This window comes from Arthrobacter sp. D2-10, from assembly GCF_054161285.1.
This window is the reverse complement of the sequence record NZ_CP096431.1, coordinates 914,875-1,376,247: the sequence shown is the minus strand read 5'-3', so window position 1 is coordinate 1,376,247 and position 461,373 is coordinate 914,875. Positions and strand designations below refer to the sequence as shown.

The 461,373-nt window shown below is 64.4% G+C and carries 409 protein-coding genes, 4 tRNA genes, 1 pseudogene and 2 riboswitches (1 of these 416 only partly in view); of the genes and pseudogenes, 145 read left to right on the top strand and 269 right to left on the bottom strand.

Annotated elements, in window-relative coordinates:
* Positions 1-298 precede the first annotated feature (298 nt).
* Positions 299-1,519, top strand: a complete 1,221-nt coding sequence (locus M1D74_RS06420) for an MFS transporter (RefSeq protein WP_309071438.1) — start codon at positions 299-301, stop codon at positions 1,517-1,519.
* A gap of 35 nt (positions 1,520-1,554) precedes the next feature.
* On the opposite strand, the gene M1D74_RS06415 is transcribed toward M1D74_RS06420, so the two are convergent.
* From M1D74_RS06415 to infC, 4 genes are all read right to left on the bottom strand, one after another.
* Positions 1,555-2,457, bottom strand: a complete 903-nt coding sequence (locus tag M1D74_RS06415) for a TrmH family RNA methyltransferase (protein WP_458116879.1) — start codon at positions 2,455-2,457, stop codon at positions 1,555-1,557.
* Between the two features lie 38 nt (positions 2,458-2,495).
* Complete coding sequence (gene rplT, locus M1D74_RS06410; protein ID WP_299165291.1) at positions 2,496-2,879, bottom strand: 50S ribosomal protein L20; 384 nt, start codon at positions 2,877-2,879, stop codon at positions 2,496-2,498.
* A 92-nt stretch (positions 2,880-2,971) separates the two neighbouring features.
* Positions 2,972-3,166, bottom strand: a complete 195-nt coding sequence (gene rpmI, locus M1D74_RS06405) for a 50S ribosomal protein L35 (RefSeq protein ID WP_026545492.1) — start codon at positions 3,164-3,166, stop codon at positions 2,972-2,974.
* 112 nt (positions 3,167-3,278) lie between these two features.
* Positions 3,279-4,352: a translation initiation factor IF-3 gene (infC, locus tag M1D74_RS06400; RefSeq protein ID WP_458116878.1), complete on the bottom strand. Its 1,074-nt coding sequence runs from the start codon at positions 4,350-4,352 to the stop codon at positions 3,279-3,281.
* A gap of 321 nt (positions 4,353-4,673) precedes the next feature.
* Here infC and M1D74_RS06395 point away from each other — a divergent pair, with 321 nt between their 5' ends.
* Entirely contained in the window at positions 4,674-5,084 is a 411-nt protein-coding gene (locus M1D74_RS06395; protein WP_309071436.1) for a DUF1844 domain-containing protein, read from the top strand.
* A 45-nt stretch (positions 5,085-5,129) separates the two neighbouring features.
* On the opposite strand, the gene M1D74_RS06390 is transcribed toward M1D74_RS06395, so the two are convergent.
* The 8 genes from M1D74_RS06390 to M1D74_RS06355 form a co-directional block, all read right to left on the bottom strand.
* The gene (locus M1D74_RS06390; protein WP_458116877.1) at positions 5,130-6,434 is read right to left on the bottom strand and encodes an MFS transporter; all 1,305 of its coding nucleotides are present in this window, start codon (positions 6,432-6,434) and stop codon (positions 5,130-5,132) included.
* Positions 6,435-6,473: 39 nt separating this feature from the next.
* Entirely contained in the window at positions 6,474-7,328 is an 855-nt protein-coding gene (locus tag M1D74_RS06385; protein WP_458116876.1) for an SseB family protein, read from the bottom strand.
* Between the two features lie 2 nt (positions 7,329-7,330).
* A complete protein-coding gene (gene priA / locus M1D74_RS06380) occupies positions 7,331-8,083 on the bottom strand; it encodes a bifunctional 1-(5-phosphoribosyl)-5-((5-phosphoribosylamino)methylideneamino)imidazole-4-carboxamide isomerase/phosphoribosylanthranilate isomerase PriA (RefSeq protein ID WP_309071433.1) in 753 nt (250 codons plus the stop codon).
* 43 nt (positions 8,084-8,126) lie between these two features.
* Entirely contained in the window at positions 8,127-8,282 is a 156-nt protein-coding gene (locus M1D74_RS06375) for a hypothetical protein (RefSeq protein ID WP_309071432.1), read from the bottom strand.
* Positions 8,283-8,284: 2 nt separating this feature from the next.
* Entirely contained in the window at positions 8,285-8,923 is a 639-nt protein-coding gene (gene hisH / locus M1D74_RS06370) for an imidazole glycerol phosphate synthase subunit HisH (protein WP_458116875.1), read from the bottom strand.
* On the bottom strand, positions 8,920-9,537 hold the full coding sequence (gene hisB, locus M1D74_RS06365; RefSeq protein WP_458116874.1) for an imidazoleglycerol-phosphate dehydratase HisB: 618 nt from the start codon (positions 9,535-9,537) through the stop codon (positions 8,920-8,922). Before hisB ends, hisH begins: the two co-directional genes overlap by 4 nt.
* Before the next feature lie 66 nt (positions 9,538-9,603).
* Entirely contained in the window at positions 9,604-10,713 is a 1,110-nt protein-coding gene (locus M1D74_RS06360; RefSeq protein WP_458116873.1) for a histidinol-phosphate transaminase, read from the bottom strand.
* Positions 10,714-10,822: 109 nt separating this feature from the next.
* Entirely contained in the window at positions 10,823-11,212 is a 390-nt protein-coding gene (locus M1D74_RS06355) for a LysM peptidoglycan-binding domain-containing protein (protein WP_458116872.1), read from the bottom strand.
* A 365-nt stretch (positions 11,213-11,577) separates the two neighbouring features.
* Here M1D74_RS06355 and lexA point away from each other — a divergent pair, with 365 nt between their 5' ends.
* Positions 11,578-12,231, top strand: a complete 654-nt coding sequence (lexA, locus tag M1D74_RS06350; protein ID WP_458117153.1) for a transcriptional repressor LexA — start codon at positions 11,578-11,580, stop codon at positions 12,229-12,231.
* 24 nt (positions 12,232-12,255) lie between these two features.
* On the opposite strand, the gene M1D74_RS06345 is transcribed toward lexA, so the two are convergent.
* Both M1D74_RS06345 and hflX read right to left on the bottom strand, forming a co-directional pair.
* Positions 12,256-14,277 carry an ATP-dependent DNA helicase gene (locus M1D74_RS06345; RefSeq protein ID WP_458116871.1) on the bottom strand — a complete coding sequence of 674 codons (2,022 nt, stop codon included), beginning with the start codon at positions 14,275-14,277 and terminating at the stop codon, positions 12,256-12,258.
* Positions 14,270-15,838, bottom strand: a complete 1,569-nt coding sequence (gene hflX / locus M1D74_RS06340; RefSeq protein WP_458116870.1) for a GTPase HflX — start codon at positions 15,836-15,838, stop codon at positions 14,270-14,272. The genes M1D74_RS06345 and hflX overlap by 8 nt, the downstream gene beginning before the upstream one ends.
* 134 nt (positions 15,839-15,972) lie before the next feature.
* Between hflX and M1D74_RS06335 the strand changes: the two genes are divergently transcribed.
* Positions 15,973-16,581 carry a class I SAM-dependent methyltransferase gene (locus tag M1D74_RS06335; RefSeq protein ID WP_458116869.1) on the top strand — a complete coding sequence of 203 codons (609 nt, stop codon included), beginning with the start codon at positions 15,973-15,975 and terminating at the stop codon, positions 16,579-16,581.
* 12 nt (positions 16,582-16,593) lie between these two features.
* Here M1D74_RS06335 and dapF read toward each other — a convergent pair whose 3' ends face one another.
* The 6 genes from dapF to M1D74_RS06305 all read right to left on the bottom strand — a co-directional run bounded on the left by dapF (position 16,594) and on the right by M1D74_RS06305 (position 22,195).
* Positions 16,594-17,538, bottom strand: a complete 945-nt coding sequence (dapF, locus tag M1D74_RS06330; protein ID WP_458116868.1) for a diaminopimelate epimerase — start codon at positions 17,536-17,538, stop codon at positions 16,594-16,596.
* 1 nt (position 17,539) lies between these two features.
* Positions 17,540-18,472: a tRNA (adenosine(37)-N6)-dimethylallyltransferase MiaA gene (gene miaA, locus M1D74_RS06325; protein WP_458116867.1), complete on the bottom strand. Its 933-nt coding sequence runs from the start codon at positions 18,470-18,472 to the stop codon at positions 17,540-17,542.
* A gap of 1 nt (position 18,473) precedes the next feature.
* Complete coding sequence (gene miaB / locus M1D74_RS06320; protein ID WP_458117152.1) at positions 18,474-19,916, bottom strand: tRNA (N6-isopentenyl adenosine(37)-C2)-methylthiotransferase MiaB; 1,443 nt, start codon at positions 19,914-19,916, stop codon at positions 18,474-18,476.
* 177 nt (positions 19,917-20,093) lie between these two features.
* Positions 20,094-20,603, bottom strand: a complete 510-nt coding sequence (locus tag M1D74_RS06315) for a regulatory protein RecX (protein WP_458116866.1) — start codon at positions 20,601-20,603, stop codon at positions 20,094-20,096.
* A gap of 87 nt (positions 20,604-20,690) precedes the next feature.
* Entirely contained in the window at positions 20,691-21,755 is a 1,065-nt protein-coding gene (gene recA / locus M1D74_RS06310; RefSeq protein ID WP_309072184.1) for a recombinase RecA, read from the bottom strand.
* A gap of 221 nt (positions 21,756-21,976) precedes the next feature.
* Entirely contained in the window at positions 21,977-22,195 is a 219-nt protein-coding gene (locus M1D74_RS06305) for a DUF3046 domain-containing protein (RefSeq protein ID WP_458116865.1), read from the bottom strand.
* A 41-nt stretch (positions 22,196-22,236) separates the two neighbouring features.
* On the opposite strand from M1D74_RS06305, the gene M1D74_RS06300 reads away from it, so the two are divergent.
* On the top strand, positions 22,237-22,710 hold the full coding sequence (locus M1D74_RS06300; protein WP_309072176.1) for a MarR family winged helix-turn-helix transcriptional regulator: 474 nt from the start codon (positions 22,237-22,239) through the stop codon (positions 22,708-22,710).
* Positions 22,711-22,772: 62 nt separating this feature from the next.
* Here M1D74_RS06300 and M1D74_RS06295 read toward each other — a convergent pair whose 3' ends face one another.
* From M1D74_RS06295 to dapA, 6 genes are all read right to left on the bottom strand, one after another.
* Complete coding sequence (locus M1D74_RS06295; RefSeq protein ID WP_309072177.1) at positions 22,773-23,213, bottom strand: helix-turn-helix domain-containing protein; 441 nt, start codon at positions 23,211-23,213, stop codon at positions 22,773-22,775.
* Positions 23,214-23,306: 93 nt separating this feature from the next.
* Positions 23,307-23,819, bottom strand: a complete 513-nt coding sequence (locus M1D74_RS06290) for a CinA family protein (RefSeq protein ID WP_309124435.1) — start codon at positions 23,817-23,819, stop codon at positions 23,307-23,309.
* Positions 23,820-23,834: 15 nt separating this feature from the next.
* Positions 23,835-24,425: a CDP-diacylglycerol--glycerol-3-phosphate 3-phosphatidyltransferase gene (gene pgsA / locus M1D74_RS06285; RefSeq protein ID WP_458116864.1), complete on the bottom strand. Its 591-nt coding sequence runs from the start codon at positions 24,423-24,425 to the stop codon at positions 23,835-23,837.
* A gap of 9 nt (positions 24,426-24,434) precedes the next feature.
* Positions 24,435-27,269, bottom strand: coding sequence for a DNA translocase FtsK 4TM domain-containing protein (locus M1D74_RS06280; RefSeq protein ID WP_458116863.1), 2,835 nt, complete (start codon positions 27,267-27,269; stop codon positions 24,435-24,437).
* 51 nt (positions 27,270-27,320) lie between these two features.
* Complete coding sequence (locus M1D74_RS06275; protein ID WP_458116862.1) at positions 27,321-29,012, bottom strand: ribonuclease J; 1,692 nt, start codon at positions 29,010-29,012, stop codon at positions 27,321-27,323.
* A gap of 18 nt (positions 29,013-29,030) precedes the next feature.
* Positions 29,031-29,954: a 4-hydroxy-tetrahydrodipicolinate synthase gene (dapA, locus tag M1D74_RS06270; RefSeq protein WP_458116861.1), complete on the bottom strand. Its 924-nt coding sequence runs from the start codon at positions 29,952-29,954 to the stop codon at positions 29,031-29,033.
* A 43-nt stretch (positions 29,955-29,997) separates the two neighbouring features.
* On the opposite strand from dapA, the gene M1D74_RS06265 reads away from it, so the two are divergent.
* A complete protein-coding gene (locus M1D74_RS06265) occupies positions 29,998-31,182 on the top strand; it encodes a heparan-alpha-glucosaminide N-acetyltransferase domain-containing protein (RefSeq protein ID WP_458116860.1) in 1,185 nt (394 codons plus the stop codon).
* Here M1D74_RS06265 and M1D74_RS06260 read toward each other — a convergent pair.
* From M1D74_RS06260 to M1D74_RS06235, 6 genes are all read right to left on the bottom strand, one after another.
* The gene (locus M1D74_RS06260; RefSeq protein WP_458117151.1) at positions 31,179-31,652 is read right to left on the bottom strand and encodes a hypothetical protein; all 474 of its coding nucleotides are present in this window, start codon (positions 31,650-31,652) and stop codon (positions 31,179-31,181) included. The two genes, M1D74_RS06265 and M1D74_RS06260, sit on opposite strands and share 4 nt — an antisense overlap.
* Positions 31,652-32,410 (bottom strand): 4-hydroxy-tetrahydrodipicolinate reductase, encoded by a 759-nt coding sequence (dapB, locus tag M1D74_RS06255; protein WP_458116859.1) that lies wholly within the window; start codon positions 32,408-32,410, stop codon positions 31,652-31,654. Before dapB ends, M1D74_RS06260 begins: the two co-directional genes overlap by 1 nt.
* A gap of 78 nt (positions 32,411-32,488) precedes the next feature.
* Positions 32,489-32,920: a molybdenum cofactor biosynthesis protein MoaE gene (locus tag M1D74_RS06250; RefSeq protein ID WP_309070579.1), complete on the bottom strand. Its 432-nt coding sequence runs from the start codon at positions 32,918-32,920 to the stop codon at positions 32,489-32,491.
* Entirely contained in the window at positions 32,910-33,392 is a 483-nt protein-coding gene (locus M1D74_RS06245; protein ID WP_309070580.1) for a MogA/MoaB family molybdenum cofactor biosynthesis protein, read from the bottom strand. Before M1D74_RS06245 ends, M1D74_RS06250 begins: the two co-directional genes overlap by 11 nt.
* Complete coding sequence (gene moaC, locus M1D74_RS06240) at positions 33,389-33,868, bottom strand: cyclic pyranopterin monophosphate synthase MoaC (protein ID WP_309070581.1); 480 nt, start codon at positions 33,866-33,868, stop codon at positions 33,389-33,391. The genes M1D74_RS06245 and moaC overlap by 4 nt, the downstream gene beginning before the upstream one ends.
* Positions 33,865-35,175, bottom strand: coding sequence for a molybdopterin molybdotransferase MoeA (locus M1D74_RS06235; RefSeq protein WP_458116858.1), 1,311 nt, complete (start codon positions 35,173-35,175; stop codon positions 33,865-33,867). The genes moaC and M1D74_RS06235 overlap by 4 nt, the downstream gene beginning before the upstream one ends.
* Before the next feature lie 149 nt (positions 35,176-35,324).
* Between M1D74_RS06235 and moaA the strand changes: the two genes are divergently transcribed.
* Both moaA and M1D74_RS06225 read left to right on the top strand, forming a co-directional pair.
* Positions 35,325-36,401 carry a GTP 3',8-cyclase MoaA gene (moaA, locus tag M1D74_RS06230; protein WP_309070583.1) on the top strand — a complete coding sequence of 359 codons (1,077 nt, stop codon included), beginning with the start codon at positions 35,325-35,327 and terminating at the stop codon, positions 36,399-36,401.
* 1 nt (position 36,402) lies between these two features.
* On the top strand, positions 36,403-36,654 hold the full coding sequence (locus M1D74_RS06225) for a MoaD/ThiS family protein (RefSeq protein WP_309070617.1): 252 nt from the start codon (positions 36,403-36,405) through the stop codon (positions 36,652-36,654).
* A gap of 23 nt (positions 36,655-36,677) precedes the next feature.
* Here M1D74_RS06225 and M1D74_RS06220 read toward each other — a convergent pair whose 3' ends face one another.
* The 4 genes from M1D74_RS06220 to M1D74_RS06205 all read right to left on the bottom strand — a co-directional run bounded on the left by M1D74_RS06220 (position 36,678) and on the right by M1D74_RS06205 (position 42,067).
* Entirely contained in the window at positions 36,678-37,976 is a 1,299-nt protein-coding gene (locus tag M1D74_RS06220) for a M16 family metallopeptidase (protein WP_309070618.1), read from the bottom strand.
* A 148-nt stretch (positions 37,977-38,124) separates the two neighbouring features.
* Positions 38,125-40,395: a polyribonucleotide nucleotidyltransferase gene (locus M1D74_RS06215; RefSeq protein WP_309070584.1), complete on the bottom strand. Its 2,271-nt coding sequence runs from the start codon at positions 40,393-40,395 to the stop codon at positions 38,125-38,127.
* Between the two features lie 293 nt (positions 40,396-40,688).
* Positions 40,689-40,958: a 30S ribosomal protein S15 gene (gene rpsO, locus M1D74_RS06210; RefSeq protein ID WP_309070585.1), complete on the bottom strand. Its 270-nt coding sequence runs from the start codon at positions 40,956-40,958 to the stop codon at positions 40,689-40,691.
* 116 nt (positions 40,959-41,074) lie between these two features.
* The gene (locus M1D74_RS06205) at positions 41,075-42,067 is read right to left on the bottom strand and encodes a bifunctional riboflavin kinase/FAD synthetase (RefSeq protein ID WP_309070586.1); all 993 of its coding nucleotides are present in this window, start codon (positions 42,065-42,067) and stop codon (positions 41,075-41,077) included.
* 251 nt (positions 42,068-42,318) lie between these two features.
* Here M1D74_RS06205 and M1D74_RS06200 point away from each other — a divergent pair, with 251 nt between their 5' ends.
* Positions 42,319-44,217 (top strand): hypothetical protein, encoded by a 1,899-nt coding sequence (locus tag M1D74_RS06200; protein ID WP_458116857.1) that lies wholly within the window; start codon positions 42,319-42,321, stop codon positions 44,215-44,217.
* Here the strand turns inward: M1D74_RS06200 and M1D74_RS06195 are convergent.
* The 4 genes from M1D74_RS06195 to truB all read right to left on the bottom strand — a co-directional run bounded on the left by M1D74_RS06195 (position 44,214) and on the right by truB (position 46,611).
* Complete coding sequence (locus M1D74_RS06195) at positions 44,214-44,825, bottom strand: DUF4345 domain-containing protein (protein WP_309070588.1); 612 nt, start codon at positions 44,823-44,825, stop codon at positions 44,214-44,216. The genes M1D74_RS06200 and M1D74_RS06195 overlap by 4 nt on opposite strands.
* Positions 44,826-44,894: 69 nt before the next feature.
* A complete protein-coding gene (locus tag M1D74_RS06190) occupies positions 44,895-45,413 on the bottom strand; it encodes a hypothetical protein (protein ID WP_458116856.1) in 519 nt (172 codons plus the stop codon).
* Complete coding sequence (locus M1D74_RS06185) at positions 45,389-45,763, bottom strand: hypothetical protein (RefSeq protein ID WP_309070590.1); 375 nt, start codon at positions 45,761-45,763, stop codon at positions 45,389-45,391. Before M1D74_RS06185 ends, M1D74_RS06190 begins: the two co-directional genes overlap by 25 nt.
* Positions 45,763-46,611, bottom strand: coding sequence for a tRNA pseudouridine(55) synthase TruB (truB, locus tag M1D74_RS06180; RefSeq protein WP_458117150.1), 849 nt, complete (start codon positions 46,609-46,611; stop codon positions 45,763-45,765). The genes M1D74_RS06185 and truB overlap by 1 nt, the downstream gene beginning before the upstream one ends.
* 136 nt (positions 46,612-46,747) lie before the next feature.
* Here truB and M1D74_RS06175 point away from each other — a divergent pair, with 136 nt between their 5' ends.
* Positions 46,748-47,899 carry a pyridoxal phosphate-dependent aminotransferase gene (locus tag M1D74_RS06175; RefSeq protein ID WP_309070592.1) on the top strand — a complete coding sequence of 384 codons (1,152 nt, stop codon included), beginning with the start codon at positions 46,748-46,750 and terminating at the stop codon, positions 47,897-47,899.
* On the opposite strand, the gene rbfA is transcribed toward M1D74_RS06175, so the two are convergent.
* The 5 genes from rbfA to rimP all read right to left on the bottom strand — a co-directional run bounded on the left by rbfA (position 47,896) and on the right by rimP (position 53,581).
* Positions 47,896-48,345, bottom strand: a complete 450-nt coding sequence (rbfA, locus tag M1D74_RS06170) for a 30S ribosome-binding factor RbfA (protein ID WP_309070593.1) — start codon at positions 48,343-48,345, stop codon at positions 47,896-47,898. The genes M1D74_RS06175 and rbfA overlap by 4 nt on opposite strands.
* 118 nt (positions 48,346-48,463) lie before the next feature.
* Positions 48,464-51,403, bottom strand: coding sequence for a translation initiation factor IF-2 (gene infB, locus M1D74_RS06165; RefSeq protein ID WP_309070594.1), 2,940 nt, complete (start codon positions 51,401-51,403; stop codon positions 48,464-48,466).
* Positions 51,404-51,607: 204 nt separating this feature from the next.
* Complete coding sequence (locus M1D74_RS06160; RefSeq protein ID WP_309123945.1) at positions 51,608-51,886, bottom strand: YlxR family protein; 279 nt, start codon at positions 51,884-51,886, stop codon at positions 51,608-51,610.
* 75 nt (positions 51,887-51,961) lie between these two features.
* Entirely contained in the window at positions 51,962-52,933 is a 972-nt protein-coding gene (gene nusA, locus M1D74_RS06155) for a transcription termination factor NusA (RefSeq protein WP_458116855.1), read from the bottom strand.
* Between the two features lie 30 nt (positions 52,934-52,963).
* The gene (gene rimP, locus M1D74_RS06150; RefSeq protein WP_309070597.1) at positions 52,964-53,581 is read right to left on the bottom strand and encodes a ribosome maturation factor RimP; all 618 of its coding nucleotides are present in this window, start codon (positions 53,579-53,581) and stop codon (positions 52,964-52,966) included.
* 105 nt (positions 53,582-53,686) lie between these two features.
* Here rimP and M1D74_RS06145 point away from each other — a divergent pair, with 105 nt between their 5' ends.
* Both M1D74_RS06145 and M1D74_RS06140 read left to right on the top strand, forming a co-directional pair.
* Positions 53,687-54,781 carry a DUF4439 domain-containing protein gene (locus tag M1D74_RS06145; RefSeq protein ID WP_458116854.1) on the top strand — a complete coding sequence of 365 codons (1,095 nt, stop codon included), beginning with the start codon at positions 53,687-53,689 and terminating at the stop codon, positions 54,779-54,781.
* Between the two features lie 9 nt (positions 54,782-54,790).
* Complete coding sequence (locus M1D74_RS06140) at positions 54,791-55,795, top strand: aminoglycoside phosphotransferase family protein (RefSeq protein WP_309070599.1); 1,005 nt, start codon at positions 54,791-54,793, stop codon at positions 55,793-55,795.
* A 7-nt stretch (positions 55,796-55,802) separates the two neighbouring features.
* Here the strand turns inward: M1D74_RS06140 and M1D74_RS06135 are convergent, their stop codons facing one another.
* The 17 genes from M1D74_RS06135 to M1D74_RS06055 all read right to left on the bottom strand — a co-directional run bounded on the left by M1D74_RS06135 (position 55,803) and on the right by M1D74_RS06055 (position 73,211).
* Positions 55,803-56,597: a TSUP family transporter gene (locus M1D74_RS06135; protein WP_309070600.1), complete on the bottom strand. Its 795-nt coding sequence runs from the start codon at positions 56,595-56,597 to the stop codon at positions 55,803-55,805.
* A gap of 10 nt (positions 56,598-56,607) precedes the next feature.
* Positions 56,608-58,407, bottom strand: a complete 1,800-nt coding sequence (locus M1D74_RS06130; protein WP_309123942.1) for a proline--tRNA ligase — start codon at positions 58,405-58,407, stop codon at positions 56,608-56,610.
* Between the two features lie 111 nt (positions 58,408-58,518).
* Positions 58,519-59,289 (bottom strand): hypothetical protein, encoded by a 771-nt coding sequence (locus M1D74_RS06125; protein ID WP_458116853.1) that lies wholly within the window; start codon positions 59,287-59,289, stop codon positions 58,519-58,521.
* A 43-nt stretch (positions 59,290-59,332) separates the two neighbouring features.
* Positions 59,333-60,112: a GNAT family N-acetyltransferase gene (locus tag M1D74_RS06120; protein ID WP_309070603.1), complete on the bottom strand. Its 780-nt coding sequence runs from the start codon at positions 60,110-60,112 to the stop codon at positions 59,333-59,335.
* 67 nt (positions 60,113-60,179) lie between these two features.
* Complete coding sequence (gene ispG / locus M1D74_RS06115) at positions 60,180-61,346, bottom strand: flavodoxin-dependent (E)-4-hydroxy-3-methylbut-2-enyl-diphosphate synthase (RefSeq protein ID WP_309070604.1); 1,167 nt, start codon at positions 61,344-61,346, stop codon at positions 60,180-60,182.
* 63 nt (positions 61,347-61,409) lie between these two features.
* Positions 61,410-61,706 (bottom strand): YciI family protein, encoded by a 297-nt coding sequence (locus M1D74_RS06110; RefSeq protein ID WP_309070605.1) that lies wholly within the window; start codon positions 61,704-61,706, stop codon positions 61,410-61,412.
* A 17-nt stretch (positions 61,707-61,723) separates the two neighbouring features.
* Complete coding sequence (locus tag M1D74_RS06105; protein WP_309070606.1) at positions 61,724-62,158, bottom strand: hypothetical protein; 435 nt, start codon at positions 62,156-62,158, stop codon at positions 61,724-61,726.
* Positions 62,158-62,778 carry a MarR family transcriptional regulator gene (locus M1D74_RS06100; RefSeq protein WP_309070607.1) on the bottom strand — a complete coding sequence of 207 codons (621 nt, stop codon included), beginning with the start codon at positions 62,776-62,778 and terminating at the stop codon, positions 62,158-62,160. Before M1D74_RS06100 ends, M1D74_RS06105 begins: the two co-directional genes overlap by 1 nt.
* Positions 62,779-62,842: 64 nt before the next feature.
* Positions 62,843-64,192, bottom strand: a complete 1,350-nt coding sequence (locus M1D74_RS06095) for a M50 family metallopeptidase (protein ID WP_458116852.1) — start codon at positions 64,190-64,192, stop codon at positions 62,843-62,845.
* A gap of 28 nt (positions 64,193-64,220) precedes the next feature.
* Complete coding sequence (dxr, locus tag M1D74_RS06090; RefSeq protein ID WP_458116851.1) at positions 64,221-65,426, bottom strand: 1-deoxy-D-xylulose-5-phosphate reductoisomerase; 1,206 nt, start codon at positions 65,424-65,426, stop codon at positions 64,221-64,223.
* A 100-nt stretch (positions 65,427-65,526) separates the two neighbouring features.
* The gene (locus M1D74_RS06085; protein WP_458116850.1) at positions 65,527-66,339 is read right to left on the bottom strand and encodes an HpcH/HpaI aldolase/citrate lyase family protein; all 813 of its coding nucleotides are present in this window, start codon (positions 66,337-66,339) and stop codon (positions 65,527-65,529) included.
* Positions 66,332-66,859 carry a MaoC family dehydratase gene (locus M1D74_RS06080; RefSeq protein ID WP_458116849.1) on the bottom strand — a complete coding sequence of 176 codons (528 nt, stop codon included), beginning with the start codon at positions 66,857-66,859 and terminating at the stop codon, positions 66,332-66,334. Before M1D74_RS06080 ends, M1D74_RS06085 begins: the two co-directional genes overlap by 8 nt.
* Positions 66,849-67,505 carry a CoA transferase subunit B gene (locus M1D74_RS06075; protein ID WP_458116848.1) on the bottom strand — a complete coding sequence of 219 codons (657 nt, stop codon included), beginning with the start codon at positions 67,503-67,505 and terminating at the stop codon, positions 66,849-66,851. Before M1D74_RS06075 ends, M1D74_RS06080 begins: the two co-directional genes overlap by 11 nt.
* Positions 67,506-67,507: 2 nt before the next feature.
* A complete protein-coding gene (locus tag M1D74_RS06070; protein ID WP_458116847.1) occupies positions 67,508-68,308 on the bottom strand; it encodes a CoA transferase subunit A in 801 nt (266 codons plus the stop codon).
* Positions 68,309-68,350: 42 nt separating this feature from the next.
* Positions 68,351-69,511 (bottom strand): acyl-CoA dehydrogenase family protein, encoded by a 1,161-nt coding sequence (locus tag M1D74_RS06065; RefSeq protein WP_309070614.1) that lies wholly within the window; start codon positions 69,509-69,511, stop codon positions 68,351-68,353.
* Positions 69,508-71,601 (bottom strand): ATP-binding protein, encoded by a 2,094-nt coding sequence (locus M1D74_RS06060; RefSeq protein ID WP_458116846.1) that lies wholly within the window; start codon positions 71,599-71,601, stop codon positions 69,508-69,510. Before M1D74_RS06060 ends, M1D74_RS06065 begins: the two co-directional genes overlap by 4 nt.
* A 5-nt stretch (positions 71,602-71,606) precedes the next feature.
* Positions 71,607-73,211 carry a carboxyl transferase domain-containing protein gene (locus M1D74_RS06055; protein ID WP_458116845.1) on the bottom strand — a complete coding sequence of 535 codons (1,605 nt, stop codon included), beginning with the start codon at positions 73,209-73,211 and terminating at the stop codon, positions 71,607-71,609.
* A gap of 168 nt (positions 73,212-73,379) precedes the next feature.
* On the opposite strand from M1D74_RS06055, the gene M1D74_RS06050 reads away from it, so the two are divergent.
* Together M1D74_RS06050 and M1D74_RS06045 are read left to right on the top strand one after the other, a co-directional pair.
* The gene (locus M1D74_RS06050; RefSeq protein WP_458116844.1) at positions 73,380-73,994 is read left to right on the top strand and encodes an SACE_7040 family transcriptional regulator; all 615 of its coding nucleotides are present in this window, start codon (positions 73,380-73,382) and stop codon (positions 73,992-73,994) included.
* Between the two features lie 110 nt (positions 73,995-74,104).
* Positions 74,105-74,572, top strand: coding sequence for a GNAT family N-acetyltransferase (locus M1D74_RS06045; protein WP_309070329.1), 468 nt, complete (start codon positions 74,105-74,107; stop codon positions 74,570-74,572).
* 94 nt (positions 74,573-74,666) lie between these two features.
* Here the strand turns inward: M1D74_RS06045 and M1D74_RS06040 are convergent, their stop codons facing one another.
* From M1D74_RS06040 to pdhA, 3 genes are read right to left on the bottom strand one after another with little or no spacing between them, the layout of a single operon-like run.
* Positions 74,667-76,079, bottom strand: coding sequence for a dihydrolipoamide acetyltransferase family protein (locus M1D74_RS06040; RefSeq protein WP_458116843.1), 1,413 nt, complete (start codon positions 76,077-76,079; stop codon positions 74,667-74,669).
* Positions 76,080-76,087: 8 nt separating this feature from the next.
* Complete coding sequence (locus M1D74_RS06035) at positions 76,088-77,104, bottom strand: alpha-ketoacid dehydrogenase subunit beta (protein WP_458116842.1); 1,017 nt, start codon at positions 77,102-77,104, stop codon at positions 76,088-76,090.
* Positions 77,104-78,219 (bottom strand): pyruvate dehydrogenase (acetyl-transferring) E1 component subunit alpha, encoded by a 1,116-nt coding sequence (gene pdhA / locus M1D74_RS06030; protein WP_458116841.1) that lies wholly within the window; start codon positions 78,217-78,219, stop codon positions 77,104-77,106. Before pdhA ends, M1D74_RS06035 begins: the two co-directional genes overlap by 1 nt.
* A gap of 205 nt (positions 78,220-78,424) precedes the next feature.
* Here pdhA and M1D74_RS06025 point away from each other — a divergent pair, with 205 nt between their 5' ends.
* From M1D74_RS06025 to M1D74_RS06015, 3 genes are all read left to right on the top strand, one after another.
* Positions 78,425-78,895 carry an Lrp/AsnC family transcriptional regulator gene (locus tag M1D74_RS06025; protein WP_309070325.1) on the top strand — a complete coding sequence of 157 codons (471 nt, stop codon included), beginning with the start codon at positions 78,425-78,427 and terminating at the stop codon, positions 78,893-78,895.
* A gap of 106 nt (positions 78,896-79,001) precedes the next feature.
* Positions 79,002-79,418 carry a DUF4383 domain-containing protein gene (locus M1D74_RS06020; RefSeq protein WP_458116840.1) on the top strand — a complete coding sequence of 139 codons (417 nt, stop codon included), beginning with the start codon at positions 79,002-79,004 and terminating at the stop codon, positions 79,416-79,418.
* 7 nt (positions 79,419-79,425) lie between these two features.
* Positions 79,426-80,058, top strand: coding sequence for a hypothetical protein (locus M1D74_RS06015; protein ID WP_309070323.1), 633 nt, complete (start codon positions 79,426-79,428; stop codon positions 80,056-80,058).
* Between the two features lie 76 nt (positions 80,059-80,134).
* Here M1D74_RS06015 and M1D74_RS06010 read toward each other — a convergent pair whose 3' ends face one another.
* Positions 80,135-81,754: a solute symporter family protein gene (locus M1D74_RS06010; RefSeq protein ID WP_309070322.1), complete on the bottom strand. Its 1,620-nt coding sequence runs from the start codon at positions 81,752-81,754 to the stop codon at positions 80,135-80,137.
* Entirely contained in the window at positions 81,751-82,131 is a 381-nt protein-coding gene (locus M1D74_RS06005) for a DUF485 domain-containing protein (protein ID WP_309070321.1), read from the bottom strand. Before M1D74_RS06005 ends, M1D74_RS06010 begins: the two co-directional genes overlap by 4 nt.
* A gap of 214 nt (positions 82,132-82,345) precedes the next feature.
* On the opposite strand from M1D74_RS06005, the gene M1D74_RS06000 reads away from it, so the two are divergent.
* The 4 genes from M1D74_RS06000 to M1D74_RS05985 all read left to right on the top strand — a co-directional run bounded on the left by M1D74_RS06000 (position 82,346) and on the right by M1D74_RS05985 (position 86,188).
* Positions 82,346-83,539: a sensor histidine kinase gene (locus M1D74_RS06000; protein ID WP_458116839.1), complete on the top strand. Its 1,194-nt coding sequence runs from the start codon at positions 82,346-82,348 to the stop codon at positions 83,537-83,539.
* Positions 83,540-83,611: 72 nt separating this feature from the next.
* Positions 83,612-84,331: a LytR/AlgR family response regulator transcription factor gene (locus M1D74_RS05995; RefSeq protein ID WP_309070319.1), complete on the top strand. Its 720-nt coding sequence runs from the start codon at positions 83,612-83,614 to the stop codon at positions 84,329-84,331.
* Positions 84,332-84,335: 4 nt separating this feature from the next.
* Complete coding sequence (locus M1D74_RS05990) at positions 84,336-84,716, top strand: hypothetical protein (protein WP_458116838.1); 381 nt, start codon at positions 84,336-84,338, stop codon at positions 84,714-84,716.
* Between the two features lie 11 nt (positions 84,717-84,727).
* Positions 84,728-86,188: a sodium/solute symporter gene (locus M1D74_RS05985; protein WP_309124037.1), complete on the top strand. Its 1,461-nt coding sequence runs from the start codon at positions 84,728-84,730 to the stop codon at positions 86,186-86,188.
* A 51-nt stretch (positions 86,189-86,239) separates the two neighbouring features.
* On the opposite strand, the gene M1D74_RS05980 is transcribed toward M1D74_RS05985, so the two are convergent.
* The 6 genes from M1D74_RS05980 to rpsB form a co-directional block, all read right to left on the bottom strand.
* Positions 86,240-86,818, bottom strand: coding sequence for a DivIVA domain-containing protein (locus M1D74_RS05980; RefSeq protein ID WP_309070317.1), 579 nt, complete (start codon positions 86,816-86,818; stop codon positions 86,240-86,242).
* Between the two features lie 73 nt (positions 86,819-86,891).
* The gene (locus tag M1D74_RS05975) at positions 86,892-87,890 is read right to left on the bottom strand and encodes a phosphatidate cytidylyltransferase (protein ID WP_309124056.1); all 999 of its coding nucleotides are present in this window, start codon (positions 87,888-87,890) and stop codon (positions 86,892-86,894) included.
* Positions 87,890-88,447 (bottom strand): ribosome recycling factor, encoded by a 558-nt coding sequence (gene frr / locus M1D74_RS05970; protein WP_309070315.1) that lies wholly within the window; start codon positions 88,445-88,447, stop codon positions 87,890-87,892. Before frr ends, M1D74_RS05975 begins: the two co-directional genes overlap by 1 nt.
* Before the next feature lie 106 nt (positions 88,448-88,553).
* On the bottom strand, positions 88,554-89,291 hold the full coding sequence (gene pyrH / locus M1D74_RS05965) for a UMP kinase (protein ID WP_309070314.1): 738 nt from the start codon (positions 89,289-89,291) through the stop codon (positions 88,554-88,556).
* A 266-nt stretch (positions 89,292-89,557) separates the two neighbouring features.
* Entirely contained in the window at positions 89,558-90,394 is an 837-nt protein-coding gene (gene tsf / locus M1D74_RS05960) for a translation elongation factor Ts (protein WP_309070313.1), read from the bottom strand.
* Positions 90,395-90,509: 115 nt separating this feature from the next.
* Entirely contained in the window at positions 90,510-91,388 is an 879-nt protein-coding gene (rpsB, locus tag M1D74_RS05955) for a 30S ribosomal protein S2 (RefSeq protein ID WP_309070312.1), read from the bottom strand.
* 418 nt (positions 91,389-91,806) lie between these two features.
* On the opposite strand from rpsB, the gene M1D74_RS05950 reads away from it, so the two are divergent.
* Positions 91,807-92,322, top strand: coding sequence for a M23 family metallopeptidase (locus M1D74_RS05950; protein ID WP_458116837.1), 516 nt, complete (start codon positions 91,807-91,809; stop codon positions 92,320-92,322).
* A gap of 7 nt (positions 92,323-92,329) precedes the next feature.
* Here the strand turns inward: M1D74_RS05950 and M1D74_RS05945 are convergent, their stop codons facing one another.
* The 7 genes from M1D74_RS05945 to M1D74_RS05915 all read right to left on the bottom strand — a co-directional run bounded on the left by M1D74_RS05945 (position 92,330) and on the right by M1D74_RS05915 (position 99,068).
* Positions 92,330-93,520 carry an acyl-CoA dehydrogenase family protein gene (locus M1D74_RS05945; protein ID WP_458116836.1) on the bottom strand — a complete coding sequence of 397 codons (1,191 nt, stop codon included), beginning with the start codon at positions 93,518-93,520 and terminating at the stop codon, positions 92,330-92,332.
* A gap of 204 nt (positions 93,521-93,724) precedes the next feature.
* A tRNA-Ile gene (locus M1D74_RS05940) sits at positions 93,725-93,798 on the bottom strand.
* A 65-nt stretch (positions 93,799-93,863) separates the two neighbouring features.
* Positions 93,864-95,060, bottom strand: a complete 1,197-nt coding sequence (locus tag M1D74_RS05935; protein WP_458116835.1) for a glycosyltransferase — start codon at positions 95,058-95,060, stop codon at positions 93,864-93,866.
* A 41-nt stretch (positions 95,061-95,101) separates the two neighbouring features.
* Positions 95,102-95,992, bottom strand: coding sequence for a DMT family transporter (locus M1D74_RS05930; RefSeq protein WP_309070308.1), 891 nt, complete (start codon positions 95,990-95,992; stop codon positions 95,102-95,104).
* Between the two features lie 13 nt (positions 95,993-96,005).
* Entirely contained in the window at positions 96,006-96,614 is a 609-nt protein-coding gene (locus M1D74_RS05925) for a CDP-alcohol phosphatidyltransferase family protein (protein WP_458116834.1), read from the bottom strand.
* An 83-nt stretch (positions 96,615-96,697) separates the two neighbouring features.
* Positions 96,698-97,540, bottom strand: a complete 843-nt coding sequence (locus M1D74_RS05920; RefSeq protein ID WP_458116833.1) for a phage holin family protein — start codon at positions 97,538-97,540, stop codon at positions 96,698-96,700.
* Positions 97,541-97,628: 88 nt separating this feature from the next.
* Positions 97,629-99,068, bottom strand: a complete 1,440-nt coding sequence (locus M1D74_RS05915; protein WP_458116832.1) for a sugar porter family MFS transporter — start codon at positions 99,066-99,068, stop codon at positions 97,629-97,631.
* Positions 99,069-99,326: 258 nt separating this feature from the next.
* On the opposite strand from M1D74_RS05915, the gene M1D74_RS05910 reads away from it, so the two are divergent.
* Positions 99,327-100,550, top strand: coding sequence for a multidrug effflux MFS transporter (locus tag M1D74_RS05910; RefSeq protein ID WP_458116831.1), 1,224 nt, complete (start codon positions 99,327-99,329; stop codon positions 100,548-100,550).
* Between the two features lie 67 nt (positions 100,551-100,617).
* Here the strand turns inward: M1D74_RS05910 and M1D74_RS05905 are convergent, their stop codons facing one another.
* The 6 genes from M1D74_RS05905 to M1D74_RS05880 all read right to left on the bottom strand — a co-directional run bounded on the left by M1D74_RS05905 (position 100,618) and on the right by M1D74_RS05880 (position 108,319).
* Positions 100,618-102,096: an SDR family oxidoreductase gene (locus tag M1D74_RS05905; protein ID WP_458116830.1), complete on the bottom strand. Its 1,479-nt coding sequence runs from the start codon at positions 102,094-102,096 to the stop codon at positions 100,618-100,620.
* Between the two features lie 105 nt (positions 102,097-102,201).
* Positions 102,202-102,274: transfer RNA gene (locus tag M1D74_RS05900), tRNA-Asn, on the bottom strand.
* 55 nt (positions 102,275-102,329) lie between these two features.
* A complete protein-coding gene (gene dnaG / locus M1D74_RS05895) occupies positions 102,330-104,336 on the bottom strand; it encodes a DNA primase (protein WP_458116829.1) in 2,007 nt (668 codons plus the stop codon).
* Positions 104,337-104,400: 64 nt separating this feature from the next.
* Positions 104,401-105,633: a deoxyguanosinetriphosphate triphosphohydrolase gene (locus M1D74_RS05890; RefSeq protein WP_458117149.1), complete on the bottom strand. Its 1,233-nt coding sequence runs from the start codon at positions 105,631-105,633 to the stop codon at positions 104,401-104,403.
* 73 nt (positions 105,634-105,706) lie between these two features.
* Complete coding sequence (gene dusB / locus M1D74_RS05885) at positions 105,707-106,885, bottom strand: tRNA dihydrouridine synthase DusB (protein WP_309070271.1); 1,179 nt, start codon at positions 106,883-106,885, stop codon at positions 105,707-105,709.
* 45 nt (positions 106,886-106,930) lie between these two features.
* A complete protein-coding gene (locus M1D74_RS05880) occupies positions 106,931-108,319 on the bottom strand; it encodes a YibE/F family protein (protein WP_458116828.1) in 1,389 nt (462 codons plus the stop codon).
* Between the two features lie 170 nt (positions 108,320-108,489).
* Here M1D74_RS05880 and M1D74_RS05875 point away from each other — a divergent pair, with 170 nt between their 5' ends.
* Positions 108,490-109,239 (top strand): alpha/beta hydrolase, encoded by a 750-nt coding sequence (locus M1D74_RS05875; RefSeq protein ID WP_309070269.1) that lies wholly within the window; start codon positions 108,490-108,492, stop codon positions 109,237-109,239.
* Positions 109,240-109,257: 18 nt separating this feature from the next.
* Here the strand turns inward: M1D74_RS05875 and M1D74_RS05870 are convergent, their stop codons facing one another.
* Together M1D74_RS05870 and M1D74_RS05865 are read right to left on the bottom strand one after the other, a co-directional pair.
* On the bottom strand, positions 109,258-110,175 hold the full coding sequence (locus M1D74_RS05870) for a GNAT family N-acetyltransferase (RefSeq protein WP_458116827.1): 918 nt from the start codon (positions 110,173-110,175) through the stop codon (positions 109,258-109,260).
* Positions 110,176-111,567, bottom strand: a complete 1,392-nt coding sequence (locus tag M1D74_RS05865; RefSeq protein WP_309072434.1) for a glycine--tRNA ligase — start codon at positions 111,565-111,567, stop codon at positions 110,176-110,178.
* Between the two features lie 327 nt (positions 111,568-111,894).
* On the opposite strand from M1D74_RS05865, the gene M1D74_RS05860 reads away from it, so the two are divergent.
* On the top strand, positions 111,895-112,326 hold the full coding sequence (locus M1D74_RS05860) for a universal stress protein (protein ID WP_309072433.1): 432 nt from the start codon (positions 111,895-111,897) through the stop codon (positions 112,324-112,326).
* A 154-nt stretch (positions 112,327-112,480) separates the two neighbouring features.
* On the opposite strand, the gene M1D74_RS05855 is transcribed toward M1D74_RS05860, so the two are convergent.
* The gene (locus M1D74_RS05855) at positions 112,481-112,672 is read right to left on the bottom strand and encodes a hypothetical protein (RefSeq protein ID WP_309072432.1); all 192 of its coding nucleotides are present in this window, start codon (positions 112,670-112,672) and stop codon (positions 112,481-112,483) included.
* Positions 112,673-112,890: 218 nt separating this feature from the next.
* On the opposite strand from M1D74_RS05855, the gene M1D74_RS05850 reads away from it, so the two are divergent.
* The gene (locus M1D74_RS05850; RefSeq protein WP_458116826.1) at positions 112,891-114,513 is read left to right on the top strand and encodes a M28 family peptidase; all 1,623 of its coding nucleotides are present in this window, start codon (positions 112,891-112,893) and stop codon (positions 114,511-114,513) included.
* 74 nt (positions 114,514-114,587) lie between these two features.
* Here M1D74_RS05850 and M1D74_RS05845 read toward each other — a convergent pair whose 3' ends face one another.
* Positions 114,588-115,556 carry a DMT family transporter gene (locus tag M1D74_RS05845; RefSeq protein WP_309072430.1) on the bottom strand — a complete coding sequence of 323 codons (969 nt, stop codon included), beginning with the start codon at positions 115,554-115,556 and terminating at the stop codon, positions 114,588-114,590.
* A 61-nt stretch (positions 115,557-115,617) separates the two neighbouring features.
* Here M1D74_RS05845 and M1D74_RS05840 point away from each other — a divergent pair, with 61 nt between their 5' ends.
* Complete coding sequence (locus tag M1D74_RS05840) at positions 115,618-115,839, top strand: RNA-binding S4 domain-containing protein (RefSeq protein WP_458116825.1); 222 nt, start codon at positions 115,618-115,620, stop codon at positions 115,837-115,839.
* Here M1D74_RS05840 and M1D74_RS05835 read toward each other — a convergent pair.
* Positions 115,814-116,515, bottom strand: a complete 702-nt coding sequence (locus M1D74_RS05835; protein ID WP_309072428.1) for an alpha/beta hydrolase — start codon at positions 116,513-116,515, stop codon at positions 115,814-115,816. The two genes, M1D74_RS05840 and M1D74_RS05835, sit on opposite strands and share 26 nt — an antisense overlap.
* A 79-nt stretch (positions 116,516-116,594) precedes the next feature.
* Between M1D74_RS05835 and M1D74_RS05830 the strand changes: the two genes are divergently transcribed.
* On the top strand, positions 116,595-117,419 hold the full coding sequence (locus M1D74_RS05830; RefSeq protein WP_458116824.1) for an SGNH/GDSL hydrolase family protein: 825 nt from the start codon (positions 116,595-116,597) through the stop codon (positions 117,417-117,419).
* A 222-nt stretch (positions 117,420-117,641) separates the two neighbouring features.
* On the opposite strand, the gene M1D74_RS05825 is transcribed toward M1D74_RS05830, so the two are convergent.
* Positions 117,642-119,318, bottom strand: a complete 1,677-nt coding sequence (locus M1D74_RS05825; RefSeq protein WP_458116823.1) for a DUF222 domain-containing protein — start codon at positions 119,316-119,318, stop codon at positions 117,642-117,644.
* A gap of 205 nt (positions 119,319-119,523) precedes the next feature.
* Positions 119,524-120,660, bottom strand: a complete 1,137-nt coding sequence (gene metX, locus M1D74_RS05820) for a homoserine O-acetyltransferase MetX (RefSeq protein ID WP_458117148.1) — start codon at positions 120,658-120,660, stop codon at positions 119,524-119,526.
* A gap of 24 nt (positions 120,661-120,684) precedes the next feature.
* A riboswitch (SAM riboswitch) is annotated at positions 120,685-120,817 on the bottom strand.
* A gap of 324 nt (positions 120,818-121,141) precedes the next feature.
* Between metX and M1D74_RS05815 the strand changes: the two genes are divergently transcribed.
* Positions 121,142-121,783 (top strand): VOC family protein, encoded by a 642-nt coding sequence (locus M1D74_RS05815; RefSeq protein ID WP_309124511.1) that lies wholly within the window; start codon positions 121,142-121,144, stop codon positions 121,781-121,783.
* A gap of 76 nt (positions 121,784-121,859) precedes the next feature.
* Here M1D74_RS05815 and M1D74_RS05810 read toward each other — a convergent pair whose 3' ends face one another.
* The 4 genes from M1D74_RS05810 to M1D74_RS05795 all read right to left on the bottom strand — a co-directional run bounded on the left by M1D74_RS05810 (position 121,860) and on the right by M1D74_RS05795 (position 126,728).
* A complete protein-coding gene (locus M1D74_RS05810; protein WP_458116822.1) occupies positions 121,860-122,651 on the bottom strand; it encodes a CPBP family intramembrane glutamic endopeptidase in 792 nt (263 codons plus the stop codon).
* A gap of 134 nt (positions 122,652-122,785) precedes the next feature.
* A complete protein-coding gene (locus M1D74_RS05805; protein WP_458116821.1) occupies positions 122,786-124,081 on the bottom strand; it encodes an amidohydrolase family protein in 1,296 nt (431 codons plus the stop codon).
* The gene (locus M1D74_RS05800) at positions 124,078-125,511 is read right to left on the bottom strand and encodes a formimidoylglutamate deiminase (RefSeq protein WP_458116820.1); all 1,434 of its coding nucleotides are present in this window, start codon (positions 125,509-125,511) and stop codon (positions 124,078-124,080) included. The genes M1D74_RS05805 and M1D74_RS05800 overlap by 4 nt, the downstream gene beginning before the upstream one ends.
* Positions 125,508-126,728: an allantoate amidohydrolase gene (locus M1D74_RS05795; protein WP_309072404.1), complete on the bottom strand. Its 1,221-nt coding sequence runs from the start codon at positions 126,726-126,728 to the stop codon at positions 125,508-125,510. The genes M1D74_RS05800 and M1D74_RS05795 overlap by 4 nt, the downstream gene beginning before the upstream one ends.
* A 122-nt stretch (positions 126,729-126,850) precedes the next feature.
* Between M1D74_RS05795 and M1D74_RS05790 the strand changes: the two genes are divergently transcribed.
* Positions 126,851-127,228: a VOC family protein gene (locus M1D74_RS05790; RefSeq protein WP_309072403.1), complete on the top strand. Its 378-nt coding sequence runs from the start codon at positions 126,851-126,853 to the stop codon at positions 127,226-127,228.
* 19 nt (positions 127,229-127,247) lie between these two features.
* Here the strand turns inward: M1D74_RS05790 and hutU are convergent, their stop codons facing one another.
* Both hutU and M1D74_RS05780 read right to left on the bottom strand, forming a co-directional pair.
* Positions 127,248-128,930, bottom strand: coding sequence for a urocanate hydratase (gene hutU / locus M1D74_RS05785; RefSeq protein ID WP_458116819.1), 1,683 nt, complete (start codon positions 128,928-128,930; stop codon positions 127,248-127,250).
* On the bottom strand, positions 128,927-129,634 hold the full coding sequence (locus tag M1D74_RS05780) for an IclR family transcriptional regulator (protein WP_458116818.1): 708 nt from the start codon (positions 129,632-129,634) through the stop codon (positions 128,927-128,929). The genes hutU and M1D74_RS05780 overlap by 4 nt, the downstream gene beginning before the upstream one ends.
* 100 nt (positions 129,635-129,734) lie before the next feature.
* On the opposite strand from M1D74_RS05780, the gene hutH reads away from it, so the two are divergent.
* Entirely contained in the window at positions 129,735-131,312 is a 1,578-nt protein-coding gene (gene hutH / locus M1D74_RS05775) for a histidine ammonia-lyase (RefSeq protein WP_458116817.1), read from the top strand.
* A gap of 96 nt (positions 131,313-131,408) precedes the next feature.
* Here the strand turns inward: hutH and M1D74_RS05770 are convergent, their stop codons facing one another.
* The 13 genes from M1D74_RS05770 to M1D74_RS05710 all read right to left on the bottom strand — a co-directional run bounded on the left by M1D74_RS05770 (position 131,409) and on the right by M1D74_RS05710 (position 143,392).
* Positions 131,409-131,951: an AMIN-like domain-containing (lipo)protein gene (locus tag M1D74_RS05770; RefSeq protein ID WP_309124700.1), complete on the bottom strand. Its 543-nt coding sequence runs from the start codon at positions 131,949-131,951 to the stop codon at positions 131,409-131,411.
* Positions 131,952-132,155: 204 nt separating this feature from the next.
* Positions 132,156-133,334, bottom strand: a complete 1,179-nt coding sequence (locus M1D74_RS05765) for a cation:proton antiporter (protein WP_309071395.1) — start codon at positions 133,332-133,334, stop codon at positions 132,156-132,158.
* A gap of 7 nt (positions 133,335-133,341) precedes the next feature.
* Entirely contained in the window at positions 133,342-133,824 is a 483-nt protein-coding gene (locus tag M1D74_RS05760; protein ID WP_458116816.1) for a cation:proton antiporter regulatory subunit, read from the bottom strand.
* Positions 133,825-133,918: 94 nt separating this feature from the next.
* Positions 133,919-135,025 (bottom strand): NAD(P)/FAD-dependent oxidoreductase, encoded by a 1,107-nt coding sequence (locus M1D74_RS05755; protein ID WP_458116815.1) that lies wholly within the window; start codon positions 135,023-135,025, stop codon positions 133,919-133,921.
* 54 nt (positions 135,026-135,079) lie between these two features.
* Positions 135,080-135,823, bottom strand: coding sequence for a protein phosphatase 2C domain-containing protein (locus M1D74_RS05750; RefSeq protein WP_309071392.1), 744 nt, complete (start codon positions 135,821-135,823; stop codon positions 135,080-135,082).
* Entirely contained in the window at positions 135,820-136,707 is an 888-nt protein-coding gene (locus tag M1D74_RS05745) for an aminoglycoside phosphotransferase family protein (RefSeq protein WP_458117147.1), read from the bottom strand. The genes M1D74_RS05750 and M1D74_RS05745 overlap by 4 nt, the downstream gene beginning before the upstream one ends.
* 53 nt (positions 136,708-136,760) lie before the next feature.
* Positions 136,761-138,275, bottom strand: a complete 1,515-nt coding sequence (gatB, locus tag M1D74_RS05740) for an Asp-tRNA(Asn)/Glu-tRNA(Gln) amidotransferase subunit GatB (RefSeq protein WP_309071390.1) — start codon at positions 138,273-138,275, stop codon at positions 136,761-136,763.
* Positions 138,276-139,775: an Asp-tRNA(Asn)/Glu-tRNA(Gln) amidotransferase subunit GatA gene (gene gatA / locus M1D74_RS05735; protein WP_458116814.1), complete on the bottom strand. Its 1,500-nt coding sequence runs from the start codon at positions 139,773-139,775 to the stop codon at positions 138,276-138,278. It abuts the gene before it with no gap.
* A gap of 3 nt (positions 139,776-139,778) precedes the next feature.
* On the bottom strand, positions 139,779-140,075 hold the full coding sequence (gene gatC / locus M1D74_RS05730; RefSeq protein WP_309071388.1) for an Asp-tRNA(Asn)/Glu-tRNA(Gln) amidotransferase subunit GatC: 297 nt from the start codon (positions 140,073-140,075) through the stop codon (positions 139,779-139,781).
* 90 nt (positions 140,076-140,165) lie between these two features.
* Positions 140,166-140,663 carry a GNAT family N-acetyltransferase gene (locus M1D74_RS05725; RefSeq protein WP_309071387.1) on the bottom strand — a complete coding sequence of 166 codons (498 nt, stop codon included), beginning with the start codon at positions 140,661-140,663 and terminating at the stop codon, positions 140,166-140,168.
* A 126-nt stretch (positions 140,664-140,789) separates the two neighbouring features.
* Complete coding sequence (locus M1D74_RS05720; RefSeq protein ID WP_309071386.1) at positions 140,790-141,284, bottom strand: GNAT family N-acetyltransferase; 495 nt, start codon at positions 141,282-141,284, stop codon at positions 140,790-140,792.
* 91 nt (positions 141,285-141,375) lie between these two features.
* A complete protein-coding gene (locus M1D74_RS05715; RefSeq protein WP_309123919.1) occupies positions 141,376-141,831 on the bottom strand; it encodes a DUF2087 domain-containing protein in 456 nt (151 codons plus the stop codon).
* Between the two features lie 94 nt (positions 141,832-141,925).
* Positions 141,926-143,392 carry a CitMHS family transporter gene (locus M1D74_RS05710; RefSeq protein ID WP_309123918.1) on the bottom strand — a complete coding sequence of 489 codons (1,467 nt, stop codon included), beginning with the start codon at positions 143,390-143,392 and terminating at the stop codon, positions 141,926-141,928.
* Positions 143,393-143,583: 191 nt separating this feature from the next.
* Between M1D74_RS05710 and M1D74_RS05705 the strand changes: the two genes are divergently transcribed.
* Together M1D74_RS05705 and M1D74_RS05700 are read left to right on the top strand one after the other, a co-directional pair.
* Entirely contained in the window at positions 143,584-145,314 is a 1,731-nt protein-coding gene (locus tag M1D74_RS05705; protein WP_309071383.1) for a sensor histidine kinase, read from the top strand.
* Positions 145,304-145,966, top strand: coding sequence for a response regulator (locus tag M1D74_RS05700; protein ID WP_309071382.1), 663 nt, complete (start codon positions 145,304-145,306; stop codon positions 145,964-145,966). Before M1D74_RS05705 ends, M1D74_RS05700 begins: the two co-directional genes overlap by 11 nt.
* Positions 145,967-146,006: 40 nt before the next feature.
* Here M1D74_RS05700 and M1D74_RS05695 read toward each other — a convergent pair whose 3' ends face one another.
* From M1D74_RS05695 to M1D74_RS05605, 19 genes are all read right to left on the bottom strand, one after another.
* The gene (locus tag M1D74_RS05695) at positions 146,007-146,846 is read right to left on the bottom strand and encodes an inositol monophosphatase family protein (protein ID WP_309071381.1); all 840 of its coding nucleotides are present in this window, start codon (positions 146,844-146,846) and stop codon (positions 146,007-146,009) included.
* Positions 146,843-148,999 carry an NAD-dependent DNA ligase LigA gene (ligA, locus tag M1D74_RS05690; protein ID WP_458117146.1) on the bottom strand — a complete coding sequence of 719 codons (2,157 nt, stop codon included), beginning with the start codon at positions 148,997-148,999 and terminating at the stop codon, positions 146,843-146,845. Before ligA ends, M1D74_RS05695 begins: the two co-directional genes overlap by 4 nt.
* Positions 149,000-149,152: 153 nt before the next feature.
* A complete protein-coding gene (locus M1D74_RS05685) occupies positions 149,153-149,422 on the bottom strand; it encodes a WXG100 family type VII secretion target (protein WP_026544706.1) in 270 nt (89 codons plus the stop codon).
* Positions 149,423-149,613: 191 nt separating this feature from the next.
* A complete protein-coding gene (locus M1D74_RS05680; RefSeq protein ID WP_458116813.1) occupies positions 149,614-154,053 on the bottom strand; it encodes an FtsK/SpoIIIE domain-containing protein in 4,440 nt (1,479 codons plus the stop codon).
* Between the two features lie 100 nt (positions 154,054-154,153).
* Positions 154,154-154,861 (bottom strand): hypothetical protein, encoded by a 708-nt coding sequence (locus tag M1D74_RS05675; protein WP_458116812.1) that lies wholly within the window; start codon positions 154,859-154,861, stop codon positions 154,154-154,156.
* 16 nt (positions 154,862-154,877) lie between these two features.
* On the bottom strand, positions 154,878-156,551 hold the full coding sequence (locus M1D74_RS05670) for a serine/threonine-protein kinase (RefSeq protein ID WP_458116811.1): 1,674 nt from the start codon (positions 156,549-156,551) through the stop codon (positions 154,878-154,880).
* The gene (locus M1D74_RS05665; RefSeq protein ID WP_458116810.1) at positions 156,548-158,371 is read right to left on the bottom strand and encodes an FHA domain-containing protein; all 1,824 of its coding nucleotides are present in this window, start codon (positions 158,369-158,371) and stop codon (positions 156,548-156,550) included. The genes M1D74_RS05670 and M1D74_RS05665 overlap by 4 nt, the downstream gene beginning before the upstream one ends.
* The gene (locus M1D74_RS05660; protein ID WP_458116809.1) at positions 158,368-159,216 is read right to left on the bottom strand and encodes a PP2C family protein-serine/threonine phosphatase; all 849 of its coding nucleotides are present in this window, start codon (positions 159,214-159,216) and stop codon (positions 158,368-158,370) included. Before M1D74_RS05660 ends, M1D74_RS05665 begins: the two co-directional genes overlap by 4 nt.
* Complete coding sequence (locus M1D74_RS05655; protein ID WP_458116808.1) at positions 159,213-160,373, bottom strand: RDD family protein; 1,161 nt, start codon at positions 160,371-160,373, stop codon at positions 159,213-159,215. Before M1D74_RS05655 ends, M1D74_RS05660 begins: the two co-directional genes overlap by 4 nt.
* A 182-nt stretch (positions 160,374-160,555) precedes the next feature.
* Positions 160,556-162,991: a transglutaminase family protein gene (locus M1D74_RS05650; protein ID WP_458116807.1), complete on the bottom strand. Its 2,436-nt coding sequence runs from the start codon at positions 162,989-162,991 to the stop codon at positions 160,556-160,558.
* Positions 162,988-164,376, bottom strand: coding sequence for a DUF58 domain-containing protein (locus M1D74_RS05645; RefSeq protein ID WP_458116806.1), 1,389 nt, complete (start codon positions 164,374-164,376; stop codon positions 162,988-162,990). The genes M1D74_RS05650 and M1D74_RS05645 overlap by 4 nt, the downstream gene beginning before the upstream one ends.
* 15 nt (positions 164,377-164,391) lie before the next feature.
* Positions 164,392-165,363, bottom strand: coding sequence for an AAA family ATPase (locus M1D74_RS05640; protein WP_309072255.1), 972 nt, complete (start codon positions 165,361-165,363; stop codon positions 164,392-164,394).
* 76 nt (positions 165,364-165,439) lie between these two features.
* A complete protein-coding gene (locus M1D74_RS05635) occupies positions 165,440-171,529 on the bottom strand; it encodes an Ig-like domain-containing protein (protein WP_458116805.1) in 6,090 nt (2,029 codons plus the stop codon).
* Positions 171,530-171,661: 132 nt separating this feature from the next.
* A complete protein-coding gene (locus tag M1D74_RS05630; protein ID WP_458116804.1) occupies positions 171,662-177,778 on the bottom strand; it encodes an Ig-like domain-containing protein in 6,117 nt (2,038 codons plus the stop codon).
* A gap of 136 nt (positions 177,779-177,914) precedes the next feature.
* On the bottom strand, positions 177,915-184,040 hold the full coding sequence (locus tag M1D74_RS05625) for an Ig-like domain-containing protein (RefSeq protein WP_458116803.1): 6,126 nt from the start codon (positions 184,038-184,040) through the stop codon (positions 177,915-177,917).
* Between the two features lie 156 nt (positions 184,041-184,196).
* Positions 184,197-185,279 carry an adenylate/guanylate cyclase domain-containing protein gene (locus M1D74_RS05620; protein WP_309124374.1) on the bottom strand — a complete coding sequence of 361 codons (1,083 nt, stop codon included), beginning with the start codon at positions 185,277-185,279 and terminating at the stop codon, positions 184,197-184,199.
* A 52-nt stretch (positions 185,280-185,331) separates the two neighbouring features.
* The gene (locus M1D74_RS05615; protein ID WP_458116802.1) at positions 185,332-185,940 is read right to left on the bottom strand and encodes a PH domain-containing protein; all 609 of its coding nucleotides are present in this window, start codon (positions 185,938-185,940) and stop codon (positions 185,332-185,334) included.
* A gap of 39 nt (positions 185,941-185,979) precedes the next feature.
* Positions 185,980-186,864 carry a biotin--[acetyl-CoA-carboxylase] ligase gene (locus M1D74_RS05610; RefSeq protein WP_458116801.1) on the bottom strand — a complete coding sequence of 295 codons (885 nt, stop codon included), beginning with the start codon at positions 186,862-186,864 and terminating at the stop codon, positions 185,980-185,982.
* Between the two features lie 92 nt (positions 186,865-186,956).
* The gene (locus M1D74_RS05605) at positions 186,957-187,805 is read right to left on the bottom strand and encodes an SDR family oxidoreductase (protein WP_309072348.1); all 849 of its coding nucleotides are present in this window, start codon (positions 187,803-187,805) and stop codon (positions 186,957-186,959) included.
* 231 nt (positions 187,806-188,036) lie between these two features.
* On the opposite strand from M1D74_RS05605, the gene M1D74_RS05600 reads away from it, so the two are divergent.
* The 7 genes from M1D74_RS05600 (at position 188,037) to M1D74_RS05570 (ending at position 197,432) form a co-directional block, all read left to right on the top strand.
* Positions 188,037-189,671 carry an acyl-CoA carboxylase subunit beta gene (locus M1D74_RS05600; protein ID WP_458116800.1) on the top strand — a complete coding sequence of 545 codons (1,635 nt, stop codon included), beginning with the start codon at positions 188,037-188,039 and terminating at the stop codon, positions 189,669-189,671.
* Complete coding sequence (locus M1D74_RS05595; protein ID WP_458116799.1) at positions 189,668-189,898, top strand: acyl-CoA carboxylase epsilon subunit; 231 nt, start codon at positions 189,668-189,670, stop codon at positions 189,896-189,898. Before M1D74_RS05600 ends, M1D74_RS05595 begins: the two co-directional genes overlap by 4 nt.
* A 169-nt stretch (positions 189,899-190,067) precedes the next feature.
* Positions 190,068-190,142: riboswitch (cyclic di-GMP riboswitch) on the top strand.
* 16 nt (positions 190,143-190,158) lie between these two features.
* Entirely contained in the window at positions 190,159-191,403 is a 1,245-nt protein-coding gene (locus tag M1D74_RS05590) for a glycoside hydrolase family 26 protein (protein ID WP_458116798.1), read from the top strand.
* Between the two features lie 209 nt (positions 191,404-191,612).
* A complete protein-coding gene (locus M1D74_RS05585) occupies positions 191,613-193,235 on the top strand; it encodes a DUF885 domain-containing protein (RefSeq protein ID WP_458117145.1) in 1,623 nt (540 codons plus the stop codon).
* A 136-nt stretch (positions 193,236-193,371) separates the two neighbouring features.
* Complete coding sequence (locus tag M1D74_RS05580) at positions 193,372-194,763, top strand: dicarboxylate/amino acid:cation symporter (protein WP_309124373.1); 1,392 nt, start codon at positions 193,372-193,374, stop codon at positions 194,761-194,763.
* Between the two features lie 117 nt (positions 194,764-194,880).
* Positions 194,881-195,501, top strand: a complete 621-nt coding sequence (locus M1D74_RS05575) for a Maf family protein (protein WP_458116797.1) — start codon at positions 194,881-194,883, stop codon at positions 195,499-195,501.
* Between the two features lie 125 nt (positions 195,502-195,626).
* Positions 195,627-197,432, top strand: coding sequence for an acetyl/propionyl/methylcrotonyl-CoA carboxylase subunit alpha (locus tag M1D74_RS05570; RefSeq protein ID WP_458116796.1), 1,806 nt, complete (start codon positions 195,627-195,629; stop codon positions 197,430-197,432).
* A 62-nt stretch (positions 197,433-197,494) separates the two neighbouring features.
* Here M1D74_RS05570 and M1D74_RS05565 read toward each other — a convergent pair whose 3' ends face one another.
* The 4 genes from M1D74_RS05565 to M1D74_RS05550 all read right to left on the bottom strand — a co-directional run bounded on the left by M1D74_RS05565 (position 197,495) and on the right by M1D74_RS05550 (position 202,135).
* On the bottom strand, positions 197,495-198,571 hold the full coding sequence (locus tag M1D74_RS05565; RefSeq protein ID WP_458116795.1) for a squalene cyclase: 1,077 nt from the start codon (positions 198,569-198,571) through the stop codon (positions 197,495-197,497).
* Complete coding sequence (locus M1D74_RS05560; RefSeq protein ID WP_458116794.1) at positions 198,564-199,394, bottom strand: hypothetical protein; 831 nt, start codon at positions 199,392-199,394, stop codon at positions 198,564-198,566. The genes M1D74_RS05565 and M1D74_RS05560 overlap by 8 nt, the downstream gene beginning before the upstream one ends.
* Positions 199,391-200,581 (bottom strand): serine/threonine-protein kinase, encoded by a 1,191-nt coding sequence (locus M1D74_RS05555; RefSeq protein ID WP_458116793.1) that lies wholly within the window; start codon positions 200,579-200,581, stop codon positions 199,391-199,393. Before M1D74_RS05555 ends, M1D74_RS05560 begins: the two co-directional genes overlap by 4 nt.
* A gap of 153 nt (positions 200,582-200,734) precedes the next feature.
* Positions 200,735-202,135, bottom strand: coding sequence for an MFS transporter (locus M1D74_RS05550; protein WP_309072486.1), 1,401 nt, complete (start codon positions 202,133-202,135; stop codon positions 200,735-200,737).
* Between the two features lie 263 nt (positions 202,136-202,398).
* Here M1D74_RS05550 and M1D74_RS05545 point away from each other — a divergent pair, with 263 nt between their 5' ends.
* The 3 genes from M1D74_RS05545 (at position 202,399) to M1D74_RS05535 (ending at position 207,501) form a co-directional block, all read left to right on the top strand.
* Positions 202,399-203,805 carry an MFS transporter gene (locus tag M1D74_RS05545; RefSeq protein ID WP_458116792.1) on the top strand — a complete coding sequence of 469 codons (1,407 nt, stop codon included), beginning with the start codon at positions 202,399-202,401 and terminating at the stop codon, positions 203,803-203,805.
* 76 nt (positions 203,806-203,881) lie between these two features.
* On the top strand, positions 203,882-205,972 hold the full coding sequence (locus tag M1D74_RS05540; protein WP_458116791.1) for a molybdopterin oxidoreductase family protein: 2,091 nt from the start codon (positions 203,882-203,884) through the stop codon (positions 205,970-205,972).
* Positions 205,969-207,501, top strand: coding sequence for an FAD-dependent oxidoreductase (locus M1D74_RS05535; RefSeq protein WP_458116790.1), 1,533 nt, complete (start codon positions 205,969-205,971; stop codon positions 207,499-207,501). The genes M1D74_RS05540 and M1D74_RS05535 overlap by 4 nt, the downstream gene beginning before the upstream one ends.
* 138 nt (positions 207,502-207,639) lie before the next feature.
* Here the strand turns inward: M1D74_RS05535 and M1D74_RS05530 are convergent, their stop codons facing one another.
* Together M1D74_RS05530 and M1D74_RS05525 are read right to left on the bottom strand one after the other, a co-directional pair.
* Entirely contained in the window at positions 207,640-208,356 is a 717-nt protein-coding gene (locus M1D74_RS05530) for an endonuclease domain-containing protein (protein WP_458116789.1), read from the bottom strand.
* Between the two features lie 321 nt (positions 208,357-208,677).
* A complete protein-coding gene (locus M1D74_RS05525) occupies positions 208,678-210,075 on the bottom strand; it encodes an NAD(P)H-quinone dehydrogenase (RefSeq protein WP_458116788.1) in 1,398 nt (465 codons plus the stop codon).
* A gap of 116 nt (positions 210,076-210,191) precedes the next feature.
* Between M1D74_RS05525 and M1D74_RS05520 the strand changes: the two genes are divergently transcribed.
* Together M1D74_RS05520 and M1D74_RS05515 are read left to right on the top strand one after the other, a co-directional pair.
* The gene (locus M1D74_RS05520; protein ID WP_458116787.1) at positions 210,192-211,004 is read left to right on the top strand and encodes a purine-nucleoside phosphorylase; all 813 of its coding nucleotides are present in this window, start codon (positions 210,192-210,194) and stop codon (positions 211,002-211,004) included.
* Between the two features lies 1 nt (position 211,005).
* Positions 211,006-212,721 carry a phospho-sugar mutase gene (locus M1D74_RS05515; protein ID WP_458116786.1) on the top strand — a complete coding sequence of 572 codons (1,716 nt, stop codon included), beginning with the start codon at positions 211,006-211,008 and terminating at the stop codon, positions 212,719-212,721.
* On the opposite strand, the gene nirD is transcribed toward M1D74_RS05515, so the two are convergent.
* Positions 212,718-213,098 (bottom strand): nitrite reductase small subunit NirD, encoded by a 381-nt coding sequence (gene nirD / locus M1D74_RS05510; RefSeq protein ID WP_309072788.1) that lies wholly within the window; start codon positions 213,096-213,098, stop codon positions 212,718-212,720. The genes M1D74_RS05515 and nirD overlap by 4 nt on opposite strands.
* Positions 213,099-213,335: 237 nt before the next feature.
* Between nirD and nirB the strand changes: the two genes are divergently transcribed.
* The 3 genes from nirB to M1D74_RS05495 are packed head-to-tail and all read left to right on the top strand — an operon-like array spanning position 213,336 to position 218,163.
* A complete protein-coding gene (gene nirB / locus M1D74_RS05505) occupies positions 213,336-215,972 on the top strand; it encodes a nitrite reductase large subunit NirB (protein ID WP_458116785.1) in 2,637 nt (878 codons plus the stop codon).
* Positions 215,969-217,036, top strand: coding sequence for a uroporphyrinogen-III C-methyltransferase (gene cobA / locus M1D74_RS05500; RefSeq protein WP_458116784.1), 1,068 nt, complete (start codon positions 215,969-215,971; stop codon positions 217,034-217,036). Before nirB ends, cobA begins: the two co-directional genes overlap by 4 nt.
* A complete protein-coding gene (locus M1D74_RS05495; protein ID WP_458116783.1) occupies positions 217,033-218,163 on the top strand; it encodes a uroporphyrinogen-III synthase in 1,131 nt (376 codons plus the stop codon). Before cobA ends, M1D74_RS05495 begins: the two co-directional genes overlap by 4 nt.
* Positions 218,164-218,229: 66 nt before the next feature.
* Here M1D74_RS05495 and M1D74_RS05490 read toward each other — a convergent pair whose 3' ends face one another.
* Entirely contained in the window at positions 218,230-219,096 is an 867-nt protein-coding gene (locus M1D74_RS05490; RefSeq protein WP_458116782.1) for a LysR family transcriptional regulator ArgP, read from the bottom strand.
* A gap of 70 nt (positions 219,097-219,166) precedes the next feature.
* Between M1D74_RS05490 and M1D74_RS05485 the strand changes: the two genes are divergently transcribed.
* From M1D74_RS05485 to M1D74_RS05465, 5 genes are all read left to right on the top strand, one after another.
* Entirely contained in the window at positions 219,167-219,763 is a 597-nt protein-coding gene (locus M1D74_RS05485) for a LysE/ArgO family amino acid transporter (RefSeq protein WP_458116781.1), read from the top strand.
* An 83-nt stretch (positions 219,764-219,846) separates the two neighbouring features.
* Complete coding sequence (locus M1D74_RS05480) at positions 219,847-220,119, top strand: hypothetical protein (RefSeq protein ID WP_309072753.1); 273 nt, start codon at positions 219,847-219,849, stop codon at positions 220,117-220,119.
* A 176-nt stretch (positions 220,120-220,295) separates the two neighbouring features.
* Positions 220,296-221,126 (top strand): amino acid ABC transporter substrate-binding protein, encoded by an 831-nt coding sequence (locus M1D74_RS05475; protein ID WP_309072754.1) that lies wholly within the window; start codon positions 220,296-220,298, stop codon positions 221,124-221,126.
* A gap of 99 nt (positions 221,127-221,225) precedes the next feature.
* Complete coding sequence (locus M1D74_RS05470; protein WP_309072756.1) at positions 221,226-221,885, top strand: amino acid ABC transporter permease; 660 nt, start codon at positions 221,226-221,228, stop codon at positions 221,883-221,885.
* Positions 221,872-222,642 carry an amino acid ABC transporter ATP-binding protein gene (locus tag M1D74_RS05465; RefSeq protein ID WP_458116780.1) on the top strand — a complete coding sequence of 257 codons (771 nt, stop codon included), beginning with the start codon at positions 221,872-221,874 and terminating at the stop codon, positions 222,640-222,642. The genes M1D74_RS05470 and M1D74_RS05465 overlap by 14 nt, the downstream gene beginning before the upstream one ends.
* 70 nt (positions 222,643-222,712) lie before the next feature.
* On the opposite strand, the gene M1D74_RS05460 is transcribed toward M1D74_RS05465, so the two are convergent.
* Positions 222,713-223,825: a helix-turn-helix transcriptional regulator gene (locus M1D74_RS05460; RefSeq protein WP_458116779.1), complete on the bottom strand. Its 1,113-nt coding sequence runs from the start codon at positions 223,823-223,825 to the stop codon at positions 222,713-222,715.
* A gap of 87 nt (positions 223,826-223,912) precedes the next feature.
* Between M1D74_RS05460 and M1D74_RS05455 the strand changes: the two genes are divergently transcribed.
* The 3 genes from M1D74_RS05455 to M1D74_RS05445 are packed head-to-tail and all read left to right on the top strand — an operon-like array spanning position 223,913 to position 224,779.
* Complete coding sequence (locus M1D74_RS05455) at positions 223,913-224,179, top strand: hypothetical protein (protein ID WP_458116778.1); 267 nt, start codon at positions 223,913-223,915, stop codon at positions 224,177-224,179.
* 46 nt (positions 224,180-224,225) lie between these two features.
* Positions 224,226-224,378 (top strand): hypothetical protein, encoded by a 153-nt coding sequence (locus M1D74_RS05450; RefSeq protein WP_458116777.1) that lies wholly within the window; start codon positions 224,226-224,228, stop codon positions 224,376-224,378.
* Positions 224,375-224,779 (top strand): DUF1304 domain-containing protein, encoded by a 405-nt coding sequence (locus tag M1D74_RS05445; protein WP_458116776.1) that lies wholly within the window; start codon positions 224,375-224,377, stop codon positions 224,777-224,779. Before M1D74_RS05450 ends, M1D74_RS05445 begins: the two co-directional genes overlap by 4 nt.
* A 68-nt stretch (positions 224,780-224,847) precedes the next feature.
* Here M1D74_RS05445 and M1D74_RS05440 read toward each other — a convergent pair whose 3' ends face one another.
* The 9 genes from M1D74_RS05440 to M1D74_RS05400 all read right to left on the bottom strand — a co-directional run bounded on the left by M1D74_RS05440 (position 224,848) and on the right by M1D74_RS05400 (position 232,586).
* Positions 224,848-225,729 (bottom strand): aldehyde dehydrogenase family protein, encoded by an 882-nt coding sequence (locus M1D74_RS05440; RefSeq protein ID WP_458116775.1) that lies wholly within the window; start codon positions 225,727-225,729, stop codon positions 224,848-224,850.
* A complete protein-coding gene (locus tag M1D74_RS05435; protein ID WP_458116774.1) occupies positions 225,726-227,198 on the bottom strand; it encodes an aldehyde dehydrogenase family protein in 1,473 nt (490 codons plus the stop codon). The genes M1D74_RS05440 and M1D74_RS05435 overlap by 4 nt, the downstream gene beginning before the upstream one ends.
* Before the next feature lie 10 nt (positions 227,199-227,208).
* Entirely contained in the window at positions 227,209-228,225 is a 1,017-nt protein-coding gene (gene deoC / locus M1D74_RS05430; RefSeq protein WP_458116773.1) for a deoxyribose-phosphate aldolase, read from the bottom strand.
* Between the two features lie 217 nt (positions 228,226-228,442).
* Entirely contained in the window at positions 228,443-229,498 is a 1,056-nt protein-coding gene (locus M1D74_RS05425) for a signal peptidase I (protein WP_458116772.1), read from the bottom strand.
* Between the two features lies 1 nt (position 229,499).
* Positions 229,500-230,144: a TasA family protein gene (locus M1D74_RS05420; RefSeq protein WP_458116771.1), complete on the bottom strand. Its 645-nt coding sequence runs from the start codon at positions 230,142-230,144 to the stop codon at positions 229,500-229,502.
* The gene (locus M1D74_RS05415) at positions 230,116-230,856 is read right to left on the bottom strand and encodes an LPXTG cell wall anchor domain-containing protein (RefSeq protein ID WP_458116770.1); all 741 of its coding nucleotides are present in this window, start codon (positions 230,854-230,856) and stop codon (positions 230,116-230,118) included. The genes M1D74_RS05420 and M1D74_RS05415 overlap by 29 nt, the downstream gene beginning before the upstream one ends.
* A complete protein-coding gene (locus M1D74_RS05410) occupies positions 230,853-231,440 on the bottom strand; it encodes a signal peptidase I (RefSeq protein ID WP_458116769.1) in 588 nt (195 codons plus the stop codon). The genes M1D74_RS05415 and M1D74_RS05410 overlap by 4 nt, the downstream gene beginning before the upstream one ends.
* Positions 231,437-232,006: a hypothetical protein gene (locus tag M1D74_RS05405; RefSeq protein WP_458116768.1), complete on the bottom strand. Its 570-nt coding sequence runs from the start codon at positions 232,004-232,006 to the stop codon at positions 231,437-231,439. Before M1D74_RS05405 ends, M1D74_RS05410 begins: the two co-directional genes overlap by 4 nt.
* A 46-nt stretch (positions 232,007-232,052) precedes the next feature.
* Positions 232,053-232,586 carry an alternate-type signal peptide domain-containing protein gene (locus M1D74_RS05400; RefSeq protein WP_458116767.1) on the bottom strand — a complete coding sequence of 178 codons (534 nt, stop codon included), beginning with the start codon at positions 232,584-232,586 and terminating at the stop codon, positions 232,053-232,055.
* A gap of 468 nt (positions 232,587-233,054) precedes the next feature.
* Between M1D74_RS05400 and M1D74_RS05395 the strand changes: the two are divergent.
* A pseudogene (locus M1D74_RS05395) lies at positions 233,055-233,105 on the top strand (hypothetical protein); the annotation flags it as partial.
* Positions 233,106-233,534: 429 nt separating this feature from the next.
* Positions 233,535-234,221, top strand: a complete 687-nt coding sequence (locus tag M1D74_RS05390; protein WP_458117218.1) for a hypothetical protein — start codon at positions 233,535-233,537, stop codon at positions 234,219-234,221.
* A gap of 45 nt (positions 234,222-234,266) precedes the next feature.
* Here M1D74_RS05390 and M1D74_RS05385 read toward each other — a convergent pair whose 3' ends face one another.
* From M1D74_RS05385 to mfd, 6 genes are all read right to left on the bottom strand, one after another.
* A complete protein-coding gene (locus tag M1D74_RS05385; protein ID WP_458116766.1) occupies positions 234,267-235,823 on the bottom strand; it encodes an AAA family ATPase in 1,557 nt (518 codons plus the stop codon).
* 2 nt (positions 235,824-235,825) lie between these two features.
* Positions 235,826-236,413, bottom strand: a complete 588-nt coding sequence (locus M1D74_RS05380) for a hypothetical protein (RefSeq protein WP_458116765.1) — start codon at positions 236,411-236,413, stop codon at positions 235,826-235,828.
* Between the two features lie 365 nt (positions 236,414-236,778).
* Positions 236,779-238,518 (bottom strand): hypothetical protein, encoded by a 1,740-nt coding sequence (locus M1D74_RS05375; RefSeq protein ID WP_458116764.1) that lies wholly within the window; start codon positions 238,516-238,518, stop codon positions 236,779-236,781.
* A 29-nt stretch (positions 238,519-238,547) separates the two neighbouring features.
* On the bottom strand, positions 238,548-238,991 hold the full coding sequence (locus tag M1D74_RS05370) for a hypothetical protein (protein WP_458116763.1): 444 nt from the start codon (positions 238,989-238,991) through the stop codon (positions 238,548-238,550).
* A gap of 120 nt (positions 238,992-239,111) precedes the next feature.
* Positions 239,112-239,912: a hypothetical protein gene (locus tag M1D74_RS05365; RefSeq protein ID WP_458116762.1), complete on the bottom strand. Its 801-nt coding sequence runs from the start codon at positions 239,910-239,912 to the stop codon at positions 239,112-239,114.
* A 393-nt stretch (positions 239,913-240,305) separates the two neighbouring features.
* On the bottom strand, positions 240,306-243,929 hold the full coding sequence (gene mfd / locus M1D74_RS05360) for a transcription-repair coupling factor (RefSeq protein WP_458116761.1): 3,624 nt from the start codon (positions 243,927-243,929) through the stop codon (positions 240,306-240,308).
* 182 nt (positions 243,930-244,111) lie between these two features.
* Here mfd and M1D74_RS05355 point away from each other — a divergent pair, with 182 nt between their 5' ends.
* The 6 genes from M1D74_RS05355 (at position 244,112) to M1D74_RS05330 (ending at position 249,184) form a co-directional block, all read left to right on the top strand.
* Positions 244,112-244,609 carry a DUF2505 domain-containing protein gene (locus M1D74_RS05355; protein ID WP_309072007.1) on the top strand — a complete coding sequence of 166 codons (498 nt, stop codon included), beginning with the start codon at positions 244,112-244,114 and terminating at the stop codon, positions 244,607-244,609.
* Entirely contained in the window at positions 244,609-244,830 is a 222-nt protein-coding gene (locus M1D74_RS05350) for an SCO4848 family membrane protein (RefSeq protein WP_309072006.1), read from the top strand. The genes M1D74_RS05355 and M1D74_RS05350 overlap by 1 nt, the downstream gene beginning before the upstream one ends.
* A 103-nt stretch (positions 244,831-244,933) precedes the next feature.
* Positions 244,934-246,277 (top strand): Na+/H+ antiporter NhaA, encoded by a 1,344-nt coding sequence (nhaA, locus tag M1D74_RS05345; RefSeq protein ID WP_458116760.1) that lies wholly within the window; start codon positions 244,934-244,936, stop codon positions 246,275-246,277.
* A gap of 137 nt (positions 246,278-246,414) precedes the next feature.
* The gene (locus M1D74_RS05340) at positions 246,415-247,482 is read left to right on the top strand and encodes a hypothetical protein (RefSeq protein WP_458116759.1); all 1,068 of its coding nucleotides are present in this window, start codon (positions 246,415-246,417) and stop codon (positions 247,480-247,482) included.
* Positions 247,483-247,537: 55 nt separating this feature from the next.
* The gene (locus tag M1D74_RS05335) at positions 247,538-248,770 is read left to right on the top strand and encodes an MFS transporter (RefSeq protein ID WP_458117144.1); all 1,233 of its coding nucleotides are present in this window, start codon (positions 247,538-247,540) and stop codon (positions 248,768-248,770) included.
* Between the two features lie 54 nt (positions 248,771-248,824).
* Positions 248,825-249,184, top strand: coding sequence for an ArsR/SmtB family transcription factor (locus tag M1D74_RS05330; protein ID WP_458116758.1), 360 nt, complete (start codon positions 248,825-248,827; stop codon positions 249,182-249,184).
* Between the two features lie 8 nt (positions 249,185-249,192).
* On the opposite strand, the gene sufU is transcribed toward M1D74_RS05330, so the two are convergent.
* The 7 genes from sufU to M1D74_RS05295 all read right to left on the bottom strand — a co-directional run bounded on the left by sufU (position 249,193) and on the right by M1D74_RS05295 (position 258,850).
* Positions 249,193-249,654, bottom strand: coding sequence for a Fe-S cluster assembly sulfur transfer protein SufU (gene sufU / locus M1D74_RS05325; protein ID WP_458116757.1), 462 nt, complete (start codon positions 249,652-249,654; stop codon positions 249,193-249,195).
* Positions 249,651-250,952 (bottom strand): aminotransferase class V-fold PLP-dependent enzyme, encoded by a 1,302-nt coding sequence (locus M1D74_RS05320; RefSeq protein WP_458116756.1) that lies wholly within the window; start codon positions 250,950-250,952, stop codon positions 249,651-249,653. Before M1D74_RS05320 ends, sufU begins: the two co-directional genes overlap by 4 nt.
* Positions 250,953-251,012: 60 nt before the next feature.
* The gene (locus tag M1D74_RS05315; protein WP_458116755.1) at positions 251,013-251,717 is read right to left on the bottom strand and encodes a cation transporter; all 705 of its coding nucleotides are present in this window, start codon (positions 251,715-251,717) and stop codon (positions 251,013-251,015) included.
* Between the two features lie 207 nt (positions 251,718-251,924).
* Positions 251,925-254,621, bottom strand: coding sequence for a LuxR C-terminal-related transcriptional regulator (locus M1D74_RS05310; protein WP_458116754.1), 2,697 nt, complete (start codon positions 254,619-254,621; stop codon positions 251,925-251,927).
* 7 nt (positions 254,622-254,628) lie between these two features.
* Positions 254,629-257,283 carry a LuxR C-terminal-related transcriptional regulator gene (locus M1D74_RS05305; protein WP_458116753.1) on the bottom strand — a complete coding sequence of 885 codons (2,655 nt, stop codon included), beginning with the start codon at positions 257,281-257,283 and terminating at the stop codon, positions 254,629-254,631.
* A gap of 329 nt (positions 257,284-257,612) precedes the next feature.
* On the bottom strand, positions 257,613-258,200 hold the full coding sequence (pth, locus tag M1D74_RS05300) for an aminoacyl-tRNA hydrolase (RefSeq protein ID WP_458116752.1): 588 nt from the start codon (positions 258,198-258,200) through the stop codon (positions 257,613-257,615).
* Positions 258,201-258,211: 11 nt separating this feature from the next.
* On the bottom strand, positions 258,212-258,850 hold the full coding sequence (locus tag M1D74_RS05295; RefSeq protein ID WP_309072750.1) for a 50S ribosomal protein L25/general stress protein Ctc: 639 nt from the start codon (positions 258,848-258,850) through the stop codon (positions 258,212-258,214).
* Between the two features lie 381 nt (positions 258,851-259,231).
* Between M1D74_RS05295 and M1D74_RS05290 the strand changes: the two genes are divergently transcribed.
* From M1D74_RS05290 to M1D74_RS05275, 4 genes are read left to right on the top strand one after another with little or no spacing between them, the layout of a single operon-like run.
* Positions 259,232-260,197: an ATP-binding cassette domain-containing protein gene (locus tag M1D74_RS05290; RefSeq protein WP_458116751.1), complete on the top strand. Its 966-nt coding sequence runs from the start codon at positions 259,232-259,234 to the stop codon at positions 260,195-260,197.
* Positions 260,197-261,816, top strand: coding sequence for an ABC transporter permease (locus M1D74_RS05285; RefSeq protein WP_458116750.1), 1,620 nt, complete (start codon positions 260,197-260,199; stop codon positions 261,814-261,816). Before M1D74_RS05290 ends, M1D74_RS05285 begins: the two co-directional genes overlap by 1 nt.
* 50 nt (positions 261,817-261,866) lie before the next feature.
* Complete coding sequence (locus M1D74_RS05280; RefSeq protein WP_458116749.1) at positions 261,867-263,066, top strand: glycosyltransferase; 1,200 nt, start codon at positions 261,867-261,869, stop codon at positions 263,064-263,066.
* Positions 263,067-263,075: 9 nt separating this feature from the next.
* The gene (locus M1D74_RS05275; protein ID WP_458116748.1) at positions 263,076-263,687 is read left to right on the top strand and encodes a GNAT family N-acetyltransferase; all 612 of its coding nucleotides are present in this window, start codon (positions 263,076-263,078) and stop codon (positions 263,685-263,687) included.
* Here the strand turns inward: M1D74_RS05275 and M1D74_RS05270 are convergent.
* The 3 genes from M1D74_RS05270 to M1D74_RS05260 form a co-directional block, all read right to left on the bottom strand.
* Positions 263,675-265,483 carry an amino acid transporter gene (locus tag M1D74_RS05270; protein WP_458117143.1) on the bottom strand — a complete coding sequence of 603 codons (1,809 nt, stop codon included), beginning with the start codon at positions 265,481-265,483 and terminating at the stop codon, positions 263,675-263,677. The two genes, M1D74_RS05275 and M1D74_RS05270, sit on opposite strands and share 13 nt — an antisense overlap.
* 221 nt (positions 265,484-265,704) lie before the next feature.
* The gene (locus tag M1D74_RS05265) at positions 265,705-266,379 is read right to left on the bottom strand and encodes a response regulator (RefSeq protein WP_458116747.1); all 675 of its coding nucleotides are present in this window, start codon (positions 266,377-266,379) and stop codon (positions 265,705-265,707) included.
* On the bottom strand, positions 266,376-267,809 hold the full coding sequence (locus M1D74_RS05260; RefSeq protein WP_458116746.1) for a sensor histidine kinase: 1,434 nt from the start codon (positions 267,807-267,809) through the stop codon (positions 266,376-266,378). Before M1D74_RS05260 ends, M1D74_RS05265 begins: the two co-directional genes overlap by 4 nt.
* Before the next feature lie 128 nt (positions 267,810-267,937).
* Here M1D74_RS05260 and M1D74_RS05255 point away from each other — a divergent pair, with 128 nt between their 5' ends.
* The 3 genes from M1D74_RS05255 (at position 267,938) to M1D74_RS05245 (ending at position 270,383) form a co-directional block, all read left to right on the top strand.
* Positions 267,938-268,513 (top strand): arsenate reductase/protein-tyrosine-phosphatase family protein, encoded by a 576-nt coding sequence (locus tag M1D74_RS05255; protein ID WP_458116745.1) that lies wholly within the window; start codon positions 267,938-267,940, stop codon positions 268,511-268,513.
* On the top strand, positions 268,510-268,962 hold the full coding sequence (locus M1D74_RS05250; RefSeq protein ID WP_458116744.1) for a VanZ family protein: 453 nt from the start codon (positions 268,510-268,512) through the stop codon (positions 268,960-268,962). The genes M1D74_RS05255 and M1D74_RS05250 overlap by 4 nt, the downstream gene beginning before the upstream one ends.
* 107 nt (positions 268,963-269,069) lie before the next feature.
* Entirely contained in the window at positions 269,070-270,383 is a 1,314-nt protein-coding gene (locus M1D74_RS05245) for a UDP-glucose dehydrogenase family protein (protein ID WP_458116743.1), read from the top strand.
* 132 nt (positions 270,384-270,515) lie between these two features.
* On the opposite strand, the gene M1D74_RS05240 is transcribed toward M1D74_RS05245, so the two are convergent.
* The 5 genes from M1D74_RS05240 to M1D74_RS05220 form a co-directional block, all read right to left on the bottom strand.
* Complete coding sequence (locus M1D74_RS05240) at positions 270,516-271,574, bottom strand: glycosyltransferase family 4 protein (protein ID WP_458116742.1); 1,059 nt, start codon at positions 271,572-271,574, stop codon at positions 270,516-270,518.
* A 203-nt stretch (positions 271,575-271,777) separates the two neighbouring features.
* Positions 271,778-272,905 (bottom strand): hypothetical protein, encoded by a 1,128-nt coding sequence (locus tag M1D74_RS05235; RefSeq protein WP_458116741.1) that lies wholly within the window; start codon positions 272,903-272,905, stop codon positions 271,778-271,780.
* Positions 272,906-272,993: 88 nt separating this feature from the next.
* Complete coding sequence (locus tag M1D74_RS05230) at positions 272,994-273,911, bottom strand: hypothetical protein (RefSeq protein ID WP_458116740.1); 918 nt, start codon at positions 273,909-273,911, stop codon at positions 272,994-272,996.
* Between the two features lie 194 nt (positions 273,912-274,105).
* The gene (locus tag M1D74_RS05225; RefSeq protein ID WP_458116739.1) at positions 274,106-275,044 is read right to left on the bottom strand and encodes a glycosyltransferase; all 939 of its coding nucleotides are present in this window, start codon (positions 275,042-275,044) and stop codon (positions 274,106-274,108) included.
* Positions 275,045-275,205: 161 nt separating this feature from the next.
* The gene (locus tag M1D74_RS05220) at positions 275,206-276,339 is read right to left on the bottom strand and encodes a glycosyltransferase (RefSeq protein ID WP_458116738.1); all 1,134 of its coding nucleotides are present in this window, start codon (positions 276,337-276,339) and stop codon (positions 275,206-275,208) included.
* 660 nt (positions 276,340-276,999) lie between these two features.
* Here M1D74_RS05220 and M1D74_RS05215 point away from each other — a divergent pair.
* The 7 genes from M1D74_RS05215 to M1D74_RS05185 all read left to right on the top strand — a co-directional run bounded on the left by M1D74_RS05215 (position 277,000) and on the right by M1D74_RS05185 (position 286,203).
* A complete protein-coding gene (locus M1D74_RS05215) occupies positions 277,000-278,247 on the top strand; it encodes a glycosyltransferase family 4 protein (RefSeq protein WP_458116737.1) in 1,248 nt (415 codons plus the stop codon).
* 45 nt (positions 278,248-278,292) lie between these two features.
* Entirely contained in the window at positions 278,293-279,321 is a 1,029-nt protein-coding gene (gmd, locus tag M1D74_RS05210; protein ID WP_458116736.1) for a GDP-mannose 4,6-dehydratase, read from the top strand.
* A complete protein-coding gene (locus M1D74_RS05205) occupies positions 279,322-280,326 on the top strand; it encodes a GDP-L-fucose synthase family protein (RefSeq protein WP_458116735.1) in 1,005 nt (334 codons plus the stop codon).
* Positions 280,327-280,456: 130 nt separating this feature from the next.
* A complete protein-coding gene (locus M1D74_RS05200; RefSeq protein WP_458117142.1) occupies positions 280,457-281,896 on the top strand; it encodes a polysaccharide biosynthesis tyrosine autokinase in 1,440 nt (479 codons plus the stop codon).
* A gap of 20 nt (positions 281,897-281,916) precedes the next feature.
* Positions 281,917-283,389 (top strand): sugar transferase, encoded by a 1,473-nt coding sequence (locus M1D74_RS05195; protein WP_458116734.1) that lies wholly within the window; start codon positions 281,917-281,919, stop codon positions 283,387-283,389.
* Positions 283,390-283,522: 133 nt separating this feature from the next.
* Complete coding sequence (locus M1D74_RS05190; protein ID WP_458116733.1) at positions 283,523-285,307, top strand: DUF4012 domain-containing protein; 1,785 nt, start codon at positions 283,523-283,525, stop codon at positions 285,305-285,307.
* Between the two features lie 248 nt (positions 285,308-285,555).
* Positions 285,556-286,203, top strand: coding sequence for an LPXTG cell wall anchor domain-containing protein (locus M1D74_RS05185; protein WP_458116732.1), 648 nt, complete (start codon positions 285,556-285,558; stop codon positions 286,201-286,203).
* A gap of 123 nt (positions 286,204-286,326) precedes the next feature.
* Here the strand turns inward: M1D74_RS05185 and M1D74_RS05180 are convergent, their stop codons facing one another.
* From M1D74_RS05180 to M1D74_RS05160, 5 genes are all read right to left on the bottom strand, one after another.
* Positions 286,327-287,040 (bottom strand): IS3 family transposase, encoded by a 714-nt coding sequence (locus M1D74_RS05180; protein ID WP_458117141.1) that lies wholly within the window; start codon positions 287,038-287,040, stop codon positions 286,327-286,329.
* A 149-nt stretch (positions 287,041-287,189) separates the two neighbouring features.
* On the bottom strand, positions 287,190-287,465 hold the full coding sequence (locus M1D74_RS05175) for a helix-turn-helix domain-containing protein (RefSeq protein ID WP_458116731.1): 276 nt from the start codon (positions 287,463-287,465) through the stop codon (positions 287,190-287,192).
* A gap of 248 nt (positions 287,466-287,713) precedes the next feature.
* Positions 287,714-288,694, bottom strand: a complete 981-nt coding sequence (locus M1D74_RS05170; RefSeq protein ID WP_458116730.1) for a ribose-phosphate diphosphokinase — start codon at positions 288,692-288,694, stop codon at positions 287,714-287,716.
* The gene (gene glmU / locus M1D74_RS05165) at positions 288,691-290,145 is read right to left on the bottom strand and encodes a bifunctional UDP-N-acetylglucosamine diphosphorylase/glucosamine-1-phosphate N-acetyltransferase GlmU (RefSeq protein ID WP_458117140.1); all 1,455 of its coding nucleotides are present in this window, start codon (positions 290,143-290,145) and stop codon (positions 288,691-288,693) included. Before glmU ends, M1D74_RS05170 begins: the two co-directional genes overlap by 4 nt.
* Positions 290,146-290,226: 81 nt before the next feature.
* Positions 290,227-290,298, bottom strand: a tRNA-Gln gene (locus tag M1D74_RS05160).
* 166 nt (positions 290,299-290,464) lie between these two features.
* On the opposite strand from M1D74_RS05160, the gene M1D74_RS05155 reads away from it, so the two are divergent.
* On the top strand, positions 290,465-290,605 hold the full coding sequence (locus M1D74_RS05155) for a hypothetical protein (RefSeq protein ID WP_458116729.1): 141 nt from the start codon (positions 290,465-290,467) through the stop codon (positions 290,603-290,605).
* A 14-nt stretch (positions 290,606-290,619) separates the two neighbouring features.
* Here M1D74_RS05155 and M1D74_RS05150 read toward each other — a convergent pair whose 3' ends face one another.
* From M1D74_RS05150 to M1D74_RS05130, 5 genes are all read right to left on the bottom strand, one after another.
* Positions 290,620-291,054 carry a hypothetical protein gene (locus M1D74_RS05150; protein ID WP_458116728.1) on the bottom strand — a complete coding sequence of 145 codons (435 nt, stop codon included), beginning with the start codon at positions 291,052-291,054 and terminating at the stop codon, positions 290,620-290,622.
* A 43-nt stretch (positions 291,055-291,097) separates the two neighbouring features.
* Positions 291,098-292,675, bottom strand: a complete 1,578-nt coding sequence (locus M1D74_RS05145; protein ID WP_458116727.1) for a gluconokinase — start codon at positions 292,673-292,675, stop codon at positions 291,098-291,100.
* The gene (locus M1D74_RS05140; protein ID WP_458116726.1) at positions 292,672-293,691 is read right to left on the bottom strand and encodes a zinc-binding dehydrogenase; all 1,020 of its coding nucleotides are present in this window, start codon (positions 293,689-293,691) and stop codon (positions 292,672-292,674) included. Before M1D74_RS05140 ends, M1D74_RS05145 begins: the two co-directional genes overlap by 4 nt.
* A gap of 64 nt (positions 293,692-293,755) precedes the next feature.
* Entirely contained in the window at positions 293,756-294,526 is a 771-nt protein-coding gene (locus M1D74_RS05135) for an SDR family oxidoreductase (protein WP_458116725.1), read from the bottom strand.
* Positions 294,526-295,908 (bottom strand): GntP family permease, encoded by a 1,383-nt coding sequence (locus tag M1D74_RS05130; protein WP_458117139.1) that lies wholly within the window; start codon positions 295,906-295,908, stop codon positions 294,526-294,528. The genes M1D74_RS05135 and M1D74_RS05130 overlap by 1 nt, the downstream gene beginning before the upstream one ends.
* 180 nt (positions 295,909-296,088) lie before the next feature.
* Here M1D74_RS05130 and M1D74_RS05125 point away from each other — a divergent pair, with 180 nt between their 5' ends.
* Complete coding sequence (locus tag M1D74_RS05125; protein ID WP_458116724.1) at positions 296,089-296,772, top strand: FadR/GntR family transcriptional regulator; 684 nt, start codon at positions 296,089-296,091, stop codon at positions 296,770-296,772.
* Here the strand turns inward: M1D74_RS05125 and M1D74_RS05120 are convergent.
* A complete protein-coding gene (locus M1D74_RS05120) occupies positions 296,769-296,954 on the bottom strand; it encodes a hypothetical protein (protein ID WP_458116723.1) in 186 nt (61 codons plus the stop codon). The two genes, M1D74_RS05125 and M1D74_RS05120, sit on opposite strands and share 4 nt — an antisense overlap.
* Before the next feature lie 354 nt (positions 296,955-297,308).
* On the opposite strand from M1D74_RS05120, the gene M1D74_RS05115 reads away from it, so the two are divergent.
* A complete protein-coding gene (locus M1D74_RS05115) occupies positions 297,309-297,779 on the top strand; it encodes a hypothetical protein (protein WP_458116722.1) in 471 nt (156 codons plus the stop codon).
* A 167-nt stretch (positions 297,780-297,946) separates the two neighbouring features.
* The gene (locus M1D74_RS05110; protein WP_458116721.1) at positions 297,947-298,369 is read left to right on the top strand and encodes an SGNH/GDSL hydrolase family protein; all 423 of its coding nucleotides are present in this window, start codon (positions 297,947-297,949) and stop codon (positions 298,367-298,369) included.
* 169 nt (positions 298,370-298,538) lie between these two features.
* On the opposite strand, the gene M1D74_RS05105 is transcribed toward M1D74_RS05110, so the two are convergent.
* The 6 genes from M1D74_RS05105 to M1D74_RS05080 all read right to left on the bottom strand — a co-directional run bounded on the left by M1D74_RS05105 (position 298,539) and on the right by M1D74_RS05080 (position 305,101).
* On the bottom strand, positions 298,539-299,783 hold the full coding sequence (locus tag M1D74_RS05105) for a hypothetical protein (RefSeq protein WP_458116720.1): 1,245 nt from the start codon (positions 299,781-299,783) through the stop codon (positions 298,539-298,541).
* A 204-nt stretch (positions 299,784-299,987) separates the two neighbouring features.
* Positions 299,988-301,106 (bottom strand): acyltransferase family protein, encoded by a 1,119-nt coding sequence (locus M1D74_RS05100; RefSeq protein ID WP_458116719.1) that lies wholly within the window; start codon positions 301,104-301,106, stop codon positions 299,988-299,990.
* A 64-nt stretch (positions 301,107-301,170) separates the two neighbouring features.
* Positions 301,171-302,991, bottom strand: coding sequence for an ABC-F family ATP-binding cassette domain-containing protein (locus M1D74_RS05095; protein WP_458116718.1), 1,821 nt, complete (start codon positions 302,989-302,991; stop codon positions 301,171-301,173).
* 50 nt (positions 302,992-303,041) lie between these two features.
* Positions 303,042-303,992 (bottom strand): 4-(cytidine 5'-diphospho)-2-C-methyl-D-erythritol kinase, encoded by a 951-nt coding sequence (locus tag M1D74_RS05090; RefSeq protein ID WP_458116717.1) that lies wholly within the window; start codon positions 303,990-303,992, stop codon positions 303,042-303,044.
* Positions 303,993-304,087: 95 nt separating this feature from the next.
* Complete coding sequence (locus M1D74_RS05085) at positions 304,088-304,219, bottom strand: hypothetical protein (RefSeq protein ID WP_458116716.1); 132 nt, start codon at positions 304,217-304,219, stop codon at positions 304,088-304,090.
* A gap of 159 nt (positions 304,220-304,378) precedes the next feature.
* Positions 304,379-305,101 (bottom strand): hypothetical protein, encoded by a 723-nt coding sequence (locus tag M1D74_RS05080; RefSeq protein WP_458116715.1) that lies wholly within the window; start codon positions 305,099-305,101, stop codon positions 304,379-304,381.
* Positions 305,102-305,347: 246 nt separating this feature from the next.
* On the opposite strand from M1D74_RS05080, the gene M1D74_RS05075 reads away from it, so the two are divergent.
* Positions 305,348-306,088 (top strand): MBL fold metallo-hydrolase, encoded by a 741-nt coding sequence (locus tag M1D74_RS05075; protein WP_458116714.1) that lies wholly within the window; start codon positions 305,348-305,350, stop codon positions 306,086-306,088.
* Between the two features lie 29 nt (positions 306,089-306,117).
* Here the strand turns inward: M1D74_RS05075 and M1D74_RS05070 are convergent, their stop codons facing one another.
* From M1D74_RS05070 to M1D74_RS05050, 5 genes are all read right to left on the bottom strand, one after another.
* On the bottom strand, positions 306,118-306,600 hold the full coding sequence (locus M1D74_RS05070; protein WP_458116713.1) for a hypothetical protein: 483 nt from the start codon (positions 306,598-306,600) through the stop codon (positions 306,118-306,120).
* A 75-nt stretch (positions 306,601-306,675) separates the two neighbouring features.
* Positions 306,676-307,131 carry a hypothetical protein gene (locus M1D74_RS05065; protein ID WP_458116712.1) on the bottom strand — a complete coding sequence of 152 codons (456 nt, stop codon included), beginning with the start codon at positions 307,129-307,131 and terminating at the stop codon, positions 306,676-306,678.
* A gap of 167 nt (positions 307,132-307,298) precedes the next feature.
* Entirely contained in the window at positions 307,299-308,141 is an 843-nt protein-coding gene (locus M1D74_RS05060) for a PxKF domain-containing protein (protein ID WP_458116711.1), read from the bottom strand.
* Entirely contained in the window at positions 308,077-309,663 is a 1,587-nt protein-coding gene (locus M1D74_RS05055; protein WP_458116710.1) for a cutinase family protein, read from the bottom strand. The genes M1D74_RS05060 and M1D74_RS05055 overlap by 65 nt, the downstream gene beginning before the upstream one ends.
* Before the next feature lie 78 nt (positions 309,664-309,741).
* On the bottom strand, positions 309,742-310,194 hold the full coding sequence (locus M1D74_RS05050) for a hypothetical protein (RefSeq protein WP_458116709.1): 453 nt from the start codon (positions 310,192-310,194) through the stop codon (positions 309,742-309,744).
* A gap of 248 nt (positions 310,195-310,442) precedes the next feature.
* Between M1D74_RS05050 and M1D74_RS05045 the strand changes: the two genes are divergently transcribed.
* Positions 310,443-311,339: an SRPBCC family protein gene (locus M1D74_RS05045; RefSeq protein WP_458116708.1), complete on the top strand. Its 897-nt coding sequence runs from the start codon at positions 310,443-310,445 to the stop codon at positions 311,337-311,339.
* Positions 311,340-311,560: 221 nt separating this feature from the next.
* Here the strand turns inward: M1D74_RS05045 and rsmA are convergent, their stop codons facing one another.
* The 3 genes from rsmA to M1D74_RS05030 all read right to left on the bottom strand — a co-directional run bounded on the left by rsmA (position 311,561) and on the right by M1D74_RS05030 (position 315,121).
* Positions 311,561-312,439, bottom strand: a complete 879-nt coding sequence (rsmA, locus tag M1D74_RS05040; RefSeq protein ID WP_458116707.1) for a 16S rRNA (adenine(1518)-N(6)/adenine(1519)-N(6))-dimethyltransferase RsmA — start codon at positions 312,437-312,439, stop codon at positions 311,561-311,563.
* 225 nt (positions 312,440-312,664) lie between these two features.
* Positions 312,665-313,861 carry a transglycosylase family protein gene (locus tag M1D74_RS05035; RefSeq protein WP_458116706.1) on the bottom strand — a complete coding sequence of 399 codons (1,197 nt, stop codon included), beginning with the start codon at positions 313,859-313,861 and terminating at the stop codon, positions 312,665-312,667.
* Positions 313,862-314,185: 324 nt separating this feature from the next.
* The gene (locus tag M1D74_RS05030; RefSeq protein ID WP_458116705.1) at positions 314,186-315,121 is read right to left on the bottom strand and encodes a TatD family hydrolase; all 936 of its coding nucleotides are present in this window, start codon (positions 315,119-315,121) and stop codon (positions 314,186-314,188) included.
* Between the two features lie 186 nt (positions 315,122-315,307).
* Between M1D74_RS05030 and M1D74_RS05025 the strand changes: the two genes are divergently transcribed.
* Genes M1D74_RS05025 through M1D74_RS05015 form a run of 3 tightly spaced genes read left to right on the top strand, consistent with a single transcriptional unit; the run spans position 315,308 to position 320,206 of the window.
* Entirely contained in the window at positions 315,308-316,351 is a 1,044-nt protein-coding gene (locus M1D74_RS05025; protein ID WP_458116704.1) for an AAA family ATPase, read from the top strand.
* 4 nt (positions 316,352-316,355) lie between these two features.
* Positions 316,356-317,837, top strand: coding sequence for a DUF58 domain-containing protein (locus M1D74_RS05020; protein WP_458116703.1), 1,482 nt, complete (start codon positions 316,356-316,358; stop codon positions 317,835-317,837).
* Positions 317,834-320,206: a transglutaminase TgpA family protein gene (locus tag M1D74_RS05015; protein WP_458116702.1), complete on the top strand. Its 2,373-nt coding sequence runs from the start codon at positions 317,834-317,836 to the stop codon at positions 320,204-320,206. Before M1D74_RS05020 ends, M1D74_RS05015 begins: the two co-directional genes overlap by 4 nt.
* A 124-nt stretch (positions 320,207-320,330) precedes the next feature.
* Here the strand turns inward: M1D74_RS05015 and M1D74_RS05010 are convergent, their stop codons facing one another.
* Both M1D74_RS05010 and rsmI read right to left on the bottom strand, forming a co-directional pair.
* On the bottom strand, positions 320,331-321,812 hold the full coding sequence (locus tag M1D74_RS05010; RefSeq protein WP_458116701.1) for an NAD-dependent succinate-semialdehyde dehydrogenase: 1,482 nt from the start codon (positions 321,810-321,812) through the stop codon (positions 320,331-320,333).
* Between the two features lie 188 nt (positions 321,813-322,000).
* Positions 322,001-322,795 carry a 16S rRNA (cytidine(1402)-2'-O)-methyltransferase gene (gene rsmI / locus M1D74_RS05005; protein WP_375164825.1) on the bottom strand — a complete coding sequence of 265 codons (795 nt, stop codon included), beginning with the start codon at positions 322,793-322,795 and terminating at the stop codon, positions 322,001-322,003.
* Positions 322,796-323,055: 260 nt separating this feature from the next.
* On the opposite strand from rsmI, the gene M1D74_RS05000 reads away from it, so the two are divergent.
* On the top strand, positions 323,056-324,738 hold the full coding sequence (locus tag M1D74_RS05000) for a dolichyl-phosphate-mannose--protein mannosyltransferase (protein ID WP_458116700.1): 1,683 nt from the start codon (positions 323,056-323,058) through the stop codon (positions 324,736-324,738).
* Between the two features lie 41 nt (positions 324,739-324,779).
* A complete protein-coding gene (locus tag M1D74_RS04995) occupies positions 324,780-326,570 on the top strand; it encodes an AMP-dependent synthetase/ligase (RefSeq protein ID WP_458116699.1) in 1,791 nt (596 codons plus the stop codon).
* Between the two features lie 4 nt (positions 326,571-326,574).
* Here M1D74_RS04995 and M1D74_RS04990 read toward each other — a convergent pair whose 3' ends face one another.
* Both M1D74_RS04990 and M1D74_RS04985 read right to left on the bottom strand, forming a co-directional pair.
* Positions 326,575-327,777 carry a TIGR01906 family membrane protein gene (locus M1D74_RS04990; RefSeq protein WP_458116698.1) on the bottom strand — a complete coding sequence of 401 codons (1,203 nt, stop codon included), beginning with the start codon at positions 327,775-327,777 and terminating at the stop codon, positions 326,575-326,577.
* An 84-nt stretch (positions 327,778-327,861) separates the two neighbouring features.
* The gene (locus M1D74_RS04985) at positions 327,862-328,854 is read right to left on the bottom strand and encodes a stage II sporulation protein M (RefSeq protein ID WP_458116697.1); all 993 of its coding nucleotides are present in this window, start codon (positions 328,852-328,854) and stop codon (positions 327,862-327,864) included.
* Between the two features lie 73 nt (positions 328,855-328,927).
* Here M1D74_RS04985 and M1D74_RS04980 point away from each other — a divergent pair, with 73 nt between their 5' ends.
* On the top strand, positions 328,928-329,731 hold the full coding sequence (locus tag M1D74_RS04980; RefSeq protein ID WP_309070499.1) for an RDD family protein: 804 nt from the start codon (positions 328,928-328,930) through the stop codon (positions 329,729-329,731).
* A gap of 58 nt (positions 329,732-329,789) precedes the next feature.
* On the opposite strand, the gene M1D74_RS04975 is transcribed toward M1D74_RS04980, so the two are convergent.
* From M1D74_RS04975 to M1D74_RS04960, 4 genes are all read right to left on the bottom strand, one after another.
* Complete coding sequence (locus M1D74_RS04975) at positions 329,790-331,079, bottom strand: Ig-like domain-containing protein (protein WP_458116696.1); 1,290 nt, start codon at positions 331,077-331,079, stop codon at positions 329,790-329,792.
* A gap of 170 nt (positions 331,080-331,249) precedes the next feature.
* The gene (gene ahcY, locus M1D74_RS04970) at positions 331,250-332,728 is read right to left on the bottom strand and encodes an adenosylhomocysteinase (protein ID WP_458116695.1); all 1,479 of its coding nucleotides are present in this window, start codon (positions 332,726-332,728) and stop codon (positions 331,250-331,252) included.
* Positions 332,725-332,967, bottom strand: a complete 243-nt coding sequence (locus M1D74_RS04965) for a hypothetical protein (RefSeq protein WP_309124378.1) — start codon at positions 332,965-332,967, stop codon at positions 332,725-332,727. Before M1D74_RS04965 ends, ahcY begins: the two co-directional genes overlap by 4 nt.
* 151 nt (positions 332,968-333,118) lie before the next feature.
* Positions 333,119-333,502, bottom strand: a complete 384-nt coding sequence (locus tag M1D74_RS04960; protein ID WP_458116694.1) for a DUF3499 domain-containing protein — start codon at positions 333,500-333,502, stop codon at positions 333,119-333,121.
* 67 nt (positions 333,503-333,569) lie between these two features.
* Here M1D74_RS04960 and M1D74_RS04955 point away from each other — a divergent pair, with 67 nt between their 5' ends.
* Positions 333,570-334,058, top strand: coding sequence for a metallopeptidase family protein (locus tag M1D74_RS04955; protein WP_309070494.1), 489 nt, complete (start codon positions 333,570-333,572; stop codon positions 334,056-334,058).
* Positions 334,059-334,117: 59 nt separating this feature from the next.
* Here M1D74_RS04955 and M1D74_RS04950 read toward each other — a convergent pair whose 3' ends face one another.
* The 3 genes from M1D74_RS04950 to M1D74_RS04940 form a co-directional block, all read right to left on the bottom strand.
* The gene (locus M1D74_RS04950; protein ID WP_458116693.1) at positions 334,118-335,758 is read right to left on the bottom strand and encodes a DUF5719 family protein; all 1,641 of its coding nucleotides are present in this window, start codon (positions 335,756-335,758) and stop codon (positions 334,118-334,120) included.
* Position 335,759: 1 nt separating this feature from the next.
* Entirely contained in the window at positions 335,760-339,209 is a 3,450-nt protein-coding gene (locus M1D74_RS04945; protein ID WP_458116692.1) for a glycosyltransferase family 2 protein, read from the bottom strand.
* 68 nt (positions 339,210-339,277) lie between these two features.
* On the bottom strand, positions 339,278-339,826 hold the full coding sequence (locus M1D74_RS04940) for a WhiB family transcriptional regulator (RefSeq protein WP_309070492.1): 549 nt from the start codon (positions 339,824-339,826) through the stop codon (positions 339,278-339,280).
* A 265-nt stretch (positions 339,827-340,091) separates the two neighbouring features.
* Between M1D74_RS04940 and M1D74_RS04935 the strand changes: the two genes are divergently transcribed.
* Positions 340,092-340,805, top strand: coding sequence for a TIGR03089 family protein (locus M1D74_RS04935; protein WP_458116691.1), 714 nt, complete (start codon positions 340,092-340,094; stop codon positions 340,803-340,805).
* On the opposite strand, the gene M1D74_RS04930 is transcribed toward M1D74_RS04935, so the two are convergent.
* Positions 340,783-341,373, bottom strand: coding sequence for a GtrA family protein (locus tag M1D74_RS04930; protein ID WP_309124464.1), 591 nt, complete (start codon positions 341,371-341,373; stop codon positions 340,783-340,785). The genes M1D74_RS04935 and M1D74_RS04930 overlap by 23 nt on opposite strands.
* 167 nt (positions 341,374-341,540) lie before the next feature.
* Between M1D74_RS04930 and M1D74_RS04925 the strand changes: the two genes are divergently transcribed.
* From M1D74_RS04925 to manA, 4 genes are read left to right on the top strand one after another with little or no spacing between them, the layout of a single operon-like run.
* Complete coding sequence (locus M1D74_RS04925; protein WP_309070489.1) at positions 341,541-342,713, top strand: 5-(carboxyamino)imidazole ribonucleotide synthase; 1,173 nt, start codon at positions 341,541-341,543, stop codon at positions 342,711-342,713.
* A 35-nt stretch (positions 342,714-342,748) separates the two neighbouring features.
* Entirely contained in the window at positions 342,749-343,261 is a 513-nt protein-coding gene (gene purE / locus M1D74_RS04920) for a 5-(carboxyamino)imidazole ribonucleotide mutase (protein ID WP_309124466.1), read from the top strand.
* Positions 343,258-344,844 carry an LCP family protein gene (locus M1D74_RS04915; RefSeq protein WP_458116690.1) on the top strand — a complete coding sequence of 529 codons (1,587 nt, stop codon included), beginning with the start codon at positions 343,258-343,260 and terminating at the stop codon, positions 344,842-344,844. Before purE ends, M1D74_RS04915 begins: the two co-directional genes overlap by 4 nt.
* Positions 344,845-344,861: 17 nt before the next feature.
* A complete protein-coding gene (manA, locus tag M1D74_RS04910) occupies positions 344,862-346,223 on the top strand; it encodes a mannose-6-phosphate isomerase, class I (protein WP_458116689.1) in 1,362 nt (453 codons plus the stop codon).
* Here the strand turns inward: manA and M1D74_RS04905 are convergent.
* The 3 genes from M1D74_RS04905 to glpX all read right to left on the bottom strand — a co-directional run bounded on the left by M1D74_RS04905 (position 346,168) and on the right by glpX (position 349,157).
* Entirely contained in the window at positions 346,168-347,256 is a 1,089-nt protein-coding gene (locus M1D74_RS04905) for a lipid II:glycine glycyltransferase FemX (RefSeq protein WP_458116688.1), read from the bottom strand. The two genes, manA and M1D74_RS04905, sit on opposite strands and share 56 nt — an antisense overlap.
* Positions 347,257-347,400: 144 nt before the next feature.
* Positions 347,401-348,099 carry an LmeA family phospholipid-binding protein gene (locus tag M1D74_RS04900; RefSeq protein ID WP_458116687.1) on the bottom strand — a complete coding sequence of 233 codons (699 nt, stop codon included), beginning with the start codon at positions 348,097-348,099 and terminating at the stop codon, positions 347,401-347,403.
* A gap of 20 nt (positions 348,100-348,119) precedes the next feature.
* Complete coding sequence (gene glpX / locus M1D74_RS04895) at positions 348,120-349,157, bottom strand: class II fructose-bisphosphatase (RefSeq protein WP_309070484.1); 1,038 nt, start codon at positions 349,155-349,157, stop codon at positions 348,120-348,122.
* Between the two features lie 104 nt (positions 349,158-349,261).
* Between glpX and M1D74_RS04890 the strand changes: the two genes are divergently transcribed.
* The 3 genes from M1D74_RS04890 (at position 349,262) to M1D74_RS04880 (ending at position 352,100) form a co-directional block, all read left to right on the top strand.
* On the top strand, positions 349,262-349,849 hold the full coding sequence (locus M1D74_RS04890; RefSeq protein ID WP_309070483.1) for a DUF4245 domain-containing protein: 588 nt from the start codon (positions 349,262-349,264) through the stop codon (positions 349,847-349,849).
* Positions 349,850-349,945: 96 nt separating this feature from the next.
* Positions 349,946-350,560, top strand: a complete 615-nt coding sequence (locus tag M1D74_RS04885; protein WP_309070482.1) for a carbonic anhydrase — start codon at positions 349,946-349,948, stop codon at positions 350,558-350,560.
* A 112-nt stretch (positions 350,561-350,672) separates the two neighbouring features.
* Positions 350,673-352,100, top strand: coding sequence for a class II fumarate hydratase (locus M1D74_RS04880; protein ID WP_309124428.1), 1,428 nt, complete (start codon positions 350,673-350,675; stop codon positions 352,098-352,100).
* Between the two features lie 152 nt (positions 352,101-352,252).
* Here M1D74_RS04880 and M1D74_RS04875 read toward each other — a convergent pair whose 3' ends face one another.
* The 3 genes from M1D74_RS04875 to M1D74_RS04865 all read right to left on the bottom strand — a co-directional run bounded on the left by M1D74_RS04875 (position 352,253) and on the right by M1D74_RS04865 (position 358,992).
* Positions 352,253-357,733: a rhamnogalacturonan lyase family protein gene (locus tag M1D74_RS04875; protein WP_458116686.1), complete on the bottom strand. Its 5,481-nt coding sequence runs from the start codon at positions 357,731-357,733 to the stop codon at positions 352,253-352,255.
* Between the two features lie 279 nt (positions 357,734-358,012).
* On the bottom strand, positions 358,013-358,483 hold the full coding sequence (locus M1D74_RS04870; RefSeq protein WP_309070479.1) for an NUDIX hydrolase: 471 nt from the start codon (positions 358,481-358,483) through the stop codon (positions 358,013-358,015).
* A 5-nt stretch (positions 358,484-358,488) separates the two neighbouring features.
* On the bottom strand, positions 358,489-358,992 hold the full coding sequence (locus tag M1D74_RS04865) for a prepilin peptidase (RefSeq protein ID WP_309070478.1): 504 nt from the start codon (positions 358,990-358,992) through the stop codon (positions 358,489-358,491).
* Between the two features lie 58 nt (positions 358,993-359,050).
* Between M1D74_RS04865 and M1D74_RS04860 the strand changes: the two genes are divergently transcribed.
* The gene (locus M1D74_RS04860; RefSeq protein ID WP_309070477.1) at positions 359,051-359,794 is read left to right on the top strand and encodes a hypothetical protein; all 744 of its coding nucleotides are present in this window, start codon (positions 359,051-359,053) and stop codon (positions 359,792-359,794) included.
* Between the two features lie 31 nt (positions 359,795-359,825).
* Here the strand turns inward: M1D74_RS04860 and M1D74_RS04855 are convergent, their stop codons facing one another.
* The gene (locus M1D74_RS04855; protein WP_375164455.1) at positions 359,826-361,226 is read right to left on the bottom strand and encodes a PhoH family protein; all 1,401 of its coding nucleotides are present in this window, start codon (positions 361,224-361,226) and stop codon (positions 359,826-359,828) included.
* 264 nt (positions 361,227-361,490) lie between these two features.
* The gene (locus tag M1D74_RS04850; protein ID WP_309124577.1) at positions 361,491-362,252 is read right to left on the bottom strand and encodes an isoprenyl transferase; all 762 of its coding nucleotides are present in this window, start codon (positions 362,250-362,252) and stop codon (positions 361,491-361,493) included.
* A 131-nt stretch (positions 362,253-362,383) separates the two neighbouring features.
* On the opposite strand from M1D74_RS04850, the gene trhA reads away from it, so the two are divergent.
* The gene (gene trhA / locus M1D74_RS04845) at positions 362,384-363,136 is read left to right on the top strand and encodes a PAQR family membrane homeostasis protein TrhA (protein WP_458116685.1); all 753 of its coding nucleotides are present in this window, start codon (positions 362,384-362,386) and stop codon (positions 363,134-363,136) included.
* Between the two features lie 85 nt (positions 363,137-363,221).
* On the opposite strand, the gene M1D74_RS04840 is transcribed toward trhA, so the two are convergent.
* The 3 genes from M1D74_RS04840 to mca form a co-directional block, all read right to left on the bottom strand.
* Entirely contained in the window at positions 363,222-365,342 is a 2,121-nt protein-coding gene (locus tag M1D74_RS04840; protein WP_458116684.1) for a thioredoxin domain-containing protein, read from the bottom strand.
* A gap of 2 nt (positions 365,343-365,344) precedes the next feature.
* Positions 365,345-365,683, bottom strand: coding sequence for a hypothetical protein (locus tag M1D74_RS04835; protein WP_458116683.1), 339 nt, complete (start codon positions 365,681-365,683; stop codon positions 365,345-365,347).
* Positions 365,684-365,748: 65 nt separating this feature from the next.
* A complete protein-coding gene (gene mca, locus M1D74_RS04830; protein WP_458116682.1) occupies positions 365,749-366,684 on the bottom strand; it encodes a mycothiol conjugate amidase Mca in 936 nt (311 codons plus the stop codon).
* Between the two features lie 107 nt (positions 366,685-366,791).
* Here mca and M1D74_RS04825 point away from each other — a divergent pair, with 107 nt between their 5' ends.
* A complete protein-coding gene (locus M1D74_RS04825) occupies positions 366,792-367,235 on the top strand; it encodes a DUF4307 domain-containing protein (protein WP_458116681.1) in 444 nt (147 codons plus the stop codon).
* Positions 367,236-367,454: 219 nt separating this feature from the next.
* Positions 367,455-367,949, top strand: coding sequence for a transcription elongation factor GreA (gene greA / locus M1D74_RS04820; protein ID WP_309072426.1), 495 nt, complete (start codon positions 367,455-367,457; stop codon positions 367,947-367,949).
* 6 nt (positions 367,950-367,955) lie between these two features.
* Here the strand turns inward: greA and M1D74_RS04815 are convergent, their stop codons facing one another.
* The 3 genes from M1D74_RS04815 to M1D74_RS04805 are packed head-to-tail and all read right to left on the bottom strand — an operon-like array spanning position 367,956 to position 371,036.
* Entirely contained in the window at positions 367,956-368,543 is a 588-nt protein-coding gene (locus tag M1D74_RS04815) for a rhomboid family intramembrane serine protease (protein ID WP_309072420.1), read from the bottom strand.
* A 1-nt stretch (position 368,544) separates the two neighbouring features.
* A complete protein-coding gene (gene ilvA, locus M1D74_RS04810; RefSeq protein ID WP_458117138.1) occupies positions 368,545-369,741 on the bottom strand; it encodes a threonine ammonia-lyase in 1,197 nt (398 codons plus the stop codon).
* A 56-nt stretch (positions 369,742-369,797) separates the two neighbouring features.
* Positions 369,798-371,036, bottom strand: coding sequence for an AI-2E family transporter (locus M1D74_RS04805; RefSeq protein WP_458116680.1), 1,239 nt, complete (start codon positions 371,034-371,036; stop codon positions 369,798-369,800).
* Positions 371,037-371,148: 112 nt separating this feature from the next.
* On the opposite strand from M1D74_RS04805, the gene M1D74_RS04800 reads away from it, so the two are divergent.
* Genes M1D74_RS04800 through galK form a run of 3 tightly spaced genes read left to right on the top strand, consistent with a single transcriptional unit; the run spans position 371,149 to position 374,206 of the window.
* Positions 371,149-371,934 (top strand): DeoR/GlpR family DNA-binding transcription regulator, encoded by a 786-nt coding sequence (locus M1D74_RS04800; RefSeq protein ID WP_458116679.1) that lies wholly within the window; start codon positions 371,149-371,151, stop codon positions 371,932-371,934.
* Positions 371,931-373,067: a galactose-1-phosphate uridylyltransferase gene (gene galT / locus M1D74_RS04795; protein WP_458116678.1), complete on the top strand. Its 1,137-nt coding sequence runs from the start codon at positions 371,931-371,933 to the stop codon at positions 373,065-373,067. The genes M1D74_RS04800 and galT overlap by 4 nt, the downstream gene beginning before the upstream one ends.
* Positions 373,064-374,206 carry a galactokinase gene (gene galK / locus M1D74_RS04790; RefSeq protein ID WP_458116677.1) on the top strand — a complete coding sequence of 381 codons (1,143 nt, stop codon included), beginning with the start codon at positions 373,064-373,066 and terminating at the stop codon, positions 374,204-374,206. The genes galT and galK overlap by 4 nt, the downstream gene beginning before the upstream one ends.
* Before the next feature lie 88 nt (positions 374,207-374,294).
* Here galK and M1D74_RS04785 read toward each other — a convergent pair whose 3' ends face one another.
* On the bottom strand, positions 374,295-375,146 hold the full coding sequence (locus tag M1D74_RS04785; protein ID WP_309071626.1) for a Bax inhibitor-1/YccA family protein: 852 nt from the start codon (positions 375,144-375,146) through the stop codon (positions 374,295-374,297).
* 188 nt (positions 375,147-375,334) lie between these two features.
* Here M1D74_RS04785 and M1D74_RS04780 point away from each other — a divergent pair, with 188 nt between their 5' ends.
* From M1D74_RS04780 to M1D74_RS04760, 5 genes are all read left to right on the top strand, one after another.
* Positions 375,335-375,631: a GroES family chaperonin gene (locus tag M1D74_RS04780; RefSeq protein WP_309071638.1), complete on the top strand. Its 297-nt coding sequence runs from the start codon at positions 375,335-375,337 to the stop codon at positions 375,629-375,631.
* Positions 375,632-375,793: 162 nt separating this feature from the next.
* Positions 375,794-377,203: a branched-chain amino acid ABC transporter permease gene (locus M1D74_RS04775; RefSeq protein WP_458116676.1), complete on the top strand. Its 1,410-nt coding sequence runs from the start codon at positions 375,794-375,796 to the stop codon at positions 377,201-377,203.
* Between the two features lie 12 nt (positions 377,204-377,215).
* Positions 377,216-378,199, top strand: coding sequence for a branched-chain amino acid ABC transporter permease (locus M1D74_RS04770; protein ID WP_309071628.1), 984 nt, complete (start codon positions 377,216-377,218; stop codon positions 378,197-378,199).
* Positions 378,200-378,318: 119 nt separating this feature from the next.
* Positions 378,319-379,299, top strand: coding sequence for an ABC transporter ATP-binding protein (locus M1D74_RS04765; RefSeq protein WP_458117137.1), 981 nt, complete (start codon positions 378,319-378,321; stop codon positions 379,297-379,299).
* Positions 379,296-380,081 carry an ABC transporter ATP-binding protein gene (locus tag M1D74_RS04760; RefSeq protein ID WP_458116675.1) on the top strand — a complete coding sequence of 262 codons (786 nt, stop codon included), beginning with the start codon at positions 379,296-379,298 and terminating at the stop codon, positions 380,079-380,081. The genes M1D74_RS04765 and M1D74_RS04760 overlap by 4 nt, the downstream gene beginning before the upstream one ends.
* Before the next feature lie 325 nt (positions 380,082-380,406).
* On the opposite strand, the gene M1D74_RS04755 is transcribed toward M1D74_RS04760, so the two are convergent.
* Entirely contained in the window at positions 380,407-381,786 is a 1,380-nt protein-coding gene (locus M1D74_RS04755) for an ABC transporter substrate-binding protein (protein WP_309071630.1), read from the bottom strand.
* Between the two features lie 245 nt (positions 381,787-382,031).
* Here M1D74_RS04755 and M1D74_RS04750 point away from each other — a divergent pair.
* Positions 382,032-382,104, top strand: a tRNA-Leu gene (locus M1D74_RS04750).
* Here M1D74_RS04750 and M1D74_RS04745 read toward each other — a convergent pair.
* From M1D74_RS04745 to M1D74_RS04650, 20 genes are all read right to left on the bottom strand, one after another.
* Complete coding sequence (locus tag M1D74_RS04745; protein ID WP_458116674.1) at positions 382,073-382,369, bottom strand: CHY zinc finger protein; 297 nt, start codon at positions 382,367-382,369, stop codon at positions 382,073-382,075. The genes M1D74_RS04750 and M1D74_RS04745 overlap by 32 nt on opposite strands.
* A 62-nt stretch (positions 382,370-382,431) precedes the next feature.
* Positions 382,432-382,947 (bottom strand): GNAT family N-acetyltransferase, encoded by a 516-nt coding sequence (locus M1D74_RS04740; protein WP_458116673.1) that lies wholly within the window; start codon positions 382,945-382,947, stop codon positions 382,432-382,434.
* Between the two features lie 70 nt (positions 382,948-383,017).
* A complete protein-coding gene (locus tag M1D74_RS04735; RefSeq protein WP_309071633.1) occupies positions 383,018-384,457 on the bottom strand; it encodes an NAD(P)/FAD-dependent oxidoreductase in 1,440 nt (479 codons plus the stop codon).
* Positions 384,458-384,491: 34 nt separating this feature from the next.
* Entirely contained in the window at positions 384,492-386,063 is a 1,572-nt protein-coding gene (locus M1D74_RS04730; protein ID WP_458116672.1) for a S8 family serine peptidase, read from the bottom strand.
* 9 nt (positions 386,064-386,072) lie between these two features.
* Positions 386,073-387,017: a Ppx/GppA phosphatase family protein gene (locus M1D74_RS04725; RefSeq protein ID WP_458116671.1), complete on the bottom strand. Its 945-nt coding sequence runs from the start codon at positions 387,015-387,017 to the stop codon at positions 386,073-386,075.
* A gap of 1 nt (position 387,018) precedes the next feature.
* A complete protein-coding gene (locus M1D74_RS04720; RefSeq protein ID WP_309071635.1) occupies positions 387,019-387,669 on the bottom strand; it encodes a DUF501 domain-containing protein in 651 nt (216 codons plus the stop codon).
* A gap of 50 nt (positions 387,670-387,719) precedes the next feature.
* A complete protein-coding gene (locus tag M1D74_RS04715) occupies positions 387,720-388,352 on the bottom strand; it encodes an FtsB family cell division protein (RefSeq protein WP_458116670.1) in 633 nt (210 codons plus the stop codon).
* 202 nt (positions 388,353-388,554) lie between these two features.
* Positions 388,555-389,835: a phosphopyruvate hydratase gene (gene eno / locus M1D74_RS04710; RefSeq protein ID WP_309071637.1), complete on the bottom strand. Its 1,281-nt coding sequence runs from the start codon at positions 389,833-389,835 to the stop codon at positions 388,555-388,557.
* A gap of 155 nt (positions 389,836-389,990) precedes the next feature.
* The gene (locus M1D74_RS04705) at positions 389,991-390,692 is read right to left on the bottom strand and encodes a MazG nucleotide pyrophosphohydrolase domain-containing protein (RefSeq protein WP_458116669.1); all 702 of its coding nucleotides are present in this window, start codon (positions 390,690-390,692) and stop codon (positions 389,991-389,993) included.
* Complete coding sequence (locus M1D74_RS04700; RefSeq protein WP_458116668.1) at positions 390,689-391,816, bottom strand: adenosine deaminase; 1,128 nt, start codon at positions 391,814-391,816, stop codon at positions 390,689-390,691. The genes M1D74_RS04705 and M1D74_RS04700 overlap by 4 nt, the downstream gene beginning before the upstream one ends.
* Before the next feature lie 8 nt (positions 391,817-391,824).
* On the bottom strand, positions 391,825-392,544 hold the full coding sequence (locus tag M1D74_RS04695; protein ID WP_458116667.1) for a DedA family protein: 720 nt from the start codon (positions 392,542-392,544) through the stop codon (positions 391,825-391,827).
* 238 nt (positions 392,545-392,782) lie between these two features.
* The gene (locus M1D74_RS04690; protein ID WP_309070969.1) at positions 392,783-394,069 is read right to left on the bottom strand and encodes a thymidine phosphorylase; all 1,287 of its coding nucleotides are present in this window, start codon (positions 394,067-394,069) and stop codon (positions 392,783-392,785) included.
* On the bottom strand, positions 394,066-394,515 hold the full coding sequence (locus M1D74_RS04685; protein WP_458117136.1) for a cytidine deaminase: 450 nt from the start codon (positions 394,513-394,515) through the stop codon (positions 394,066-394,068). The genes M1D74_RS04690 and M1D74_RS04685 overlap by 4 nt, the downstream gene beginning before the upstream one ends.
* Before the next feature lie 51 nt (positions 394,516-394,566).
* Positions 394,567-395,850, bottom strand: coding sequence for an ABC transporter permease (locus tag M1D74_RS04680; protein ID WP_458116666.1), 1,284 nt, complete (start codon positions 395,848-395,850; stop codon positions 394,567-394,569).
* Entirely contained in the window at positions 395,847-397,151 is a 1,305-nt protein-coding gene (locus M1D74_RS04675; protein WP_458116665.1) for an ABC transporter permease, read from the bottom strand. Before M1D74_RS04675 ends, M1D74_RS04680 begins: the two co-directional genes overlap by 4 nt.
* Positions 397,148-398,752: an ABC transporter ATP-binding protein gene (locus tag M1D74_RS04670; protein WP_458116664.1), complete on the bottom strand. Its 1,605-nt coding sequence runs from the start codon at positions 398,750-398,752 to the stop codon at positions 397,148-397,150. Before M1D74_RS04670 ends, M1D74_RS04675 begins: the two co-directional genes overlap by 4 nt.
* Before the next feature lie 174 nt (positions 398,753-398,926).
* The gene (locus M1D74_RS04665) at positions 398,927-400,039 is read right to left on the bottom strand and encodes a BMP family lipoprotein (RefSeq protein ID WP_458116663.1); all 1,113 of its coding nucleotides are present in this window, start codon (positions 400,037-400,039) and stop codon (positions 398,927-398,929) included.
* Positions 400,040-400,271: 232 nt separating this feature from the next.
* Positions 400,272-401,306: an LLM class flavin-dependent oxidoreductase gene (locus M1D74_RS04660; protein WP_458116662.1), complete on the bottom strand. Its 1,035-nt coding sequence runs from the start codon at positions 401,304-401,306 to the stop codon at positions 400,272-400,274.
* A 103-nt stretch (positions 401,307-401,409) separates the two neighbouring features.
* Entirely contained in the window at positions 401,410-402,555 is a 1,146-nt protein-coding gene (locus tag M1D74_RS04655) for an amidohydrolase (protein WP_458117135.1), read from the bottom strand.
* Positions 402,556-402,691: 136 nt separating this feature from the next.
* On the bottom strand, positions 402,692-403,813 hold the full coding sequence (locus M1D74_RS04650) for a mannose-1-phosphate guanylyltransferase (protein WP_458116661.1): 1,122 nt from the start codon (positions 403,811-403,813) through the stop codon (positions 402,692-402,694).
* 217 nt (positions 403,814-404,030) lie between these two features.
* On the opposite strand from M1D74_RS04650, the gene sdhC reads away from it, so the two are divergent.
* The 4 genes from sdhC to M1D74_RS04630 all read left to right on the top strand — a co-directional run bounded on the left by sdhC (position 404,031) and on the right by M1D74_RS04630 (position 407,523).
* Positions 404,031-404,411 carry a succinate dehydrogenase, cytochrome b556 subunit gene (gene sdhC / locus M1D74_RS04645; RefSeq protein WP_309070963.1) on the top strand — a complete coding sequence of 127 codons (381 nt, stop codon included), beginning with the start codon at positions 404,031-404,033 and terminating at the stop codon, positions 404,409-404,411.
* A 3-nt stretch (positions 404,412-404,414) separates the two neighbouring features.
* Positions 404,415-404,882, top strand: coding sequence for a succinate dehydrogenase hydrophobic membrane anchor subunit (locus M1D74_RS04640; protein ID WP_309070962.1), 468 nt, complete (start codon positions 404,415-404,417; stop codon positions 404,880-404,882).
* A 74-nt stretch (positions 404,883-404,956) separates the two neighbouring features.
* The gene (gene sdhA, locus M1D74_RS04635) at positions 404,957-406,735 is read left to right on the top strand and encodes a succinate dehydrogenase flavoprotein subunit (RefSeq protein ID WP_309070961.1); all 1,779 of its coding nucleotides are present in this window, start codon (positions 404,957-404,959) and stop codon (positions 406,733-406,735) included.
* Positions 406,735-407,523 carry a succinate dehydrogenase iron-sulfur subunit gene (locus M1D74_RS04630; protein WP_309070960.1) on the top strand — a complete coding sequence of 263 codons (789 nt, stop codon included), beginning with the start codon at positions 406,735-406,737 and terminating at the stop codon, positions 407,521-407,523. Before sdhA ends, M1D74_RS04630 begins: the two co-directional genes overlap by 1 nt.
* Before the next feature lie 146 nt (positions 407,524-407,669).
* On the opposite strand, the gene M1D74_RS04625 is transcribed toward M1D74_RS04630, so the two are convergent.
* The 5 genes from M1D74_RS04625 to M1D74_RS04605 are packed head-to-tail and all read right to left on the bottom strand — an operon-like array spanning position 407,670 to position 411,762.
* Positions 407,670-408,779, bottom strand: coding sequence for a YihY/virulence factor BrkB family protein (locus M1D74_RS04625; RefSeq protein WP_309070959.1), 1,110 nt, complete (start codon positions 408,777-408,779; stop codon positions 407,670-407,672).
* The gene (locus tag M1D74_RS04620; protein WP_309070958.1) at positions 408,739-409,344 is read right to left on the bottom strand and encodes a 2'-5' RNA ligase family protein; all 606 of its coding nucleotides are present in this window, start codon (positions 409,342-409,344) and stop codon (positions 408,739-408,741) included. The genes M1D74_RS04625 and M1D74_RS04620 overlap by 41 nt, the downstream gene beginning before the upstream one ends.
* A 4-nt stretch (positions 409,345-409,348) precedes the next feature.
* The gene (trpS, locus tag M1D74_RS04615) at positions 409,349-410,395 is read right to left on the bottom strand and encodes a tryptophan--tRNA ligase (RefSeq protein ID WP_309124295.1); all 1,047 of its coding nucleotides are present in this window, start codon (positions 410,393-410,395) and stop codon (positions 409,349-409,351) included.
* Position 410,396: 1 nt separating this feature from the next.
* The gene (locus M1D74_RS04610) at positions 410,397-411,248 is read right to left on the bottom strand and encodes an exodeoxyribonuclease III (protein WP_458116660.1); all 852 of its coding nucleotides are present in this window, start codon (positions 411,246-411,248) and stop codon (positions 410,397-410,399) included.
* A 22-nt stretch (positions 411,249-411,270) separates the two neighbouring features.
* Positions 411,271-411,762, bottom strand: coding sequence for a hypothetical protein (locus tag M1D74_RS04605; RefSeq protein WP_309070955.1), 492 nt, complete (start codon positions 411,760-411,762; stop codon positions 411,271-411,273).
* A 190-nt stretch (positions 411,763-411,952) separates the two neighbouring features.
* On the opposite strand from M1D74_RS04605, the gene M1D74_RS04600 reads away from it, so the two are divergent.
* Together M1D74_RS04600 and M1D74_RS04595 are read left to right on the top strand one after the other, a co-directional pair.
* Entirely contained in the window at positions 411,953-412,723 is a 771-nt protein-coding gene (locus tag M1D74_RS04600; protein WP_309070954.1) for a hypothetical protein, read from the top strand.
* 16 nt (positions 412,724-412,739) lie between these two features.
* Entirely contained in the window at positions 412,740-413,423 is a 684-nt protein-coding gene (locus M1D74_RS04595; protein ID WP_458116659.1) for a class F sortase, read from the top strand.
* Positions 413,424-413,457: 34 nt separating this feature from the next.
* Here M1D74_RS04595 and map read toward each other — a convergent pair whose 3' ends face one another.
* Positions 413,458-414,234: a type I methionyl aminopeptidase gene (gene map, locus M1D74_RS04590; protein WP_309124298.1), complete on the bottom strand. Its 777-nt coding sequence runs from the start codon at positions 414,232-414,234 to the stop codon at positions 413,458-413,460.
* 41 nt (positions 414,235-414,275) lie between these two features.
* Between map and M1D74_RS04585 the strand changes: the two genes are divergently transcribed.
* On the top strand, positions 414,276-414,548 hold the full coding sequence (locus M1D74_RS04585; RefSeq protein WP_309070952.1) for a helix-turn-helix domain-containing protein: 273 nt from the start codon (positions 414,276-414,278) through the stop codon (positions 414,546-414,548).
* A gap of 32 nt (positions 414,549-414,580) precedes the next feature.
* Here the strand turns inward: M1D74_RS04585 and M1D74_RS04580 are convergent, their stop codons facing one another.
* The 6 genes from M1D74_RS04580 to glyA all read right to left on the bottom strand — a co-directional run bounded on the left by M1D74_RS04580 (position 414,581) and on the right by glyA (position 420,156).
* Positions 414,581-414,940 carry a VOC family protein gene (locus M1D74_RS04580; protein WP_309070951.1) on the bottom strand — a complete coding sequence of 120 codons (360 nt, stop codon included), beginning with the start codon at positions 414,938-414,940 and terminating at the stop codon, positions 414,581-414,583.
* Between the two features lie 58 nt (positions 414,941-414,998).
* Positions 414,999-415,823, bottom strand: coding sequence for an ABC transporter permease (locus M1D74_RS04575; protein WP_309070972.1), 825 nt, complete (start codon positions 415,821-415,823; stop codon positions 414,999-415,001).
* Between the two features lie 5 nt (positions 415,824-415,828).
* On the bottom strand, positions 415,829-416,710 hold the full coding sequence (locus M1D74_RS04570; RefSeq protein WP_458117134.1) for an ABC transporter permease: 882 nt from the start codon (positions 416,708-416,710) through the stop codon (positions 415,829-415,831).
* A 13-nt stretch (positions 416,711-416,723) separates the two neighbouring features.
* The gene (locus M1D74_RS04565; protein WP_309070950.1) at positions 416,724-417,665 is read right to left on the bottom strand and encodes an ABC transporter ATP-binding protein; all 942 of its coding nucleotides are present in this window, start codon (positions 417,663-417,665) and stop codon (positions 416,724-416,726) included.
* 146 nt (positions 417,666-417,811) lie between these two features.
* Positions 417,812-418,702, bottom strand: a complete 891-nt coding sequence (locus tag M1D74_RS04560) for a bifunctional methylenetetrahydrofolate dehydrogenase/methenyltetrahydrofolate cyclohydrolase (protein ID WP_309070949.1) — start codon at positions 418,700-418,702, stop codon at positions 417,812-417,814.
* Positions 418,703-418,860: 158 nt separating this feature from the next.
* On the bottom strand, positions 418,861-420,156 hold the full coding sequence (gene glyA, locus M1D74_RS04555) for a serine hydroxymethyltransferase (protein ID WP_309070948.1): 1,296 nt from the start codon (positions 420,154-420,156) through the stop codon (positions 418,861-418,863).
* A 317-nt stretch (positions 420,157-420,473) separates the two neighbouring features.
* Here glyA and purU point away from each other — a divergent pair, with 317 nt between their 5' ends.
* On the top strand, positions 420,474-421,355 hold the full coding sequence (gene purU, locus M1D74_RS04550; RefSeq protein ID WP_458116658.1) for a formyltetrahydrofolate deformylase: 882 nt from the start codon (positions 420,474-420,476) through the stop codon (positions 421,353-421,355).
* A gap of 21 nt (positions 421,356-421,376) precedes the next feature.
* On the top strand, positions 421,377-421,550 hold the full coding sequence (locus M1D74_RS04545; RefSeq protein ID WP_458116657.1) for a DUF1737 domain-containing protein: 174 nt from the start codon (positions 421,377-421,379) through the stop codon (positions 421,548-421,550).
* A 161-nt stretch (positions 421,551-421,711) separates the two neighbouring features.
* Here M1D74_RS04545 and M1D74_RS04540 read toward each other — a convergent pair whose 3' ends face one another.
* Positions 421,712-422,671, bottom strand: a complete 960-nt coding sequence (locus M1D74_RS04540; RefSeq protein WP_458116656.1) for a hypothetical protein — start codon at positions 422,669-422,671, stop codon at positions 421,712-421,714.
* Between the two features lie 187 nt (positions 422,672-422,858).
* On the opposite strand from M1D74_RS04540, the gene M1D74_RS04535 reads away from it, so the two are divergent.
* Both M1D74_RS04535 and M1D74_RS04530 read left to right on the top strand, forming a co-directional pair.
* The gene (locus M1D74_RS04535; protein WP_458116655.1) at positions 422,859-423,380 is read left to right on the top strand and encodes a gamma carbonic anhydrase family protein; all 522 of its coding nucleotides are present in this window, start codon (positions 422,859-422,861) and stop codon (positions 423,378-423,380) included.
* 113 nt (positions 423,381-423,493) lie between these two features.
* Positions 423,494-424,567: a Gfo/Idh/MocA family protein gene (locus M1D74_RS04530; protein ID WP_458116654.1), complete on the top strand. Its 1,074-nt coding sequence runs from the start codon at positions 423,494-423,496 to the stop codon at positions 424,565-424,567.
* A 24-nt stretch (positions 424,568-424,591) separates the two neighbouring features.
* Here the strand turns inward: M1D74_RS04530 and M1D74_RS04525 are convergent, their stop codons facing one another.
* The 3 genes from M1D74_RS04525 to purH form a co-directional block, all read right to left on the bottom strand.
* A complete protein-coding gene (locus M1D74_RS04525) occupies positions 424,592-425,581 on the bottom strand; it encodes a bile acid:sodium symporter family protein (RefSeq protein ID WP_458116653.1) in 990 nt (329 codons plus the stop codon).
* Positions 425,582-425,887: 306 nt separating this feature from the next.
* Positions 425,888-428,107, bottom strand: a complete 2,220-nt coding sequence (locus tag M1D74_RS04520) for an NADP-dependent isocitrate dehydrogenase (protein WP_309072287.1) — start codon at positions 428,105-428,107, stop codon at positions 425,888-425,890.
* Positions 428,108-428,177: 70 nt separating this feature from the next.
* Positions 428,178-429,794: a bifunctional phosphoribosylaminoimidazolecarboxamide formyltransferase/IMP cyclohydrolase gene (purH, locus tag M1D74_RS04515; RefSeq protein WP_458116652.1), complete on the bottom strand. Its 1,617-nt coding sequence runs from the start codon at positions 429,792-429,794 to the stop codon at positions 428,178-428,180.
* Between the two features lie 192 nt (positions 429,795-429,986).
* Between purH and M1D74_RS04510 the strand changes: the two genes are divergently transcribed.
* Positions 429,987-431,336, top strand: coding sequence for an MFS transporter (locus tag M1D74_RS04510; RefSeq protein ID WP_458116651.1), 1,350 nt, complete (start codon positions 429,987-429,989; stop codon positions 431,334-431,336).
* Between the two features lie 60 nt (positions 431,337-431,396).
* A complete protein-coding gene (locus M1D74_RS04505) occupies positions 431,397-434,120 on the top strand; it encodes an alpha-amylase family glycosyl hydrolase (RefSeq protein WP_458116650.1) in 2,724 nt (907 codons plus the stop codon).
* A gap of 52 nt (positions 434,121-434,172) precedes the next feature.
* On the opposite strand, the gene purN is transcribed toward M1D74_RS04505, so the two are convergent.
* The gene (gene purN, locus M1D74_RS04500; protein ID WP_458116649.1) at positions 434,173-434,754 is read right to left on the bottom strand and encodes a phosphoribosylglycinamide formyltransferase; all 582 of its coding nucleotides are present in this window, start codon (positions 434,752-434,754) and stop codon (positions 434,173-434,175) included.
* A 61-nt stretch (positions 434,755-434,815) separates the two neighbouring features.
* On the opposite strand from purN, the gene M1D74_RS04495 reads away from it, so the two are divergent.
* A complete protein-coding gene (locus M1D74_RS04495; protein WP_309072743.1) occupies positions 434,816-435,298 on the top strand; it encodes a hypothetical protein in 483 nt (160 codons plus the stop codon).
* The gene (locus M1D74_RS04490; protein WP_309124660.1) at positions 435,283-435,720 is read left to right on the top strand and encodes an SRPBCC family protein; all 438 of its coding nucleotides are present in this window, start codon (positions 435,283-435,285) and stop codon (positions 435,718-435,720) included. Before M1D74_RS04495 ends, M1D74_RS04490 begins: the two co-directional genes overlap by 16 nt.
* A gap of 5 nt (positions 435,721-435,725) precedes the next feature.
* On the opposite strand, the gene M1D74_RS04485 is transcribed toward M1D74_RS04490, so the two are convergent.
* Together M1D74_RS04485 and M1D74_RS04480 are read right to left on the bottom strand one after the other, a co-directional pair.
* Positions 435,726-436,982 (bottom strand): cell division protein PerM, encoded by a 1,257-nt coding sequence (locus M1D74_RS04485; protein ID WP_458116648.1) that lies wholly within the window; start codon positions 436,980-436,982, stop codon positions 435,726-435,728.
* 90 nt (positions 436,983-437,072) lie between these two features.
* Positions 437,073-437,825 carry a sulfite exporter TauE/SafE family protein gene (locus tag M1D74_RS04480; RefSeq protein ID WP_309072746.1) on the bottom strand — a complete coding sequence of 251 codons (753 nt, stop codon included), beginning with the start codon at positions 437,823-437,825 and terminating at the stop codon, positions 437,073-437,075.
* A 39-nt stretch (positions 437,826-437,864) separates the two neighbouring features.
* Here M1D74_RS04480 and M1D74_RS04475 point away from each other — a divergent pair, with 39 nt between their 5' ends.
* The 3 genes from M1D74_RS04475 (at position 437,865) to M1D74_RS04465 (ending at position 440,679) form a co-directional block, all read left to right on the top strand.
* Positions 437,865-438,494: a DUF1684 domain-containing protein gene (locus tag M1D74_RS04475; protein ID WP_458116647.1), complete on the top strand. Its 630-nt coding sequence runs from the start codon at positions 437,865-437,867 to the stop codon at positions 438,492-438,494.
* Between the two features lie 68 nt (positions 438,495-438,562).
* A complete protein-coding gene (locus M1D74_RS04470) occupies positions 438,563-439,771 on the top strand; it encodes a glycosyltransferase family 4 protein (protein ID WP_458116646.1) in 1,209 nt (402 codons plus the stop codon).
* Positions 439,772-439,842: 71 nt separating this feature from the next.
* Positions 439,843-440,679 (top strand): MSMEG_6728 family protein, encoded by an 837-nt coding sequence (locus M1D74_RS04465; protein ID WP_458116645.1) that lies wholly within the window; start codon positions 439,843-439,845, stop codon positions 440,677-440,679.
* Between the two features lie 5 nt (positions 440,680-440,684).
* Here the strand turns inward: M1D74_RS04465 and M1D74_RS04460 are convergent, their stop codons facing one another.
* Together M1D74_RS04460 and M1D74_RS04455 are read right to left on the bottom strand one after the other, a co-directional pair.
* Positions 440,685-441,395 (bottom strand): PIG-L deacetylase family protein, encoded by a 711-nt coding sequence (locus tag M1D74_RS04460; RefSeq protein ID WP_458116644.1) that lies wholly within the window; start codon positions 441,393-441,395, stop codon positions 440,685-440,687.
* On the bottom strand, positions 441,392-441,922 hold the full coding sequence (locus M1D74_RS04455) for a ferritin (protein WP_309072620.1): 531 nt from the start codon (positions 441,920-441,922) through the stop codon (positions 441,392-441,394). Before M1D74_RS04455 ends, M1D74_RS04460 begins: the two co-directional genes overlap by 4 nt.
* 332 nt (positions 441,923-442,254) lie before the next feature.
* Here M1D74_RS04455 and M1D74_RS04450 point away from each other — a divergent pair, with 332 nt between their 5' ends.
* Positions 442,255-443,670: a stealth family protein gene (locus M1D74_RS04450; RefSeq protein ID WP_375164862.1), complete on the top strand. Its 1,416-nt coding sequence runs from the start codon at positions 442,255-442,257 to the stop codon at positions 443,668-443,670.
* Position 443,671: 1 nt separating this feature from the next.
* Here M1D74_RS04450 and M1D74_RS04445 read toward each other — a convergent pair whose 3' ends face one another.
* Positions 443,672-444,583 carry a phosphodiesterase gene (locus M1D74_RS04445; protein ID WP_458117133.1) on the bottom strand — a complete coding sequence of 304 codons (912 nt, stop codon included), beginning with the start codon at positions 444,581-444,583 and terminating at the stop codon, positions 443,672-443,674.
* Between the two features lie 178 nt (positions 444,584-444,761).
* On the opposite strand from M1D74_RS04445, the gene M1D74_RS04440 reads away from it, so the two are divergent.
* The 3 genes from M1D74_RS04440 (at position 444,762) to glsA (ending at position 447,869) form a co-directional block, all read left to right on the top strand.
* Entirely contained in the window at positions 444,762-445,508 is a 747-nt protein-coding gene (locus M1D74_RS04440; protein ID WP_458116643.1) for a M50 family metallopeptidase, read from the top strand.
* A gap of 91 nt (positions 445,509-445,599) precedes the next feature.
* Positions 445,600-446,007 (top strand): hypothetical protein, encoded by a 408-nt coding sequence (locus tag M1D74_RS04435; RefSeq protein WP_458116642.1) that lies wholly within the window; start codon positions 445,600-445,602, stop codon positions 446,005-446,007.
* A gap of 47 nt (positions 446,008-446,054) precedes the next feature.
* Positions 446,055-447,869 (top strand): glutaminase A, encoded by a 1,815-nt coding sequence (gene glsA / locus M1D74_RS04430; protein WP_309072830.1) that lies wholly within the window; start codon positions 446,055-446,057, stop codon positions 447,867-447,869.
* 61 nt (positions 447,870-447,930) lie between these two features.
* On the opposite strand, the gene M1D74_RS04425 is transcribed toward glsA, so the two are convergent.
* Together M1D74_RS04425 and M1D74_RS04420 are read right to left on the bottom strand one after the other, a co-directional pair.
* The gene (locus M1D74_RS04425; RefSeq protein WP_458116641.1) at positions 447,931-448,470 is read right to left on the bottom strand and encodes a GNAT family N-acetyltransferase; all 540 of its coding nucleotides are present in this window, start codon (positions 448,468-448,470) and stop codon (positions 447,931-447,933) included.
* An 11-nt stretch (positions 448,471-448,481) separates the two neighbouring features.
* Positions 448,482-450,008 carry an MDR family MFS transporter gene (locus tag M1D74_RS04420; protein WP_458116640.1) on the bottom strand — a complete coding sequence of 509 codons (1,527 nt, stop codon included), beginning with the start codon at positions 450,006-450,008 and terminating at the stop codon, positions 448,482-448,484.
* Between the two features lie 500 nt (positions 450,009-450,508).
* Here M1D74_RS04420 and M1D74_RS04415 point away from each other — a divergent pair, with 500 nt between their 5' ends.
* The 3 genes from M1D74_RS04415 (at position 450,509) to M1D74_RS04405 (ending at position 452,873) form a co-directional block, all read left to right on the top strand.
* On the top strand, positions 450,509-450,925 hold the full coding sequence (locus M1D74_RS04415) for a DUF6098 family protein (protein WP_309071108.1): 417 nt from the start codon (positions 450,509-450,511) through the stop codon (positions 450,923-450,925).
* A gap of 202 nt (positions 450,926-451,127) precedes the next feature.
* Entirely contained in the window at positions 451,128-451,988 is an 861-nt protein-coding gene (locus tag M1D74_RS04410) for a transposase (RefSeq protein WP_458116639.1), read from the top strand.
* A 282-nt stretch (positions 451,989-452,270) separates the two neighbouring features.
* Positions 452,271-452,873 (top strand): hypothetical protein, encoded by a 603-nt coding sequence (locus M1D74_RS04405; RefSeq protein ID WP_309071110.1) that lies wholly within the window; start codon positions 452,271-452,273, stop codon positions 452,871-452,873.
* Here M1D74_RS04405 and M1D74_RS04400 read toward each other — a convergent pair.
* Positions 452,870-453,376 carry a metallophosphoesterase family protein gene (locus M1D74_RS04400; RefSeq protein WP_458116638.1) on the bottom strand — a complete coding sequence of 169 codons (507 nt, stop codon included), beginning with the start codon at positions 453,374-453,376 and terminating at the stop codon, positions 452,870-452,872. The genes M1D74_RS04405 and M1D74_RS04400 overlap by 4 nt on opposite strands.
* Before the next feature lie 53 nt (positions 453,377-453,429).
* Between M1D74_RS04400 and M1D74_RS04395 the strand changes: the two genes are divergently transcribed.
* The 8 genes from M1D74_RS04395 (at position 453,430) to M1D74_RS04360 (ending at position 461,117) form a co-directional block, all read left to right on the top strand.
* On the top strand, positions 453,430-454,275 hold the full coding sequence (locus M1D74_RS04395) for an NAD-dependent epimerase/dehydratase family protein (RefSeq protein ID WP_458116637.1): 846 nt from the start codon (positions 453,430-453,432) through the stop codon (positions 454,273-454,275).
* Between the two features lie 154 nt (positions 454,276-454,429).
* Positions 454,430-455,230, top strand: a complete 801-nt coding sequence (locus tag M1D74_RS04390; protein ID WP_458116636.1) for a mechanosensitive ion channel family protein — start codon at positions 454,430-454,432, stop codon at positions 455,228-455,230.
* Positions 455,231-455,291: 61 nt separating this feature from the next.
* Complete coding sequence (locus M1D74_RS04385) at positions 455,292-455,492, top strand: hypothetical protein (RefSeq protein WP_309071114.1); 201 nt, start codon at positions 455,292-455,294, stop codon at positions 455,490-455,492.
* A 159-nt stretch (positions 455,493-455,651) separates the two neighbouring features.
* Positions 455,652-456,971, top strand: coding sequence for a serine/threonine-protein kinase (locus tag M1D74_RS04380; RefSeq protein WP_458116635.1), 1,320 nt, complete (start codon positions 455,652-455,654; stop codon positions 456,969-456,971).
* Positions 456,968-457,549 (top strand): hypothetical protein, encoded by a 582-nt coding sequence (locus M1D74_RS04375; RefSeq protein WP_458116634.1) that lies wholly within the window; start codon positions 456,968-456,970, stop codon positions 457,547-457,549. The genes M1D74_RS04380 and M1D74_RS04375 overlap by 4 nt, the downstream gene beginning before the upstream one ends.
* 97 nt (positions 457,550-457,646) lie before the next feature.
* Positions 457,647-458,291, top strand: a complete 645-nt coding sequence (locus M1D74_RS04370; protein WP_458116633.1) for an MBL fold metallo-hydrolase — start codon at positions 457,647-457,649, stop codon at positions 458,289-458,291.
* Between the two features lie 105 nt (positions 458,292-458,396).
* On the top strand, positions 458,397-459,836 hold the full coding sequence (locus M1D74_RS04365; RefSeq protein ID WP_458116632.1) for an APC family permease: 1,440 nt from the start codon (positions 458,397-458,399) through the stop codon (positions 459,834-459,836).
* 24 nt (positions 459,837-459,860) lie between these two features.
* Positions 459,861-461,117 (top strand): phospholipase D-like domain-containing protein, encoded by a 1,257-nt coding sequence (locus M1D74_RS04360; protein WP_458116631.1) that lies wholly within the window; start codon positions 459,861-459,863, stop codon positions 461,115-461,117.
* On the opposite strand, the gene M1D74_RS04355 is transcribed toward M1D74_RS04360, so the two are convergent.
* On the bottom strand, positions 461,118-461,373 hold the end of the coding sequence (locus tag M1D74_RS04355) for a GntR family transcriptional regulator (protein WP_458116630.1). Its footprint extends 485 nt past the window's final position; only the last 256 of its 741 coding nucleotides appear in the window; the start codon falls outside the window, past its right edge; its stop codon occupies positions 461,118-461,120.

Here is a 461,373-nt window from a genome sequence, read left to right as displayed (position 1 = left end):
CCTCGTGCCGGTCCAAGTTTAGAGCCGATGCCGATGCCGCGGACGGTTCGCGATGAAGTCGTTTTGGCATCGATTCGGTCTCGGACCCGTAAAGTGGAAGGGCGCGTTGCGGGCGTAGTAGCCAGCCACGAGACGGTTGCGTGTGGGCAGCAACGAGAAGCTCCATGAATAAACCGGAGCGTCAGCGCGTTATGCCGTTTCGAAGATGACCGATTTCCCTGCTCACCTTTCCTGCTCAACGATGCGCGGCCACCACACGAGCGCCTGACGGGCGCGTCCCGACGTCGAAATGAGTCCCGTGCCTGCTTTTCCCACCCAGCGCCCGCAACAGCACAACCTTTTGCTGGCGATTCTTGCCCTTGCCGTCGGAGGGTTCGGAATCGGCACCACGGAGTTTGCCATCATGGGCCTCCTTCCCGACATGGTCGCCGACCTCGGAGTCGACATCCCGGCCGGCGGTCATGTCATCTCCGCCTACGCGCTGGGCGTCGTGGTGGGCGCACCGGTGCTGTCGACTCTCGGAGCACGCCTGCCGCATAAGCGGGTTGCGCTGGCTCTCATGGCGCTGTTCACGGCCGGCAACCTCTCCTCCTACATAGCTGACGACTACGGCTGGTTGCTGGTCTCACGCTTCGTGTCCGGATTGCCGCACGGCGCCTTCTTCGGAGTCGCAGCGGTGATTGCCGCATCCCTGTCCGCTCCGACCCGCCGTGCTCAGGCCGTCGCCATGGTCATGATGGGACTGAGCGTGGCCAACGTTGTGGGCGTTCCCTTCGCCACCTGGCTGGGGCAGGAGTACGGCTGGCGGACCATGTTCATCCTCGTTGGCCTGATCGGGGTCCTCACGCTGCTGCTGATCTCCCGCTTCGTCCCACACCAGGACGTGCGCGACGGCGCGAGCATCACCCGCGAACTCGGCGCCCTCAAGCGCGGCCAGGTCTGGATGACGCTGCTCATCGGAACCGTCGGGTTCGGTGGATTCTTCGCCGTCTACACCTACATCGCGCCGACCATGACTGACGTGGCCGGCGTCTCCGAGTCCCTGCTGCCGATCGTCGTCGCCCTGTACGGGCTGGGCATGGTTGCCGGAAACATCGTCGGTGGGCGGCTCGCAGACATCTCGGTCCTGGGAACCATCTACTGGGTGATGGGAAGTATCTCGGCGTGCCTTCTGGTCTTCGCCTTTGCGGTTCAATGGGCGCCGACCGCGCTGCTTTTTGTCTTCCTGGTCGGAGCGATCGGCTCGTCGCTGATTCCGTCGCTTCAGGTCCGCCTCATGGATGTCTCGCCTGATGCGCCGTCGCTGGCATCGTCAATGAACCATGCGGCGCTGAACACGGCCAATGCCCTCGGCGCGTTCCTCGGCGGTGCAGTCATCGCGCTGGGGTGGGGGTACACCGCCCCGGCCCTGGTTGGTGCGGTCCTTGCCGCCTTCGGCCTCGGCGTAGCCCTCTTGAGCGGGCGCATGGACCGGAAGAATACGACGGCGGAAACCGTCCTGCAGACGGTTTCCCGCTGATTGCATCCTCCGCAGGCGTGCGTGGCGAGGAATTTTCAGCCCCGTTGAGCGCGGGCTGAAGCGTACAGGCAGACTGTTGCCGCCGTTCCCACATTGAGGCTCTCAGCAAGTCCGTAGACAGGAACCGACACCCGGTAGTCGGCCTTGGCCAGGACGTCCGGGCCCAGGCCCTGCGCCTCGTTGCCGAAGAGCCAGGCGGTGGGAGCCTCCAGTAAGGGAGATGGAGACTGTTCCTCCTGTGCGGACGCAGACGACGGCGCCAGCCGCCGGGCAGCGCTCGCGTCCTGGAGCTCGTCAAGGTTCCAGTCACCGTACCCATCAGCGGCCAGCGTCGTCATGGAGCGCCCGGCCAGTTCAGCGAGGAGATCCTGGGTCTCAACACCGACCACTACGGGGAGGTGGAAGAGCGAGCCCACCGTCGATCGCACGGCCTTCGGGTTATAGATGTCGACGCTGCCCGCTGTGAATATCACGGCATCAGCACCCGCGGAGTCGGCTGCGCGGAGGATGGTCCCGGCATTTCCCGGGTCCCGAACCTCTACGAGCACTGCTATCAGCCGCGGACGGCGCTCGAGCACAGTGGCAAGCGGGGAGTCAATGAATCTGCAGACTGCGACAGCGCCCTGTGGAGTCACGGTGGAGCTCATGGCAGCGAGGACTTCGGCTGTCACCATGCGCACCGGTACCACAGAGCCGAACTCCGGATAGCGTTCCAGGGTTTCCGCGGTTAGATACACATCATCCACGACACCGCTCTGCTCTGCGGTGAGCCGCTCCTGATGAAGACGAAGAGCTTCACGAACCGCCTGAGGCCCCTCGGCGAGAAAGCGCCCCTGCCTCAGACGCGCCGAACGCCCCGCAAGCTTGGCTAATTCGCGAACCCGATCGGATCGGGGGTTGCTGAGTAGCGGTGCCTGGGGGCGTTCGGATGTACTCATGAATTGATGGCCGGCTGAGGAAACCGGCGAAGCGCTGGCTAGGCCTGCACCGGCGCAGAGGTGTCGGACGGCAGTGCGTCCTTCGCGATCTGCACGAGGGCTGCGAAAGCGTTGGCGTCGGTCACGGCCAGATCGGCCAGCATGCGACGGTCAACCTCAACGCCTGCGGCCTTGAGGCCCTGGATCAGGCGGTTGTAGGTGAGGCCATTGGCGCGGGAGGCAGCGTTGATGCGCTGGATCCAGAGGCGGCGGAAGTCGCCCTTGCGCTTCCGGCGGTCACCGTAGCTGTAGACGAACGAGTGGAGCAGCTGCTCCTTTGCCTTGCGGTACAGGCGCGAACGCTGACCGCGGTAGCCCTTGGCGCGCTCGAGAATAACCCGACGCTTCTTGTGGGCGTTGACCGCCCGCTTCACACGTGCCACGTGCGTACTCCTTAGTTAGATCGTCCGAACGCGTATCCCTGCGGCAGTACAGCCGATACTCAGGGTGTCCGGAAGTGGTAGGGGGTGCTGTGTTAGACGCCGAGCATCTTCTTGATGACCTTGGTGTCCGCCTTGGAGACAATCTGGTCGCTGGCCAGACGGCGCGTCAGGGTGGAGGGCTTGTGCTCCAGGTAGTGACGGCGGTTGGCCTGCTGGCGCTTGAGCTTTCCGCTACCCGTCAGCTTGAAGCGCTTCTTGGCGCCACTGTGTGTCTTCATCTTCGGCATGGAAACCGATCTCCTTTGGTCTCCGCCGGCACTTTGCCGGCGGCTCTTTGCGGTACCCGCAGCGAACTGCGGTGCTTACGTGTTGCCTCGCTGCCGGGGCGGCAGCCGGCTCCTAGTTGGAGCCGGACGGCTTCGGACGGCTTGGCGTGCCCTTGGGCGCCGCCTTACCGGTTGGTTTCGGTGCAGCCGCGGGCCTCGGCTTCGGCGTTGCCGCCGGCTTGGGCATTGCGGCAGGCTTCGGGGTAGCAGCCGGCTTCGGCGCTGCGGCCGGAGTCGGTGCTGGCGCTGGAGCCGGTGCTGGCGCTGGCGCTGGAGCCGGTGCTGGCGCAGCGGACTGCCTGGGTGCCGCCGCCTGCTTTGGAGCTGTCTCCCGCTTGGGAGCTGCCGCCTGCTTGGGCGCTGCAGCTTCAGGCTTCACCTCGGCGAGCTCAGGCTCAACCTCTGACGCCTTCGGAGCGGCAGCCGCGGCGGCGGAAGGCTCAGTCGCTGCTGGCTCCGTTGCCGGAGCTTCGGTAACCGTCTCAACAGCTTCGGGCTCAACAGCGGATTCCGGAGCAGAGGTCAACGACGCAGCACGCAGTTCCTCAGGAAGCAGATCCCCGAGGCTCTGAGTCAACGGTGCCTGCCCGGTGGTGTCGACCTTGCCCTTGGAGGACTCGTTCGCTGCCTTCGACTCAGCACGCTGTGCCGCGCGGCGCGCTTCAGCCTTTGCCTCGGCCTTGTTCTTCACAGGGCCAATGACCATCACCATGTTGCGACCGTCGATGCGCGGCGTGGACTCGACTACGCCGACCTCGGCGACATCCTCCGCGAAGCGCTGCAGAAGGCGGATGCCCATCTCAGGACGCTGCTGCTCGCGACCACGGAACTGGATCATCGCCTTGACCTTGTCCCCGGCTCCGAGGAAGCGAATGGCATGGCCGCGCTTGGTCTCGTAGTCATGGGTGTCGATCTTCAGCCGGAAACGAATTTCCTTCAGCACCGTGTTGGTCTGGTTCTTGCGCGCCTCGCGCGCCTTGACCGCGGCTTCGTACTTGTACTTACCAAAATCCATGAGCTTGGCAACCGGGGGCTTGGCCTGAGGTGCCACCTCAACAAGATCAAGGTCGGACTCAGCGGCGAGGCGGAGGGCGTCTTCAATACGGACGATTCCAACCTGCTCGCCCGCAGGGCCTACCAACCGCACCTCTGGGACGCGGATACGATCATTGATTCTTGGCTCGCTAATGTGCTGCTCCTGATGTCCGTTGAAAACCTGGACCGCCTGCAAAAGGAGAAGGCCTCCAATCGCATGCGCAATCGAAGGCCTCGAGCATCAGTGCATGGCACATCCATAGGGGAATGCCTGAGCACCGACCTGGAACCCGGCTGCCTGTAGCTGCCTCAAGGGCAACGGCGGCAATCGCGGGTGGGAGAGGACTCCGCTTGCATACTGGTGATCTTTTTCATGCCGTTCCCGGCCATAAAAAATAACGACCCTCAGTTGGTCTGTGACAAGCTTACCAGCATGAGCACAGCAGACAGTAATCCCGAAGCCTCCCGTCACACCTTCCAGTCCCCGGAGGAGACGCGGGCCGCCTCCGGCTCGGCGTCGGATCATGTTCGGGACATCGCCGAGGTTGCGGCAGTCGAGGTCATCACCACGTCCGCGGTACATCTGATGAGCGCAGCCGCCGTCAAGTGCGGACTCGCCGAGGGTTCCGATGCCGAAACCTACAAGGACCTCGACGAGGCAAGGAAACTGATCACCGCGCTGGCCGGCTTCATCACCGCTGCGGCGCCCGAGATCGGCAGCCAGCACGCAGGACCGTTGCGCGACGGACTGCGATCCCTGCAGCTTGCCTTCCGCGAGGCATCCCTCATCCCCGACGCGCCCGGTCAGGGCCCCGGCGAGAAGTTCACCGGACCGGTCAACTAGCAGGAGTACAGGGGCGGGCCCCGGTCAACTGACTGACGGCGGCCCTCAGGCGGAGCGCCGCCGCCGTACCTGTTGTGCCACCAGGCAGCTCAGGCTCAGGGCGGCGGCCGCCGTCCCCACTGCGACGAACCCACCCCAGGGTCCCACCGAGTCGATCATCAGGCCCGCCAGGGGTGCCCCCAGCGCCACGCCGGACGTCAGGGCTGATCCGTACCAGCCCATCGCCTCTCCCCTGCGTTCCTCGGCGACCAGGTCGGCGATCTGCTCGGACGCCGCCGAGAGCACCGGGGCACACAACAGTCCCGGCGCGATTGAGAGCAGGGCGAGGACCACCGTGCTGTCGGCAAAACCCATGGGAATGGTCAGCACGCTCATCAGGAGCAGGAGAACCAACGGGGACAGCGGCCGGTGCATTGCCCCGTAGACCAGGCCGCCCACCACGGAGGCGGAACACCAGGCCAGGAAGACCCATCCGAGTTCGAACGCGCGCCCGTCGCTCTCCAGCACGGCGATGATTCCGACGTCGGTCCCGGCCAGGACAAGACCGGCCCCCGCTGCGACGATCATGACCACTGCCACCGGAAGGGTGAGCCACGCGAAACTGTGTGCCACCCGGCTACGCGCCCGAGCCGTCCGGGCGGGCCGGGCTCCCGGCACGAGTTCGGCTGATGCTTCGCTGACATGTGCCGGTGCGGACGCCACGAGCACGTCCACGGCTGCCCGGTCATCCTGCTCGGCAGAGGGCGTCGCGGCAGCCGCGCCCGGCTGGGAGCTGCGTGTGGGCGGGTTGAACCAGATCAGGAGCAGGCCCGCCACAGCGGTGGAGATGCCGACGACCGTCAGCCCCAAGACCGTGGATACCTGCGTCGCGAGGACAGCTCCGAGAGCCGGCCCTCCCATGAAGATCACTTCGGTGGCTACAGCATCAAGGGTGAATGCGGTACGGCGCGAATCGCCGCTCACCAGTACGCCCAGGGACTGCCGGACTACGGAGAACACGGGGAGCGTGAAGATCCCGCCCACCAGGGCCGCCAGCAACAGCCACTCATAGGTGAGGTGGGGAGCCACCGACCAGATGACGGCTTCGGCTATCACGGAAGGAATCAGGGCCACGCGCAGGCCCGCGGTATCCACCCGCCGGCCCCGCCACGGCGCACCCACCGCGATACCGATGGTCATCACGGCCGCGACAGCTCCAGCCTCCGCGTAACCACGACCGAGAGACTGCACCACGTGCAGCGTCAGGAGAACTCCTGCGGCCGAGTGTGGGAAGCGCGCGATCATGCCGACGATCAATAGGCGGCGCACCGGGACAACCCTCAACAGGTCCCGGTATACGGAAAAGTTCAACGTTTTTCATCTTTCACGCGGGCTCATCCGCGTGAATGGTCAACGCGTGAGCCGGATTTCGAGCGAGTCGACCCGCTCCACGAACTCCTGCAACTGCTGGAGACGGCTTTGGAAAGCCGCCGTGGTGGAGCGGACGTCCTCCTGCGAGAGGCCTGCCTCCAGAGCGAGGGTCAGCCGTAGCTCCGGGCCGGCACCTCCGCCGCGCACTACTCTACCGTCAGCGGTACGGCTCGAAACGCCGGAACCGGGCGCCAGCTCGACGCGGGTGATGCGTCCGTCCGGAGGGACTGCCTCACTGACCAGCCGGGCGAGATCAGGATCAGCATACGACGGCGACCATTCCTTCTGCTGGGCCAAGGCCCACAACGCCGGGCGACGGACGACGAAAGTCACCTCAGCACCAGGATCCACCACCATCAGATCCGCGTTCTCGGCCACAGCTGCAAGAGCCGCCCGGGCTGCGTACACAGCGACCGGGCGGGCCTCCGGATGCCAACGCTCAAGGTGCCCCGTGGACGTGAAGACGGGCAGGACACTTCTGCCGTCCGGGGACTTGATGGCGACCAGCGCCATGTCGGCTTCCTTGTCGCCGTCGTGATGGTGTCCGTCCGTGGGCGCCTCGGCCTCCTGCCCGCCCAACTGGGCAACCACCGGCACGAAGACCCGCACCGTGGCCAGCGCCCGAACGACCGCCGTCTCATCCACGGCTCCGTTCACCAGGTCGCGCAGTGCAGCGGCGTACGTAGCAGGGACAGCGCCGTCGTCCTTATCGAATGCGTGCAGGGGATTGCCGCCCCCGGAGAGGTCCCTGCCCTTCCAGGGGCGCCCTGCCGAGTCAGCGACGTTCCCGTTCAGCGCCGCCTCGATATGGGCCGGAAGCCTGCGCTCCGTCATGGTCAGCGTTCCGGGTGCCCTGCGATGTCGAGCGCCTGCGGGAGGGTGAAAGCTCCTGCGTACAGGGCCTTGCCCACGATGGCGCCTTCCAGTCCGTCCGGGACCAGCTGCCGGAGAGCGGCCAGATCCTCAAGGCTGGAGATACCGCCGGATGCCACGACCGGACGCTGGGTCTTCTCCAGGACGTCGCGGAGAAGCTGGATGTTCGGACCGCGCAGCGTTCCGTCCTTGGTGACGTCGGTGACTACGTAGCGGGCACACCCGGCGTCGTCGAGACGGGCGAGCACCTCCCAGAGGTCACCGCCCTCTTCGGTCCAGCCGCGGGCTGCGAGCGTGGTCCCCCGAACGTCGAGGCCGACGGCGATGGCGTCACCGTAGCGGGCAATGGCGCTTGCGGTCCAGACAGGGTTCTCCAGGGCAGCGGTACCGAGGTTCACGCGCTCTGCTCCGAGCTCAAGGGCCTGCTCCAGCGACGCGTCGTCACGGATGCCGCCGGAGAGTTCCACCTTGATGTCCAGTTCCTTGACGACACGGGCGAGCAGGTCACGGTTTGATCCCCGGCCGAAGGCAGCGTCGAGGTCCACGAGGTGAACCCATTCGGCGCCGTCGTTCTGCCACTGCAGGGCAGCATCCAAGGGGTCGCCGTAGCTCGTCTCGCTGCCTGCGGCGCCCTGGACCAGGCGTACCGCCTGACCGTCAGCGACGTCGACGGCGGGTAGCAGTTCAAGGATGGGTGATTCGGTGAAGGGGCTCATGCACGTCCTTTGTTCAGGTCTTGGGTGCCGTCGCAGTGGACGGTTACGGGGTGAGGGTCAGCAGGTAAGCAGCAAGCAGGGCCATGACGGCGAGAATTCCGAAACTGATGGTGAGGCTTCGCGGCATCCCCTGCCGGTGGAACGAAACAACACCGCCGATCAGGAGCCCGGCCAACCCCATCAGAATCACGCTCCACATGGTTAGCGGAGGCTCCCGGTCCAGTTGCGCAGCAACTGGGCTCCGGCGTCTCCGGACTTCTCCGGGTGGAACTGTGTGGCGGAGAGCGGCCCGTTCTCCACGGCGGCAATGAACCGGCCACCATGCGTTGACCAGGTGACCATCGGAGGACGCATGGCCGGCTGGTTGACGTCGAAGTTCCATTCCTGCACGCCGTAGGAGTGCACGAAATAAAAACGCTCCTCCTCGATGCCTTCGAACAGTACCGATTCGGCCGGCGGCTCGACCGTATTCCAGCCCATGTGCGGCACCACGTCAGCTTTGAGGCGCTCAACGGTACCTGGCCACTCCCCCATGCCCTGGGTGCGCACGCCGTGCTCCACGCCTTCCTCGAACAAGATCTGGAGGCCGACACAGATGCCGAGAACCGGCCGGCCACCGGCGACCCTGCGGCCGATCATTCGCAGCGCGTCAACGTCCTTCAGTCCCTGCATGACGGCGGCGAAGGCACCAACACCCGGCACAACCAGTCCGTCTGCGTTGAGCACGTCATCGGCAGCGGCGCTCAGAGTGACCTCTGCGCCGACGTGCTCGAGCGCCCGAACTGCGGAGCGGATGTTTCCCGAGCCGTAGTCGAGGACTGTCACCTTGGGCGCACTCATAGCGCTCCCTTGGTGGACGGAATTCCCGTTACCCGGGGATCCGGCTCAACGGCAGCGCGCAGGGCCCGCGCGAAGGCCTTGAACTGTGCCTCGACGATGTGGTGGGGATCCCTGCCGGCAAGCACGGTCATGTGCAGGCAAATCTGGGCGTGCAGCGTGATGGCCTCGAAGACGTGACGAGTGAGGGAGCCGGTGAAGTGTCCTCCAATGAGGTGATACTCCTGACCCGCAGGTTCACCACTGTGCACAAGATACGGGCGTCCCGAGATGTCGACAACGGCGTTGGCGAGGGCTTCGTCGAGCGGTACGGTCGCCTCACCGAAGCGGCGGATTCCCGCCTTGTCACCGAGCGCCTCGCGCAGCACTTCACCGAGCGTGATAGCGACGTCCTCGACCGTGTGGTGGACATCGATGTGGGTGTCCCCGGTGGCCCTGACGGTGAGGTCGATCAGCGAGTGCTTTGCGAGAGCCGTCAGCATGTGGTCGTAGAACGGGACAGAGGTGCTGATTTCGGAGCGGCCGGAGCCGTCCAGGTCGACTTCGACGAAGACCGACGATTCGCTCGTGGTCCGCTCCCGTCGGGCAGCGCGTAGTGCGGTAGCTTCCGCGGTCATGGATGGTCCTTACGGTTGTAACGGCAACGCAACGGGCTATGCGCCGTGCGTGCATCCCGGTCTAGTTTAGGAGACGCTCGGCCGGATCAGGGATTCGAGGGTTTTGAGGAAGATGGAGGTTTCCTCCTGGGTACCCGCGGTAACGCGCAGGTGCTGCGGTATACCCACGTCCCGGATAAGTACTCCGGCGTCGAGGAGACCCTGCCATACAGCCTGCGGATCCTGAAGGCCTCCAAAGAGGACGAAGTTTGAATCCGACGGCGCGACCGGAAGTCCCAGCTCGGTAAGCCCGGACACGATGCGATCCCGCTGGCGCTTGATCTCGTCCACGTTTGCGAGCAGTTTTGCGGAGTGGGTCAGTGCTGCGACTGCTGTGGCCTGGGTGATAGCGGACAGATGGTATGGGAGCCGCACCAGGCGAAGGGCGTCCGCGATCTCGGGGGCCGCCGCCAGATAACCGAGGCGGGCTCCGGCCAGGGCGAACGCCTTGCTCATGGTCCTTGAGACGATGAGCCGCTCCCTGCCGGGGAGCAGTTCGAGGGCGCTCGGTGTGCCGGTGTGCGAGAACTCCGCGTATGCCTCGTCGACGATCACGATCGACTGCGCTGCTTCGCCGGCGTCATAGACCTCTGCGACAACGTCGAGTGAGAGGGCGGTGCCGGTTGGGTTGTTCGGGCTGCACAGGAAAACAATGTTCGCTCCAGTAGCAGCAACCTCCTCCGCGGTCGACTGCGCATCGAGGTTGAAGCTGTCTCCCCTGGCGCCCGTCAGATACTCGGTGCCGGTGGATCCGGCGAGCAACGGGTACATCGAGTAAGTGGGCGGGAAGCCGATGGCCTTTCGCCCCGGTCCGCCGAAGGCAAGCAATATGTGCTGCAAAACTTCATTGGACCCGTTGGCCGCCCAGATGTTGTCTGGACCAAGGCCGTGACCGAGGTACATGGCCAGGTGCGCCCGCAGGAGGGTGAACTCCCTATCCGGGTAGCGATTGAGGCCAGCTACTGCCTCTTGTACCGCTTCGACTATTGCAACGCGGACGTCTTCCGGGACGCCATGGGTGTTCTCGTTGACATTCAGCAGGATCGGAACATCGATCTGGGGAGCTCCGTATGGCCGGAGGCCCCTCAGGTTCTCTCGAATCGGCAGGCGGCTGAGGCGTTCAAGCTGATCGGTCACTACCCGAGTTTAAGGCCGCTCGATCCGCAACGCAGAATCGCACCGTGCGACCTGTTGCCGTGTTACGCCGGTTACGTCACCCCACCTGCGCGAAGCATGTCTGCCTGGGCTACGGGGCGTCCACTGGAATATGCAGGGACTGGCCAGCCTGCACGGTTGAGGATGCCAGAGCATTGAGCTCGACGATCTCCTGGACAACCGCACGTGGATCCCGTTCGGGTGCATATTCGGCTGCCAACGCCCAGAGGGTCTCTCCGGAGGCGACGTTGACCCGCACGGTGTCCGAGACGGCGCCGCCAACGCCGGTGGCCTGAGCCTGCGAGGTGAAGAATGAGCCGACAATGAGCGCAGCTGCGGCAAGGAGAGCAAGCGGCACGGCTACCAGCACGATCCACCCACGGCGCGTCAGGTGCAGGCGAACTGGCTTGCCGGCCCCGGGACGGGAAGCGATGTTGAAGCTAAGCGAAGGAGCTGATCCTGCAAAATGGAGCGTCGACATGGCGTCCACCTTTCTTCTTGTGCGGAGTCCCACAAGCTTTATTCGAACCTGTGTTCTATTCCTCTGGGTTTATTCTTAGCATCTTTGAACTAATATTGTCGAGACTCGCTCGAACAAATGTTTGAAAAGACGTTCCCTCTCCCCTAGCGTTGCTGGAAAGGGTGAGGGCGCGGCCGCTTTCGAAGACCAGCTCATCACCCACCACTGACAAAACAGGTTGGAGAGCCGGAGGGCCGGGTCCCGCCGGAGGGAAGGGATGCATTCTCGTGGCAGATCTCAACGCGGCAGGGGACATCACGGAGGTACCGCCGACCGACGTCAAGCGCGGACGCGGACGGCCGCGGGGCAGGGCCACGCCCAAGGGAATGACAGCCCGGCAAACGAAAATCCTCGAAACAATCCAGCGCAGCGTGGCTGCACACGGCTACCCGCCATCCATGAGGGAAATCGGAGACACCGTCGGTCTCGCCAGCCTGTCGAGCGTGACTCACCAGCTGGCCCAGCTTGAGCGCATGGGTTATATCCGGCGCGATCCAAAGCGGCCCCGGGCAATGGAGATACTTCTTCCCCTCACCCTGGGAGAGAGTTCATCGCGTGTGCTGCCCGACTCCGGCTCGATGGAAGAACCGGCGGCGTCTGCTGTTGACGCGGCCATGGTTCCGATGGTCGGACGCATCGCCGCAGGCGGCCCGATCCTGGCGGACCAGGTAGTGGAGGACGTCATGCCTCTCCCCCGGCAACTCGTCGGCCATGGGGACCTCTTCATGCTGCGCGTCTCCGGCGACTCCATGATCGACGCCGCTATCTGCGACGGGGACTGGGTGGTGGTCCGCAAGCAGAGCAACGCCGAGAACGGTGACGTGGTGGCAGCGCTGCTGGACGACGAGGCGACCGTGAAGACCTTTCGGCAGCGGGACGGCCATACCTGGCTTCTGCCGCAGAACACCAGCTATGAGCCGATTCTTGGGGACCACGCCACGATCATGGGCAAAGTCGTATCGGTGATGCGCGCCCTCTGACCGGCCGCTCCGGCAGCCCTGGACCTAGGCGGCGTGCGTCGCGGCCAGCCGGGAGAGAACGGCGAGTGCCGTTGCCCTGTCGGTCGTCGGCCAGAAAGGCGGCAGTGCGGATCGCAGGAAGCCCCCATAGCCGGCCGTTGCAAGACGGGAATCCAAAATGGCCACCATCCCCCGGTCGTCGTGCGCCCGGATCAGGCGGCCGGCACCCTGAGCGAGGCGGACGGCCGCATGCGTAGCCGAGACGTGCATGAACCCGTTTCCTCCCGACTTGGCAACTGCCCGCGTCCGGGCAGTCATCAGCGGATCGTCCGGCCGGGGGAAAGGTATACGGTCGATCGTCACCAGCCTGCAGGAACTTCCGGGCACATCAACGCCCTGCCACAGTGACATAGTGCCGAATAGGCAGGTGTCCGGTTCTTCGGAGAACTGCTTAACCAGTGCCGACATGGAGGATTCTCCCTGGCACAGTATCTCGACGTCCACCCGCGTGCGCAGAGCGTCGGCTGCCTCCTCCGCGGCGCGACGGGACGAGAACAATCCGAGCGCTCCGCCGCGGGAAGCCGTGATGAGGGCAACGAGTTCGTTCAGCTGTTCCTCCGAGGTCCCCCTGCCGGGTTTCGGCAGGTCCTTGGCAACGTACAGAACTCCCTGCCGGGCATAGTCGAACGGGCTGCCGACGTCGACGCCGGTCCACGAAGGAGCGCCCTCTCCCGTTAGCCCCAAAGAACCGGCAACAGGCCCGAACTCGGAGCCGATGGCCAGGGTCGCGGAGGTGAGAACGACTGTATGGTCCTCGAACAGGCCGCGCCTCAGCCGGCCGGCAACTGAAAGAGGGGCGATGCTGATTGTCGCCGGCGAAGAATCATCCGCGGAGGAATAGCCCGAGCCGGGCGTGAAGGTGCTCGGTCGATGGGCCCAGAGCACTTCACCCGCGCCGCCTGCTGCAACCATCCGCTCGGATAGCTCCAGCAGCATCAGCAGGCGGGAACGGGCCATTTGGCGTCCGCCGTCGGCCGACTGGGCCGCCCCGTCCGAACTCGACTCGGAGAGTGCCAGGCGGCAGGCTTCCCGCAGCTGGACGAGGGCGAGTTCCTGCTGCTCGCTGAGGCCGCCGGCCATCAGCCCGGTGGGCTGGGCGTCGAAGGCCAGCTCGAAGGCCGCTTGTGCCGCCTGCAGGGTGTCCGTGCTGGCGCTCAGATGACGCCTCGCTGCGGACGAGGCCGCCCCGATCAGAGCCCCTGACAGCTGACCGGATACGGCCGAGGTGACGCGGTCGTGTAATTCATGCGCCTCATCGATGACCACCACATCATGCTCGGGCAGTACTGCAAGCCCCTCGAATGCGTTGATCGCCAGCAGAGCGTGATTGGTGATGACGATGTCCGCCTGCCCGGCCTTCTCCCGCGCCCGCTCACTGAAGCATTCCTCAGCGACCGGGCACTTCTGCGCTCCGAGACACTCCATGCTCGACACGGAGACCTGGCGCCAGGCGCGGTCGCTCACGCCGGGAAGAAGTTCATCCCGGTCCCCGGTGTCCGTCTCCTCAGCCCACTCCCGCAACCGGACAATCTCACGGCCCAGCGGTGTACTGGGGCCGGCCGACGGATGCGGTGAAGCGGCGTCTCCGTCCAGGGAGAACAAGGCGCCGGAGTCGTCCTCGTCGGGAAAGCCCCCCGCAGTCTTGTGCTTGCAGACGTAATTGCTTCGGCCTTTGAGCAGAGCCACATTCACCGGCCGGGGCAGGGCTCCCTGCAGGGTGTCAAGGAGCCGGGGAAGGTCGCGATTGACGATTTGCGCCTGCAGTGCCAGGGTCGCCGTTGATACAACGGAGGTCGTGTCGCTCTTGACCGCGTGCGCAATGAGCGGCAGGAGATAGGCCAGTGACTTACCCGTTCCGGTGCCGGCCTGCACCAGTAGGTGGGTGCCGCTGTCGATAGCTTCCTCGACATGACGCACCATCTCATGCTGCCCGCTGCGCTGCTGTCCGCCCATCGCTTCCACGACGGAATCGAGCAATTGAAGGGGACTTACGTTCCCCTTAGCCATGCTTGACGAACGGCTCCAATTCTGCGGCCAGGCCCTCCCTGACCATGACCTCAACCTCTGTACCGTCTTCGACGTGCTCCAGACGGAGGATTTCCGCATCTGGTTGGTGCAACCGGCTGACGATCTCGCCGCGCTGGTAGGGCACCAACAGGGTCAGCTTCACGCTGGGACGCGGAATCGCCTGGCTGATCAGGTGCAGCAGCTCGTCGATTCCCTGACCGGTGCGGGCCGATACGATAGCGTGCCGCGGTTCCCGCTGCCGAAGGCGTTCCAGGACGAAAGGATCCGCAGCGTCGGCCTTGTTGAGGACGACGATCTCCGGCACCTTGCGGGCGTCGACCTCGGTCAGAACTTCCCTGACCGCAGCGATCTGACCCTCAGGGTCGGGGTGCGAGGCATCAACGACGTGAAGGATCAGGTCAGCGTCAGCGACCTCCTCGAGCGTCGACCGGAAGGCCTCAACCAGCTGGGTAGGAAGAGACCGGACGAATCCGACGGTGTCCGCAAGAGTGAACTCAAGCCCATCCGGCGTCTGAGCCCGGCGGATGGTTGGATCCAGGGTTGCGAAGAGCGCGTTTTCCACCAGGACGCCGGCGTCCGTCAACCGGTTCAGCAACGAAGACTTACCCGCGTTGGTGTACCCGGCAATGGCCACGGACGGAACCTCATGACGACGGCGGTTGGCTCGCTTGGTCTCACGCGCCGGCTTCATCCCTGCGATTTCGCGCCGGAGCTTGGCCATTCGGGTGCGGATCTTACGCCTGTCCAGTTCGATCTTGGTTTCACCGGGACCACGGGAGCCCATGCCTGCTCCGGCACCACCGACCTGGCCACCGGCCTGGCGGGACATCGATTCACCCCACCCACGCAGCCGCGGAAGGAGGTACTCAAGCTGCGCGAGCTCCACTTGCGCCTTACCCTCACGGGACTTCGCATGCTGGGCGAAGATGTCGAGGATCAGGGCCGTCCGGTCGATCACCTTGACCTTGACGACATCTTCCAGTCCGCGGCGTTGGGATGGCGCCAGTTCGCTGTCGACGATAACGGTATCCGCGCCGGTTGCCATCACAATGCTCTTCAGCTCCTCGGCCTTACCGGCCCCCAGGAACGTGCCCGGGTCAGGCTTCAAGCGTCGCTGGATGATGCCGTCAAGCACTTCCGATCCCGCCGTCTCTGCCAGCGCAGCGAGTTCCCGCAGGGAGTTTTCGGCTTCCTCTAAGGTGCCTTCAGTCCAGATGCCTGCAAGGACGACGCGTTCGAGACGCAGCTGCCGGTACTCGACCTCGGTGACGTCCTCGAGTTCCGTGGACAGGCCTGCCACGCGCCGCAATGCACGCCGCTCCTCGAGGTCCTGCTGCTCACCGTCATACTCGGTGTGCTCCTCGTCGAGGTCCGACAGCGCCTGTGCCCGGCTCTGGGGCCCGCTGCCGAAACGGCGGGGTGCGCTGCTAGCGCTGGACGATGCGGGGTCCTTGGCAAGGATCCGGTCGATGACGGCCTGAATCTCATCCGGGCCCATCTCCGGCTCGGGCGTCGCCGACGCTCCGTGATGTGTGGTCATACTCTCCCTTGGTAAGTGTCTTTCCATGGTAGTCCGTTGCCGCAGCTGTGTGGGGAAGATTCTCTGAGCGCGAAGAGTGGCAGCCCGTCTTCTGAGACACCTGGCCTTCGCCATGCGCATTAGGCTTGAACACTATGGATTCGCAGCACTACTTCAGCGCCGCCCCCTCCGGACCGGATCGCCGCCGTCCGCTGCGGGTGACCCTTGCCGGCAAGGAACGGGAACTGGTGACGTCAGGCGGCATCTTCAGCCCTGATGGGGTGGACAAGGGCACGGCCATCCTGCTGTCGGAGGTGCCGTCCCCTCGGGGTGCCAATCTGCTTGATATTGGCTGCGGGTGGGGGCCGATCGCCCTCACCATGGCGATTCAGGCGCCTGACGCGAACGTCGTCGCGGTCGATGTCAACGAGCGCTCGCTGGAGCTGACACAAGAAAATGCCCGCCGGCTGGGCCTGGGCAACCTCACCGCTACCTTGCCCGACGACGTCGACCCGGACATCTCCTTTGACACGATCTGGTCTAATCCTCCGATCCGCATCGGCAAGGAGGCCCTGCACGAGCTGCTCCTGCAGTGGCTTCCGCGCCTTGCACCGGGCGGAACCGCGTGGCTCGTAGTGCAGAAGAACCTGGGAGCCGATTCATTGCAGCGATGGTTGGGCACAGAGCTTCCAGCCGGGTACGACGTCGATCGTGCAGCGACCGCGAAATCCTTCCGCGTTCTGCGTGTCAAACGCAGCCGCTGACGCGCACGACGGTTAGGCGAAGACCCCGTTGGCCACCAGGACAGCCGGCCCGCTGAGGTGCACGTGCTCCGAGCCACCGACGCTGGGCGCGAATCGCACGCCCACGGTCCCGCCCGGGACGGTAACGCTCCAGATGTCCGGGGCATCCTCGCCGGCCCAGAAACGGGTGGCAACCGCCGCCGCGCAGGCACCGGTGCCGCAGGACAGCGTTTCTCCTACACCGCGCTCGTGGACGCGCATGCTGACCTGGCCCACGCCGTCGTGCATCAGGGGATCATGCGGGACCACGAATTCGACGTTGGTACCGTTCGGCGGCACAGGGTTCACGACGGGGGCGTCAAAGAGGCGAGTTGCGCGCAGTTCGGCAATTTCGGCGAGGGCGACGACCGTATGCGGGTTACCCATGCTGATGGACAGGCCCGGGCGGGCAACCTGAAGTCCATCGGCGTCCACGAGCGAATCCGTGGCACGCTCAGCGGCTGCCCGGGGGTAGATAAACTCCCAGGCTCCCATGTCCACCGAGTAACCGTCCACGGAACGTTCGACCCGCTTCACGCCGCCGCGCGTTCCCACGGCCACGACGGCGCCTTCCGGCAGGTCTATCAGGCCGCTGCTGACCAGAAAGTGAACGAAGACGCGGACTCCGTTACCGCACATCTCGGACACCGAACCGTCACCATTGCGATAGTCCATGAACCACTGCGCGTCCGGAGCCTGCTCAAGCAGGGCGCGGCCCTCGGGAAGGTACGACGACGGCACCGCCCGGATGAGCCCGTCAGCGCCGATGCCCCGGTGCCGGTCGCAGGCAACCGCCACGTCAGCTGCGGTGAGGTCCACGGATCCGTCGGTATCAGCAACGAGGATAAAGTCATTGCCCGTCCCGTGTCCCTTGGTGAAGGGCAGGCCGGACAGACGCGAACGTGCGGACAGTGCTGCTTCGGCGGATGTGCTCACCATTCTAGGATAGGGCTCCCCCGCTACGGACCGCTCTCTCGGCGAGCTCGACGAGCTCCGAATGACGCCAGTCAACCCAATGGATCCTTTGGTCAGCCCGAAACCACGTCAATTGCCGGCGGGCGAAGCGGCGTGTGGCCGCGATCGTGTCCGCTGCCGCCTCCGCCGTCGACCATTCGCCGTCGAGCACGCGCAGGAACTGGCTGTAGCCCAGAGCGCGTGCAGCTGTGCGCCCCTGGCGCAGGCCCTGGGTGTCGAGCATCCGCACCTCGTCTTCCAGGCCGGCCTCGACCATGAGGTGCACCCGCTTCGCTAGCCGTTCCTTCAGGACCTCCCGGTCCACTTGCAGTCCGATCTGCACAGCGGGTTGGTGGTACACACGTTGCGGCATGAAGGAACTGAAGGGGCGTCCTGTTATTTCGTGCACCTCCAGTGCCCGGATAACCCTGCGCTCATCACCCAGCCGCTCTGCCGATACTGGGTCCACCACAGCGAGCCGGTCTCGCAGGGCCTCTGGTCCGTTCTCGTCGTTCTCGGTCTCCAGACGCGCGCGTACCGCGGCGTCGGTCGGCGGAAACTCGAGTTCATCCAGCGCTGCGCGCACATAGAGGCCCGATCCACCCACGAGGATGGGCACGTTCCCCCTCGCACGTATGTCCGTGATGACCTGGCGGCTGTACTCCTGATAGCGGGCGACACTGGCCTCTTCCCGCACATCAAGGATGTCCAAAAGGTGGTGCGGAACCCCTTCGCGGTCCTCGACCGGCAGTTTGGCTGTGCCGATATCCATGCCTCGGTAAAACTGCATCGCGTCGGCGTTGATGACCTCGCCGTCCAGCCTGTGGGCCAGCGCGATACCCAGCTCGGATTTGCCCGAGCCCGTGGGCCCGACGACGGCGATCAGCGGCAATCGTCTGGCCGGTCCAGTTCCGCTCACCTCAGTTAGGGCGTTGGGGAAGCGACGGCATGCCGAGGGCGACGCCCTTTCCTCCTGGTCCACCCGCGCCCGGTACCGGTGCACCGCAGGACTCCGCCTGCGATCGGTCCCAGGCGTCTCCCGCTCGGGACCGCCTCAGGTGATAATCCTGCAGCGAGGGGTCGGCCACCAGGTGGAACGGGGCTGCTCCGGTGACGGTCACGGTGACCACATCACCCGGCCGCGGGGTATCGGCACCCGGCGGGACGGAGAAATGGACGAGCCGCTGATCCTGCGCACGTCCGCTCAAACGGTGTGTCTCGTGAGCCTTGCGGCCCTGTTGCGCGGTGACGAGCACTTCCACGCGTCGACCCACCTGAGCCGCGTTCTCCTCCCCCGATATACGGTCCTGCAGGGCGGTGAGACGCTCGTACCGTTCCTGAACCACTGCCTTCGGAAGCTGGTCCGGAAGCTCGGCGGCCGGAGTTCCCGGGCGCTTCGAGTACTGGAAAGTGAAAGCAGTGGCGAAGCGGGCCTGCTCAACAACACGGAGGGTTTCCTGGAAATCCTCCTCTGTCTCACCGGGGAAGCCGACAATGATGTCCGTAGAGATCGAGGCATGCGGCATGCGCATCCGGACCCGGTCGAGGATTCCGAGGAATTTCTCCGACCGGTAAGAGCGGCGCATTGCCTTGAGGATGCGGTCCGAACCGGACTGCAGCGGCATGTGAAGCTGCGGAGCGACGTTGGGTGTCTCTGCCATGGCATCAATCACGTCGTCTGTGAAGGCCGCCGGGTGCGGGCTGGTGAACCGGACCCTTTCCAGCCCGGGAATGTTGCCGCACGAGCGCAGCAGCTTGGCGAAGGCGCCCCGGTCACCAAACTCCACACCATAGGAATTTACGTTTTGCCCGAGGAGGGTGACTTCAATGGCGCCGTCGGCAACGAGGGCTTCGATCTCGGCGAGAATTTCCCCGGGACGGCGGTCCTTCTCCTTCCCACGCAGCGAGGGCACGATGCAGAAGGTGCAGGTGTTGTTGCAGCCGACTGAGATCGATACCCAACCCGAGTACACGGAATCGCGCTTGGTGGGCAGAGTGGAAGGGAAAACATCAAGCGACTCGAGGATTTCGAGCTGCGCCTCGTCATTGTGCCGGGCACGCTCCAGCAGAGCGGGTAACGCGCCGATGTTGTGGGTTCCGAAGACTGCGTCGACCCAGGGCGCCTTGCGGAGGATGGTGTCGCGGTCCTTCTGAGCAAGGCAGCCGCCGACTGCAATCTGCATCCCCGGCCGCGCCTGCTTGACGGGAGCTAATTGGCCGAGATTGCCGTAGAGCTTGTTGTCAGCGTTCTCGCGAACCGCGCAGGTGTTGAAGACGACGACGTCGGCCTGATCACCGGCAGCGGGAACGTAACCTGCGTCTTCCAGTAGGCCGGCGATGCGTTCGGAATCATGCACGTTCATCTGGCACCCGAACGTGCGCACGTCGTACGTGCGCCGGGCTGATGGGACTGGCTCTGGCTCGGCCTGAGTGGACGGGAAAACAACTGTGGAACTCACCAGTTAAGGGTACGGCCCGCTGCGCCCAGTCCCAATCCGGCCCACGCCCTGCCCTCTGCAGAGGTCTGCGGGCACCGGACCCTACTGCTCGGCGAGGACATCCTTGACGATAGAAAACGCGATCGACGGCGAGTAGCCCTTTCGGGAAAGCATCCCCACGAGTCGTCGCACCTGCTTATCCTGTGCGCCACGGTCTCCAGGGTCAGCCAGTGGCCTCACTTTCCGGCGTACCAGTTCCGCGGCCGCGGCGCGTTCGTCCTCATCGGTGCGCTGGGACAATGCCTCATCAGCGAGCTCCGCTGCAATACCCTTGTCGGCGAGCTCCCGCCTGATGGCTGACCTTGCAAGCGACCGGGTCTGAGCCCTGCTTCTGACCCACGTGCGGGCAAACTCTGCATCGTCGATCAGCTGGACTTCTTCGTAGCGGTCGAGGATCTCCTGTGCCACCCCGTCAGAAACACCGCGCTCGAGCAGCTTGCTGTGCAGCTGATGACGGCTCCGAGGAGCCATCGATAGTTGCCTCAGAACAATCGAGCGCGCCACCTCATAGGGGTCCGCTTCGGGTGTGACGTCCGCAGGTGTGCCCGGCACGGGCGTCTGGGGCCCGTTCCTCTTACCGGAGCGCCGGGTGCCCGGCTGACGGGCACCCGGCGCTCGGGGAAATTCACTCGTCAAAGCCTAACGGCCGCCTTCACCGCCGACTGCCTTGAGTTTGGGACTGTCTTTTTCCGGAGCGGCCTCTGCTGCGCCTCCCACTCCGAGCTTCTCGCGGATTCGCCTCTCCAGTTCATCCGCAAGGTCGGGGTTGTCGATGAGGAATTTACGGGCGTTCTCTTTGCCCTGTCCCAATTGGTCGCCGTCATAGGTGAACCATGCACCGGACTTTTTGACAAGACCGTTCTCTACGCCGACATCGATGAGGCCACCCTCTCGGGAGATTCCGAAGCCGTACAGGATGTCGAACTCTGCCTGCTTGAAGGGCGGAGCCATCTTGTTCTTGACGATTTTTGCCCGCGTCCGGTTACCGACCGGATTAGTGCCTTCCTTAAGGGTCTCGATGCGCCTCACGTCGATACGCACAGACGCGTAGAACTTCAACGCCTTGCCGCCCGTGGTGGTTTCCGGGCTCCCGAAGAACACACCGATCTTCTCGCGAAGCTGGTTGATGAAGATGGCAGTGGTCTTGGTCTGGCTCAGGCGCCCGGTGATCTTTCGAAGCGCCTGGCTCATCAACCGGGCCTGCAGGCCGACGTGACTGTCGCCCATTTCACCTTCGATTTCGGCGCGGGGAACAAGTGCGGCAACGGAGTCGATGACAACGATGTCGATGGATCCTGAGCCAACGAGCATGTCCATGATCTCCAACGCCTGCTCACCAGTGTCCGGCTGAGAGACCAACAGCGCATCGGTATCCACGCCCAGCTTCTTGGCATACTCAGGGTCCAGGGCATGCTCGGCATCAATGAAAGCGGCGATTCCGCCGTTGCGCTGGGCATTGGCCACGGCGTGCAGCGCGACCGTGGTTTTACCCGACGATTCCGGTCCATAGATTTCGACGACGCGACCACGTGGCAAACCGCCGATTCCGAGCGCAGCGTCAAGAGCAATGGAGCTCGTGGATATGGTTTCGATGGGAGCACGGACCTCGTCGCCAAGGCGCATGACTGACCCCTTGCCGTATTGCTTGTCAATCTGGGCCAGTGCGGCCTCAAGAGCCTTTTCACGATCGGCTGGTACGGCCATCATTCACCTCGGTTTACTCGTGGCCACCTAAGGCCCGTTTAACTGTTCCTCTTGACCGTAACGTCCCCCTCCGACAAAGTGCCTTTGAGGGCAACCGATGTGGACATCTCCCGTTTTTCTGCGGAGCTGTGGAGGACGGGCGGCGTGATTATTCTCTGTGCTCAGCATAGTCCGAACCCGAACACATATTCGATTGATTCGCGCGCGTGTTCCGCCTATAGCTAGCGCGGCTTCACGTCCCGACCGAGCCGCCGGTACTCAGGGACGTCCTGCATTTCACAGACCGCGATCCACACGGCCCTCGGATCGACGCCGGCGCCCAGGGCCTCGGCCGGTGTTCTGTCGTCTAGCCCCGAGAGGTGCAGGGTCTGTGCCAGTGTCCGCGAATAGGCGGACCCGAATTCATCATCCATCAAGCGCCAAAAGTCGCTTGTGCGCATGCCGCGTCCTCCTTGTCCTGATAAACCCTAGAATGAAACGCATGACTGTAGACCGCCAGGAACCCGATGCCTCCGTCGATGCTGCCGTGCAGGCGTTGGAGCAACAGCTCAGCATGCTGTGGAGGCGCGCGCGGTCGAACTCCTACAAAGTAGCTCGGCGCGTCCATCCGGATATGGAGCCGGCGGCCTACGGGCTGCTGGTCATACTACAGCGGGAGGGGTCAATGCGCCTGACAGACCTGGCCGCCAGCATCGGGGTAGGCAAGCCGTCCGTCAGCCGGCAGATTGCGATGCTGGAGCAGCTGGGCCTGGTCCAAAAGACCGCTGACCCGCTCGATGGCCGCGCCCAGTCAATCAGCCTCACTGAGGACGGCCTGACTCAACTCTCTGCCGCGCAGGAGGCCCGCAAGGAGGCATTCCACCAGTTGATGGAAGACTGGAGTCTGGCCGACCTCACAACGCTCGGAAACCTTATTTCCCAGTTGAACCAGACCTACACCAAGGACAACTGGTAGCACAGACATGTGAAGAGGCCCGCCGCATGCGGCGAGCCTCTTCAAGCCTGCTGGAAGCAGATCTAGTTCTTCGTTACTGCCAGTCCGCGGCTGAAACCGTCGGTAAAGTCGTCCGGCATATCGCCGCCGAACTGCTGGGCGAACTCCTGAGGGACGGTGTCCGGAACAGCGACCCCCTCGGCTTCAGCCAGACGGTCACTGACCTCCCGAAGCATCATGGACAGAGGCACATCGAGCGCGGAGCAGATCGACGAAAGCAACTCCGAGGACGCTTCCTTCTGACCCCGCTCAACCTCGCTCAGATAGCCGAGCGAAACCCGGGCGCTGTGCGACACTTCCCTGAGCGTACGGCCCTGGCGCTGGCGGACGTCGCGCAGGACGTCCCCGATCTCGTGGCGTAAAACGACCATCTTGCGCTCCTTCGGCTTACGTTGCGGATCTTCTGCCAACCCCACATCCCGCCAACGGATGACACCGTTTACGGATACGGGTTGCTTTACCATGTGTATCGCCTAACTCCCTTGTGCCGGCCGCTGAGCGACCTTCTGATTTAAGCCTAGCCCGTCTTGCGTCTGCGTGCCGGACACTATTGATAACTATTGCGGTACGCCGTTTGTTCCCAGCGGCTCCCGTTCGAGCACCTCCGTGAGCATGTTCACGGCTGCTTCACAGGAAGCCTTCCGGATCCGGGCACGGGTTCCCTCGAATCGGAATTCCCGCACAATGCGGCTTTCGCCGGAGGTCACAGCTACGACGACCGTTCCTACTTCCTTGCCCTCGTGCGGTTCCGGCCCGGCAACGCCAGTGGTGGCTACGCCGATGTCTGCTCCGCACGCTGCTCGCGCGCCCAGCGCCATCTGCAGGGCGACTGCCGGATCGACGGCGCCCACGCGCGCGAGAAGCCCCGCGTCGACACCAAGGAGCGATTCCTTCAGCTCACGATGGTACGACACCACGCCACCCCGCAGCACCGCCGAGGCACCTGGTACCTCAGCCAGGACCGCAGCGACCATTCCGGCCGTCAGTGACTCGGCGGTGGCAATGGTCAGTCCGCGTTCTGCAGCCAGGGCAACTACTCTTGCGGGCGCCGCTGCACCCTTCTGGTTCAATGCCACAGCGTTCGGTCAGGCCGAGGTGTTTCGTGCCGTGCGCCGTAGGCGCACAGCCTGAAGGATGTAGTCGACGCCGGTCACCACAGTGATCACAAGTGCTGCCAACATGACGGTGACGGCCGGCGAGAACGCCCAGCTTCCCAGCGCCGGGACAAGCAGGTAGAGGAAGATTGCCAGGGTCTGGACGACAGTTTTCAGCTTCCCGCCGCGGGAGGCCGGCATGACACCGTAGCGGATCACGGCGAACCTCAGCAGGGTGATTCCAAGCTCGCGAACCAGAATCACAAGAGTGACCCACCACCAAAGCTCACCCAGCACGGACAGGAGGATCAGTGCTGAACCGATCAGCAGCTTGTCCGCGATGGGATCTGCAATCTTCCCGAAGTTCGTGATGAGACCTCGGCTGCGGGCGATGTCCCCATCAAGCTTGTCGGTGTAGATGGCGATCGCAAACGTTGCGACGGCGAGCCATCGCAGGAGGCCGCCCTGGCCTGCGTCCGCCAGGAGGAACCAGACGAAGAACGGCACCAGCGCAATCCGGACGACCGTCAATACATTGGCGACGTTCAGGACTGGTACCGCTCCGGCGTCAGAATTGCTCACGGACCAAGGCTACCTGCCTGTCAGGGACCAAGCGTCTTCAGAGCCGTCGCCTTCGTCGTCGTCATGGTAGTCGACCGCTTGAGGGCGGGAATCGAGATCGTCTGCGACGAGATCAGTCACCCCACCGGGCTGGTAAGAGGGATCGGGTGCCGCGGTCTCCGCCGGAGCCGCCGACGGCGGGTCATCCCCTCGCATGGCTGCCAGGACCGGACCGAGATCGTCCGGCTTCACCAGGACGTCGCGAGCCTTCGAGCCCTCCGACGGGCCAACCACTCCCCTCGATTCGAGCAGATCCATGAGGCGCCCTGCCTTCGCGAAACCGACGCGAAGCTTCCGCTGGAGCATCGAGGTGGAACCGAATTGCGTCGTGACCACCAATTCGGTGGCTTGCAGCAGGACATCGAGATCATCGCCGATGTCGTCATCAATCTGCTTCTTGGGCGCCTCGACTGCGACGTCCTCGCGGTAAACCGCCTTCAACTGTTCCTTGACGTGCTCCACCACCCGATGGATCTCGGACTCGGTTACCCAGGCACCCTGCACGCGCATAGGTTTCGACGCGCCCATGGGCAGGAACAGGGCGTCACCCTGACCGATCAGCTTTTCCGCACCGGGCTGGTCAAGGACCACCCGCGAGTCGGTCACAGAGGAGGTAGCGAAGGCCATCCTGGAGGGAACGTTGGCCTTGATCAGACCGGTAACCACGTCTACCGATGGGCGCTGGGTGGCCAGTACCAGGTGAATACCTGCCGCCCTCGCAAGCTGGGTGATTCGCACGATCGAGTCTTCGACGTCGCGCGGGGCAACCATCATGAGGTCGGCAAGCTCGTCGACGATCACCAACAGGTACGGATACGGGCGGACCACTCGTTTGGAGTCCGGCGGCGGGACCACCTTCCCGTTGCGTACAGCCTTGTTGAAGTCGTCAATGTGCTTGTAGCCGTAGTTGGCGAGGTCGTCATAACGCGTGTCCATCTCACGGACAACCCACTGGAGGGCTTCAGCAGCCTTCTTCGGGCTGGTGATGATCGGGGTGATGAGGTGCGGAACGCCCTCGTACGCCGTAAGTTCAACCCGTTTCGGGTCGACCATGATCATGCGCACCTCATCGGGCGTGGCCCGCATGAGGATGGACGTGATCATCGAGTTCACGAAGGAGGACTTACCCGCACCGGTTGCGCCCGCCACCAGGAGGTGCGGCATCTTGGCGAGGTTGGCTACAACGTACCCGCCTTCGACGTCCTTGCCGACACCCATGACCATCGGATGCTCTGTCTTGCGCGCATTGCCAGAACGCAGGACGTCGCCCAGAGACACCGTTTCACGGTCGGTGTTGGGGATCTCAATACCGATGGCTGACTTGCCGGGGATCGGCGAAAGAATTCGTACGTCCGAGCTCGCTACCGCATAGGAGATGTTCTTGGACAGAGCGGTGACCCGCTCCACCTTGGTGCCCGACGCCAGTTCAATCTCGTACCGGGTCACCGTCGGACCCCGGGAGAACCCGGTGACCTTCGCATCGACGTTGAACTGTTCAAGGGTGTGGGTCAGCGCGGCAACGACCGCGTCGTTTGCCTCCGAGCGCTCCTTGGGCGGGGTGCCGGCCGGCAGGTAGTCGGATGGCGGGAGCGTGTACGTGACGTCACCGGCGAGAGAAAGCTGCTCGGTCCGCTGCGGAATCGGCGTTGTAGGTGCCTGCGGCTGAACCGGATGGGATGGGACCGGCACGGGTTGCGCAGCCGGAGCACTGGCGGGAGGAAGCACCGACATGGCTTCGGTGGCAGGTTCGGCGGCGCCCAGCCCCTGATTCCGCTTGATCTTCTCTGTAGCCATCTCCTGCTGCGTGGGACGCCGCACACCCGGGGGAATCGGCGGCGGCGCGGGAGGAGTGTCAGCGTCGTCGTCGAGCACGGCACGTTCAAAGGCTTCGTCCCCGACGTAACCGTCCAGCTCCTCTTCCTCGGCCGTGTTCTTTTTACCGCCGAAGAGGCGTGACTTCTTCTTTGGCTTGGCCGGGGCGCGTTCACGATCGGACAGGTAGCTCTGGTCGTGTTCATCGCTGTCGCTGTCGCGGTCATTGAGGTCCTGGCCCATGAGGTGCTCGTACAGGTGGCGCAGCCGGGACGGGATATGGCGGAAGGGGGTGGCCGTGATGATGAGGATGCTTACGAAAATCAGGAAGGAGAGCACAACAGCGACGGGCCAGACAGAGAGGAGGGCTGTTGCCGGTGCGGCAATGAGGTACCCGATTACTCCCCCGGCTCGCCACAGCGGGTCCAGTCCGGCGGCAAGTTCGGGTTGGCCGCCCACGAGGTGTGCGATACCTGCTCCGCAGAAAGTAAGGACGGTCAGCCCAATTCCGATGCGGTTGTTCGCGCGCGGGTTCTCCGGATAGCGGAAGAGGCGAACTGCTCCGGTAAGCAGGATAAAGGGCAGGAGCAGGGCCATCCAGCCCACCGATCCCCCGGCAATTGCGTGGATGGCATCGGCAACCGGTCCCGTGAGCGCCCACCACTCAACCGTCGCGACGGCGACTGCACAGAGGAAAAGGAAGAAGCCTGTACCGTCCCTGCGGAGGTCTTTCTGTGGCTGGACGTCATGGCCGAACTTCCGGATCGCGCCGGCGATCAGATGTGCCAGTGCCATCCAGAACCCGCGGACTGCCCGCAGCGGCAGCGGAAGCTTTTCCTCAGCTTCAGGCAGCGGCTGCGTCTTGCTGGTTCCGCGCGCCGTCGACCCCCGGCCGGCAACGGCCGTGCTGCGGGTGCGCGGCTGCGAACCTCGCGACTGTGGAGCTCGCGGCTGTTGACCCCGCGAAGAAGGAGGGGAAGTACGGGTCGCCATACTCGGTACGCTACCGGACCGGGCCCCTGGTTCCGGGGATTAGCACGCCAGCTAGGCTTCGAGAACGACCGGAATGATCATGGGACGGCGTCGGTAACGGCGGTTGACCCAGGTTCCGACGACGCGGCGTACCACCTGCTGAAGCTGATGCGTGGTGTGGTCCTTGTTGCTCATGACGGCCTCGGCCAGGGCAGAGCTGATTTTCGGCTTGATGTCGTCGAAGACCGAATCGTCCTCGGCGAAGCCCCGGGCATGGATGTCCGGACCGGAGACGATGGTTCCCGTACTGCGGTTGACCACGGTGATGATCGAGATGAACCCCTCCTCGCCGAGGATGCGGCGGTCCTTCAGGTCGGCGTCGGTGATCTCGCCGATGCTTGAGCCGTCCACGTAGACATATCCGCACTCCACCGCGCCCACGATACGTGCGACGCCGTCCTTCAGGTCAACAACGGAACCGTCATCTGTCTGGAGGACGTTCTCGCTCGGGATGCCGGTCTGGATCGCAAGGTTCCCATTCGCGATCAGATGGCGGGTTTCGCCGTGCACGGGCATGACGTTCTTCGGTTTGAGGATGTTGTAGCAGTACAACAGCTCTCCCGCAGCCGCATGCCCCGAGACGTGAACGCGCGCGTTGCCCTTGTGGATCACGTCGGCTCCGAGCTTGAGGAGTCCGTTGATGACGCGGAAGACGGCGTTCTCATTTCCGGGGATGAGGGAGGAGGCCAGGATAACGGTGTCTCCCTTGCCCACGGTGATGGGGTGATCACCGTTGGCCATGCGGGACAGTGCTGCCATCGGCTCGCCTTGTGAGCCCGTGGACATCAGCACCACCCGGTCATCGGGGAGGTCGTCCACGTTCTTCACATCGACCAGGATTCCATCAGGCACTCGGAGGTAGCCCAGTTTCGCGGCGATGGACATGTTGCGCACCATCGAGCGGCCGGCAAAGCACACGAACCTGCCGTGCGCCTGGGCTGCATCGAGTACCTGCTGCACGCGGTGGATGTGGGAAGAGAACGAGGCAACGATCACGCGCTTCTTCACCTGGCCGAACAGTCGGTCAAGCTCTGGTCCAATTTCACGTTCGGCTGTCGTGAATCCCGGTACGTCAGCGTTGGTGGAGTCAACCATGAACAGGTCAACCCCCTCTTCGCCGAGGCGCGAGAAGGCACGCAGATCCGTGATACGCCCGTCAAGCGGCAACTGGTCCATCTTGAAGTCACCGGTGTGCAGAACGGTTCCGGCCTTCGTGCGGATGAACACAGCGAGCGCATCGGGGATGGAGTGGTTGACCGCAACAAACTCACACTCAAACGGCCCGAACTGTTCGATCTGACCCTCAGCAACGGTCAGGGTGAAGGGACGGATCCGGTGCTCCTGGAGCTTCGCTTCGATCAGTGCCAGCGTCAGCTGCGATCCGATCAGCGGTATGTCGGCCTTGAGGCGGAGCAGGTAGGGCACTGCGCCGATGTGATCCTCGTGACCATGGGTGAGCACGAGGCCCACCACGTCATCCAGCCGATCCTCGATATAGGAGAAGTCCGGCAGGATCAGGTCGACGCCGGGCTGGGTCTCCTCGGGGAACAGAACCCCGCAGTCCACAATCAACAGCTTGCCGCCAATTTCGAAGACGGCCATGTTCCGGCCGATTTCTCCGAGTCCGCCGAGCGGAACGACCCTCATGGTTCCCTCGGCGAGTGGCGGAGGCGGGACGAGTGTGGTCCCTGCGAGTTCTGTCATCCGTCGGCCTTTCGGAGGTTAGCGGGTTGCGCCCGCGGAAAAGTCCCAGCCCGCTTCGGCAAGGTCAGTCAGTACCGGTTCCATTTCGACGGCGGTGGGCTCGACCAGGGGCAACCTCACCAGGGAGTTCGGGAGCACTCCCTGCATCCGCAGGATCTGCTTGGCGGAAACAGCACCCGGAATATGGGTCATGACCGCGCGGACCACCGGGTCCAGATCGAAATGAACCTTTCTCGCGGTGGCGAAGTCACCCGCCGTCGCGGCATCGACTAGCGCGCGGAACTGCGCGGTGGCTACGTGGGCACTGACGCTTACGACGCCGACGGCGCCGGCCGCCATCCACGGCAGCGTCAGGCCGTCATCGCCTGCGTAGACGTCCAGCGCTGTGTTGGCGAGCACCCGTGTCACCGCCGCATAGTCCGCCTTGGCGTCTTTCAACGCAAGGACCTTGGGGTTGTCAGCCAACCGGATCATGGTTTCAGTGCTGATGGGGATACCTGCCCGGCCCGGGATGTCATAGATCATGATCGGCAGGTCAGAGGCGGCGGCCACCGCGTCGAAGTGTGCCAGGACGCCGGACTGTGTCGGCTTGTTGTAGTAGGGAGTGACGACGAGCTGTCCGTCTGCACCCGCGCGCTGGGCGCGCTGAGCCATCTCGACCGAGTGGGACGTGTGGTTGGTGCCGGTACCGGCGATGACCTTGGCCCGGCCGCCCACCGCTTCCACGACAACGCGAAAAAGGTCTTCCTTCTCCTGGTCCTCCAGGGTGGACGTTTCACCGGTCGTTCCGGAAATCACCAGGCCGTCACACCCGTCCTCGACCAAACGGACCGCCAGCGCAGCCGTTGCTTCGAAGTCCACAGCGCCGTCGGGGGTAAACGGAGTCACCATGGCGGTGACGAGGGAACCGAATGGGAGCGGGTGATTATCGGTGGCAGCCATAGGTCAAACTTACCCGCTGCAGCGGGCGTGAGAACATTCCATCATGGCCATCACACAGAGCCCGGGCAGGCTGAGCGGTATCGATGCGGCCAGGGGCATAGCCCTTTTCGGCATGATGTCCACCCACGTTTTCCCCCTTTACCTGGAGGGCAGCTCCGAGGCTTCATGGATAGGTGCCACCTTCTCCGGACGGTCATCTGCCCTGTTCGCACTCGTGGCGGGTATCGGTCTGGCACTGCTGACCGGTGGCAACGCCCTGCACAATCGCGGCGTCATCTCCCGCGACCGCAGGGGGATCGCTGCGCGCGCCGTCGTTATTGCAATGGTGGGCCTGATGCTTGGCGGCCTCGAAACCAACATCGCTGTGATCCTCTTCCACTACGGAATCCTGTTCCTGATGGCTTTGCCGTTCGTGGGGATGCCGCGGGGGCAGCTGGCGTGGTGGGCCGTCGGCTGGACGCTGCTCTCCCCCGCCGCGGCATTCTTGCTGCGGCCCTGGGCCGACGCCAACATCGACCCTTCGGATCTGGACGGTAATCCCGCGCTCGAGCACTTCGGGCAGCCTGCAACACTGCTCGCGGATATCCTTGTGACCGGCTACTACCCCGCAATTCAGTGGCTGAGCTATCTCCTGCTCGGCATGCTCATAGGCCGTCTTAACCTGAGGGCACCCGGCGTCCAGTTCGGCCTGCTACTCGTCGGCGTGGGCGTTGCAAGCACGGCGAAGTTCATCAGCGCGTTGCTGCTGGGGCCGCTTGGCGGGCTGGCTGTCCTGCTCGATACTCCCCAGGCACAGCGCTACGACATCAAGGCAATGCTTCCAGTCAGTCTGACAGGGGTCGACCAGGCCGGCACCTGGTGGTGGCTTGCAGCCAGCGCTCCCCACTCCGGCACGCCGCTGGATCTGATGCACACCGCTGGTACGGCAGCGGCCGTCGTCGGGCTCTGCCTCGTGGTGACACGTCGGCTGCCCTGGCTGCTGCTGCCGCTGTCGGCTCCCGGTGCAATGACGCTGACCCTTTACTCCCTGCACATCTGGGTGATGAGTATCGTCGACCAGCAGGAGGTTCCCCTGGACCCTGCGCCGGTCTACTGGGCCCAGGTGACCGTCTTCGTTGCCCTTGGGCTGCTGGTGCGGAAACTAGGCGCGCGCGGGCCGCTGGAATTTGTAGCGGCCGGCGCAAGCGACGCGGCCCGCTCACCGAGCAGGGCACGAAGGGCCGGCTAGGCCGATTCCCCGCGGAAAAGCTTCGCTGCGTGACGCATTGAGCGGCGTGCGCGCGTGCGGTCGCCGGCGGCGTCGTAGGCGCATGAGAGCCGGAACCAGGAACGCCAGTCGCCCGGATTGGCTTCGGCTTCCGCCTGGTACGCGGGGAACTGCGCATCGGCTGCCTCCCGCACGATGCGGCCCGCAGGCGTGCGTGGCAGGTCATCCACCGGCAAACCGCCCTCCGAGTCGAGTGTGGACGCCATCCGCTCGGTCTGGGCGCCGAACGAGAGTTCCCGAACCAGGGCCCATGCGCCGATCATCGGAAGGAGGAGGTAGGCCACACCAAGCGCCTTGGCGACGGGATCCGGATCGGTCAGCAGGGTCACGCTTCGCTGCAGTGCGACTATGAGCCAGAAAGCAAGGAGAACAGTGACGAAGACCACGCCTATTTTGACGCGATGTTTCTTCAGAAAGTCCACAGTCTGCATCACGCCTGCAGGTCCAGGTAACCGTCCAGGCCCACGGTGAGGCCAGGACGCGAACTCACCTCGCGGACCCCGAGCAGCACGCCCGGCATGAAGGACTCGCGGTGGAACGAGTCGTGGCGGATGGTCAGCTGCTCGCCGACGCCCCCGAAGAGGACCTCCTGGTGCGCTACGAGACCCCGCAAGCGCACGGAGTGAACACGGACACCGTCGATGTCACAGCCGCGGGCACCGTCGCGTGCCGTTCGGGTGGCATCCGGGCTCGCGGCGAGCCCGGCCTCGCGACGCGCGTCGGCAATGAGAGCCGCCGTCCGCTCCGCCGTGCCTGACGGTGCATCCACTTTGTCCGGGTGGTGGAGTTCGATGAGCTCAACCGATTCGAAGTACCGCGCCGCCCGGGCGGCGAAGGCCGTTGCGAGCACCGAGCCGAGGGCGAAGTTGGGCGCGATCAGCACACCGACGTGGCGGTTCCGATCCAGCAATCCCTCGAGACGACCGATTCGTTCCTCGTCCCAGCCGGTGGTCCCGACGACGGCGTGAATGCCGTGCTCGACGGCGAACGCCACGTTGTGTTCGGTGCTCTCCGGCACCGTGAGGTCCACAATCACCTGCGCGCCAGCTGTCACAATGTCCTCGAGTGAATCTGTCCTGCCAAGGGCAGCGACTAGTCGGAGGTCAGCAGCAGCATCGATAGCCTTGACGGCCTCGGAACCCATGCGGCCGGAGGCGCCAAGAACGGCAACGGAAGTCGGTTGAGTCATGGGGCTAAGCCTACTGGCCGAGGGTCCCACGCCGAGCGCCAGCGAGACGTGGGAGGCCAGCAGGCGCTACTGGTCGGATCAGCCCTCGACGCCGACCCATTCGACCGAGCCGTCCGCGAAGAACTGCTCCTTCCAGATGGGGGCGCGGGCCTTGACGGTGTCGACGAGCTCAGTACACGCTGCAAATGCTTCGCCGCGGTGGCCCGAGGCCACGGCTGCGACCAGGGCCGGATCCCCAATCGCCAACGGGCCGGTGCGGTGCGCCACCCAGATCCGGATGCCTTTGTACTTTTCGGCGATTTCCGCGGCGATCTCGGCGATCACGTTTCCCGCGGAAGGGTGGGCGCTGTAGCCCAGGCGGTCAACCTGCCGGCCGCCGTCGTGGTTGCGCACCACTCCCCCGAAGCCCACCACCGCTCCGCAGTCAGCGGAACCTACGACGCTGAGGGCAAGATTCAGGTCGAGGGGCTCGGCGGAAACGCCGGCGTACAGGACAGTGCTAGTGCTCATGGCTTCCCTCAAGTTGCTCGCAGATGTGGTCAAGAACGGGGTCCAGTACGTCCAGGCCGTCCTGGACTGCCCCCGGCGATCCCGGGAGATTGATGACGAAGGTGGAGCCGGACACTCCGGCAAATCCACGGCTCAATGCGGCCATGGGAGTCTTTGCGGCTCCTGCCCGACGGACCGCCTCCATGATTCCCGGCAACGAACGGGTGAGGAAGGGTTCGGTGAGCTCAGGGGTGACGTCGTCGGCGCTCAGGCCAGTGCCTCCGCTGGTGATGAGCACGGACGGTGCGCCGCCAAGGCAGAGGGCGAGGGCCTCGCGCACTGCATCGCCGTCAGGAACCACTTCCGCACGCTGCACGGCGTAGCCCTTTCCCACCAGCCAGCGCTGGATCAGGGGCGCGCATTCGTCCTCGTACACGCCTGCCGCGGCACGCGTCGACGCGATGATCAGCGCGGCTGTCCTGGGGGAACTCATGCGATCCAGTCCCCGCTCTTTCCGCCCGATTTCGCCAGGACCCGAATGTCCGTGACGACGGCGTGCTTGTCCACGGCCTTGATCATGTCGTAGAGCGTCAGGGCGGCAACGGACGCCGCAGTCAATGCCTCCATCTCAACGCCGGTCACCGCGGTGGTCTTCACCGTTGCCGTCACGACGACGGCGTCGCCGTCCGGGGCGAAGTCCAGGGTCACCTTGCTCAACGGCAACGGGTGGCACAGCGGTATCAGCGTCGAGGTCTGCTTGGCCGCCATGATTCCCGCTATGCGGGCCACCGCGAGGGCGTCTCCCTTGGGAAGGTCGCCGTCCACGATCAGCGCGATGACTTCCGGGGTTGTCCGCAGGACGCTCTGAGCGGTTGCCTCACGCGCGGTAACCGCCTTCGCCGATACGTCGACCATGTGTGCTGAGCCGTCGTCGCGCACATGGGTCAGCCGGGCTTGGGGTTCGGTCATGTCAGCGCCTCTCGGTTGGGATTACTGGGATGAAGTGGTTGCACGCCGCCGCGGAGCTCGCTGAGCAGCCATACGGCAACCGGTGTGCCCGCCTCCACAGTGCCCGTTCCGACGGGCAGGTGCACAAGCGCGTTCGATCCGGCAAGGGCGTGCAGGAGGTGGGAACCTGGCCCGCCAAGCAGCGTAACGTCTCCGATCCCCTCCCCCTGGCCGGTTCGGTCTGTGTAGAGCCCCCGGCGGACCTGGTGCTTATTTTCCGGCGAACGGACGTCCTCGGTGAGCCGTGCCGGCAGGCAGACCCGGTTACCCGGTATCCCGGTAACTGTGCTGAGCGCGGGCCGGAGGAACATTTCGAAGGAGACCAGCGCGCTCACCGGGTTGCCTGGGAACCCGAGGAAGGGCACTCCGTTGATGGTACCGATGGCCTGCGGCCCGCCGGGCTGCATGGACACCGACAGGAACTCGACGCTGCTGTCTGCCAGCGCCTGCTTGACCACTTCATAGGCACCCTGGCTGATGCCGCCGGTACTCAGGATGAGATTGACCGGCCGGCCGATGGACTGCAGTGCCTCCCTCAGCTTCTCCGGATTGTCAGCCACGATGCTGTGGAGCTGTACTTCCGCGCCCGCCTCTTCAAGTGCCGTCGTCAGCAGTGTGGTGTTGGCGTCGAAAATCCGGCCGGGGGCAAGCGCGGTGCCGGGTTCCTGGACTTCGTCGCCCGTGCTGAGGAGCAACACGAGGAATCGTGGTCGCACGGACACCGTTGCCAGGCCGCAGGCCGCCACCAGACCGAGCTGCGCGGGCCCCAGCAGGGTCCCCGCCTCCAGGGCGATACTTCCAGCCGCAACATCGCTGCCTGCGCGCCGGATGAAGGAGCCCTCCTCGACGGCGGGCAACTCCACCGTGAGCTCGGAGTTCCGATACTGAGTGGTGGTGGGGAACAGGGAGGGCACCGCCCGCTCGATCGGTACGACGGCGGCTGCCCCCTCCGGGAGCATGGCTCCCGTCATGATGGGTGCGGCAGAACCAGGCAGAAGTACATCGGGTTTGGCACCGGCAGGCACCGGGGGCGCGACCGAGAACCGCCGGGCCTCGGAGCCATCGAGGTCAGCGTGGTGGACCGCGTAGCCGTCCATCTGCGAGTTGTCGAAGGGAGGCAGGCTCACGGGGGCGCGCAGGTCCTCAGCGAGCACCCGTCCCCGCGCCGCCCTGAGGGGCAGCCTTTCGGCCGTCCGGTCGGCGAAGGCGCTGCTGTACCTCAGCAGTCCGAGTACGGCCTGCTGATGTTCCTCGACTGTTCGTGTCATTGTGCCCCGTTGTATCAAGCCGCGCGGACATTACGTGGTGTGCATGCGATGATGCACATCCCAGCCTAGCTGGGGCGCGTCCCGCGAAGCTCCCCGAGCCTTGGGATAAATAAATGGAGGGCCTGAGACAAAGGGCGTAATGTCGGACTATGGCAATCCCACTTGGCAGCCCTACCGTGCGCGCGAATATGCCTGCGCCCGATGCCGGGCTGGTTGATTCCTACGGGCGCAGGGCCACAGACATGCGCTTATCCCTCACCGACAAGTGCAATCTTCGCTGCACCTACTGCATGCCGGCCGAGGGTCTGGAATGGCTGCAGAAGGACCAGGTGCTCTCCCGCGAGGAAATTGTCCGGCTGGTCGCCATAGGAGTGAACATATTGGGCATCCGCGAACTTCGCCTGACGGGCGGTGAGCCGCTGGTGCGGGCGGACCTGATCGACATCATCGCCGATATCCGCGCCCAGCACCCTGACCTACCGGTATCGCTGACGACCAACGGCCTGGGCCTGGACAAGAAAGCTCAACGCCTCAAGGACGCCGGCCTGACCCGGATCAACGTTTCCATGGATTCGCTGCACCCGGACACCTTCGCCCAGCTGACCCGCCGGCCTTTCCTCGACCGGGTTCTGCGCGGTATCGAGGCGGCTGCCGCCGTCGGTCTCGGGCTGGTCAAAATCAACGCCGTACTCATGCGCGGAATCAACGACCACGAGGCGCCGGACCTGCTGGAGTGGGCTGTCTTACGTGGATTCGAACTGCGTTTCATCGAGCAGATGCCCCTCGACGCCGATCACGGATGGACCCGTGACGGGATGATCACCGCTTCCGAGATCCGAGAACGTCTCACCGAACGGTTCGTGCTCACGCCCGACCCGCGGAACCGCGACGGTGCCCCCGCCGAACGGTGGGAGGTGCGCAGGCCGGAAGCGCCCGACGTCGTTATCGGCACCGTGGGAATCATCGCCTCCGTGACGGAGCCCTTCTGTGCAGATTGCAGGCGCACGCGCGTGACGGCCGAGGGCAAGATCATGAGCTGCCTGTTCTCCCGCGAAGAAACAGATTTGCGGGACCTGCTGCGCTCGGGCGCCGACGACGACGCCATCGCCCGGCGTTGGCAGGAAGCAATGTGGGCCAAGCCCAAGGCGCACGGCATGGACCATACCGGCCTTGGGGCTGCCGACTTCGTGCAGCCCGACCGCTCCATGAGTGCGATTGGCGGCTGAATTGCTGGTTCGATACTTCGGCGCGGCCCAGGCGGCCGCCGGCGTCCCTGAAGAACGCCTCGATCTGGACGGCGTGGCGCTTTCGGAGGTGCTGGGCGAGATCCGCAGCCTCCACCCCGACGGCGATCCGTCCATGGCAAAGGTTCTGGAACGAAGCAGCTTCCTGCTCAACGAGGTTGCGCTGCGCGACCATACCGCACCACTGGGACGCGGCGACGTTCTCGATGTCCTGCCGCCGTTCGCCGGGGGCTAGGCGGCAGGACATCGCCGGCCTGGCTACAGGCCCAGCTCCGCCTCGCTGTCGAACGGTCCAACGACCGTGATAGTCCGGGGTGCATCAGCGAGCTGCCGTGCGAGCGCCTGCACCTGATCCGCAGTCACAGCCCGGACGCGCTCCAGCGTAAGGTCAAGCCCGAGGAACTCGCCGCTGACCAGCTCCGCGCGGCCCAGTCGGGTCATCCGCGAACCGCTGTCTTCGAGGGAAAGCACCATGCCGCCGGAGAGCTGACCGACCGCACGCCTGAGTTCCTCGTCGCTGACGCCCTCCGATGCCAGCCGCTCGAGCTCCGCGCTGAGCAGGCCGATAACCTGGCCCGTCTTCGCCGGGCTACACCCGGCATACATGGCGAAATAACCTGCGTCGGCGTACGACGCCGAGAAAGAGTAGGTCGAGTAGGCGAGCCCACGCTTCTCCCGGATCTCCTGGAAGAGACGGGAGGACATGCCCCCGCCGAGCACCGCGTTGAGGACGCTCATCACGAAGCGCCGATCGTCCGTGGCCGTCAGTGCCGGACAGCCCACCAGGACATTCGCCTGCTCCACTGCGCGCCGGATCACGTGCACTCCACCGCTGTCCTTGAGCACGGTAGGCTCCGGCGCACGCCTGGGAACGGGGGCGGCGTCTGCTGCAAGCGTCCACCCCGCCCGTTCAAGCGCCTGCACGACGAGTGAGCATACGACGTCGTGATCCAGTCCTCCGGCCGCCGTCACCACCAGTTCCTCCGGACGGTAGTAGCGGCGGTAGTGGTCAAGGACGGAGTCGCGCGAGATGGCCTTGATAGCGTCAGGGGTCCCGCCGATGGGGCGCCCAAGCGGGTGTGCGCCCAGGACGGCTTCGACAAATTTTTCGTGCGCGACGTCGGACGGGTCGTCGCTGTCCATCGCGATCTCTTCCAGGATGACGTGGCGCTCCTGCTCCAGTTCCTCCGGATCGATGACGGCCGATGTCACCATGTCCGCGATGACATCTATCGCCATCGGGAGGTCGGAATCGAGAACCCTCGCGTAGTAGCAGGTATTTTCCTTGGCGGTCGCAGCGTTCGATTCTCCCCCGACCTCATCAAAGGCGGCGGCGATATCAAGCGCGGTCCGCCGTTGTGTTCCCTTGAACAGCAGGTGCTCGAGGAAGTGCGTGGAACCATGCTCTCCGTCGGCTTCGTCGCGGGAACCGACGCCCACCCAGAAACCGATGCTCGCCGACCGCTGCCCGGGCATTGCCTCGGTCAGTACACGGACACCACCGGGCAGCACAGAGCGGCGGACCACCGCTCCCCCCTGTGCTCCCGCAACGAGCATGGAAGAGTGCTCGGAACCGCCCGTCACCAATGGAAGTAGGACGGGTGAGCCCTGGCCTGTTTCAGTCATAACTTCTCCTCAACGCCAGCGGCTCCGCGGCGAATCAGTTCGCCGCGGAGCCGTTGGTTTGTGCTTGTCAGCGTGTCCGCTAGTTGTCGTCGCCCTCGGCGGCATCCTGTGCGTGAGCACCCGGAGCGTCGTCAGCAGCGGCTTCGCCGGCTTCCTCCGCCACTACGGGCGAGAGAGAGAGCTTGCCGCGGTCGTCGATCTTGGTGATCTCGACCTGGACCTTCTGGCCCACGGAGACGACGTCGTCGACGTTGTCCACGCGCTTGCCGCCGGCGAGCTTGCGCAGCTCTGAGATGTGCAGCAGCCCGTCCTTGCCCGGCGTCAGTGAAACGAACGCACCGAAGGTGGTGGTCTTCACAACCGTGCCCAGGTAACGCTCACCGATCTCGGGAACCTGCGGGTTCGCGATAGCGTTCACCGCAGCGCGGGCAGCTTCGGCCGAGGAACCGTCAGTGGCGCCGATCAACACGGTGCCGTCGTCCTCGATCGAGATGTCGGCTCCGGTGTCTTCCTGGATCTGGTTGATCATCTTGCCCTTGGGGCCGATGACCTCACCGATCTTGTCGACCGGGATCTTCACGGAGATGATGCGCGGAGCGAACTCGGAGAGCTCATCCGGGGTGTCGATCGCAGCCTCAAGAACTCCGAGGATGTGCAAACGTGCCTCCCGGGCCTGCTTCAGTGCTGCCGCGAGCACAGAAGCCGGGATGCCGTCGAGCTTCGTGTCGAGCTGGATCGCCGTGACGAACTCGGAAGTACCAGCGACCTTGAAGTCCATGTCACCGAAAGCGTCTTCGGCGCCGAGGATGTCGGTCAGGGCCGCGTAACGGGTCTGGCCGTCCACTTCATCGGACACGAGGCCCATTGCGATACCCGCAACCGGAGCCTTCAGGGGCACACCGGCGTTGAGCAGCGACAGCGTCGAAGCGCAGACGGAGCCCATCGAAGTGGAACCATTGGAGCCGAGGGCCTCGGAGACCTGGCGGATGGCGTACGGGAACTCCTCGCGGCTGGGCAGAACCGGGACGAGAGCACGCTCCGCCAGCGCACCGTGACCGATTTCGCGGCGCTTCGGCGATCCCACGCGACCGGTTTCACCGGTGGAGTAGGGCGGGAAGTTGTAGTTGTGCATGTAGCGCTTGCGCGTCACCGGAGACAGCGAGTCGATCTGCTGTTCCATCTTGAGCATGTTCAGCGTAGTGACGCCCATAATCTGGGTCTCGCCACGTTCGAAGATGGCCGATCCATGAACGCGCGGAAGGACCTCCACCTCGGCGGTGAGCTTGCGGATGTCGCTCAGCCCACGGCCGTCGATACGGACCTGGTCACGCAGGATGCGCTGACGCACAACCTTCTTGGTGACCGAGTTGAAGGCTCCGGCGATTTCCTTCTCGCGGCCCTCGAACTGGCCGGAGAGCGACTCGATGACCTCGGCGCGGTAGGCGTTGGCTGCGTCCTCTCGCTCCTGCTTGTCGGCGATCGTGAAGATCTCAGCCAGGCGTGAACCGGCAGCACCCTCAACGGCAGCGAAAACGTCGTCCTGGTAATCCTTGAACACGGGGAACTCAACCGTGGGCTTGGCAGCGCGGCCGGCGAGGTCCGACTGGGCTTCGCACAGTGCGCGGATGAAGGGCTTTGCAGCCTCAAGGCCGTCGGCGACGACCTCTTCGGTAGGTGCCGTCGCACCGTTGTCCTTGATGAGGGACCAGGAGTTGTCGGTGGCCTCAGCCTCGACCATCATGATCGCTACATCGTCACCGACCACCCGGCCGGCAACAACCATGTCGAACACGGAGTTCTCGAGCTCGGAGTGCTTCGGGAACGCGATCCACTGGTCCTCGCCGGAGCCGTCGGAGACGAGCGCAACGCGAACGCCGCCGATCGGACCGGAGAACGGAAGACCGGAGAGCTGCGTGGACATGGAAGCGGCGTTGATAGCGACGACGTCGTAACGGACATCAGGATTGATGGCGAGCACGGTGACGACGATCTGAACCTCGTTGCGCAGACCCTTCACGAAGGCCGGACGCAGCGGGCGGTCCATCAGGCGGCATGCGAGGATCGCCTCGGTGGACGGGCGGCCCTCACGGCGGAAGAACGAGCCCGGGATGCGGCCGGCAGCGTACATACGCTCTTCGACGTCCACGGTGAGCGGGAAGAAGTCGAAACCTTCGCGCGGGGACTTTCCTGCAGTGGTGGCGGAAAGGAGCGCGGTGTCCTCGTCGATGTAGACCATTGCGGCACCGGCGGCCTGCTGGGCGAGACGCCCGGTTTCGAAGCGAACTGTGCGCTGGCCGAAGCGACCGTTGTCGATAACGGCTTCGGCGAACTGGATTTCGGGACCCTCCATAGAGAGTCACCTCCGTTTCTGTGGTGACGGAGGCAGGCGGCGTCTTGCTGGTCAACGCCGTTAGGACGGGTTGTGGCACCCGGTCTTCGATCGAGGTCCACGGGAACTGCCATCACACGGATGGTGCCCGGAGACCACTACCGAGGACCGCGAATGCCTGCGTGTCCGCCTGGCTCCTGGTATGGACTTTTTACTTCCAACGCACTCCTGGGAGTGCGGTTCCTTTGCGGCATATCTGCCGCAAAGATTGAAGGCGGCTCCTTCCCGAAGGAAGGGGCCGCCTCACAGTCTAACTAGCGGCGCAGGCCGAGGCGCTCAATGAGCGTACGGTAGCGCGTGATGTCGGTGTCGCGCAGGTAGTCCAGCAGACGACGACGGCGACCAACCAGCAGAAGCAGGCCACGACGCGTGTGGTGGTCGTGCTTGTGCTTCTTCAGGTGTTCGGTCAGGTCAAGAATTCGGCGGGAAAGCATTGCAATCTGCACCTCAGGCGAACCGGTGTCGCCCTCGGAGGTTGCGTATTCCTTGATGATTTCCTGCTTCAGAGCGGCGTCAAGTGCCACAAATAACTCCTATGAGTTGTACCGTGAACAAAGTAGATGCCGGTTCCCCTCGCAGATCGAGCGGAGCTCCGGCGGTGGTCCAGCAACCACGGACTGCAGCAGGACCTCGGTCAACTTTACCCGTAGGTACGCTGTTCTGTCGAAAGCACGCTACGGGTCTGGTCCACGTCCAAGCGCATCTGGTCGATCAGTGCTTCGGGCCCGCGGTAGGTCACCATACCCCGCAGCCGACGTACGAACTCCACGATCACCGTCTGCCCATACAGGTCAAATACGTCGATCTCTTCCTTCGGCCGATCGATCACGTGCGCCTCGACCTGCCTGGACACGCCTTCGAACGTGGGATTGGATCCGACGGAGATCGCTGCGGGCCAGCGCACCTGGCTGCTGTCGATGAGCCAGCCGGCGTAGATTCCATCAGCGGGAATGAACCCGGTGGAGTCGGAGGACAGGTTTGCGGTGGGAAATCCCAGGGCCCTCCCCCGGGCGGCTCCGTGCACGACAACGCCGCGCATGCGATGGGGCCGGCCCAGGATACGGGCCGCCGTCGTGACGTCCCCGGCAACCAGCGCTTCACGCACCCAGGTTGAGGAGCAGCGCCGCTGGCCTCCAGCCGTCGTCGTACTCTGCAGGCTTGATCCGAAGTCGTCGATGACGACCACGTCGAAGCCGAGCTGGGCGCCCAGCTCCTGCATCGTCGAGAGGTCGCCCGAGTTGCCGCGGCCAAAGCGCACGTCATGGCCGATGACCACGGCCTTCGCCCGCAAACCGTCGACGAGGACCGACCGGACGAACTCCTCCGGCGTCAACGCGGCCAACTCGAGGGTGTAATGCATCATCAGCACCCCGTCGATGCCTGTGTCGGCAAGGGTTTCCACTCGGTCCTGCAGGCCCATGATCAGTTCGGGCGCGCTCTCCGGCCGATGAACCTGGGCGGGATGAGGCTCGAATGAAATGACGACGGCGGCTGCATTTCGTTCGTGGGCGGCAGCCACCAGTTGCTGAAGCACGCTTTGGTGGCCGCGATGGACACCGTCGAAGTTCCCGATGGTGACGACTGCGGGACCGAAACCCTCCGGCACATCGGCCAGGTCTCTCCAGTAGAACACGCATCTCCCTTGGGGTTGGGCGGGTAACAGTACCCTTCGTCGTTCCTTATTATGGCCGATCCATGAACGCAGTCAGGACGGAGACTTCCCGGGCCAATCTCTTTTCCTGCACAGCGACGCCGGTTGAGGCAGTTTGTGCACATGGAAGCCGGAGGGCCGCCTCTCGGAGAACGGCACAGCGACGATTGATACCTGTTGGCCGCACCCACAAGGGAGGAACGCGGCCCCCACTCACCTCAGGAGGATCTTCCGTGTCATTTTCCCTGTTCCTATCCCGGCGCCGAGGGGCAATGCGGACGGCCGGAGTGTGCCTCTTCCTGGTCACCCTCTTGTGTCTGCCTCAGGTGCCATCGTCCCAGGCCGCGCCGGTGGGAGGAGGATGGACGCGAGCGGCCGGTGTGCACGCGGCCGAACACTTTGTGGGCCAGTACAAGAACTCCCGAGGCCTGGCCGCGTACTGCACTGATTTCGAGCGGCTCTCCCCGGAAAATGCCGGAGGATACGAGGACGGACATTCGGGCGGCTTCATCCGTAGTGACGGGAGTGCATTGAATCCGACAGAGAACGCGGCGTTGTCCTACCTGCTGCACCGGTGGGGTGACACCGCGGACAATGCCACCGCGGCGTCCGTGCAGCTGGCCGTCTGGGCGCTTACCTCCCCCGGAATGGCGTGGGATTCATCCGGGATGGACGCCATCCTGAGGGCAGAGCGACTGCCCGATGGGGTGGTGGCGGAGGCACGCTCCATGACCAAGGTCGCATTCAGCGAAGCGGGCCCCTATGAGGTTGACATCAGACTGGAGGCCGCGGGAGCTGAGGGAACAATGACCGCGTCCGTCTCCGTTCTTGGTGCAGACGGCACATCGGCAGCCGGTCTGGCGGCCGGTGCAGAGCTGAGTGGACCGTTTGCCTTGGCTGAGGAGAGGGGCGCCACCTGGACCACTGCTGATGAGCCCCACCGGCTCACCCTGAAGCGGACAGGACTAGGCGGAGGCTCACTCACGGTTTCAGTTCCCCGGACACCGGCGGCGGGAGTGCAGTGGCTCCTGCCATCCCGCGACGGAGTCCAGAGACTGCTTGCTGCAGCAGTTGTTGAACCGCGTGATTCAGCCGCAGCAATCGCCGACCTCCCGGCTTTCCAACCGACGGTGGTCACCCGCGCATCCGCTGCGCGAACAGGCGTGGGCACCACCGTTCATGATGTCCTGACAGTGGGAACCTCTCCCGCTGCAGGAGGTCCTGGTGGAACGGCACCGTGGCTGTCAATGCCCGGAGACGGAACCCCGGTGTCTGTGGAGGTCGTATCAACGCTGTGGGGACCCCTGCCGTCTCGTCCTGTCCTTCAGGAATCAGTGCCTTCCGACACCCCCATGGTGGGCGCCGTTACCACCCGCGTGCAGGGTCCGGGGAGGTACGACACCCCCGGGCTGGTTGTCCCCTCGCCGGGATGGTACGTCTGGACTGAGTCGATCAGCCCCGAAAGCACCCTTCCTGCTGAGGCCTCCCGCTATGTGCTCGGTTGGCAGGGGAAATACGGCATCTCGGATGAGACGACCTTCGTACCGTGGACACCAGACATCACCACTGAACTGTCGACACACGACTCACTTGTCGGTGAACGGGTTACCGACACAGTGATCGGGTCAGGCTTTGGGCAACCCTCAATCGAAACCGGTGCGGTTGTGACCCTGTCAATGTACGGCCCGCTCCCGGAGCGGCCCTCACTCACTGCTGACGTGCCCGCCGACGCTCCGCTGCACTCGAAAGTCGAGGTCCCGGCCCTGAACGGCAGCCAATCCAGTGAATCCTTCGCAGCCTTCACCGCTCCCGGGTGCTACACAGTCGTCGCCTCCTACGCGGGCGACGACCACACCAACGCTTTCACCTCCGCTTTCGGTGAGCCCTCGGAAACGGTGTGTGTGGGGGAAGATGAGCCGGCACAACCACCCACACCCGATGCCACCGTAGCGCCGGCACTTCCTGCTTCAGACGAGGTCGGGCAGGCTCCCGCCCGAGCGGAACTCGCACAGACAGGCATTCCTGCGAAGGTTGCCTCCGGAGCCGCACTTGTCATGCTCGGAGTCGGGCTTGCGTGCCTACACGCCGGCAATCGATCGCGACGTACTGCCGGCAAATCCGCACACCGCTAGGGGCGGGCGGCATACTCCCGCCGCAGCTCGGTCGTCTTGGCGATGTACCGGTGCCAGACAAGCAGAGCAGCCGGGAAGGCGAGCTCGAGAACCATGAGAATGATCAGGAGGAAGTGCGGGGTCCCGGAGAACGCCCACGAAAGAACCCGGCCAATACCGCCGATGAACACCATGAGGCAGACCAGCCAGAGCATATTCGCCCATTGGAACTTGATCGCGATCGTCACGAAGGCGGCGCCCACGCCGATCATCATCGCGGCGAAGAATCGGAACTGGTTCTCCAGAGTCGGGTTCACGGGACCGTCTCCCGTCTCCGGTAGCCCTGCTGAACCGGTAATCAGGTAGTACGCTCCGAAGCCGGCAATGAGAAGCCCCACGAGCACCACCACGGTGCGGAACACGCTCCAGTCGTGACTGGTCTTGGTTGTCTTCCCAGCGTCCTTCTTGGAAGTTTTTGAAGGGGCCTTTCCCGACGAGGACTGGCCGGAGGCGGGTTGACGGGAAGCGTCGGACGTGCCCGCAGAACCATGTGAGGGGTTCGCGGAGTCCTGTCCGGCGTTCATGGAAGAACTGCGACGATCCGTGTTGTCAGGGGTGTTGCTGTTCATGATGTTCCCTCTGTGCTCGATGATCCGCCAGGGCCGGGCCCTCTCAGCTCATCCTCTCACTCCCGGCGCTCACGTGCGTCGGTTCGCGGCCGTTACGGCACGGTGTCGGTAGAGCCACCACAGGCCAAGCACCGGCAGGATCAGCGGAACAAAGCCGTATCCCCGGCCGTACACCGACCAGACCGTGTCGGCGGGAAAGAGGACCGGATCGACAACGCTCAGGGTCCCCACAGTCAGGACCCCGATCAGCTCGAGGGACACCGCAGCGAGGGAATACCTGTACCAGCGCACCCCCGACCGGCTCAGGGAGACGGTAGCGAAGACATACACGAGGGCGGCCACCGCGGTCAGCACATAGGCCAGCGGAGCCTCGTCGAATTTCGTCGCGAGCTGGAACGCCGCGCGCGCGGTGGCCGCCAGCGCAAAAACACCGTACACGGCAATGAGGAGGCGGCCCGGGCCCCTGCTCAGGGTGCCTGCGGAAGCGCCCGGTTTCTGGGTTCCACCGGCAACACCTGCGCCATCGGAGGTGTGAGCCGCCTCCCCCGTTGCATCGTGCCTGTTCATGCCGGCACTGCTCCGTCCCATATCTGCTCCATCCGGTACAGCATCACGAAAATGGTCACTCCTACCGCGCCTAATACCAGGTTGCTCCATTGTGAACGCTCAAGGATTGCCCACCAGAACGCGCCCACCGGGATCATCAACGCGGTCAGCAAATAGCCCCAGAACTCCCATACCTCGCCCGTAACGGGTTCCCCGCCGGCCTGCCGGAAAATCCCCGCCACCAGGTACACGAGGAGGAACAGCTCCACGGCTGCCACTGCAAGGATGGTCACGTCATTGGGAGGCTGCCTGATCACGGCCGCACCGATGCAAATGAGAGTCGAGAGAAGGCACACCACCGTGCCGGCGATGAAAAAACCGTCGACCACCATCAGGCGCCCGCCTCGCCGGGTGCGAAGACCAGGGCAGGTTTGGCCTCCAGGCCCCGGTTCTCGAGGAGGGCGATCAACGCGCCGCCCGGGGCAAAAGCGGCAACCGGACGGTCAGTGTGGTCCGCTGAGGGCGCTGGGGTGTCGGCGCTGGCACCAATCCTGCGGCCATGGGAAAGATCCTGAGCCTCTGAATCACTCAGCTCACGAACGGGAAAGAGTGCGCGGGCGGCTTCATCGATGCCGAGCAGCCGAAAATCCTGTGCCAATTCTTCGAGGGTTGATGCCTGGTCGAGACTGTACGGTCCCACCTCTGTCCGGCGCAGCGCCGTGAGGTGCCCGCCGACCCCAAGAGCGGCCCCGAGATCCCGCGCCAAGGCGCGGATGTAGGTTCCGGAACTGCACCGCACCGTTACATCGAGGTCTTGTACGACTCCGCCCTGCAGCCGGCGGATCTCCGAAATATCGAAACTGTGAACCGTCACCGGCCGAGGCTGCAGAACCACGTCCTCCCCGGAGCGAACGCGGTTGTAGGCACGCTCACCATTCACCTTGATCGCGCTGACGCTGCTGGGAACCTGGCTGATCGAACCGGTGAGTGCGGCAACCGCCGTCCGAATAGCCTCCGATGAAACCACTTCAGCCGAGACCTCCGACGTCACTTCGCCCTCGGCGTCGTCGGTGATGGTGGACTGCCCCAGGCGGATCGTGGCTGTGTAGGTCTTGGAGGTGCCCACAATGTACGTCAGCAGGCGCGTCGCGCGGTTCACTCCAACCACGAGGACCCCTGTGGCCATGGGGTCGAGGGTACCCGCGTGCCCCACCTTCCGGGTTCCCGCCAACCGCCGCATCCTGCCGACGACATCATGGCTGGTCCAGCCCTGCGGCTTGTCCACTATCACTAGTCCTGAGTGGACCTGCCCGGAATTCACGCCTTCCAGTATAGGTCTCGGCGCCTTCCCGCCCGTCACTCGCTACGATGCCCGTATGCCGTCCATCGCCAAGCACGTCGAGAACCTTCCCTCCAACCAGATTCGGGAGATCACCCAGGCCGCGTGGGCGACGCCCAACGCCGTCGTACTCAGCATCGGCGAGCCGGGGTTTCCCGTTCCCCGCCACATCCTCGACGCTGGAATCGCCGCGCTGGACAGGGACGACACGAATTACACACCGAATGAGGGCCTCGCTGTGCTGCGTCAGGGTTTCGCGGCACGCTTCGGAACAGTGAACGGTGTGGATGTCGACCCGTCACGGGTCTACGTGACTGCCGGTGCGCAACAGGGCCTGCACCTGGCCATGAGCATGCTGCTTGAGCCTGGGGACGAAGTCCTCATTCCCAACCCGGGCTACCCGACCTTCATCATGACTGCCCAGCTGGTGCACGCTCGCGCTGTCGACTACCCCCTCCGCCCGGACAACGGGTTCCAGCCGAAGATCAGCGACCTGGAGCAGCTGGTGAACCCGAGAACCCGGCTTCTCGTGCTGAATTCCCCCTCGAATCCGCTCGGCGCCGTCTTCAGCGAGGACCTCACCAGGGAGCTCGTGGAGTTCGCTGAACGCCACGACCTGTGGATTCTCTCGGATGAATGCTACGAAGCGTTCACCTACGGCGTTCCGCACGTGAGCCCTGCACGCTTCGAGGGAACGCCGCGGCGTGTGCTGACCTCACTCACCCTGTCAAAGACGTTCGGGCTGACGGGACTGAGGATAGGAGCGCTGATTCTGCCGGACGGGCTGGGGCAACAGTTCAACGCGGTGATGGAATCCATCGTCTCCTGTGTCGGAGCGTCGCCCCAGTATGCGGCGATCGCTGCCTTGACCGGACCCACCGACTACATTGAAACGGCGGCCGCTCACTACCGTTCCAACCGGGACGCGGCGACGTCGGTGCTTCGTTCACTCGGGATTCCCTACCTTGAGGCGCAAGGAGCGTTCTACCTGTGGGCCGACATGTCCCACGCGACCGGGGGCGATGTGCGCTCCTGGGTCCGGACCTTCCTCGCGGAGCAGAGCGTCGCGGTCGCTCCGGGAACTGCCTTCGGTTCCAACGGAGAGGGGTGGATCCGCATCGCGCTCTGTACAGACAAGGAAAGCCTGCTCACCGGAGTGAGCAGGCTTCCTGGGCGCAAACAGGACTAACGCGACTCGTCGTCCCGGTCGTCTTCCTCACCGGGCTTGCGGTACGGATCAGCATCGCCGGCAAAAGCGGCCTTCCGAGCGAGTTCCGCAACTTCCGCGTCCCGTTCCTTCGCGGTGCGCAGCAGATCTTCGAGATGGCTTGCGTTGACCGGGATCTCGTCCGGAACAAACTCGAGCGTGGGGGTCAAACGGGCCGTGATGTTCCTGCCCACCTCAGAGCGGAGCACACCCTTCGCTGATTCCAGCGCCTTGTGCACTGCGGCCTGTTCCTCTGACTCGCCGAACACCGTGTAGTAGATGGTGGCGTGCTGCAGGTCGTTGGTGACCCTGGCGTCAGTGACGGTGACCGCTTCAAGCCGGGGGTCCTTGACCCGACGGCGGAGGGCTTCGGCGACAATGACCTTGATGCGCTGCGCCAACCGTGCGGCGCGTGCGGCGTCTGCCATGACTTCTCCTTACTTCCTCCCCTCAGGGAGCGACAACGACGACGGCGGCAATGGCCCGTCGTCGGAATGGGGCAGGAAGCGGGGCCGCTGCATGCAGCGGCCCCGCCTGAGATGAACCCTAGACCCGAGGCTTCTCGCGCATCTCGTAGGTCTCCACGATGTCGCCTTCCTTGACGTCGTTGAAGGAGCCCAGACCGATACCACATTCGAAGTCCGTCCGGACCTCGGTGGCATCGTCCTTGAAACGGCGCAGCGACTCGACGGTGAGGTTGTCGCCAACCACGACCCCGTCACGGATGAGACGTGCCTTCGAATTCCTGCGAATTACACCGGAACGAACGATCGAGCCTGCAATGTTGCCGAACTTGGAGGACCGGAAGACTTCCCGGATCTCGGCAGTGCCGAGTTGCGCTTCCTCGTACTCCGGCTTGAGCATGCCCTTGAGCGCCAGCTCGATGTCATCAATTGCTGCGTAGATGACCGAGTAGAAGCGCAGGTCCACGCCTTCGCGGTCGGCAAGCTCGGCCACACGCTCAGCGGGCCGAACGTTGAAGCCGATGATGATCGCGTTGTCGACAGTTGCCAGGTTGACGTCGTTCTGCGTGATGGCACCCACGCCGCGGTGGATGACGCGCAGGGCGACTCCTTCGCCGACGTCGATCTTGAGCAGCGAGTCCTCGAGGGCTTCGACCGCACCCGAAACGTCACCCTTGAGGATGAGGTTGAGGGTGTCAACCTTGCCCTCGGCGACGGCCTGGTCGAAGTCTTCCAGGCTGACGCGCTTGCGGCGCTTGGCCAGCGCCGCGTTGCGGTCTGCTGCCTCACGCTTCTCAGCGATCTGACGGGCGGTGCGCTCATCCGACGTAACCAGGAAGGTGTCGCCTGCACGGGGCACTGTGGACAGACCCAGTACCTGTACCGGACGGGACGGACCCGCCTCCGAGACGTTTTCGCCGTCCTCGTTGAACATCGCACGGACACGTCCGTGAGCGATACCCGCGACGATGGTGTCGCCGACCGTCAGCGTTCCCGACTGGACCAGCACGGTCGCTACTGCGCCGCGGCCCTTGTCGAGGTTCGCTTCGATGGCAATTCCGCGGGCGTCCTTGTTCGGGTTGGCTCGCATGTCGAGCGCCGCGTCCGCCGTGAGCAGTACCGCTTCGAGCAGTTCGTCGATTCCCTCGCCCCGCAGCGCGGAGACGTGCACGAACATGGTGTCGCCGCCGTACTCTTCCGGAACCAGACCGTATTCAGTGAGCTGACCCTTGACCTTGTCCGGGTTAGCCCCTTCCTTGTCGATCTTGTTCACTGCAACGACGATCGGAACGCCGGCCGCCTGGGCGTGGTTGAGCGCTTCAACGGTCTGAGGCATGACGCCGTCATCCGCAGCCACAACCAGCACGGCGATATCGGTCACCTTTGCGCCACGGGCACGCATGGCGGTGAACGCCTCGTGACCCGGAGTATCGATGAAGGTGATCGCGCGGTTGTCGCCCTCGTGCTCGTGGTCGATCTGGTACGCGCCGATGTGCTGGGTAATGCCGCCGTGCTCGCCTGCCACGACGTTCGACTTGCGGATCGCATCCAGCAGTCGGGTCTTACCGTGGTCGACGTGGCCCATGACCGTTACCACCGGCGGACGTGCTTCAAGCTGCGCGTCACCTTCAGCGTCAAGCTCTGCATCCAGGTCGATGTCGAAGTTCTCGAGCAGCTCACGCTCCTCGTCCTCCGGGGACACAACCTGGATCTTGTAGCCGAGCTCGTCACCGAGAACCTCGAACGTTGCTTCATCCAGCGACTGGGTTGCCGTAGCCATCTCACCGAGGTGGAAGAGCACGGTCACCAGAGCTGCGGGGTTCGCATCGATTTTCTCGGCAAAGTCAGTGATCGACGATCCGCGGCGCAACCGGACAACAGTGCCGCCGTCGCCGCGGGGAACGCTGACGCCGCCCAGCGACGGGGCTGACATCTGCTCGAGCTCTTGCCGCTTCGCCCGCTTCGACTTGCGCTGCTTGCCGCGACCGGCACCACCCTTACCGAAGGCACCGGCAGTACCGCCGCGTCCGCGGCCGCCCTTGCCGAAACCGCCGCCGACCGGCGCTCCGCCGCCGCCACCGGCTCCAGCACCGGCACCAGGGGCTCCACCGGGACCACGACGAGGTCCGGCACCGGCAGCTCCACCGCGACCGGGAGCCGCGGGGCGCTCGGTACGGTTCGGCATCATGCCGGGAGTCGGCCGGGCTCCGCCGGCACCACCGGGACGCGGTGCACCGGGGCGGGGTGCTCCCGGACGCGGTGCTCCCGGACGGGGACCGCCCGCACCGGCGGCGGGACGCGGACCGCCCGCTCCGGCAGCCGGACGGGGTGGTCGCTCGTCATCGCGGCGCCCTCCTGGACGCGGCATGCCCTGCGATGTTGCAAAGGGGTTGTTGCCCGGACGGGGGCCGCCGGCACGATCGCCGTCACCACGCCCGGATCGGGGCATGCCCTGGGACGTTGCGAAGGGGTTGTTGCCGGGGCGGGGACCGCCTGCACGATCACCACCGGGGCGAGCTGCTCCGGGGCGTGCCGACGTCGGCCGTGCGGCTGCAGGCTTCGGGCCAGGCTTACGGTCAGTTCCGGAATCGCTGGTGGAACCGGATTCGGGGGCTGCCGGAGCCTCTGGAGCCGGCTTCGCAGCAGCAGGTGCCTTGAACGCCGGGGCTGCAGGTGCCTGCTCGCGGGGTGCCTCGGGCGCCGGAGTTGCCGATGCCGCCGGTGCTGCGGGCTTCTCGGAAACCGGTGCCGGGGCGGGCGCCGGAGCCGGAGCAGCCGGAGCCGGTCGCGGGGACGCTGCTGCCTTGGGCGCGGGCTGGGGAGCTCGCGCCGGTGTTGATGCGGGCGCCTTGGCGGCTGCCGGCGCATCGGGGAAAGCACCGCGAAGTTTCTTCACGACGGGGGCTTCGATGGTTGAGGATGCCGACCGGACGAATTCGCCCAGTTCCTGCAGCTTTGCTACTGCATCCTTTGAGGTAATGCCGAGCTCTTTTGCAAGCTCGTGTACGCGGACCTTGGCCACATTTCTCCTTCTCGGTCCGCACCGAGTAAGGAGCGAACCGTCTAATTCCTACTGCAGACCCCAACCGCCGAAGCAGTTGACGCGCCGATTGCAGAGCTCAACAGATTGTTCATCGTTGGGCACTCATGGCTGGGTACTCATCGGGTTTCCATCAGTTTTCTGACCCGCTTTCAGGGAGGACGGTGTTCATACAGGACAGCCCCATCAGGAGTTGCCCTGGAGTGTGTGCAGCCAATGTTCCACGCTCTGCGTATCCACCGGGCCCCGAAAGGCGCGGTTGAACGCTTTGCGTTTGAGCGCGAGCTCCACACAGGACGGCCGGGGGTGCAACCAGGCACCCCTGCCCTCCAGCCGACGGCGAAGATCCACCTCAGCGACGCTGACGCCGCCACGGTTAACCGCTGACCATCGAACCAGAGAGACTTGGTCGTCACGGCCCCGGCAACCGATGCAGGTTCGTACCGGCTGGTGGCGTAACGACATAAGCCCTATCCATTCTAGCGCCATGGACGTCGATATGACGCATTGGCAAATTGTCGAGGAAAGTTCCCCGCTGCCTCAGGCTCCGGCGGCGTCCGACGCAATGTCGATGCGCCATCCGGTCAGCTTCGCTGCAAGCCGCGCGTTCTGGCCTTCCTTGCCGATAGCGAGAGACAACTGGTAGTCAGGCACGACGACACGTGCGCTGCGGGTTTTCTCATCCGTGATGGTCACTGACGAAACGCGCGACGGCGACAATGAGCTGGCGATGAAGGTCGCCGGATCATCGCTGTAGTCGACGATGTCGATCTTTTCGTCGTTGAGCTCATTCATCACCGCGCGAACGCGGGAGCCCATCTCGCCGATGCAGGCACCCTTCGCATTGACCCCCGGAACGTGGGCTTTCACCGCGATCTTGGTGCGGTGGCCGGCTTCCCGCGCCAGCGCCACAATCTCCACGCTCTTGTCCGCAATCTCGGGAACCTCGAGTTCGAAGAGTTTCCGCACGAGGTTGGGGTGCGACCGCGACAGTGTGATTGACGGACCCTTCATCCCGCGGTGCACGTCGATCACATAAGCACGCAGACGGGTGCCGTGGAGGTACTTTTCACCGGGAACCTGCTCCGGCGGCGGTAGCAGCGCTTCCACCGTTCCTAGATTCACCTGGATCATGTGCGGGTTGTTGCCCTGCTGGATCAGGCCGGCTACCAGCTCGCCCTCCTTGCCACGGAACTCACCCAGGATGTTGTCGTCCTCGGCGTCGCGCAACCGCTGAAGGATGATCTGACGCGCGGTGCTCGCCGCGATCCGCCCGAAACCGGTGGGCGTGTCATCGTACTCACCCACTGCTACGCCGTCGTCGTCGACTTCCGTCGCCCAGATGGTGACGTGGCCGGTCCGACGGTCCAGCTCCGCCCGGGCAATATCCTGTGCACCGGTGGTCTTGTGATACGCAACCAGCAACGCCTGCTCGATCGTTGGGATCAACAGGTCAAGGGGAATTTCACGCTCGCGTTCAAGTAGCCGCAGAGCGCTCATATCTATGTCCATTGGGGGCCTCCTCAGCAACCAGCGGTGTAATCAGTCATTGTCGCCGCCGGATTCCTCGGCATCAGCGTGGGTGAACTCAACCTGAACGGTACCCTTGCGGATTTGGTCGTAGGGAATCTCCCGGTCTTCACCGAATTTGGGCTTGGTGCCCTTCTTGACGGTCAAGAGCGGTGTGAGGGAAATCGACTGCTCCTCAGCAGCGATCAACCGCCCCTCAAGTACTTCACCGTCTACCAGCTTTACGTCCACCAGCCGGCCGACGTTCCGTCGCCAGTGTCGCGGCTCTGTGAGCGGCCGGGAAACACCCGGCGATGAAACTTCCAGATTGTAGGGACGTCCGTCGTCGCCGGGATCGTTGTCGAGGGCATTCGAGACGCTCTGCGAAACTTCGGAAATGGTGTCGAGGCTCACTCCCTCAGCGCCGTCGTCCGGTAGGTCGACAACTACGTGCAGTGTCCGGTGGCTTCCGGCGATGCGGACCTCGACGTCTTCGAGGATCAACTTGTGCTGCTCCACGGTGGGCCGCAGAAAATCCCTCAGCCGCTGGGCTTCAGCTGCGGCGTTGAGGTGTGCGGGAGTCTCACTACGGCCGTATGCCGGAGCCTTTTGCCTTTCGGCAGTGGTCTGCTTGCCGGACCTAACAGCCATTGCCGCCTCCCGCTCGATGATCTTGTAGCTACTACCCTAACGACTTTATGACAGGTCGGTGAATGGCACACCACACGGGTCTCTCGCATGGCATGATGATCGGTTGTGACGCAATCGAATGACCGTTCCGCCACCACCGGCAGCGGCTTCGGTGGAGCAGTTCGGCGTGTCCTGCGGACGGTCGTGCTGATGCTTGTTCTCCTGCTCGTCGCGTCAATCGGTTTGGTCATCGGCAAGGGTTCTCCGGACCGCGTACCGAGTGCAGAGGAAGTCGCCCTTAGCGGCGCCTCCACCGCGGCCAACGGCCTGGCATCCACCGCCACCGCCCTGGAGCGGACAGTACCTGTGACCAACGGCTCGGACTATGCCGAGCTTGCGGAGATGTTCGGGATACATGCCCTCGCGCTCCGGCCCGCCGGCGCGACGGAATCGCCCTCCCCCTCCGTCTCCCCCGTCGTAAGTTCGACGCCGTCGCCTTCCACCGCGACAACGACGCCGGCACCTTCCCCTGCTGACCTGCTGGCCGAGCTGACAGCCTCCTATACCGAGAGCTTCGAAGCTGCCGCCACAGTGGAACCGGGCCCTTCCCGCGTCCTGGCGTCGGCGGCAACTGCGCAATGGCTCCAGAGCCGGGAGCTTGCCGGGCGCCTCGACGCCGCCGTTCCCGGGATTCCGGTGCCCGAAGTGCACCATGACGACCTCACTGAACCGGCGTGCCCGCTGGAAACCACTACGTTGGAGGAGCCGGAGCCCGGCCTGGATGGTGCACGGACGGCGGTGTTGGCGGAACAGCGTGCCTCCTATGCGTATGAGGTGATCGCCGCCCGTGCCGACGATCCCGCACCTTTCCTTCGGCGGATGGCGCAGCACGAGAGCGCAGCCGCCCTGGGTGCCGCCGTACTGGCGCAGCACTGCGTCGCCGAGCCGCTCCCGGCAGCCGCCTACGCCCTCGACGACAGCTTCCAGTCGGCGCCCGACGACGCGCTGCGGGAGCTTGAGAGCGGGTTGACAGTTACCTACGCCGACCTCGTCGGAGTCAGCGCACCGGGACCTGTGCGTGAGTGGGCGCTGCGCCAACTCGTTGAAACGGCCCAGCACCTCGCCGAGTCCGTGGAAGGAACGTCGCCCAAGGACGCCCCGGGAATACTGCCCGGGATCGACCCGGTCGAGTATCCACGCTTGCCGGAGCCTGCCAGCTAGTCTTGACGGGTGGACGCACTCAACATCGAGCTCCCGCGCACCTTGGTGCGCAGGGTCCTGAGCCTGCCAAGCGGCAGGGCGTGGCTGGAGTGCTGGGCCGGCATCGCCGAGCGTTACCTGGACCAATGGGATCTGGTTCTCGAGCTGGAACCGGAGGCTGCACCGTGGACAGGACACTGCGCCGTCGTGCTTCCCGTTGCCTGTGCCGACGGGCGTCCCGCCGTCCTCAAGATCACAGCCCCGCACGCGGAGGCCGCAGCCGAGCCTGAGGCTCTGGCGTTGTGGGACGGCCGCGGAGCCGTTGAACTGCTCGACAGTGCCGGCGACGATTTCGTGCTGCTTCTTGAGCGGCTCGACGGCGATTCATCTCTTGCGGAGCTGCCCCTGAACGAGACCACAGAGATTTGGGGATCGATCATGCGCCGGCTTTCCATCAGGCCTGGCGGTTCCACAGGACCGGACCCGAGATGGTTGTCCATCCCCTCCGTCGCCGATCAGGCTGAGCAGTGGACGGACACGTTGCCGCTCGAGTGGGAGATGCTTGGGCGGCCGTTCGACCGCTGGCTGCTGGAGTACGCCCTTGAGGTGTGCCAGGTGCATGGGGCGGTGGGCCGGCGCCGGGACCACGACGTGCTTGTTCACTCCGATCTGCACTACCTGAACATCCTGCCGGTACCCGAGCGGCCCCGTCAGTTCCTCGCGATCGATCCCAAGCCGGTGTTGGGAGATGCAGAGTTCGCTGTAGCCCCGATGCTGTGGAATCGGATCAGCGACCTGTCGGAATCTGACCCGGCGGCGCACCTGCGCGACCGGTGCACCGACCTTGCACTCGCCGCGGGTCTGGATGCCATGCTGGCCAGAGACTGGTCGGTGGTCCGGGAAGTGGAGAACGCGCTGGGCTACCTCCGCGAGGGGAAAGCCGACGACGCCGACCGCTCGCTGTGGGTCGCGAGCAATCTTCTGCGCAAGCCGCTGGGGCACCTGCCGCCGGCTGGCCGCCTTGCCGCCCCGTAACCGTCACTCAGCGAATGTTCTCGACCCACACGTCATAGCCGAGCTTCAGGATGAGGGCTCCGACGACCACCAGGAACACCGCTCGGATGAAGGTACTGCCCTGGGTGATCGCCATCCGGGAACCGACATAGCCGCCAACCATATTAGCCAGGCCCAGGATCAGGCCGACGCCCCACAGCAAGGAGCCGTTGGGCAGGAAGAAGACCAACGCACCGAAGTTGGTGGCCATGTTCACGATCTTTGCCTTCGCGCTGGCGCCCAGGAAGCTGTATCCGAGCAGGGTGACCATTGCGATGATCAGGAATGAACCTGTACCCGGTCCGATCAGACCGTCATAGAAGCCGATGACCAGCCCGATCGCGCCGGCCGTCCCGTAGTGCCGGTGACCGGTGTGCCTCAGCTTGGTGAGGGTGCCGACGGTCGGACGGAATGCGGTGAAGATGGCCACCGCCACCAGCGCAACGATGATGATGGGCTTGAACACCGACGCCGGAAGCGACGCCGCGAGGACAGCACCGCCGAAACTGCCGATGAGCGCGATGACCGCCATCGGCACCGCGGTCCGAAGGTCCGGTCTCGCGCGCCGGAAGAAGGTGACGGCGCTCGTCGTCGTGCCGAAGATGGAACCCATCTTGTTCGTGGCCAAAGCCTGCACGGGGGTAATGCCCGGCACCATCAGCAGTGCGGGCAGCTGAATCAGCCCTCCGCCGCCCACCACGGCATCAACCCAACCGGCGGCGAAGCCCGCCACCACGACGAGCACGATTGTAGCCAGCTGGATTTCTTCCAGCCCGGACATCACCGTGAGCGCCTCAGGCGCGGGCGAGCGTCAGCAGATGCTCGACGACGTCTGCCACAGCTACATTCCCGCTCTCACCTGTTCGGCGGTCCTTGACCTCCACCTGGCCCTCAGCCAGCCCACGGCCGACGACGACGATGGTCGGAATACCGATCAATTCGGCATCGCCGAACTTCACGCCCGGAGATACCTTCTGCCGGTCGTCGTACAGAACGCTCAGGCCCCTGGCCTCCAGTTCGGCTGCCAGTTCCTCGGCGGCAGCGAAGATCTCAGAGCCCTTGCCCGTCGCGACGAGGTGGATATCTGCCGGTGCCACGTTGCGCGGCCAGATGATGCCCTTGTCATCGCGGTTGGATTCCACCAGCGCTGCCACTGCACGCGTGACGCCGACGCCGTAGGAGCCCATGGTGACCGTTGTCAGCTTGCCGTTCTGGTCAAGGACCTTCAGATGGAGCGCCTCAGCGTACTTCCGTCCGAGCTGGAAGATGTGTCCCATCTCGATTCCACGCTGTGCGCGGAGCGGACCGGAGCCATCCGGGGCTTCGTCACCTTCACGCACTTCAACTGATTCGATCACGCCGTCCCACGTGAAGTCACGGCCGGCAATGAGGCCGAAGACGTGCTTTCCCTGGACGTTTGCCCCGGTGACCCACGCGGTGCCGGAGACGACCCGCGGGTCGACCAGGAAGGGAAGGCCGGTAGCGCTCTTCGAGCCCAGCACCGCTGAATCGGGGCTGAGGCCCGGACCGATGTATCCCTTCACCAGCCCCGGGCGCTTTTTCAGGTCCTCGTCGGTGGCTGCCTCAACGGCAACCTCACCGCCGACAGACAGGTGGACGGCGATGTTGGCCTCAATACGCTTCAGGTCGACGTTCCGGTCGCCCGGGACTCCAACAACCACGAGCTCGCGCTCACCCGTGGGCAGAACTGCCGCGAGCACGACGTTCTTGAGGGTGTCAGCAGCAGTCCACGGGCGGTCCTCACGCGGCAGGACTGAGTTGGAGTGGTCGACCAGCGTCTCGATGGTCGGGGTATCAGGCGTGTCCCGTACCTCGGCGGCGGGCGCATCGGCGTAGTCAAGCTCGGCCGGCACCACCGTGGTGACGGCTTCGACGTTCGCCGCGTATCCGCCGTCGGACACCACGAAGGTGTCCTCTCCGATGTCGGAAGGATGCAGGAACTCCTCGCTGCGGGAGCCTCCCATCGCTCCGGCGGTGGCGGCCACCGGGATCACCTCAAGCCCAAGCCGGGCGAAGATCCGCAGGTAGGCCTCACGGTGCAGCTCGTAGCTGCGCTCAAGACCGGCGTCGTCGACATCGAAGGAGTAGGAATCCTTCATGATGAATTCGCGTCCGCGGAGGAGCCCTGCCCGCGGCCGGGCCTCATCGCGGTATTTGGTCTGGATCTGGTAGAGGCTGAGCGGCAGGTCCTTGTAGGAGTTGTACAGGTCCTTGACGAGCAACGTGAACATTTCCTCGTGGGTGGGCGCCAGGAGATAGTCCGCATCCTTGCGGTCCTTCAGGCGGAAGATGCCCTCGCCGTACTCGGTCCAGCGGTTGGTGGCCTCGTAAGGCTCCTTGGGCAGCAGCGCAGGAAAGTGAACCTCCTGAGCGCCGATGGAATCCATCTCCTCGCGGATGATCGTCTCCACCCTGGCGAGGACTTTCAGTCCGAGCGGCAGCCAGCTGTAGATGCCCGGAGCGGCACGGCGGATGTAACCGGCGCGCAGCAGCAAGCGGTGGCTCGCCACCTCAGCTTCGGCGGGATCTTCGCGCAGCGTGCGCAGGAAAAGAGTGGAGAGTCGAAGGACCACGCTTGGAATCCGTTTCTTTGGCACTTTCTGCCGCGGATGAAGGGAGTACGGCGGCAGTAAACAACACCTACCAATCTAACCGGTCCGGCGGACTGTAAATGACACCGCAGTTCAGCGGAGCCGCAGCTCCGCCACGACCAGGTCAGTCAGCTTCTCCGCCCGGGCGACGTCGGCTTCCGGATCCGTTGAGCTCCCCACGAGCACGTCCACCACTGTGCTGCCCACCGCGGCCCTGACCGTGATTGACTGCTGGATGGTCCCGGGCACCTGGGCGGTGGTGCGCAGGGCCAGGGTTTCGTCTGCCGCGGTATTCGCTGAGATCTGCTCCACGGTCGTACGGACGGACTGGTTGGAGATGTCCATGGTGAACTCGGAGCAGGGACCCAACTGCTTCCGGCTCGCCTGCACCTGTGCACGCGCCGCCTCTGCCGACGCGAAACTCGACAGGCTGACGGTGTCGGGCTGCAGGGATGACTCCCCCGCGAAGGTCATCGCACCGCGGCTGGCCCCTTCCGACACGTCGGGACTGGATTCGATGTAGGCGTGGCACTCCTCGGGAGTCACCGTGATGCCCGCGACCTGTTGAGCGGCTTCCTTCTCGCGGGTGCGGATTTCTGCGTCCGGAATTACCTGGGCATTCAGGGATTCCGCCTCGTCCACAGCAGTGAGCACCGCAACCAGCTCCGCGGGGCCCAGCTGGGAACCGTCTTGCGGCGCGCCGCCGGTACCGGGATCCGGCTGGCCCGTACCGGGCTCAGCGGAGGATGCGGTGTTCGTGGGCGTCGATGATGCCGCCGGCTCTTCTTCGACCGGCGCGCCGGTGCAGGCGGCCAGCGCGAGGACAACGGCGAGTGCGACGCCGATGCGATGCGCGCTGGTCATGACAAGCCTTTCGCGGCGGGACTGGAGAGGAACGGACCGGAGGTCAGAAGAGGACGGTAGCGAAGAGACCTGACTGCCTGAATCCGACGGTCCTGTACAGCGCCAATGCCCGGGAGTTGAAGTTGTTTACGTACAGGCTGGCGACCGGCGCCAGTTTGAGCGCCTCGTTCACGACGGCGGACATATAGCCTGCGCTAAGTCCCTGTCCGCGATACACCGGGTTGACCCAGACACCCTGGATCTGCGCTGTGCTGGCCGACACCGTTCCCAACTCCGCCTTGAAAATCACCTGGCCGTCGTCGTCGAAATCCACCAGCGAGTGGCGCCTGCGAATAAGGCTGGCCACCCGCCGTCGGTAGTGTTCCTCGCCTCCGATGTACGGGGAGTATCCCACCTCCTCTTCGAACATGGCCGCGCAGGCTGGAAGGATTCTCTCCAGCTCCTCACTTCGCGTGTGGCGGAGCGTCGGCGTCGGGCGAACGGGCGAGGGCTCACTGATCTCGAGCAGCGGCTGCTCGGCACGTACGTCGAACGGGTCGGGGCTGTAGGGACTGAAGGTGGACCAGATACCCATCACGCTCTCCGCCGGACCGAAGATGGAGGAAAACCGCCGTCCGCTTTCGCCGAGCAGCGTGCCCAGTGCCGCGGCGTCATCACCTGCCATCCCGATGGGGACCAGGTTGACTCCTGTCCAGCAGGCGGAAAGCATCCGGGAGCCGCGGAACGCCCCGATCACTTCCCCGCCGGACGACGACGGCGCGGCCGTGCCGGACGCCTCGAGGTGCGCGGCCATGAAAACGTTGGCCGTGCTGTCCGAGTTCACCAACTCCCAGAGAGGTGGCGTGTCCCTCCCCGTGAGAGTCCGAAAGGCTACTCCACTCGGGGACTGTCTACCGGACGGTAACCACGGGGCCACCCGAGCCAGCAGTTTCGCCATCGGCTTCGCCCATCTCTTCGGCAATCCTCATTGCTTCTTCAATGAGTGTCTCAACAATCTGGTCCTCAGGAACAGTCTTGATGACTTCTCCCTTGACGAAGATCTGGCCCTTGCCGTTTCCGGAAGCCACACCGAGGTCGGCTTCGCGTGCCTCACCCGGACCGTTGACCACGCAACCCATCACGGCAACTCGAAGGGGAATCTCCATACCCTCGAGACCGGCAGTCACCTGGTCGGCGAGGGTGTACACATCCACTTGGGCGCGGCCGCAGGAGGGACAGGACACAATTTCCAGCTTGCGCGGACGCAGGTTCAGCGACTGGAGGATCTGGTTTCCGACCTTGATTTCCTCAACGGGGGGTGCCGACAGGGAGACCCGGATGGTGTCACCGATTCCCTTGGAGAGCAACGCGCCGAAGGCTGTAGCGGACTTGATGGTGCCTTGGAACGCAGGCCCGGCTTCGGTGACCCCGAGGTGCAGCGGCCAGTCGCCCCGTTCAGCCAGCAGTTCGTAGGCCCTCACCATCACAACAGGGTCGTTGTGCTTGACCGAAATCTTGAAATCGTGGAAGTCGTGTTCCTCGAACAACGATGCTTCCCAGACAGCGGACTCGACGAGCGCCTCGGGGGTCGCCTTGCCGTACTTTTCCATCAACCGGGGGTCGAGCGAACCGGCGTTGACGCCGATGCGGATGGACGTGCCTGCAGCTTTGGCGGCGGCCGCGATTTCCTTCACCTGATCGTCGAACTTTCGGATGTTTCCCGGGTTCACACGGACCGCGGCGCAGCCGGCGTCGATCGCGGCGAAGACGTACTTCGGCTGGAAGTGGATGTCAGCGATCACGGGGATCTGCGACTTCCTCGCGATGATGGGCAACGCTTCGGCATCGTCGGCAGACGGGCACGCCACGCGGACGATGTCGCAGCCCGACGCCGTCAGTTCAGCGATCTGCTGGAGCGTCGCGTTGATGTCGGTAGTGGGAGTAGTGGTCATCGACTGGACGCTGATTGGTGAGTCCGATCCAACGCCTACAGACCCCACCTTGATCTGGCGGGTTTTGCGCCGAGGCGCCAGGGTGGGCGGCGGAGCGGCGGGCATTCCGAGGTTGACCGAGGTCAAAGCATCCTCCAGGGATAGGTAAGGCTTGGTGGGGAGGGACGGATCCTGGGTGCGGCAGGCCGGCTACCGGTCCGCGTGCTCCGAGAGAACTCCGATGACGGGGTTCCACTGTGTTGTCTTGACCGCGGAGATGACGCCCGCGGTTGCGAAAGGATCCTGCTTCAGGAGGTCGCTCAGCTCAGCTTCGCTGCCTGCAACGAAGAGCAGCAGCGCCCCTGCGTTGTCTGCGAAGGGGCCGGATGCCAGGACGTTTCCCTTGCTGACCAGCTGGTTCAGCCATTCGCGGTGCGCGGGGCGATGCTCATCCCGGCTGGCTGCGGATTCGGCACCATACACGTACTCGACTGCAAAAACACTCATGTCTCCACCCTACGTGATCAGAGGAGATAGACCGCTGTGAGGCCCGCGACAGCGCACGCCCACAGCAGGGATGTCAGCGTCCCGATGATGAAACGTTCGGCGGCTGCAGGGGTTTCTTTGAGCTCCGCATAGCGCCCGAGACCTTTGATTGCCACGACGTAGGCGATAGCCACCGGCTCATTGAGGAGGATCGCCAGCGCAACACCGGTCCGTTCGAGGATGCCGATCACGAGTCCACCGCGAAGAACCCCCGGGGTGTCCGGAGCCGACTCGTGGAGAGCAACCTCGGCTTCCGGCGTCGACTCTACGTCCGTTGCGGAAACGTCCGGTCCGGGGACGGACTGGTTCTGCTGCTCATCCACGGCCCGCGCGAGGCGCAGGACGGCCAGCGTGATGGGTGAGCCCAGCAAGCCGGCAGCGAGCAGCGCCAGAAATCCCCACAAAATCTCCATTATTTTCTTCCCCCATCTGCGGCCGGGTGAACATTCTCCTCCGCCAGCTGCAACAATACTGCGGCAGCGGGACGAGCCGCCCATTCCTCGATCCATGCTGAGCGGGAGACCGCCTTGCTCACTGCCTGGGGGCTGATGTCCAGTGCCCGGGCGACCGCCGACTGGCTTCCCCTCTGCTGGGGCTCAAGAAGGTCCAGGATGCGCCACTCCGCTTCGGACCGGTTCATGACGAATCGCCCGATGAGCGACAGCACACCTTCAGCTTCGGCGGCGCCGTGGCGGCCTTCCACCGCGAGCGGGGCGCGGTCCGCCGTCTTCTTGGCGCGTTCGACGGCGGCCCTCGCCGCGACGAAGGCGCTTCCGCGCCCCTCCCGCGGGCTTGCCGGTAAGGGAAGTTCCACGGTGCCGATGCCTATTCCCACGTACCATCCGCCGTCGCGCACGCACCGAAGGGTCGCTTCGACGACCGCCTCGGCTGATCCCAGGACACCCTGGATCTCATCGCCGACTGAGCGTTCGAAGGACACCTCCGAGGGCACGTCTTCGAGACAAGCCAGCAGGTCCGGGACCCGGTCCCCTGTGTGGGTGCTGTCGCGTTGGTCGATCGTCAGGACGTACATCGTTCAACCATAGGAGGTTGAATTACATAATTCAACCTAGAAAGGGTGAAATGTGCAATTCAACCTAGCCGAAGAGATTCACCGGCTTGACGATGTCTGCGTAGATCAAGAGGGCGCCCATCCCCATTAGCAGGACTGCGACGGCATACGTGACGGGCAGGAGCTTTGCCATATCAAACGGGCCCGGGTCCGGCCGTTTGAACAGTCTGGCAATACTCCGGCGCAGACCTTCCCACAGAGCTCCGGCGACATGGCCGCCGTCGAGCGGCAGGAGCGGGATCAGGTTGAACACGAACAGCGCAAGGTTCACGCCTCCCACCAGACCCACGAGCGTCGCCGCCCGGGCTTCGAAAGGAATTTCCTCCATGGCGGACACCTCGCCTGCAATACGCCCCACACCCACTACGCTGATGGGGCCCTCCGGATCGCGCGGCGCGTCAGAGAATGCGGCTTCAGCCACCTGAGCCACCCGCTGCGGCAGATTCAGTACGACCCCGGTCACCCGGACCAGGCTATCCCCCACCGCGGGCATGACCTCCGACGCCGGCTGCGGCACCAGTTCCTGCTGGGAGCCGACGCCGATGAAACCGACCTCCTGCATGACCGGTGTGCCGTCCGCGTTCAGGAGTGCCCTCCCATCGATGTCCGGAACGGGTCGTTCGGTCAGCAGGGGCTCGATCGTCGAACTGAAGGTCTCGCCGTCCCGGACATAGGTGATGGGTACCTCCCGGCCGGCAGCGTCGCGGATCCAGGAAGAAAGTTCCATCCAGCCGGTCACCTCGCGTCCGTCGAAGGTGACAATGCGGTCGCCCGGCTTCAGGCCCGCCTCAAACGCGGGCGCGGCCGGGTCTGCGGGTCCGCAGTCGGTCTGTCCGGTTTCCTGCTGCTGGTCGGCGGGCACAACGCATTGGTAGACCTCGGAAACTGTGGTGGTGGGCTGCGCGGACCCGAATCCCATGATGAGGATGGCGAACATGACAATGCCGATCAGCAGGTTCATCACCGGCCCACCGAGCATGATCACAATGCGCTTCCAGATGGGCAGCTTGTAGAAGACGCGGTTTTCATCGCCCGGACGAAGCTGCTCAGCGGCCGCCTGGCGGGCGTCGGCCGCCAGTTGCTGGAACATTCCGGTGCTGGACTGACGGACCGCTGCACCGCCGTCGACCGTTTTCGCGGGCGGGAACATGCCGATCATGGAGACGTAGCCGCCCAGTGGGAGGGCCTTCACGCCGTACTCCGTCTCACCCCTGCGACGCGAGAAGATTGTGGGACCAAACCCGATCATGTACTGCGTAACGCGCACCCGAAAAAGCTTCGCGGGAACCAAGTGGCCCACTTCGTGCAGCGCGATGGACGCTGCAATGCCGACAGCCACGAACAGCACGCCGGCTATGAACAGCACAATGGTCACTCGTCAGATCCTTCTTGGTGGTTGCATTTCAATCCTGGAAGCCACAACGAATCCGCGCGCTGCGCCGTGCCCACGCCTCTGCGTCGAGTACGGACTCAAGGGTGACGTCGGAGTCGCTCGTGTGGCTTTCGACGACGGCGCGTACCGTATCCACGATGTCCGTGAAGCCGATCCGTCCGGCATGGAATGCCGTTACTGCCTCTTCGTTGGCGGCATTGTAGACCGCCATATGGGTCCCGCCGAGGGCCGAGGCGTCCTTCGCCAGTGCGACGGCCGGGAACGCTTCCTCATCCAGCGGTTCGAACGTCCACCAGGTTGCTTTGGTCCAGTCGCAGCCCGCGGCCGCTCCGCTCACCCGGTGCGGCCAGCCGATGCCAAGGGCGATGGGCAGGCGCATATCCGGCGGGGAGGCCTGGGCGAGAGTAGACCCGTCGATGAATTCGACCATCGAATGGACCACCGACTGGGGATGGACGACGACGTCAATACGGTCGAGGGGTACGTCGAACAGCAGGTGCGCTTCGATGACTTCGAGAGCCTTGTTGACCATCGTCGCCGAGTTGGTGGTCACCATGAGTCCCATGTCCCAGGTGGGGTGCGCGAGAGCTTCCGCCGGGGTGACCGAGGACATTTGCGCACGTGACCGGCCGCGGAATGGGCCTCCGGAGGCGGTGAGGACAAGCCGTTGCACTTCGTCGGCGGTGCCGGACCGGAGTGCCTGCGCGATCGCAGAGTGCTCGGAGTCGACGGGCACGATCTGCCCTGGGCGGGAGGCGTCCCGGACCAGCTGCCCACCGGCAATGAGTGACTCCTTGTTGGCCAGTGCCAGCAGGTGGCCTTGCTTCAGGGCTGCGAGGGTGGGTGCGAGTCCGATCGACCCGGTGATGGCATTGAGGACGACGTCGGCCTCCGGCCAGGCGGCAAGATGCGTTGAGGCATCGGGGCCCGCGAAGATCTCCGGCCGGTACGACGGCTTGCCGGAAGCGCGGGCGGCGTCGTCGATGGCGGTCTTGAGTTCTTCAGCGGAGGCGACTGCAGCCGCCACCACGGGGGCTTCGGTTTCCACGGCCTGTGCGGCCAGCAGCAACAGGTTCGATCCGCCGGCTGACAACCCGGCAACCGTGAAAAGCTCCGGTGACTGCGCGATGACATCGAGTGCCTGGGTGCCGATTGAGCCGGTGGATCCAAGAATGACGACGCGGCGCGGACCAGTCTGGGCTCGTGGGTACTCCATTCCTCCAGTATCGCGTACCCCTCCCGATGTGTTGACTTGGCAGGACACGTCCCTTTTGGCTCGCTCTTCGGGGTGTGTCCTGCCAACTCAACGCGGAAGGTCAGGTGCGCTGTGCCCGCCGCAGGGTCTGCTCGGCGTGGCGAAGGATGGGCCCGTCGACCATCTTGCCCCGGAACGTGAACACTCCGCCGTGGCGCTGCGCCTCGGCCAGCACGTCGCGAGCGAACTGCTCTTCCTCGGCCGAGGGACGGTACGCATCCCGAACGATCTGCACCTGACTGGGGTGGATGCACGCCTTCATACCGAATCCGGAGGCGACAGCGTCGCGTGCTTCCTCGGCAAGTCCGTCGACGTCCGGAATGTTGACGTAGACCGCGTCGACGGCCTGCTTGCCCGCTGCTGCAGCCGCCAGGAGCACAGTGGAGCGGGCGTGTCTGGCAATGTCGCGGTAGCCGCCGTCGTCCTTGCGGCTGGCGGTGCCGCCGAGCGAAGCCACCAGGTCCTCCGCTCCCCACATGAGGGCGACGACGTTGGGCTCCTCAGCCAGCTCGCTCGCTTTGAGCACGCCGCGTGCCGTCTCACACAGCGCAACGACGTGGAACCCGTTCAGCGCCCACAGGTCCTCGCCGCCTTCGGCTTTGGCCAACATGATCGTCCGGTACGCCGTCTCCCGGAGTGCCTGGAGGTCCAGTGCGAACTCGTGGCTCTGAGCGGGGTTGACTCGCACGATGGTCTTCGCCGGATCGAGCGGATGCGAAATCAACGCTTCGCGGGCCGCAGCCTTGCGCTCGGGAGCTACTGCGTCCTCCAGATCGAGGATGACTGCGTCAGCCCGTTCCGCCGCCTTGCTGTACCGCTCAGGCCGGTCACCGGGACAGAAGAGCAGGGCCGGGCCCATCGTGAAGTCAGTCATGGACGCCGTGTCCCTCTCCGTGCCCCTCTCCGCGCGCAACTGAGGACCACATCAACACCGTCCGGGTGGCCAGGGCCACGACCTCGCCGTGCTGATTGCGTCCGGTGTGCTTCATGGTCACCAGTCCCTGCCCCGGACGGGACTTCGACGGCCGCTTCTCCGTGATCTCGGTCTCCGTATACAGGGTGTCACCGTGGAACAGCGGTTTGGGAAACGAGACATCCGTCAGGCCCAACTGCGCCACGATTGTGCCCTGTGTCAGCTGGGCAACTGACTGCCCGACGACGGTGGCAAGGGTCAGCATCGAATTCACCAACCGCTGGCCGAACGGTTGCTCAGCGCTCCATGCCGCATCGAGGTGCAGCGCCTGGGTATTCATGGTCATGGTGGTGAACAGGACGTTGTCCGCCTCCGTGAGCGTCCTGCCCGGGCGGTGTGCATAGACCACTCCGGTGTGCAGTTCGTCGTAGTAGAGCCCACGCTGCACGACGGATCGTGGTGCAGGACTCTCACTCGTCATCGAGGTCGACCTCCACCGGCGCACCCGTAACCGCCAGTACCTCATCGACACTCACTCCCGGAGCCGTCTCGCGGAGGACCAGCGTGCCGCCGTCGCGCTCGTGGTCGACATCGATCACCGCAAGGTCCGTGATGATGCGGTCCACACAGCCCTTGCCCGTCAGCGGAAGCGAGCAGCGCTGGACGATTTTGGGGTTCCCGTTGCGGTCGACGTGCTCCATCATGACGATCAGGCGCTTGGCTCCGAATACAAGGTCCATGGCGCCGCCCATGCCCTTGACCATCTTTCCCGGGATCATCCAGTTGGCCAGGTCGCCGTTGGCAGCAACCTCCATGGCACCCAGGACTGCGAGGTCGACGTGGCCGCCGCGCACCATCCCGAACGAGGACGCGGAGTCGAAGAAGGCCGAGCCCTTGTTGACGGTGACGGTCTCCTTTCCTGCGTTGATCAGGTCCGGATCCAGCTGGTCCTCTGTGGGGTAAGGCCCGACGCCGAGAATCCCGTTCTCGGAGTGAAGCACCACTTCCACTCCGGCGGGGATGTAGTTGGGGATCAGGGTGGGCATACCGATGCCCAAGTTGACGTACTGCCCGTTCTCCAGTTCCTGCGCCACCCGGGCGGCGAGTTCATTCCGTGTCAGCGCCATGATCAAAGCTCCTTCGCCTGGCTGGAGGTTTCCGCGGGGGCGGACGACGCAGCGTCGAGGGACACTGTCCGCTTCTCGATCCGCTTTTCAATGTTCGGTGTGTGGACTACCCGCTGCACGAAGATACCCGGCGTATGAATGTGTTCCGGATCCAGTTCACCCGGCTCCACCAGTTCCTCCACCTCGGCGATGGTGATCCTGCCTGCCTGCGCACACAGCGGGTTGAAGTTCATGGCAGTTGCGTGGAAGACGAGATTGCCGTGACGGTCGCCCTTCCAGGCGTGCACCAGCGCGAAGTCGGGATTTACTGACTCCTCCAGCACGTAGTCCTGTCCGCCGAATTCCCGCACTTCCTTGGGTGCTGACGCAATGGCGATGTTGCCGGCGTCGTCATACTTCTGCGGCAGGCCGCCTTCGCTCACCTGTGTGCCCACGCCGGCCGTCGTATAGAAGGCGGGGATGCCCGCCCCGCCGGCGCGCAGCTTCTCCGCAAGCGTTCCCTGGGGGGTCAGGACCACCTCGAGTTCGCCGGCAAGGTACTGCCGGGCGAACTCCTTGTTCTCGCCGACGTAGGAGCTGATGGTGCGCCGGAGACGATGGTCATCAAGCAGTTTGCCGAGGCCCCAGCCGTCCACTCCGCAGTTGTTGCTGATGGTCTCAAGCTCCTTGGTCCCCTGTTCATGCAGCGCGTCAATCAGCGCTACCGGAATCCCACAGAGTCCGAACCCGCCAACGGCCAGGGACGCTCCATCCGGAATGTCCGCTACGGCCTCGGCTGCTGAGGCGACGACTTTGTCTATCACTGCTTCTCCCTTACAAATCGATCAGCTCGGTGAGCTGGGTGGTCAGAGTCCGAGCTCGCGGGCGATGAGCATCAGCTGCACCTCGGTGGTTCCTTCTCCGACCTCAAGGATCTTCGAGTCACGATAGTGGCGGGACACCGTGAACTCATTGATGAACCCGTATCCGCCGAAAATCTGCGTGGCGTCACGGGCGTTATCCATCGCTGCCTCGCCTGCGACCAGCTTAGCGATGGACGCCTGCGTCTTGAACGGCTTGCCTGCCAGCATCCGGGCAGCGGCGTCGTAATAGGCGAGGCGCGCGGTATGGGCCCTCGCCTGCATCCGCGCAATCTTGAACTGGATGGACTGGTAGGCACCGATATTGCTGCCGAAGGCCTGGCGTTCCTTGGCGTACCGGATTGACTCCTCGACGCAGCCCTGGGCGGCACCGGTAGCGAGGGCAGCGATTGCGATGCGGCCCTCGTCGAGAATCTGGAGGAAATTCGCGTAACCGCGGCCGCGGGTGCCGAGGAGGTTCGCTTCCGGGACGCGGACGTCCTTCAGGGTCAGTGGGTGCGTATCTGATGCGTTCCAGCCGACCTTGTTGTATGCCTTTTCGGCGGTGAATCCTGGCGTATCGGTCGGCACGAGAAGGGTGGAAATTTCCTTCTTCACCGTGCCGTCGTCGCGCGTGGAGGTATCGGTGACTGCTGTCACGGTCACCAGACGGGTGATGTCGGTGCCCGAGTTGGTAATGAACTCCTTGGTGCCGTTGATCACCCACTCGCCGTCAATCAGTTTCGCGTTGGTCTTGGTTCCGGAGGCATCCGAGCCGGCCTCCGACTCGGTCAGGCCGAAACCGGCGAGCGCTTCACCGCTCGTCAGCATGGGCAGCCACTGCTGCTTCTGCTCTTCGGTCCCGAAGCGGTACACCGGCATCGCTCCAAGCGACACGCCTGCCTCGAGCGTGATGGCCACGGACTGGTCCACCCGCGCCAGCTGCTCAAGCGCGAGGCACAGGGCGAAGTAGTCGCCGTCCATGCCGCCGTACTGTTCGGGGAACGGGAGGCCGAAGAGTCCCAGTTCTCCCATCTGGGCGATCACCTTGTATGGGAAGCTGTGCTCTTCGTCGTGTTTGGCGGAGACCGGCGCTACGACCTGGTCTGCGAACTCCCGGACGGTATCAACAAGGTCCTGGTATTCCTCGCTCAGTTCAAAGTTCATGACTGGGGATCTTCCTGTTCTGGAGGGACGGGACCGGCGGCAGGATCTTCTGCGTCGCCGGACGGTACGGGGTGAATGCGGGCAACAACCTGATTCGCCGACACGAGGTCGCCCGGGCTGAGGGAGATGGCGACCGTTCCGGTAACGGCGGCGGTGAGCTGGTGCTCCATCTTCATCGCTTCGACCGTGACAAGGACCTGGCCCTCCGTCACGGGATCGCCGTCGGTGACATTCACGGTGATGACCGTTCCCGGCATCGGCGAGCGCACCTCGGGGTCGGCCGCGCCCTCAGGCCGGGAGACGGCTGCCAACTGCGCCTGCAGGACTTCCTCGCGTGTCAGCAGGCGAACGGGCTGGGACCAGCCGGCGTCGGTCAGCCAGAGCGTTGACCCGGCCCGAACCAGGCGCGTGTCCAACGTGACGCCGTCGACCACGGCGCGGGGAGCCCCACCGCTCGCAGGGGCAGGCAGTCGGGACACCTCGAAACGACTTCCGCCCACAGTGACGAGGCTTCGCTCGCCATCCCGTGTGATCGGGACGGTCTGCGGTGCTGAGCCTGCCACCTGGAGCTGGACCGGAGTAGGGGCGTGGACCCCTCCGAGCCGCCAGCCGTCGCCGGTGTGCCAGGGAGAGCCGGCACGACGGCGCGCGCCTCGGGTCACGCTTTCTTCAGCGAGTACGACGGCGGCCGCAGCCAACTCAGCACCGGCCGCCGTCCGGAAGGAGAGCCCTGGAAGCTTCCGCTCGATCAGGGTGGTGTCGAGTCTGCCGGCGCGGACGTCGTCGTCGTTGATGAGCAACCGCAGGTACTCGATGTTGGTGCGCAGTCCCGCGACCCTTGTCTGTGCAAGGGCACGGTCGAGGCGGTCAAGTGCCTGCGCGCGGGAATCAGCCCACGCGATGACCTTTGAGAGCATCGGATCGTAGGTCGGTGAGATCTCCAGCCCCGGCAGCAGGGCGCTGTCCACACGGATGCCTTCGCCGTGCGGTTCTGCGAGGTCGACGACGGTGCCCGCCGACGGAAGGAATCCGGCTTCCGCATCCTCCGCGTACACTCGCGCCTCCACGGCGTGGCCGGTGAGCACGACGTCGTCCTGCGCGAGCGTGAGCTTCTCATCCGCCGCGATGCGCACCTGCCACTCGACCAGGTCCACACCAGTGACCATTTCGGTGACGGGATGTTCCACCTGCAGCCTCGTGTTCATCTCCATGAAGAAGAACTCGTCGGGTGCGTCGTCGGACACGAGGAACTCCACGGTGCCGGCACCCACATAGTCGACACTGCGGGCCGCGTTGCAGGCCGCTTCACCGATGCGGGCGCGCGTTGCCGCGTCAAGCAGAGGTGAGGGTGCTTCTTCGATGACCTTCTGGTGCCTGCGCTGGAGCGAGCACTCCCGCTCCCCCAAATGAATGACGTTGCCGTAGGTGTCGGCGAGCACCTGCACCTCGATGTGCCGCGGGCTGCGGATCAGCCGCTCAAGGAACAGCGTGTCGTCGCCGAAAGCCGAAGCAGCCACCCGGCGTGCCGTCTGCAGGCTGCTCCGGAGGTCCTCCGGGTGGTCCACGGCGTGCATTCCCTTGCCGCCCCCGCCGGCGGAGGGCTTGATGAGCAGCGGGTAGCCCACGTGCCCGGCGGCTTCAACGAGATCGTCATCGCTGAGCCCGGGTTCGGCGATTCCGGGGACCACCGGCACGCCGAACCCGCTGACGTGGTTCTTCGACCGGATCTTGTCGCCCATGACGTTCAGGGCGCGGACGCGGGGGCCGATGAAGGCGATCCCTGCCTCCTCAAGGGCGCGGGCGAAGGCCTGGTTTTCGCTCAGGAACCCGTAGCCGGGATGCACCGCCCGCGCACCGGTCGCCTCGCAGGCGGCGACAATCGCCTCGATGTTGAGGTAGCTCTGTGCCGGTGAAGCGGGACCGATCCGTACCGCCTGATCCGCCTCACGAACGTGGCGGGCATCGGCGTCGGCGTCGCTGTACACCGCGACCGAGCGGATGCCGAGGGCCCGCAGCGTCCGGATCACCCTGCACGCAATCTCACCGCGATTGGCAACGAGGACCGTGTTGAAAAGTGCTGTGTCTGTCATGCGGCTCACATCCTGAAGAGGCCGAAGGAGGTATCCGGCAACGGTGCGTTGGCGCAGACATCGAGGGCGAGGCCGAGAACGCGGCGGGTGTCTGCAGGGTCGATGATGCCGTCGTCCCAGATCCGCGCCGTGGAGTAATAGGGGCTCCCCTGCGCCTCGTACTGCTCACGAATGGGCGCCTTGAACGCTTCCTCATCGTCTGCGCTCCACTGCTCACCGCGCGCCTCGATCTGGTCGCGCTTCACGGTGGCCAGCACTGAGGACGCCTGGTTGCCGCCCATGACGGAGATGCGGCTGGCAGGCCACATCCAGAGGAACCGCGGTGAGTACGCCCGCCCGCACATGGAGTAGTTTCCCGCTCCAAAGGAACCGCCGACGACGACGGTCAGCTTGGGTACGCGGCACGTCGCCACCGCGGTGACCATCTTCGCTCCGTGCTTCGCGATGCCGCCAGCCTCGTAGTCACGGCCGACCATAAAGCCCGACAGGTTCTGCAGGAAGATCAGCGGAATGCCCCGTTGATCGCACAGTTCGATGAAGTGGGCACCCTTTAGGGCGGACTCCGCGAAAAGGACGCCGTTGTTCGCGACTATGCCGATCGGGTGCCCGTGCAGCGTGGCGAAGCCCGTCACGAGCGTGGTGCCGTACTCCTTCTTGAACTCGTGGAAGCGGCTGCCGTCGACGATGCGCGCGATAATTTCCCTCGCGTCGTAGGGCGCGTTGACATCGAGCGGCACAGCCCCGTAGAGGCTCTCGATGTCCACCCGGGGCTCTTCGGATTTCCCGGGTGTCCAGGCCGGCTCCGGGACGGGGAGCGTCGAGACGATATCCCGAACGATCTCCAGGGCGTGCTGGTCGTTTTCGGCAAGATGGTCGACGACGCCGGAGGTCTTTGCATGCACGTCGCCGCCGCCGAGCTCCTCCGCCGTGACGATTTCACCGATCGCAGCCTTCACCAGCGGCGGACCGCCGAGGAAGATGGTCCCCTGGTTCCGGACAATGACGGTTTCATCGCTCATGGCCGGAACGTAGGCGCCGCCGGCCGTGCAGGAGCCCATCACCGCGGCGATCTGCGGGATCTTCCGGGCGGACATCGTGGCCTGGTTATAGAAGATGCGTCCGAAGTGCTCCCGGTCGGGAAACACCTCGTCCTGCTTCGGCAGGAACGCTCCGCCGGAATCCACCAGGTACACGCACGGAAGGTTGTTCTCCAGAGCGATTTCCTGCGCCCGGAGGTGCTTCTTGACGGTCATCGGATAGTACGTGCCGCCCTTGACCGTTGCGTCATTCGAGATCACCAGGACGTGCCGTCCGTGAATCAGCCCGATCCCGGCGATGACTCCGGCGCCGGCACTCTCATCGTTGTACATTCCGTTGGCGGCCAGCGGGGCGATTTCGAGGAACGGGCTGCCGGGATCCAGCAGATGGTCGATGCGGTCCCTCGGCAGCAGCTTGCCGCGGCTGACATGGCGTTCCCGCGAGTGCTCCGGCCCGCCGAGAGCCGTCTGCGCGAGGCGTTTGCGAAGCTCATCGGCGAGCGCCCGCTGACCCGCGTGGTTCTGACGGAACGCCTCGGCGTTCGGGTCAAGGCGCGATGCCAGGGTCTCCATTGACGTCCTTCCGGTCGGCGCACGGGTGTCCAGAACCCATGCACACAATCAGTTAGCGGGGATTAACTCAAATTTAGGTTAGTAGCTATTAACTAAACTGTCCACCAGAATGGAGGCGTCCCACTCCCCCGTTCACTTCACGATGACAGTCCGTCACGAAAGGAAGGCATGGACGCTCCAGCTCCCACGCGGCTGACCGGCCGCAGCCTGGCCAAAGCGTCCCGGCGCGCAGCCTTGCTGGATGCTGCCGCACAGCTTTTTGCCGAGCGTGGCTACAACGGGGTGTCCATTGAGGATCTCGGTGCGGCGGCCGGAGTCAGCGGGCCGGCGGTCTACCGTCACTTCAGCGGCAAACCTGCGGTCCTTGCTGCGCTGCTCGCCGGAGTCAGCCAGGACCTGCTCGAGGGTGGACGGGCGGTTGTTGCGGAAAGCCCAAGCCCGGAGCAGGCTTTGCGCGGGCTGATCGAGTTCCAGGTGGACTTCGCCCTGCGCAATGCAAACGTCATCCGGGTACAGGACCGGGATCTCAGTTCGCTGGCCGACGACGACCAGGAAACGGTGCGGTCGCTTCAGCGCAACTACGTCGAGGTCTGGGTTGACGCCCTTTCGGCGCTGGCCCGTAATCAGGACAGAATGCACCTGCGCCGGAAGGCGCACGCCGCGTTCGGACTGATCAACTCCACCCCGCACTCCACTCACCGCCGGCGCAGCAGCAAGGACACTGCTGAACTGCGTCAGTTACTCGAGGAAATGGCGTGGGCCGCCCTGAGCGTGAAGGCGTAAGTCCGCGAAGGGCACCTACGCGCTACGTCCTAGTACGCTGATGGAGAAGCACACTCCGTGCACCCAGAACTTTGTGTAAGTACCGTGTTCCGCCTACCTGAAAGCTTCCAGTGATTACGCTACGCGCCGTTGAACCCTCCGACCTGGACGAATTCTTTTCCCATCAGCTGGACCCCAGCGCCAACCACATGGCCGCTTTCAGCGCCAAGAACCCTTCGGACCGGGGTGTCTTCAACCATCACTGGCAGAACATCCTGAATGATCCCACCGTGACCGTCCGCACCATCGTCGCTGACGACGCCGTGGTGGGCAGCATCCTGGCTTACCGGGACGGCGATGTCCCCGAGATCAGCTACTGGATCGACAAGGCACGCTGGGGGCAGGGAATCACGACGGCGGCAGTCGGCCTCTTCCTCGAGGAGTTCACCGAGCGCCCGCTGCGGGCGCGCGCCGTCGCCGACAACACGAACTCGATCCGCATCCTTGAGCGCTACGGCTTCACCCAGATCGGGGAGACCCAGGGCTTCGCCAACGCGCGCGGAGCGGTTGTGAAGGAACTCCTGCTCGAACTGCGCTAGCGGAAGTTTCGCTAGCAGAAGTTTCGTGCAGCTCCGGTGACCCTACAGCGTTCAGGGCACCGGAGCTGCACGTAGCTCACGACGGGTGGACCGGCTAAACCATGGTCAGGACCATGCCCGGGTCCCGCAGGATCGTGCCGATATCGGCCAGGAAGCGTGAGCCCTGTTCGCCGTCCACCAGCCGGTGGTCGAAGGACAGACTGAGGGTCATTACCTGCCGGAGGGCAATCTCATGCTTGTACTCCCATGGCATCTTGCGGACAGACCCCATGGCCAGGATCGCCGCTTCCCCAGGGTTGAGGATGGGCGTGCCGGCGTCGATACCGAACACTCCAACATTGGTGATGGAAATCGTTCCGCCGGAGAGGTCCGCCGGACCCGTCTTGCCGGCGCGTGCTGTCTCGGTCAGGTCCGTCAGCGCCTCAGCCAGCTCCCGCAGGCCCAGTTCGTGGGCGTCCTTGATATTCGGAACCATCAACCCGCGCGGTGTCGCCGCCGCAATACCCAGATTCACGTAGTGGTGTTGCACGATTTCCTGCGCCGCCTCATCCCACCGGGAATTCAGGGTCGGGTTACGGTCGAGCGCGATGCACAGCGCCTTCGCCACCAGAGCCAGCGGCGTGATGCGGACATCGGCGAAGGCCCTGCTCGCCTTGAGACGTCCCAGGAGCTCCATTGACGCGGTGACGTCCACCGTCAGGAACTCGGTGACGTGCGGAGCGGTGAACGCGCTGGCCACCATGGCGGCAGCGGTGTGCTTGCGCACTCCCTTGATCGGCGTCCGGGTTACGCGCTCGCCGCCGGTGCCCGACGACGGCGGTGCCTCGGCGGTGATCTGCCTGCTGGCTGGAGCGTTTCCCTGCTGCGCAGCAAGGACATCTTCGCGAACTATCAGTCCGTTCGGCCCGCTGCCGGTCAGTCCCGTCAGGTCGATACCGAGGTCCCGGGCGAGCTTCCGCACCGGCGGTGTTGACCGCGGACGCTCCCGCGGCGCATCCGCAACAGCAGGAGCAGGAGCCGGAGCCGGAGCCGGTGGCGGCGTAACCGCTGGTTCGGTTGATATAGCAGGAGCAGAAGCGGCCAGAGCGGCGGCGTCAATAGTGGTGGCTGGTACCGCTGCGCCGGCACGCCGGGCTCGCCGTGCGGGCCGCCCTGACTTCTCGACCGCTGCGCCGTAGCCGACGAGGTTCGGCTCGCGCCTGGGCGGCTCGGCGGGCTCGGACCCGCTCTGGTCCGGGCCATCGGTGGCCGGTGCGTCACCACCCGCACCGGGCACATCGAAGGAGACGATCGGCGCGCCGACCTCCACCACGGTGCCGGGCTGCTCATGGAGTTTCGCGACGACGCCCGCGTAGGGCGACGGCAGTTCGACGACCGCTTTCGCGGTCTCGACATCGGCGATCACCTGGTTGAGTTCCACCGTGTCGCCTACCGCGACGTGCCAGGCAACTATTTCCGACTCGGTGAGGCCTTCACCGAGGTCGGGCAGTCGGAATTCCTTGATCACCGGTGCCACTATCCTTCCAGTCCGTTGTGCGGGCTCAAGGAATTGGGCCGCCCGAGGGCGCGGTCCACTCCGTCCAGTATCCGGTCAAGGTCCGGCAGATGGTGGAACTCCACCTTGGAGTAGGGGTACGGGATGTCGAACCCGGTCACGCGGACCGGCGCGTGCTCGAGATGGTAGAAACAGCGCTCCGTGATGCTGGCGGCGATTTCCGCGCCAAGCCCGCCCGACTGGGCGGCTTCATGGGTGATGACCAGCCGTCCGGTCTTCCGGACCGATTTCTCCACGGTCCCGAAATCGATGGGCGCAAGGGAACGAAGGTCTATCACCTCGATCGAGATCCCGTCGTCGGACGCTGCGATCGCGGCGTCTCGCGCCGTCGGCACGAGCGGCCCATAGGTTACGAGCGTGATATCGCTGCCCTCGCTCACCACGCGGGCGTCGTTCATGCTCGTGGAGCTGAGATCGACGCTCTCGTCGACCTCCCCCTTTACGTGGTAACGACGCTTCGGCTCGAAGTAGAGCACCGGGTCATCGCTCGCGATGGCCTGCTGAATCATCACGTAGGCATCCTGCGGGTTCGAAACGCTGACCACGCGGAGTCCCGAGGTGTGGGTGAAGTATGCCTCGGGTGACTCGGAGTGGTGTTCGGGAGACCCGATCCCACCGCCGAAGGGCACACGGATGGTGAGCGGAACCTTCACCGCTCCTTTCGTCCGATAGTGCAGCTTGGCCACCTGGCACACGATCTGGTCAAATGCCGGGTAGATGAACCCGTCGAACTGGATCTCGACGACGGGACGGTAGCCCCGGTAGGCCAGGCCCACAGCCGTACCCATGATCCCGGACTCGGCAAGCGGCGTGTCGAGGACGCGGTGCGGGCCGAAGTCCTTCTGCAGTCCGTCAGTGATGCGGAAGACGCCCCCGAGCTTCCCGATGTCCTCCCCCATGAGTACAACCTTGGGATCGTTATCCATGGCGCGTCGAAGCCCGGCATTGATGGCACGCCCGAATGTCATGGTGGACATCAGCGGCCCCCTTCCTCAGAAGATCCGAATGAACTCAGGTACTGCTCGTAATGGTCCTGCTGCCGCTCAAGCCATGAGTTGGGTTCGCTGTAGACATGCTTGAACACGTCGAGAGCTGCCGGCTCCGGCATGGAGATGCATCCCTCACGCAGCCGCGCCGCAACCTCATCCGCTGTGGCCTTGACTGCGTCGCTGACTTCGGCGGGTAGGAGGCCCTCGGAATCAAGCAGCCCGGCGAGGCGCGCAATGGGGTCCTTGGCGGCCCAGTCCTCAAGTTCATTCGCGTCCCGGTATCGGGTGGGATCGTCCGCGGTGGTGTGCGGGCCCATCCTGTAGGTCACCGCTTCGATGAAGGTCGGGCCGCCGCCCGTCCTCGCCCGGTCAAGGGCCTCCCGTGTGACGGCAAGGCAGGCGAGCACGTCATTGCCGTCAACGCGAACGGACGGGATACCGAACCCCGGTGCGCGGCGCGCAATCGGCACATGCGCCTGCAAACGGACCGGCTCCGAGATGGCCCACTGATTGTTCTGGCAGAAGAAGATGACCGGTGCCTGGTAGCTGGCCGCGAACACCATTGCTTCATTGACATCGCCCTGACTGGTGGCACCGTCACCGAAGTAGGTGACAGCGACCGAGTCGGCGCCGTCTGTGAGGATGCCCATGGCATAACCGGTGGCATGCAGGGTCTGCGCTCCGATGATCACCTGGGGCGTGGCCATGTTGATGGCGTAAGGATCCCAGCCCGAGGAGGCGTTCCCGCGCCATACCCGGAGAAGATCCGTCAGGTCAACACCGCGGCAGTACGCCACGCCGTTCTCACGGTAGCTGGAGAACACAAAATCGTCCTCACGAAGGGCTCGGCCCGAACCGATTTGCGCTGCTTCCTGACCAAGGAGCGGCGGCCAGAGCGCGAGCTCACCCTGCCTCTGGAGCGCGGTGGCTTCGGCGTCGATCCGCCGGATGACGACCATGTCCTCGTACAGGGCCTGCAGGGCAGCCCCATCAACATCTGCAACCCAGGGGTCGTACGCGGCGTTTGAACGGCGCTCCCCGTTGGGCGTAATCAGCTGGATCAGCTCATCCCGCGTGGCATCCGTCTGGTCGTTCGAAGGCACGTTCACCCATCCTTAAGTCTTGCGGCGTCGGCGGTCGGCGCGCTCCCACCAACCCAAGGCCGAGCGGCGCTGGAAAGAGCCAAGGCACCGTTGCCTGAGGTTTATTGTGACGATACTCACGTGGACCAGCCAGCACAACCGATCTGCCTTTCACTGAGCATTCTGCTCTATTTCACGACTCCAGCTCGTGCTACCGTTGCGCACTATGCAGCCCCTTGACGCGACCGACTCGAGGCTCCTGCTCGCACTTGCACGGGACTCCCGCAGGACGGTCGTGGCCCTCGCCCAGAAACTCGGCCTGTCACGCAACACAGTTCAGGCGCGAATGACCCGCCTCGAGAAAAACTCGACTTTCCTCTCCTTCGAGCGCCGCATCAATCCGACCGCGCTCGGCTACCCCCTGACAGCGTTTATCCACGTCCATGTGGACCAGCGGAAGCTGGCCCCCATCACCGAACAGCTGGCCGGCATCCCCGAAGTTCTGGAAGCCCACGGGTTGACCGGGCAGGCGGACATCCTGGTCCGCGTTGTCTCGGTTGATGCCGAAGACCTCTTCCGCATCAACGGAAAAATCCTGGCGTGCGACGGCGTGGAGCGCTGTGATACCTCCCTTGCCATGCACGAGCTGATTCCCTACCGCATGGAACCTTTGCTGCAGCGGGGTTCGGAGGAGTAGCCCCGGTTCCGGAAGATCAGGGGAAATAACCATCCGTAACGCCGACAGACCCGAATGGTGAGCAGAACTCCATTACCGGAGCGCACATCTAAGGAAAGGCATCATCATGGGCACCTCCCCCAACCGTCTCCTCGCAACCGTCTTCGGCGCGGTCTACCTCCTGGTCGGCATCCTCGGTTTCTTCGTCACGTCCGGGGTGGGATTCTTCGCCACCGAAGGCAACACGCTGATCATCTTCGAAGTCAATCCCCTCCACAACATCATTCACCTGGCTATCGGTACAGCACTTCTGCTCGCCGGCCTGAAGTCGGTCAGCGCCGCCAAGGGAGTCAACACCACCGTCGGCGCCGTCTACCTCCTGGTCGGTATCCTCGGGCTTTTCCTGGTGGGCACCTCGCTCAACATCATCGCCCTCAACGGTGCAGATAACGTCCTGCACCTCGCAAGCGCCGTGCTCCTGCTCGGCGTGGGCCTGTCGCAGGACAAGCAGGTTCACACCGCACGCACCCGCGCACACGCGTAATCGACCGATGACCGTCACCGGTATTGAAGCGCGGGTTCTGCCGGCTCTTCAACAGCGCGCTGACGGGCAGGGTTCCCGGGACGAGGTACTCCGCCTGCTTACCGGCTTCGCTGCCCTGGGTTCGGGGATGACCTTTTTTGCCCTGGCAGCTGATTCGATCCTGGCTCGCGGTGGTCCGGGGTCCCTTCTGTTGGGTGGCGCCGTCGGACTGTGGGCGCTTTCGCTCACCGCGTGGGGCATCGTCACCCTGCGCGGGGGGCACGGTGCCGGTCGGCCGGCGAGGTTACTTACGCTGTCCGTGCCCGTCGCGCTTCCCGCGGCTGCCGCCGTCGTCCTGGCTGTCCTCAGCTGGAGCGCACTGTTGGCTCCTGCCGGCAGCCGTGAGCTTGATCTGACGCTGGTGTCGGCCCTGGCACTGGTGCTCCTGCAGCTCGGTTGTCTGGGAACCCTGCGCCGGCGTTCCGGACGTCAAGGCCGGCCGGCCTCGCCCGGAAAGCTCCTCGCCGGGCTTTTCTTCTCCGCCGTCCTGGTCGCGGGAATTACGACGCCGGGACTCGCCGCATCGACGGCAGGTGAGCACGCAGTGCCGCACGGCCAACATGGTTCGGTGCCGGTTCCTGCGGACCACCCGGACCATTAGTCCCAGCGGCACGGATAGGTGCAACACAACGGGCCGGAATCGAATCGATTCCGGCCCGTTGTGCATGCTGGGAGAACTAGTGGTGGGTTGCTTTCTCCGCACCGACACCGGTGAGCGAGCGAACCTCCATCTCCGCCTGCTTCTGCGCGTCCTCAGTGCGCTTGGCCAGCACGGTGCCGAGCCAGCCCAGGAAGAACGCCAGCGGAATCGAGACGATCCCGGGGTTGCTCAGCGGGAACCAGGAGAAGTCCGCCGTCTGGATCATCGACTTCTCACCACCGGAGACCACCGGGGAGAACGCGATGAGGATGATTGCCGTGAGCAGGCCGCCGTACATGCTCCAGAGCGCGCCCTGGGTGTTGAACTTGCTCCAGAACAGCGAGTAGATGATGGTCGGCAGGTTCGCACTCGCTGCCACCGCGAAAGCCAGAGCAACGAGGAATGCAACGTTCTGCCCCTGCGCACCGATTCCACCGAGGATGGAAAGCACTCCAATAACGACGACGGTACGCCGGGCGACCTTCACCTCACCGTCGGGATCGACCTTGCCGCGCCGGACGACGTTTGCGTAGATGTCGTGGGCGAAGGACGCCGCCGCGGTGATCGTCAGCCCGGCAACAACGGCGAGGATCGTGGCAAAGGCGACCGCGGAGATGATGCCGAGCAGGAATGGTCCGCCGAGCTCGAACGCCAGGAGCGGAGCGGCTGAGTTGACGCCGCCCGGCGCCGCGTTGATGCGGTCCGCACCGATCAGGGCACCTGCACCGTAGCCGAGCACCAGGGTGAAGAGGTAGAACGCTCCGATGAGCCAGATAGCCCACACCACTGAGCGGCGGGCTTCCTTGGCCGTCGGCACAGTGTAGAAGCGCATCAGCACGTGAGGCAGTGCTGCCGTTCCCAGGACGAGTGCGAGCGCGAGGGACACAAAGTCCAGACGTGTCGTACCGGTGGCGCCATACTGCAGTCCGGGACCCGTGATGGCGGGATTCCCCGAGGTTTCGATGGCGGCACCAAGCAGGGTGGAAAGGTTGAAGCCGTACAGGGCCAGCACCCAGACGGTCATCACGAACGCGCCGGCGATGAGCAGGCAGGCCTTGATGATCTGCACCCAGGTGGTGCCCTTCATGCCGCCAACCAGTACATACAGGATCATGAGCGCGCCCACGACGGTGATGACGAGGGACTGGCCGAGGCGGTCGTCGATGCCGAGGAGCAGCGACACCAGCGCACCGGCTCCGGCCATCTGCGCCAGCAGGTAGAAGAAGCACACGGCGAGCGTGGTGATGGCGGCGGCGATGCGCACGGGCCGCTGCTGCAACCGGAAGGAGAGGACGTCCGCCATGGTGAACTTGCCGGTGTTGCGAAGCAACTCTGCGACGAGCAGCAGCGCAACCAGCCAGGCCACCAGGAAGCCGATTGAGTACAGGAAGCCGTCATAGCCGTTGATGGCGATGGCTCCCACAATGCCGAGGAAGGACGCGGCGGACAGGTAGTCGCCCGCGATCGCCGTGCCGTTCTGCGGGCCGGTGAAAGAGCGGCCGGCTGCGTAGTAGTCGGCCGCGGTCTTGTTGTTGCGGCTGGCGCGCAGCACGATCACCAGGGTGATCGCCACGAACAGACCGAAAATGGTCATGTTCAGCCACGGCTCACCGACCGTGGTTGTCTCGGCGGTCTGCATCGGCAGGTACTGCCTCATCGGGTTCCTCCCTCGAGGGTCTGGTTTGTCTCAGGCAGCACGCCTTCAAGGTCATTGCGGAGGCCCTCCGCGATCGGATCGAGCCTCTTGTTGGCATAGCTGACGTACCACATGGTGATTCCGAAGGTGCTGACGAACTGCAGCAGCCCGAGGATCAGCCCGATGTTCACATTCCCGAACACAGGAGTCGACATGAACTCGTGTGCGTAGTCAGCGAGCAGGACATACAGGAAGTACCACAGCAGGAAGACCGCTGCCATGGGAAAGACGAAGCTGCGGTGCCGTTTGCGCAGCTCCCTGAACTCCGGCCGCTGCTGGACTTCGGTGAAGTCCACCGGGGCCGGCGGCGGTGCGTCGCGCGATGGGTCGGAACCCATTGATACCTCCTTGTTAGGGGCTCCCCTGAAGGTCAGCGCCGCACTGGACGGCACGGGAAAGGGAGTGTGACTCCCATCACTGTCGATCACCCGGCGCGTCGATGCCAAGAACCTGCCGGGGTCCGTCGCCCAATGGACAAGTACGTGCGGTGAACGGTGCGGCCCTGCGCCGAACGGTGTCTGACGTCGTTCCGGTGACCGCTACTCTTGACCCATGCTCAGCCCCGCCGTGGACGTAGCGCTTGTTGCCGCCGTCGTCATCATCACCCTGGCAGTGGTCGCGGTTTTGGGGTTCAAGTTCTCACGCTCCTACCGGGATCTGGGGTCCGACGCCGATCGCGCCACCTACGCGACCCTCCACACGGTGGCCCAGGCATCAGAACACCTGCGGACCGGGCTGACACCGGCCGGAGCGTCGAAGGCAGCGCGCCATCTTCGCGGCCTTCTGCGCTGTCAGGCCCTGCTGGTGACCGACACGGACGGCGTCCTTGCCTGGGAGGGTGCCGCGAAAGAGCCGTCCGAGGTGATGCTCCTCGCGCAGGACGTACTGTCCAGCGGGCGCACGCGGATCTTCAAAGGGCCGCAGCTGGGAAGTGTGACCGGAGAGCAGACCGGGATCGCGGAGGCAGTGGTTGCTCCGATCCGCGTGAACGGCCGGGTGGTCGGTACGGTCGGTGCCTTTGTGCCCTCGGTCAACGCAGGCCTCGTGCGTGCAACCAACGAGGTCGGTGCCTGGGTTGCCGCGCAGGTGGAACTGGCCGAGCTCGATTCGTCACGCACCCAGCTCATGGAAGCCGAGGTACGCGCGCTGCGGGCGCAGATCAGCCCGCACTTCATCTATAACTCTCTCAACGCGATCGCCTCCTTCATCAACACCGATCCTGAGCGTGCCCGCGAGCTTGTGGTCGAGTTCGCGGATTTCACGCGCTACTCGTTCCGCCGCCACGGTGACTTCACCACCGTGGCCGAGGAGCTGCGGTCGATCGACCGCTACCTCCTGCTCGAGCGAGCCAGGTTCGGGGACCGGCTCAAAGTCAGTCTCCAGATCGGTCCTGAAGTACTCAGCACGGTGATCCCTTTCCTCAGCCTGCAACCGCTCGTGGAAAACGCCGTCCGGCATGGTCTGGACTCGAAAGACGGTACAGGGCATATCACCATCACCGCCCACGACGCCGGAGCCTATGCGGAAGTGACAATCGAGGACGACGGCGTGGGGATGGATCCCGACCGGCTGCGTGCCGTTCTTGCCGGGCATGTGGACGGCGTGCACGTGGGCCTGCGCAACGTCGATTCCAGACTGCGGCAGGTCTACGGCGAAGCCCACGGACTGGTGGTCGACACCGCGCCGGGCGCCGGCACCCTGGTCACCCTGCGCATCCCGAAGTCCCAGCCCGCCCACCGAACCTGAACTCCGGCTGTGCGGCCACCCACGTAATGGGTACCGACAAGAGCGCCCGCAGTTTCCGCGTAATCTGGAACCATGGTCAACGTGGTCATCGTCGACGATGAACTTCCGGCACTCGCCGAGCTGGGTTTCCTGCTCTCCAGGGATGCCCGCATCGACACTATTCATCAGGCTTCGAGCGGCGCCGAGGCCCTGCGGATCCTGCAGGACCACACCATCGACGCACTGTTCCTCGACATCCATATGCCCTCGCTGACCGGTCTGGACATCGCAAGGGTCATCTCACGCTTCAGCCGGCCTCCCGCCGTCGTCTTCGTCACCGCGGACGAGGACCGGGCTCTGGAGGCCTTCGAACTCCGCGCCGTCGACTACCTGCTCAAGCCGGTACGCACCGAGAGACTCACCGAGTCCGTACGACGGATCTGCGAACTGATGGAGGATGGGGCCACCACGCCGGAGGTCATCACCGTCGACCAGGGCGGGATCAGCAAGATGATCCGGCGGGATGAGATTCGCTACGTACAGGCGCAGGGTGATTACGCCCGGCTGCACACCGCCGAGGCAAGCTACCTCATCCGTATTCCCCTGAACGACCTGGAGCGCCAGTGGGCTGACGCCGGATTCCTGCGCACGCACCGGTCATACCTTGTGGCCATGGACCAGGTAACCCAGGTCAAGCTGGGAACGGGCAAGGCCAGCGTGCTCGTGGGTGACGCTGAATTGCCGGTGAGCCGTCGGCACCTGTCCGAAATCCGCGGCAAGCTCGAAGCCACCCGCCTGCGGCCCGGACAGTAGCGCGGTGTCGGCCCCTGAAGAGCGCCCGCCACGCGTGCGGGTCACCGCTCCCCGCTCAGCGACGGGTCCGGCGCCCACCTACCCGGTCGCGAGGGAACTGGCGGAACAGTCCGACGTCGGTGAACTCTTTGTGCGCTCGCTCATCCGCTCCCAACTCAGGCTGTCAGCGGTTGTCGCGTCAGGCTTCCTGGTGATCCTCGTCGGCATCCCGGTCCTGTTCAGCCTCTTTCCGGCCATCCACAGCTGGACCATCGCAACCGTTCCCGTTCCCTGGCTTCTCCTCGGGCTCGGCATCTACCCCGTGGTGATCGGCTGCGCCGTGCTGTACGTCCGGAGCGCCGGACGGATCGAACAGCGTTTCCGCGACCTGGTGAACGACGAATGACGTTCCCCGAGCTGAACCCCGTGGTGGGATACGTTTCGCTGATCCTCGTTGCCGTAGCCACGGTCCTGATCGGTATCTATGGGCTGCGGATCTCCCGGACCACGGGCGACTTCTACGTCGCTTCCCGCACCGTGCGCCCCTGGTGGAACGCCTCTGCCATCGGAGGAGAATACCTGTCCGCCGCGAGCTTCCTCGGGGTGGCCGGATTGATCCTCCTTTCCGGCGTGGACGCGCTCTGGTTCCCGATCGGCTACACCGCCGGCTACCTCATGCTCCTGTTGTTCGTGGCGGCTCCCCTGCGGCGCTCGGGCGCCTACACCATTCCCGATTTCGCGGAGGCGCGTCTTGACTCCCGAAGCGTGCGTCGCGTGACGAGTCTGCTCGTCATCGCCGTCGGGTGGCTGTATATCGTGCCGCAACTGCACGGGGCTGCGCTTACCGTGCGCATCACTACGGGCCTGCCGTCCTGGGTGGGGTCAGTCGCCGTCGTCGTGGTGGTGTGCCTGAGTGTGATCACCGGCGGAATGCGCTCCATCACGTTCGTCCAGGCCTTCCAGTACTGGCTGAAGCTGACGGCGCTGGCAGTTCCGGTGATCTTTATCCTCATGCAGCTCGCCGGCTCCGGGGCATCGCTGACGGACGACGGCGCCGTCTTCAGTTCCAGCCTCAACGCCACCGGGTCGGCCTCCCTCTACCAGAACATCTCGCTCGTGATCGCGCTGCTGTTCGGCACTCTAGGGCTACCGCATGTGCTGGTGCGCTTCTACACGAACCCGGACGGAGCCTCGGCGCGCCGGACGACGCTCCTTGTGCTGGGACTGCTCTCAGTGTTCTACCTGTTCCCTACCCTGTACGGCGTGCTGGGCAGGATCCACACGCCTGATCTGGCGGTGCAGGGTTCAGCGGATGCGACCGTGCTGCTGCTGCCGAGCCGCATCTTCGACGGACTCGGAGGAGACATCCTCTCGGCCTTCGTCACGGCCGGCGCGTTCGCCGCCTTTCTCTCCACGTCGAGCGGACTGGTGGTATCGCTGGCGGGCGTGGTCAGCCAGGACTTCTTCCGTGCGAGCGTTTCCGGTTTCCGGTGGGCGGCGATCGTCTCGGCCCTTATTCCCCTGGGCTTCGCGCTGCTGACCGACACGCTTGCCCTGGCGGGCAGCGTAAGCATGGTCTTTGCGTTCACCGCCTCAACCATCTGCCCCCTTCTGGTCCTGGGCATCTGGTGGCGTGGACTTACCGACGTCGGAGCTATCGCCGGCATGGCGTCAGGAGCGGTACTCTGCGGTGGGTCGATCCTGCTCGCGGCCGCGCTGGGAGCCGATCAGGCGCCGCAGTGGCTTCGGCTACCGGCCCTCTGGACCGTTCCGGCAGCCTTTGCCATCACCATCGCGGTATCCCGGCTTACGGCGCGGCGCCGGCCCCGAAATGCGTCACGGGTCCTTGCCCGGCTACACACGCCCGAAGCCGCCTGATCCTGATCAAGAGCCGCCGTCGCCGTCGATGACCCTACTGCGGTAAGAGCCTCAGTCGATGGCGGCCATGAGCTCAACCACGCGGTCGAGGAAGGCATCGACCTGGGTTTCCTCGTAGCCGTCCTGGCCGATAGCTTCGCGGAAGACAGCCCTGCGTACCACGTCGACGCTCAGCGGCATGTCGTTCTCGAAGTAGCCGAGCAGCTCGTTGCACAGCGCGTCGACATCCTCGATGTTGTAGCTGGTGGCATTATTCCGCGACGGGCGACGGAAGCGCTCGCCCGGGGGACGGTGAAGCCTCCCCCGCAGCACAGCGGAGATACGCCCGATCTGCATCAGCCAGGCCTGCTCGCCGTTGGACTCGATGAGGGCGTCACGCTCGCGCTGGGCGAAGACGTCTTCCAGCCGGTCGAGCGCCGCGTCAACCGCCCGCGGTTCGTATCCGCCGCGGGCAGGGTCGAAAGCCATGGTGCGCACGTCACTACTGGTGACGGGTTCACCGTCAGTGCCGTCGGAGTTGTAGAAGGTGCGCGCACGGGTCAGGAACCTGTCAACCTGCTTCGCGTTGTAGCCGAATTCGCGGCGACCGACACGGGCAAACGGCGAGCTGCCGTTGCGTGCTCCATCCATGGGTGTGCGTTCTCTTTCTTCGTTCCGTGGCGTTCTTCGCACCGTCGCGGTCACCGCGCGCAGTCACCAGGTTCTACAGGGATCCGGGTACCAATGTAACGGACAGCAGGAAGGCAACCGGCGAAGCGAAGACGATCGAATCGAGCCGGTCCATGACGCCGCCATGTCCGGGCAGGATGCTGCTCATGTCCTTGACACCCAGTTCCCGTTTGATCATCGACTCCGCGAGGTCTCCGGCCGTGGCCGCAGCGACAACGGCAACGGCCAGGCAGATGCCGACCCACCATGGCCTGTCGAGAAGGAGCACCACCGCGAGTACGCCCACGATCATCGCTCCACCGATCGACCCGCCGAAGCCCTCCCACGACTTCTTCGGGCTGATACGGGGGGCCATAGCGTGTTTGCCGAAGAATGCGCCGACCAGGTAACCGAAAGTGTCGTTCGCGACCACGAGGAGCAGGAGGGTTGCCACCTTGATGGAACCGGACGGCTCCTGGAGCAGCAGCATGGCGAAGCTGAGCAGGAACGGCACCCATAGGAGCACAAAGGTGCCGGCCATAATGCTTCGCGCGGCGTCTGGAGCAGGATCGAGGGAGCGCCAGAGAGCCAGCGCTGTCACCGAGGCTACCGTTGCAAAGGCCAGCGCTTCCGGCCCACCGAGGTAGGCGGCGAAAGGAAGCGCGACGCCTGCCGCCACCGCCGGGACGGTGGGAACCTTGATGTGCCGCACCTCAAGCGCTCTGCCCACTTCCCAGACGCCGACGACGCCGATCATCGTGGTGAGTGCCACAAAAGCCAGCGGCAGGAACAGCATCCCCACCAGCAGCGACACGAGCAGGGCAAGCCCGACGCCGATAGCCGCCGGCAGATTCCGCCCCGCGCGGGAGGCTGCACCGGAGGGTGGCCGCGGCGACCGGCGCTTGAACAGGCCGGTGCGGCTTGATTTCGCTGCCTCGCGGAGTGCACGCCTGCCGGGCAGGACGCCGGCGGCCGGCGGACCAGCCGCCGCCTGGTGCGCAGCATCAGCGGCAGGCGTGCGGCCAGCCTCGGTAGAAGGCTGGGAGTCGCTCATCAGACCTCGAGCAGCTCTGTTTCCTTGCGCTTGAGCATGTCGTCGATGGTGTCGGTGTGGGACTTCGTGCGTGCATCGAGATCCTTCTCGGCACGTGCGCCCTCGTCTTCGCCGGCGTCGCCGTCCTTCACAGCCTTGTCGATGCCGTCCTTCGCCTTGCGGCGGATGTTCCGGATCTGGATCTTGGCGTCTTCTGCCTTGCCGCGGACCAGCTTGACGTACTCCTTGCGGCGTTCCTCCGTCAGTTCGGGAAGCACCACCCGGATGACGTTGCCGTCGTTGGACGGGTTGGCGCCGAGGTCCGAGTCGCGCAGTGCCTTTTCGATCTCGCTGAGCGCGGAGCGGTCAAACGGAGTGATCAGCAGCGTGCGCGCTTCCGGGTTCTGGAAGGACGCCAGCTGCTGCAGCGGCGTCGGTGAGCCGTAGTAGTTGACGACGACCTTCGAGAACAGGGACGGGTTGGCACGGCCGGTGCGTACTGTCGCGAAGTCTTCCTTCGCGGCCTCGACGGCCTTGTCCATACGGTCGGTGGCCTCTGACATGGTCTCTTCGATCACGATTTCTCCTTTGGTTCGAAATCCGCTGCTTCTAAGCGTCCGATTCAGTTGATAATCCTAGTTCACAGCCGGGCCGGCACCGGGACCGCCCGGCCGCGCGCGGCGCTCAGGCAGTGACGATCGTGCCGATGCGCTCCCCCATGATTGCGCTGGTGACGTTGCCTTCGCCCTCCATGCCGAAGACCACCATGGAGAGGTTGTTGTCCTTGCACATGGTCATGGCGGTCTGGTCCATTACGCGGATGTCCTGACGCAGGGCGTCATCGTAGGAGAGCGCCTCCAGCTTCTGCGCGCTCGGGTCTTTGCGCGGGTCAGCTGTGTACACGCCGTCCACGCCGCTTTTGGCCATGAGTACGACGTCGGCGCGCACTTCCAGCGCCCGCTGGGCGGCGACGGTGTCGGTTGAGAAGTACGGCAGCCCGGCACCGGCGCCGAAGATCACTACGCGGCCCTTTTCCAGGTGCCGGATGGCGCGCCGCGGGATGTAGGCTTCCGCAACCTGTCCCATGGTGATGGCGCTCTGGACGCGGGTCTCGACACCCGCCTGCTCAAGGAAGTCCTGCAGGGCGAGGCAGTTCATGACTGTTCCGAGCATGCCCATGTAGTCGGCGCGCGATCGGTCCATGCCGCTCTGGGAGAGTTCGGCGCCGCGGAAGAAGTTCCCGCCGCCGACAACAATGGCAACTTCCACCTGCCCGATTGTCGCGGCGATCTGCTTCGCTATTCCCCGGACCATGTCAGGGTCGACGCCGAGCTTTCCGCCTCCGAAGACCTCTCCGGAGAGCTTCAACAGCACGCGCCGCCTCGGGGATCCGCTGTGGCCAGCGTTGTCGTATTTCTCCATGATGCCTCCCGGGCTTTCGTACGTGCGGTTCAGTTGCGCAGCTGCGCTGGTGGTTCAACGAGGGTGCGGTGGAAGATCACCCTGCCCCCGGCGTCGTTGAAGGCCCCGGTCGGCAGGTCTCGAATGGTTGGTGGACCCAGTCTTGCAGGTCCGGTACGGCGACGGTCACCGCACATGGTCACCGCACATGGCGGAGGGGCGGTCACCGTGGCGACCGCCCCTCCATCATCTCAAACAAATATCAACCCGTAAGGGTTTCGCGCCGGTTAGGCACCAACCCGGAAACGAGCGAATTCCTTGGGCTCGACGCCGGCTTCCTTCAGCACCTGGGCGACGGACTTCTTGGCGTCCTTGGCGAACGCCTGGTCCACCAGCACGCCCTCCTTGAAGAAGCCGGTCAGGCGACCCTCGACGATCTTGGTGAGAGCGGCCTCGGGCTTGCCCTCCGCGCGGGCGGTCTCGTCAGCGATGCGGCGCTCGGTCTCGACGAGTTCAGCCGGAACGTCCTCACGCGTGAGGTAGGTCGGCGAGTAGGCAGCGATGTGAACGGCGACATCGTGTGCGGCCTCGGCTGCACCGTCTCCGCTGCCCTCTACTGCGAAGAGCACGCCCACCTGTGCGGGGAGGTCCTTCGACGTCTTGTGGAGGTACGCGTCAACGATTGCACCCTCAACACGTGCCACGCGGCGGATGTCCACCTTCTCGCCGAGCAGGGCTCCGGCTTCGATAACGTGCTCCGAGACGGGCTTGCCGTCAACGGTGTGTGCGAGCAGCGACTCGACGTCAGCGGCACCCGACTCAATCGCGGCAGCAAGGACCTTGTTGGCGAATTCGATGAACGGGCCGGCCTTTGCGACGAAGTCGGTCTCGCAGTTGACCTCGACCATGACGCCGACGTTGCCTTCGACCTTGGCGGCAACGAGGCCTTCGGCGGTCGAACGGCCTTCGCGCTTGGTTGCGCCCTTCAGGCCCTTGATGCGAATGAGCTCCATGGCCTTCTCGGCATCGCCGTTGGCCTCGTCGAGAGCCTTCTTCACGTCCATCATTCCGGCGCCGGTCCGCTCGCGGAGAGCCTTGATGTCAGCGGCAGTGTAGTTTGCCATTTGAACTCCTCAGATGTGGTTTTCTCGTCAAGATAATTTGAGTGAAAGTTCTCCGGAAACAGGTCCGGCACAAGCGAAAGGGTGCGGGCTTGAATCCCGCACCCTGTCACCGAAACTACTTGCTCTCGCCCTCGGCAGCTTCCTCAGCAGGAGCTGCTTCAGCAGCGGGTGCCTCTTCAGCAGCAGGTGCTTCCGCGGCAGGAGCCTCTTCAGCAGCAGGCGCGGCGCTGCCTTCGAGCAGTTCACGCTCCCACTCGGCGAGCGGCTCTTCTGCTGCGGCGGCGTCGTTGCCCGAAGCACGGTTGTTGCGGGCGATGAGGCCCTCGGCAACGGCGTCGGCGACAACGCGGGTCAGCAGGTTGACTGCGCGGATGGCGTCGTCATTGCCCGGGATCGGGAAGTCGACCTCATCCGGGTCGCAGTTGGTGTCGAGGATTGCGACAACCGGGATGTTGAGCTTCTTGGCCTCGTCGATGGCGAGGTGTTCCTTCTTGGTGTCGACAACCCACACGATGGACGGAGCCTTGGTGAGGTTGCGGATACCGCCGAGGTTGCTCTCAAGCTTGGTCAGCTCGCGCTGCAGCAGGAGGAGTTCCTTCTTGGTGTGGCCGGAACCGGCGACATCCTCGAAGTTGATTTCCTCGAGCTCCTTCATGCGCTGGATGCGCTTGGAGACGGTCTGGAAGTTGGTGAGCATGCCGCCGAGCCAACGCTGGTTGACGTACGGCTGGCCAACGCGGGTGGCCTGCTCGGCGATGGCTTCCTGTGCCTGCTTCTTGGTACCGACGAAGAGCACGGTTCCGCCGTGGGCAACGGTGGCCTTGATGAACTCGTAGGCGCGGTCGATATAGGACAGCGACTGCTGCAGGTCAATGATGTAGATACCGTTGCGCTCGGTGAAGATGAAGCGCTTCATCTTCGGGTTCCAGCGGCGGGTCTGGTGGCCGAAGTGGACGCCGCTGTCGAGCAGCTGGCGCATGGTAACGACTGGCATGTCGTTCCTTTCGTAGGGCAGCACAGTCATTGCTGTGTAATCTGCCGGTTTGACGGTTGATTCCCGCGGACTATGCGGGGTCCTGGTGTCCGTCAGATGACTCACCGCTCCAACCGGATTCCTCCGGACCGCTGGAGCAGTGTTCCCAGGTATACGCCCACCAGTGAAGTTCAGCGGCGATCGACCTGTGAATCGGGACACGCGTAGTCAGTTCCCGACGAGCCGCAGAACCACACGAAGAGCTTTGTGGCATGACGGCATACGGGAAACTGCTTCACCTAGTGTACTACAGCAGCCCGTCACTCCTGACGGGGAGCACATCCGGCCCTTCCTCCACAATCCGGCCGAATCAGATGGACCTTTCCACATAGGCCCACGACGCCGGCACGAGGGAAACGACCGGTTGGATAGTGGATGGGTGACTGCGCGAAAGAACCTGCCCCGCCCGTTGCTCATGGCCGCCGCTATCGGGGCGCTGCTCTCCATCGGCGGGCCGGCCCCGGCCGCCCCTCCTGCCGAGGGAGCCTGGGAATGGCCGCTGAGCGGCGGCGTCCCCGTGCTTCGCCATTTTGATCGACCGCCGGAGAGGTGGATGGCCGGTCACCGCGGTGTCGATCTCGGCGCGGCGGACGGCGTGGTGCTGAGCCCCGCCGATGGGGTCGTGGTGTTCACCGGCACGGTGGTGAACAGGCCGGTGCTGACCATCGACCATGGAGACGGGTTCCTGTCCAGCTTCGAACCGGTCACCGCGTCCGTGGTGAAAGGCGCAAGCGTGCAAAGGGGGCAGGTAGTCGGGAGCATCAGCTCCGAACCACACTGCCCTGGCCCCTGTGTGCACTGGGGCGTCCGGGAGAATGGTGAATACATCAACCCACTCCCGCTCGTCTCCGACCGGCGTCCCTCCATCCTGCTGCCGCTGGCCGGCACAGGATAGAACTCCGCTAGATGAAAGCGGCAATCCCGGTGATTGCCCGCCCCGTGACCAGGGAGTTGATCTCGTAGGTTCCTTCATAGGAGTAGACAGCCTCTGCGTCGGCGAAGATCTTCGCCATCTCATAGTCGGTGACTATGCCGTTGCCCCCCAGAATGCTTCGGCCAAGTGCGACGGTCTCCCGCATGCGGGCGGTCGTGAACGCCTTGGCGAGGGCTGACTGTTCGTCGCGGGCACCGCCTTCGTCCGCGAGCTGGGCCAGCCGCACCATCATGCCCAGGGAGCTCACCGTGTTGCCCAGCATTTCCACCAACTGCTGCTGAATGAGCTGGAAGGAGGCGAGCGGACGTCCGAACTGCTGGCGCTCCACAGCATAGCGGCGGGCCACGTCGAACGCCGCAAGCTGCTGCCCCACCGCCTGCCACGCCACGGACAGCCGGGTAATGCGAAGCACCTTGTTGGCGTCCTTGAAACTGTTCGCACCGGCCAGCCGGAAGTCATCGCTCATCTGGAGACCCTCCAGGAGGATGTCGGCGTTCTCCACCGTTCGCAGGGCCGTCTTGTTCTCGATCTTGGTGGCCTTGTAGCCCGGCAGCGACGTGTCCACCATGAAGCCCTTGACCTGGTTGTCCGCGACATCCCGGGCGAAAATGACCACCCAGTCGGAGAACGTCGCATTTCCGATCCAGCGCTTTGCCCCGTTGAGGACCCATCCGTCGCCGTTGCGCTCTGCGGTGGTGCGCGTTCCGCCGGCCACATCAGACCCGCCAAGCGGCTCGGTCAGGCCGAAGGCGCCGATCTTCTTCATCGCGTAGATGTCCGGCAGCCACGCGGCCTGCTGCTCCGGTGAGGCCAGCGTTTCAATGGACCCTGTGAACAGCCCGTCATGGACTCCCATGAACGTGGCGATCGATGTATCGGCGCGGGTGAACTCGGCGTGCAGCAGCCCGGCAAACAGGTTCGAGTAACCCTGACGCTTCACCGGCGAGACGACGTCCAGCTCCGCAATGCGAGGGATCAACTCGGTCGGGAACACGCCTGCGTTCCACCAGCGCGATGCATTTGGGCGGATCTCCTGGGCGAGCCATTCCCGCACCTCATGAAGGCGGGTGCGCTCCCTGGAGTCCAGCAGTTGTTCGAAAAAGTAGAAGTCACCGTCGGCGTACGGCAGGTTGTCTGCGTCGAGTGTGGGTGCACCCATGAATGTTCCTCACCATCAGTGGCCCGGCGCTCGCCCCCGCCGGCGGGGTCCGCACACTGTTAGCGCGGCTCACCGGACTCATGTTACCCGCGAGTAACTTTGGGCACCAGCCGCCGGCGTCTCCGGTCTCCATGCCGCTTTCGCGACGACTCGCCGGAAAGTGAAAGGAACCCCGGCCTCAAGACCAGGGTTCCTTCCTATCTGTAGGGCTGGTGGGGCTTGAACCCACGACAAACGGATTATGAGTCCGCTGCTCTAACCGGCTGAGCTACAGCCCCGCAGCACCGATGAGACCATCGGCGCAATCCATTCTAGTCACGACCCGAGCTGTGCTTTCGGCGAGTCAGACCGTTTCGCTCTCGTGGGATCGGCCGTGGTACAGATCCTCGAAGGTGGAAAGCGTGGAGTCGATACTGTGCTTCTCCACCATGGAGCGGCTCATCTTGCCCATCCGCTCGCGCTCGGCTTCCGGCATGGAGATGATTTCGGTGAGTCGTTCACCCAGCTCGGTGCTGTCATGCGGGGTGAACAGGTAACCATTGGAGCCGTCCTCAACCAGATGCGGCAGGGCCATCGCGTTGGCGAGCAACACCGGCGTCGACGCGGACATCGCCTCAAGAGTGACCAACGACTGAAGTTCAGCGGTACCCGGCTGGCAGAACACGGTTGCGCGCAGGTACGCCAGCCGCAACTCCTCATCATCAATCAGGCCATGGAACTTCACGCGGTCTTCCAGTCCGAGCCGCTTGGCCTGCGCCTGCAGCGCCGGCTTGACCTCTCCGCCACCGACGATCTCCAGGTGCAGGTTCAGCTCCTTCGGTGTCTTTGCCACTGCGTCGATCAGGACGTCCACGTGCTTTTCCTCCGCGAGGCGCCCGACGAAGAGCACGATCGGGTAGTCAGGACGCTCGATCTGTTCGCCCGGCTTGGGCTCGTAAGCCGCCGCATCGATCCCATTCGACAGCGGCAGCACCTTGCGAAGAAAAGCGTGCTCATGCATTGCCTTCGCGGCGAGCGGGGTGGGTGTGGTGACAACGTCAGCCTTCCCCATCTTCCTGCCCATGTCGCGCCATGAATTCTTCGCCACAATGTTCTTGAACCACTGTGGGAAAGGCAGGAACGGATTCAGGTTCTCGGGCATGAAGTGGTTGGTGGCGATCACGCGGATGCCGCGTTTCAGGGCTTCGTAGAGCGCGTATTCACCCACCATGTAGTGGCACTGGATATGCACAACATCGGGCTGCACGCGGTCGAAAAGCATCCGGATGTCACGCTTGATTTCCCAGGGAAGGCAGATACGCCAGTAGTCGTGCGTGGGAACGGCATGGGAGCGGAGCCGGTGTACCGTCCAGTCCCCGCCCGGTTCCGTGAAGCTTTTGCCCGTGGTGGTGTGGGGCGCCAGGACGTGCACGTTGTGTCCACGGGTCGCCATGCCCTTGGCGAGCCGGTACCCGAACTGCGCCGCTCCATTGACGTGCGGCGGATAGGTATCAGCAGCGATGAGAATGGTCAGCGGCGCGTCTGCTGCCGTATCAGTCACGAAGTAGTCCTCGGGTTGGCAACGATGGGCGAAGTCCGGCGTTACCGCCGTCGTGCTTCTTTCTGGCGCTTGACCACGTCTGGATGGTGGCGCGACAGGGCTATTACTCCAACAATAGCAACGATGGCTGCCGCTCCCATGGCAATTGCGATCACCGATTCCACATTCGGCTGCAGTTCGCCCAGCACCACGATGCCGACGGCGATTCCCACGATCGGATCCACCACTGTCAGGCCTGCGATCACCAGGTCCGGCGGACCTGTGGCGTAGGCGCTTTGCACGAACCATGAGCCGAGACCCGCGGCGGCGATGATCGCGATAACGCTGTAGATCGGAACGTTGAGCAAAAACCGCCCATTCGGGTCCAGTAGATGCGTGGCGATGATCTTGGTCAGTACTGCCACGAAACCGAAGAGCACACCTGCTCCGAGGATGTAGGCGAATGCGCTGAGACGCCGCTTGAAGACGAACGCCAGAGTTCCGAAGACTGCCACGGCGATACACAGCAGCAGGACGGCCGTCAGTTCCTGGTCGGGCAGGACAACGTGGTCCTTCCTGGTTACGTTTACCGCAAGCAGCACGAACAGCGCGCTTCCGGTGACGCATGCCGAAATTGCGACGACGGTGGCCCGGTTGATGCGCACGCCCTGGTCCCGGGAGTTGACCACTGTGGTGATGACCAACGCGATGGCGCCGATGGGCTGCACAACTGTGAGGCTGGCGAGGCTCAGTGCGATCACATTGCACACCATGCCCACGCCAAGGAGGATCAGACCCAGAATCCAGCGCGGATTTCGAAGCAGGCGCAGAAAGCCGTTCGAGTTCAGGGACAGGCCGCCGGTGTTCGAGCGTACGGCGCTGCCCTGGCGCTGTGCGCCGACGGCCAGAAAGCATGCGCCGAGCAGCGCCAGGAAGACCGCTACCCAGGCCATGCGCCCGCTTCCCTCATGCGCTCTGCTCCAACCGGTACTTCCGATGCGCCGCCGTGAAGTACCCGTAAAAAGCAATAAGGTGGCCGACGCACCCCAGAATCAGCAGTGTGTTGGCGGTGATCTCCAGCCACGGCTCGTTGAAGCCATCGACCCGCTGCAGCAGCAGGAGCGGGGATCCCACCAGCAGCAGCGCAGTCCTGATCTTGCCGATATTGCTCACCGGCAGGGACAAGCGGCCGCGGAACAGAATCAAGGCATTGATGATGAGAATGGCGTCCGGAATCACTATGGCCCACACCAGCCAGGCCGGTGCAACGCCGTCCACGACGAAAGTCACGGCGACGACAATCAGCGCAGTCCTGTCCGCAAGCGGATCGAGCCACTTGCCGACTGACGAGACCTGGCCGAACTGGCGGGCCACGTAGCCGTCGATCCAGTCTGTTGAACCAAGGAGCACGAGGGTGATGACGGCGGCGCCGTACCGTTGCTGCACGATGAACATCACGAAGAGCGGGACACCGAGAAAACGGACCACGGTGATGATATTCGGCGCAGTCCAGAACGTGTTCAACTCAGCAGGAGTCCGCCCAGGCTTCCCCCCGGCGCCTATAAGTCTGATCACTGTCCCTCCGCTCCCATTATGCAGGCAGGGGCGCGATTAGCCGGCAACGGCCGGCGGGTTCGCGCAAGCAGGAGGTGCAAGGCCTACTTGGCGACGAGCCGGCGCACCATCACAGCGATAGCGGCAGCAGACGCGGCGACGACGCTGAGGGGCTTCCAGCGGTCTGCGAGTGTCTGGTTGTGGCGGGCAGGAACATGCACTGCCCGCGGCGACGAACTGCCGTGGGTACGCCGGGAGTCCCGCGCCTGAACCGCTGACGACTTGGCATGCGCAGCAGCTGTGCGTGCCTTCGAGGTGGTGCGATTGATCTGCGACTTAAAGTCCAGTCCCCGGCTGAGATCGTCCCGCGTTTCCGCGATGTGGTCGCGGCGGCGTCCTGAACGGCTGCGCAGCTCCGCGTAGGACGGTGCCGGCCGCTTTGGCTCGCCGGACTCCTTGTGCTTGGGCTTCTTCTCTTCGGCAGGCTTCTTGACGTCGAGCGTTGCGGGATTGAACCTGCGCCCTTCCTTGAGCACGCCGATGTCGTACTTGACCCCGCGGATGGCATCTTCAGGCAGGAGCGGCATCGCCTTCTTGAACCGTGACAGGCCCATCAGCCCCGCGATCGCCGCAATGATAAGGAACAGCCCAGCGAAGCACAGCGCCGCGAGCCAGGCCGGCATGACCGTGGCCAGGCCCATGATGGCGGCAACGATGAGGGCCACTGCGAGGGCTGCGAGGAAGAGGAGGGCAACCACGAAAAAAGCCGCTGCGACACCGGCCTTGATCCCCTTCTGCTTCATCTGCTCGCGGGCGAGCGACACTTCGTCGCCAAGCTGGCGCGGGGTCAGCCGCAGCAGCAATCTGATCAGGCCAATTATCGACGGCGTGCCGCCCGATCGATTCACCCGCGTGCTGGTCGAGCTCTCCATCTGCCGTGCTCCCATCCGTTCATCCTGCGCATCTGCTAGCAAAATTACCACCGACGCATATTTCTCGCCCGAACAGGCTCGATTCACCGCAACTCACAGCACATCAGCGTGCGATGAGTTCGTCGCGATCCTCCAGCTCACGGCCCGCATATTCCTCGAGCTGGGTCTTGACGAACCAGAAGGAGACCACCGCGAAGACGGTAAAAACCGCGTACATGATCCACACGCCGAGATTCTCGCTGACCCATGGGAATGCCAGTGTCACGATGAAGTTGAAGATCCAGTTCACCATCGTCGCCACACCGAGGGCGATGGACCGGACCTTGTTCGGGAACATTTCTCCGAGTGTCACCCACATGACCGGCCCCCAGGTCGCGGCGAAGAAGATCACGAACAGGTTGGCGCCGACGAGAGCTACAGGTCCCCACATTCCCGGCAGAGAGACATCTTCTCCGCTGCCCGTGGCCTGCGCGAAGGACACGGTTGCTGCGAGCAGGCCGACGAACATGCCGGCTGAACCGACCAGCAGCAGCTTCCGCCGGCCGATCCTGTCGACAAAGAAGATGGCAACGAACGTCATGGCGACGTTGATGATGGAAGTGATGACCGACGTCGTGAAGGAATCACTCTCGCTGAAGCCGACCGACTGCCACAACGTTGTGGAGTAGTAGAAGATGGCGTTGATGCCCACGAGCTGTTGCAGGGCGGCGACGATCATGCCCACCCAGAGAATCGGCTGCAGGCCGAGGGCCGATCCGCGAAGGTCCCGCAGGCTGGTCTTGTCTTCCACCCTCAGCGTCGAACGGATCTCCGTCAGCTTGGCAGACGTGTCCCTGATCCCGGTCACCCGCGAGAGCACCTGCGCAGCTTCCGCGTCCCGTCCACCGCGGATCAGGTAGTGGGGAGACTCCGGAATGGTGAGCGCAAGGACGCCGTAGATAATCGCCGGTACGACGCCGACCAGCAGCATCCAGCGCCACGCAGGCAGTCCCCACCACAGTTCTCCGGTTGCTCCCCCGGCCATATCGGCAAGCCAGGCGTCCGATAGCAGTGCGGCGAAGATTCCGACCGTGATGGCAAGCTGCTGGATGGAGGCCAGACCTCCGCGCCACCGTGCCGGGGCGATCTCGGCGATATAGCCAGGCGCGATGACGGATGCGACACCGATCGCAACTCCGCCGACGAGCCTCCAGAACATCAGATCCCATTCGCTGACTGCGAATCCCGAGCCGACCGAGTTGACCAGGAAGAGGATCGCTGCGCCGAACATCACACGCTTGCGTCCGAGGCGGTCAGCGAGTTCACCGGCGAACCAGGCACCGGCTGCGCAACCGAGGAGGGTGATCGCAACAGTGAACCCGAGGATCGCTTCTCCCAGACCGAAGTCCTCCTGAATCGCGTCGACTGCTCCGTTCACCACGGCAGTGTCGAAGCCGAAGAGGAGGCCGCCTACCGCGGCAGCCACGCTGACGCCGATGACCTTCCCCATGTGCGGCTGTACCCCGCCCGACGGCTCGTTGTACTTCCGATCCCTGGCCTTCACGCCGCTTCTCCCGACCCCTCGATCAATGTGTCCGCCCTCCGGGCTGCATTTCACCCTACGTCAGAGCCAAGCCTGCTGAGCAACGGACCGAAGTGTCCCGCGCCGGGCGGACTGTGCGAGGTTGCGCGGGGGCTCTAAGATGGTTAATGATTCGCCATGGCAACCACTATCTGGGTTCGCCGGCGCTCACCACGTCCCGTCTGCAGCGTCGCAGTGCGACTTCCCCCCGCATCCGCACACATGCCAGTTAGGTAACTGTTGAGTACCATCACGCACCCGGGAGATTCCCTCACCCGGCGTCAGAAGCTGATCTACGTTGTCATTCTCGGCACGCTGACAGCCCTGGGCCCCTTCACCATCGATCTGTACCTGCCGGCATTCCCGGCGCTGCAGGACGACCTCGGAGTCACCGAGGCAGCGGTACAGCTGACCCTGACCGGAACCATCGTAGGCTTCGCGGTGGGACAGCTCATCGTGGGCCCGCTGAGCGACAAGGTCGGTCGGCGCCTTCCGCTCATTGCCGCCACCAGCCTCCATGTTCTTGCTTCCCTCGGTGCTGCCCTGTCCACCGATATCGGGATGCTCATGGTCTTCCGGGTACTGCAGGGAATGGGCGCTGCCGGCGGCGGCGTGGTGGCAATGGCAATGATCCGCGACCTGTTCAGCGGCTACCCGCTGGTGCGCATGCTTTCCTACATGGCGCTGGTCAACGGCATGGCACCGATCTTCGCGCCCGTGATCGGATCCCAGCTCCTGGTGGTCATGCCCTGGCCCGGAATCTTCTGGTTCCTGGCAGCCTACGGATTCCTGGTGATCCTCGCCGTCTCGTCATTCATCATCGAGACGCTGCCGGCCGACCGCCGGAAGGCGTCGTCCTCGACGGCCGTGCAGCGCTACCGGGCCGTATTGAGCGACAGGGTCTTCATCGGCATCCTGCTGGTCGGCGGCATGAACTTCGCCGGACTGTTCTCATACCTTTCAGCGTCACCATTCCTGTTCCAGGATGTGTACGGCCTTGACCCGCAGCAGTACGGCCTGCTTTTCGCCGTGAACTCGCTCGGCATCGTGGCGGCCGTTCAGACCAGTGCCCGTGTGGTCCGGCGGGTGGGGCCGCAGTGGATCATCGCCTGCTCTACCGTGGTCATGCTTGGGATGGCCCTGCTCATGATCCTCTTCGACTTCCTGGACTTCGGCTTCTGGGGAACCGCCGTTCCGCTCTGGTTCTACATCGCAGCCGCGGGGTTCACCTTCCCGTGCGTCCAGGTGCTGGCGTTGGCCAACCACGGCGCCCAGGCCGGCACTGCGGCTTCACTCCTTGGAGCGACAACCTTCGGACTGGCAGGCATCATCTCGCCGATCGTGGGCGTGCTCGGCATCGCCTCCGCCACGCCTATGGCTGCGGTGATGGCTGCCTGCATCGCGCTCGGGATCGTATTCCTCTGGGCGATCGTGCGGCCGCGGACCGTTCCCTCCATCCACTGACCAGCCGGCACGATCAGGACAGCGCAACCAGCCAGCACAACCAGGAAAGGAAACCGGGCCCGGGCTCTCACCCCTGTTGGTGTGTCCTCTCCGCCGTGCGGGTGATGTTTCGCGCCATTGAGTCGAAGACGACGCCGTGGAACGGCAGCACGCTGAGCCAGTACAGCCTGCCGGCGAGTCCGCGGGGAAAGAAAATGGCGCGCTGGCGGTATTCGCTGGCACCGCCGTCGGGCACTACCGAGAGCTCCAGCCACGCCCTCCCGGGAAGCTTCATCTCTGCCCGCAGGCGGAGTTTTTCGCCGCGCACCAGTTCCTCCACCCGCCAGAAGTCCAGGGCTTCCCCCGCCATCAGCTCGGAGGAGTGCCGGCGTCCACGGCGCAGGCCCACTCCGCCCGCGATCTTGTCGAGCCAGCCACGGGCTGCCCAGGCGACAGGCCAGGAGTACCATCCGTTCTCCCCGCCGATACCCTCGATCACCTTCCAGACTGCCGGAGCAGGAGCACTTGAGCGGAAGGTGCGCTCATCCTTGAAGACCGTGTGTCCGGCCCACTGCGGATCGGACGGAAGAGGATCGGCTACAGCGTCCTGCTGGGAAGCACCCGCCCAGCTCGTTTCCACTTCGCCGGCGCTCATCTTGTTGAGGGCGAGGTCGACGGCGCTGCGATAGTCGGTGAGCCCGCCTTCCGGCTGTGGCAGGTAGTGATGGATATCCGCCTCGGCCGTGACGGCGTCGTGCTGGAGGGATTCGATCAGCGGCATCGCCATGGCCCGCGGAATGGGCGTGACCAGGTTCACCCAGTGTCCTGCCAGACGAGGGGTGAGGACAGGCAGTGCCAGCACCGTCCGGCGTGGCAGGCCGGCGGCCTCCGCGTAGCGCTTCATCATGTCGGCATAGGTCAGGACATCACCGGAGCCGAGGTCGAAGGTTCGATTGAGTCCTTCCGGAAGGTCCAGGGCGCCGAGCAGGTAGTGAATAACATCACGCACGGCGATCGGTTCGATGCGGTTCAGGACCCACTTGGGCGCGGGCATGACGGGTAGCACGTCCGATAGATGCCGGATCATCTCGAACGAGGCTGAGCCTGACCCGATGACGACGCCGGCCTGGAACGCGACGGTGGGCACGCCGGATGCCAGCAATGCCTCGCCCACGGCGACGCGGGAGCGCATGTGTGTGGACAGCTTCACATCCTGCGGATGCAAACCCCCAAGGTAGATGATGCGCCGTACCCCGGCCTGTGCCGCTGCCTCGGCGACGGTAGCCACAATTTCAGCCTCACGCCGCTCGAAACCGCGACCTGAGCCCATGGAGTGCACCAGGTAGTAGAGGCTGGTGACTCCCTCGCAGGCACGCCGCATGGTTTCGGGGTCCTGAAGATCACCTTCAATCACCTCGACTTTCCCGGCCCAGGGCACGTCCAGCAGCTTCTGCGGCGTGCGAACCACCACCCGAACCTTCCGGCCCTCGGCAACGAGGCGGGAGACCAGACGTCCGCCGATATATCCGGTGGAGCCGGTGACGAGAACCAGATCGGAGTCAGTCATGCGCCAACCCTACGTCGCGTATCTGGGCGTTGGCCCGAACCGCGGAAACCCTGCACAAGAAGAAAGGCTCCTGACCGGCGAAACCGCAGGTCAGGAGCCTATTTGCTCCCCCGACTGGACTTGAACCAGTAACCCTTCGATTAACAGTCGAATGCTCTGCCAATTGAGCTACGGGGGAAAGCAGCAGGAACAACTCTACATAGGATTTGTGGCGAAGTGAAATTGAGCGCCGGCTAGTCGGATCGCAGGGCGCGGCGCTCCATCTCAAGCTCCATCAGCTCACGGTTCAGCTGCTGAAACTGGGCGGGGTCCGATGCCGGATCGAGCCGCTGAAGTGCGCTCAGCTTCTCCGCCTTGAGTCGGGTGATGCGCAGCTCGGAGAGCCTGTTGAGGATGTCACGGCAGTACATGGCCAGGGCATCGGCGTCCTTTGCGGGCAGCGGGGTCACGGCCAGCTCACTCACAAACCCGCGCAGCACCTCGGGAACCTCCTGGCGCACCCTTTCCACCCAGTTGGACGTGGCACTCGGATCCTGGGAACTGCTCGCCGCAGCCGCCCGGACGGCGTCGTGCAGCGCAGCGTAGGCGGGAACGGAGAACCGCGAATCTCCAAACCTTTCCCACTGGGCGCCATCGAGCAACTGCGGGTACTGCAGGACCACCTCGAGCGCCTCCCGCTCCATCCGTGCCACGGGGTCACGGGGATCAGGCCGCCGGAACTGGGGCACCTCCTCCACCCGGGCCTGGTCGCCGGCGGAATTGCGTCCCTGGCCCGTGGAAGCGCCGGGAGCGCCCTGCCCGGGCTGGGCCCCGGTGCGCTCCCCCCAGTCGCCCTGCTGCCCATCGCCGGTACGACGGCGGCCCTCTCCCTGGGGCTCCGGTGCCGGCTGCGCCGCGCGCTTCGCAGCGGACGCCACCGCGCGCGCCACCTGGTCCTCGCCCACGAACTGCATGCCCAGCCAGCGGGAAAGCTCCCGCGTATAGATGGACCTGAGCGAGACGTCGCGAATGTTCGCCACGATGGGAGCCGCGTGCCGAAGAGCCTTCATCTGCCCTTCACCTGTTGTCAGATCAAACTGGTCGAAGGATGCCTTGATCGCAAACTCGAACAACGGACGGCGGGTACTGATGAGATCCTGGACCGCCTGGTCCCCGGCCGTCTGCCGAAGCTCGCAGGGGTCGGCGCCGCCTGCCCCGACGGCGACGTAGGTTTGGGCGTTGAACCGCTGGTCTTCCTCGAAAGCCCGCAGCGCGGCTTTTTGGCCCGCGGCATCGCCGTCGAAGGTGAAGATCACCTCTCCCCCGGTGCCGTCATCGGACAGGAGCCTCCGGGCGATCTTGATGTGCTCGGCGCCGAAGGCTGTACCGCACGTGGCGACCGCGGTGCCCACGCCCGCCAGGTGGCACGCCATGACGTCGGTGTAGCCCTCCACCACCACGAGCTGCCGGGACTTTGCAATCTCCCGCTTGGCAAGATCGATGCCGTAGAGCACCTGTGACTTCTTGTAGAGACTGGTCTCGGGCGTGTTCAGGTACTTTGGCCCCGGGTCGTCCTCGTAGAGCTTGCGGGCTCCGAAGCCGACGGTGTCTCCGGTGATGTCGCGGATCGGCCACATCAGCCTTCCGCGGAACCGGTCGTAGAGCCGGCCTGCGTTGTTCGAGGAGGCGCTGAACATGCCGGTCAGCTTCAGCTCATCGAGCGTGAACCCGCGACCCGTCAGATGGTTGAGCAGCCCGTCCCAGCCCTGCGGTGCGTAACCCACCCCGAAGTGCTCCGCGGCGGTCCGGTCGAAGCCCCGCTCCTGCAGGAAGGACCGCCCCGTCGCGGCCTCGGGAGTGAGCAGCTGGTCCCTGAAGAACTCGGCGGCAATCTTGTGCGCGTCCAGCATGCGCTGGCGCTTTCCGGCGTCCTCGCGTCGGGGGCCTGTTCCGCCGTCCTCGTAGCGCAGCTCGAAGCCGATGCGGGCAGCGAGCTTCTCGACGGTCTCAGCGAACGAGGTGTGGTCCATCTTCTGGACGAAGGAGATGACGTCCCCGCCCTCGCCGCAGCCGAAGCAATGGTACGAGCCCATGTGCGGACGAACATGAAAGGACGGCGAGCGCTCGTCGTGGAACGGGCAGAGCCCCTTCCACGAACCGACGCCGGCAGACTTCAGCGTGACGTAGCCGTCGACTACTTCCTTGATGTCGGTGCGCTGGCGAACCTCATCGATATCTTCACGCTTGATGAGTCCGGCCATGCCATCCAGTCTAGTGTCGGGGTACCGCCCTGCGGTGTCGGACCGGCCTGCCTGTGAACACCCTCTACCAGAGGGCGGGGACCGGCCCCACAACCCTCTCATGCAGCGCGAGCGCGGAGGCATCTGTGAGGGATGCGACCTGGTCGATGACGACGCGGAGGCGTGTGTCGTCATCGGCCTGGCGCCAGTCCGCGGCGAACATCGGCTCAAGGTGACGGTCACCGGCGGCAGCGATCTGCTGGACGAGGGAGGACAGCACTTCGCGCTGCCGTTCGTAGATGGGCTGGCGATGGACGCTGGTCATCACGTAGGTTGTGGCGAGCCCCTTCATGACCGCGATCTCGGTCACGGTGTCCTCCGGGACCACCATCTCTGCCGCGTACCGGGTCAGCGGGTCTGTGCCGTAGATTCCGCGGGTCGTCTCGAGCGCGCTGAGGCAGAACCGGCCGATGAGCTGGCTGGTCATGTTTTTCAGGGCAGCCATGGCTTTCCGGCTGCCGTCCGCTTCGCGCACCCAGACGTCGGTCGCTTCAAGTCGGGCAAGGGCGGCGTCGACGGCGGCGGGGTCCGAGTGCGGCAGGTACCACTGCTGCGTGTACCCCACCACCCGGGCGCGGTGATCCGGGTTGTCCATCCACTTGAGCTGGAAGTGGCCGGCGACAATGGCGTCCTCGACGTCATGCACCGAGTAGGAGATGTCGTCCGCGAGGTCCATGACCTGCGCTTCAAGGCAGGACCGGCCGGCAGGCGCTCCCTGGCGCAGCCAGTTGAACACCGGGAGATCGTCCTCGTAGGCGCCGAACTTCGATGTGCGGTGCCCATGGATGACCGGCGCGTCCGGGGCCGTCCAGGGGTACTTACAGGCGGCGTCGAGGCTGGCACGGGTGAGGTTGAGGCCGGCGGGAGTACCGTCAGCCCGGATGACCTTCGGCTCGAGCCGGGTCAGCAGCCGGAGGGTCTGGGCATTGCCTTCAAACCCGCCGATCGAGTGGGCGAGGTCGTTCAGCGTAGCCTCACCGTTATGCCCGAAGGGCGGGTGGCCGAGATCGTGGGAAAGGCAGGCTGCATCGACGATGTCCGGGTCGCAGCCGAGGGACCGGCCCAGCTCGCGGCCGACCTGGGCCACCTCAAGGCTGTGGGTGAGGCGGGTGCGGACAAAGTCGTCCGTGTCGGGTGCAACCACCTGGGTCTTCGCTCCGAGCCTGCGCAGCGCGGAGGAGTGCAGTACGCGCGCCCGGTCGCGCTCGAAGTGGGTGCGGTGGAGGCTCTTGGGCGGCTCATCCACCCAACGCTGCATGTCGGCGTCTGAATAGCCGGGAGTGATCGGTGAGTCCTGCCGGTCGCTCGAGTTCTGCACGTAGTTCCCTGTCCTATCCACCGGAGACATCAACCTCCGCCGCTGCGATGTCCGCCTGCTGATCAGCGTTCAGTTGGCGGGCTTCGAGCCAGCGGTCAGGCAGTGCAGTGCGCTTCGGGGAACCGGCCCGTCCGCGCGGTCCTTCGGCGTCGGCTCCAGGATACGGGGAGGTCCGGTCCAGCTGGTCCAGTAGTCCGCGCAGGACTTCCAGGGTCGGCACCGTCGCCAGCGCGGCCCGCAGGTCTCCGCCGACCACATACCCCTTGAAGTACCAGGCCATGTGCTTACGGATGTCGCGCAGCGCCATCATCTCGTTGCCGAAGGTGTCGACCAGTAGTTCGGCGTGCCGGTACACCGTGTCCGCCACCTGGCCAAGGCCGGGCCTGTGCCGCTCGTCGCTGCCCTCGAACGCGTTCATGAGGTCACCGAAGAGCCAGGGCCTTCCCTGGCAACCGCGGCCGATGACGACGCCGTCAACGCCGGTCTGCTGCACCATCCGAATGGCGTCTTCCGCGCTCCAGATGTCGCCGTTGCCCAGGACCGGGATGTCCGGCAGTGCCTCGCGAAGCTCCGCGATCGCAGTCCAGTCAGCCTTACCGGAGTAGAACTGGGAGGCTGTGCGTCCGTGCAGCGCGACGGCGGCCACGCCCGCGTCCCTCGCGATCTTCCCTGCCTCGCGGAACGTCAGGTGGTCCTCGTCGATGCCCTTGCGCATCTTGATGGTCAGCGGGATATCCCCGCGTGAGGCTTCCCGGACGGCCGTCTGGACGATGGAGGTGAAGAGGTCGATCTTCCAGGGCAGCGCCGCTCCCCCACCCTTCCGGGTGACCTTGGGAACCGGGCAGCCGAAGTTGAGGTCGATGTGGTCCGCGCGGTCTTCCTCGACGAGGATGCGCACCGCGGCGCCAACCGTCTTGGGGTCCACGCCGTACAGCTGGACGGAGCGGACTTTCTCATCGTCATCGTGCGAGATGATGCGCAGCGACTCCGGGTTGCGTTCAACCAGGGCGCGCGAAGTCACCATCTCGGAGACGTACAGGCCGCCTCCGTATTCGCGGCAGAGCCTACGGAACGCGGTATTGGTGATGCCCGCCATCGGAGCGAGAACCACGGGAGTATCCACGGTGATCCCGCCCAGGCGAAGCGGCGGCAGGTCGAGCCGCGTGGCGGTACTTGTTGGTGCAATGCTCACCCGTCCATTGTCGCAAGGCGGGGCAAATCGAGGTGCCGTGACGGATTAGCGGGAGTTCTGCCCGCGCAGGGCCCGCCGGCTCGGCAGACCCTCCGCCGCTCCCGGCGCTGCAGGAACTGCGGCGACCACCCCGGATTCTTCAGCCGCGAGCACGGCGGGCGTGACGTCGTCATCGTACGGGTGGTTGGAAGCGCGGACGCCGACCGCCTTGACCACCAGAACGGCAATGAGCGTGGTGACCGGGATAGCGAGCACCAGGCCGATCGAGCCCACCAGGGTCCGCACCACCTCCTCGGCGAGTTCTCCACTGGTCAGTGTGGTCATGAGGGAGGAATCCTGCAGGGACACGAGGATCAACAGCGGCAGCGCGGCCCCGGCATACGCGAAAGCGATCGTGTAGACAGTCGAGGCGATATGGTCGCGGCCGATACGCATGGCACCGGTGAAGAGCCGTCGCGTGGACGTGTGCGGCGCAATCTCATACAGCTCCCAGACGGCCGACGACTGCGTGATGGTGACGTCGTTGAGGACACCGAGCCCGGAAATAATCAGCCCGCACAGAATGATTCCGGAGAGCGATATTTCCGGCGAGGCGTTGATGAGCGCGCTCGAACTGTCGCTTCCCACACCGGTGAGATTCGCGGTGTCAGTCGCCCACGCTGCGAGCAGCGCGGTGATCCCCAACCCAAAGATTGTGCCCAGCAGCGCTGTCGACGTTCGCGCGGAGAAACCGTGCGCGAAGTAGAGCACCCCGATCATGATCACCACCGAGCCCACGAGGCCCAGCAGCAGCGGCGGCTTGCCCTCGACCAGCCCGGGCAGCATGAACTGGGCGAGGATGAACAGCGCGCCCACCAGTCCGATGATCGCCCGCAGACCGCGCCAGCGGGCAACGGAAACAACGACGACGGCGTAGAGCACCGCGAGCGCCGCTACCGGCAGCGTGCGGACGAAATCAACGAAGATGTACGGGGCACCGGATGCGGTAACGACCTCCTCGAGATTCAGGTAGCGGATTGAATCCCCCGCGTCGACCTGCCCGGAGCGGGCAACCTCCGGGTTCAGTTCCACCGGCACGGGTGAGCCGCCGGCGTCGGGCTGGGTGTAGGCGACCTGACACTGCTGGGCCTCCCCGCCGGCGTCGACAGTCGGCTGGGAGGAGGGGCAATCCTCAAGCACAACACGCTGGACCGTCCCTAAGTCCATGGACGTGCCGGCCGCGGTGGCCAGCGGGTTCGCTACTGTGATGTCTGACCTGTCGCCGCTCGGCCACAGCAGCATCATGCCGATCAGCGTGATCACTCCCAGCGGAACCAGGATGGCGGCGAGAAGGAAGTTCGCGCGCCTGCGGGTACCTGCCAGGGCCGCATTCTGCTCAGGGGTGGGAGCCGCCGATCCGGCTGCATCCGAGTGGTGGATATGGCTGTGGCCCAAGAACCCGTCCCTTGCTGTTGTTGTGCTGCCGACAGATGGAAGTCACCATCCGCTACATAACCCCCGAGGATTCTACTCAGGTGCTCCCGGGAAGCTGCCGGACGGCTCGTGCGTTATATGGATACGGCGCTCGATGCCCGCGCTATTGAACATGAGGAGCGTGTTCGGTGATGAGAAGGTTCAGTGAGGCCCGCGACGCTGTGGCAGAGGCAACAGCGCATGCCCCGACAGTGACGGTACGTCCGGCGGCTGCGGAGCCCCGCGGCGTTGCACTGGTGCTGCACGGCGGACGGGCGAACAGCTTCGAACCGGTCAGGCCGCGGCACCTGAGCCCGGCACGTATGGTTCCCATTGCGCGGCAACTGCATGCGTGGGGTTCTTCTGCCGGCCTGGAGACGTGGAACCTGCTCAACAGTGTGCGCGGATGGAACGGCGAGTTGATGTCCCCGTTGCGTGATGCGCGGTGGGCGCTCGAACGGATTCACGAACAGCATCCCGGCCTGCCGGTATACCTCCTGGGTCACTCGATGGGCGGCCTCACAGCGCTGTGTGCAGCGGAAGATCCCCTGGTTCGCGCCGTCGTCGCACTTGCTCCATGGGTGGACAGCACGACGCCGGTGCAGCATCTGGCCGGGCGGCGTGTGCTGATTGCCCACGGCGATGCAGACACCTGGACCTCGCCGCACCAGTCACTGCTCTACGCGCAGCGACTCCAGGGCATCGCCGACGACGTCCGTTACGTCACCATTGCGGGAGCCGGCCACTTCATGGTCACGAAACTCCCCCTCTGGCACGACCTCGCGGTGTCGTACCTGCTGGACGGTTTCGCGCGGGACACCGGCGCTCCGGTACGTACGAGGCACCTCCGCCGGGCGGCCGAACTGGCCGCCCAGCCCTCCCCGCTTGCCGTGGTGCTGTAACACCGCCCACCCGGGACGTCAGTCGCTGACGACCCGGGTTTCGGCTACAACCTCAGCGGATCCGGTGGCCAGAAGGGGATCCAGCACTTCGACCAACGCTGCCATGGAGTCATCCACCTCCACCTGGACCGGGTACTGGTACACCAGCATCGCCAGCAGGGACGCCACGGCAGCGCTCTGTTCGCTGGGCTGGAGGGTGGTGTCGTAACCGATCAGTACATCGGCCGGGGCATCCGTCCGACTCTGCGTGTAGCTCAGCGCAAACGCGGCGATCTTGCCGCCGGCGCTCTTCGGCCGGTCCCGCAGTACGACAGCTCCGCCGGCACCGGCTGTGTCGGCGAGCAGGAACTGCTGCGCCTGACCCAATGACATGTCGGCGGGGTCCCAGGCGTGTACCGCGTTGTACCACTCGGTCACTGCCCTGGTGAGCTCAACGGAACCGGTGGCTGCTTCCTCAAGCTGGGGGCCGTCGTCGTCCGTGAAGTTCGGAACGGCGAGCGCACCCGGGTTCACCTCGACAATCCGGGAACGCTGGATCTCGCGGAGTCCGGCAGCTTCAGCGAACGCCGCGCCGCCGGAGCCGGGCACCACTTTGGCGCGCAGGGTGGACACGCCCGACGGCGACCTGCCGACCTCGTGGCGAAGCATCCCGAGGAGGGTGGCGCCGATGCCGGAGCGGCGGTGGTCCTTGCCGACCTCGACGTACGCCCACAACCGCCGGTTGTGAAGCTTCGGCTCGAATACGTAGCCGGCGGCTACGGGTACCGCTACGCCGTCCACGGTGTCCTCAGCGACGATGCAGCGCAGCCATGGGGAGTCCGACGACGGCCGGAACAGCGCGCGGGACTGTTCTGCCGGCGGGCTTTCAGGCCCGCCCCACAGCTGCACCAGTTCGAGGTCGTCGCCTTCACGCCAGGGGCGGTACTGGATTGCCACTTAGGCACCCACCAACCGCTGCGCGAGGTAGCCCTCGACCTTGTCCAGCGATACCCGCTCCTGCGCCATGGTGTCGCGCTCCCGGATGGTGACGGCCTGGTCCTCGAGGGTGTCGAAGTCCACCGTGATGCAGAAAGGGGTGCCGATCTCGTCCTGGCGGCGGTAGCGGCGGCCGATGGCGCCCGCGTCGTCGAAGTCGATGTTCCAGTTCTTCCGGAGCTGCGCGCCGAGGTCCTTCGCCTTGGGTGAAAGGTCCTCGTTGCGGGACAGCGGAAGTACGGCGGCCTTGACGGGCGCGAGACGCGGGTCGAGCTTCAGGACTGTGCGCTTGTCGACGCCGCCCTTCGCATTGGGTGCCTCGTCCTCGGCGTAGGAGTCCACGAGGAACGCCATGAAGGACCGGGTCAGGCCGGCGGCAGGCTCGATCACGTACGGGGTGTAGCGCTCATTGGTGGCCTGGTTGAAGTAGCTCAGGTCGGTGCCCGAGTGCTTCGAGTGCGTGGAGAGGTCGAAGTCGGTGCGGTTGGCGATGCCCTCGAGCTCGCCCCACTCCGAGCCCTGGAACCCGAACCGGTACTCGATGTCGGTGGTGCCCTTTGAGTAGTGGCTCAGCTTCTCCTGCGGGTGGACGAAGAGGCGCAGGTTGTCCGGATTGATGCCAAGGCCCGTGTACCAGTCGAAGCGTTCCTTGATCCAGTACTCATGCCACTCGTCGTCGGTGCCGGGCTCGACGAAGAACTCCATTTCCATCTGCTCGAACTCGCGGGTGCGGAAGATGAAGTTTCCGGGGGTGATCTCGTTGCGGAAGCTCTTGCCGATCTGCCCGATACCGAACGGCGGCTTCTTGCGGGAGGTCGTGAGCACGTTGTTAAAGTTCACGAAGATGCCCTGGGCCGTCTCGGGGCGCAGGTAATGCAGGCCCTCCTCGTTGGCGACGGGGCCGAGGAAAGTCTTGAGCAGACCGGAAAATTCCTGCGGCTCGGTCCACTGGCCGCGGGTGCCGCAGTTGGCGCAGGCGATATCGGCGAGACCGTTCTCAGGTGCCCGGCCCTTCTTCTCCTCGTACTCTTCCTCGAGGTGATCCGCGCGGTAGCGCTTATGGCAGGACAGGCACTCCACCAGCGGGTCCGAGAAAACCTCGACGTGGCCGGACGCTTCCCACACCTGGCGGGGAAGGATCACTGAGGAATCAAGGCCGACGACGTCTTCACGGCCCCTGACCATGGACTGCCACCACTGGCGCTTGATGTTTTCCTTCAGCTCGGCTCCGAGTGGACCATAGTCCCAGGCGGACCGCGAGCCGCCGTAGATTTCACCGGCCTGGAAAACGAAGCCACGCCGCTTGGCGAGGGAAATGATTGGGTCCAGGGCGGAAACCTGCTTGGCCACGATAAATGCCATCCTCTACATGTTTGGACAGGCCGCTGGGTGCGGTCGTCGACGTGCCGCCGGACAGCGCAGCAGACGGCGATTGAGCGCGAGCTGCCGCGCCGAATGCGGGCGGGCGAAGGTACCACCTTAGCCTACCGAAACCACGTCGACGGCGACGCCCGCCAGACGTCATGCCCAGCGGCAGATCACCGGACATTTGCCTCCCGGAATGCGGTCCGGGAATGATTCGTCTCCCATACTGGTAAGGATGTCGGTCCGGGGTGCAAACCCTCGGGTCCAGTTTCCAGACACCGCACCGACGGTGTCGCGTATCAAGGAGGATGCACCATGGCAGGAGTTGTTCTTGTGGGAGTCGACGGTAGCGACACGGCTTTCAAGGCCGCTACCCGGGCGGCGGAACTGGCTAGTGGCCTGGGGACCGAGCTCGTCGTGCTGAGTGCGCATGTGCAGGACAACACGGAGATCGTGAAGATCGGGAGCGACACCTACATCCTCGACGACGCCGAGCGCGCCCTGTCGCTGGCCGGCCGGGTTGCAGAGCAGCTGCGTGCAGATCATTCCGGCCTGTCAATCCGTCCGGCGGCCCGCCGAGGGAAGCCACAGGACGCGCTGGTCGAAGAAGCCAAGAGTTCCAACGCCCAGCTGCTGGTGGTCGGCAATGTCGGGATGAAGGGCCTGGGTCGCGTTCTGGGTAGCGTCGCAAGCAGTGTTGTCCACGGCGCACCATGTGACGTTTTGGTGGTCAGGACCGCGTCCTGATCCTGGCACTATGACTTTCCGGCGCCCTTTCCATTCAGCGCCGATCGTAAGCAGCGCCGATCGTAAGCGGCGCCAATCGTAAGCAGCGCCGACGCGGCAGTTCGGCGGTGGGTTCCCAAGCGAGGTTGGGCGGCCCACCGCCGGTGCCTGGGGTTTAGCGCCGGTTGAGGATGCTGCGGAGGATTCCGCCCACGCCTCCCGTGCCACCCCTGTTGACTCCGCCGCGTCCAGTGGACATACCGCGTCCGGTGGACATCCTGCCGGTCCGAGGCGTGCGCCGGGTGGTGCCGCCTGACCTGCCGCCCAACTGGCTGGCAGCGCTTCGAATGATGTTGCTCAGGCCCATGGAGTTCTCCTTTGCGTAGAACTGGATACCCGGTTCGGGATTCCGACCCTACGCCCCTCAGCCGCGCTTCGCCACAACCCTTTCCCCTGCCCGTACCGGTCCCTTGACGCGGTGCGAGGACTATCCATACATTGAGCGAACCCCTGTGGCGTGATCCGCGCCACAGGGGTTCTAGTGTCCGCGACCGCAGGCACATCTGTGCGACAGAAGGAACAACGGTGATCCCTAACGCTCTCTACAAGCGCGCCCATTTTGGGCGTGCATCCCTGGCTTTTGCTGGCGGGCTTGCGCTTGTCGCTTCGGCCGGGCTGGCAGCAACCGCCGTGCCAACCCACGAGAACAGCAACAACAACACTTCCCAGAAACTGCGCAACGCCGTCACGGTTGACCGGGTGGTCGGCCATCTCGATGCCCTGGATTCCGTTGCGGTGGCGCACGGCGGGACCCGCGCATCCGGCACCGCCGGCTACGACGAATCAGTGAACTACGTCGTTGGAAAACTGCAGGCTGCCGGATACACCCCGACGGTGCAGGAATTCACGTTCCCCTACTTCCAGGAGTTGAGCCCTTCCGTCCTGACACAGGTCAGCCCCACCGCGGTGAACTACCCGGCTGGTACCTTCGCCACCATGACCTACTCCGGCGCCGGAGACGTTACCGGCTCCTTTACGACAGTGGACACTACGGGCGCCGTTGGAGCCGGTAACACCAGCGGCTGCGAAGCCGCCGACTTCGCAGGTTTCCCGACCGGCTCAATTGCATTGGTACAGAGAGGAAGCTGTCCCTTTGCTCAGAAGGCAAGCAATGCTGCAGCAGCCGGCGCCACCGCCGTCGTCATCTTCAACACGGGGCTTGCCGGCAGCACAGGCCCGATCGCCGGTACGCTGGGCGGTCCGGGAATCACCATTCCGGTGCTTGGGGCCAGCTACGACGTCGGTGTCGGCCTGATGGGTGACGGTGTCACCGGCCGGGTCGCGGCCGACACCATCTCGGAGAACCGGAAGACCGCCAACGTGCTCGCTGAGACCGCGTCCGGAGATGCCGACAACGTTGTGATGGTGGGAGCGCACCTCGACAGCGTGCAGGCGGGTCCCGGTATCAATGACAATGGCACCGGAAGCGCCGCAATCCTCGCCGTCGCGGAATCGATGAGCAAGGTCCAAACCGCCAACAAGGTCCGTTTCGCCTGGTGGGGTGCAGAGGAGCAGGGACTGCTGGGCGCACACCACTATGTCAATGGTGCTGTGGCGTCCGGCGAGTTGGCCAAGGTCGGCCTGTACCTGAATTTCGACATGATCGGCTCGCCGAACTTCGGCCGCTTCGTGTATGACGGCGACAATTCCGCCTTCCCCGTCGGGCCCGGCGCTGCTGCGGGACCGGCAGGATCGGGGCAAATCGAACAGGACTTCCACGACTACTTCGCCGCGGAAGGACTCCCCTCCGGTGAGACGGCATTCAGCGGCCGCAGCGACTATGGGCCCTTCATCGCGCAGGGTGTCCCCGCCGGGGGGCTCTTCACGGGCGCTGAGGGCGTCAAGACTGAGGAACAAGCCATGCTGTTCGGCGGCGTTGCAGGGGCACCCTACGATGCCTGCTACCACGCTGCGTGCGACGACACCGGCAACGTCAGCATTGAGTCGCTGGACCAGATGAGCGATGCCATCGCCCACCTAACGCTCACCTACGCCCTAAATACGACGGCGGTGAACGGCGTCGGTGACAACGTGAAGGGCAACTTCAAGCAAAAGACCAGCTTCGACGGCAACCCTCTGGGTGGCGGCACGGAGAGCGGCGGCGGACTCCACCCGGAGCACGATCACGACGAAATGGTTGACCAGTAACACGAACCAGTAAGACAAGGACGGGACGGTTCACCGGTACAGGTGACCCGTCCCGTTCTGCTCCAGGCGGTCGATCAGGAGCGCTTAAGGAGGCCCCGGCTCCAGGGGAGGGTTGTCAAAATAATCGCTCCGAGGGCAAGGACAGGCCCTGCAACCGTGGCGAAGACGACGACCGTACCCGGCGTCGGCAACACAAGGTCCAGTGCCAGCGAACCCAGCAGCTGGCCCGCGATCATGCCGAGGCCAGTGAGGAGGACGCCCAGGGACCGCACGAGGAGCGCCCCGATCCCGATGAAAACGCACCCCATCGGCCCGCCGAGGTAGTACCACCAATCCCCCGGCAACGGCTCAGGCGGTCCAACCGCGATCAGCTTCACGAGCCACGCAGCAAGCAGCAGCGTCGACCCGGCAACAAAGTTCATGAGCGTCGCTGTGATCGGAGTGCCGTACTGCATGGCGGCTGTTCCGTTCATCGCCTGCTGGAAGCTCACCAGTATGCCCGCCGCAATGGGAAGCAGGAGCGGCAGGATGAGTGCCGCCGTCGTGCCCGTTTCTCCTAGCCGGGGCGACACCGCCCAGATGACCGCCGCGACGGTCAGCGCTACCCCGATCACACGCATCGGCGTGATGACACGTCGACCGCCCGGCCCGATACCCATCCGGTCAACAGCGAGCCCGCTGAGCGTCTGGCCCATCACGGCGGCAACGGTGAACAGCGCCACTCCGAGGATCGAAATGGTGAGTGCCTGCGAGAAAACGAACAGTGCGCCGATGGTGCCGGCCGCGAGGTAGATGCGGGGAAAGCGGCGCTCCCGTACGGCGGGAATCAGCTGCGCGAACCCCGCCCTGCCGCGTGGCAGCAGGAGGGAGATGAGGATCATCAGCACCAGTCCGGTTCCGAAACTGATGAGTGCGGCGGCAAGGCCGTCCTTGAGAGTTTGTCCGAGGGCGCCGTTGATCCTGCTTTGGAGCGGGATAGCCACTCCGGCGGCGACCGCCAAGGGAAGACCGACGACGGCGGGAAGGTGGCGGGCGCGAGACACCCGTTAACCCTAGGTCACTGATCCGCGAGGAGCAGGTGCGGAGGGCAGGCATGATGGAACTATGAGCAAAGACACTGAGGTTCCGATCCGCGATTCAATGATCAGGCTGGGCCAGCTGGTCAAACTGGCCAACCTTGCCGAGGACGGCGTAGAGGCCAAGGAACTCATCGAGAACGGAATGGTGAAGGTCAACGGCGAAATTGAGGATCGCCGGGGACGGCAGCTTCATGCCGGAGACTCGGTCACCGTCAACGGCGTTACCGTGACCGTGGTGTCCGGCTGACCCCTGGCACAACCATCTGCAGAAATTCCCGGACGTGACCCAGCTCCTGGGCGTTGATGCTGTGGTACATCCCTGCGTAGAGCACCTTGGTGAGCTTCGTATGGCGGTTCAGCCAGCCGTGGGTGAACTCGATGCGATCAGACGGGATGACCGGGTCTTCCTGGTCGCGGCCCCAGAAAAATGGCACCGGATTCGCTTCGAGCGCTTCGTCTTTGAAGAACCCACTGTCTTCAGCTGGGACGACAAAACCCGAAAGCCCGACGACGGCGGCATAGTCGGTGGGGCGGGCCCGCAGCATGGAGCTCGCCACCGCCATGCCCATGGAGAAGCCGAGCAGGGTCACGCTCGAATGGGGTTCCTTGATGGTGTCCACCCAGTCAATGACGTCCTGAACCGCTGCGGTGACCTTGTCCACGGAGTATGCGGTGTCCTGCATCAGGGGGAACCAGGTGAAGCCTGGACCCTGTGCCACCGGTGCGCGGACGGATGCCACCGTGAATTCATCGGGGAGGAAGTCCAGGATGCCCATGAGGTCTTCCTCGTTTGCCATGTGCCCGTGCAGCAGCACCAGCAGAGGGGTGCCGGCACGTGAGTCTTCGGGCTTCGACCAGACAACGACGGGTTCTTTTCCGGAAGCCGGCACAGCGTTGCCGTCAGGCGAGGGAAGAGTGGTCATTGCTCCATGGTGGCATGATTCGTCCGGCGGCCGGGAACCAGCGTTCGCGTAGCCTGCCCTTGCTTGGCAGGATGGCGGAGTGACCGAGACACAGGAGAAGTTGAACGAATACCCCCATCCCTGGAACCGTTATGTCGCCCTCGGTGACTCCTTCACCGAGGGCATCGGTGATCCTAGTCCTGATAGTCCGGGCGGCTTCCGCGGCTGGGCTGACCGGGTGGCTGAAGAGCTGAGCCGGGGGCATGACAACTTCGCGTATGCCAGTCTGGCGGTTCGCGGCAGGCTGCTGCAACAGATCATCGACACGCAGGTCGAACCGGCCGTCGCGCTGAAACCGGATCTGGTGACCCTCTCGGCCGGTGGGAATGACCTTTTGAGGCCGGGAGCAGACCCTGATCGTCTGGCGGCCAAGCTCGACGGCGCTGTGCAGGTGCTGGGTTCACAGGGCGCCACAGTCGTGCTGTTCACCGGCCCGGACGTGCGCGACACCGTGCTGGGCGGAATCCGTGCGAAGACAGCGATCTTCAACGAGAACCTGCGCATCATCGCTGCCAGGCACGACGCCGTCATCGCAGACATGTGGGCGCTCCGGCAATTGGTGAACCCTCAGATGTGGGCCGAGGACAGGCTGCACTTCTCACCGTTGGGGCATCACACGATTGCCATGATGGTTCTGGACACTCTTGCCGTCAGCCATCAGCTGCGGCCGCTGGAACCAAAGCCCTTGCCGCCGAAGAGCTGGCGCGTAGCGCGAAGTGAGGACCTTGTGTGGGCGCGCGAGTACTTTGTGCCGTGGGTGTTGCGGCGGATCCGCCACCGTTCCTCGGGGGACGGCATCACAGCTAAACGGCCGGAGCCGACGCCGATCTTCGGGCCGGGGATGCCGCCCGGAGCTGCGAGCTGATCTTGCCGTTGGTCGGACGCTGGGCGCGAAGAAACGCCTTGAGAGTCCCTGCTGCCAGGCGGGGTGAAGCACCTGAAGTCCCGCCACCGGGCAGCGAAAAGCACCTGAAGTCCCGCCACCGGGCAGGGAAAAGCACCCTGTCCCGCTACCGGGCGCGGTGAAACACCCAGAAGTGTCCACTACCGGGGGCGGATATGCGTGCGGCGTTACGGGCGGGTTCTGCTAGAAGGGCGGAGGGGGCTCAGGCAAGGTGGTGTAGGTTTGCCCGCCGATAGAGGTGAGGTGTGGTGTGCCTTGCTCGTCCTGGCCGGCAGGCCAGATGCCTTCGGTTTTGAGCTTGTGATGGAGCTTGCATCTGGGTTTGAGGTTCTCGAGTTCGGTGCGGCCGCCGTGAGCCCAGGGGACGACGTGGTCGATTTCGCAGGACCAGGACGATCGATTACATCCCGGATGAACGCAGGTGGGATTGCTGATCCGGACCCAGTCCTGCAAGTGCTTGGGCGGGCGGTATCTGTCACGGCCGACGCTGAGTACTGCCCCTGTTTCGGGGTGAACCAGAATCCTGGTGAAACTCGGTGCGTGGGCTGCGAGTTTTACTGCGGTGTCCGGATCGATCGGTCCGTACCCGTCCAGCAACCCGTTCGAGCAGCCAGCAAGGTCGGGCACGCTACCACGAGCGTCAGAGCCAGAACCGGAACCGGAGCCGGAGTCGGAACCAGGGCCCGCCGCTGTGGCATCCGAACCGGTGCCGACACTCGCAGCCGCACCGACAACCGTGTCGTTGAGGGAAGCCGGTGCCTTCTGAAGATCGCCTGGCTTCGGGTTCGCACTCTGTTCGGTGGTACGGTGCCAGTCTTCCCGGCGGTGGCCCAGGAGCGTCATGACGGGGACTGTGACGAACACGTTCGCGCCGATGCCCCGGTACCCCGTGCCCTTCTTCGGGTCTCCGGTGCAGGTGTGGGTCAGGACGTCCGCAAAGACATCGGCACGCAACTGCGATAGCGTTCGTGGCTCTTCAGGTCCCTGCAGTGAACGGGCCGCGGCGTCGACCCGGTTGAAGATTCCGTGCGCCTGCTCCGCGGGCAGATACGCGCCCAGCCATGCCATGCCGTCTTGCTCCGGCTGCACGCTCACGTCCCGGTCCTGCACCGCCCGAGCCTTCCGCTCGATGATCGATTCAGGATGCAGCTCCTCCCGCAACCTCCGACAACGCCTAGCGAGCTTCGGCCGGGTCAACCCGCCTGCCGTCTCCAGAATCGTCTGTTCGAATCCGGCCAGGGACTCGGCTGGAATGGCCCCGGATTCCTCGACGATGACCTGTGCCTGGACCTGGCTGATTCTGCCGTCATCGAGCGCTTTCCACGTCCCCGGCAGGTTCTCGGTTAGGCGTAGCGCTTCACCAAGCATCATCTGCGCGGTCCGGGCGGGTACCCGCAGCAGTGGGGCGATCTCCTGCGCAGCCAGCGTGAAACTGAACCGCGAATCCAAGCTTGCGGTCCGGGTGCCCTCCTCCCGGTGCACCCCATGGAACACATCCGCCACCAGGCAGGCCCGCCGGGCTGCTACCCAAGAAGCCAACCGGTCCGCAGCCCGCAGCATGTCAAGAATGTCGCTCAGTGCCCGCGACCGAGTCATCGCACCCGGTTGCCCGGACCTTTGCGACCGCCGTGCGTGCGGGGACGTTGCTTCCGTCAACCGCGACATCAACTCATACGGGGAAGCTTCCTCCACCACAGCACGGGCGTGCGTATCGATGCCGGATTCGTTCAGCCCGTCGATCTCCCAGCCGAAGGCGGCTTCAAAATCATCCTCCGACCAATCCCGAGACGCCTCGGCATACATCTCATCAAGAGCCGCCTCATAGGCGTCCCCACCAACCTCCGCGCTCCCCAACTCCATACAAAACACTCAATCATCCACCACCGACAATTTCGGATCCGGACTCGGAGGCTGATGATCATCCTGCCGGCATTTCCCAACAGCGGACGAGGATGATCTGTTCAGGTCCTCGCAGCACGTTTGAAGCATCTACTCCCGTTGCTCCTGCGTTGCTCTAACTACCGAATGGAGCCAGCCCGAACAGAAGGCCACCCAACCTTCGGGGCTAAGCAGCGCCGTCGTCGTCGTAGAAGGCCGCGTGCAGGGCGGGTTCCAGCTGGCCGATCTCCGTGAGGAATGCGTCATGGCCAATAGGAGAGGTAATGGTATGGACAGCCACATTACCCGGCAGTGCAGACGCCAGCTCGAAGGACTGGGCCGGCCAGTAGAGACGGTCCGAATCAACCGCAGCGATGAAGAATTTCGCTTTCGTGTCCGCCAGGGCTGTTGTCAGGCTGCCACGGTCACGGGCAACGTCATGGCTCATCAGCGCTTCGGTGAGGACCACATAACTGTTGGCATCGAACCGGCGAACCAGCTTATCCGCCTGATGATCGAGGTAACTCTCAACCTGGTAACGCCCCCGTTCGTGCGGCAAGGCTGCCCCGAACGGCTCCTCAAGCCCCTGCGCAGCCCGTCCGAACCGATGGCCAAGCTCCGCCTCTGAACGGTAGGTGATATGCGCGATTCGCCGTGCCAGCCCCAAGCCCGTCTCCGGACCCGCAGATCCGTAGTAATCTCCGCCGGCAAACCGTGGATCCAGCCTGATGGCCTGAACCTGCGCCTGCGCAAAGGCAATCTGCTCCGCTGTGCTCGCCGCACCGCAGGCGATGACGGCGCAATTCCGTACTCTCTCGGGATGGGTGACCGCCCATTCGAGAGCCCGGGCTCCTCCCATCGAGCCGCCAAGCACGGAATGCCAGGTGCTGATCCCGAGCAGATCGGCAAGCAACGCCTCGGCACGCACTGAATCGCGGATGGTGACGAAGGGAAACCGCGAACCCCACGGCCTGCCCTCCGGATCAAGCGATGCAGGTCCAGTCGACCCGTAACAACCGCCGAGCATGTTGATGGAGACCACGAAGTAGCGGTCGGTGTCGATGGTGCGGCCCGGTCCCACCAGTCCGTCCCACCACCCGTCTTCCGTTGATCCCCCACGGGCTACGTGGGAACTGCCGGTGAGCGCATGCTCGACGAGCACGGCATTGGAGGCATCAGCGTTGAGGGTGCCCCACGTCTCATACGCGAGTACGACGTCGGGCAAGTGACCGCCCGTTTCCAGCGTCAAGGGACCGACGGAAAGCCGTTGGACGACGACGCCCTCCACCTTTGTTACCTGGGGATGCGGTTCAACCGTGGTGATGCCTGTCAATCCTGCCGCCTTCAGAGCTCGCGCTTGCTCCTGCACGCCACATGCAGGGCCTGGTCGTCACCCGGGGCACCCCACCGCGAAGGAGGGTTGCCGGACAGCAAGCCGGGGCCGCCGGCGGGCAGAACCCACCGCACTGTCACTCGTGACCTCATACAAGAGAACCCGAAGAGGGCAGGAAACGGCAACTATTGTGACTCGCGGTGAAACAGACGGTTGCGTCGGGGCGCTCAGAGCCGGCGCGGACGCAGTGCTTGAGTGGGGCCGTCTCGTCTATGGGTAACGGCGGCCCCACCCAAGGGGAACACCCATTGGGTGTCCCGGCAGGAAGATCCGGCGGTCTCGGAACCGGCCTCCCTGTGTGACTCAACTATGCGTGGCCGACCTTGGGTTTTACTTGGACCTTCAAGTCCTCTCATTGTGACTTAGGCAACCCTAAGTCGAGGCGTCCATCACAAAGTGCCAAAATGGGGCCATGCGCCTGGATCATGTGTCTTATGCCTGCGAACCCGACGGTCTGACTGCCACTGCGGAGCGGATTTCCGACGCTCTGGGCATCGAATTCGTGAAGGGTGGCGTCCACCCACGATTCGGTACCCGCAACATGATTTTTCCTCTCGTCAATGGTCAGTACCTTGAGGTTGTGGAGGTACTCGACCACCCCGCCTCGGACAAGGCGCCCTTCGGCCAGGCCGTACGCGCGAGGTCGGAAGCGGGCGGCGGATGGATGGGCTGGTGCGTCGCCGTTGACGACCTCGCCCCCTTCGAGGAGCGTCTGGGCCGCAGCGCGGTTCCCGGCAACCGCAAATTCCCCGATGGCCAGGAGCTGACCTGGCAGCAGATCGGCATCAAGGGCCTCATCGCTGATCCGCAGGTTCCGTACATGATCCGCTGGGACGACGGCACGCAGTCCCTCCACCCCTCCCAGGCCCGGCCCGCATCCGTGCGGCTCAGCGCCCTGACTATCGCAGGCTCTGCAGCGCGTGTCACAGAATGGCTTGGCACTCCCGTAAGCCACCCGCTCGATGACGTGGACGTGGAGTGGATCGCTCCCAACGGCACTCCCGGGATTATGTCGGTCACCTTCGAGACTCCGAAGGGCGCAGTCCAAATCTAGCGTCGCCAATAAACGGCTGTGGCCCCGGCTCGTCAGAGCCGGGGCCACACTTGTTTCCGCCATGAAACAGTTTCGATCAGTTCCCGATCCCGATGGCCGAGCCAAACAACGCGAAACCCACAAAACCGGCGATGTCGAGCAGGGCATGCGCCACCACGAGCGGCATCACCCGCTTGGCACGGGTGTAGGCGTAGCCGAAGATCAGCCCCATGATCACGTTGCCGATAAACGGTCCGATTCCCTGATACAGGTGATAGCTCCCACGCAGTAGTGCCGAGGTCACGACAATCGCAGCAACTGACCAGCCGAGTTCCCGGAGCCGCTCGAAGAGATAGCCGACCACGATGACTTCCTCCAGGACTGCGTGCCGGAGCGCGGACAGCACGAGCACGGGCAGGGTCCACCAATAGGTGTCCAGGGCGGTTGGAATGATCGCGGTGGTGATGCCGAGCGCCCGCCCGGCGGCGTACACACCAAGGGTCCCAATTCCGATGACGGCCGCCAACGCCACGCCCAGACCGAAATCGACCTTCGGTTTGCGGAAGGTGAAACCGATGCGTCGGAACGCTGATTTCCCGGGTTCCGTCAGGAGAAAGAGCACCAGGACCACCGGAACCAGCGCAAAGAAGATGCCCAGCAACTGATAGGTCAGGTCAAAGTACTGCCGGTCATCGAGCACGGGATTCAGACGCGTGGTCTGGACGGACAGTGGCGCCTGGGTCAGCTTGTCGATCAGCTCGACAATCGCATACACCCCGGCCTGGCCAAGTGACAGTCCGAGGACGATCAGAATCTCAGCCTTGATTCTCCCTCCGCCAGCCGGAGAAGACGACAACGACGACGACTGGCTGGTCCTTGCGGTTGACATGCCTTCATGGTGCCGTACCGGACCGTTCCGACCAAAGCCCGCACGTCACCGGACAGCCCGCGCCACCGAACAGCCCCGCGCCAAAAGAACCCCGCGCCAAAAGAACCCCGTGCCGGAACCGTCCCGTGCCTGGATCAGCGCACACGTTGCCCGGCGCGCCACACCGCATGGGTCAGCTGCATCCCGGGGCGGTAGGCCAGATGCGTCGCGGACGGCGCGTCGAGCAAGTGCAGATCCGCGCGGTGTCCGATAGCCAGTGAACCGACGGCCAAAGAACCGACAGCCAGTGAACCACCAGCCGGTGCACCGCCGGAAAGGACACCGTCGGAGGCGGAGACACCGTCGGACGCGGAGGCACCGCCGTCGTCGGCTGAGCGTTCCCGACGGAGGGCGAGGGCACCACCGTAGGTTGCCGCCCGCACAGCCTCGTGGACCGTCAGACCCATCTGCAGCACCGCCGTCGCCACGCAGAACGCCATGGACGTGGTGTAGGACGTGCCCGGGTTGCAGTTTGAAGCGAGCGCAATCGGGATTCCCGCGTCCAGCACTTTACGGGCGGGCGCGAGGGGTTGCCGGGTGGACAGATCGCAGGCAGGCAGGCAGGTGGCAACGGTCCCCCGGGTGCCGGGTCCGCCCTCCCAGTCCGACCATGAGCCGGCGAGCGCGTCAAGGTCCGACGACGACAGGTAGTTCACATGGTCCACGCTCGCCGCCCGCTCCTCCACCGCGAGCTGCACGCCCTCCCCCGGTCCCAGCTGGTTGCCGTGAACGCGCAGGCCCAACCCCGCCTCCCGGCACGCCCGGAGCACTTCCCGGCTATGGTCAGGGGTGAAGGCACCGGTCTCGCAGAAGACGTCGGCCCACCGGACGTAGGGGCGGACCGCGCTGAGCATCGGTCCGGTGACGGCCCGCACGTAATCGTCCGCGTTCCACCCTTGCGGTACGAGGTGTGCGCCGAGGAACGTCACCTCGTCGGCCACAGCGGCCGCGAGCCGTGCGCTGCGCGCTTCCTCATCGACGTCGAGCCCGTACCCCGTCTTTGTCTCAAGGTAGGTGGTGCCTCCCGCCATAGCTTCCGCAGCTCGCGAAACCAGCAGGGCGCTCAACTCTTCGTCGGGGGCGTTGCGGGTGGCGTCCACCGTGACGGAAATGCCTCCGGCTGCGTAGGACTGTCCGGCCATCCGCGCTTCGAATTCGGCCGTCCGGTCCCCGGCAAACACGAGGTGGGTGTGGCTGTCCACCCAGCCCGGAAGGCAGGCACGGCCCGCGGCATCGTAGTGGTGGTCAGCGGCCGGTGCGTCGCGCGTCGCGCCGATCCACACGATCTGCTCCCCCTCGAGCACGACGGCGGCGTCCTTCAGTACCCGGTGCTCTGCGTCCTGTGTCATGAGCTCGCCGATGTTTGTGAGAACCGTTGTCTTTGCTGTCATGGGCGTGCCTTCTCTGAGATCGCCGATACATCAGGGTTCACTGCTGCATCAGGGTTCACTGCTGCATCAAGGTCCACCGCGGCATCAAGCCGGGAAATGGCGGCGGAGAGGAGGACCGCCGGCTCTCCCAGCCGGACATGGCTGCCGTTGCGAGCAAGCACTTCCCCACCGACGACGACGGCGAGCACGTCCTGCGCTGTTGCCGTCAGCGCCAACTGGTCCGCGGAAGAGCCCGCTGTGCGGGTCGACCGCGGGTCAAGGACCATCAGGTCACACACTTGACCAGGTTGAAGCCCCGCAGCGCGGCGCCCGAGTGCCCTGGAACCACCGGCAGTAGCAGCACGCACCAGTTCTGCGGGTGAGAAACATCCCCGTTGTCCGCTGGCCAGCCGTTCGCCGTGTTCCAGCGCCCTCATCTCAAGCCAGGGGTCGACGACGGCGTGCTGGTCAGTGCCCAGCGCCACCACTGCGCCGGCATCACGGAGAGCGGTGGCAGGGCCTATCCCGTCGGCGAGATCCGCTTCCGTGGTGGGGCACATGGCGATGGTGACCCCCGCCGTTCCGAGAAGTTTGACGTCTTCCTCGTTCAGGTGGGTGGCGTGCACCGCCGTGAGCCGTTCGGACAGGAGGTTGTGGCGGGCCAGCAGCCCGGCAGGCGTGAATCCTGTCGCGTCAATGCAGTCGCGGTTCTCCGCGGGCTGTTCGGAGAGGTGGATGTGGAGCGGCACGTCAGCGGGAAGGTTTTGCGCGATGAACGCCAGGGCCGGTTCATCGACCGCGCGTACGGAGTGGATCGCCGCGCCGACCGTGACCTGAGCGGTGCTGTACTGCTTAGCCATCGCGTCGCGCAGGGACTTCCACCGGGTGAGCCAGGACCGGGCGCTTCCATCGGTGAAACGTGTCTGTTCAGGCAGCACCGAAGCGCCGAACCCCGACGAGAGGTAGCAGGTGTCAAGGAGTGTGAGGCGAATCCCGGCGGCAACCGCAGCGCGCGCCAGTGCGAACTCCATGGCGTGCGGGCCGCGGTCGTCAGCTGAGCCATACGGGGTACCGTCCGCACGGTGGTGCAGGTAATGGAACTCGGCCACGCTGGTCCAGCCGGCCCCAACCATCTCGGTGTAGACAGCGGTGGCAAGTTCCTCGTACAGCTGCGGGGTGAGGAGACCCGCTGCCCCATACATTGCCTCGCGCCAGGTCCAGAAGGTGCCGGAGCCGGCGTGTGTGCGGCCCCGGAGGACCCGGTGGAACGCGTGCGAATGCGCATTGGCCGCTGCGGGGAACACGACGCCATCCAGCCGAAGGTCCTCAGGGGAGCACTCGCTGCCGCGGGTCATCCGTCGGACCACGCCGTCGTCACCGACCTCCACCCGGACGCCGGCCATGATCTCTCCGGGCTCCAGCCAGGCCCGTTCACACCACAGCGTTTTCACAGCAGCCGCTCCAGCACGTCGGCGAGTGCAACCGCGCCGGCGTCGGCGTCGTCGTCCTCGACGTGTTCCTCGGGTGAGTGGCTGATACCGGTCGGATTGCGTACGTACAGCATGGCGGAGGGCACGTGTGCGGCAAGGATGCCGGCGTCGTGCCCTGCTCCGGTGGGAAGGCCTGGAGCACCGGGGATGGCCAGCTGCAGCTGGCGCTGAAGTTCGCCGTCGAAATTCACCGTGCCGCTCACCGACTCGCGGGTCAGCGCCGCAGCGCATCCTTCGAATGCGGCGGCCTTCTGTGCCTGGCCGTGAATGGACTCGACCAGTGAGGCGGTAACGGCGTCGTCCGGGTGGCGGACGTCGATCCAGAGGTCCACCCGTGACGCGATCACGTTCGTGCCGCCCGGAATGGGCTGGACCCTGCCAACGGTGGCGCGGGCCTCGGGCGTTGCCGCGGCGGTCTTCCGGATCGCCAGGATGACCTGGGCAGCAGCGACCATCGGGTCGGCGCGGTCGGCCATGAGCGTGGTGCCGGCGTGGTTACCCTGCCCGGTGATGGACAGCTTCCACCGCCCGTGGCCGATGACCGATGTGCCGATTGCGAAGGGCGAATCGAGGTCGATCAACCCGCGGCCCTGCTCGACGTGAAGCTCCACGAAGTCGCCGATCCGTCGGAGTGCGTCGTCGTCCTTGCCGAGATGAGCAGGGTCCAGCCCGTTGGCTCGTGCAGCCTCTGCGAAGCTCACGCCATCGGGGTCCCTGAGGTTCCGTGCCGCATCCGGATCGATCCCGCCCGTCAGCAGCCTCGATCCGAGACAGGCAACTCCGAAACGGGAGCCTTCCTCTTCCGGAAACACCGTGACGGCCAGCGCCCGCTGCGGTTGCACGCCCCGCTGCTTCAGGACGTCGACGGCGGCGAGTGCCGAAGCGACCCCGAGGGGCCCGTCAAACGCGCCGCCGCCGGGAACGGAGTCCAGGTGGCTACCGGTGACGAGTGCGCCGTCCCGAGAGCTGTCGCTGCGCTCCGAGCCGGTGTCCCACCAGGCCCAGAGGATGCCGTTGCGGTCGGTCTCGACCTCGAGGCCGCGCCGGGTTGCCTCCTGCTCGAACCACGACCTCAGGTCCAGCTCCGCGTTGGAGAAGACCGGCCGGGAGTACCCGCCGCGGGTCGCGTCCCGCCCGACATCCTCGATTGCTCCCAGCAGGTTGCTTACGCTGTCCAATGGTTTCCCTTCTCGTGTGCGGACGTTCTTCCGGAAGACGTGTTGTACCCCTGTGCAGTGCCGGATATCGGGCCTAGACTCACCAGCACACTGCTATCCCAATCAATCCGGAGGAGTTCATTGTGAGCGGACGTGTTGTGCATTTCGAGATCCCGTTCGACGACGGCGATCGCGCCCGGACGTTCTACCGCGAGGCATTCGGCTGGGACACGCCGCAGATGCCCGAGTTCGAGTACACCGCTGCGGTCACCGGCCCTGCCGGAGACCAGGGGCCCACTGAGCCCGGGTACATCAACGGCGGCATGTTCAGGCGCGACGGCGGTGAACTGGCCGGACCGATCATCACCATCGACGTCGAGAATATCGAAGACGCCCTCGCGAAAGTCACCTCGCTCGGAGGATCCCCGGTCGGCGAGAAGTTGGCGGTCGGCGAGATGGGGTTCGCCGCCTATTTCCGCGACCCGGAAGGCAACATCATGGGACTCTGGCAGAACGCCTGAGCTGCGTCCTCCTGCGGAGTCAGCGCTCCATGGGAATGCGGACTCCGCGCTCATGGGCCACCTCCTGTGCACGTTCGTAGCCGGCGTCGACGTGGCGGATGACGCCGGTCCCCGGGTCATTCGTGAGGAGCCGCTCCAGCTTCTCGGCGGCCAGTGCCGTTCCATCGGCGACCGACACCTGCCCGGCGTGAATCGAACGCCCGATGCCGACGCCGCCGCCGTGGTGAATGGAGACCCAGGTGGCGCCAGAGGCGGTGTTGAGCATGGCGTTCAGCAGCGGCCAGTCGGCGATGGCATCGGAGCCGTCCGCCATCGCTTCGGTCTCGCGGTACGGCGAGGCGACGGAGCCCGAGTCGAGGTGGTCACGGCCGATGACGATGGGCGCTGACACCTTGCCCTCGGCGACGAGCCGGTTGAAGAGCAGGCCCGCCTTGGCGCGGTCACCGTAGCCCAGCCAGCAGATGCGCGCCGGCAGGCCTTCGAACTCCACCAGGTCACCGGCCGCGTCGAGCCACCGATGCAGGTGCGCGTTCTCGGGGAACAGTTCCTTCAGAGCAGCATCCGTCACCGCGATGTCCGCCGGGTCACCTGACAGCGCAACCCAGCGGAAAGGTCCGAGGCCCTCACAGAAGAGCGGCCGGATGTACGCCGGAACGAAGCCGGGGAATGCGAACGCGCGCTCGTAACCGCCCTTGCGGGCCTCGTCCCGGATGGAGTTGCCGTAATCGAAGACGGTGGCGCCGGCGTCCTGGAACCCGACCATCGCTTCGACGTGCCGTGCCATCGACGTCTGGGCCTTCTTGGTGAAACCATCCGGATCGCTGGAGGCCTCCCGCTCCCACTCGTCGACGCCCATGCCCTCGGGCAGGTAGCTCAGCGGATCGTGGGCGGACGTCTGGTCCGTGACGATGTCGATGCTGAACTCACCGTTCCGCTGCCTTTCCAGCAGTGCCGGCACAATCTCTGCGGCATTCCCGACGACGCCTACTGACAGGGCGCGCTTCTCCCGCTTCGCTCCGAGAACCTGGGCCAACCCATCCTCAAGGTCGGAAGCGACGACGTCGAGGTAGCGCTTCGCGGCACGCCGGCGCAGGCGGGTCTCGTCGACGTCGATAATCAGGACCGCGCCTCCGTTGAGGGTGACCGCCAGCGGCTGGGCCCCGCCCATTCCCCCGCATCCCGCCGTCAGTGTGAGCGTGCCGGCGAGCGTTCCACCGAAACCGGCATTCGCCACGGCGGCGAAGGTTTCGTACGTGCCCTGCAGGATGCCCTGCGTGCCGATATAGATCCAGGATCCTGCCGTCATCTGCCCGTACATCATCAGCCCCTCGGCCTCGAGGCGGCGGAACTCGGGCCACGTCGCCCAGTCCCCCACCAGATTGGAATTGGCGAGGAGTACGCGCGGCGCCCACGGGTTGGTACGGAAAACGCCCACCGGCTTGCCCGACTGCACCAGGAGTGTTTCGTCCTCCTCCAGGTCCTTGAGCGTGGCGACGATCGCGTCATACGCCTCCCAGCTGCGCGCGGCCCGGCCGGTTCCTCCGTAGACGACGAGATCTTCCGGGCGTTCGGCGACCTCCGGGTCCAGGTTGTTCATCAGCATCCGCAGGGGGGCTTCGGTCTGCCAGCTCTTCGTGGACAGCTCTGTGCCGCGGGGTGCGCGGATGGCGCGGGAGGGATCGTGCTGGGTGAATCCGGTCATGACTGTGCTCCTGGTATCGGGGACTCGTTCGATGAAGGTGATTGGGTGCCGTCGTTGGAGACACCCTGTGGGGCGTGGAGGATCCCGGCTGCTTCACGGGCGACCTGGCGGCCGATACGGCGTGCGCCGTCGGCGGTGATCCGGTAGGTCGGCACCACAACGCTCAGCGCGGCCACCACCTGGCCGCCTGATTCGATGGGAGCGGCAATCGCCGTGACGTCGGGTTCGATGCCGTTGCTGACCACCACGTACCCGTCAGAGGGTGTCTCTCCACCGAGGACCGCTCCAGCCGCCGTGCCGGTCAGCGGAATACTCCGGCCAACCCAGCTGGTGTGGCGGACAGAATGGGTGCCTTCACGGACAGAAAGGTAGATGCCGTGGCCGTCGTGGGACGGAACGTTCAGGTATGCGGACTCACCCGTGGAGTCGACCAGTCGTTCGAGTGCGCTTTCCGCGAGAGACACGAGCGATTCGTGCGAGAGGGCCTGCGCGCCGAGCTGCACCACGCGCATGCCGGGCCGGTAGCCGTCGTCGTCCCGGCGGACGAAGCCGGTGCCCTCCAGGGTGCGCAGCAGCCGCAGCGCAGTAGAGGCGGAGAGTCCGGCGTCGCGGGCGGCGTCAGCCAGCGTCACCGATCCCCGGTCGCACACCGTGCCGAGGAGCAGCAGTGCGCGCTCGACGGTGCGGGTAGAGGTATCCGCCACAGTTTCTTCCTTGCGTTCGGGACCAATTTGTATTTCACTTATTGAAACGCTCATTTCATCTGTTGGCAAGAGCGTGGCTCGCAGGACGGAAGAGGACAGCATGCGGCACGGCACAATCGTCAGTATCGGTTTGGGAGCACTCGCCCCTGCGGAGGTGGTCGCAGTCGCGCGGCACGGCGCCCGGGTGGAGCTCAGCGAGGACTCGCTGGCCGCGATGAAGGCGAGCCGAGCGGTAATCGATGCCCTCATCGATGACCCGACGCCGCACTACGGCGTGTCCACAGGTTTCGGCGCCCTGGCCACCAAGCACATCCCCGTACAGGAACGAACGCACCTGCAGCGCAGCCTCATCCGCAGCCACGCGGCGTCGTCGGGTGCGGAGGTCGATCGGGAAGTAGTGCGCGGTCTGATGCTCGGCCGCCTCTCCACCATGGCCACGGGGCGAACAGGAGTTCGGCCCATCGTCGCTCAGACCTACGCGGACATGCTCAACGCCGGCATCACTCCGGTCATCGGTGAGTACGGCTCGCTCGGTTGCTCCGGTGACCTCGCCCCGCTCTCGCACGTGGCGCTGGCCCTGATGGGTGAAGGTGAGGTAAGGAACGACGACGGCGCGCTGCTGCCCGCCGCTGAAGCGCTCGCTGCAGCCAAAATCGCCCCGGTTGAGCTGCGGGAAAAAGAGGGTCTCGCCCTCATCAACGGCACCGACGGAATGCTCGGCATGCTCGTGCTCGCTTCCGCCGATCTTCACCGGCTGCTGCGCACCGCCGACCTCGCCGCCGCGATGAGCGTCGAGGGACTGCTGGGCACCGACAGCGTCTTCGCCGAGGACCTTCATCAGCTCCGGCCGCACCCCGGGCAGGTGGCCTCCGCCGCGAACATTCGCCGGGTCCTGGCCGGATCACGGTTGATCGGCGAACATGCCTCCGAGGAACGCAAAGCGCACAGGTTCACCCGTGTCCAGGATGCCTACTCGCTGCGGTGCGCTCCTCAGGTGCACGGTGCTGTGCGGGCTACCCTGGCGCACGTCGAAACAGTCGCCGCGATCGAACTCGGATCGGCCATCGACAACCCTGTAGTTACCCCAGACGGCAGAGTGGAGTCGAACGGCAACTTCCACGGCGCTCCGATCGGCTACGCGCTCGATTTCCTGGCGATCGCCGTCGCGGACCTCGCTTCCATGAGCGAACGCCGCACCGACCGCTTCCTGGACAAGAGCCGCAACCACGGCCTCAATCCTTTCCTCGCCCATGATCCCGGCGTCGATTCCGGGCACATGATCGCCCAGTACACGCAGGCGGGCATCGTCTCCGAGCTGAAGCGGCTAGCAGTGCCGGCCTCCGTCGATTCCATCCCGTCCTCCGCCATGCAGGAGGACCATGTGTCGATGGGCTGGTCGGCGGGCCTGAAGCTGCGGCGCGCACTGGATGGACTCACCCGCGTTGTGGCGATCGAACTGCTCACCTCTGCCCGTGCCCTGGACGCGCGCGACGGCGGCCTGGCCAACTCCTGCAGTTCGCCGGCCATCCATGCAGCCCGCACCGCCATCCGCGAGGTGGTCGAGGGACCGGGAACCGACCGGTACCTCGCTCCGGAGATCGAGGCCGTACGCAAGTTGGTGGAGGCCGGCGTGGTGGTCGACGCCGTCGACCGTGTGTTGGAGAAGCCTCTGGCGTAGTCACCCGCCCGCGGGCGGGGCAAGGATAATGGCGCCCTGAGAAACCCAAGGCGCCATTATGTGACTCCATCCGCCGGAAGGTGGGGCGGATATCCCCTACCAGCGGTGGGCCACGTCGATGACCAGTCTGGATGAGGTGCCCGGTCCGGCGAGGGTGAAGACCCGGAACGGAAGACGGGCGCGGACGCCGAGGCCGAAGGTTGTGCGGCTCTCGAAACTGTCTATGTAAGCCACCTGGCGGAAGGTTGTGAACCCGGTGACATTGACCGCTTCGGACCGGACGGCCGGGCGGTAGGTTGCGTTCATGTTGCCGTCGTGGGCGGGGGCGTTGACCGTGACCTGGATGTCAGCGGCTCCACGCAATGGCGTCGGCAGCCCGGAAGTCCCGGTGACGGCGCTGACGTAGCGAACGGTGTAGCCGGCACCAGTGCCGCGCACGTCGATCACGAGCCGATCGAAGCAGGCGTGTCGTCCCGCTCGGGCGTTCACGACGGGAGCGCTGGTTTGGGCCGTGCTGGTCTTCGCTAGTGAGCCCCACGTGATTCCACAGTACGGAGCCGCGGATGCAGGGGCCGGCGCTACCAGGCCGAATCCGACAATGAGGAGCAGACTCGCCAGCAGCGCACGAAGTGTGTGCATGATGCACCACCTTTCATTTGAGTAGGTGGGATCATCGTAGGGCTGCTGAAAGCGTAAGGATCCGGCGCGGAAGCCATCGGCGCATAACCGTTACGGCGGAGGTGAAATGACCGTTTCCACAGGTCACAGAGTGGGTCGAACCGCAATCAATCAGACGCCGCAATGTCACCGTGTGCTTCCTCGGGCCGCGTCGGCGTATCCGGGCTACACCGGTAGCGGTACGCTCCTTCGGAACAGGTTCATTGCCGGTTCCGCGAGCCGCGCAGCGATCGGTCCAAACACGGCCATGAGCAGGACGTAGGCAGTTGCGAGTGCAGCAAGCTCCTCGGTCACCGCTCCCGAAGCGACTGCAAGGCCGGCGATGACGATCGAGAACTCACCGCGTGCAATCAGGGCGGCACCGGCGCGGGCACGGCCCAGGCGTCCGACACCCTGCCGTTTTGCAGCCCACCAGCCCGTTGCCACCTTGGTGATCGTGGTGATGAGCGCGAGCAGGAGTGCGTAACCGAGGACGGGCGGAATGGTTGCGGGATCGGTGTTGAGCCCGAAGACGACAAAGAAGACGGCAGCGAACAGGTCACGCAGGGGTTCGAGGAGGCGAGCAGCGTTGGTGGCTGTGGCCCCGGAGATGGCGATACCCAGCAGGAACGCGCCGACGGCGGCGGACACCTGCATGGCAGAGGCAAGACCTGCCACCAGAAGCGCCCCGCCGATCAGCGTCAGCAGGAAGACCTCCCGGTCTTTCGAGTCGACAACGGCGGAGACTGTTGCGCCGAAGCGCAGCGCTACCACGAGGACGATGGTCACGACAACGAGCGAGATTCCCACCGCCTGGAGACCGCCGGCGAAGCTCACGCCTGCCAGGACGGTGGTGAGGATCGGCAGGTACACCGCCATGGCCAGGTCCTCGAAGACCAGGAGCGAAAGGACCACCGGTGTTTCGCGGTTTCCGAGCCGTCCGAGGTCCGAGAGGACCTTCGCCACGATGCCTGACGACGATATGTAGGTCACGCCGCCAAGCACGAAGGCTCCGATGCCGCCCCATCCGAGCACGAGTGCAATCAGCACGCCCGGCAGGAAGTTCAACACAATGTCCAGTACGCCGGCCATCCACGACTGTCTGAGGCCGGTGACCAGCTCCCCCGCCGTGTACTCGAGCCCGAGCAGCAAGAGCAGGAGGACGACGCCGATCTCACTGGCGATCTCGCTGAACTCCGCCACACCGTCGAGCTCGATGAGCCCGCCGTGACCGAAGAACAGCCCTCCGACCAGATAGAGCGGTATGGGTGAGAGTCCTATCCGTCCGGCGAGTCTTGCCAGGATACCGAGGCCGAAAAAGACGGCCCCCAGTTCAATGAGAACCAGCGCGCTGTGACTTCCCACGGGCGGCTCAGCCGCCGCGGAGGATCTCGGCGGCGGTGTCGAGCCCCTCGGAGGTGCCGACCGCTACGAGCAGGTCGCCGGCCCCGAGCACAAAATCCGGCGTAGGCGAAGCCTGCACCTGGCCCCGCCGAAGTACAGCAACGATCGACACGCTGGAACGGGTCCTCATCCTGGTATCCCCCAGCTTGCGTCCGTCATAGGGAGAGTCGACCTCCACGAGGAACTGGCGGGTGTTCACGCCCGGAAAGTCGCGGTGAGCCTCGGTCAACTGCGCCACGAGCTGGTGCGCACCAAGCAGGTTCCCGAGGGTAGAGGCTTCCTCGGAGGTGAGCGGAATGGACGCCAGACATGCGTCCGGGTCATCGGCACGGGAGACGATCAACTCCGTCTCACCGTCACGCTGGGTGACGGTCCCGATTCTGCGGCCTGAAGCCGTGACAATATCCTTGCGTACGCCGATTCCCGGAAGCGGCGTCTCTTCAACCTTCATGCTTTTACTTTAGTCCCGGGAACGCTGTGCGGAACTCCGGGAGCTGTCCACCTCGGGCGAAACAGCGATGCGCGCCCGCAGGGCACGTCCTCGGCTAGCGGTCCGCTGCGAGCGCTGCGGCAATGGCCTGTCCGCCTCCGGATCCCGGGCCGGCGCCGGAGATGAGTCCGGCCGCCAGTTCCGCGATCGCCGACGACGTCTGGAACCCGTAGCCGCCCTGGCCCGCTAACCAGAAAAAGCCCTCGGCCTCGGGGTCGAAACCCACCACGGGCAGGCCATCGGCCACCTGGGTGCGTAATCCCGTCCATGCCCTCAGGACATGCTCGATTTCCAGTCCGGTCACCGAACCGAGGCGGGAAATCAGCGCTTCAAGATCCTCGGGCCGAGGCTGCGCGTCCTCAGGCACGCTGGGAACGGACTCTGCAGGCGAAATCAGGACACCGCCGTCGTCCCTGCGGAAGTAGAAACTGTCATCCGCTGCCGCGACCATCGGGGAATCCGGAGCGGGCATATTCCTCGCCGCGACGACGGCTGCCGTGCGCCGGTAGGGGCGCAGGCCCTGCGTGGCTACCCCGGACAGGACAGCAAGTTCATCTGCCCAGGCGCCTGCCGCATTGACGACGACGGCGGCATGTACTGCGTGCGGTCCGGCGCCGACTTCCCAGGCGGTACGCAACTGCTGGACGGAGTGGACCCGGGCACCCGTCAGGATCCTGGTGCCGCCCGCAGTGGCGCGTTCACGATGGTGTTCGAGCAACACATCGGTATTGCAGCCGACGGAGGTGGTGTCGAGGCCGGCGGCGTCGTAACCGTGGGCGTCTGAAGCCGGCGCGATCTGTGGGCAGAGACGCACCGCTTCCTCCCACGGGATGCGTTCCATTGCGCCGCTGGCACGGGCAGCGACAGTCTCCTCGGAGCCGATCAGCATGAAGCTGCGGGGCGACAGAACCGGCGAAGACAGGCCGCCCTCAACTTTCCGGAGGAGGTTCAGCGTCCGGTCCGTGAGCCGGCGGATCACCTCCGGCCCATAACTGGGAATCAGCTGCCGGGCTGACCGTGAGGACGTGTGGTACGCGAGCGAGTGTTCTGCCTCGAGGAGGACAACCCTCAGCCGCGCGCGGGTGTTTGACGTGAGCGCCGACGCGAGCGACAGTCCCGCAATCCCACCACCGACGATGACGACGTCTGCTGTTTCGGCCATGGCCGTATCTCCTCACGCTCCGCTGGTCTCCGCGAAAATGCGGCTGACGTCCGGCTACTGCTCCGTCAGTGCGACGCACAGGACCGAGGCGTCGTCAGCTGCTTCGCCGATCTCGTCCTGGGTGGTCCGCAGCATCAGCATAAGCTCCTGCGCCCCCATTGGAGTCTGCACCGCCTCAAGAAACTCCTCGGGACCGCGGACAAGCCCCAGGTCGACAGCGCGCCACGCACCGTCCGACGCCAGAGCCACGGTGTGCACCGATTCGAGCGTCACGAGCTGCGCATGTTGAGCTGCGGCCGGCTCGCGGCGAGCAACCCAGACGCCGTCCGGTGTGTTCCGCCTCAGGCGCGCCGCGCGCAGCTCCTCAAGCGACGACGATCCCGGCAACGCCTCGCCGACGTGCTGCACCTCCCCGTTCCCGAAGCCTGCAACCACGTGGCAGTCGGCGAGGCTGAGGACGGAGAGCGTGCCGTCGTCGTCCGCTGTGATGAGCGAGACTGCGGCGCTTGGGAACCGCTCGGATTCGGCGCCGACCAGCTGGTGGCCGATGTCGTCCACCTTCGCGAGCGCCGCGGCGAGAACCGAGCGGGCATCGCTCGGCCCGGCGCTTTCAGCAAGCGCCAGTCCCAGTACCTGTGCATACCAGGAGGGGTTGGAAGCGCCGGGGAGATCGAGTTCGTCGAGGAGGCTCGTTGCACCGTCGATCATCCAGGCAGCGTTGTTCCGGTAACCGCAGGCGTCTTCCATGACGTGGTTGTCGCCCTCGGTCTGGACGCGGGAGACATGCGAGAACTTCATCCGGTGACCCCTTCGTCAAGCAGTACTTCCTCGAGAATCCGGACCCCCATGGAGCGGAAGGTCGGGTTGTCATCGGAGATGGCGGCCATGGCCGAGGCCATGCACAGGGCCCATCCGCGGGCGCGCCGCCACGTCGCCGCATCGGGAGCCCGTTCACTGTTGATTGTTTCCATGAAGATCCTGCGGCCCCCGCCATCGAAGACCATCCAGGCAGCGGCGAGGTCCGTCGCCGGATCCCCGGACGTCAGGTCCCCGAAGTCGAGAACGGCCGCGAGGCCTCCCGCCCGGTCCAGGACAAGGTTCGCCGCATGCAGGTCGCCGTGCAGCCAGAGAGGCGGGCCATCCCATTCCGGTTGGTCCCGCAGATCGCGCCACAGGATGAGTAGGTCCTCGGACAACCCTGCGGAGGCGACCCGCTCCTCCACAGCCGCGTTGCGGGTGGAAAGCGGTCCGCCGCGCACCGGATTGCGTGGGGCATCCAGAGGTGCCGGGCGTTGAAAGGCCAGCACGAAGCGTGCGAGGTCTTCGGCCGCTTGGGAGCGGCCGTGCGGCTCGATTCCCGCCGCCTGTATCCCGTCCACCCACTGTGTGATGGTCCAGTACCAGGGAAAGTACGACGACGGCGTGCCCGTCCGCAACGGAACGGGTGTCACCGCCTGCAGGCTCACACTGAGTTCGGGCAGCCAGCGCTGCTCGTTCCGGATGAGGTCGGCCGCCGCCTGCCGGCGGGGCAGGCGGACGGCAAGATCATTTCCGAGCCGGAAGATCGCGTTGTCCCAACCGTTGGCAGCCCGGGCGAGCGGCAGGCCGGCGAGATCGGGGTGCTGATCGGCGAGCAGGCGCGCCACCAGCTCAGCGGTGACATTCACCTCTGCTGCCGGCATGTTCGCCACCGCTGGCCCCCTACCCGTTCCTGTCAGTCGTGCGAGCGGGTTGGCTACCCTTCGACTCCGAGTCGCTCCAGAATCAGCTGGCGGACCCGGCCGGCGTCTGCCTGGCCGCGGGTTGCCTTCATGACCCCGCCGACGATAGCGCCGACCGCCTGCAGCTTTCCGCCGCGGATCTTATCCGCAACATCGGGCTGGGCGGCGAGGGCGCCGTCGATCGCTTCGAGGAGGGCGCCGTCGTCGGACACAACTTCGAGGCCCCTCTGGGCCACCACTTCGGTGGGCGTACCCTCGCCGGCGAGCACGCCGTCGAGCACTTCACGGGAGAGCTTGTCGTTGATCTTGCCGGAGTCGATGAGACCCTGAAGTTCCACGATCAGGGCCGGAGTGACGCCCAGCTCAGCGGGCTCGAGGTCGGCGACCTTGGCACGGCGGGAGATCTCGCCCATCCACCACTTGCGGGCGGTCGCGGGCTTCACGCCTGCAGCGACGGTCTCCTCGATGGAGTCCATGACGCCGGCGTTGACCACGTCGCGGAATTCGGCGTCGGAGTAGCCCCAGTCAGCCTGCAGGCGCTTGCGGCGTGCGGCGGGCGGTTCGGGGAGTTCGCTGCGGAGTTTCTCGATCCACGCGTCGTCGGTCACCACGGGCACCAGGTCCGGCTCCGGGAAGTAGCGGTAGTCGTCGGCGTCGGACTTGGGACGTCCCGCCGTCGTCGACCGGGTGTCCTCGTGCCAGTGGCGCGTTTCCTGCGTGATGGTGCCGCCGGCGTCGAGCACTGCGGCGTGGCGCTGGATCTCGTACCGGACAGCGTGCTCGACGGCGCGAAGCGAGTTCACGTTCTTCGTCTCGGTCCGCGTACCGAACTTCTCCTGGCCCTTGGGCTTCAGTGACACGTTGGCGTCGCAGCGGACGTTCCCGCGTTCCATGCGGGCATCCGATACGCCGAGGTTCTTGACGATCTCGCGGATGGCGGCGACGTAGGCCTTCGCGAGCTCGGGAGCACGCTCACCGGCACCGACGATGGGCTTCGTCACGATCTCGACGAGGGGAACCCCGGCGCGGTTGTAGTCGACGAGTGAGAACTCGGCACCCTGGATTCGGCCGGTGGAGCCGCCCATGTGGGTGAGCTTGCCGGCGTCCTCCTCCATGTGCGCCCGTTCGATCTCGATCGTGAAGACAGTGCCGTCGGCGAGCTCGATGTCGATGGAGCCGTCGTAGGCGATCGGTTCGTCATACTGCGAGGTCTGGAAGTTCTTCGGGGTGTCCGGGTAGAAGTAGTTCTTCCGGGCGAAGTGGCATCGCTCGGCGATCTTGCAGTTCAGCGCGAGGCCGATCTTGATCGAGGACTCGACCGCCACGCGGTTGATGACCGGAAGCACGCCGGGCAGGCCCAGGTCCACCGGAGTGACGTTGGTGTTCGGGGTGTCACCGAACGCGTTCGGTGCGCTGGAGAACATCTTGGTGCGGGTGTTGAGCTCAACGTGCACCTCGAATCCGAGTACCGGATCGAACTTCTCCATGGCCTCTTCGAAGGACAGGATTTCGGCGGTTTCAGCAGTCATTTACTTCACTCCAGCGATCTCTGGTGCCTGTGCCAGCAGGGGTCCGCCCCAGGTGTTTTCGAGCAGGGTCTCCAGTGCCGCGCCCGCCCGGTAGAGCCGGGCGTCCTGACGTGCGGGGGCCAGGAACTGGATCCCGACGGGCAGTCCGTCCGAGAGTCCACCCGGAACCGAGATGCCGGGAACTCCCGCCATGTTCGCCGGGATGGTCGCGACGTCATTGAGGTACATGGCCAGCGGATCGTCCAGCTTCTCCCCCAGCTTGAATGCCGTGGTGGGAGCCGTCGGTGAGATGAGCACGTCCGCCTGGGTGAACGCCGCGTCGAAGTCGCGCTGGATGAGGGTGCGCACCTTCTGTGCCGAGCCATAGTAGGCGTCGTAGTAGCCGGCGCTGAGCGCGTAGGTGCCGAGGATGATGCGGCGCTTGACCTCGTCACCGAAGCCGGCGGCGCGGGTGGCGCCCATGACGCGCTCAATGGTGGGAGCGCCGTCGGGCACGACGCGCAGTCCGAAGCGCACGCCGTCGTACTTTGCGAGGTTGCTCGATGCCTCCGAAGGCATGATCAGGTAGTAGGCACCCAATGCGTACTTAAAGTTGGGACAGGAGACCTCAACGACGTCGGCACCGGCCTGACGCAGCAGGTCCAGGGCTTCGTTGAAACGTGCCTGGACACCCTCCTGGTAGCCCTCCCCCTGGAGTTCCTTGATGACGCCGATGCGCATGCCCTTGACGTCGGCGTTGCGGGCAGCTTCAACGAGGGCGCCGACCGGGTCGGTCAGCGAGGTGGAGTCGTGGGGATCGTGTCCGCCGATGACCTCGTGCAGCATGGCCGAGTCAAGGACCGTGCGGGTTACGGGACCAATCTGGTCGAGGGACGACGCCATGGCGATGGCACCATACCGGGAGACGCCGCCGTACGTCGGCTTGACGCCTACTGTTCCGGTGACTGCTCCGGGTTGGCGGATGGAACCACCGGTGTCGGTACCCAGGGCGAGGGGTGCCTCGAAGGCCGCGACAGCCGCGGCCGATCCGCCGCCGGATCCTCCCGGAATTCGGTCAAGGTCCCAGGGGTTGCGGGTCGGTCCGTAGGCCGAGTGTTCCGTGGAGGAGCCCATGGCGAACTCGTCAAGGTTGGTCTTGCCGAGGATCGGCATCTTGGCGTCGCGGAGGCGCCGGACCACCGTGGCGTCGTACGGGCTGTGCCAGCCTTCGAGAATTTTGGACCCTGCTGTGGTGGGCTGGCCCTTGGTCACGATCAGGTCCTTGACGGCGATCGGCACGCCGGCGAGCGGGTGCATTGCGTCGCCGAGCGAACGCTCTTTGTCCACCTCGGAAGCGACGCGCAGTGCTTCGTCGGTGTTGACGTGGAGGAAGGCGTTGATGGCCGGATCGACCTCGCCGATGCGGTCAAGGTGTGCCTGGACAGTTTCGACTGCCGAGATCTCGCGGGAAGTGAGCTTCTCCGCGAGTTGGGCAGCGCTGAGCCTGGTGAGATCGGACATCGTTTACTCCTCGTCCAGGATTGCGGGGACCTTGAAGCGGCCGTCCGCGTTGTCGGGGGCACCGCTCAGAGCCTCGTCGTTGCTGAGGGTTTCGCCAATGACGTCATCCCGGTAGACGTTGCTCAGCGGGATGGGGTGGCTGGTCGCCGGAACGTCGTCGCCGGCCGCTTCGCTGACCGCCTTGACGGAATCGACGATGACGGCCAGTTCACCGGCCATCCGGTCCAACTCCTCGGCGCTCATGTCGATGTGTGCGAGCCGGGCAAGATGCGCGACGTCCTCACGGGTGATCTCGGGCATGTTTCTCCAGGATCTTGAATGGCTTGGGGTTTCGGGTTCTAGTCTATGCGCGCTTCAGTCCGTCACCGGACTGCGAAGGGGGCACCTCGATCACAGCTCCAGTCGGAAGACCCACAGCTCGATGTCCTCACCCGGTACCCACCAGTCGCGGCTGGGCACCCTCTCGAAACCGAGCGACTCGTACAGTCGATGCGCACGCACCATGTCCGTGCCGCTCGTCAGGCTGACTGCCTCTACGCCGTCGACGGTGCGGGCGTAGTCAATGATCCACTCGACCATCCGGCGCCCGTAGCCTCCTCGCTGGACGGCCGGGTCGACGGCGAGCATACGGAACTCCAATTCACCGGCGATGGCAATATCCGTGTAGCGCTGACCCTCGAAAGTGATCGCAAACGACCCGATCACGACGCCGTCATCCTCGCCCACCCAGACCTCGGCGTGCTCAGCCCGGTGCTCGACGTCGGCGAGCACCTGCACATAGGGGTGGTCGGCCGCGTCGAAGTAGCCGGCGTGAAGGTAGGCGTCGCGGGTGATCCGGCGGACGTCGTCGTAATCGTTCTCCGTTACACGACGGATGGTGAGGGTCATTGGTTATGCCTTGTTCTGGGAGGGCGCCGAAATGCGCCTATCCATTGTGCCCTGTCCCGAGCCGAAGTACGGCTTGCGCACATGACGAACCCACAGAGGGTTGGAACCAGCGCCCTGCTGACGCCGTCAGAGGGCGAGCTTGTACACGTGCAGAGAGAAGGAGTCAGACAGCACGAAGTCGCGGGACGGCATGCGGACGAAGTTCATCTCCTCGTACAGCTTGTGCTGTCCGTCCATTTGCGGCGCGATAGTCAGGACCACACCTGACAGATCCGGGTCCCGGCGTGCACGGTCGATGACCTCACGGACCAGCGCATGCCCGATTCCCTTGTGCTGCTGGTCCGGGGCAACAGCCAGCATACGGAACTCGAGTTCACCGTCGTGGGCGACGTCACTGAAGTCACCGCCCGCCCTGGTCATGAACACGGAGCCGACAATTGCTCCGTCCGATTCCGCTACCAGCAGCGAGGCGCCCGCATAGCCCCGGTTCTCGATAGCACCGAGGATGTGGTTGTAGGCGTAGTCGTCGTCGATGTATCCGGCATCCGCGTAGGCGGCCACGGTGATGCGCCTGATCTCGGCGTAATCGTTCTCGCCGGCCTGCCTGACCGTAATGTCCATGAATGACTCCTCCGGGGTAGGACACCGATGATCCGAGTGTGGCAGATCAGCCGTGCGACTGTGACCGGACCAATGCAACGATCAGGTTAAGTTAGGCGACCTCTGAACGCCGGTACCCGGTTCCGTCCGCATTCCGTACAAGGTACCCGTAATCGACCAGCGCGCGCCTCAGCGTAGGGATATCGCGCGTAACAGTGGCGATCAGCAGGTTGACCTGCGGCTCGGTCAGCTCCTGCCCGCCCGGAAACAGGCGATCGGCCAGGTGCTCGAGCACTGACAGCCGGTCGGCATGCCCCGCCGGAAGTCCGTCCAGGCGTCCTTCACGAAAGAACCTGTCGACGCCCTGCGGCCGCGGGGCTGATGCGGCTGCCAGGAGCTCCTTGAACAGGGCGTCATTGACCGAACCGTCGGCATCAAGCAGTCCTGACTCGATGAGCTTTGCTCGCTCCTTTGGCTGCACTTCAGGATCCTCTCCCAGCACCGCGTGGGCGTATGCCTCACGCAGCCTTGTGGAGGCCAGTGTCGAAAACACTTTCTGCCAACTCATGGTCATACCCGGGATCTGATGCGGGGACAGGTTATGCCGTGCTGCCATCCAGCGTGCGGCAGCACCGCAGCCACAGCAGCACGGCAGCTACAGGTTAGCCGATTCCAATCGCTCCGGTCAGCATGCCTATTCCCAGCATCAGCAGCGACACAACGGCGCTGCGCCACAGAACCTTCTTGTGGTGGTCCCCCAGATCAACCTTGGCCAGCGACACGAGGAGGAGGATCGCTGGGACGAGGGGGCTCTGCATGTGGAAGGGCTGCCCGGTAATAGAAGCGCGTGCCATTTCAGCGGCACTGATCCCGTAGTGACCTGCGGTCTCGCTGAGAACTGGCAGTACACCGAAGTAAAAGGCGTCGTTGCTCATGAAAAACGTCATGGGGATGCTGAGGACGCCGGTGATGACTGCCAGGAAGGGGCCCATGCTGGACGGGATGATCTGCACCAGCCAGGCGGACATTGCCTCGACCATGCCGGTACCCGTCAGGACGCCGGTCAGGACCGCGGCCGCCATGACCATGCTGACTACTGCAACGACCGACGGCGCGTGGGCAACAAGTTGCGCGCTCTGGTCCTTGACGTGGGGAAAGTTCACCAACAGAGCAATCGCGGAGCCCACCATGAAGACGTACGGCAGGGGTACAAGGTCGGCGATGAGCATGCCCATTACGGCGACGGTGAGCGCAAGGTTGAACCACTGCAGCTTCGGACGGAGGGTACTGCGGTTCGGGTCCAGGGAGGTGCCCGCCAGAGCGTTATCGCGGTCATCCGCTACAGGCTCGGTACCTTCCAGTACAGCGACGGAAGAACCACCGACGGCGGGAGCCGCTCCCCCGGGGTTGGTTCCCGGACGTCCGCGGCCCGCGTACGAACCGCCGACACCGGAACGGCCGGCGGGGGCACCGCCGTCGAACGTGTCAGGCGCTCCCCAGAGCTCGGGCTGCGTGGCGCGGAGACGGTTGCGCTCCTGGATGCCGAGCATCCAGGCGAAGGCAAGAACCAGGGCGATGCCACCAAGGAGGGAGGGCAGCATCGGAACGAAGACATCGTTGACGTCGATGTTGAGTGCGGTGGCTGCCCGGGCGGTCGGTCCACCCCAGGGCACGATGTTCATCGTGCCGTTGGCGAGGCCGGCCACACAGGTCAGCACCACAGGGCTCATCTTCAGCCGAAGGTAGATCGGCAGCATAGCGGCCGTGGTGAGGATAAAGGTCGTGGAGCCGTCACCGTCAAGAGATACTGCGGCAGCGAGGAGCGCGGTACCGAGGACCACTTTGGCGGGATCATTGCCCAGTTTCCGAAGGATGAAGCGAACCAGCGGGTCAAAGAGGCCGACGTCGATCATCAAACCGAAATAGATGATGGCGAACATCAACAGGGCTGCTGTTGAGGTCATCGACTTCATCGATTCCATGACCATCTCGCCGATGCCAAGGCCTGCACCTGCGAAAAGACCGAAAATTGTGGGGACGATGATCAGCGCCAGCACCGGCGACAACTTCTTCGTCATGATCAGCACCATGAACACCGCGATCATCGCGAATCCAAGTATTACCAGCACGGCCGGCTCCTTCTGTGTGAACAGCGGCACAGCAATGTGACGCGTGATACAGACTGTAGGGTGACCGCCGTCACGGCAGTGCCTTTGATGGAATTGATTGACATACTGCTTGTTGCGAGCATTTTGCTCATTGTGCTCACCCACCGAAGGGCGCCACGTCCGATCGCCCGCCACCCACTTCAAGGAGGACCGTGCCGCGTCCCAGCCCGCGCCCCGCGCTGCGGTTCTCCACGCAGACACTCCTGCTGCAGCTGGCGGTGGTATTGCTCGTGGTCCTGCTCAGCGCCGCCGTCCACGCCTGGCTGACTTATGAGCGGGCGGGCGACGAGGCGGAGGCCCAGGCGCTAACCCTTGCCAGGACGGTGGCGTCGGATCCGTCCGTCAGGGCGGACGTGCTGGCCATCAGCCGACAGGAGGGGACCCCTCCGGCCGCCCAGCTGGCCGCCGGCCCCCTGATGGCCACCGCGGAAGCAGCCCGTACACGGACCGGAGCGTTGTTCGTGGTCATCACCGACGACACCGGGCTTCGCCTCGCCCATCCCGATCCGGCGCGGCTCGGGGAGCAAGTCAGTACCGATCCCACCGAGGCCCTGGCAGGGCGCGAGGTCACCACCCGCAACACAGGCACACTGGGGCCTTCCGCCGGAGCCAAAGTTCCTGTCTACGCCCCCGACAGCTCAGCCGTGGTTGGAGAGGTCAGCGTCGGCTACTCCATGGAGACCGTGAGCCAGAGCGTAGCCCAGGACGTGGGACCAGTTGCCCTGACTGCCGCCGGCGCCCTGTTGGCCGGCGTGCTTGGCTCCTTCCTGCTGCGTCGGCGACTGCGCCGACTCACCCTGGGTCTGGAACCCGAGGAGATCAGCACCCTGGTCCATGACCAGGTGGCTGTGCTTCAGGGTGTGGACGAGGGCGTGATCGGTGTTTCCGCGGACGGGAGAATCAGCGTCTTCAACGCAGCAGCACAGCGGCTACTGGGGCAGGAGGACCTGGCAGGAACGCGGTGGGAGGACGCGCCCGTCCCGGATCAGCTCAAGGCCCTGACAGAACCGGGCGCCGGTTCCGCTTCCCCTTCCGCTGTCGAGCTTGTAGCCGGTGAGCGCGTACTGGTCGCCAGCGCCCGCAAGGCCCTTCATCGGCGGGAGGACCTGGGATGGGTGCTCATGCTGCGGGACCGCACGGAGCTGCAGCAACTTACCCGGCAGCTGGACGCGGTGGGAACCATGTCCACTGCGTTGCGCGCCCAGCGGCACGAGTTCGCCAACCAGCTCCACACCATCGCCGGGTTCATGAGCATCGGTCAGCACCAGCAGGCCCGCGAGTACCTGGCGCGGTTGGCAGCGACGGGGCCCCTGAAGTTCCCGGTAGACCAGGCCGAACTTCTTCAGGACCCATATCTGCAGGCCTTCGTGGGCGCAAAAGGGGTTGAGGCCGACGAGCGCGGCGTTGCCTTGCGCATTGGGCCGGAAACACTGGTCCGAGGGCAGGTCACAGCTGCGCAGGACGTCACAACGGTTCTAGGCAACCTGATTGACAACGCCGTCAATGCCGCTGTGGCCGGAACAGGAACCCCCCGCTGGGTTGAGGTGGAAGTGATGGATGAACCGGGCGACGACGGCGGGACACTTCATGTGGTGGTTGCCGACTCGGGAGACGGGCTGGCGCCGGGAACCGACACCGAGGCAATCTTTGCCGAAGGCTTCACTACAGTTTCCGGCCCCGTCCGTGCCGGCGGCGGCCAGGGGTTCGGGCTTGCGCTGGTGCGCCAGCTGGCACGGCGCCGCGGCGGGGACGTCCGGTTGCTTGAGCCCGGTACGCCCGGCGGGCCGGGAGCGGTCTTTATGGCTTCCCTGCCCGGCACGACCGCGGCGGCGAAGGATTCACGGGGGAACGATGGAGCAGGAAAGGACGATCATGGCCGATGACTTCCGTGTGCTGATAGTCGATGACGACTTCCACGTGGCCAAACTGCACGCCGCGTACGTGGATTCGGTGGCCGGGTTCCTGGCGCTGGCCCCGGTGGGAACAGCATCGCTGGCGCTGCAGTCGGTCCACAGCCTCCGTCCGGACCTGGTGCTGCTTGACGTCTACCTGCCCGATGCCTCCGGACTCGACCTACTCCAGCAGCTGGACGTGGACACCGTGATTCTGAGCGCAGCCTCCGACCCTGCCTCCGTCAGCGCCGCCTTCCGCCGCGGCGCGCTCGGCTACCTCTTGAAGCCGTTCACTGCCGAATCCCTCTCACAGCAGCTGCGGTCGTACGCCAGGTACCGCCGCCTTCTGTCTCAGCCGGGGGCACTGGACCAGGATGCCGTGGAACGCGCCAAGCGATCGCTGATCCCGGGCGACGTCACTCCGTCGTCTAAACCCCGATCAGCCACGGAGGCAGCGGTCCTGGATTCCTTCGTTCCCGACGAGCAGTACTCCGCCGCGGAGGTCGCCAACCGGGTAGGCGTATCGCGGGCCACCGCGCAGCGGTATCTGTCCTCGCTGGCGGACGACGGCGCGGTGGAAATCCAGCTGCGCTACGGGACGACGGGCAGGCCGGAGCACCGCTACAGCCTGCCGCCTGCATGACCTGCATGACCTGCATGACCTGCAGTCGAAGGATCCTCGGTCAGTAAGCGGCGGACCGCGCCTCGAGCTCCGCGGCACGCTCTACTATGGCCTGCGAACCAGCCGCAGTGAACGCCGAGAACCGTTCGTGCTCATCCGGTCCGCCATCCAGTGCCGACGTCAGGACGGGACGGCGAACGACGGCCCCGGCCTCCTCCGCGATGAGCGCAGCGGCCGCCCAGTCGTGTTCATTCAGTCCACGCTCGATGTAGGCGTCCAGCGTTCCATCGGCGACCATGCAGAGGTCAAGGGCCGCCGACCCGATCCTCCTCAGGTCCCCGTGGCCCGCGACGAGTTCGCCGAGCTCCCCGAGTTGGTGCGTCCGTTGCCCGGGGTGGTAGCTGAACCCACTACCCACGATGGCGCCTGCGCGTCCTGCAACAGGTCCGTGCAACTCGCGCACCTGTCCGCGTTCCCGCACCCAGGCGCCCTGGCCCTTCGAGGCCCAGTAGACCCGGTCCAGCGCCGGCGCGTGAACCACGCCGGCCAGCCACTCTCCCCCGCTGTCAACCGCCGCTACCGACGTGGCGTAGTAAACAATGTTGCGGATGAAATTGGTAGTGCCGTCCAGCGGGTCGACGGACCACCGGATCCCGGACGCCTGGCCTTCCGGAACCGTGGTTCCGAACTCCTCGCCCGTAATCGCATCATGCGGTCGGGAACGCCAGATCACATCACGGACGGCCCGTTCGGCAGCGGTGTCAAAAGCGGTGACCCAGTCACTGTCAGAACTCTTGTTCTCGGCTTCAAGGACGCCGTTACCGCGCCTCTGCAGCACCTGGGCACCGGCTTCAGCGGCTTGCAGCGCGACGTGAAGCAGTTCGGCAGGGCTGGCGCTCATACGGTTCCTTCCTCCAGGAGCCTTCGGAAACCGTCTTCATCGAGAATGGTCAGCCCCAGCTGCTCTGCCTTGTCCAATTTGGTCCCGGCATTTTCCCCGGCCACGACGTAGCTGGTGTTCTTCGATACCGAACCGGATGCCTTGCCCCCGCGCTGGATGATTGCTTCCTTCGCTTCGTCACGGCTGAACCCCTCCAGCGACCCGGTGACGACGACGGTGAGCCCCTCCAGCGTGCGGGGCATGGACTCGTCCACCTCGTCGGCCATCCGGACCCCGTCCTCAGCCCATCGATCGACGATCTCGCAGTGCCAGTCTTCAGCGAACCATTCCTTCAGTGCTGCGGCGATGGTGGGTCCAACGCCGTCGACGTTGGCGAGTTCTTCCTCGCTGGCACTGCGGATCCTCTCCATCGATCCGAATGCGGTGGCCAGAGCCCGTGAAGCCGTCGGCCCCACATGGCGGATGGACAACGCAACCAGTACACGCCACAGCGGCTGGGACTTGGCCTTCTCCAGTTCCACAAAAAGCTTTCGTGTGGTGGCCGTGGGTTCGGAGGGTTTCTTGGCGCTGCCCCTCGTGTAGAAGTACGGCACCAGCTCCTGGCCGTTCACAACGCCCTTGACCTTCTTGTCACGGACTATCCGCACATCGGCGAGCTTCTCAGGAGTCAGTCGGAAGAGGTCGGCTTCGGTGGTCAACGGAGGCACGGCAGGTTCGGCAGGCTGGGTGAGTGCAATGGCCGCTTCCCAACCGAGTGCCTCGATGTCGAACGCACCCCTGCCGGCGACGTGGAACACGCGCTCCCGCAGCTGCGACGGGCAGGATTTGGCATTGGGACACCGAATGTCGACGTCGCCCTCTTTCGCAGGCGCCAGCGGCGTGCCGCAGGACGGGCACACCGTTGGCATCACGAATTCGTAGGGCGGCGGATCCTGTTGGGCCCGCAGCGCAACTACAGGGCCGACAATCTCAGGGATGACGTCACCGGCTTTGCGCAGCACGACGATGTCACCGATGAGGACTCCCTTGGCCTTTACAACCTCCTGGTTGTGCAGCGTGGCCATCTCCACTGTGGAACCGGCCACCTTGACCGGAGTCATCAGCCCGAATGGTGTGACGCGTCCGGTACGCCCGACATTGACGCGGATGTCCAGGAGCTTGGTGTTCACTTCCTCGGGCGGGTACTTGTACGCCACAGCCCATCGTGGCACGCGCGAGGTGTGGCCGAGCGCGCGCTGGAGCGCGAAGCTGTCCACCTTGACCACAATGCCGTCGATCTCATGCAACAGGTCATGCCGGTGCTCGCCGTAGTGCTCAATGAAGTCGAGAACCTCCTCATAGGATCCGAACACCTTGAAGTAGGGCGACACGGGCAGCCCCCACTGCTCAAGCAGGCGATACGTCTCGGACTGACTTTCGGATTCCAGCCCCTCACGGGCACCGATGCCGTGCACATACATGTCCAGCGGCCGCTGGGCCGTGAGCGCGGGATCCTTCTGCCGGAGTGAACCCGCTGCAGCGTTGCGGGGATTGGCGAAGGGGGCCTTGCCTGCCTCGACCATGGACTCGTTGAGCTGGGCGAATTCCTTCGAGGGGAAGAACACCTCGCCGCGGATTTCGACCTCCGCAGGATGGTTGGATCCGTTGAGCTTGCGCGGGATGGTCTTGATGGTGAGCACGTTGTGCGTGATGTCCTCGCCCGTTGCGCCATCCCCCCGGGTGGCCGCCCGCACCAGCTCACCGTTGCGGTAGAGAAGGTTGACGGCGAGTCCGTCGATCTTCAGCTCGGTGAGCCAGGAGACCGTGCTGCCCGGACGTTGGGACTGGATGCCTGCTTCCGCCCGCCGGACCCATGTCTCCAGCTCCTGGGTGGAGAAAACATCCTCCAGGCTGTACATGCGCTGCAGGTGCTGAACCGGCGCGAAGGCTGCGGACACATCGCCGCCGACTTCCTGGGTGGGCGAATCATTCGAGATCAGTTCCGGGTGTTCGGCCTCGATCTGTTCGAGCCTGCGAAAAAGCACGTCGAACTCGGCGTCCGAGATAACCGGTGCGTTTTCGTTGTAGTACGCAAAGCGGTGGCGCCTCACCTCCTCCACGAGCCGGGCGTACTCCTCCTTGAGCGAGTCTGCCGGCACCTCATCGGCGGGCAGCTCAACCTCGGAACGTTCTTCGGACTGCTCATCGGCGTGTTGGTTCACTGTGGCCACGGTTCCTATCTTGCCCCAGACCACGGACAGTTGCGGGCGTTAATGAGGGAACGGCCCGCAGCCGAAGCTGCGGACCGTTCTGCCGTACCGGGAAACTTACGCGTTCGAGGTGGCTTCCTGATCCTGGCGGTTGCGCTGTACGGTCGCGCTGACTTCCTGCAGCTGTGCTGCAATCTGGGTCAGCTGCGCGCGGTGGGTTTCCCACTCGCCGCGGAAGCGCTCGGAGTCCGGGCCGACCCAGGCGGTGTTGCCGAGCTGCTGGGTCAGCTGGTTGGCGGTCTGGTTCAGTTCTTCGGACTTCTGGGTAAGCAGCTGTGCCAGCTGTCCCATCTGCTCCGGGTTATTACCGTGTGTAACGTTGCTCATTGTCCCCACCTTTCGTTGTGGCGGTCCGGCATTTCCGGAACCGCCCTGCCCTTCCGGGATGTCCCTCGCGGGCTCCCCGTTTGGGCGACTGACTACAACCTATCCAAGCCCGTCGAGAGGTGTCGATGGGGACCGCTCCCCAAGGAGCTCTACCCAAGGAGCGCTACCCGTCCGGGCGCCGGACCGTTGTGTCAGTCCAGGCCGCCCATGGTTGTGGCGACCTGTAGCTTGTATGCCTTGCCCCGACCGACAACGTAGCCGCGTCCCGGTATGAAGCGGTTACCCGCAGTTCTGCCCAGCGACGTGTTCAGCAGCGTGTCGCCGTCGAGCTCGTTCGGGTTGAGCAGCAGTCCCCGCCTGCCGGACTTGAATGGACCGGACAGGTTCCAGGCGCTGGACCAGGTGGACGTCTCCGCTTCGCCGACCACCCACTGACCCGACTTCACAGCCGTCTTCACCAGCGAGGACAGTTCCAGTTCCGCCAACGAATCGGTGAACTCGGTCAGGCCCTCGATGAAGAACGCGACCGAACCTTCCGGACCATCGACCAGCGTGGTGAGCCTCGCCAGTCCCGGCTGCACCAGGGCAGCGGTGGCGTACGCCTCGTCCCACAGACCGAGGGATGCAACCGTGGAGCGCCGCGCCCCGAGATAGATCCGTTTCACATGCGGCGAGGACTTTTGCAGTGCCGCAGCCAGAGTCACCAGCGCCACCGTGCGTCCCGACCCCGGCGGACCCGACACCATGAACGCACCCGTAGCGGAGACCGCGGCGGGCTCAAGGTTGAAGTCATCAACACCAATGACCGCCGAGCCCGTCTCAGCCGCGGGCAGCACGTCGAGGTCGATCGACTCGGGCAGGCTGAGGACGCCCGGCGCCTGCGGAACACCCTGGCGCAGCATGGCGTCGCGCATGCGTTCCACCTCGCGCGCTTGCAGTTCGAGGTTGGCGTTGCCGCCGAAGACCGCAAGCTGCACCTCGAGCCCGTCAAGCAATCCACGCCCGGGAGGCGACGAGCTGGAGAGTACGTCACGGGGCACGCCCAGCGTCGAGTAGTCGTCCTTCCCCGCCATGCGCAGGATGATCCGCCTGCTGATCGAGGCCGCCAACGACGGCGGGAGGGAGTTGGTGCGCTCTCCGGTGACGACAATGTGCACGCCCATGGGACGGCCGTCCGTCGCAATCTGCTGGAACAGTTCGAAGTGGCGCTCCCGACCCTTGAACTCGTAGTTCTCACGGAAAGTGGTAATGCCGTCAACAAGAAGCAGGATCCGCGGTTCCTCCGGACGGTTGGCCAGCCGACGGTACTCCGTAATGGTTCCCGCCCGGACCTCGGCGAACCGGTCGGAACGCTCGTTAATGACGCCACGCAGGTAGCGGAGCAGCCGGCCGATCCGCTCTGAATTATCGCCATCGAGCACCGCGCCGACGTGCGGCAGCTGGCCGAGCATCTGGAGGCCGTTCGAGGCGCAGTCGATCCCGTACACCTGCACCGGACCGCCGCGCACGGTGACGGCTGAACCGATTGCCAGCGTCCGCAACGCCGTCGACTTGCCTGAGCCGCCGGATCCAAGGATCGCGAGGTTGCCGTCTACGTCGGGCTGGTAGAAAACGGTGGGCTGCGCCTGGTGCTCCGGGTCGTCCACCACTCCGAGCAGCAGCGACTCGTCCGTTCGGGGGTTCGGCAGCTTCGAGAAGTCATAGGCTTCCGCGAGTTCAGCAAGCCAGGGCTTACGCGGAGGCTTGATGCCCAGTTCCAGCGCAGCCTGGGAAACATTGCCCACAATGCGGGCGATGTCATTGGGGCCGCCGGGCTCAGCGATGACCTCGTCCCCCGCAGACTCCCAACGGGTGCCCGAGCCGAAGTTCATCTCGACGACGTCGATCCGTGGGCGCGCCGGCGCCCGGGTGGTCCAGCCTCCGGCGTACCCGGTCTGGAAGCTCTGGATACGGCCGGGGCCGGTCTTCGCCGCACCGCGCCCAGGAATCGACGGGCTGAAGTAGGCGGCCATCGGCGTACCGAGGATGTCCTGGGAGTCGTCCGTGTCCGCCATGCGAAGCGCGATGCGGAGATTCGTGTTGGCGCGCAGGTTGTCCTTGATGACGCCGGAGGGCCGCTGGGTGGCCAGGATCAGATGGAGACCAAGTGACCGGCCACGGGCCGCGATGTCCACCACGCCGTCGACGAACTCGGGCACCTCCCGTGCGAGGGCAGCGAACTCATCGACCACGATCACCAGTGACGGCGGTGTTTCAGGGTCGGCGTCGCGCTCCATGGCGAGCAGGTCCTTGGCCTTTTTGCGGTTGAACAGATGCTCCCGGTAGTGCAGTTCCGCCCGTAGGGAGGTCAGTGCGCGGCGCACCAGGTGCGGCGACAGATCGGTGACCAGGCCAACGGTATGCGGCAGCTTCACGCAGTCCGCGAACGCCGCCCCACCCTTGTAGTCAACGAAGAGGAAGGAGAGTCGGTCAGGGCTGTATGCGGCGGCCATGCCGAGCACCCAGGACTGCAGGAACTCAGACTTGCCCGCGCCCGTCGTTCCGCCGACGAGGGCGTGCGGCCCTTCCGTCTTCAGGTCCAGGTACATCGGCTCGACGCCCTTTGAACCCACCAGGGCACGCAGCGAGCCCTGATGCTTGCGGTTGGGCACGGCGCGGGACGCAACCGAATTGTTTTCGGTCCAGCGGTCCGCGACCGCCGTCGTCGCCTCCACCAGTTCCTGGCCCGCAAGGGTGACGTAGGAGACCGCGCGTGGAAGATCGGAGTCGTCCTCAACGGGCTTTCCGACGTCGACGACGGGAGTCAGCATCCGAGCCAGCTGCCCCGCCAGCTCAAGGTCCACGCTCTCGCAGCTGACCGGCGTCGACAGTTCTCCGAGCCGTACCTGGCCGCTGACATTCGCCGCATCGCCGTCGACGAAGAGGAAGTCGCGGCATGCTGCGGGCAGCGCGGCCACCGTGCCGGCGATCCAGAGGACATGGACACCCACGTCTGCCCCGGCTTCTGCGATACGGGTCAGGCGGGCGCGGTCCGCCGTGACGTCGTCCTCGACGATCACCAGCACCGAGGGCGTGACCGGGACCGGGTAGTTCAGTTCCTTCCGTGGGTCCAGGCGGCCACGCAGCGCGACGCCGGACCGTTCAGCTGCCCGGACGGACACCAGATCCTCGAGCCGTGACAGCAGCAGGCCGGCTGCTGCGGGTCCGGCGGCAAGGTGGTCCCCCGTCAGCGGGCTGTGCACGGATCCGGTGTGCGGCAGCCACTGCAGCCAGCTCCAGCGCTCCTTCGACTGGACCGAGGTCAGGGCGACCACTGCCAGCTCTGCCGGCGAGTGCAGACCGATGGCCTGCACCACCAGTCCGCGTGCGACGTCGTCCACTACCCCGCGTGCCCCGGCAACGCCCAGCGCACCGGACAGGCGGAGGTTGGCGACAATCGGCACATCGTCGATGTAGCCGTATTCCTCCGCTGCGTCGCGAATCTCTTCGGAGAATTCAGGGAGGGTGTCGGATCCGGCAGGTTCGGACAGCTCGATTCGTGACGGCGCGCGGCCGGTGCCGAAGCGCATCGTCAGGAAGAAGTCATGCTCCGGCCGGTGGGTCCACAGGAGGGGGCCCAGCTTGTAGATGGCGTCGACCGTGTCCGCCACGGAGGGTGCTTCGGCATGCCGGACCGCCCGCTCAACCTTCCTGGTCCGCTCAATATCGCTGCGGAAGAACGCCATGGAATCACGGAACTGAGCCACGGCTTCACGGAACGTGCGCTTGGCGTTGATCCGCTGGTCGAGGTAACTGCCCACCAGGATCATCGGCATCATCAGGATGAAGATGAGGCTGAACGGGCTGCGCGTGATGGAGAACATGATGGCGCCCAACAGGATAGGCGCGATCAGGAGCAGATACGGGAAGCGCATGGGGTTGGGTCTGCGCGGTCCGGCCGGGAGCTGCTTGGGCTTTTCGTCGAAGGCGGGCACCACCCGCGGCGACCGGTTGAACTCGATCACCGGATTGGTCGGATCCGCAGAATAGGAGCGGGTCAGCGGCACCACGGCAAGGGTGGTGTCGCCGAGCGTGACCTCGTCTGCCGAAGTCAGGCCAGTACGCGCCACTCTTGTACCGTCCATGAGCAGCCCGTTGGCCGAGTTGGTGTCGACGATCTCGATACCGTCCGCAACGTTGATCCGCGCGTGCCGTTTGGACATCATCGGGTCGGAAAACCTGATGTCACAGTTGCGGTCGCGGCCCAGGTAGCTGGCGCCGGCGGGCAGTGAGAACTCCTTGCCCGCATCCGGCCCTGACAGCACCCGCAGCGTGGCAACAGCCGGCCCGCGGTCCTGGCCCGGCACGTTGAACTGGTCGCTGACGCGGCTGATCGTCACGGTGGAGCCCGGCCGGAGGCCGGACTCGAAAAGGCTGACATCCGGGTTGAGTGTCCGGCCGCGCATACCGCCGGCAACGTACGATTCCTCGACCGTCAGGGACAACTGCCCGGGCGGCTCGGCTCCGGCACGCGCGGGATCCGCGACGTACAGCTCGCGGGCGACGTCGCTCACGGTGGCAAGCCCGTCGACGGTGACAGCGAGATCCCTCGCCGGGTCAGGGTCACGCCGCAGGGTCAGGCGCAGCTTCATGCAGGAACACTCCTGTGAGTTAGAGGGACGTCAGGTACCAAACCAACACGGACGACGACGGCCACGGCGCAGCTTCGAAAAGCCCGGTGTGCCGGATGCGTCAGTCCTCGTCGGCCTTGCCCTTCATTTTTTCGAGCAGGTGTAGATCCTCGGGCGTGACGATGTGCGAGGTCACCGCGTGTTCCACCAGCCGGGCACGCCGGTTGGTGGCGAGCTTCCCGCCGCCGCCGCGCAGGCCCACCACGCCGACCCGGTCCAGTTTGTCGCAGACGTTGTCGAGCTTGCGGTTGAACTTGGTCAACGCCCATCCGAGCCGCTGCGCCGCCGCCGCGGACGAGGGTATGGAACTGAAGCCGGTTCCCTCGCGGCGCAGCATGGGTTCGGCGAGCGCAACGATCAGCGCCCGCTGCGAATCCGTGAAGCGTACGGGGCCGATTGTCGTGGTGCCCGAGCCGTTGTCGACCTGCCGCTCCTGTCGGAAGGCAGGGGTCTTGAGGTGCACATCGAACTCATAGGTGGTGGGACCGGCGGTGAACACCACGCGCGTCTGGCCGAAGACCAGCGGAATGCGCGCTCCCGGTGCCACCCAGGCCTGCATCCCGCCGGTGGTGTCTGCGACCGTCGCCGAGAGCATCGTGCCCACGTTGTTGAGCCACCAGATCCCGTTCTGATGGGCAATCTGGAGGAACTTGCGGTGCAGGTAGGGATTGTCGTCGACCTCGAGGTCACCCTCGCGGCCGATGTTGAAGGGCTCGTCGTCCTTCGGTTCATGCCATTCACCGCAAAAATCTATTGCAAGTTCCCCCACGGGTGTTCCCTTCAATTCATTCAGGCCAGCAGGCACGCACAGGCTCAGATGCTGTGCCGTTTGCCCGCACTATCTGTATATCAGTGCAGGTGGGACCGTCGGGGTTGGCCACGAGGGGCGCTTCGGTCTGCACGGTCCTGGACCATTCGCTCTCTTCCTGCACGGTCACGGTCCGGAAGCGATACACATCGCCTTCCTGCGGGTCCGGGTTCGTCCAGGTGAACACTACGGTGTTCCCGGACCCTTCACCCACGACGTCCGTGGGCGAGGGAACAACGCCCTCCACCCCCGCGAGTGCGTCGGGCGGAGGCTGCGTCGGCGCTTCGACCGTGGGCTCGTCCTGTGGTTGCCCGTTCATGACCGCGAAACCGCCGATGGCGACGCCGGCGAGCAGCACGAGCCCCACCAGGACGCCGACCAGCGGCCCCCGCCTGCGCCTGGCATCCGCCGGTCCGACGTCGTCCGTGTCCGCGTGCTGTCCGGTGGCGGCAGGGCGATGGAGGGTGGTGTCCATGCGCATGGAGTCGGTGTGCGGCTCCCGCCCGCGCAGGACCGTCCGGTCCCGCCACGCGTGGTCTTCGGTTGCGTCATTCGCGCCTGCGTAATTCCCCGTCGCTGTCCCTTCAGCGGTGGACGGGGGCACGGATGACGACGGCGGCGCGTAGGTAGGCAGGTCTCGCTGCAGTGAGCGGGCGGGCGCGGTGCCGGCCGCCGTCGGGAAGGTCGGTGAGTAGGTGGGCGACTCTGGATCGATGGAGACAACCTTGCGCACCCTGGTGGCTTCGGCGTCGTCGTCATCATCACGTACGTGTTCGGTGTCATCAAGCACTTCGAACGGGGTGACAGAGATGCCGAGTTCGGTCTGGATCCGCTGCAGGGTGAGAGCGAAGGAGTGTGCCGAGCTATAGCGGGCGGCGGGGTTCTTCGCCATCGCCGTGGCCAGCGCGAGCTCGAGTGATTCCGGCACGTCATCCCGGCCGATCGAAGCGAGCTGCATGGATCCGATCCGGTCCATCAGCATGCGCTGGGAGTTGTCCATCCCGGGAAATACGAAGGGCGAACGGCCGGCGAGCAGCGTGTAGAGGGTTGCCCCAAGGGACCAGACGTCCATGCGGACGCCGTCGACGCTGCCGCCCACGAATGCTTCCGGCGGCGACCACGGGATGGACATGCCGAGATCCTCGTCCGCGCCGCCGTCCGTGGTACCGGAGATCCCGAAGTCAGTGAGGGCAGGGCGGTTGTAGTCGGTCACCAGGATGTTCGCGGGCTTGATGTCGCGGTGCACGATACCTGCCCGGTGGGCGGACTCGACGGCGGAGGCAACCTGGATGCCGATGGTCAGGGTCTCTGCCAGCGACAGCCTTGCCTTGCGGTAGCGCACGTCCAGGCTGGGCCGTGAGCAGTACTCCATCGCGAGGTAGGAGTGCCCGTCATCAGTGATGTTCGCTTCATAGATCGTGACGATGTACGGGTGGGTGGAGAGCTGGGCCATGAGGTTGGCTTCAGATTCGAATGCCTTCCGCGCGCCCTCCGTCATCAGCCCTGAAACCAGTACCTTTACTGCCACGCGCCGGCGCGGCCGGTCCTGCTCGTACAGGTAGACATCCGAGAAGCCGCCCGATCCGAGCAGGCTGATGTAGCGGTAGCCCGGAATGTGCGGGGGCGGTGCGGCTGCGCGCCGTGAACTCATCGCAGGCCTTCGAAGCGCAGGAAGACGTCATCACCGAGCTGGGCTACGTCGCCGTCGAGCAGGAAAGCTGTCTCTCCTTCGCCGAGGCGGCGCGGCGGTTGGCCCTGGCGGATCAGCACTGTGCCGTTGGTGGCCTTCAGGTCGCACAGCAGTACGTGCCAGCCGTCGAGCCGCACCTCCGCATGCGAACGCGAAATATCGCCTCCGGCGCTGGTGACCTGCACGAGTTTGGGCATGCCGCGGCCCTGGACCCTCGAAACCGAGGGTTGCCGGCCGATCACGATCGACTGGTCCAGCTCGACAACCTCGCCGGTCGAGATCCGCATGGTGCCGAGACTTGGGCGTCGGACCTCCCGCGGCTCACCGTCAACCGGCTGCGAACAGACACCGCAGGCCGACGCTTCGGGCGGGTTTGCATGACCCTGCGGGCACAGCCGCGCCAGCACCAGCGGCCCGGTGCCCGGCCGGGGCTCCGGCGAGGGCTGGACCGATGTGGGCGCTGGGCTCTCGAGCTCGCTGCGCATGATCGTCTGACCGTCGTGGTCATCGAGATCAAGACCGTCCGGCGGGACGCCGGGGCCGGCTGGTCCCGGCGGAATGGAAACCGGTGCAGCCGGAACCGCAGGGCCGCGCATCGGAGGTATGGGTGAGCTGGCCGGCACGGCTGATGCCTTCGGCGGCTCAGCACTCTTGCGTGCCCAAGGCACGGAGTCGATCAGCTGACCCGGCGCAGGAAGCGGCACCGGCGTAGCCTCTGTCAGCGGAGCACTCTGCGGGAAAGAGTCACCGACCTGGGAAACGTCAGGCCGCGAAAGTTCGGGCTGCGAAACTTTGGACTGCGAAACTTCGGGCTGCGCCGGAGCTTCGGCCGGCTGGGCGCCTGCGTGGGCGCCGCTTCCGGTAGTCGCGTGGGCATCCTGGCCGGCTGGTTCACCGACCGGTGCTTCCTCGGCGTCATCGTCCTCTGCCGGGCGCACGGCAGCATCTTCAACGCGACGCACAACAGTCTGGTCCCACAGGTGGTCATAGCCGGTTGTGTTCAGTTCCGGGTCTTCTTCCGGTTCGGGTCCCGGTTCCGGTTCGGGTTCCGGTTCCGTTTCGGGTTCGGGTTCCGGTCGGGGTTCCGGTTCGTCGTTGAACGTGAGGTACAGGCTCGGATTGATCGTCGCGGATTCCTCGGCCTCGAGCGCCCCGGTAATTGCATGCTCGGGGTCCTCCTCCTCCGCGGGCTCAAGCGCCGCGGGTTGTGAGGGCGGCAGCAGGAAAGGTGCAGGCTCGACGGGAGCGGCTTCGGCCCTAACCGGTTCAATCGGTGCAGGTTCCGCCGTCACGGTCGGCGCACCTCCAGAACCGGACAATCCAACGCTCACGCTGGCGGAACGGACGACACCCGCTTCGAGCGGAAGGGCCGACCCCTCGAGATCCGCACCGGGAAGGCCCGCAGGGGCGCCGGCACTCATCGAAAAGTGCCGGGCACCGCCGTCGAGCATGCGCTCCGTCCACGTGGTTACGTACTCGCCTGAGAGTTCGAGGGGAGCCGCGCCGTCGTCGTTCGCGACGCTCAGGCGCACCTCGCCGCGCAACAGCACGTGCAGCCGGTCCGTGTAGGACACCACTCCGAACGGCGGCATCGAGTCGAGGCCCTGGCCGAAGCCGCCGGCCACGATCGGCAGGATGGCCTGCAGGTTCGGGGTCTCCCCGAGTCGGCTCCAAAGCCGGTCAAGGACGTCGGCTGCAGTGGTTGCAGGAACCATCACGACGACGCCGGAGCGCACCACACAGAGCCATTCCTCCCCGGGGAGGTAGCGGACAACGCTCACGGACGCTCTGCCTCCGCGTTCTCGGGAGCAGCACCGCTGACAGTCTCGATCCCCATGGTCCGCGGGGCGGTGGTGTGAAGGTCGGCGTCGCCGTCGACTCCATGGGCATCAACCACCACAACAGTGACATTGTCGCGTGCTCCGTTGCGCAGGGTCTCCTCCACGAGGGCGTCGGCGGCTTGCTGCGGATCAGCCAACGAGCTGAGCAGGGTGTAGATGCGTTCTTCGGACACCTCGGTGCTGAGCCCGTCCGAGCAGATGAGGATCCGGTCCCCCATTTCCACGGGCATGAGCCAGTAGTCTGCTTCGGAATCATCCCCGGTACCGAGCGCACGTGTAATGACATGCCGGCGGGGATGACCTGCAGCCTGCTCCTGCGTGATGTGGCCCCGGTCGACCAGCTCCTGCACCTCTGAATGGTCAACGGAGATCTGCCCGAAACGACCCTGGCTCAGGCGATAGGTGCGCGAATCTCCCACATTGAAGAAGAGCCAGTACGGCATGCCGGATTCCTCGACGAACACGACGCCGGACAGGGTGGTGCCGGCGCGGCCCCCGGTTTCCGAACGGATGTGCTCATCGGCCGTCCGCAGCAGTTCCTCGAGATCCGACGCCGAGAAACGCGGAGCATGCTCGCCGATGATGCTGCTCTCCCCCAGCGTCCGCACGCAGATACCGGAAGCAACCTCGCCTGCCTCGTGCCCGCCCATGCCGTCCGCGACCGCGAAGATGGGCTCGGACGCAATCAGCGAGTCTTCATTCAGTTGCCGCTTGAGGCCGCGGTCGGACGCGTACCCGACGGTGAGTTCAATTTTCCAGTCCTTCGTCTGTTCCGGATTATTCATGCCTGTTCCACCTTGAAGCTGCGGTCACCGAAATGCACGGTCGAACCGGGAGCCGCCCAGTACGGTTGTCCGCCGGGAAGCGGAGTGCGTTCGCCGTCAGTACCGGTGACTGCACTGCCGTTGGTCGAATGCCTGTCCGTGACCCAGAGCCGGCCGGCCTCCACCCGCAGGTGGAGGTGTGTCTTGGAGACTGAACGGCCTTCGTCCTGTACGGAGATCAATTGCGCTGACTCGCTGCCCTTGGCCGCCGGGTTGCGGCCGATCAGAGCCGCGGACTCCAGCAGGAAGTCCCTGCCGTCGTCGAGCCTGATCCGCACACTCCGGGGTGCATAGGAAGCAGCAGTTGCGGGCCGGGAGACGACCGTCTCCCCAGCTGCCTCGTCCGGGTGGGTAGCGTCGAAGTCCGGGAGCGGGGCGGTCCGGCCTGTAGGGACCTTCTCCGACTGGAACACGACCGGCTCGGGACGGAAGGTCACGGGCTCCGGTTGGGAAGGCTGCGCGTGCGCTCCGCCCGGCGACCCGATGTGAACTGCGGTCGTGTGGGCCGGCACCGCCTGAGCCGGTGAGGACGGTTCCTGGCGTGATATGACCGGTGATGACACTGGTTGAAGGGCCGGCGGAGGCGAATCGGGGGCGAACGACGACGGCCCGTTGATCCCGCCGGTCACCAGCGGATTACGGCCGCGTCGGACATCGAAAACGAAGGTGCGCGCGGCCTTGTCATACCAGCCCTGGCGCTTGCCGTTGGAGTCGAACAGGTTGGACAGCATGACAATCACGAACCCGATGACGGGCACTATCCCCGATAACCCGATGATGAGGTTCCGCAGGAACACCGCGAGCCATCCGGGAGCGAAGCCCCCGTCATCCGTGGTGCGCAGCCCGAACATGAGGTTGCCGAGGGTCTTTCCCGTCTTGGCCTCCCAACCCCACAGGAAAATCCAGTAGCCGAGCGCCAGCAGCCCACCGGCGCCGGTGACCAGAAAGAACCTGCTGAGATCCAGCACGGCTGAGCTCGACGACACCTGCTCGTACCCGATCAGGGGCATACCGACGACGGCGGCAAGTCCCGTGATCAGGGCAGGCGGAATGCCGTCAACCAGTTTTGCTCCGAGCCGTTTGCCCGCCGAGCCGTTCTCAAGGTTGAGCTGAGCCATGGCGCCCTGTGTCCCTCCCTCACCGTCCGTCCGGGCATCGTGATGCGCCAGCGCATTGCCCAGTGGGTCCACTGTACGGACATGCGCGGTCCGATTGGGAATGGAAGCGCCGCAACGCACGCAATAAGCGGTGCCGGAGACCACGCGCGACGAACAGCGCGGGCACTCCTGCGCACCTGCCGTCATGAGTCCTTCTTTCGCCCGGCGCGTCGACCGGTACCCGGGATCGGACCTCCCTGGGTGGTGCGGCCGGCGCTGCGCTGACCCACTCGTGAGCGCGCCTCACGCACGAGTGAGCGCGGCGAGTACCGCGCACGCTGTCTACGAAACCAGCCTACCGAGCCCCGCATGTCTTCCAGGGATGACTCGACGTCCTTCCAGTACTCCTCGACCTCCCGTTCGGTCGGCTCACCGTACGAGAAGATGCTGGCATCCGCCCGCTCCGCAAGGAGCGTGGTGGAGACGGCGCTGACAGGAAAAGCATCGCCCAGCTCCCGCGCGCTCTCGCGGCGGGTGGCGTTCGAGTTGGTGTCCGCGCCGAGGTCCGTTGCGAGACTGAGAACCTCGCTCCAGCCTCCGCCGACCCGCTGGGAAGGCGCACCGACGTTGGCACGCCGCTTCCGGCGTCGTACCTTCAACAGGGCGATGAGCAGCAGCGGCAGCAGCAGGACTGCCAGCGGAATCAGGGCAAGCGCGATGGCACGGATCAGCGGACCCCAGTCATCCCAGAAGTCCTTGGTCCGATCCTCCGCATCCTGCGGTTCAGGAGCGGAGTCCGGGGGCAGTTCGGCCGGCTCCTGCGGTGGTGGCGGCGGCTGCAGGACCTGAGGCTTCGGTGAGGATTTCGGCTGCTGCTGCGGCGGCACCGGTTCATTGTCTTCCGGCGGGGTGGGGTTGAACGGCACCCATCCGGCGTTATCGAAAGCGATTTCCACCCAGGCGTGGACGTCACTGCCGGTCAGCGCGATCGGAGCGGACGGGTCCTCGATCTCATCCCAATCCGGGTAGAAGCCCATGACCACGCGGGCCGGGATGTTGAGCTTGCGCGCCATGAGGGCCATGGAAACGGCGTACTGCTCGTCATCTCCGACCATCTGCTCGGCATCCAGCAGGCTCAGCATCCGGGCAGCGCCGTGGCCGGGCAGGGACGGGGCTTCGCCGTCCTTGCCGTTGCTGAAGAAGCCCTGCGAATTCAGGACCTGCTCGAGCCGACGGACCCGTTCAATGGGATTCGACACGTCCCCGACGTACTCGCTGGCCTTGGATGCAATGACCGGAGGGTCATTCTGGACCCGCGGGAGGCTGAGGTCGGCGAAGTCGTACTGCGTCAGCACTTCATCGCTCGGGATCTCCGGGAAGACCACGTTGACGCTGTAGCTGTCGCCTGCCTGCACCCCGCTGGTCGACAGCGCCGTCAGGGCATCGTTGTTGTAGTACAGCGAGCGGTTGAGGTCCTGGGAGCGGGGACCTTCGAGATCCACGCCAAGCAGCTCACCGCCGGAGGGCAGCCATACGCCGTTGTAGCCCTCGATGGTGATGTCGAGCGTGGCGACTGTCCCCTCCCCCTCGGCTACCTCGGCGCTGCCGAGCTGCTGGGCATCCCCCACCCGGGCGAAGTTTCCGGCAGCCTGCGGATTCACGTTGTAGACCACGCCGTCGTACGCGTCCATGGCGGCGAGCCGGATCCGTTGCCCTTCGGGCAATCCGTCGACCGTCAGCAGCGTCTCGTCCGCCTGGTCCTTGACGTACTTTCGGAAGCTGGTCAACGGGCTCGGGTAGTCGAACAGGTCCACGGGCGGCTCGACGACGTCGCGCAGTACGTCCCGGTCCGTACTGGCCAGCACCGGGCTGACCAAGAGGGTCAGGACCGTGCCGGCCGCCAGCACCGCACCTCCGAATCCGAGCCGGCGTGCCGTGTTGGAACGGATGGCTCCCCTGACACCGGCGGCAGCCTCGGGCACCGCCGGTGCGTTGGCGGAGAGCGCACCGGTCTCATCGGTTCGTGCAATGTCCCGGCGATACGCGAGCCAGGCAGTCGCAGCGACGAGCAGCAGGATCCCGCGCAGTTCCGGAAGGGACGCCCTGTTGGTTCCGAAAGCGATGCTGACGATGAACAGGCCAAGGACCGGCAGGAGCACCCAGTAGGGAGTACGGATGCGCCAGGCCAGCAGACCGGCAACCGCCGACAGCAGCAGCGCCGACAGGAAGGGCACCACCAGCATGCCCCGGCTGATGCCCACCGGGTCGGCGACGGTCAGGAGGTCCTTCCAGGAGAAGACGACGCCGACAATCAGGACGCGCAGGGACTCAAGTGAAGGCAGGAATCCGAGAAAGGACTCGACCGGCGCTGCCAGCGCGTGGCCCAGCAGCAGGTAGGCGCCCAACAGAACGCCGGCAGTCGCCCAGAAACCCCAGCGGAAGCGCGCACTCAGCCAGGCTGTGATGAGGCCGGCGGCCAGGCCGCCGAACCCTGCTGCCAGGTAGCGAACGTCGCCGCCGAAGGTGGGGCCGAAACCGAGTACGCCCAGTCCGAGGAGGGCGGTGAGCACACCGACGTCGATGATGGTCTGCAGCCGTCCTGGAAGCGGACGGGCTGTGCGACCGGCGCGGCGGCTCATGCTGCAGCCTTTCGAAGGATGAGTCCGAGGTCGGACAGGTCGTTCAGGGTCAGGACGGTGAGGTCGCCGATGGTTGCCCTGGCCTGCTGCTGGTCAGTCACGCAGCGGATGGCGATGCACCGGATTCCGGGCGGAATGGAAGCGGCTGCCGAGCGGAGCTGGGACGGTGTCACGTGCGGCCCCACCACGAAGAAGACCACTGAAGCGTTGGGGACAGTATCCGCCGTCGTCCTCGCCAGATCCACGGCGGTGAGCCTGCGGCTGCGGCCCTCGATACGAGTCATGTCGTCCAGCAGGTTACGACCGGTTTCGGAGCGCAGCGGCCCGTCCTGGGTGAGGACGCTGAGGTTCCGCTGCTCCCGGATCGCCTGCAGGCCGATGGACCCGGCTACCGAGACGCCGAGCTCGAATTCGGCGTCGGAGTCGTACTCCTGCGTGTTGGTAGACAGCGCAACCGCAAGGTGGGAGCGGCGGGTCTCTTCGAACTGCCGGACCATCAGCTGACCGGTCCGCGCCGTCGTCTTCCAGTGGATGTGACGACGGTCGTCGCCCGGCACGTAGTCGCGCAGGGCGTGGAAGGATACGTCGGCACTGGAGAGGTCCTTGGTGGGCAGTCCCTCGAGGTCCTTGATGAACCCGGCGGCCGACCCGACCAGGGCCACCGTGCGCGGGTGGACGTAGAGGTCGGTCGGCTCGGTCCAGAACACCTGGCGGCGGAGCAGGCTCAACGGATCGGCACGCACCGAACGAACCGGCCCAACCACGATGACTGCGCGACGCTGCGTGGGAATGGTGAAAAGATCCTCGTGCAGCTGATTCGGCTTCAAGCGCGGCAGGTGGAAGATCGCCGTCGCTGCGCCGACGGGTAGCTCCAGGGAAGCCGGGAGCAGCGCCTTGGAGGACGTGTTGGAGACAGCAACGCTTCCGACGGCGCGGTCCCCCACCGCCACACGCGTGCGGGTCAGGTCCAGCTCGACAGCGTACGAGGACCGGCCAAGGATGAAACCGATCGCCAGGATGAACAGGAAGGTTCCCATCAAGGCAGCGATCAGGGCTTCCCGCCAGTCGAAGACGGCCCCGAGTACCCAGAGCGCAGCAACCGTTCCTCCGATGATCCAGCCGAGCGGGCTGACGATTCCCACCACCGGGGCGCAGTACCGCTTCACGAGAGCGGCGGCGCGCTGCGCCACGGGTGTACCCGCTGCCTGGGCGAGCTGCCAGACCTCGCGGGTCAGCGACCGGGGATGGAGGCGGGACGACGGCGGTGACGTGCGCTTTTGGCGTCCGCCGCTTGATCGGCGCGGACTGGAGGCCCGCCGGGATGTCGGATCAGACACCCGCCGGCGTGCGGCGCCCTTTTCTGCGGTTTCGGTACTCGTTGCCATGGAAGGTCAGGAGCCTCAGGCGGTCGCGCGTTGCTGCGGAGCTGAAACGTCCGCCAGGACACGGCGCAGAACGGCTTCGGGTGTTGCACCGGCGAACTCTGCTTCCGGGTCCATGACGAACCGGTGCGTCCACACGTAGGGTGCCAGTTCCTTGACGTCATCGGGGAGGACGTAGTGCCTGCCCTGCCCTGCTGCCCAGACCTTCGCCGTGCGAACCATCGCCAGCGCACCACGAACGCTCACTCCGAGACGGGTCTCGGGTGCGGAACGTGTTTCCTCGGTCAACCGCGAGATGTATTCGAGCACGGCGTTATCCACGTGGGTTTCCGTGGCGAGGTCTGCCATGTCCTTGATGGCCTGGGTGGTGATGATGGGGGTCAGGGCAAGCGAACGGTCGCGGGTCGAGGATCCGCTAAGCAGCTGGACGGTCGAGGCGTGGTCCGGGTAGCCGATCATTGTTTTGATGAGGAAGCGGTCGAGCTGAGCTTCAGGCAGGCGGTAGGTGCCGGCCTGCTCGATCGGGTTCTGCGTCGCGATGACCATGAACGGCCGTTCATTGGTGTAGCTGACACCGTCCACGGTCACCCGTGACTCTTCCATGACTTCCAGCAGCGCCGACTGGGTCTTCGGTGAAGCGCGGTTGATTTCGTCCGCAAGGACGATGTTGGCGAAGATCGGTCCCTTGTGGAACTCGAACTCCTGGGTCTTCTGGTCATAGATGGTGATGCCCGTCACGTCGGAGGGCAGCAGGTCCGGCGTGAACTGGATACGCGAGTGGGTGCCCTGCACAGTGGCGGCGAGGGAACGCGCGAGCATGGTCTTGCCGGTGCCCGGAGCATCCTCAAGCAGCACGTGACCCTCGGCGAGCATTGCGGTCAGGACAAGCCGGACCACCTGGGACTTGCCGAGCACAGCCTGCCCAACATTCCCGACAAGCTTGTCGAACGTCCCGGCGAACCACGCGGCCTGTTCAGCGGTCATTGTCATGATGATGTCTTCCTCTTTCTCGTGCGTGATTCCTGAGTGCTCTTGAGTCGTCTGTTCCCACAGCCCGCCCGGCGCGTCAACATGTTCGGGCCCCTGGCTCAGCCGCCACGCTGACTGCCTTGAACCAGCCTCCAGCCGCAGCCTTGACCCACTCGCTCGAACTGCCTACCTGGACGAACCGACCCGGGGACGGCATGTCATAGATCGGGTAGACACCCCCATTGGGAGTTATGCACTCGATCTCGAACCGGTAGCCGATGCCCCGCCAGGTTCCACCGGCATCGGAGCAGTTGGCCCTGTTGGCCGGCTTGTCATTGCTCGAGACAGGGTACTCGCAGGTGCCCGTGGCGTCGGTGTCATTCACCGTTGCATACTTCTTCGGCGCCGGGGAGGTCCGGCCGGTCGCCGTCTTGGTGGCGCGCTGCCCCTCGGAATCAGTCACCGTCACCGTGATGGTGACGTCCCGGTCGTAGCCGACGCGACCCGATGTCGCCTGCCCGCCACCGGCCGGAACAGACCCGCTCGCTCCGCCTGCCTCCCAGGTCACCGATTGGACCGGACGACCGTTGGACGGGGTGGCGCCGATCGAGAAGACAACCTGCTCCCCCGACGGCGATGAGCTGATTGACGGCGTATTCGGTTGGCCGAACGGAACCACGGGGTTTGACTGGGTCGACGGTCCCGGGAAGGAGCTGCCGTTGGCGGTGTTCACCGCTCGCACGCCCACGGTGTACTCGGTTCCGTTGCTGAGACCGCCAATGACGCCGTTCGCCGGGAGCGTCGCGAAGGCACCGTTGTTCAGCTGGTATTCGTACCGGGTCTGCTGAGCCGTTGCGCCGTTGGTTTCAGGTTGCCCGTGCTTCACCGTGAGGCTGCGATCGGCGGGAGTTGCCTGCACGTTCGGCACAGGTCCGGGTGCTCCCACTGCCTGGCGAGGCTCGGAGGGCGCGCTTGCGGCGGACGTGCCCGCCTTGTTGGTGGCTGTGAGGGTGAAGGTGTAGGGACTCTGGGAGTTCGGCACCGTCACCGTGGTGTTGAAGACGGATCCGGACAGTTCCGCAGACCGCAACGCGCTGCCGTTCTGGAAGGTGGTCAGCGTGTAGGACTCAATTTCCGCGCCGTTCTTGTCGGCCGTGGAGGGCTGCGCCCAGGACACCGACAGGACGGAGTTCGTCGACCCGCCCTGGGAGGAGACCTGCGCAGTCGGTGCTGCAGGAATTGCCGGCACGCCAGCTGGAATTTCGGACGCGGAGTAGCTGCTCCAGTCAGAGGGATCCGGAGCCTTGTTGAATGCCCGCACCCTGACCTTGTAGGGGATGCCGTTCTCGAGGCCCTCCCATTCGACGGCAGTGCCGGCGATTCCGGTTTTCTGAAACTCCCCGGTCGGCGGAGCCGGCGAGATCTCGAGGTCGTAGTTCTCCACCGGTGAGCCCTCCGTCGCGGGGACGTCCCACGCCACGGAGAGCGAGCGGTCGCCGAAAACAAGCCTCGGCGGGGCCGGGGTGGACGGTTTCTCGTCAGGCCGTGCGGAGGCGGACGCGCCCGACGCCGGCGACTCACCGACGTCGTTCGCTGCAACGACAGTAAAGGTGTATTCAGTGTTGTTGGTCAACCCGGTAATGCTGCAGGTGGTGGCAGGGCAATCCTGGCTGACACCGCCGCTGCCGCTGACCCTGTAGCCCGTAATCCGGGAACCGTTGTCCGCAGGAGGGTCCCAGGAGAGCACCACGGTTTGACTGCTGACTTCGCCGACGGACGGGGTGGAAGGCGCGTCAGGGGCACCCTTGACGGTGAGTCGGATCCGCCCGTCCACTTCGCGCTCGGGGTCCGACGTACGGTCACCGATGCGGTACTGCACAACCATGGTGCCCACGAAGTCGTCAGCCGGGGTCACTGCGACGGAGTCGCTCTGCGCACTGGCCGAACCGAGACCGGTTTCCGTACTGACGGAGATCAGCTTCAGGGGTGTGTCGGGGAAGGGGTTCGTGTCATTGGCGAGTACGTCGACGAGGACGGTTTCGCCCTGCACGGCGTCCTGTTCCACATCGTCGTTCGCCACGGCCAATGGACGGGTGGAACTGACAACTGTGATGTTGACTGCCGCTTCGACGGGATCGCTGCGGCCGTCCGTCGCGGAGAATCGAATCGTATGGGCCTGGTTCTTCGCAGCGTTACCGGCGGCGACGGACAGGACGGATCCGTCAAGGTCCGCCGTCAGACCCTCCGGTGCATCGCCCAGAAGTGCGAAGGTGAGGGTGTCTGCCTCATCGATGTCCTGGACGAGTTTGGCCAGGTCGATGGTGCCGCTCTCCTGCTGGGCAACCTGCAGGTGGCCCGAACGTGCCTCGGGCGGGTGGTTCCGGTTCGGGTCAGGCAACACCATGATGCTGACGGTCAACATTGACTTCAGGCCTTCGGGATCATCAACCGATGTCCCGTCGGTGACCTCGAAGCTGACAGACGCTGCTCCGGAATAGTCCTCGGCCGAGGTAAAGACCAGTGTGGTTGCGTCGCGGACCAGCGGCTCGTTGTTGGACGCCACAGCCGTGACCTTCGCGTCATCGGTGAGCTGCACGCTGCGGCCTTCCCTGACCACCACCAGTTCGGTGAGGTCGAGGACAAGCTCTTCGCCGCTCATCACTTCCTGGGTTCCCGTGTTCAACAGGGCAGGCGGCTGGTTCGCCGAACCGGGAACATGGATGAATGCCGTCGCACTGAGGCCGTCGATGTCGGTGACGGTGTACGGGATGGTCTGGGCCTGCGGCAGGAGCTGGACATTGACGATGCTCGTGTCGCCGTCCCCTGGCCGCACGGAGGCCGTTTCGGAGGGCTCGGGGAAGGAAATTTGCAGTTCCTCCGGCGACCCGTCGCGGTCCGTGTCATTCTCAAGCACGGGCACGTCGACGGCAGCCTTGCCCAGAGTCTCCGAGAAGGAAATACGGTCATCGTGCGCCACGGGTGCCAGGCGCGGAGCGTCCGGCCTGGTCTGCACGCGAACGGTGCCCATCGCGGTTCCGCCGCGGCCGTCGTCGACCGTGTACCGGACCGCTGTTGTGCCGGTCTGCTCGGGCGAGGTGAAGCGCACCTTGCGGTCATGGACCTCCGCGTTGATCCCGCCGGCGGCCTCGAGACCGTCGGGCAACAGGGCCAGCGCATCGCCGTCGGGGTCCGAATCATTCGACAGTACGTCCACGGTTACGTTGCGGCCGGGCAGGACGTCGACTGAATCGTCAACCGGCACCGGGACCTGGTTTACCGTACTCGGCAGTGCAATGCCAAGCAGCACCGTGCCGGTTGAGCGTGCCCCGAAACGGTCCGTCACCACGTAGCTGAAGGAGTCCTGACCGGAGATATCAGTCGCGGCGGTGTATTCGATGAAGGTAGCGCCAACGCGCACGGTCCCCTTGGTCGGCGCCTGATCGATACCGACCAGGGACACGGAGTCACCGTCCGGATCGATCCCGGTCAGCGGAATCGGTATGCGGGTGGTGTTGCCCGCGATGGCCCGTGCCTTGACCGTTTCCGGCAGGGGACGGGAATTGTTCTCCTCGTCGACTGCCGTTACCCGGAACTGCACCTGCGCCGAGTCTTCCTGCCCGTCCGGGCCGCGTACAGCGTAGATCGCCCGGTAGGTTCCGGGCGTGGTCCCCGCCTTGAAGCGCAGGCTGTTGCCCGAAACGGCGAGCAGCCCCTGGCCGGGCGCGACCGTCTCCACCAGCTCCGGGTCCAGCGTCAGAACACCGCCGTTGGGATGCGTGTCATTGCTCAGGACCTCCACCGTGGCGACATCGCCGGCACGCACGGTGATTTCGTCGTCAGCGGCACGGGGCGGCTGCAGCTTGGCGGGTGCGGGGATGGGAACCACGGACACCTGGCCCGTGGAGCTCTCACGTCCGTTGGACACGCTGTAGCTGAACGTGATGCGTTCCTTGAGTCCGCGGGTGTCGCTGATCCGCAGGATGCTGTGGCTGAGGACGGCCACTGTCACCGGGGAATCGGCCGGCAGGGAGACCGACTGCACCACAAGTACACCGCCGCCCGGGTCGGTGTCGTTGGCCAGCACATCCACCAGCGTCTGCCCTCCGGTGGGCAGCAGGGCACTGTCCCGCACGGCTACCGGAGCACCTGCTTCCCCGCCCTCGGGCAGGACATCGATGCGGATGATCCCCGGAGCGCTGGCAGGACCATTGGCCACGACATAGTCAAGGTAAACCGGGCCCGGTTTGTCCGAGCGGAACGTGAATGTACCCACCTCGTAATTGGGGGTGACCTCAGCGGTTTCGCCGCCGTTGATGCGTGTGAGCCGCAGGCCCCTCCCGGACGGGTCGAGGTCATTTTCCAGAGGGGCGACAAGGAGCTCCTCCCCCGCGTTGACGGTGAGGTGGTCCGGGTTCGCAATGGGCGGCACCTCGCCCGGGGCGCGGACGTCGACGACGACGACGCCCTCCGTGGTCTCCCGACCGTCGGAAACCGTGATCGCCACTTCCTTCTCACCGATCTGCGCTCCGCCGTCGGTGAACGTGAGCAGTCCGTCATCCCGGTGTTTGGCACTGTCACCGTCCGTCGTGGCGGTGGCGGACTGAAGGTAGAGATCGTCCCCGTCCGCGTCCGTCCAGTCGGCGAGGATGTGCTGGTTCGCGCTCTGACCCTGCTCCAAGACGATGCGCGTCTTGCGCTTCTGCAGCGGCGGCTCGTTGGAGTCGGCAGAGCGCACGTTCAAGGTGACGGACGCCGTGTCCCGACCGCCGCGGCCGTCGTCGACCGCGTAATCGAAGGTGTGCCGTCCCGGGGGGACGTCCGCTTCGAGCACAACCTGCAGGCCGGTGGCGTCGTACACCGGCTGCACCGCGCCGACGTCGGGAAGGCCTTCCGGAACCGTCACCGTGAGGAGGTCGCCGTCCGGATCCGAGTCGTTGTCCAGCACCGGGAGAAGGGTGGTGGAGCCTACCCGGGCGCCCAGCTCATCATCCTCGGCAACCGGCGGCTGGTTCTCCTTGGTCCTGTCCGGCAGCGTGTTGATCGGGTTTTCGCTGGCCGACTCCTCGTCTTCCTTGTCGTCCTCCTCCGGCGGCGGGATGATTTCGTCCCAGTTCTGCACAAGCTGCATGTTCTGCTGCACCAGCCAGATATTGCCGCCACGGATGTCGTTCAGCACGACGACGTTGCGGTTGGTCCGGAACACCAGTTCCGACTGCGTGTTGAGGGAGGGGATTTCCGAGGTGACGTCGTTCGAATCTGTACTGCAGTCGCGGACGTAAATCCCGGCCGCGGCCCAGGCGGCATGGACGCACCCGTCCTGCTGCACGGGAGCGGAAGGTTCAGCGGAAACCTCGATGGGCTGAGCGGACGGTTCGGATCCGTCCAGCGGCACGCTGACCAGCGCGCCGGCAGTAGCGACCGCAACGAAAGGCGATGCCGGCCCGCTCTGTTGCAGGCGGGCGCCATCCGGCTCGGGGAGTACGGTCTGCTTCCCACCGGGCAGGAACAGGGTGCCCGACGACGGATCCAGTGCGACGGCGTCGTCCCCTACTGTGGTGAGCTGCAGTTCCTCGACGTCCCTGATGCCCTCCACGGTTTCCCGTGACGTCTCGGCGAACGCGCCGGTGCCGTCTGCTTCCCAGGTCACGACGTCGCCCGACGCCGGATCGGCTGTAACAACAACGTCGAGCGGGGTGATCGCTGCGGCAACGCCTGTGGCGCCCTCGACCAGGGGCGGTGCGTCCTCGCTCGCGAAGGTTGCAAGGCTGGTGACCGGTGCGGTGCGCACGGTGCCCTCCCCCGCGTTCACCGAGACAACGTAGTCGGTGCCAAGCTTCGGCTGGCCGTTCCCGGGCAGTTCCTGTTCATCTCCCGTGGTGACCGCGGTGATGCTGACCTGGCTGAGGGCGCCCTGGTCCTGATTGTGGTTGAGCACCGTGGCATCGCGCTGCAGGACGTCGAACGCGTTGCTTCCGGCGATGAAACCGCCGTCGAGTGTGCGTGACGGATAGTTCAGGTGGCCGACCTTGCCCTGCGACAGGTTGGTGACCCAGACACCGCCGTCGTTCAGGTCCACTTCAGCGGTGGTTACACCGGGGTTGAGAACGGCGCCTACGACGGCGGCCGCCACGGCAAGCGCCGTGCCGGACACGAGCGCGCGCTTGCGCCGATCAAGACCACGAATCATGAGAAGTTGCTATCCCCCGAGAAAGGGCGCCTGGACCGTTCGCGGCGCCGTCGCAAGTCTATAGGTAAGGAGGCTGTGCTCCCCATGGGCACGAGTACCCATGGGGAGGATCACTACAGCGACCTCTAGGGGCTAACACTGCGGGAGCTTGCTCTGGGCCGGCCCACCAACGGTGACGTGTCCTGCGTCGATGTAGCGGCCGACGTTGCGGGGGCCCGCAACGATCCGGTACCACTGCCCGGCGATGCCGTAACCGTCTGTGTGGTGGATCCAGCATCCGACCGTGAACTGATGCTCCGCATAGAACCAGGGCGGATTGTTTCCCCCAACGCCTTGACAGGTGAAGGTCTTGGGATTGTAGGTGGCTCTGTCTGCAGGATCCGTGCAGCTGCGCACCATATGACTTGAGAGTCGGGTGTTCAGCTGGCTGGGCTGTTCCTTACCGGCCGTTGCACGGGCGGTAGCAATTCCGCCGGCCTGGTCACGCGAATTGAGCGATCGAACCCTGATCTCGTGTTGCTGTTCGAAATTGCCGCTGACCTGCCTCGAACCCGAGTTGGCGACGTTTTGCCAGCCGCCGCCGTCAATGCTGATCTGAACCTGTTTGACGTCGTGAGCACCCGTATTCGGTGCTCCCCAGGTGAAGGTCACGCTGGTCTCGTTCTGAGCACCGTTCTGGCCGCTGGCCGTTGGCGTCCCGGGGTTGCCATAGGGGTTCACGGTGTTGGAGGTGGCCGGTGGGCTGGAGTAGTTGGCTCCGTCGCTGTTCACAACCGCGGTGACGGTGGCTGTGACGGGTGTGCCGTTGGCGAAGCCCCCGATTTCCTGACCCGGCCGAACCGCCATCTGGCGACCGTTGAGCGTCGCCTGGTAACTGACCTCGGAGGCACGTGCGCCGTTGCGCTGTTCAGCGCTGAGCTCGCTGAAGTTAATCTGCACGTGGCGGCCCTCAGCACCGGTCCGCGTCTCCGCCAAGGTCACGTTACTGGGCGCAGCAGGGGAACCTACGGCCCGTCGCGGCGCGGACTGCGCACCGTACTCGGTCCACCCGGCCTTGTTATAGGCACGGACCGCGTAACTGTAATCCGCCTCAGCATTAGGCACCGTGATCGTCTGCTCCGAGGCCTGGACCTCCGGCAGCGTCCGGGTGAGGGTGCCGCCCCTAAACTCCTGGACCTGGTACTTCGACACCGCAGCGCCGTTCGGTGACACATCCGCCCAATCAACCACCAATTGAGACTCCGAACCCACCGACTGGGCCCGCGTCGTCGTCGGCGCCGCCGGCGTCCCCGGCAACCCCGCCGGAGTCTCAGCGGCCGAGTAATCACTCCACTCCGACGGCTCCGGGGCAGCGTTCCTGGCCTGCACCCGCACCTTGTACGCGGTCCCGTTCTCCAGGCCCTCCCACGTCAACGGCCCACCGGCGGCACTGCGTTGCACCACACCGTTCGGCGGTGCAGGGGATATCTGCAGGTCATAACCCTCAATCGGGGACCCCTCATTCGCCGGCGGCGTCCAATCCACCGTCAGGGCGCCGTCCCCAAACACCAGGCTCGGCGGAGCAGGCTGCGCCGGCTGCGTATCCGGGCGCGCCACCGCCGACTCCGGCGACGGATCCGAGATACCGATGTCATTGGCAGCGGTCACCGTGAACACGTACTCGACATTGTTCGTCAACCCCGTCAACGTGCACGTCGTCGCCGGGCACTCCTGCGTGAACCCGTTGTTGCTGCTCACCGTGTACCCGGTAATCGGCGAGCCGTTGTCCGCCGGCGGATCCCATGACAACACCACCGACTTATTCCGCGTACTCTCCACCACCGGAGTCGACGGCGCCCCCGGCTTACCCTTCACCGTCAACACGACCTGCCCGGTAGCCAACCGCGACTGATCCCCTGTCTTGTCCTGAACCGTGTACTGCACCGTCATCGTCCCAACAAAGGACTCAGCCGGGGTCACCAACACCGACTCACCCTGCTGCGACACGCTGCCGTTCCCGTCAGCAACCACATCAACAATCCGCAAAGGCTCCTCCGGGAACGGATTCACATCATTGGACAACACATCCACCGACACGGGCTCACCCTGCACCGCATCCAGCACCTCATCATCATTCGCCACCGGAAGCGGACGGTTCGATGCCAGGACCGTCAACGCAACCGAGCTCGACGCCGAATCCTCCCCATCCGTGACCGAAATGCCCACGACGCCGGTCAGACCAGCCTCGGAATCATCACCAGGAGCAACGCTCAACACCGAGCCATCAAGAGACACCTTGAACCCCGCGGGTTGATCACCGATCAACGAGAACTTGAGGGTGTCCTCGGGGTTGGGATCGAAGGCAAGACCGGCCAATTCCAGGCTCACCGCCGGCTCCGCAACGGCCACCTCAAGTGACCCCGAGTTGAGGGTCGGCGGAATGTTCGGGCTCTCTTCTGCCGGAATCACGTTGGTGAGAATGGTCAGCGTCGAGCTCAGACCTTCCGGATCATCCGGTCCGGAACCATCGGTGACCTCAAAGGTGATCGAGCCCTTGCCCGCGTAGGCGACGTCCGCGGCGTAGCGCAGGTTGTTAGGATCAACCACCCAATCGTTGGTGTTGCTGGTCCCGATCGCCGAGACCTTCTCGCTGACCGTAAGACGCGGAGACCTGCCCTCGCGGACCTCCACCAACTCCCGCACATCCAGGGCAAGTTCCTCCCCTGCCTGCACGTCGATCGGCGCATCGCTGATCAGCGTCGGATACTGCTCGCTCAACCCCGGCACCCACATCACCGCCGTCGCAACACCACCGTCAATATCCTCAACTGTATAAGGGATGGACTGCGGTTCGGGGGTCAGTTCCACGCGAACGACGTTCTCCGAGCCCACCGTTGCTGTGACATCCGCCGGGTCAAGACTGACCACCAGGTCCTCGGCCACACCGTCAGGGTCCTCATCGTTCTTCAGGACCGGTACATCAACGGCCGTTCGTCCGCGGGTCTCGGTGACCTCAACCCTGTCATCCCGTGCGATCGGCAGTAGAAGCGGTGCGTTCTGGTCGACCGTGACGCTGATATTGCCGGCGGCAGTGCCGCCACGGCTGTCCTGAATTCCGTAGCGGACGCTGAAATCACCTTCGGCTGCAGGCGCCCGGAACAGGACCCTGCCCTCGACAACCTCCGGAGCCATCTCCTCAGGAGTAGCCGTTACGGCATCCGGGTCCAAAGCGATCGGGTCCCCGTCCGGATCTGAATCATTACGCAGGGCGTCGACGGCGATCGCGCGGCCGGGCCGTAGGATCACACCATCGTTGACCGCGACCGGTTTCTGGTTTGCCTCCGCTGCAGGGGCAATGCCCACCTGCACCGTGCCCGTGTTCTCCAGGCCCAACCGGTCACGCACCGTATACGTGAACATGTCGGTCCCCGCTCCGGTCGCCGACGCAGTAAAATCGATGTAGTTCGGTCCCGGCACAGCAGCTCCCATTGCCGGCGCAGCGTCGATACCAGCCAGGAACGATGAGTCACCGTCGGCGTCGATACCGTCCAACGGAACCGGGATGCGCACCGTCGATCCTGCGATGACGCGAGCGTCGAGGTTCTTCGGAACCGGCGGCGTATTCGGCGCATCAAGCGGCCGGATATTGATCCGCACCTCAGCGGAGTCAGATTGCCCGGTGCTGTCGAGCACCTCATAAATCGCATACACAGTCTTCGCCGTCGGCCCCGCCACGAACCGCAACGAGTTCTCCGAAGCAAACACCCGACCATCTGCCAGGTCAATCCCCTGAGCCAACACCGGGCTGAGCGTCAACTCATCCCCGTTGGGATGCGTGTCATTGTCCAGCACCGGGATGTTCACCACATCCCCGGCACGCACCGTCACCTCATCCGAATTTGCCTGCGGCGGCAACAGCGTCTCCGGGCCCTCCACCGGCAGGACACTGACTTCACCGGTGGCGGAGGCTTTGCCGTTCGAGATGGTGTAGGTGATGGTGGTTTGCTCACCAAGGTTCCGCACGTCGTGGATACGGAGCACGTTATGATCGAGCACTGCGACGTCCACCGGCGAGCCGGCCGGTACGTCGACGGACTGCACCACCAGCACCCCGCCGGTTGGATCGCTGTCATTACCCAACACATCCACCAGCACGTCCCCGTTACGCGGCAACAACGCCACATCGCGGACGGCAATCGGAGCACCCTCGGTACCTTCGGCCTTGGCGTCGACCCGGATCAGACCACTGGCACTCTGCGGCCCATTCGTCACCAGATACTCAACATAGAACGTCCCGGCTGCACTCGGCGTGAACGCGATCGTCCCGGTGTCGTAGTTGGGGCTGACCACGGCGTCGCCGCCTGCAAGCTCCGCCTTGGCCAAACTTAGCTGGCCGCCTGCCGGATCCTGATCGTTCTGCAGCGGAGTCAACTGCGACTCCTGCCCTACGACGGCGGTGAAATGGTCGAAGTTCACCACCGGCGGCAGCGTCCCCGACGCCCGGACATCGAAACTGACGACGCCGGATACTTCCTCGCGCCCATCGGAAACCACGATGTCGACTTCCTTGACCCCCTGGGATTTTCCGACGTCGCGGAACGTCAGCAACCCATCCGATCGCGAACGCACCTGATCCCCATCCGGCGTCGGCTCCGCGCTCACCAGGAACAGGTCATCACCGTCTGCATCGGTCCAGTTACTCAGGATGTTCTGGCTGACCGACGTACCCTCTTCCACGAGGATCTTCGTCGGCCGTAGCGGGTTCGGCGCCTCGTTCGAATCCCGACTCCGGATATCCACCTCGACCTGCGCGGTATCGCTTCCGCCCCGTCCGTCTGAGACTTCATAGCCGAACGTGTGGATTCCAAGTGGGGCGTCCTCGGGAACCACGATTTGGAGGCCTGCACCGTTGTAGATCGGTTGAACGCTGCCCGCGGCGGGCTGTTCACCCGTGAGGGAAGACGTCAACAGGTCCCCGTCCGGGTCAGTGTCATTGGCGACGACGTTCAGGATGGTGGTGCGTCCAGCCCTCGCCCCGTAGGAGTCATCGGTCGCTATCGGCGGACGGTTCTCCCCCGACCGGTCCGGCAGCGTGTTAACCGGATTCTCGCTCGCTGACTCCTCATCCTCCTCATCCGACTCCTGCTTCGGCGGAATGATGTCGCCCCAGTTATCCACCAACTGCATGTTCTGCAACACCAGCCACACATCCCCGGCATTGATGTCATTGAGAACCACGACACTCCGGTTGACCCGGAACACCAACTCCGAATCCGCGCCCAGCTCAGGGATATCCTTCCGCTGATCATTGGCATCATCGGCGCAATCGCGCAGGTATACGGCGGCGCCCGCCCAGGCTGCATGGACACACCCATCCACCTGCACCGGAGCCGCCGGAACCCCAGCGGTGTCCAATGCAATGATCACCGGGTCCCCGCCGCTCAACGGCTGCTTGATCAACGACGACGGCGTCGCCACCACCGCGAAACCACTCGCCTGACCGCTCTCCTGCAAACGCCCACCCTCAGCATCCGGCAGCGTCACCGTCTCACCGTCCGGAAGGATGAGCTGCCCGGACTCGCTGTCGAAGACCACCGCCTGATCCCCCACCGCCGCAACCTGCGCATCGCCAAAATTCCGCAGTTCCTCGGACTCAACAACGGACGGCTCTTCAACGGACCCGTCCGGGTGGACCACGTACGTGGTCACCGTCCCGACCGTCGGCTCGGCGACAATAACCCTGTTGTTCGAGGACACCGCAGCCACCGCGCCCGAGGAACCCGTCACCACCGGCTCCGTCTCCTGGTCGCTGAACGCGGCCAGGTTCTGCACCGCGGTAATCCACACAGCGCCGCCGGCCCGATCAGTCACCGCCGCCGTCGAACCACCCATCGCGACAACGGCAGAGCCCGGCAACTGCACCTCAGTGCCCCGAACCACATTCGCTACATCAACCGGGCTGACCTTCGACTGGTCCGTATTGATATTGAAGACCGTCGCCTGATCCTGAATGATGTCGAAGCCGTCGCTGTTGGCCGCATAGCCGCCATCCAACAGACGCGACTGATAATTCAGGTGCCCCACCAACCCAGTGTTCCGGTTCGTCACCCACACACCGCCGTCGTTCAGATCAACCTCAGCAGTGGCAAAACCCGGATACAACAACGCACCACCCACCACAGCAACACTGACAGCGGAAACCGTAGAGACAGACAACGCGCGCTTGTGCTTCGTCCTGAAACGACGCAGACGATCGAGACCACGTTTCATGTGCGTTGAAAACCCCCCGGGAATGGGCGCCTTGCCCCTGCAGCGCCACGGCCAGTCTATAGCGCGTTCTCGGGTCCTCCCATGGGCACCTACGGCCGTGGGAGGACCCGCGCCTGTCGCTGGCTGCATCTCCCGATCAGCACCGCGGCATACCCGCGGGTGGGTTCGCTCCCTGCGTGGTCGTATTGCCCCGCACATGCAGGCCATTGTTGTTCGCATAGGTGTTGGGACCGGAGAATTGCCGGTACCAGGCACCGGAGGACCGCTGGATGTAGCACTTCGAGACAATGGTCTCGCCATAGCCCAACCAGTGGTCTCCGCGGCAGTCCGATCCCGTCCAGTTCGTTCCGTTGACAGGATCCATGCAGGACCGGTGCCCTGTCTGCAGCCCTGGACCGCCTGCGGTGATACGCCATTCACTCTGCGGTGGCGGGGGCGGCGGCGGAGCGTCGCCGCTCCTTGCAGCGGCTTCAGCCACCGGGCCGAACGTTCCCCGCGAGTTCATCGATCGGACCTTGATGACGACGCGCTCGTTGTACCCGTTCGTTCTGACCGTCCGGTTGCCCGAGTTATTAACGTTCTGCCAGCCGCCCCCGTTGATGTTGATCTGAATCTGCTTGACGTCGTGGGCACCGGTGTTCGGCGCATCCCAGCTGACGGTGACTTCCTTCTGCTCCCTGGCCCCATCACGGGCGCCGGCTCGTGCCGCTCCGGGGTTGCCGTAAGGACTCACCTGGTTGGATCCGGCCGGTTGGCTGGAGTAGTTGGCTCCGTCGCTGTTCACGATCGCGGTGACCGTCGCGCTGACGGCTGAACCGTTCGCGAATCCACCGACTTCCTGACCCGGCTGGATAGCCATCTGACGTCCGTCACTGAAGTTCGCCCGGTAACTGACCTCCGAGGCACGTGCGCCGTTGCGCTGCTCGGCGCTGAGCTCGCTGAAGTTGATCTGCACATGGCGGCCCTCAGCACCGGTGCGCGTCTCGGCAAGGGTCACGCTGCTCGGTGCTGCGGGAGAACCCACCGCACGACGCGGTGCTGACTGAGCACCATATTCGGTCCACCCGGCCTTGTTGTAAGCGCGCACTGCGTAGCTGTAGTCCGCCTCGGCATTCGGCACCACGATTGTCTGATCCGAAACCTGGACCTCCGGCAGCGTCCGGGTGAGGGTGCCGCCCCTGAACTCCTGGACCTGGTACTTCGACACCGCAGCGCCGTTCGGTGACACATCGGCCCAATCAACCACCAGCTGACTTTCTGATCCCACGGACTGCGCACGCGTGGTCGTCGGCGCCGCCGGTGTTCCCGGCAACCCCGCCGGAGTCTCAGCGGCCGAGTAATCACTCCACTCAGACGGCTCCGGGGCAGCGTTCCTTGCCTGGACCCGGACCTTGTAGGCTGTTCCGTTCTCAAGGCCTTCCCACGTCAACGGCCCGCCCGCCGCACTTCGTTGCACCGCACCATTGGGCGGCGCAGGGGATATCTGCAGGTCATACCCCTCGATCGGCGAGCCTTCATTCGCCGGAGGCGTCCAATTGACCGTCAGCGATCCGTCGCCGAATACGAGGGTCGGCGGAGCGGGTTGTGCCGGCTGTGTATCCGGACGCGCCACCGCGGATTCGGGCGAGGGATCCGAGATACCGATGTCATTGGCAGCGGTCACCGTGAACACGTACTCGACATTGTTCGTCAACTCAGTCAACGTGCACGTCGTCGCCGGGCACTCCTGCGTAAACCCGTTGTTACTGCTCACCGTGTAACCCGTAATCGGCGAGCCGTTGTCGGCCGGCGGATCCCATGACAACACCACGGACTTGTTGCGGGTGCTTTCCACCACCGGAGTCGACGGCGCCCCGGGCTTACCCTTCACGGTGAGAAGAATCTGCGCGGTGTCAACCCGGGAGAGCTCGCCGGTCTTGTCCTGGACGGTGTACTGCACGGTCATGTTTCCGACAAAGGATGCGGCCGGGGTAACGAGCACCGACTCCCCTTGCTGCGAGACGCTGCCGTTGCCGTCTGCGACAACGTCCAGAATGCGCAGCGACTCCTCCGGGAACGGGTTCACGTCGTTGGCAAGCACATCCACCGATACAGGTTCGCCCTGCACCGCGTCTGAGACCTCATCATCGTTCGCTACCGGAAGCGGCCTGCTGGACGCGATAACAGTGAGGGAGACCGCGCTGCTGATTGTTTCCTCCCCGTCGGTCACTGAAATCCCGACGGCTCCGGTGGTGCCCACTTCGGCGCCTTCCTGCGCCGCCACGCTGAGTACGGAACCGTCAAGGGTGACGTCGAACCCGGCCGGTTGCTCGCCGGTGAGCGAAAACTCCAGGACGTCTTCAGGGTTGGGATCACCTCCAAGGCTGGACACGTCGAGCGTGACAGCCGGTTCAGCGATGGCAACGTCGAGTGACCCTGAGTCCAGGGTGGGCGGAAGGTTGGGGCTCTCCGCCGCCGGTATCACGTTGGTGAGGATGGTCAGCGTCGAGCTCAAACCCTCTGGATCATCCGGTCCGGTGCCGTCCGTCACTTCGAAGGTGATGGATCCCCGCCCCGCGTAGTCGATATCCGCCGCGTAGCGGAGGTTGTTGGCATCGACCACCAGGTCGTTCGCATTGCTTGTCCCGATAGCTGAGACTTTCTCGCTCACGGTCAGTCTTGGCGTCCTGCCGTCGCGGACTTCAACGAGATCCCGCAGATCCAGAGCGAGTTCCTCTCCCGCCTGCACATCAATCGGCGCGTTACTGATCAGCGTCGGATACTGCTCACTCAGGCCGGGGACCCAAACGACCGCGGTAGCTACACCACCGTCGATATCCTCGACCGTGTACGGAATCGTCTGCGCCTGTTCGGTGAGTTCGACCCGGACTACATTTTCCGACGTGACAGTGGCGGTGGCGTCGGCGGGGTCAACACCTACAATCAGGTCTTCCGCGACGCCGTCGGGGTCCTCGTCATTCTTCAGGACCGGCACGTCCACAGCTGTCTGACCGCGGGTTTCCGCCGGTTCCACGCGGTCGTCGCGGGCGATGGGCAGAAGCAGGGGAGCGTTCTGATCGACGGTGACGTTGATGTTGCCGTTCGCAGCACCGCCACGGCCATCAGCCACACCGTAACGGACGCTGAAATCACCTTCGGCTGCAGGCGCCCGGAACAGGACCCTGCCCTCGACAACCTCCGGAGCCATCTCCTCAGGAGTAGCCGTGACGGCATCCGGGTCCAAAGCGATGGGGTCCCCGTCAGGGTCCGAATCATTGCGGAGCGCGTCGACCGCGATCGCCCGGCCGGGTCGCAGGATCACACCGTCGTTGACTGCAATCGGTTTCTGGTTTGCCTCAGCCGCCGGGGCAATACCGACCTGCACGGTCCCTGTATTTTCCAGCCCGAGCCGGTCGCGAACCGTATAGGTGAAGGAATCAGTGCCGGCCCCGATGGCGGAGGCAGTGAAGTCGATGTAGTTCGGTCCCGGTACTGCTGCACCCATCTGTGGAGCGACGTCAATTCCGGCGAGGAAGGCTGAATCACCGTCGGCGTCGATACCGTCCAACGGAACCGGGATGCGCACCGTCGATCCTGCGATGACGCGGGCGTCGAGGTTCTTCGGAACCGGCGGCGTATTCCGTTCGTCAAGCGGCCGGATATTGATCCTGACTTCAGCCGAATCCGACTGCCCGGTGCTGTCGAGTACCTCATAAATCGCATACACCGTCTTCGCCGTCGGCCCCGCCACGAACCGCAACGAGTTCTCCGAAGCAAACACCCGACCATCTGCCAGGTCAATCCCCTGAGCCAACACCGGGCTGAGCGTCAACTCATCACCGTTAGGATGCGTGTCATTGTCCAGCACCGGAATGTTCACCACATCCCCGGCACGCACCGTCACCTCATCCGAATTCGCCTGCGGCGGCAACAGGGTCTCGGGCCCTTCGACGGAAAGCACGCTCACTTCACCTGTGGCAGACGCCTTACCGTTGGAAATCGTGTAGGTGATCGTTGCCTGCTGGTTCAGGCTGCGCACGTCGTGGATCCGCAGCACATTGTGATCCAGCACTGCGACGTCCACCGGCGAGCCGGCCGGTACGTCGACGGACTGCACCACCAGCACCCCGCCGGTTGGATCGCTGTCATTACCCAACACATCCACCAGCACGTCCCCGTTACGCGGCAACAACGCCACATCGCGGACGGCAATCGGAGCACCCTCGGTACCTTCGGCCTTGGCGTCGACCCGGATCAGGCCACTGGCACTCTGCGGCCCGTTCGTCACCAGATACTCAACATAGAACGTCCCGGCTGCACTCGGCGTGAACGCTATTGTGCCGGTGTCGTAGTTGGGGCTGACCACGGCGTCGCCGCCTGCAAGCTCCGCCTTGGCCAAACTTAGCTGGCCGCCTGCCGGATCCTGATCGTTCTGCAGCGGAGTCAACTGCGACTCCTGCCCTACGACGGCGGTGAAATGGTCGAAGTTCACCACCGGCGGCAGCGTCCCCGACGCCCGGACATCGAAACTGACGACGCCGGATACTTCCTCGCGCCCATCGGAAACCACGATGTCGACTTCCTTGACCCCCTGGGATTTTCCGACGTCGCGGAACGTCAGCAACCCATCCGATCGCGAACGCACCTGATCCCCATCCGGAGTGGGTTCAGCGCTGACCAGGAACAGGTCATCACCGTCTGCATCGGTCCAGTTACTCAGGATGTTCTGGCTGACCGACGTACCCTCTTCCACGAGGATCTTCGTCGGGCGTATCGGGTTCGGGGCTTCGTTCGAATCAGCTCCGCGAACCTCGATGGTGACCTGGGCAGAATCGCTGCCGCCGCGGCCGTCTGAGACTTCATAGGTGAAAGTCGAATTCCCCACCGGCGCATCCTCCGGCACAACAATTTGAAGACCGGCACCGTTATAGATCGGCTGCACGCTCCCGGCCGACGGCTGCTCTCCCGTCAGGGAGCTCGTCAATAAGTCGCCATCCGGGTCAGTGTCATTGGCGACGACGTTCAAGATGGTCGTCCGCCCGGCACGGGCACCATACGAATCATCGGTCGCTACCGGCGGACGGTTCTCCCCCGACCGGTCCGGCAGCGTGTTAACCGGATTCTCACTGGCCGACTCCTCATCCTCCTCATCCGACTCCTGCTTCGGCGGAATGATGTCGCCCCAGTTATCCACCAACTGCATGTTCTGCAACACCAGCCACACATCCCCGGCATTGATGTCATTGAGAACCACCACACTCCGGTTGACCCGGAACACCAACTCCGAATCCGCGCCCAGCTCAGGGATATCCTTCCGCTGATCATTGGCATCATCGGCGCAATCGCGCAGGTATACGGCGGCGCCCGCCCAGGCTGCATGGACACACCCATCCACCTGCACCGGAGCCGCCGGAACCCCGGTGGCGTCCAATGCAGTGATCACCGGATCCCCGCCGCTCAACGGCTGCTTGATCAACGACGACGGCGTCGCCACCACCGCGAAACCACTCGCCTGACCGCTCTCCTGCAAACGCCCACCCTCAGCATCCGGCAGCGCCACCGTCTCACCGTCCGGAAGGATGAGCTGCCCGGACTCGCTGTCGAAGACCACCGCCTGATCCCCCACCGCCGCAACCTGCGCATCGCCAAACGACGCAAGCTCCTCCGACTCCACAATCGTCGGGTCCTCAAACGAGCCATCGGGTCCAACCACGTAAGTTGACACGGTCCCGGCCTTCGGCGCAGCAACAACAACCCTGTTGTTGCTTGACACCGCGGCCACCGCGCCGGAGGAGCCCGTCACCACCGGCTCCGTCTCCTGGTCGCTGAACGCGGCCAGGTTCTGCACCGCGGTAATCCACACAGCGCCGCCGGCCCGATCAGTCACCGCCGCCGTCGAACCACCCATCGCGACAACGGCAGAGCCCGGCAACTGCACCTCAGTGCCCCGAACCACATTCGCTACATCAACCGGGCTGACCTTCGACTGGTCCGTATTGATATTGAAGACCGTCGCCTGATCCTGAATGATGTCGAAGCCGTCGCTGTTGGCCGCATAGCCGCCATCCAACAGACGCGACTGATAATTCAGGTGCCCCACCAACCCAGTGTTCCGGTTCGTCACCCACACACCGCCGTCGTTCAGATCAACCTCAGCAGTGGCAAAACCCGGATACAACAGCGCACCGCTCACCACAGCAACACTGACAGCGGAAACCGTAGAGACAGACAACGCGCGCTTGTGCTTCGTCCTGAAACGACGCAGACGGTTCAGCAGGTTCACAAATCTTCCCCGAATGAGACTTTTACCTGGCGTCCGAGACCACAGCGGACCACCGGCTTAATGCTTGGATGCAGACAGTCTTTCATGCTTGTTCAAGACCGCACCGCCGGGTGGGGACTTGTACCCATCAGCTTGGGGAAGAGGAAGCGTGCTGGATCAGTCCAGAACCAGACCTGTTCCCGTTCCGCGGGCGAGCGTCACGGGATGCACCTCGCCGAACCCCCGGACAGTCCGCGCTTTGTGCGGCATGAGGACGAAGCGGTCATTGTCGCGGAGAGTCGCGGCCGTGGTTGCATCGATGAGTACCGTTCCGGGCTCCGCCAGGGACGTCAACCGGGAGGCAAGGTTCACGGTAGGGCCGTAGATGTCCCCCAGCCGGGACATGATTCTGCCCCAGACCATTGACACGCGGGCGGACGGCAGCAGCTCGTCCTCGGTGAACGCCTTTGCCAGTGCCAGCGAGATTTCCGCACCCGCCTCCGGTGTTTCGGCAATGTACAGCACTTCGTCACCGATCGTCTTGACCAGGCGTCCACCACCAACGGAAATGATCTCCGCACACTTGTTCTCGAACCGCTGAACCAGCTGGGCCAGCGTGCGTTCGTTCATCTGCCGGGAAAGACTCGTGTAGGACACCAGATCCGCAAAACCCACAGCACGCGCCAACGGGAGCGGCGCGTCGTCCTCGGTTCCGTCGTGCCCGGCAGTGCTCGAAGCGAGCCCGGACTCCGACCGCACAGCCAGGCGCTGAACGGCCGCGTTCATCTGCCGCCGCCAGGCATACACCAGTGTCTCCTCGAGGGGTTCGATCAGCTGCGGCAGTTCAGCGACGAGATTGCGGCGGGCGGCGGCGTCGGAGATTCCGCGCTGAACCACCATCTCCTCGACGAGTGCCTCGATCTGCCATACCACCATGCGGTCGGTCATCTGCCCGATGGCCCGGGTGATCGAAATGGCAGCGGATTCGGTGAGCTGCTCCTTGCGCACCAGCTCGATGATGGTGGTCAGGGCCGCCATGTCCTTCTCGGTGAAGGCGACGTCGTCGTCCCCGATGTTGGGAAAGCCCATGGCCCGCCAGAGCTTCCGCGCCGACAGCAGCGACACACCCGCGCCGGAGGCCACCTCGCGCCGACGCAGGGTACGTTCCGACCCCAGCAGTTCGACTTCAAGCTTGCGGATGGCATTGCGGTCCAGCTTGTCCGGCGGAGGCGGAAGGTCCGCGCGCTTGATGACCGGCATGGACAGCGTCATCGGCTCATCAGGATCGTCCTCGAAGGAGCCGGCGCCGGCTTCAGTCCCATCCATGCCGTTGTTGGCGCTCATCACCGCTCCTGTCCCATCCGTCGTCGTCTGTTCCGTCCATCGACTCAGCTTCCATATCTACACCATCGAACATGGCGGTCAATGGGAGCTCCCCGATCGCTGTGACCATGTACTGCTTGAAGGTATAGACCTGCGGAACCTCTCGAAAGGACAGGAATCTGTCACGCCCCAGGTCGATGAGGAGGCTCCCTCCGCGGGTGAACCGCTCCATCAAACTCTGTTCGATGATGATCTGGAAAATCCCCGTGAGCCGGACCTCCCGTTCACTGCGGCGGGAGAACCCCGCCCGCCGGATCAGCCGGCGGCTCGTCAGGATGTACCGCGTTCCTGCCCACTGCAGGAGTGGACGGATGAACACGCGGAACAGAAGCAGCAGCGCAAGGACAAGGATTCCGGTGACCATCGCCGGGGCCCACTGTTCCCACCCGAGGGGCAACTGCGAACGGCTGAACATGCCCAGCCCGAAGCCGCCGGCGGCGAGGATCACCAGGGCTCCGCAGAAAGGAAGGATCAACCGCCGCGGATCAGGCCGGGTGCGCACCACGACGTGCTCCCCCGGTTCCAGCCTTATCCGCATGGCCGTCCGTTCGGTGAATCGCGCATTGTTCCGGTGCCCCTACCGCGTCAGCGGTCGAAGATGTATGACGTCGCCCGCTGAGACGGTGTGCCTCTCGCCGTCTTCATCACGCACCACCAGGGCACCGTGCGGGTCGAGGTTCATGGCACGACCGGTGATGACCGAGCCGTTCGGTAGATCCGCCTGAACATCCTGGCCAAGCGTCGCCATGCGGGCGCTCACCCGGGTCAGGAGGGAGGTGCCGTCTCGCCAGGGGCGGGAGGCGTCACCGTCGACCGCGGTGAACTCACGGTAGTGCGCCTCGAGGCGACGCAAATAGGCCTTCAGCAGGACATTGCGGTCGGTGGTTGCCGCGTATTCGAGAAGGAGGCTGGTGGCGGTCGGCACGGGAAGTTCCTGGTCCGTGAGGCTGACGTTGACGCCTGTACCGACGACGACGGCGGGAGGCTCACCGTTGGCTCCCGGCACGAGCTGGGCGAGAACACCGGCCAGCTTTCGTCCGTCAACGTGGACATCGTTGGGCCACTTCAGCTGGGGGGAGATTTCGGTGCGTTCCTCGATGCTCTCCGACAGCGCGAGCGCCGCAAGCAGCGACATCCACGCATAGCTCTGGGTAGGCAGGGGACGCCCTTCAGAATTGTGTGGACGCAGCAGCACGCTGACGATCAGCGAGGAACGCTCCGGCGCAGTCCAGGTACGCTCCATCCGGCCTCGGCCGGCCGTCTGCTCTTCGGCCGTCAGCACGCTCAGGTCCGGCCATGCCGCCGGTTCCTCGGTGGCGTGACCGGCGAGATCCGTGTTGGTGGACCCAGTGGCCTCCAGCAGGTCCAGCCGGCTGAAGGGACCTCGCGGGCTGCACAGTGCCTCACGCAGTCCGGCCTCGTCCAGGCCGGGACGTTCCAGGTTGGAATAGCGGGATCTCATAGGTCCAAGCCTACTGGCCGGGGGCCCGGCACTGAGCGTCGGCCTAGGTGCGGGGCCACAGCGGGGCTGGGCGCAGGATGAAGCGGAAGCGGCTACAAAAAAATGTCCGGTATCAGGCGGTCTTCCGGGGCGCCAAGGCTGTACCGGCTGAAGTCCGTCACTCCCTCCTGCCGCAGGACCTCCTCGTCGGTGAAAAAGTTCCCGGTGCATTCGCTGGCCGGCCGGAGCAGCACCGCGTGCGCGGCATCCGCGACGATGTCCGGTGTTCGCGCCGCCTTGATCAGCTCGGAGCCGCCGGGCATGGCACGGATGGCAGCTGTGTCGATCAGGGTGCGGGGCCAGAGCGAGTTGACAGCGATCCCCTCGCTGCGCAGCTCCTCCGCGAGCCCAAGAGTCGTCAGACTCATTCCGTACTTGGCCATGGTGTAGGCGAGGTGCTTCCCTGCCCAGGTTGGATCGAGATTCAGCGGCGGTGAGAGGGTAAGGATGTGCGGGTTGGTGCCCTTGCGCAGGGCGGGCAGCGCAAGCTTGCTCAGCAGGAACGTACCCCGAACGTTGATGTCCGCCATGAGGTCGTAGCGCTTCATCGACACGTCAGGAGTCTTCGAGAGATCGATCGCCGAGGCATTGTTGACGACGACGTCGATGCCGCCGAACTCGGCGACCGTCGCCTCTACGGCCGAGGCAACGTCGTCGTCGTTCCTTACATCGCCCACGACGGCGAGCGCGCGCCCGCCTGCCGCGCGGATCTGATCCGCAGCGGTATGGACAGTGCCTTCCAGGCTCGGGTGTGGTTCACCGGTCTTGGCGAGGATGGCGACGTTGGCGCCGTCCCGGGCGGCCCGCAATGCTATGGCCAGGCCGATACCCCTACTGCCGCCGGACATCAGGATGGTGCGCCCGGACAGGGTGCGGAGAACAGGAGCGCCGTTGCCAGTCATACGGGACACCCTAATGCGGGGAGAGGGTGTAAAACCTAATTGTTACTCGCGGGTAACTTCGGCGCCTGCGCTAAGTCTTTCGAGGAGTTGTTGTAGGTGTTCTACAGCCATAGGCACCATTTTGCTCACTAGACTGGGCGGAAAGCTCTGTTCTTTGGAGGAAACCTACTTAAGGGGACCTGCGGAACTGACTACCGGCAGCCACTCAAGACATCAATCGGAAGAGACTCGATGCAACCTGAAACGCTTCCCCTCGACCAGGACGCAAGCATTCAGGGCGACACCGCCCCGGACCTGCATACCACGGCAGGCAAGCTCGCCGACTTTCGACAGAGGCAGGAACGTTCGCTGGCGCCGTCCGGCGCTGAGGCCATCGCCAGGCACCACGCCCGGGGTAAGGGCACGGCCCGCGAGCGCATCGAGATGCTGGTTGACGCCGGCTCTTTCGTCGAGTTCGACGCCCTCGCGGTGCACCGCTCCACCGCGTTCGGCATGGAAAAGAAGAAGCCTCTCGGTGACGGCGTCGTGTCCGGATATGCCACCGTGGACGGCCGGCCGATCGCAATCTACAGCCAGGACTTCACCGTCTACGGCGGGTCGCTCAGCCAGGTCAACGGCGAGAAGATAGTGAAAGTGCAGGAGTTCGCGCTCCGGAACGGCTGCCCGGTGGTGGGAATCAACGACGGCGGCGGAGCCCGCATCCAGGAGGGTGTCGCGTCCCTCGCGATGTTCGCCGACATTTTCCGGAACAACGTGCACGCTTCGGGTGTGGTCCCGCAGATCTCGCTGATCATGGGGCCCTGTGCCGGTGGCGCCGCATACTCCCCCGCACTGACTGACTACGTGGTCATGGTCGACAAGAGCTCGCACATGTTCATCACCGGCCCGGACGTCATCAAGACAGTCACCGGCGAAGACGTGGATATGGAAACCCTCGGCGGGGCGCGCCAGCACAACTCGACCACGGGAACCTCCACCTATCTCGCTTCCGATGAGCAGGATGCCATCGACTTCGTGCGGGAGCTGCTCGACTTCCTGCCCTCCAACAACCTCGCCGAAGCACCGCTGGCGGAGTTCGCCGAGGAACTTGAGCTGAATGAGCTCGATTCTGCACTGGATCAACTGATCCCCGACTCAGCCAACCAGCCCTACGACATGCATACGGTCATCTCGACCCTCGTCGACGACGGCCACTTCCTGGAGATGCAGTCGCTGTACGCGCCGAACGTGCTCATCGGCTACGGCCGGGTCGAGGGTCACACTGTCGGGATCGTCGCGAACCAGCCCATGCAGTTCGCGGGCACCCTGGACATCGCAGCCTCTGAAAAAGCCGCCCGGTTCGTCCGTCACTGCGACGCCTTCAACATCCCCATCCTCACCCTCGTCGATGTCCCGGGCTTCCTGCCCGGTAAGGACCAGGAGTTCAACGGCATCATCCGCCGCGGCGCCAAGCTGCTGTATGCCTACGCGGAAGCCACCGTCCCGAAGCTGACGGTCATCACCCGCAAGGCCTACGGCGGCGCCTACATTGTCATGGGCTCGAAAAAACTCGGCGCGGACATCAACCTTGCCTGGCCCACCGCCCAGATCGGCGTCATGGGCGCGCAGGGGGCAGTGAACATCCTCTACCGCGGCCATCTGAAGTCGGTTGCCGACGCCGGCGGCAACGTCGAAGCCGCCCGCGCCGAGGTGATCAACCAGTATGAGGAGGAACTCCTCAATCCCTACCAGGCCGCCGAGCTTGGTTACGTCGACGCGGTGATCGCTCCCTCCGATACCCGGGTGCAGATAGTCCGCGGCCTGCGCGCGTTGCGCGACAAGCGTGCGGCCCTGCCCGCCAAGAAGCACGGAAACATCCCGCTATGAGCACCGAAACCATCCCCGCTGAGGAGAGCGCTCCCCTGTTCCAGGTGGTGGCCGGGAACCCGACGCCGGAGGAGCTGGCGGCCCTCGCCGTCGTCGTGCTTGCACTGGAAGAGAACGACGACGGCGACCGCACGCCGGCCCCGCACCGCACCTGGATTCGGCGGGACCAGTTGCGGCTGGGTCCGCGCCCCGGGCCGGGATCCTGGCGACGGAGCGCACTTCGGTAGCCTCCGAACCACTTCGGCTGACGGTTCTGGCGCGTGCAGCACAACCTGCGCCGATCCTGCGTTCCGGTTGATCGGGCGCACGGTCTAACTTGAGGCTTCCGGTGCAGAATTGGTGCAGTGCCGCAGGACGCAGCATTCATGCGGCAGGAACAGCACGGGCATCGGCCCGCGACGATAAGGGCAAACCCGGTGCGAGCCGGGGACGCAAAGCCACGGGACCCCTGCGGTCAGCCGGGTTACCGAACAGCGAAAGTGTCATCATGGTTCCCACCCTGCCCTCAAGCCCGCGCCTCCTGCGGCTGCAACGCCTTGTCCTGTTGGTCGCTATCACGGCTCTCTGCGCCCTGGGCTTGGCGCTACCCGCGCAGGCATCCGCTGCCATCAGTCTCAGCAGCGGTTCGGGAGAGGCCGGATCGACTGTGACAGTCAAGGGCTCCGGCTTCCCGAAGCGTGCCAAGGGCACCGTGACAGCAGGCACCAACACCGCTCCCATGACCGTCGGCGGTTCCGGCTCCTTCCAGACGAGCATCGTCATACCGTCCGGCTCGTCCTCGGTCGAGGTCATTGCCACCGCCGGTGCAGTGTCGGCGTCGGCGGTGTTCGTCGTCGTCAGTGCGCAGCCCAGCCCCGACCCGCAACCTGCAGGAAGCGGCAAGAGCATTCGCTTCGGGGTCGGGACCGCGTCGGGTCCTGCGGCAAACGCCGAACTCGACGCCGTCGCCGCAATCGCCGGTGAAGCACCCTCGCTCGTCCTCTCCTATAAAGACTTCAATCAGGCTCCCCCTATCGCCGAGCTCGAATCGGTTCGGGCCCGCGGAGCGGAAACCCTGCTCACCTGGGAGCCCTGGACCTGGGGAGGCGGGGTCGACCAGTCTGCCTACTCACTGGACCGGATCGCCGCCGGAGACTTCGACGCATACCTTCGCGACTGGGGATACGCCCTGCGTGATTGGGGACATCCCGTATATCTCCGCTTCGGACATGAGATGAACGGCAACTGGTATCCGTGGGCCGAGGGCGTGAACGGCAACGGAGCCGGTGACTACATCACCGCCTACCGCCACGTCCACGATGTGGTTGCCGCAACGGGAGCGTCCAACATCCGATGGGTCTGGAATCCGAATGTGCCCTACTGGGGCTCAACGCCGCTCGCGCAGCTCTACCCCGGCGATAGCTACGTGGACCAAGTTGCACTGGACGGCTATAACTGGGGTACTTCCCAGAGCTGGAGCACATGGCAGGAACCCGATGCCCTGCTGGGTGAAGGTCTTGCGCAGTTGCGGCAGATCGCCCCCGGGAAACCCGTTGTAATCGCCGAAATTGCTTCGGTCGAACTGGGCGGCTCCAAGGCGGACTGGAACAGGAAGCTCTTCGCGTACGTCTCAGCGCAACCCGACGTCGTCGCGCTCCTCTGGTTCCACATCACCAAGGAGGCGAACTGGCGGATCGACAGCAGCGAATCCTCCGCTACCGCTTTCCGGGAGGCGCTGGCAGCTCGACGCTAGCCGGCCCGCCCGGTGCTTTCACCTCGACACGGCACGCAACACGATCCGGTCACGATCCCGGCTCTGAGTCGACAGCACTGTGGCCGGGGGCAACAACGTGCCGTTAGGCTCTACGGGTGATCAACGAGACTCCCACTGCAAACCTGACCGCTGTGGCTCCCACCCGCTCCCAGACGGCAATCGACGCCGTCGCCGAGGCCTACACCGAGATGCTGTTGCAGCTCGACCCGGGATTCGCTACCCAGCTGGGCCTGCCCGGCCACGAGACAGAATACCGGGACTACTCCCCTGCCGGACTGGAAGCCTTTGCGGAAGCCACCCGGGAAACCCTGGGCCGGCTGGATGACCTCGAGCCCACTGACGACGTCGACGCCGTCACCCTGGACGCGATGCGCGAACGTCTCGGCCTGGAACTGGAGATCCACGAGACAGGGCTCAACCTCGCCAACCTGAACAACATCGCCTGCCCTGCGCAGGAAATCCGCATGATCTTCGACCTCATGTCGACGGACACCGCCGAACAGTGGGGCCACATCGCCGGCCGCCTGTGCAACGTGCCGGACGCGATCGGCGGGTACATCACCTCACTTCGCGAGGGGAAGAACCGCGGCATCCTGCCTGCTGCACGCCAGGTCCGCAACGTCATCGAGCAGGTGACGGTGTATGCGGCCGAGGGCGGCTACTTCGATGAGTTCGTGGGCGGCGCTACCACCGGCGACGACGGCGGTCTCCCGGACTCGGTGCGCACGGATCTCGCAGCGGGCGCAGAGGCAGCACGCGGCGCCTACCTGCATCTGCGCACGTTCCTCGAGGAAGAACTGCTGCCCGAAGCTCCCGAGAAGGACGCCGTCGGGCGCGAGCATTACTCGCTGATGTCCCGCCAGTTCCTCGGCGCCACAGTCGATCTCGAAGAAACGTACCAGTGGGGCGTTGAGGAACTTGACCGGCTCATTGCCGAGCAGGAAGCCGTCGCCAACGAGATCAAGGAGGGCGCCTCCATCGAGGAGGCCATGCGCATCCTTGACAAATCGCCTGAACGCCAACTTCACGGAACCGACGCTTTGCAGGCCTGGATGCAGGGACTGTCCGACCGCGCCGTCAGCGAACTCGCCGGCGTGCACTTCGACATCCCGGACATCATGCGCACGCTCGAATGCATGATTGCACCCACCAAGGAAGGCGGCATCTACTACACGGGTCCGAGCGACGACTTCGCCCGCCCGGGCCGCATGTGGTGGTCGGTTCCCGAGGGTGAGGACTCCTTCACCACCTGGAAGGAAACCACCACGGTCTACCACGAGGGCGTTCCCGGACACCACCTTCAGATCGCCACCGCCACCTTCCAGCGCGGGCTCCTGAACTCCTGGCGCCGCAACGCCGTCTGGGTTTCCGGACACGGTGAAGGGTGGGCGCTCTACGCGGAGCGGCTCATGGAGGACCTCGGTTACCTCAGCGATCCCGGGGATAGGCTCGGCATGCTGGACGCACAGCGGATGCGGGCCGCGCGCGTGGTCTTCGACATCGGCGTCCATCTGGAGCTTGAAATCCCCGAACGGTGGGGCTCGGGCACCTGGACGCCGGACAAGGGCTACGAATTCCTGAAGAAGAACATCGCCATCAGCGAAGGTCAACTCAACTTCGAGTTCAACCGCTACCTCGGCTGGCCGGGGCAGGCACCTGCGTACAAGATCGGCCAGCGGCTCTGGGAGCAGATCCGCGACGAAATGAAGCAGCGCGAAGGCGATTCCTTCAACCTGCGCGACTTCCACACCCGCGCACTGAACCTCGGCTCTGTGGGCTTGGACACCCTGCGCAGGGCGCTCCTGAGCTAGTTCTCCCCGTTGACTTGGCAGGACACACCTCGACAGGCATTCCCGAGGGGTGTGTCCTGCCGACCCATTTGGTTCAAGATGAAACATTTCGCAATAAGCAGTTTGTTTGTTAGAGGAACGAACCTACTGTTCTCGGGTGACTTCAGAAACTTCCGCTCCGGCGTCCCGCAGGTTGCCCCGCTGGGTAACCTCCTTCGGACCGCAAATCATCGCTGCCCTGATCGTTGGCCTCGTGCTTGGTCTGATCGCCAAATACACCGGCCACACCGAAGAGACACCCAATGCCCTCGGCACAACCCTCGCCACCATCGGTTCGAGCTACGTCTCGCTTCTGAAGGCCGCCGTCGTACCCCTGATCTTCACCGCGGTGGTGAGCTCGATCGCCAACCTCCGTGCCGTCCACAACGCCGCGCGCCTGGCCGGGCAGACGCTGCTCTGGTTCGCCATCACCGCGCTCATTTCCGTGGTGATCGGCATCGGCCTTGGGACAATCTTCCAGCCGGGTGCCAACACGAATGCGGCGCCTCCGAGCGAGTACACCGGCCGCACCGGTGACTGGTGGGCCTTCCTGACCGGCCTCATCCCCGCCAACTTCCTCGGCCTGCAGGCCTCGTCCAGCGTGGATGACGCCGGCGCGATCACCACAGGGCTCAACTTCAACGTGCTGCAGGTCCTGGTGGTCGCCGTCGCTATCGGCATCGCCGCCCTGAAGGTCGGCAAGCCCGCCGAACCGTTCCTCGCACTGAACGCATCGGCTCTGGCCGTCATCCAGAAGGTGCTCTGGTGGATCATCCGGATCGCGCCGATCGGTACCGTCGGCCTGATCGGAAAGGCAGTGGCGGTGTACGGCTGGGACACCATCGGTTCGCTCGGCAAGTTCACCCTCGCCATCTACGTGGGTCTGGCACTGGTGCTGTTCGCCGTTTACCCCGTCCTGATCCGCGCCCATGGTCTTTCGGTGAAGCAGTACTTCTCCGGCGCCTGGCCGGCGATCCAGCTCGCGTTTGTGTCCCGCTCGTCGATCGGCACCCTGCCCCTGACGCAGCGGGTGACCGAGCGGAACCTGGGCGTGCCCCGAAGCTACGCATCCTTCGCCGTACCCCTGGGCGCCACCACCAAGATGGACGGCTGCGCCGCGATCTACCCTGCCATCGCAGCAATCTTCGTGGCCCAGTTCTTCGGCATCCAGCTCGACTTCGGACAGTACGTGCTGATCGCTCTGGTCTCGGTGCTGGGTTCGGCCGCGACCGCGGGTACTACCGGTGCCGTCGTCATGCTGACCCTGACACTCTCCACGCTGGGTCTGCCGCTTGCCGGCGTCGGCCTGCTGCTGGCGGTCGACCCCATCCTGGACATGGGCCGCACCGCGGTGAACGTTGCCGGTCAGGCGCTGGTTCCGACGATCGTCGCGAAGCGCGAAAACCTCCTCAACACCGAGCTCTACAACGCACAGCGCACGGGCGACCCATTCGTGGATGACACCCCCACGACGGACGCAGCTCCCGAGCTGGTCGAGACGAAGGCCTGATCTCCCGAACCTCCGCGTTGAGTTGGCAGGACACGCCCCTAATGGGAACCCTTTCAGGGGCGTGTCCTGCCAACTCGTTTGTGTTTAAGGGTGGCGCGGAACACTAGGCTGGTTCGCATGACCATCCGGCTGATCCTCGCTTCCGCTTCCCCTGCACGCACCAAGCTCCTCGCCGAGGCCGGCATAGCCCATACCGTTACCGTGTCCGACGTTGATGAGGATGCCGTCACCGCAGCGCACGGTACTCCTACCCCCTATGACACGTCCCTGTTGTTGGCCCGCGCCAAGGCAGAGGCGGTTGCGGCGTTGCCTGAAGCGCAGGGAGCCCTCGTCATCGGCTGCGACTCGGTCTTCGAGTTTGAAGGCGAGGCCCACGGAAAACCGTACGAACCCGACGTCGCACGGGAGCGCATCAAGCGGATGTCCGGCTCCTCCGGAACCCTCCACACCGGCCACTGGCTCGTTGATACCCGTAACGGCACCGGGCTTGGTTCGGCATCCGGCGCGGTGGCATCGGCCGAGGTTCACTTCATGCACCTGGCCGATACGGAGATCGACGCCTACATCGCAACCGGCGAGCCGCTCCACTGCGCCGGCTCCTTCACAATCGACGGACGGGGCGGAGCCTTCATCCGCAAGGTCGACGGCGACCCCCACGCCGTCGTCGGCCTCAGCGTGTCCATGCTCCGGGAACTGCTCCGCGCCGCGGGGGTCAGCATTACCGACCTTTGGAATTAGGACCAGCAGCCTTTTGTAGCTTCCCTACAAATAATGACTCCCCAACACGGGGAATCGGCATGGTTTATGGGCGGTAGCAACAAAACCGCGCTAGGCTCCCAACAGACCAAAAGGAGCCCCTACCCATGAGCGAGTCGATGTCCGCACCTGCCGCCGCGCCCGTCACTAAAGTACTGATCGCCAACCGGGGCGAGATCGCCGTTCGTGTGATCCGGGCAGCCCGTGATGAGGGCATCGCGTCGGTCGCCGTCTACGCCGAGCCCGACCGCGACGCACTGCATGTCCGCCTTGCCGACGAGGCTTATGCACTCGAGGGCAACACTGCGGCGGAGTCCTACCTGGTGATGGACAAGATCCTCGACGCGGCGGCCCGCAGCGGCGCCGATGCCATCCACCCCGGCTACGGCTTCCTCTCCGAGAATGCCCAGTTCGCGCAACAAGTGCTCGACGCCGGACTCACCTGGATCGGCCCCTCCCCCTCTTCCATCGCCCAGCTCGGCGATAAGGTTCAGGCGCGCCACATTGCCGAAAAGGTGGGTGCTCCCCTGGTTCCCGGAACCAAGGACCCGGTCGGATCCGTGCAGGAAGTCCTCGACTTTGCCGACGAGTTCGGTCTCCCGCTCGCCATCAAGGCCGCCTACGGCGGCGGCGGGCGCGGCATCAAGGTTGTCCGCGACCGTGAGGAGATTGCAGAGGCCTACGAGTCAGCAGTTCGTGAGGCGACCGCGGCGTTCGGGCGCGGTGAGTGCTTCGTCGAGCGTTTTCTGGACGCACCCCGCCACGTTGAGACCCAGTGCCTCGCCGATGCGTACGGCAACGTCGTCGTCGTTTCCACACGTGACTGCTCGCTCCAGCGCCGTAATCAGAAGCTCGTCGAGGAAGCCCCCGCACCGTTCCTGAGCGAGGACCAGAACTCCCGCCTGTACGAGGCATCGAAGGCCATCCTCAAGGAAGCCGGCTACCAGGGCGCGGGCACCTGCGAATTCCTGGTTGGCCAGGACGGCACCATCTCCTTCCTCGAGGTGAATACCCGTCTTCAGGTTGAGCACCCGGTGTCCGAGGAAGTCACCGGCATCGACCTGGTGCGCGAACAGTTCCGCCTTGCCCGGGGTAAGGAACTCGGTTACACCGACCCCGCTGTCCGCGGCCACTCCTTCGAGTTCCGCATCAACGGCGAAGACGCCGGTCGGGGCTTCATGCCCGCACCCGGTACCGTGCACACGCTGAAGCTGCCCACCGGCCCGGGTGTCCGCGTGGACTCGGGCATCGAGGCGGGCGAAGTAATCGGCGGAAACTTCGATTCGATGCTAGCCAAGCTCATCGTCACCGGGGCCACACGCACCCAGGCCCTGGAGCGGTCCCGACGGGCGCTGGCAGAGATGCAGATCGACGGCATGCCGACCGTGCTGCCCTTCCACGCCGCTGTGGTCAGCGACCCGGCGTTTGCACCTGCGTCGGGTCACTTCTCGGTGCACACCCGCTGGATCGAGACGGAATTCGCCAACACTATCGCCCCATGGACTCCCGACGGCGGAACCGACAGCGCGGCCGACGACGCGGACGCCCGACAGCGCGTGACCGTTGAGGTTGGCGGCAAACGGCTTGAGGTCGTGCTGCCTGCTTCGCTCGGCATGTCCAACGGCAAGTCGTCCGGCAAGGCCGCCGGGAAGTCCAAGAAGGTTGCCCGATCACGAGCAGGCGCCGGTGCCGCTGCCAGCGGTGACGATCTCACGTCGCCGATGCAGGGCACGATCGTCAAGGTTGCGGTCCAGGACGGTGACCAGGTGTCCGAGGGCGACCTCATCGTGGTGCTCGAAGCGATGAAGATGGAACAGCCGTTGACTGCGCACAAGTCCGGCACGCTGTCAGGGCTGACCGCTGCACCGGGCGACACCGTGTCTGCCGGTGCCGTCATCGCCGCGATCAGCTAGCCGCGGTCAATCAACCGTGATCACCTAGCTGGAATCAGCGAGCTGGGGTCAGCTAGCTGGAGTCAACTGAGGCTCTGCTGCGCTCCTGCAGCTTGTGGGGCAGGCGCGCTTGCTGTGCTGGGCCTGGATCCGTCCGGAGCCTTCACAGCTGACGCATCGGCCGTGTACGGAACTGACTCGTTCCACCAGGCAAGGGCGCGGACGGCATAGAACGTCAGCCACGGGGACGGCTCTCCTTCCGGTGCGTCCAGCTCGAACCAGACTCGTCCCGGATGGCGGTGACCCTGGATCCAGCGGCCGTCCGGTTGGCGGGCGGCCTGAATGACCTCCACAGCGTCGGCCAGGCGCGGGTCAGGCGTGCCGCCATCGTACAGCGTGGCTGCGCGGAAGTAATCCACCGCGTTGAGTGCACTGTAGAACCACCGGAACGGGTAGGCGAAGCGGGTGGCCCAGGCTCCCACCGGCTCGCCCGTGGACAGCCGGTACAGCAGGCGGCGTTCCAGCAGGTACTCCTCGCCTTTCCGGCGCGCAGCGCTCAACGTGTCGGAGCGGCCGGTGACGGTCTCGTAGTAGAGCAGGCCCTTCAGCACGTTCAGGGTGGAGTGGAATGAGGACCGCTTTGAGCCCTCCACCCACTCACAGTTCCAGCCGCCGTCGTCCAGTTGGTGGTCCGGGAACCACTGGGCGAGCCGGCTGACGTCGGCACCAAGCCACGCACCGTTCGACAGCGTGTAGGCATTGATGCAGCAATCCACCTCGCCGTCCCAGTAGGGCAGATTGTCATACTCCCACCGGCTATTTTCCGCGAGCAGCTCAGCCGTTCCGGAGAGCACCTTTGCGTCCAGCCCCCAGTCACGCAGCGTGTTCAGTGACCATGTGGTAGCGGTGTAGGGTTGCCCTGCCTCAAGGTCGGCTTCGGGTCCTTCGAAATCGAAGTCCGCCGGGAAGTATGCCCCGCCTGCCCATTGGCCGTCCTCATCCTGGTGGGCCAGCAGTTGCGCACCCAGTCCTTCCGCCGCAATTCTGGCGCGCGTTGCCTGCCACTGCGCAACAGGTGCTCCAACGAGGTCTCGCTGCACCTGCCAGCGCAGGGCCGGATCGGTGTCGAGCAACCATTCCAGAAGGTTCAGCTCAGTCATCGCTGCTCCGTCCTCGTCCGCGGCCCTTGCCGCCGTCATCTCTTTCGATCTCTCCATCCCCGGCCTCGACCTCGAGCGGAAGCGAAACGACGGGGCCCGCTCCTCCATTGCCTACGCCGTTCCCCGCTGTACCGTTCCCCGCTGTACCGTTCCCCGCTGTACCGTTCCCCGCTGTACCGTTCCCCGCTGTCTCGTTCCCCGGCACACCGCTGCCGGAGTTCCCTGCGGTGCCCGGGACGCTGTTCGGGGAGCCGCTGTCGGCCCCACTCCCCGATCCGGTGCCGGAGCTCCCGGAGGAGTCGACGGGCTCCGGTGCAGGTTCGATGACGACAGGCTCCGGCAGGTCAGCGGGCTCGATGGGCGCAGGAGGCGCAGGTTGCTCCGCGGGTTTCGGGATGTCGGTTGGATCGGTTGGATCGGTTGGAACAGGTTCGGATTCGGGTTCCGGCTCCGGCGCGGGCTGGGGTTTGGGAACCGGTGCCGCCGGGTCCATCGGAGACGCCATCGGCTGTAGATCCAGCGGTGCCGGTGCCGCACCGGACCGCACCAGCCGCTCAATAAGTTGCTCCACACGCTGAAGGATCATCACGGCGCGTTCACCCGTGATCTTCCCCTCCATCTGGGCGGTCCTTACCCGTGCCGCGAGTTCATGAGCTGCGGCGACAGCATCAGCCGTGTCACCGCGCGCGGTGAGGACCGCTATCTGCTGCACCTCGGATTGCAGCTCCTGCGCCACCCGGGACTCGATCGGCGGGGCAGAACACCCGCTGAACATGAGCACGGAGGCGACCACCACAGTGCTCAGGGCAGCGCGAATGATCACGGCTGCACGCTCTCATACAGACTGTCCAGCAGGGCACCGGTGCTCCCCGGGATTGTGGGCAGAGGTGTGGGTCCCGGCCCAGGGTTCATGTCGAAAACCATCATCAGGACCGCGAACATCAAACCCACCAGCACGACGACGGCGGCCAGCGCCCGCGCGCGCAGCCTCACCTTCACCGAGGCCCGCCTCGCCTCCGCAGGGCGGGAACTTGCTTCACTGTCGTCGACCTCGGGCCGGTCGAGGGTGAGCTGCTCCGAGAACCTGGCCTTCGTGGCCGTTAACCGCTCTTCGGTGCCGGCCGGGGCGGAGGGTGTCGCCGTCGTCGTCGTTGATTCGGTGGCGGGTGTCGGGAGAGGGCCGACGGCCGTTGCGGGGAGGTCCGAGGCGCCGAGGCGCTGGACAATTTCCGCCGCGCTTGGGCGGTCGAGCGGGTTGTCGAGGGTCATGGCGGTAAGCAGTGAATGCCAGCCGCGGCCGAAGGTCTCGGGAATCAGGGGCGGGCGGCTCAGCCGGGCAAGGGCGCTCTCCAGACCGGTGCCCGGGAAGGCGGGCGCTCCGGTGAGGCATTCGATCAGCAGCAGGCCCAGCGCGTAGATGTCGGTGGGCGTGCCGACCCGATCGCCGCGGGCCTGTTCGGGACTGAAGTAGGTGGCCGTGCCGATGAGGCTGCCGGTCGCGCTGACGCGGCTGCTGGCGAAGAATCGCGCGATACCGAAGTCCGTGAGGAGGAAGCTGAAACTGCCGTCCGCTGCTTCCGTACAGCGGGTGAGCACGTTCGAGGGCTTGATGTCCCGGTGCACGATGCCCTGAGCATGGATGTACTCGAGGGTGCGTGCAAGGTCCAGGCAGGCCGTGACAACCCGTTCGACGGGGAGCGGGCCCTCCCGGAGCACTGCCCCAAGGTCCGAGCCCCTGACGTATTCCATGACGAGGTAGGACGGTTCGAGCCTCGCGCATTCGGCGTCCATGTCCAGTACCCGAACCAGGCCCGGGTGGTGAAGGCCCGCGAGCATCTTCGCTTCGCCGGACCCCCGTGCCAAGCCCTCGGCAGATCCGCGGCGGAACATTTTCACCGCGACATCCCGGTGCAGCCGGGTGTCCCGTGCGCGATAGACGTCGGCCATGCCGCCAACGCCGATCACCCGATCGAGGACGTACCGTCCGCTCGCGAGCGTTTCCTGATTCATGCCCATCCGCTCCCGCCAGAAAAGGTAAGCCTGTGGACTATTTTGCGGTGAGGTCCCTGCGGAAAGCTTGGGAAGAGGCGGTAGTGGGCTAACGCAAAAAGGCTCCCGGCCAACAGTTACCTGATGGCCGGGAGCCTTCGCTCGCAACGCTGGTTAGGCGATGTTGTTCTCGTAATCGTGGTCCCGGGTTTCCCGCGAGATCCAGAGGGCGATGAACGTGAGCACCGCGGCGATGCTGAGGTACAGCCCCACCAGGAAGGTGCTGCCGTCTGCCGCCTGCCAGAGGGCAATGGCCACGAACGACGCCGGCGCCGCCCCGATCACGCTGGAGAGGTTGTAGGCAACGGCCGACCCGGTGTAGCGGACGTTGGCGGGGAACAGCTCGGGCAGGATCGCCGCCATCGGACCGAAGGTGAGGCCCATCAGGGTGAATCCGAGGATCAGCAGCGCCATGGCGCCGACGGTTCCGCCGCCGAAGAAGGGAACCCAGGTCAAGCCGAACAGCGCAATGCCCACGGTGGTGGCCAGAAGCATACGACGACGGCCGAACTTCTCGGCCAACGGACCGGACACGATGGTGAAGATGCCGAAGAACACGACGCCGATGATCAGCATCCAGAGGAAGTCACCACGCGCAATGCCGAGGCCCGGAACAAAGGTGTCGGGGTTGAAGGGCTTGCCCGCAGCCTCAGCCGCTGCGGCGGCGGACTCAACGGTGGCAGGCGCGGTTCCGAAGGTCAGCGTGAAGGACGTCATCAGGTAGAACAGCACGTACGTCGCGAACATGATGAAGGTGCCGAGCAGCAGCGGGCGCCACTGACGCTTGAACACAGACGCCAGGGGCAGCTTGACGACCTTGCCCTTTTCGATGACCTGCTGGAATGAGTGGCTTTCGATGAGCTTGAGGCGCACGTACAGGCCGACGATGACGAGAATCGCGCTGGCGATGAACGGGACGCGCCAGCCCCAGGCCATGAACGCCTCCGGGTCGAGCGTGGCGTTGAGGACAACGAACAGCAGGTTGGCAATGATGAAGCCGATCGGAGCACCCAGCTGCGGGAACGTTCCGTAGATCGCGCGCTTGCCTGCGGGTGCGTTCTCGGTCGCGAGAAGGGCAGCGCCGCTCCACTCACCGCCGAGGGCCAGGCCCTGGAAGAAGCGCAGGAGAACGAGGATTGCCGGAGCGAGGAAGGTCCAGCCCGGAACCTGTGCGGTAGGCAGGACGCCGATGAGGAAGGTCGCGATACCCATCGTCAGCAGCGACGCGACCAGGGTTCCCTTGCGACCGATACGGTCCCCGAAGTGTCCGAACACGATCGATCCGAGGGGACGGGCCACGAAGGCGACGCCGAACACGGCAAAGGACTGAAGCAGCGCCGTCGCCGGTGAGGAGTTGGGGAAGAACAGGGCCGGGAACACCAGCACCGACGCCGTGGCGTAGATGTAGAAGTCGTAGAACTCAATGGTGGTACCGATGAGGCTCGCGAAGATCACGCGCCCCCGGGAGTTCAGCGGCTTGGCTGTGGGCTCCACGGTCGAAGATGACGATGACATATTTCTTGCTTTCTCTGAACGACGGCGTAATACACAGCCTGCCGTGATATTGGTGCTTCCTAATCTCATCACTGCAGCCGAACAGTGAGATAACTCGTCCACATTGTGGACATTGTCGTTGTGTGGCGGGAGCTTTTCCGCGGGCTAACGCGCCTCTTCGCGGGCGGATAGCCGGATGTCACATCCCGTTTACATCCCGCGAGCGGACTCGAAACGCGCCCTTTCTAGTGTGGCTGTACTGCCCCTTGAACGAAAGGTTCGCGATGAGCGTCGACCGCGCAGTCACCCCGGATGCCCCATCATCAACAGCTCCCGTGTCAGGAGCAGCGCCCGGTGCCGCCCTTGTGCACCGGCCGGGCCGCTGGATCGACAACTGGAACCCCGAGGACCGGGATCAGTGGGACTCCGGCGGCAGGACGATCGCCCGGCGTAACCTGCAGTGGTCCATCGCCTGTGAGTTCCTCGGTTTCGTTGTCTGGCAGCTTTGGTCAATCGTGGTGGTGTATCTCCCCGCAGCCGGATTCAACTTCACCACCTCGCAGATCTTCTGGCTCATCTCCATGCCGAGCCTCGTCGGCGCGACCATGCGGATCCCCTACACTTTCATGGTTCCGCGGTTCGGCGGCAGGAACTGGACGATCATCTCCGCGCTCCTGCTGTTGATCCCCTCCATCGGCCTCGCAATCGCGGTCAGCAACCCGGACACTCCGTTCGGGATGCTCCTCCTGATCGCGGCGTTCGCCGGTTTCGGCGGCGGCAACTTCGCCAGCTCGATGGCGAACATCACCTTCTTCTATCCCGTCCGGGAAAAGGGATGGGCGTTGGGACTGAATGCCGCGGGCGGAAACCTGGGTGCCGCCGTCGCGCAGTTGGTTGTTCCGCTGGTGATCGCCGCCGGCGCGGCCGCGACGCTTAACCTGCCGCTGGCCGGCTGGATCTGGGTGCCGCTGATCCTCGTCGCCGCCTTCGGTGCCTGGAAGTACATGGACAACCTGTCCAGCGCCAAGTCCGACCTCGCCGGCTCCATCGCCGCCCTGCGCGAACCGCACCTGTGGATCATGGCCTTCCTGTACATCGGGACCTTCGGCTCGTTCATCGGGTTTTCGGGCGTCTTTCCGAAGCTGATCCTCGACTCCTTTCCGGAGTTCTCCACCTTCGCACTCGGTCCGGCTGCCCTGTCCCTCGCGTTCCTCGGTCCGTTGGTCGGCTCATTGGCCCGGCCGTACGGAGGACGTCTTGCCGACAGGTGGGGCGGCGCACGCATCACGGTGACCGCTTTCGCCGTCATGGCCATGATTGCCCTCACCGTGGTGTGGACGCTGCCGCTGGGCAACTTCTGGCTCTTCCTCGGCCTGTTCCTGGTGCTCTTCGCAGCGGCCGGTGCCGGTAACGGTTCCACCTACCGCATGATCCCCGTGATCTTCGCCCTCCGGGGACGATCCGACGGGGCCATGAGCACCGGACGCAAGGCCGCAGCTGCTCTGGGTCTCATTTCCGCAATCGGAGCCTATGGCGGCTTCGTCATCCCCCAGGTGCTCAACGCGTCGAAGGGCGCCACGGGCAACTACGAGTCCGCGTTCTACGGCTTCGTGGCCGCCTACGTCCTCATGCTTGCGGTGACCTGGTTCTTCTACCTGCGCCGCAGCACCTCGAGCGTCGGGCACGTCTAGCATGTGCGGCACTCCTTCGGGCTCAGCTAGTTCAGGAACAGCCACGCATTGTCCCTACTGCGCCCTGCAGTGTGCCATGACGCTGACCTCCACCGGCTTCGATTCGGTGGAGGTGGGCGCCCGGGACTTCCCCACCAACAAGGGTGGACTGTGCCGCAAGGGATGGACGTCCGCCGAGCTCCTGAAGCATCCGGACCGCGTCCGCGAGCCCCTTCTCAGGCACGACGACGGCGAGCACCGTCCCATCTCGTGGGAGCGTGCCCTTGAACTCATCCGCGACCAGGTCGTCTCGACCCAGGCACGGTACGGCGCGGACGCGGTCGGTGTCTTCGGCGGTGGCGGTCTGACCAATGAGAAGGCCTATCAACTGGGCAAGTTCGCGCGGCTGGCTCTGCGAACCTCGCGCATTGATTACAACGGACGGTTCTGCATGTCCTCCGCCGCTGCGGCCGGGAACCGCGCTTTCGGACTGGACCGCGGACTGCCCTTCCCCCTGGCGGACCTCGGTGCAGCACGGACCATCCTCATGCTTGGCTCCAACACCGCAGACACGATGCCGCCGTTCGTGCAGCATCTTCAGGGCGCGCGCGATGCCGGCGGTTTGATCGTCGTGGACCCGAGACGGTCGGCCACGGCGGATCTCACGTCCGAGGGCCGCGGGCGGCACCTGCAGCCCGCGCCGAAGACTGACCTCGCACTGCTCCTCGGCATTACCCACGTGGTCATCATGGACGGCCTCGTCGATCAGGCCTACGTGCAGCAGCGGACCAGCGGATACGACGCCATCGCCCGCAGCGTTGCCCCGTGGTGGCCCGAACGCGTTGCCTCCGTCACGGGGGTGCCGGCCGAGCTCATCCGTGAAACTGCCCACCGGCTGGCAGGACCCGGCGGGACGTACATCCTGACCGGGCGCGGCGTTGAGCAGCATGCCAACGGCACCGACACTGCAACGGCCGCCATCAACCTCGCGCTCCTCCTCGGGCTGCCCGGCACCCCCGGCAGCGGCTACGGCACGCTCACGGGCCAGGGCAACGGACAGGGCGGACGGGAGCACGGGCAGAAGGCGGACCAGCTGCCCGGCTACCGCAAGATCACCGACCCCGCCGCCCGCAAACACGTCGCCGGAGTCTGGGGCGTGCCCGAGTCCCTCATCCCCGGGCCGGGAGTTCCCGCCGTCGAACTCCTGGGGTCGCTGGGCAAGCCAGACGGCGTGCGCTGTCTGTTCGTTCATGGCGCCAACGTGGTGGTGTCGGCTCCGAATGCCGCGACCGTCCTTGAGGGCCTGCGCCGCCTCGACTTCCTGGTGGTGTGCGATTTCTTCCTGTCCGAGACCGCCGCGGAGGCGGACTTGGTGCTGCCGGTGCTGCAGTGGGCCGAGGAGGAAGGCACCATGACCAACCTTGAAGGGCGCATCCTGCGGCGCAGGGCAGCCGTTTCACCTCCCCCCGGCGCGCGCAGCGAGCTGTGGGTCATGGCGCGACTGGCGGAACTGCTGGACGCGCCGTCGTCGTTCTCCGAGGACCCCGAGACGGTGTTCACCGAGCTCCGGGCGGCGAGCGCGGGCGGTCTCGCCGACTACTCCGGCATCGATTACGCCATGCTCGACGGCGGTGCTGCCGCCTACTGGCCTTTCCCGGCGGGTAGCAGCGGCACCGGCACCGGCACCGGTGATCTTCTCGGTACTCCGAGGTTGTTCCTCGACCGCTTCGCTCACCCCGACGGGCGGGCTGTGCTGCATCCGGTGGCGCCGGCGTCGTCCCTTCCTGCTGCCGTTCGTTCCTCCGACGGAAGACTTTCCCTAACAACCGGGCGGCTGCTGGAGCACTACCAGTCCGGCACGCAGACCCGCAGGATAGGCGACCTTGTCTCGACCAGCAGCGGGCAGATGCTGCAAATCCATCCCGTGACGGCTGCGGGCCTCGGCATACTGGACGGCGCCGAGGTTGAGATCAGCAATGAGCGGGGAACGGTGCGGGCGCAAGCCCAGCTGTCGACGGCCGTGCGGACTGACACGGTATTTCTCTCGTTCCATTTTCCCGGGGCAGGCAATGCGAACGTGCTCACGTCGTCGGATACGGATCCGATCTCCGGGATGCCCGAGTTCAAGACCACGCGGGTGTCGGTGCGCGTGCACCAACCCGCTCTGAGTGAGGCGGTGGCCGTATGAGTTCTCGACCTGCTGAGCGCGTTGTAGTGGTGGGCTTCGGGCCGGTGGCCGCCCGCTTCATCGACGTTCTGGAACCGTCCCTCGCGTCCGGGGATGTGCAGCTGACGGTCATCGGGTCGGAGCCCGAAGCTGCGTACAACCGCGTGCTGGTCGCCGACGTCGGCGTGGGCCGCACCTCGCCGTCCGCAATTGCTTTGAGCGACCCTGCCCGGTTGGCGTCAATGGGCGCCGAGGTGCTGCTCGGTGCCGGAGTCCGGCGCATTGACCGCGCCAGGCAGCAGATCCTGCTCGACGACGGCACCGTGCGCCCCTACGACCGTCTGGTCCTCGCGACCGGCGCGCGGCCGGTCATCCCCTACCTCGCCGGGCTCAATCCCGACCCGCTGCACCCGGCATTGCCCGCCGGTGTGACCGCCCTCCGGGACCTGGCGGACGCGCGGGTGCTGCGCTCCGTCGTCGAACGCCGGGGTGACCTGGTAATCCTCGGCGGCGGCATTCTTGGTTTGGAGGCGGCGCTGGCCGCTGCCGAGGAGGGTGCCCGCGTCACGGTCGTCCACCACGGCGATTACCCGCTGGCCCGCACTATCGACGACGGCGGCGGACGCGTTCTGGCGTCCGCGCTCCGTTCCCAGGGGGTGCGGCTTGTGTCCGGTGCCAAGGCCGTTGGTCTCGAGCATGACGACGCCGGCGCCTTCACCGCACTGCGTCTCGACGACGGCCGGCTGGTTTCCGGCGACCTGCTGGTCCTCTCCTGCGGTGTGCGGCCGCGGGTTGAACTGGCCGAGGGGGCGGGTCTTCCGGTCGCGTCGGGCATCCTGGTGGACCACTCCCTGCGGGCGCACCATGACGAGTACATCTACGCGATCGGCGACTGTGCCGAGGTTCGCTGCACTTTCCCGGACTGCGCGGATTGTCAGGGCGACACTGCGCCGTCCGGCTTGATCGGTCCAGGGTGGAAGCAGGCCGAGTGGTTGGCTGAGTCGTTCGTCGCGGACGTTGTTCCCACGGGGTCGCGTTACGTCGAGGCGGTGTTGCCGCCGGTGCTGATGCTGAAGGCCCGCCGGCTCGACGCGGTTGTTGCCGGTGACGCTTCGGCCGACCCGTGGGCAGCGCACGACGACGGCACCGCCGTCGCACTGTGGGCGGACCCCCAGCAGGGCAGCTACGCGAAGATGGTCACCCGGAACGGGGTGCTGCAGGGCCTCGTGTGCATTGGATTGCCGCGAGCCGGTGCCGAGCTGGTACTTCTGTTCGAGAGCGGCTCGGTACTGCCGGCTGACAGGTCCAGCCTGCTGCGGCTGGACGGGGCGGAAGGGGCGGCAGCATCGTCGTCGTCGTCCTCCAACCCCGCAGCAATTGTCTGCCGATGCGCGGGCGTGAGCCGGGGCAGCATCGAGCAGGCTGCCGTCGTCGGCTGTTCGAGTGTGGCGGAAGTGTCGGCGTCGACGCGCGCCGGGACCGGCTGCGGGGGTTGCCACAACGACATCAGGTCGATCATCGAGCAGCACTTCCAGCCCACTCCCGCCTGATCCCCGGCCTTTCCAACCCGTACCCGTCCAACCCCGGCCCACTTTCCCCGGGTTCTGCGCGGTGAAGCGCGTGTCGCCCAACAACACGCCGCTGAAACAGGCTCTTCTGCCGAAGTACCTGGGGAATCAGGCCCGCCCTCATCGGATCACCCGGCCCGATAGCACTGCCCGCACCTGGTCGAGAACTGCGTCCTGGTGAAACATGATGTCCTCATAGCTGTACCGCAGTATGAGATAGCCGCCAGCGATGGTCGAGTTGTTGCGCTGGAGGGCGCGGCGGTCGGAGTGGTAGGCAGCGCCGTCGACCTCGACAACCACAAAGCCCTCAAGCAGGAAATCAACGCGTCCCACGCCCTCGATCTGCACCTGGGTCTCCACATAGAACCCGGCTTCTCGGAACAGTATCCGGGCGACCACTTCGACAGCAGACTCGGCACAACCGGTCACCAGATCCAGCGCTGCCCGAGCCCCGCCGTTCCGGTCACCCTGCAGTCGTTCCAAGAGAAAGGGTCGAACAGTGTCGCTGCGCCGCAGGGAGCACTCGACCATCACGGCCGCTTCCACCGGTGGAAGGCAGCGGAGCGCGTGAACCAGCACATCGATGACTCCCACCAAGGGCAGGGTGTCATGCGTGGGAACCGTCCGTTCGCGATGGTTCGAGTAGCCACGCCCGTGCCCGTGCAGGCAACTGAGGTGAAGGCGGTCCGGTGGGTACAGCGACCACAGCCCATAGTGCTTCGCTGCAGAAGCACAGGTCAGCAGCCCATTGTTGTCGAGGGCAACGCGGAAATCGGCGGGAGCATCGGGCAACGCCAACAGACCAGTGCGCAGACGCATAATTTCGCCGCGGTTCACGGCGTTCGCGATCTGTCTCTTGCTGACACCGCGCCGCGAAGCGTCTGTGTGCGAGCTACTGATCCAACACCGCGCAGAACCTTGGTTGCGTTCACCGTCCCAGTGCACCCGCATCCAGCGGCGAACCGACCCCGTCAACGGACTGTGTGTACAAAGTGCCCGGATTGAGCGGCTTGTGGAGGCACTGTCGAGCCCGGCTTGCGGCCCGGATTTCCCGGTTACCAAGACCCTAAAGGCGTGTCCCTCGCCGACACGCCGTCAGAACAACGACGACGGCGGCAGGACCTGGGGAATCCGGGCCACTCGGAAGGAGCGCGAGGGCTAGTGGATGTGCAGGCGCCGCGCCGCCTCCGAAATGGAGCCGGTCAGCGATGGGTACACGGTGAACGTGTTCGCGACGTCGTCAACATGCAGCTTCTTGGTGACGGCGAGCGCCAGCGGGAAGATCAGCTCGGATGCACGCGGGGCAACCACCACACCGCCGATCACCGTACCGGAGCCCTTCCGCGCGATGATCTTCACGAATCCGTCCTTGACGTTCATCATCTTGGCCCGGGCATTGGTGCTGAGCGAGAGCTTGAAGATGTCGCCCTGGTACTGGCCGGACTCGACGTCAGCCTCAGAGACGCCCACGGACGCGATCTCGGGCGCCGTGAAGATGTTCGAGGCGACGGTCTTGAGCTTCAGCGGGGTGACGCTGTCACCGAGGAGGTGCGCCATGGCGATCCGGCCCTGCATAGCGGCAACAGACGCGAGCGCGAGCACACCGGTGCAGTCCCCCGCCGCGTAGACGTTGGGCGCCGTGGTCCGCGAAACGCCGTCCACCTTGATGTGCCCCGACTCGCTCACAGCTACACCGGCCTCTTCCAGGCCGATGCCCGAGGTGTTCGGAATGGCACCGACCGCCACGAGACAGTGGCTGCCGTCCACGGTTCGCCCGTCGGAGAGCGTGACCCGCACGCCGTCGTCGGTCCGTACAACGCCCTCGGCACGGGACTTCGACAACACAGTCATACCGCGGGAACGGAACACCTCCTCAAGGACCTCGGCGGCGTCGGCATCCTCGCCGGGCAGCACGCGGTCACGGCTGGAAATGAGCGTCACGTCCGCTCCAAGGCCGTGGTAAGCCGACGCGAACTCGGCTCCCGTGACGCCTGATCCGATGACGATCAGGTGTTCGGGCACCTCGGTGAGGTTGTAGACCTGCTTCCAGTTGAAGATCCGCTCGCCGTCCGGCACAGCGGTGGGAAGCTCGCGCGGGTGGGCGCCGACGGCAAGGAGGATCGCGTCCGCCTCTACGGTGGTGGAGCCGGAGTCCGTCTCGACCTCGAGCCGATGGTCATCCAGCAGCTTCCCGGAACCGATGATGATCTTCACGCCGGCCCGCTCGAGCGCCGCCGAGATGTCCTTCGACTGGTTCACGGCGAGGTTCAGCAACCGCTCATTCACCTGCGCGAAGTCCGCGTACGCCGCCGACTCATCGGCAAACTTCACGCCCAGGTTGTGGGCGTTCGCCACCCGCGCCATGGTGTCGGCGGTGGCAATAAGGGTCTTGGAAGGAACGACGTCGGTGAGCACCGCCGAGCCACCGAGTCCGTTCCGCTCGACGATAGTGACCGTCGCTCCCAGCGAGGCAGCGACCATGGCCGCTTCGTAGCCACCCGGACCTCCCCCGAGAATCGCGAGGCGGAGGGCGCTGAAATCCAGTTGACTCGTCACACGTGCCATTGTGTCCTATCGGGCACCAGCCCTCAAACGCCCCGGCTCCTTCCACAGGTACCGGATCACAGCCCTGGAAGGTGGAACAACACGCCCCCGACCGGTAGGTTGGACCGGTGATTGACGAATCCCCGACGGACCCGTTTGCCCTTGCCCGCTCTGCAGCGGACTACATCGCTCAAAAGACGTCGGTGGCGTCGCACGACATTGCGTTGGTGCTCGGCTCCGGCTGGGGTGAGGCCGCCGAACTGATCGGCGAGACCACCCACACGCTTCAGGCGACCGACATCCCCGGCTTCGCCGCACCGGCGGTCGAAGGGCATGTCGGCACCGTCCGCTCCATCCTCACGACCGCCGGCAAGCGGGCACTCGTCCTCGGCGCGCGCACCCACTACTACGAGGGCCGCGGTGTCCGCGCAGTGGTCCACGGCGTGCGCACCGCCGCTGCTGCCGGTGTCAAAACCCTTGTCCTCACGAACGGCTGTGGCGGGCTCCAGGAACAGTGGGCCCCCGGCACACCGGTCCTCATCAGCGACCACATCAACCTCACGGCTGCCTCACCGCTTGAGGGCGCCATCTTCGTTGACCTCACCGACCTCTACTCCTCGCGCCTCCGGCAACTCGCCCGCGAGGTGGACCCGTCTCTCGACGAGGGCGTCTATGCACAGTTCACCGGCCCGCACTACGAGACTCCCGCCGAAGTCCAGTACGCCAAGCGGATCGGCGCAGATCTGGTGGGGATGTCCACGGCGCTCGAAGCGATAGCCGCCCGCCACGCGGGCATGGAAGTCTTCGGAATGTCGCTCGTCACCAACCTCGCAGCGGGCATCAGCCCCGTTCCCCTGAGCCACGCGGAGGTCCTCGAAGCCGGGCAAGCGGCAGGACCGCGCATATCCAAACTCCTCGCGGACATCATCGGCAGGCTCTGACATGCAGCTATCCCACACAGACCTCTTCACTTCGGCCCGCGAATGGGCAAGCCAGGACCCTGACCCCGAAACCCGCGCGGAGCTGGAAGACCTGCTGGCCCGCGCCGCGAACGACGACGACGCCGGCCAGCCCGCTGCCCTGCAGCAGCTCGAGGACGCCTTCAGCGGCCCGCTGCTTTTCGGAACTGCCGGCCTGCGTGCCGCGCTTGGCCCCGGTCCCAACCGGATGAACCGGGTGGTGGTGCGAAGCGCCGCAGCCGGGGTTGCCGCCCACGCGCTCGAGCTGGCGAAGGGCTCCTACATGCCGCGCGCCGTCGTCGGCTTTGATGCCCGCCGCAACTCGCGCATCTTCGCTGAGGAGACGGCAGCAATTTTCACCGCTGCGGGCCTCGAAACCTTCCTCATGCCCACCGAACTCCCGACGCCGGTGCTCGCCTACACGGTGCGTGCACTTGAGTGCGAGGTGGGCGTGATGGTTACGGCGAGCCATAACCCGCCCGAGGACAACGGATACAAGGTCTACCTCGGCGGGCGCGCGGTCGAGGCCACCGCCCGGGGCGTTCAGATCGTTGCACCGCATGACGCGCAGATCGCCCAGCACATCACTGCCGCAAAGGACATCCAGCTGGCTCCCGGCTGGAACGTCCTCCCCGAGAGCATCGAAACCGACTACGTCGCCTCCGTCGTCGCCCTGGCGGACCGCGAGGCGTATCCGGCCCGCGACCTCTCGATTGTCCTGACCCCCATGCACGGCGTCGGCGGACGGACGGCCCAGCAGGTACTGGCCTCCGCCGGGTTCGACACGGTGCACGTCGTCAAGGAGCAGGCCGAGCCGGATCCTGCCTTCCCTACCGTTGAGTTTCCGAACCCGGAAGAACCGGGCGCACTCGACCTGGCGCTGGCAGCCGCCGCTGACCAGGACGCCGACCTGGTCCTGGCAAATGACCCCGACGCCGACCGCATGGCCGCCGCTGCGAAAGACCCCGCTACGGGCGAGTGGCGGATGCTGCGCGGTGATGAGACCGGTGCGCTCCTGGGGCTCCACCTCGCGGCCCGGCTGGGTGAGGCCGACAGGCACACCGCCGTGTTCGCCAATTCGGTGGTGTCCTCGCGGCTGCTTGGCAGGATCGCCGAAGCTGCGGGTGTCAGCCACGCCCAGACCCTCACTGGGTTCAAGTGGATCTCACGGGTTCCGAACCTCGCCTACGGGTACGAGGAGGCGCTCGGTTACTGCGTGGCGCCCGAACTGGTGCGCGACAAGGACGGGCTGTCCGCAGCCCTGCTGCTGGCCGAATTCACCGCCGCCTGCAAGGCCGAGGGCAGGACCCTCTTCGACGTGCTCGATGAGCTGGCGCTCGTTCACGGCCTGCACACCAGCGACCAACTGTCGGTGCGGGTAGGCAGTCTCGGCCTGTTGGGCGCGATGATGAACCGCCTGCGTGAGGCACCGCCGTCGTCGTTTGCCGGGTCCGATGTGGTGGTCGCCGAGGATCTGGCCGAGGGCGCCCACCTTCCGCCCACGGACGGGCTGCTCTACCTCACCCGCGACGAGACCCGCGTGATCATCCGCCCCAGCGGCACCGAACCGAAGCTCAAGTGCTACCTCGAGGTCATCGAGCCGGTCGACTCGGCCGCCGAAGTCGGGAACGCAAAAACAACATCGCGGACCAGGCTTGATGCCGTGATCCGCGATGTCGAGGAAGCCCTCGGGCTCTAGACGAGCACTTCCACCGTTCCGTCGATTACCCGCGTCGGGAAGCTCCGAAGAGCCGTCCCTGTTCCCGATGCGGGTTCGCCGGAGTCCAGGTAGTAGACCTCCTTGTGCAGGGGCGAGGTGATGGTGAACCTCTGCCCCTTGGAGCCTACAATTCCGCGTGCCATCACCTGTGAGCCGCTGACCGGATCGCGGTGGGAAACAGCGAACACCGTTGCTGAATCCACCCGGAACAGCGCCACCTGGCGGCCGTGAATGAGCGCGGCTTCGCCCCAGCACAGCTCGAGGTCCTCGAGCCGGCAGATCGGGTACCAGGCGCCGTCGTACGACGCCTCGACCTCAAGGGCGAGGCCGGGAGTGTGTTCGAGTTGCAGAGTCATGCGTCTCTCCGTTCGGTGTGCCGGGTTTGTTGGCCTGCATCCGACGCTACGAACAACGCGTTACACGTTCCTGCCGCGAGTGTTGCGGGCGCGTAAAACGCATCTCACCGAGGGACCAATCGCCGGTGAGCGTGAAGTTAATCTTCGTTTACATAAGGGAAATCACCGGGCAACTGGGCCTCCGTACGCTCGATAACCAAGTGCGGAGAACTACTCCCAGCGCGAAAGGTGCACCTCATGTCCCTCAAGTCAACGCAAGAAGTCCTCGTCATCGGCGGCGGCCCGGCGGCCCACCGCTTCGTCGAAGCCATGGTGTCCCGTGGACTGGACGGTTTCTCCGTCACGGTTCTCACCGAGGAGAGCTGGCTGCCGTATGACCGGGTTGCCCTGAGTCAGGCACTGCTGGCCGACGTCGACCTCACGCTCGGCGAGGCCTCCATGTGGGAGCACCCGGCAGTCACGCTGGCGACCGGCTCGCGGGCAGTAACGCTGGACCGCGAGGCCCGCACCGTGACCACCGAGGCCGGTGATGTCTACCCCTACGACCAACTGGTACTTGCGACCGGTTCCAACGCCGCACGGCTCCCCTTCACCGGCATGGATGCCGCGCATGTCTACCGAACGGTCGACGACGTCCGCACCCTCCGCACGGAGGTCGCCCGCCTGACCGAAGAGTATGGACGCACCATCGACGCCGTCGTCATCGGCGGCGGGCTCCTCGGGCTCGAAGCGGCCGGCGGCATGCAGTCCCTCGGCGCCAAGGCCGCCGTCATCAACGGCGCCCCCTGGCTCATGAATACCCAGCTCGACCAGGGCGGCGGCCAGGCACTCGACCGCCTGATCACCGCCAAGGGTCTCGAGGTGCACGGTGGTGTGTTCCCCACCGAGTTCGTGGTGGAGGACGGGCGGATGGTGGGCGTGGACATGGCCGACGGACGCCGGATTCCCGCGGACCTCGTCGTCGTCGCCATCGGCGTCCGCCCACGCGATGAACTCCCCCGCGACGCAGGCATGACGATGGGCCCGCGCGGCGGCGTCATTGTCGACGACGCCTGCGCCACTGAGGACCCGAACATCTGGGCCATCGGCGAAGTGGCGTGCTTCGAAGGCATGTGCCTCGGCCTCGTGGCCCCTGCCAACACCATGGCCGAAATTGTCGCCGATCGGCTCAACGGGGGCACCGCAACCTTCCCGGGCTTCGACACCGCCACCAAGCTCAAGCTCTCCGGCGTCGAGGTGGCCGCGTTCGGTGACGCCTTCGCCAAGACCGAGCACAGCCTTGAGATCGTCTACGCCGACCCGGCCCGCGGCCTCTACCAGAAGCTCGTGGTCACCGATGATGCGAAGACCCTCCTCGGAGGCATCTTCGTGGGCGACGCCTCCCCCTACACGGCGCTCCGCCCACTGCTGGGACGCGAACTCAGCGCCGAACCCGGCGCCTACCTCTCGGCAGCCGGCGCCGGCGAAGCCCCGGACACCGAACTGCCCGACGACGCCATCCTCTGCTCCTGCAACAACGTCTCCGCCGGCTCCATCCGCGACGCCGTCAACGGCTGCGGCACCTGCGAGGGCTCCGAGCCCGTCCGCGAGCTGGCGCCGCTGAAGGGCTGCACCAAGGCCGGCACCGGGTGCGGCTCCTGCGTCCCGATGCTCAAGAAGCTCCTCGAGGGCGAGCTGAAGAAGAGCGGCATCGAGGTTTCCAAAGCGCTGTGCGAGCACTTCACCATGTCCCGCCCCGAGCTCTTCGAAGCCGTCCGGGTCCTGGAACTCGACAGCTTCGAGGGCATCATCGAGCGCTTCGGCGTCCCCGAGTCCGGCGTACTCGGCTGCGATATCTGCAAGCCGGTTGTCGCGTCCATCCTCGCCTCCCAACGCGCCGAGTACGTGCTCGACGGCGGCCGCGGCATCCTGCAGGACACCAATGACCGCGCGCTGGCGAACATGCAGAAGAACGGCACCTACTCGGTGGTGCCCCGCATCCCGGGCGGCGAGATCACGCCGGAGAAGCTGGGCGTCATCGCGAAAGTCGCCCAGGACTTCAACCTGTACACGAAGATCACCGGCGGCCAGCGCATCGACATGTTCGGCGCGAGACTGGAGGAACTCCCCGAGATCTGGAAGATCCTCGTCGATGCGGGCTTCGAGTCCGGCCAGGCGTACGGCAAGAGCCTTCGGACCGTGAAGTCCTGCGTCGGCTCGACCTGGTGCCGGTTCGGCGTTCAGGACTCCGTGGCGATGGCCATCCAGCTGGAGCTGCGGTACCGGGGTCTGCGCAGCCCGCACAAACTGAAGTTCGGCGTCTCCGGCTGCGCCCGCGAGTGCGCGGAAGCCCGCGGCAAGGACGTCGGTATCATCGCCACATCGGATGGCTGGAACCTCTACGTCGGCGGCAACGGCGGCGCGACGCCCGCCCATGCGCAGCTGCTCGCCAAGGACCTCGACGACGACACCCTCATCAGGTACATCGACCGTTACCTCATGTACTACATCCGCACCGCTGACCGGCTGCAGCGCACGGCAGCCTGGCAGGCCGAGCTCGACGGCGGCCTCAAGCACGTCGAGGACGTCATCATCAACGATTCACTCGGCATCGCTGAAGACCTCGAGGCGGCGATGGCCCGGCACATCGACAACTACGAGGACGAATGGGCGGCCACGCTCAAGGACCCCGAGCGCCTGCGCCGGTTCCGCTCCTTCGTCAACGCACCGCATGAAAAGGACGACTGGATCGCCAACGTTCCCGAGCGCGGCCAGATCCGGCCCGCGACCGAAGAAGAGCGCGCGGCCGCGCAGGCGGGCACGGGTCCGGTCCTGCTGGGCGCGGGCATCCCGGTCCGGCCAGGAATGGCGAAGCATCTGGAGGCAGCAGAATGAGCACGCAGCCCACTGGAACTGAGCTGATCCTCGACTGCGCGGGACTGACCGTCCTTATCGCAGGAACGACGACGGCGGCACGCCGCACCGTCCGCCGGTACAGCGCCGGCGGTGCCACCGTGCGCCGCATTGCGACACCGGGGCAGTTTCACCCGCGGCTGCTGGACGCAGTCAGCCTCACAGTGGTGGTGGAAAGTTCCGACGACGTCGGCGGCGTGATTGATGAGAACAGCTGGGCACCTCTACGCGAGGCATGCCGCGAGCGCCGCATCCTCACCGCTTCCGAAGAGGCTGCCACACCGGGTGGCAGGGTCACGCTGATCGGCGGCGGTCCGGGAGTGGAGGACCTGCTGACGGTGCGCGCCAAGCAGTCGCTGCGGGAGGCCGACGTCGTACTTTATGACCGGCTGGGACCCTACCGGACGCTGCCGCAGCTGGCACCGGGAGCCGAGCTGATCGACGTCGGGAAGACGCCAGGGCATCACCCGGTCAGCCAGACGGACATCGAGAAGCTCATGGTTGCCAAGGCCCGGGAAGGGCATCACGTCGTGCGGCTCAAGGGCGGCGATCCGTTCGTGTTCGGGCGCGGCGGCGAAGAGGTCAACACGTGCGTTGCTGCCGGCATCCCGGTGACCACGGTGCCTGGGATCAGCAGTTCCATCGCGGTCCCGGCTGCAGCGGGCATCCCCGTCACGTACCGTGGCGTTGCCCATGCGTTCACGGTCGTGTCGGGACACCAGCCGTTGACGGAGCAGGAACTCGATGCGCTGGCGAAGCTCGGCGGGACTATCGTTGTCCTGATGGGCATCGGCACACTTCCGCAGTTGACGTCCGGCCTGCGCAAGGCGGGGCTGGCGTCGACCGTGCCCGTCGCGATCGTCGAGAAGGGGTACAGCCCCGAGCAGCGAACCACCGTCACCAACCTGGGCGAGGCTGTCACGGCGGCCGGGCTGGCCCGATGCACGTCCCCCGCCGTCGTCGTGATCGGTGAGGTGGTGCGGCAGCACCGCGACTTTCAGGCGACGCTTGAGCAGGTTCTGAGCCGGCCCCTGGTGGTGTCGTGACAGTGACGGCGCCGGCCCTTCCCGAAGCTCCGGCTGACGGATCGCTGGCCGGTTTCCGTATCGGCGTGACCTCTGACCGGCGCTCGGGTGACCTGATTGACGCGCTCGAGCGGCGCGGTGCAACGGTGCTGCATGCTCCGGCGCTGAAGATTGCGCCGGTGGCTGCCGACCTGCCGCTGATCGAGGACACCCGGCAAATCATCGCTGCCGGCCCCGACTACGCGGTGGTCACCACCGCCTACGGACTGCGCCGGTGGTCCGAGGCCGCGGATGCCGCCGGGGTCGGCGATGCCCTCCTTGCGGTGCTCGGCGAGGCGAAGATCTATGTCCGCGGACCGAAGGCACGCGGTGCTGTTCGAGCCGCGGGACTGAACGACGTCGGCATCAGTCACGACGAGACGACGGCCTCCCTCGTGAACATGATGCTCGGGCTTGAGCTGCGCGGAAAGATTGTGGCCGTTCAGCTTCACGGCTACACCGACTACCGCCAGCTCGACAGGTTGCGGCAGGCAGGGGCCACCGTCCTCACGGCAACGCCCTACCGCTGGGTGAAGCCTGCCGGGGCCGACCAGCTACCCCGGCTTATCGAGGCCGTCTGCAGCGGCGGGCTCGACGTCGTCACGTTCACCAGTGCCCCGGCCGTCGACGCTGTACTCAGTACGGCGTCCGAGATGGGGTGCCGGGAGACCTTCATCCAGGCACTGAAAGGGCCGGTGGCGGCCGCCGTCGTCGGGCCTGTGACAGCGCAACCCCTGGTGGACGCGGGAGTGTCCCCGCTGATTCCGGAGCGCTACCGCATGGGCGCGCTGATCAGGCTGGTCGGCGAATATCTGGGCCAGCACCGGGTGATGCAGTATCCGAGCCGCTTCGGGCTGATCGAGCTGCGCGGGAAGAACCTGCGCATCAACGGGCAGGCCGTGGAACTGGCGCCGGCACCGATGAGCCTGTTCCGCGCGCTGATCGAAGCTAACGGAGCCGTACTGTCGCGGGAACAGCTGGCCGGCGTCCTTGCGGGCGATGCGGGCGAGCACGCGCTCGACATGACGATCAGCCGCCTCCGGAAGTCACTGCCCGAGGCTGGACTGGTGGCAACGGTGATCAAGCGCGGGTACCGGCTGCAGCTCTGAACCCGCGTTGAGTTGGCAGGACATACCCCTTGAAACCGCCTCGGTTAGTCGGCGTGCCCTGCCAACTCAACGCAACTGGTGGCTGGCCCTGCGGATGGCCTCTGTGATCCGGTTGAGGCGTTCGGACTTCAGCGTCCACGTCTGCCAGTACAGGGGCACGTCCTGGTACGCGTCTTCCTCCAGCATCACCAGGAATCCGTCCGTGAGGTCCGTTCCGAGTTGCAACTCCGGGATCATCCCCCAGCCCAGCCCTGCCCGGAGTGCCGCGAGGAACGCTTCCGACGACGGAATGAGGTGCTTGGGCGGTGTCTCAGTCACCCCGTGGGCATTCAGGAACCGCTGCTGCACGTCATCCTTGGCGTTGAACTGGAGCATCGGCATGCGCGTGAAGTCCAGGCCGTCGTCGGTGCGGAACCGCTCGCTCAGAGCGGGAGTGGCGGCCGGAAGGTAGCGCATGTGCCCGAGCAGTTCCGCACGGCACCCGTTGGCCGGTGCCGGGTCGGAGGTGATTGCCCCGATGACATCTCCCTGCCGCAGGAGCGTGCTGCTGTGGTCCTGGTCCTCGACCCGCAGATCGAGTGTGGTGTCCGCCCACTCGGCAGCTTCTGCCAGAAAGGGGACGAACCACGTTGCGAGTGAGTCAGCATTCACGGCGACGGGGGTGACGGTCCGGGCCGCGACTCCGTTGCCCAGGGCTGCGCGGGTCTCCGCTTCGATGATCTGCACCTGACGGGCCATGCGCAGCAGCGCGGAGCCGGCCTCCGTCGTCGTGCACGGTGATCCCCTGCGCACCACGATCTGGCCGACCGATGCCTCCAGCGCCTTGATGCGCTGACTGACGGCCGACGGCGTGATCCGCAGGGCGTCCGCGGCGCCTTCGAAGGACTCCTCGTCGATGATCGCTGCCAGTGCGCGTAACTGTTCGAACTGCATGAAGTAAATCTAATGCATCCGTAATTTCTATCGTTTGTCTACACCTAGTCTGCTCCGTACCGTTGACGGCATGGTAGGTATATGGGGCACAGGACTGATGACAGGGCTTGCGCTCATCATCGCCATCGGAGCCCAGAACGCGTTCGTACTCCGTCAAGGCATCCGCCGGGAACACGTAGGTGTGGTGGTGGCGCTGTGCATCGTCAGCGACGCCCTTCTGATCCTCGGCGGGACCGCCGGAATCGGCGTCCTGGTGTCCAGCTTTCCCTTGGTGCTTGATGTGCTGCGGTGGGGCGGGGCCGCGTATCTGACCTGGTGGGCAGTCCGCTCGTTCATGTCAGCGCTGAAGCCGGCTGCCCTCACCGCCGAGGCACCGAGGAGCCGCGGCTCCGTCGTCGCGACCACCCTCGCGCTCACGTATCTCAACCCTCATGTCTATCTCGACACCGTGGTGCTCCTCGGCAGCCTCGCCAACGCGCAGGGCGACGGGACGCGGTGGGTCTTCGCGTCCGGCGCAGTCGTCGGGAGCATCATCTGGTTCTGCGCGCTGGGTTACGGAGCCCGTGCACTGTCCGGAGCGCTCAAGAGTCCGCGTACCTGGCGAGTGGTGGACGTGGTGATCGGCGTGGTCATGCTGGCGCTTGCGCTCAAGCTGGTCCTGGGCTGAGCCCTGCGCGCTTCTGCTCCTTCGACCACTCCGCTGACGCTAGAGTTAAGCCAAAGACGCCACGCACCAGACCGAGGAGACTCATGGCACACCCGGTAAACCAAACACGCGACGACCGTAAGTCACGGCCTGAGCACTCCGGCGAAGGAAAGCTTGGCGCGACCATCGTCGCATTCGCCCTGATGATTATCCTGTTCGCGGGCTCGATCTACTCGCTCACGTTCTTCGAGCGCACCAACGTGTGGCCGTTCGCAGTCTGCCTGGTGCTCTTCTTCCTGGCGTTCTGGATCCCGCAGACCATCCTCGGCCGCTCGGATACCGGGTACCGCATGGCCAAGGGCGACCGCAAGGCCTAAGCCCTTCGTTCACGCAAAGGGGACCGCTTCACTGAAGCGGTCCCCTTTCGCATTCCCGGGAACAGATCCCGAATGTTACGCAATGTGACGGCAGGGAATAACCACCCGCCGTCGACTGCTGGAATAAATAGCCCGCACCCGGGCACCACCGTTCAAGCGTCAAAAGGATGTCCCACATGATTTCTCGCCGTCTTCCGCTGCTCGGCGCCGCGACCGCCATCGTCCTTGCGGTTGCCGGTTGCGGTTCCTCTGCTTCCTCCGAGACCGCTTCGGAAGGGGCCACCGAGACCGCCGGCGGCACCACCCTCGCTGAGATCCAGGAGTCGGGTGTGCTGACTGTCGGCACCGAAGGCACCTACAAGCCGTTCACCTACCATGAGGGCGGCGCCGGCGAGCTGACCGGGTACGACGTCGAAATCATCACCGCCGTCGCCGAGAAGCTCGGCGTCGAGGCCGAGTTCGAAGAGACCCAGTTCGACGCCATTTTCGCCGGACTGGAGGCAGGCCGCTTCGACGTCGTCGCCAACCAGGTCTCGATCACCCCGGAGCGCGAGGAAGCCTACGCCTTCTCCGATCCCTACACCTACAGCAACGGCGTCATCGTCACCACCGCCGACAACACCGACATCACCTCCTTCGAGGACCTCGACGGCAAGACCACCGCGCAGTCCCTGACTAGCAACTGGTACGAGCTGGCAGAGGAAAGCGGCGCCACGGTCGAAGCCGTTGAAGGCTGGGCGCAGTCGGTGACCCTCCTCGAGCAGGGCCGCGTCGACGCCACCATCAACGACGAGCTGACCTTCCTCGATTACCAGAAGTCCACCCCGAACGACGCCATCAAGGTCGTAGCGGAGACCGAGGAACAGTCCCGCAGCGCACTGGCATTCCGCAAGGGCAGCGATGACCTGGTCGAGGCCGTCAACACCGCACTGGAGGAACTCCGCAGCGAAGGAACGCTGACTGAGATCTCCGAGAAGTACTTCGGCGAAGACGTCAGCGCCGAGTAACCATCACGACGACGGCGGGCACCGGCTGCGGCAGGTGCTCGCCGTTTGCGTGTGCAGGCTCTCGAAGAAACCACTGGGATAGCGTAGGAACTTATGGACATTGACTGGGACCTGGCCCTGACATCCTTCTGGCCACTGGTTCAGGGCGGCCTCACCGGAACCATCCCCCTGTCTCTGGCGTCCATGGCCTTCGGTCTGGTTCTTGCGCTTCTGGTGGCCCTCATGCGCCTCAGTGGGAACCGTCTGGTCTCATGGATCGGACGTGCCTATGTTTCGGTGATCCGCGGTACTCCCCTGCTGGTCCAACTGTTCGTTATTTTCTACGGGTTGCCTTCCATTGGGCTCACCATCGATCCGTGGCCGAGCGCCATTATCGCGTTCTCGCTGAACGTCGGTGGCTACGCGGCGGAGATTATCCGGGCCGCCATCCTCTCGGTCCCCCGGGGCCAGTGGGAAGCCGGGCACACGATCGGCATGTCCCGCACCCTGACCCTGCGGCGCATCATCCTGCCGCAGGCCGCGCGGGTGTCGGTGCCGCCGCTCTCGAACACGTTCATTTCGCTGGTGAAGGACAGCTCGCTCGCGTCACTGATTCTCGTGACCGAGATGTTCCGCCAGGCCCAGGAAATAGCCGCGTTCAGCCAGCAGTTCATGCTGCTCTATATCGAGGCTGCGGCGATTTACTGGGTCATCTGCCTTGTCCTTTCGGCAGGGCAGTCCCGACTGGAGAAGAGGCTGGACCGCTATGTCGCGCACTAACGGTGAACTGGTGTTGCAGGTCGAGGGGTTGCGGAAGTCCTTCGGGGATAACGAGGTGCTCCGCTCGATTGACCTGTCCGTCCCCTCCGGCGGCGTCGTCGCCCTGGTGGGCCCTTCCGGGTCGGGCAAGACGACCGTGCTCCGCTCCCTCAACGGTCTGGAAATTCCCGACGGCGGCCGCATCACCTTCAATGGCGGCCCTGCCGTGGACTTCGGCGGCGGTGTACCCAAGCGGCAGATCGCCGCGCTGCGCGACCGCAGCGCCATGGTGTTCCAGCATTACAACCTCTTCCCGCACATGACGGTCCTTGAGAACGTGATTGAGGGTCCGGTGCAGGTACAGCGCCGGTCAAGAGCCGACGCCGTCAGCGACGCCGAGGCGCTGCTGGCTCGCGTGGGGCTGGCGGAAAAGAAAGACCAGTACCCGCACGAGCTGTCCGGCGGCCAGCAGCAGCGCGTCGGGATCGTCCGTGCTCTGGCCCTGAAGCCGACGTTGCTCCTGTTCGATGAGCCGACGTCAGCCCTTGACCCCGAGCTGGTGGGCGAGGTGCTCTCCGTCATCAAGGAGCTCGCCGACGAGGACTGGACCATGGTGCTGGTCACCCACGAACTCGCCTTCGCCCGGGAGGTCGCTACCGAGGTGGTCTTCATGGACGGCGGCGTCGTGGTGGAGCATGGTCCGCCCGAGAAGGTGTTGCGGAACCCCACCGAGGAGCGCACCCGGCGGTTCGTGCACCGCTTGTTGCACCCCTTCTAGGCAGGGCCCACTTCTCAGAGGCTAGGGGCCGTCGTCGTCGTGTTTGGGATATCCCACCGAACCCGGTGCCTCAGTGGGATTGTCCGGACAATCCCACTGAACCAGCGGGTTCAGTGGGACAGTTCGGACGGAAAAACCCGCACGCCGCGGGCTTTTGGGGCTGCAGCCGGGCCACCAGCTCTCCGCGGCTCGTCACACCCGTCTTCGCAAACACAGACTTCAGGTGATCCTGCACGGTGTTCGGTGTCACCGAGAGGTGCCGGGCGATGTGCCGGGTCGGCGCTCCAGCGAGTACCTCATGGCAGATCGCCCGTTCCCGCGCGGACAATCCATAGGCAGAGAACAGCAGTCTGGTGAGCTGTGCACCGGCTGCGGGGTTGATTGTCACCGCGATCTGCTCGTCGTCTTCGCCGGTGAGAGGGCTGGCCTCCATCAGGGCCCACTGACCGTGGCCGTCGCGAATAGTCGCGCGGAAGCCGGTCGAGGAGTTGCCCCGAAGTCCCTGCACCATGATGCGCAGCATCGTCTCGAAGCGGTGGGGTGCGAACTCGTCGAGCGTCTCCTGCCACTGCCGGGCTCCCGGGGTGGCCGATCGCACCTCGCCGGACGAGCCGAGGACAACGATCGCCGGTTGCGACCCCCCTCGATGGGCTGAGAGTTCGGTGCGTACCGCGAGCCTGGTTGCGGCAGCGACCGAGGGCGCAATCTGGGTCAGGTACTCAACCTCGCGGTTGCTGAAGTCCGTCCCTGTGCGCACCATGCCCGCGGCACCCCAGCAGGACCCGTCGGCGCTGAAAAGGATCCGCAGTTCCTGAGTGACCCCGAGAGGTTTCCACACGTTCCGGTACCTGACGCTCCGCTCCTGATCCTGCCGTGACACGTCGGATAGCCGGGCGAGCGGCTTCCGGCTCCGTGCCATGGCGGCAAAGGTGTTGAGCTCATCCGGCGAGTATTCGGCATCGGCGAGCATCGGCTCATAGGCGGGCGGCAGGCGAGTTTCGCCGCTGACCATCGCGCTGATGACGAGGGTTTCAGGATCGATGGTGGCCCAACAGGTCAGCTCTGCGCCGACGTCGCGCCCTGTCAACTGGATTGCCGCGGCGTGCAGGTCATTGACGCCGAGTCCAGAGGCAGCCAGCGCTGCGATATCCCTGCGGGCCCGGCGGGCTCTCTCCTCCCACACGTCTTTAGTCTGGCACTCATCTGCTGACCGGTCACCCCCAACAATCTGGGATATGGTCACGCGAGAGCCGAGCCTACCGTTGCTGGCATGAGCTACTCAGTGCAACATCTTCAACCGGGTGACGGCCTCGAACTGCGTGCGCCGGATGCCACCCTCACGCTGAAAGTCGATGCCGACCATACGGAAGGCGCCTACGAGGTCTTTGAGGTCGATGCCCCTCGCGAGGAGCCAACTCCGCCTCACCGGACAGGCTGGGCCAAGACCTACTATGTGCTGCAGGGCCGGATCGTGGTTCAGGTCGACGGCGAAGGCTTTGACCCTGTGCCCCGGTTCCTCCATCGCTATTCCGCCTAGCGCCCTGCACACCTTCACGGTCCTGACACCCTCGGCCACGTTCCTCGTGTTCAGCCAGACGGCAGCGATGGGCAAGTTTCATGCCGACATGGCTTCGTCGGTACCGCTCGGACGCTCTGTGCAGGACGTCGAGCCGGAGATTCGGCAGGTGCTGGACCGGCATGGGGTGACCGTGGAATGGACGGGGGTGCGGGAATGATCACCGTCGCGTGGGTCTTCGCCTCGATCGCTGCCGCTCTGCACGTCCTCGTCTTCGTGTGGGAAGCCCTGATCTTTCCCAGGCCCGCAGTGCATCAGCGGATCTTCTCCACTCCTACCCACGACGTCCCCGCCGTTCGGCTGTGGGCGTTCGGTGTGGGGTTCTACAACCTGTTCCTCGGGCTGGGCGCGTTCACCGGGGTGGCCGCCTGGATGGCAGGGAACGAAACAGTTGGTCGGACGCTGGTCGTCTACACGTGTTGGTTCATGTTCCTGTCGGGCCTGGTACTCGTGATCGCTGACCGCATGGCGATGGGGCGTCCGCGCGGGAAAGGGATTGGAGGAGCGATCGGCCAGGGATTTCCCCCGCTCGTGGCGCTTGTGGCTGTTGCCGTCGCGTAGGAATCTGGACCGAAGATCCCACTGAACCCGGTGGTTCAGTGGGATGGACCGACCGTTCCCGGAGGTGGCTAGAGCAGACCCTTCGTGTGCCACACCGTCTTGGTCTCCGTGAAGAAGGTGATGCGGTCCAGGGAGGGTGCACCGGCGTCGGGCCCCTGCTCCGGGGGAAGCACGCGCTTCAGGGTGTCCGCGGCAGCGATCTGCAGGTCTACCCAGTCCAGCTCGCCGGCGCCGAGGAGGTCCAGCGCGTTGACGTCCGCGTGCGCTGCAAGCCACGGCGCGATCTCCGCCGGTGACCCGCTCAGGATGTTCACGACGCCTGCCGGCACGTCACTGGTCGCGAAGACCTCGCCGAGGCTGAGCGCCGCGAGCGGCGAACGCTCCGAAGGAATAACGGCGACGGTGTTCCCGCTCACGAGGACCGGCGCCACAGCGCGGACAAAGCCGAGCAGCGAACCAGGCGCACCCGCAGCCTGGGGCGCGATGACGGCGACAACGCCGGTGGGTTCCGGCACGGACAGGTTGAAGAACGGGCCCGACACGGCGTTGCCGTTGCCTGCGACCTGCACGTACTTGTCGGCCCAGCCGGCGTACCAGACCCAGAGGTCGATGGCCTCGTCGACCTGCGCGGTTGCCGTGGACAGGGAAACGCCCTCGAACTCGGCGATCTCCTCGGCGAACTGCGCCCGACGGCCGTCGAGAATCTCGGCAATCCGGTACAGCACCTGCCCGCGGTTATACCCGGTGGTGCCGGACCAGCCGCTGACGGCGCCGCGGGCGGCCACGACGGCGTCGCGGGCGTCCTTCCGGGAGGCCTTCGCGGCGTTGACTGAACTCACCGAAAAGCTCCCCTTCGTGGTCGCAACCTCGTACACGCGCCCGGATTCGCTCCGGATGAACTTGCCGCCGACGTACAGCTTGTAGGTCTTGGGGACAGCCAGGCGGCTCATCGAGCACCTCCGGTAACAGCAGCGCGGGTAGGGGCAGACGACGCGAGGTACGCGCGGAGGCCCTGCTTGCCGCCTTCGCGTCCGTAGCCGGATTCCTTGTACCCGCCGAACGGCGAGGCCGGATCGAACTTGTTGAACGTGTTGGCCCAGACGACGCCGGCACGCAGCTTGTCCGCCACGGCCAGGATGCGGCTGCCCTTGTCGGTCCAAATGCCCGCGGACAGGCCGTACGGCGTGTTGTTGGCCTTGGCGATCGCCTCGGCCGGTGTGCGGAACGTCAGCACGGACAGCACGGGACCGAAGATCTCGTCCCTGGCGATCCGGTGGCTGGTAGACACGTTGGTGAAGATGGTCGGCGGGAACCAGAAGCCTTCCGACGGCAGGTTGCACGCGGGGCTCCAGCGTTCGGCGCCCTCCTGCTCGCCGATGTCGGAAAGCTCCTTCATCCGGCCCAGCTGCGACGCGGAGTTGATGGCGCCGACGTCGGTGTTCTTGTCGAGCGGATCGCCCACGCGCAGGGTGGCGAGGCGGGCTTTGAGCCGGTCCACGACGTCGTCGTGAATGGACTCCTGCACGAGCAGGCGTGAGCCGGCACAGCAGACCTGGCCCTGGTTGAAGAAGATGCCGTTGACGATTCCCTCGACGGCCTGGTCGATCGGGGCGTCGTCGAACACGATGTTCGCGCCTTTGCCGCCCAGCTCGAGCGTGAGCTTCTTCGACGTGCCGGCGGTTGAACGGGCGATTTCCCGGCCCACCGCCGTCGAGCCCGTGAAGGCTACCTTATTGACGTCCGGGTGGTTGACAAGCGCGGAGCCGGTGGAACCTGCGCCGGTGAGGATGTTGACGACGCCGGCCGGCAGGTCCGCCTGCTGCAGGATCTCGGCGAAGAGCAGCGCGGTCAGCGGGGTGGTTTCGGCGGGCTTGAGCACCACGGTGTTGCCGGCGGCGAGCGCGGGTGCGATCTTCCACGCGAGCATCAGCAGCGGGAAGTTCCACGGGATCACCTGGGCAGCGACGCCGAGCGAACGCGGGTTCGGGCCCATCCCGGCGTACTCGATCTTGTCGGCCCAGCCGGCGTAGTAGAAGAACCAGGCGGCGACCAGAGGGATGTCGACGTCGCGGCTTTCCTTGATGGGCTTGCCGTTGTCAAGGCTTTCGGCGACAGCGAGTTCGCGGGCGCGTTCCTGCACCAGGCGGGCGATGCGGAAGAGGTACTTGCCGCGGTCCGCACCGGACATGCGTGACCACGTCTTTTCATACGCACGGCGGGCGGCGGCGACGGCGGTGTCCACATCCTGCTCGTTGGCGCAGGACACGGTAGCGATGTGCTTCTCGGTGGCCGGGGAGATGGTGGTGAAGGACTCCCCATTGCCGGAGACGAACTCACCGTTGATGAACAGGCCGTATTCGTCTTTGAGGTTGAGGATCGCGGCCGACTCGGGCGCGGGGGCGTAGTCGAGGAAAGTCATGGCTGGTCCTTCAGTCGATCGTGACGTAGGCCGGGCCGGAGTAGCGGCCGCTGGTGAGCTTCTGGCGCTGCAGGAGCACGTCGTTGAGGAGGCTTGAGGCGCCGAAGCGGAACAGGTCCGGCTGCAGCCACTCCTCCCCCACAGTCTCCGCGACCGTGACCAGGTACTTGATGGCGTCCTTGGAAGCACGGATGCCGCCGGCGGGCTTCACGCCGATCTTTTCGCCCGTGAGGCGGTGCCAGTCGCGGACGACCTCCAGCATGGACAGCGTGACGGGCAGCGTGGCGGCCGGGGTCACCTTGCCGGTGGACGTCTTGATGAAGTCACCGCCGGCGAGGATGCCCAACCAGGAGGCTCGGCGCACGTTGTCGTAGGTGTTCAGCTCGCCGGTTTCAAGGATGACCTTGAGGTGGGCGTACGTGCCGTCGGGGCGCTTGCACGCTTCCTTGACGGCGACGATCTCGTCAAACACCTGGCCGTAGCGGCCGGAAAGGAACGCGCCGCGGTCAATGACCATGTCGATCTCGTCGGCTCCGGCAGCGACGGCGTCGGACGTGTCGGAGAGCTTCACGGAGCGGGACGCGCGGCCGCTGGGGAAGGCGGTTGCCACGGCGGCGACGTTGATGCGGTTGGGGGCGCCGTCGTCGTGCGCTGCTCCGAGCGCTTCCACGGCGTGCGGCACCATGTCCCCGTATACGCACACGGCGGCGACGCGCGGGGTGGACATGTCGTCCGGGTCAGGGACCAGGGCCTTGGCCACCAGGGACTTCACCTTGCCCGGCGTATCGGCGCCCTCAAGTGTGGTCAGGTCGGTGAGCCGGATGATGGTGTCCAGCGCCCAGGCCTTGGAAGTGGTCTTGATCGAGCGGGTTCCGAGGGCTGCGGCGCGGGCTTCAAGGCCCACGGCATCGACGCCCGGAATGCCTTCGAGGTAGCGGCGCAGGCTGCGTTCGGTGAGGTCGCCACCGATCACGTCCAGGGCCCTCGACGCCGGTGCAACAGTGGTTCCGGCGCGCGTGGTTTCCATGGTCACATGTTCTCCATACTTCTGTTCGCTGCCATGCGTGGAACGGTTCCCGCCGCACCCATTGATCGGTTCATTTGCCGGGGGTATCGATAGCGTCGGGACAGGTGATCGGACCCGCATGGACGCTACGACTTTACCACCGGGTAACGACGGCGGCAGTTCCGCTTCCCGACCAGATTCCCCGCCCTCCCAGGTGCGTTGGAGAGAGTCGGTTCAGTTACGTATCGATGCAATTTAGGCTGGCTGGAGTTAGCCCAAGGAGTCCGCTCCGAGGACGATATTCAGCTTCGACCCGGGCAACGTGAGATCTCCAGTTCTGATACTTAGCTGAAAGCTCGTATGTCACTCTTACCGTGGTACTGGAACTAATGGTGCTCGGATCAACTATCAGCGACGTTTGGCTCGGCCCATAATCTCCGACTGTCGTTAACGTCGAGCCAATCTTCTTGGTAAGAACGTACCCAGTTGAGCCGATCGGGCCGTGGTTATGCGACCACGTCAATGCAATTTGCTCGCTGCCCAAAATAAGCAGAGTGCCGCCCGTATCGTCACATTCCAATGTGGGCAGCCCCAGTGTCCTCGCGCCGAAGTTTGCCATGGCCTTTGCTTCATCCTGGAATACTCCCCACGCCGGCGCTCCCGCAAGTAGTGTTCCGCTAGTCAGTGTCAAGGCGCCAGCGACTGTCATACCGGTCAGCCGACGAAACGTGTGCTTGCTCCGCCGTCGCCCGGGGCGCCGCGCACGGCGTCCTGATGTAGGCGCTGAAGCATCGGAGCCACTTCCATCGTGTGAATCCCGTGTGGGCCGCCCCCCAAACGCGACATACAGCAGGTACGCCGTGAGCAGGCCGCCGATAAACAGAGCAACCGGACTGCTAAGCCAGGCCACGGCATAACCGAGCAGCGGGGCGGACCAGAAGACCCGATCCACTTCAGTGACGGCGTAGGTTTCTGCGTCGACGACGTCGTTCGCGTCGCCCTTCAAGGTCAGCTGGGCGTAGCCGTCAGCGGGTGTAACGGCGGCAACCCGGTGGGTGATCCGGGTTCCGCTTGAGTTTTCCGTGCTGACGATGTCACCCACCTGGATGTCGGCCGCCGGTACCGGGACGCTCAGCGCGAGTCCGCCAGTCGCGATGGTGGGTTCCATCGAGCCGGACTTGAACATGAGCGGCTTGATCCCGAAGAGCACGCCTGCCAGCGCGGCAATCAGGCACAGCGAGCCCAATACCGCGCCGACGGTGAGGAGAACGTTCCGCGTCAGGCTAAGCCGCATGTCAGGAAACCTGGCCCGCGTTGAAGGTCAAGGTGACTTTTGTGCTGTCTCCCTGCATTTCGTTCGAAGCCTCCAACGGTAGGCTCAGACGAATGCACAGGTCTTCGAACGCATCTCGATTCAAGGGCCCCCTCTCGCTGAAAAGAACTCCGCCGAGCGGCCCGCCGCCGACCAGATCACCGGAACATGTGCCCTGTGTCGCCGTGTTTGTTACCACTCCACCGGAGTACACCTGCACCTGCAAGCCTGGGTACGCAGGCTGACCCGCGGTCGCTGGCACGCCTGCACCCAGTACGCCGCCGTCGATGTCTGCGAAGCTGCTGGCCAACGAGTACTCGAATGGCAACGTACCTTTGTTGGCAACGTTGATCATGCCAGCCCAGCTCGATCCCGGGTACATGTTGCTGACGCTTACGGAGGTGAGCGCAACTTCGTCGTCAGCGTCCCCCGCGAGCTGCAGATCCAGTTCCCCCGCGCTGAACGTCGCTGTCGCCGTCGCCTCATCCGACCAGGCTGCGAGGGTCCCCACAGCACCGAGTCCGACAACCATGCCGAGCGATAGAAGCGCACGGACGCGAACTCCTGCGGGCCCTGCCGAGCGCCGCGCTGTAGTTGGATTATGCCGCCCCATGGCTACCTTCTTCACTAGTGCTCTTCTTCTTGCGACCCCAAGCCACAGCCAGGAGACCTCCTGCGGCTAGCGCCGCTCCGGCCACTGCCACCCATAGAGCGGTGAAACCCGTATCGGCAAGCGTGCCGAATGGCTCGCCGGTACGTGCTTCAGGCTTGTTCACGGACCGGTCAGGTACAGACGCAACAACATCGGAACCGTCGTCCGGTGCAGGAGAAACAGGATCATCGATACCCGGCGCTGTATCCGGAATCGACTGGGTCAAGCGCACGTCGAAGGCCATCGGTCGACTCACGTTCTGACTGCTGTTGCCGGCAGCTGCATGGAGACCCACGGTGACAGTGACTTTCCGGCTATCGAGTGCGTCCATGCTGTCGAGTACCAGTAGCACCCGGTCAGTGCCACCACCGGATACCGCGGGCGCGTCATCCATAACTGCGCTAACCCATAGTCCCTGCGGTTCCGCGCCATCGGTCGGCCAGTCCGTAACGAGCGCGACTTTCAGGTCAGCCGGGTCTGCACTTGCGTTTCGCACCCAAAAACTTCCCGAAGCTTCATCTCCGGGCACGAGCACCGGTGTCTCGTCGAAGATTGGGTCCGTCAGTTCGGTGGCCCATTCCTCGCCATCAAGACTGAACAACAAGGGATCCGCCGCAACTGCCGGCATCGCGCCAACGCCCACGAGTCCGGCGGAGATAACAGCCGCTGCCCACAGTCGGTTCCTCATTGGACACCACCCGCGGCGGATCCGGCCGATCGACGAGGCCGCGCACCCTCAATCAAGGCGCTACCGAACATGAAGGCTGTATAGCTGAGCAATAGGACGACGGCGCCGCCCACCGCCCAGATACGCTGCTCGCCCGTCAACAACCCATTGACATATCCGACCAGCGGAAGGCTGTACCAGACGACGCCGCGAATCTGCTCCGGACGCACCTGCTCCTCGTCCGGGGAAGGGCTGGCGTCGCCCTGTGTAGTGAAGGTGACGCCATCGCTGCTGGAGGTACGGGCAATGATGCGGTGCGTGACGACCGCCGGTTCCCCCGAGCGGATCTGGTACGTGATCGCCTCGCCGATGTGCAGTTCCTCAGGGTTGGCTTCCTTGGTGACAATGAGACTCCCGGGCGGCATGCCCGGTCGCATCGACCCCGTGAGAACGGTGTAAGAGCCCGAGCCGAACAGCTGCGGAATAACGACCATCACGGCAACGAGACCGAGAACTATCAAGAGACACATCCAGGAGAGGACCTGACCAAGCCACGACAACACACCGGTCTTCTCCGGTGCGTTGCGGTGCTTGGAGTGCGTCACTGGACCTGATCCCCCCTGAAGATGAATGTTGCGCTTATGGCTCCTGTGGAAGCTGTGGCCGGAGCCTCCTCCTGCAATGCGACGGTGATGCATAATTCCACCGACGACGACGGCGCCAGCGGCCTAACGGCGGAGCTACCAGTCGACAGTGCCCCTTCGTATAGCGTCTCGACGCCGCTCTCCGGTGCAGTTCCGTCACAAGTTGCGTCATCTGAGACCGACAGCGTGAGCGCCGACGCAAGCTCGCTATCGGAAGTCGACGACGTCGCTGCATTAGCCGCGCCAGTTGACACACTTTCCAGCTTGTACGTCATCTTCGTGGATCCGCTGTTGGTGATAGTCAGCGGAGCGGTGACCGCATCCCCGGGCGCTAGATTTTTTGCAGTCAATGCGTCGAACGGGAAGGTTACTGGCTCACCCCCAGCGAGCAGTTCGAGGCTGCCGGTGGTAACAAGTCCGGGATTGAGCTCTGCCTCGTCATGCCAGAGAGCTCCCGTGGTGCCCGTCGTCGCAACGACGATGAGCACCACTGTCCCGGCTACCGCAAGCCACAGTTTCTTCTTCATTTCCCCGCCGAACTGTCTCGGGCGTCAGGGTGCCGAAGGTTGGTTATTAGGACTGGGTCAGGGTCAGCTGGGCGCCGGCGAGATTGATATCTGCAAGCTGAGCAACCTCAACCGTGTCCGAGGTGGTCAGGACAACTTCCACCGTGAAGTCATAATCAGCCGCGTCAGCAAAGGTCACCGCTGTTCCGGTAGGAGAAAGCGTCGAAGTCAAATCCTCTGTTTCAGCCGTCGTTACGACGTATTCAACTTCGACGCCGGCGGGAAGAGCGGCGGTTCCACCAACTAATTGCAGATCGGCTTCAATGTTGTCACCCGTAGTGTCGACCGACACCTTGTAAACAGCGGTGAGCTCGTCACCGGGAACAATGACAGGATTGGTCACTATGACAGGATCGGTCACGACATTAATGTCGTCGTAGGTCCAGCCCTCGGTCGTAGCTTCCATCGTGAGGCTACCTGTGTCGACGTTGCCCGCGTTCAGGGTTGCGTTATCAGACCACGTCGCGTACGTTCCGGCACCACCGAGGAGCAGTGCGCCGGCTGCTGCCGCCGCGAGCGTACCTTTGGTTACTTTATTCATAATGCGAGACCTTCTCTAAGTTTGGAGGCCCGTCCCTAGGATGGCCCCGATAAGCCAAACGTATAGATGAAACTTCAAGATAAAGCTTGGAATACCCTCATGGTTCCCCAAAGCTTCAAGTCCCCTCGAAATGCTGAAAGTGTGAATCGCCCTTCGTGCCAGGCGACGCCGGGATCCGTCTCACCGCAGATCTCTCCGGTGACGGACGCGTTTCCGGCAGCTGGAACCCGTGGGGACCGGCTGGCACGACAAAGCCGCAGTTGCACCGCGTCGATCATGTTCTGCGTTGAAGAGAAATCGAGCGAGTACATCGCTTGAGCAGCGCTGTCACCAAATACGGACGACGGCGTAACACTTTCGCCGGCCCCTTCGATTCGTTGTCTTCCGTCATTCCAACACCCTAGAATCAGCCCTATCCGTACCCGAGGAGGGATTTGTTGCGGGGTTGACCTTACTGTTGGGAGAATAATGGCCGTTACCAGTTGCCCAACATGCGGGAATCCTCTTTCCCCTACGGCATTATTTTGCGGCGAATGCGGCGCACGGATTTCCGCAGTAGCACCTCCCACCGAATTCCTGGCGCGCCAAACAGCAGGTCCGAAGGACAACATCGGTGTCTTTCCCAAGAGCGCTCCTGTGGAACGTATTAGCAGCAGCAATGAGCCGACAACGGGAAATGACCCTGCGCGAAAGGCACCCTGGACCAAAATCGGTGCGGCCGGTGCAGGTTTGCTCGTTCTTGTTGGTGTTGTCGCTACTCAACTAATCGACAATGGTGGCACGGAAGCAGCGGTGGACACTGCGCCTACATTTGAGCAGCCCTCAGTTATAGACTCGCCGACGCCTCCAGTCGAGTCGCCCAGCCCGACTACCAACGCGCTGTCTTCCACCTCCTCGTCCGCACCGGTACCTGGTCCCACTGCGAGCCCCACTGGCTTGGCCACGGCTGTGACAACGGACCTTCCGGACTTCGCCGCGTCGGGTTGGGCCAGCACGGCACTCGACGCCGCTTACTGCCAGACTGAGGGCCGCTTCGTCACGTTGGCAGACTCGCAAAATTTCAGAGGGGTAATCTGCGCCGTCGATGGTGATTACGAATACCGGGGAATGGACAAGATGACTGGTCTTACAGTCACCACTCCGGCGGAGAAAACATCGAATGGATACGCCGGCTTGGCTCAAGATACCAGGTATGAGCTAGGGCCTGACACCTTCGACATTGTGACGAATTCAGGCGTGCTCGCGAGCGAAGCAGTTCTTACTTGGCTAACCCCAGACGAGGACCCTTTCATCCCGGGCGAGCTTGGACTTGTAAAACCGATATCATTCCCGGAATGCGATGGTGCGGGCGTTGTGATCCTAACGAACAGCTTTGGCCCTGAAGCTTCGAAAGAAGACATTCAAAATGTGCTCGATACGCACCCCTCCGCCGAATACCTCCGTACCGACCTGTCTTGCGACGCCTTCAACCGACCATCCAGCGACGGCAGCGGCGGCGAGTATATCTATGCCTCATATATTCACGTGGGGCACGACATCACGCAGCTGTGCAACGTCGCTGCAGCGGAGAATGGCACCGCTGTTTGGCTTCAGAACGACGTCGAGCCGGCCGAAGCTCGCGCGGATTGCCCTTGAGACCCCCTCAAAGCCGAGAGCGCATCCACTAAGAGCGGCATAGACCTAATCCATAACGACGACGCGGCGGCCAGCCTGCAGCCCCACAAACTCCTGCTCACGATGCTCCCGTCCAGCGGGAACAGCCCGTTCGCGTCCCCATGCACGGATAGCGGCCACTTCTTCAGGATTCGTTCGACTGAAAGGCACAACGTTCCCAAAAACCTGCTTGATGTATTCCTCGGTCGGGACTTCGACGCTCCGATGCATGAACATCTCGGTGGCTACGTCATGGATTACCGCTTCAAGGTCGGAACCAGCGAAACCCTCGGAGAGGGCTACCAGGTCCTCGACTAATGATGCCGACGGCACATTATTCAAGTACTTAGCGAAGTAGAGACGGATGATGTCGGCCCGGTCGTCCGCGTCCGGCAAGTCCACAAAGAATATTTCGTCGAACCGCCCCTTCCGAAGCAGCTCTGGCGGAAGTGAAGTGACGTCATTCGCCGTTGCTACCAGAAAGACCTTCGACGTGGATTCCTGCAACCAAAACAAGAATTGGCCAACAAGTCGCCGGCTCGTTCCGGAGTCGCCTCGGCTCCCCGCAAGTCCCTTCTCGATTTCATCGATCCAAAGAACACAGGGTGCAATACGGTCGGCCGCTTCCAGTGCCTCGCGAAGCTGACGCTCAGATTCACCGACGTACATTCCGAGAACTGAGGCCATATCCAATCGATATAGCGGGAGTTTCCACTCCATTGCAATTGCTTTAGCCGACAGTGACTTGCCACAACCAGGAACGCCTACCAACAACACACCCTTGGGCGGATGCAGGGGCGTCCCTCGCAGATCCGCCTTGATGAGTTCGTTCTTGCGCTGCAGCCAGGATCGTAATGTGGTCAAGCCACCAATCTGATAAGAATCATCGCGCAGCTTAACGGTTTCGATCCCATTGAGATCACCGAAGATCTGATCTTTGAAGTGTGAGAGTTCGGCGACATCATCCGTTCTGAGAGATCCTTTAGCCAGAAGCGTCGTAGTGATGTTGATTGCCTCCGTTTGAGTCACCCCCACCAGCATCTCGGCCGCGCGACGAATCTCTTCCTGTCCCCACTCAATCGGCATGACAGCCCGGTGATCGTCAACCAGCGCGCTAATCACCTCGTGAAGCTCTTCTTCGCTTGGTAGATCGAGTGTCGCTGTCATGCCTAAGCGACTCAACCCAGACCAGACCGGAGTTGCGACGATGAGGATTATGGAACCGGAGCGATTTTCCGCCAACCTAGCGATCTCGGCGAAGTGTCGCGCCGTTGAGCTTTCCCCATCAATGTCCTCGACGTCGGTGAAGATGAAGTTTGCGTTCTCCCGAGAAGAAAAAGTCTGAGTGGCGTATTCCAGTGCACCTGGAAGCGAACGGTCATCGGATATGGCCGCGCCACTATATAAGTCCTGAACGCCTGTGGTACGGGAATGCACAAAAAACGGCATCGAGCGCAGCTGACTGCTTACCGAGTTGAGCACGTCCATTGCTCGGCCGCGCTCATCAGAGCGCAGCACGATCAACGGGACGCGTGCTTTCAGGAAGCGAAGAAGTGTCTCACTGGTCTGTATCAGATTTGGCATTTTTACTCGTCCGTGGATGTTTGTTCGATGTGAATCCTGCGGCGTCCCGCAGCCGTTGAATATCCGGTCTGGTCCGCTCGCTGCGGAGCCTCAGTAGGAGCCGGCGCACCCTTGTGGCTCCCATCGAGGACAGCCGTAAGCTTGTTCTGGCGAATCAGCGCAAGAAGTTGCTCGTTACGTGCCCTCGAAGACACAGAACCCTGCGCGGCAGACAGCACGTTTTTTTCAAGTTCTTCCTGCAGCGCGGTGATGTCATTGCTCGTCTGTTCTGAAAGAGCCTCAGAGACCTCGGTGGGAAGCCCCGGATGAGCGGTTAGCTGCACCCTTCGCGCCAACGGTCCGCGCAAGCGTACGAGCTCGCGCGCGATGACGTAATCCTCAGACGCTGCACTCAAGGATCGCTGAAGGTCGGCCGACCAAGCCTGCATCATCTCGCTCAAGGCCTGGTGAAGATGAGTTAGCAAGCGTTGGTAGGTCCGAGGATCGAAGGAATCGACTGACAACGGCGGCAGATTCGAGAGGTCGTAGCTGGGATCCTTACCCCACTTACGTAACGCCAGCACCCACGACTCGTAAAGCCCCTGACCCAACCCTATTCCCTACCTTCAGAGTGAGTTTCGGCGGACTAGCATCTCTCCGGGTGGAAGCGGATCCCATTCGGGCAAGCTTCCTGCAATTTTCCGCTGCCGCGAAAGTTGCCTGTTCCCACTGACAGAACCCGAAAGTGCCCAACTTCTTGAAATCGTCGGTCCTTCGCTCGCCGATGACGGCGTAGGCGGTGCAAACGCCGCTCTCCGACGTCGTACTATGCCTTCCGGAATCTCGGGGGCCGGTTCAGTCTCGGGCGCGCGGTCCTTGGACCCCAAGGCGACTGGCGCGCCACACGAGGTACAGAATTTCGGTGGCTGGTCACCCAGGTCAGCCGAACATGCGGCGCAAATGGTGCTTGACATCGCTAGATGCTCTCCTTCAGAGTTCGGATGGACGGCCATATTTCGATGAGCTCCAACAGGTGCTTCTCCTTGGAATCTTCATCTTCATACGTCAATTTCGAATCTAAAAACTCGGCACAGGCACTCCGATACAGGTCCCGCGACACTGCCTTAGCCTTTTCTCTGGCTTCTTCTGCCTCAGCAACCGCTTTATCTGCCTTGGCCTTCTTCTGATACACGTTCCAAGCGGTGACCCCTCCGCCAAAGAGCAGCGCTAACAGTGCCCCGACAAAAAAACCCGTAATCAGGAAAAGCAGAATGAGCCCCACGGTCACAATCGCTGGAACCATGACTGCGGTGTACTTGAAGCTCACCCGCTCAATGTACGAGCGGAATGTGGCGTCCCACACCCTGAATAAATCTGCTTCGGCCTCGACTTCAGGAGTCGCTGTTGACGTCTTCCACCCCGGGAAGCTAAACGAAGAAGCATAGCCGGAATGGTTCGAACCGAGGTCGATATCCACGTCCGCCAGAAACCTCTGCCGGTATTCCATTGTGTATCGACCAAGAGCTACCTTGAAGTCTTGCTTTCCGGCGCCGACGGACACTTTTTGTGTATCCTCGCTAACGCCGAGCAGGTGAGGCTGTAAGGCGGCATGAGTTTGGATGGACAGTACATCCAACGTTTCTTCCAGAGCTTGACTCTCAGCATCTGCTACCTCCTTCGCGCGCACCAAATCGCCATTAGATTCCACGACAGCCTCGTGGTACATGACCTTGCGCCTAAGAGGCAGTTCTTCGCCGTCATACTCGGTAACGAGGACTTCCAGGAGATCATCCATCCTGTCCTGAACAGTTGTAGTCAGCTCGGATGGGCGTTCGAGCAAAGTCCTGAACTTTCCGTCGACAAACTGCAAGGCGGAAGCACGCTCCAGTGTGTCCTTCACCTGAGGCCATTGGGGACTTACGGCAGCTAACGCCGGATAGGAAGAATCAGGAAGAGATCCTCGTTGGGTTTCTATCTCCGCGCGCCACTTACCGACTTGCTCCTCAACGATGGCCGGGTCCTTCCGCACCTGTTCCGTCCAGGCGTTTAGTTGGCTGCTGATCAAATCGCGACCTGCCGGTCCGAAAGCACCTTGCGCTGATGCTTCAAGAACCACGGCAAATTCGCGGGTAAGGGCCCGAGGATCCAGAGCATGAAGATAGTGGCGTAACCACCGGACTGACGCATCCAGCCGGCCTTGGCGCTGAAGCACAAGCGCGAAAAAGAGACTTGTCTTTCGTTGATCGCGGCCGAATGCGGCGTCCAACGACTTCTCGGCTAACTGTTGGTCGTCGCGGGACCAAGCTGCGAGGGTGACAAGCGCCGGTGCGAGCCAGTAACGAGGAGTCTGAATCATCAACTGTTCGCTGACCTCTTGTACTGTTTTGTTGCTCACGTTCCCGATGTCAAAGGCCTGCAGCGTGCCGACCGATGACCGGCGCACAATGTTGTAGTGACCGAATTCCCGCTCGAGGTCGTCCTTCAGGTTGCCCAGCACTGTTTCGGAGCGCTGCACATTAGCTGATCTCTCAGCAGCTTGCACGAAGTTCGTGAACTCTGCTCGCAACTGAGACAGTTCAGCTGAAGTACTGGCGAGATCTGAAGCAACAGACCCCACGCTGGCGTGGACTTGGTCAACGTGCGTTTGAAGAATACGCACTTGTTGATCAACCCGGCCAACGGCATTAATTACAGGACTCAAATTGACGTTTGACACTCCGAAGATCCTTTCATTTGAAGCTAAAACTAAACGGCTGAAGTCCCGTCGGTTCGAACAGGAATGACAACGCCGTCTGCATACACCTCGACATATGCATAGGCAGGGTTCTTGGCGAGCGCTCGGGCTGCGAGATACGGTCCTTGGGGCGATTCACTTAGCGAGTAATGCTCGCAAATCTGACCCATCAGATTGAGCATGTGATCCACGTAAGGCGGTCCGAGGTAGCAGCGGGAGAACAGACCGAGGAGCGGGCCGCCGCCCCGCGCGTCATACTCCTGTTGAAGCCACTCAAGGAGTTTCAACTGCGCTTCAAGCGAGGGCTCGGCATCGAGGCGCTTGACCGCCTCCAGCAGGTCCGTGTCTCTGACCTGCCTGCGTCGTCGGGTCAGTTCCGCGGCAGAGACGAAACCCGTAGCGTTTCCAGAGGCGTTGTGCACCTGTGAGGCCACCGGCGACAGACCAGAATTCAACACAATCCTCCGCCTGAACCTAGGTTCTTGGCTCATGCTGTCCTCCCCCTCTGCCCGATGCGTCAATCCCCGGAGTGAACTCCCGGGGGAAGCTCCAGCGCACTTTGTTAGTCGAGACGCTCATCGAATGACGTTCGCCCGCAGCCGTGTTCCCACAAGGCGTATTAGCACGAATGGAACAAAGAATCCGAGCAGAATCAGGATCCTGGCGTTCGATTCCGCGACAGAAATCAGGGTGCCCGAGGAGTCCACGAAGGCCCCGGAAAAAACCATAAAGGACTCAAACGAAATCACGATGGAAGCAGAGATTTCAACCCATACAGAATTCATCCCGGACACGAGTCCCATTATCACGCCGCCAATCAGGCTAAGAAGCAACGCACCCTGGTCGGTCAGAATTTGGGTAGCAAGGGGAGAAGCTAGAAAGATCAGCAGCTGGACGGATCCGAACAGCCCAAGCGCTGACTTGACCTGCAAGCGCCCCGCGGCAAAAGCGATCGCGGCGCCCCACGCGAAAAATATAAGAACAAGCAGTAACGCCAAAAACCGTCCCCAGTCATCGTGGACCTGACCGGCGAATCTGCCGATTGCATAAGCCGTTCCAACCAACCCGACAAACCCATAGAAGGCGTGTATGACCAAGCGCAGGGCACCCCATGCGAACGCGCAAACTGCAGAGAGGATGGCTGTTCCAGCGCCTAGGATGAGGGCAGAAACTTCGTCACGAACGGCGCCAATCTCGAGGAAACAGAGCGCAACTAAGACCCCGCTGAAGAACTCAGGGATCTTCTCGTGCTTATTGCCGAGCAATTGCAACGTACGGGCAGCGCTGCTCTCCTTGTTCGTCGCTCCTCGAAGCATGAAATAGTACAGCGCGCCCATGAAACAAAGAACGATGACGAGCGAGAATGCCTCTGTCATATCAGTTTGGGCACCGAATTGCTTGCGGTCACTATTCCCCCATTTTTCGCGCGGTCAACTTCGAGCACCAGCGCGCGAAGTGAAACCATTGTCTTGGCCGTTTTGTTAGTGCCAAGTGAAGCAAGCTAATTAAGCACATAGCAGTCAGGAACAGACAAGAGCGAGGGCGTACTGACCGCTATATGACGCGAGAGCGGCTAAAGCTCCACCGTCATCCAGCCCGAACCTACCGCTCGCTGGCACCCGGCCCGGATTGCCCACCTTCTCGCCGCAGAACCCCGACAACGACGGCGTGTCCCCGCCGACACGCCGCAGGCCGGCTCAGAACCTGGGCAATCCGGTCCGCAGGCAAAGCTCAGAAACCAGGGGGAACCGGCCCGCGAGTGAAGAGCCCTAGGCCGCGAACACCGCATCCACGACGTTCTGCGCCCACTCGAGGATCGCGGCATCGGCGAGGTCCCGCCCACCGATGGACGACGTCTTCGGCTTCGGAATCAGCGCCGCGTTCATCGCGGGCTTCACCGATGCACCCGGGTACATCCGCTTCAGGCGCATTTCCTTCGACTCCGGCAGGTTGGCCGGGGCGAACTTGATGAAGTTGCCCTGCATCGCGACGTCGGTCAGGCCCACAGCCCGAGCACGCACCCGGAACCGAGCAACAGACACGAGGTTCACCACGGGAGCGGGCAGGTCGCCGTACCGATCGCGAAGCTCCTCCACCACCTCGTCGATCGCACCATCGGTCGAGGCAGACGCCAGCTTCCGGTACGCCTCGAGCCGCAGCCGCTCCCCCGGCACGTAGTCGTGGGGCAGGTGTGCGTTGACGGGCAGCTCGATCTTCATCTCCGCGGCCTTCTCCTCGGCCTCGCCGCGGAAGTTCGCCACTGCCTCGCCGACCAGCCGTATATAGAGGTCGAAGCCCACACCGGCGATGTGCCCGGACTGCTCACCACCCAGCAGGTTGCCAGCACCGCGGATCTCGAGGTCCTTCATGGCCAACTGCATACCGGCGCCGAGCTCGTTATGCGACGCGACGGCCTTCAACCGCTCCAGCGCCACCTCACCCAGCGGCTTCTCCGACGGGTACAGGAAATACGCGTACGCCCGCTCGCGCCCACGCCCCACACGGCCGCGCAGCTGGTGCAGCTGCGACAGGCCGTAGTTGTCGGCGCGGTCCACGATCAGCGTGTTCGCGTTCGAGATGTCCAGGCCGGTCTCAATAATCGTCGTACACACCAGCACGTCGAACTTCTTCTCCCAGAAGTCCACGATGATCTGCTCCAGCCGCGACTCGCTCATCTGCCCATGCGCGACGGCGACACGCGCCTCCGGCACCAGCTGCTGCAGGTGGGACGCAGTCCGGTCGATCGACGACACCCGGTTGTGCACGAAGAACACCTGCCCCTCGCGCATCAGCTCACGCCGGATCGCCGCCGAAGTCTGCTTGTCCGTGTACGGGCCAACATACGTCAGTACGGGGTGCCGCTCCTCCGGCGGTGTCGCCAGCGTCGATGTCTCCCGGATCCCGGTCAACGACATCTCGAGCGTTCGCGGAATCGGCGTCGCGCTCATGGCGAGCACGTCCACATTGGTGCGCATCTTCTTCAGCGCTTCCTTGTGCTCGACGCCGAACCGCTGCTCCTCGTCCACGATCACCAGGCCGAGATCCTTGAACTGCACCTCGGTGGAGAGCAACCGGTGCGTACCGATGACGACGTCGACGCTTCCGTTCTTGAGCCCCTCCACCGTTTCCTTGGACTCCTTGGAGGTCTGGAACCGGGACAGTGCACGGATGCGCACCGGGAATCCTGAGAACCGCTCGGAGAACGTCTCGAAGTGCTGCTGCACCAGCAGCGTGGTCGGCACCAGGACGGCCACCTGCTTCCCGTCCTGCACCGCCTTGAACGCGGCCCGGACGGCGATTTCGGTCTTGCCGTAGCCCACGTCGCCGGACACCAGACGGTCCATGGGAACTTCCCGCTCCATGTCAGCCTTGACCTCGTTGATCGTGGTCAGCTGGTCCGGCGTCTCGATGTACGGGAACGCCTCTTCGAGCTCCCGCTGCCACGGCGTGTCCGGCGCAAACGCGTGCCCGCGGGACGCCATCCGCGCCGAGTACAGCCGAATCAGCTCCCCGGCGATCTCCTTGACGGCCTTGCGCGCCTGGCTCTTGGTCTTCGCCCAGTCCGAACCGCCCATCTTCGAGAGCGCAGGCGTATCACCGCCGACGTATCGGGTCACCTGGTCCAGCTGGTCCGTCGGCACGAACAGCCGGTCTCCCGGCGCCCCCCGCTTGGACGGCGCGTACTCCAGCACCAGGTATTCGCGGATGGTCTTTGTAGGTCCCGCGCCCGTCGACCGCTGAATCAGCTCCACGAACCGCGCCACACCGTGCTGCTCGTGCACCACGAAGTCGCCTTCGCGCAGCTGCAAGGGGTCGACGGCGTTTCGACGCTTCGAGGGCATCTTCCGCATGTCGCGGGTGCCCGAAGCCGTGGTGCGGCCCAGCAGGTCGGCCTCGGTCAGCAGGCCGAGCTTCAGCCCGTCGAGCACGAAGCCGCGGCCCTCGCACCCGGTGGTGATCTCGATGATTCCCGGCTGCGGTGTGCCGTCGAGGGACTCAACGCGCGACGCCGGGATGTCGGCATCGTGGAACAGCTCGGCCAGGCGCTGAGCCGGACCGGGACCTTCGGTGGCGACGACGACGCGCCACTGGTCACGCACGCGCCCGCCGATGAATTCCATCATCTCGGCGACGTCGCCCTGGTACCCGCGCGGTTCGCGGGCGGCAACGGTGAAACTGTCGACGTCGGTCAACAGGTCATCGGAGCCGAAGGACGTGATCGCCCACCACGCAACATCATTCGCGAGCGCCGACGACCGCGTGTCGGTCAGGGACCGGAAGCTCGCTGCCTCCAGATCCGAGCCCAACTGTCCGCTCAGATCAACGGGCGCCGCACCGCCGTCGGACGCTGTAGCCCACGCAGCCTGGAGGAATTCCTCGTTGGTCGTCTCGAGGTCATGGGCGCGCGCACGCACCTTTTCCGGCTCGACGACGACAGCGATCGACCCGGCGGGCAGCTCGCCGACAAACGGCACCATGGCGTCGACCAGCACCGGCGCGAGGGACTCCATGCCCTCGACGGCGATCCCGCCGGCGATCTTCTCCAGCATCCCGGCCGCCGCGGGCAGCTGATCCTTCAGCTTCGCCGCTCGGGACATGACCGACGGCGTAATCAGCAGCTCACGGCATGGCGGCGCATATAGTTCGGTCGGAGCACCCCGGTCACCGTCGGTGGGCAGCGAGCGCTGGTCGGCAACGGCGAACCAGCGCATCTGGTCAACCTCGTCGCCGAAGAACTCGACGCGGATCGGGTGGTCCTCGGTGGGCGGGAAGACGTCGATGATGCCGCCGCGGACCGCAAATTCGCCGCGGTGCGTCACCATGTCCACCCGCGAGTACGCGGCGTCGGCGAGCGCACGGACAACCTCATCGAACTCGCGCTCCTCGCCCACCTTCAACGCAACCGGCTCCAGCTGGCCCAGGCCCGCGACCAGCGGCTGCACGACGGCGCGGATCGGTGCGGTGATAACCCGCACCGGGTCAGCCCCCGGGTGTGCGAGCCGCCGCAGGACCGACAGGCGCCGGCCCACCGTGTCAGAACGGGGCGAAAGCCGCTCATGCGGCAGGGTTTCCCAACTCGGGAACTCTTCGATCGACGACGCCGGCAGGTAGCTGCGCAGCGCAGCTGCAAGATCCTCGGCCTCCCGCCCGGTGGCGGTGACCGCTACGACCACCGCCTGCGGCACGCCGCTGCCGCCGTCGTCGGCTGCTGTCGCGAGGCCGTCCACCATTTCAGCCAGCAGTGCGGCGCGCAGCCCGGTGGGGGCGCCGATCTGGAGGTCTGTGCTGCGGTCAGCGACGGAGCGGGATGCGTTGGTGCGCACGCGGGCGAAGGTGGGGTCCTCCTGCAGGGCAGCGCGGAGGCCGTTGAGCGTGGGTCCGTTGGGGGCCATGACAATCCTTCGCCGGATTTGGAACAACACGGGACGTAGACAACACGAAAGCCCGAAATTCGCGAAGAATCCCGGGAGTCGGCGTTAACCTTACCGTGCAGCACCGATCGGTGCCCGGTGGCTGAGTCCTCAGGCTCGCCTAGGATGGACGAGGATCAAAACTCTCAAACCCCGGAGGATTTGTGGCACTCAGCGCCTCGACCACCCTGCCCTACGACGTCGCAACGGTGACCAGTGTTTTCACCGACGAAGCGTTCCTCAAGCACACCAGTGAGCACGTGGGAGGCGAACTGAAGTCCCTCACGGTCGACGGCGACACCTCCGCCGCCTTCACGCTCACCGCGGTGCGCACCCTGCCCACCACCCGGCTGCCTGATTTCGCGCGGAAGTTCGTCGGCGAAAGCCTCACGGTGACGCAGACCGAGAACTGGACCGCTCCCCTGGCCGACGGTTCCCGAGAGGCCAAACTGTCCATCACTATCGCGGGCGTCCCGGTCTCGGCCGACGCCGTCCAGCGCCTGATTGCCGAAGGCACCTCCACCCGTGTGGACGTCGAGGGCAACGTCAGTTCTTCCATCCCGTTCATGGGTGCCAAGATTGCCGACGCAGCTGAGCCGATGATCGGCAAGGCCCTGAACCTGCAGGCAACCCAGGCGAAGAACTGGCTGGAGAACCGCTGATGGACCTGCCCACACCGCTGTCCATCGTTCTGATCGTTGCCGGGATCTGGACGCTCATCGTGTGGCCGCCCTTCCTGCGCCGCGTCTTCAAGGACCCCCGCTCGCGTGATGAGAACGGTGCAGCCACCCGCTTCCTGAAGGTGCACTTCATGCTGGTGAGCACGTCGATGATTCTCGGTGCAGCAACCCTGGTGATCGGCATCCGCACCCTCGTGGCCTAGCCACATTCCGGCGCACCGGCAACGCCGCCTGTTAGGGTAGGTAGCCGGTGTGCCGGGAAGTCTGGTCGGCAGTGTTTCGTCCTGTCCGCTTAAGGAGGCCTACGTGTCGAGTCACCAGCCCAGGAACGTCCTTGGACGGTCCAGCTACCCCGAATACCTGCGGATCGGCGAGATACTCCGCAAGGAGACCGTCGGCGGAATACTCCTGATCATCGCCGCGGGCCTCGCGCTCATCTGGGCCAACTCCCCCTTCTCGGACAGCTACTTCGCGCTGCGTGACTTCGAGTTCGGATACGAGCCCTGGCACCTCAAACTCTCGGTCGGGCACTGGGCAGCAGATGGCCTGCTCGCGATTTTCTTCTTCCTGGTCGGCCTCGAACTCAAGCGGGAGTTCGTCGCCGGCGACCTGAACAGTCCGGCCCGTGCCATCGTCCCAGTGGCCGCGGCAGCAGGCGGCGTCATTGTCCCGGCCCTGTTCTACGTACTGATTAACCTCAACTCTCCGGAAACCCTCCGGGGCTGGGCGATCCCCACGGCCACGGACATTGCCTTTGCGGTCGCCGTGCTGGCGGTCATCAGTTCCCACCTGCCCAGCGCACTGCGGATCTTCCTGCTCACCCTCGCCGTAGTGGATGACCTCATCGCGATCGCGATCATCGCGTTCTTCTACACCGAAGAAGTGGAATTCACGTTCCTGCTGCTGACGCTGATTCCGCTGGCGCTCTTCGCCTTCCTCGCGCAGAAGAACCCCAGGTTCTTCGGCCAGAAAACCCCGGCGGCGTGGGTCATCCTCTTGCCGATCGGCATCGTCACGTGGGCCCTGATGCACGCATCCGGCGTCCACGCGACAGTTGCCGGCGTGCTGCTCGGCTTCATGGTTCCGGTGCTCCGCAAGGGCAAGGACGGTAAGCCGGTAGAGCCGACGCTGAACAAGCCCGGCCTCGCCGAGACCTTCGAACACCGCTTCCGTCCGCTGTCCGCAGGTATCGCAGTGCCGATCTTCGCGTTCTTCTCAGCCGGTGTGGCGATCGGCGGCCTGGAGGGGCTCGTTTCGGCGTTCACCGATCCGGTCACCGTCGGCATTGTGGTGGGCCTTGTCCTCGGCAAGCCCATCGGTATTCTGCTGACCACCTTCGTGATCACCAAAACCACCAAGGCAACCCTCGATCCTGATCTACGCTGGGTGGATCTTCTCGGCGTCGGACTCCTGGCCGGTGTCGGATTCACCGTGTCGCTCCTAGTCAATGACCTGAGTTTCGGGCAGGGCTCGGAGCACAACGATCATGCCAAGGTCGCGATCCTCGTGGCGTCCCTCCTGGCCGCCCTGCTGGCCACGGTGCTCCTGCGCAGCCGCAACAAGCGGTACCGCAGGATTGAGGAAGCCGAAAAGGTCGACGCCGACAACGACGGCATCCCCGACCTCTTCGAGGATGAGAACCGCCGCTAACGACTGCGTGAACACCCCGGAATTACCCGGGGTGTTCGTCTGTGCTCCTGTTTCGGGTTGCCCGGTGTTCACGCACGTTCGGGACCGTGGGACGGGAGGTCGAGCGATCTCCTGAGGCAACCAGGGAGACCCCGCTCATGGCGCTCACGACCGAGCTTTATCCGACAGAGATCAGTTCCGGGTCCTGGGACACCGGGCACATTCAAGGGATCGCCGTCGACGAGAAGAACGGTTACGTCTACTCCTCGTTCACCCGGATGCTCGTGAAGACGGATTTTCACGGCAACGTCCTCGGCACAGTCGAAGGCTTCACCGGACACCTCGGCGATGTTGATTTCAACGAGATGGACGGCCGAGTCTACGGATCGCTGGAATACAAGGCCGACGAGGCCTTCTACGTCGCCATCTTCGACGTCGACAACCTGGTCCGGATCGGGATGGATGCCGAGACCTCGGGTGTTGTGACCGCCGTACACCTCAGGGAGGTCGTCGCCGACTACACCGCCGACATGGACAGCGACGGCATCTTCGACGGCGATACCGCGGATACCGCAGACCACCGCTATGGGTGTAGCGGCATTGACGGGATTTCCTTCGGACCGGAGTTCGGAAACGCGGAAGGCCCGCAGCAGCTGATGGTTGCGTACGGCATCTACGAGAACAACAACCGGGATGACAACAACTACCAGGTCATCCTGCAGTATGACGTGTCTCGGTGGGGCGAGTACGAAAGAGCCCTCACCCAGGTGAACCCACACCGTTCAGGCCCCGAGGACGTGGACGGCAAGTACTTCGTCCATACCGGCAACACCCGGTACGGTGTGCAGAATCTGTCCTACGACCGGTCGAGCAGGCTCTGGTTCCTGGGCGTGTACAGGGGCAGTAAACCCGGGTATCCAAGCCACAACTTGTACATCGTGGATGGGACGGCCCAGCCGGAAGTAGAGCTGCTGGAGGGACAGCCCAGGGAGGAGAAAGGGCTGGTCCTCCCGCTGTTGCAGGAAGGCATCCTGTCCGAGGACACCGGCATACATGGGTGGGAGTTCAAAGCTGACGTCGGTTTCGAACCTCTAGCCAACGGCTACTTCTACGTGGCCCGCAACTTCTACGACTACTCAAGCGGCCGCAGGCAGGAGTCCGCACGGCTGGAGCTCTACCGCTGGCATGGTGTCCCGCCGATGGGTTTCGCCAGAGTGTCAGATTAGGTCTCTTTTGGAGAGATATGTGCTCAACTGTGCACATATGGATAGTATCGCTCATGTGATTGAAGTCCTGCGCGTCGGCGCCTATCGGAGGTTGTTCACCGCACAGGTCGTGGCGCTCCTCGGAACAGGCCTCCTCACGGTCGCGCTGGGCCTGCTGGCGTTCGACCTCGCGGGTGGACAAGCCGGTGCCGTGCTTGGCGCTGCGCTCACCATCAAGATGTTCGCGTACGTGTTCGTCGCCCCCGTAATGGCAGCCCTAGTGGAACGGCTCCCCCGCAAGGCCGTGCTGGTGGTAGCCGACCTGGTGCGCGCCGCCATCGCCGTCATGCTGCCCTTAATTGACCAGGTGTGGCAGATCTACATGCTTGTGTTTGTTCTGCAGGCAGCCTCGGCTACCTTCACACCGGCGTTTCAGGCGTTGATCCCGGTGGTCCTGCCGAAGGAGAAGGATTACACCCGGGCACTGTCGCTGTCCCGGCTCGCCTACGATCTCGAGTCCCTCCTCAGTCCCGTCCTGGCCGCGGCGCTCCTGACGGTACTGTCCTACAACAACCTATTCGTGGGCACCATGGCCGGGTTTGTGGTCTCCGCCCTGATGGTCATGAACACCCAGCTTCCCCTCGTCGCTCCGTCGAAGTCAGCGGGTTCCCTGCTGCGCCGCACCACGCTGGGCACCCAAATCTTCCTCGGCGAACCATCCCTGCGCGGGCTGATGGCGCTGAACCTGGTTGTCGCCTGCGGTACCGCCCTGGTGCTGGTCAACACCGTGGTCTACGTGCGGGACCTGTTCGGCGGATCGAACGTCGGGGTCGCTGTCGCCCTGGCCTGTTACGGTGCCGGCTCCATGGTGGTGTCACTCACCACTCCGGCGATCCTGGACCGTGTCAGCGACCGGGACCTGATGCTCGCCGGCGCTGCACTGGTCACGCTCGGGATAGCGCTGGCCGCCGCCGTCGCAGCTTTGCGACCGTCCTGGATCGTCCTCCTGGCTGTCTGGGTTCTTCTCGGTGCGGGCACCTCGATGATCAACACGCCCTCGGCGCGGCTGCTGCGCAGGGCTGCGACCGACGACACTCGCTCCTACCTCTTCACCGCCCAGTTCTCGTTGTCCCACGCCTGCTTCATCGTGGGATACCCGGTCGCGGGATGGGTCGGCGCCGCAGCCGGACAGCCGATAGCAGCCCTGACCCTTGCCCTCCTCGCTACACTGAGCACATTGGCGGCGTACCGGTTATGGCCGCGACAGGCCTTCATCAGGGAAGCAGCGGTGAGCAGCCGGTCAGAATGAAGGCATTGAAGTCGATGAAGCACATGAAGCCTATGGAGCAAGGGGGAAGACGTCATGAGGGAAGTTCCCGTGGGGCCCGCACCGAGCCTCCATCATGACCGTGAACCCGACTCCTCCAGGCTTCACACCGGTGCTGCCACCTTCAGCATGCTGGCAGATCCAACCCGGCTCCACCTGCTGTGGCTGCTCACCCAGTCACCGTCCGACGTCGGCACCCTGACCAAACGCACCGGCGCCTCCCGGACATCCGTGAGCCAGCATCTGGCCAAGCTCCGGTTCTCGGGCCTGGTCACCACGCGTAAAGAAGGCCGAAACGTCATCTACAGCATCAGCGGCGGGCACCTGGCTCGCCTGGTCCGCGAAGGCATGAACCACGCGGACCACAAGGTCACCGGAGAACCCCCGCACGAATAACGTTGTTCCTACCGGTTCGCTGCGAGAACCGCTTCCTCCAAAGCGACCCACGCGAGCATCGCGCATTTGACGCGCGCCGGGAAGCGGGAGACGCCGGCGAACGCAGCCGCGTCACCGAGCACTTCCTCATCGGGCTCCACGGTTCCCCTGGAGCGCATCAGTTCCCGGAAGCGGTCAAGCTGCTCCATCATCTCGTCGCGCGGGCTGCCGCTCACCAGCTCGGTGAGGACCGACGCCGATGCCATCGAAATTGCACAGCCCGCACCGCTCCACGCCACGCGCTCGATCCGTGAGTCCTCGAGCCACACCCGCAGAGTTACCTCGTCGCCGCAGATGGGGTTGAGCTGGTGCGATTCGCCGGTTGCTGATGCGGACGGACCCGACGCCGGATCGGTCGGCCCCTGCCCCACCCGCCTTTTCGCGTGGTCCAGGATGATCTGCTGGTACAGGCTTTCTAGTTCGCTGCTCATGCTGAGGCTCCGAAGAACGAGCGGACTTCGGCCACGGCGGCGAGGAACGCGTCCACCTCGTCGGTGGTGTTGTAGAGGTAGGTGCTGGCCCGGGTGGAGGCGGTCAGGCCGAGGCGGCGGTGCAGCGGCTGGGCACAGTGGTGGCCCACGCGCACGGCGATGCCGCGGGAGTCCAGGTACTGGCCGACGTCGTGCGCGTGAACGCCTTCGACGTCGAACGCGGCAAGGCCGATGCGCGGCTGCCCGGCACGAGGGCCAAGGACGCGGATGCCCTCGATCGCTTCGAGGCCGGAGACCAGACGCTCCCCCAGGATCCGCTCCCACTCCTCGATGCGGTCCATGCCGGTCTCGGCCAGGTAGTTCACGGCAGAGCCGAGGGCAACGGCCTGCGAGATCCGCTGGGTGCCTGCCTCGAACCGGGCCGGCGGCGGAAGATACTCCGCGCGTTCCAGGGTGACGGTGGTGATCATCGATCCGCCGGTCAGGAACGGCGGCATGGCGTGCAGGTGCTTCGACCGCCCGTACAGCGCGCCGATCCCCGTGGGTCCGAGCATCTTGTGCCCGGAGAAGGCCACGAAGTCGACGTCGAGTTCTGCCACCTTGACCGGCAGGTGCGGCACTGACTGGCACGCGTCAAGGACGGTGAGCGCCCCAACCTGACGCGCCAGGGAGACCAGTTCGGCCACCGGGTTGATGGTGCCGAGCACGTTGGACGCATGGGTGAACGCGAGCAGGCGGGTGCTGTCGTCGATCACCGAGGCGGCCTCCTCAAGGCGGAGAGCGCCGTCGTCGTCCACGGGGATGAAGCGCAGGGTTGCGCCGGTGCGGGCGGCGAGTTCCTGCCAGGGGATGAGGTTCGCGTGGTGCTCCATCTCGGTGACCACGATCGAATCCCCCGGCCCGAGAGCGTAGGGCCGTGCGGCCTCGCCGCCGAGCCCCAGGGACGCGTTCGAGAGGCTGTAGGCCACAAGGTTCAGGGCCTCGGTGGCGTTGGAGGTGAACACGATCTCCTCCGGAGAGGCACCGATGAAGGATGCGACGAGGGTGCGCGCGTTCTCGTAGGCGTCGGTCGCTTCGACCGCGAGCGAGTGTGCGCCGCGGTGTACGGCGGCGTTGCGCTGCTCGTAGTACTCCTGCTCGGCTTCCATGACGCTGACGGGATTCTGCGAGGTCGCCCCCGAGTCGAGGTAGACCAGCGGCCGGCCGTTCAGCTCGGTGGAGAGCAGCGGGAAGTCGTTGCGGATGCGGCTCACTTCATCATCGGAGAGGGGATGTGACGGAGCTGACAGGATGGGCATGGAACTCCCTCGAAGGCGAATGTGCGCTCTCCATTCTACTGCCGGGGCACGGCCGAAGGGTCAGGCTGAGCAGCAGGAGCAACCGTTCCCGGCGGCCGTCTCCGCCTTGTCCGGTTCGGCCCGGCCGAGAGGGTTGACGCAGCATGCGTCGCCCTTCCACGCCTCCCGGCCTTCCTTGACGGCCCAGCCTGCGATGACCAGCGCTGCAATGGGATCGGCCCAGGCCCATCCGAACAGGCTGTTGAGCAGGAGCCCCACCAGCAGCACCCCGGAAAGGTAGGAACAGATCAGGGTCTGCCGAGAGTCAGCGACGGCCGACTTCGAACCAAGTTCGCGTCCGGCCCTCCGCTGGAGGTAGGACAGAAGCGGCATGACGGCCAAGCTCACCGCTGCGAGCACGATTCCGACGGTTGAGTGGTCGGGTTGCGCACCGGACACCAGCGTGCGGATAGCGTCGGTGCCGACGAACAGGGCAAGGCCGAAGAATGAGAAGGCAATAAACCGGAGCGCGGTCTTCTCGCGCCGCTCAGGATCCGGGGCTGAGAACTGCCACGCGACGGCGGCTGCGGAGGTCACCTCGATGATGGAGTCAAGGCCGAAGGCAATCAACGCGCTCGACGACGCCACTGACCCTGCGCTGATCGCCACCACCGCTTCGATCACGTTGTACGTGATGGTGGCCGCGACGAAGAACCGGATGCGCCGGGACAACACCGCCCGCCGGTCGGCAAGCGGAGAAGCAGGAAGGTCACGGGAAATCGTCACCTCTCAACGATATCCCTCGTTCCGGGGGGCACACCGTCCGGAACGAACTCGCGCAAGGCGTGAAGGAGCCGACGACGGCTGGGGACGAGCCTTAGTCTGGGGAAGGCTTCGACGTCGCCGGCTCCACTGATAACTCTAGGAAAGCTACCTACTTCGAACACGAGTAGTAGATACCCGTTTTTCTACCCTTTCCAGCCGTCCGAGTACTCAGCCGATACTCGATCCATCGGCCCCCGGCAGCTCGTCGCGGCGTGTAATGCCGAGCTTCGCGAAGATGCGGTAGAGATGGCCCTCCACGGTGCGGACGGACACGCCCTGCGCCTCTGCAATCTCCCGGTTGGAGTAGCCCTTTCCCGCCAACCGGGCAATGTCCAGTTCGCGCTGGGTCAGCTTCGAGGTGGAGCGGACCGTCTCGAACTGGGGACTCTGCAGGCCCTCGAGCTGCCCCACAATCACGTTCAGGCGCTGCTGGATGGCACGTGACTTCTGTTCCTCGCCGCGTTGGGACAGGTAGCGCATGGCCTTGCCCAGGCTCTCGGCGGCGATCAGCAGGTAGCCGCAGGACTGTGCCAGGTCGGCGGCTTCGATGAGCGCAGTTGGGTCTTTGGCAGCGGCGGCCCTCGCCGTCGTGCACAGTACGCGTCCTTCCGGCCCCTCGAAGGACGAGGTGAGCCGGGCCAGCGGTTCGAAGCAGCGCTCATCCCCCAGCCGGCTCGCCAGCTCAAGCGCGACGGCGGCAAGTACGGTCATGCCGTCCGCTTCAGCCTGCTTGGCCAGGGTGTGGAGCTCCTCGATGCTCCGGGCCGCACCCTGAAACAGTGCGTTGGCCGCGATCACGTGGGCCTTGCCCAAAAGCTGTGCTTGCCGGGTGCCCAGGCTTGCGTTGCTCTCAAATTCCTGGGAGTACGCGCGGGCGCGGCTCGTGTCGCCTACCATCGTGCACGCGAAGGCGGCCAGCCCGAGAGCCATCGGCATCAACTGGTTCGAGTCGGATTCCCGGAGGCCCTCAACGCCGAGGATCAGCGCGGTCCGGGCGCTCGTCATGAGCCCCTTGCGGAGGGCTATGAGCCCCTCGGCCAACTCGGTGATGCCGGTGAAGGCCGCGGGTCCGCTACTCTTGGCGCGGACAAGCGAGTCCAGCAACTCCTCGATCTCGTCCCAGAGCCCCGCATGGGCCATGGAGACGAAGTGCCGGGTGATGACAAACTCGGTGTGCCCTACGAACTTGGTCCCGTACTTTCCGATGATCTGCAGGGCCTCTGCAGTGGCCTTGGTGCCTTCGATTGCCCTGCCGGTGGAGCCGAGCGTCTCTCCGAGCAGGCTGAGTCCGGCCAGCCGCACCTCGTCGGTGCAGTACTCGTCGGCGAGGATCTCCCGCAGAATCGGCTCGGCCTCCCGAAACTTGCCCTCATAGTTCAGTGCAAAGCTTTCCAGGACCAGGTAGCCATTGCGGGAGACGGCAAGGCCAACCTTCACCTCGGGGTCTTCCGGATCCCCCAAGGACGCAGCGATTCGGTTAGCGATCTGTTCCCACCGCGCGACGTCGGCGCGGATTGCGTCGGCCGTGTTGGGTTCACGGACCCGCAAGGCCACGGACAGCAGTGCCGCTTCCTTGGCAAGCGTGAAGCTTGTGCACCCGTCTAGGACCTCGTCGACAATTTCCCGGGCGTACGCGAGGTTTCCCCGGGTGATCTGCGCGCGGGCGATTTCCACGAGAGCATTTCCTCGAAGCTCCGGCGTGTGAACGGCGCGGGCGGCGCGCAGGGCGAACTCGGCGTTGTGCAAGCGATTCGCAACCACGGCCGCACGCAGCAGCATCGTGTCATCCGGCGGCAGCCCGCAGTCCAGCCCCCACGCAACGAAGCGCAGGAACCCTTCGGCGGTGGTCGATTCTTGGTCCAGCACTTCCAGAACCCGGCGCCGGATGGTGAGACTGCGCCCGGCGGGAACGTCTTGGCGGATCACTTCGCCGTACAGGGGATGGCTGAGGCTGACGAGGCGGTCCCTGCCGGCGGTGACAGCGATGAGCCCGTCCTCCTGAAGCGCCGTCACAGCCGCACTGTCCGTGCACGCGACCAGGGCGTCCATAGGCATCGGCTCGGCCAACGCCAGCGTCTCGAGCACGAGCATCTCTTCCGCCGTACGACGGCGGAAGCGCACCTTGATCAGATCGACGAGGCTGACGTCCAGAGGCGGCGGTGCTCCCACCAGGCGCCACACCTTATTCCGCACACCGAGGTATCCGGAGCGCTTGCCCTGACGGAGCAGGGCCAGCAGGAACATCGGGTTCCCGCCGGACATCTGTGCGAGGGTGGCGCTGACGCTGGCCAGTACGTCGCCGCCGAGTTCGCGGCGGCAGAGCTCAGCCACCTCGTCCTGGTTCAGCGGTCGAACGTGGTAGCGCCGCAGCAGTCCGTCCTGGTGCAGGGAACCGAATTCGGACGTCGGACCCGGGGCTGTGCGCGCCAAGGCCAGGAGCCGTGCACGACGGCCCGCAACAAGTTGGGAAAGCAGCACGCTGGTGTTGTCGTCCAGTTCATGGGAATCATCCACCAGGAACAGCGGCATCTTCTTGCTGCCGTTGGAACTGGCCTCCAGATGCGCCATGATGCTGCGGTACACGGCAACGGAGGAGCCGACGTCGTTGATGGACAGCGAGTGCAAGTACGGAGAAAGCGCCCCGAAGGGTACTTTCCGCAGCGAGGGGCTGGCCGCGATGGGCAGTACTGAGACGTTGCCGTCCAGTTCCTTGGCGATGGTCCTCGCGAGCGCGGTCTTCCCGACGCCGGCCTCGCCCACCAGAATGGCACCGAGATATTGCGAGCCCTTGAGCGCCTCAACGATCTCTTCAATCAGGTCCGCGCGGCCCACCAGTTCCTGGCCGCCATCACCGTATTCCCCCATCGCCTAGCTATTCCAGCAGCAGTGCAAGCTGACTACGCGAAGACACCCCGAGTTTCGAGTAGAGACGGTAAACGTGCCCCTCAATCGTCCGTACGGATACACACATGACCTGAGCTATATCACGGTTGGTGCGTCCTTCGGCGACCAGGACCGCAATGCTACGTTCGCGGTCGGTGAGGGAATCGAGTGCTCCGCGCCGTCCGGCAACGCCGGGAGCCCCGACGTCGCGCAGTACCTTCTCGGCCTCTGTGACGGTCACCTGATCGCCGCCCTGCTGTGCGAGTTCAGCAGCCAGGCGGGCCGCGTCTGCCGCCAGTCGGCAGTTGCCGAGTTCCGCGGCTTTTTGCGCCGCCAGCAGCAACTGGTTCGTGTCGCGGGACCCAACGCCCTTGCCGTACAGGGCGCTGACCTCGGCGAATGGTCCCTGGGACGCCAGTGCCGAGGACACAAGCCGGTCAGCCGCGGAATCGAGTCCGAGCTGCACCGCCTGGCAGAGGAACAGCAATTCATGGCCGTGGTTGCCCATCGCCCGGTCTTCATCTGCCAGTTCGAGCATCCGCTCTGCCACCTCAAGGGGCGCCTTGGTGGCGATGGTGGCGAGCGTTTCGAAATACACAGCCGCTCGCCCGGTGTGCCAGGGGAGCCGCTCCATCCTGTGCCGAGCGCGCTGTAGATGCTCCTGCGATGCGCGAGCCTCGCCCACGAGGGCGTAGGTGTAGGCGGTGGTCGCCTCAGCGACGGGCAGGATGTGCTGCCGTTCCCGAACGCGTAACTGGCTCAGGGCCGGCAGCAGCTTGTCCAGAGCTTCGCTTCCGCGTCCGGCATACGCGAGCAAGCAGCCCTCCGCGAACTCGGACGCGGACCCGTCATAGGCGCTTTCCTTGCCGTGGTTCGCCGGCGAGGCGGCCATCTCGATGCATTCAAGCCAGCGGCCGGAAAGGACCAGGAGCTTGAAGAGCCGCGCCATCGCGGCCTCCTGCAGCAGGGTGTCGCCGCCATCGTCCACGAGCCGCGACAGCACCGAAGAGGCAAGTCTGATGGCATCATCCTGGCGTCCGGTCATGGCGAGGGCTTCGGACAGCAACCCGAGCACTGCCGCGTTATCGTGCTCCCCGGGATGGTCGGTGAGCAGGTGACCGTACTCGTCGAGCACCTCAGCGTAGCGGCCGTTATGGACGGCGAGTTCAGCGGCCAGCTCATCGGCTTCGCGGGCGAGTTCCCGGTTGACCTCCGTTCCGCCACTGACCGCCAGCCGCTCCCGGATCTCGACCAGGAGAGGATCGGCTTCCGCGTAACGGATGGTGCTTCGCATGAGCAACCGGCACTGAAGCAACCGGATTTCAACCCAGTCCTCCAGTTCCGGCGCAGCGTGCGTGTTCAGGAACTGGTCGAGGACCGAGAGACCCTCAGCAATTTCTCCCTCGACTCCCAGGGCCTTTGCTTCCTCAATGACTGCCTGGGGAAATGCCGAGTAGTTGGGGATCGCATGAATGAAGCGTAGAGCCAGCGTTCCCTGACGGTGCCGGTTGGCGAGGCAGGCAGCGTTGATGAGGCTTTCCGCACCGATGTCCGCGCCGGTGTCGATGCACCACGCAGCGAAAGTCATGCGGGCAAGCGGCGGGATATCCCACTCCCGGGCTTCGAGCGCGAGTGCCCGCATCAGTTCACGTCCCCGCCCGAGCGGCACCTGGGTCCGGACCACCTCGCTCACGAGGCCGTTTGCTATCCGCACCAGCGGAGTGTCCTTGCGCTCAATGAAGATGATCTTTTTCTGCTGCAAACCGTCAACAGCCGATGACGGCACGAAGCGAAGCAACAGGTCAAGCGGGATGACCCCCACTACCGAAATCATCTCGATCGCCTCGCGCTCCCCCGCCGGCAGGCGGCGCACGCGCACCATGATCCAGTCCGTCATCGAGCGCCGCGTCTTCGGCGCGGAGAGAGGCTTGGCCACCCAGACGCCGTCGCGCTCCTGCATCTCCCCGGTATCGACCTGCTCGCGGGTGAGCGCCTGCAGAAAGAGCGGGTTGCCTCCGGTGGTGTGCCACATGCTCGCAGCGGCGGCACGCGAAACCGGCGCGTCCAGCGCCGCGGAAAGCAGCTTGGTGGTGGAGGCGAGGCCGAGCGGCCCAATATCGATCCGGCGCAGCGCGCCGTCCTTCCAGAGGTCGCCGAATTCCTCGGGCGAGGCGTCGATGGACTGGCAGATAGCAATCAGCTTCACCGCGCCGACCCGCACCAGGTGGGCCAAAGCCATGGCGGAGGAGGAGTCAAGCTCCTCAAGATTGTCGGCGAGGATAAGGGTTTTCCGGCCGTCTTCACGGCGTTGGTACAGTTCCTGCAGTCCGCGCAGCAGCATCAGTGGGTTGTCCACGATCGCGTCATCGAGATCACTGAGGACAAAGCTGAGGGCCCCGTAGGGCATTTTCGATGCAAGCGCTGAACCGCGCACGTACACAAGTTCGAAGGAGTCGTCGAGGTCGCGCGCGATTCGCTGCGCCAGCGCGGTCTTTCCCACTCCGGACTGGCCAGTGACGATCACGCCGCTGCAAGTGCTGTCGAGCAAAGCGTCGCGGACGTCCTCAAGTTCCGTATCGCGGCCTACGAGCGGCCACTCACCGTGGACGTTCAGCATCGCCGCGTCCCGGCTCTTCGCAGCCACCTGCATTTTGGCCGCAACTTATCTACTCGCGGTACAGACAGCTCCTCGTCAGCACCGGACATCACGCAATTACCCATTAGTCCGCCCCAACACGTCGTGCGTTAGGGCAATAGACTACGCCCGTCCGGGCAGGGTTGCACCCAAAGTTTCTTTGATTAATCAATCAATAGGATTATTCGCCGCGGAAACGACGTACAAAAACAGGTACAAAAAAGGGACCGACGTTGGGATGGGGGTGGCCCAGTCTCAGAGGCCGCCCAACGTCGGCCCCCGCTTTTGGGGCCATCAGGCCAGGCAGTCCGGTCAGGAACTGCACGACCAGTTTACCGCTATTTGCTTGCAGAGTGAAACTTCTGTTGGGCTTCTGTTAACCCATTCAGGACCACGCTTTCGACAGCGTCGGCCGCTTCCTCGAGCAGGATTGGCAGATCCTTCTTCTCGGTGGTGCTGAAGTCTCGCAGCACGTAATCGGCGGCTTCCTGCCTGCCGGGAGGGCGTCCCACGCCCACGCGGACCCGCACGTAGTCCTTGGTACCGAGGGCCTTGCTGATGTCGCGCAGACCGTTGTGGCCGCCTTCTCCCCCACCGATCTTAAGCTTGATCGTGTTGAAGGGAATGTCGATTTCATCATGCACCGCCACCACGTGGTCCGGCTCGATCCCGTAGAACTTTGCCAGCTGTGACACGGGTCCGCCCGTGAGATTCATATAGGTGAGCGGTTTCGCCAGGATCAGCTTCGGCCCACCGATCCCCAGGCGCCCTTCGAGCACGACGGCGCGTGCTTTGGAGCTGCCGAACTTGCCACCCAGCCGTGCGCCGAGCACGTCGAGGACCATTTGGCCCACGTTGTGCCGGTTACCGGCATAGCCGGGCCCGGGGTTCCCGAGCCCGGCTATGAGCCAGGTGTTGTCAGCCATTGACGAGATGCTTAGTCTTCGACAACTTCAGGAGCAACGTCGCCGGTTGCTTCCTCAGCGGTGGCGTCGCCGCCGTCGGAGTCAACCGTGGTCTCGCCCTCGCCGAGGTCGGCAACTACTGGGGAGGTGACGTTGATGATCAGCGTCTCGGGATCCGTCAGCAGAGTGGTGCCCTTGGGGAGCTCAAGGTCGGAAGCGTGGACGTGCTGTCCAACCTTGCGGCCTTCGATGTTCACCGTAAGGGACTCGGGCAGGTGGGTAGCGTCAGCTTCGACGGACACGGTGGTCTGCTCGAGGTTGGTCACAACGCCGGCTGCAGGCTCGCCCTCGACGTGGATGTTGATGTCAACGGTCACCTTCTCGCCGGAGCGGACGGTCAGGAGGTCGATGTGCTCGACGATCTGCTTGAGGGGGTTGCGCTGTACGTCCTTGGCGAGGGCAAGGTGTGCTTCGCCGTCGACGTCGATGCTGAGCAGGGCATTCGCGTGGCGGACTGCCAGCGTGGTTGCCTTTGCGGGCAGCAGCACGTGGATGGGGTCTGCGCCGTGGCCGTAAATGACGGCGGGGATCTTGTTGGCGCGGCGTGCCTGGCGGGCAGCGCCCTTACCGAAATCGGTGCGCAGTTCTGCGGCGAGCTTCTGCTCGGACATGATGTCTCCTGAGTGTTTATGGTTTTCTGGACGTACCGAGCGATTGCAACGAAGCCCGGCACCGTCCCTACCCGCGAACATTCGCGTTGTCAGGAAAGCCGCCAGCCACCGTCGATAACGGAACAAGCTCTGGAATCAGAGCGAAGCGTTCCCTCGCCTAGGCATCAACGGTCAATCCTACAGCATGCCGGCGTCTGGTCGGGTTTCAATCTCCCAGCGGGACCCTGGGGTTCGGGGGTTGGCATCGCGCTTCCGCGGGGATTAGGGCGGCTATATGCTGTGGATTGGAGAGCCGGGAAGCCTGGTCGGCCCGCAGGCATGACCTGCGGAACGCCCCGGCGCGGCCGCGGGCGTTCGTGGTACTAGCTAGGAGCTACGGCTATGAACGCACCAGCACAACCTGTTATTGAAGCCCGAAGCCTGGTGAAGGAATTCGGCGGAACCCGAGCACTCGACGGCCTCGATCTCAGCGTCGCACCCGGAGAGGTGCACGGTTTCCTGGGGCCGAACGGAGCGGGTAAATCCACTACCCTGCGCATTCTCCTGGGCCTCATTCGTCCTACGGCCGGGACCGCCCGGGTCTTCGGGGTGGACCCCTGGTCGAATCCGGTTGAGATCCACCGGGACATCGCCTACGTCCCCGGCGATGTGAGCCTTTGGCCGAACCTATCCGGCGGTGAAGTTATCGATCTGCTCACCGGGCTGCGCGGCGGTGCCGACGGGCAGCTGCGCCGCGACCTTATCGATGAATTCGAGTTCGACCCGCGGAAGAAGGCCCGGACCTACTCGAAAGGCAACCGGCAGAAGGTGGCACTCATAGCCGCGTTTGCCCGCCCTGCACCCCTTTATCTGCTGGACGAGCCGAGCGCCGGCCTCGATCCGGTCATGGATGCCGTGTTCCGCCGCCAGGTCGAGCGCGTCAGCCGCGACGGGGCCACGGTTCTGCTGTCGAGCCACATCCTGAGTGAAGTCGAGCAGCTGTGCGACCGGGTGACCATCATCCGCTCCGGAGCGGCAGTGGAATCGGGCACACTGACCGAATTGCGGCACCTTCAACGCACACACTTCCGCGTAACGGGTCTCTCCGACCCGTCACGCGTGGCTGCGTTGAGTGGTGCCCATGGCGTCAGTGTGGGTTCCGGCGCGGTCGAGTTCGACGCCGACGCCGGAGATCTGGGTGCCGTTCTGTCGGGTATCGCTGAGCCTGGAATCAGCAGCTTGTCTGTTGCTCCGCCGTCGTTGGAGTCGCTGTTTCTGCGCCACTACAGCGATGGCAGCAGCACGGCACCGAGCAGCAATGACGCCACGAGCAACAGCAGCGCAGGTAGCACGGGCGAGGTTGTGTAATGCCCGGCGTGCTGCGGCTGGTCCGCTTCCAGGCCCGGCGGGACCGGGTGACCCTTCCGATTTGGATTGTGGGCATCGCCCTGCTCACTTTTGTCACCTCCACCGCCGTCGCCACGCAGTTCGGCGATGAGGCATCACGGGCGGCCATCGTCCAGTTGGCAGCGACGAATCCGACGTTCCTGTTTCTTCGCGGCCTGCCGGACGGGACCGGCGTGGGTGCGGTGGTGTTCTTCCAGGGGTACGCGTTCACGGCTGTCCTGGCCGGCTTGATGAACACGTTCCTGGTGGTGCGGCATACGCGTGCGGATGAAGAGCTGGGACGGGCCGAACTTCTTGGTGCCGTGCCTCTTCCGCGGACGGCGTCCCTGGCGGCGACGCTGGTGCTTGGCGCCATGGCGAACCTGGTGCTCGTCATCGTTGTTGCCGTTGCCTTCACCGCTGCCGGGCTGCCTGTGGGCGGGGCTTTTGCAGCCGGGACCGCCGTCGGGGTGGTGGGGGTCTTTTTCACGTGCGTTGCGGCCGTCGTAGTCCAGGTTATGCCCACCGGCAGGAGCGCTAACGGGGCGGCTGCGGGCCTGGTCGGTGCGGCGTATCTTGTCCGCGGCGTCGGGGATGCTCTGGGCACTCCCTCGGCAGACCTGCTTCACGTGACGAGCGCCTGGCCGGCGCTTTTCTCGCCGATCGGCTGGGGTCAGCAGGTGCGGCCGTTCACCAGTGCCAACCTGACCGCGCTGTTGGTACCATTCGCTGCCGCGGTTGCCCTGGGAGCACTCGCCGTGCTGATCCGACGACGCCGGGACCTGGGTGCGAGCCTGCTCTCCCACCGCAACGGCAGGGAGCGGGCCGGGCTCGGGGGCGCATCTTTCGTGGGCCTGACGTGGCGCCTACAGCGTTCCGCCGTCATCGGATGGTGCGTTGCGGCCGCCGTCCTGGGGGCCATGGCCGGGGCCCTTGGCCCGCTGGTTTCTGAGACAGCGTCCGGAGTAGAACAGTTGCGCGACCTTCTGGCCCGACTTGCACCGGGTGGGCAGAGCGGGCTGGTTGATGTTTTCGTGACGGCACTGCTGGGCATCGTCGGTGTCTTCGCCGCGGCGGCGGGCATTCAGGCCGTCCTGCGCATGCGGGCCGAGGAAGCGGAGGGCAGGGCCGAGCTCCTGCTGTCCACCCCTGCTTCCCGGCAACGGTGGCTTGGTGCGAATCTGCTGGTCGCGGTTGTGTCCGCGGCTCTGGTGTCCGCCACAGCAGGTGTTGCGGCCGCGGTAGGCCTGGGCTTGTCGGGCACCGGCAATGGGCCTGCCTGGTCGTTGATTCCGGCAGCGTTGGCGCATGTACCGGCCGCCCTGGTGTTTCTCGCCGCGGCTGCGCTGGCCTTTGCCCTGGTTCCGCGGCTCAGCATCGCGTTGAGCTGGGGGGTGCTCGCTGTGGGTCTTGTGCTGGGCGAGTTCGGCGGGCTGTTCGGCCTGCCGAAGTGGCTGCAGGACGCGAGTCCGTTCCGGCACACCTCTGCCATGCCGGTGGAATCCTTCAACCAGGCCGAGGCATGGGGATTGTTCGCCGTTGCTGCTGCCGGGGCTGCGCTGGCAGCGCTGTTCCTCCGCCTGCGGGACGTGACCGCCTGATGCCGAGCCCTATCTGATCCCGATTCACTCTGGACAATGGAGTACCCCCAATGAGGATTATGCTGCTGACCGCCGGGACCCGCGGCGACGTCGAACCCTTCATTGCTCTGGCACGCACGGCCACTGCCAGGGGACACCACGTCCGGACTGCCATCCCGGACAACTCCGGGGTGGACACTACCGGCCTCGATACTGTGAGTCTCCGCATTGATTTTGCCCAGCTCATCAGGGACCAGGGCGTTTCTCCCGGGCTTGTGGCCAGAAACTTCCGTGCTGTTATCCGGCCGTCATTCGGCCGGCTTTTGTCGACCGCCGTGGAACTCATCACCGACTTCGCCCCGGACGTTGTGGTGTACCACCCGAAAGTCCTGAGTGCTCCGATCGCGGCGGAGAGGCTGGGAATTCCCTCGGCCCTGGTGGAAACCATTCCGATGATGACGGCGACCCGTGAGTTTCCTGCCCCGTTCATCCCCCGCAATCTGGGTCCGCTGAACAAGGCGACTTACAGCATGGCGAATGTAGCCACGCTGATGTTTAAGAAGGAGCTTGCGGCAGCCGTAGAGGCTCTTCCGTCCGAACCACGGCCTGTCCCGCCTCCGCGGGCAACGTTGATTCCAATCAGTCCCCTGCTGTTGCACCGGCCTGCAGACTGGCCGGCCTCGGTGCATCTGACGGGTCATTGGACGGGACACTCCGCGTCGGCCGAAGACACCGATCAGGAACTGAAGAATTTCGTGGAGGGCGGCGACTTTGTCTACGCGGGGTTTGGCTCGATGAAGGCCGGGGACGCGAGCGCTCGGGGTGATGCAATTGTCGAGGCGGCTCGCAGGAACAGTCTGCGGGTGTTGGTGGCCAGCGGCTGGGGAGGAATCGACGTTCCCACTGAAGCCCGAAGCGGCGGCGACCTGCTGGTGAGGGAATCCGTAGACCACCAGGCAGTACTGCCACGCGCGTTTGCCGCGATCCATCATGGAGGGGCCGGCTCTGTTCATGCCGCAGTGCGGGCGGGCATTCCATCCGTGGTGGTGCCGTTCATCGCCGACCAGCCGTTCTGGGGGCAGCTCGTGCACCAGCGCCGACTCGGTCCTGGGCCGATCCCCTACTGGAAGCTCACCGTGGACAGGCTGACGGGCGCCCTGGCGCAGGCAGGGAAGTACAGGAAGCAGGCGGTGCGTACCGGGGAGCTGATGCAGAAGGAGAAGGGAACCGCCGTCGCGCTCGATGTCCTGGAAAACCTCACCGGGTCGTAGCCTTTCGCTATGGACTTCCTCTCGACCCCGACCCTCGCCGGCGAACTCGCCACTCTCGAGCCCCTGGCGATAGAGCACACCGAGGATCTGGCGGAGGCAGTGGCTGAGAATGACCTCTACAAAGCCTGGTACACCCGGCTTCCCTCCCCTGCCGGCATGGCTGAGGAGATCCAGAACCGCCTAAACAAGCACGACGCCGGCACAGTAGTTCCGTGGACCATTCGCCGGCTGAGTGACGGCCGCGCAATCGGAATGACGACATTCCTCAACATCCGAGCCGACAACCGGCGCCTAGAGATCGGCTCCACCTGGATCGCTCCGAGCGCGCAGGGCACCGGCCTCAACACAGAGGTGAAACTGCTGCAGCTCACCCATGCATTCGAGACGCTGGACTGCATCGCCGTCGAGTTCCGCACCCACTGGCACAACCACCAGTCACGCCGTGCCATCGCCGCGCTGGGCGCCAAGCAGGACGGCGTCCTTCGCAATCACGACCTCTGGCGGGACGGCACCGTCCGCGACGTGGTGGTGTTCTCGATCATCGACGGCGAGTGGCCCACTGTGCGTCTCTCACTGACCGAGAAGCTGCAGAGGCGGCGAAGCCGCGGTCAGCCCACGTGAACCCAGGGCCGCTGCGACACATCTGGCTCCGCTTCCCGGAGCACCTCGCGGGTGACGGGCGCGATCTCCCCTTCGCCGGTGACGAGGAAGCGGAAGAGGTTCATCAGCGGATCGCCCTCCGTCCAGCGGAAGTAGACGTGCGGCATCAGACCGGTGATGTCGCGGATGTGGAGCATGACCGCCGCAATAGTGTTCGGCACGTTCGAGCTGTGGACCTCCAGTATCCGGTAACCGTGGCGGGTGACGCCGCGTACCAATAGGTGCGTCTCAAACTCGGAGGAGTCGTCGACGATGACCTCGATGAACAGCGGCTCATCGGCCGGGGTGAGGTGGCTGACGCTGCACGCGTGCTCGAGCTTCCGTCGATAGGCAGCGGCGCTGAGTCTCTCGGGCTCGTGGGCGATGAGCATGATCTCGCCTGCGGGCTGGGAGGCTACAAAGTTGAGGGCCTCGTCATCGAGCGTGATCGTGGTCGCGCGCAGTTCGAAGGCACGCCGGGCGCGGGAGGCAAAGGACACCACCACAATGCCGAGGATAAACAGCGCAGCGATGCCGGCGCCGTCGGGCCTGTCCCAGATGTTGGCGGAGGTAGTCCACAGCAGGATCAGGGAGATCACGCTGAAGCCCAGGAAAGCACCATGCTGGCCGTCCCGTCGGGCGGACAGGGTCACGGCCACGGAGGCTGAGGTGATGAGCACCAGCACGCCGGTGGCGTAAGCACCGCCCTGGGCGTCGACGTCGGCTTGGAAGGCAATGGTGACCACGGCCGCGACGGCGGTGAACACGAGCACCATGGGTCGGGTGGCACGGGACCAGGCCGGCGCCATTCCGTAGCGGGGCAGGTAGCGGGGTACCAGGTTGAGCAGGCCGGTCATGGCTGAGGCGCCGGCGAACCAGAGGATGGCGATGGTGCTGATGTCGTAGAGCGTGCCGAAGCGTTCGCCGAGGTATTCGTGCGCCAGGTAGGCGAGCGCACGTCCCTGGGCTTCGCCGCCCTCCTCGAACGCGGCGGCGGGGATCAGCAGTGTGGTCACGAAGCTTGAGGCGATGAGGAAGACGCTCATGATCACCGCGGCGGAGGTGAGCAGCTTTTGCCCGCCGGCAATGCGGCCTTCGGGGCGGGCTTCGGTGTCGTTGGGTCCGTCCTTGATCTGGGGCATGACGACGACGCCGGTTTCGAACCCGGACAGGCCCAGGGCCAGGCGCGGGAAGACCAGGAGTGCGATGCCGATCATGGCCAGAGGGTTGCTGTGCTGGGTGGTCAGGAGTGCCCACCAGTCGTCGACGGGTTGCGGCTCGACTGCAACCTGGGCGGAGGCTGTCGCGATGACCACGAGGTTGAGGGCCAGGAACACGGCAACAATGACGACGGCGATGCCGATTGCCTCCCGAAACCCGCGAAGGAAGACGACGGCGAGGAGCAGCAGGAATCCAAGTGTCACTCCCACTTCCTGGCCGTGCAGCCAGGACGGCGCGAAAGGGTTTTCGATGAGGTGGGCCGTGGCGTCGGCGGCGGAGAGCGTCATGGTGATGGTGAAGCTCGTTGCCGCGAAGCCCAGGAGGACGAGGACGAAGATCTTGCCCTTCCACTTCGGGAGGAGCTTCTCCAGCATCGCGATGGAACCTTCGCCGTGCGGGCTTTCCCTGGCCACCCGCTTGTAGACCGGGAGTGCACCGAACAGCGTGACTGCTACGAGGATGAGGGTCGCGACCGGCGCGAGTGCGCCTGCGGCCGCGGCGGCGATCGCCGGCTGGTAGCCGAGTGTGGAGAAGTAGTCGACGCCGGTCAGGCACATGACCCGCCACCATGGCTGCTTTCCGTGCTCGGCGGGATTGGGGTGCGGGTGCGGGTGACGCTGGTTCTCGTCGTCGAGCAGCCAGTGCCCCAATCGGCGGGCGCGGCGGGTCTGGACAAATTGGTCACGAAGAATGCTCACGACTCGAAGCTATGCCCGGCATTTCCGCACGATCGCGATCTTTACGGATCCTTTATGGACCCCCGAGGAATCTCGAGTTCCTACGGTTCAAACCTGTAGCCCATGCCGCTCTCGGTGATGAAGTGCCGCGGCTGCGCGGGGTCCGGTTCGAGCTTGCGGCGGAGTTGGTTCAGGTAGACGCGCAGGTACTGCACCTCGCGGGCGTACGCCGGTCCCCATACGTCGAGCAGGAGCTGCTGCTGCCCTACGAGCCGACCGGGGTTCCGAACCAGCAGTTCCACGATCTTCCATTCCGTCGGGGTCAGCCGTACCGGTTCGCCGTTCCTTTCGGCCTTCCGGGCGGCGAGGTCAAGGGTGAAGCTGGCGGTTGTGACCACGGGCGTGCCCGGGGTACCGACCGACCGTCGTTCAGCTGCGCGAAGACGGGCCAGGAGCTCCTCCAGACCGAAGGGTTTGGTCACGTAGTCGTCGGCGCCGGCGTCGAGCGCCTCGACCTTCTCCTCGGGACCGTGGCGTGCCGAGAGAACGATGATGGGCACCTGCGTCCAGGCCCGTAGCCCGGCAATGACCTGGACGCCATCCATATCGGGAAGGCCGAGGTCCAGGATTACCAGGTCGGGGCGGTGTTCCGATGCCGCGGCGAGCGCAGAGGCGCCGTCGACTCCCGTGACGGGACGGTAACCGTGGGTGCGCAGGTTGATCTGTAGTGCGCGCAGGAGTTGGGGTTCGTCGTCGACAATCAGGACCGTGGTCACTCCCCCACCCCCGTGGACAGCGGCAGCCGGACCACCATGGTGAGGCCGCCGCCCGGTGTCTCTTCGGCTCGCAACTCACCGCCCATCACCTCGGTGAACCCTCGCGCGACGGCCAAACCCAGCCCCAGCCCGGTGGCACGGGAGTCGTCCAGCCGCTGGAAGGGCTGGAACATGCGCACGACGGCGGCCGGCTCCACTCCGCGCCCATGGTCGCGGACGCGCAGCTCGCTCGCCGGATGGTCCCCTACGGTGCCCGACACCAGTACGGTGATTTCGACGTCGGACTCCCCCGCGTACTTCAGTGCGTTCTCGGCGATGTTAGCGGCCACGCGCTCAAGCATCCCAAAGTCCGCGTGTACGGGCGGCGTATTGGGGGCGAGCAGGATCCTCACGTTGTCGGAGGGCAACCCTTTCGAGGCAGAGGCTATGACCTCCGCCCAGTGCACAGGGCCGAGGTGTGGGGTGACTGCGTCTCCGGTGAGGCGGGACATGCCGAGCAGATTGTCGATGAGGGACGCCAGCCGGTCGGATGAGGTTTCGATCGTGCCCAGCAGCTCGGCTTCTTCCTCGGGGGTGAACTTGATGTCCTGTTGACGAAGGCTGTTGGACGCAAGCTTGATGGAGGCGAGCGGTGTGCGCAGGTCGTGGGAGACGGCGCGCAGGATCGCCGTGCGCATGACGTTTCCTTCGGCCAGGCGGCGGTTCTCCTCGGTGCTGGCCACCAACTGTTGCCGTTGCCGGAGCGCTGCCAGCTGTGAGCCGAACGCCGCGAGCAGTCGCTGTTCCCGAGCGGTCAGCGGCCGGCCGTAGAGTACGAGCTTCAATCCGCCTGGGATGAGAGTGCCGGTGTCGCCCTCGTGTGATGGCTGTTCCTCCGACCCCGACGACGCCGGTCTTGCGCCTTCGCGAGCGAGCAGCTTCCAGTTGCCGTCCTCCTGGGTGAAGAGCGCCGCGCTGTCCATGTCGAAGTGGGTGCGGACGTGGTGCAGGAAACCCTGGACGGTGTCCTCGGCAGCGAGGACACCTCGCGCGAGTTCGCCCAGGGTTGCGGCGTCGGCGGAGGCGATGGCGGCTTCGCGGGACCGGCGAGCTGCGAGTCCCACCACCAGGGACACGGCAATTGCCACCGCTACGAAGATGAGGAGGGTCAGCACGTTTTCGGGATCGGCGATTTCGAGGGATCCGAACGGCTCGGTCGAGAAGTAGTTGAGGATCAGGCTGCTCCACAGGGCGGCAAGCAGCGCGGACCACAAGCCCCCGACCAGTGCAACCGCCACCACCCCGGCCAGTTGGACGAGCACGTCCGAGGCGAGGAAGTCGCTGCCCGCGGCGAACATCACCCATTCCAGGAGGGGCGGCAGCAGGAGCGCCAGAAGGAAGCCGGTGAAGGTACGGGCACGGCCTAGTTCGGGTGCCTCGAATCGTGCCATGCGGGAATTCTCGCAGGTCGAACGCAGGCCGCGTTCATCAGCGCGACCGTAATACAACGTGCACCCGGTACGCTTCGAAGTAGACCCGTCCTTCGCGCTTTCATGCGTAGTCTCCAGGAATAGAGGCCATGACCACCGATACGCCGTTTCGGATCCTTGCCGTGTGCACCGGCAACATCTGCCGCTCCCCCATGGTTGAGCGGTTACTTAGGAGTTCCTTCGACGCGTTGGCACCGGGTGAGTTCGAAATTTCAAGCGCAGGCACCGGCGCCCTCGTGGGCAGGGAAATCGACCCGCAGGTGGCCGGATTTGTGCGGGTCTTCAACGGCGATACCAATGGCTTCGCCGCCCGGCAGGTCGAGGAACGCATCCTCGAGGGCAAGGACCTGGTCCTCGCCCTGACCCGCGAACACCGCGGCCTGATCATCGAGATGATGCCGTCGCTGCTGCGCAAGACCTTCACGCTGCGCGAGTTCGCGAGGCTCCTTTCCCCCCTCGAGGGCGACCCCACTCTTCCTGCCCCCATGCGTTGGCGCGCCATCATGCCGAAGGTCGTCCGCGCACGCACGGTCCACCCGTCCGACCCATCCGGCGACGACGTTGTGGACCCCTTCCGCCGTGCGGACGCCGTGTACCAGCAGATGGTCCGGGAATTGGTGCCGGCAGTGGAGTCGCTGGTGGGCTGGGAACGAAAGCATCGGTGACAGCCGCACCCTCAAGACCAGTACGACGGCGGCGACGCCTCGTCGCGCTGCTGGCCGGCTACCTGCTGGCGCTGTCGCTGATTGCGTTCTGGCCGTCGCCCGTTGACGAGGGTGCATCTGGGCTCATCGGCCGAGTGCTGCGTGTTCTGCATCGCCTGGGTATTCCGGGGTGGTTCGACTACAGCCTGATCGAGTCGGTCGCGAACGTGCTGCTGTTCATCCCGTTCGGGATGCTCGTCGCAGCGTACCTGCCGTTGCGACGCACCTGGGTTGCGTTGCCTGTGTGCATCCTAGCGTCGATGTGTATCGAGCTCGGCCAGGAGCTCTTCCGCCCGGAACGCTTCGCGACACCGCAAGACGTCCTGGCCAATGCACTCGGCGCCGCAATCGGGACGGTGGCCGTGTACGGGTGGGCACTTCGCAACAGTTTTGAACCAGACGTCCACTGAATAGTGTTCCCTTTGGGTACCCGATACCCTACAAAAGGTAACGTGCGGCCACGAGCAATCGTCTCGGCTTGCGGGGATGAACTGGGGAGCTGGGGGAAGGAACACATATGCGCATTTCCGTGATTGGGTGCGGTTATTTGGGCGCGGTCCACGCAGCCTCGATGGCAAAGCTTGGACATGACGTCGTCGGTATTGATGTGGACCAGCGAAAGATCGACGAACTCTCGGTCGGCCACGCGCCGTTTTTCGAACCCGGGCTACCCGAGCTGCTGAAGAACTCGCTCGATTCCGGTCGCCTGAAGTTCAGCTCGAGCATGGCGGACGCCGCGGGTGCCGAAGTGCACTTCATCTGTGTAGGAACACCCCAGCGAAAGGGTGAATATGCAGCTGACCTGCGCTATGTCGACGCGGCCTTCGCCGGCCTCGCTCCGTACCTGAATGCTGGCGACGTCGTGGTGGGCAAGTCCACTGTTCCTGTCGGCACGGCATCACGTCTCGCGGATGAGTATATGGAAACCGCTCCGGAAGCTATCCTTGCCTGGAATCCGGAGTTCCTCCGCGAGGGTCACGCTGTCAAGGACACCCTTCACCCGGACCGCTTCGTCTACGGCGTCCCTGAAGGCGCGGCTGGTGAGCGAGCAACCCAGGCACTGGACGAGGTCTACGCTGCTTCGCTTGCAGAGGGCACTCCCCGACTCGTCATGGACTATCCCACGGCTGAGCTGGTGAAGACTGCGGCCAACAGCTTCCTTGCCACCAAAATCTCGTTCATCAATGCCATGGCCGAGCTCTGTGAAGCCGCAGGGGCAGACGTCACCGCGTTGGCCGATGCGATCGGGATGGACGACCGCATCGGTCGCAAGTTCCTCAACGCCGGCATCGGCTTCGGTGGAGGTTGCCTACCCAAGGACATTCGAGCCTTCATGGCTCGCGCTGGTGAACTCGGCGCGGACCAGGCCCTCACCTTCCTGCGTGAAGTCGACGCAATCAACATGCGCCGGCGCTCGCGAACCGTGGAGCTGACGCGTGAGTTGTGCGGTGGATCCTTGATTGGAAAACGCATCACCGTTCTCGGGGCCGCTTTCAAGCCGAACAGCGATGATGTCCGTGACTCCCCTGCACTAAGTATCGCGGCTCAGTTACAACTGCAAGGTGCTGAGGTCACGGTTACAGACCCCGAGGCGATAGACAACGCCCGCAGGCGGTTCCCGGAACTCCATTTCGAAACTGATCTCCCGACTGCGCTTACTGACGCTGAAGCAGTGCTGCTCCTGACGGAATGGAGCCAGTACCTCGAACTGGACCCTGCTGCGTTGACAACCTTGGTAACCAAAGCGCAGATCCTCGACGGTCGAAACATGCTCGATCCCTCATCTTGGCGATTGGCGGGATGGCGCTACAAGGGGATCGGGCGTTCCTGAACAGATAGTCGTTAGACACCACGATCTTCTCCCCGGAGCTTGGTCAGCCGACGGACAACCTCGCCCCTGGTCTCTGGCATACGTTAGACGGCAGAATCGCCTGCAGTGCGTAGCCGCTCCAGCAAATGCTGGTCATGAACTCTCTCCTTTCGACATTGCACGTGTTTCGGAATCCCGAGTTTGCAACAGCTCACCGAAGTAAGACAAGTACCTCTCCGTACACAATTCCAGCGAGAAGTAGTCCCTCGCCTCACTCGCGCGGGATGCAGCAGCCTCCGCGTACGCGTCATAGTTCGCGAGCACCCTTTCAAGCGCGAGCACGGCCTCGTCTGGCTTACCAGCAGGAAAAACCTCATCAACATACTCGCGCCCGGCTGATTCCGCTACCTCCTCCGAGCAAACTATCGGTAGTCCAACCATTGCTGCCTCAATCAAGGTAAGGCTGTGGGCCTCTCGGTCCGACGGATGGAACAAAACATCGGAATTCTCAAGCACCGCTGGGCCATCCATTGTAGGACCACAGAACCGTACTCGCTCGACGTCAGCAGTCTGCGCCATAAGACTAGCGAAGTCCTCACCTTCAGCAACCGGTCCGTACCACTCGAACTTGGTCCGTGCGTGACGTGAATTTACGCGGCCCGCAACTTCAGTCCAAAGAGCGGGATTTTTCACCTTCGAGATGCGAGCGAGAGTTGTAATGTGAGTGGGTTCTGTTCGGTAACTGTCGGAGGCTTTCGGGTGCAACGGCGGAATACCGTTCGGTATCACGCGAATGCGCTTATCCTCACCCAAGTACTTTTCATAGCTGGCCTTCGCAACATCGCTGACTGCTACAACCCCTACCGTCCTGATGCGTCGCAGAAGCCGCTCCATCGCCCGAACTCCCAATCCGGCATAGTCGTTCCCACTGCTGTGAAGCACGATTACACTGAGTGAATACCGGGGTGCGGCGATGCGTGCATAGAGATTAGGAATTGCTGTGTGGGAAACAATAAGGTCGGGTCTGAAATCGGCCATCGCCTTGCGCAAACGCTGCACGCGCCCTAACCGGCTCCTTCTCGCGTCGGCGTGATCCAGGAAATGCAGACGCTGGTCGACAAAATCATGTTGTTCCATATGAGACATCAACGCCGCAACGAATGATTCGGCGCCTCCTACCCTAGGGCTGAGCAACACGTGCATAACTTTCATCGGTCATCCTAACGCTCACGGGGGCTTTAATGGACCCACGGTCTACCACACCATACCGCTCCACTCACCACCGTTGCCTTCGAGACTTCGTTGAGCGGCACGAGATGACGCGGGAGACATCGAAAGGCAGCGGTTCCGACTACCCACTCTGATCAAGCTTACGCAGTCAACGACCATTCATAAGCAGCGTCAGGTGTGTCATTTCACCACCTTTTGAGAGCACGCCAGAGCATGAAAATAAAGCACGAGAATATGGACATCTGTGCGAATAGATAAGCGAAAGCGGCACCTTCAGCTCCGCCCAACGCGGACATGATTGACACCGCCCCCAATTGCAGCACAACCGCTCCAACCATGATCAAAGACACCGCCCGATCAAAACGGCGTGATTGGAGGATTGCGAACATTGGTTGGTTGAACACGCCGAATATCGTTCCGCAAGCTAGAGTTGCTAGGACCGGACCTGCCCGGCGATACTCCTCACCCAATACGGCGTCCACTATTTGCGACGAGAATATAGCCACTACGACGCAAGCCATCACTGAAACAAGAATTAGCATTGAGCTTCTTCGTAAGCTCGACCAAGCGGCTCGCCAATTTGATGAAGTTACTAGAATAGGCACCGCTGCGGACGAGAATGATGCAGCAACAAGACCCAGCGGTTGGGTCCACCGATTAACCGAACCGTAAACGCCTGCTACCTGCGTACCGCCGAATGCCGACATCAAGGTCAGGTCTAAGGACTGGAATGTCACCGCGAGGTTTGCAAAGCCGAAATGTCGTGCGCCCCTCCATGGGTTAACCAATCTTTGTTTGGTCAAGGCAGGCCGGTACCCCGGCGCAGCCATTCGCCAAGATAGGGTTGCCCCGATGAACGCACCCCCGAACAGCCCCAACCATAAGGCGCTGACAGAACTAACCCCAGCTGCGACCATCGCAAGAAAAAGGAGAAACGATGTGCCTCGTTCAACGACGAGCGAAACAGCCACCAAATCTGCACGCCCGGCGGCGCGCAGTGGAACATGGAGGGTCTGACCCAGTATCACGGAGAACGACATGAACCCGGCGATTGCGTACTCGGGTACCGAGGTTAAACTCGAACCGACAATCCAAATCGAACAAATGCCGATGGCGAGTAACACCTTTGAGACTAAAGACGGATGAATCTGGGCCGCGGCATCCGGGGTTCGCGCAAGTTCACGAATCCAGAAGGGGTTGGTACCAAAGTCCAGCAACCCTGCCCCGACGGTGCCAAGGGCAACCGCGGCTATGACCAAACCGTACTCGCTTGGAGTCGATGCTCGTGCAGCGAGCACTGTCATCGCAGCCATCACGAGCTGTGAGAGACCGGTAGCACCCGCCAAAGCAATAGCTTGGCGGCCCGAACCAGGCCTCCTTTCGCGTTCAGCTGGCATCTCTCTAGTCGAGAGAATCGGAAGGAAGCAATGGGTCAGTAAAAGCCTCCGCGGAGGAGATATTTCTAGGCTCTGGTCGGGGCGCAATAGATGCGGCACGCATAGCGGATGCCAAATCATTTTCCTCGAGTGCGCACCAGGCCGAACCTTCCGCATGTTCTCGACTATCAGATCGCAATGACCGGGCGCCCGAGGCTACTATCCTAGTTCCGAGGGCTGCAGCTTTTCCCATTATTCCGCTAGAACCCTCATTAGAGTGAGCAAGCACTACACAATCCGCGGCGAGAATATGACCGTCTAACTCCTCATCACGCAACCACTCGTCGACTATACGAAGCTCAATTCCTGATGCCGAGAGCTTTTTCCGCCGTGAGTTGACCTCGTCGGCAACCGACGGCGACATCTTGCCGACCACTATCAGACCTATCGGTACATCGAAACTTCGCGATAGTATCGAATCGATGATCAAGGGAAGATTCTTTCTTTCTGTAACTGCCCCCACTACAGCGAACCAATACGCATCCGTCATTCGATAACGCCGACGCAAAGTTTCCCTGTCGTGCTGGTGCACGTTGATATGCACGGGATCTTTCACAACCGAAAATCTTTCTTGCCCTTCCCAAAACGAACTTTTCAAGAGCGAAACACCGACATTACACTTTCCATCTACCGCCTTCAATGCCATTCGTTTAACCTGAGTCTTCACCCGTAGCAAAAGTGGGCTGCGAGCCTGGCCAGACTCCCTCATTATGAGCAATCGCAATCTCGCGGAGGCACTCCAACGGGTGTTGATGATCAACGCATAAGCATATTCGTCGCCGTTGGGCACAACGACCCATTCGCAATCTCTGAACAAGGCATAACGTTGGATGTCTTCCAATGACTGCGCCGCAGACTCTTGCACCTGGATAGCCGGCTCCAAGTGCGCTATATGAGTACGATATTCAACGGTCCCCCTGGCACCTACTCCTAGGAGCAACCAGACGTCGTGTCCCAGTTCAAGAGCGCGGGATGCGAGAAGGCGAACATAATATAAACGATGTCCATTTGCGTCTTTTTCGCATATCAGTACCTTCAACTATTCATCGCCTTGATCGCTCGAAAAAAACATATCATCTAACGCATCATTCGGTGCACGCCCTGCACGAAGTTTTCGACCATACTTGACATACTCGGAGGTTCAGCGAACGCGTTCATGCCACTTGGTGGCTCATGGGCGATACGTAGAATCTCTCGACAATAGCTCTCGGGATCGTTACGTGCACTAATCATTGAAGTACCTTCTTCCAGGTATTCAGCCTCGGGTGCGTGATACGCAAATTGCGTTGTCACCACTGGGATTTTCAGCACTAACGCGTCTACTGCTACCAACCCGATACGACCAGGCATGAGGATCGCCTTTGATACTGCTCCTATACGAGCCTTCTGAGCCGCGTCCACGTGGCCTAGCAAGATAACCTGGCGCCGGTCAATCGCAGGCTCCAGTCTGTCTACTTCCGCACCATTACCTCCGACCAGGAGCTTGATGCTCGGGTCCGATTTCCACAAGATATCCAGAGCAACTTGGAGGAAATCAATGCGCTTGCTCGCGTCCAAACCCCCAATGAAGCAAAATGTCCTGGCGGGATCGATGCCTAAAGTTGAGCTGAACTGCGAAGTTTCTTCGTCAGATAGGCGCGCTTTTGCAGCCTGAAGGCCCTCCGTGTCGACCGTATTCATTAGGGTCGTAACCTTATCTTCCCCAACACCAGCCGCTAATGCATATTGGGCCCCTGAGGGCGTGTATGCGAAGATTTGATCGGCACGCCGCAACTGCCACCGTTCTAATGCAGCATCAAGAGGATTCGGGTCATTGACATACGATTTGATGTGCCCCCAAACTCCAACGCGCAAGTGAGATGACAGCATCCCCGAAACCAGCGCATGGTAAGTTTCCAATGACGATCCAAGGTGACCGACGATGACCGCGTCGCTGTTCCTCCAACTGTTCCAAGCGCCGCCAAGACTAACGGACTTCCCACCTAAACTGAACTGCCGATTGCCAACGGGGCTCATCCACTCAGCGACGGCAGAGTCAGCGCGGCTTGCCTGATCCCCTTTAGGTTGCGAGGCAGCAACCACGCAATGTATCGAATCTGCGCGAAGGGAATCGATCAACCTCTCAAACAGTGGGAGCCTGTACTTCGGAACGTAAGGTTGAACTATAACCAAGGACCTCATGCTGGTTGGCCCTCACCTGCTGAATCAGCATACTGACCTTCGAGCCTCGTGCTTATGGTTCGCATACTGAAATTCCGTTCGACTAGTTCACGCGCTCTTACACCGTGTGCTCTCCGCAACTCTGCATCTGAAAGATACGGTTCGACCATGCTGACCAATGAATCATAAGTTCCATCGAACACGGCGCCCGCCCCGCCATTCTTCACGGTCGCAGCGAGGCCACAAGAACTAGGCACAATGACAGGCAATCCCGTAGACATCGCCTCCAGTACCGCCATGGGGAACGGCTCATTCATTGAAGGAAGAACGAACACTGATGCACGACAGAGCCTGTCCAGCGTTTTGTCGGGGCTCAATGGGCCCTCCCACTTGATGCTATGGCCAACATTCGCCTCCCGGATTGCATCAAGTACGGCCTTCCCCTCTCCTTCATCTGGCCCAACCAAGGTGAATATCGCTTCAGGGTGTTCTTTCAGAAGTTCGACGGCCATTTTCACAAATAAGAGCGGGCGCTTCCTCTCCTGGAGTCGCGCTAGGTACAGGACTTCGACCGCGCCTTTTTCCACCGCCTGAACTTCCGACATAGGGACCCCGTTTTGGAGTTCGACCGAACCGAGATCATGCTTCGCAACTTCATTGAGATCTGCGCGCTCGGTTTCGGTCAAATGAAATACGCGGGAGGCTCGGTCCAACACCCTGCGCGTCACGAGTAAGTCGAGAGGAACGGCTAGCGGATTCGACGATGGGTCGATCATTCCATGCGTTTGAAGTACGTATGGAACTGAAGCACTTGCCGCAATTAAAGCCGCAGGGAGTGTAATGAAATCACGAGCTGCATGGATGTGAACAACGTCCGCTTTCGGGATAGCACCGCGTAGCCACCATAAAAGCTTGGGTGAAGTAAGACCCGCGAAACCTGCGCCGGGGAGGATCCTCATCGCCGCAAATAGCTTCACGGGGACACCGTCGAACTGCTCCGGTAGCGCTCCCCTGAAATCCTTTGCGGATGCAGCCAGTACTACATCATGTCCCTGCGCTGAAAGTTCTCGACACTGGTTGAGAGCTACTCGAATTGGTCCGCCGTAGCTGGCATCAGGGTCCACAACAGTAACTACGTGGATTATTCGCATCGTTCGCATCTATCCTTTGGGGCGCGGATGTCCAAATCGGGCGCCGACAACGCCCGGCTCAGCAGAACCGAATATCACGCCGCTCGGAACGTCCACCGAGACTCTCGTCATGGGTTGTATTAGAGCAGCACGACCAATCGTTACGCCTCCCGTTACGATGCATCGCGAGGTCACCCACGTCCCAGAACCGATTGACACAGGACGAGTGATCAGCGCCATGTCCTTACGGTGTGCATGGCTTCCCGTTGTTATGAAGGTTTCCTGAGATAGCGCGACATCGGACCCAAGGTAGACGTGGTCCTGATTATGTATCCAAACGCCTTCACCGATCCAGCAGCGGTCACCAACGTGTAGCTTCCATGGAAACTTGATTCGCACTCGTGGTCTGATGATCACGTCGTTCCCGATCTCAGCTGCGAAAAGCCGCAGCAGACGAACTCGTAGCTTCGAACTAACTTGCAGAGGGTTAGTTATGATCAGGATTTCAAGAAACGCCCAGACGTAAACTATCCACCGCGGGCGATCCCAGGATTCCTTGGCCCCAGGTGCAGCCGACAAATCGATGACCGGATATTGATCTTCGCTGTGGGGTCCGTCGCCGCCCGGCTGTGTCATGCTGCTCCGATAGGATTGGTAGGGTCTCGGACTATTCTTGCATGTGTGAATGAGCCAAATCTTCGTATCGCCATAATCGGACTGAACTACCATCCCGAGCCAACCGGCATCGCCCCCTACACAACGCGACTTGCGGAACACCTGGCCGCAATTGGTCATCACGTACAGGTTATTACGGGGTTTCCTCACTATCCAGAGTGGAAGATGCGGGAGGGATACTCGGGCCGAACGATGCATGAAGTCATCAATGGCGTTTCTGTGAAGCGACTCAGTCACTTCGTTCCTACCCACCCTTCGGGACCGCAGAGACTGTATCTTGAGTTGAGTTTCGGCATCAGGGTGCTGTTTGCCCGCTGGTTCAATCCGGACGTGGTTATCGTTGTGACCCCAGCGCTTTTTTCGAGTGCTTTTGCGCTTGTTCGAACGCGGTTCGGCTGGCGGCGGCCGCCAGCCGGTGTTTGGGTACAAGACATATACAGTCGCGGTCTCACGGAGATCAACGAGAAGAACTCGGTTTTTGCTCCGGCAATGAGGATTATAGAAGGCTTGATACTGCGATCCGCAACGAGGGTAGTCGTCATCCATCATCGGTTCAAAAGCTACGTTAGTTCGCATCTCAAAGTACCCGCCGAACAGGTTGACGTGATACGAAACTGGACCCACATCGGAAATTCAATCGCGATCGATCGGGACATCACCCGAACACAGTGGGGTTGGAAAAAGGACGACGTAGTGGTCCTTCACGCAGGGAATATGGGCAAGAAGCAAGGGCTTGAGAATGTAGTCAACGCCGCGCGTCTTGCCGACGCAACTGGATCAAAGGTCAGATTCGTGCTGCTCGGAGATGGCAATCAGCGCGCCCGTATCAAAGCCCTCTCGGAGGGTATCGATCGTCTCCAATTCATCGACCCAGTATCTGACGTGAAGTTCAGGCAAACCATTGGTTCGGCCGACGTGCTACTGGTGAATGAGCTTCCGGGACTTCGGGAAATGGCGGTTCCCAGCAAGCTCACTTCATATTTTTCGACGGGGCTCCCGGTATTGGCTGCGACTGAATTGGACAGCACCACCGCCGGGGAGATTCTGCAATCCCGCGGGGGACTACGCGTCGATCCCGGTGCACCGGAGGAGTTGTTACTCGCAGCTGAACAGCTTGCCCGTGACAAACACTTGTCCCAGGAGTTGGGACAAGCTGGCCTGCATTACGCTGAGACAGTCCTCGCGCAGGACGCAGCTATACTCAAATATAGCGAGTGGCTACGGCAGTTATCAGCAACCAAACGCCGCGCCTGATAGGCAAAACAGAACAAGCAACAGCAAACGAAGTGGGGGACTGCGTTGACTAAGCGCGCCTTAATCACCGGAATCACTGGTCAGGATGGCTCCTATCTTGCAGAGCTGCTTCTCCGAAAGGGCTATGAGGTGCACGGCCTGATCCGACGCGCATCCACCTTCAACACCACCCGGATCGACCATCTATACGTCGATCCCCACGAGCCAAACGCAAAGCTTTTCCTGCATTACGGCGATCTCAGCGATGGGGCACGTCTTGTCACTTTGCTGGCGGAAATCAAGCCCAACGAGGTGTATAACCTTGCTGCCCAATCACACGTGCGAGTGTCCTTCGAAGAACCGGAGCACACCGGTAATACAACAGGTATGGGCTCCATCAGACTGCTAGAGGCAGTCCGCATGGCTGGCATAGAGACGCGTTTCTACCAAGCTTCCTCATCAGAAATGTTTGGCGCCACCCCGCCACCGCAGGATGAGGACACTCCCTTCTATCCCCGCTCTCCGTACGGGGCCGCCAAAGTGTATAGCTACTGGGTCACCAAAAATTATCGCGAAGCCTACGGCATGTTCGCGGTGAACGGCATCCTCTTCAACCATGAATCGCCGCGGCGCGGCGAGACTTTTGTTACGCGAAAGATCACTCGAGCGGTCGCAGCTATTAAGGCAGGTAAGCAGAACGCTCTGTACATGGGCAATCTGGACGCAATACGGGACTGGGGATACGCGGCCGAATATGTCGAAGGAATGTGGCGCATGCTGCAGGTCGACGAACCAGATGACTTCGTTCTTGCCACAGGCGCAGGCTATTCCGTCCGCGATTTCCTACAAGTCTCTTTCGAGCATGCCGGCTTGGACTGGGAGGAGCACGTCAAGTTCGACGAGCGGTACCTTCGCCCAACAGAGGTGGATTCCCTGATCGGCGACGCTTCAAAAGCTCACAACAAACTGGGTTGGAAAGCCACTGTTGAGACACCAGAACTAGCCCGAATCATGGTCGACGCTGATATCCAGGCGCTGAATCATGCCGGCAACCATTGGATCGATGAAGTCAACCTGGGAAGCTGGGAGAAGTAGGTGTCCGTTAAGAACATCAGCCTCACTAGTGCCGGCGATAATGTCGACTTCAAGCCAGCGGCACTCGACCGGAACTCCAGCTTCTATATTGCCGGTCACCGCGGTTTAGTCGGCTCAGCGATATGGCGACGCTTGGAATCCGAGGGTTTCACAAATCTGATAGGGCGAACATCATCGGAGCTTGATCTCAAAGATCGCGACGCCGTTTTTGCGTTCTTCGCGGAAACGAAGCCCCGATACGTCATCCTCGCCGCTGCCAAGGTTGGCGGCATCCTCGCGAACAGCACCTTTCCAGTTGATTTTCTGAGCGACAATCTACGCATACAGGTCAACGTGCTGGACGCCGCGCGTGTATACGGAGTCGAACGACTGCTTTTCCTAGGGTCGTCCTGCATCTATCCGAAGTATGCAGAACAGCCCATCAAGGAAGAGTATCTCCTCACCGGCCAGCTCGAGCCGACCAATGACTCTTATGCCATCGCCAAGATAGCCGGCATTATGCAAGTACAAGCTGTTAGAAGACAGTACGGGTTAGCGTGGATCTCGGCTATGCCAACGAACCTCTATGGACCAGGAGACAACTTCTCCCCCGAAGGATCGCATGTGCTGCCAGCGTTAATTAGGCGATATAACGAGGCTGTTCGTAATGGAACGCGCAGCGTATCAAATTGGGGAACGGGGTCGCCAAGACGAGAGTTCCTCCACGTCGACGACATGGCAGACGCTTGTTTGCATCTCTTGGAACACTACGACGGACCAGACCAAGTGAATGTGGGCACAGGAACCGATGTCACCATCAAAGAGCTAGCGGGGATGGTAGCAGGAGCCGTCGGATTTGATGGGGCGATCGACTGGGATACTTCTAAACCGGACGGCACGCCCCAGAAGTTGCTTGATGTATCGAAATTGGCCGAGTCCGGCTGGAAAGCGCAGATCGGTCTCCGCGAAGGAATCGAACACACGGTCCAATGGTTCCGTGCCAATGTGAATCTGATTCGAAGCTGAACTTTGGCCGGGGACGCTTCCGTGGCCGGGAGAGAGTTTCCGGAACATCATTTCGGACTGCTGCCGGTCAAGACAGCGGTTTGTCTCCTTTAGGAAGGTCTCAACGTTGGAGCTGACAGATTACCTCAGAGTGCTCCGCCGCAATTGGATTCTCATTACGGCATGCACTGTATTCGGGGTACTAGCCGCGGGCGTTTTCTCTCTGAGCGTCACCCCCACATACACCGCGCAGACAAGGCTCTTCGCTGCCACGCAGAACTCGGGATCCGTCGCAGAGCTTCAGCAGGGAAATTCGTTCACCCAGGCCCGGGTGCAGTCATATGCGGAAACGGCCGGCACACCGGTTGTCTTACAGCCCGTCATTGAAGCCCTAGGCCTAGAGATGACTCCGGCAGAGCTCGCTCCAAATATCGAGGCCAGCACCGATGTCGATACCGTGCTTTTGACGATCACTGCCTCTGATCCATCTCCCGTTCAGGCAGCCGCGATAGCCCAAGCGGTAGCAGATAGCCTCGTTGAGACAATCGAGAATCTTGAAACTACCTCCGAAGACGGCGTGTCACCGGTCAAGCTCTCGGTGGTGACGCCTGCGACAGCTCCTACGTCCCCGTCGGCGCCGAACACTCGACTGAATCTCGCTTTGGGTCTGGTGGTGGGTCTGATGATGGGTCTGGCCGCCGCGTTGCTTCGAACGACCCTCGACACCCGGCTAAGAGGGGAGGCTGACCTCCGCAAGCTCACCGAGGCCCCGATCCTAGGGGGAATCGCATTCGATACTGATGCAACAAAGAAACCGCTGCTGACTCAGGCTCCAGCGCAGAGCCCTCGCGCTGAATCATTCCGTCAAATCCGCACTAACCTCCAGTTTTCACATGTCAGCCACCACTCGAAAACCGTGCTTGTTACATCCTCCCTGCCCGGTGAGGGCAAGAGCACCACAGCCGTAAACTTGGCCATAGCAATGGCACAATCGGGTCAGTCCGTCGTGCTGATAGATGCGGACCTTCGCCGCCCTAGGGTAGATGAATACCTCGGGTTAGAGCGTAACGCCGGTCTAACCACCGCCCTCATAGGCCGAGCGGACGTGAAAGATCTATTGCAGCCTTGGGGAGAAGACGAGCTATACGTGTTGACTTCCGGACAAATTCCTCCCAACCCCAGTGAGCTTCTGGGATCGAAGGCGATGAAGGCGCTCATCGCTGGGTTGGAAGAAGCGTTCGATGCGGTCATCATCGATGCACCCCCACTCCTTCCTGTGACTGATGCAGCCGTTCTGGCTCAACAGGTCGGGGGGGTAGTCATGGTCATCGGATCCTCCAAAGTCAAGCTCCCTGACGTGCAGAAATCGCTCGCATCATTGGAAATGGTGGACGCAGATCTGCTCGGTGTAGTCCTGAATCTACTGCCCACAAAGGGACCTGACTCTTACGCCTACAGTTACTACTCGTACGAGGCGTCGCCCGCCGTCAGCGATAAGGAACGAGGCAACCGCCCGAGGCCGAAGGGCCGCACCCGCATCGACTCCGATTTCGACGAAAAGGTGCTACGGGTGCGCCCCAACCAATCGTGATGCGGGAGGATAGGGACTTCTTGCAGCACCGACAGACTAGCCGTTTCAAGCTGGAGAAGAAGGGCCGAGGAAATTGGGCCTCTCGCTATTCCAGACTCCTAGCCATCACGGACGCGTGTATCGTCCTCTGGGCAACGGTTGGGGCTCTGATAGTTCGTTTTGGCGTACCCGAGTCAGAAAACCTGACCTCGTCCAGTCAGCCTTATCTTTTTCTGTCCTTGGCGCTGGCATCTGCCTGGTGGCTCATGCTGTACCTTCTGGGGTCACGCGAGCCACTGGTGATGGGCCACGGAACCGAAGAATACAAGCGCGTGCTGGAAGCCTCCCTGTGGCTATTCGGTCTTGTCGCCATCGTTTCCTACGCCCTGCAACTCGACACCGCTCGAGGATATGTCGGAGTTGCCCTGCCCGCAGGCTTGATCTTCCTTCTACTTTCCCGCGTAATTCTTCGAAAGTTCCTGCATCTCGAGCGGGAATCAGGTAGAAGTAGCCAAAATGTTCTGATCATCGGCGGGCCCAGCAGCGCGGAACATCTCGCCCGCTCCCTTCGAAGGCAGCCTATGGCTGGGTACAAACCGGTCGGGGCCTACCTTCCAGGGACTACGGCTGCGACCGAACTCGATTCAGACATCGACCTCCCAATCATAGGCCGCGCAACTGGTGCACAGGATATCGTTGACGCGATTAAGGAATTTCGCCCCGACGCGGTTGCTCTGTCGGGAGGTGTGCAACTTCCCCCGAAAACAATCCGCGCCCTCGGGTGGGCACTCGCCGATCTGAACATCAGGCTCATCATGGTTCCTGCATTGACCGACGTCGCCGGACCCCGCATTCACACACAACCTGTGGCTGGACTCCCGCTCATCCATGTGTCCACGCCCAATCTTGAAAAGGGCCAGCAGTTCATGAAGAGGCTGTTCGACATAATCGGAGCTAGTCTCGCTGTGCTGTTGCTTGCTCCCATACTGATCGCCGTGGGTCTTGCAGTTCGTTACGACAGCAAAGGGCCAATTCTGTTCCGCCAGGAACGGATCGGGGCCGAGGGTAACAGTTTCACGATGTTCAAATTTAGGTCGATGGTAGTGGACGCCGAGCAACACCTGGCAAAACTGCGGGGTACCAGTGAGGGCAACGAGATTCTGTTCAAGATGAAGAATGATCCGCGCGTGACCCGGGTCGGTGCCTTCATCCGTCGATTCAGTCTCGACGAGCTGCCACAGCTACTCAACGTCTTGAGCGGTTCGATGAGCCTGGTGGGCCCCCGGCCACCGCTTCCTTCGGAAGTCGAGAAATACGACATACACGCTCACCGACGGCTGCTCGTGCGTCCAGGGATGACAGGGTTATGGCAGGTGAGCGGCCGATCATTGCTCTCCTGGGATGACACAGTCCGGCTGGACCTCTATTACGTGGAGAACTGGTCTCTGACCGGAGATATAACCATCCTCCTTCGCACATTCCGGGCAGTAGTCAGCCGCCACGGCGCTTACTAGGGAGTACTTCACTATGACCGAAAGTGCCAACCAGGGCATGCCATCTGAGCAACCGCTCGCCGGGGACGCACCCCTGGCTGACACCAGCCCGCGGAGGGCTAGACGCCGAGATAGACGCGGTCTGCATTTTGTCATGGGGCTCTCCGCATTGCTGCTTCTTGTTGCTCTGAGTGCGGCTTGGCTCGCGTTTCGTGCACAACAGATCCAAAGTAGCCTTGAGGCGACCCTCGGGCTCCTGCCACAACTGCAGAGCGAACTGATCGCCGGCGACGGTGATGCCGCGCAAGACACACTATCGAAGTTGCAAAAGCATACGGCGCTAGCTCGGAGTGCGGGAACTGACCCGATGTGGAAGGCGGCCGGAATACTCCCCTTTGTCGGCTCGAACTTTGCGGCGGTGACTGAGGTATCGGTATCAGCTGATGATGTGGTTAATCGCGCAGTTGCGCCGCTCCTTGATCACTTCGACTCACTCGACTGGAGCTCACTTACACCTGCAAACGGCAGAATTGATGTGGCGCCCCTGCGCAAAATTTCTCCGAGTATTTCTGCAGCTGCTACGACAGTCGACCTCTCGTACGATCGCCTAGCTTCCATCGATTCCACTCGCTTGTTGCCGCAAGTTGCCACTCCGCTTACTCAGATCACCGATTCCCTCAATGAGGCGCGCCTGGCGCTAAACGCGGCTTCCTCAGCGGCTGAACTCATCCCTGCCATGCTAGGCGCCGATGGCCAACGCAACTACCTAATACTCATACAGAACAGCGCGGAGGTCCGGGCTACGGGTGGTATTCCGGGCGCCCTAGCCGTAGTAACAGCGAAAAATGGTGAAATTGTGCTGAGTGCGCAGGGCAGCGCGACGACTTTGGGTAGATTCAGTCCGCCGATTCCCGTGAGCTCGGTGCAAGAGCAGATATATTCCAAACGCCTCGGCACATTCATGCAGAGTGTCAACCTAACGCCCGACTTCCCGACTGTCGCGCAGACGGCAAAAGCAATGTGGGAGGACCGAAATCTTGACGCCAATATCGACGGAGTTATCGCTGTCGATCCGATAGTCCTCGCTAACATTCTGAGCGCCACAGGACCGGTTGAGCTCGCGGATTCCGAGAACGCTGCTGTCATGGAACAACTCTCGCAGACAAGTCTTCCTGAAGCGCTTACCGCCGAGAATGTCGTGCCGACCTTGCTTTCCGACGTCTATGCAGAAATAGAAGAACCTAGCGCCCAGGATGAGTACTTCGCCGCAGTCGCTGGGGAAGTCTTCGACGCTGTCGCAAGCGGTGCGGGCGAGAGCGACCAACTCATTGACGCTTTGATGAAAAGCTCCGACGAAAACCGTATCTATCTCTGGTCTAACGCTTCGAACGAGCAGGGAATCATCAACGGGACTCCGTTAGCCGGTGCCGTAACTGGCTCAGCGGCTGGTGGAGCTACTTTCGGAGCGTATTTTAACGACGGCACGGGAGCGAAGATGGATTACCATGTTCAGCGCACTGTACAGCTGAATCGGTCGTGTACCTCTGACGGCTACCTGCAGTACACGCTCACTGCGACCATAACCAACAATGCGCCAGCGGACGCTGCGGAATCGTTACCCGACTACGTGACTGGAGGAGGGACGTTCGGTGTCCCGCCTGGAACCGTGCAAACCAATCTCGTGGGCTACGGACCGAATCAATCCCAGCTCCAGAAAGCGCGGATGAATGGAGAAACGGTTCCTCTCGGGTCGTACCGTCATGACGACCGCCCTGTAGGGGTCTTGACGGCCACGCTTGCCCCAGGAGAAATTGCGACCCTAGAACTCGACTTCACGAACGTCATACAACAGAACGAACCAGTGTTAGAAGTCACGCCGACAATTCAGCCTCTCTCCGAGGTGGTTCTTCCGCTACAAGGACGTGGAGAATGCGAATGACAACAAGCGAAGATTAACTTCAGGTTACATCCCTGTTTTTGTGACAGTATCGTTAGAAGCCACCGGACGAATAGTGTAATGTCACTTGCGGAAACCCTAAGGAGAAGCTGCGGGTACGTAGCATCCTGGCCCTCGTTGGCCTTGCTAGACTCTCCGTTAGGGTAGTTGGGGCTGGGGGAAATCACATCATCTTCAGGTCGATCACCGCTAGAAGTCTGTCGCAAACACCTTTACTGGGGAGTCTCTTCATGAAAAAAACCATCGCAGCCGTCGCAATCGCCGGCTCTCTCACGCTCGTTGGAGCTAGCGCTGCCCAGGCGCAGGGCCTCAACAACAATTACACTCCCACCCCTGCTCAGGGAACCGTCGATGATGGAACCGTAGCGCCCGGCGAAACCGTCGTCTTCAGCAGCAACGAGGGTCTCTTCACGCCAGGTGAGATCATCGACATCACTGTTGACTTCGTCGCAGGTCAGCCGGGAGCTTCCGGAGCTGCCGCTGGAGTTGGCCGCCTTGGTGCCGCTCTGGGCGGAGTCATTCTTCCGATGGCAATCGTCATCGAGGATACCGTGACCGCAGATGCCGAGGGTAACTTCTCTTACTCCTTCACCCCGAAGGAAGAGGGAACCTACACCCTCACCGCCACTGGCCGTGAGTCAGGCCAAGTCGTAACCGCAGTTGTTGTGGTTGACGCTCCTGCAGCAGGCGGCGTTGGTGGCGGCGGCACGGCAGTTGGTGGAACCGGCACACCTGGATCCTCGACGACCGGCGGCGGTTTGGCCAACACCGGCATAGATTCGGCAATGCTCCTCTGGGGCGCAGCCGGTATCGGTGCCCTGGGCCTTGGTGCAGGAAGCATCTTCGTCGCTCGTCGTCGCGCAGGCGTCGAAGCGTAAGTCCCAGATTTTCTAGAAGCCCGGTCGGAGCTCAGCTCCGGCCGGGCTTTCCTTTTCCTGATTGAAAGCCGAAATGAAAGGAGCGGCCTAGTACTTGAACTGGTCCCCGATAGTTGGACTGGTTTAGTCAGAGGCTAGGCGATAAGGGCCTGAGCACGGTATTGCACCGGGCTCAGGCCCTTTAGCTTTGTCGAGATTCTTTCGGTGTTGTACCAGTGGATGTATTGGTGCAGGGCCGTTGTGAGTGCGTCTGTGTGTGAGGAAATGGACGCGGTGGAAGAGTTCTTCCTTGAGGTGGCCGAAGAAGTTTCCCATCACCGCGTTGTCGTAGCAGTTGGCCTTGCGTGACATAGATTGGGCCGCGCCGGCGTTTTGGAGAATGCGCCGCCAAGAGGCGTGCTGGTACTGGAAACCCTGGTCCGAATGGACGAGCGGGTGCTGTCCCGGCTCGAGGGTTGTCAGGGCATCGCGTAGTGAGCTGTTGGTCAGTTCCAGGTTCGGGGACAGCCCTACCGCGTAGGAGATGATTTGCCCGTCGAAGAGGTCCATGACCGGTGAGAGGTAGAGCTTCCGGTCGCCGACGCTGAACTCGGTCACGTCGGTGACCCACTTCTCGTTCGGGGCATCGGCTGTGAATTCCCGGTTCAGCACGTTCGGGGCGACCGTGCCCTGCTCGCCCCGGTAGGGGTTGCAACGCTTCTTCCTGCGAACCTTGAAGACCAGCTGCAGCGAACACATCAGCTTCAGGACGGTCTTCTTCGCGACGGTCCATCCTTGCGTGGCCAGTTCGGTGTGGATGCGGCGGTGCCCGTACCGGCCTTGGTTCTTCGTGAAAATCTCCGTGATCGCAACTTTGAGCTCCTCGTGCGGGTCCGGTCCTTAGAGGCGCGCCTGCTGGTAGAAGAAGGTAGACCGGGCAAGATCGGTGACCTGCAGTAGAACCGGGAGGGGAGAGTCGGCCTTGAGGGCGATGATGGCCTGGGCCTTCACCGTCGTTCCTGCGCCCTCAAGGCCCGTAATTTTCTCAGGTACGCCACCTCTGCCCGCAACCGTTCGTTCTCCCGCCGCAATTGCACCAGTTCGGATACCTCCGCGGGCGGCGGAATGTCAGGTTTCTTTGGTCTGCCATTGAGCTTCGCTCGCAACGCGTCGGCACCCTCACGGGGGTACTTACGCGCCCAGGTCTTCAACAATTGAGGCGAGGACAAGCCGGCCTCGGCGGCGAGCTCCTGAGCGGCCTCGCCTTCGAGAAACCGTTCCACCAACGCGAGCTTGAACTCGAATGAGTATGACTGATTTTTTCGGTTTGGTCACCAGCGCTCCTCGGCCATGAATCTTCCAACGCTGGTAGAGAAGCCTGACCGGGTGACGAGAGACACCCAGCGACCCGGCCACCGTCCTAGCTGCAACGCCCTTCTCGAAACACGCTACAGCGGCCTCACGCTGATCCACCGATAACGAACTACGTGCATGCATAGAACTTCGTACTAGGCCGCTCCTCATTATTTGCTCAGGTATTGCCGTCGAAGAGGCTCGTCACGGAGCCGTCATCGAAGACCTCACGAATAGCTCGGGCGATCAACGGTGCAATGGATAGAACGGTGAGCTGCGGGAATCGCTTCTCGGGGCCGATCGGCAGTGTGTTGGTCACTACGACCTCCCTCGCCCCGGACTCGGCCAGACGGCGAGCAGCTGGGTCTGAGAAGACCGCGTGCGTAGCAGCAATGATGACATCCTTGGCGCCGGCGTTCTTCAGTACCTGCACTGCTCCGGAAATCGTTCCACCGGTGTCGATCATGTCATCGATCAGGACGCAGGTCCTACCCTCGATCTGGCCGACGACGGTCTTGGACACGGCCTGGTTGGGCATAGTCAGATCGCGACTCTTGTGCACGAAGGCAAGCGGCGCTCCGCCCAGACGCTCCGCCCACTGTTCTGCGACACGCACACGGCCGGTGTCGGGCGAAACGACTGTGATGTTGTCAGCGTCTACCCTCCCCCGTATGTAGTCGGCGAGAAGCGGAATCGCCATGAGATGGTCAACCGGTCCATCAAAGAAGCCTTGGATCTGAGCGGTGTGGAGGTCCACGGACATCAGACGGTCAGCGCCGGCTGTGTGGTAAAGGTCAGCGACAAGTCGGGCTGAGATGGGCTCGCGGCCGCGGCCCTTCTTGTCCTGGCGAGCATAAGGGTAGAACGGCGACACAACGGTGATCCGCTTCGCCGAGGCGCGCTTCAATGAGTCCACCATAATGAGCTGCTCCATGAGCCAGTTGTTCAGTGGAGCGGGGTGAGCCTGAATGACGAACACATCGGTTCCACGAACGCTCTCCCCTGACCGCACGTAGATCTCGCCGTTCGCGAAGTCGTAAGCGGAGACGGGCAGAAGTTCAGTATCCAGTTCCTTCGCGATCTCCTCGGCGAGCTCAGGATGAGCCCTTCCCGAGGCGAGGACTAGCTTCTTTTCCCCGCGCGCGGTTATTTCGCTCATGAAGGATCGCTTTCTTCTGTAGAAGTTGTTAGAGAGGTCGCCATAGCGGCGCTAGCAGCCGCCCCGGTGCCGGGACGATTCGTTTCCACCCAGCCGTCAAGGTTGCGCTGTGAAGCAGCGACGATGGCCAAAGCACCTGGGGGGACGTCCTTACGAACGACGGCGCCTGCTCCCGTGTAAGCGCCGTCACCAACGGTCACGGGTGCGACGAAAACCGTGTTGGACCCCGTCCGAACTTCGCTGCCGATGACTGTCCGATGTTTCTTCACACCGTCGTAGTTGGCGGTGATATTGCCGCACCCGATGTTGGTGTTCTCGCCTATCTCGGCATCTCCGGCATAACCAAGGTGGGATAGCTTCGATCCGCGTCCGATGGTGACGTTTTTGGTCTCATAGAACGCGCCGATCTTGCCGGATTCCCCCAGCACCGTACCGGGCCGCAAGTAGGTGAAAGGTCCGACCGATGCACCGGCTCCGATACGCGCTCCGGTGCCGTGGGTCCGGATTACTTTTGCGCCCTCTTCAACTACTACGTCGGTGAGTGTGCAGTCCGGTCCAACAACAGCATCACGGGCGATCCTCGTGGCCCCGTGGAGTTGGGTTCCCGGGAGGATCGTGACGTCTTCTTCTAAGTCGACGTCCACATCAATCCAGGTGCTGGCCGGATCGATAATGGTTACACCGGCACGCATCCACCGCTCAAGAGTTCGACAATTGAGCTCTGCTCCAAGCGCTGCGAGCTGCACACGGTCGTTTGCTCCTTCGACCTGCCAGCGGTCGGAAGATACAACCGCGGCTACGCGCCCGCCCGCCTGCCTGGCGATCGAAGGGACGTCCGTCAGGTACATCTCGCCCTGGGCATTGTTGGAGTCAACACTGGTGAGACTCTCGCGCAAAACCGCCGCGTCGAAGGCATAGATACCGGAATTGATTTCCGTGATGGCTCGCTGCTCATCGGTCGCATCCTTGTGCTCAACGATGCCGGTGACAGTACCGTCGTCGGCTCGAACGATGCGTCCATAGCCGGTTGCATCTTCCAGGACTGCGGTGAGAATTGTGACAGCGTTAGCTTCACTTTCATGCCTGCGAACGAGTTCCTGCAGCGTTCCCGTATCCAGCAGCGGAACATCACCGTAAGTGACAACCACAGTTCCTTGGATCGTCGATTGCGCGTCTAGAGCTTCAAGCGCGACCTGTACAGCACGACCGGTGCCGGGAGTGTCGTCTTGATCCACGATCAGCGCTCCAGCATCTAGCTCGGCGATGTGCGCCGCGACCCTGTCCCGCTCATGCCGAACCACCACCGCGAGCTCCCGCGGGGCGAGGCCCCGCGCCGCGGCGAGCGCGTGGCCCACCATCGAGGTACCGCCGATCCGATGCAGAATCTTGGGAGTCCGCGACTTCATTCGCGTGCCCGCTCCCGCTGCCAGAACTATCACTGCTGCAGGCATTGAATTCGCCTGATCGGACTGGTTCTCGTGGCTCACGAAGGGGCCGCTCCTTGCCTGTCTCTGACGCCTGCTGGCCTGCCGTTCCGCCCATAGGATTCGAACCTATACTCCACAGCTCCAAAGGCTGGGGTGCTGCCGTTACACCAGGGCGGACCGCGTGCATTCGGTCGCCCGAACAGAGCACGCGACTACCTAGTTTGCCATGTCCAAGCGGCATCCTGCGACTTGGCGCCCCCCGGACGCAGATCCAAGCTAAACACAAGCCTCCTCCTGAACACTGGGCACCACCACCCCGGTAGCGCTCGAAGAGGAGTTGGACATGGGACACCTGCAGGAACGCATTCACAACTTCGTTGAAAAGCACATCATCGCTGACGACCCTTGCCCCGAGCGCTCATGGCTCGACAACTTGGCGGGAGAACTGGAACCTCCAGCGGAGGACCACCGCAGAACTGTGTAAAAGGCGAGAGCTTGCTATTCAACCGGTACCGCGTTGACGGAGGACCCCTCGAACTCGTGCACCGCGACAGCGTTGAAGTTGGGCGGGATCTCCTCACCAGTGAAGACGAGATTCTCCTCGCTCAACGGAGGCACGTCGCTGCTCGAGCTCGTATAGAGGAACTCCTGACCGTTGGCGCCCTTGAGGGTCACACCGGTCAAGCTCACGGGGTCCGTGCCGGTGGTGTTGTCGACCGTGACCGCGATGCTTCTTGCGCCGTCAGTAGACGGAACCGAGATAACGCCCTCGGCTCCGGACTGCGTGACGAAGGCGTAGTCGCCTGGACCCATCGCTTCAGGCGTCGATGCCGGCGCTTGCTCTGACGTTGTAGCGGGAGCTTCATCCGGCGTCGTCGTTGTGCAACCGGCTACCGCGAACACAAGGACAAGCCGAATCAAAAGGCGCTTCATGAATCCCCCAAGGTGAGATCAGTTCACCCGATTCTATCCAGCGCTACTCCGGTCCAGCCGAATCTTCGGTGAGGTCAATCGGCAGCGACGGCGCAAGCCGCCGCAGGGACGTGAAGGTCGGCACCAGCGCGCTATACAGCTCAGAGAAGACCGGCAGCAGGGAGGCATAGACGGCGGCTGAAGCAGGATGCGGCCGCACCGTTTCCTCAATCTGGACCATGTCCTCAACCACGTCGATCGACTCGATCAGGCCGAGAGCCTCCATACCCAGCAACGCAGCACCGAAGCCCGACCCTTCCTGGCCGCGGGCGAACTCAACCGGCATCCCGAACGTATCCGCCAACAACTGGCGCCACAGCGGGCTCCGCATGACACCGCCCGTGGCCCGGATGCGGTTCACCTCGAGTCCAGCCGACCGCATCGAATGCAGCACCAGCGCCAGTTGAAGGCACACACCTTCAATCGCCGCTCGCACCAGATGTTCGCGACGGTGCGCACGGGTAAGGCCGACGTAGGCGCCGCGTGGCAGCGAGCTCCAATGAGGGGCCCGCTCACTGAGCAGGTACGGGAGCATCAGGAGCCCGCCGGACCCGGGCGCTACCTTCGCCGCCAGCGCCAGCAACTCCTCCTCCGGGGGGTCAGCCAGGTCGGGGGCGAGAGAATCGCCGGCCCACCCCATCACCACTCCCCCATTGTTGATTGCGCCTCCGACCACCCACCGGGTGGCTGTGAGCGCGTAGCAGAACACACCGCCAAGCGGGTCGACGGCGGGGCGCTCCACAGCAACCCGCATTGCCCCGCTGGTTCCGATCGAGCATGCCGCCGTACCCGGATGTACCGCGCCGACGCCGAGATTGGCGAGCGGACCGTCCGCAGCGCCGACCACAACCGGTGTCGCCGCCGGCAAGCCCATGGAGGCAGCGGCGTCGTCAGTCAGGGCCGGCAGCACGGTGGTTGTCGGCACTACCTCGGGCAACTGCTCGGGCTGCACACCTGCGATGGCGAGGGCCTCTTCATCCCAGGCAAGGGTGTTCATGTTCAGCAGCCCGGTTGCCGAGGCGACGGAATAGTCGACGACCAGCGCGCCGCAGATCTTCGAGAGGACGAACTCTTTGATGCCCACCCAGAAGCCGATGCTCTCGCATAGCTTCGGCTCCTGCTCGCGGAACCAGACGAGCTTCGGTAGCGGTGACATGGGGTGCAGCGGCGTGCCCGTCCGCCGGTGCAGCGCGAGCCCGCCGGCCGACGCACGAAGCCGTTCCGCCTGGACCTGTGCACGGGTGTCCGCCCAGGTGACGACCCCGGTCAGCGGCTTCCCCGTCGGGGACAGCCCAATCAGGCTGTGCATCGCCGAACTGAACGACAGCCCCGCAACCCGGTCCGCGCCCACCTGGGCCACAACTTCACGGACGGATTCGAGCACCGCAACGAGGATGAGCTGAGGGTCCTGCACGGCGTGCCCCGGGTGCGGTTCATCCAGCGGATAGCCCGCGGAGTGCGACGCTTCAAGCGTGCCGTCGGTCCGGAAGGCGACCACCTTGGTACTGGTTGTGCCGAGGTCGACCCCGAGGACAACCTTCCCGTTCTCCCCTGTCACCCGGTGCTCGCTCAGCGTGCTCATCGTTCGTCTCGCCACAGCGAGACGATGACCTTGCCGGACTTTTCGGAATCCTTGGCCATCGCGAATGCTTCAAGCGCCCTGTCGGCCGGCAGTTCGTGCGTGATGACGTCCTCGATGGCAGGGTTTTCTTCGAGCAGTTCAATGGCCCGGTCGATCTCGTCATTGAATCGGAAGGCCCCTCGGAGCTGAATCTCCTTCGACACCAGCGGTGCAAAGTTGATCGCCCGCGGTTCGTTGGGCACCATTCCTACCTGCACGACGACGCCGGCCCGCCGCGCGGCCACCAGCGCAGCGCTGACGGCGGCGGGAACGCCCGAACACTCGAGGACGACGTCGAACGCCATGGCCGGGATGTCCTCGGCCCCGACCTGGATGGTGTCGTGGGCGCCGAGGCGCCGCGCTCGCTCCAGTGGTCCCGGCAGCACATCGCTCGCAACCACTTCGGCGGCACCTTCAGCGAGGCACGCAGCGGCGGCGAGCAGACCGATCGGCCCTGAACCGGACACGAGCACGCGTTTGCCCCGCACTCCGCCGGCGACGGTGATCCCGTGCAACCCCACGGCCAGTGGTTCCGCCAGGGACGCCCGTCGCAGCGACAGGCCCTCCGGAAGCACCCGCACCATGTCCTTGCCCACGATCAGGAACTCGCTCATGCCGCCCTGGGTGTGGGGCTGGGTCGACGCACTGCCCAGGTAAGCTCCGCCGGGCCACAGGTGGCGCCGGTCCTCGATTCCGGGTTCGGGGTTTCCGAAGGTAGCCGGATGGACTGTCACCGGGGTGCCGTGGGCCAACTCCCCGGAGGGATCCAGATCCACCGAGCCCGACACCTCATGACCCGGGACAAGAGGTTCGCGGACAACGTACTCGCCGTTCGCGCCCTCGTTGTAGTAGTGCAGGTCAGATCCGCAGATGCCTCCGAAGGCCATCCGCAGCCGGACCTGCCCCGGTCCGGGCTCGGGCGTGGGAACTTCAGTCTCGACGAGGTCGAGCTTCCCATTGATGACGAGGGCTTTCATGTGGTGGCTCTCCTTCGATTTCCACTGGTTCAGCTGACGACGACGGTGGCCGCCAAGCGCGGCGTTAGACGACGGACGTCATCCCACCGTCAACAAAGATGTTCTGTCCCGACACGAAGGTCGATGCATCGGACGACAGGTAGATGAGCGTTCCAACGAGTTCCTCAAACTTCCCCCACCGCTGTGCCGGGGTGCGGTTGATCACCCAGGAATTGAAGGCCTCATCCTCAACCAGCGCACGGTTCATCTCGGTGGCGAAGTAACCCGGGGAGATCGCGTTGACCTGGATGTTGTACCGCGCGAGGTCCGCCGCCATGCCCTTGGTGAGCATGGCGACTGCACCCTTGGTGGCTGAGTAGGGCGCGATGGTCTGCCGGGCAAGCATCGACTGGACCGAACCGATGTTGATGACCTTGCCCGAGCCCCGCTCGGCCATACGCCGCGTTATCTGCTGGGACACGTAAAAGACGCTGGACAGGTTCGTGGTGACAATGGCGTCCCAGTCAGCCGGATCAAAGTCGTTGAACGGTGCGCGGCGCTGGATGCCCGCGTTGTTGACCAGGATGTCCGGCACGCCGTGTTCGGCAACGAGCGCCTCGATGCCGTCTGCGGCGGCACCGGCGTCGGTGACGTCGAACGTGGTGGTCGCCGGCGTCGTGCCGGTTGCTTCTCCGATGGAGTCTGCGGCACGCTGCACGGCTTCAAGGTCACGTCCGTGCACAACAACCCGCGCGCCCGCCTGCGCCAGGCCCGTGGCGAGGGCATAGCCCAAGCCACGGGAGGATCCGGTGACCAGCGCAAGCCGGCCAGTGATGTCGAAAGTATTCACCGTCATCAGCCGATCCAGAAGACCACGAGGGTCAGCAGGAACCCGGCGACGGACTGGAGTGACTGCTGAACGGTCCACGTCTTCAATGTGGTCTTCACGTCCATGCCCATGAGCCGGCCGACGAGCCAAAAGCCGGAGTCGTTGACGTGGCTGGCAAAAACCGAACCTGCAGCACTGGCGAGCACGACGGCAGCGATTTGAAGAGGGCTGAACCCGCCGGCAAGGACAGCGGGCGCCATGAGGCCCGCGGTGGTCACCAGGGCCACCGTTGCCGAACCCTGCGCAACGCGGAGGATCACCGCGACGACGTAGGCAGCGACAATAACGGGCAGGCCGACTTCAGCGAGAGAATCCGACAGAGCGTCACCGATGCCGGACGCGCGGAGCACGCCACCGAACATTCCGCCTGCACCGGTGATGAGGATGACCGAGCAGATCGGACCCAGCGCGGAATCCAGCACCTTCTCCAGGGCCGTACCGTTCTCACCGCGACGGTGACCCAGGACCGCGGTAGCGACAAGCACGGAGATCAGCAGCGCCACCGGTGACGAACCGATAGTGGTCAGGACCTGTACCCAGACCTGCTCATCAGCGTTGACGACGCCGGCAGCGTTCAGGTAGTCGAGACCTGTGTTCATGAAGATGAGCACCAGCGGCAGCAGCAGCATCGCCACCACGGTGGACGCCTTGGGCGGGTTGACGGGCTGGTCGTTGTCGATCGATCCGAACAGTGCGGGGACGGGAATGATGTACTTCGAGGAAACGAACTTGCCCCACAGGTAACCCGTGACGTACCAGACCGGGAAGGCGATCAGCAGGCCGATGAGAAGCACCAAACCGAGGTTCGCTTCGTAAAGCTCGGTGGCTGCCACCGGGCCGGGGTGCGGCGGCACGAAGACGTGCATCACCGAGAAGGCGGTGGCGGCCGGGATACCGTACAGCAGGACGTTGTTGCCGCCCATGCGCCGGGCCACGGCGAAGATGATGGGCAGCATGACGATCAGGCCTGCGTCGAAGAAGATGGGGAAGCCCATGATGAGCGAGGCGAGGCCGAGGGCGAAGGGTGCTCGCTTCTCACCGAAGGCGCCGACCAGCTTGTCTGCGAGGACCCTGGCGCCGCCGCTGTGTTCGACCATCTTGCCGAGCATCGCTCCAAGACCGATGAGCAATGCGACAGATCCGAGCGTTCCGCCGAAGCTCGATACGAGAACGTTGACGATTTCACCGGTAGGAATTCCGGTCGCGAACGCGGTCACGAGGGAGACTAGGACCAACGTGAGAAACGCGTGTACCTTGAACCTGATGACCAGGATGAGGATGAGGCCAATCGCGCCCGCGGCGATCCCCAGCAAGGGCCCCGCTCCAAGAGTTTGGGTGAAATTTTCCAAAGAATTCTCCATTGATATTCAGGCCCCTTGACAGAGCTACGCACCTTGGGTTCGTAGTCTGGCACACGCTTCGCGTTACTAGCAAGAAAGGTAACACCTTTGGATTCCGGCGCTCCTTCCGACGAGGGATCTTCCTCTGCTTCAACCCCCTCGAAGGGCAAGTCGACTGCGCCTGCTCCCGTGCTGCACAATTCCATCCTTGACCGCCTCGGAACTGACATTGCCCAGGGCGTCCTGCCGCCGGGCAGCATCATCACGCTTACCCAGCTTGCGAGCGACGCCGGAGTCTCACGCACAGTGATCCGGGAAACGGTGCGGATCCTCGAGTCCAAGGGACTTGTCGAATCACGCCGACGCGTCGGCGTCACAGTACTTCCCGTCAGCGCCTGGAACGTGCTCGACCCCCAACTCATCCGCTGGCGGCTCCTGGGACCGGAACGGGTTGCCCAACTCCATCGTCTGACAGAGATGCGACTGGCGCTCGAGCCGACCGCCGCACGCCTGGCTGCTGCTAGGGCACCGCGCGAAACCGCAGAGGAGCTCGTCGAACTCGCGGCGCGGCTCAGGCAACTCGGCGAGCTGGGTAAGGGCAACGAACAGCTCTACCTCGACACCGACATCGCCTTCCACGCACTGCTGCTGGAGGCGAGCGGTAATGACATGCTGGCTTCGCTGCACGAAATCGTCACTGAGGTCCTCGCCGGCCGCACGGACCTTGGTCTCTCACCCGCGGACCCAGTACCGGAAGCCTTCCACAATCACGAGGGCATTGCGCGTGCAGTCCTCGACGGAGACGCGGACGCGGCGGAGCACTACGCCCGGGCAGTCGTGATGGAGGTTTGGGGAGAACTCAGCGAGATCTAAGCCCTACCCCCCAGGACCTCCGCGGCTGCGAGCCACTGCTCCTCAAGGGACTCCTGCTCCGCCTGCAGTTCTCGCAGCTTCGCGTCGAGGTCGGCCATCTTCTCGAAGTCGACCGTAGCCTTGCTCCCGGCGTCGCTCATCTGCTGGTTGATCTTCTCGATCTGCGAACTGGTCTTCGTCATCTGCCGCTCGATGCGCGTCAGGTCCTTCTTCGCCTGGCGGGCCTCCTCCGGTGACGGGCCAGCGGAGCCGGCTGCACACGATTGCCGATTTCTGTTTCGCTCGTGGGCTGGCGAATCTGTCTACGGAGGCCGCGTGGGTTGCACACCTTAAGGTGCTGATTGACTACATCCGCCAGGAGCGGCCCGGCCGAAGCCATAAGCTTCGATCAGCCTGTACACGAACGACCTACTTCTGGCTCCCCTAAGTGCCGCAACAGCCGAGGTTGTTGGGCTGAGTTCCACGGGGTACACCGGATCTCCTAAGATCCGGCAGGCTCCCATCCTTGTCCCTGCCGAGGTGGACAAGCGGCCCTCGTGCAGCCTTCAAACACGAAGCCCGTCACCGAGTTTGGGCGGCGGCGCAACCTTTGGCGGAACACCGAAGATATTCAGGGTGCCCAATACTCGGTTGGTTCAGGGTTCACTCGCACCACGGAAACCGTCAGCATCGACGGCGTTGTTCTCACCAAGATCAACGTCAACTCGTTCTACTCCAACATGTACTCCAACTTCGGCGGAGTGGCGCTGGGTATGTTCGTCGCTGGCCGGCGTTACCTACTCAGCTACTACATCACTACGGGCGGTGCGACGGAGCGTTTCTTCTGGATGAGGAACATGCCCGACACTGGGCGCGGGCACGGGCAACGTCTCATCCAGCCGGGAAAGTTGACACGCGCATGGCAAATCGTACAAGCCATCAACGCAGATCAAGTCGCACCCGTCATGGATCCCGCAGTCGGCTTCCATACATCCTCAGCCGGATACTGGTTCTTCGAGGGGCATTAAGCCGGGGAAGGGGACGCATTCAGTTTCTACTGGGCGGCTTCCAAATCGAGGATGTTGGCACCACCGCACTTGATGGTATCGCGTGGATCGGTGACTCAACCATGCAAGGTTCATCGGGAACCAAAGATGCTCCGGCAGCACGAGAGATTCCGGGTTAAGTCGCTGGCTTGCTCAATGCCAACATCTATAACCGGGCGGTCGGTGGGGAAACTACAGCAACGATGGATGCACGCTGGGCAACCGACATCACACCGATTAAGGGCGTCTGTAAGTACGCAGTCATTCAGGGCGGTATCAACGACATCGCGCTAGCAGACATTCAGGCCAGCATTACCTCGATGGTCAATAAGGCGACGGCGGATGGACTCATCCCGGCCATTCTCAACTGCACGCCCACATCGTCAATCGCGGCTGATCCCGTGAAGGAACAGAAGCGGCTCGACTTGAACGCATGGGAGCGAACCACCTTTCCGAACGTGATCGACATCGCCCAAGTTATTGAGGATCCGCTAGACAAGAAGTTCATCCGGCGCACACCGGGCGGTTCGGCTGGCTGGTACGGCGACGGCGTTCACTACACGAGGGCCTGAACGCATCGCCGCTTGGCCGCTGTGGAACTTCCACAAGCCGGGACCATATCAGAAGGTTGCCGCTGCAACATGGGTCAGCCCGGACGTTGTTATTGCTTCCCCGAACGGCACCCAGTACAAGCTCACAGTGTCAGGTGCCGGAGCAGTGGCCGCGACTGCGGTCTAGCGCTTAGCGAACGCTTGATCGGTTTGAGTATGCCGAACGCGGCTTTATGCGTTGACGGCCGGCAGTGTGTAGGGACTCTGCAGGCCGTAGAGGCTGGCTCTGGGTCACGAACCATGCACACAGAACTATCACGAGGAGGTACGAGACGGCGTTGAGGAGCGAGCCCCGTAGAACGATCAGAAGGTAGAAGGGCACGATGCAAACAAGCACAGGCGGGATGCGCTTGTTCTGGAGGGACTGTTCGGCTTTCTGGTCCATATGGCGGAACCAGTAGCCGATGAAGAACATGCCGCCGACAGAGAAAACCCAACCGCCGTTAACAAACAACTCGGACCAGATCGGTGAAGACAGGTTCGTAAAGCCATAACCCTTGTATTCCGCGAGCAAGATCCCGGTGTCCACAGGCTTGCCTGGCCATATGCTTCTGGGCACCCAGAACAGGAGGACGCCGAGCAGCTGTTGGCCCCACGTGATCCCGTGAGAGTCCACGTACTGGAAGGAATTCACGAGTTGCGCGAACGCATCGAAGTCGCCGGTAGTTAGGGCGGTGATCAGGTTCCCTGTTTCGCCGCCAGTCTTTGTTGAATGCCTGAACATGTCGGCCAGCGGGAAGATTGTCACGACACCCACTATTGCGGCAATAGAGACGAACCTAAACCTGGTCAGGGTTGCATAGGCGCCCAACGTTGCGAGCATGGCAAGAGCAACGGTGCCGAAAACGTACCGTGGGCTGCTGACCGGGTTTACGCAATATAGAAGCACAACGGCTGTCAGTAAGGGGCGCAATAAGGGCGGCCGGAGCCCGTCCTGCCGTCGCTGCTCACGCACATGCATCTGGGCGATAAACGCAACAAGGAGGCTCATATTGAGGGCGCCTGTGATCAGACTGTTGACGGACGCTTCCGGCCACGCCATGGCACGAGCCAACGAGTAATCCGTGCGATTGCCGATGAAAGCGCCGAACCCGACACGCGTCCCAACGTAAACGAAGAGCACGACCGCCAATAATGCGAGCAGGTTCGCCCTATCGGGCCTCACTGTCGGGGCTTGAAACTGAACGCCACCTAACTTCTGACCACGGACGAAACTGCCAGCCATGACAGCGATCGAGCAAACCACCACAAGCGCAGCAGCTGGTATGAAGTAGTACTCTTCTAGGTTGGGCGTGGTGCTCGGCTCAATTTGTAACCGCTGCTGCACATAGGGAGCCATACCCATGAAGATGTATGTGAAGAGCCAGAGCACCATCTCGAAGAGTCGCCGGGATCGAGCACCAACGATGACAGCGAAACGCGCACCCGTGACAGCCATCACGAGCACGGGTAGCCAAGGGTCCGCTTGATGGCTGTTCGTTAATTGGTACAAGCCCAAAGGAACCAACGCACACAGGGTCAGGGCGAGCACCGATGTGGTTAGCGGGCTTGGCAGCGCAACCGTTTCCTTTTGCACGGGTTACCGCCCTTCGAGATGCGGCGAGCGCCCATCAACTGGTGTTTGCACGGATCGCTGTTCACGGCGTCCGCGGAGCATTCGGTCCGCAGGCAGTTCAACGAATCGATGCAGCATCCAAGCACCAATCAGGCTAAGGATCAGGGTGCTCACGGAGGCAAACCAGCCGGAGAAACCTAGGTCAGCAAATCCCTGCTGGGACAGCCGCATGATGAGTATGTGATGCAGGAGGTAAAAGGCATACGATATGGCGCCGCCTTGCACGATCAGCGGCGACCGCAACCAACCCGGCACACCGCGTACGTCGCGTTGAGCAGCGGAGACTATAAGGGCACCGAAGGGGATCATGTACGCGGCAGAGACGCTGTAGATGGACGGCCAAACCGACATCGAAGCCCAAGTCGCGAATACAAGCAGGAGCGCCATTGCCCACGGGATGTGTAGGAGAGCACCTCGCTTCATCAAGAGTGCGAGCGCAACGCCCAGAAGGAACTCTGGGAATCTAGCTACCGGGAAGTAGATGGAAAACCAAACTGCGAAAGTATCGTCGGCGAGCTCGCCCGGTGCGGTTGTGAGCGATGCATAGAATGCGATCGTCGTCGTCATTAGGACGAGGACGACGCAGGTTATCCATATTGACCTCGTGCTCAGGCGACGGAACCAGACGATCGCCAGAGGAAAGAGCAGGTAGAAAAATGCCTCGACTGACAAGGACCATGCTGGAACGTTGATCGCGAAGTACGTCGAACTGTCTGGCACCCAGGCTTGGAGCAGAAAAGGTGTCAACGGTCCACGGAGTAGCGCGCTCGGGTCTCGAAGCGCCCAGAGAGTTGCAGCGAACCCAAGAGTGACTATGTACACCGGGTAGATGCGAGCGAAACGCCGTCTGTAGAAAGCCCGAGCACGGTCACCCGGCCGTGCTGACCAGGCTAGAACGAATCCGCTGAGGATGAAGAAGAACGTCACACCGGAACGACCTTGGCCGAAGATGAAATCCAGCACCTCCCGTGTTGGCCCATCGAAGAAGGCCGTGGCATGAAAGCCGAATACAGCCAATGCGGCGAATAAGCGCAGGCTTGTTAGCCGGTCAAGACGAAGTGCCGACGATCCCCCATGAGTCATCCACCAATCTTACCCGGCACATAAATCCGGCTTAGTGCAGTGACGACCGCCTGCGGACCACGCCCTACTCCCCCAGGACCTCCGCGGCTGCGAGCCACTGCTCCTCGAGTGATTCCTGCTCTCCCTGCAGCTCACGCAGCTTCGCGTCGAGGTCGGCCATCTTCTCGAAGTCGACCGTCGCCTTGCTGCCCGCGTCGCTCATCTGCTGGTTAATCTTCTCGATCTGCGAACTCGTCTTGGTCATCTGCCGCTCGATGCGCGTCAGGTCCTTCTTCGCCTGGCGGGCCTCCTCCGGCGACGGGCCAGCAGAACCGACTGCCGCCGTCGTACCGTTGCCGTCCGCTGAAAGGGGTGTGCCGGCCATGCCCTGACCGCAGTCGGCTGCGCGGCGCAGCTGCAGGTACTGATCCACCCCTCCGGGCAGGTCGCGGATCTTGCCGTCGCCCAACAGCGCCAGCTGCGTGTCGGTGACTCGCTCCAGCAGGTACCTGTCGTGCGAGACCACCACGAGCGTGCCCGGCCAGCCGTCGAGCACATCCTCCACCGCGGCGAGGGTATCGGTGTCGAGGTCGTTGGTGGGCTCGTCGAGCATCAGCACGTTCGGCTCCCCCACCAGCAGCCGCAGCAACTGCAGACGCCGCCGCTCACCACCGGACAGGTCACCGACAGGAGTCCACTGCCGCTGGTTCGTGAACCCGAGCTGCTCCACGAGCTGGCTCGCCGACACTTCCTTCCCGCCGACTGACACCACCCGCTTCTCCTGCTCGATCACCTCGGTGACGCGGAGGTGATTGACGTCGTCGAGCTCGCGGACGTCCTGGGACAGGATCGCCGTCTGCACGGTCTTGCCGCGTTTCAGCCGGCCCGACGTCGGCGCCATCTCCCCATTGAGCAGCCGCAGCAGGGTGGTCTTGCCCGCACCGTTGACACCGACAATCCCGAGGCGCTGGCCCGGTGCGAGGCGCAGGGTGATCCCCTTGAACAGGGGCTTCTCCCCCAGCTCCAGCGACACGTTCTCAAGATCCAGTACGTCCTTACCCAACCGGGCAGTGGCGAGCTTGCTCAGAGCGAGCGAATCGCGCGGCTCCGGAACATCGGCGATCAGCGCGTTGGCTGCCTCGATGCGGAACTTCGGCTTCGACGTCCTCGCGGGGGCGCCGCGGCGCAGCCACGCGAGTTCCTTCTTCACGAGCTGTTGGCGCTTGCCCTCGACGACGGAGGCCATGCGGTCGCGTTCGGCGCGGGCGAGCACGTAGGCGGCGTAACCGCCGTCGAATCCGTCCACAATGCCGTCGTGGACTTCCCACGTGCGGGTGGAGATTTCGTCGAGGAACCAGCGATCGTGGGTGACCACGAGCAGCCCGCCCTCGGTGGGACGCCAGCGCTGCTTCAGATGCTCCGCGAGCCAGGCCACGCCCTCGACATCGAGGTGGTTGGTGGGCTCGTCGAGCATGATGACGTCGTCGTTCCCGATCAGCAGCTTTGCCAGCGCCACGCGGCGCTTCTGCCCACCCGAGAGCGAAGACACCCGGGCGTGCCAGTCCACCTCCGCCACGAGCCCGCCCATGACGTCGCGGATCTTCGGGTTGGAGGCCCACTCGTGGTCGGCCTGGTCGCCGACGATGGCGGCACCGACGTCGAGATCGCCGTCGAGCACGTCGTTCTGGTTGAGGTAGCCCACGGTGACGTCGCGGCGCTTGGTGACGCGGCCGTCGTCGGGCGTGGTGCGCTGGGCTAGCAGGCGCATCAGGGTCGACTTGCCGTCACCGTTCCGGCCGACCATGCCGATCCGGTCGCCCTCCTCCAGTCCGAGGGTGACGCCGTCCAGGACAGTTCGGGTGGCGAAGGTGACGCTGATGTTCTCAGCACCGAGCAGGTGGGCCAACGTAAATACTGCTTTCGTTGATGGGTTGTTTGTTTCGTGCGAAGGGGCTGTTACGCGAAGTAGTCGCTGACAATCCTCGCACCATGGGCGGGACCGTGCACCAGTTCGGTGGCCAGCCCGGCCGTGGACAGCAGCGCATCGATTGTTGCTGCGTGCTCCTCGGACTCAGCGAGGAACGCCACCGTGGGACCCGAGCCCGAGACGATGCCTGCGAGCGCGCCGGCGTCCTTGCCCGCGCCGAGCACGTCTTTCAGTTCAGGCGCCAATTCCAGGGCCGCGGCCTGCAGGTCGTTGTGGAGCAGTTCAGCGAGCGCGCGCGCATCCCCCGAGCGCATGGCGCTGAGAATATGCGGGTCAATCTCGGGGATCTCCGGGGTTTCCTCGCCATTGGCAAGGCGCAGGTCGTCCAGCGTCCGGTATACGGCAGGCGTGGATAACCCGAAAGCAGAGGGCACCAGGACCCAGTGCAGCGGTGTCTTCGAGATTGCCGGCGTGAGCTGCTCCCCCACCCCCACCCCGACGGCGGTGCCGCCGATGAGTGCGAACGGTACGTCGGCGCCAAGGTCGACGGCGATCTTCGCGAGCTCGTCGCGGGAGAAGTCGCTGTTCCAGAGCGCGTCGCACGCCAGGAGGGCCGCTGCGGCGTCGGCGGACCCGCCGCCCATGCCGCCGGCGATGGGTACGCGTTTGGTGATGTTGAGATGCACGCCGGTGGAGTTCTCGCTCAGGTCGGCCAGCAGTGCCGCCGCGCGGGCGGCGAGGTTGCTGGCGTCGAGCGGGATCTCCTCCATGGGGAGGTTCAGGCTTCCCTGGCCGTCCACCGTGACGGTGATGGCGCCGTCGTCCGTTGCTGTCGCCGTCACTTCCTCATAGAGGGAGACGGCAAGGTAGACGCTGGCCACGCTGTGGTAGCCGTCCTCACGGGGTGTTCCCACCCGGAAAGAGACGTTGATCTTGCCCGGCGCCTTCACCCGAACGGCGCGGGGGCCTGTTGTACGCATCCCTGCCGTTCTCCCAGCCACCATGGTGTCCAACTTAGATCACGTCAGGGCTGAGGAGAAACTTGCGTACGGGTAGTTGCGCTGCGGTGTGGTGCTTACTGGACTCGCCGGTTGTCGACCGTTACTTCAACAGGGATGGGCTGCAGACGCTGCGCGCTGGCCTTGCGGTCAAGGACCACCTTGGCGGCCGCCGCAAGAAGTACCACGGGCAGCGTGAGAATGACCATGCCAATTAAAAGGTCGACGAGTTCCAAATCGATTGCACCAAGCTTTCGTTTCTACGGACGCCTCATCCTTTTACAACGTAAGCGTTCGAGTACCGGTTCCCAAAATCGACTCGCTTCACTGACGCGACGGGCCTACCGCTGGTTGCGGGCCACCCGCGGTCAGGGGTTGGGTGATACTCGCAGCGAGAGGAAACGCTTGCTTTGCTCAGCGGCCCACTGCCCGCGGTCCGGAGCGACGGTCATCAGCCCGTACTCCGCGCCGGCCAACTCTGGGCCAATGGAGATGTCAAATGTGTACGAGCCGTCAGGACCCGCATACACCGTTGACTGGTTGAGTAGCTGCTGATCCGTATGGGGCGCGCCCAGGATGACCTCGATCCGCTCCCCCGGGGCGTAGCCGGAGCCGCTGATAGTGAGCGTTCCGGGCACGATATTGATGGCCGGTCCGGGCCAACCCGGCTGCGGGTGGGCAACGCTCCCGCCGCCTGTGCCGGGGCCCTGCTGCGGGCTGTTGGGGAACGGGTTCGGCTCACCGTGGGGCGGCGGAACGAACGGACCACCCGGTGCCGGCTCAAACGGGTTGGGCTCGCCGTGGGGCGGAGGCACGAAGGGATCCTCCGGGTCCGTGGAGGGTTCATCGGTGGGGACCGGTGCCGCCGTCGTCGGCTCTGCGGTGGGCACGTCGGACGGCTCCGTACTCGTCTCGGTCCCTTCGGCTTCGTCGGTCGCCGTCGCTTCCTGTGTGGGAGCTTCCGACGGCGAAGGAGAGTCAGATGGCGTGGCTGTGTCCGCAGCGGGCTCATCGGGTGAGCCGAGAGAACAGCCCGCCAGGAGGAGGGAGGTGGTCAGAGTGAAGGCAAGGATGCCTGGCAACTTGGACAAGAACGTTCTTTCGCTGAAGTGAGTGGAAGGGGTCAGGAATCACCCGTCAAGAAGCTGCAGTGCTGCATCCCCATTCAGGACATTACAGCTGAAGGAGCGCAGCCAACAGCACGGAATCATCACGTGAGCGAACTGTTATGCGGCTATACGTCTGACCGCACCGTTCGGGCTCTACACCAGCAGGTCGATGCATTGTAAGCTTGCTGATCATCAGTCTTTCCGCGCGACGGAAGCAGGAGCCCGGAGATGTTCGTTCACGGTGTAGCGGATCGAATCCATGTCCTCCAGCACGCTCACGTCAACGTATACCTCGTTGAGGATTCCAGTGGCATCACTGTGGTGGATGCAGGAGTTCCTCCGATGTGGAGGATGCTCCTGGAGGCGCTCCGGCAGCTGAACCGGCCGCTTTCCGACATCAAAGGCCTCGTCATCACCCACCCCCATTTCGACCACATGGGTTTTGCCTCCCGAGCCCACCAGGAACTGGGGTTACCCGTCCTGATTCATGCCGACGACACGTTCATTGCGCATCACCCGTACCGCTACTCGCATGAGAAGACAAGGGCCTTTTATCCGCTGCGGCACCCCGGCGCTCTTCCCGTGCTCGCGAAATTGTGGGTGACCGGATTGGGCATCAAGGGCGTGGGCTCTTTCCAACGCCTCGAACCGGGTCCGATGGGTTTCCTTCCCGGACTTCCCCACATCATCCACACCCCCGGCCATACCGATGGACATTGCGTCCTGCACTTTCCTGACCGGGATGCGGTTATTACGGGCGATGCACTTGTCACGCTCGACCCCTACACCGGCCGGAAGGGACCGCGTATCGTCGCCGCCGGTTCCACGAACGACACCTCTGAAGCCTTGTCCTCACTGACCGCTATTGCGGCGACCGGGGCGACCGCTGTCCTGCCGGGCCACGGCATGCCGTGGATGGGTGGCGCGGTGGAAGCCGTACGCCTCGCGCGGGAGCGCGGGGCCGTGTAGTTGAATTCGGTTTTCTTCACACGGCAGCTTCAAGGAGTGACGTCGGAAGCGTCCGGGTGACCGGTAGCGACGAGGATCCTCCCCGCCAAAGCTGACTCAAGGCTCTCCATCAGCAGATACGTCAACGCCGCAGCGAACGGCGCCGTGACCCAGAGCCAATTGCCGCTCAACCAGTTCGCAATCAGGGCGGCTACACCCATTCCAGCCAATACCGAGAACAGATTCATACTCGTACCCAAGGCGAGGGTGATCGTTGAGTGCTGCGGCATGGAACGTCGGAACCCATTTGAGAGGATGCCCTCGAGAAGAGTGAACGACAGCACCGACCCTGTGGCGTAAAGGAATATCTGGGGCACGTTTGGCGAGCCGGACATGGTTTGGAGGAGCCCAAAGGTGACGGTCACGAGGATCGAGAAGCCGAACGTGGTGCTTTCCCTACCTGTTGTGCTGCGAAGTGCACGAAGGACCGTGGGAGTCTTCTGCTCGTCGTCGTTCCTTGCTTCTTCGCTCATGTGTTCCTGCTGCTCCTCAGATTGGCCTACACAACGCTGCCTTGAGACTGCGCGGAAGGCGGTAGCCGATCACCCCTATTCAGTTGCCAGCGTATCCACACTCATCCGAAGCACGCTCGGCGCACCCGGTTCGGAGCTGTCGACGCGAAGAAGAATTTGCTGTCCCTCATAGATGGCAAGCGCAGAGCACACAGTGCTCATACCGACCGCTTCGTCCAGCCGCTCACACGTGCCGTCGATCTCGAACTCCCAGCCGGCATTCATGGCCAGCTGCCGGATGTCATCGGCCGTTATCACCCGATCGGCCTGCCACGTGCGGCTCAGTGTCGGACAGGGCTTGCTGTTGAAGCAGACGAAACGCTCCCTCTCGATGTGCTCCGATAGGACAACCCAGGAGCCGGGAACTTTGAACTGGTCTGCGATGGGCCCCACCGTGGCCGCCACGTCATCCCGGTAGCTCTTGACGAAGATGAAGGCCCCGGCCCAGACAAGTCCCATCACGAGAACAAGGCTGACAGCCAGTTTCCTCATGAACGCCCCCTGGTATGGTCGCAATCCCGTCGAGCATATAGACAGCAACCGGAGGGCGAGAAGCGTCGTGACCGAATCGAAAGGTTGGGCGGGAGTTCGGTAATGCACATGGCGCGAGTCCAGTGAAGGACCCGCGCCATGCGAATTACTCTCAAACGGCCGGACGGTTACTTGCTGAACCTGAAGACCGCCTCATGGAGGCTACCGTCATCGAGCGTCACCTGAAGGACCCGGCAGGTGCCGGCCCAGGCACGGTCCGTCTTCCACACGTAGGTGTAGGTGTCGGAGGCCGCGTCATACTGGAGGCCACTGCCGCCTGCGGACGCAGCCGGTGAACCTTCGCCGGTGGGCACGGTATTGCATTCGGATGAAGCAGAAACGGGTGCGCCACCGGAGAGAACCTCGAGGCCCTGGTCGCCGCCGAGGCTGAACTTCAGCGGCACTGCGCGACCGGCAGTCACGGTGCTCACCTCTCCGGCAGGGCTCACGGGGGGCTGGAAGCCGGCGAAGTCATAGCGGAACCCGGGCACTGTCGCGGAAGCGCTGAAGCCCATGTCGCCTGCCTCCGTGAACGGAACGACTCCGATTTCCACGTCCTCTGCCCGCTCGATGTCAGTGACGGTGAAGGAGCGAGCGGTTCCGTCCGTCATACCGACCGGAATGCCGTTGACGGTGATCCCGAACCGGTAGGCCGCTGCAGCGGAGTAATCCCAGGTGACATCGACGGTGCTGATTCCATCCTGGGTTGCTGTGACTGCGGCCTGCAGGGACTCGGGAGCGGGGAGGCGGCCCGCGTCCGGACCTGCGCCGCCCACCTCGACAAAGGCGGAGATGTTGGAGGCCGTACCAGTATCATCCGTCATCCGCACCTGCATGACGCCGTCGAACACCTCAGAATAGGTCCGTACCGCAACGGGAGTCGTGGACAATTCCTCGAAGACCCCGTCACCGTTGTAGTCCCATTCGTAGGAGACAATTTCCGACGCCGGCGAGTACGAAATCGGATACATCGAACCTGATACTTTGGCCCGGCTGCGCGTAGTAGTGCGGGTGCTTGATCAGGGCGACGGGCCGCGTATTGATCTTGGTGAGCGCCCGGGTGAGCGCCGCTTCCGTGTCGCCGCTGTTGACGATGACCTCACCGGTGGTGGCCTCTGCCAGCTGGGTGTAGAAGCTGCCGTAGTGTGCGGGAACAACGGGGTAGACATTCACGGGATCGATCTCCAGCGCACGCTTCGCGACTGCTTCGAGGGTGCTTCCGTCCACTCGGTCGGGATCATGATAGGTGGCATCGGTGAGCACGATGGCGGCCTTGGTGGCACCGTTGCGCCATTCCAGGCCGTTGAAGGCCGTCATCAGCGCGTGCAGAACAGCCTCGGGGAAGTCCCCTCCGCCATACGGGTAGATGGTGGCAAGCTGCTGGTTGAACTCGGTGGTGTCTTCGTTGAAACCCGAAAGGATCCGCGCCGTGACAGCGTCTCCGGCGTCCTTGTACTCCACCAGGGCCACACGTCCGCGGTGCTCCTGGATGGTGGAGGCCATGTTGGCAGCGAAGCGCTTGGCGTCCTCGATCTGCCAGCCCATGGAACCGGTCGAGTCGATGAGGAAGACCACGTCGAGGCCCGTGGTTCCGGTTCCCACTTCGTTGATGTTCTTGTCAATCTCGTCGGCCTTGTCAGGGAACTGGGCAGCAAGGCGTTCGGCGATCTCCCGCGCCGCGGCATCGATGTCGCCGCCGGCAGCCTCGTAGTCTTCATGCCCGGAGGTGGTCAGCGGGTTCTTCGCCGACCCGCAGACAAAATCATCATCGGCGCACCAGAGGCCGGTGGTCGATGTCCACCCCTCGGGCAGGTAGGCATCGCGGGCACCCAGGCTGCCACCGTCGGTATCGCAGTCAGGAACGTCCCGCCGCCACTCCGAATATTCCTCTCCACGGCATGCCGGGGGGTTGAAACCCTCACCTTCCGGCAAATGCAGCTTCGGATCGCCGAACAGTCCCTGGAAGATCACCCGCTGCCGCAAGTCGTCCGGGAGCGTCTCGACGTAGGTTTCGCCAACTGTCTGCGCGCCCTGCGAGTAGCCACCCAGAACGAAGACCGAGTCTGCGCAGGTCGCAGCCCGTTCGGTCAGATACGCGTCGAGCTCTGCGATGCCCTCGTTCACGCTGTCGCCATAGGCGAAACTGCCGCCACCGCTCGACCCCGCTCCTACTGTGTTCCAGAAACTGTTCCAGGACCCGGCGCCCACCGGCACGGCCGGATACTGGTTCCCGTCGATGGTTTCCGTGCCGAGTTCGTACGGGTGATGGGTCAGCGCCGGGCTGATGCGCCGATCGATCTCCGAGACGAAGCGCACCACCTCAGGCTCGCCGGTCGATTGACCCGAACCTCTCGCAAACACCGACTCCACATCAGCGCAGGGAGCCGAGAGCTCTCCGCTGGCCGAGGCTGACGGCACTCCTACCAGTAATGTGGCCGCTGCAGCAGTACTCAGCAGCACTGCAGCGGCACGGCTTGGACGTTTCAAGAGCATTTCGGTCCCCCAATTTCGACAATTGCCGCAGACGCGGCTTTTGCTGCCTCCGCGCGAGAATGCGCAGGGCCTTCGGCGCTATTCGCCGGAAGCTTCCAGATGCAACCAGAACTGACTGGGAGCACCCTCATCTGGGCTATCAACGCGCAGGGTCACCTCGTACCCGCCGTCGATCGTGTGGCCAGAACACACGCTCCGGCGTCCGATAGCGCCGGACGGCCGGCTGCAATCACCCTCCAACTGCACAGCCCATCCGGCTGATGCGGCCAGGTTCCGCAAGCTTTCCGGATCCAGCTCGGTGTCTGTCTGCCAGGTTCGGCTCAAGCTTGGGCACGGGTTGGCGTTGAGGCAGATCAGCTGTTCCCGCTCAACGTTTTCGTCTTCGAGGGTCCAGCTGGAAGGGACCTGCATCTGGGCCGCGACGGCGAGCATTTCTTCGGTCACCCGGTCATGGGCGGACTTCAGGATGAAGAAGGCAGCAGCCCACACGATGATGGCTGCGATGGCAGCCCAACCAAGGATTTTCCTCACGCACTCCCCCAAGAAACGTTCAAGCCGGACTCAGCATAAGCCGGATTCTCGCCGTCAATCAGGGAAAGAAGCGCAGGATCTACGCAGTTTTGAAGCACTGTGCGCAGCGGCCGGCGAGGACCGGGCCACGCGGCGAACGCCGTCGCGGTTCTTGTGCCCCGGCCATAGTCAGATGTACGGTCGATGGGTATGGTAAGCATACTGATGAATTACCAGTTCATCGGACGTTCCTATCCGAAGGAGACGCTGTGAGCACGAGGATCGAGAAGCAGATCATGGTCAACGTTCCAGTGAGCGTGGCCTACAACCAATGGACACAGTTCGAAGAGTTTCCCCACTTCATGAGCGGGGTCAAGAAGGTGGAGCAGCTCACCGACGACCGGCTCAAGTGGGTCGCTGAGATCGGCGGAGTGAAGCGCGAGTGGGAGGCACGGATCCTCGCACAAGAGCCCGACCGCCGCGTCGCATGGGCAGCCACCGAGGGTGCAACCAACGCCGGAGCCGTCTCATTCGAAGACGTCGGCGGCGGCCAGACCTCCATCAAGCTTGAGCTTGAGTACGAGCCCGAGGGCATGATCGAAAAGATCGGCGACAAGCTGAACGTCGTCGAGAAGGAAGCCGAGGGCGACCTCAAGCGCTTCAAGGAGTTCATCGAGGACGAGGGCTACGCAACCGGCGCCTGGCGCGGAGCCGTTGCCGGCGGCACCGTCGGTTCGCCTACTGTTGATGACGCCGCAGCATCACGCGGCGACAGCGGCAAGGCCGGCATCTCCGGTAAGGCAGCTGCCGCAGCGGTAGGCGTCGCAGCGGCCGCAGCAGCAGGCGTGGCAGCTGCCAGCGGTGGCAAGAAGGACACCGTTGACACCGAATCGACCACCACGGACATCCCGGTCACGCCGGTTGTCCCTGTCGAGGACACCACCCCGCCGGACGTCACGCCCGTCGCCGGCGCTCCCGTCGATGTCTCCCCTGGCATCGCTTCCGAGCGTCCCCTGGGTGAGCCCTTCGACCAGACCAACGGCCTGGTAGACACCGAGGGTGATTCTGACGGCCTCGCGGCCAGCGACACCCGCAGCGCCGTCGAGCGCGACGACGATGACCAGACCGGCGGCTTCATGCCTCCAACCCGGCAGGGCGGTCTGTAAGCACCGGCTACTCGTTAAACGCAGAATCGGCGGCTTCCTTCGAGAGGCCGCCGTTTCTGCGTTGCAACAATTGTCTACTGCCTGCTTCAGGTCGGCCGAGCATAATCCTGCAGCTTCTAGTGAAGGGAACGACGGCGGACGGCGAGTTTGCGCGCTTCGCCGGCACCGTCGTCGTCGTACTGGTCCGGACGGTGCAGGAATGTGTCCGGAACGAGGCCGGCCTACGCCTGCAGCTGTTGCTTCGACTCCGCGATGCGGGCGAAGGCGTGGATGTCGAGGACTTCGCCGCGGGCCGAGGGGTCGACGCCGGCCCTGGTCAGTGCTTGCTCCGCGAGAACACCGCTTCCCGCCCAGCCGGCGAGGGCCGCACGGAGGGTCTTGCGCCGCTGGGCGAACGCGGCATCGATGACGGCGAACACCTCCTTGCGGGAGGCAGTGGTCCGGGGCGGATCGTGCCGTTCGAAACCGACCAGGCCGGAGGCGATCTTCGGCGCAGGCCAGAAGACATTCATGCCGATGACGCCGGCCTTGCGCATCCGGCCGTACCACTGGGCCTTCACCGACGGCACGCCGTACACCTTGGAGCCGGGAGGGGCGGCCAGGCGATCGGCCACCTCATCCTGCACCATGACGAGCCCGTGACGTATCGACGGGAAGTGCGCGAGCAGGTGCAGCACCACGGGGACGGCAACGTTGTACGGGAGGTTGGCTACCAGCGCGGAGGGCTCGGCGGGGAGCTCGGTGACGCGCATCGCGTCGGCCTCGACCACGTCGCAGTACGCGGCCCGCTCAGGGCGCCACTGCGCGATGGTCTGCGGCAGGCGTGCGGCGAGCACCGGGTCGATTTCTACGGCCACTACGCGCTGTGCGGCGTCCAGCAGCCCGAGGGTCAGCGACCCCAGTCCCGGCCCGACCTCGAGCACCGTCTCGGCGGGATCGACGGCGGCAGCGGCCACGATCCTGCGGATGGTGTTGCCGTCAATGACGAAGTTCTGGCCAAGCGTCTTGGTGGGACGGATCCCCAGTTCCTCTGCCAGCCGGCGGATCTCAGTCGCGCCGAGCAGGGCCTGTGGTGGGGATGGGCTCGCCTTGTCGTTCACCTAGCCATCGTAGCGGGGCGCGTCGGGCAGCCCCGCCAGCTGCATTCACCCGTTCCGGTTTGCTCCCTATTGCCCTGCGGTCGCTGCGCGCTCCCCGGGATGGCGGCCCTGCTGTGCGGACCCTGCGGCGAGAAGTGAGCAATCCGGCACATCGGGACCCGAAAAAACGGCAGCGCCCGTGCCGGTAACCGGCACGGGCGCTGCGAAAGCAGTCGTATCAGCGTTTTAGCGCAGTCCCAGCTTCGAGGAGCAGGACGGCCAGTGTCCCCAGCCGCCGTTCTGCTTGAGAACCTCGGCGGTTGCGATCTGCTCGGCGCGCGATGCCTGGTGCGGCAGCGGGGCGTACTTGCCGCCGCCGGCTCCGAGCCAGCTGGACTCGCTGAACTGCAGGCCGCCGTAGTAGCCATTCCCGGAGTTGATGGACCAGTTCCCGCCGGATTCGCACTGGGCGAGGGCATCCCACGCGCCGCCGCCGGAAACGACCGCGGCAGGGGCAGGCTCGGGCGTTTCGATCTCGTCGACCTTGGGCGCTTCGGCCTTCGCTGCAGCCGGCTCCTCTTCCTCCGGCTCAGGCTCTTCCTCGCGGATACCAATTGCGACGATCTCTGCCACCGGCTCGCGGGTGACCTTGTCGCTGACCTTTTCCCGGCTGGTTTCCTTGCCGTCGATGACGCTAACGGTGAAGACCCGCGTGCGGACGCCTTCGACGCCGGCCTGAACAACTTCGCTTTCGCCGACGAGCAGCTCGTCAGTCTCTTCCTCGGTGGAGGTGAAGTCGATCTTCTCGGTCTCGGTGATCTTCTTGCCGGTCTCGACGCGGGTGACCTTGAGGCCCATCCCGGTGATCACAGAGCTGTTGACGGGCACGGAAACCCGGTCTTCGGCGCCGAGGGTGACCTTCGCATCCTTCAGGAGGTCCGCCACGGTGTTCACGGTGGTCTCGATGCGGTGGTTCTTGCCGTCAACGGCGAGGGTGACGGTCTTCGGTGTCGAAATGCTGAGCGTGGAGCTGAGCGTGACCAACCGGGTCTCGGCCGGAGCGGAGATGTCCGACTCGCGGGCCACACCGAGCTCGTTCACGAGTTCACCGACGGTCTCGCCGGTGGTGTGGACGACGGTCTCGGCTCCATTCAGCCGGACCTCGATGGCGGTGGCCTTGTTGACCTGGATGGCGGCGCCGTCGTCAACGGAGCTTGCGAGGGACGGGAACACGTCGTCGTTCGCGGTAACGGTGACGTTGGCGGTCCTCAGGACCTCTTCCACCGTGCCGCCGAAGGTCTGGACGGTCAGCGACTGGCCGTCGACAACCACCTCCACGCTCTTGCCGGTGCCGACAAAGGCCACGAGCCCGACAACCAGACTCGCCATCACCGTTCCCTGCCCGGCCAGAACTGCCCAGGCTTTCGCATCCCGCTGTGCCACAAAATATCCATCCCGCGTCGCATCCGGGCACGGGGACGTGGGCGCACGGGAACAGCTGTCCCAGCAGTGGGCACAGCGCATCAGTGCACAGGCATATGAACGACGACGGCGGGCACCCTTGAGCACACCGCTTGAGTTGAGCTGTGCACGCCTGAGTAAGAACGTCAATCAGGCACGGCTCAACGCCAGCGGTACAACAAAGAAGAGACCCGTCGCAGCGGACAGCATTAGTCGAAAGCCTTCCCCGACCCCGGCTAATATCAGCCCACCGTAATCGAACTGTGATACAAGGGCAAGCTAGCAAAATGGCTTACTTGTCCCGCGTCACTCCCATTCCCCGTACGCACGCCGCGTGTTGGCGTTGACAGACCGGCAGAGTTCCTCCAAGTCAGAGCCAAGATGCTCCGCCATGAACCGGACCGTGTAGGGCACGGCATAGGTGGCATTCGGCTGCCCCCGGAAGGGGTGCGGTGTGAGGAACGGCGCATCGGTTTCGGTGAGGATCAGGGTCGGGTCGGCGATCTCCAGGGCATCGCGCAGACCGCGTGCGTTCTTGAAGGTGACGGTTCCGGAGAAGGACATGAACCAGCCGTTCTCGTTGCAGATCCGGGCAAGGTCGGCGTCGCCGGAAAAGCAATGGAAGATCACCCGGGCGGGAGGTTCCTCTGTGCGCAGGACCTTTACGACGTCGTCGTGCGCATCCCGGTCATGGATCTGCAGGGCAAGATCCAGGCGGCGGGCGATGTCCAGGTGCCGGCGGAAGGAGTGCTCCTGCCGCTCGCGCCCGCCCTCGCCGGTGCGGAAGTAGTCCAGGCCGGTCTCGCCGATGGCGCGGATGCGCGGGTGCTGCGCGAGCTGCTCGATCTCGGCGAGCGCGTCCTCGAGGGCGCCGGCCTCGGCGAGCAGGGGCGCCTCGTTGGGATGGATCGCGACGGCGCCGAGCAGCCGCCGGTCCTGGTCCACCGCCTCGACGGTGAAGCGGGAGGACTCCAGGTCGGTGCCCACCTGCACCGCGAAGCCGACGCCGACGGCCTCCGCCGCATCCATCGCGTCGGCGATGCTCACGGCAACCTGGCCGTCGCGGAAATCGAGGTGCGTGTGGTTGTCCATCACGGGGTACGGGAGCGGCTCCGGCGCCGGCGGGTACTCCAGTTTCCGGCTGCGGCCGCCCGCCTGGGGAGCGCGTGACCGGCCGGTGGGCGAGTCTTCCGCCGTCGTCTCTTCGGGCCGGTACTGAACGGGGATCGAACTGATGCACATAGTCCAACCCTAGACTTTCCTTGCAGTCTGCCCGGATCCGCGCTGGTGAGCGGAACTTTCCGCCACGAACCTCAGTTGTCCTAGTACTCTTGAGCTAGTTAGCAACCGTTGCCCCGCACGTGTTCCACTGACGTTTCCCACACCGTCGTGGTTTGGCGTTCCCGGCAGCGTTTCCGGAAGGTATCCATGGACGCCCACAATCAGTACGCCACCCCCAACGGCAGCACGGCGCCCAGTGCGGATACTGTTCGTCCGCCCATGACGGGCGAGATGTTCCACGACACCAGCGCGCGCATCCTGAAGTCCATCAATACGGTCATCGACGGCAAGCCCGACGCCGCCCGGCTGGCCTTGACGGTGCTGCTCGCCGAAGGCCACCTCCTGCTGGAGGACGTACCGGGCGTCGGCAAGACCATGCTCGCCAAGACCCTGGCACGGACCATTGACTGCAGCGTCAACCGGATCCAGTTCACCCCGGACCTGCTGCCTTCGGACGTCACCGGCGTCTCCATCTACAACCAGGACTCCCACCGGTTCGAGTTCCGGCGCGGTCCGGTGTTCGCGAACATCGTCATCGGTGACGAGATCAACCGTGCCTCCGCCAAGACCCAGTCCGCGCTGCTCGAGTGCATGGAGGAACACCAGGTCACGGTGGACGGTTCGTCCTACCGGCTCTCCGAACCGTTCATGGTGATCGCAACCCAGAACCCGATCGAGATGGAGGGCACCTATCCGCTGCCCGAAGCCCAGCGCGACCGCTTCATGGCCCGCATCTCCATGGGCTACCCGGACATGAGCTCGGAAATGGACATGCTCGAGACCCACCAGTCGGTCTCGCCGCTGCGCTCCATCCAGCCCGTTGCCGGCGTCGAGGACGTCGCCGCGATGATCCGCCAGGTCCGGCAGGTGTACGTCTCCCCCGCGGTGAAGGAGTACACAGTCGGCATCGGGCACGCCACCCGGCAGCACCCGCAGCTCCGTCTCGGTGCGAGCCCCCGCGGCCTGCTGCAGATGCTGCGCGCGGCGAAAGCCGGTGCGGCCCTCGAAGGCCGCGACTTCGTCCTGCCCGACGACGTCAGCTCCGTCGCCGAATCCGTCCTCGCCCACCGGCTCATCCTGGACCGGAAGGCACTCAGCTCCGGCGAGACGCCGTCGTCGATCATCTCCGGCATTCTTGCCCGGGTGCCGGTGGCACGCGACGCGGCGAGCGCCTCCTCCCGGCACGGCTGAGCACATGGGACTGGTCGAGCGGCTACCGCGCATCCTGACCGTTCGGGGATGGGGACTGGCCGCGGCCGGTGTCCTTTCACTCCTGCTGGCCCAGTTCCTCGGCCGTCGGGACCTCTTGTATTTAGGCCTCTTGCTGGTCCTGCTGCCCTTGGTGTCCGTGCTGGTGCTGCGACTGGTCAAGCCGAGTTTCACGGTGCACCGCACCTTCGCGCCGCAGAGCATGGAGACAGGGTTCACCACCACGGTGACGCTGTCGGTAGCCTCCGACGGTCCGTTGGGCGGCTCCGTGGTGATGCGCGAACAGCTTCCGCAGCGCTTCGGCGACGCCCCCGAGTTCCACTTCCCCGCCCGTAACCCCACCCCGAGCGGAGTGAGCCTGTATGAGTACCGGCTGCGGTCGGCCGCGAGGGGCGTGTACGACGTCGGCCCCGTCACCGCCGGCTTCACCGACCCCTTCGGCCTGGGCATTTCCCGGCACACGCTCGGCGGGACGGACCGGCTGGTGGTCACCCCCAGCCCGCTGGAGCTGCCGCACTCGCCGCTCACCGGGGTCCGGGGCACGGACGGCAACGCTGTCACCCGCCGGAATGCGAATCCCAGCGACGACGACGTCATGACCCGCGAATACCGCCACGGCGACCCCATGCGCCGGGTGCACTGGGCTGCGACCGCCCGGCACAACGAACTCATGGTGCGTCAGGAAGAATCCGTCACCACCCCCGAAGCCACCCTTATCCTCGATCAGCGGCAGGCCAGTTACGGGTCCGGTTTCCTCTCAGCGTTCGGCGGCGATCCCGAGACCGATTCCGGCATGCTCTCCTCCCCCACCTTCGAGTGGGCCGTGGTCGGTGCCGTGTCGATCGCGGCGCACCTGCTGGAACGCGGCTATTCGCTCCGGTTCGTCGACGAAACAGGAGCGCCTGCACTGCGACGCTCCGTGTCCGCGCCATGGCCCGACGACGAGGAATTTTCGGGCCAGGGCGGGCTGCACAACATCGCCCAGGGGCTCGCGGCCCTCGAACTGCAGCCGGATCCGACGAAGCGTTCGGCAGCGTCGCAGAAGCGGGCGTCCGGCGCCCCCGGTCGGTCCGGTTCCCACGCGGTGCGGCGTCCGGGCAGCGGCGGCCCTTCCGCCAACGTCCTACCCTTCGGTGACCCGATGCTGGACAAGCTGGCCGGTCTGAAGAACCGCGGACCGCTGATCGCGCTACTCGGCGCGATCAGTGAGGCTGAGGCCCGCGACCTCGGACCCGCAGCGGAGTACGGCTCGCAGTCCTTCGCCGTCCTCGTCAGCGAACGGCCGCGGGATCTGCACGCAGTGATGGACGTTCTGCGCGGCGCCGGCTGGCATGTTGTCGCCGTAACACCGAACGCTTCGCTTCCCACGGCCTGGGCGCACTTCGATACGCCGCCTGCCACGGTGACTTCCTCCACTGCGAAGACCACAATCAAGACCGGCCCACTCGGCACAGGAGCACGGGCATGACAGCCACTCTTTCCCGCCCCGCCCCCAGCGGACAGGCGCAACGCCTCCTACCCAACCGGCAGGAGGCTCCGCGTCGAACGCACTGGCACCTCCTGATCAGCGCTGCCTCCTTCGCGGCCGTCATGCTGACGTCGCTGAGCCTGTCCGGAGTGATCTTCGGTTGGACCTGGTTCACGCCCGTCATGGTGACGGTGGGAACGGTGCTGTTCTTCATGGCGTTGTCCCGCTGGTCCCGGCTGCCCGGGTACTTCGCTCCCCTCGTGGGCGTTGTTGCGCTGGCGGGGTCCCTGATCTGGCAGTTCTTCCCCGGGCAGAGCACGCTCGGTTTCTTCCCGGGCGAGGGTTTCGTCGGCCGGCTGTCAGTGCTGCTGGGTCATGCGGAGAACACTGTGGTGTCGCAGGTGGCGCCCGTCCTGCCAACCGGAGGACTCTTCCTCGTGGTGTGCGCCGGCATCGGAATCATCGCCATCCTGGTCGACACGCTCGCCAATACGCTCCGGATGCCGGCCACCAGCGGACTGGCGCTGCTGGCAATCCTGGTGGTCCCCGCCGTCGTACGCATCAACAGCGTGGGTGTCCCGTCCTTCGTCGCCGCGGTGGCTGGATATCTGTTGCTGCTGGGGACCGCCCACTGGCTAGAGGCACGGCAGGACTCAGCGTCCTCCGGCGAGCTGTCCGGTGCGCATCTGTCGCGGGGTCTGACGATCGGTGCGCTGGCACTGGGCATCGCTGTCGTCCTTCCGCTGGCCATCCCGGGCTTCAATTCGGGTGTGTTCCCGCAGGGAGCGCGGGTGAACCTGTGGGGTACCGCGACGGGGTTGAATCCCATCGTCACACTGGGCAATGACCTGCGTAATCCCAATGGTTTCGGACGGATCGAGTACGCCACGACGGCTGAGGAGCCGCTGTACCTGCGGTCGGTGACGCTGGAGGACTTCAGCGGGCAGCGCTGGGAGCCGGATCAGCGGCTCGGTCAGCGCGTAGCCGGTGTCGAGGAGATGGCCGGTGACGGCCAGCCTCCCGGCGAGACGGTGCTGACGCGAATCGACACTGAAAGCTTCACCAGCCCCTGGCTGCTGGCACCGTACGCTCCAGTCTCCATCAACGGACTGAACGGGCGGTGGGCCTACGACCCGGGGAACCTCAGCATCCTCGCGATCGACGGCGGCTCCACCGCGGACCAGGACTACCTTGTGGAAAGCACCGAACCCGTGCTGACCCGGGAGCGGCTGCAGGCGATTCCGGCGACCAATCCGGAGGCGGTGCCCGAACAGTTCCTCGCCCTGCCCGGTTCGCTGCCGGGCATCATCCGGGACACGACGGCGTCAGTGGTGGAGGGCATTTCCAACCCGTATAGCCAGGCGATCGCCATCCAGAGTTACCTCCGCGGACCGTCCTTCGTGTACTCGGTCGATGCGCCCGTGGACGGCGGCTATGACGGCAACAGCCTCGATGTCATGGCCCGGTTCCTCGAATCTAAGTCCGGGTACTGCGTGCACTACGCCGGAACCATGGCCGTGATGGCGAGGCTCGCGGGCATCCCCAGCCGGGTCGCCGTCGGTTACTCCCCCGGTACGCCCACCGGCGAGCAGTTCCTTAGCCCGGACGGCGTCGAGTTCACTGAGTACTCCGTGAATTCCAAGGACGCGCACGCGTGGCCCGAACTGTATTTCGAGGGCGTGGGGTGGGTGCAGTTCGAGCCGACGCCGTCCCGCGGTGTGGTGCCGGATTACGCGCTCTCGTCTCTGTCGCCGGTGAGCCCGTCGATCGACAACGACAGCTTGAACCCTGGTGTCGGCCCGGTTCCCCCGTCCACGGCAACCCCCTCTCCTGAAGCCGAGGAGGCAGAAACGGCCGACGCGGCGCGGGAAAGCTCGGAGCGGAGCTCAACCCTCGGCGTCGTGCTTGCCCTGCTGCTCGTGGTGCTTGCGCTAACGCCGATGGCGTGGCGGGTGCTGCGGACCCGCCGCCGTCGTCGTTCTGTCACTGCCAACACGGGCGGAGTGGGAGCCGCAACGATGGCATGGGCGGAGACGGTCGAGGTGGCGGCCGATTACGGGCTCGCCCCGTTGCCGACGGACACGCCGCGGACGTTCGAGCAGCGGCTTCGGGAACGCGGCCAGTTCGACGACGCCGCCGCGGGTGCCATCGTCCGGCTGCGGCGCTCCTACGAGGAAGAGGAGTACGCGGAGTTCGCCGGTGCGGACATCCGGACCTCCAACGGCTGGGATGACGTTCAGGCCGTGACTGAGGCGCTGCGCCGGTCGGCGTCGTTGCCGGCACGGGTCCGCGCGCGGCTGTGGCCCCGGTCGCTATGGCAGCCGTTCGGGGCCCAGCGCAGCGAGGATCTGGTTTCCGCGTCCTCGTAGTTCGGGTGCTGGGCTTCCGCGGTCCGGTTTCCCCACCTTCTGGCGGCCCTGACGGCGTGTCGGTGAGGACACGCCGTCGTTCTGGGCCGCGTCGAAGCAGAAGGTGGGAAATCCGGAACAGCGCCTAGCCGGCGGTCGGGTCCGCGATGCCGACGTACTGGGTGTAGAGGTACTCCTCGATCCCCTCGTAGCCGCCCTCGCGTCCCAGGCCCGACTGCTTCACGCCGCCGAACGGTGCCGCCGCATTGGAGATGACGCCGGCATTGAGGCCCAGCATGCCGGTGTCGAGCCGCTCGCCCATCCGGAGGCCGCGGTTCAGGTCGCGGGTGAAAACGTACGCCACGAGTCCGTACTCGGTGTTGTTGGCGAGCCGGACGGCGTCGTCCTCGTTCGAGAAGGTGACAATCGGCGCTACCGGGCCGAAGATCTCCTCCTGCAGGATGCGAGACTTCGACGGAACGTCCGCGAGCACCGTCGCAGGGTAGAAGTAGCCGGGGCCGTCGAGGGGTTCACCGCCGGAGAGGAGCCGCGCGCCGTCGTCGACCGCATCCTTCACGAGGGAATGCACGTTGTCGCGGCTCTTGCCGTCGATCAGCGGGCCGAGCTTGGAGGTGTCCTCGGTTCCGCGGCCCGGGGTGACGTTCTTCATGCGGGCAGCAAGCTTCTCTGCGAACTCCGCGGCGACGGACTCGTGCACGATGAAGCGGTTGGCAGCGGTGCAGGCCTCGCCCATGTTGCGGAGCTTTGCGGCCATGGCGCCGTCGACAGCCTTGTCGAGGTCAGCGTCCTCGAAGACCAGGAACGGGGCGTTGCCGCCGAGCTCCATCGAGGTGCGCAGGACGTTCTCGGAGGCGTCCGCGAGCAGGCGGCGGCCGACCGGCGTCGAACCCGTGAAGGAGAGCTTGCGGAGGCGGCTGTCCTTGATGAGAGGCCCGGTGACCGCTCCGGCACTGGTGGTGCTGACGATATTGAGCACGCCCTTGGGAAGGCCGGCCTCCTCGAGGACCTTCGCGAACAGCAGCGAGGTCAGCGGGGTGAGGTTGGCGGGCTTGAGCACCATGGTGCAGCCGGCGGCGACGGCGGGAGCGATCTTCCGCGTCGCCATGGCCAGCGGGAAGTTCCACGGGGTGATCAGCAGGCACGGGCCGACGGGCTTCTTGTTGACGAGGATGCGCGACTTGCCGTCGGGAGCTGTGGAGTATCGGCCGGACATGCGGACGGCTTCCTCGGAGAACCAGCGGAGGAACTCGGCGCCGTAGATGACCTCGCCGCGGGCCTCGGCCAGGGGCTTGCCCATTTCCATGGTCATGAGGAGCGCGAAGTCGTCGGCGCGTTCAGTCACCAGTTCGAAGGCTCGTCGCAGGATCTCGCCGCGTTCGCGCGGCGCCGTTTTCGCCCATTCGTCCTGTGCGGCGACGGCGGCGTCGAGTGCGGCCTTGCCGTCTTCAGGGCTGGCGTCGGCGATGCTGAGGAGTGTCTTGCCGGTAGCCGGGTCTTCGACGTCGAAGGTCTTCCCGTTCGACGCGTCGCGCCACTCGCCGCCGATGAGCAGGCCGGTGGGGACCGAGGACAGAAGGTCTTGTTCGCGCTGGGCGGTGATAGTCATCCGGGGAGCCTTTACGGTCGTCGATTCGCTCAACTGAAGTCAGCTCTCAGTCAGCTCTGAATCGGTTGTGTGTCAGGGCTCTCACGCTAGCCCTGCGTTTCGGGCCATGTCCATACAAAGCTGCACCACAAAAGCGGGGATCCACTGTGACGTTGCACAGTCGGTTCCCTGCTCGGATTACGGTGGGCTCAGGTCCTGGCAGCCACCACTGCCGCATACAGCTCCCGCTTGCTGACCCGCGCGTCCTCGGCGACGGCGGCGACGGCCTCCTTGAGGCGCAGCCCCTGGCTCATGAGTTCATTGACCGCGCCCACATGGTCGACGGGGGCGGTCGGTTGGTCCGCCGGTGCACCACCGACGACGACGGCGATCTCCCCCCGGATCTCGTTCCCTTCCGCCCACTCAAGGAGCTGACGGAGCGGTCCGCGGATCACTTCCTCGTAACGCTTGGTGAGTTCTCGGGTGACGCAGGCGGGCCGGTCCTGACCGAACTCCTGGTGCAATGCCCGGATCATGACCTCGAGGCGGTGCGGTGCTTCAAAGAAGACCATGGTGCGGCGTTCGGTGCGAAGTTCAGCCAATCGTGCTGCCCGTTCCCCGGCTTTCCGGGGCAGGAACCCCTCGAAGCAGAAGCGGTCGGTGGGAAGTCCGGAGAGCGCCAGTGCGGTCAGGACGGCGGACGGACCCGGAGCAACGGTGACCTGGATGCCGCGCTCAGCTGCGGCTTCGACCAGACGGAACCCCGGGTCGGAGACGGAGGGCATGCCGGCGTCAGTCACGAGCAGCAGGGTTGCGCCCGCAGCGACAAGGTCGAGCAGTTCGGGGGTACGGGAGGCTTCATTGTGCTCGTGGTAGCTGAGGGTCCTGCCGCGTGGTGTTACCTCGAGCGAGCGGATGAGCCGCTGCAGGCGCCGGGTGTCCTCGGCGGCGATGATGTCTGCGGTCTCCAGGAGTGACACCAGCCGGAACGTCGCGTCCCCCATGTTGCCGATCGGGGTCGCGGCCAGCACAATGCTGCCGTTGCCCGGTGTGAGGGCTTCGGGCAGGAGGGGCTGCGGGAGATCAACCTCGTCGTCTGCCTCGGGGCCTGCCTCCGCGTCTGCTGCAGGATCTGACTCGTGGTCAGCCTCCGTGAGGTTCGCGTCCTCCGGGAGACGGCGGGCGCCGTCGTCGTTCGTTTCCTCAGTCACTGGTTCAGCCTAGTGGGTTACGGCCCGTCGTTGATGGGGTGCAGCGTTCAGGGATGCGCAGCGTTCATGGCCCGCACCGAATTGTCAGGGGTGCTCGGTACGATGATGCGGTGAGCCAAACCACCACCGCTGCCGTCCCCCGCGAGGGGTATGAGCGGCAGTGGGTCGTTTCGGCGCGTACGGCTTTTTCGGAACGGGTTCTGCGCAGGCGGCTCCTCGGCGAGCATGTGCGGTTCGGCCTGTGGGGCTGGCTGCTGCCGGTGCTGGTGGCGCTGATCGGCGGAGTGCTGCGGTTCGTCCGGCTGGGTGAACCGGACACCTTGGTTTTCGACGAAACGTACTACGTCAAAGACGCCTACTCGTTCCTGCTGTCCGGGTATGAGCGTGAGTGGCCCGAGGAAGCGGACGAGTCGTTCAATGCCGGCAATCCCGGGGTGATTTTGGAGACCCCGGACTACGTGGTGCATCCGCCGGTCGGCAAGTGGATGATCGCCGTCGGGATGGCGTTGTTCGGTCCGTCGAATCCCTTCGGCTGGCGGTTTTCCGCGGCGGTGGTCGGCACGCTGTCGATCCTCATTCTTGCCCTGGTGGCGCAGCGGTTGTTCGGATCTCTTGCGCTGGGGGCTATCGCAGGGCTCCTGATGGCCGTGGACGGGCAGCACCTGGTGCATTCGCGCACCTCGCTGCTCGACGTGTTCCTGATGTTCTGGGTGCTCGTTGCCTTCGCCCTGCTGGTGTTGGACAGGGATTGGGCACGGCGGCGATTGGCGTCACTCATGGCCGGCTATGCGCGCGAACGGGGTCAGCCCACCCGCGAACAATTGCTGTACGGGCCGTGGCTGGGGCTTCGGCCGTGGCGGATCGCCGCGGGTGTGGCGCTCGGGCTGGCGCTCGGCACCAAGTGGTCGGCGCTTCCCTTCATTGCGGTCTTCGGGCTCATGACCGTGCTGTGGGATATGTCCGCCCGGCGCGCAGTGGGCATCCGGCGCTGGGGGGTCGGCGCCGTCGTGCGGGATGGGCTTCAGGCCTTCGCGTCCATTGTGCCGCTGGGGCTGCTCGTCTATCTGGCCACGTGGACGGGCTGGTTCCTGTCCTCCGACGCCTATGACCGGCAGTGGGCCGCTGAAAATCCGGACCCGTTGTGGGACTGGGTGCCTGCTCCCCTGCGCTCCCTCGCCGAGTATCACCGCAGCGCGTATAGCTTCCACGAGGGGTTGAGCAGCGAGCACCCGTATGAGGCCACGGCCTGGTCCTGGCTGTTCGTCGGAAGGCCTACGAACTTCCACTACGAGTCCGACGGGCTGAGTTGCGGCGCTTCGGACTGTTCACAGTCGGTGCTCATGCTGGGCAACCCGGTCATCTGGTGGGCGGGCGCCCTGTCGCTCGTCGTGGTGCTGCTGTTCTGGATCGGCCGGCGTGACTGGCGGGCCGGAGCCATTTTGGCCGGCATCGCGGGCGGATACCTGCCCTGGTTCCTCTTCCCGGACCGCACCATGTTCTACTTCTACGCCATCGCCTTCGCGCCGTTCCTCATCCTCTCGCTGACGTACGTCCTCGGACTCGTGCTGGGCGGACCCGGTGACAGTCCCTGGCGGCGACGGAGCGGTATTGTGCTCGTGGGAGGATTTGTTGTGCTTGCGGTCCTGGTTGCCGCGTACTTCCTGCCCATCTGGACTGCCGAAACCATCCCCTACGACTCCTGGCGTCTGCGGATGTGGATGCCGAGCTGGATCTGACACGGCGCCAGTCGCCTCCGAGGAAAAGTGAGCTGCACCCTATGCGTGAATCCTCCACCGAACTCATGGTCGACCTTCCGGCAGACTTCAACGTCACTGACCTGCTCCTCGCACAGCACCAGCGGGCGCCTCAGGCTCCGCTCTATGCGGTGAAGTCGGATGGCTCCTGGAACGACGTCAGTACCGAGTGCTTCCTCGATCAGGTGCGCGCCCTCGCCAAGGGCATGATCGCGCGGGGTGTGCAACCCGGCGACTCGGTCGCGGTCATGTCGAAGACGCGCTACGAGTGGACTCTGGCCGACTTCGCCATCTGGTTCACCGGCGCCGTCACCGTTCCCATCTACGAGACCTCCTCGGCACACCAGGTGAGCTGGATCCTTGAGGACTCTGCCGCCGTCGTCGTCCTCGTCGAAAACGAGGAGAAGGCGGTCACAGTGCGCCAGGCCGCGCCTGACGCGCAGCTGATCCTCATGAACTACGACGACGGCGCATCCTCCTTCGCCACGCTGATCTCCGCGGGCGAGTCCGTGAGCGACGAAGAGCTCGAGTCAGCGCGGTCAAGCCGGACCCTGGAGGACGTGGCGTCGCTGGTATACACGTCGGGAACAACAGGGCACCCCAAGGGGTGCGAGATCACGCACGCCAACTTCGCCTTGTTCGCGGTCAACACGGTCGAGTTCCTGCCCGAATTGCTGAAGCAGGAGAACGCACGGACCATCATGTTCCTCCCGCTGGCCCATGTGCTGGCGCGGGCGGTGCAATTGGTCTGTGTGGCCGGTGGGGTGAAGCTTGGGCATACGTCGAATGCGACCGAACTGCTGGAGGATCTTGCAGCGTACAAGCCCACGTTCCTGCTGGTGGTGCCGCGCATCTTCGAGAAGATCTACAGCACGGCAGCGCAGAAGGCGGAGGCTGCCGGCAAGGGCAAGCTGTTCCGCGCTGCCGATGCCACCGCGGTTGCATACTCGCGCGCTCTTGATGCTGCGGCGCAGGGCGGACGCGGCCCGTCGCTGCTGTTGCGGGCGCGCCATGCCCTTTTTGACCGGGTGCTGTATCCGAAGCTGAGGGCGGTCTTCGGCGGTGAAGTGGTGCACACGGTTTCCGGTGCTTCGCCGCTGAGCGAGCACCTGGCTCACTTCTTCCGGGGTGCCGGGATCAACGTTCTGGAGGGTTACGGGCTTACTGAGAGCACAGCGCCCTGTACAACGAACACCGTGGGGCTTTCCCGCGTCGGATCGGTGGGTATTCCGATGCCGGGAACTACGCTTCGGATCGATGACCAGGGCGAGGTTCAGGTTAACGGCGTCGGGGTGTTCAAGGGCTATCACAACAACCCTTCCGCCAACGCCGAGGCGTTCACCGAGGACGGATTCTTCCGCACAGGCGACCTCGGCACCCTGGACGAGGACGGCTTCCTGCACATCACGGGCCGGAAGAAGGATCTCCTGGTGACGGCGGGAGGCAAGAACGTCGCACCCGGCCCGCTCGAGGAGAAGCTGCGCGAGCATCCGCTCGTGGCGCATGCCCTCGTGGTGGGCGACAACAGGCCCTTCGTAGCTGCGCTGGTGACGCTCGATCCCGAGGCCGTGCAGAACTGGGCCGCGGCCAACGGTCACAGCACGCCGGTGTCGGAGGCGGCGCTGCGTGCCGAGCTTCAGACGGCCGTTGATTCGACGAACGAGTTGGTTTCCCGGGCCGAGCAGATCCGGAAGTTCACCATTCTCGACGCCGAATTCTCAGTCGACTCCGGGCACCTCACTCCGACTCTGAAGCTGAAGAAGGCAGCCGTGCTCAAGGAGTATTCAACCGCCGTGGAGAAGCTGTACTCCTGAAGAGTCAGACGCCGCCCGCCGCTCGGCGCCTTGCGTACGCGTTCGCCGACTTCTCGCGACGCGCCCTGGTGGGCCAGGTCAGCACCAGTGTCAACACCGAGCCAAGTAGCACAATTGCGCCGACAACCGCAGCGGCGTCAATCCAAAACTGGGCAGGGAAGAGTCGAATGAGGGTGTCGTCGAGGCGGAAGGTCCAGGTGCCGTCGGCGAAGAAGAGCGCATGCACTTGGGTGAAAAAGGTTTCCCATGCCAGCACACCCGCCACTGCGAGGACTACGGCCAGCACAAGGGTCGCAACCGCACCAGCGAACAGAGCCCGCCGGATTCCTCCGGGGTAGCGGCGAGCCAGATAGACGCAGGCCGCAAGTGCAAGGATGGCGAGGACGGTCGCAACGACAAAGCCAGTAGACAGCACAGCCTTCACGTCAGCCATATGACCGACTTCGCTGTCGAGGAACAGCTGGTCGCCGTCGGTGTTGACGAGGTCTCCCAGGTAGCGGGCGGGCGCCCAGTTCAGGATGTAATCCATCGTGTACGAGCCGTACGTCATCCGGTCCTCAGTGCTGAACCCGTAGCTGTCAGCGGGGAAACCTGGGCGGTGATACTCGGCCCACAGGAACAGCGGCGTGGTGACCGCGCGAACAGCTGCTCCGAGAAGAATCACTGGGAAGAATACGGCGGCAACGACCTGCATCACGCGGGGAAGGACGGGCTTGGCGGCCGCGGCCTCGTCGCGCTGGCTCGCCCGGCGGGTGACGTCTTCCTCGGGCGGGCGGATGGTGAGGGCGGAAGTGTCCGGGGCAGGATCGTCGTCGGTTTCCCGGGCGCCCTCTGATACGTGAGCGCTGGTGTCGGCGTCGGTGTCGGTGTCGGCGCCGGCGTCGGTGTCGGTGTCGGTGTCGGTGACACCCTTCCCCGTGACGGGTGTTGCGGCGATCTGCTGGGTAGCCGGGGTCGAGGGGTCGTCCGTGGCGGGCACCGCCGCAACGGGCTCATGCTGTGGCTCCTCGGAGCCCAACTCGGACGTGCCGCTGCTGATCGGCTCGCTGTAGGCCGATACATCGGGGAGAGTGCTGGCCTTCCGCATGGGAAAGCCGCTTTCGCGAAGGCGGGTTGAACCCCCGCCGGGCACGTCCGAACGCAGTGCAGCGCGACGCTCGCTGCCTGCCGGTCCGCTCGTGTTTTGGTTCTCGACTTTGTCAGCCACGACTGTCTCCTTGGATGGAATTCCTATCTACGACAGTACCCGCGCGGTCCGGGAGCGGCGTTGTGGGGCACGCCGTCGGAGGTTCTAGGCCGTCAGGACGGACGCCCCCTGGTCCTCCTCAGTGAGGTCACCGGTATACCCGGCCCGAACGGCACGCTTTCCGAGCACCAGTGTGTACACCCAGTACAGCGCGAAAACCAGGAAGCCGATGCCGATCCGCAACCACACAGGCAAAGGGCTCGGCGTCACGAAACCCTCCACCAGGCCGGAAATGAACAGCACCAGAACCAGTCCGAGGGCAACGGTGATCAGTGCTCGGCCTTCCTCGGCAAGCGCCTGCGATCGGGTCCGGGCACCGGGCGAAACCCACGCCCAGAAGATGCGGAGTCCGGCTGCCGTCGCAATGAAAATTGCGGTCAACTCCATGAAGCCGTGCGGCAGGATGTAGGTGAAGAACACATCGAGCTTGTCGTAGGACGCCATCATCCCTCCGGCAATCCCGACCCCTTGAGCGTTCTGATACAGAATGAACGGGCCCCAGAAGCCGGTGATGCCGAACGCCACCGCCTGCACCGCGATCCACGCATTGTTGGTCCACACCAGACCGGCAAAAGACGCCGCCGGGTTTTCCGAGTAGTAGTCGACGAAGTCCTCCTCGACGTACCGCCGAATCTCCTCATCACTACCCAGCGCCGCGATCACGCCGGGCGTGTTGGCAACCCACGCCCCGTACAGCCAGCCAACCGCCACAAACACCACGCCGACGACGACGGTCAGCCACCGGATCCGGTAGAAGGCCGCCGGCAGCGAGATCACGAAGAACCGCGCAATATCCTCGAGCACGTTCGACCGGGCGCCGGTGAACCTGGTCCGGGCCCGCGACAACCGCATCGACAACTCATTGGACAGCGCACTCTCCGGCGCGATGGATCGGATCATCGACAGATGGGTCGACGCACGCTGATACAAGTCGAGCAGCTCATCCGCCTCGCGACCATTCAGCCGACGCTGCCGGGTCAGCGAATCCAGCCGGTTCCAGTCTGCGCGGTTAACTTCCTCGAATGCGTCCAGATCCACCCGATCAGCTTAGCCCCCGGGGAGTACGGCCATCGGGCGGCTAAGCTGAAATCATCCAAGGGGAGGACAGTCCATGAGCTCGGTCATCACAGGCGAAGCGGTCGTTCTTGAGCTGCGCCCGGCATCGTTCGGCGCGCGCGCCGTGAGCCTGATGATCGACCTGCTCGCACAATTCCTGGTGATCATCGGCGTCATCGTTGCGGTCGGGAACACGTTCGGCGGGTCATTCGACGCCGCGCTCACCCAGGCGCTCGTACTGGTGCTGGTGGTGCTGGTCCTGGTGGTCATCCCGGTCACGGTGGAGACGGTGACCAGAGGCAAGTCACTCGGCCGCCTGGTCATGGGCCTGCGGATAGTGCGCGACGACGGCGGTTCCATCCGCTTTCGGCACGCCTTCATCCGCGGGATGCTGGCTGTCCTCGAAATCTACTTCCTGGTGGGCTCGCTCGCGTTCCTGGTGGCCGTATTCAACGAGCGTTCCAAACGGCTCGGCGACCTCCTCGCAGGCACCTATTCAATGCATGAGCGCGTCGTGGTCAAGACCCGCACCCGTGCTGTACTGCCGCCGTCGTTGCAGGACTGGATCAGGACCGCCGACGTCGCGCAGCTGCCGGACGCACTGACCCGCCGCATTTCGCAGTTCATCGGACAGGCAACGCGGCTCACTCCTCCGGCGCGCGCTGCCCTCGCCGTCGAACTCGCCAGCGAAGCGTCAGCGTTCGTCTTCCCAGCCCCGCCGGCCGGCACGCTGCCCGAAGATTTTCTGAACGCGGTCGTCTCCGAACGGCGCGACCGTGACTACGCCCGGATGACGAAGCAGCGCGAACGCACATCACGTACCGCCGAGCAGCTCCACAAGTTGCCGTTCAGCTCCTGAGGACGGCATACAGCTCCCGAGCCTTCGCCGGACAGGCTGACCGGGAGCGCCGAAGAAATCAGGCCTGCTGCGCGGTCCAGTCCGACCAGGACACATTCCAGTCGCCGAAACCGTCCCACACCTGTACGGGACCGGTGTCGGTGTTGCGGATCTCCAGCATGTCCCCGGGACCGAAGGTGTCGTAGAAGTACTTGGCGCCCTCAGGGCTCATGCCGACACAACCGTGGGACACGTTGGCAACGCCCAGCACCGACTGCGCCGCAGGTAGCGCCTCGTGAACAAACGCACCGCCGTTCGACAGGCGGCTCGCCCAGTTCACATCGGTAGCCTCGTAGTAGGCCGGGTCGCCCGGCTTCAAACCAATGGATTCTGCTGAGAACCTCGTCTGCTCGTACTGCTCCATCACGGTGTACAGGCCGTAGAAGGAGGGCCATTCCTCGGTGCCGAGCGTTACGGGGAAGGTCCGTTCCAGCTTGCCGTCGATGAAGACCTGCATCTCCTTCGTGGCGTTGTCCACCACGGCCAGCCGGTTGTTGTGGGTCTTGAACGAATAGGTGTCGTTGAAGTTGCCGATCATCCCGTTGCCGAAGTCGACACCAAACAACTGCATGTCGACGGTGATGGTGCTACGCGGCTTCCAGTACTCCTCTGCGCGGTAGCGGACCTCGGTGTCGTTCAGCCAGTAGAACGCACCTTCCTGGCCGGACGTGCTGGTGATGGTGATGGCCTTCTCGACCTCGTCCTTGTTGACCACGGGCTCGCTGAACGTGATCTCAATGGCTTGACCGGTACCCACGGTGGAACCGGGAGCCGGGTACATCCAGGCGTTCGCCTCGTTCTCGGGCTGGACGGTCGTGAAGGTCTGCTCCCGGCGGTGCTCCGTGCCCGCACTGTCGACGAGCACGAACTCGAACGAGTACTCGGTCGCAAAGGCGAGCGGACCGTCAGCCTTCCAGGAGGATCCGTCCTCCGAAACTGTTCCGGCAACAGGCTCGCCGCCACCCACCGGCGCCAGCACCACGTCCTTGACTGCGGCCTTTTTCGCCTGGATCTCCGGCAGGGTGGCCGGGTTGACCGCTGCAGCGCCATCCGTCGGTGTCACGCCGAAGGTGAATTCCTCGGCGTCGGGTGCTTCGGATTCTTCAGCGTCCGGCTCATCATCTTGAACCTTGTCGGCAGGAGCGGACGACGACGGCGCTGCCGCCGGCTCGTCCGCGAAGTTGGCCCAGCTCGGCGCGGTGATGGCACCGACTGCGCCGCCGCCGACCACGAGCAGCCCAGCAACAATGAGCGCGCCGATCTTCCAGCCTCGCCGTCGTTGCTGGTTGTCCTCGGAGAAGTTCGACATGCTTCTATACCCTGCCTGCTAGTTGCTGTCCAGATGCGATTTTACGCGCGCCCCGCCGGGCAGCCTGCAACGGACACACATCGGTCCGGTTACAATTTCACGCCGGGACGAGCGCGCCCCGCTGCGGGTTTCGGGCTACCTGCGACCCGCCCGCAAGGAGCGCTCCCCCTCTAGTACCGGTAGTGATCCGGCTTGTACGGTCCGGCCACATCGATATCCAGGTACTCGGCCTGGCTCTTCGACAGCTCGGTCAGCTCAACACCCAGGGCGTCGAGGTGCAGCCGTGCAACCTTCTCATCGAGGATCTTGGGTAGCACGTACACCTGGTTGCCGTACTCCGGCGACCCGTCTTCGCGCGTCTGCCCATGCTTGGTGAACAGCTCGATCTGGGCAATGGTCTGGTTCGCGAACGAGTTGCTCATCACAAACGACGGATGACCGGTGGCGTTACCGAGGTTCAGCAGACGGCCCTCGGACAACATGATGATGCTGCGCTGCCGGTCCGTCCCGTGATCGAACACCCACTCGTGGACCTGCGGCTTGATCTCGACCTTTTTGATGCCCGGGATCCGGGCCAGACCGGCGATGTCGATCTCGTTGTCGAAGTGACCGATGTTGCCGACGATGGCCTGGTGCTTCATGCCCTCCATGTGGTGCGCCATGATGACGTCCTTGTTGCCCGTGGTGGTGATGAAGATGTCACCCTGGGCGAGCACCGACTCGAGCTTGGCCACCTGGTAGCCGTCCATGACAGCCTGCAGGGCACAGATCGGATCGATTTCGGTGACGATGACGCGCGCACCCTGGCCGCGGAGGGCTTCCGCCGCGCCCTTTCCGACGTCCCCATAACCGCAGACGACGGCGACCTTGCCGCCGATGAGTACATCGGTTGCGCGGTTCAAGCCATCGGGCAGCGAGTGGCGGATGCCGTACTTGTTATCGAACTTCGACTTCGTCACCGAGTCGTTGACGTTGATGGCCGGGAAGAGAAGTTTGCCCTGCTCCGCCAACTGGTACAGGCGATGGACGCCGGTGGTGGTTTCCTCGGTGACACCCTGAATCGACGCCGCGATCCGCGTCCAGCGCTGGGGATCCTCGGCCAGCGAGGAACGCAATACATCGAGAACCACGGTGTATTCGTGTGAGTAGTCGACGTCGTCCTCGGTAGGCGCCTCGGGTACGGCTCCGGCGGCCTCGAACTCGGCGCCCTTGTGCACCAGCAGCGTGGCATCGCCGCCGTCGTCGAGGATCATGTTGGGCTCACCGTCAGGCCACTGCAGGATCCGGGTGGTGGCCCACCAGTATTCCTCGAGGGTCTCGTTCTTCCAGGCGAAGACCGGCACTCCGGCCGGCTCATCGACCGTTCCACGCCCGACGACGATGGCCGCCGCCGCTTCATCCTGCGTGGAGAAGATGTTGCAGGAGGCCCACCGGACCTCCGCTCCGAGCGCCGTGAGGGTCTCGATCAGGACCGCAGTCTGCACCGTCATGTGCAGGGAACCCGCAATACGCGCCCCCTTGAGCGGTTGGCTCTCTCCGAACTCGCGCCGCAGTGCCATGAGGCCGGGCATCTCGTGCTCGGCGAGGCGGATCTGGTGGCGGCCCGCTTCGGCCAGGGAGAGGTCAGCGACCTTGAAGTCAAACGTCATTTTGTTGAAGATTCCTCTGCAGTGGTGGAAGCGGCGGTCGGGTTGGCAGCGGGAGCAGTCTCCGCTGTCCTCAGTTCAGGGCGAAGCAGCACGGGGATCAACTCGTCGATCGGGTACTCCACGAAACTGCCGGTGGGGTCGGGTGCGGACGAGCGCAGTACCTCGCCTTCCTGCACCAGTGCGGATCCAGTGACGGGGCACCGAAGGATGGCCAACAGATCAGAGGCGATATTGGGCAACGTGGTGCAGCCTTTCAAGGATTCCGGGTGCAGCGTTCGTGCCGGCTGCAACAGCCGGGACACGTTGGTGCGGTGTTACAAGGGTATCGCGCAGCGCGGGCGCGATGAGAATCCTGTGGATGGTGCCGGAGAGCAGGAGCAGGAGCAGAGATTAGCGGTCGCGGAGCATCCGCAGATGGCCGCGGCGTATTCCCGTTTCTCCGGGCGGAGGCGTCAGCGGCGACTTCGGCCCGTGCGGGGCGGCCGGCTCGGGCGCACTGCGGTCAACCGCAGCTTCCCGAACCGCGTTGGCCAGCGCCAACAGGTCATCGGGATTGGGCTCCGGCGGGCCGGACGGCATAGCGAGCCGGACTACTTCCCAGCCAAGAGGAACCGTGAGTTTTTCAGCATGTGGAGCGCAAAGATCGTAGGAGTGGGGCTCCGCGTAGGTTGCGAGCGGACCCAGCACCGCGGTGGAATCGGCATACACGTAGGTGAGCGTTGCCACAGCAGCACGCTGGCACGCTGAACGCGAACATTGCCTCATCGATCCCACGACTGATTAGCCTACCGTGTCCCGTCGCCGTGATGCAGCAGGCACGGGTTCGGACTAGAGTTTCCCCATGCGGGATAGCTCTCTTTCGATTCGCCTGGCTGTACCGGAAGGGCCGGTTGGCCGCCAGTCCCGGTTCGCCGGCAGGCGGCGCGACCGCCACGGCAGAGGCTTGCGCGGCGATCTCATTCCGTCCCACCTGCCCGGCGCCCGCACCCGGTCCGAACGGTTCGAAGACTGGGTCATGGAGTCAGCCCAACGCCTGGAGAGGCTATGGGGCGACAAGATCCAGGACGTTCAGATCATCGTCCAGGAGATCCCGGACGGTTTGGAGCAACTCGCTCCCGCAGCAGTACGGGGTTTGCTCGGCTCGTCGAAGCCCGCAGCGGCGAAGCGACCGGCCACCATCACTGTGTACCGGCATCCCATCGAGATGACGGCCAAGGGCTACATGCCCACCAACGAGCTCGTCCACGACGTAATTGTGGAGCAGATGGCCGAACTGCTGGGCATGGCCCCCGAGGCGGTTGACCCCGCCTACGGGCGGTCACGGGCCTAAGTCACGGCCTGAGTCACGGGCCTAAGTCACGGCCTGAGTTACCGGCCTGAAGGAACCGGTCAGAAGCCGATATCCACGGCGACACTCTGCTGGCCTGAGCTGCCCGCCGGGATGGGGGCTACAGATATGCCGGGAGTGTCGCCGTCGAGCGTTGCTACCTGGGCACCGTACGCCGGGTCTCCCGAGGCGCCGATCAGGGCCGCTGCCGTCCCCTTGCCGAGGTCAGCGGCAGGCACCGTGACCGTGGTGCCGCCGGCGACGTCGAACACCAACTCCTTGCCGAACGCCCCGTCAGCATTGACCGGCGTGAGCCGGACCTCCGCCCGGCCGGACGGTGCACTGAAGACGAACGCCGAGCCCGCGCCGGTCGGCAGGACCGAGACATGCTGGCTGCCCAGCCGCACGGCCGAGGGAACGAGCGCCAAATCCAGCGGTTCCTTCGGCTCCGAACCACGGGAGACCCGCGCCGATGCAGAGATCAGGACGTCCGAACTGATGACCGCTGAGTAGTCGCCCTCGGGCAGCGAATCGAGCGGAATTGCGGTCACCGCGCCGGCGGTCGCGGTGACGACTCCCCCACCGGGTAGTTCCACTTCGCCGCTGGGACCGAAGACCCGCACGTCCAGCACGGCATCCGTGCCACCCGGGACCGCAACCTGCAGCGACGGCGCAGCACCGGCGTAGCCTTCCTGCGCGGTAATCGCATCCATCTTATCGGGCGCCTGAATGCGGATGCCCGGAACAACTTGCGAGGCAGCACTGGGAGCCGAGGGCTGGATGAGTTCCACCCCGCCCGGAGTCAGCCCGCGCAGCACGCTCTGCTGAATGAACCCGCTGACCCGGCCGCCGGAACTCCGGACCCGGACGGCAACATTTTCCTCATTAGCGGCAAGCCCAGCGACCACGATTGACTCAGACTTCCCCGGAGCGATCAGGATCCCCCGGCCGCCGGGCGCATCGATAACGCCCTTGGAACCATACAAGTCAAGATTCACAGTGGCCGGCGACTGCGACGGGTTGTGCAGGTTCAGCACCGCTGCGGCACCGACAGTGGTGACGGCACCGACCAGCCAGAAGTCATTCGAGGGAACCTGGCAGTGCGCCACCGCCAGACCGGCGAGGTCACCGTCCGTTGCGGTGTAGGTGAATCCGGCGCCGGCGGTGGCGCGCTGCTCGCCAAGGGCCTGGGCGCGCATCACGGCTGCACCCTCAACCGATTGCCCTGCCGAGACACCGGCCACGCGGTTGGTGAGTCCGTCCTCATTGCTGACCTGGGGTTCGCCTCGTTCGGATTCGGGTACCTGCTCCGCGATGACGGCGAGCGGATCTCCACCCGAAAGCGGTGCGATTGCCGAGCCGGGGACCGTACCCCCGAGGTCACTGAGCGTCATGGCACTGACCCGATTGAGCGCAGTTTCCGACACCGGGCTGAAGTCGGGATCGCCGCCGTCCACGGTGCCTTCAAGCAACCGCAACGGCTCCGGACACACCGCCGAATACTCCCCCGCAGGGACCGCCGCGGTCGGCACCGGAAATGCTTCCGCGGCGCCGTCGATGTTCTGGACGATGCTCGCCCCCGCGAGGGCACCGGTAGCAGAAACCAGCACGACGCCGGCTGCGATCCCCGCTGCACCGCGCACCCAGGTGCCGCGTCGGTTGGCAGGCACGGCGGTCTTGCGGTCCTTGTGTGTCGCACTCATCTCAGGAGCCAGCCTTTCCGATGCTCAGCGCCGATTCACGCGCAGGGTCTTCAGGATTACCAGCGTCCCTTGCGGCGTCATCACGGCTGTCCTGCGGATGGCGATCAGCTCGCTCATCCTCAGCCGTTTCAGACGGAATCAGCGGTTCCGGCGCCGCCGCACGGCGACCGGTGGATACGGGTTCGCTTGCCGTACGCGCCCTGTCCTGCGGGATGCGGACGAAGCGCGGCCGGGCAGGCATCGGAACCGCAAGGAGGAGGGTCAGGCCGAACACGATTGCCTGGGCAAGCCCCGACCAGGGTTCCCACGGCGTGACGTAGTGAACCTGCAGCTGCCCTCCGGCAGCCGGCAGAGCATAGGCCTGGTTCCACTCCGACGGTGCCTGTTCCAGCCGCTCGCCGTTGAGCGTCGCTTCCCAGCCGGGCGCGGACCGCTCGGCGAGCACCAGCAGGCGCCCCTCAGGGCCGGACGGGACTTCCGCAGACGCCGTGGTTGCATCCGAGTTGACCACGGACAGCGTGGTGCCGGACTCGTCCACGATGCGCAGGCGTCCCACCTGTGCAGCGCCGGTGGATTCACCCGAGGGCGCCATCTCGACCCGCCACAGCCACCCTGACTCGGTATTGCCTACCGACACCAGGCCGGGGACGGAATCAATCTGGCTAGCGAGCACTTCCGCGGCCGAATCGGACTGTTGCAGCACCACGAAGCCGACTCCAAGCCGCCGCAGTTCCTCGCGGGGATCCACCCCGGTGCCGGCCACCAGGGTGGCGACGGTCCGGCGGATGTCGGCTGCGGCGTCGTCGTCCTCGCGTAGTTGCGCGTCAAACAGCGAGCCATGGAGCTGGCGGGCTGCGTAGACCTGAGAAAGGGAGTCGAGGGTGGTGCCGCTGCCGCGCATCAGGGACGCGCTGACGTTGTTGTCACCATCGATCTTCATGACCAGGGTCGAACTGCGCTGCCCGTCGGTGCCGCGGTCAGCCGCGGTAGCGGGGAGCGTACGGCTGGCGCTCGGCTGCACCATGGACTCCGTACCGAACCTGGTCGCCTCCACCGCCACATCCGGTGTTCGAAGCTGTGGAAGCAGCCAGACTGTAAGGCTCGTCACCGGGCCGAGGGCAAGCACCAACGCCGCAGCCGTGAACCATAACCGGGCGGCCCGGACAGACCGGGCGGAGCGCGTTGACCTGCCGGCACGCAGCCGCTGCAGCAGCCACTCGCCGCCGAGCAGGGCGGCCGCCAAAAGTGCCAGCGAAACAACAGAAACCCACGGACCGCTGAACGGCGGAATGAGCGTGGACGAACCGACCGCCGTCACCACAAACGAACTCCCCACACTGCCCAGCAGTGCCAGCACCGCCAGAGCCCACAGCACCCGCGCGGCTGCCCGCCGCTTGCCCGGCAGGAACAGCGCCGTCGCCGCAAGGAGCAGCACCGGCAGTCCGACAACCAGCGAGACCACCAGCGGCCAGGGTCCTTCGGACAGCTCAGGGAACGCGCCGAGAGTGCCGAACGCGGGGAACGCCAGCGGGTAGCCCAGCAGCTGCTGCCACAACGGTGCGGCGTCGAACGGAAGCGGTACTCCCGGGTCGCCGAGGATCCCCCACGGACGATCGAGGGTGGAGGCTGCGAACGGAACAAACAGGGCCAGCGGCGCCAGGAGTGACCACCACACTGTCTTGGCGCGGCGTCGTGCAACCAGTGTGATGGCCACCACCGCCAGGACGAAGAAGACCAGCAGCGACGGCGCGGCAGCAACGACGACGGCGAGCAGCAGGCCCGCTGCGGCCGCAGCCGTCCAGCTGGGAACACCGTTGATCCCCGGCTTCAGCATCAGCTGGAGCGAGCGTTGGCGCGCGCTGGAATCGGCGTCGTCGTTCTGTTGGGCGCCCGGCCGGCCGGGCGCCTGGCCTACGGCACGGATCAGCGCCAGTGCAACCAGCGGCAGCAGGATGTGCACCAGCAGCGCGCCGAGCCGGCCGCTACCGCCGGCCACTTGAAGCACCGGCAGGGAACCCCAGAAGAAGGCGCCCCACAGTCGAAGCGACCGGCTGCGCACGAAGGCGCCCGACCCGAACCACGCCGCGAGGCCCGCCAGAGGAGCGGCGCACACCATCACGAAGACGACGGCGGCGTTCCCGTTACCGAAACCCAGTACGGACAGCAACCACAACACGTAGCTGAAGGGATCGCCGTGGCCGGCTACACCGGCGCCGAGGTCGATCCACCAGCGTGAGCCGTTGGACCAGATTTCCGCGAGGTCGGGCGACAGCGGCAGGAGCGAACCCCCTGCGAGGGCGGGCGCCCCGACGAACTGGCGCAGCGCCACCAGTGACACGCCCAGCAGAACCAGGGACGCCGCGATCGGTCCCCAGCCGGCCCAGATCCGGGACGGCCCTTCCAGGGCGGCAAAGTCATCGTGTGCGTCGCCCGAGGGAACCTCGGCGGCGGTGCTCTGCGCGTAGGACTCGTCCTCGAGCCCCCGGGCCGAGAATGCCTCCACGACGGACTTCCGGTGGGACCATACCTCGCGGCGCTCGGTGCGCAGGGCGCGCACGACCGACCGCGGCAGGCGCCTGGTCCGGGCAGCGGAGCGCCGGGAACGGTACAGGTCGAATGGTTTCAACACCGCGGCGATACTCGCGGTGAGCTGCCCGACGCCGTAGCCCGGGTCCTTCGCCAATAAGCCGAGGATGAGCCGGGCGAACCCGCCAAGGACGGCGCCGACCGCGAGGAACGGCACCTTCCACAGCATTGCGTGTTTCAGGCGGAGATACACCTCGGCTCGGCGCGCGGCACCAAGGGTGGCTGAATGGTTGGCGCGCGATCCGGCATGGCGCATGACTGCCTCCGGCACCACCACCACGCGGTGGCCGGCGAGGCGGTTACGCCAGCAGAAGTCGACGTCGTCGCCGGTTCCGGGCAGTGCGGAATCGAAGCCGCCCAGTTCGTCCCAGACGTCGCGGCGAATCAGCATGCCGGCCGAGTTGACCGCGAACATGTCGCTGCGGACGTCGTACTGGCCCTGGTCCAGTTCGTCTACGTCGATGAGAGTGAGGCGCTCGGCCCACCGGCTGATGGACAGGCCTACGTCAACAAGTTTTCTGCGGTGCTCCCACTCCACCTGCTTGGCGCCGGCGACCGTCACGGAAGGTGCGAGCTCCACCGCGCGCAGGAGTGCCTCCAGGGCGGTGGGCTCGGGAGCGGAGTCGTCATGCAGGAGCCAGATCCAGTCGTGAACCCCGCTGTCAGGGTCCGCACGGCGGCTGGGCGGAATCTCGGCCAAGCCGGTGCGCACTGCGGCACCGAAGCCGCTGCGGGCGGCCGCCCCCACTACGGGAGAACCCACCGGAAGTTGCAGTTGCAGAAGTGACGCCGATTCATCAGTTGAACCGGCGTCGACTCCTACGTGGAAATCCGGGGGTCGGGTCTGCTGACCGAGTGCTTTCAACGTGCCAGGAAGATACTCGGCTCCGTTGTGGGCTACGACAACGGCTGTGACCCTTTGTTGCGGATGAATCAGACCGCTCGCTTTCGCAACCGGCGGCGCTCACGCTCGGACAGGCCGCCCCAGATACCGAAGCGCTCGTCATTCTCCAGCGCGTACTCAAGGCACTGGGCCTTGACGTTGCACGCACCGCATACTTTTTTGGCGTCCCGTGTGGAGCCGCCCTTCTCAGGGAAGAACGCCTCGGGGTCGGTCTGCGCACACAGCGCGTCCGCCTGCCAGCCCAGTTCGCCTTCATCATCGAAGTCGGAACCGATGCCCGGAAGGCCAATCCACACTGCCTGTTCAACCCGCTCGGGAGCAGCCTGACGACGAGGAGCATCCTTGGGGTCAGCATCAAGGAAATTCTCGATCCCGGCGCCCTCGCTCAGTGCCTCATGTGCTGCAAGGAAGGCGGTTGCCTCATCTTCCAGAGACTGGGTCTGCTTTCTATACCTCTCAGCGGCACCCGGGTCTGCGGGATCGACATACCAGTCCTGCGGAACGCCGCGCGACCCGTAGCGCGCAGACGCCTGGGCCGCGATGGTCGTGCGGTCCTGAATGTGCTCTGCTTGCCCCATACCAGCCTCCCGGTGTTGCAGCTTCGGCCAGAAGCTAGTGTGGGAGATGCGCCTCCAGCAAGTCGCTGAGAAACCCCGAAATCCCGTCCGCCGAAGCAAATCCGATGACCTAATTACACGCGTGTAAGTCGCATCGAGTCAAGCGGCGAGGGAATCTTATAGAGTTAATTTCTTGGATCGGTGGCACGCCACGCGCATCGCGCCTCACAATTATGCAACTGAACCCGCAGGTCAGCACGCTTACCACCCGAAAGGCAGGCACCCGGTGGCCGAATCTGAGTCCATTTCAGGATTGCTCGACTCCTTCCGAGCAGCCGCCGGCGCGCCGCGCCTGATCTGGTACGGGCCCGACCACGAACGCGTGGAGCTCTCCGGGCGGGTACTGGAGAACTGGGTGGCCAAAACCTCCAATCTGCTGACCGAGGAGCTCGATGCCGGCGCGGGCAGCGTGGTCGCCGTGGAGATGCCACCGCACTGGAAAACGCTCGTGTGGGCGCTTGCCAGTTGGCAGGTGGGCGCCGTGACGCTGCTCGACGGCGGTGCTCCCGCGGACATACGAGCCACCATGGAGCCTCCGGCCGATGGCGGCGAGCCTGACCACCCGGACGAACTGCTCGTACTTGTAGCCCCTGGCGCCCTGGACATGCGCTGGCCCGGTGCCGTCCCCAGCGATGCCGTCGACTACGCGGCGACAGTCCGCTCCTTCGGCGATGTCTACCTTGAAGCGCCGGCGGACGCCGGCGCCGAACTGTTGCGGGCAAGCGGCACCAGCGCCACTTTCAGTGATCTGACAGCTGGGGGCATCGGCTCAGCCGAGGGCATCTGGCTGGTCCCGGCAACACTGCCACTCCATACGGTCCTGACGGCGGCCGTCCGCATCTGGGCGAGCGGTGGAACAGTGGTGCTCGTGCACTCAAGCGTGGAGGTGACCGACCGCCTGGTGGAGGGCGAGCGGATTACTGCTCGGTTGGCTGCTTAGCTGCGGCCGGATGCCTGGCCGGAGCGGCGCCGTCGGCAGCCAGTGTCACAGCAGGCTCAGGCGCCTCCTCCGAGTGGGCGCTGGGGTGAATCAGTTCGTGGTCGTGGGCGAATGCAGGCTCGGCATCGAGTTCCTCGTTGAAGACCCAGAACCGGTAGGCGATAAAGCGGACCGCTGTTGCTAGAACGGTTCCCACGACCCCCGCCACGAAAAGCCCGGTGCGGTCCGAGATGTCGAGAGGGTATTTGGCGAGCCAGACGAATCCGGCCGCGATACCCAGTCCGATCGCATTGATGAAGAGGAACATCACGAGCTCGCGGAGGACGTTGGCCTGGCGTCGATGGCGGAAAGTCCAGTACCGGTTGGCGATCCACGCGAACACGGTCGCTATGGCAGCCGACACCACCTGCGCTTTGACCTCACTGTCCTTCATGGCCCCGTGGATGAGAAGCCAGAAAAGACCCTTGTCGATGACGAATGCCACACCCCCGACGGCGCCGAACTTCGCCAGCTCTCTCCAGAAGAGAGACGCGAGAGCCCGCGTGCGGTCGACAAGTGTGGTGATCATGACTCTCCGGTTTCTGCAAGACGAACAAGCTGAAAACCAGCATGTGCAATTTCAGCGCGGGAACTAAGGGCCCATTTTACCGACGGAGTTTGTGTCTTTCCTAGGAAGCCGCAGTTGCGAACAGGTCACATCAAGGGGACCCCCTCGACAATAGGTACCCTGAAGGGGTGACTTTTCCCGTTATTGGTGTGGTGGGCGGCGGCCAGCTCGCCCGGATGATGGCGCCACCCGCCGTCGAACTTGGCATTGAACTGCGCGTGTTGGCGGAGGGCCCCGACGTCTCTGCGGTAGCCGCCGTCGCGAACGCCTCGGTGGGCGACTACACCGATTTGGAGGACCTCAGGGCCTTCGCCAAGGATGTGGACGTTCTCACCTTCGATCATGAGCACGTGCCCGAAGCGCACCTCCGCGCCCTCGTGGACGCCGGCGTGAACGTTCAGCCGCACCCCGACGCGCTCCGCCATGCACAGGACAAGCTGGTGATGCGGGCGGCCGTGGACCGGCTCGGGCTCCCCAATCCCCGGTGGAGTGCGGTCTCCTCCATCGAGGAGCTGAGGGCATTCGGCGACCGTACTGGCTGGCCGGTAGTCCTGAAGACTCCGCGCGGCGGCTATGACGGCAAGGGCGTGCGGATCATCGATTCACACGACGACGCCGCGCAGAGTGCGGACTGGTTCACCGGTTCCGCGCTGCTCGCCGAGGAGAAGGTACCGTTCACACGCGAACTGTCCGCTCTTGTGGCGCGCTCACCCCAGGGCGAGGCGCGCGCATGGCCGGTGGTTCACTCCATCCAGGTCAACGGCGTCTGCGACGAGGTGATCGCGCCCGCCCAGGACCTGGCCCCGGGCCTGGCCCGCACTGCCGCAGAAGCCGCGCTGCGCATTGCCGAAGAGCTCGGCGTCACCGGAGTCATGGCGGTAGAAATGTTCGAGGTCCCGGACAGCGAGGCGGGCTTCCTCATCAATGAACTGGCAATGCGCCCGCACAACTCCGGCCACTGGACCATGGACGGGGCCGTGACCAGCCAGTTCGAACAGCACCTGCGCGCTGTCCTGGACCTGCCGCTGGGTGACGCCTCGCTTGCCACCGGTGTGGCAGTCATGAAGAACATCCTCGGCGGGAACAACGCAGAGCTGTATAGTGCCTTTCCGACGGCGTTGCAGGCAGAGCCCGCTGCCAAGATCCACACGTACGGCAAAAGCGTTCGCCCGGGTCGGAAGATCGGCCACGTAAACGCCATAGCCCTGCCCGGTGACACGACGGCACAGGTCAGGGAGCGCGCCGAGCGCGCTGCGGCAATCCTCAGGGACGGCCGCGACCCCCGGAAGGAAACATCGTGAACAACTCCCCCACCGGCGCCCTCGTTGGCCTGGTCATGGGCTCGGACTCGGATTGGCCCGTCATGGAGGCCGCCGCTCTTGCTCTCGAAGAGTTCGGCGTCCCCTATGAGGCCGACGTCGTCTCCGCCCACCGTATGCCCGAGGACATGGTGGCGTACGGGCGCGAGGCTGCCGATCGCGGCCTGCGGGTGATCATCGCCGGCGCGGGAGGCGCAGCGCACCTCCCCGGAATGCTGGCGTCGCTGACGCCGCTGCCGGTTGTCGGTGTTCCGGTTCCGCTCAAGCACCTCGACGGCATGGATTCGCTCCTCTCGATCGTGCAGATGCCGGCGGGGATTCCGGTCGCCACGGTCTCGGTCGGCGGAGCACGGAACGCGGGGCTCCTCGCTGTGCGCATCCTCGCCGCCGGTGAGGGGCAGTTCGCTCAGGAACTTTCGGGCAAGCTCACGGACTTCGCCGCCGGGCTGCGGCAGACCGCCCTCGACAAGGGCGCGAAGCTGCGCGAGCGCACCGGCGGGCGAGCGTTCGCGACCGAAGGCGGCGCATGAGCCGGGCGGTTCATCCCGGCCAGCCCTCCGAACGGACCATGCTGACCGATCCGGTGCGCTATCCGGAATCAGCCCAGTCCGGTGTCCGCACGAAGCGGGCGTTCCTGCTTCTTTTCCTGACCCTCCTGATCCCCGGATCAGCGCAGATCGTCGCCGGCAACCGCAAGCTTGGCCGCCGGGCGCTGCGGATCACCTTCGCGGCGTGGCTCCTGGTGATTGCCGGCGTCGTTCTGGCGCTGCTGAACCGGCAACTACTGGTCTCCCTTCTCACGAATCAGTGGTTCTCCCTCCTGCTGATAGCGGTGCTGGTGGCGCTGGCGGTCGGTTGGGCGCTGCTCTTCCTCAACACCCTCCGGATCATTCGCCCGCCCCTGCTGGACCGCGGAATGCGTCCTGCCGTCGCCGCATCGCTCGCCCTGCTGATGCTCGTGACGAGCGGCGGCCTGGGGTACGCCGCGTACCTGCTCAACGTCGGCCGCAACACCTTCGGCTCCATCTTCCAGGCCGGTCCCGCCTTCGATCCGGTCGACGGGCGCTACAACTTCCTCCTGATGGGCGGCGACGCCGGTGAGGACAGGTTGGGACGGCGCCCCGACAGCATCTCGGTGATCAGTGTCGACGCCGCGTCCGGGGCCACCGTCACGTTCAGCATTCCCCGCGACTTCCAGAACGCGCCGTTCTCGGAAGACTCTCCGCTCTGGCAGGTGTGGCCGGACGGCTATAACTGCGGCAACGACTGCATCATCAACAGCCTCTACCCGGTGGTCAGCCAGGATCACGCTGACCTTTACCCGGAGTCGCAGGACCCGGGGGCCGAAGCGATGATGGACGCAGCGAGCGGCATTCTCGGCATCGAGGTGCAGGCGTACATCCTCGTGGACATGGCCGGATTCGAGCAGCTGATCGACGCCATGGGCGGCATCACCATCGACGCCGGAGGCTGGGTTCCCATCACCTCCGAAGAGATCCCGGGCAGCGACCCAAAACGGTACTTCCCGCCGTCGGAATGGATTGCTCCCGGAGTCCAGACCCTCGATGGGTACCACGCACTCTGGTACGCCCGTTCGCGCGAGTACGCCACCGACTACTCCCGCATCCGGCGCCAGCAGTGCGTGCAAGCGGCAATGATCGCCCAACTCGATCCCGCCACCGTCCTCACCCGCTTCCAGGAGATCGCCGCCGCGGGTACGCAGATCGTCGAGACCGACCTTCCGCGCGACCAGCTGGGCAGCTTCGTCGACCTGGCCATCAAGGCGAAGAACCACGACGTCGGCCGCCTCACCATCGGCGCTCCGGACTTCGGTGAGCCGGGTGAGCTGTTCTCCACGTACCCGGACATTCCGCTGGTTCATGAGCGCGTGCAGGAGACCCTTGCGGCTGCAACAGGCGATGCCGAGGCCGCGGCCGCCGGTGTTCTGGAAGTGGACCGTGCCGGGGTTATCGAAGCGCTACCCACTGTGCTCCCGGCACAGACCGTGACGGGTGAGATCACCGAGGAGTACCTGCACCAGCTTGCTGTGAATCAGGACTGGTCTACGCTCGAATCACTGTTGGCCGATAACGGGGAATGCTCCCCCGCCTAACGAACGGACACCGCCGCATGTACCAGCTCGACAACCCGCTGCGCCCTTATGCCTGGGGTTCGCCGACCGCCATCGCGGAGTTGCTGGGACGCACTCCGTCGGGCGGTCCGGAGGCGGAGCTGTGGATCGGTGCGCACCCCGATTCGCCGTCTACGGTTGTCGGCCACGGGGATACCGGCACGCCACTGGACGACCTGATCGATTCCGATCCCGACCGATCCCTCGGCGCCCTCACCCGTGAGGCTTTCGGCGACCGGTTGCCGTTCCTGCTGAAGGTCCTCGCGGCAGCGGCCCCCCTCTCGCTGCAGGTTCACCCCAGCCGGGACCAGGCCCGCGCAGGGTTTGATCGGGAGAACAGTGCGTCGGTTCCCCAGGATGCGCCGCACCGCAACTACCGCGATGCGTTCTCCAAACCCGAGCTGATGTTCGCCCTGACCGAGTTCGACGCGCTGTGCGGCTTCCGCGCGCCCAGCGAAGCCGCGGAGATTTTCTCTGCGCTCACCGGGCTGGTGGAGAAGCAGAAGGGGTGGGCGCCGGCCATCCTGAGCTCCGTCGTCGGCGATCTCGGCATTCCCGACGAAGCCACCGCCCTGCGTGAGGCCTTCACCCGACTGCTGACCGGCGGGGCCGAGACACGCGCAGCCGTGGGAGCCGTTGTCGAGGCCCTCGAGGAAGGAACTCCCGACGGCTCCGGGGACGGCCGGTTGAGCTCGGCCGCCGCAACAGTCCTGCAGCTCAACGGCCATCATGAGGGCGACCCGGGCGTGCTCGTCGCGCTGCTCCTCAACCGGATCACCCTGCAACCCGGCCAGGCGCTGTACCTGCCTGCCGGGAACGTACATGCCTACCTTGAGGGTCTGGGCATCGAGGTTATGGCGTCATCGGACAACGTGCTGCGCGGCGGCCTGACCACCAAGCACGTCGACACCGGCGAGCTGCTGAAGACCGTCGAGTTCACTCCTCTCGCCCTCCCCCTGCTGGAGCCGGAGTCCACGCCGCTGGGCCAGGAACTGTACTGCCCGCCGTTCGACGAGTTCCAGCTTCAGCGGATCGAGCTCCCGGTGTCCTTCGGTGACGACGCCGTCTCCGCCGACATGCCGATCGCCCAGAACGGGCCTGCCGTGGTGCTGGTTGTCTCGGGCACCCTGGTGCTGGACTCGCCGAAGGGCGACCTCATCCTGCACCGCGGGCAGAGCGCCTTCATCCCCGCGAATGAGTCGCCGGTCATGGCCCGCTGTGCTTTTGACACCAGCGACGAGACAGGCGACGACGACGACGGCACCGCCGTCGCCTTCGCCGTCACCGTGGGTGCCGCCGGCGACGCTAACCCTGGCGGGTTGGGGCCTGTGCGCGGCCCGCGCGAAGAGACTCGGCCTTAGCGCGGAGTGCCGGCAACGCTGTGCTCCGCAGCGTTTTGACGGCACTGCGGGCTGTGGACAGCCCGCGGCGGGCCAGCGGCATGGCGGTGGCGTAGGCCGGATAGAGCGGTGAGAGCGGCTTGTCCCAGGTGCCCATCAGCAGGTTCTCGTGTTTCGCCCAGCCCATTTTGAACTTGGAGACGCCGTCGTTCAGCAGACCGTTGAAGTCATAACGCTGCACGCCGCGCTCCTTCATTGACCGGATGGCGAGCCATTTCAGCGCGTAGTTGGCACGCAGGCGTTCGCCTTCCTCGGTCATTCCGCCGTAGAGCTCAAAGGCGGTGGAAGCGCTCGCGGACAGCCAGAGGAACGCGACCATGGTCTGGCCCTGGAACGCTGCGTAGACCGGCGACGCGCCACCCAGGTTGTCGAAGATGTCGAGGTAGTAGGCGTCCTCGTGGATGCCGAACCCGGCACGCTCGGCGGTTTCCTTGTACACCGAAAGGCAGGCTGTCAGCTCCTCCCGGGTGACCTCGCGGAAGTCGAGTTCTTCCCGGCCCGACTTCCGAATGTACTGGCGGTGTTTCTTCGACATCTCCCCGAGCAGTTCGTCCTCCGTACGGGAGAGGTCGAGGATGAGCGTACGTGGTATCAGAATGGTGTTGTCGGTGGGCCGGAATCCCGCGGCACGGACCTGTTCGACGACATCCGAATCCGCATCCCAATCAGGCTCGATGCTCAGCACGGGGGCTGCGTAGGACTCGCGGGCGTACTGCGCAACAGCCTCGAGGACCTGACGGGCGTCTTCGGCACGGCAGGCAGGTCCCCGCGGCACGTACACCAGCGCACGGAAGGGCATCGGCAGTCGCCGGATCAGGATTTGGGCACATCCGACGGTCTCGCCGTTCTGCTTGAGGAAGAGCCGTTCAGTCCGCCAGCCGTGGTCGGCCTTGGTCTGTCCCCAGCCCCAGAGCTGCTGCGGGTGCCCGCTCAGGCGGTTCACGGCGGCATCCCATTCGGGCGCGTTCCAACAAGGAGTAATGGCAAGATTCATGATGCTAAGCCTATCGGCAGGGGCTTGGGTGCGAGCGCAGCGAGCGTTGGGGGGCCGATAGGCGCTACTGGCCGAGGGACCCGCGCCGAGCGCAGCGAGGGGTGGGAGGCCAGGAGGCGCTATCGGCAGGGGCTTGGGTGCAACTTACGGAACGAGCTTGACGTCCTCGCCGCGGAGGTTGGCACGGAAACCGTCGTCCTGGACCGTGACGTCCTGAAGGACCAGACCTTCGGGCAGACCCTCAATGCTGTGCTCGATCGTCACAAACCTGCGCACGACGGCCGCGGTGGCGTTGGAGAGGAAGTCCGGTCCGCCCACGTCGATCGAACGCGGCTCCATCACGAGCCTGCCCGCTTCAACGTCGACGGTCCCGGTTGCGGTGACGCGCAATTCGCGCCCCAAAACCTCAACGACCCGAAACACCAGTACTTGCCCAGCGTCGGCAGCGCGAACCTCCGCCCCTCCGCCAAGCTCGTCCGCGACGACCTCGAAGGGCACCGTCGCGTCGACTGTGAGCCGTGCAGCGACCAAACCGTCCGGGCCTGTCAGCACGTCCTGCCCAACAGCCCGGACGTCCCGAAGCACCGAGTCGGGGGTCACCACCGTCCCGGCGTCCAGCACAAGGTCAGCGAGCCACACGTCGTCCGCACCAAGGTCGGCGGGAGGCTGCGCGTCCGGCGTCCCGCCGTCGGAAGCTTGCGCTCCTTGGGACGGCGACGGCGACGGTTCTCCCCCACCGGCAGGGTCGCTCACAACCAACCACAAGATCCCGACGGCGGCCACCAGGACAACGATCATCCCGGCAGCACCGATCAGCCAGTCCTTCGCACGCGTCCGGTCCATGGGACAGCCTGACGGCTTGCCTAGCTCAGGCGGGCGTAGCTCTCCCACTTATGGGCCTGGTGCTCACCGTCGACCACGCGGATGGTGCCGGACTTCGACCGCATCACGATGGACTGGGTCAGCACCTTGCCGCCGTGGTAGCGGACGCCGCGCACCAGGTCACCATCAGTGATACCGGTGGCAGCGAAGTAGCAGTTGTCGCTGGTGACCAGGTCATTGGTGGAAAGTACCCGATCGAGGTCGTGTCCGGCGTCGAGCGCCTTCTGCTTCTCGTCATCGCTGGTGGGCCACAGCCGGCCCTGGATTACGCCGCCGAGGGACTTGATGGCGCAGGCAGCAACAATGCCTTCCGGAGTGCCGCCGATACCCATGAGGGCATCGATGTCGGTGCCTTCGCGTGCTGCCGCGATGGCACCGGCGACGTCGCCGTCCATCAGGAAGCGGGTGCGGGCACCGGCGTCGCGGATCTCCTGCACCAGCGGGCGGTGCCGGTCCCGGTCGAGGATCATCACGTTGACCTGGTTGACCTTCTTGCCCTTGGCCTTGGCGATCAGGTGGAGGTTCTGCTTGACGGGCAGGCGGAGATCCACCATGTCCGCGGCCTCGGGACCGGTGACCAGCTTCTCCATGTAGAAGACGGCCGAGGGATCGAACATGGTGCCGCGCTCGGCAACGGCAAGAACCGCAAGCGCATTGTTGATGCCAAGGGCGGTCAGGCGGGTGCCGTCGATCGGGTCAACCGCGACATCGCACTCGGGTCCGCTGCCGTCACCGACACGCTCGCCGTTGTACAGCATGGGCGCTTCGTCTTTCTCACCCTCGCCGATCACCACGACGCCGTTGAAGTGCACGGTGGAAAGCAATGAGCGCATGGCGTCGACTGCGGCGCCGTCGGCCTTGTTCTTGTCACCGAAACCCACCCAGTGACCGCCGGCGATGGCTGCGGCTTCAGTGACGCGCACCAACTCCAGCGCGAGGTTGCGGTCCGGTTCGTCGTCGCCCACCGCGAGGGCGGGGGAAAGGGTTGAATACTGGGCTTTTTTTACGGTGTCGGACACGTTTACCTCATCATCGAATTAGCGGACCCTCTTGCGCCAATCATAATGGTGCGCCGCTATCCGGCCATTTCCGTGACGTGACCGCGGTGAGCGACAATGGATAGGTGAGCAGCACCCAGGAAAACCAGCAGGACGCACCGGCAACCCCGGTACTGACCGCCAAGCAGGCCAAGCGCGCCAATGCCTCATCGATCGGCATGTTCATCGCCACAGCCGTCACGCTGGCGCTGGTTCTGTTCGTCGTGCTCCTCAATCCCACGCACACAGCGGACACGTACACACGCGACGTCGACGTCGCGACCATCGCAACAGAAGCCGAAGACGCCGCCGGGTACACCCCGGTCGCCGCCGATCTGCCGGAGGGCTGGACCTCCAACTACGCGCGCTGGACGGGCTCGGCTTCCGACGGGGTCGCCTTCTGGGAGGTGGGGTATCTCACACCCGAGCGGGAGTTCATCCAGGTGACGCAGACAAACGCCTCGAACCCCACGTGGCTGTCGCAGCGCGTGGACCGCGCCGAGCCGTCCGGGCAACGCGTGATCGACGGAGTGACCTGGGAGCTGCTCGACAGCACCTCCGGCGACGCTTTCCTCACCACCGAGCAGGACGGCTTCACGCTCATCCTGAACGGAACGGCCGATCTGGCGCAGTTCGACCTCCTTGGCAGCGCAGTGCTCGACGAACTGAAGTAGCACTCACCTGAACCGGCACGTCAACTGAACGAGACCCGCTCAACGTAAAGTCACCAACCGGGCGGGCCAGGGCCGGGGCGCAGTACAGTGAAAATCGTGAGCTCACAACTGACCCCCGCTGAAGCCTGGCAGAAACTCCGTGATGGAAACGCGCGGTTCATCTCCGCCTCGTCATCCCATCCCAATCAGGACGCTTCCCGACGAGCGTCACTGGTGAACACCCAGGATCCCTTCGCCGTCATCTTCGGTTGCTCCGACTCCCGTCTTGCGGCAGAAATCATCTTCGACGTCGGGCTCGGCGACATCTTCGTGGTCCGAACAGCCGGCCAGGTGATCGACGACGCCGTCCTCGGGTCGCTCGAATACAGCGTGAGCGTGCTCAAGGTCCCCCTAATCGTGATCCTCGGACATGACTCCTGCGGTGCCGTCACCGCGACTGCCCAGTCGGTGGAATCGGGCACCATGCCGACCGGTTTCATCCGCGACCTCGTCGAGCGCATCACGCCGTCGGTGCTGACGTCACGGCGCAACGGTGTCGATGACATCAACGGCATGGTTGAGGAGCACATCCGGCAGACAGGCCAGCGGCTTGTCGACTCCTCCCGCGTGATTGCCGACGCGGTCGAGAAGGGGACCACCGCCGTCGTCGGCGTCACCTACCGGCTCGACGAGGGCAAGGCCGACGTCATTTCGGAACAGGGCAGTCTCTGACGTGGCGTCGTGACGTGTGACGTGGCGTGTGGCGAATGGCGTATGGCGTTCGAGACTGTGATTTGTGGCTCGGTGATTTGTCGCGTCCAGCGCGACCGGCCAGAATTGGCGCATGACAATTGATTCCCAGGAGAACGTCGACTACCGCATAGAACACGACACCATGGGCGAGGTTCGGGTTCCCGCGAACGCCCTCTACCGCGCACAGACCCAGCGTGCAGTGGAGAACTTCCCGATCTCCGGCAAGACGCTGGAACGGACGCACATCGAGGCCCTGGCACGGATCAAGAAGGCGGCCGCTACGGCCAACGCCGAACTCGGTGTGCTCGATGAAGAGCTCGCCCGCGCCATCGAGGCCGCCGCTGACCAGGTTGCCACCGGACAGTACGACGGCGATTTCCCCATCGACGTGTTCCAGACCGGTTCCGGAACCTCGTCCAACATGAACACCAACGAGGTTCTCGCCGAACTCGCCTCCCGTGCACTCAAGGACGGCGGCAGCGACAAGGTGGTCCACCCCAACGATCACGTCAACGCTTCGCAGTCCTCGAACGACGTCTTCCCGACGTCGGTGCACGTCGCTGCCACGTCCGCGCTGATCAATGACCTGATCCCGGCCCTTGAATACCTGGCTGAGTCCCTCGAGCGCAAGGCCGAGGAGTTCGCCGGCGTCGTGAAGTCCGGCCGCACCCACCTCATGGACGCCACCCCGGTCACCCTTGGCCAGGAGTTCGGCGGTTATGCTGCTCAGGTCCGTTACGGCATCGAGCGCATCAACGCCTCGCTCCCCCGCGTTGCTGAGGTTCCGCTCGGCGGCACCGCTGTCGGTACCGGCATCAACACCCCCGCCGGCTTCTCCGCCCGCGTGATCGAGCTGCTCGCCGAAGATACCGGCCTGCCGCTGACAGAAGCCCGCAATCACTTCGAAGCCCAGGCCAACCGAGACGGCCTCATCGAGGCGTCGGGGCAGCTGCGCAACATCGCGTACTCGTTCATGAAGATCAACAACGACCTGCGCTGGATGGGTTCCGGCCCGAACACCGGCCTCGGTGAGATCGCCATCCCGGACCTGCAGCCAGGGTCCTCGATCATGCCGGGCAAGGTCAACCCCGTCATCTGCGAGGCGGCCATCATGGTCGCCGCCCAGGTCATCGGCAATGACACCACGATCGCCCTGTCCTCGACCAACGGTGCGTTCGAGCTCAACGTCGGCATCCCCGTGATGGCCGCCAACCTGCTTGAGTCCATCCGCCTGCTCGCCAACACCAGCCGCGTGATGGCGGACAAGATGATCGACGGGCTCACCGCCAACGAGGAGCGCGCGCGCTTCCTCGCTGAGGCATCGCCGTCGATCGTGACGCCGCTGAACAAGTACATCGGCTACGAGAACGCGGCGAAGATTGCCAAGAAGGCCGTGGCTGAAGGGCTCACGGTCCGGGAAGCCGTCGTCGCACTCGGGTATGTGGAGCGCGGTGAGCTGACCGAAGCGCAGCTGGACGAGGCTCTCGACGTACTCTCCATGACGCGCCCGCCGCAGTAGCGCCTCACTTCACACAAACGAGCGAGGGCCCGCCATGGAAGCACTATCCATGGCGGGCCCTCGCTGATTAACGAATCGAACCTCCGTGAGTTGGCAGGACACACCCCGTATGGCGGGCCATTCGGCGCGTGTCCTGCCAGGTCAACGTGGCGTTAGCGGGCCGGCCCCACCACCACCAGGCGGTCCCAGCCGAGCAACTCTCCGGCGGCGGACTGAACAGCCACGCGGTTGTCTCCCGGCCGGGTGCCCTCCGGCGTGGTGATGGTGACGGTGCCGTCGTCGTTCACGAGGTGCCAGCCGAGCGCTGCCTGGCCGAGGTAAACGTGCACGTACCCCTCCACAGGCAGATTCGAGAGAACGACCTCCGACGCTCCACGGGGGAACTTTTGCTTGGCCAGGCCGAGATCCAGCTGGTTCTCGTCAGTCAGCTCATCCTTCACCGGAGCATCCGGCGTGGAGGACGGCTTGACGAGTTCACCCTGTGCCGGCTCCTCACCGGTGTAGGCGATGCTCGGCGCCTTCGGCTTCTCCATGCCTTCCCCGAGGAAGTACGAAGTGTGCGGAGGCTGGTTGTAGGAGGTGTTCTGCCATGCAACACCCAGGCGGTAGACCGGGTCCGACTGCAGGGTGCGCAGCCGGTGGTCCGTTACGTTCACCGTGGTGGCGATACGCAGGGCGGTGGAATCGTCGGTGCGGGTGACGATCTCTTCGCGCCAGTCGCCGAACAGGTCCGCCTGCAGGGCCGGTGTGCCCTTGGTGTCGTTGTTCGTGAGGGTTCCTTCGGCCCGGTAGAGAACGTCCTCCGTGTTGGTTTCGTAGTTCCACTTGGAGATGGTCGGAACACCCGTGCGGGTGGCCTCGGCCCATTCGTGGTCGGTGATCTCCCGAAGCAGGTCCCCGTCCCACCAGGTGAGGAAGTTCGCCGCCGGGATCTGCTCCGCGATCAGGTCGCCGTTGCTTGCGCGCAGCTGCCCCACCGGAGAGTTCCATGCGGCGTCTCCGCCGACGGCCCAGCCCTCGGCACCGGGGTGCCTGGGATCAATGTCGGCCATGGCCGCGCGGCCGGTGTCCTTCGTCGCCGGGATGGACCAGATGATCTCTCCCGTTGCAGCATCACGGTACGTGGCACCCTTGTTACCCGAGGACCCCATGTCCTCGTGCGCTGCGAATACCTCGAGCCCCTTCCGCGTCGGGTCGAAGTCCGACACGTGCAGCGAGTCACCGTGCCCGAGGCCCGTGTTGTGGAGGGCGGTGCCGTCATCGTCGATGGTCATCGAACCGAAGACGATCTCGTCCTTCTGGTCGCCGTCGACATCGGCAACCGAGAACTGGTGGTTGCCCTGTCCACGGTACTGGTCCCCTGACTCGTCCGAGTCAAAGGTCCACCGTGGTGTCAGCGTGGTGCCGTCGAAGTCGTACGCTGCGATCACTGCGCGGGTGTAGTAGCCGCGGCTGAAGACAACGCTCGGCTTCTCGCCGTCCAGGTAGGCAACTCCGGCGAGGAAACGGTCAACACGGTTGCCGTAGGTGTCCCCCCATGAACCAACATCGCCGCGTGCCGGCATGTAGTCGGTCGTGTCGACCGCTGCACCGGTGGCGCCGTTGAATACCGTGACGAATTCCGGACCCGTCAGGACGTAGCCGCCGGAGTTCCGGTGGTCGGCGCGGGCGTCGCCGATGACAGCGCCCGTTCCGTCCACGGTTCCGTCGGCGGTCTTCATGGTCACTTCGGCGGTGCCGTTCCCGTCAAGGTCGAACACCTGGAACTGCGTGTAGTGTGCACCTGCCCGGATGTTCTTGCCGAGGTCGATGCGCCATAGGCGGGTTCCGTCCAGCTTGTAGGCGTCAACGTAGACGTTGCCGGTGTAGCCTGCCGAGGAATTGTCCTTCGAGTTGGTCGGATCCCACTTGAGCACGATCTCGTACTGTCCGTCGCCGTCGACGTCTCCGATGGAGGCGTCGTTGGCCCGGTAGCTGTACGGCTGGCCGTCCTTGGTGACGCCGTCGGCCGGCTTATCCAGCGGAACGTCCAGAATCTGGGAATCCCACACCGCGAAGTCCTCGGTGGCCCAGCGCTCGGTGCCGTTCATGACGGTGCTGATGCGGTACGTCGAATCAGCTGTGCCTTCGGCGTCCAGCAGGTTGGTGCTGGACGTGACCGGCTCGGTGGTGATCCGGTCACCGTTGCGGTAGACGTGGAACCCGATCTCCTCAGGATCCAGGCCCAGCATGCGCCAGCCCAGGTACACACCCTCACCGGAGGCTACGGCCACCGGTGAGCGGTCGAGACGCTCGGCCTGACGCACCAGCGTGGTGACTGCCGGCGAGGTAACAGTCTCTGACTGCGCCGAGACGCCGCCTGCGTTCACCGCTGCCACCGCGTACTTGTACTCCACAGTGGTGAGAACGTCCGTGTCAGTGAACGTGGTGTCCTCTGCACGCCCTACCAGCTGCATCTCGCCGAAGGAACCGTCCGCCTGGGGATCGGCACGGAACACGTGATAGAACAGCGCACCTTCGGAAGGCTTCCAGCTGACGGTCACGTCGTTCTTGTTGACGTCACCAAGGGTCAGGCCGGTCGGAACCGGTGCCTTTTCCACGTCGGGATCGACGGTGGTCAGCTCGACCGCGTTGGAAGGCACGGACTCCGCGCCTGCCGCATCGAGCGCGACGACGGTGTAGGTGTACTCGAGGCCGATGTCGGCTGTCGTGTCCACGAAGGACGTGCCCTCGACGTCACCGAGCGGCTCTGCCTTGGCACCGGCCGACTGCCGGTAGATCCGGTACGCAACGGCGTCGTCATTGCCAGTCCAGCTCAGCGACACCGCCACCTCATTGCCGTCAATAACGACGTCGTCGGCGGCCAGTTTGGTCGGAGCCAGCAACAGCGGAGTGATCTCGATGCCGTTGAGGCGTGAGGAAGCACCCGTCATGACGAGGTTGATCTGACCATCGGTCACAAGGACCGGCTGGCTGATCTTCTGCGACACCGCGGCGCGACCGGCGTTGGAGGAACCGAAGTCCTTGCCTTCGATCTGGACGTTGGAGCGGCTGGTGCCGATCCAGTCGCCGTTGTACGTCTTCACGGCGTAGCTGCCGTTGGGAACGTCAACCACGAACTCGTGGTCCGGGGTCGGCAGGAGGAAGTCTCGCTCCAGGTCGGTGGGTGCAGGATCGAAGTTGATCCCGCGGTCACGGCCGGCCATCCCTGCGGGATCAAGCCATCCCCAGCCGGCTTCTGCGGTGTAAACCGAAGCCTGGCTCACCTCGGTGTAACCGGGCATGAGGGGATTACCCTTCAGCTGAACGTCGAACTTGTACAGCGGCGCCCTGGTAGTGACCCGGACAGCGTCCGACGGCGCGGAGTCGCCCCGCCCGTTCACGGCCACCACACGAAGGTCGTAGGACTGGCCTTCCTCAAGGCCACCGACTGAAGCCAGCGGCAACGTGGAGGTGGTGATGAGGACGTAGGCGTCCTCACCGGCGTCGGCCTTCTTGCTGAAGACCTTGTAGATGTCAGCGCCGTCGACTGCGTCCCAGGTCAGTTGTGCTCCCGCGTTGGAAACACTGCCTGCGACAAGACCGGTCGGCGCTGCGGGCACCTCTGCCGGCGGTTCAACCGACTCGACCTCCGAGGCGAGCGGGATGTCGAGCTTTGCCACATCGGTCGCCACGAGGCGCGCCATCTGGATGGCACCGTACTCCTGGAAGTGGGTGTCGTCCACGGTGCCGTTCGGCCGGTTCGCGTAGACGCCGGCAGGTACGTGCAGGAAGACTGACTTTGCTGCTTCCGGCCCAATCTCCGTGAGGTAGGCGCGGCTGGAAGCCGAAAGGTCGACCAGAGGGGTTCCCGTTTCGGCGGCGAGCTTGGACGCGGCGGCAACGTAGTCCGGGAAGGATACGTTCGCTTCACCGGTTTCCGCGTTGTAGGACCGGCGGGATACCGGCGTGACAATCACCGGAGTAGCGCCGCGCTGCTTGGCGCCGTCCACGAAGGTACGCAGATACTCGTAGTAATCGCCCGGGGCGGCCCAGCGGTCGTCGACACCATAGCTGTTGTCGTTGTGGCCGAACTGGGCAAACAGGTAGTCGCCGGGCTTGACGTTCAACAGCACCTCATCCAGGCGACCCTGGCTGATGAAGTTCTTGGCGCTGCGTCCGCCGATGGCCTTGTTTTCCACGGTGACGTCATCGGACAGGAACCGCTCGATCATCTGGCCCCAGCCGGCCTGCGGCACGTAGTCGGCGGTGTAGCTCTGAACCGTGGAGTCACCGGTGATCCACGCGGTCGGCTCGGTACCGGCTTCATTCGGCGTTTTCTGGGTGATCACGAGTGAATTCAGATTCGCGGCCGCGCCTGCAAACTCGAGGTTCAGCTGGCCGTCCACGATGGCAATGTTGAATCCCATCTCAAGGTACTGGCCCGCGAGCTTCTCGCTGCGTTGCACCTTTGCCATCTGCTCGGCCGTGATGGCGATATCTGTCGCGCCCTGCGCATCACCGGCGATGAGATCCACCGTGTAGTTGCCGTTGGGCAGGTCCACGACGAGTTCCGTGTCACCTACCGTGACGAAGTCCGAGCGTGCAGCGTTCTCGCCGCCACGGTCGGTTGCACTGACCTGGCTCACATCGACGAAGCCCACACGGTTGTCAGCGGTGTAGGCGCTGGTTGCGTCCACCCGCACGGCCCCGGCCGCTGTCGCCCCGTTTCCAAGGTCGAGCGACAGTACGCCGTTGACAGGAAGGGCTGGAGCGTCTGTGCTCAAGCTGGATGCGGCGGCAGCCGACGGCTTCGAGAGACCGTCCGCTCCGCGTGCCTGGACCTTGTAGTAGTGGACCTTCGTCGTATCCACGGCATCCGTCAGGTAAACCGTCCGGTCGCCGGTTTCCGCAACCTTGGTGTAGGTGCCGTCAACGGTGTCGGACCGGCTCACGACGTAGCCGGTGGCTCCGCTGACTTCATTCCAGCGCAGGGTGACACCGGCAGCGGTTACATGCGACATGCGTACCGACTGGGGCGCGGCAAGAGTCGAAACCGGTTCTTCCGGCTCCGGTTCCGGCTCGGGTTCCGGTGCCACTTGGGCCTCAGTGATTTGAATTCCGTTGACGTATGCACCGGCACCGACGCCGGTGAGGTCGATGGTCAGCTGACCGTCCTCGACAGTTGTCTGCCACGTTTGTTCGGAGACAGCCTGACGGGACTTGATGGTGCCCGCGGGTACGCCTTCCAGGCTCACGTTCGTCGTCGTCGTGCTCGTTCCGGCGAGTTGGTCACCCGACAGGACGCGGACACTGTAAGCGCCGTTGGGAACGTCTACCGCGAAGCCCCACGCCGAGCCAAGGACGAAGTCATTGTTGAGCGGGTCCACCGGGTCCGAAGCGCGGTTACGGGATACCGGCGCTGCTCCATCGACCGGTACGATGCCGTATCCGGCTTCGGCGGAGTACTTGGTGGTTTCCGAGACGCCGGTCCACCCGTCCGCGACAGGACTGGTGGCAGTTCCGAAGTCGAAGGATTTGTTGAGCGGTTCCTCCGCCGCTATGGCCGGCGTTGTAGCCGAGCAGAGACCGACAATAGCGGTTCCTGCGATAAGAGCGCGCACAGAGTGCGGGCGGGGATTTCCGGGGGTCATGGCATCACACCTTGTGGTTTCGACAGTGAAATTTGGGGTGGTTCATGGGCCGACCGAGAGCAACAGGGCACAAGAAGAGGACAGGATTCCTGGGTGCAATGAAACGATTCACGGAGACCAACGAAGACAAGCCTAATGGTGAGAACTGTCACATTCAAGAGGTGAGCGCATATTTCAGAAAACGTTTCCTCGGCTGATTGCGCGGAGGCAGAACGGTTGGAACGCGAACTCGCCGTAGCGCGGAGCGGGGGCACGGGCGAAGCCAGGAACCCCTAGCGATCAGCGTTCAAAGTCAGGGACGCCCGTCGAGTAGCGCGCATTTTCTGCATGCTTGCGGTGCAGCGGGTTCAGGTCCGGCAGGTCATCGAGACTGAACCAGCGCACGTCCATGGACTCGTCGTCATTCACGCGGGCGGCACCTGAGACGTAACGGCATCTGAACACCAGACTCAGGAAGGTGCATACGTCCTGATTGGGAAACGTCATGGGCCCAACGACGTCGATGCTCACCAGATGCTCCACCTCGACCGCCACCCCGGTCTCCTCCTGAACCTCCCGGACGATTGCCTGCGCGGGATGCTCACCGGGATCGATGATCCCGGTGATGAGCGTCCACTGGCCGGTGTCGGCGCGGCGTCCGAGCAGGACCCGACCGTCGTCGTCGTACACCACCGCCGCCGCTCCGGGGAGCCACAGCGGGTCGTGGCCGATTTTGGAACGCAGGTCCTGGACGAAGTCAGGGGTGGGCATGATTCTCAGCCTAATGCGAGGACAACGCCCGCTCCGACGATCATGAACGGCCCGAACGGAATGGCCGTCTTCGCATTCGCCCGCCTGCTGACGATGAGGATGACGCCCCACAAGCCCCCGAGCAGGAACGCCGCGAAGGTTCCCCACAACAGGAACGACCACCCGACGAAGCCGAGGTACAGTCCCAGCACGCCGGCCAGCTTCACGTCGCCGAAGCCCATGCCCGCCGGGTAGATGAGGCGAAGGATGAAGTAGAAGACCCACAGGACCGCTGCCCCGCCGGCAAGGGACACCAGCCTCCCCCAGTCCTGGGCGGCGAACGCCGCGGCGATGAGCAGCACGCCCGCGGCAGGGTAAGACGGGAAAATGATGCGGTTGGGCAGTCGGTGGGTTCGAATGTCGATGACACTGAGCCAGATTCCGACCACCGCGAGCAGGATCAATGCGAGGGCGCATAGCCAGAATGCCACGGGAGCCGTGTCCCAGTACTCCCCCATCAGCGCCAGCATGTGCCTACCGTAGCTGAATCTCCTGCCCTGACTCACATGCCGGGCTTACACTGTGGATATGTCCGCTTCCAGCGGTTCGACCCCGGCGAGCGTCTTCCGATCCCTCTGCCGTTCCTCGCCGTGGCGCTGGGAAACGGTGCGCTTCTCAGTGTCGTGGATCAGCACGGACGGGGAGTCGGATCCCCTGCGCGCCTGGGTGCGTCGACCTGCGGCGCTGCGCGTCGAAACGGCGGATGGAGCGCTTCTCCACAGCAGCACGGGGAACGAGCATTCCCGTGACTCGTTCTACGTCAGTTCGAGCAAGAGTTCGTGGCTTGTGGCGCCGAGCCTGATTACGCCCGTCTACAACGAGGTGGGTTACGTGCACCGCAGGCCGAAGGCCGCCTATGGCGAACCGGTCTTCGGCGACCCGCGGTGGGCGGCGATGCTCGACCCGGTCGAGCTGGCCGGTGATGCCCCGGTCCCGTACGAGACACCTTTCGCGAACCGGGTCGAACTTGACGACCTTGGCGAGGAGATTTACGAGGGCCGCCGCGTGCTCGCCGCCACCGCTACCCCGAACATCTCCTACCAGCCGTTCACGCCCGGCCGCCCATTGATCGGACAGGGGCGGACGCGGGTGGTGGTCGATGTCGCGACCGCCATCTGCGTCTCAACTACCGCACTCGATGGCCCCCTTCAGGGGTGCGGCCACCGCCTTGCCATCAAAGGGGTGAACGAGTACATGATCGATGACCTGTTCAACGACGCCCCACCGACACTCACCGATGTCCGGGAGCATATCCCGTGGCAGGTCGGCTGACCCGCCACGGGATGAGCAGAATCTTGTCCCGCTAGACCTCCGCGCCTTCCAGCAGGTCCGTCACCAGGGCCGCGATCGGCGAGCGCTCGGACCGCGTCAGCGTGATGTGCCCGAACAAAGGGTGCCCCTTCAGGGTTTCGACGACGGCGGCAATGCCGTCATGCCGGCCCACCCGAAGGTTGTCCCGCTGCGCCACATCGTGAGTCAGGACAATCTTCGAGTTCTGGCCGATCCGGCTCATCACGGTGAGGAGCACGTTCTTCTCCAGTGACTGCGCCTCATCAACGATCACGAAGGAGTCATGCAGGGACCGGCCACGAATGTGGGTCAGCGGCAGGACCTCGAGCATGCCCCGGTCCATGACCTCCTCGACGACCTCCTGCGACACCAGCGCGCCCAGTGTGTCGAAGACGGCCTGCGCCCACGGATTCATCTTCTCGCTCTCGCTCCCCGGCAGGTAACCAAGCTCCTGACCACCGACCGCGTACAGGGGACGGAACACAACAACTTTGCGGTGCTCCCGACGCTCCAGCACCGCCTCCAGTCCCGCGCACAGCGCCAACGCGGACTTTCCCGTTCCCGCGCGGCCGCCCAGCGACACGATTCCCACCTCGGGGTCCATCAGCAGGTCGATGGCCAGTCTTTGTTCCGCGGACCGACCATGCAGTCCGAAAACGTCGCGGTCACCGCGTACCAGCCGCACCTGCTTGTCGGCGCCGACCCGGCCCAGGGCCGAGCCCTTCCCGGAGTGGAGGATGACGCCGGTGTTGGCGGGCAGTTCCGCGGCTCCCGGGAGGAAGACGGGCTCATGCGCGTAGAGGGTGTCGACGTCGTCGTCCAGCGTGTCCAGTTCCGCCACCCCGGTCCAGCCGGAGTCCTTCACGAGCTCGTTGCGGTACTCATCCGCCTGGAGGCCCATGGCGGAGGCCTTGACGCGCATCGGCAGGTCCTTGGACACCACGGTCACGTTGCGCCCCTCGTCCGAGAGGTTCTTGGCGACGGCGAGGATGCGTGAGTCATTGTCCCCGCTGCGGAAACCGACGGGCAGCACCTCGGTGGAGACGTGGTTGAGTTCGACGCGCAGGGTGCCTCCCTCGGTACCCAGCGGAATGGCCTGGTTCAGCCCGTTGTGTTTCACCCGCAGGTCGTCAAGGAGCCGTAGCGCCTTGCGGGCGAAGTAGCCCAGCTCAGGGTCGTTACGCTTGCCTTCGAGCTCGGTGATCACCACGATCGGCAGGATCACCTCGTGTTCGGCGAAGCGGGTGATGGCCCGCGGGTCTGACAGCAGCACGGACGTATCCAGAACGTAGCTGCGGCTGCCAAGGCTCTCGACAACAGAAAGGCCCGCCGCTGCGAGGAGTTCATCCTGCGCTGCCGGGCGGGCCTGGGTGGTGTCGGTTGCTGGCGCCTGTGTTGGGCGAGATGTGGCCACTTCAACTCCACTTCCCCGGGCGCTCGCGCCCGAGAATATCTAGGGCTTGGGTGAGGCGGGCCGGCCAGAAGGCCGCGCACGGCCTCCCCTTTTCAGTGCGTGTGCTGTTGGGCACGTTGCCTGCATAGGTGGCCTTCCCGTTCGGTCAGCGGGTGCCGATCGATGGAACTGACATTACGCCCGCAAAGGACGACGTCGGCAGTCGCTTCAAGCGCGTGTCGCGCGAAGCCCGGCTGAACTTTGGGTAACGCTGCGGGGGCCGGCTCAGCAGCCGAAGCGCCGCTGGCGCCGCCCGTAATCTCGAAGAGCTCGGAGAAAGTCGACGCGGCGGAAATCCGGCCAGAGGGCCTCGCAGAAATAGAACTCGCTGTAGGCGCTCTGCCACATGAGGAAGCCGGAAAGTCGCAGCTCCCCCGAGGTGCGGATCACGAGGTCGGGGTCCGGCTGTCCGCGCGTATACAGGTACTCGGAGATCTGACCGACCGTCAGGTTCTCCGCAACTTCCGGGAGGGTCGATCCCTCGGAGTCAGCTTGCAGCAACAGCTCCTTGACGGCGTCGACGATCTCGCGCCGACCGCCATAACCCACGGCGACGTTGACATGGAGTCCTTCGATGGAGGCTGTGCGCCCGGCAAGTTCGGTGACTTTCGAGGCGAGGTGTTCCGGGAGAAGGTCGAGCGCCCCCACCGGTTGGACGCGCACTTTACGGGTTTCACCTAGTCGGTCAAGGGTGTTCCCGATGATGTCCAGCAACTGCTCGATTTCCTCGGCAGAACGGTTCATGTTGTCGGTGGAGAGCATGTAGAGCGTGACCATCTCGACGCCCAGCTCCCGGCACCAACCCAGGAACTCGAGGATCTTGTCCGCACCGGCCTGGTGGCCGTGCCGGGTGGGTGCTCCGGCCAGTTTTGCCCACCGACGGTTGCCGTCGACCATGACGCCGATGTGGTGGGGAATGCGGTCGGCTGCCAGGGACCGCTGGAGTTTGCGCTCGTAGTAGTTGTAGGCAAACGACGGAAACTTCACGGCAGCGCCCACCTGTCCTTCGATCAGCTAGCTAGGATTCATGTCCTACCGTACCGGCACGTACTGCACGACGACGGAAAGCACTTGTTACTCATTAGTAACTTAGTCGGTGGTCCGCTAGAATTCCGGGCATGAGCCGACGCGTTTTCCCTCCGTCCGGTGCGCCCAATTCCCCGCAGAACCCGGACGAGTCGGCTCCTGTCGACGGACCCGTGGAATCCGCCGTCGAACGGGCCGCCGACGCGCTGAACATCAAACCGAAGTGGCGCGGGTGGATCCATCTGGGAGCCACGCCGCTGGCAATCATCGCGGGAATCCTGCTCATCGCGCTCGCACCCACGACGGCGGGGAAGATCACTTCCGCCATCTACGCCTTCACCGGCGTCCTGCTCTTCGGTGTCAGCGCCGTCTACCACCGCGGCAACTGGCAACCACGCACCAAGGTGATCCTTAAGCGGCTTGACCACACAAACATCATGCTGGTGATCGCGGGAAGTTACACGCCGCTGTCCTGGGCCCTGCTGCCTCAGGACAAAGCCGTCTTCCTGCTGTGGCTGATTTGGTGCGGTGCTATTGCGGGAGTTCTCTTCCGCGTGCTGTGGGTGAACGCGCCACGGTGGCTCTACGTCCCGATCTACATCGCGCTGGGACTGGCGGCGTTGTTGTTCCTGCCCGACTTCCTGGCCGCCAGCGTGCCGGCGACGGTCCTGATTATTGTGGGTGGCGTCTTCTACATCGCCGGTGCCGTGATCTACGGCCTGAAACGGCCGAACCCCAGCCCGCAATGGTTCGGCTTCCACGAGCTGTTCCACGCGTTCACCGTTGCCGCGTTCGCCTCGCACTTCATGGCGATCCTGATCGCTGTCATGGATCCCATCCGCTAGATCCCCGGCGCCGCTGCGTACACATCTGGTCCTTCGGTACAGCACTGGCACCTTCGCTGTGGACCAACGGTGCCGGATGCGACCTTCAGGGCCAATTCTGAGGAGCAGGGCCCGGAGGCTGGCCGCGCAGCAGCGCCACCAGCTCGGCCACGCCCGCAACGGGACGCCGGCATACCATCGCCTCGCACACGTAGGCCAGCGGAGCGCCGTCGTTCCCGGCCGTCCGGCCTGCCAACAACGGCACGACGCCGGAGGCACGCTCGCCGGTCACGTCGAGTTCATCCGCGACCGCCAGCACCGCCCCGGCTTTCGCATTGCGCCGCACGGCCGCTACGAGAGCATCCCGTTCCGGACCGGCAGGCCCGACGACGGCCACCTCCTGCGGCCCATTGACCGCGGACTGCACGACCGTCAGCGCCCACCCCACCGCTTGGGGCACGCGCGGTGCCAGCACCGCCGCGTGGGCAACAAGGGCCTCGGCCCGGGCACGCCGCTCGATCAAACCGGTGTATGCCGCTGACGTCACCAGCGCGCCGGCCAGCAAGGCGACGCCCGAGGGAGTGGCGTTGTCGAAGGGATCGGCCGCGTTCTGCTCCCCCTGCGCCGAACGCAGCTGAGTGTCCAGGTCCGCGGCGTCCACCACGGCTCCGTCAGCACCGGTGAACCGCTCCAACGCGACCCCGAGGATGTCCTCCGCTGCCTCGAACCACTCCGTGTTGCCCGTCGCCGCGTAGAGGGCCTGCAGCCCGTCGACCACTCCGGCGTAGTCCTCCAGCAACCCCTCGACGGCCGCAGCGCTTCCGGAGTGCGACACCCGGCGAAGCCGGGCACCGTCCCAGTGGACCCGCAGGAGATAGCGCGCGACGCCCTCGGCCAGGCGAAGCATCCCGGCGTCTCCGAGCAGCGCCCCGGCGTCCGCGAGTCCACCGATGGCCAGGCCGTTCCAGCACGCCACCACCTTGTCATCACGCTCCGACTGCGGCCGATCGAGCCTCGATGCCAGTAACGACGGCGCTGCCTCTTCCCACAGCGCCTGCTCCCCGGCGCTCCACAGACGTCCGGCGTGCAGGGTGAACGCTCCGTCCTCCACCTGCCCTTCCTCCGTGTTGAACAGCTGCAGCACAGGCCCTGCCTGGTCTCCGAGTACTGCCTGCACCTGCGCGGCGCTCCAGGTGTAGGTTGCACCCTCCACACGTCGGCCTTCGATCACGGTGTCGGCATCGAGCGAGGAAGCGAATGCACCACCGGGCAACTGCAGTTCGGCCTCAAGCCAGCCGGCGATGCCGCGGGCCGTGCGCTCCGCCAGCGCCCTCTGCTCCGGGTCTTCCGCCTGCACCGCCCAGCGGGCGTAGACGCGTATGAGCTGCGCGTTGTCGTAGAGCATCTTCTCGAAGTGCGGCACCGCCCACGCCTGATCCATCGCATAGCGGGCAAACCCACCGCGCAGCACATCGTGAATCCCCGAGACCGCCATACGCTCGAGCGTACGGTCGGCGAGCCCGGCGGACGTGCCGTCGTCGTCTGAACGGGCTCTGGCCAGCAGGAAGGAAAGCACCGACGACGGCGGGAACTTGGGCGCCCCGCCGAAACCGGCGTAGGCGGGGTCCTCCTGGGCCTCGAGGGCTGCGACGGCGGCGGTGAGTGTCTCCTCCAGCGCCGGCCCACCTCTCTCGTTCCGCAGGCGCAGCAGGCCCCCGCTGCGCCGGCGGGCCTCTCCGAGGTTGTCGGCGAGCTGGGCGGCGCTGTTGTCGACCTCAGTGCGGCGTCCCGTCCAGGCGTCGGTAATCGCCTCAAGGATCTGGCGAAATGACGGCCTGCCCTGCACCGCAACCGGCGGGTAGTAGGTGCCCGCGAAGAAGGCCCGGCCGTCAGGAAGCGTGAAGACGCTCATCGGCCACCCGCCCTGCCCGGTCATGGCCTGGGTGGCGGCCATGTAGACGGCATCGACGTCGGGGCGCTCCTCCCGGTCCACCTTGATGGAGACGAAGTGAGCGTTCAGGTAATCGGCGATGGCGCTGTCTTCGAAGGACTCATGGGCCATGACGTGGCACCAGTGACAGGCGGCATACCCTACCGAGACAAAGACCGGGACATTCCGGCGTTCAGCTTCGGCGAAGGCACTTTCGGTGAAGGGCCACCAGTCAACCGGGTTGTCGGCGTGCTGACGCAGATAAGCAGAAGCCTCACTGCGTAGCCGGTCAGCCATGGTTATGGGGCGTCGGGGCCGTATTTGCCGCCGGGAGTGCGGCGCCGGCCGGAGCCGTCAGATGCTTCGGCTGCCGGGCCAGGAGCGGCGCCTCCATTCCCGGAAGCCTTCCGGGCGGCTGCTTCCTCGGCCTCGAGGTTGGCCATCTCGCGGTACCGCACGCGGCGGATCCGGCGGGTCATATCGCGGATCAGGAAGATCACTGCGATCACCAGGAACAGCGTGGCCAGGAACCCCAGCAGGCCGGGAGTGACCTGTGTGGGATCCAGCCCCGGGCGCAGCGAGGGCTCATCACCCGGCGCAGGCGTCACGGTTGCGGCCAGGTTCAGCAGGGAGAACACTCCAGAGCACCACTTTCACGAGTATCTACGGCGGAAATGTCCCGGAGCGGGACAGCCCACAGGACTTATTCTATGCCCGCGAAGAAGTCCGTTTCAGGCAGTTCGTGCGGTACGCGGGAGTGAATCAGTGAGTAGTCCTCCCACGGCCACACCTTGCGTTGCAGATCCGCGGAGACCGCGAAGAAGAAGCCCTCCGGCTCAACCTGCGTGCGGTGCGCCAGCAGAGCGCGCTCCCGGTGCTCGAAATAGTCCCCGCAGTCGATCTGCGTGGTCGTAGGGTGGGTGGGCCGTGCGGGCTGGTGGCCTTCGGCGTCGGCCTCCAGCCAGGCGGCGATCCGCTCGGCGTAGGGCGACTGCAGGCCCGCTTCCTCGAGCGCGAAGTGCAGGGCACGGAACCGCTCCGGGTTGAAGGCGCGGTCGTAGTAGAGCTTGAGCGGTTCCCACGGCTCACCGAGCCCTTCATAACGGGACGGATCACCGGCTGCCTCATAAGCCTCAACCGCAACCCGGTGCGCCATGATGTGATCAGGGTGCGGGTATCCGCCGTTCTCGTCGTAGCTCAGGATTACGTGCGGGCGGTACTCGCGGACCAGGCGAACCAACGGGGCCGCAGCGCGCTCCAGCGGCTGCAGCGCGAAGCAGCCAAAGGGAAGCGGCGGAAGCGGATCTCCTTCGGGCAGCCCCGAGTCGACGAATCCGAGCCAACGGTGCTCGATGCCAAGGGCGGCCGCTGCCTCCGCCATCTCAAGCCGGCGCAGTCCGGCAAGGTCGCGCAGTGCATGCGGGACGTCGGCCATCTGTGCGTTCAGGATGTCGCCGCGCTCGCCTCCCGTGCAGGTTGCGACCATCACGGATACTCCCGCGGCGACATAGCTGGCCATGGTTGCGGCGCCCTTGCTGGATTCGTCGTCGGGGTGTGCGTGCACCGCAAGGAGGCGGAGGCCGCCGTCGTTCTCCGCGCGGAGGAAGGGCGCGTCGGGGGTGTTATCCGGGCTGGACACTGAAGGCTCCTGAATCTTTCCTGGTCTGTCGACGCCGGTGATCCCGCTGGACCATCGGCTGGAAACGAGGTGAACGAACTGAAGTACCGGTTGGTAAACTTGAACCGATGAGCACCGACCACGCGCCAGTACCAAGAGTAGCCAATCGCTACGGTGCCCCCAAGCCACAGCGCACACCGTCGGCGCAGCGTCGGAAGCGGAACCGCCTACTGATCTGGACGGTCCTGGCCGTCGCCGTCGTCGCCACCGGCGTGTTCAGTCTCTTCGCCGGAACGCCGCCCGTCTCATCCAAGGATGTTGGCTTCAGCATCGAGGGTCCGAACCTTGCGCGCGTGGACTACGAGGTCACCAAGGATCCGGCGGCCACCGCACAGTGCGCGGTGCAGGTCCTGAACGAGTCTTACGCCATTGTCGGCTGGACTGTCGTGACTATTCCTCCGGGCAGCCCGGGAGCAAGCGTCGACGGCCGCACCACCTCCCACAACACCCCGGTCCGGACCGAATCCGAAGGCGTCACCGGCGGGGTCAACGCCTGCTGGATCACCGAGTAACGTCGCGTCGAAAGCGCCGGCGATCCGCGCCGTTATTGGGTTATCCGGCCTTGCTGACTATAATGGACTGATACGTTCCGCCCCGCCCCGCCGTGGTTCTTACTGGAGTAGTCCAGGACAGAGGCCATCACGCAGGCGGGGTCTTTGCTTGTTGATGCGCACATCACGGCAAAGGCCGCAGCCGAATCCCGCTCAGGGCTTCGACGTACCTAAGGAGATATCGTGTCCACCAACAGCGCACCCGTCGCCTGGCTCACCAAGGAGTCCTACGACCGCCTCAAGGCTGAGCTGGACCACCTGTCCGGCCCCGGCCGCACCGAGATCGTTGCCCGCATTGAGCAGGCGCGCTCGGAGGGAGACCTCAAGGAGAACGGCGGCTACCACGCAGCCAAGGAGGAGCAGGGCAAGGCCGAGGCCCGGATCCGCCAGCTCACCGAACTGCTGAACAACGCCCACGTCGGAGAATCCCCCGCTGATGACGGCATCGTGGAACCCGGCATGCTGGTTGAGGCGAACATCGCCGGAGACAAGGAAACTTTCCTCCTGGGCAGCCGCGAGGTTGCAGGTGACACCGACATGGACGTGTACAGCGAGAAGTCCCCGCTCGGCGCAGCGATCCAGGGACACAAGGCCGGAGACACCGTGAAGTACACCGCGCCGAACGGCAAGGAAATCACCGTCGAAATCCTCTCGGCTAAGCCTTACGCAGGCTAGTCGACGCTAGCTCGCCAGACGGCGGTCGGTCCCGGCAGGGGTCGGCCGCCGTTTCAGTATCAGGGCCGCGAGCACACCGCCGAGTGCGCCGAAAAGGTGGGCCTGCCAGGAGATATTCGAGCCGAACTGCGGCAGTACGCCCCACAGCAGCGAGCCGTACATCCCGAAGAGCAGCACGGCGAGCAGGATCTGTTTCCAGTCCCTGTTGTAGAAGCCGCGGACCAGCAGGTAGGCGAACAGCCCGAAGACGACGCCGGACGCCCCGATGGTCACCCCTCCCCCGAAGATCCACACGCCCACGCCTGATGCGAGCCAACTCGCCGAGACCGCAATGACAAACCGCCTCACCCCCTCGAGGAAGGCCAGGAAGCCAAGCACCACCAGCGGCAGGGTGTTGCTGAAAAGGTGACCGAAGTCGGCGTGCAGGAGCGGCGCGAAGATTACGCCGTCGAGCCCCTCCACCTGGCGCGGTTCGATGCCGAGCACGCGGATCAGGTAGAAGCCGGTGAGCGTATTGAGGAGCTGCACCGCCCAAAGCACTGCAGCGAAAACGATGACCGTGATCAGACCGGCGCGTGCCCGCTTAGCCAGCATGTCAGCCCTGGATGACGACGGGTTGGAAACCCTCAGCGCGCAGGTTGTTCAGCACCTGCTCGCAGTGCTCCTCGCCCTTCGTTTCCATATTGATGGTGATTGCCACGTCACCCATGCTGATGGATCCGCCCACCCTCGTATGGTCGACCCCCGTCACGTTCGCATCGGATTCCGCGATGATCCTGGAGATGGTCGCGAGCGAGCCCGGGCGGTCATCGAGCAGCATGCGCACCACGAGGTACCTCCCCGCGGCGGCGAGTCCGCGCTGGATCACCTTGAGCATCAGCATCGGATCGATATTGCCACCCGAAAGCACGACGGCGGTATTCCCGGGGTTCGCGCCGTTCTCGGTGAGTTTCCCGTCCAGCAGTGCCGCGACGCCCACGGCACCAGCCGGCTCCACCACCATCTTCGACCGCTCGAGGAGGAAGATCAGCGCGCGCGCCAATGAGTCCTCGCTGACGGTGACGACGTCATCAACCAGCTCGCGGATGATCGAGAACGGAAGCTGGCCCGGGCGTCCCACCGCGATGCCGTCCGCGATGGTCGACACCTTTGTCAGCGGAACCAGGGCGTCAGCGGCGAGCGATGGCGGGTAGGCGGCGGCGTTCTCCGCCTGGACGCCGATCACGCGGATTTCCCGGCCCAGTTCCCGTGCACGAGCCTTGACGGCGACGGCCACACCGGCCAGCAGCCCGCCGCCGCCGACGCCCATGAGGATGGTGTCGACGTCGGGCACCTGTTCAAGGATTTCGAGGCCGATTGTCCCCTGCCCTGCTACGACGTCAACATTGTCGAAGGGATGCACAAAGACCGCGCCGTGTTCATCGGCGTACCGTTTGGCTTCAGTCAGGGCTTCATCCACGTTGTGGCCGTGCAGCACCACTTCAGCACCGTGCCCCCGGGTTGCAGCAAGCTTGGGCAAGGCGACCCCCAACGGCATGTAGATGCGGGCCTGGATGCCCAGCCGTGCAGCCGCGACCGCGACACCCTGGGCATGGTTGCCGGCCGAGGCGGCCACGACGCCGCGGGCGCGCTCCTCGGCGGAAAGCCGGGCCATCCGCACGTAGGCGCCGCGCACCTTGAAGGAGCCGGCGCGCTGCAGGTTCTCGCACTTGAGTGAGACCCTGGCGCCCGTCAACCGCCCGAGCGCGCGGGACTCCTCGATCGGCGTGTACGCGATGACGCCGTCGAGCATTTTCTGCGCTTCGAGGACATCCTCGAGGGTCACTGCCAGCTGGGCGAGGTCGGTGGTCACGATGACGCTTCTTTCGTGGAGGGTTCCGGTTCGACGAACTCACCGGATGGACGGGACGAAGGAGTAATGGAGCCGCCCGGTTCGGGATACGGGGCGGGAACACCGAGTGCAGGGTCGGTTTCCCAGGCGCGGTTGGCAATATAGCGAACGACAGTGTTGAGGATTGCCAGCAACGGAACCGAGAACAGGGCACCCGCCACGCCGGCCACAAGGGAGCCGCCTGCCACAGCCAGCACCACGGCGAGCGGGTGCAATGAGACGGCCCTGCCCATGACGAAGGGCTGGAGGATGTGCCCCTCGACCTGCTGCACCACCAGCACGATGGCGAGCATCACCAGGGCATTGACCCACCCGTTGGCCACCAGGGCCAGCAGAACCGCCACCATTCCGGTGAAAAGTGCACCAAGAATGGGAATGAACGAGCCCAAAAAGACCAGGACCGTGAGTGGGAGCACCAGCGGCACTCCGATGATCGCCGCGCCCAGCCCGATGCCGATGGCGTCGATGAACGCGACCAGGATCTGCACACGCACGTAGTTCGCCATGGAGGTCCAGCCCCGCAGGCCCGCCCCCGTGATTGCTGCACGGGCACGCCGCGGTGCAAGGCCGGCGATGAAGCGCCAGATGGCGTCGCCGTCGTGCAGGAAGAAAATCAGCGCAAAAACCGTCAACAGCAGCCCGGCCAGGAAGTAACCGGCGCCTTCCCCGAAGGAGAGGGCACCGCTCACGATCAAACCGCTGTTGTTATCCACCGCGCTGGCGACCTCGTCGAGGAAACCGTCGACCTGGGAGGTGGTGAGGCGCAGCGGGCCATCGGATAACCAGTCCTGGATCTGCTGGATGCCCGTCAGCGCCTCACCCCAGAGCGAAGCGAATCCTACGGCGAGCTGTTGCCCTACCAGCGAAAGGGTGGCGGCGACGCCGAGGAGGAAACCCAGGACAATAGTGGCCACAGCCACTCCGCCCGGCACCTTCCGGCGCCGCAGGAAGCCCACGGCCGGGGCCAGGAGGCTGGCGAGGAGACCTGCGATCATCAGGGGAATCACGAGCAGGGTGATCTGGCTGAGCAGCCACAGGAGTCCCGTCGACACCACCAGAATCAGACCCACACGCCAAGCCCACGCAGCACTGACCACCAGCGCGTACGGGACGTCCCCGCCCAGCGGACGTTCCTCGGGCGCAGCAAAGGCGCCGTTGAACGATGAGTGCGAGCTCCGCCGCGTCGATCGCGTCATGACTCAATCTTTCCACAACACCATCCGGGTTCCTTCCGTCGGACTGTTTGAAATTGTGCGGATTCGTTGTATTTTGTTAAGCGTTGTTGTCCAAACTGACCGGAGTCCTTCCATGCTCGCAGCCGACCGCCATGCCGCCATCCTGGCAAAGCTCGGCGTCCAGCGCACCGTCCGGGTGAGCGAGCTTGCGGACAGTCTGGGCGTTTCGGAGATGACCATCCGCCGTGACATCGACGGGCTTGATGCGGTGGGCGCCCTGCGCAAGGTGCACGGCGGGGCAACGTCCCGGACCGCGCTGAATGCCCTCGAGCCGGGCTTCGGCGCCAACGCGGACCAACGGACGGACGCCAAGGAGTCCATCGCCGCGACCGCTGCGACGCTCATTCAACCGGGCATGACGCTCGCCCTGACCGGCGGCACCACGACCTACCGTCTGGTGGAACACCTTTCCGGGCCGCTGACCGTACTCACCAACTCCCTCCCTGCGGCAGACAAGCTGCACCGGACCGCCCCGCCCGGCGTCACCGTTCTGCTCACGGGCGGCGAGCGCTCTCCTTCGGAGGCGCTGGTCGGCCCCATCGCCACCTCCACGGTCCGGTCCTTCAACGTGGACATCTGCTTCATGGGTGCCCACGGCGTCGACGCCTCGGCCGGCATCACCACGCCCAACATGGCGGAAGCGGACACCAATCGTGCTTTCGCCGAACAGTGCGGCCGGCTGGTTGTGCTCGCGGACTCCACCAAGTTCGGGACAGTAAGCCTTGCCCGCATCGCCGGCGTCGATCAGGTCTCCTGCATCGTGACCGACTCACGGCCATCCGACCCCCGCTACACACTCACTACCAGCGTCCTCGCCGCCCGAGGCAGCACTCCCTCCCACACCCAGGACACACCATGACCCAGGTAATCCCCACGCGTCTCTCCGACGGGCGCGAACTCATCTACTTCGACGCCACCGAAGAATCGGCAGCCCTCCACCGCGATGCTGCCGCCGTCGTCGACCATCGCGGTCTGCCGCAGCGCGGGGGCACCGGCGACGTGCGGTACGACCCGCTGACCGGCGAGTGGACTGCCGTCGCCGCGCACCGCCAAACGCGCACGCACCTTCCGCCGGCCGATCAGTGTCCCCTGTGCCCCTCCACCGCACACAACCTCTCCGAAATCCCCGCCTCCGACTACGAGGTCGTGGTTTTCGAGAACCGATTCTCGTCCTTCGGCCCGGACCTCGGCGAACTGCCCGACCTCCAGTCCGGGAGCACAGGCTGGGGAACGACGACGTCGGCCTTCGGGCGGTGCGAAGTGGTCGCCTTCGATTCCTCCCACGAAGGCTCCTTCGGGTCCCTGCCGCCGCAGCGGGCGCGCACCGTCATCGACGCCTGGGCACACCGAACGGAAGCGCTCTCCGCGATGACGGGCATCCGCCAGGTCTTCCCGTTCGAGAACCGGGGAGCGGACATCGGCGTAACTCTGCTCCACCCTCACGGTCAGATCTATGCCTACCCGTTTGTGACCCCTCGGGCGGCGTTGATGGGCCGGGAAGCCCGGCGCTACTTCGACGCCGTCGACGGGCGGGAGACCCTGATGGGCTCGGTTCTGAGGTCCGAGCGGAACTCGGGCGAGCGCATGGTCCTTGAGGGCAAACACTTCAGCGCCTTCGTGCCCTTCGCCGCCCGGTGGCCCCTGGAAGTCCATCTGGTGCCACACCGTCATGTTCCGGACATCGCTGCGCTCACCGGAGAGGAAAAGGACGAGCTGACCACGGTGTACCTCGAACTCCTCGCCCGGGTGGACGGCATCTACAGCACGCCCACCCCATACATCGCCGCCTGGCACCAGGCTCCCCTGGTCCCCGAACTGCGCGAAGCCGGCTACCTGCACCTGCAGCTCACCTCACCCCGCCGGGCGGAAGACAAGCTGAAGTTCCTCGCGGGCTCGGAGGCGGCAATGGGCGCTTTCATCAACGACACCACCCCGGAGCAGGTAGCCGCCACGCTCCGCGCCGCAACCCCCGCAGTGAAGGAAACAGTATGACTCTCGCCCAGCAGTTCGAGGACCGTTTCGGGTCCGTCCCCGCCGGCATCTGGGCAGCACCCGGACGGGTCAACGTGATTGGAGAGCACACCGACTACAACGACGGGTTCGTGTTGCCCTTCGCAATCGACCGCGCCACGCTGGTGGCCGCTGCCGTGCGGCAGGACTCCGCCGTCCGCGTGAGCTCCACGTTCTCGGAATCCGGAGAAATCGTGGTCACGGATCTCTCCGGACTGAAGGCCGGCGACGTCGACGGCTGGGCCGCCTACCCCGTGGGCGTATTCTGGGCGCTCAGGGAGGCCGGTCACGAGCTTCAGGGAATGGACCTGCTGATCGACTCGCAGGTCCCCGTGGGGGCAGGGCTTTCCTCCTCCGCTGCTATCGAGTGCGCCGTAGCCGTGGCGGCAAACGAGCTGTACCGACTGGGACTGAACGGTTCGGAGCTCGCGCTCATCGGGCAGCGCGCCGAAAACGAGATGGTGGGAGCGCCCACCGGGCTGATGGATCAGTCAGCGTCCCTGCTGGGCAAGGAAGGTCACGCGGTGTTCCTGGACTGCCGGAGCCAGCATGCGGAGCTTGTTCCGCTGCCTATGAAGGAAGGCGGACTGGCGCTGCTCGTGATCGACACCCGCGTCAGCCACTCCCACGCGACCGGCGGTTACGCGTCCCGCCGGCGTGCCTGCGAGGTGGGCGCTGACATCATGGGCGTCCCTGCGTTGCGAGACCTGAGCGAAGATGATCTACGAGAGGCCTCAGGCCTGCTCGATGACGAGACGTTCCGCAGGGTGCGCCACGTCGTCACGGAGAACGCGCGCGTGCAGGCCGCCGTTGAACTCCTCCGCACCGATGGACCGCGCGCCATCGCGCCGCTGCTGGATGCCAGCCACGTCTCCATGCGGGACGACTTCGAGATCTCGTGCCCCGAGCTCGACCTGGCTGTGGACTCATCCCGGGAGGCCGGAGCCCTGGGCTCGCGCATGACCGGCGGCGGGTTCGGCGGCTCGGCCATCGCGCTCGTGCAGGTTGAGGACGTCGACCGCGTCAGCGCGGCAGTGACGGAAGCTTTTGACCGCGCGGGATTCAAGGAACCGGTCATTTTTGCGGTGTCCCCCGCTGACGGCGCGGGCCGGGTTTCCTGAGCCTTAGGCCGTCCAGTCCCCATTCCAGCCGAAACAAACGGAAGGCCCCCGGCAAACGCCGGGGGCCTTCGTGTCTGTGCCAGTGGTGTTACTCGTCGCCGCGCAGGATGGCGATGAGGCGCAGGAATTCAACGTACAGCCAGACCAGGGTAACGGTCAGGCCGAACGCTGCGGTCCAGGAGTACTTGCGGGCAGCGCCGTTGCGGACACCTTCGCTGATCATGGTGAAGTCAATGACCAGGGAGAAGGCGGCGAGGCCGATTGCCAGCACACCGATCAGAACGCCGAGCGGGATGCCCATGATTTCCACGCCGGTGCGCAGACCCCACGGGTCGTTGCTGACGCCGAAGAGCATCAGGCCAAGATTCACGAGGCTGAACAGTGCGTAGCCGATCATCGCGATCATGAAGATCTTCATGGCCTTGGGGGTAGCGCGCACCTTGCCGCTCTTGAAGAGCAGCAGCGTCACTACGAAGACCGACAGGGTGCCGAGCAGAGCCTGCATGGCGATGTTCGGGAACATTGCCTCGAGGAACATCGTCAGTCCGCCGAGGAACAGACCCTCGAGGAAGGCGTAGCCGAGGATCAGCGCGGGCACGGGCTCACGCTTGAAGGAGTTGACCAGGCCGAGAACGAAGCCGCCGATCAAGCCCACGATCATCAGCAGCGGTGCAAGGGACGGGAAGAGGAACGCCGGAACCGCCGCGCCAATCATCACCACGCCGATGGTCGCGATGGTCTTGACGATCACGTCGTCGAACGTCATGCGTCCCGTCTCTGCGGGACCTGCCGAAGGCTGGTTGTAGAGGTGCTCCAGCTGCTGCTGGTTCATGACCGTTTGGTTGGCCAGAGTAGTTGAACCGTACGCTGCCGGATTGTCGCCGCGGGCAGCGGTACGGAAGTTTTTACCGTTAAAAACCGGGTTACCGCCGAGTGCCATTTGTGTGTAGTCCTCCATTAGGGGGCTGAGATGTTTCAACCCTACCAATATCAACGGTTTTGAGGCCGTTTTGTTCCGGAAGCGGCGCCTGACTGCGACCGGGATCCGCAGGAGTCCAACGGTAGACTGTCGGCGTGTCAAACACCTCAGCCACGAAGCCCTTTTCGTCCGACTCCCTCCCCCTGAAGATGCTTCATGACCGTCTGCTGGTGATCCTGGACAAGGACAGCAGCGAGCGGCGGTCGTCGTCGGGCATTGTCATTCCGGCGACCGCGGTGATGGGCAAGCGGCTGGCATGGGCTGATGTTGCGGCTACAGGGCCCAGTGTCCGTCAGGTGTCCCGCGGTGACCGCGTGCTGTTCGACCCGGAAGACAAGTCGGAGGTCGATGTCGGCGGCACCGACTACATCCTCCTCCGCGAGCGCGACGTCCACGCCGTTGCGCAGCCGGAAACCGACGACGCCGGCACCGGGCTCTACCTCTAATTCACCTGCTGATTCATCTGCACCGACGTCAACCGCGCTGCCCGGGGTTCCGGGTTACCCGCGAGTAGAACTACCAACACAGTTGTTATCCAATTGCTATCTGGCAGCCCCCATATGGCGAATAGTGGTAACACAGCGCAGGTAACATGATCTCCACACTGCGTGACTTCGATCACAGGCTCTAGAGCCGTCGTACCTCGACGGACGACAGCCACCATCGTGGAGGTTCATAACTTGATAACCAAGCCGACGCCGGCGTGGCGCAGGAGGCTATTCCTCCTGGTCGCCGGCCTTCTGGCCGCACTGTTCATCAGCGCACCCGCAGCAGGGGCATCCCCCCTTGGTGCGGTAGGCACAGTGAACGGGCAAATCCCCGCCTCCGTCCAGGCAGGGGAATTCCAAAACCGGATCAGCGGCGTCCTTCGGGGTGCCGACGGTCCGCTAGCTGACGTCCGGATCTCGGTCACCGGCGAGGGTTTCGAAGGAGAAACCACGTCCGGCGAGAACGGCTCCTGGAGCATTGACGTTCCCGAACAGGGCACCTATGAGGTGGAGCTCGACGAGTCCACCCTGCCCGAGGGCGTGGAGCTGGCTGAAGGCCAGCAGAATCCGCGTGAAGTCACGTTCGCCGGAACAACAAATATCACCACGCTCTTCCTGTTCGGTGAGGGCATCGTCACGGGAACCAGCAACGCCCTGGACCTCCTCGTCGACCGCTCCGTCGCAGGATTGAGCTTCGGCCTGCTCCTCGCCCTCAGCGCCGTCGGTCTGTCCCTGATCTTCGGCACAACCGGCCTGACCAACTTCGCCCATGGCGAGATGGTCACCGCCGGTGCCGTGCTGGCGTTTGCCTTCGCCGCGCTGGGGCTGCCCGCAATAGTCGCAATCATCCTCGCCGTGATCGGCGGGGCGGCGCTGGGCTATGTCCAGGACGCCGGACTCTGGAAACCGCTGCGCAAGCGCGGCTCCGGACTGATCCCGATGATGATCGTGAGCATCGGCCTCGCCCTGGCATTGCGCTACATCATTCAGTTCAACTTCGGCGGGGCGACCCAGCAGCTGCCCGGCGCCCAGGGTCAGATGCTGAACTTCGGGCTCATCTCCATCACCCGGAACAACCTGACCTCCCTGATCATCAGCCTGATCGTCATCCTGCTCATCGCATTTCTGCTCCTCAGGACCCGTATCGGGAAGGCCACCCGCGCTGTCGCCGACAACCCGGCTTTGGCCGCGGCTTCCGGTATCGATGTGGACCGGGTCATCCGGTTGGTCTGGGTTGTGGGCGGCGCACTGGCAGCACTTGGCGGCATCCTCTGGGCCTACTACCGCCCGGGCGTCTCCTTCAATATGGGCCAGCAGATTCTGCTGCTGATCTTCGCCGGTGTAGTCCTCGGCGGGCTGGGCACGGTCTTCGGTGCCCTGCTCGGCTCAGTCCTGGTAGGTCTCTTCGTCGAGATCTCCACCATTTGGCTGGAGGCCGACCTCAAGTACGTCGGCGCCCTGCTCATCATGATCATTGTTCTTCTCTTCCGGCCACAGGGCATCCTGGGCCGCCGAGAGCGCGTAGGTTAGGGGCCGACCGACATGGATTTTGGAAACATTCTTTCCCTCGCCTTCGGCGAAATCATCAGCCCGACGACGGCCGCCTACGCACTGGCAGCCCTCGGCCTCGCCGTACACTTCGGCTACAGCGGCCTGCTGAACTTCGGTCAGGCAGGCTTCATGGCGATGGGCGCGTACGGCTACGCCATCTCCACTCTGACCTTCAATGCTCCGGTCCCCGTCGCCATCCTGGTGGCGCTGCTCGGCTCGGTGATCTTCGCCGTCGTGCTCGGTATCCCGACCCTGCGGCTGCGGGCGGACTATCTCGCTATCGTGACCATCGCAGCGGCGGAAATCGTGCGGTACATCGTCACCACCAACGGCCTGACCGAAGTCACTGGTTCGGCCAACGGTCTGGCCCAGGGCTTTGAGTCGGGCTTCTTCGCGCTGAACTTCATCCCGGAGGGCACCTACAACATCGGTCCCGTCAGCATGAACCAGAACGGGCTCTTCATTCGGATCGTGGCCTGGACAGTGGTAGCGCTGGCCTGCCTCGCAGTGTGGCTGCTCATGCGCAGCCCCTGGGGCCGCGTCCTCAAGGGTATCCGCGAAGATGAGAACGCGGTTCGTGCCCTTGGCAAAAACGTGTACGCCTACAAGATGCAGGCACTCATCATCGGCGGCCTGATGGGTTCTGCTGCGGGCATGATCTTCACGATCCCCCGCGGCGCGGTCCAGCCGGCCAACTATGCCACCGAGCTCACGTTCTTCCTCTACACGGTCCTGCTGCTCGGCGGCATGGCCACGGTACTGGGCCCGGTCATCGGGGCGATGATCTTCTGGGTTGTCCTCTCGCTGACTCAGAGCCTCCTCTTCGGCGCCATCGAAACCGGCGCCATCACGTTCCTCACCAACGTCCAGGCCGGACAGCTCCGGTACATCCTCGTGGGTGTTGCGCTGATGCTGCTGATGATCTTCAGGCCGCAGGGCGTACTCGGCAACAAAAAGGAGTTGGCGTTCGCATGAGCGACCCTACTGCGGAACCTACGCCGCAATCCCAAGCAAAATCAGGCGGACGGCGAGCAGCACACGCTGTCTCGCATTCGACGGAATCGACCGGAACACCGGCCGACGGCATCGACTACATGACCGACTCGCGGCCCATCACCGAGGACACCCCTGGACCAGGCTGCCGCAAGCGGGATCCGATTGTCACGGTCAAGAAGGTGACCCGAAGCTTCGGCGGCATCAACGCTGTCGACGTGGACTACCTCGAGATCCCACGGAACAAGATCACCGCTCTGATCGGGCCGAACGGTGCGGGTAAGACCACGCTGTTCAACCTGCTCACCGGGTTTGATACGCCGCAGAGCGGCGAGTGGGACTTCGACGGGAAGTCCCTCGCCGGTGTCGCTCCCTACAAGGTGGCACGCCTCGGCATGGTGCGTACGTTCCAGCTGACCAAGGTCATGGGCAAGCTCACCGTCATGGAGAACATGCGCCTCGGAGCGACCGACCAGCCCGGTGAGAGTCTCGCCCGAGCCCTCTTCAAGGGCCTGTGGGGCGGACGGGAAAAGGAAATCACCGGGCAGGCGGAGGTACTTCTCAAGAAGTTCAAGCTGGACGCGAAGAGTGACGACTATGCAGCGTCCCTCTCCGGCGGGCAGCGAAAGCTGCTGGAAATGGCGCGCGCACTCATGGTGAAGCCGCGCCTGGTCATGCTTGACGAGCCAATGGCGGGCGTCAACCCGGCCCTCACCCAGTCATTGCTGGACCACATCAAGAACCTCAAGGCCGACGGCATGACCGTCCTGTTCGTGGAACACGACATGCACATGGTCCGCCACGTCGCCGACTGGGTTGTGGTCATGGCAGAGGGGCGCGTAGTGGCGGAGGGAACTCCCGACGTCGTCATGAAGGATCAGGCGGTGATCGATGCGTACCTCGGTGCCCACCACGACGTGGATCTCGGTGATTCCCAGGGCGTCGAGAAGCTCGAGGAGGAACTGGCACACGACGAGGAATCGGTCGTAGGGACAGAAGACGCCGGTCTCCTGAGCCACACCCGGATCACCGAACTTGAAGGCACCGCGTCAGACACAGGTAAAGAGGAGAAGCGGCCATGAGCGAAGCAGCGGGAACCGCAGGACCACACCGGACCACGGGGGTCGAGGCGGCACCCGGAAAATCGGTCGTGAAAGTCACCGATCTCGTGGCGGGCTATCTGCCGGGCGTGAACATTCTGAACGGCTGCTCCATCGAAGCGCGGTCGGGTGAGCTGATCGGCATCATCGGGCCCAACGGTGCCGGCAAGTCGACGCTGCTCAAGGCAATGTTCGGGCTGGTCAAGGTTCACTCGGGCACGGTGATAGTCCGGGATCAGGACATCACGGGGCTGAAGGCAAACAAGCTGGTCAGCAGGGGCGTGGGTTTCGTCCCGCAGAACAACAACGTATTCGCCACCCTGACCATCGAGGAAAACCTCCAGATGGGCATGTACCAGCGCCCCAAGGACTTCAAGGAGCGGTTCGACTTCGTCACCGGGCTTTTCCCCGAACTCGGCAAGCGTCGCGCGCAGCGTGCCGGTTCCCTGTCGGGCGGCGAGCGCCAGATGGTCGCCATGGGCAGGGCCCTGATGATGGAGCCCGCGGTCCTGCTCCTCGATGAGCCCTCCGCCGGTCTCTCCCCTGTCAAGCAAGACGAGACGTTCCTCCGCGTTCACGAGATCAACCGGGCAGGCGTCTCTGTGATCATGGTGGAGCAGAACGCCCGAAGGTGCCTGCAGATCTGCGACCGCGCCTATGTTTTGGATCAGGGTAAGGATGCGTACACGGGTACCGGACGCGAACTGATGAAGGACCCCAAGGTCATCCAGCTGTACCTCGGGACCCTCGCCGATACGGCCTAGGTCTTCAGCCGCCTCTAGAGGCCCTCTCCAGCAGGAGGGGGTCTCTACTGCGTTCGAGGCCAGTGCGGGGATGCGCGCACGATCCTGCTCGTTCTTGAAGGTTCGCGACGGCCCGACCGCGACCTGCGTGGCTTCTCGGTTTGCCGGTGTCGTCCAACGACCTCAGAACCTGCAGGGTTGCGCCCACACCAGGCGACGACGCCGTCTTTCCGGTCCCAAACCCGGTTGACGCTAGCCGACACCTGGTGTGGACGCAGAAGAGCCCCTCCCGGGCCGGGAGGGGCTCTTCTGTACTGTGCGAGTGAATCAGGTACTGCTGGTGGGGCTAGAGCTGCCCTGCCTCGGAGCGGTAAGGCTGCGGGGTGTTGTTGTCGTCGAACTCGTAGATGCCGATGAAGGCTTCCGTCGGGTCACCGTTTTCGTCGAAGGTGATCGGTCCGGAGATGCCCTGGTAATCGATATCCTCACCCTCACGCTGGAGAGTGATGCAGCCTGCGTAGTCGAAGCACTCGGTGCCTTCCTTGGAGACTGCCTCAAGCTCGGCTGCGATTGCTGCTCCGTCCGTGCTGCCCGCGGCATCTGCTGCAAGGGCAATAAGGTTCACGGCGTCGTAGCTTTCACCTGCGTAGTTCCACACATTCAGGCTGTCGTCGATCTCAGCGAGGGCTTCCTTGAACTCGTCCCCCGCGAAGGAGCCTGGCTGGGTGCCCTGTGCGCCTGCGAGTGTTCCGGGATCAAGGTCTTCGCTGTAGTCAGCGGTGTTGCCGTCCACGAAGAACATGGAACCCGGGTCTACGCCCTGACCGGTCAGCAGCGGAACGATGCTGTTGGCCTGGTCGAAGCTGATGACCACGTAGGCGTCAGGCTCGGCTGCGACAAGCGCATCCACCTGGCTGCTGAACTGCGAGTCGCCCTCGTTGAAGAGTTCCTCTGCAACGATCTGGCCGCCCGCGCTCTCAACGGCTTCCTTGATGCTTGCCTGGAGGCCGGTACCGTACGCGTCGTTGAGTACGATCATGCCCACGGTCTGTGCGCCACAGGCCATGATGTAGTTACCCAGGACGCGTCCCTGCAGGACGTCGGACGGTGCGGTACGCCAGTACAGGCCGTTGTCATCCCAGTCGGTGAAATCGGGCGAGGTGTTCGCCGGCGACATCTGAACTACACCGGCACCGGTGATCTGGTTGATCACGGTCTGCGAAACACCCGAGGATGCTGCGCCGATGATCGCGCTGACGTCCTGGGACAGCAGGTCCGTCACGGATTGTGTTGCGATGTCGGTGGTGGTGTCGCCGGAGTCGCGGTGGATGATCTCGACATCCTGGCCAAGCACACCGCCGGCCTCATTGATTTCCTGTACGGCGAGGTTCACGCCGGCAATTTCGGGGGGACCGAGGAAAGCAAGGGCACCTGTGGTGGGCAGAATTGAACCGAGCACCAGGGGAGTTTCGGACGTGGTTTCCGCTTCGGGTACTGCGGCTGGGTCGCCCTTCTCGGGGGCCTCGCCCGCGTCGAGCTGACTCTCGGGACAGGTCAATCCCGACGCTGCCGGTGCCGAAGACTGGCCGCCTTCTTCTTCGGGGGTGGGATTGCCACCGCAGGCAGATGCGAAGAGTGCGATGCCCAGGCTGAGGGCCGCAATCTTCGCTGCGCGCGGAGCATTCTCCCCGATGCTGAACCGCGCGGAGTTACGTGTTGCTGTCATGAAATTTATCTCCTCGATCGAAAGGCTCGATCAGCCTTTGATGCGATCACCAGGTGTTCCTGGTATGTGAAAAAGCTAGTGCAAAAACGTGTCTAAGATAAGCAAATCTGGTTACATCCTTGTAACGCTCATCACAGGGGTATTGACCGCCGTCGGACGAGGGTCAGTCCCGCAGGTAGGTGTTCACGTATTCTTGATGGGACGCCCTGGCAGCGCGCACGCCGCCTGGGGTTATCACACGGTACGCCCCAGTAGCCCAATGGCAGAGGCAGGAGACTTAAAATCTTCACAGTGTGGGTTCGAGTCCCACCTGGGGCACCGCAGCGTCCAGGCCCTCATCGGTGCCGAAGTACAGGTGCTTGTGCAGGCGGCAGCCCGGATTGAAGGGCGCGCGGCAGGAGGAGCACGCGTCAGCGCCGAGGTAGTCCCGGATCCGCATCGTCTCCTTGCAGACGCCGCACAGGATCGCCTCGGTATCCTGCTCCCCCGCAGGCCAAACGGCTGCTGCGTGGTCAGCTGTTTCTGCGTGGCAGAGGTGGCATGGATAGAACTCGCCGCAGCATTTGAACTTGATGGCGACCACGTCGAGCACCGTCCGGTAGTGAATGCAACGGGTCTGGTCATCAACTGTAGGGCCGAGGACTCTCACAGCGCCTCGAATGGCGCGGCGTAGCGGAACGCGCCGACCGGCACCCTGTTGCCGCCGAGCGCCCGGATCATGAAGTGCTCGCGCCAGGCCGGATCCGGCGGATGGACTCCGCGCTCATCGGCCCTCGCGAAGCCGAAACGCCCGTAAAACGTGGGGCTTCCCAACAGCACCAGCGAGGTCTCCCCCAGCTTCTCGGCTCGGGAAATCGATTCCTCCACGAGCAGGCTGCCGATCCCCCGCCCCTGAAACTCCTGCAGAATCCCGATCGGACCTAGCCCCAGGGACGGGACCGACCCGATCCGCGCCCGGGTGGTGATGACGTAACCGCGAATGGCGCCGTCGTCGTCCTCTGCTACGAGCGATAGGGCGGGAAGATACGCAGGGCTTGCCCACAGTTGCTCAAGCAGTGCGGCTTCGACGGGCCGCCCACCGGTTGCACCGGCGGCGAAGGCGGACTCGATGACGGCGAGGGCTGCGCCGCGGTCCGACGGCGTTTCAGGGCGGACTCTCACGGTCGAGAACTATAGCCGGTTAAACGACGACGGCGGCACCGGGGTAGGTGCCACCGTCCTCAAAGGAAACTTAGGCCTTGGCCGCGGTCTTCTCGGTGTCCTCCACCCGGCCCTTGTCCAGCGACGGGGCTGCTTCCGGCTTCTTGGGTGCCGGGGTTGCAGCCTCGCGGAACTGGCGGCGCGGGGTCTGCAGGTCCATCAGCTGCGTGGTGTCGCGGCCGAAGACGAAGCCGAGCACCCAGTTACCGACCACGCGGAACTTGCGCTCGAACATGGGCATCGCCATGCCGTGGTAGCCGCGGTGGGCGAGCCATGCGGGAAGTCCGCGCATGCCGAATCCCATGATGTTGGCGACGCCCTTGTACTGACCGAAACCGGCAACCGCACCCAGGTTCTTGTGCTTGTACTCGCGGACGCGGCCAACGCCGTAGCGCTCAGCGTAGATGTTGTCAGCGAGCAGCTTGGCCTGACGGACAGCGTGCTGGGCGTTGGGCACGCAGAAACCGCCGACACCGCCACCGGAGAGGTCCGGCACGGCAGAGACGTCACCGGCCGCCCAGGCACCGTCGAGGGGGCCGTCGTCGCCGCTGATGCGCAGTTCCGCGCTGGCACGGACACGGCCGCGCTCGTCGATCGGGAAGTCCGTGTTGCGGACAACAGGGTTGGCCTGCACACCGGCGGTCCAGACGAGGGTGTCGGTCTCGAACTCATCGGCCGGGGACTTGTCCGGCATGTTGATGAGCTTCAGCTTGCCGTCCTTGGCGCTGGCGAGCGAGGTGTTCAGCATGACCTGCACACCGCGGGCACGCAGGTGCTCCACTACCCACTTGGCCTGCTCTTCGGTGACCTCGGGCATGATGCGGCCCATTGCTTCGACAAGCACAAACCGGATGTCGGAGCGCGTGAGGCGTGAGTTCTTCTTGACGGCGGCACGCGCCAGGTCTTCCATCTCGGCCAGGGCCTCGATGCCGGCAAAGCCGCCACCGACGACGACGAACGTCAGCGCGCGGTCGCGCTCGGCACCCGGCTCCATGAGCGAGGCGGTCTCGATGCGCTCGAGGAGCTGGTTGCGCAGCGCGACGGCTTCCTCGATGGTCTTGAGGCCGATGCCGGCTTCCGCCAGACCCTCGATGGGGAAGGTGCGGGTGATGGCGCCGGCCGCGATGACGATGTCTCGGTACGTCAGCTCGAACGGCGCGCTGCCGTCAGCTGGTTCAACGGTCGCCGTACGCGAGGCGTGGTTCACGCCGGTCACCTTGCCCGTGATGAGCTCGGTATCCGACAGGTGCATGCGGTGCGAGACAACGGCGTGACGCGCCTCGATGTTTCCACCGGCAACCTCGGGGAGGAACGGCTGGTAGGTCATGTAGGGCAAAGGATCAACGAGGGTGACGATGCCACCGTGATCCTTCACCTTCTTCTGCAGCTTGTGGGCTACGTAGAGACCGACGTAGCCGCCGCCGACAACAAGGATCCGGGGACGATCAGAAAACTTGGAGGATTGAGCCATGGGACCAGCGTACCGGACTTTGTGAAAATCTTCACTAGCGGGAGTCCGATGCTGCCGATCGGCCGTCAAGGGCGTCCGTGGACGCAGGATTTCCGCTCGCCCCGCTGTCAATCGGCGGTCCGCTTCGGCTCTCGCCAGCAATGATGTTTTCCCGGTGTATCCGGACAACCTGGTACGTCCCGCCGAGCAGGATGACGAGGATGAGGCCCCCGAATCCGAACACAATGAACGCCGGCAGGGAGCTGGAGGTCGATGCCCTCTCCTGTGCTGCGGGAACCGTCGGCTCCGGGATATCAGGCAGAGGTTCCTCGGACGCGGCGGCTTCCGGCGGCGGAGGCGGAGGTACCTCCCCGCGCCGGTACGTCTCGATGTACTGAGCCATGCTGACCACACCGCCGGCACCGAGCAGCCGTTCCTCGGGGACAGCCAGATCCGCGTTCACCGCAGCCGCAGCGTCCAGGATTCCATGCCCGTAGATGGTGTCCTGGCCGGGGATGCCGGCGTCCCGCGCGGTCATGATGATCCTGTTGATCACCTGCGGGGCAGTCAGTTCCGGGTACTTGGCACGGATGAGCGCTGCCACTCCGGAGACAAGCGGCGCAGCGCCCGACGTCCCGGACCATTTGCTTGCGTAGAGGCCGCCGGGCAGGGCGCCGACAAGGTTCTCAGCCGGCGCAGCGATCCCGATGCTGATGCCTTCTGAGGAGGATTCACGGCTGGCTGCCCCCTTGGCATCGAGTCCGCCAACCGCCAGCACGCCAGGCATCGTCGCCGGCGCTCCGACCTGTACGGAACCCCCAGCCCGGTTGCCCGCAGCGGCCACGATGACGACGTCGTTCTGTTCCGCGTAGAGGAAAGCCTCGTCCCAGCTCTCCGGCCAGGTCGGTGAGGTGCTGCCGAGTGACATGTTGATGACTGAGGCGCCATTGTCCACGGCCCAGCGCACCGCATTGGGGATCTGGTCATCAATACTCACGCCGGCCGGGTTGGGTCCGCTGGCTTCGCCGCCGATCCAGAGCGACACTGCGAGCAGTTGTGCTTCCGGGGCAACTCCGACGACGCCGTCGGACCCGCGCCCGGCTGCCTGGACCGGAGTCTTCTCCGGTTCCTTGGCCTCCTTGGTGGCTTCAGCGGACTTCGACGGCGCAGCTGACGGCGACCCTGACGCAGACGGCGACGGTGAGGCAGAGGGCGTTTCCTTCGGTTCTTCCGGAACATGTCCCCTGCCCGCGATCAGGCTTGCAACGAGCGTGCCGTGCTCGGGCACCTCCCCGATACCGCGCTGCCCGTCTGGCACACCCGCGCCGGAGACGTCCGTACCGCCGGTTACGCCGCCCTCGAGGTCCGGGTGGGTTCCGTCGACGCCGCTGTCGATGACGGCGACTGTGACGCCCGCGCCCTTGGTGTCCTTCCACGCCTCCGTGATGCCGTAGTCCTCGAGCCAGTACTCGCGCTCCCGGATTTCCCCGCCGTGTGCGCTTGCACTGTCAACCGGCCCGACGACGGCAGTCGCCAGACCCAGTGAGAGCGCAACAACGGCAGCAACGGACCGGGGAAGGAAACTTGACCCCTGCGGCTGGGGAATTTCTGGTGCGGAAGAAACCACGTGCTTACGTCACTTCCGCCGGGCGGCGCTGAGCGCGATGCCATCGAGGATGTCGTGTTCACTCGCGACGGCGCTCCGAACACGGCCTTCTGTGGCTTCGGCCACCCGCCGCACGATCGTGCGCCAGATCAGCGCGCCCGCACCGATCACGTCCACGCGTCCGGGATGCATATACGGCAGGGCCTTGCGCTCGGCCCGGGAGAGGTGCAGCAGCGAGGTTGCGGCGCCGTCGATCTCGTCCAGCGTGAGCTCCGTACCGTGGATCCGCTCCGACTGGTATTCCGGAAGCTTCAGCGCGTGCGCCGTGACGGTGGTGATGCTGCCCGCGACGCCGATGATGCCCTGCACAGAGGAGAGATCCACGTCAGCGTCAGCCTCGCCGATCATCCTGTTGATCTCTACCTCGGCGTCGGCGATCTCTTGGTGCGTCGGCGGGTCGGAGAGCAGAAACCGCTCCGTAAAGCGAACACAACCCATGTCCGTACTGCGCGCCGTGGTCACCTGGCTGCCGGTGCCGACCACGAACTCGGTGCTTCCACCGCCGAGGTCTACCACGAGCACCGGTGCATCGCTGTCACTGGCCAGCACGCTTGCGGCTCCGGAGAACGAAAGTTCTGCCTCCTCGCTTCCGCTGACCACCTCCGGTTCAATGCCGAGACGATCCCGTACTCCGGAGACGAAGACCTCCCGATTGCTTGCATCGCGGGTAGCGGAGGTCGCTACGAAGCGGACCTTCTCGGCGTCGTGCTCATGAATCAGGGCAGCGTACTCATCGACAGCTCCAAAGGTCCTGTCCAACGCCGCCTCGGCGAGCCTGCCCGTCGCGTCAACGCCCTCCCCGAGGCGCACCACGCGCATCAGGCGAACCACGTCGGTGAGCCCTGCTCCGCCGTCGACGTCGGCGATCAGCAGGCGGATGGAATTGGTCCCACAATCGATGGCTGCAGTACGCATATCAGGCCTTCCCTTCTCCCGAACGTCGTTCGGCGCGTTTCCTGTCGAGTTCCTCGGGGCTCAGGCCCTGCGTCTTCACGTGCCGGCTCAGGTCGCGGTCGGGAGCGGCACCGCTCACGTCCCAGGCACCCGCGCAGCGGCACTCGTCAACCGTCCACCACTCCGAGATGGCCTCAAGCGCCTCATCTCCCAGCGGGTTCACCCCGGGGCCTGCTGCGAGGGAGTGCCCCACCAGCACGTGCAGGCACTTCACCCGGGTAGGCATACCGCCGGCGGAGACGCCGTCAATCTCTGGTACCGGACCTATTCCGCTGCGCATCCCGATCTCCGAGCGCGCCCGCAGGTAGGCCTCGTGCGCCCGGCGGTACCGGTCAGCGAGACCAGGGTCGCGTTCGAGGCGCTCCGTCATCTCCATCATGGTCCCGCCGGCTTCGAGTCGGGACACCGCGGCAGTGATGACCGGATGCGTCAGGTAATAGGTAGTGGGAAAGGGAATGCCGTTACTGAGCCGCGGCGCCGTGGTGGCCACCAGCGGATTCCCGCAGACGCACCGGGCGCCGATTTCGACGACGTCGCGGACCGGGCGCCCCAACTGCCGGCTGAGCGTCTCCAGATCAGCCGTTGTGGGTGCAAGCGGGTTGCGTTCCGTCACTGCGGTCCTTCCTGTGCCTTCATTCGTTGGGGTATCCCGACGAACCAAGGTTAGTCGGTGGCGGCGCGCTCCACGGATTCCCAGAGTGCGTCCGCCCAGGGCAGGTCCTCCGGCGCCGCGTCTGAGCGCTGTTCCTCGGAAGGTTCAACTGCGGTCCCACCCTTGACGAGGTAGCGGGTCTCCCCCGGCATCACGAGGAAGAGACGGTCGCGGGCCTGCTGTTTGATGTAGGCGGGATCTTCCCAGCGGGCGATCGCCGTCTCGAGGCCGTCCTGCTCCTGCTGCAGTGCGGTGATGCGGTCCTGCAGGGCATCCGTTTCCGCCTGCTGCTGCAGGAATGTGCGGACGGAAGGCGCCAGCAACACGGTGATGGTGACGAGCACGACGGCGAGGGCCAGCAACCGCCCGGAGAAGGCTTTGGCGGGAATGGGCTCCGCATCTTCCGCAGGGACGATGGCACGTTCCGATGGCCTACGGAAAGGAGCGCTGGCTGTCCGGATGGCCCCGGCCAGCTGGGAACGCTCAGCGGCTCGAGCCTCGGACGGTGATGCCTTCGGTCGCATGGCAGCGGCAGAGGTGGTCCGGGGCTTCGACGGCGCCGTCGGCGAACCCTTGGCGTGCGATGTGTCCTTGGCGTGCGATGTGCCTGAGGCACTGGAAGAGTTCGAGGGGCTGGAACGCACTGAAGCGCCCTGGGGACCAGGGCGCTTCAAAGGCGTAGCCGACTGCCTCTGCCCATCGGTGCGCGCTCGTGCTGTGCGCGGAACACTGGGGCGTCGGGTGGACATCGGACTCCTCGCTCAAGCTATGCCATGCCGCCGGCCGGGGGTGGATCCCGGTCTGACGGCTACCTGCTTAACGAGGGTATCGCCCTCAGCCCGGTGATCAGGCAGTGAAACGCGGAAAGGCGGAACGGCCTGCGTAGCGTGCGGCGTCGTCCAGCTCTTCCTCGATGCGCAGGAGCTGGTTGTACTTGGCAACACGCTCTGAACGGGCGGGTGCACCGGTCTTGATCTGACCGGCGTTCGTGGCCACGCAGATGTCCGCGATGGTGGTGTCTTCGGTTTCGCCCGAGCGGTGCGAGGTGATGGTCGTGTAGCCGGAACGCTGGGCCAGCGAGATAGCGTCGAGCGTCTCGGTGAGCGTGCCGATCTGGTTGACCTTCACCAGCAGCGAGTTGGCTGTGTCGGCCTTGATACCGCGATCCAGGCGGACCGGGTTGGTCACGAAGAGATCGTCGCCAACGAGCTGGACCTTGCTGCCGAGGGTCTCGGTGAGGGCCTTCCAGCCGTCCCAGTCTTCCTCGTCCAGCGGATCCTCGATGGAGACCAGCGGGTAGTCGCGTACCAGCTCTTCGTAGTAGGCGCGCATGGAAGCGGAATCGAGCGTCTTGCCCTCGAAGTGGTAGGCACCGTCCTTGTAGAACTCCGAGGCGGCAACGTCCAGCGCGAAGGCGATGTCGGTGCCCGGAGTGTAGCCGGCACGCTCGATGGCCGTGGTGATGAGGTCGAGCGCGTCGCGGTTGGAGGGCAGGTTCGGAGCGAAGCCGCCCTCGTCGCCCAGGCCGGTGGCCAGGCCCTTCTCGTTCAGCACCTTCTTGAGCTCGTGGTAAACCTCGACGCCCCAGCGCAGGCCTTCCGAGTAGGACTCGGCACCCAGGGGAACAATCATGAATTCCTGGATGTCGACGTCGGAATCGGCATGCGATCCGCCGTTGAGGATGTTCATGAGCGGAACGGGCAGTACGTGCGCGTTGGGGCCGCCCAGGTAGCGGTACAGGGGCAGTGCGGAGGACTCGGCGGCTGCGCGGGCAATCGCCAGGGATACACCGAGCATGGCGTTGGCGCCCAGGTTCGACTTGTTCTCGGTGCCGTCCAGGTCGATCATGGCCTGGTCGATGGCGCGCTGGTCTCCGGCGTCGAAGCCGAGCAGTGCAGGCTGGATCTGCTCGATGACGGCCTCAACAGCCTGGAGGACGCCCTTGCCGAGGTAGCGGTCCTTGTCTCCGTCGCGGCGCTCGTTCGCCTCGAAGGCACCGGTGGACGCACCGGAGGGAACTGCTGCGCGGCCGAAGGTGTCGTCGTCGAGCAGAACCTCAACCTCAACCGTGGGATTGCCGCGGGAGTCAAGGATTTCACGTGCGTGAATGGCATCAATGATTGCCATGGAAATGCTCCTGTTCATCAAGGGATCTATGAATTTTCTTCATATGGACAGCGAAAAACGTGCTCAGCCCTGACGGAGCTGATGCGTCTGCGCGGGGATTCGTACTCAGCCTAATTGAAAGCGGGTATCAATGACCGTCCGTGACGGAGGTCATTTCATTCCGGGACATCCGTGCCCTGAATTCCTCGAGCCCCGTGGCGCTCCTGGTACCTGCGCACCGCGAGGCGCAGGGCGCGTTCCGGATCCAGTCCGGAGCCGACGGCGCGGCCGACGACGGCGAACAGCATCTCCCCGAGCTCGTCCTCCGACAGTGGACTCGCGTCATCGGCTGGTACGGCGCCCTCTGCCGTGTCGAGGGCCCCATCACGCTGTGCCCGCTTGAGTGTCTTGGCCGCGAAGGCGAGCGCCGGAAGCCCGGGCGGGATGCTGGCGAACGGCGTGGATCCGGCGGGTCGCTCCTGACGCTTGATGCTGTGCCAGGCGGCTTCGATCTCCTCAACCGATGCCGGGAACGATTCCCTGAGGGCCCCGTCCGGAGTAAAGATATGAGCGTTGCGCCTGATCATCTTCTCCGTGAGACCCTCAATGACCTCAGCCATGGCGAAGGATCCGCGTTCCTCCTGCAGGCGCGCGTGAAGCAACACCTGCAGGAGGACGTCGCCCAGTTCCGAGCGCAGCTCGTCGGCGTTCCTGGCACCGTCCAGCACGTCGAGGAGTTCGTAGCACTCCTCGACGAGATACTCCGCGAGGGACTCATGCGTCAGCGCGCCCATCCAGGGGCAGTGCTCACGCAGTTGCCCGATCACGTCGAGCAGTCGCTCGAGGGAAGCGCCTGCCTGCCGTGCTCTTTCCGTCATGCTCCGCCGGCGCCGTCGTACCCCTGCGCAATGAGCTCAGCGAGTGCGGTGCGGCTGTCGAGCGGCAGGAAGGAGGCCTCTACTGCGTTGAGCGTGAACTCAAGCAGGTCATCGAGGTCATAGTCGAAGGTCTCCACGAGGAGTTCGAATTCATCAGTGAGGGTGACGCCGCCCATCAGCCGGTTGTCCGTGTTGATGGTGACGTTGAATCCGAGCTGGTACAGCAGGTCGATCGGGTGGCTGGCAATGTCTTTGCCGAACGATTCGATGGCTCCTGTCTGCAGGTTCGACGACGGGCAGATTTCCAGGGCGATGCCCCTGTCGCGTACCCAGGCGGCGACCTGACCGAGTGTGGCCATTCCGACCGGAGAATCCGTGCCGTTGTCGTCGAAATCGACGGTGATGTCCTCAGCAATGCGTACGCCGTGGCCCAGCCGCTGGGCGCGGCCGTTCACGAGTGCATCGACAATACTGTCGACGCCGGCTGCCTCGCCCGCGTGCACCGTTGCGGGGAACTGGTGCTGGGCCAGGTAGGTGAAGGCATCAGCGAACCGTGCGGGCGGGAAGCCGTCTTCGGCGCCGGCGATGTCGAAGCCCACGGCACCGCGGTCGCGGTGACGGACGGCCAGCTCGGCGATCTCCTGGCCGCGGTCAGCGTGCCTCATGGCGGTGATGAGCTGACCGACCTGAATGGTCCGGCCGCCTGCGGCGACGGCTTCGACGCCGGCGTCGAGACCTTCCTGGACTGCCTCGACGGCCTCATCCAGCGACAGGCCCTTGGCCAGGTGCTGCTCGGGTGCCCAGCGCACCTCGCCGTAGACCACGCCGTCGTCGGCAAGATCCTCAACGAACTCCTTCGCTACCCGCACCAGGGCTTCATGGGTCTGCATGACCGCTATGGTGTGGTCGAAAGTCTCCAGGTAGCGCACCAGCGAACCGGAATCCGCCGAATCGCGGAACCACTGGCCGAGCGCAACCGGATCGGTCGACGGCAGCTCATGGCCTACTGCTTGCGCCAGTTCGATGATCGTCGCCGGGCGCAGGCCGCCGTCGAGGTGATCGTGCAGCGAGACTTTCGGCAGCTCGCGGATGTCGAAGGTGATGTCGGTAGCAAGGGAAGTCATAGGTTCAGTCACAGGCCAAGACTACGCGAGGCCAAAGGCGCTTCCGCAGGCGTGGCAACGCTCTCCAGCGTCGATGCTTCACACTGCAGGGGCGCCGGGCGCGGCCGGGTGGGCGTGGATCCCCGGACTGCGCTGATGACACGGTCCACGATGAACCCCAGGACCACCGCGACGGCGATGGCGACGGTAACACCCAGCAGATGGTTGTCTTCAAACCAGGCTCCGGCGAGGGCGCCTATCCCGACCGAATAGGTGCCCCACGCGATAGCCGAGATAGCAGTCAGTGCAACGAACCGGCGTCGCGAATAGCCGGTTGCACCGGCGGTGAGGTTGACCGCCACCCGTCCGAAGGGAATGAACCGCCCCACAAGGATGAGTGACGCCGCGCGCTTCTCGAGTTCGTAACCGGCCCATTCAAACGCCTTCTGCGAGCGCGGGCGGCGCATCCAGCGGAACCGGTGCGTCCCGACTCCCCGCCCCATGAGGTAGGCCACGTTGTCGCCGACAAAAGCACCGAGCGAAGAAACCAGGATCAGAAGCCAGGCGTTCGGCACACCCTCGGTAATCACGAGCGAGGCCAGCCCCACCACCACCGACTCACTGGGGAAGGGCGGGAAGAACCCGTCAACCGTGCAGCAGACGAAGACCAGCAGGTAGACCCACGGCTGCTCTGCGGTGCTGAGGATGAAATCGCTCAGCCCATTCGTGACAGCACTTATGGCGTCCACTACCTGCGCTCCTTGGATTGTGCGGATGGCTCCGGAGGCCGCCGCCTGACGTGGTCTGGAACTCCTTAAACCATGCCAGCAGCGGATGAAAGGGGTCCATGGGTTATGACCCCGGCGCACCCCTGATTCAACCTTTTTCCAAGGTTATGGTTTGGACCGTTCCCATCGCGTCGACCGAAGGGCTGATCTTCCCTGCCGCCTCCTCCGCCCCCGGGACTAGGGGCGATCCCTGACAGGGTCAGGCGATGCGGTCGATGATGAGCTCCTGCGCCGGACGTGAACCCTCCGGAGCAATGACGACGGCGGCTTCCAATGCTTCACGCGCGCGGTCGAACTTCTCGGGGGTATCAGTCAGCAGTGTCATCAGCGGCTCACCTGCACGAACCGAGGCTCCCGGCTTCGCATGAAGGCGGACACCGGCCCCGGCCTGCACCGCGTCCTCCTTGCGTGCTCGTCCGGCACCCAGGCGCCAGGCGGCTACACCGACGGCCAGTGCGTCAAGCTCTACGAGCACGCCGTCGGCCGGCGCATAGACCGTCTCGGATTCCTTCGCTACCGGAAGGGCCGCGCGGGGGTCTCCACCCTGGGCCTCGATCATGCGGTTCCAGACGTCCATGGCGCGCCCGTCCCTGAGAGCCCGGGCCGGGTCAGCATCGTTCACACCTGCCGCAGCGAGCATCTCCTCGGCGAGGCGCACGGTCAGCTCGACGACGTCCTGGGGTCCCCCGCCGGCCAGCACCTCGACGGACTCCTCGACCTCGATGGCGTTACCCGCCGTCAAGCCGAGCGGAGTCGACATGTTGGTCAACAGGGCGACGGTTTTGACTCCAGCATCCGTGCCGAGCGCCACCATGGTCTCGGCCAGTTCCCGCGCCTGCGTCTGGTCCTTCATGAACGCTCCGCTGCCGACCTTTACATCGAGGACGAGGGAGCCGGTTCCCTCAGCGATCTTCTTGCTCATGATCGAGGAGGCGATCAGCGGAATGGCTTCAACGGTTCCTGTCACATCCCGCAGGGCGTAGAGCTTCTTGTCCGCCGGGGCCAGTCCGGCGCCCGCCGCGCAGATGACGGCACCGACGTCGGCCAGCTGGGCCATCATCTCGTCGTTCGAGAGCTGGGCCCGCCAGCCGGGAATGGATTCGAGCTTATCCAGGGTGCCACCGGTGTGGCCAAGGCCGCGACCGGAGAGTTGCGGCACGGCAACACCGAAGACCGCAACGAGCGGCGCCAGCGGGAGCGTGATCTTGTCACCCACTCCCCCGGTCGAGTGCTTGTCGCTGGTCGGTTTTCCGAGCGAAGAGAAATTCATCCGCTCGCCGCTGGCAATCATGGCTGCCGTCCACCGGGAAATCTCCGTACGGTCCATCCCGTTCAGCAGGATTGCCATGTTGAGGGCCGCCATCTGCTCATCCGCGATTGCGCCGCGGGTGTACGCGTCGATGGTCCAGTCGATCTGCGCCGGGCTCAGCGTGCCCCGGTCGCGCTTGATGCGGATGATGTCAACGGCATCGAACTGCTCGCTCATGTGGTGATTCCTGACTCTGTGTTGCCGGCGCTTGAGGTGCCCGTGTCTGCGAGGTGCTGGGGGCCGAACGCGTCCGGCAGCACCTCGTCCATGGTTCTGATACCGCTTACTGTCATCAGCAGCATGCCCGGTGCACGAAATTCGTACAGCAGCTGCCTGCAGCGCCCGCACGGCATCAAGGCATTGCCGTTACCGTCCACGCAGCTGAAAGCAACCAGCCTGCCGCCGCCGGTCATCTGGAGTTGGCTCACCAGGGAGCACTCGGCGCACAGGGTGAGTCCGTAGGATGCGTTCTCAACATTGCAGCCCGAGACGATCCGCCCATCGTCGGTCAGGGCAGCGGCTCCCACCGGGAAGGAGGAGTAGGGGACGTACGCGTTGCGCATGGCCGCCGTTGCCGCCTCTGCCAACTCCTCCCAGGGGAGGTCCGCTTCAGGTGGCGTCATCGGGGCGGTAGCGTCCGTCGTCGTCGGGCTTTCATCACGTGCGCTCACGGGCTACTCCTTGACGTAAGGGATGCCGCCGGCTGCGGGCGGTCGGGAACGTCCCACGAGCCCAGCGACGGCCAGGATCGTCACGATGTACGGCAGCATGGCCAGGAACTGGCTCGGAACGTCCGTGCCGATGATGGACAGGACAAAGCGCAGGTTGGTCGCGAAGCCGAAGAGCAGTGCCGCGAAGAACGCGCCGATCGGATTCCAGCGTCCGAAGATGAGAGCGGCAAGTGCGATGTAGCCCTGCCCTGCAGTCATGTCCCGGGTGAAGGAACTGACCGACACAAGCGTGAAGAACGCGCCGCCGAAACCGGCGACCGCGCCGCCCAGAAGCACGTTCCAGAACCGTGTTGCGTTCACCTTGATGCCCATGGTGTCCGCGGCTTGTGGGTGCTCACCGACCGCTCGCACGCGCAGCCCCCACTTGGTCCGGTAGAGCCCGATCCAGATGACGATCACCGCTGCGTACATGAAGTAGCCGACGATGCTCTGCTGAAAAAGGATGGGGCCGATGATCGGGATGTCCGCAAGGAGAGGAATGCGGACCTCCGGAAGACCCGGCGGCGAGTTGAAAGTAGCGGAGTCGCGGCTGAGCAGCGTGGACGCCAGGAACCCGGTCAGTCCGGATACCAGCACGTTGAGCACAACACCGACGATGATCTGGTTGACCAGATACTTGATGCTGAAGATCGCCAGAACGAGCGATACCAGCACGCCGGCGAACGCCGCCGCGATCAGGCCGACGTAGGCGTTACCCGACACGGAGGCAGCGACGGCGGCGGCGAAGGCTCCGGAGAGAAGCTGTCCCTCGATCGCGATGTTCACGACGCCGACACGCTCGCACAATACGCCCGAGAGCGACCCGAAAATCAGCGGAATCGCGAGGGTCACTGAGCCGGCGACGAGGCCGGCAAGCGAGATGGAGGGCCGGTCGGCAATGCCGACCACCCAGGTGAGGAAGCCGACCACGAAGAGGACCGCGTACGCGATGCCCGCCCAGCGGTTGATCCTCCGGCCGCCGCGCACCTGCAGAAAGGCATAGACCGCAATCGCGATGAGCGCGACTGCCACAACCCAGCCGACGACGTTGGCGGGCAGCGCGATATCCGCGAGGCGGAAGCGGTCCGAGTCATCCGACACCCGGAAGACCGCGGTGGCCGCCGGACCGCCGATCGCGAAGACGAACAGGGCGATCAGCGCCCCGACACCGAATCCAATCGGTGCCTTCCAGTTCCGGGTAGAGGGTCCGGCTACACCCGGATCAGTAACGGTTGCTGCGATGCTCATGCTGCACCTCCGGATACCAGCTGATTCTTGCTGCCCTTGCGCGTCTTGGCCGTCTTCTTCTGATCGATCCGGAAGATCGCCTTGACCAGCGGCGGAGCGGCGATGAAGAGAACAATCAGTGACTGGACTACCAGCACGATGTCGATGGGCGTGCCCGTCAGGGTCTGCATCTGGACGCCGCCGGCACGGAATGCCCCGAACAGGACTCCGGCGAAGAAGACGCCCCACGGGTGGGACCGGCCCAGCAGCGCGACAGTGATGGCGTCGAACCCGAAGCTGGCGGCGATGCCGCTGGTCAGCACCCGTTCGGTACCCGCCACCTGCGCCACGCCGGCGAGACCGGCGAGGCCGCCCGCCAGCATCATGACGACGACGTATCCCTTGGTCACGCTGATTCCCGCGGTGCGTGCCGCGAACGGGTTGGCGCCGACAGCGCGAAGTTCGAAGCCGACCGTCGACCGGTTGAGCAGCCACCAGACGCCGTACGTTGCCGCAATCGCCACGAGGAAGCCTAGGTGCAGGCGGAACTGGGGGCCGAGGATCTGGGGGAACACAGCGGTGTCGTCCAGGCGGGGGCTGATCGGGTTCGACGATCCCGGGTTCTGGAACGACGGCGTGGTGAGGAGGAACCCGACCAGGTAGATCGCGATGTAATTCAGCATGATGGTCACGATGACCTCGTGGGCACCGGTACGTGCCTTGAGAAGACCGGGAATGACACCCCACAGCGCACCGCCCACAAACCCGGCGAGTACCACGAACAGAAGGTGAAGGCCGAACGGCAGGTGCCAGGAGAAGCCGATCCATCCTGCAAACATGGCTCCGAGGATGATCTGGCCCTGCGCGCCGATGTTGAACAGCCCGGCGCGGAACGCCACCGCCACGCCGAGGCCCGCAAGGATCAGGGGTGTGGCGACTGTCAACGTTTCGGTCAGCGGGCGGAACATCAGCCCGAGGGAGTCAGCGCCCGGATTGAACACAGCACCCTGGAAGAGAGCGGCGTACGCTCCGCTGGCTGCTTCCCAGGCGGCCAAGAGCGTGTCACCCGGCCGGCTGAAGAAATAGGTCGATGCAGCCGCGACGTCCTCGTCAGTGAGTGCGATCAGGAGGCCGCCAAGAATGATCGACAGGACGACGGCGAGAATTGCCACCAGCGAGGAACCAGTGGCGATGCTCTTGAGGATGCCCCTGCCGCGGTCCTCCTGATCCGGTGCCGGCGTCGTATCGCCTGTTCCGGGAATGGGCGGCGGCGCGGCGGTCTCTTCCGACGCGGAGCCGGCGTTGGGTCTATTGACGCTCATCGGTCTTCCTCTCCGGTAACCCGGTGCGCTCCTGCAGCCCGGTGCCCGCCGGCTGCCCGGTTTCGCTCTTCCACCGCGGAGGCGTCCTGCCGCAGTGCTTCCTCTGCCGTCATACCGGCCATCATGAGACCGAGCACGTCGCGCGGCGTATCGCCTGGCACCACGCCCATGAGTTCTCCTCCATGCAGCACCGCAATGCGATCCGCAAGTTCACTGATTTCATCGAGTTCGGTGGACACGATCATGACGGGCGTCCCGGCATCGCGCTCTGCAACGATCCGCTTATGGAGGAACTCGATTGACCCGACGTCCACGCCGCGTGTGGGCTGGGATGCAATGAAGAGGTTCAGTGGCCGCGAGAGTTCCCGGGCCAGGACCACCTTCTGCTGGTTACCGCCGGACAGCGTGCTGACCGGTGCCTCGGCACTCTGCGTCCGCACATCGAACTCGGTGACTTTTTCCTGCGCGTTCCTGAGAACCACGGACGGCTTCATGGCGAACCCCTTCGCGAAGGGGGGCTCGTTGTACCAGTTGAGGATCATGTTCTCCGCGATGGAGAAGCTCCCCACGAGGCCGTCGATCTTGCGGTCTTCCGGGACGAATCCAACGCCTTCGCGGATGATGTCCTTGACCTTCATCCCCAGCAGTTCCTTGCCCTTCAATTGCACGGACCCGGATGCGTGCGGGTGCAGCCCAAGGATCGCCTCGGTGAGTTCGGTCTGCCCGTTGCCCTGCACGCCGGCGACTGCGAGGATCTCGCCTTTCGCGATCTCGAAGCTGACGTTGTCCAGCAGGTTCTGCCCGCCCGATCCCGGGACGGTGAGGTTCCGAACGACGAAAGTGGTGTCGCCCGGGGTTGCCGGCGCCTTGTTGAGGCTAAGGCTCACCTGACGCCCGACCATCATGGAAGCGAGGTCACTGGTGCTGGCACTGGGCTCAACAGTTCCGACGACGGCGCCCCGCCGAATCACGGTAATGACGTCGGACACTGCCTTCACTTCCCGCAGTTTGTGCGAGATGAAGACGATCGCTGTACCGCCGGCTTTGAGCTCCTCGATGATCTGGATGAGTTCATCGGTTTCCTGGGGGGTGAGCACCGCGGTCGGCTCGTCCAGGATCAGCACTTCCGCCTTGCGGACCAGTGCCTTGATGATTTCCACGCGCTGCTGCACGCCGACGGGAAGGTCTTCAACGAGGGCGTCGGGGTCGACGTCGAATCCATAGCGGTCGGAAATCTCGCGGATACGCGCGCGGGTCTTATCGAGGTCGAGGATGCCGCCCGCCTTGGTGTGCTCGTCGCCGAGCGCGACGTTCTCGGCAACCGTAAAGACCGGGATGAGCATGAAGTGCTGGTGCACCATGCCGATTCCCACGGCCATCGCGTCGCCGGGTCCGCGGAAAGTGACGGGCTTTCCGTCGACGAGGATTTGTCCGTCCGTGGGCTCATACAGTCCGTAGAGGACGTTCATGAGCGTCGACTTGCCTGCGCCGTTTTCGCCGAGGAGGCAATGCACCTCTCCGGGGTTCACCACCAGATCAATATTGTCATTGGCAACCAGCGAGCCAAAGCGCTTGGTGATTCCCTGCAGTTCGAGCTTCACAACCCCAACCAACCTGTCCTTGATGGGAGCTGGTGCGGGAACGGCCAATCTTCAACTGCCCGTTCCCACCGCCAGCTAATACAGAGTCAATTCAAACCGTAACGCGAACACGCCGCCCGTTCCTGCAGGACCGTGGAACCATCCTGGGAAGCGGGCGGCGTGTTCAGTCTGGTGTTACTTGGGGCTTGCCTCAGATTCGACGGTGATCTCGCCGGAGATGATGCCTGCCTTGATCTCTTCCAGTTCGGCAGTCATCTCGTCCGAGACTGCCTCTTCCTGGTCGTGGAACGGAGCAAGTGCAACACCGCCGTTTTCCAGCGTGCCGACGTACGGCTCGTTGCTGAAGTTGCCTTCGACGTCCTCAGAGATGACCTGCTCAACGGCATCGCCCATGAGCTTCATGACCGAGGTCAGGATGAACTCGGTTCCGGTCTCGACGGTCTCGAAGCCGTCCGAGTCAACCCAGATCACTTTGTTGCTGCCGCCGTCTGCGTTGGCTTCCCCAACGGCCTCGATGGTGCCGAGGCCCACGGGACCGGCCACGGGCATGATGATGTCCGCGCCCTCGTTGATGAAGTTCTGCGTGTTGGTCTTGCCTGCAGCCTGGTTCGTGAAGTCGCCGACGAAGGTGCCGGTCTGTGCTTCCTTGTCCCAGCCGAGGAGTTGGACGTCGGCGTCCTTCTGCTCGTTGTAGTAGGCGACACCGTCTGCGAAGCCGTCCATGAAGATGGTCACGGTGGGGATCTGAATGCCGCCGTAGGTCGCGACCTTTCCTGTCTCCGAAGTGCCCGCGGCCAGGTACCCGGCCATGAAGGCTGCCTGCGCCGTGTCGTAGATGATCGGCTTGACGTTGGGAAGGTCGATCTGGTTGTCGTCCACGATCGCGAAGTTGGTCTCCGGGTTGGCCTCCGCGGCTTCTGCCGTAGTGGCGGAGAGCAGGAACCCGACGGTAACGATCATGTCGCAGCCGGCGCTGACCATGGAGTTCACGTTCGGCGTGAAGTCGGTCTCGGCCTGAGACTCGGCCTGGCGGACCTCGATGCCGAGGGACTCTTCAGCGGCCTTGATGCCCTCGTAGCTGGACTGGTTGAACGACTGGTCGTCGAAGCCGCCCGAGTCGGAAACGATGCAGCCGGCGTAGTCGGTAGCCTCGGCAGCGGGATCGGATCCGCCGCCTTCCGTCTCTGCCGGCGGCGCACCGCAACCGGCGAGGAGAAGGGCTGCTGCTCCCAGTGCTGCAACGGACATGCCGGTCCGGCGCCCTGTCAAGCTCCGTGAATTCTTCAATGTTCCTCCGATAAGAAGTAAGCCCACGATCAAGAAGTCAATGAGTGTCCAATTGCGGCTCCCTGATAGGGGTTGCAAGCTCTGTTTTCATTGATGTTCGTGGCGCCGGTCCCGCCTCAGTTTCGGGACTCGATGATGAAGCTTACTCTAGCGCCGGAGTGACCGGGCACACTACCAAATCACCCGCCCGTTCCCACATTGTTCAAGTTTTGTTACCAACGGGTAGGTTGACTTACCGGCCGGCCGGTGCGCCCGTCTGCGCCTCCGCCTGAGACCGTCCCCAGGCGCCGGCGAGGTGGGCCAGGGAATCAATGCGGGAGCCGACGTCGTACGTTGTGCCGGTGATCATGAGCTCCTGCGCTCCGGTGAGCTCCACGAGTTCTTCGAGGCGCGCGGTGACCTGATCGGGCGTGCCGACGGCCTTGATTGCGGGCAGATGCTCAAGCATCAGCTGCTCCTGGTCGCTGAACATACGCTTGGCCGCTTCCTCGGGGGAGACGATCGGCGCGGGACGGCCTGACCGCAAGGACAGTGCCATCACCTTCGCCGGTCCCGCCAGGTATTCAGCCTCCTCCACCGTCTCCGCGGTCAGGGCCGAGGTGGCCAGCATGGCGTAGGGTTCCTCGAGCGCCGGTGAGGGCTGGAAGTTGGCACGGTAAAGGCGCATGACCGCGGCCGGATCCTCGTTACCGAAATGGTGGGCGTAGCTGTACCGAAGGCCGAGCATCCCGGCCAGCTGCGCTGAGTAGCCGCTTGATCCGAGCAGCCAGACGTCAGGGAAGGACGACGGCGCCGGCGTAGCGACGAGCCGCATGGCCCGGTCCGGCGTCCGGTTATCTCCGAGAAGGGCGAGCACCTCGAGAACGTGCTGCGGGAACTCTTCGACGCCCAGACCGTCGGCCTGCCGGCGCAGCGCCATGGCGGTCATCTGGTCGGTGCCCGGCGCACGTCCGATTCCAAGATCTATGCGGCCCGGATGCAGCGCTTCGAGCAGTGCGAACTGCTCAGCAACCACGAAAGGTGCGTGGTTCGGAAGCATCACGCCGCCGGATCCCAGGCGGATCTGAGAGGTCTTCGCTGCGAGGTGCGCGATCAGTACGGCGGGGCTTGTCGATGCAACCGAAGGCATGTTGTGGTGCTCCGCCACCCAGAAGCGGGTGAAACCCAGGGCATCCGCAGCCTCCACCAGCCTCGCGCTGTCAGCGAGCGCATCGGCGCTGGTCCGGCCGGAGCCGACCGTGGCGAGATCGAGAACGGACAGGGGCACGCGGAAATTGTTGGAGCTACTCACGCAGGTTGCCAACCACCGCATCCGGCGATGCATTCCCCGAAGGCGCCGAGGCGTGCGACACTTCCCGGGCGCCGGGGGCTTAGTGCCGGAGGCCCAGTACTGCGCGCATTGCTGCGGCGGCCATGACCCGGATGCCGCACCCGATGGCCTGCTCATCCGGCCGGTAGTCTCCGCGATGCAGATCGTAGGTTTCGCCGCCGGGGGTGCGGGTGCCAAGCCGCATCATGGCGCCGGGGACTTTCTGGGTCATCCACGCAAAGTCCTCGCCCCCCATGGACTGAGGAGTCAGGACCACGGCGTCCGGCCCCAGCTCGGCGCGGGCTGCAGCTTCGATCAGTCCTGTCTCCGCCTCGGTGTTGACCACGGGAGGCACTCCCCTGGTGTGTTCGATCCGAACGTCCACGCCGAAGGGGGCGGCGAGCTGGCGCACCGTCTCATCCATGAGGTCGCCGGCTGCTTCCCAGGCCTCCCCATCGAGGCATCGCATGGTCCCGGACATGAAACCGTGCGCGGGAATCGCGTTGGGCGCTGACCCTGCGTGCATCTGGCCCCACACCACGGACACGGCGCTTCGCACGTCGATGCGGCGGGACAGGACTGCCGGAACGTTGGCCGCGATGTGTGCCAACGCGAAGACCAGGTCCTCGGTGACGTGCGGACGGGAGGTGTGGCCCCCACGGCCGTTAAGCTCGACCCGGACGGTGTCCGAGGCGGACGTGATGGCGCCGATCCGCGTCCCCACCAGGCCGACGTCAATGCGAGGGTCACAGTGCAAGGCCAGAATGCGCGGAACATCGGAAAGCACGCCCTGGGCAATGACGTCCAGGGCTCCGCCGGGCATGGTCTCCTCGGCAGGCTGGAAGATCACGCGCACCCGGCCGTCGAGCGGAGACTCGGCGTCGATCTTGGCCAGTACTAGCGCAACACCGAGCATCACCGTGGTGTGGATGTCATGGCCGCACGCGTGCGCAATGCCCGTGGCAGTTGAAGCGTAGGGCAGGTCCGTCTCTTCGAGGATCGGGAGGGCATCGATGTCCGCCCTCAGGCCGATCCTGATGTCACCGGCGCCGATATCCACGTACAGGCCCGTATCCTCGAGCCGTTTGGGCTTCAGTCCGGCTGATTCCAGCCGCTCAACCAACCGGTCGGTGGTGCGGTACTCCTTGTGGGAAAGTTCGGGGTGCGCGTGGATGTCGCGCCGAAACTTCGTCAGCTCGTCCAGCATCGGAGCCACCCACACGCCAATATGCGGGACGACGGGAGCTTCGGTGGGAGTTTTCTGCACCACACAAGCCTAACCAACCTGCAGGTGAGCGCTCGAACCGTACGTCATTGAGTGACTCGCAGGACCTCCCCGAGCCCTAGAGGACGTCCACATCGCCGCTGGCCCGCAGCGACTCCACCGCCTTCTTCACTTCCTGTGCGTGCTCCTTCGTGGTCACCAAGAGTGCGTCCGGAGTGTCCACAATGACGACGTCGTCAATTCCGATCAGCGCGATGACCCGTTTGGTATCGGAGACCACGATGCCGGAGGCGTTCTCGGAGAACACCCGGGCTCCCTCGCCCATCACCTTGAGATTGCTGTTCTCCATCGCCGGGTTCAGGCGGCCGATTGCGGCGAAGTCACCGACGTCGTCCCAGCTGAAGTTGCCGGGGATCATGGCGACATCACCGGCGGCTGCTGCCGGCTCGGCGACTGCGTAGTCGATCGCGATCTTGGGCAGGGTGGGCCAGACCCTGCGGGCAACCTCGTTGCGTGAGCGGGTATCCCACGCAGCAGCGATCTCCATCAGGCCCGCATACAGGACCGGTTCGTTGGCCTCGAGGTGCTTGAGCATGAGCGCTACCGGCGCGACGAACATGCCCGCGTTCCAGCTGTACTTCCCGCTGTCGATGTATTCGCGGGCAACGGCGACCGACGGCTTTTCGACGAATTCGATGACGGAATGCGCGCTGGGAGCGGAGGCGATGTCCAGGGCGTCCCCTGCGCGGATATAACCGAAGCCGGTGGACGGGTGCGTGGGCAGGATGCCGATCGTCACGATGTACCCCTGGGCGGCCGTATGAACGGCCTCACGGACCGCCGCCTGAAAGTCTTCGACGGGCGCGATCACCTGGTCCGCGGCGAACGATCCCATGATGATGTCCGAGTCCCGGTGGTAGAGGATAGCGGCGGCCAAGCCGATTGCCGCCCCCGAGTCCTTCGGCTCGCTTTCCAGAACGAGGTCCGAGTCCTTGAGCTCGGGCAACTGCGCACGTACGGCCCGGCGGTGAGCCTTACCGGTGACCACCATGACGCGGTTGTCGCTCAGCGGATGCAGCCGCTCATAGGTGGCGCGGATAAGAGTGCTGCCCGATCCGGTGAGATCATGCAGGAACTTCGGTGCTGCCGCGCGGGACAGCGGCCACAGTCGTGTGCCGGTTCCGCCGGCCGGGATGACGCCGTGAAACCGATCCAGGGGGCTACGCTCTTGAGTACTCATCGCTCCCACATTAACAGGAGCCGTAAAAAGACCGGTGAAACCTGGCTTTTACACCTCTCACAGGCACCGGTGTTAACAAGGTCACAACGTAGGGCGCCCTAAATTGAACACCCTACCAACGGAGCCTAGATTAGGCTTGTGGAAAGAGTGCTCTCGCGGGGCGAATTTCCAGCGTGGAAGACGCGCTAACGCCTCTGCGACACAGGGAGGTTTTTCAGTGTCGAAGACACCAGCAGGCACCCTCTACCGCGGCCGCGAAGGCCAGTGGTCCTGGGTTGCGCATCGTATTACCGGCGTCGTGATCTTCTTTTTCCTACTGGTGCATGTACTCGACACCTCGCTGGTACGGGTATCCCCAGAGGCATATGACGTCGTCATCGAGTCCTACAAGAACCCCCTCATGGGCCTCGGAGAGCTGGGGCTGGTTGGCGCAATCGTCTTCCACGCCTTCAACGGCCTCCGCGTCGTTCTGGTGGACTTCTGGAAGAAGGGCCCCAAGTACCAGCGGCAGATGCTGTGGGCCGTCATCGGACTCTGGGCAGTCACCATGATCGCCTTCTCCATCCGCCATCTTTCAGTCGTTTTCGGAGGTCACTAAGCCATGGCTGCTCCCATCGTTGAATCTCCCCGCTCGGGACGCATCTCACCGCAGTACCGGCGCACCGGCGGCTCCAAGGGCAACTTCGAAATGTTCGCATGGCTGTTCATGCGCCTGTCCGGCATCGTCCTGGTTGTACTGATCTTCGTCCACCTCTGGACCAGCATGATCGCCGGAGACGGCATCGAAGGCGTCGATTTCGGCTTCGTGGCAGGCAAATGGGCGGACCCGCTGTGGCAGGTCTGGGACCTCGTCATGCTCTGGCTTGCCATGCTTCACGGCACCAACGGCGTTCGCGTCATCATCAATGACTACGCCGAAAAGGACTCCACCCGGTTCTGGCTCAAGAACATCCTCTACGTGGCGACCGTTGTCATCGTCGTACTCGGCACCCTCGTGATCTTCACGTTTGATCCCTGCCCGGTAGTCAACGGAGTACCGCACGTCGCCGATTACTGCCCGGCGCCCTAACACTCCAGGCGGCTACGCCCGCAGCCAACAGATTCGGCTAGCTACATCGCTAGATTCAACAGAAAGAGCACAGTATGCAGGTCCATAAGTACGACGTCGTTATTGTGGGCGCCGGTGGCGCCGGCATGCGCGCCGCGATTGAATCCGGCCAGCGCGCAAGGACGGCTGTACTGACCAAGCTCTACCCCACCCGTTCCCACACGGGTGCGGCGCAGGGCGGCATGTGCGCCGCCCTGGCCAATGTCGAGGAAGACAACTGGGAATGGCACACCTTCGACACCGTCAAGGGCGGCGACTACCTCGTTGACCAGGACGCCGCCGAGGTCATGGCAAAGGAAGCCATCGACGCCGTGCTGGACCTCGAGAAGATGGGTCTGCCGTTCAACCGCACGCCCGAGGGCCGCATCGACCAGCGCCGCTTCGGAGGTCACACCCGCGATCACGGCAAAGCGCCGGTACGCCGCGCCTGCTACGCCGCCGACCGCACGGGTCACATGATCCTCCAGACGCTGTACCAAAACTGCGTCAAGCACAACGTCGAGTTCTTCAACGAGTACTACGTTCTGGACATGCTGACGGTGGACCAGGAAGTCACCGTCGACGGCGTAACCCGGATCCAGAAGCGTGTCGCCGGCGTCGTCGCCTATGACCTCGCCACCGGCGAACTGCATGTCTTCCAGGCAAAGTCCGTTGTGTTCGCGTCCGGCGGCGTCGGCAAGGTTTTCAAGACCACGTCGAACGCCCACACCCTGACCGGGGACGGCATGGGCATCGCGTTCCGGCGGGGAATCCCCCTGGAGGACATGGAATTCTTCCAGTTCCACCCGACCGGCCTCGCGGGCCTCGGAATCCTCCTCTCGGAGGCTGCCCGCGGCGAAGGCGCGATCCTCCGCAACTCGGAGGGCGAGCGTTTCATGGAGCGCTATGCGCCCACCATCAAGGATCTCGCTCCCCGCGACATCGTTGCGCGCTCAATGGCGAACGAGGTACGCGAGGGCCGTGGAGCCGGGCCGAACAAGGACTACGTCCTCCTCGACCTGACCCACCTGGAGCCGGCTCACATCGATGCCAAACTCCCGGACATCACGGAGTTCGCGCGCACCTACCTTGGTGTGGAGCCCTACACCGAGCCGGTCCCTGTTTTCCCGACGGCGCACTATGCCATGGGCGGCATCCCCACCAACATCAAGGCTGAGGTGCTGCAGGACAACGACACGGTCGTCCCAGGTCTTTACGCTGCCGGCGAGGTTGCCTGCGTTTCCGTTCACGGCTCCAACCGTCTCGGCACCAACTCGCTGCTGGACATCAATGTGTTCGGTAAGCGCGCGGGTATCGCTGCCGCCGAGTACGCCGCCACCGCTGAATTCGTGGAAATCCCTGATAATCCCTTGGTCGAGACTGAGCGCCTGCTGGACACCATGCGCAGCTCTGAGGGCGGCGAGCGGGTTTCACAGATCCGTCAGGAACTCCAGGACATCATGGATGCCAACGTTCAGGTGTTCCGGACGGAGCAGACTCTTCTCGAGGCCCTCGAGGTCATCGACAAGCTGGAAGAGCGCTACACCCGGGTCACTGTGCAGGACAAGGGCAAGCGGTTCAACCTGGACCTGCTGGAAGCCGTTGAGCTCGGCTTCCTGCTGGATATGGCGAAAGTGATGACTGCGGCCGCCCTGCACCGCAAGGAATCCCGCGGTGGTCACTTCCGCGAGGACTATCCTGAGCGTGATGACACGAATTTCATGACCCATTCCATGGCCTACAAGGACCCCTCCGCTGTCGAAACCAGCGGTGTGCGCCTTGAGACCAAACCGGTAGTCTTCACCCGTTACCAGCCCATGGAGCGTAAGTACTGATGAGCACACCAACTGTCGAAAAAGAACCGGCTTCAAAGGTCGACCTCGCACCAGGCGTCGGGGGCGGCGGTGAGATCCCCACCTTTGACATCACGCTGAAGGTGCGGCGCTACAACCCGGAGGTCTCGGACGAGGCGCACTGGGACGAGTGGAAGCTCACCATGTACGGCACAGACCGTGTGCTCGATGCCCTGCACAAGGTCAAGTGGGAACACGACGGCACTGTCTCGTTCCGCCGTTCCTGCGCCCACGGTGTCTGCGGCTCCGATGCCATGCGCATCAACGGGCGTAACCGGCTTGCCTGCAAGACCCTCCTGAAGGACCTCGACACCTCCAAGCCCATCCTGGTGGAGCCGATCAAGGGGCTTCCGGTGGAGAAGGACCTCATTGTCGACATGGAGCCGTTCTTCCAGTCCTACCGGGAGATCATGCCGTTCCTGGTGAACCGGGGCCATGAGCCGACGCGTGAACGCCTGCAGTCCGCCGAAGAGCGTGAGCGCTTCGACGACACCACCAAGTGCATCCTGTGCGCGGCCTGCACGTCGTCCTGCCCGGTCTTCTGGACCGATGGCCAGTACTTCGGTCCCGCCGCTATCGTCAACGCGCACCGCTTCATCTTCGACTCGCGTGACGACGCCGGAGACATGCGCCTCGAGATCCTCAACGACAAGGAAGGCGTGTGGCGCTGCCGCACCACCTTCAACTGCTCTGAGGCCTGCCCGCGTGGCATCCAGGTCACCCAGGCGATTGCCGAGGTGAAGCAGGCCATCCTGTCCCGGAAGGTCTAGCAGGAACCCGCACTCCAGCGCAGCACCAACAGAAGCACAAGTTCGCACTGACGACGGCGCGTGGCTACCGAGAGGTGGCCACGCGCCGTCGTCGTTCACGGAGCGTTGTGTGCAGCTGTGGCGGCTTCGGCCACCCAGTGGCAACCTTAGGTGCTTGAGACCTCCGGGGTGCGGGCGGCCCGGCTGCGCTGCCGCAACGACCGTGCGCGTCCGCCCCGGGCTGTGGACCCGGCCGTTCTGGCGTCCGCGGCCCCGATCGCTCCCCAGGCGGTCGCCAGCAGGTAGACCTGGCTCAACAGGAAGAACCAGACAAACAGGCCGAGGATGACGGCGAAGGGTGCGAGAAGCGGGTTGCGGTCCACGCCGGCCAGCAGGAGGGTGCTGAACGTGCGCAGGACCGTACTCCCGGCACCGGCGATCAGCGCGGCCTGAAGCAGCACGAGGCGGGGCATCTCTATTGCCGACGCTGAACGAAAGAGGATCACCGCGACGAGCGTGTCGAGCAGGAGCATGACAATGATGCCGGCGATTTGCGTCAACGGTCGCGCGGCGCTGTCGAAGCCCACCCATTGGAGAACCAGGTCGATCACGGTGTTCACAATTAGTCCGACGGCCGTTGTCACCACCAGCGCTACCCCGAGGACAAGCAGAATTCCGAGGTCCTTGAGCTTCATGAGCACCGGATTGGCCTGAACGGCCGGCACGTCGAAGATGCCGCGCATCCCCTCCCTGATCCCTGCGATCCAGCCAAGTGCGGTGAAGAGCAGGGTAACGGTCGAGATCAGCAGGGCCAGATTGAGCCCGGCCTCAAGACCGAACAGCTGGTCGGGGGTGGCGAAGCCTGAACGTCCGCCCTCGCCGTCGGTATCGATCAGGCCCGGTGTGGTGGAGTCGACCGCGCGTACGATCAGCCGCTGCAGCTCCGGGTCTCCGGAAATCACCAACCCGGCGATGGAGAAGCCCACGACCAGCAGTGCGGCGATGGCGAAGAACATGTTGTACGCGATGCCTGCCGCCATCAGGGGGCCGTGGCGGCTGATGTAGAGCTGGAAAGCGCGCATGGGGCGGAAGGCGTTCAGCCTGGCCAGCAGGTACTGGAAGGTGGCCAGGAGGACGGGCACTCCCCCGCCTTTTTCCCGCCGCGTGCGGCCCAGATCACGGCGGGCCTGCAGTACTTTCAGTGTGAGCTGCGCCCGGTCCGTGGGTAACGGGACGTCAGTTCCCTGCTTCTTCGCCGGCGGTAGCGTTCTGGCCAAAAGTGAGCTCTTCCCGTAGTTTCCACACACCTGTGACGTCGTGCTCGTACAGTCCCATGGTACGTACGGTGAAGGACGCCTCGAAGTCGTCAAGCTGGATCTCCGCAGAGTCCATGTTCGCCTCACTGACATCGTGGGCCACTGTGACGTGTGGATGGAAGGGGAATTCCAGCTCACGGGCGAGGGGGCCCGCCTGCAGCCGCCGGTGCAGGCTGACGCAGGCGTCAAACCCCTCGGTGACGTTGACAAAGACCACCGGTGTGAGCGGGCGGAACGTGCCCGTGCTCTTCAGGGTCACCGTGAACGGACGCTGTGCGGACGCAACCTCCCGCACATGGCGCAGGGTCGAAGGCCAGTCGCTGGCAGGAGTGGTGGTGATCAGCGTGATGTGGGGCGGGACAAGGGCGGCCATCGGGTCCCCGAAGGATGCCCGCCAGCGCTCCAGCTCACCGGCGATCGGCTCAGGGATGGGGATCACCACACCTACAAGCTTGCCCTCGACAGCACGCCGGCCTACTACATAGGTCGGTTGACGCTGCTCGGTTTCGCTGAGGGGATGGCTCATGATTCTAGAGGGCACCCGCCGGTCCGCGTCCGCGCGCTGGAAGGAAGCCTACTTTCGAATACACATCTGCCAGCGTAACGGACGCGATCTCCCGCGCCTTCTCCGCGCCGACCGCAAGCAGGCGGTCAAGCTCTGCCGGGTCCGCGAGCAACTCCAACGTGCGTGCACGAATCGGCTCAAGGCGGTCCACGACGACTTCAGCCAGTTCGACCTTCAAATGGCCGTACATGCGGCCCTCAAAGTGCCCGACGACGTCGTCCATGTTCTTGCCTGTCATCAGCGAGTAGATGGAGAGCAGGTTGGATACTCCCGGCTTCTCCTCGCGGTCGAAGCGCACCTCGGAGCCGTCATCCGTGACCGCGGACTTGATGCGCTTGGCAGTGACCTTCGGCTCGTCCATGATGTTGATCAGTCCGGTCGCAGAGCTCGCTGACTTCGACATCTTGGCCGTGGGATTCTGCAGATCGTAGATCTTCGCGGATTCCTTCTGGATGAAGGGTTTCGGGACGACGAAGGTCTCACCGAACCGGGTGTTGAACCGCTGCGCCAAATCCCTGCTCAGCTCGATGTGCTGGCGCTGGTCCTCTCCTACGGGGACGCCTTCGGGCTGATAGAGCAGGATGTCCGCAGCCTGCAGGATGGGGTAGGTGTACAGGCCCACCGATGTGGAGTCTGCACCCTGCTTAAGCGACTTGTCCTTGAATTGGGTCATGCGCGATGCCTCACCGAACCCGGTGATGCAGTTGAGCACCCAGGCGAGCTGCGCGTGCTCCGGAACATGGGACTGTACGAAGAGCGTGCACTTGTCCACGTCCACCCCTCCGGCAATGTACTGGGCGGCAGTCAGGCGCGTCCGCTCTCCCAGTTCGGCGGGATCCTGGGGAACCGTGATGGCGTGCAGGTCCGGGATGAAGTAAATGGCGTCATAGGAGTCCTGCATCTGGACCCACTGCAGGAGGGCGCCCAGATAGTTCCCAAGGTGCAGGGAACTGCCCGAGGGTTGCATGCCGGACAGTACTCGCTGCCGCGCTGGAGTGGAGGAGATGGTCATATCAGTCCTGGGGTTGTAAGAGCTGGTAGTCGACGACGAGCGGAGCGTGATCCGAGAAGCGTGCTTCCCAGGAATGCGCACGGTCAACAACGGCGGAAGTGGCGGCTGCAGCGAGCTCCGGGGTGGCGAGGTGGTAATCGATCCGCCAGCCGGCGTCGTTATCGAATGCCTTGCCGCGCCAGGACCACCACGTGTACGGTCCGTCGATCTCGCCCGCCAGGCCGCGGTGTACGTCGATCCAACCCACGGCGTCGCTGAAGAAATGATCGAAGTAGGCCCGCTCCTCGGGCAGGAACCCAGCCTTCTTCAGGTTGCCCTTCCAGTTCCGGATGTCCCGGGTGGTGTGGCCGACGTTCAGGTCCCCAACCACCAGGGCGTGGTCACGGGTAGCACGCAGTTCCTTGAGACGGGCCGACATCAGATCGAGGAAGCGGTACTTGTCTTCCTGCTGCGGTGATCCGGCCTCGCCGGAGTGCACATAGGCGCTGACAACGCTGAGCCTGGTTCCGTCCAGGTCGAAATCGGCCTCCACCCAGCGACCGGACGCCTCGAAGTATTCATCACCGATATGCTCACGGGTTTCGGTTGGCTCCAGACGGGATGCCACTGCGACCCCGGCCCGGCCCTTCGCTGCGGCTTCGGCGTGCAGGATGTGCCAGGAATCCCCGAGCAGTTCCCGCACGACCTTGTCAGGGGCGCGCACTTCCTGCAGACAGAGGATGTCGACCTCCCTGTCCGCAAGCCACTCTTCCATTCCCCTCCGGTAAGCGGCGCGGATTCCGTTCACGTTCACGGTGGCAATACGGAGTGCGTTGGGGTGCTTGCTGCTTCTCAGGGTTGGTGCCAAACTCACCCGATCAACCTTACCGGAGCCGTTAGTCGACGACGGTGCCCTCGACGGGGCCGTCGTCGTTGTTTTTCATCATGCTGCGTGCGTTGTGAGAGGTGATCTCGATCGTTTCGAGAGCGCGGTCCACCATGCCCTGGTCCTTGCCGAGGTGGTCGCGGATGACCCGCGCCTGCACCTGGACGATTTTGAAGCTGTGATCGAGCTTTTCGTCACGCATGGCGGAGCTTGCGCCGGCAGGCCCCCTGCCGGCCATGCCGCCGCCGGCGGTCCTGTTGAACTCATCGATCCGGGCGCTGGCCTTTCGGGCCGCCGAACGCACGGTGAACACCACGAAGCTGAAGATGAGCAGCCAGCCCAGGGAGATGATCACCACGAGCCAGCCGACGACGTCGTTCTCATTGGCCGCGAATACCACCGCGACCAGGAACACCACCAGCATGATGGCCATTCCGACGCCGCCCATCCGCAGGCTCAGGCCTCTACCCGCGGTCTTTCCAGAAGTTCCCAGTGGTTGCATGCCTCTATTGTCGCAAATCCGCACGGCCGTCCCGGCTTCTTCCACCAGCGGCGAAAAGGCGCCCTGAGAGTGCTGGGTTGGGCGGAATAAAAAATTATTCAGCTCACACCCATCCGTGACTCAGACCACGCCGAACTAAGGTCATGCGTACCTCTTCCGGTATGCGCCCCACTCGCTCCATGGAGGAATCATGAACAAGAAAGCTCTTTTCGCAGTCCCTACCCTGGCTGTTGGCCTGCTCGCAATGGGCGGCGCTCCCGCCATGGCTGACGGTGCCGACGGAACATACACCTCGACCCTCGGTCAGCTGAGTGGAACCACTGGCTCAGCCACCATGACTGTCACCCTGCAGGGCAATGAAGCCACCGTGGACCTCCGGGTCTCCGGTCTTGCCGAGAAGTTCATGGATGGTGCCTACCCGCACGTCCAGCACATCCACGGCGGAGCGCAGGGCACTTGCCCCACGCCGGATGCTGACGAGAACGGCGACGGCATCCTCTCCACCACCGAAGGTGCACCCTTCTATGGTGGAATCCTGAGCACGATCGGTACAAGCGGTGACACCAGCGCAGACGCCGGTCTTGACCTTACTCTCGGCGGCCAGGGCGGTAACTACACCATCCAGCGCACGTTCGAGATGAACCAGGAAACTCAGGACGCGCTCAAGGCAGGAACGGCCGTCATGGTCGTCCATGGCCTGGACCCGGCTACTTCCAGCAGTGAAGAAGCATTCAACGCTCCGAGCGACCTCGAGGAGTCACTGCCCCTCGGTGCTACTTCCCCGGCCCTCTGTGGGACCCTTGTCGCTTCTCAGATGGGCGCCATGCCCCAAGGCGGTGCCGACACCGGTGTTGAGCAGCAGACCGGCTCCAACCTGGGCATGATCGCCCTCGGTGGCGGCCTGGTCCTGGCAGCAGCTGCAGGCGGCACCTACGCCGTCCGTCGCTCAACCACCAAGTAGGGACTGATCTGATCTCATGATCAGCTTCAACTCCGGCCGCCGCAGAAACTTCGCAGTTTCTGCGGCGGCCGCCCTTCTGGTACTGACCGGTTGCGGCAGCACCGACACCGGCCCGAGTGCCCAAGCTCCCACCACGACGACGACGGCGCCCACGGCTTCTGCGTCGGCTCCAGCCTCTGCTTCCCCCACCCCCGCTGCCTCGACAACTCCCACCGCCGAGACCACTCCGGAGCTGCCCGCGGTGCTTGAGGCTTCCGAACCGGTGTCCTTCTCGATTCCCGTGATCGGTGCCGGCTCAGACCTGCTGTCGCTGGGGCTGCGGGAGAACGGCAGCCTCGAGGTGCCGCCCGATGGTCCGGGTGCGCCTGCAAGCTGGTACAACCAATCCCCCACGCCTGGTGAGCGTGGGCCCTCCGTCCTGCTGGGCCATGTCAACGCCACCGACGGCGGACCGGGAGTCTTCGAGGACCTGAGGAGCCTGAAAGCCGGTGACCTGATCGAGGTTGTGCGGGCTGACGGTTCGACCGCCACCTTTGAAATGGTGCGGGGCGAGCAGTACCCGAAGGACGATTTCCCGACCGAAACGGTATACGGCAACACAGCTGGCGCGGAACTCCGCCTGATCACCTGCGACGGTTATGACCCGGCCACCGGGTTGTTCGACGACAACTACGTGATCTTCGCGCAGCTCGTTCTCTGAGAGTCCATAGCAGGGGTCGTCCTGCGATCAGGTTCTAGACCTGATGGGTCGCGGTCAGGATCTGCGGCCCGTCCTCGGTGATAGCTACGGTGTGCTCTGAATGTGCGGTGCGTCCGCCGTTGGCACTACGAAGCGTCCAGCCATCCGCGTCAATTCTGAGGTTTTTGGTGCCGGCCATCACCCATGGCTCGATGGCCAGAAGCATGCCCGGCCTCAACGTGAAACCCCTGCCCGGGCGCCCGATGTTCGAGATATGCGGGTCCTGGTGCATGGTGCTACCCACCCCGTGACCGCCGAACTCGGTGTTGACCTCATAGCCGGCACCGGTCAGGACAGTTCCGATCGCGTAGGAGATGTCACCGATCTTGTTGCCCGGCTGGGCTGCTGCGATTCCGGCAGACAGCGCCGCCGTCGTTGTGTCAATCAGGTGCTGGTCCTGCTCGTTGACCGGCCGTCCCACCACGAAGCTGACCGCCGCGTCGGCCACCCAGCCGCCCAACTCCACGGCGAAGTCGAGGGTAAGGAGGTCCCCCTGCCCCAACGCATAGTCGTGCGGCAGGCCATGCAGCACCGCATCGTTCACCGAGGTGCAGATGACCTTGCCGAAGGGGCCACGCCCGAAGGAGGGTGCGTAGTCGACGTAGCAGGAACGCGCCTGGGCCTCATCGATCATTGCCCGCGCCCAGGAATCAAGCTCCAACAGGTTGGTACCCGGCTGGGTGCGTCGCTTGAGCTCCTGCAGGACCCGCGCCACCAGCTGTCCTGCGGGACGGGCAGCTTCGAGCTCGCGCGGGGTGAGAATTTCGATCATCATAACCTCCGGTATAACAATACCGGTATTACTATACAGACATGGTTAGAGTTCCCCTCGACCCCGAGGACATCCGGCGTGGTCAGGCATTAGGGCAGCTGATTCGCGAGGCGCGGGCTGACAGAACCCTGGGTCACGTGGCAGCAGCGGCCGGCATCTCGCCGGAGACCCTGCGCAAAATCGAGACGGGACGCATCGCCACCCCATCCTTCGCTATCGTCGCCGCCTTGGCCGACGAGCTCGACATATCAATGGACGATCTGTGGTCCCTCGTCAAAGCCTCAGGAAGTGCACCACTGCGTGATGCGTCATAGCTGCCTGACGCCTCTCCTGGGTGTTTGAACCTTCACCACGACACGAGACAAAACGGGTGTCCTGCGGGATCGAGGTAGACGCGGAAGGTCCCGGTTCCCGAGTCCATGCTGGTAGCGCCCAGCGCCAACACCTTCTGCTCGGCGACATCCAGGTCAGCCACCCGGATGTCCAGGTGCACCTGCTGCGGGATGTCCTGACTCGGCCAGGTGGGCGGCGTGTAGCCCTCAACCGGCTGGAAGGCGAGCGCCGGGCGGTCAGGGGCGTCCCCGATGGTGATCCACCCGTTCTCGTCATGCTGGACGCGGATCATCCCCAGCAGGTCCTCGTAGAAGGACGCCAGCTGGTCCGAGTTTGAACAGTCGAAGACGGTTGCGTGCCATTTCCCAATCATCGTTCCAGTATCTGCTGCTCAAGCAGGGCTGGAAAGGAAGAGCAGGACAGCGACTGTCCTATTTCAAGAACAGTTTTCGGAGTCGCGTGGTGGTGAGCACCATGCCGACGAGGATCATTACGAGATAGTAGGTCACGTGAATCGCCGTTGCCGGAGTGAAGATACCGACGCTGAGCTGCCGAAGCAGCTCCACCCCGTGCCAGAGTGGAAGCGCCTGAATGAACCACTGGATGCCCTGCGGGTACACACTGAGCGGATAGAACGTGGCCGAGAACAGGAACATCGGCAGCATGACGAAGTTGATCCAGTCCATCTGCTGGAACGTCTTCATGTAGCTGGTGATGCCCATGCCAAAGGACGCGAATCCAAACGCGATCAACACCGACGCTGGAACCATGAGGAGCGCCCAGGGAGTTGTGATCAAACCCATCAGCCCCATTACTGCCGTGAATCCGGTGGCGTAAAGCGCACCGCGAAGCAGTGCGAGAAAGATCTCGCCGATCGCGACATCCAGCGGCCCGAGCGAGGTGTAGAGCATGCCCTGGTACAGCTTCGCGAAGTTCATCTTGAAGAACACATTCCAGGTGGAGTCGTAGACCGCACCGTTCATGGCAGAGACCGCCAGCAGGGCCGGCGCAATATAGGCGGCGTAGCTAATCTCCTCCCCACCGGGCCCGACGACGGTTCCCACCAGGGCTCCGAGGCCCACGCCCATGGAGATGAGATACAGCACCGGCTCGAAGAAGCCGGAAACCATGATCAGCCAATTGCTGCTCTTCGTGGCGCGGAGGCCCCGAGCGATCACCGCCCTGGCGTTGCGGGCATAGAGCGCACTGAACGGACGGTCCTTGACCTGGACGCGGTAGTCCTCTTCGGTCAGCACGTTGCTCACTGGCCCAACCTCCGTTCATAGACACGACGGGCCAGGACCCACCCGAGAAGCGCGAGTCCCACGAGATAGGCAACATGGATCACGGAAAGCCACAATGGTTCGGAGTAGCCGTAGGTAAGAACCCGCCCGAGCTCCGTGCCGTGCCATAGCGGGGAGATCCAACCTATCCATTGCAGGAAGACGGGAAGAGTATCCAGCGGGAAGAACGTTCCCGAGAACAGGAACAGCGGGGTCACGATGAAGCGCATAACGAGGGCGAACTGCCCCTTGTCGTCGGTGATGCTCGCGGAGTAGGCCATGAGCGGCAGACCGAAGGACAGCCCGCACACGACCGCGACGACGATGGCCACGGAGCCCCAGGCTGACGGGGACGCACCGAATGCAGCGACGATTCCAAAGTAGATGGCTGACATCAGAAACAGCCGGAGGGAGATTGCGACGATGTAGCCGTTGACAATCTGGTGCACGGCCAACGGAGAGGCATGCGGTCCGTAGTACACGCGCCGCCATTTGAAGCCGTCCATGACGGGGTAGGTGAATTCCGTTGCCGCCGTCATGATCGTGGCTGACGACAACAGGGCTGGGGCGATGAAGGCGAGGTAACTGACCCCGCCGAACGCGCTCTCCGCGCTGTTGTTGTCCACCAGTGTGGCAAGACCCACGCCCATCGCGAAGAGATACATCACGGGGTTGCCGACGCTGTACGCGAGGAGGGTCCAACGGTAGCCGTTCATCACCTTGAGGGCGTGCTCAGCGTAGTACCAGGAGCCGAACTTGCGGGCTCGCTCCGCCGAGACCATCGGTGAGTGCGCAGAGAGGGTGCGCACCGTCGTCGTTGGTTGCGCGGTGCGGCCGCCTGGAGCGGACGGCTCCGGCATGCCGGTGTGCTGGCTAGTCAATGAGACTCCTGCCGGTCAGGCGCAGGAACACGTCCTCGAGGGAGGACCGGCGCACCAGTGATGTGATCGGGTGGAGACCGCGGGCAGTGACCTGCTCGAGTGCGGACTCGCCGTCGTGGGTATAGATCAGGACGCGGTCCGGTAGGGGCTCGAGCCGTTCGCCGATTCCCGCAAGGTCGGCAGCGACGGTTGCATTGCGCTCCGAGCCGAAGCGCAGTTCAAGGACCTCCCGCGTAGAGTGCTCGCGGATGAGCGTGGAGGGCGAGCCCTCGGCCATGATCTGTCCCTTGTCGACGACGACGAGGCGGTCACAGAGTTGCTCCGCCTCATCCATGTAGTGGGTCGTGAGGATCAGGGTAACGCCCGACTCCTTGAGACGGAACAGACGGTCCCACAGGATGTGCCGTGCCTGGGGGTCGAGACCGGTCGTGGGCTCGTCGAGGAGGAGGATCTTCGGTTCATTGATGAGTGACCGGGCGATTGTCAGGCGGCGTTTCATGCCTCCGGACAGCGAGTCCACCTTGGCCTTCGCCTTGTCAGTGAGCTGGGCAAATTCCAGCAGTTCATCGGCTTTCGGCTTGAGGTAGCTCATCGGCAGCCCGAAGTAACGGCCATAAACCAGAAGGTTGTCGCGGACGCGCAATTCCTCATCCAGGTTGTCCTGCTGAGGAACGACGCCAAGGTGTGCCCGGACCTCCGGACCGTGCTGCTCCGGATCCAGACCCATGATCGTGAGCTTTCCGGACGTGCGCTGGGAGACTCCGCCGATCATCTTCATGGTTGTCGACTTGCCGGCACCATTCGGGCCCAGGAGCCCGAAGGACTCACCCGCCGGTACGTCGAAGGAGATGCCGTTGACGGCGGCGAAGTCACCGTAGTGCTTGGTCAGTTGATCGGCAGAGATGACGTAGTTCGTATTGGTTTGGTTGGGCACCAGATCAGCCTAGAGGACTTAAGTCATTGGCAAAAGCCAATCGATGGGGGTCGAGGACAGCGAATGTCCACATCGGTTCGGTCTTCCTGTTAACGCCGTCGGCCGCTCCCCACCAGGGAAGCGGCCGACAACACAAGAGGGACCGGTTACTTGCCGATGCCCGCCTGCCGTTCGGCGGCTTCGACCACGTTGGCAAGCAGCATGGCGCGGGTCATAGGCCCCACCCCTCCCGGGTTCGGCGAGAGCCAACCGGCAACGCCCGAGGCGTCCGGAGCAACGTCCCCGCGCAGGGTAGCTTTGCCGGAGTCCGGATCGACCACGCGGGTGACACCGACGTCGAGGACGATAGCCCCGGGCTTCAGGTGCTCAGCAGTGATCATGCCCGGCATACCGGCTGCCGCAACAACGACGTCGGCCTCGCTGAGGTGCCGCGGAAGGTCCACGGTTCCGGTGTGCGCCAGCGTGACCGTGGCATTGATGGCGCGCCGAGTGAGCAGGAGACCCAGCGGCCGCCCCACCGTGACGCCGCGTCCAACGACAAGCACATTCTTTCCCTTGAGGTGAATGTCATGCCGCAGCAGCAGTTCGACGATGCCGTGCGGAGTGCAGGGCAGCGGCGAGTCCAGGCGCGCATTGACGTTCAGGACGAGCTTCCCGAGATTGGTCGGGTGCAAACCGTCCGCGTCCTTTTCCGGAGCCATCCGCTCAAGGATGGCGTGGGCGTCGATGTGCGCAGGGAGAGGCAACTGCACGATGTAGCCGGTGGTGGCGTCGTCGTCGTTCAGTTCATCGATGACCTTCTCAAGGTCTTCCTGGGTGATGTCACCGGGAAGGTCACGGCGGATCGAATTGATACCCACCTGCTCGCAGTCGCGGTGCTTACCGGCGACGTAGGAGTGGCTTCCCGGGTCGTCGCCTACCAATACCGTGCCCAGCCCGGGCGTCACGCCCTGGTTCTTCAGGGCTTTGACCCGCTCTGCCAATTCACCCCGAATGGTGGCCGCAGTGGCCTTGCCGTCAAGAATCTGTGCGCTCATTTACGCGGCTCCTCTGTTGAGCTGTTGTCCGTCTAGCTCCTCGAGCAAAAAAGCTTTCCCACGTTCGCAACACCCTGTGAAGCAGCATTCGTCTGCGGGAATCTCATATTGGTCGGAGCGTGCTGCTTCCGATTCCAGTGCGCGGGGAGGGAGGTCTTCTACCATTCCTCGTGCCCGGGGTACAGCGGGAAGTCCGCAGCCAGGCGGGATACGCGGGCACGCAGCGCTTCGATGTCAGCTCCGGGCTTGAGTACAGCAGCGATGATCTCGCCGACCTCAGTGAATTCTGTGGCGCCGAAGCCGCGGGTGGCCAAAGCCGGAGTACCGATGCGGAGACCGGAGGTGACCATCGGCGGGCGGGGGTCATTCGGGACAGCATTGCGGTTGACCGTGATGCCGACCGAGTGCAGCAGATCCTCGGCCTGCTGACCGTCCAGTTCGGAGTTGCGGAGGTCGACCAGCACCAGGTGAACATCCGTGCCACCGGTGAGGACCGAGACTCCGTGTTCAGTGACGTCCGACCCCATCAGTCGCTCGGCAATGATGCGGGCGCCTTCGAGGACGCGCTCCTGGCGTTCCTTGAACTCTTCCGATCCGGCGATCTTGAATGCCGTTGCCTTGGCCGCAATGATGTGCATGAGCGGGCCGCCCTGCTGGCCCGGGAAGACGCTGGAGTTCAACTTCTTCGCCCAGTCCTGCTTGGCCAGGATCACGCCCGAGCGCGGACCGGACAGGGTCTTGTGCACGGTGGAAGTGACGACGTCGGAGTGTGGGACCGGGCTCGGGTGCAGGCCGGCAGCCACGAGACCCGCGAAGTGCGCCATGTCAGTCCAGAGCAACGCACCGACCTCGTCAGCGATGGAACGGAATGCCGCGAAGTCGAGGTGACGGGGGTAGGCAGACCAGCCGGCGATGATGACCTGGGGCTTCTCGGCGATTGCCTGCTCCCGGACACGCTCCATGTCGAGGCGGTGGGTATCGCTTTCGACACCGTATGCCGCCACCTCGTACAGCTTGCCGGAGAAGTTCAGCTTCATGCCGTGTGTGAGGTGACCACCGTGAGCCAGGGAAAGACCCATGATCTTGTCCCCCGGCTTGATCATCGCGGCCAGGGCTGCAGCGTTTGCCTGGGCACCGGAGTGCGGCTGAACGTTGGCGTACTCTGCGCCGAAGAGAGCCTTGACCCGCTCGATAGCGAGGTTCTCCGCGACGTCCACGTGCTCGCAACCGCCGTAATAGCGCCGGCCCGGGTAGCCCTCCGCGTACTTGTTGGTGAGGACTGACCCCTGGGCTTCGAGCACCGAGCGCGGAGCGAAGTTCTCAGAGGCGATCATTTCGAGGGTGTCGCGCTGGCGGGCAAGCTCGTCGTTGAGGACTGCAGCGATTTCCGGGTCCACCTCGGAAAGCGGCGCGTTGGTGACGGACTGGGTCACAGAAGGAGAGGATGAAGTCACGGGGATGCTCCTGATAATGAGGGGGCGTTTCTACAGGTCAGGCTACCTGTTGACCCCTGCGCACCCGAAGTTCAGGGGCGAGGGCAACAGAGGGGGACTTGACCCACGGCCCAGGCGTGCGATCCGTGGTCGGCGCTGCGCGCCGTCGTCGTACGTGTGTACAGCGGACAGCGCATGCCGCTTCCTGGTGGTTGCCCACCTAACGCCAGTCGCGACCATGCCATTCTAGACGGTTACCTGCCGGAGGTTGCAGCACTGTTTCGGACAGTGACAGCGGTGCGGGACTTCGCCCTCTTCCTGCCCGGTAACCTTGGAGCGTGACTGAAGCTGTACAGGCCGGCGTTCCCGGCAACGCCCCGTCGTCGTTCATTCTGACTCTCTCCTGTAATGACCGCCCCGGGATTGTCCATGCCGTCTCAGGTGCGCTGGTGGCTGCCGGGTGCAACATCATCGAATCGCAGCAGTATGGCAGCCCGGAATCGGGCACGTTCTTCATGCGGGTGGCCATTTCCACCCTGTCGGACGGCAGTGCCGTCGAAGCACACCTCGCGCCGGTGGCAGCAACGTTCGGAATGACCTGGGGACTGTATAGCGAGGGATCCCCGGCGCGCACGCTGATCATGGCCTCCAAATCGGCGCACTGCCTCAACGACCTGCTATTCCAGCAGCGCGCGGGTATGCTTCCGATCGAGGTGCCGGTCATCGTCTCGAACCACACGGATCTGGCAGACCTCGCCGCGTTTTATGGGATCCCCTTTCACCACGTGCCCGTGTCCGCGGACGGAAAAGAGGCAGCCGAGGAACGGCTGCTTGAACTGGTGGAGGAGCACCGCATCGAGCTCGTTGTCCTTGCCCGGTACATGCAGGTGCTCAGCGACAACCTGTGTTCACAGCTCGTGGGGAGGGCGATCAATATCCACCACTCGTTCCTGCCGTCCTTCAAGGGTGCGCGCCCTTACCACCAGGCACATGCCCGCGGCGTGAAGCTGATCGGCGCGACGGCGCACTATGTGACCCCCGCGTTGGACGAGGGACCGATCATTGAGCAGGAAGTCATCCGGGTCAGCCATGCCCGGACCGCACCGCAGCTGGTGGCCATGGGCGCGGACGTTGAAAGCCGAACCTTGGCGCAAGCCGTGAAGTGGCATGCCGAACACCGTGTCCTGCTCGACGGAACGCGGACTGTCGTCTTCAACTGACACTCGTTATTAGGAGCACCCATGAGCGACGAAACACCCCTGCGCTACCGCGTACTCACCGGCCCCGACGACCGCACCTTCTGCGCGCGCGTCAGTGAAGCCCTCGAGAGCGGATACAGGTTGCACGGCTCCCCCTCCATTACATATAACGGCGACCGCGTGATCGTGGCCCAGGCTGTAGTCCTCGAGGACTGAGCTTTGTGAGGGTGGTGCCCTGCCGTCTTCCGCCGCCTCTCCCTCCCCCGTCCCCCCTTGCCCCTCCTGCTCGGGAAAATTGAGCAATCCGAACCCCGAGGTGCGCATTTCGCGCGTCTGAGTCCGGAATGCTCAATTTGTCGGGTGATGCGCAGCGCCGCTCATCGTCCAGAGGACTTCGGCTCGCCCGGCAAACCGGCGCTCCGGAGGACTGCCTGCAGTCGCTGGCGGTCCAGAGCCGTCGCCCATTCCCAACGGACGACTGTCAATCCAAGCGCCCGCAGCCGGTTCTCCCGGTTCTTTTCGTTGATGACCACTTGCGACGCCGTCCTGCCGTTCAGGTACTCAGGCTTCAGGTACTTCGCACGTCCATCAAACTCCCCCACGAGTCCGTATTCCTTCCACCAGAAGTCAACAGTTGCACAATGTCCTCCGGAATCCCTGAAACTTACCTGTAGCTCCGGCTGCGGAAGTCCGAGGATATGCATGTTGGCCCGGCTGATCGACTCACCGGGCGACATGGAGTCCGTACGTGCAAAATCAAGCACCCTGGAGGCCTTGCGCTGCTTCGCCGATGATGACAGTTGCCGGATCCTCGCAGCCACTTCGGCTTTGGAGACCGGGCGAGCACTTCCTTCGACCGGCAACGGTTTGGCATTGAGCAACCGGTCCATTACGGATACAGCCCAAGGAAATTCGCTGTCCAGGGACAGGTCAATGGCCGTTTGAATCTTGTCGAGTACGCTCCACTCGCCGATTCTCGTGGTGACCAGCGCTCCGGGACTGAACGCACGTCGTCGTACTCCATTTGCACTGCCCCGCTGGTAGCCAATCGGGCAGACTACATCGACTATCTCCGGAACTCGAGGAATAGGAAATCCCCACAGCATCCCGGCAGTTGATCCTGCAAAAACCGGTTCAACATGGGCCGTGCGTGCGATCGCAGCAATAAGCATTCGATGCCGGTGTTCGGCGCTTAGCTGCGCCCATTCACCCGCGTCGACGTAACACCCCTGACGGATGCGCACCAACGTGCCCGCGCGGGCGGCTCTCGCGAGATGCTTCGGCCACAAGGCGTCATGGGGGCGAAGACTGGCCGTCAATAGTTCCGGGAGGTCCATCGTGCCAACGAATCACCATCTGGCCCGTCGCGGCTCCAGTGGTGCTGCTATGTGCGGAATACCAGCGCGAGCCGGATGGTGTGCAGGAGCGGACGGGTCCGGAAAATTGCCCATTGTGGACGTGCTTGAGTGATATCCGCTCCGCTGGGTCCAGATTGAGCAATTTTCGGCGGGTTAGGCTGGGCCGATGGGACACATCATTGAGTTCGACGGCCATACTCCCTCGATTCCGGATACGGTGTTCGTCGCCCCGACTGCGAGCATCATCGGCCAGGCACGTTTCGGTGAGAACGCGAGCGCGTTCTACGGAGTGAGTGTGCGCGCCGACACTGAGGCCATCAGCATCGGCGAGGGAACGAACCTGCAGGACAACGTTGTTGTGCATGCTGATCCTGGCTTCCCCGCGTCGGTCGGAAACCGGGTCAGTGTGGGCCACAGCGCCGTCGTCCATGGGTGCACCATCGAGGACGATTGCCTCATCGGCATGAGCGCCACGATCATGAACGGCGCCACCATTGGAGCCGGATCTCTGGTCGCTGCTGGAGCAGTAGTGCTTGAGGGGACTCGCGTGCCGCCGGGTTCACTGGTAGCCGGCGTCCCGGCAAAGGTGCGCCGCGAACTGGGCGAGGACGAACTCCAGGGCATTCGGGACAACGCCTCCCGCTATCAGGACCTGGCAGCGCGGCACCGTGCGGCGCTCGCTTCATGACGGCATTGTGCCTGGTGAGCGTCCTGCCGTTGCTGCTCGGCAGGCGCTCCGCTCCGCTTGGCTCGCCGACGTAACGGCTGGACTGGGTTGCACGCATTGGGAAGTATGAGGGAATGACGACGAACCTCCGCTTCCCCCTGCCCCCATGCGTTGCGCCAGGCGCGCCATCGCCTCTCGCGGCCACTGGCTCACCGTTGCGCTGGGGTGTAGTGGCCACCGGCGGCATTGCCCGCAAGGTAACCGAAGATCTTGCCCGCCTGGAGGACGCGGTCCTGCAGGCCGTGAGCTCGCGTCTGGAGGAGCGGGCACGCGCCTTCGCGGACACTTACGGCTTCGCAACCATTCATTACGACGACGGCGGCGCCCGCGGTTTCGAGCGTCTGGCGGATGACCCCGAGGTGGACGTCGTGTACGTAGCGACGCCTCACGGCCAGCATTACGAGGTGTGCAAGGCCCTGCTCCTGGGAGGCAAGCACGTTCTCTGCGAGAAGGCTTTTACCGTCAACGCGCGCGAAGCCGAAGAGCTCATCAACCTTGCCCGCGACAGGGGACTCTTTCTGATGGAGGCCGTCTGGACCCGATTCCTGCCGAGTGTGAACCGGGCCTGGGACATCATCCACTCCGGCGAGCTGGGTGAGATCCGCTGGGTCCAGGCCGATCTCGGCTTCCCCGCGACCTACGATCCAGCCGCCCGCCTGTGGGACCCGCTCGCCGGCGGAGGCGCGCTGCTGGATCTCACGGTCTACCCGTCCACGTGGGCGCTCGGCTCGCTCGGGTTCCCCACGTCTGTGGCCGCCGAGGGCACTCTGAACGACGACGGCGTCGACTCCCAGAACGCCCTCACCCTCACCTATGCCAGCGGGGCCCAGGCGCAGCTTTCGTCGTCGTTGGTCGCTTCCGGTCCGGGCCAGGCGACGGTCGCAGGCAGCAAGGGCTGGTTGCGTACGTCCACTCCGCTCCATAACCCTCGTGAGCTGCACATGCATCCGCACGGCGGCGAAGCCAGGGTTGAGCATTTCGAGCAGGTTGGGAACGGGTACACCTACGAGCTGCGCGAGACGACCCGCTGCATCCAGGAGGGTCTCCTGGAGAGCCCCACCATGCCCCTGCAACACACGCTCGACACCATGCGGATGTTCGACGGCGTCCGCGCTCAGCTCGGACTCCGGTACGCAAACGACCGATAGTCGGTGTTCGGCGGCGTCCCGTGGTTAACCGGCGACGCGTGCTTCCGACGCGGGCAGCACTTCATCCGCCAGCCCGCGTCGCCGCCAGTACGCTGCCATGAGCGCACCCGAGAGGTTGTGCCACACCGAGAAGATCGCTCCCGGAAGAGCTGATTCCGGAGTCATGTACGTCCGTGCCAGTCCTGCGGCAAGACCCGAGTTCTGCATGCCGACCTCGACAGCGGTGGTACGCCGCGCTCGAATCGGAAGCTTGAACAGTTTCGCCGCTCCGTACCCAAGGGCGTAGCCGAGTCCGTTGTGAAGCACTACCGCGAGCAGAACGAGCAGTCCGGCGGAGAAGATGGCGTCGGCGCTCAGGCCGACAACCGCCATCACCACCAGGGTGATTGCAACGACCGAGATCCAGGGCAGAACGGGCAGTGCGGCTGCCACGAGGCGGGGAAGCAACAATCTTGCAACCAGCCCGAGGGCAACGGGAATCAGCACGATCTGGACGATGGACCACGCCATTGCACCGGCGTCGACCGGCAGGTACTGTCCGGCGAGCCACAGGGTCAGCAACGGAGTCAGTACCGGGGCCAGCAGGGTGGACACGGTGGTCATTGCCACCGAGAGCGCGACATCCCCCTTCGCGAGGTAGGACACCACGTTCGAGGCCGTGCCGCCGGGGCAACATCCAACGAGAATGACACCGGCGGCAAGGGTTGCCGGGAGGCCAAGCACAGAGACCACCAACAGTCCGAGCAACGGCATCACGACGTACTGCGCAACAACGCCGATCACCACCGGAACGGGTCGCTTTGCGATGACCGCGAAGTCCGGCGGCGTCAGCGTAAGCCCCATCCCGAACATGATCACTCCAAGGAGTGGATTGATGGCGGGTGCCAATCCAGTGAAGGCGGTTGGCATGAAAAGGGCGATTGCACCCCCGCCCAGGACGAGCAAGGGAAACAATGTGACTGCGATGCGGGCGTTGCGTTCCTCGGCTGATGCGGCGGGGTGTTGCGGGTTCATGCTTCAACCAAAGCATGCGCCGTTTCACCCCGCCGCATCAGACCGGGATTGTTACGCGAGGCACCTATGTGGTGCCCAGCTCAGGAACATCAGATACGCAGGGTGGAGACGATTGATCGGCGCGTACGCCCGGCCATTCCCCCATCCCCAATGGTCAACAGATTGTTGGCTTGAAGGCAAAGCATGCTGTCCATTGGCTTGTAAACCGAACGGTAACAAGTTCACGGGACGTTCAAAGGCGTGCATGCGAAAGGCCCCGCACCGGTGCCTGACGGCACAAGCGCGGAGCCTCCCGGGGTGTCGAACCTAGCCGAGGGTGGAAAGCACCTCAGTGAACGTTTTCGACGGCCGCATCACGGCGACAACCTTGGTGATGTCAGGGTGGTAATAACCTCCGATATCTGCGGGAGAGCCCTGCACCGCGAGGAGCTCAGACACGATGGTGTCCTCGTTGGAGGTCAGCTGATCTGCTACCGCAGCAAATGCGGACGCGAGCTCCGCATCCTCGCTCTGCCCTGCCAGCTCCTTTGCCCAGAACTGTGCAAGGTAGAAGTGGCTTCCGCGGTTGTCGATCTCTCCGACCTTGCGGCTCGGCGACTTGTTCTCGAGCAGGAAGGTGGCGGTCGCGCGGTCCAGCGTGTCGGCCAGGATCTGTGCGCGAGCGTTTCCGGCGGTTGTGGCCAGGTGTTCGAAGCTCACGGCGAGCGCGAGGAATTCGCCCAGGCTGTCCCAGCGCAGGTGGTTCTCGCGGACGAGCTGCTGCACATGCTTGGGAGCGGAGCCGCCCGCACCCGTCTCGAAGAGGCCGCCGCCGTTGATCAGCGGGACGATCGAGAGCATTTTGGCACTGGTTCCCAGTTCAAGGATCGGGAAGAGGTCCGTAAGGTAATCGCGCAGGACGTTGCCGGTGACGGAAATGGTGTCTTCTCCCCGCCGGATCCGTTCAAGGGTGAATGCAGTTGCCTTCACCGGCGAAAGGATCTCAAGCTGCAGACCCTCTGTGTCGTGCTCGGCGAGGTATTCGTTGACCTTGGCGATGAGGTTGGCGTCATGGGCACGCTCCTCGTCCAGCCAGAAAACTGCGGGAGTGGCCGAAGCACGTGCACGCGTGACAGCAAGCTTGACCCAGTCGCGGATGGCGATGTCCTTCGTCTGGCAGGCACGCCAGATATCACCGGGCTCGACGTCGTGCTCGATGAGGACGTTGCCGGAGCCATCGACGATCTGCACCGTGCCCGGCGTATCGATTTCGAAGGTCTTGTTGTGGCTGCCGTACTCCTCAGCGGCCTGGGCCATGAGGCCCACGTTGGGCACGGTGCCCATGGTGGTCGGATCGAAGGCGCCGTTGGCTCGGCAGTCATCGATCACTACCTGATAGATGCCGGCGTAGGAGCTGTCGGGCAGCACAGCGAGGGTGTCCGCCTCTTCGCCGTCCGGTCCCCACATGTGGCCGGAGGTACGGATCATTGCGGGCATGGAAGCATCGACGATGACGTCGCTGGGCACATGCAGGTTGGTGATCCCCTTGTCCGAGTCCACCATGGCGAGCTTCGGACCGTCCTCGATGCCCTTGCGGATGGCCGCTTCAACCTCTTCGCGGGTACCGGCCGGCAGCTTCTCGAGGCCGCTCAGAATGGAGGCGAGTCCGTTGTTGGGACTGAGGCCTGCCGCCTCGAGCTGCTCTCCGTAGGAGGCAAAAACCTCCGGCAGGAATGAGCGCACGATGTGGCCGAAGATGATCGGGTCGGACACCTTCATCATGGTTGCCTTGAGGTGGGCCGAGAAGAGCACACCGTCGTTCTTGGCGCGTTCCACCTGTGCGGCGAGGAACTCGTCCAGGGCGGCCGCGCGCATGACCGTTCCGTCGATGACCTCACCCGCGAGCACGGGGAATGCCTTCTTCAGCACGTTCACGGTTCCGTCCTGGCCCACGTGCTGGATGGTCAGGGAATCATCATCTTCCATGACCACCGACTTCTCGTTGGACCGGAAGTCGCCGTCGCTCATGGTGGCCACGTTGGTCTTGGAATCTGCTGACCATGCACCCATGGAATGCGGGTTCTGGCGGGCGTAGTTCTTCACCGACTGGGGCGCACGACGGTCCGAGTTTCCTTCACGGAGGACCGGGTTGACTGCCGAGCCCTTGATCTTGTCGTAGCGCGCTCGGACGTCGGCTTCCTCGTCGCTGGAGGGGTTGTCCGGGTAGTCCGGTAGGGCGTACCCCTGCGACTGAAGCTCTGCGATTGCGGCCTTCAGCTGCGGAACCGAGGCGCTGATGTTGGGGAGCTTGATGATGTTGGCTTCGGGCTTGGTGGCCAGCTCGCCCAGCTCTGCCAGTGCGTCACCGATGCGCTGTTCCTCGGTGAGGTAGTCGCTGAAGGTCGCGATGATGCGTCCGGCCAGCGAGATGTCGCGGGTCTCCACTTCCACACCCGCCGTCGAGGCGAAAGCCTCGATGATCGGCAGGAACGAATACGTGGCCAGCATCGGCGCTTCGTCGGTGTGGGTATAGATGATCTTAGCCATGGTGAGGCGTCTCCCTGAAGGTCAACTTGAACTGAAATCTGTCGGTGCTTTGGGTGTCTAACGTACCGGTTTAGTGGAAGAAGTGGCGCGCGCCGGTGAAGTACATGGTGATGCCTGCAGCGTTTGCGGCATCAATGACTTCCTGGTCGCGTACCGACCCTCCCGGCTGGACGACGGCGCGCACGCCGGCGTCAATCAGGATCTGCAGGCCGTCAGCGAACGGGAAGAACGCGTCCGACGCCGCCACCGCACCACGGGCGCGCTCGCTGCCCTCCCCCGCGAGCGTGTTGGCACGCTCCACCGCGAGCTTGCAGGAGTCCAGACGATTGACCTGACCCATTCCGACGCCGACGGCGGCACCGTCACGGGCAAGGAGGATGGCATTGGACTTCGCGGCCCGGCACGCCGTCCAGGCAAAAGCGAGATCGGCCAGGGTCTCAGGATCCGCTGCCTCGCCCGCGGCGAGCGTCCAGTTCCCGGGATTGTCGCCATCGGCGTTCACGGTGTCGGTCACCTGGATAAGCACACCGCCGGACACCTGGCGGATCTCGGTCGGGTAGCGGTCGTAACCCTCAGGAAGGGCAAGCAAACGGATGTTTTTCTTCTGCGAGAGAATCTCCACCGCTTCGGGCTCGAACCCGGGAGCGATGACGACTTCGGTAAAGATGTCCTTCACGGTCTGCGCCATTCCGGCGGTTACGGTGCGGTTGGCTGCGATGACACCCCCGAAAGCGGACACAGGATCGCATGCGTGCGCCTTGGCATGGGCGTCGGCAATGGGATCAGCCGCGTCAGCGGTGCCGACCGCGACACCGCACGGGTTGGCGTGCTTGATGATGGCCACTGCCGGTTCGCTGAAGTCGTAGGCAGCGCGCAGGGCGGCGTCCGCGTCGACGAAGTTGTTGTAGCTCATGGCCTTGCCGTGCAGCTGATCCGCCTGGGCGATGCCCACCGGAGCTGCCTTGTCGACGTACAGGGCCGCCTGCTGGTGCGGGTTCTCGCCGTAGCGAAGCACTTCGGAGCGCTCGAGCGCGAGGCCGGCGTAGGCAGGCCGATCAATGACGCCGTCGTCGTCCTCGTCCTGGAACTGCGTTGCCGTCCATGTGGCAACGGCATTGTCGTAGGCGGCGGTGTGCGCGAAGGCGCGGGCCGCCAACCGCTGACGGGTCTTCAGGTCGAAGCCTCCCTCACCTGCGGCGCGGACAACGTTGCCGTAGAAGGAAGGGTCCACCACGATGCTCACGGCAGCGTGGTTCTTCGCCGCCGACCGGACCATTGCGGGGCCACCGATATCAATCTGCTCGACGACGTCGTCCCGTGATGCACCCGACTTCACCGTCTCCACGAAGGGGTAGAGATTGACTACCACCAGGTCGAAAGCCTCAATGTCCATCTCCGCCAGGGTGTCCATGTGAGCAGCGACGCGGCGGTCCGCAAGGATCCCGCCATGCACGCGCGGGTGCAGGGTCTTGACGCGGCCGTCAAGCATCTCGGGAGACCCGGTGACCTCCTCAACCTGCTGAACGGGGATGCCCGCCGCGGCAATGGTCTTGGCGGTGGAGCCGGTGGAGACGATGCGCACACCTGCGCCGTGCAGACCCTGAGCGAGTTCCTCCAACCCGGTCTTGTCGTAGACGGAGATCAGCGCGCGGCGGATCGGAACACGGTCAAGGTTGGTCAAAGTCACGCAGGTCTCCAGGGAATGAGTGCTGTGGGATCGTCCCCAGTCTAAAACACCGGCACGTTCCGTCCGTCGGCAGCGCGGGTCCGTTACGGTGCGTTCCTGTGAAGGCACCGCTGACTTACGGGACGGCGGTATGGTGATCGAGTTATTCGCAACGAGCCAGCAAGCGCCGGGCGGCGCTGTCAGGACGGAAACGTGAGCACTTCAACCGACCTCCCTACCGGCGACCAGGTGGTGCAGGACCTGCCCTGGCGGTGGCGTGTGCAGGGCAAGATCTTCCTGATCGGCGGCCTTGGGTTCATGTTCGACGCCTGGGACGTCACGCTGAACGGTTACCTCATCCCCCTGCTGTCAGAGGAATGGGGGCTGACTCCTGGAGAGGCCGCGTGGGTAGGTACCTCCAACCTGATCGGCATGGCGGTGGGAGCCTTCGCCTGGGGTTCCATTGCCGACCTGATCGGCCGGAAAAAGGCATTCACTGCGACACTGCTGATCTTCTCGCTGTTTACGGTGCTCGGTGCGCTGTCCGGTGATCTCGTCTGGTTCTGCGTTTTCCGGTTCCTCGCCGGCTTCGGATTGGGTGGGTGTATCCCGGTGGACTACGCGCTTGTCGGGGAGTTCACGCCACGAAAGCACCGTGGACGGGTCCTCACTGCCATGGACGGCTGGTGGCCCATCGGTGCAGCCCTGTGCGGGGTGGTGTCCGCAATCCTGATCGCCGCATTCGGCGATTGGCGTTACCTGATGCTCGTCATGGTGCTGCCTGCCCTCCTGGTGTTCTGGGTTCGGCGGTCAGTGCCTGAGTCACCCCTCTACCTTGTGCAGCGGGGACGCACCAGTGAGGCCAAGTCGGTGATCGACCAGCTGGTCGAAAGCACCGGAGCACGGGTCCGCGAATGGCGGCTGCCGCCCGCCGGGAACGATCCGCGGCTCACGCTTGGAGGGCTCACCGGTCAGTTCACCGCCCTGTGGCGATTCAACTGGCGCATCACCCTCGCGGCATGGGGTCTGTTCCTGTCGATCCTGCTGGTCTACTACGGAGCCCTGACCTGGATGCCGCAGATCCTCATCGCCGCGGGGTACCGGCAGTCGGTGGCCTTCCTGACCACGGCGGGCATGACAGGCATCGGCTTCCTCGGCGTCGTTGCCGCCGCCCTTCTGGTGGAGCGGGTGGGCAGGAAGTGGATCCTGGCGGTGTCCGGTCCGCTGTCCGCCGTCGTGCTGGTGATCTTCGCGCTGACCGTCGACCTCCCGGCAGTGGCGACGGCCTGGCTGCTGGCTTTCGGCTTCACCATCCAGGTGGCCATCCCTGTGCTCTACACCTACGTGTCCGAGCTGTACCCCACCGAGCTGCGCGGCTCCGGTTTCGGATGGGCGTCCACGGTGTCCAGGGTGGGCGCGGGACTGGTGCCGCTCATCTTCGGGTCCCTGCTGTGGCCCTACCTCGGGCTGCCGCTGACGTTCGCGGTGACGGGCGTGCTGGTTCTGGTCGCCGTACTGTGGATGGCGTTCAACGCGCCGGAGACCCGTGGAGCCCGCATTTGAGTTGACAGTAAATGTGACCTGAGACACGCTTTGGAGGTTCTTTCCACTTCTGGAGGTCTCATGATTACCCGCAACGCTACCGTCGTCGTGCTTGCATCGCTGCTGGCCGCGACCGGTACTGCACTACCCGCCCAGGCCAAGCCCGCCGGCCACGATAAAACCGCCGCCACGGCCGAGGCGCAGCAGTCGCTGCGCGCATCGGTCACCGACGAGAACTTCTACTTTGTCATGGCTGACCGCTTTGCCAACGGCACCCCAGCCAACGACGACGGCGGCCTGGGTTCCAACCCGATGGTGTCCGGTTTCGATCCCACCCGGAAAGGCTTCTACAACGGCGGCGATCTGAAAGGTCTGCTCGACCGGCTGGACTACATCGAGGGGCTCGGCACCACCTCGATCTGGCTGACGCCCAGTTTCAAGAACAAGGCTGTGCAGGCTGAGGATAACTCGGCCGGTTACCACGGCTATTGGATCACCGACTTCACGCAGATCGACCCGCACCTGGGCACCAACGAAGACCTCAAGGCGCTCATCGACGAAGCGCACTCCCGCGGGATGAAGGTCTACTTCGACATCATCACCAACCACACCGCGGACGTCATCGGGTACGAGGAGGGTGCCCGCATGCCCTACGTTTCCAAGGACGAGGAGCCCTACCGCACCGCGGACGGGGTCCCGTTCGATGACCGCGACGTGGCCGGCAGCGACAGCTTCCCGGCCCTCGATCCGTCGGTTTCCTTCCCCTACACCCCGGTGCTGGAGCCGGGTGAAGTGAACCTCAAGGTTCCTTCCTGGCTCAATGACCCGACGCTCTACCACAACCGTGGCGACACCACCTTCGCAGGTGAGGATGCCTACTACGGCGACTTCTTCGGGCTCGACGACCTCTTCACCGAGCATCCCGTGGTGGTGGACGGCATGAAGGAGATCTACCAGGCCTGGATCGCCGACTTCGGCGTGGACGGGTTCCGCATCGACACCATGAAGCACGTGAACGACGAGTTCTGGCAGGAGTTCGGACCGGACGTCCTTGACTTCGCCCATGAGCAGGGCAAGGACGAGTTCTTCATGTTCGGAGAAGTCTTCGACACCAGCAAGGACTTCACCTCGCAGTACACCACGCGCAACTCCATGCAGTCCGTGCTCGACTTCCCGTTCCAGGAGGCGGCCCGCAGCTTTGCGTCCCGCGGTGCGGACGCCGGGCAGCTTGAGCAATTCTTCGTCGATGATGACTGGTACACCGACGCCGACTCCAACGCCTACAGCCTGCCCACCTTCCTGGGCAATCACGACATGGGCCGCATCGGCGGGTTCCTCAAGGCTGACAATCCGGACGCCGGCGAGGAAGAGCTGCTCGCCCGTGATGGACTCGCGCACGAGCTGATGTACTTCTCGCGCGGCAACCCTGTCATCTACTACGGCGACGAGCAGGGCTTCACCGGACCCGGCGGAGACCAGGACGCACGCCAGACGCTTTTCGCCAGCCAGGTGCCCGACTATCTCGATGACGACCTCCTGGGCACCGAGGCGACCCATGCGCAGGACAACTTCGATACGCAGCACCCGCTCTACCGGACTATCGGCGCCCTCGCCAAGGTCACCGCGGACCACCCTGCGCTGCGCAACGGGGCACACCAGCACCGCTATGCTGCGAACGGAGCGGGCATTTACGCCTTCTCACGGATCGACTCCCAGCGTCAGCGCGAGTACGTCGTCGCGCTCAACAACAGCGAGGAAGTCCAGACCGCCCAGATTCCGACCTACATGCCGTCGCGGACCTTCAGCTCCATCTACGGTGAGGGGCCTGACCGCGTGAAGTCGGCCCGCAACGGTAACATCACCGTAACGGTGCCGCCGCTATCCGCGGTCGTCTACGAGGCTTCCGGCCGCATCCCGGCCTCGAAGGCCGCTCCGGCGATCAACCTTGCCCAACCGGCGCCGGCGGATGGTGACAACGGGCGCATGCTGGTGGAAGCCGACGTCGCCGGTTCCTCCTTCTACCAGGTGTCCTTCGAAGCACGCGCGGCGGGCGGCGACTGGACGCCGATCGGAACGGATGACAACGCGCCGTACCGCGTCTTCCACGACGTCGCGGCGTTGGACCCGGGCACGCCGCTCGAGTACCGAGCGGTCGTTCTCGACAACAAGGGTCATACGGCCGGCAGCGGGACTGTCACGGCCGTTGCACCGGAACCCCTGGTGACCCTCGAGGCTCCGTCCGAAAATGCGCGGGTGCGGGACACAGTGGAACTCAGCGCTGTGGCGGACCCCGAGAAGGCGACCAACGTGGTGTCCTTCGAGCGCAGCGTGGAGGGCGGCGAATGGGAGGAAATCGGTTCGGACAGCTCCTCCCCCGCGTATACGTTGACGGATGACATCTCTGCCCTGAACCTCCCGGACGACACGCAGCTGCAGTACCGCGCCGTGCTTGGCGAATCGGTCAGCAACGTTCGAACTGTCACCATCGGCGATCCCGAGGTGGCGCAACCGGACGCAGTGTCGGTGCCCGGCAGCCTCAACTCAGAGATGAACTGCATCGACGGGGACTGGCAACCGGCCTGTGATGAGGCGCAAATGACTCTCGGCGACGACGGGCTATGGCGACTCACCGTGGATCTCCAGGCGGGGACCTACGAGTACAAGGTCGCCATCAACAAGGCCTGGACCGAGAACTACGGTGCCGGCGGTGCCCCCAACGGCAACAACCTGACTCTGGAACACCCCGCCTCAGGGCCGGTGACGTTCGTGTACGACCACTACACGCACATCATCAGCGTGGAGTAACCCGCCTCTGCATCGAGTGGGCGCTGAGGACGGCGATTGCGCACAAACGCCGTTATCGGCGCCCACTCGATGCGGTTAAGGCAAGGTCATGAAGGGTCTCGATCAGGAGGGCGCGTTCCTGCACCTTGATGCGCTCGTGCAGGGATTCTTCCGTGTCATCGTCGAGCACGGGCACCGCTGCCTGCGCAAGGATCGGGCCGGTATCGACTCCGGCGTCCGCGATCATCACGGTGCAGCCGGTGACCTTGACCCCATAGGCGAGCGCGTCGCGGACCCCGTGTGCTCCGGGGAAGCTGGGGAGCAGTGCGGGGTGGGTGTTGAGGTACCGGTTGGGGAACCGGTCCAGGAACCCCTGATTGACGATGCGCATGAACCCGGAGGAAATCACATAGTCGGGCTCGAAGGCGGCTGTGCGCTCCGTCAGTTCAGCGTTCCACTCAGCACGGTCGCTGAACTGCTTGAAGTCCACGACGAAGGTAGGAATGCCGGCGGCGGCGGCGCGTGCAACGCCGTAGGTATCCGGCCGATCGGCACCAACGGCCGCAATCTCGACCGGCAACCGGCCAGCCTGGACGGCGTCGATGACGGCCTGAAGGTTGGAACCCGTACCGGAGACAAGAACAACAATGCGCATGGGATACAAGCCTACTGGCCGGGCGACCGCGCAGGGGCACCCTCTGTTTTAGGGTTGAACCATGAACAATCCTGCGCCTTCCAACCCTTCGGCACGGCCCACCAAGCCGTCACGGCAGTCTTCGCCGCCGTCGGACAAGGAGCTCGCAGAAACGCGGAGACTGTTGCGCGTCTTCATGTTGCTCCTCCTCGGCACTCTCCTCACCGCAAATTTCCCGCTGCCCTGGAAGGTGCTCGGCCTTCTTTTCGGCCTGGCAGCCCTCACGGTCGGGATCCTCGCCATGGTCAACCTCGTGCGGCAGAAAGCCCCCGCGCTGGTGCGGGTCTCGACGACGGTGGGCCTGGTCGCCAGCCTCCTGCTCACCATGGCGACGGGCGCGGCCGTACTGCTGTGGCCTTTGACGGCCCAGTACGAGGAATGCATGGCCTCTGCCCTTACCTCGAAGGCACAACGGCAGTGCGAGGAGGACCTGCGCAACCTGAACGGCTTGCTGGAACCTCGCTCGTTAGCTCCCGGACAGGAGGACCCATGGTCGACGTCGTAACCTCCATCACGATCGACCGCCCACTCCAGCAGGTGGCGCCCTATGCGGCAGATCCCGCGAACGCGCCCGAGTGGTACGTGAACATTGATTCCTCCCGGTGGCTGACCGAGCCCGTCCTCGAGGTAGGTTCGCGCGTGGCCTTCTCTGCGAGGTTCCTGGGCCGGACGCTTTCCTACGTCTACGAAATCGCGCAGTTCGATCCTTTGGAGCGGCTTGTGATGCGTACGTCCGAGGGACCTTTCCCGATGCAGACCACCTACGGCTGGGAGGCCGCCGGACCATCCACCACCCGGATGGAATTGCGTAACACCGGACGTCCACGCGGGTTCTTCCGGCTGCTCGGCCCCCTCCTTGGGAAGTCGATGCACACAGCGAATTCGAAGGATCTGCAGAACCTGAAGCGGCTGCTTGAGTCGAGCTGAGTTGCTTAGCGCGACTCCCGCTCCAGCAGCGGCCCGGCCGCATAACCAATGACGACGCCGGCCGCCACCTCTGCCGCCACCCACAGTCCCGTCCACACCGGATCGGGGCCAAGGTCAACGAACCGTCCAACTCCCAGCGAAGCCCGCGACAGCAGGGCCAACAAGGCCGTGCCGACACCGGCCAACACACCCACGAACAACCCCAGCGTCACCGAAGACACCGCGGCTGTGAACCAGCGCGCGCTCACCTTCAGCTGGAGCCACTCATCGAAATGGTTCTCGCCTTCGCGGAAGAACCACCAGCCCGCCAGGACGCCCGCTACGACGGGTATCGCGAGCGCAACCAGCCCATACTCCAGCGGTCCCGACGGAACGGCGCCGAGAATGGGCACCGCGGGCAGCGGCCCCGCTGTAGTCGCCAACGGGCTGATGGAGCTGCCTGCCCCCAGCGCGAAGCCTGCTCCGGAGGACCATGCGAGGCTCCACACCATGAGGTTGGGCAGGAAGCCGAGCTGGCCGACTGTTATGACGGCGCTGCCGACTATTCCGGCGTCGAGCCTCTCGTAGACGGTGGCGATCGCCGCCCAGTGGATGGCCAGCGTCGCGGCCAGCAGGAGGGCCGACAACCCGAGCGCAGAAACCGTCGCCAGGAAAGCGGCGCGTACGGCGGACCAGACGTAGGAACCCGCCCAACGGGAGGACTGGCTCGTCGTCGCAATCCACTCAGCGAGGTCCACGCCGATCAGCCGCCCCCAGGAACCCGCTTCACGGTAGGCGCCGATAATCATGCCCGCACCGGCTGCGATGAGCGGCAGGCAGGCGGCAGCCACCGGCGACGCTGAGGTAGCGCCGTCGTCGGCCAGGTAGGCAGCTCCGAACCCGAAGAGGGCATAAACGGCCAGGGCGCCGAGGAGTGCCTGCCAGAGCTGGTCCGTATAGGAGGCACGGGCAAGACGCCGGCCGGCGCGCCATGCGAGGAGGAACGGGATCAGGGTGAGTCCGAGGGGCACTGCCCAGAGAAGACTCGAACCGCCCTCGGGGAGTGTGAGCTGCAGCGGCACACCGTGCAGCACCAACCAGGACTGTGCAGCGAGCTGCACAGTTCCCAACGCGTCACGTCCGGCGAAACCACCCGTCAGCCACGCGGCGCCGAGAGGGATCAGGACAATCAGCGCAGAAATCACCGCGGCCTGTCCCAGCTCGAAGGCACCCTGCAGCCACAGGGGCATGGGAATCGCACGGGGCTTGGTGGGGAGTTTCATCCCTTCCATGGTGCCACCGGCTGCGGTACCCGCCGCTGAACGACTCGGCGACCTGGCTCACGGGCACTGGAGCTGGCGCCTGCCGGGACGTCAGCCGAGCAGGTCGATGATGCCCTTGATGAGCGCTGTGGCGGCCCCCAGGAAAGCTATGACGACGACGGCGAACCGGGCGTGCCGGTCACGGATGTACTTGGCGAGGCGCTCCCCCGCAAGGATCCCCACGATGATCGACAGGGGTATGAGGATCCACATCCAGGTTTCAAGAGGCGGCACTCCACCCGGGTCAATGAGGAGTTTGACCAGTATGGTGGCCGAGCCGATCACGGTGAAGAAGGGCTGCAGGGTGGCGGCGAACGGCCGTTGCGGCCACCGCGACAGCAACGCGTAGGCGCTCACGGCCGGCCCGCCCACACCGGCCATGGAGTTGGTCAGGCCGGAAGCAAGCCCCGCAACGGCCTTCGAACGGTTTCCCGTCAGAACCACGGAGGAGCGCTGCAGCAGCAGCGAAGCGGTCAGGGCTACCAACACGACGGCGCCCACTGTCACCGCGAGCGGCGCACTCGGCAGCCCCACCGCCGCGAACGACCCCGCGACGGAACCTAACACCGCCGGAATGGCCAGCCACCGGAACATACCCCAGTCGATGTCCTTCCACACTCGGGGAGTGATGAGAGCGGAGGAAACGACTCCACAGATGTTGATGAGGAGCACACCCTCATGCGGGCCGAGGATCAGCACAAGAAAGGGAGAGACGAGCAGCGCGAAGCCCAGTCCGGCAATGCGCTGGGCGACCGCACCCACCACGATGAGTGCCAGAACGAGGATGAAGAGCGCTAACGTCACTTGGATACAGTACGCCGGGGCAACGGTTACGCTGGCACGATGAGCCATGCTGCGACGGTCCTCAACACTGCACATTGGCGCCGGGAGGTCTTTGCGCTCTACCGGGAGGTCCGTGATACAGCGGCGACCGGCTCCCCTGCCCTCGCCCACGCCCACTGGCGCACCGGTCGAGACAGGCTCTTCGCCGGCCATCCGGCGTCGCCCCTCTCCGCCGAGGTCCAGCGGAACTTCGCCGGCCTGCCGGTGGCTCCCTACGACCCCGACTTCCGCTTCGAGGCGAACATCGACGACGACGGCGCCGGCCAGCAGATGGAGGTCCCGACCGGAACCGATGGGGTGGTGCCCTTCGAGCGGCTCGGCACTGTGATGCTCGACGGCGTCGGCAGGCTTGCGCTGTGGCGGCTGAAGTCCTACGGTGGCGGCCTTTTCCTGCCACTCCGTGACGGCTCGTCCGGGGCGGACAGCGGTAGCTACGGCGGCGGCCGGTACGTGCTGGACACCATCAAGGGTGCGCACCTCGGTGAGCGTGACGGCCGGCTGATCGTGGATTTGAACTTCGCCTATAACCCCTCCTGTGCCTACGACGAGGCATGGGCATGCCCGCTCCCGGGCCCTGACAACCGGCTCGAGGTTTCCCTGCCGGTCGGGGAGCTGTACACCGCCTCCTGAGCCAGAGTTCACTTCGCTGCAACCTCCTGCTCGCCGCACGCACAGACCGCGGTGCCAGTATCGACGACGTGAGAGTTGCCGTGGTTGCCGAATCATTCCTTCCGCACATGAACGGGGTGACGCACTCCCTCCTGAAGGTCCTGGCCCACCTCCGAAGCCGGGGTGATGAGGTGCTGGTGATCGCTCCGTCGTCGTCCTGGCTGGATAGATCCTCCTGGTCCGAGAAGCCGAGCTTCCCGGAGAACGTTGCGCCCTCGTCGGTCGAGGGCTACCCGGTCATGACGCTGCCCTCGGTCCCGCTGACCGGGTATGCGAACGTGCGTCTGGCCGCCGGCACGGTTGCCAGGGTTCGAAGGATCCTCGCGGACTTCTCACCCGACGTGGTCCACGTGGCCTCGCCCTTTGTCCTGGGGTGGCGTGCGGTACAGGCGGCGGGGCAGCTCGGCATTCCCACCGTGTCCATCTATCAAACCGAGATTCCCGCGTACGCCGCCCGTTACGGCGTGCCGTGGTTGGAGAACATGCTGTGGCAGCGGGTGGAGAATATCCATCAGGGCTCCACGCTGACCCTCGCGCCGTCGTCGTTCGCGTTGCAGCAGCTGGAATCCCGCGGCATCCCTCGCCTGCGGCTCTGGCGCCGCGGTGTCGATACCGCGCGGTTCACGCCCGCCAAGCGCGACGGCGACTGGCGCCGTAGCGTCGTCGCTGAACGCCCGCTCGGATCGAAGATCATCGGTTACGTGGGACGCCTTGCAGCTGAAAAGCAGGTGGAGGACCTCGCCGGCCTGGACGCAATTCCCGGAACCCGGCTGGTGATCGTCGGGTCGGGGCCGGCGAAGGAATCCCTGCAACAGAAACTCCCGGGCGCATACTTTGCAGGGTTCCAGTCCGGTGACGACCTCGCACGGACGATGGCGTCCTTCGACATTTTCGTTCACCCCGGGGAGTCAGAGACGTTCTGCCAGACCATTCAGGAGGCGATGGCTTCAGGAGTGCCGGTCGTCGCCGTCGGTCGCGGCGGCCCGCTGGATCTTGTTGATTCCTCACGGACCGGCTGGCTGTACCCGCCCGGCAAACTGGATCAGCTTCATGCCGGGGTGATGGACCTTCTCGGGGACGACACCAAGCGCCGCGCGTTCGGGCGTGCCGCGTATGCCGCGGTACAGGGCAGAACGTGGCCGGTACTGTGCGAGCAGCTCGTGTCCTATTACGCCGAAGCGATCCAGGTGCATAGCCGAACCCCCGTCAGCCGTCGGGGTACCTACGCTGTCAGCTAGCTGGTTGCTGGAACCGGCACAGCAGCGCCGCACAAGCGAAGCAGACTGAGTATTTGTGGCACACTGGCCGCATGCAGACCTTTCTGCCCTATCCGGACTTCGCAGCCAGCGCCGCCGTTCTCGATCAGGCCAGGCTGGGCAAACAGCGGGTTGAGACACTGCAGATTCTGCGGGCCCTGGTGCTGCCGGACTACGGCTGGCGCAGCCACCCGGTCACCCGGATGTGGATGGGATACGTACCGGCGCTGACGGTCTATGGTCTCGCCATGGTCCGCGAATGGGTGTCGCGCGGGCACGCGGACAGCACCGCGGCCCTGATCAGCGAGTTCGCCCCCGATTCGGCCGCCGCGTTCGAGGCGGGCACTGGACCCGAGCCCGCCATGCCCCCGTGGCTGGGCAACGCGGAGGTACATGTCAGCCATCAGTCGAACCTCATCCAGAAGGCCCCCGAGCTCTACCGCGAGCGCTTCCCGGGGACGCCGGATAACCTTCCGTATTCGTGGCCGGAACCGGAGCTGGAACTCATTCCGGTGGAGCCGACCGGCGAGCGGCTCTGGATCTGGCACGGTCCGCTGGATGGGCCCGACGGTGACGCGCTGCTCCTCCCCGGTCATCCGCCGGCTGGTCGGGCGGTGCCGAAATGGTCCCGGCAGTACACCGCTTTCACCGAGCTAGCTCGTGAAGGTGACGCCGCCGCCGTCGTCATGGATGGCGGTGCACGCCTCCGGCGAGGCACGCTGGGCCCGCTGACTATCGACCCTGCCCAGTCCGACGACGACGTTCCCGGTACTGCGCGCCGGCCCATCTTACTGTCGGGCTGGCTGAGGCGCAGCGACTTTGAGTACCCGGCGCTTCTGCAGGACCCGCGCCGCTTCTACGCCGTGGAAGCCTCTGCGACACGGGGGTAGGGCGGCTAGAGTCCGTAGAGCTCGAACCCGACCGCCGAGATCCCCTCGCCGTCCGAATTCCGGCTCGTGGCCCAGCGGACCTGTTCGGTTGCCTGCTCCTCCACCGGTCTGCTGTCCAGTGCCTGCAGGTACTTCGCGTGGGCTGCGAGGGAGAGGATGGCCTTCTCGACACTGGCCTCGCTCACCGGCATGGCGTGCGTGGGGTTCATGCTCAGGATCGCCGTCCACTTCACCTGGTGGCGCGGACCGTCGAGGTCGGGGAAGATCCACTCGTTGGCGGCATCGGCGACGGCGTTGAGCACTGAGCGTCCTAGTGCCCGGTGGTCCTCCGAGTTCCACATGCCCCGCCCCCACGTGTCACCGTGGTTCAGGGTCACGACGCCGTCGGGCCGGTGTCTGCGGATAGCGGCGGCGAGGTCGCGGCGGAGATCGAGCGACTCAGTCAGGCGCCCGTCCGGGTAGTCAAGGAACTCCAGCACATCGACCCCCACGAGGTCGCAGGCAGCGCGCTGCTCCCCCTCGCGCAGCGGTCCGCTCTCCGCGGGCGGCAGACCCGCGATCCCGGCCTCGCCGCGCGTGGCAAGCACGTAGCGAACCTCCTTGCCCTGCGCGATCCACTCGGCAACCGCCGCCGAGGTGCCGTATTCGGGATCATCCGGGTGAGCCATGAGTACGAGTGCGCGCTGCCAGTCCGTCGGGAAAGGCTCCAGCGTCACAGCGCGCCTCCGGCCGCTTCCGGCATGTTCGGATCATGGCCGGAATCACCGACTGTTTCCCGGGCAAGGAAATTCTCGATGTCGAACAGGTTGTCCGCCCGCTCGACGATGGTGAGGAGCGTCGACATGGACGCGACTTCTTCAACCTGCTCCTTGAGGAACCACAGCATGAACTGCTCCCCCAAAGCGTCGGTCTCCGCCCGGGCTCTCGCGAACAGGGCCTCGATATCCGCAGTCACCTGCTTCTCCTGTGCAAGAGCGAGGGAGATCGGCTCGACGACTGACGTGAAGTCATTCCGTACGGGTCCAACTCCGGGGATCTGCACTTTCTGACCCCTGTCGAGCATGTATTGGACCATCATGAGAGCGTGGTTTCGCTCCTCCAGCGACTGTCTGTAGAAGTGCGCGGCCAGGCGCGGAAGGTCCTGGCCATCGAACCACACAGCGGTAGCCAGGTACTGTTGCGACGCTGCGAACTCGTTGCCGATCTGCCGGGTCAGCAGGTCAGTGAAGGTTGTCTCGGCCATGGTTCCCTCCGTTGCAGGCTTTCCCCGCGGTGGACTGCTCTCCGGTAGGTCGGGGTCCCTGTAGGCAGGCTTATCATTGGAGCAGCAGCCGTGCAAGCAATCTGTGAATGCACCGGTGATACCGCATGTCCTGATAACCGTTGGAGGATCCCATTACAGATACCGCCGCCCAGCATGACATTTACTTCGGCGCACCCGAAGTGGAGAACGACGCCGAACTGCTCGAGTCTGCCTCCAGTGCCGCCGTCGCGAGGCTGAATGACCGCGATGACATCACTACCGTCAAGCGCCGGTTCGCGCTCATCAATACGGACACAACACCGCATCAGGCAATGGTGGAGGATCTGTTGTTCATCCGGGAGGCGCTCGAGCGTGCCGGTTTGGAGTATCTGCTGGTTCGGGGCAACGACGAGCGTCCCGTCGTCGCGGTTGACTTGAAGCACCGGGAACGGCTGCGGGAAGCACTCGTTGAAGCGTGCCGCAACGAGCCCTTCTATTCCAGGACCGTGGACACGAAGCGGCGGACCACGCTGCTGGTGGCCGACGGCGCACTGTCGCCCAGCGACAAGGCGCGGATCTTCCGGTTATTCCGTCCCCGCATCGAGCCGATCGGCGGGCTGACCTTTGGCCCGTCCGCCGGCGTGCAGATCGAGCTGTGGTCCCTCGACGGCGACCGCATCGTGCTGCCCATGGAGAACTCGCTGACGCGGCGCACCCTCCCGTCCAACGAGGTGGTGCGCGGATCCGTCAACCGCCACGGGCTGGTCTGGCCGACCATCGATAACATGTTCGCGGATCACGCGACCGACATCGATTTCGACATCGACCTCGTCTTCAGCTGGGTGGACGGCAGCTCCCCTGAGTACCTGGCGGCCCGCGCCGCCCGCATGAAGAACGTCATCGTGGGTGAAGGTGATGACCACGAGGCTCGCTACCGGCAGATCAACGAACTGAAGTACGCGCTGCGCTCGGTCTACATGTTCGCGCCGTGGATCCGCCGCATCTTCATTGCTACCGACTCTGCCCGTCCGGAGTGGCTGGCCGACCACCCGTCGGTCACGCTGGTGCCGTCTGAGGAGCATTTCAAGGATCCCTCGGTACTGCCGACCTACAACTCACAGGCCGTCGAGTGCCAACTGCACCACATTCCCGGGCTGTCGGAGTATTTCCTGTACTCGAACGACGACATGTTCTTCGGCCGTCCCGTGGGTCCGGACATGTTCTTCTCCCCCGGCGGGATCACCAAGTTCATCCAGGCCGATACCCGGATCGGGCTGGGCGAGAACGATGCAGAGCGCAGCGGATTCGAGAACGCAGCCCGGGTGAACCGCCGCCTACTCCACGAGCGATTCGGCCGCATCACCACCCGCCATCTGGAGCACACGGCGGCTCCGCTGCGCAAAAGCGTCATGTTTGAAATGGAGGACGAGTTCGCCGAGGAATTCGCGGCGACGGCTGCGTCAAAGTTCCGCGCGAAGGACAACATCTCCGTCACCAATTCGCTGTACCACTATTACGCCCTGCTGACCGGCCGCGCCGTGACCCAGGAATCGGCGAAGGTGAAGTACATCGACACCACCATGCGTTCTGGCCTTCGACAGCTCCACAAGTTGCTGGACAAGCGCAACATGGACCTGTTCTGCCTCAACGACGGCAGCTTCCCGGAGATCCCCGCCGAGGAGCGTGCCCGGGTGGTGACCGATTTCCTTGAGAAGTACTTCCCAGTGAAGGCTCCCTGGGAGAAGTAGGTCAGACGCCGGTGAGCGCCTTCGCCGGCGCTGCCTCGGCGATCTGCACACCGGCGGCTTCCAGACGGCGCCGTGTCTCCTCACGGGGTACGGTTTCGCCGACGGCGGTGTGGCTGCCGACCGGAACCACGGAGTGTACGACGGTGTCCTCGTAGACGTGCACCAGGTTATAGGCCTGCGCTCCGTCGCGGCCGCGGGTTCCACCGTTGTCGTAGGTGAGGTCCTGGGTATAGCAGGTGGCCGAGGCCACGGACACCGGAATACCTGCGAACAACGCGCTGGTCGAGTAGTGCAGGTGCCCGGCCAGGATGGCGCGGACGTCGGTGTCGCGGATGGCGTTCGCCAGCCGGCTTTGGTCACGGAGCTCCACCAGTACCGCGAGGCCCTGAACACACGGAACCGGCGGATGGTGCAGGGCGAGGATGGTACCGAAGGGCGCTGGGGTAAGAAGCTCGTTGGCAAGCCAGACCAGCTGCTCATGGCTGATCTCACCGTAATGGTGACCCGGCACCGTGGAGTCCAGCGTGATGATCCGCAGTCCGTTGATCAGGTAGCTGCGGTCGAGGGGGGCCGTGTCCGCGGGCTCCCTCAGCAGTTCGCTGCGGAGCGTCGCCCGGTCGTCATGGTTGCCCATCGCCCAGATGACCTCGGCGCCAAGCTTTCGGGCAGCAGGGTCAACGATGGTGCGGAGCTTCGCGTAGGCCTCGGCCTCTCCCTTGTCTGCAAGGTCGCCCGTAAAGACAATCGCGTCCGGTCGTGACCCGGATGCTTCCAGATCGTCGAAAATCTGCCGGAGCCGCGCTTCGCTGTCCACCGCCCCATACAGGGGTTCAGTGCCACCCACCAGATGGGTGTCGCTCATATGCAGGATGAAATGTTGCGGCCGTGGGTGCTCGGCCGTCCGGAAGTTCATGATCGCCTTCTCGATAGCTCGAATAGCTTTCACTCATTTAACATTCATCAAAGCAGAGGCATTCCTACCTTGAGTTGAACGTCACACGGCGAGTCCGTTAATACTTCTCCGCCGGATGGGACCTCGTGACAGTTATTCGGATCCGCTGCGAGACGGGATGGCCCGGTACCATCCGATAGTGGAGTTTTTGGCGCAGTGGTGGGATCGGATTGTCGCGGGGTTCAGCCGGAGCCAGCCGCCCCAGCTGACTCTGACCGAAGTTCTCCTCATCCTGTTGGCTGCGGCTGCCCTCTCCATTCCCCCTGTGACCTGGCGGTACTTCGGGCTCTTCAGCACCGTGGTCCACGAGCTTGGCCATGCCTTCGCCGCGCTGGTCGCCGGAAGCCGTGCCACCGGCATCCGACTCAACTTTGACCACTCAGGACTCACTACCTCGTTCGGCCGCCCGGGCTGGCGCACAGCATGGGCAACATTCTGGGGGTACCCGGTGCCCGCCGTCGTCGGCTCCGTCCTTGTCTGGTGCGGTTTCGCAGGCTGGGCGCCTGCGGCGCTCTCGGTGGGGGCGCTGATGCTGCTGCTCGCCCTGCTGTTCATCCGCAATGCCGGCGGTGTGCTCATCCTCCTGGGTGCGGTGGCCGTTTCGGCCGTCCTCGTGGCAGCCGTTCCCGCCGAATTCAGCGGCCACGTGGTGGTTGCGCTCGGAGTGGCGCTGCTGGTCGGCTCCGTCCGCGACCTTGGCGAGGTCGCCAACGTCCACCTACGACGACGGCGGGAGCGCGGACAGTCCGATGCTTACCTTCTGTACCGCTCGACGGGGATTCCTGCTGCAGTCTGGCTGGTCCTGTTCACGGCGGTGATCGGAGGGTCGATCGCGTGGGCGTGGACCGTCGTCAGTTCGGGAGTGCCTGTGTCGCTGGGAATGTGAGGTTCCTGCGCTCTGAGGGCGCACCTCTGGCGGCGCGCTGTCCCCCGACGTAGGCTCAAACCAGCCCACCCGATCCACCAAGGAGCCTTCAATGAATCTCAGCCACGTCCCCCTGCGTCTCAGCACCGGAGCTTTCATCCTGAACTCGGGTCTGACGAAACGGGAAATCGACAGGGACACCGCCGCCTACCTGCAGGGCATGGCAGCCAACGCCTTTCCCCAGGTGAAGCAGCTTGATCCCGAGAAGTTCGGCAAGGTTCTGGCCGCCACCGAGATGGGACTGGGCGCCGCCCTCCTGGCTCCCTTCATTCCGAGCCGGCTGGTAGGCCTTGGCCTCGCCGCCTTCTCGGGCGGCCTGCTCGCCATGTACTTCCGCACGCCGGGAATGACCCAGGACGACGACGTCCGTCCCACCCAGGAGGGCACGCCCGTCGCCAAGGACGTGTGGATGCTCGGTATCGCGTTCTCACTCATCATCGACGGCGGCCGCAAGCGCTGAGATGCGCCGGATTCACCTCCGGCGCCGCCGCACCCTAGGGTTGTCCTATGGAATCCCCGATCGAAGGCTACCTTGCACGGATCCACCGGGAGATTTCGGAGCTGAAGGACGGCAAGCCCTACAGCACCATCCCCGCGATGGCGAATGTCGATCCGGACAACTTCGGCATCTGCCTCACGACGGTCGACGGATACATCTACGAGGTAGGTGACACGCGGGAAGAGTTCAGCATCCAGTCCATCTCGAAGCCGTTCACCTATGGGCTGGCCCTGTCCGACCTCGGGTTGGACGCGGTGGACGAGAAGGTTGACGTTGAACCGTCCGGCGATTCCTTCAACGAGATCTCACTGGCTGAAGGGACGGGACGCCCCGCAAACGCCATGATCAATGCCGGAGCGCTCACGGCGACGTCGTTGATCAAGGGCTCCGGGGGGAACACCAGGATCAAGCGCATCGTCAATACCTATTCCGACTTCGCCGGAAGGCAGCTATCGATTGACGAGGGGATCTTTTCGTCCGAGTTGCAGCATGGGCACAGGAACCGTGCGTTGGCACACCTGCTTAGGTCCTTCGACATCATCGAGGACGATCCGACACCGGTGATCGAGGACTATTTCCGTCAGTGCTCGGTACTGGTGAACTGCCTGGATCTTTCGCTCATGGCCGCTACGCTCGCGAACAGCGGACGCAATCCCCTGACCGACAAGCAGGTACTGGACATCGTGCCGGTGGAGCGCGTTCTTTCGGTCATGACCACCTGTGGAATGTATGACGACGCCGGTTCGTGGATCAGTACCGTTGGCATGCCCGGTAAGAGCGGAGTCGGTGGAGGAATGATTTCCGTGCTGCCCGGCCAGGTGGGGCTGGCTGTCTATTCCCCGCCGCTGGACGAACACGGCAGCAGCGTTCGAGGCATGGCGGCCAGCCAGCGCCTCTCCCAGGACATGGAGCTGCACTTCGTCCGCGCTGCCCGGGTCGGTAAGTCAGCAATCCGGTCCACCTACGACATCTCGGCCGCACCCTCCGGCATCCGGCGCGACGATGAGGCGATGGATGTGCTGCGGGACCACGGTCACCGCGCCCGTGTGGTGGAGCTGAACGGAGACCTGCTCTTCGCCGGTACGGAATCGATGGTTCGCGAACTCAGCACGCTGACCGACGAAGTGGAGCTCGTCATTCTGGATCTGCGGCGGGTGGACGAGGTGGCGGATGTATCCCTGCGCCTCCTCGCTGAAGTCCGTGAGAACCTGGTGGCCGAGGGAAGGGAACTGGTTCTGATCGATGCGGAAGGCACCCTCGCCGAGGCCTTCCGTGACGTTGATCGGGAGGTCCCAACCTTCGATACGCGGACCATGGCCGTCGAGTGGTGCGAGAACCGGCTCATCCAGACCTACGGTGGTGAGCTCGAGCTGCCCAGCCGCGTGGACATCTTCCAATGCCCCGCTCTCAGCCCGCTCAGCCGCGACGATGTGCAGAAGCTCGCCGACCGGATGGAAGACCGAACCTACAAGGACGGCGATCTGATCCGCCGTATCGGCCAGTCCTTCGGCGGGGTCTTCTTCATCCTGTCCGGATCGGTCAATACGTCCGTAGTCGGGCCCACCGGAGACCGGGTGAAACTCACGACGTTGAGCGCGGGGATGACTTTCGGAGAACTCGCCCTCGGCAGCGACGACCGGCAGGAAACAACGGTGAAAGCCACCGGCAAGGTAACGGTGAAAGTGCTCACCGCTGATGCCATAGCGACGTTGGAGTCTGAAGACACCAGGCTGGCGCTCGAGCTATGGAAGGCGCTCACGCGCGACGCCTACACCCGGGTGGACCTCTATCTGCGGGAAACGGCCGTAAGAATCCGGGACTGACTGGGGTGGCTCGGGCCTGCTGGAGCAGCGGACAGGGAGGGCTCCGGTGGTCCGTACCTCACTACCTGGGATCGGTCGACAGCATGCCCATCACAACGGCATCAATCCACTCACCGTTCGACAGCAGCGCGTCCCGCAAGCGCCCTTCGACCCGGAATCCGCACTTCTCGTAGACGCGCTGCGCCCGCGGATTGAACGCGTAGACTTCCAGGCTGATGCGGTGCACGCCCATCACGTCGAAGGCATGCGCGACGACGGCGCGGGTCGCCTCGGTACCGTACCCGCGCCCGAACCTCGAATTGGCGTTGAGGCCGATCCGGAACCCGATGGACCTGTTGTCCGGGTCGTAGTCGTTGAGCACGACCTCGCCGATATGGCTCCCGTCCGAATCGAGGATGATGGCCCAGTCCGCACGTCCGTAGGTGGCCGCAAGCCCCGTCAACCACGATTCGATCTGCGGCCTTGAGAATGTTGCATGTGTCCCGGTGAGCCGCATCGTCTCCGGGTTTTGCAGCGCAGTCCAGGTTCCCTCAAGATGCTCGGGTCCCAGCGGTTCCAGCCGCAACCGGGCAGTGGTCAAGACCGGTGGGGGCGTGAACATCGGCATGGACCCTAGTGTGCCGCCGGCGCAACAGGTGCGTTGCCGCCGTCGTGCTCGGCCTGCGAGGAGTGCGCAGGCACAGCCGGTTTCCTCACAAAGAGCGCTGCAACCACAGCGAACAGGAAGATCACCGCGCCACACAGGAACGCCATCCGTATGCCGCCCGCCAGTGCGGGAATCTCACTGGTGCCCTCGCCCATCAGGGCGCTGGTCTGCAGCGTCATTACGGAGACGAAGAGGGCGATGCCCGCTGCTCCGGCCAGCTGCTGGATGGTCCCTACGACGGCGCTGGCATGCGAGTACAGCTGCGGTCGTACCGAGCCAAGCGCTGAGGTGAACAGCGGCGTGAACATGCCGGCCAGCCCGATGCTGAGGACCACATGGCAGGCCAGCACCAGCGGGATGGGCGTTGAGGCGTCCACCTGGGTGAGGATCCAGAACACCGAGGCCACGAGTACCGCCCCGGGAACAACCAGCACGCGCGGGCCGTGCCTGTCGAAGATCCGACCCACAACGGGGCCGAGCAAACCCATCGCGAGACCGCCGGGCAGCAGCATCAGGCCGGCAGCCGCCGGTTGGAGTCCCAACACGTCCTGCAGGTAGATGGGAAGCAGGATAATCGTGCCGAACAGCGCCATCATGCTGATCGAAAGCACAAGGATCGACACCGTGAAGGTGCGCGAGTGGAACGTCCGCAGGTCGAGCAGAGCCCGGTCGCGGCCCTGCAGCACCAGCTGGCGGGCGATGAAGCAGGCCAGACCTGCGATTCCGACGGCGAGGGGCGCCCAACTCGGGATGCTTGGAGAGCCTGCACCTTCTCCAAACTGGCTCAGGCCGTAGACGATGCCGCCGAAGGCGAACGCAGACAGAATGACCGAAAGGACATCGATCGGGGTCCTGCGGGGCGTCGTCACGTTCTGGATACGGATTCCGCCCAGCACCAGCGATCCGATCGCAATCGGAAGGACCAGCCAGAACATCCAGCGCCAATCCAACACACTGAGGATGATTCCCGAGATGGTCGGGCCGATGGCCGGTGCCACCGAGATCACTATCGAGATGTTGCCCATGGTCTTGCCGCGTGATGACGGCGGCACCAGGGTCATGACCGTGGTCATGAGCAGCGGCATCATGATCGCCGTTCCGCCGGCCTGGATTACCCGCCCGACAAGCAGCATCTCAAACCCGGGCGCCATCGCCGAGACAAGCGTGCCAAGGCTGAAGAGAGTCATCGCCGCAAGGAACACCGGCCGTGTGTTGAACCGCTGGATGAGGAAGCCGGTGATGGGGATGACAACTGCCATGGTGAGCATGAACGCCGTCGTCAGCCATTGACCCGCGGAGGCGGTGATCTGGAGATCGTCCATGAGGCGCGGCAGAGCGACGCCCATGATGGTCTCGTTGAGGATGACGACGAAAGCCGACACCAGGAGCAGGGAAATGACCAGCCGGTCCCGGGCAGAGATCGCCTCGCCCGGGCTGTCGGTCTGTAGCGTGCCATCGTCGGCCTGAGTGAGTTTGTCCGTCTTCTGCGGCACGGGAATCCCCCTGAAAGATACTTAGCGGCGCGCAGGAGCGTGCGCAGCCAGAAGTAACAAGCACGGGTGACCGGTGCTTATTCCCGACCAACGACGTCGGGCGTACTGTTGCTTTTGAGCGCCCCCCGATGGAGAGAAGGTAGCCGGTATGTCTATTCCCCCGCCCCATGAGCCGCATCCGGATCCGTCCCAACCGCGGCCTCCCGGCGAGCCCGGGCCGGAACCCCAGCCTTCTCCGTCCCCCTACCCGTATCCCGATCCGGCACCGGACGCACCCGGTATACCGCCGGAGCCAGGACCCGGGCCTTCACCCGATCGGCCGATCCCGGAACCGGGACCATCGATTCCACCCCTGTCCTGACGCGGGAATTCCCGGCCGCGGGGATTCCCGGCCGGGGGGGCACCGCTTGCCCGCCTGCACGACTCCGCATTGAGTAGTAAGCTCGCTTACTACTATCCGTGGTGCTGCGGGAGCACCGTAAGGCAGTGCGGAGGACGCCGTGAGCGAAACCCAGAAGGTCTACAAGGAACTGAGCGACCTGGAACGGTTCGTGAAGGAGCACGCGCCCATCTACCTCCGGTATTCCCGAGGCTACGAAGCGGACTCCAACTCGCAGAGCATGGATACCGAGAGCGGCCTATCCCTGCCCGGACTGTCAGTGAACCCCCTCAGTCCTGAGGATTGGTGGACCAGACCCCTCACGGACTGGATTGCCCGGCAGATCTGCCAGTACAAGCACCTGCACCGGAAGAAGGACCGTCACGCCTGGATCCTGACAGGAGACTGCGTCGGCCGGGGCCCGGATTGTGAACCTCTGCTCATCAACGTGAAACCACTCGGCAAGCTTGACGACGGACTGCTGGAGGAAGCGGAGACGATCTACCAGGAGCGTTTCGACGCCGGGAACGGACCCTGATCGCTCCTGCCTGAGAATTGATCCTGTAGTGGCCGTCAATGGCTGCCTCACTATCGAACGGTACAAGGCGCTGCTTCCCCGCCAGTATTTGCGCTGCAGTCGGGAGCCTCCTCCGCACGCCAGTTAGCGGCCGGATGAGCCCTGGACGGCGGTACTCTTGCTCCTGAGCGCCGCCCGCCGACCAGATGGAGCCCTCTCAGCAGTGACTGACCTCGACCAGATCGCCTCCGAGCTTTATGCCCTGCCGCTGGACGAGTTCACCGCGGCCCGAAACAGCAGGGCGAAGGACGTTGACGACAAGTCGCTCGCCCAGGAAGTGCGGGCGCTTCGTAAGCCGACGGCTTCGGCGTGGCTTCTGAATGTGATGAACCTCCACAGTGGGGACCAGTTACGGCAGGCGCTCAGCCTCGGTGCGGCGATGCGGGAGGCGCAGGAGCAACTCGACCGGAGCGAGTTAAAGAAGCTGGGCACCCAGCGGCAGCAGCTTATCTCCGCCCTCGTGAAGGACGGCACTGCTCTCGCCGAAGACCTCGGCCATCCGGTGAGCGCCGCTGCGGCGCTTGAAGTGGAACAAACCTTGCGGGCGGCGATGGCCGACGCCGGGGCTGCAGCCGCCGTTTCCACCGGCCGCCTGGTCCGGCCGCTGGAAGCGACCGGATGGGAGGCCGTGGATCTCACGGGGGCTGTGGCCGGCACCTTCGATGCCGGAAATACTGACCCCATCGCTGATTCGAATAGCGCAGACGAACCCGAGTCACAGCACGACCCAGCAGCCGAAGCGCGCGCCGAGCTGGAGGACGCCGAGGACCGGTCGGAGGAAGCCGAAGCTCAACTCAAGCGTGCCCAGGAGCGCGTGGACCGGCTCGACCGGGACCGTGAGGCGCTCGTCTCGCAGGTCCGGGAGCTGCGAAAGCGGATTCGTGCGCTGGAACAGGACATCGATGGAATTGACGACGACGCCGACGACGCAGTCCGCGAGCGCACTGAGGCCGAGCGTGCAGCCAGGGAGGCTACCCGCGAGGTCGAGCGCGCGCGGAAGGTTCTCGGGAAGCTCGAGCGGTAACGCAGGAATAACGATCGGCGCGGCCGGAAAAGGCGGATGAGGCTGCCAACACGCATGCCGACGTCGTCCACTGCCGCCACGCCAAGGCGATCCGCGACGGATCCTGAGAGAACAACCGTTTGATTAAGCGTCCGCGCCCTGAGTTACAGCGGGGTAAAGCAACGTTGTGGTCTCGCCCGTCCCGCCCTAGCGTCGAAGGTGGCGCTGGCGGCTACGGCCGCCAGACGCCGCCACACACCAATCGCATTGTTGGGTGAATGCACGCCAACAGGGAGCGGAGAAATGGCAGGATTCCGAGCAGGCAAGCGCAGCTACAGCGAAGACGTTGGACTCACTGAGGGAGCCAAGCCACACCCCAACATCTGGCTCATCATCGCAGCGGCAGTTGTGTCAACGGTTTCGCTGGCGTTGGGATGGCTGCAGTTGCAGTCGGTGCAGCGCGCCGTTGGCGTACCGCTTCCGGACGTGATGATGGGTGGGTACGACGCCGCCCACATCGAATCGGTCCGAAGCCTTCTGGACGCACCGCTGGTCGAGCGCTATCAGAGCGTGCACTACTTCTGGGACCTTGTGTTCCCGGTCGCGTTTGCCGCGCTGATCATCCTGCTGGTTCACCGCTTCGGCCAGCGGTCTGCCTTTCGCTGGCCGTTCTATGCCGTCGCGGTGACCTATGCGGCCGCCGACATCGCCGAGAACTTCGCCATCGAGGCAGCCTTGGCCTCCATCGAAGTCACCGCGTCCGAAGCAACGTTCGCAAGCACCCTGACGACAGCGAAGTTCGTGCTCTTCGCCGCGGCTGTCCTGGCGTTCGCCCTGTCGTTCATGCTGAATCGGGCCACCAGCCGACGTGACGCCCCCTCTTCACAAAGCGCTTCAGAGCACTAACGAACCGCAACCTCGTGCAGGCGAACGTTCCTCAGCGCGCCGCCCTCGGCCTCAGCCGTGAGGTAGGTGCAGGCTGGCTGCCTGCGGCGGTCGGTGGGTGAACCTGGATTGAGCAGTCGCATTCCGGCGGGAGTTGTGGTGTCCCACGGTATGTGGCTATGGCCGAAGACCAGTACGTCAACGTCGTCGAACGCTGCATCCATCCGCTTTTCCCGTCCGGCCGCGACACCCGTCTCGTGGATCATCGCGAACCGCACCCCATCGATGCCGACCCGGGCCACTTCGGGCAGCCGCTCGCGCAGGTCAGGGCCGTCATTATTGCCGTAGACCCCGACCAGACGCTGCGCACGGTCTTCCAGCTCGTTGAGCAGTTCGATCGTGACCCAGTCCCCCGCGTGGAAGACAACGTCAGCTTTGTCCGCCTCGTCCCAGATCTGCGGTGGGAGGCGCCGCGCGCGCTTGGGCACATGTGTGTCGGCGATGATCAGCAATCGTGAGCCCATGGCCCCAGTCTGGCACGTACGCCCCGACCGTTCCCGTGTGGGAAGCTCGAAGAATGACTGTTCTGATTGCGGGCTGCGGGGATCTTGGTACACAGGCCGGACTTGGTTTCGCTGAAGCTGGACATGGGGTTGTCGGATGGCGGCGGTCCGCTGGGAAGTTGCCGCCGAGCATCGAGGGCCAGTCCGTTGACCTGACGGGTGAACTCCCCACCATCCCCGGCGACACCGACGTCGTGGTCATTGCTCTGACCGCCGATGGCCGCTCGGAGGCCGCGTACCGCGCCACCTACTTTGACGGGACCGCCAACCTCCTGGCCGCCCTTGAGCGGGATGGCGTGGCGCCGCGGCGGATCGTCTTTGTCTCCTCGACGGCTGTCTACGGGAACGACGACGGCGCATGGGTTGACGAGACGACCTCACCGTCGCCCTCCACTCCGACGGGCGCAGTTCTGCGGGAGACGGAGCAACTGCTCGCCCAGCGCGCCCCCCAGTCGGTGATGCTGCGGCTTTCCGGCATCTACGGGCCCGGACGCACACGCCTGATCGACCAGGTCCGCAACGGAAGCGAGAGTACCGGCGGCGTCCCACACTGGACCAACCGGATACACCGCGATGATGCGGCTGCCGCCATCGTGCACATTGCAGGGCTTGAGGCGCCTGCCGGTGCCTATCTGGGCACAGACGATGAACCGGCGCTCCTCGCCGAGGTGCAGGCGTTTCTCGCGGCTGAGCTGGGATTGCCGCTTCCCGAAGGGACCGCCCGCGAGGCCGAATCAGGTGCCACAGGAAAGCGCTGCAGCAACGCACTCCTCAGGGCCAGCGGGTTCGAGTTCGCCTACCCCACCTACCGCGACGGGTACCGGGCGGTTCTGCAGGGAAACGGCATCCGGCACCCCTGATACTCCCGTCCGCCCCTCTCGACCCCACCAAAAATAAATACTAAGCAGCCTTTCTGTTTGCCCGATGTGTCTCTACTCTTGGAAACGAGCAACCCGGCGGGAACCCCATCCCGGCGATCCGGCAGCTTCGTGAAGCCAGGCAGATGGAGGTTCCATGGAAGAAACACTCAGAAGCGGTCTCGCGACAGTGATCGACTTCGTGCCCAAGCTGTTGCTGTTCCTCGTCATCCTGATCATCGGGCTATTCGTAGCCAAAGCAATCTCCAAGGCACTGGACAAGCTCCTTGAACGCGTCGGTTTTGACCGCGCCGTCGAGCGCGGCGGCGTGAAGAAGGCACTCGCCAAGTCCTCCCTCGATGCCAGCGACATCATTGCCAAGATCGTCTACTACACGCTGGTTCTCTTTGTCCTCCAGTTCGCCTTCGGAGTGTTCGGCCCCAACCCGGTCAGCGATCTGCTCGAAGGAATCATTGCTTTCCTCCCCAGGATCATCGTTGCCATCATCATCGTGATCATCAGCGCCGCCATCGCGGCGGGGGTGAAGAGCCTGATTGAGGGAACGTTGGGCGGCCTGTCCTATGGGAAGGTCCTCGCCAACATCGCAAGCATCTTCATTCTTGGAATCGGCATCATAGCGGCACTGAATCAGGTGGAGATTGCCACGACGGTAACCACCCCGATCCTCATCGCCGTCCTGGCAGCGATCGTCGGCGTCATTGTGGTCGGTGTCGGTGGCGGACTCATCAAGCCCATGTCCCAGCGTTGGGAGCACTACCTCAACAGGGCGGAGGAAGAAGCCCCCCGGATGAAGGCGGAAGCTCAGGCTTCGCCGTCGGCCAAGGAGCAGCTCAAGAGCGCCGCGCAGGACGCAAGCGCGCGCAGCGCGACCACGGATACCTCGGGCAGCACCAAGGTGCACCGACCGGAGGACCCCGCGGCTCCGCGTTTCCGCTGATCCCTCCCAACCGAAGACCTTCCTCACACATCAATCAGTAGAGAGAGATAAGGACAAGAAAATGAACATTGACAAGCAGCAGATCCTCGACCTTCTCAGGAACCAAGGCGACCAGGACAAGGCCCAGCAGGCTGAACAGGAACTTCCCGACCAGGTGGATACTGAGCGCGACTCGGGCCTGTTGGAGAAGTTCGGCCTGAACCCGCAGGAACTTCTCGGCAAGCTCGGCGGCGGCGGTGGATTGGGCGGTCTGCTCGGCTGATTTCCCTGCACTGAAGATGGAGGGCGCGCACTGCGTGCCCTCCATCTTGCTGTCCGCACATGAGAGTGTCGTGAGAACCTGCCCCGTTACCTTGAGCGGGCCCGCCGGGTGCGCTTTCATGAAAGGGCGACGACGACGGACAATGAGGAGGTGCCTGACATGCAGCTTCCTCCTCCGCCCGGCCGAATGCCCGCTACGGCTTCTGAACCGCCTACCGTCGCGAGGCGCAGTGACGGCGATCCTTCCGGTGATGTGCTGGATGGGCGGTACACCGTCGGCAGCGTGCTGGGCAGCGGCGGCATGGCCGAGGTTCGGCGCGGGCACGACCAGGTCCTGGACAGGGACGTCGCCATCAAACTCTTCCGCGGTCAGGCCGAGGCCCGTCTCTCCGAGCGGGAGCGCGCCGAAGCGCAGCTGCTGGCCGGCCTTGATCACCCAGGCTTGGTGAAGGTGCACGACGTCGGCCAGTCACCTACCGCGGGTTGGGTTGTGATGGACCTCGTGGACGGTCCGGATCTGCACCGGCTGCTGCGCAACGGCCCCCTGGGACCGGAACAGACCTGGGCTATCGGACACGATGTCGCGCGGACGCTCGCCTACGTTCACGCAAAGGGCATCACCCACCGCGACGTCAAGCCGTCCAACATCCTGACCCGCGACGCCGAGCCCTCCTCCGGCCGTTTCGGATACGTGCTGACCGACTTCGGAATCGCACGCCGGATGGACAGTGACCGGCTCACGGCTACGGGCGAGACGATCGGCACCGCAGCCTACTTCAGCCCGGAGCAGGCCCGGGGCGAGGCGGTCGGCTCGGCCACCGACATCTACGCGCTTGGCCTGGTGCTGCTGGAATGCCTGACGGGTGAACCTGCCTTTGAGGGCCGCGGCCTCGAGACAGCGCTCGCGCGCCTCCACCGCGCTCCCGAAATCCCTGCTTCAATCAACCCTGCGTGGCGCGAGCTCATCTCCAACATGACTGCCGGCACGGCCGCCGAGCGTCCGGGTGCTGCCGAGGTCGCGGGGGTACTGGCCTCCCAGCGCAGCGCCTTCACGACCGACGGGCACGAGGTTCCGGATGCCGGTCCGGCGACCGTGGTCCTGTCGAACGCGCCGCACGAGCCGGGGTCGACCCGGCGCTCGTTCGTCCTGGGCCTCAATGACGACACAACCAGGAGCACACCCGCCGGGACCGGCGGCGATCCCGTGACTCCGAGTGGAACCCGCTCCGCGCCCCCTCGGAAACCGACGAAGCGCGCTGCACCGGCGAAGCCTTCCACGGCCCCCGGCGACCGGAGACGGACGCAGGGGATGCGACGCTGGTGGGCGGCGGCCGCCGTCGTCGTTCTGCTGGCCCTCGCGGCAGTGGGTGTGGTGCTTTCGGGCCTCCTCACGCCGGAGCCGGGTCCCGAACCGTTACCGTCGGTCCCCGGGGTGCCGGGGGAAAGACTGTCCGAACTCTACGAAAGCGTGCAGCCATGAGGTCGAAGCGGTGGGCCCTCTCGATGATTTTCATTCTGCCGGCGCTAGGAGCCTGCGGAGGCGCAGAGGCCATGGATCCCGCGGCGGCGCAGTCGCTGCAGCAGCAGGTGCGGGAACTGGCCGTGACCACCCAGCAGGGGAATTACGAGCTGGCGCTTGATCAGGCAGAGGCGCTGAGAACCGAGGTCCAGCAAGCCCAGGATTCGGGAGCCGTCACTCCCGGCCGCGCAGGTCGGATTCAGGACAACATCACTGCCTTCATCGAGTCCATCAAGCCGGCCGAGACACCGACGCCGGCTGCGCCGTCTACCACCGGCCCCGCCACCACCGAGCCTGCTCCCGCTCCCCCTACCTTCACCCCACCCGCAAAGGGCGACAGGGAAGACAGCAGGGATCCCGGCGAAACCCAGTCTGACCGTGAGAGGGAGGCCGCCGAGGAAGCTGCCAAGGAGGAGCAGAAGCGGATCGAAGAAGCCCAGAAGCAGGCCGAGGAGGAAGCGAAGGAGCGGCAGAAGCAGGCCGAGGAGGAGGCGAAGGAGCGGCAAAAGCAGGAAGAGGAGAATCGCGAGGAGGACTGACCGGGCACCGGCAGGTCGCCTGGGGCTACTCTGTGGCATATCGAGGGCTCTCACGCATATCGACGGCGCGGCTCATCGGCAGCGGAAAGAGGCAGGCATGCGCAGTATTACCGGTAACTGCTACCAGCTGCAGCGTTCCAGAGGGGCCAACGGCTACCTGATCCGCACGCCCGGGCACACCGCCGTCGTCGACCCGGGCATGGCCAGCGGGTACGACGCCCTCCTGAGGGAGCTGCGCGATGCCGCGCCGGTTGTCGGGCAGGTGACCGACATCCTGCTTACGCACTACGACGCCGACCACGCGCAGGTCGCGCAACGGCTTCAACGTGAGCTGAACGCGGTCGTGTGGCTTGGCGCAGCGGATGTGAGGATTCTGCGGCGTAGCACCCCGCCGGCCACCCTGCTTCGCCGCGTGCTCTTCCGGCTCGCGCCGGTCGCGGTGCCGCAGCGCCTGTCAGAGCTCGACGGCGAACGTGAGCTTTTCGAGGGTCTCACCGCCTTTCCCCTCCCCGGACACACACCCGGGCAGATGGCGTACCGGTTCGGCGATGTGCTTTTCACCGGTGACTCGGTGCGTGTTGCGCAGGACGGCACGATCAAGCGCTTTTATCGGGCGCTCAACAGCGACAACCCGCAGGCGGCCCGGACGAAGGCCACGCTGGGGCGGCGTATCCACACCGACGGGATTGCGTGGCTCTGTCCCGGCCACAATCCGCCTGCCCGAGTGTCCGCACAATCCTGAATTAAACGCCCTCGTCCGGTTCGAAAGGGCCCTCACAGGACTACGCTCATCTCACACCAATCCGTGGAGCCGGCGCGGGACCGGTCGGGCAGAAGGGCAACTCTCATGGCAGAGCAGAGGATTTCCGAAGGTGCAGAGGATGCTTCGCTGCTGAGGGTCCTGGGAAACTGGGACGCATTGGCACTCGGTTTCGGAGCGATGATCGGGTTCGGCTGGGTGGTGCTCACGGGTGGCTGGATCGGGTCGGCTGGAACCATGGGTGCGGTGTTGGCCATGATTACCGGCGGGGTGATCATGGGCGTCGTCGGGCTCACGTATGCAGAACTGACCGCTGCCATGCCGAAGGCCGGTGGTGAACACAACTTCCTCCTACGCGGTATGGGTCCCCGCTGGTCATTCATCGGCTCCTGGGCAATCACGGGCGGGTATGTCACGATCGTCGCGTTCGAGGCGGTCGCCCTACCCCGAACCGCGCTCTATCTGTTTCCGGATCTGAACCAGATACCGCTGTGGGAGGTCGCGGGAAGCCAGGTGCACCTCACCTGGGCTCTCGTCGGAGCCATCGCCGCCGTGGTGATCACCTTCATCAATATCCGCGGCGTGAAGCTCGCCGGTGTAGCCCAGACCTTCGTAGTGCTCTTCCTCCTGCTCATTGGAGTGATCCTGGTGGTCGGATCGTTCGTCGGAGGATCCGTGGAAAACACCCAGCCGTTCTTCACGGGTGGGTCCGCCGGGTTCTTCGCGGTCCTGGTGGTGGTCCCGTTCCTCTTCGTTGGGTTTGACGTGATCCCGCAGTCAGCCGAAGAAGTGAACATCCCCGCCCGCCAGATCGGCCGGCTGGTCGTGATCGCGGTGGTTCTCGCGACCATCTGGTACGTCATGACCATCCTGACGACGTCGTCGGCCATGCCTGCTGACGAGATTGCGCAGGCGGACATCGCCACCGCTGATGCCATGGGCGCCCTCTTCGGAAGTGACCTGATGGCCAAGGTGCTCATCGCGGGTGGAATCGCCGGCATCCTCACCTCCTGGAATTCGCTGTTGCTCGGCGCCTCGCGGCTGATGTTCTCGATGGCACGCTCGGGAATGCTTCCCGCATGGTTCGGCAAGCTGCATCCCACCTACCGGACTCCCGTCAACGCACTGATGTTCATCGGCGCCCTGTCTTTTCTGGCACCCTTCTTCGGAGAGGCAATGCTGGTGTGGTTGGTGGACTCGGGAGCCCCCAGCATCGTCATCGCCTACATCCTGGTGTCCGTTGTCTTTGTCATCCTGCGTCGGCGCGAACCGACAATGGACCGGCCTCTTCGCGTTGGTGGAGCAGGAAACGGCGGTTTGGTCATCGGTATCGCGGCCGTGGTTCTCTGTATTGCACTGCTGAGCCTGTACCTGCCCTTCATGCCTGCAGCCCTTACTCCCCCGCCGTGGATTCTGTTCGGCCTCTGGTGGGTGCTCGGCATGTTCTTCCTGTTCCGGATTCCGAGGGGGATCACTCCCGGGGAGGACGCGGAGCACCGGTTGCTGGAGGCATTGAACAACCGCTAGCAGCCCAGCGGTTACGCTCTTTTCATGCGTACTCTTCGCCGCCTTCACTTGTTCGCGCTCACCCGATCGCTTCTCGCGCGGGCAGCCATGGCGTTCGGAGCCGTGCAGGCACTGGTGATCGCCGCCATCGTGCTGGTCGATGCGGTACAGAAGAAGCGGCGAAGCAAGCGTCCCGGCTTTCCGCATCCGGGCATCTTCGAATCAGAGGTCGCCGGGTCGGAGACGACAGTCTTCACCTACGGCCATGACCTCTATGAGGACATGCTCGCCTCCATCCGCGAAGCCAAGCACACCGTCATGTTGGAGACGTACATCTGGAAGGGTGACGCAATCGGCCGGCAGTTCAAGGACGCCCTCAATGAGGCGGCTGCCCGCGGCGTGAAGGTGTACGTCATTTACGACGGCTTCGCGAACCTTGTGGTGCCTCCGACGTTCTACCGTTTCCACCCCAATGTCTCGGTGTTCCGGTTCCCGTTGGTCCGTCCGTCGATTGTCTTCACGAACATCCGCGGTACTGGTTTTGATCACCGCAAGATCATGGTGGTGGACGATTCCATCGGATATGTCGGCGGCTACAACATCGGCTCCCTCTACGCGTCCAAGTGGCGCGACACCCACCTGAAACTGGTTGGAAAGTCCGTCTGGGAGTTGCGGCAGGCGTTCGTCGCGTTCTGGAACGCTGCTCCCACCCAGCGTCACCGCCCGTTGGAGGAGACCAGTGCGGAATTCTGGGAACCGCGGCTCCGGGCTGTCAACAACATTCCGGCCAACCTCGTTTTCCCGATCCGCGGCGTCTACCTGGACGCGATCAACCGGGCGCACAGCCACATCTACATCACCACGGCCTATTTCATCCCGGACCGGCAGATTCTCGAGGCCCTGTTGCGGGCCAGCAAGCGCGGCGTGGATGTGCGGGTCATCCTGCCTGAGGACTCCAACCACGTGGTGTCGGACTGGCTGTCCCGCGGGTTCTATTCGACGCTGCTTCGCAACGGTGTGAAGATCCTGCTGTACCAGAACGCCATGATCCATGCGAAGACCGCAACGGTCGACGGGGAATGGTCGACCGTGGGAACAGCCAACATCGACCGCCTCAGCCTGACCGGTAACTACGAGATCAATATTGAGCTGTTCGACGAGAAGCTTGCCACCACGATGGAACACATCTTCGAGATCGACAGCAGCAACTGCCGTGAACTGCCCCTTGAGGAGTGGGAGAGCCGGCACATCGTGGCCCGCGTGAGTGAAGCGATCCTCGCGCCGCTGCGTCCGTTCCTGTAGTCAGCCGGTCTCCGACGAGAATCGGTCCAGGTAACCCTCCTTGGACTGATGCACGTGATTCGCCATGAGCTTCTCGGCCTCTGCGAAATTCCCGGCGTCGATCGCGGCAAGGATGCTCCTGTGCTCACTCCAGGATTCCTTGCCGCGTGTATCGACGTCGGTGGCGTACAGCCATTCGATCTTTCCCGCGATCTGGCGCAGCAGGGCGGTCAGGGATGCACTCCCGCTCAGTTCCGCCACGCCAAGGTGGAATCGG

Coding starts and splice junctions, on each gene's coding strand:
- hisB (WP_458116874.1), bottom strand. CDS start 9,537: ATGACCGCGGAAGCTACCGCACTACGCGCTGCCCGACGGGAGCGGACC.
- gatC (WP_309071388.1), bottom strand. CDS start 140,075: ATGCCCGAGATCACCCGTGAGGACGTCGCGCATCTTGCCCGGCTCGCA.
- mfd (WP_458116761.1), bottom strand. CDS start 243,929: ATGGCCCCCAACGGACCCACGCTCAACGGCCTCCGCGCTGCCCTGCAG.
- manA (WP_458116689.1), top strand. CDS start 344,862: ATGTACCAGCTCGACAACCCGCTGCGCCCTTATGCCTGGGGTTCGCCG.
- M1D74_RS04570 (WP_458117134.1), bottom strand. CDS start 416,710: ATGCCGGAGCCGTCCGCTCCAGGCGGCCGCACCGCGCAACCAACGACG.
- M1D74_RS04630 (WP_309070960.1), top strand. CDS start 406,735: ATGAGCACACCAACTGTCGAAAAAGAACCGGCTTCAAAGGTCGACCTC.
- M1D74_RS05030 (WP_458116705.1), bottom strand. CDS start 315,121: ATGTGCATCAGTTCGATCCCCGTTCAGTACCGGCCCGAAGAGACGACG.
- M1D74_RS05245 (WP_458116743.1), top strand. CDS start 269,070: ATGCGCATTTCCGTGATTGGGTGCGGTTATTTGGGCGCGGTCCACGCA.
- M1D74_RS05920 (WP_458116833.1), bottom strand. CDS start 97,540: ATGGGAGCACGGCAGATGGAGAGCTCGACCAGCACGCGGGTGAATCGA.
- M1D74_RS04980 (WP_309070499.1), top strand. CDS start 328,928: ATGAGCTCGGTCATCACAGGCGAAGCGGTCGTTCTTGAGCTGCGCCCG.
- M1D74_RS06355 (WP_458116872.1), bottom strand. CDS start 11,212: ATGTCGACGCTCCATTTTGCAGGATCAGCTCCTTCGCTTAGCTTCAAC.
- M1D74_RS04535 (WP_458116655.1), top strand. CDS start 422,859: ATGGGACACATCATTGAGTTCGACGGCCATACTCCCTCGATTCCGGAT.
- M1D74_RS05595 (WP_458116799.1), top strand. CDS start 189,668: ATGAGCACCGAAACCATCCCCGCTGAGGAGAGCGCTCCCCTGTTCCAG.
- sdhA (WP_309070961.1), top strand. CDS start 404,957: ATGCAGGTCCATAAGTACGACGTCGTTATTGTGGGCGCCGGTGGCGCC.
- M1D74_RS04595 (WP_458116659.1), top strand. CDS start 412,740: ATGATCAGCTTCAACTCCGGCCGCCGCAGAAACTTCGCAGTTTCTGCG.
- M1D74_RS05465 (WP_458116780.1), top strand. CDS start 221,872: ATGTCGCGCACTAACGGTGAACTGGTGTTGCAGGTCGAGGGGTTGCGG.
- M1D74_RS05225 (WP_458116739.1), bottom strand. CDS start 275,044: ATGAGCCCCGTTGGCAATCGGCAGTTCAGTTTAGGTGGGAAGTCCGTT.
- M1D74_RS04905 (WP_458116688.1), bottom strand. CDS start 347,256: ATGAATCTTGCCATTACTCCTTGTTGGAACGCGCCCGAATGGGATGCC.
- M1D74_RS04915 (WP_458116690.1), top strand. CDS start 343,258: ATGAGCCGGGCGGTTCATCCCGGCCAGCCCTCCGAACGGACCATGCTG.
- M1D74_RS04950 (WP_458116693.1), bottom strand. CDS start 335,758: ATGAGTGCGACACACAAGGACCGCAAGACCGCCGTGCCTGCCAACCGA.
- M1D74_RS05515 (WP_458116786.1), top strand. CDS start 211,006: ATGCAGCTATCCCACACAGACCTCTTCACTTCGGCCCGCGAATGGGCA.
- M1D74_RS04380 (WP_458116635.1), top strand. CDS start 455,652: ATGCAGCTTCCTCCTCCGCCCGGCCGAATGCCCGCTACGGCTTCTGAA.
- M1D74_RS06020 (WP_458116840.1), top strand. CDS start 79,002: ATGGGCACCTCCCCCAACCGTCTCCTCGCAACCGTCTTCGGCGCGGTC.
- M1D74_RS05055 (WP_458116710.1), bottom strand. CDS start 309,663: ATGCTCTTGAAACGTCCAAGCCGTGCCGCTGCAGTGCTGCTGAGTACT.
- M1D74_RS04475 (WP_458116647.1), top strand. CDS start 437,865: ATGAGCCATGCTGCGACGGTCCTCAACACTGCACATTGGCGCCGGGAG.
- M1D74_RS04560 (WP_309070949.1), bottom strand. CDS start 418,702: ATGAGCGCACAGATTCTTGACGGCAAGGCCACTGCGGCCACCATTCGG.
- M1D74_RS04495 (WP_309072743.1), top strand. CDS start 434,816: ATGAACAATCCTGCGCCTTCCAACCCTTCGGCACGGCCCACCAAGCCG.
- miaB (WP_458117152.1), bottom strand. CDS start 19,916: ATGAACGTGCATGATTCCGAACGCATCGCCGGCCTACTGGAAGACGCA.
- sufU (WP_458116757.1), bottom strand. CDS start 249,654: ATGAGCAGCGAACTAGAAAGCCTGTACCAGCAGATCATCCTGGACCAC.
- M1D74_RS04825 (WP_458116681.1), top strand. CDS start 366,792: ATGAGCACCGACCACGCGCCAGTACCAAGAGTAGCCAATCGCTACGGT.
- M1D74_RS05150 (WP_458116728.1), bottom strand. CDS start 291,054: ATGAAGCGCCTTTTGATTCGGCTTGTCCTTGTGTTCGCGGTAGCCGGT.
- M1D74_RS05425 (WP_458116772.1), bottom strand. CDS start 229,498: ATGCGGCTTAGCCTGACGCGGAACGTTCTCCTCACCGTCGGCGCGGTA.
- cobA (WP_458116784.1), top strand. CDS start 215,969: ATGAGCACGCAGCCCACTGGAACTGAGCTGATCCTCGACTGCGCGGGA.
- M1D74_RS04785 (WP_309071626.1), bottom strand. CDS start 375,146: ATGGCACTCGGCGGTAACCCGGTTTTTAACGGTAAAAACTTCCGTACC.
- M1D74_RS05405 (WP_458116768.1), bottom strand. CDS start 232,006: ATGAAGAAGAAACTGTGGCTTGCGGTAGCCGGGACAGTGGTGCTCATC.
- M1D74_RS05725 (WP_309071387.1), bottom strand. CDS start 140,663: ATGACCCTCACCATCCGTCGTGTAACGGAGAACGATTACGACGACGTC.
- M1D74_RS06015 (WP_309070323.1), top strand. CDS start 79,426: ATGACCGTCACCGGTATTGAAGCGCGGGTTCTGCCGGCTCTTCAACAG.
- M1D74_RS05340 (WP_458116759.1), top strand. CDS start 246,415: ATGGCGCTCACGACCGAGCTTTATCCGACAGAGATCAGTTCCGGGTCC.
- rpsB (WP_309070312.1), bottom strand. CDS start 91,388: ATGCCAGTCGTTACCATGCGCCAGCTGCTCGACAGCGGCGTCCACTTC.
- M1D74_RS06175 (WP_309070592.1), top strand. CDS start 46,748: ATGCCGTCCATCGCCAAGCACGTCGAGAACCTTCCCTCCAACCAGATT.
- M1D74_RS05570 (WP_458116796.1), top strand. CDS start 195,627: ATGAGCGAGTCGATGTCCGCACCTGCCGCCGCGCCCGTCACTAAAGTA.
- moaC (WP_309070581.1), bottom strand. CDS start 33,868: ATGACCGAACCCCAAGCCCGGCTGACCCATGTGCGCGACGACGGCTCA.
- trpS (WP_309124295.1), bottom strand. CDS start 410,395: ATGACCATCTCCTCCACTCCAGCGCGGCAGCGAGTACTGTCCGGCATG.
- M1D74_RS05060 (WP_458116711.1), bottom strand. CDS start 308,141: ATGTATCCGATTTCGTACTCGCCGGCGTCGGAAATTGTCTCCTACGAA.
- M1D74_RS05640 (WP_309072255.1), bottom strand. CDS start 165,363: ATGACAATGACCGCTGAACAGGCCGCGTGGTTCGCCGGGACGTTCGAC.
- trhA (WP_458116685.1), top strand. CDS start 362,384: ATGAGCCGACGCGTTTTCCCTCCGTCCGGTGCGCCCAATTCCCCGCAG.
- M1D74_RS06190 (WP_458116856.1), bottom strand. CDS start 45,413: ATGGGACGGAGCAGTGCCGGCATGAACAGGCACGATGCAACGGGGGAG.
- M1D74_RS04725 (WP_458116671.1), bottom strand. CDS start 387,017: ATGCGTACTGCAGCCATCGATTGTGGGACCAATTCCATCCGCCTGCTG.
- nusA (WP_458116855.1), bottom strand. CDS start 52,933: ATGGACATAGATATGAGCGCTCTGCGGCTACTTGAACGCGAGCGTGAA.
- glmU (WP_458117140.1), bottom strand. CDS start 290,145: ATGCCTGCAGCAGTGATAGTTCTGGCAGCGGGAGCGGGCACGCGAATG.
- M1D74_RS05170 (WP_458116730.1), bottom strand. CDS start 288,694: ATGAGCGAAATAACCGCGCGCGGGGAAAAGAAGCTAGTCCTCGCCTCG.
- M1D74_RS06220 (WP_309070618.1), bottom strand. CDS start 37,976: ATGCTCGTTGCGGGAGCACAGGGGGGAGCGGTGGTCCGCCGCTCTGTG.
- M1D74_RS05240 (WP_458116742.1), bottom strand. CDS start 271,574: ATGAAAGTTATGCACGTGTTGCTCAGCCCTAGGGTAGGAGGCGCCGAA.
- M1D74_RS05275 (WP_458116748.1), top strand. CDS start 263,076: ATGGACTTCCTCTCGACCCCGACCCTCGCCGGCGAACTCGCCACTCTC.
- truB (WP_458117150.1), bottom strand. CDS start 46,611: ATGCGGCGGTTGGCGGGAACCCGGAAGGTGGGGCACGCGGGTACCCTC.
- M1D74_RS05660 (WP_458116809.1), bottom strand. CDS start 159,216: ATGAATAATCCGGAACAGACGAAGGACTGGAAAATTGAACTCACCGTC.
- M1D74_RS05100 (WP_458116719.1), bottom strand. CDS start 301,106: ATGACTCATGGGGGATCGTCGGCACTTCGTCTTGACCGGCTAACAAGC.
- M1D74_RS05810 (WP_458116822.1), bottom strand. CDS start 122,651: ATGTCAACCGCAAGGACCAGCCAGTCGTCGTCGTTGTCGTCTTCTCCG.
- M1D74_RS06265 (WP_458116860.1), top strand. CDS start 29,998: ATGGCCATCACACAGAGCCCGGGCAGGCTGAGCGGTATCGATGCGGCC.
- M1D74_RS04450 (WP_375164862.1), top strand. CDS start 442,255: ATGGTGGAGGATCTGTTGTTCATCCGGGAGGCGCTCGAGCGTGCCGGT.
- M1D74_RS05680 (WP_458116813.1), bottom strand. CDS start 154,053: ATGAAGCTGCGCCTGACCCTGCGGCGTGACCCTGACCCGGCGAGGGAT.
- M1D74_RS05415 (WP_458116770.1), bottom strand. CDS start 230,856: ATGAGGAACCGACTGTGGGCAGCGGCTGTTATCTCCGCCGGACTCGTG.
- M1D74_RS04360 (WP_458116631.1), top strand. CDS start 459,861: ATGCGTACTCTTCGCCGCCTTCACTTGTTCGCGCTCACCCGATCGCTT.
- M1D74_RS05445 (WP_458116776.1), top strand. CDS start 224,375: ATGATCACCGTCGCGTGGGTCTTCGCCTCGATCGCTGCCGCTCTGCAC.
- M1D74_RS05685 (WP_026544706.1), bottom strand. CDS start 149,422: ATGAGCAACGTTACACACGGTAATAACCCGGAGCAGATGGGACAGCTG.
- eno (WP_309071637.1), bottom strand. CDS start 389,835: ATGGCAATCATTGATGCCATTCACGCACGTGAAATCCTTGACTCCCGC.
- M1D74_RS04655 (WP_458117135.1), bottom strand. CDS start 402,555: ATGCTGGACGAGCTGACGAAGTTTCGGCGCGACATCCACGCGCACCCC.
- M1D74_RS05085 (WP_458116716.1), bottom strand. CDS start 304,219: ATGGTCATTCTCACGCTGCCCGTGGTACTTCTTGCGGCGGCCGCCAAG.
- M1D74_RS05575 (WP_458116797.1), top strand. CDS start 194,881: ATGACCATCCGGCTGATCCTCGCTTCCGCTTCCCCTGCACGCACCAAG.
- M1D74_RS05105 (WP_458116720.1), bottom strand. CDS start 299,783: ATGGTGCTCTGGCTCTTCACATACATCTTCATGGGTATGGCTCCCTAT.
- M1D74_RS06250 (WP_309070579.1), bottom strand. CDS start 32,920: ATGAGCACTAGCACTGTCCTGTACGCCGGCGTTTCCGCCGAGCCCCTC.
- M1D74_RS06160 (WP_309123945.1), bottom strand. CDS start 51,886: ATGTCGTTACGCCACCAGCCGGTACGAACCTGCATCGGTTGCCGGGGC.
- M1D74_RS05145 (WP_458116727.1), bottom strand. CDS start 292,675: ATGAGCACGCTGAGCGAGCACCGGGTGACAGGGGAGAACGGGAAGGTT.
- M1D74_RS04640 (WP_309070962.1), top strand. CDS start 404,415: ATGGCTGCTCCCATCGTTGAATCTCCCCGCTCGGGACGCATCTCACCG.
- M1D74_RS05015 (WP_458116702.1), top strand. CDS start 317,834: ATGACAGCCACTCTTTCCCGCCCCGCCCCCAGCGGACAGGCGCAACGC.
- M1D74_RS04900 (WP_458116687.1), bottom strand. CDS start 348,099: ATGGACCGGACGCGTGCGAAGGACTGGCTGATCGGTGCTGCCGGGATG.
- M1D74_RS05670 (WP_458116811.1), bottom strand. CDS start 156,551: ATGAGTTCACGGCGCGCAGCCGCACCGCCCCCGCACATTCCGGGCTAC.
- M1D74_RS04875 (WP_458116686.1), bottom strand. CDS start 357,733: ATGACCCCCGGAAATCCCCGCCCGCACTCTGTGCGCGCTCTTATCGCA.
- M1D74_RS05565 (WP_458116795.1), bottom strand. CDS start 198,571: ATGACTGAGCTGAACCTTCTGGAATGGTTGCTCGACACCGATCCGGCC.
- M1D74_RS04365 (WP_458116632.1), top strand. CDS start 458,397: ATGGCAGAGCAGAGGATTTCCGAAGGTGCAGAGGATGCTTCGCTGCTG.
- M1D74_RS05815 (WP_309124511.1), top strand. CDS start 121,142: ATGCGCCTGGATCATGTGTCTTATGCCTGCGAACCCGACGGTCTGACT.
- M1D74_RS05630 (WP_458116804.1), bottom strand. CDS start 177,778: ATGAAACGTGGTCTCGATCGTCTGCGTCGTTTCAGGACGAAGCACAAG.
- M1D74_RS06125 (WP_458116853.1), bottom strand. CDS start 59,289: ATGACCAGCGCGCATCGCATCGGCGTCGCACTCGCCGTTGTCCTCGCG.
- M1D74_RS06075 (WP_458116848.1), bottom strand. CDS start 67,505: ATGGCGCTGACACGGAATGAACTCGCCGCCCGGGTGGCGCAGGAACTG.
- M1D74_RS05155 (WP_458116729.1), top strand. CDS start 290,465: ATGGGACACCTGCAGGAACGCATTCACAACTTCGTTGAAAAGCACATC.
- M1D74_RS04385 (WP_309071114.1), top strand. CDS start 455,292: ATGAACATTGACAAGCAGCAGATCCTCGACCTTCTCAGGAACCAAGGC.
- map (WP_309124298.1), bottom strand. CDS start 414,234: ATGATCGAAATTCTCACCCCGCGCGAGCTCGAAGCTGCCCGTCCCGCA.
- recA (WP_309072184.1), bottom strand. CDS start 21,755: ATGGCCGTACCAGCCGATCGTGAAAAGGCTCTTGAGGCCGCACTGGCC.
- M1D74_RS04865 (WP_309070478.1), bottom strand. CDS start 358,992: ATGCTGGCGCTGATGGGGGAGTACTGGGACACGGCTCCCGTGGCATTC.
- M1D74_RS04755 (WP_309071630.1), bottom strand. CDS start 381,786: ATGACAGCAACACGTAACTCCGCGCGGTTCAGCATCGGGGAGAATGCT.
- M1D74_RS06280 (WP_458116863.1), bottom strand. CDS start 27,269: ATGGCGACCCGTACTTCCCCTCCTTCTTCGCGGGGTCAACAGCCGCGA.
- M1D74_RS04435 (WP_458116642.1), top strand. CDS start 445,600: ATGAATCTCAGCCACGTCCCCCTGCGTCTCAGCACCGGAGCTTTCATC.
- M1D74_RS06035 (WP_458116842.1), bottom strand. CDS start 77,104: ATGTCCACCATGACATTCGGGCGTGCCATCAATGCCGGGCTTCGACGC.
- moaA (WP_309070583.1), top strand. CDS start 35,325: ATGGCAATCCCACTTGGCAGCCCTACCGTGCGCGCGAATATGCCTGCG.
- M1D74_RS04545 (WP_458116657.1), top strand. CDS start 421,377: ATGAGCGACGAAACACCCCTGCGCTACCGCGTACTCACCGGCCCCGAC.
- M1D74_RS04690 (WP_309070969.1), bottom strand. CDS start 394,069: ATGAGCGAGCAGTTCGATGCCGTTGACATCATCCGCATCAAGCGCGAC.
- M1D74_RS05310 (WP_458116754.1), bottom strand. CDS start 254,621: ATGGGGGAATACGGTGATGGCGGCCAGGAACTGGTGGGCCGCGCGGAC.
- M1D74_RS04995 (WP_458116699.1), top strand. CDS start 324,780: ATGCGTGAATCCTCCACCGAACTCATGGTCGACCTTCCGGCAGACTTC.
- M1D74_RS05140 (WP_458116726.1), bottom strand. CDS start 293,691: ATGAAAGCCCTCGTCATCAATGGGAAGCTCGACCTCGTCGAGACTGAA.
- M1D74_RS04675 (WP_458116665.1), bottom strand. CDS start 397,151: ATGAGCGTCAATAGACCCAACGCCGGCTCCGCGTCGGAAGAGACCGCC.
- dnaG (WP_458116829.1), bottom strand. CDS start 104,336: ATGGCCGGACTCATCAAGCGTGAAGATATCGATGAGGTTCGCCAGCGC.
- lexA (WP_458117153.1), top strand. CDS start 11,578: ATGACAGCCCGGCAAACGAAAATCCTCGAAACAATCCAGCGCAGCGTG.
- M1D74_RS05330 (WP_458116758.1), top strand. CDS start 248,825: ATGAGGGAAGTTCCCGTGGGGCCCGCACCGAGCCTCCATCATGACCGT.
- M1D74_RS05475 (WP_309072754.1), top strand. CDS start 220,296: ATGATTTCTCGCCGTCTTCCGCTGCTCGGCGCCGCGACCGCCATCGTC.
- M1D74_RS04680 (WP_458116666.1), bottom strand. CDS start 395,850: ATGAGCATCGCAGCAACCGTTACTGATCCGGGTGTAGCCGGACCCTCT.
- M1D74_RS05295 (WP_309072750.1), bottom strand. CDS start 258,850: ATGTCCGAGCAGAAGCTCGCCGCAGAACTGCGCACCGATTTCGGTAAG.
- rimP (WP_309070597.1), bottom strand. CDS start 53,581: ATGGCTGTTAGGTCCGGCAAGCAGACCACTGCCGAAAGGCAAAAGGCT.
- M1D74_RS06010 (WP_309070322.1), bottom strand. CDS start 81,754: ATGAGGCAGTACCTGCCGATGCAGACCGCCGAGACAACCACGGTCGGT.
- M1D74_RS05485 (WP_458116781.1), top strand. CDS start 219,167: ATGGTAGGTATATGGGGCACAGGACTGATGACAGGGCTTGCGCTCATC.
- M1D74_RS05365 (WP_458116762.1), bottom strand. CDS start 239,912: ATGACAGAGGCATTCTCGCTCGTCATCGTTCTTTGTTTCATGGGCGCG.
- M1D74_RS05700 (WP_309071382.1), top strand. CDS start 145,304: ATGGCCGATGACTTCCGTGTGCTGATAGTCGATGACGACTTCCACGTG.
- M1D74_RS04685 (WP_458117136.1), bottom strand. CDS start 394,515: ATGACGCCACCTGAAGCGGACCTCCCCTGGGAGGAGTTGGCAGAGGCG.
- M1D74_RS05490 (WP_458116782.1), bottom strand. CDS start 219,096: ATGCAGTTCGAACAGTTACGCGCACTGGCAGCGATCATCGACGAGGAG.
- galT (WP_458116678.1), top strand. CDS start 371,931: ATGACCCAGGTAATCCCCACGCGTCTCTCCGACGGGCGCGAACTCATC.
- M1D74_RS04585 (WP_309070952.1), top strand. CDS start 414,276: ATGGTTAGAGTTCCCCTCGACCCCGAGGACATCCGGCGTGGTCAGGCA.
- M1D74_RS05590 (WP_458116798.1), top strand. CDS start 190,159: ATGGTTCCCACCCTGCCCTCAAGCCCGCGCCTCCTGCGGCTGCAACGC.
- M1D74_RS05270 (WP_458117143.1), bottom strand. CDS start 265,483: ATGTGCCTGACCGGCGTCGACTACTTCTCCACACTCGGCTACCAGCCG.
- M1D74_RS04605 (WP_309070955.1), bottom strand. CDS start 411,762: ATGCAACCACTGGGAACTTCTGGAAAGACCGCGGGTAGAGGCCTGAGC.
- M1D74_RS05120 (WP_458116723.1), bottom strand. CDS start 296,954: ATGACGAAGACCAGTTCGCAGATCGAGAAGATCAACCAGCAGATGAGC.
- gatA (WP_458116814.1), bottom strand. CDS start 139,775: ATGTCCGATCTCACCAGGCTCAGCGCTGCCCAACTCGCGGAGAAGCTC.
- rpmI (WP_026545492.1), bottom strand. CDS start 3,166: ATGCCGAAGATGAAGACACACAGTGGCGCCAAGAAGCGCTTCAAGCTG.
- purE (WP_309124466.1), top strand. CDS start 342,749: ATGGGCTCGGACTCGGATTGGCCCGTCATGGAGGCCGCCGCTCTTGCT.
- M1D74_RS05715 (WP_309123919.1), bottom strand. CDS start 141,831: ATGAGTTGGCAGAAAGTGTTTTCGACACTGGCCTCCACAAGGCTGCGT.
- M1D74_RS06395 (WP_309071436.1), top strand. CDS start 4,674: ATGAGCACAGCAGACAGTAATCCCGAAGCCTCCCGTCACACCTTCCAG.
- M1D74_RS04505 (WP_458116650.1), top strand. CDS start 431,397: ATGATTACCCGCAACGCTACCGTCGTCGTGCTTGCATCGCTGCTGGCC.
- M1D74_RS05650 (WP_458116807.1), bottom strand. CDS start 162,991: ATGAGCCGCCGCGCCGGTCGCACAGCCCGTCCGCTTCCAGGACGGCTG.
- M1D74_RS05010 (WP_458116701.1), bottom strand. CDS start 321,812: ATGACTATCACCGCCCAGCGCGAACAAGACCTTCTGTCCTCGGTCCCC.
- M1D74_RS05535 (WP_458116790.1), top strand. CDS start 205,969: ATGAGTTCTCGACCTGCTGAGCGCGTTGTAGTGGTGGGCTTCGGGCCG.
- rsmI (WP_375164825.1), bottom strand. CDS start 322,795: ATGGGGGACGCGACGTTCCGGCTGGTGTCACTCCTGGAGACCGCAGAC.
- M1D74_RS05070 (WP_458116713.1), bottom strand. CDS start 306,600: ATGAGCGAAGAAGCAAGGAACGACGACGAGCAGAAGACTCCCACGGTC.
- M1D74_RS05980 (WP_309070317.1), bottom strand. CDS start 86,818: ATGGATGGAGCACGCAACGGCAGCTCGCCGTTTGCCCGTGTCGGTCGC.
- M1D74_RS05875 (WP_309070269.1), top strand. CDS start 108,490: ATGAGAAGGTTCAGTGAGGCCCGCGACGCTGTGGCAGAGGCAACAGCG.
- M1D74_RS05545 (WP_458116792.1), top strand. CDS start 202,399: ATGAGCGTCGACCGCGCAGTCACCCCGGATGCCCCATCATCAACAGCT.
- M1D74_RS05255 (WP_458116745.1), top strand. CDS start 267,938: ATGACCACCGATACGCCGTTTCGGATCCTTGCCGTGTGCACCGGCAAC.
- M1D74_RS05945 (WP_458116836.1), bottom strand. CDS start 93,520: ATGGGTGCACCCACACTCGACGCAGACAACCTGCCGTACGCCGACGGT.
- M1D74_RS06195 (WP_309070588.1), bottom strand. CDS start 44,825: ATGAACAGCAACACCCCTGACAACACGGATCGTCGCAGTTCTTCCATG.
- M1D74_RS05260 (WP_458116746.1), bottom strand. CDS start 267,809: ATGGCACGATTCGAGGCACCCGAACTAGGCCGTGCCCGTACCTTCACC.
- M1D74_RS05825 (WP_458116823.1), bottom strand. CDS start 119,318: ATGGAGTTGGGGAGCGCGGAGGTTGGTGGGGACGCCTATGAGGCGGCT.
- M1D74_RS06245 (WP_309070580.1), bottom strand. CDS start 33,392: ATGAGTTCCCCCAGGACAGCCGCGCTGATCATCGCGTCGACGCGTGCC.
- M1D74_RS05860 (WP_309072433.1), top strand. CDS start 111,895: ATGGCAGGAGTTGTTCTTGTGGGAGTCGACGGTAGCGACACGGCTTTC.
- M1D74_RS04765 (WP_458117137.1), top strand. CDS start 378,319: ATGACCGACTCGCGGCCCATCACCGAGGACACCCCTGGACCAGGCTGC.
- dapA (WP_458116861.1), bottom strand. CDS start 29,954: ATGGCTGCCACCGATAATCACCCGCTCCCATTCGGTTCCCTCGTCACC.
- M1D74_RS04580 (WP_309070951.1), bottom strand. CDS start 414,940: ATGATTGGGAAATGGCACGCAACCGTCTTCGACTGTTCAAACTCGGAC.
- M1D74_RS05645 (WP_458116806.1), bottom strand. CDS start 164,376: ATGGCAACGAGTACCGAAACCGCAGAAAAGGGCGCCGCACGCCGGCGG.
- M1D74_RS04870 (WP_309070479.1), bottom strand. CDS start 358,483: ATGCCCACCCCTGACTTCGTCCAGGACCTGCGTTCCAAAATCGGCCAC.
- M1D74_RS06060 (WP_458116846.1), bottom strand. CDS start 71,601: ATGACAGACACAGCACTTTTCAACACGGTCCTCGTTGCCAATCGCGGT.
- M1D74_RS06235 (WP_458116858.1), bottom strand. CDS start 35,175: ATGACACGAACAGTCGAGGAACATCAGCAGGCCGTACTCGGACTGCTG.
- M1D74_RS06300 (WP_309072176.1), top strand. CDS start 22,237: ATGACTGTAGACCGCCAGGAACCCGATGCCTCCGTCGATGCTGCCGTG.
- M1D74_RS04930 (WP_309124464.1), bottom strand. CDS start 341,373: ATGATCACCACACTTGTCGACCGCACGCGGGCTCTCGCGTCTCTCTTC.
- M1D74_RS05620 (WP_309124374.1), bottom strand. CDS start 185,279: ATGCCGGTCATCAAGCGCGCGGACCTTCCGCCTCCGCCGGACAAGCTG.
- M1D74_RS04395 (WP_458116637.1), top strand. CDS start 453,430: ATGACTGTTCTGATTGCGGGCTGCGGGGATCTTGGTACACAGGCCGGA.
- M1D74_RS06415 (WP_458116879.1), bottom strand. CDS start 2,457: ATGAGTACATCCGAACGCCCCCAGGCACCGCTACTCAGCAACCCCCGA.
- M1D74_RS06110 (WP_309070605.1), bottom strand. CDS start 61,706: ATGAGTGTTTTTGCAGTCGAGTACGTGTATGGTGCCGAATCCGCAGCC.
- M1D74_RS04485 (WP_458116648.1), bottom strand. CDS start 436,982: ATGAAACTCCCCACCAAGCCCCGTGCGATTCCCATGCCCCTGTGGCTG.
- M1D74_RS05280 (WP_458116749.1), top strand. CDS start 261,867: ATGAGGATTATGCTGCTGACCGCCGGGACCCGCGGCGACGTCGAACCC.
- M1D74_RS05385 (WP_458116766.1), bottom strand. CDS start 235,823: ATGCCAAATCTGATACAGACCAGTGAGACACTTCTTCGCTTCCTGAAA.
- M1D74_RS04700 (WP_458116668.1), bottom strand. CDS start 391,816: ATGACTTCCCTTGCTACCGACATCACCTTCGACATCCGCGAGCTGCCG.
- M1D74_RS05905 (WP_458116830.1), bottom strand. CDS start 102,096: ATGACTGACTCCGATCTGGTTCTCGTCACCGGCTCCACCGGATATATC.
- M1D74_RS05480 (WP_309072753.1), top strand. CDS start 219,847: ATGGCACACCCGGTAAACCAAACACGCGACGACCGTAAGTCACGGCCT.
- M1D74_RS05755 (WP_458116815.1), bottom strand. CDS start 135,025: ATGGCCGAAACAGCAGACGTCGTCATCGTCGGTGGTGGGATTGCGGGA.
- M1D74_RS05610 (WP_458116801.1), bottom strand. CDS start 186,864: ATGAGATCCCGCTATTCCAACCTGGAACGTCCCGGCCTGGACGAGGCC.
- M1D74_RS04735 (WP_309071633.1), bottom strand. CDS start 384,457: ATGGCTCAATCCTCCAAGTTTTCTGATCGTCCCCGGATCCTTGTTGTC.
- M1D74_RS04390 (WP_458116636.1), top strand. CDS start 454,430: ATGGAAGAAACACTCAGAAGCGGTCTCGCGACAGTGATCGACTTCGTG.
- M1D74_RS05290 (WP_458116751.1), top strand. CDS start 259,232: ATGAACGCACCAGCACAACCTGTTATTGAAGCCCGAAGCCTGGTGAAG.
- M1D74_RS05455 (WP_458116778.1), top strand. CDS start 223,913: ATGAGCTACTCAGTGCAACATCTTCAACCGGGTGACGGCCTCGAACTG.
- M1D74_RS06065 (WP_309070614.1), bottom strand. CDS start 69,511: ATGAACTTTGAACTGAGCGAGGAATACCAGGACCTTGTTGATACCGTC.
- M1D74_RS06100 (WP_309070607.1), bottom strand. CDS start 62,778: ATGTACGTCCTGACGATCGACCAACGCGACAGCACCCACACAGGGGAC.
- hisH (WP_458116875.1), bottom strand. CDS start 8,923: ATGAGTGCGCCCAAGGTGACAGTCCTCGACTACGGCTCGGGAAACATC.
- M1D74_RS06335 (WP_458116869.1), top strand. CDS start 15,973: ATGGATTCGCAGCACTACTTCAGCGCCGCCCCCTCCGGACCGGATCGC.
- M1D74_RS04530 (WP_458116654.1), top strand. CDS start 423,494: ATGACGACGAACCTCCGCTTCCCCCTGCCCCCATGCGTTGCGCCAGGC.
- ilvA (WP_458117138.1), bottom strand. CDS start 369,741: ATGCTCGACGGCGTCATCGCGTACACGCCGATCGAGGAGTCCCGCGCG.
- dapB (WP_458116859.1), bottom strand. CDS start 32,410: ATGACTCAACCGACTTCCGTTGCCGTTCTTGGCGCCTCCGGCCGCATG.
- M1D74_RS06295 (WP_309072177.1), bottom strand. CDS start 23,213: ATGGTAAAGCAACCCGTATCCGTAAACGGTGTCATCCGTTGGCGGGAT.
- M1D74_RS04815 (WP_309072420.1), bottom strand. CDS start 368,543: ATGCTGGCTAAGCGGGCACGCGCCGGTCTGATCACGGTCATCGTTTTC.
- M1D74_RS05760 (WP_458116816.1), bottom strand. CDS start 133,824: ATGAAGGTTGAAGAGACGCCGCTTCCGGGAATCGGCGTACGCAAGGAT.
- M1D74_RS05400 (WP_458116767.1), bottom strand. CDS start 232,586: ATGAATAAAGTAACCAAAGGTACGCTCGCGGCGGCAGCAGCCGGCGCA.
- M1D74_RS04620 (WP_309070958.1), bottom strand. CDS start 409,344: ATGAGCCATCCCCTCAGCGAAACCGAGCAGCGTCAACCGACCTATGTA.
- M1D74_RS06050 (WP_458116844.1), top strand. CDS start 73,380: ATGGACGCTCCAGCTCCCACGCGGCTGACCGGCCGCAGCCTGGCCAAA.
- M1D74_RS05550 (WP_309072486.1), bottom strand. CDS start 202,135: ATGTCATCGTCATCTTCGACCGTGGAGCCCACAGCCAAGCCGCTGAAC.
- M1D74_RS05930 (WP_309070308.1), bottom strand. CDS start 95,992: ATGGCCTGGGTAGCGGTCTTCCTGGCGCTGCTCGGCGCATGCTTTCTG.
- hutU (WP_458116819.1), bottom strand. CDS start 128,930: ATGACCGGATTCACCCAGCACGATCCCTCCCGCGCCATCCGCGCACCC.
- M1D74_RS05855 (WP_309072432.1), bottom strand. CDS start 112,672: ATGGGCCTGAGCAACATCATTCGAAGCGCTGCCAGCCAGTTGGGCGGC.
- pyrH (WP_309070314.1), bottom strand. CDS start 89,291: ATGGAGAAATACGACAACGCTGGCCACAGCGGATCCCCGAGGCGGCGC.
- M1D74_RS04780 (WP_309071638.1), top strand. CDS start 375,335: ATGCTTCATGACCGTCTGCTGGTGATCCTGGACAAGGACAGCAGCGAG.
- pth (WP_458116752.1), bottom strand. CDS start 258,200: ATGGCTGACAACACCTGGCTCATAGCCGGGCTCGGGAACCCCGGGCCC.
- gatB (WP_309071390.1), bottom strand. CDS start 138,275: ATGACTGCTGAAACCGCCGAAATCCTGTCCTTCGAAGAGGCCATGGAG.
- M1D74_RS05585 (WP_458117145.1), top strand. CDS start 191,613: ATGCTGTTGCAGCTCGACCCGGGATTCGCTACCCAGCTGGGCCTGCCC.
- M1D74_RS05220 (WP_458116738.1), bottom strand. CDS start 276,339: ATGCGAATAATCCACGTAGTTACTGTTGTGGACCCTGATGCCAGCTAC.
- M1D74_RS04465 (WP_458116645.1), top strand. CDS start 439,843: ATGCAGACCTTTCTGCCCTATCCGGACTTCGCAGCCAGCGCCGCCGTT.
- M1D74_RS04860 (WP_309070477.1), top strand. CDS start 359,051: ATGTCCGCTTCCAGCGGTTCGACCCCGGCGAGCGTCTTCCGATCCCTC.
- nirB (WP_458116785.1), top strand. CDS start 213,336: ATGTCCCTCAAGTCAACGCAAGAAGTCCTCGTCATCGGCGGCGGCCCG.
- galK (WP_458116677.1), top strand. CDS start 373,064: ATGACTCTCGCCCAGCAGTTCGAGGACCGTTTCGGGTCCGTCCCCGCC.
- M1D74_RS05555 (WP_458116793.1), bottom strand. CDS start 200,581: ATGAATCAGGAAACGCTCGCGAGCGGACGGTACGTCCTCGATCGGGTG.
- M1D74_RS05840 (WP_458116825.1), top strand. CDS start 115,618: ATGAGCAAAGACACTGAGGTTCCGATCCGCGATTCAATGATCAGGCTG.
- M1D74_RS04840 (WP_458116684.1), bottom strand. CDS start 365,342: ATGGCTGACCGGCTACGCAGTGAGGCTTCTGCTTATCTGCGTCAGCAC.
- M1D74_RS06305 (WP_458116865.1), bottom strand. CDS start 22,195: ATGCGCACAAGCGACTTTTGGCGCTTGATGGATGATGAATTCGGGTCC.
- nirD (WP_309072788.1), bottom strand. CDS start 213,098: ATGACTCTGCAACTCGAACACACTCCCGGCCTCGCCCTTGAGGTCGAG.
- M1D74_RS05090 (WP_458116717.1), bottom strand. CDS start 303,992: ATGCGTACAACAGGCCCCCGCGCCGTTCGGGTGAAGGCGCCGGGCAAG.
- M1D74_RS05320 (WP_458116756.1), bottom strand. CDS start 250,952: ATGCCCATCCTGTCAGCTCCGTCACATCCCCTCTCCGATGATGAAGTG.
- M1D74_RS05190 (WP_458116733.1), top strand. CDS start 283,523: ATGGGGCTCTCCGCATTGCTGCTTCTTGTTGCTCTGAGTGCGGCTTGG.
- ahcY (WP_458116695.1), bottom strand. CDS start 332,728: ATGACGTTTGACTTCAAGGTCGCTGACCTCTCCCTGGCCGAAGCGGGC.
- M1D74_RS05995 (WP_309070319.1), top strand. CDS start 83,612: ATGGTCAACGTGGTCATCGTCGACGATGAACTTCCGGCACTCGCCGAG.
- M1D74_RS05770 (WP_309124700.1), bottom strand. CDS start 131,951: ATGCACACACTTCGTGCGCTGCTGGCGAGTCTGCTCCTCATTGTCGGA.
- tsf (WP_309070313.1), bottom strand. CDS start 90,394: ATGGCAAACTACACTGCCGCTGACATCAAGGCTCTCCGCGAGCGGACC.
- M1D74_RS06105 (WP_309070606.1), bottom strand. CDS start 62,158: ATGGAGATTTTGTGGGGATTTCTGGCGCTGCTCGCTGCCGGCTTGCTG.
- M1D74_RS04800 (WP_458116679.1), top strand. CDS start 371,149: ATGCTCGCAGCCGACCGCCATGCCGCCATCCTGGCAAAGCTCGGCGTC.
- M1D74_RS04880 (WP_309124428.1), top strand. CDS start 350,673: ATGACAATTGATTCCCAGGAGAACGTCGACTACCGCATAGAACACGAC.
- M1D74_RS06025 (WP_309070325.1), top strand. CDS start 78,425: ATGCAGCCCCTTGACGCGACCGACTCGAGGCTCCTGCTCGCACTTGCA.
- M1D74_RS06185 (WP_309070590.1), bottom strand. CDS start 45,763: ATGGTGGTCGACGGTTTTTTCATCGCCGGCACGGTGGTGTGCCTTCTC.
- M1D74_RS05890 (WP_458117149.1), bottom strand. CDS start 105,633: ATGCAGCGTTGGGTGGATGAGCCGCCCAAGAGCCTCCACCGCACCCAC.
- M1D74_RS04940 (WP_309070492.1), bottom strand. CDS start 339,826: ATGGGGCAAGCAGAGCACATTCAGGACCGCACGACCATCGCGGCCCAG.
- M1D74_RS04455 (WP_309072620.1), bottom strand. CDS start 441,922: ATGGCCGAGACAACCTTCACTGACCTGCTGACCCGGCAGATCGGCAAC.
- M1D74_RS04370 (WP_458116633.1), top strand. CDS start 457,647: ATGCGCAGTATTACCGGTAACTGCTACCAGCTGCAGCGTTCCAGAGGG.
- M1D74_RS06055 (WP_458116845.1), bottom strand. CDS start 73,211: ATGGAGACCCTGGCATCGCGCCTTGACCCGAACGCCGAGGCGTTCCGT.
- deoC (WP_458116773.1), bottom strand. CDS start 228,225: ATGGAAACCACGCGCGCCGGAACCACTGTTGCACCGGCGTCGAGGGCC.
- M1D74_RS05435 (WP_458116774.1), bottom strand. CDS start 227,198: ATGACTTTCCTCGACTACGCCCCCGCGCCCGAGTCGGCCGCGATCCTC.
- M1D74_RS04975 (WP_458116696.1), bottom strand. CDS start 331,079: ATGTCGAACTTCTCCGAGGACAACCAGCAACGACGGCGAGGCTGGAAG.
- M1D74_RS05695 (WP_309071381.1), bottom strand. CDS start 146,846: ATGAGCGCCAGCCCTGCCGAACTGCTTCACGTCGCGCTGCAAGCCGCT.
- M1D74_RS06000 (WP_458116839.1), top strand. CDS start 82,346: ATGCTCAGCCCCGCCGTGGACGTAGCGCTTGTTGCCGCCGTCGTCATC.
- M1D74_RS06080 (WP_458116849.1), bottom strand. CDS start 66,859: ATGACGAGTGAGAGTCCTGCACCACGATCCGTCGTGCAGCGTGGGCTC.
- M1D74_RS04400 (WP_458116638.1), bottom strand. CDS start 453,376: ATGGGCTCACGATTGCTGATCATCGCCGACACACATGTGCCCAAGCGC.
- purN (WP_458116649.1), bottom strand. CDS start 434,754: ATGCGCATTGTTGTTCTTGTCTCCGGTACGGGTTCCAACCTTCAGGCC.
- M1D74_RS05655 (WP_458116808.1), bottom strand. CDS start 160,373: ATGGCTCAGCTCAACCTTGAGAACGGCTCGGCGGGCAAACGGCTCGGA.
- rbfA (WP_309070593.1), bottom strand. CDS start 48,345: ATGGCAGACGCCGCACGCGCCGCACGGTTGGCGCAGCGCATCAAGGTC.
- M1D74_RS06275 (WP_458116862.1), bottom strand. CDS start 29,012: ATGACAGAACTCGCAGGGACCACACTCGTCCCGCCTCCGCCACTCGCC.
- priA (WP_309071433.1), bottom strand. CDS start 8,083: ATGAGCCCCTTCACCGAATCACCCATCCTTGAACTGCTACCCGCCGTC.
- M1D74_RS05135 (WP_458116725.1), bottom strand. CDS start 294,526: ATGACGGTGAATACTTTCGACATCACTGGCCGGCTTGCGCTGGTCACC.
- hutH (WP_458116817.1), top strand. CDS start 129,735: ATGCGGCACGGCACAATCGTCAGTATCGGTTTGGGAGCACTCGCCCCT.
- M1D74_RS05975 (WP_309124056.1), bottom strand. CDS start 87,890: ATGAGCGACTCCCAGCCTTCTACCGAGGCTGGCCGCACGCCTGCCGCT.
- M1D74_RS04650 (WP_458116661.1), bottom strand. CDS start 403,813: ATGAGTACTCAAGAGCGTAGCCCCCTGGATCGGTTTCACGGCGTCATC.
- hflX (WP_458116870.1), bottom strand. CDS start 15,838: ATGACCACACATCACGGAGCGTCGGCGACGCCCGAGCCGGAGATGGGC.
- M1D74_RS04705 (WP_458116669.1), bottom strand. CDS start 390,692: ATGACGGAAAGAGCACGGCAGGCAGGCGCTTCCCTCGAGCGACTGCTC.
- M1D74_RS05065 (WP_458116712.1), bottom strand. CDS start 307,131: ATGAGGAAACTGGCTGTCAGCCTTGTTCTCGTGATGGGACTTGTCTGG.
- M1D74_RS05350 (WP_309072006.1), top strand. CDS start 244,609: ATGGACCTGCCCACACCGCTGTCCATCGTTCTGATCGTTGCCGGGATC.
- M1D74_RS05745 (WP_458117147.1), bottom strand. CDS start 136,707: ATGCCGGCAGCAGAGGTGAATGTCACCGCTGAGCTGGTGGCGCGCCTG.
- M1D74_RS06385 (WP_458116876.1), bottom strand. CDS start 7,328: ATGACGGAGCGCAGGCTTCCGGCCCATATCGAGGCGGCGCTGAACGGG.
- M1D74_RS06345 (WP_458116871.1), bottom strand. CDS start 14,277: ATGGCTAAGGGGAACGTAAGTCCCCTTCAATTGCTCGATTCCGTCGTG.
- M1D74_RS05075 (WP_458116714.1), top strand. CDS start 305,348: ATGTTCGTTCACGGTGTAGCGGATCGAATCCATGTCCTCCAGCACGCT.
- M1D74_RS04445 (WP_458117133.1), bottom strand. CDS start 444,583: ATGAACTTCCGGACGGCCGAGCACCCACGGCCGCAACATTTCATCCTG.
- M1D74_RS05835 (WP_309072428.1), bottom strand. CDS start 116,515: ATGACCACTCTTCCCTCGCCTGACGGCAACGCTGTGCCGGCTTCCGGA.
- M1D74_RS04540 (WP_458116656.1), bottom strand. CDS start 422,671: ATGGACCTCCCGGAACTATTGACGGCCAGTCTTCGCCCCCATGACGCC.
- M1D74_RS04520 (WP_309072287.1), bottom strand. CDS start 428,107: ATGGCTAAGATCATCTATACCCACACCGACGAAGCGCCGATGCTGGCC.
- M1D74_RS06260 (WP_458117151.1), bottom strand. CDS start 31,652: ATGCAGACTGTGGACTTTCTGAAGAAACATCGCGTCAAAATAGGCGTG.
- M1D74_RS04760 (WP_458116675.1), top strand. CDS start 379,296: ATGAGCGAAGCAGCGGGAACCGCAGGACCACACCGGACCACGGGGGTC.
- M1D74_RS05750 (WP_309071392.1), bottom strand. CDS start 135,823: ATGAAGTTCTCGCATGTCTCCCGCGTCCAGACCGAGGGCGACAACCAC.
- M1D74_RS04490 (WP_309124660.1), top strand. CDS start 435,283: ATGGTCGACGTCGTAACCTCCATCACGATCGACCGCCCACTCCAGCAG.
- M1D74_RS05615 (WP_458116802.1), bottom strand. CDS start 185,940: ATGCGGATAAGGCTGGAACCGGGGGAGCACGTCGTGGTGCGCACCCGG.
- M1D74_RS05540 (WP_458116791.1), top strand. CDS start 203,882: ATGACGCTGACCTCCACCGGCTTCGATTCGGTGGAGGTGGGCGCCCGG.
- M1D74_RS05805 (WP_458116821.1), bottom strand. CDS start 124,081: ATGACAGCAAAGACAACGGTTCTCACAAACATCGGCGAGCTCATGACA.
- M1D74_RS04955 (WP_309070494.1), top strand. CDS start 333,570: ATGCGGGATAGCTCTCTTTCGATTCGCCTGGCTGTACCGGAAGGGCCG.
- dxr (WP_458116851.1), bottom strand. CDS start 65,426: ATGGAGTACCCACGAGCCCAGACTGGTCCGCGCCGCGTCGTCATTCTT.
- M1D74_RS05185 (WP_458116732.1), top strand. CDS start 285,556: ATGAAAAAAACCATCGCAGCCGTCGCAATCGCCGGCTCTCTCACGCTC.
- M1D74_RS05440 (WP_458116775.1), bottom strand. CDS start 225,729: ATGAGCCGCCTGGCTGTCCCCAAGACCTACAAGCTGTACGTCGGCGGC.
- M1D74_RS04405 (WP_309071110.1), top strand. CDS start 452,271: ATGGCAGGATTCCGAGCAGGCAAGCGCAGCTACAGCGAAGACGTTGGA.
- M1D74_RS05025 (WP_458116704.1), top strand. CDS start 315,308: ATGGACGCCCACAATCAGTACGCCACCCCCAACGGCAGCACGGCGCCC.
- M1D74_RS05635 (WP_458116805.1), bottom strand. CDS start 171,529: ATGATTCGTGGTCTTGATCGGCGCAAGCGCGCGCTCGTGTCCGGCACG.
- dapF (WP_458116868.1), bottom strand. CDS start 17,538: ATGGTGAGCACATCCGCCGAAGCAGCACTGTCCGCACGTTCGCGTCTG.
- M1D74_RS04375 (WP_458116634.1), top strand. CDS start 456,968: ATGAGGTCGAAGCGGTGGGCCCTCTCGATGATTTTCATTCTGCCGGCG.
- M1D74_RS06085 (WP_458116850.1), bottom strand. CDS start 66,339: ATGACTGACTTCACGATGGGCCCGGCCCTGCTCTTCTGTCCCGGTGAC.
- M1D74_RS06005 (WP_309070321.1), bottom strand. CDS start 82,131: ATGGGTTCCGACCCATCGCGCGACGCACCGCCGCCGGCCCCGGTGGAC.
- M1D74_RS05020 (WP_458116703.1), top strand. CDS start 316,356: ATGGGACTGGTCGAGCGGCTACCGCGCATCCTGACCGTTCGGGGATGG.
- M1D74_RS05235 (WP_458116741.1), bottom strand. CDS start 272,905: ATGGCTGCGATGACAGTGCTCGCTGCACGAGCATCGACTCCAAGCGAG.
- M1D74_RS04600 (WP_309070954.1), top strand. CDS start 411,953: ATGAACAAGAAAGCTCTTTTCGCAGTCCCTACCCTGGCTGTTGGCCTG.
- M1D74_RS05000 (WP_458116700.1), top strand. CDS start 323,056: ATGCGCAGCGTTCATGGCCCGCACCGAATTGTCAGGGGTGCTCGGTAC.
- M1D74_RS05285 (WP_458116750.1), top strand. CDS start 260,197: ATGCCCGGCGTGCTGCGGCTGGTCCGCTTCCAGGCCCGGCGGGACCGG.
- M1D74_RS04525 (WP_458116653.1), bottom strand. CDS start 425,581: ATGAACCCGCAACACCCCGCCGCATCAGCCGAGGAACGCAACGCCCGC.
- M1D74_RS05605 (WP_309072348.1), bottom strand. CDS start 187,805: ATGACTGGCAACGGCGCTCCTGTTCTCCGCACCCTGTCCGGGCGCACC.
- M1D74_RS04805 (WP_458116680.1), bottom strand. CDS start 371,036: ATGACGCGATCGACGCGGCGGAGCTCGCACTCATCGTTCAACGGCGCC.
- M1D74_RS04425 (WP_458116641.1), bottom strand. CDS start 448,470: ATGTTCACGCCCCCACCGGTCTTGACCACTGCCCGGTTGCGGCTGGAA.
- M1D74_RS05720 (WP_309071386.1), bottom strand. CDS start 141,284: ATGGACATTACGGTCAGGCAGGCCGGCGAGAACGATTACGCCGAGATC.
- M1D74_RS06215 (WP_309070584.1), bottom strand. CDS start 40,395: ATGGAGGGTCCCGAAATCCAGTTCGCCGAAGCCGTTATCGACAACGGT.
- M1D74_RS06375 (WP_309071432.1), bottom strand. CDS start 8,282: ATGTGGAGCGTGATTCTGATGGGGTTGGCCGGGCTCCTGATCGGCGGT.
- glsA (WP_309072830.1), top strand. CDS start 446,055: ATGGAATCCCCGATCGAAGGCTACCTTGCACGGATCCACCGGGAGATT.
- M1D74_RS04770 (WP_309071628.1), top strand. CDS start 377,216: ATGGATTTTGGAAACATTCTTTCCCTCGCCTTCGGCGAAATCATCAGC.
- M1D74_RS05600 (WP_458116800.1), top strand. CDS start 188,037: ATGCAACCTGAAACGCTTCCCCTCGACCAGGACGCAAGCATTCAGGGC.